The sequence below is a fragment of the Candidatus Njordibacter sp. Uisw_056 genome (assembly GCF_047730085.1).
Lineage (GTDB): Bacteria > Pseudomonadota > Gammaproteobacteria > Pseudomonadales > Balneatricaceae > Njordibacter.
In genome coordinates this window covers 1,506,410-1,967,782 of record NZ_CP159830.1, presented here as the reverse complement: position 1 = coordinate 1,967,782, position 461,373 = coordinate 1,506,410, and the positions used below count along the sequence as shown (strand labels likewise).

Annotated in this window: 408 protein-coding genes, 11 tRNA genes, 1 other RNA gene and 4 pseudogenes (2 of these 424 only partly in view); 279 read left to right on the top strand and 145 right to left on the bottom strand. The window is 44.3% G+C overall.

Features of this window, described 5'->3' with window-relative positions; all coding sequences use genetic code 11:
- From ABXT60_RS09435 to ABXT60_RS09400, 8 genes are all read left to right on the top strand, one after another.
- Positions 1-462: the 3' portion of a branched-chain amino acid ABC transporter permease gene (locus ABXT60_RS09435; protein ID WP_443629897.1), read on the top strand. Its footprint begins 435 nt before the window's first position; only the last 462 of its 897 coding nucleotides appear in the window; its start codon lies beyond the left edge, outside the window; the stop codon is at positions 460-462.
- Positions 463-465: 3 nt separating this feature from the next.
- Positions 466-1,365 (top strand): branched-chain amino acid ABC transporter permease, encoded by a 900-nt coding sequence (locus ABXT60_RS09430; protein WP_443629896.1) that lies wholly within the window; start codon positions 466-468, stop codon positions 1,363-1,365.
- Positions 1,358-2,011, top strand: coding sequence for an ATP-binding cassette domain-containing protein (locus tag ABXT60_RS09425; RefSeq protein ID WP_443629895.1), 654 nt, complete (start codon positions 1,358-1,360; stop codon positions 2,009-2,011). Before ABXT60_RS09430 ends, ABXT60_RS09425 begins: the two co-directional genes overlap by 8 nt.
- Positions 1,998-2,633 carry an ATP-binding cassette domain-containing protein gene (locus ABXT60_RS09420; protein ID WP_443629894.1) on the top strand — a complete coding sequence of 212 codons (636 nt, stop codon included), beginning with the start codon at positions 1,998-2,000 and terminating at the stop codon, positions 2,631-2,633. The genes ABXT60_RS09425 and ABXT60_RS09420 overlap by 14 nt, the downstream gene beginning before the upstream one ends.
- A gap of 2 nt (positions 2,634-2,635) precedes the next feature.
- Positions 2,636-3,130 (top strand): FixH family protein, encoded by a 495-nt coding sequence (locus ABXT60_RS09415; protein WP_443629893.1) that lies wholly within the window; start codon positions 2,636-2,638, stop codon positions 3,128-3,130.
- 273 nt (positions 3,131-3,403) lie between these two features.
- Positions 3,404-4,414: an acrylyl-CoA reductase (NADPH) gene (gene acuI, locus ABXT60_RS09410; protein WP_443629892.1), complete on the top strand. Its 1,011-nt coding sequence runs from the start codon at positions 3,404-3,406 to the stop codon at positions 4,412-4,414.
- 14 nt (positions 4,415-4,428) lie between these two features.
- The gene (locus ABXT60_RS09405) at positions 4,429-4,998 is read left to right on the top strand and encodes a peroxidase-related enzyme (protein WP_443629891.1); all 570 of its coding nucleotides are present in this window, start codon (positions 4,429-4,431) and stop codon (positions 4,996-4,998) included.
- Between the two features lie 277 nt (positions 4,999-5,275).
- On the top strand, positions 5,276-7,570 hold the full coding sequence (locus ABXT60_RS09400; RefSeq protein WP_443629890.1) for an NADP-dependent malic enzyme: 2,295 nt from the start codon (positions 5,276-5,278) through the stop codon (positions 7,568-7,570).
- Between the two features lie 108 nt (positions 7,571-7,678).
- Here the strand turns inward: ABXT60_RS09400 and ABXT60_RS09395 are convergent, their stop codons facing one another.
- On the bottom strand, positions 7,679-8,806 hold the full coding sequence (locus ABXT60_RS09395; RefSeq protein ID WP_443629889.1) for an MBL fold metallo-hydrolase: 1,128 nt from the start codon (positions 8,804-8,806) through the stop codon (positions 7,679-7,681).
- Positions 8,807-9,025: 219 nt separating this feature from the next.
- On the opposite strand from ABXT60_RS09395, the gene ABXT60_RS09390 reads away from it, so the two are divergent.
- Positions 9,026-10,228 (top strand): DegT/DnrJ/EryC1/StrS family aminotransferase, encoded by a 1,203-nt coding sequence (locus tag ABXT60_RS09390; protein ID WP_443629888.1) that lies wholly within the window; start codon positions 9,026-9,028, stop codon positions 10,226-10,228.
- A 30-nt stretch (positions 10,229-10,258) separates the two neighbouring features.
- Here the strand turns inward: ABXT60_RS09390 and ABXT60_RS09385 are convergent, their stop codons facing one another.
- The 3 genes from ABXT60_RS09385 to ABXT60_RS09375 all read right to left on the bottom strand — a co-directional run bounded on the left by ABXT60_RS09385 (position 10,259) and on the right by ABXT60_RS09375 (position 16,752).
- Positions 10,259-12,700: a GcvT family protein gene (locus ABXT60_RS09385; protein ID WP_443629887.1), complete on the bottom strand. Its 2,442-nt coding sequence runs from the start codon at positions 12,698-12,700 to the stop codon at positions 10,259-10,261.
- A gap of 62 nt (positions 12,701-12,762) precedes the next feature.
- Positions 12,763-15,186: an FAD-dependent oxidoreductase gene (locus ABXT60_RS09380; protein WP_443629886.1), complete on the bottom strand. Its 2,424-nt coding sequence runs from the start codon at positions 15,184-15,186 to the stop codon at positions 12,763-12,765.
- 24 nt (positions 15,187-15,210) lie between these two features.
- On the bottom strand, positions 15,211-16,752 hold the full coding sequence (locus ABXT60_RS09375; RefSeq protein WP_443629885.1) for a trimethylamine methyltransferase family protein: 1,542 nt from the start codon (positions 16,750-16,752) through the stop codon (positions 15,211-15,213).
- Between the two features lie 138 nt (positions 16,753-16,890).
- Here ABXT60_RS09375 and gcvA point away from each other — a divergent pair, with 138 nt between their 5' ends.
- Complete coding sequence (gene gcvA, locus ABXT60_RS09370) at positions 16,891-17,769, top strand: transcriptional regulator GcvA (RefSeq protein WP_443629884.1); 879 nt, start codon at positions 16,891-16,893, stop codon at positions 17,767-17,769.
- Here gcvA and ABXT60_RS09365 read toward each other — a convergent pair.
- From ABXT60_RS09365 to ABXT60_RS09325, 9 genes are all read right to left on the bottom strand, one after another.
- A complete protein-coding gene (locus tag ABXT60_RS09365) occupies positions 17,766-18,593 on the bottom strand; it encodes an SDR family oxidoreductase (protein ID WP_443629883.1) in 828 nt (275 codons plus the stop codon). The two genes, gcvA and ABXT60_RS09365, sit on opposite strands and share 4 nt — an antisense overlap.
- A gap of 45 nt (positions 18,594-18,638) precedes the next feature.
- On the bottom strand, positions 18,639-19,469 hold the full coding sequence (locus tag ABXT60_RS09360) for a class II fructose-bisphosphate aldolase (protein WP_443629882.1): 831 nt from the start codon (positions 19,467-19,469) through the stop codon (positions 18,639-18,641).
- A gap of 6 nt (positions 19,470-19,475) precedes the next feature.
- Complete coding sequence (locus ABXT60_RS09355; RefSeq protein ID WP_443629881.1) at positions 19,476-20,315, bottom strand: 5-deoxy-glucuronate isomerase; 840 nt, start codon at positions 20,313-20,315, stop codon at positions 19,476-19,478.
- Between the two features lie 24 nt (positions 20,316-20,339).
- Positions 20,340-21,332, bottom strand: a complete 993-nt coding sequence (locus ABXT60_RS09350) for a PfkB family carbohydrate kinase (RefSeq protein WP_443629880.1) — start codon at positions 21,330-21,332, stop codon at positions 20,340-20,342.
- A 1-nt stretch (position 21,333) separates the two neighbouring features.
- On the bottom strand, positions 21,334-22,458 hold the full coding sequence (locus ABXT60_RS09345; RefSeq protein ID WP_443629879.1) for a Gfo/Idh/MocA family protein: 1,125 nt from the start codon (positions 22,456-22,458) through the stop codon (positions 21,334-21,336).
- Positions 22,459-22,504: 46 nt separating this feature from the next.
- Positions 22,505-23,527 (bottom strand): ABC transporter permease, encoded by a 1,023-nt coding sequence (locus tag ABXT60_RS09340; RefSeq protein ID WP_443629878.1) that lies wholly within the window; start codon positions 23,525-23,527, stop codon positions 22,505-22,507.
- 13 nt (positions 23,528-23,540) lie between these two features.
- Positions 23,541-24,527: an ABC transporter permease gene (locus ABXT60_RS09335; protein WP_443629877.1), complete on the bottom strand. Its 987-nt coding sequence runs from the start codon at positions 24,525-24,527 to the stop codon at positions 23,541-23,543.
- Between the two features lie 9 nt (positions 24,528-24,536).
- Entirely contained in the window at positions 24,537-25,319 is a 783-nt protein-coding gene (locus ABXT60_RS09330) for an ATP-binding cassette domain-containing protein (RefSeq protein WP_443629876.1), read from the bottom strand.
- A gap of 96 nt (positions 25,320-25,415) precedes the next feature.
- Positions 25,416-26,348 carry a substrate-binding domain-containing protein gene (locus ABXT60_RS09325; RefSeq protein ID WP_443629875.1) on the bottom strand — a complete coding sequence of 311 codons (933 nt, stop codon included), beginning with the start codon at positions 26,346-26,348 and terminating at the stop codon, positions 25,416-25,418.
- 449 nt (positions 26,349-26,797) lie between these two features.
- Between ABXT60_RS09325 and ABXT60_RS09320 the strand changes: the two genes are divergently transcribed.
- The 7 genes from ABXT60_RS09320 to ABXT60_RS09290 are packed head-to-tail and all read left to right on the top strand — an operon-like array spanning position 26,798 to position 35,387.
- Positions 26,798-27,643 (top strand): MurR/RpiR family transcriptional regulator, encoded by an 846-nt coding sequence (locus ABXT60_RS09320; RefSeq protein ID WP_443629874.1) that lies wholly within the window; start codon positions 26,798-26,800, stop codon positions 27,641-27,643.
- A 50-nt stretch (positions 27,644-27,693) separates the two neighbouring features.
- On the top strand, positions 27,694-29,601 hold the full coding sequence (locus tag ABXT60_RS09315; protein WP_443629873.1) for a bifunctional 5-dehydro-2-deoxygluconokinase/5-dehydro-2-deoxyphosphogluconate aldolase: 1,908 nt from the start codon (positions 27,694-27,696) through the stop codon (positions 29,599-29,601).
- Between the two features lie 19 nt (positions 29,602-29,620).
- Positions 29,621-31,471: a 3D-(3,5/4)-trihydroxycyclohexane-1,2-dione acylhydrolase (decyclizing) gene (gene iolD / locus ABXT60_RS09310; RefSeq protein WP_443629872.1), complete on the top strand. Its 1,851-nt coding sequence runs from the start codon at positions 29,621-29,623 to the stop codon at positions 31,469-31,471.
- A gap of 3 nt (positions 31,472-31,474) precedes the next feature.
- Positions 31,475-32,275: a 5-deoxy-glucuronate isomerase gene (iolB, locus tag ABXT60_RS09305; RefSeq protein ID WP_443629871.1), complete on the top strand. Its 801-nt coding sequence runs from the start codon at positions 31,475-31,477 to the stop codon at positions 32,273-32,275.
- Between the two features lie 48 nt (positions 32,276-32,323).
- Positions 32,324-33,223 carry a myo-inosose-2 dehydratase gene (iolE, locus tag ABXT60_RS09300; protein WP_443629870.1) on the top strand — a complete coding sequence of 300 codons (900 nt, stop codon included), beginning with the start codon at positions 32,324-32,326 and terminating at the stop codon, positions 33,221-33,223.
- 12 nt (positions 33,224-33,235) lie between these two features.
- The gene (iolG, locus tag ABXT60_RS09295; protein ID WP_443629869.1) at positions 33,236-34,234 is read left to right on the top strand and encodes an inositol 2-dehydrogenase; all 999 of its coding nucleotides are present in this window, start codon (positions 33,236-33,238) and stop codon (positions 34,232-34,234) included.
- Positions 34,235-34,265: 31 nt separating this feature from the next.
- Positions 34,266-35,387, top strand: a complete 1,122-nt coding sequence (locus tag ABXT60_RS09290) for a phytanoyl-CoA dioxygenase family protein (protein ID WP_443629868.1) — start codon at positions 34,266-34,268, stop codon at positions 35,385-35,387.
- Positions 35,388-35,494: 107 nt separating this feature from the next.
- Here ABXT60_RS09290 and ABXT60_RS09285 read toward each other — a convergent pair whose 3' ends face one another.
- A complete protein-coding gene (locus ABXT60_RS09285; RefSeq protein ID WP_443629867.1) occupies positions 35,495-35,974 on the bottom strand; it encodes an Lrp/AsnC family transcriptional regulator in 480 nt (159 codons plus the stop codon).
- Between the two features lie 159 nt (positions 35,975-36,133).
- Between ABXT60_RS09285 and leuA the strand changes: the two genes are divergently transcribed.
- Positions 36,134-37,819 (top strand): 2-isopropylmalate synthase, encoded by a 1,686-nt coding sequence (gene leuA, locus ABXT60_RS09280; RefSeq protein WP_443629866.1) that lies wholly within the window; start codon positions 36,134-36,136, stop codon positions 37,817-37,819.
- Positions 37,820-37,906: 87 nt separating this feature from the next.
- Here the strand turns inward: leuA and ABXT60_RS09275 are convergent, their stop codons facing one another.
- Positions 37,907-39,292, bottom strand: coding sequence for a cytochrome-c peroxidase (locus ABXT60_RS09275; protein WP_443629865.1), 1,386 nt, complete (start codon positions 39,290-39,292; stop codon positions 37,907-37,909).
- Positions 39,293-39,331: 39 nt separating this feature from the next.
- Between ABXT60_RS09275 and ABXT60_RS09270 the strand changes: the two genes are divergently transcribed.
- Positions 39,332-39,700, top strand: coding sequence for a tetratricopeptide repeat protein (locus tag ABXT60_RS09270; protein WP_443629864.1), 369 nt, complete (start codon positions 39,332-39,334; stop codon positions 39,698-39,700).
- 105 nt (positions 39,701-39,805) lie between these two features.
- On the opposite strand, the gene ABXT60_RS09265 is transcribed toward ABXT60_RS09270, so the two are convergent.
- From ABXT60_RS09265 to ABXT60_RS09240, 6 genes are all read right to left on the bottom strand, one after another.
- Positions 39,806-40,873 (bottom strand): TRAP transporter substrate-binding protein, encoded by a 1,068-nt coding sequence (locus ABXT60_RS09265; protein WP_443629863.1) that lies wholly within the window; start codon positions 40,871-40,873, stop codon positions 39,806-39,808.
- Positions 40,874-41,030: 157 nt separating this feature from the next.
- Complete coding sequence (locus ABXT60_RS09260) at positions 41,031-42,566, bottom strand: TRAP transporter large permease (protein WP_443629862.1); 1,536 nt, start codon at positions 42,564-42,566, stop codon at positions 41,031-41,033.
- On the bottom strand, positions 42,566-43,183 hold the full coding sequence (locus ABXT60_RS09255) for a TRAP transporter small permease (protein ID WP_443629861.1): 618 nt from the start codon (positions 43,181-43,183) through the stop codon (positions 42,566-42,568). Before ABXT60_RS09255 ends, ABXT60_RS09260 begins: the two co-directional genes overlap by 1 nt.
- A gap of 42 nt (positions 43,184-43,225) precedes the next feature.
- Positions 43,226-43,777, bottom strand: coding sequence for a flavin reductase family protein (locus tag ABXT60_RS09250; protein WP_443629860.1), 552 nt, complete (start codon positions 43,775-43,777; stop codon positions 43,226-43,228).
- Positions 43,778-43,781: 4 nt separating this feature from the next.
- Positions 43,782-44,684 carry an aldo/keto reductase gene (locus tag ABXT60_RS09245; protein WP_443629859.1) on the bottom strand — a complete coding sequence of 301 codons (903 nt, stop codon included), beginning with the start codon at positions 44,682-44,684 and terminating at the stop codon, positions 43,782-43,784.
- On the bottom strand, positions 44,684-45,841 hold the full coding sequence (locus tag ABXT60_RS09240) for an LLM class flavin-dependent oxidoreductase (RefSeq protein ID WP_443629858.1): 1,158 nt from the start codon (positions 45,839-45,841) through the stop codon (positions 44,684-44,686). The genes ABXT60_RS09245 and ABXT60_RS09240 overlap by 1 nt, the downstream gene beginning before the upstream one ends.
- 102 nt (positions 45,842-45,943) lie before the next feature.
- Between ABXT60_RS09240 and ABXT60_RS09235 the strand changes: the two genes are divergently transcribed.
- Positions 45,944-46,699, top strand: a complete 756-nt coding sequence (locus ABXT60_RS09235) for a GntR family transcriptional regulator (RefSeq protein ID WP_443629857.1) — start codon at positions 45,944-45,946, stop codon at positions 46,697-46,699.
- 28 nt (positions 46,700-46,727) lie between these two features.
- Positions 46,728-47,828, top strand: coding sequence for a Gfo/Idh/MocA family protein (locus ABXT60_RS09230; RefSeq protein WP_443629856.1), 1,101 nt, complete (start codon positions 46,728-46,730; stop codon positions 47,826-47,828).
- A 110-nt stretch (positions 47,829-47,938) separates the two neighbouring features.
- Here the strand turns inward: ABXT60_RS09230 and ABXT60_RS09225 are convergent, their stop codons facing one another.
- Positions 47,939-49,195, bottom strand: a complete 1,257-nt coding sequence (locus ABXT60_RS09225; RefSeq protein WP_443629855.1) for a DEAD/DEAH box helicase — start codon at positions 49,193-49,195, stop codon at positions 47,939-47,941.
- A gap of 305 nt (positions 49,196-49,500) precedes the next feature.
- Here ABXT60_RS09225 and ABXT60_RS09220 point away from each other — a divergent pair, with 305 nt between their 5' ends.
- The 5 genes from ABXT60_RS09220 to mobA all read left to right on the top strand — a co-directional run bounded on the left by ABXT60_RS09220 (position 49,501) and on the right by mobA (position 56,188).
- Positions 49,501-51,264 carry an NAD(P)H-dependent oxidoreductase subunit E gene (locus ABXT60_RS09220; protein ID WP_443629854.1) on the top strand — a complete coding sequence of 588 codons (1,764 nt, stop codon included), beginning with the start codon at positions 49,501-49,503 and terminating at the stop codon, positions 51,262-51,264.
- Positions 51,261-54,026: a formate dehydrogenase subunit alpha gene (fdhF, locus tag ABXT60_RS09215; RefSeq protein ID WP_443629853.1), complete on the top strand. Its 2,766-nt coding sequence runs from the start codon at positions 51,261-51,263 to the stop codon at positions 54,024-54,026. The genes ABXT60_RS09220 and fdhF overlap by 4 nt, the downstream gene beginning before the upstream one ends.
- A gap of 128 nt (positions 54,027-54,154) precedes the next feature.
- Positions 54,155-54,646, top strand: coding sequence for a YaiI/YqxD family protein (locus ABXT60_RS09210; RefSeq protein WP_443629852.1), 492 nt, complete (start codon positions 54,155-54,157; stop codon positions 54,644-54,646).
- Complete coding sequence (locus ABXT60_RS09205; protein ID WP_443629851.1) at positions 54,643-55,551, top strand: formate dehydrogenase accessory sulfurtransferase FdhD; 909 nt, start codon at positions 54,643-54,645, stop codon at positions 55,549-55,551. Before ABXT60_RS09210 ends, ABXT60_RS09205 begins: the two co-directional genes overlap by 4 nt.
- Positions 55,517-56,188: a molybdenum cofactor guanylyltransferase MobA gene (mobA, locus tag ABXT60_RS09200; protein WP_443629850.1), complete on the top strand. Its 672-nt coding sequence runs from the start codon at positions 55,517-55,519 to the stop codon at positions 56,186-56,188. The genes ABXT60_RS09205 and mobA overlap by 35 nt, the downstream gene beginning before the upstream one ends.
- Positions 56,189-56,437: 249 nt before the next feature.
- On the opposite strand, the gene ABXT60_RS09195 is transcribed toward mobA, so the two are convergent.
- Complete coding sequence (locus tag ABXT60_RS09195; protein ID WP_443629849.1) at positions 56,438-58,216, bottom strand: bifunctional molybdopterin-guanine dinucleotide biosynthesis adaptor protein MobB/molybdopterin molybdotransferase MoeA; 1,779 nt, start codon at positions 58,214-58,216, stop codon at positions 56,438-56,440.
- A gap of 235 nt (positions 58,217-58,451) precedes the next feature.
- On the opposite strand from ABXT60_RS09195, the gene ABXT60_RS09190 reads away from it, so the two are divergent.
- The 7 genes from ABXT60_RS09190 to ABXT60_RS09160 all read left to right on the top strand — a co-directional run bounded on the left by ABXT60_RS09190 (position 58,452) and on the right by ABXT60_RS09160 (position 66,781).
- Positions 58,452-59,702: a sarcosine oxidase subunit beta family protein gene (locus ABXT60_RS09190; protein ID WP_443629848.1), complete on the top strand. Its 1,251-nt coding sequence runs from the start codon at positions 58,452-58,454 to the stop codon at positions 59,700-59,702.
- Positions 59,703-59,727: 25 nt separating this feature from the next.
- The gene (locus ABXT60_RS09185; protein WP_443629847.1) at positions 59,728-60,057 is read left to right on the top strand and encodes a sarcosine oxidase subunit delta; all 330 of its coding nucleotides are present in this window, start codon (positions 59,728-59,730) and stop codon (positions 60,055-60,057) included.
- Positions 60,054-63,053 carry a sarcosine oxidase subunit alpha family protein gene (locus ABXT60_RS09180; protein WP_443629846.1) on the top strand — a complete coding sequence of 1,000 codons (3,000 nt, stop codon included), beginning with the start codon at positions 60,054-60,056 and terminating at the stop codon, positions 63,051-63,053. The genes ABXT60_RS09185 and ABXT60_RS09180 overlap by 4 nt, the downstream gene beginning before the upstream one ends.
- The gene (locus tag ABXT60_RS09175) at positions 63,046-63,657 is read left to right on the top strand and encodes a sarcosine oxidase subunit gamma (protein WP_443629845.1); all 612 of its coding nucleotides are present in this window, start codon (positions 63,046-63,048) and stop codon (positions 63,655-63,657) included. Before ABXT60_RS09180 ends, ABXT60_RS09175 begins: the two co-directional genes overlap by 8 nt.
- A gap of 283 nt (positions 63,658-63,940) precedes the next feature.
- The gene (locus ABXT60_RS09170; RefSeq protein WP_443629844.1) at positions 63,941-64,390 is read left to right on the top strand and encodes a GNAT family N-acetyltransferase; all 450 of its coding nucleotides are present in this window, start codon (positions 63,941-63,943) and stop codon (positions 64,388-64,390) included.
- A 190-nt stretch (positions 64,391-64,580) separates the two neighbouring features.
- Positions 64,581-66,206 (top strand): NAD(P)/FAD-dependent oxidoreductase, encoded by a 1,626-nt coding sequence (locus ABXT60_RS09165; protein ID WP_443629843.1) that lies wholly within the window; start codon positions 64,581-64,583, stop codon positions 66,204-66,206.
- A gap of 155 nt (positions 66,207-66,361) precedes the next feature.
- Positions 66,362-66,781, top strand: coding sequence for an MAPEG family protein (locus ABXT60_RS09160; RefSeq protein ID WP_443629842.1), 420 nt, complete (start codon positions 66,362-66,364; stop codon positions 66,779-66,781).
- A gap of 173 nt (positions 66,782-66,954) precedes the next feature.
- Here the strand turns inward: ABXT60_RS09160 and ABXT60_RS09155 are convergent, their stop codons facing one another.
- Positions 66,955-68,139 (bottom strand): HupE/UreJ family protein, encoded by a 1,185-nt coding sequence (locus ABXT60_RS09155; RefSeq protein ID WP_443629841.1) that lies wholly within the window; start codon positions 68,137-68,139, stop codon positions 66,955-66,957.
- On the opposite strand from ABXT60_RS09155, the gene ABXT60_RS09150 reads away from it, so the two are divergent.
- On the top strand, positions 68,108-68,902 hold the full coding sequence (locus tag ABXT60_RS09150) for a DUF4198 domain-containing protein (protein WP_443629840.1): 795 nt from the start codon (positions 68,108-68,110) through the stop codon (positions 68,900-68,902). The two genes, ABXT60_RS09155 and ABXT60_RS09150, sit on opposite strands and share 32 nt — an antisense overlap.
- Before the next feature lie 107 nt (positions 68,903-69,009).
- Here the strand turns inward: ABXT60_RS09150 and ABXT60_RS09145 are convergent, their stop codons facing one another.
- The 7 genes from ABXT60_RS09145 to ABXT60_RS09115 form a co-directional block, all read right to left on the bottom strand.
- Complete coding sequence (locus tag ABXT60_RS09145) at positions 69,010-70,242, bottom strand: MFS transporter (RefSeq protein ID WP_443629839.1); 1,233 nt, start codon at positions 70,240-70,242, stop codon at positions 69,010-69,012.
- A 138-nt stretch (positions 70,243-70,380) separates the two neighbouring features.
- A complete protein-coding gene (locus tag ABXT60_RS09140) occupies positions 70,381-71,115 on the bottom strand; it encodes a type 1 glutamine amidotransferase (protein WP_443629838.1) in 735 nt (244 codons plus the stop codon).
- Positions 71,116-71,464: 349 nt separating this feature from the next.
- Positions 71,465-72,679, bottom strand: a complete 1,215-nt coding sequence (locus ABXT60_RS09135) for an ABC transporter permease (RefSeq protein WP_443629837.1) — start codon at positions 72,677-72,679, stop codon at positions 71,465-71,467.
- A gap of 4 nt (positions 72,680-72,683) precedes the next feature.
- Entirely contained in the window at positions 72,684-73,958 is a 1,275-nt protein-coding gene (locus ABXT60_RS09130; protein WP_443629836.1) for an ABC transporter permease, read from the bottom strand.
- A 139-nt stretch (positions 73,959-74,097) separates the two neighbouring features.
- Positions 74,098-75,198 carry an extracellular solute-binding protein gene (locus ABXT60_RS09125; RefSeq protein ID WP_443629835.1) on the bottom strand — a complete coding sequence of 367 codons (1,101 nt, stop codon included), beginning with the start codon at positions 75,196-75,198 and terminating at the stop codon, positions 74,098-74,100.
- 112 nt (positions 75,199-75,310) lie between these two features.
- Positions 75,311-76,381 carry an ABC transporter ATP-binding protein gene (locus ABXT60_RS09120; RefSeq protein ID WP_443629834.1) on the bottom strand — a complete coding sequence of 357 codons (1,071 nt, stop codon included), beginning with the start codon at positions 76,379-76,381 and terminating at the stop codon, positions 75,311-75,313.
- A 652-nt stretch (positions 76,382-77,033) separates the two neighbouring features.
- Positions 77,034-77,813, bottom strand: coding sequence for an SDR family oxidoreductase (locus ABXT60_RS09115; RefSeq protein ID WP_443629833.1), 780 nt, complete (start codon positions 77,811-77,813; stop codon positions 77,034-77,036).
- Positions 77,814-77,969: 156 nt separating this feature from the next.
- Between ABXT60_RS09115 and ABXT60_RS09110 the strand changes: the two genes are divergently transcribed.
- Complete coding sequence (locus ABXT60_RS09110) at positions 77,970-79,397, top strand: aldehyde dehydrogenase family protein (protein ID WP_443629832.1); 1,428 nt, start codon at positions 77,970-77,972, stop codon at positions 79,395-79,397.
- A gap of 31 nt (positions 79,398-79,428) precedes the next feature.
- Entirely contained in the window at positions 79,429-80,403 is a 975-nt protein-coding gene (locus ABXT60_RS09105; protein WP_443629831.1) for an NAD(P)-dependent oxidoreductase, read from the top strand.
- 21 nt (positions 80,404-80,424) lie between these two features.
- On the opposite strand, the gene hrpB is transcribed toward ABXT60_RS09105, so the two are convergent.
- Positions 80,425-82,983 (bottom strand): ATP-dependent helicase HrpB, encoded by a 2,559-nt coding sequence (hrpB, locus tag ABXT60_RS09100; protein WP_443629830.1) that lies wholly within the window; start codon positions 82,981-82,983, stop codon positions 80,425-80,427.
- A 2-nt stretch (positions 82,984-82,985) separates the two neighbouring features.
- A complete protein-coding gene (locus ABXT60_RS09095) occupies positions 82,986-83,222 on the bottom strand; it encodes an Lrp/AsnC ligand binding domain-containing protein (RefSeq protein ID WP_443629829.1) in 237 nt (78 codons plus the stop codon).
- Positions 83,223-83,586: 364 nt separating this feature from the next.
- Here ABXT60_RS09095 and ABXT60_RS09090 point away from each other — a divergent pair, with 364 nt between their 5' ends.
- The 14 genes from ABXT60_RS09090 (at position 83,587) to ABXT60_RS09025 (ending at position 99,501) form a co-directional block, all read left to right on the top strand.
- Complete coding sequence (locus tag ABXT60_RS09090; protein ID WP_443629828.1) at positions 83,587-84,792, top strand: M20 aminoacylase family protein; 1,206 nt, start codon at positions 83,587-83,589, stop codon at positions 84,790-84,792.
- 42 nt (positions 84,793-84,834) lie between these two features.
- A complete protein-coding gene (locus ABXT60_RS09085) occupies positions 84,835-85,827 on the top strand; it encodes a sugar-binding transcriptional regulator (protein ID WP_443629827.1) in 993 nt (330 codons plus the stop codon).
- A complete protein-coding gene (deoC, locus tag ABXT60_RS09080; protein WP_443629826.1) occupies positions 85,828-86,910 on the top strand; it encodes a deoxyribose-phosphate aldolase in 1,083 nt (360 codons plus the stop codon).
- Positions 86,911-86,931: 21 nt separating this feature from the next.
- On the top strand, positions 86,932-89,331 hold the full coding sequence (locus ABXT60_RS09075) for an aldehyde dehydrogenase family protein (protein WP_443629825.1): 2,400 nt from the start codon (positions 86,932-86,934) through the stop codon (positions 89,329-89,331).
- Positions 89,332-89,382: 51 nt separating this feature from the next.
- Positions 89,383-90,384, top strand: a complete 1,002-nt coding sequence (locus ABXT60_RS09070) for a BMP family lipoprotein (protein WP_443629824.1) — start codon at positions 89,383-89,385, stop codon at positions 90,382-90,384.
- 88 nt (positions 90,385-90,472) lie between these two features.
- On the top strand, positions 90,473-92,071 hold the full coding sequence (locus ABXT60_RS09065) for an ABC transporter ATP-binding protein (protein WP_443629823.1): 1,599 nt from the start codon (positions 90,473-90,475) through the stop codon (positions 92,069-92,071).
- The gene (locus ABXT60_RS09060; RefSeq protein WP_443629822.1) at positions 92,068-93,189 is read left to right on the top strand and encodes an ABC transporter permease; all 1,122 of its coding nucleotides are present in this window, start codon (positions 92,068-92,070) and stop codon (positions 93,187-93,189) included. The genes ABXT60_RS09065 and ABXT60_RS09060 overlap by 4 nt, the downstream gene beginning before the upstream one ends.
- Complete coding sequence (locus ABXT60_RS09055) at positions 93,186-94,160, top strand: ABC transporter permease (RefSeq protein ID WP_443629821.1); 975 nt, start codon at positions 93,186-93,188, stop codon at positions 94,158-94,160. Before ABXT60_RS09060 ends, ABXT60_RS09055 begins: the two co-directional genes overlap by 4 nt.
- A gap of 2 nt (positions 94,161-94,162) precedes the next feature.
- A complete protein-coding gene (gene cdd, locus ABXT60_RS09050; protein ID WP_443629820.1) occupies positions 94,163-94,570 on the top strand; it encodes a cytidine deaminase in 408 nt (135 codons plus the stop codon).
- The gene (locus tag ABXT60_RS09045) at positions 94,567-95,382 is read left to right on the top strand and encodes a purine-nucleoside phosphorylase (protein WP_443629819.1); all 816 of its coding nucleotides are present in this window, start codon (positions 94,567-94,569) and stop codon (positions 95,380-95,382) included. The genes cdd and ABXT60_RS09045 overlap by 4 nt, the downstream gene beginning before the upstream one ends.
- Complete coding sequence (gene deoA / locus ABXT60_RS09040) at positions 95,379-96,713, top strand: thymidine phosphorylase (protein WP_443629818.1); 1,335 nt, start codon at positions 95,379-95,381, stop codon at positions 96,711-96,713. The genes ABXT60_RS09045 and deoA overlap by 4 nt, the downstream gene beginning before the upstream one ends.
- Before the next feature lie 56 nt (positions 96,714-96,769).
- Complete coding sequence (locus ABXT60_RS09035; protein WP_443629817.1) at positions 96,770-97,999, top strand: phosphopentomutase; 1,230 nt, start codon at positions 96,770-96,772, stop codon at positions 97,997-97,999.
- 30 nt (positions 98,000-98,029) lie between these two features.
- A complete protein-coding gene (gene add / locus ABXT60_RS09030) occupies positions 98,030-99,028 on the top strand; it encodes an adenosine deaminase (RefSeq protein WP_443629816.1) in 999 nt (332 codons plus the stop codon).
- A gap of 35 nt (positions 99,029-99,063) precedes the next feature.
- On the top strand, positions 99,064-99,501 hold the full coding sequence (locus ABXT60_RS09025) for a VOC family protein (RefSeq protein WP_443629815.1): 438 nt from the start codon (positions 99,064-99,066) through the stop codon (positions 99,499-99,501).
- Positions 99,502-99,526: 25 nt separating this feature from the next.
- Here ABXT60_RS09025 and paaK read toward each other — a convergent pair whose 3' ends face one another.
- The gene (gene paaK / locus ABXT60_RS09020) at positions 99,527-100,819 is read right to left on the bottom strand and encodes a phenylacetate--CoA ligase PaaK (protein WP_443629814.1); all 1,293 of its coding nucleotides are present in this window, start codon (positions 100,817-100,819) and stop codon (positions 99,527-99,529) included.
- Positions 100,820-101,115: 296 nt separating this feature from the next.
- Between paaK and paaZ the strand changes: the two genes are divergently transcribed.
- Positions 101,116-103,164 (top strand): phenylacetic acid degradation bifunctional protein PaaZ, encoded by a 2,049-nt coding sequence (paaZ, locus tag ABXT60_RS09015; RefSeq protein ID WP_443629813.1) that lies wholly within the window; start codon positions 101,116-101,118, stop codon positions 103,162-103,164.
- 3 nt (positions 103,165-103,167) lie between these two features.
- Here paaZ and ABXT60_RS09010 read toward each other — a convergent pair whose 3' ends face one another.
- Complete coding sequence (locus ABXT60_RS09010; protein WP_443629812.1) at positions 103,168-103,752, bottom strand: DapH/DapD/GlmU-related protein; 585 nt, start codon at positions 103,750-103,752, stop codon at positions 103,168-103,170.
- A gap of 102 nt (positions 103,753-103,854) precedes the next feature.
- Here ABXT60_RS09010 and paaG point away from each other — a divergent pair, with 102 nt between their 5' ends.
- The 10 genes from paaG to ABXT60_RS08960 all read left to right on the top strand — a co-directional run bounded on the left by paaG (position 103,855) and on the right by ABXT60_RS08960 (position 113,363).
- Complete coding sequence (gene paaG, locus ABXT60_RS09005) at positions 103,855-104,646, top strand: 2-(1,2-epoxy-1,2-dihydrophenyl)acetyl-CoA isomerase PaaG (RefSeq protein ID WP_443629811.1); 792 nt, start codon at positions 103,855-103,857, stop codon at positions 104,644-104,646.
- Position 104,647: 1 nt separating this feature from the next.
- A complete protein-coding gene (paaI, locus tag ABXT60_RS09000; RefSeq protein ID WP_443629810.1) occupies positions 104,648-105,103 on the top strand; it encodes a hydroxyphenylacetyl-CoA thioesterase PaaI in 456 nt (151 codons plus the stop codon).
- 48 nt (positions 105,104-105,151) lie between these two features.
- Positions 105,152-106,354: a 3-oxoadipyl-CoA thiolase gene (gene pcaF, locus ABXT60_RS08995; protein ID WP_443629809.1), complete on the top strand. Its 1,203-nt coding sequence runs from the start codon at positions 105,152-105,154 to the stop codon at positions 106,352-106,354.
- A gap of 87 nt (positions 106,355-106,441) precedes the next feature.
- The gene (gene paaA / locus ABXT60_RS08990) at positions 106,442-107,404 is read left to right on the top strand and encodes a 1,2-phenylacetyl-CoA epoxidase subunit PaaA (protein WP_443629808.1); all 963 of its coding nucleotides are present in this window, start codon (positions 106,442-106,444) and stop codon (positions 107,402-107,404) included.
- Positions 107,405-107,435: 31 nt separating this feature from the next.
- Positions 107,436-107,723 carry a 1,2-phenylacetyl-CoA epoxidase subunit PaaB gene (gene paaB / locus ABXT60_RS08985; protein WP_443629807.1) on the top strand — a complete coding sequence of 96 codons (288 nt, stop codon included), beginning with the start codon at positions 107,436-107,438 and terminating at the stop codon, positions 107,721-107,723.
- A gap of 14 nt (positions 107,724-107,737) precedes the next feature.
- Positions 107,738-108,520, top strand: a complete 783-nt coding sequence (gene paaC / locus ABXT60_RS08980) for a 1,2-phenylacetyl-CoA epoxidase subunit PaaC (protein ID WP_443629806.1) — start codon at positions 107,738-107,740, stop codon at positions 108,518-108,520.
- A gap of 4 nt (positions 108,521-108,524) precedes the next feature.
- Positions 108,525-109,100, top strand: a complete 576-nt coding sequence (gene paaD, locus ABXT60_RS08975; protein ID WP_443629805.1) for a 1,2-phenylacetyl-CoA epoxidase subunit PaaD — start codon at positions 108,525-108,527, stop codon at positions 109,098-109,100.
- Positions 109,101-109,109: 9 nt separating this feature from the next.
- Positions 109,110-110,207, top strand: coding sequence for a 2Fe-2S iron-sulfur cluster-binding protein (locus tag ABXT60_RS08970; RefSeq protein ID WP_443629804.1), 1,098 nt, complete (start codon positions 109,110-109,112; stop codon positions 110,205-110,207).
- Positions 110,208-110,217: 10 nt separating this feature from the next.
- Entirely contained in the window at positions 110,218-111,150 is a 933-nt protein-coding gene (locus tag ABXT60_RS08965; RefSeq protein ID WP_443629803.1) for a PaaX family transcriptional regulator, read from the top strand.
- 68 nt (positions 111,151-111,218) lie between these two features.
- A complete protein-coding gene (locus tag ABXT60_RS08960) occupies positions 111,219-113,363 on the top strand; it encodes a 3-hydroxyacyl-CoA dehydrogenase NAD-binding domain-containing protein (RefSeq protein ID WP_443629802.1) in 2,145 nt (714 codons plus the stop codon).
- Positions 113,364-113,444: 81 nt separating this feature from the next.
- On the opposite strand, the gene ABXT60_RS08955 is transcribed toward ABXT60_RS08960, so the two are convergent.
- Positions 113,445-113,520: transfer RNA gene (locus ABXT60_RS08955), tRNA-Asn, on the bottom strand.
- A 23-nt stretch (positions 113,521-113,543) separates the two neighbouring features.
- Positions 113,544-113,619, bottom strand: a tRNA-Asn gene (locus ABXT60_RS08950).
- A gap of 318 nt (positions 113,620-113,937) precedes the next feature.
- On the opposite strand from ABXT60_RS08950, the gene ABXT60_RS08945 reads away from it, so the two are divergent.
- Positions 113,938-114,246, top strand: a complete 309-nt coding sequence (locus ABXT60_RS08945; protein WP_443629801.1) for a BolA family protein — start codon at positions 113,938-113,940, stop codon at positions 114,244-114,246.
- Positions 114,247-114,330: 84 nt separating this feature from the next.
- On the opposite strand, the gene ABXT60_RS08940 is transcribed toward ABXT60_RS08945, so the two are convergent.
- A complete protein-coding gene (locus tag ABXT60_RS08940; RefSeq protein ID WP_443629800.1) occupies positions 114,331-115,878 on the bottom strand; it encodes a trimethylamine methyltransferase family protein in 1,548 nt (515 codons plus the stop codon).
- Between the two features lie 281 nt (positions 115,879-116,159).
- Between ABXT60_RS08940 and bmt the strand changes: the two genes are divergently transcribed.
- Positions 116,160-117,206 (top strand): betaine--homocysteine S-methyltransferase, encoded by a 1,047-nt coding sequence (bmt, locus tag ABXT60_RS08935; protein WP_443629799.1) that lies wholly within the window; start codon positions 116,160-116,162, stop codon positions 117,204-117,206.
- Positions 117,207-117,230: 24 nt separating this feature from the next.
- On the opposite strand, the gene ABXT60_RS08930 is transcribed toward bmt, so the two are convergent.
- The gene (locus ABXT60_RS08930) at positions 117,231-117,704 is read right to left on the bottom strand and encodes a thioesterase family protein (protein ID WP_443629798.1); all 474 of its coding nucleotides are present in this window, start codon (positions 117,702-117,704) and stop codon (positions 117,231-117,233) included.
- A 130-nt stretch (positions 117,705-117,834) separates the two neighbouring features.
- On the opposite strand from ABXT60_RS08930, the gene ABXT60_RS08925 reads away from it, so the two are divergent.
- The gene (locus tag ABXT60_RS08925; RefSeq protein ID WP_443629797.1) at positions 117,835-118,812 is read left to right on the top strand and encodes a GlxA family transcriptional regulator; all 978 of its coding nucleotides are present in this window, start codon (positions 117,835-117,837) and stop codon (positions 118,810-118,812) included.
- Positions 118,813-118,819: 7 nt separating this feature from the next.
- On the opposite strand, the gene ABXT60_RS08920 is transcribed toward ABXT60_RS08925, so the two are convergent.
- The 4 genes from ABXT60_RS08920 to ABXT60_RS08905 form a co-directional block, all read right to left on the bottom strand.
- A complete protein-coding gene (locus tag ABXT60_RS08920; protein ID WP_443629796.1) occupies positions 118,820-119,602 on the bottom strand; it encodes an enoyl-CoA hydratase-related protein in 783 nt (260 codons plus the stop codon).
- A complete protein-coding gene (locus tag ABXT60_RS08915; protein ID WP_443629795.1) occupies positions 119,599-121,674 on the bottom strand; it encodes an acetate--CoA ligase family protein in 2,076 nt (691 codons plus the stop codon). The genes ABXT60_RS08920 and ABXT60_RS08915 overlap by 4 nt, the downstream gene beginning before the upstream one ends.
- A gap of 18 nt (positions 121,675-121,692) precedes the next feature.
- The gene (locus tag ABXT60_RS08910) at positions 121,693-122,853 is read right to left on the bottom strand and encodes an acyl-CoA dehydrogenase family protein (protein ID WP_443629794.1); all 1,161 of its coding nucleotides are present in this window, start codon (positions 122,851-122,853) and stop codon (positions 121,693-121,695) included.
- A gap of 62 nt (positions 122,854-122,915) precedes the next feature.
- Positions 122,916-123,455: a thioesterase family protein gene (locus ABXT60_RS08905; RefSeq protein ID WP_443629793.1), complete on the bottom strand. Its 540-nt coding sequence runs from the start codon at positions 123,453-123,455 to the stop codon at positions 122,916-122,918.
- Positions 123,456-123,899: 444 nt separating this feature from the next.
- On the opposite strand from ABXT60_RS08905, the gene ABXT60_RS08900 reads away from it, so the two are divergent.
- Positions 123,900-125,582 carry a formate--tetrahydrofolate ligase gene (locus ABXT60_RS08900; RefSeq protein ID WP_443629792.1) on the top strand — a complete coding sequence of 561 codons (1,683 nt, stop codon included), beginning with the start codon at positions 123,900-123,902 and terminating at the stop codon, positions 125,580-125,582.
- A gap of 72 nt (positions 125,583-125,654) precedes the next feature.
- On the opposite strand, the gene ABXT60_RS08895 is transcribed toward ABXT60_RS08900, so the two are convergent.
- Complete coding sequence (locus ABXT60_RS08895) at positions 125,655-126,680, bottom strand: LacI family DNA-binding transcriptional regulator (RefSeq protein WP_443629791.1); 1,026 nt, start codon at positions 126,678-126,680, stop codon at positions 125,655-125,657.
- A gap of 163 nt (positions 126,681-126,843) precedes the next feature.
- Here ABXT60_RS08895 and hisD point away from each other — a divergent pair, with 163 nt between their 5' ends.
- Both hisD and ABXT60_RS08885 read left to right on the top strand, forming a co-directional pair.
- Positions 126,844-128,145 carry a histidinol dehydrogenase gene (hisD, locus tag ABXT60_RS08890; RefSeq protein WP_443629790.1) on the top strand — a complete coding sequence of 434 codons (1,302 nt, stop codon included), beginning with the start codon at positions 126,844-126,846 and terminating at the stop codon, positions 128,143-128,145.
- 56 nt (positions 128,146-128,201) lie between these two features.
- Positions 128,202-129,218 carry an alcohol dehydrogenase catalytic domain-containing protein gene (locus tag ABXT60_RS08885; RefSeq protein ID WP_443629789.1) on the top strand — a complete coding sequence of 339 codons (1,017 nt, stop codon included), beginning with the start codon at positions 128,202-128,204 and terminating at the stop codon, positions 129,216-129,218.
- A 49-nt stretch (positions 129,219-129,267) separates the two neighbouring features.
- Here the strand turns inward: ABXT60_RS08885 and ABXT60_RS08880 are convergent, their stop codons facing one another.
- Entirely contained in the window at positions 129,268-130,032 is a 765-nt protein-coding gene (locus tag ABXT60_RS08880; RefSeq protein WP_443629788.1) for an IclR family transcriptional regulator, read from the bottom strand.
- A 152-nt stretch (positions 130,033-130,184) separates the two neighbouring features.
- On the opposite strand from ABXT60_RS08880, the gene ABXT60_RS08875 reads away from it, so the two are divergent.
- The 8 genes from ABXT60_RS08875 (at position 130,185) to ABXT60_RS08840 (ending at position 141,667) form a co-directional block, all read left to right on the top strand.
- Positions 130,185-131,780 (top strand): GMC family oxidoreductase, encoded by a 1,596-nt coding sequence (locus ABXT60_RS08875; protein WP_443629787.1) that lies wholly within the window; start codon positions 130,185-130,187, stop codon positions 131,778-131,780.
- Positions 131,773-132,369: a YjbE family putative metal transport protein gene (locus ABXT60_RS08870; RefSeq protein ID WP_443629786.1), complete on the top strand. Its 597-nt coding sequence runs from the start codon at positions 131,773-131,775 to the stop codon at positions 132,367-132,369. The genes ABXT60_RS08875 and ABXT60_RS08870 overlap by 8 nt, the downstream gene beginning before the upstream one ends.
- Positions 132,370-132,496: 127 nt before the next feature.
- Positions 132,497-133,600 carry a TRAP transporter substrate-binding protein gene (locus tag ABXT60_RS08865; RefSeq protein ID WP_443629785.1) on the top strand — a complete coding sequence of 368 codons (1,104 nt, stop codon included), beginning with the start codon at positions 132,497-132,499 and terminating at the stop codon, positions 133,598-133,600.
- Positions 133,601-133,842: 242 nt separating this feature from the next.
- Positions 133,843-136,176, top strand: coding sequence for a TRAP transporter large permease subunit (locus ABXT60_RS08860; protein WP_443629784.1), 2,334 nt, complete (start codon positions 133,843-133,845; stop codon positions 136,174-136,176).
- Between the two features lie 390 nt (positions 136,177-136,566).
- The gene (gene xsc, locus ABXT60_RS08855; protein WP_443629783.1) at positions 136,567-138,345 is read left to right on the top strand and encodes a sulfoacetaldehyde acetyltransferase; all 1,779 of its coding nucleotides are present in this window, start codon (positions 136,567-136,569) and stop codon (positions 138,343-138,345) included.
- A 229-nt stretch (positions 138,346-138,574) separates the two neighbouring features.
- Positions 138,575-140,056 (top strand): glutamate--tRNA ligase, encoded by a 1,482-nt coding sequence (gene gltX / locus ABXT60_RS08850; protein WP_443629782.1) that lies wholly within the window; start codon positions 138,575-138,577, stop codon positions 140,054-140,056.
- Between the two features lie 155 nt (positions 140,057-140,211).
- Positions 140,212-140,287: transfer RNA gene (locus ABXT60_RS08845), tRNA-Ala, on the top strand.
- Positions 140,288-140,482: 195 nt separating this feature from the next.
- Positions 140,483-141,667, top strand: coding sequence for a tyrosine-type recombinase/integrase (locus ABXT60_RS08840; protein WP_443629781.1), 1,185 nt, complete (start codon positions 140,483-140,485; stop codon positions 141,665-141,667).
- Positions 141,668-141,785: 118 nt separating this feature from the next.
- Here ABXT60_RS08840 and ABXT60_RS08835 read toward each other — a convergent pair whose 3' ends face one another.
- Complete coding sequence (locus tag ABXT60_RS08835) at positions 141,786-142,451, bottom strand: hypothetical protein (protein ID WP_443629780.1); 666 nt, start codon at positions 142,449-142,451, stop codon at positions 141,786-141,788.
- A gap of 425 nt (positions 142,452-142,876) precedes the next feature.
- On the opposite strand from ABXT60_RS08835, the gene ABXT60_RS08830 reads away from it, so the two are divergent.
- The 14 genes from ABXT60_RS08830 (at position 142,877) to ABXT60_RS08765 (ending at position 159,951) form a co-directional block, all read left to right on the top strand.
- A complete protein-coding gene (locus tag ABXT60_RS08830; protein WP_443629779.1) occupies positions 142,877-143,095 on the top strand; it encodes a helix-turn-helix transcriptional regulator in 219 nt (72 codons plus the stop codon).
- 111 nt (positions 143,096-143,206) lie between these two features.
- Positions 143,207-143,614 carry a CHC2 zinc finger domain-containing protein gene (locus tag ABXT60_RS08825; protein ID WP_443629778.1) on the top strand — a complete coding sequence of 136 codons (408 nt, stop codon included), beginning with the start codon at positions 143,207-143,209 and terminating at the stop codon, positions 143,612-143,614.
- The gene (locus tag ABXT60_RS08820; protein ID WP_443629777.1) at positions 143,604-144,698 is read left to right on the top strand and encodes a helicase RepA family protein; all 1,095 of its coding nucleotides are present in this window, start codon (positions 143,604-143,606) and stop codon (positions 144,696-144,698) included. Before ABXT60_RS08825 ends, ABXT60_RS08820 begins: the two co-directional genes overlap by 11 nt.
- Positions 144,699-145,216: 518 nt before the next feature.
- Positions 145,217-145,666 (top strand): tetratricopeptide repeat protein, encoded by a 450-nt coding sequence (locus ABXT60_RS08815; RefSeq protein ID WP_443629776.1) that lies wholly within the window; start codon positions 145,217-145,219, stop codon positions 145,664-145,666.
- 45 nt (positions 145,667-145,711) lie between these two features.
- Positions 145,712-146,134 carry a hypothetical protein gene (locus ABXT60_RS08810; RefSeq protein WP_443629775.1) on the top strand — a complete coding sequence of 141 codons (423 nt, stop codon included), beginning with the start codon at positions 145,712-145,714 and terminating at the stop codon, positions 146,132-146,134.
- A 425-nt stretch (positions 146,135-146,559) separates the two neighbouring features.
- Complete coding sequence (locus ABXT60_RS08805) at positions 146,560-148,884, top strand: type I restriction-modification system subunit M (RefSeq protein ID WP_443629774.1); 2,325 nt, start codon at positions 146,560-146,562, stop codon at positions 148,882-148,884.
- 235 nt (positions 148,885-149,119) lie between these two features.
- Positions 149,120-150,151, top strand: a complete 1,032-nt coding sequence (locus ABXT60_RS08800; protein WP_443629773.1) for an Abi family protein — start codon at positions 149,120-149,122, stop codon at positions 150,149-150,151.
- Positions 150,152-150,167: 16 nt separating this feature from the next.
- Complete coding sequence (locus tag ABXT60_RS08795) at positions 150,168-151,472, top strand: restriction endonuclease subunit S (RefSeq protein ID WP_443629772.1); 1,305 nt, start codon at positions 150,168-150,170, stop codon at positions 151,470-151,472.
- Positions 151,469-154,732, top strand: a complete 3,264-nt coding sequence (locus ABXT60_RS08790; RefSeq protein ID WP_443629771.1) for a type I restriction endonuclease subunit R — start codon at positions 151,469-151,471, stop codon at positions 154,730-154,732. The genes ABXT60_RS08795 and ABXT60_RS08790 overlap by 4 nt, the downstream gene beginning before the upstream one ends.
- Before the next feature lie 201 nt (positions 154,733-154,933).
- A complete protein-coding gene (locus tag ABXT60_RS08785; protein ID WP_443629770.1) occupies positions 154,934-156,544 on the top strand; it encodes a hypothetical protein in 1,611 nt (536 codons plus the stop codon).
- 211 nt (positions 156,545-156,755) lie between these two features.
- Positions 156,756-157,085, top strand: a complete 330-nt coding sequence (locus ABXT60_RS08780) for a hypothetical protein (RefSeq protein ID WP_443629769.1) — start codon at positions 156,756-156,758, stop codon at positions 157,083-157,085.
- Positions 157,086-157,101: 16 nt separating this feature from the next.
- The gene (locus ABXT60_RS08775; RefSeq protein ID WP_443629768.1) at positions 157,102-158,721 is read left to right on the top strand and encodes an ATP-binding protein; all 1,620 of its coding nucleotides are present in this window, start codon (positions 157,102-157,104) and stop codon (positions 158,719-158,721) included.
- A gap of 183 nt (positions 158,722-158,904) precedes the next feature.
- Positions 158,905-159,372 carry a DUF1643 domain-containing protein gene (locus ABXT60_RS08770; RefSeq protein WP_443632091.1) on the top strand — a complete coding sequence of 156 codons (468 nt, stop codon included), beginning with the start codon at positions 158,905-158,907 and terminating at the stop codon, positions 159,370-159,372.
- A 141-nt stretch (positions 159,373-159,513) separates the two neighbouring features.
- The gene (locus ABXT60_RS08765; RefSeq protein WP_443629767.1) at positions 159,514-159,951 is read left to right on the top strand and encodes an opioid growth factor receptor-related protein; all 438 of its coding nucleotides are present in this window, start codon (positions 159,514-159,516) and stop codon (positions 159,949-159,951) included.
- A 1,052-nt stretch (positions 159,952-161,003) separates the two neighbouring features.
- On the opposite strand, the gene ABXT60_RS08760 is transcribed toward ABXT60_RS08765, so the two are convergent.
- Positions 161,004-161,948, bottom strand: coding sequence for a DMT family transporter (locus ABXT60_RS08760; RefSeq protein WP_443629766.1), 945 nt, complete (start codon positions 161,946-161,948; stop codon positions 161,004-161,006).
- Positions 161,949-162,447: 499 nt separating this feature from the next.
- Between ABXT60_RS08760 and ABXT60_RS08755 the strand changes: the two genes are divergently transcribed.
- Positions 162,448-163,113, top strand: coding sequence for a DUF3047 domain-containing protein (locus tag ABXT60_RS08755; RefSeq protein WP_443629765.1), 666 nt, complete (start codon positions 162,448-162,450; stop codon positions 163,111-163,113).
- 111 nt (positions 163,114-163,224) lie between these two features.
- Here ABXT60_RS08755 and ABXT60_RS08750 read toward each other — a convergent pair whose 3' ends face one another.
- The 7 genes from ABXT60_RS08750 to ABXT60_RS08720 all read right to left on the bottom strand — a co-directional run bounded on the left by ABXT60_RS08750 (position 163,225) and on the right by ABXT60_RS08720 (position 170,415).
- Positions 163,225-163,854 (bottom strand): hypothetical protein, encoded by a 630-nt coding sequence (locus ABXT60_RS08750; protein ID WP_443629764.1) that lies wholly within the window; start codon positions 163,852-163,854, stop codon positions 163,225-163,227.
- A gap of 372 nt (positions 163,855-164,226) precedes the next feature.
- Complete coding sequence (locus ABXT60_RS08745; RefSeq protein WP_443629763.1) at positions 164,227-165,441, bottom strand: aminopeptidase P family protein; 1,215 nt, start codon at positions 165,439-165,441, stop codon at positions 164,227-164,229.
- Between the two features lie 49 nt (positions 165,442-165,490).
- A complete protein-coding gene (locus ABXT60_RS08740; protein WP_443629762.1) occupies positions 165,491-166,591 on the bottom strand; it encodes an ABC transporter ATP-binding protein in 1,101 nt (366 codons plus the stop codon).
- A 13-nt stretch (positions 166,592-166,604) separates the two neighbouring features.
- Positions 166,605-167,405 carry an ABC transporter permease gene (locus ABXT60_RS08735; protein WP_443629761.1) on the bottom strand — a complete coding sequence of 267 codons (801 nt, stop codon included), beginning with the start codon at positions 167,403-167,405 and terminating at the stop codon, positions 166,605-166,607.
- Positions 167,405-168,115, bottom strand: a complete 711-nt coding sequence (locus ABXT60_RS08730; RefSeq protein ID WP_443629760.1) for an ABC transporter permease — start codon at positions 168,113-168,115, stop codon at positions 167,405-167,407. The genes ABXT60_RS08735 and ABXT60_RS08730 overlap by 1 nt, the downstream gene beginning before the upstream one ends.
- A 300-nt stretch (positions 168,116-168,415) precedes the next feature.
- On the bottom strand, positions 168,416-169,561 hold the full coding sequence (locus ABXT60_RS08725) for a polyamine ABC transporter substrate-binding protein (protein ID WP_443629759.1): 1,146 nt from the start codon (positions 169,559-169,561) through the stop codon (positions 168,416-168,418).
- Positions 169,558-170,415 carry a creatininase gene (locus ABXT60_RS08720; RefSeq protein WP_443629758.1) on the bottom strand — a complete coding sequence of 286 codons (858 nt, stop codon included), beginning with the start codon at positions 170,413-170,415 and terminating at the stop codon, positions 169,558-169,560. Before ABXT60_RS08720 ends, ABXT60_RS08725 begins: the two co-directional genes overlap by 4 nt.
- Positions 170,416-170,587: 172 nt before the next feature.
- On the opposite strand from ABXT60_RS08720, the gene ABXT60_RS08715 reads away from it, so the two are divergent.
- The 5 genes from ABXT60_RS08715 to ectA all read left to right on the top strand — a co-directional run bounded on the left by ABXT60_RS08715 (position 170,588) and on the right by ectA (position 174,235).
- Complete coding sequence (locus ABXT60_RS08715; protein ID WP_443629757.1) at positions 170,588-171,496, top strand: LysR family transcriptional regulator; 909 nt, start codon at positions 170,588-170,590, stop codon at positions 171,494-171,496.
- 167 nt (positions 171,497-171,663) lie between these two features.
- Positions 171,664-172,050 carry a DUF2452 domain-containing protein gene (locus tag ABXT60_RS08710; protein ID WP_443629756.1) on the top strand — a complete coding sequence of 129 codons (387 nt, stop codon included), beginning with the start codon at positions 171,664-171,666 and terminating at the stop codon, positions 172,048-172,050.
- Between the two features lie 418 nt (positions 172,051-172,468).
- Positions 172,469-172,918, top strand: coding sequence for a GIY-YIG nuclease family protein (locus ABXT60_RS08705; protein ID WP_443629755.1), 450 nt, complete (start codon positions 172,469-172,471; stop codon positions 172,916-172,918).
- Between the two features lie 71 nt (positions 172,919-172,989).
- Complete coding sequence (locus ABXT60_RS08700; protein WP_443629754.1) at positions 172,990-173,469, top strand: DM13 domain-containing protein; 480 nt, start codon at positions 172,990-172,992, stop codon at positions 173,467-173,469.
- 298 nt (positions 173,470-173,767) lie between these two features.
- Positions 173,768-174,235 (top strand): diaminobutyrate acetyltransferase, encoded by a 468-nt coding sequence (gene ectA, locus ABXT60_RS08695; RefSeq protein ID WP_443629753.1) that lies wholly within the window; start codon positions 173,768-173,770, stop codon positions 174,233-174,235.
- A 328-nt stretch (positions 174,236-174,563) separates the two neighbouring features.
- Here ectA and ABXT60_RS08690 read toward each other — a convergent pair whose 3' ends face one another.
- A complete protein-coding gene (locus ABXT60_RS08690; protein WP_443629752.1) occupies positions 174,564-175,697 on the bottom strand; it encodes a zinc ABC transporter substrate-binding protein in 1,134 nt (377 codons plus the stop codon).
- 285 nt (positions 175,698-175,982) lie between these two features.
- Here ABXT60_RS08690 and ABXT60_RS08685 point away from each other — a divergent pair, with 285 nt between their 5' ends.
- The 6 genes from ABXT60_RS08685 (at position 175,983) to ABXT60_RS08660 (ending at position 180,849) form a co-directional block, all read left to right on the top strand.
- A complete protein-coding gene (locus tag ABXT60_RS08685; RefSeq protein ID WP_443629751.1) occupies positions 175,983-176,708 on the top strand; it encodes a metal ABC transporter ATP-binding protein in 726 nt (241 codons plus the stop codon).
- Positions 176,708-177,514, top strand: coding sequence for a metal ABC transporter permease (locus ABXT60_RS08680; protein WP_443629750.1), 807 nt, complete (start codon positions 176,708-176,710; stop codon positions 177,512-177,514). The genes ABXT60_RS08685 and ABXT60_RS08680 overlap by 1 nt, the downstream gene beginning before the upstream one ends.
- Positions 177,515-177,609: 95 nt before the next feature.
- Positions 177,610-178,287: a ZrgA family zinc uptake protein gene (locus ABXT60_RS08675; RefSeq protein WP_443629749.1), complete on the top strand. Its 678-nt coding sequence runs from the start codon at positions 177,610-177,612 to the stop codon at positions 178,285-178,287.
- Entirely contained in the window at positions 178,287-179,012 is a 726-nt protein-coding gene (locus ABXT60_RS08670; RefSeq protein WP_443629748.1) for an ABC transporter ATP-binding protein, read from the top strand. Before ABXT60_RS08675 ends, ABXT60_RS08670 begins: the two co-directional genes overlap by 1 nt.
- A complete protein-coding gene (locus ABXT60_RS08665; RefSeq protein WP_443629747.1) occupies positions 179,009-180,259 on the top strand; it encodes an ABC transporter permease in 1,251 nt (416 codons plus the stop codon). Before ABXT60_RS08670 ends, ABXT60_RS08665 begins: the two co-directional genes overlap by 4 nt.
- Before the next feature lie 11 nt (positions 180,260-180,270).
- Positions 180,271-180,849, top strand: coding sequence for a DUF3299 domain-containing protein (locus ABXT60_RS08660; RefSeq protein WP_443629746.1), 579 nt, complete (start codon positions 180,271-180,273; stop codon positions 180,847-180,849).
- A gap of 54 nt (positions 180,850-180,903) precedes the next feature.
- Here ABXT60_RS08660 and ABXT60_RS08655 read toward each other — a convergent pair whose 3' ends face one another.
- From ABXT60_RS08655 to ABXT60_RS08640, 4 genes are all read right to left on the bottom strand, one after another.
- Entirely contained in the window at positions 180,904-182,043 is a 1,140-nt protein-coding gene (locus tag ABXT60_RS08655) for a DUF1513 domain-containing protein (RefSeq protein ID WP_443629745.1), read from the bottom strand.
- Positions 182,043-183,134, bottom strand: coding sequence for an imelysin family protein (locus ABXT60_RS08650; protein ID WP_443629744.1), 1,092 nt, complete (start codon positions 183,132-183,134; stop codon positions 182,043-182,045). The genes ABXT60_RS08655 and ABXT60_RS08650 overlap by 1 nt, the downstream gene beginning before the upstream one ends.
- Positions 183,134-184,606 carry a di-heme oxidoreductase family protein gene (locus tag ABXT60_RS08645; RefSeq protein ID WP_443629743.1) on the bottom strand — a complete coding sequence of 491 codons (1,473 nt, stop codon included), beginning with the start codon at positions 184,604-184,606 and terminating at the stop codon, positions 183,134-183,136. The genes ABXT60_RS08650 and ABXT60_RS08645 overlap by 1 nt, the downstream gene beginning before the upstream one ends.
- Positions 184,607-184,682: 76 nt before the next feature.
- A complete protein-coding gene (locus tag ABXT60_RS08640) occupies positions 184,683-185,975 on the bottom strand; it encodes an imelysin family protein (RefSeq protein WP_443629742.1) in 1,293 nt (430 codons plus the stop codon).
- A 174-nt stretch (positions 185,976-186,149) separates the two neighbouring features.
- On the opposite strand from ABXT60_RS08640, the gene ABXT60_RS08635 reads away from it, so the two are divergent.
- The gene (locus ABXT60_RS08635; protein ID WP_443629741.1) at positions 186,150-186,614 is read left to right on the top strand and encodes a hypothetical protein; all 465 of its coding nucleotides are present in this window, start codon (positions 186,150-186,152) and stop codon (positions 186,612-186,614) included.
- An 86-nt stretch (positions 186,615-186,700) separates the two neighbouring features.
- On the opposite strand, the gene ABXT60_RS08630 is transcribed toward ABXT60_RS08635, so the two are convergent.
- The 4 genes from ABXT60_RS08630 to ABXT60_RS08615 form a co-directional block, all read right to left on the bottom strand.
- On the bottom strand, positions 186,701-187,459 hold the full coding sequence (locus tag ABXT60_RS08630; protein WP_443629740.1) for an SDR family NAD(P)-dependent oxidoreductase: 759 nt from the start codon (positions 187,457-187,459) through the stop codon (positions 186,701-186,703).
- 209 nt (positions 187,460-187,668) lie between these two features.
- On the bottom strand, positions 187,669-188,280 hold the full coding sequence (locus ABXT60_RS08625; protein WP_443629739.1) for an alpha-ketoglutarate-dependent dioxygenase AlkB family protein: 612 nt from the start codon (positions 188,278-188,280) through the stop codon (positions 187,669-187,671).
- A gap of 597 nt (positions 188,281-188,877) precedes the next feature.
- Complete coding sequence (locus ABXT60_RS08620; protein ID WP_443629738.1) at positions 188,878-189,153, bottom strand: HU family DNA-binding protein; 276 nt, start codon at positions 189,151-189,153, stop codon at positions 188,878-188,880.
- Positions 189,154-189,828: 675 nt separating this feature from the next.
- The gene (locus ABXT60_RS08615) at positions 189,829-190,809 is read right to left on the bottom strand and encodes a quinone oxidoreductase family protein (RefSeq protein WP_443629737.1); all 981 of its coding nucleotides are present in this window, start codon (positions 190,807-190,809) and stop codon (positions 189,829-189,831) included.
- Between the two features lie 439 nt (positions 190,810-191,248).
- Between ABXT60_RS08615 and ABXT60_RS08610 the strand changes: the two genes are divergently transcribed.
- On the top strand, positions 191,249-191,617 hold the full coding sequence (locus ABXT60_RS08610) for a glutaredoxin family protein (RefSeq protein ID WP_443629736.1): 369 nt from the start codon (positions 191,249-191,251) through the stop codon (positions 191,615-191,617).
- A 53-nt stretch (positions 191,618-191,670) separates the two neighbouring features.
- Here ABXT60_RS08610 and ABXT60_RS08605 read toward each other — a convergent pair whose 3' ends face one another.
- The 8 genes from ABXT60_RS08605 to ABXT60_RS08570 form a co-directional block, all read right to left on the bottom strand.
- Positions 191,671-192,312, bottom strand: coding sequence for an ureidoglycolate lyase (locus tag ABXT60_RS08605; RefSeq protein ID WP_443629735.1), 642 nt, complete (start codon positions 192,310-192,312; stop codon positions 191,671-191,673).
- A gap of 324 nt (positions 192,313-192,636) precedes the next feature.
- On the bottom strand, positions 192,637-193,416 hold the full coding sequence (locus ABXT60_RS08600; RefSeq protein WP_443629734.1) for an L-iditol 2-dehydrogenase: 780 nt from the start codon (positions 193,414-193,416) through the stop codon (positions 192,637-192,639).
- 40 nt (positions 193,417-193,456) lie between these two features.
- Positions 193,457-194,875: a mannitol dehydrogenase family protein gene (locus tag ABXT60_RS08595; RefSeq protein WP_443629733.1), complete on the bottom strand. Its 1,419-nt coding sequence runs from the start codon at positions 194,873-194,875 to the stop codon at positions 193,457-193,459.
- A gap of 47 nt (positions 194,876-194,922) precedes the next feature.
- A complete protein-coding gene (locus ABXT60_RS08590) occupies positions 194,923-195,837 on the bottom strand; it encodes an AraC family transcriptional regulator (RefSeq protein ID WP_443629732.1) in 915 nt (304 codons plus the stop codon).
- A 40-nt stretch (positions 195,838-195,877) separates the two neighbouring features.
- Positions 195,878-196,945, bottom strand: coding sequence for an ABC transporter ATP-binding protein (locus ABXT60_RS08585; RefSeq protein ID WP_443629731.1), 1,068 nt, complete (start codon positions 196,943-196,945; stop codon positions 195,878-195,880).
- A 9-nt stretch (positions 196,946-196,954) separates the two neighbouring features.
- Entirely contained in the window at positions 196,955-197,788 is an 834-nt protein-coding gene (locus ABXT60_RS08580) for a carbohydrate ABC transporter permease (protein ID WP_443632090.1), read from the bottom strand.
- Positions 197,789-197,794: 6 nt separating this feature from the next.
- Complete coding sequence (locus ABXT60_RS08575; RefSeq protein ID WP_443632089.1) at positions 197,795-198,595, bottom strand: carbohydrate ABC transporter permease; 801 nt, start codon at positions 198,593-198,595, stop codon at positions 197,795-197,797.
- Positions 198,596-198,796: 201 nt separating this feature from the next.
- A complete protein-coding gene (locus ABXT60_RS08570; protein ID WP_443629730.1) occupies positions 198,797-200,107 on the bottom strand; it encodes an ABC transporter substrate-binding protein in 1,311 nt (436 codons plus the stop codon).
- Between the two features lie 346 nt (positions 200,108-200,453).
- Here ABXT60_RS08570 and ABXT60_RS08565 point away from each other — a divergent pair, with 346 nt between their 5' ends.
- On the top strand, positions 200,454-201,398 hold the full coding sequence (locus ABXT60_RS08565) for a carbohydrate kinase family protein (protein ID WP_443629729.1): 945 nt from the start codon (positions 200,454-200,456) through the stop codon (positions 201,396-201,398).
- Positions 201,399-201,435: 37 nt separating this feature from the next.
- Here the strand turns inward: ABXT60_RS08565 and ABXT60_RS08560 are convergent, their stop codons facing one another.
- From ABXT60_RS08560 to ABXT60_RS08550, 3 genes are all read right to left on the bottom strand, one after another.
- Complete coding sequence (locus ABXT60_RS08560) at positions 201,436-201,822, bottom strand: helix-turn-helix domain-containing protein (protein WP_443629728.1); 387 nt, start codon at positions 201,820-201,822, stop codon at positions 201,436-201,438.
- A gap of 118 nt (positions 201,823-201,940) precedes the next feature.
- Positions 201,941-202,633, bottom strand: coding sequence for a response regulator (locus ABXT60_RS08555; protein ID WP_443629727.1), 693 nt, complete (start codon positions 202,631-202,633; stop codon positions 201,941-201,943).
- Positions 202,630-204,270: an ATP-binding protein gene (locus ABXT60_RS08550; protein WP_443629726.1), complete on the bottom strand. Its 1,641-nt coding sequence runs from the start codon at positions 204,268-204,270 to the stop codon at positions 202,630-202,632. Before ABXT60_RS08550 ends, ABXT60_RS08555 begins: the two co-directional genes overlap by 4 nt.
- A 157-nt stretch (positions 204,271-204,427) precedes the next feature.
- Here ABXT60_RS08550 and ABXT60_RS08545 point away from each other — a divergent pair, with 157 nt between their 5' ends.
- The 4 genes from ABXT60_RS08545 to ABXT60_RS08530 all read left to right on the top strand — a co-directional run bounded on the left by ABXT60_RS08545 (position 204,428) and on the right by ABXT60_RS08530 (position 208,752).
- On the top strand, positions 204,428-205,408 hold the full coding sequence (locus tag ABXT60_RS08545; RefSeq protein WP_046483716.1) for a tripartite tricarboxylate transporter substrate binding protein: 981 nt from the start codon (positions 204,428-204,430) through the stop codon (positions 205,406-205,408).
- A 93-nt stretch (positions 205,409-205,501) separates the two neighbouring features.
- Positions 205,502-205,963 carry a tripartite tricarboxylate transporter TctB family protein gene (locus ABXT60_RS08540; RefSeq protein WP_046483714.1) on the top strand — a complete coding sequence of 154 codons (462 nt, stop codon included), beginning with the start codon at positions 205,502-205,504 and terminating at the stop codon, positions 205,961-205,963.
- Between the two features lie 9 nt (positions 205,964-205,972).
- Positions 205,973-207,496: a tripartite tricarboxylate transporter permease gene (locus tag ABXT60_RS08535; RefSeq protein WP_443629725.1), complete on the top strand. Its 1,524-nt coding sequence runs from the start codon at positions 205,973-205,975 to the stop codon at positions 207,494-207,496.
- A gap of 68 nt (positions 207,497-207,564) precedes the next feature.
- On the top strand, positions 207,565-208,752 hold the full coding sequence (locus ABXT60_RS08530) for a Gfo/Idh/MocA family protein (protein ID WP_443629724.1): 1,188 nt from the start codon (positions 207,565-207,567) through the stop codon (positions 208,750-208,752).
- Here ABXT60_RS08530 and ABXT60_RS08525 read toward each other — a convergent pair.
- Positions 208,749-209,366 carry an SOUL family heme-binding protein gene (locus ABXT60_RS08525; RefSeq protein ID WP_443629723.1) on the bottom strand — a complete coding sequence of 206 codons (618 nt, stop codon included), beginning with the start codon at positions 209,364-209,366 and terminating at the stop codon, positions 208,749-208,751. The two genes, ABXT60_RS08530 and ABXT60_RS08525, sit on opposite strands and share 4 nt — an antisense overlap.
- A 340-nt stretch (positions 209,367-209,706) precedes the next feature.
- Between ABXT60_RS08525 and rpsA the strand changes: the two genes are divergently transcribed.
- The 6 genes from rpsA to ABXT60_RS08495 all read left to right on the top strand — a co-directional run bounded on the left by rpsA (position 209,707) and on the right by ABXT60_RS08495 (position 214,746).
- Positions 209,707-211,383, top strand: coding sequence for a 30S ribosomal protein S1 (gene rpsA / locus ABXT60_RS08520; protein ID WP_046483708.1), 1,677 nt, complete (start codon positions 209,707-209,709; stop codon positions 211,381-211,383).
- A gap of 129 nt (positions 211,384-211,512) precedes the next feature.
- Positions 211,513-212,145 carry a hypothetical protein gene (locus tag ABXT60_RS08515; protein WP_443629722.1) on the top strand — a complete coding sequence of 211 codons (633 nt, stop codon included), beginning with the start codon at positions 211,513-211,515 and terminating at the stop codon, positions 212,143-212,145.
- Positions 212,146-212,190: 45 nt separating this feature from the next.
- Entirely contained in the window at positions 212,191-212,568 is a 378-nt protein-coding gene (locus ABXT60_RS08510; protein ID WP_443629721.1) for a hypothetical protein, read from the top strand.
- A 4-nt stretch (positions 212,569-212,572) separates the two neighbouring features.
- The gene (locus ABXT60_RS08505) at positions 212,573-213,958 is read left to right on the top strand and encodes a DNA recombination protein RmuC (RefSeq protein WP_443629720.1); all 1,386 of its coding nucleotides are present in this window, start codon (positions 212,573-212,575) and stop codon (positions 213,956-213,958) included.
- On the top strand, positions 213,948-214,496 hold the full coding sequence (locus ABXT60_RS08500) for a cupin domain-containing protein (RefSeq protein ID WP_443629719.1): 549 nt from the start codon (positions 213,948-213,950) through the stop codon (positions 214,494-214,496). The genes ABXT60_RS08505 and ABXT60_RS08500 overlap by 11 nt, the downstream gene beginning before the upstream one ends.
- 7 nt (positions 214,497-214,503) lie before the next feature.
- On the top strand, positions 214,504-214,746 hold the full coding sequence (locus tag ABXT60_RS08495; protein ID WP_443629718.1) for a glutaredoxin family protein: 243 nt from the start codon (positions 214,504-214,506) through the stop codon (positions 214,744-214,746).
- On the opposite strand, the gene ABXT60_RS08490 is transcribed toward ABXT60_RS08495, so the two are convergent.
- On the bottom strand, positions 214,743-215,546 hold the full coding sequence (locus ABXT60_RS08490) for a TatD family hydrolase (protein WP_443629717.1): 804 nt from the start codon (positions 215,544-215,546) through the stop codon (positions 214,743-214,745). The two genes, ABXT60_RS08495 and ABXT60_RS08490, sit on opposite strands and share 4 nt — an antisense overlap.
- A 340-nt stretch (positions 215,547-215,886) precedes the next feature.
- On the opposite strand from ABXT60_RS08490, the pseudogene ABXT60_RS08485 reads away from it, so the two are divergent.
- The 3 genes and pseudogenes from ABXT60_RS08485 to ABXT60_RS08475 form a co-directional block, all read left to right on the top strand.
- Positions 215,887-216,750: pseudogene (locus ABXT60_RS08485) on the top strand (ATP-binding cassette domain-containing protein); the annotation flags it as partial.
- A gap of 159 nt (positions 216,751-216,909) precedes the next feature.
- Positions 216,910-217,224, top strand: a pseudogene (locus ABXT60_RS08480) (ATP-binding cassette domain-containing protein); the annotation flags it as partial.
- Between the two features lie 33 nt (positions 217,225-217,257).
- The gene (locus ABXT60_RS08475) at positions 217,258-217,788 is read left to right on the top strand and encodes a hypothetical protein (protein WP_443632088.1); all 531 of its coding nucleotides are present in this window, start codon (positions 217,258-217,260) and stop codon (positions 217,786-217,788) included.
- On the opposite strand, the gene ABXT60_RS08470 is transcribed toward ABXT60_RS08475, so the two are convergent.
- Entirely contained in the window at positions 217,785-218,213 is a 429-nt protein-coding gene (locus tag ABXT60_RS08470) for a universal stress protein (RefSeq protein ID WP_443629716.1), read from the bottom strand. The genes ABXT60_RS08475 and ABXT60_RS08470 overlap by 4 nt on opposite strands.
- Positions 218,214-218,348: 135 nt before the next feature.
- On the opposite strand from ABXT60_RS08470, the gene ABXT60_RS08465 reads away from it, so the two are divergent.
- The 5 genes from ABXT60_RS08465 (at position 218,349) to ABXT60_RS08445 (ending at position 225,818) form a co-directional block, all read left to right on the top strand.
- Positions 218,349-218,873: a hypothetical protein gene (locus ABXT60_RS08465; RefSeq protein WP_443629715.1), complete on the top strand. Its 525-nt coding sequence runs from the start codon at positions 218,349-218,351 to the stop codon at positions 218,871-218,873.
- Positions 218,874-219,017: 144 nt separating this feature from the next.
- Positions 219,018-221,183 (top strand): fatty acid oxidation complex subunit alpha FadB, encoded by a 2,166-nt coding sequence (fadB, locus tag ABXT60_RS08460; RefSeq protein ID WP_443629714.1) that lies wholly within the window; start codon positions 219,018-219,020, stop codon positions 221,181-221,183.
- A 14-nt stretch (positions 221,184-221,197) separates the two neighbouring features.
- On the top strand, positions 221,198-222,373 hold the full coding sequence (gene fadA, locus ABXT60_RS08455; RefSeq protein ID WP_443629713.1) for an acetyl-CoA C-acyltransferase FadA: 1,176 nt from the start codon (positions 221,198-221,200) through the stop codon (positions 222,371-222,373).
- Between the two features lie 219 nt (positions 222,374-222,592).
- Positions 222,593-225,289, top strand: coding sequence for a type I DNA topoisomerase (gene topA / locus ABXT60_RS08450; protein ID WP_443629712.1), 2,697 nt, complete (start codon positions 222,593-222,595; stop codon positions 225,287-225,289).
- 1 nt (position 225,290) lies between these two features.
- Positions 225,291-225,818, top strand: a complete 528-nt coding sequence (locus ABXT60_RS08445) for a hypothetical protein (protein ID WP_443629711.1) — start codon at positions 225,291-225,293, stop codon at positions 225,816-225,818.
- 33 nt (positions 225,819-225,851) lie between these two features.
- Here ABXT60_RS08445 and ABXT60_RS08440 read toward each other — a convergent pair whose 3' ends face one another.
- Complete coding sequence (locus ABXT60_RS08440; RefSeq protein WP_443629710.1) at positions 225,852-226,553, bottom strand: hypothetical protein; 702 nt, start codon at positions 226,551-226,553, stop codon at positions 225,852-225,854.
- Positions 226,554-226,763: 210 nt separating this feature from the next.
- On the opposite strand from ABXT60_RS08440, the gene ABXT60_RS08435 reads away from it, so the two are divergent.
- Positions 226,764-227,585, top strand: coding sequence for a ProQ/FINO family protein (locus ABXT60_RS08435; RefSeq protein WP_443629709.1), 822 nt, complete (start codon positions 226,764-226,766; stop codon positions 227,583-227,585).
- A gap of 69 nt (positions 227,586-227,654) precedes the next feature.
- Here the strand turns inward: ABXT60_RS08435 and trxA are convergent, their stop codons facing one another.
- The gene (gene trxA / locus ABXT60_RS08430) at positions 227,655-227,981 is read right to left on the bottom strand and encodes a thioredoxin TrxA (RefSeq protein WP_443629708.1); all 327 of its coding nucleotides are present in this window, start codon (positions 227,979-227,981) and stop codon (positions 227,655-227,657) included.
- Between the two features lie 132 nt (positions 227,982-228,113).
- Positions 228,114-229,499 (bottom strand): MATE family efflux transporter, encoded by a 1,386-nt coding sequence (locus ABXT60_RS08425; RefSeq protein ID WP_443629707.1) that lies wholly within the window; start codon positions 229,497-229,499, stop codon positions 228,114-228,116.
- Positions 229,500-229,576: 77 nt separating this feature from the next.
- Between ABXT60_RS08425 and ABXT60_RS08420 the strand changes: the two genes are divergently transcribed.
- Complete coding sequence (locus ABXT60_RS08420; protein WP_443629706.1) at positions 229,577-230,161, top strand: elongation factor P hydroxylase; 585 nt, start codon at positions 229,577-229,579, stop codon at positions 230,159-230,161.
- Here the strand turns inward: ABXT60_RS08420 and ABXT60_RS08415 are convergent.
- A complete protein-coding gene (locus tag ABXT60_RS08415) occupies positions 230,145-230,744 on the bottom strand; it encodes an SCO family protein (protein ID WP_443629705.1) in 600 nt (199 codons plus the stop codon). The genes ABXT60_RS08420 and ABXT60_RS08415 overlap by 17 nt on opposite strands.
- An 87-nt stretch (positions 230,745-230,831) precedes the next feature.
- On the bottom strand, positions 230,832-231,692 hold the full coding sequence (locus ABXT60_RS08410; RefSeq protein WP_443629704.1) for a prephenate dehydratase: 861 nt from the start codon (positions 231,690-231,692) through the stop codon (positions 230,832-230,834).
- A gap of 111 nt (positions 231,693-231,803) precedes the next feature.
- Here ABXT60_RS08410 and trmH point away from each other — a divergent pair, with 111 nt between their 5' ends.
- Genes trmH through ABXT60_RS08395 form a run of 3 tightly spaced genes read left to right on the top strand, consistent with a single transcriptional unit; the run spans position 231,804 to position 234,796 of the window.
- Complete coding sequence (gene trmH / locus ABXT60_RS08405) at positions 231,804-232,541, top strand: tRNA (guanosine(18)-2'-O)-methyltransferase TrmH (RefSeq protein ID WP_443629703.1); 738 nt, start codon at positions 231,804-231,806, stop codon at positions 232,539-232,541.
- Entirely contained in the window at positions 232,541-233,674 is a 1,134-nt protein-coding gene (locus tag ABXT60_RS08400) for a 4-phosphoerythronate dehydrogenase (RefSeq protein ID WP_443629702.1), read from the top strand. Before trmH ends, ABXT60_RS08400 begins: the two co-directional genes overlap by 1 nt.
- The gene (locus ABXT60_RS08395) at positions 233,675-234,796 is read left to right on the top strand and encodes an ATP-NAD kinase family protein (protein ID WP_443629701.1); all 1,122 of its coding nucleotides are present in this window, start codon (positions 233,675-233,677) and stop codon (positions 234,794-234,796) included.
- Between the two features lie 8 nt (positions 234,797-234,804).
- On the opposite strand, the gene ABXT60_RS08390 is transcribed toward ABXT60_RS08395, so the two are convergent.
- Positions 234,805-236,019: a pyridoxal phosphate-dependent aminotransferase gene (locus tag ABXT60_RS08390; protein WP_443629700.1), complete on the bottom strand. Its 1,215-nt coding sequence runs from the start codon at positions 236,017-236,019 to the stop codon at positions 234,805-234,807.
- A 150-nt stretch (positions 236,020-236,169) separates the two neighbouring features.
- On the opposite strand from ABXT60_RS08390, the gene msrB reads away from it, so the two are divergent.
- The gene (gene msrB / locus ABXT60_RS08385) at positions 236,170-236,586 is read left to right on the top strand and encodes a peptide-methionine (R)-S-oxide reductase MsrB (RefSeq protein WP_443629699.1); all 417 of its coding nucleotides are present in this window, start codon (positions 236,170-236,172) and stop codon (positions 236,584-236,586) included.
- A gap of 8 nt (positions 236,587-236,594) precedes the next feature.
- Here the strand turns inward: msrB and ABXT60_RS08380 are convergent, their stop codons facing one another.
- Complete coding sequence (locus ABXT60_RS08380) at positions 236,595-237,170, bottom strand: YajG family lipoprotein (protein ID WP_443629698.1); 576 nt, start codon at positions 237,168-237,170, stop codon at positions 236,595-236,597.
- A gap of 250 nt (positions 237,171-237,420) precedes the next feature.
- Between ABXT60_RS08380 and ABXT60_RS08375 the strand changes: the two genes are divergently transcribed.
- The 7 genes from ABXT60_RS08375 to msrP all read left to right on the top strand — a co-directional run bounded on the left by ABXT60_RS08375 (position 237,421) and on the right by msrP (position 242,189).
- A tRNA-Asp gene (locus ABXT60_RS08375) sits at positions 237,421-237,497 on the top strand.
- A 65-nt stretch (positions 237,498-237,562) separates the two neighbouring features.
- Positions 237,563-237,638 (top strand) — tRNA-Val (locus tag ABXT60_RS08370).
- A gap of 28 nt (positions 237,639-237,666) precedes the next feature.
- Positions 237,667-237,743, top strand: a tRNA-Asp gene (locus ABXT60_RS08365).
- A gap of 486 nt (positions 237,744-238,229) precedes the next feature.
- Positions 238,230-239,285, top strand: coding sequence for a sensor histidine kinase (locus ABXT60_RS08360; protein ID WP_443629697.1), 1,056 nt, complete (start codon positions 238,230-238,232; stop codon positions 239,283-239,285).
- Positions 239,285-240,022 carry a LytR/AlgR family response regulator transcription factor gene (locus ABXT60_RS08355; RefSeq protein WP_443629696.1) on the top strand — a complete coding sequence of 246 codons (738 nt, stop codon included), beginning with the start codon at positions 239,285-239,287 and terminating at the stop codon, positions 240,020-240,022. The genes ABXT60_RS08360 and ABXT60_RS08355 overlap by 1 nt, the downstream gene beginning before the upstream one ends.
- A gap of 255 nt (positions 240,023-240,277) precedes the next feature.
- On the top strand, positions 240,278-241,141 hold the full coding sequence (locus tag ABXT60_RS08350; protein ID WP_443629695.1) for a TauD/TfdA dioxygenase family protein: 864 nt from the start codon (positions 240,278-240,280) through the stop codon (positions 241,139-241,141).
- A 154-nt stretch (positions 241,142-241,295) separates the two neighbouring features.
- Positions 241,296-242,189, top strand: coding sequence for a protein-methionine-sulfoxide reductase catalytic subunit MsrP (msrP, locus tag ABXT60_RS08345; RefSeq protein ID WP_443629694.1), 894 nt, complete (start codon positions 241,296-241,298; stop codon positions 242,187-242,189).
- Here msrP and ABXT60_RS08340 read toward each other — a convergent pair.
- From ABXT60_RS08340 to fabV, 3 genes are all read right to left on the bottom strand, one after another.
- Positions 242,186-244,192: a putative bifunctional diguanylate cyclase/phosphodiesterase gene (locus tag ABXT60_RS08340; RefSeq protein ID WP_443629693.1), complete on the bottom strand. Its 2,007-nt coding sequence runs from the start codon at positions 244,190-244,192 to the stop codon at positions 242,186-242,188. The two genes, msrP and ABXT60_RS08340, sit on opposite strands and share 4 nt — an antisense overlap.
- 428 nt (positions 244,193-244,620) lie before the next feature.
- On the bottom strand, positions 244,621-246,978 hold the full coding sequence (locus ABXT60_RS08335; protein WP_443629692.1) for an EAL domain-containing protein: 2,358 nt from the start codon (positions 246,976-246,978) through the stop codon (positions 244,621-244,623).
- A gap of 35 nt (positions 246,979-247,013) precedes the next feature.
- Positions 247,014-248,210, bottom strand: coding sequence for an enoyl-ACP reductase FabV (gene fabV, locus ABXT60_RS08330; protein ID WP_443629691.1), 1,197 nt, complete (start codon positions 248,208-248,210; stop codon positions 247,014-247,016).
- Between the two features lie 198 nt (positions 248,211-248,408).
- On the opposite strand from fabV, the gene ABXT60_RS08325 reads away from it, so the two are divergent.
- The 12 genes from ABXT60_RS08325 to ABXT60_RS08270 all read left to right on the top strand — a co-directional run bounded on the left by ABXT60_RS08325 (position 248,409) and on the right by ABXT60_RS08270 (position 260,615).
- Positions 248,409-248,484: transfer RNA gene (locus tag ABXT60_RS08325), tRNA-Val, on the top strand.
- 373 nt (positions 248,485-248,857) lie between these two features.
- On the top strand, positions 248,858-249,268 hold the full coding sequence (locus tag ABXT60_RS08320; protein WP_443629690.1) for a hypothetical protein: 411 nt from the start codon (positions 248,858-248,860) through the stop codon (positions 249,266-249,268).
- A 15-nt stretch (positions 249,269-249,283) separates the two neighbouring features.
- Positions 249,284-250,003 (top strand): response regulator transcription factor, encoded by a 720-nt coding sequence (locus tag ABXT60_RS08315; protein WP_443629689.1) that lies wholly within the window; start codon positions 249,284-249,286, stop codon positions 250,001-250,003.
- A gap of 3 nt (positions 250,004-250,006) precedes the next feature.
- Positions 250,007-252,106, top strand: coding sequence for an ATP-binding protein (locus tag ABXT60_RS08310; RefSeq protein WP_443629688.1), 2,100 nt, complete (start codon positions 250,007-250,009; stop codon positions 252,104-252,106).
- 139 nt (positions 252,107-252,245) lie between these two features.
- Complete coding sequence (locus tag ABXT60_RS08305) at positions 252,246-252,545, top strand: hypothetical protein (protein WP_443629687.1); 300 nt, start codon at positions 252,246-252,248, stop codon at positions 252,543-252,545.
- A complete protein-coding gene (locus tag ABXT60_RS08300; RefSeq protein WP_443629686.1) occupies positions 252,532-253,047 on the top strand; it encodes a hypothetical protein in 516 nt (171 codons plus the stop codon). The genes ABXT60_RS08305 and ABXT60_RS08300 overlap by 14 nt, the downstream gene beginning before the upstream one ends.
- A 26-nt stretch (positions 253,048-253,073) precedes the next feature.
- The gene (locus tag ABXT60_RS08295) at positions 253,074-253,943 is read left to right on the top strand and encodes an OmpA family protein (protein ID WP_443629685.1); all 870 of its coding nucleotides are present in this window, start codon (positions 253,074-253,076) and stop codon (positions 253,941-253,943) included.
- A 412-nt stretch (positions 253,944-254,355) separates the two neighbouring features.
- Positions 254,356-255,612, top strand: coding sequence for a sarcosine oxidase subunit beta family protein (locus ABXT60_RS08290; RefSeq protein WP_443629684.1), 1,257 nt, complete (start codon positions 254,356-254,358; stop codon positions 255,610-255,612).
- 2 nt (positions 255,613-255,614) lie between these two features.
- Entirely contained in the window at positions 255,615-255,887 is a 273-nt protein-coding gene (locus ABXT60_RS08285) for a sarcosine oxidase subunit delta (RefSeq protein WP_443629683.1), read from the top strand.
- Entirely contained in the window at positions 255,884-258,853 is a 2,970-nt protein-coding gene (locus tag ABXT60_RS08280; protein WP_443629682.1) for a sarcosine oxidase subunit alpha family protein, read from the top strand. Before ABXT60_RS08285 ends, ABXT60_RS08280 begins: the two co-directional genes overlap by 4 nt.
- Positions 258,853-259,377, top strand: a complete 525-nt coding sequence (locus ABXT60_RS08275) for a sarcosine oxidase subunit gamma (RefSeq protein WP_443629681.1) — start codon at positions 258,853-258,855, stop codon at positions 259,375-259,377. Before ABXT60_RS08280 ends, ABXT60_RS08275 begins: the two co-directional genes overlap by 1 nt.
- 110 nt (positions 259,378-259,487) lie before the next feature.
- A complete protein-coding gene (locus tag ABXT60_RS08270; RefSeq protein ID WP_443629680.1) occupies positions 259,488-260,615 on the top strand; it encodes an aminotransferase class V-fold PLP-dependent enzyme in 1,128 nt (375 codons plus the stop codon).
- Between the two features lie 82 nt (positions 260,616-260,697).
- Here the strand turns inward: ABXT60_RS08270 and ABXT60_RS08265 are convergent, their stop codons facing one another.
- Positions 260,698-261,162 (bottom strand): flavodoxin family protein, encoded by a 465-nt coding sequence (locus ABXT60_RS08265; protein WP_443629679.1) that lies wholly within the window; start codon positions 261,160-261,162, stop codon positions 260,698-260,700.
- Between the two features lie 98 nt (positions 261,163-261,260).
- Between ABXT60_RS08265 and ABXT60_RS08260 the strand changes: the two genes are divergently transcribed.
- Positions 261,261-261,578 (top strand): YciI family protein, encoded by a 318-nt coding sequence (locus ABXT60_RS08260; protein WP_046484239.1) that lies wholly within the window; start codon positions 261,261-261,263, stop codon positions 261,576-261,578.
- 80 nt (positions 261,579-261,658) lie between these two features.
- Here ABXT60_RS08260 and cysN read toward each other — a convergent pair whose 3' ends face one another.
- Positions 261,659-263,659 (bottom strand): sulfate adenylyltransferase subunit CysN, encoded by a 2,001-nt coding sequence (cysN, locus tag ABXT60_RS08255; protein WP_443629678.1) that lies wholly within the window; start codon positions 263,657-263,659, stop codon positions 261,659-261,661.
- Positions 263,659-264,576: a sulfate adenylyltransferase subunit CysD gene (gene cysD, locus ABXT60_RS08250; protein ID WP_443629677.1), complete on the bottom strand. Its 918-nt coding sequence runs from the start codon at positions 264,574-264,576 to the stop codon at positions 263,659-263,661. The genes cysN and cysD overlap by 1 nt, the downstream gene beginning before the upstream one ends.
- Positions 264,577-264,744: 168 nt before the next feature.
- Here cysD and ABXT60_RS08245 point away from each other — a divergent pair, with 168 nt between their 5' ends.
- The 3 genes from ABXT60_RS08245 to ABXT60_RS08235 all read left to right on the top strand — a co-directional run bounded on the left by ABXT60_RS08245 (position 264,745) and on the right by ABXT60_RS08235 (position 268,113).
- Positions 264,745-265,239, top strand: coding sequence for a GNAT family N-acetyltransferase (locus ABXT60_RS08245; RefSeq protein ID WP_443629676.1), 495 nt, complete (start codon positions 264,745-264,747; stop codon positions 265,237-265,239).
- Positions 265,240-265,369: 130 nt separating this feature from the next.
- A complete protein-coding gene (locus ABXT60_RS08240) occupies positions 265,370-266,629 on the top strand; it encodes a valine--pyruvate transaminase (RefSeq protein WP_443629675.1) in 1,260 nt (419 codons plus the stop codon).
- Positions 266,630-266,751: 122 nt separating this feature from the next.
- A complete protein-coding gene (locus ABXT60_RS08235) occupies positions 266,752-268,113 on the top strand; it encodes an MFS transporter (RefSeq protein ID WP_443629674.1) in 1,362 nt (453 codons plus the stop codon).
- 42 nt (positions 268,114-268,155) lie between these two features.
- Here ABXT60_RS08235 and ABXT60_RS08230 read toward each other — a convergent pair whose 3' ends face one another.
- The 4 genes from ABXT60_RS08230 to ABXT60_RS08215 form a co-directional block, all read right to left on the bottom strand.
- Complete coding sequence (locus ABXT60_RS08230) at positions 268,156-269,982, bottom strand: ABC transporter ATP-binding protein (protein WP_443629673.1); 1,827 nt, start codon at positions 269,980-269,982, stop codon at positions 268,156-268,158.
- A 104-nt stretch (positions 269,983-270,086) separates the two neighbouring features.
- Positions 270,087-270,422, bottom strand: a complete 336-nt coding sequence (locus tag ABXT60_RS08225) for a 4a-hydroxytetrahydrobiopterin dehydratase (protein ID WP_443629672.1) — start codon at positions 270,420-270,422, stop codon at positions 270,087-270,089.
- A gap of 34 nt (positions 270,423-270,456) precedes the next feature.
- Positions 270,457-272,181 carry a SulP family inorganic anion transporter gene (locus tag ABXT60_RS08220; protein WP_443629671.1) on the bottom strand — a complete coding sequence of 575 codons (1,725 nt, stop codon included), beginning with the start codon at positions 272,179-272,181 and terminating at the stop codon, positions 270,457-270,459.
- Between the two features lie 5 nt (positions 272,182-272,186).
- Entirely contained in the window at positions 272,187-273,059 is an 873-nt protein-coding gene (locus ABXT60_RS08215; RefSeq protein ID WP_443629670.1) for an MBL fold metallo-hydrolase, read from the bottom strand.
- A gap of 310 nt (positions 273,060-273,369) precedes the next feature.
- Here ABXT60_RS08215 and ABXT60_RS08210 point away from each other — a divergent pair, with 310 nt between their 5' ends.
- Positions 273,370-274,302, top strand: coding sequence for a flavin reductase (locus tag ABXT60_RS08210; RefSeq protein ID WP_443629669.1), 933 nt, complete (start codon positions 273,370-273,372; stop codon positions 274,300-274,302).
- Positions 274,303-274,309: 7 nt separating this feature from the next.
- Here ABXT60_RS08210 and ABXT60_RS08205 read toward each other — a convergent pair whose 3' ends face one another.
- The 3 genes from ABXT60_RS08205 to ABXT60_RS08195 form a co-directional block, all read right to left on the bottom strand.
- Positions 274,310-275,164, bottom strand: coding sequence for an enoyl-CoA hydratase-related protein (locus ABXT60_RS08205; RefSeq protein ID WP_443629668.1), 855 nt, complete (start codon positions 275,162-275,164; stop codon positions 274,310-274,312).
- 10 nt (positions 275,165-275,174) lie between these two features.
- Positions 275,175-277,208 (bottom strand): FAD-dependent oxidoreductase, encoded by a 2,034-nt coding sequence (locus ABXT60_RS08200; RefSeq protein ID WP_443629667.1) that lies wholly within the window; start codon positions 277,206-277,208, stop codon positions 275,175-275,177.
- 87 nt (positions 277,209-277,295) lie between these two features.
- On the bottom strand, positions 277,296-278,441 hold the full coding sequence (locus ABXT60_RS08195; protein WP_443629666.1) for a GNAT family N-acetyltransferase: 1,146 nt from the start codon (positions 278,439-278,441) through the stop codon (positions 277,296-277,298).
- A gap of 306 nt (positions 278,442-278,747) precedes the next feature.
- Between ABXT60_RS08195 and ABXT60_RS08190 the strand changes: the two genes are divergently transcribed.
- Positions 278,748-279,662 carry a dihydrodipicolinate synthase family protein gene (locus ABXT60_RS08190; RefSeq protein WP_443629665.1) on the top strand — a complete coding sequence of 305 codons (915 nt, stop codon included), beginning with the start codon at positions 278,748-278,750 and terminating at the stop codon, positions 279,660-279,662.
- Between the two features lie 320 nt (positions 279,663-279,982).
- Here ABXT60_RS08190 and ABXT60_RS08185 read toward each other — a convergent pair whose 3' ends face one another.
- Positions 279,983-281,242 (bottom strand): ammonium transporter, encoded by a 1,260-nt coding sequence (locus ABXT60_RS08185; protein ID WP_443629664.1) that lies wholly within the window; start codon positions 281,240-281,242, stop codon positions 279,983-279,985.
- A gap of 290 nt (positions 281,243-281,532) precedes the next feature.
- On the opposite strand from ABXT60_RS08185, the gene ABXT60_RS08180 reads away from it, so the two are divergent.
- A complete protein-coding gene (locus tag ABXT60_RS08180; protein WP_443629663.1) occupies positions 281,533-282,450 on the top strand; it encodes a Ppx/GppA phosphatase family protein in 918 nt (305 codons plus the stop codon).
- A 134-nt stretch (positions 282,451-282,584) separates the two neighbouring features.
- Here the strand turns inward: ABXT60_RS08180 and ABXT60_RS08175 are convergent, their stop codons facing one another.
- The 6 genes and pseudogenes from ABXT60_RS08175 to ABXT60_RS08150 all read right to left on the bottom strand — a co-directional run bounded on the left by ABXT60_RS08175 (position 282,585) and on the right by ABXT60_RS08150 (position 287,466).
- A complete protein-coding gene (locus ABXT60_RS08175) occupies positions 282,585-283,316 on the bottom strand; it encodes an ABC transporter ATP-binding protein (protein WP_443629662.1) in 732 nt (243 codons plus the stop codon).
- Positions 283,317-283,338: 22 nt separating this feature from the next.
- Entirely contained in the window at positions 283,339-283,473 is a 135-nt protein-coding gene (locus ABXT60_RS08170) for a hypothetical protein (protein ID WP_443632087.1), read from the bottom strand.
- 99 nt (positions 283,474-283,572) lie between these two features.
- A pseudogene (locus tag ABXT60_RS08165) lies at positions 283,573-284,091 on the bottom strand (ABC transporter ATP-binding protein); the annotation flags it as partial.
- Positions 284,092-284,102: 11 nt separating this feature from the next.
- Positions 284,103-285,077, bottom strand: a complete 975-nt coding sequence (locus tag ABXT60_RS08160; RefSeq protein WP_443629661.1) for a branched-chain amino acid ABC transporter permease — start codon at positions 285,075-285,077, stop codon at positions 284,103-284,105.
- Positions 285,077-285,976 carry a branched-chain amino acid ABC transporter permease gene (locus ABXT60_RS08155; protein WP_443629660.1) on the bottom strand — a complete coding sequence of 300 codons (900 nt, stop codon included), beginning with the start codon at positions 285,974-285,976 and terminating at the stop codon, positions 285,077-285,079. The genes ABXT60_RS08160 and ABXT60_RS08155 overlap by 1 nt, the downstream gene beginning before the upstream one ends.
- A gap of 116 nt (positions 285,977-286,092) precedes the next feature.
- Entirely contained in the window at positions 286,093-287,466 is a 1,374-nt protein-coding gene (locus tag ABXT60_RS08150) for an ABC transporter substrate-binding protein (RefSeq protein WP_443629659.1), read from the bottom strand.
- A gap of 279 nt (positions 287,467-287,745) precedes the next feature.
- Here ABXT60_RS08150 and moaB point away from each other — a divergent pair, with 279 nt between their 5' ends.
- The 4 genes from moaB (at position 287,746) to ABXT60_RS08130 (ending at position 290,293) form a co-directional block, all read left to right on the top strand.
- The gene (gene moaB, locus ABXT60_RS08145) at positions 287,746-288,285 is read left to right on the top strand and encodes a molybdenum cofactor biosynthesis protein B (protein WP_443629658.1); all 540 of its coding nucleotides are present in this window, start codon (positions 287,746-287,748) and stop codon (positions 288,283-288,285) included.
- Between the two features lie 5 nt (positions 288,286-288,290).
- Complete coding sequence (locus tag ABXT60_RS08140; protein ID WP_443629657.1) at positions 288,291-289,523, top strand: molybdopterin molybdotransferase MoeA; 1,233 nt, start codon at positions 288,291-288,293, stop codon at positions 289,521-289,523.
- Positions 289,524-289,799: 276 nt separating this feature from the next.
- An RNA gene (gene ffs / locus ABXT60_RS08135) (signal recognition particle sRNA small type) lies at positions 289,800-289,896 on the top strand.
- An 82-nt stretch (positions 289,897-289,978) separates the two neighbouring features.
- Complete coding sequence (locus ABXT60_RS08130) at positions 289,979-290,293, top strand: DUF6538 domain-containing protein (protein WP_443629656.1); 315 nt, start codon at positions 289,979-289,981, stop codon at positions 290,291-290,293.
- A gap of 71 nt (positions 290,294-290,364) precedes the next feature.
- Here ABXT60_RS08130 and ABXT60_RS08125 read toward each other — a convergent pair whose 3' ends face one another.
- On the bottom strand, positions 290,365-290,598 hold the full coding sequence (locus ABXT60_RS08125) for a hypothetical protein (RefSeq protein WP_443629655.1): 234 nt from the start codon (positions 290,596-290,598) through the stop codon (positions 290,365-290,367).
- 284 nt (positions 290,599-290,882) lie between these two features.
- Here ABXT60_RS08125 and ABXT60_RS08120 point away from each other — a divergent pair, with 284 nt between their 5' ends.
- The 13 genes from ABXT60_RS08120 to ABXT60_RS08060 all read left to right on the top strand — a co-directional run bounded on the left by ABXT60_RS08120 (position 290,883) and on the right by ABXT60_RS08060 (position 307,715).
- A complete protein-coding gene (locus tag ABXT60_RS08120) occupies positions 290,883-291,488 on the top strand; it encodes a tetratricopeptide repeat protein (RefSeq protein ID WP_443629654.1) in 606 nt (201 codons plus the stop codon).
- Positions 291,489-291,740: 252 nt separating this feature from the next.
- Positions 291,741-292,631, top strand: a complete 891-nt coding sequence (locus ABXT60_RS08115) for a DMT family transporter (RefSeq protein WP_443629653.1) — start codon at positions 291,741-291,743, stop codon at positions 292,629-292,631.
- Positions 292,632-293,086: 455 nt separating this feature from the next.
- The gene (gene dnaX, locus ABXT60_RS08110) at positions 293,087-294,961 is read left to right on the top strand and encodes a DNA polymerase III subunit gamma/tau (protein WP_443629652.1); all 1,875 of its coding nucleotides are present in this window, start codon (positions 293,087-293,089) and stop codon (positions 294,959-294,961) included.
- A 21-nt stretch (positions 294,962-294,982) separates the two neighbouring features.
- Positions 294,983-295,309 carry a YbaB/EbfC family nucleoid-associated protein gene (locus ABXT60_RS08105; protein ID WP_443629651.1) on the top strand — a complete coding sequence of 109 codons (327 nt, stop codon included), beginning with the start codon at positions 294,983-294,985 and terminating at the stop codon, positions 295,307-295,309.
- Positions 295,310-295,341: 32 nt separating this feature from the next.
- Positions 295,342-295,953: a recombination mediator RecR gene (gene recR, locus ABXT60_RS08100; RefSeq protein WP_443629650.1), complete on the top strand. Its 612-nt coding sequence runs from the start codon at positions 295,342-295,344 to the stop codon at positions 295,951-295,953.
- Positions 295,954-295,955: 2 nt separating this feature from the next.
- Complete coding sequence (gene rnd, locus ABXT60_RS08095) at positions 295,956-297,074, top strand: ribonuclease D (protein ID WP_443629649.1); 1,119 nt, start codon at positions 295,956-295,958, stop codon at positions 297,072-297,074.
- The gene (locus tag ABXT60_RS08090) at positions 297,071-297,370 is read left to right on the top strand and encodes a YcgL domain-containing protein (RefSeq protein WP_443629648.1); all 300 of its coding nucleotides are present in this window, start codon (positions 297,071-297,073) and stop codon (positions 297,368-297,370) included. Before rnd ends, ABXT60_RS08090 begins: the two co-directional genes overlap by 4 nt.
- Positions 297,371-297,393: 23 nt before the next feature.
- The gene (locus tag ABXT60_RS08085) at positions 297,394-297,855 is read left to right on the top strand and encodes a YcgN family cysteine cluster protein (RefSeq protein ID WP_443629647.1); all 462 of its coding nucleotides are present in this window, start codon (positions 297,394-297,396) and stop codon (positions 297,853-297,855) included.
- Positions 297,856-297,938: 83 nt separating this feature from the next.
- Positions 297,939-299,804, top strand: a complete 1,866-nt coding sequence (locus ABXT60_RS08080) for a VWA domain-containing protein (RefSeq protein ID WP_443629646.1) — start codon at positions 297,939-297,941, stop codon at positions 299,802-299,804.
- Positions 299,805-299,863: 59 nt separating this feature from the next.
- On the top strand, positions 299,864-300,631 hold the full coding sequence (locus ABXT60_RS08075; RefSeq protein ID WP_443629645.1) for a class II glutamine amidotransferase: 768 nt from the start codon (positions 299,864-299,866) through the stop codon (positions 300,629-300,631).
- A 138-nt stretch (positions 300,632-300,769) separates the two neighbouring features.
- Complete coding sequence (locus tag ABXT60_RS08070) at positions 300,770-302,392, top strand: AMP-binding protein (protein ID WP_443629644.1); 1,623 nt, start codon at positions 300,770-300,772, stop codon at positions 302,390-302,392.
- Between the two features lie 104 nt (positions 302,393-302,496).
- Entirely contained in the window at positions 302,497-306,408 is a 3,912-nt protein-coding gene (gene hrpA / locus ABXT60_RS08065; protein ID WP_443629643.1) for an ATP-dependent RNA helicase HrpA, read from the top strand.
- Positions 306,409-306,704: 296 nt separating this feature from the next.
- On the top strand, positions 306,705-307,715 hold the full coding sequence (locus ABXT60_RS08060; RefSeq protein WP_443629642.1) for a porin: 1,011 nt from the start codon (positions 306,705-306,707) through the stop codon (positions 307,713-307,715).
- Positions 307,716-308,028: 313 nt separating this feature from the next.
- On the opposite strand, the gene ABXT60_RS08055 is transcribed toward ABXT60_RS08060, so the two are convergent.
- Positions 308,029-309,369 carry a DEAD/DEAH box helicase gene (locus ABXT60_RS08055; protein WP_443629641.1) on the bottom strand — a complete coding sequence of 447 codons (1,341 nt, stop codon included), beginning with the start codon at positions 309,367-309,369 and terminating at the stop codon, positions 308,029-308,031.
- Between the two features lie 136 nt (positions 309,370-309,505).
- Here ABXT60_RS08055 and ABXT60_RS08050 point away from each other — a divergent pair, with 136 nt between their 5' ends.
- The gene (locus tag ABXT60_RS08050) at positions 309,506-311,707 is read left to right on the top strand and encodes a YgiQ family radical SAM protein (protein WP_443629640.1); all 2,202 of its coding nucleotides are present in this window, start codon (positions 309,506-309,508) and stop codon (positions 311,705-311,707) included.
- Positions 311,708-312,014: 307 nt separating this feature from the next.
- Here the strand turns inward: ABXT60_RS08050 and ABXT60_RS08045 are convergent, their stop codons facing one another.
- Positions 312,015-314,195: a malate synthase G gene (locus ABXT60_RS08045; RefSeq protein ID WP_443629639.1), complete on the bottom strand. Its 2,181-nt coding sequence runs from the start codon at positions 314,193-314,195 to the stop codon at positions 312,015-312,017.
- Positions 314,196-314,419: 224 nt separating this feature from the next.
- Positions 314,420-315,364, bottom strand: a complete 945-nt coding sequence (locus ABXT60_RS08040) for a LysR family transcriptional regulator (protein WP_443629638.1) — start codon at positions 315,362-315,364, stop codon at positions 314,420-314,422.
- A 309-nt stretch (positions 315,365-315,673) separates the two neighbouring features.
- On the opposite strand from ABXT60_RS08040, the gene ABXT60_RS08035 reads away from it, so the two are divergent.
- From ABXT60_RS08035 to hemH, 9 genes are all read left to right on the top strand, one after another.
- Positions 315,674-317,272, top strand: coding sequence for an isocitrate lyase (locus tag ABXT60_RS08035; RefSeq protein ID WP_443629637.1), 1,599 nt, complete (start codon positions 315,674-315,676; stop codon positions 317,270-317,272).
- 208 nt (positions 317,273-317,480) lie between these two features.
- Positions 317,481-318,035 carry a hypothetical protein gene (locus tag ABXT60_RS08030; protein WP_443629636.1) on the top strand — a complete coding sequence of 185 codons (555 nt, stop codon included), beginning with the start codon at positions 317,481-317,483 and terminating at the stop codon, positions 318,033-318,035.
- 89 nt (positions 318,036-318,124) lie between these two features.
- Entirely contained in the window at positions 318,125-318,574 is a 450-nt protein-coding gene (locus ABXT60_RS08025; RefSeq protein WP_443629635.1) for an Rsd/AlgQ family anti-sigma factor, read from the top strand.
- 33 nt (positions 318,575-318,607) lie between these two features.
- The gene (locus ABXT60_RS08020; protein WP_443629634.1) at positions 318,608-319,513 is read left to right on the top strand and encodes an NAD(+) kinase; all 906 of its coding nucleotides are present in this window, start codon (positions 318,608-318,610) and stop codon (positions 319,511-319,513) included.
- A complete protein-coding gene (locus tag ABXT60_RS08015; protein ID WP_443629633.1) occupies positions 319,510-320,397 on the top strand; it encodes a rhomboid family intramembrane serine protease in 888 nt (295 codons plus the stop codon). Before ABXT60_RS08020 ends, ABXT60_RS08015 begins: the two co-directional genes overlap by 4 nt.
- Before the next feature lie 69 nt (positions 320,398-320,466).
- A complete protein-coding gene (locus ABXT60_RS08010) occupies positions 320,467-320,718 on the top strand; it encodes a YeaC family protein (RefSeq protein ID WP_443629632.1) in 252 nt (83 codons plus the stop codon).
- A 2-nt stretch (positions 320,719-320,720) separates the two neighbouring features.
- Entirely contained in the window at positions 320,721-321,563 is an 843-nt protein-coding gene (locus ABXT60_RS08005) for a DUF2797 domain-containing protein (protein ID WP_443629631.1), read from the top strand.
- Positions 321,560-324,199 carry an aminopeptidase N gene (pepN, locus tag ABXT60_RS08000; protein WP_443629630.1) on the top strand — a complete coding sequence of 880 codons (2,640 nt, stop codon included), beginning with the start codon at positions 321,560-321,562 and terminating at the stop codon, positions 324,197-324,199. Before ABXT60_RS08005 ends, pepN begins: the two co-directional genes overlap by 4 nt.
- Before the next feature lie 118 nt (positions 324,200-324,317).
- The gene (hemH, locus tag ABXT60_RS07995) at positions 324,318-325,328 is read left to right on the top strand and encodes a ferrochelatase (RefSeq protein WP_443629629.1); all 1,011 of its coding nucleotides are present in this window, start codon (positions 324,318-324,320) and stop codon (positions 325,326-325,328) included.
- 6 nt (positions 325,329-325,334) lie between these two features.
- Here hemH and ABXT60_RS07990 read toward each other — a convergent pair whose 3' ends face one another.
- Complete coding sequence (locus ABXT60_RS07990; RefSeq protein ID WP_443629628.1) at positions 325,335-325,943, bottom strand: riboflavin synthase subunit alpha; 609 nt, start codon at positions 325,941-325,943, stop codon at positions 325,335-325,337.
- A 93-nt stretch (positions 325,944-326,036) separates the two neighbouring features.
- Here ABXT60_RS07990 and ABXT60_RS07985 point away from each other — a divergent pair, with 93 nt between their 5' ends.
- The 7 genes from ABXT60_RS07985 (at position 326,037) to ABXT60_RS07955 (ending at position 332,751) form a co-directional block, all read left to right on the top strand.
- The gene (locus ABXT60_RS07985) at positions 326,037-326,993 is read left to right on the top strand and encodes a tRNA dihydrouridine synthase (RefSeq protein WP_443629627.1); all 957 of its coding nucleotides are present in this window, start codon (positions 326,037-326,039) and stop codon (positions 326,991-326,993) included.
- Between the two features lie 104 nt (positions 326,994-327,097).
- The gene (locus ABXT60_RS07980) at positions 327,098-328,123 is read left to right on the top strand and encodes a quinone-dependent dihydroorotate dehydrogenase (protein ID WP_443629626.1); all 1,026 of its coding nucleotides are present in this window, start codon (positions 327,098-327,100) and stop codon (positions 328,121-328,123) included.
- A gap of 23 nt (positions 328,124-328,146) precedes the next feature.
- A complete protein-coding gene (locus ABXT60_RS07975; RefSeq protein WP_443629625.1) occupies positions 328,147-328,353 on the top strand; it encodes a DUF2970 domain-containing protein in 207 nt (68 codons plus the stop codon).
- Between the two features lie 143 nt (positions 328,354-328,496).
- Entirely contained in the window at positions 328,497-329,624 is a 1,128-nt protein-coding gene (gene coxB / locus ABXT60_RS07970; RefSeq protein ID WP_443629624.1) for a cytochrome c oxidase subunit II, read from the top strand.
- An 11-nt stretch (positions 329,625-329,635) separates the two neighbouring features.
- Positions 329,636-331,219, top strand: coding sequence for a cytochrome c oxidase subunit I (ctaD, locus tag ABXT60_RS07965; RefSeq protein ID WP_443629623.1), 1,584 nt, complete (start codon positions 329,636-329,638; stop codon positions 331,217-331,219).
- Between the two features lie 15 nt (positions 331,220-331,234).
- The gene (locus ABXT60_RS07960; protein WP_443629622.1) at positions 331,235-331,792 is read left to right on the top strand and encodes a cytochrome c oxidase assembly protein; all 558 of its coding nucleotides are present in this window, start codon (positions 331,235-331,237) and stop codon (positions 331,790-331,792) included.
- Between the two features lie 71 nt (positions 331,793-331,863).
- Positions 331,864-332,751, top strand: coding sequence for a cytochrome c oxidase subunit 3 (locus ABXT60_RS07955; RefSeq protein ID WP_443629621.1), 888 nt, complete (start codon positions 331,864-331,866; stop codon positions 332,749-332,751).
- A gap of 69 nt (positions 332,752-332,820) precedes the next feature.
- On the opposite strand, the gene ABXT60_RS07950 is transcribed toward ABXT60_RS07955, so the two are convergent.
- A complete protein-coding gene (locus ABXT60_RS07950; protein ID WP_046485064.1) occupies positions 332,821-333,036 on the bottom strand; it encodes a DUF2909 domain-containing protein in 216 nt (71 codons plus the stop codon).
- Between the two features lie 44 nt (positions 333,037-333,080).
- On the opposite strand from ABXT60_RS07950, the gene ABXT60_RS07945 reads away from it, so the two are divergent.
- From ABXT60_RS07945 to rlmKL, 5 genes are all read left to right on the top strand, one after another.
- Positions 333,081-333,818, top strand: coding sequence for an SURF1 family protein (locus ABXT60_RS07945; RefSeq protein ID WP_443629620.1), 738 nt, complete (start codon positions 333,081-333,083; stop codon positions 333,816-333,818).
- A complete protein-coding gene (locus tag ABXT60_RS07940) occupies positions 333,815-334,369 on the top strand; it encodes a hypothetical protein (RefSeq protein ID WP_443629619.1) in 555 nt (184 codons plus the stop codon). Before ABXT60_RS07945 ends, ABXT60_RS07940 begins: the two co-directional genes overlap by 4 nt.
- 5 nt (positions 334,370-334,374) lie before the next feature.
- A complete protein-coding gene (locus ABXT60_RS07935) occupies positions 334,375-335,418 on the top strand; it encodes a COX15/CtaA family protein (RefSeq protein ID WP_443629618.1) in 1,044 nt (347 codons plus the stop codon).
- The gene (gene cyoE, locus ABXT60_RS07930; protein WP_046485060.1) at positions 335,408-336,301 is read left to right on the top strand and encodes a heme o synthase; all 894 of its coding nucleotides are present in this window, start codon (positions 335,408-335,410) and stop codon (positions 336,299-336,301) included. Before ABXT60_RS07935 ends, cyoE begins: the two co-directional genes overlap by 11 nt.
- Positions 336,302-336,717: 416 nt before the next feature.
- Positions 336,718-339,042, top strand: coding sequence for a bifunctional 23S rRNA (guanine(2069)-N(7))-methyltransferase RlmK/23S rRNA (guanine(2445)-N(2))-methyltransferase RlmL (gene rlmKL / locus ABXT60_RS07925; protein ID WP_443629617.1), 2,325 nt, complete (start codon positions 336,718-336,720; stop codon positions 339,040-339,042).
- 6 nt (positions 339,043-339,048) lie between these two features.
- Here rlmKL and ABXT60_RS07920 read toward each other — a convergent pair whose 3' ends face one another.
- Complete coding sequence (locus ABXT60_RS07920) at positions 339,049-340,257, bottom strand: ammonium transporter (protein WP_443629616.1); 1,209 nt, start codon at positions 340,255-340,257, stop codon at positions 339,049-339,051.
- 209 nt (positions 340,258-340,466) lie between these two features.
- Positions 340,467-341,744, bottom strand: coding sequence for a citrate synthase (gene gltA, locus ABXT60_RS07915; RefSeq protein ID WP_443629615.1), 1,278 nt, complete (start codon positions 341,742-341,744; stop codon positions 340,467-340,469).
- 467 nt (positions 341,745-342,211) lie between these two features.
- Between gltA and sdhC the strand changes: the two genes are divergently transcribed.
- The 9 genes from sdhC (at position 342,212) to sucD (ending at position 353,284) form a co-directional block, all read left to right on the top strand.
- Positions 342,212-342,589: a succinate dehydrogenase, cytochrome b556 subunit gene (gene sdhC / locus ABXT60_RS07910; protein WP_443629613.1), complete on the top strand. Its 378-nt coding sequence runs from the start codon at positions 342,212-342,214 to the stop codon at positions 342,587-342,589.
- Positions 342,583-342,930: a succinate dehydrogenase, hydrophobic membrane anchor protein gene (gene sdhD / locus ABXT60_RS07905; RefSeq protein WP_443629612.1), complete on the top strand. Its 348-nt coding sequence runs from the start codon at positions 342,583-342,585 to the stop codon at positions 342,928-342,930. Before sdhC ends, sdhD begins: the two co-directional genes overlap by 7 nt.
- A 3-nt stretch (positions 342,931-342,933) precedes the next feature.
- Entirely contained in the window at positions 342,934-344,709 is a 1,776-nt protein-coding gene (gene sdhA / locus ABXT60_RS07900) for a succinate dehydrogenase flavoprotein subunit (protein ID WP_443629611.1), read from the top strand.
- Between the two features lie 11 nt (positions 344,710-344,720).
- Positions 344,721-345,425, top strand: a complete 705-nt coding sequence (locus ABXT60_RS07895; protein ID WP_443629610.1) for a succinate dehydrogenase iron-sulfur subunit — start codon at positions 344,721-344,723, stop codon at positions 345,423-345,425.
- A gap of 158 nt (positions 345,426-345,583) precedes the next feature.
- Complete coding sequence (locus ABXT60_RS07890; RefSeq protein ID WP_443629609.1) at positions 345,584-348,421, top strand: 2-oxoglutarate dehydrogenase E1 component; 2,838 nt, start codon at positions 345,584-345,586, stop codon at positions 348,419-348,421.
- Between the two features lie 50 nt (positions 348,422-348,471).
- Complete coding sequence (odhB, locus tag ABXT60_RS07885) at positions 348,472-349,695, top strand: 2-oxoglutarate dehydrogenase complex dihydrolipoyllysine-residue succinyltransferase (RefSeq protein WP_443629608.1); 1,224 nt, start codon at positions 348,472-348,474, stop codon at positions 349,693-349,695.
- Positions 349,696-349,758: 63 nt separating this feature from the next.
- Positions 349,759-351,201 (top strand): dihydrolipoyl dehydrogenase, encoded by a 1,443-nt coding sequence (gene lpdA / locus ABXT60_RS07880; RefSeq protein WP_443629607.1) that lies wholly within the window; start codon positions 349,759-349,761, stop codon positions 351,199-351,201.
- Between the two features lie 41 nt (positions 351,202-351,242).
- Entirely contained in the window at positions 351,243-352,412 is a 1,170-nt protein-coding gene (gene sucC, locus ABXT60_RS07875; protein ID WP_443629606.1) for an ADP-forming succinate--CoA ligase subunit beta, read from the top strand.
- Positions 352,409-353,284 (top strand): succinate--CoA ligase subunit alpha, encoded by an 876-nt coding sequence (gene sucD, locus ABXT60_RS07870; protein ID WP_443629605.1) that lies wholly within the window; start codon positions 352,409-352,411, stop codon positions 353,282-353,284. The genes sucC and sucD overlap by 4 nt, the downstream gene beginning before the upstream one ends.
- A gap of 86 nt (positions 353,285-353,370) precedes the next feature.
- Here sucD and metG read toward each other — a convergent pair.
- Positions 353,371-355,041, bottom strand: a pseudogene (metG, locus tag ABXT60_RS07865) (methionine--tRNA ligase); the annotation flags it as partial.
- A gap of 194 nt (positions 355,042-355,235) precedes the next feature.
- Here metG and trmA point away from each other — a divergent pair.
- Genes trmA through dcd form a run of 3 tightly spaced genes read left to right on the top strand, consistent with a single transcriptional unit; the run spans position 355,236 to position 357,782 of the window.
- The gene (gene trmA, locus ABXT60_RS07860) at positions 355,236-356,354 is read left to right on the top strand and encodes a tRNA (uridine(54)-C5)-methyltransferase TrmA (RefSeq protein WP_443629604.1); all 1,119 of its coding nucleotides are present in this window, start codon (positions 355,236-355,238) and stop codon (positions 356,352-356,354) included.
- Between the two features lie 10 nt (positions 356,355-356,364).
- Entirely contained in the window at positions 356,365-357,192 is an 828-nt protein-coding gene (gene apbC, locus ABXT60_RS07855; protein ID WP_443629602.1) for an iron-sulfur cluster carrier protein ApbC, read from the top strand.
- Positions 357,193-357,197: 5 nt separating this feature from the next.
- Positions 357,198-357,782, top strand: a complete 585-nt coding sequence (gene dcd, locus ABXT60_RS07850; RefSeq protein WP_443629601.1) for a dCTP deaminase — start codon at positions 357,198-357,200, stop codon at positions 357,780-357,782.
- Positions 357,783-357,866: 84 nt separating this feature from the next.
- Here the strand turns inward: dcd and ABXT60_RS07845 are convergent, their stop codons facing one another.
- The 4 genes from ABXT60_RS07845 to purM all read right to left on the bottom strand — a co-directional run bounded on the left by ABXT60_RS07845 (position 357,867) and on the right by purM (position 361,746).
- Positions 357,867-359,129, bottom strand: a complete 1,263-nt coding sequence (locus tag ABXT60_RS07845) for a TolC family protein (protein WP_443629600.1) — start codon at positions 359,127-359,129, stop codon at positions 357,867-357,869.
- Between the two features lie 110 nt (positions 359,130-359,239).
- Positions 359,240-359,977, bottom strand: a complete 738-nt coding sequence (locus tag ABXT60_RS07840; protein WP_443629599.1) for a DUF3108 domain-containing protein — start codon at positions 359,975-359,977, stop codon at positions 359,240-359,242.
- 36 nt (positions 359,978-360,013) lie between these two features.
- Complete coding sequence (purN, locus tag ABXT60_RS07835) at positions 360,014-360,679, bottom strand: phosphoribosylglycinamide formyltransferase (RefSeq protein WP_443629598.1); 666 nt, start codon at positions 360,677-360,679, stop codon at positions 360,014-360,016.
- Between the two features lie 20 nt (positions 360,680-360,699).
- Entirely contained in the window at positions 360,700-361,746 is a 1,047-nt protein-coding gene (gene purM, locus ABXT60_RS07830; protein WP_443629597.1) for a phosphoribosylformylglycinamidine cyclo-ligase, read from the bottom strand.
- 200 nt (positions 361,747-361,946) lie between these two features.
- Between purM and ABXT60_RS07825 the strand changes: the two genes are divergently transcribed.
- The 6 genes from ABXT60_RS07825 to ABXT60_RS07800 all read left to right on the top strand — a co-directional run bounded on the left by ABXT60_RS07825 (position 361,947) and on the right by ABXT60_RS07800 (position 367,416).
- Entirely contained in the window at positions 361,947-363,050 is a 1,104-nt protein-coding gene (locus ABXT60_RS07825; RefSeq protein WP_443629596.1) for a DUF2066 domain-containing protein, read from the top strand.
- A gap of 17 nt (positions 363,051-363,067) precedes the next feature.
- Positions 363,068-364,132, top strand: a complete 1,065-nt coding sequence (locus tag ABXT60_RS07820; protein ID WP_443629595.1) for an AI-2E family transporter — start codon at positions 363,068-363,070, stop codon at positions 364,130-364,132.
- Positions 364,129-364,872, top strand: coding sequence for a DnaA regulatory inactivator Hda (gene hda / locus ABXT60_RS07815; protein ID WP_443629594.1), 744 nt, complete (start codon positions 364,129-364,131; stop codon positions 364,870-364,872). Before ABXT60_RS07820 ends, hda begins: the two co-directional genes overlap by 4 nt.
- Positions 364,873-364,909: 37 nt before the next feature.
- Positions 364,910-365,644, top strand: a complete 735-nt coding sequence (locus ABXT60_RS07810) for an MlaA family lipoprotein (protein WP_443629593.1) — start codon at positions 364,910-364,912, stop codon at positions 365,642-365,644.
- Between the two features lie 94 nt (positions 365,645-365,738).
- A complete protein-coding gene (locus ABXT60_RS07805; RefSeq protein ID WP_443629592.1) occupies positions 365,739-366,932 on the top strand; it encodes a PP2C family protein-serine/threonine phosphatase in 1,194 nt (397 codons plus the stop codon).
- A complete protein-coding gene (locus ABXT60_RS07800; RefSeq protein ID WP_443629591.1) occupies positions 366,925-367,416 on the top strand; it encodes an STAS domain-containing protein in 492 nt (163 codons plus the stop codon). Before ABXT60_RS07805 ends, ABXT60_RS07800 begins: the two co-directional genes overlap by 8 nt.
- A 1-nt stretch (position 367,417) precedes the next feature.
- On the opposite strand, the gene tal is transcribed toward ABXT60_RS07800, so the two are convergent.
- From tal to ABXT60_RS07770, 6 genes are all read right to left on the bottom strand, one after another.
- Positions 367,418-368,362: a transaldolase gene (tal, locus tag ABXT60_RS07795; protein ID WP_443629590.1), complete on the bottom strand. Its 945-nt coding sequence runs from the start codon at positions 368,360-368,362 to the stop codon at positions 367,418-367,420.
- Positions 368,359-369,396, bottom strand: coding sequence for a tRNA dihydrouridine(20/20a) synthase DusA (gene dusA, locus ABXT60_RS07790; protein ID WP_443629589.1), 1,038 nt, complete (start codon positions 369,394-369,396; stop codon positions 368,359-368,361). The genes tal and dusA overlap by 4 nt, the downstream gene beginning before the upstream one ends.
- Before the next feature lie 2 nt (positions 369,397-369,398).
- Positions 369,399-370,331 carry a 2-hydroxyacid dehydrogenase gene (locus ABXT60_RS07785; protein WP_443629588.1) on the bottom strand — a complete coding sequence of 311 codons (933 nt, stop codon included), beginning with the start codon at positions 370,329-370,331 and terminating at the stop codon, positions 369,399-369,401.
- Positions 370,331-370,648 (bottom strand): AzlD domain-containing protein, encoded by a 318-nt coding sequence (locus ABXT60_RS07780; protein ID WP_443629587.1) that lies wholly within the window; start codon positions 370,646-370,648, stop codon positions 370,331-370,333. The genes ABXT60_RS07785 and ABXT60_RS07780 overlap by 1 nt, the downstream gene beginning before the upstream one ends.
- A complete protein-coding gene (locus tag ABXT60_RS07775) occupies positions 370,645-371,463 on the bottom strand; it encodes an AzlC family ABC transporter permease (RefSeq protein ID WP_443629586.1) in 819 nt (272 codons plus the stop codon). The genes ABXT60_RS07780 and ABXT60_RS07775 overlap by 4 nt, the downstream gene beginning before the upstream one ends.
- 144 nt (positions 371,464-371,607) lie before the next feature.
- A complete protein-coding gene (locus tag ABXT60_RS07770; RefSeq protein ID WP_443629585.1) occupies positions 371,608-372,540 on the bottom strand; it encodes a fatty acid desaturase in 933 nt (310 codons plus the stop codon).
- A gap of 155 nt (positions 372,541-372,695) precedes the next feature.
- Here ABXT60_RS07770 and ABXT60_RS07765 point away from each other — a divergent pair, with 155 nt between their 5' ends.
- Both ABXT60_RS07765 and ABXT60_RS07760 read left to right on the top strand, forming a co-directional pair.
- Entirely contained in the window at positions 372,696-373,559 is an 864-nt protein-coding gene (locus tag ABXT60_RS07765; RefSeq protein WP_443629584.1) for a helix-turn-helix domain-containing protein, read from the top strand.
- Positions 373,560-374,387 (top strand): phosphate/phosphite/phosphonate ABC transporter substrate-binding protein, encoded by an 828-nt coding sequence (locus ABXT60_RS07760; protein WP_443629583.1) that lies wholly within the window; start codon positions 373,560-373,562, stop codon positions 374,385-374,387.
- A 74-nt stretch (positions 374,388-374,461) separates the two neighbouring features.
- Here ABXT60_RS07760 and ABXT60_RS07755 read toward each other — a convergent pair whose 3' ends face one another.
- Positions 374,462-376,114 carry a sigma-54-dependent Fis family transcriptional regulator gene (locus tag ABXT60_RS07755; protein WP_443632086.1) on the bottom strand — a complete coding sequence of 551 codons (1,653 nt, stop codon included), beginning with the start codon at positions 376,112-376,114 and terminating at the stop codon, positions 374,462-374,464.
- A gap of 702 nt (positions 376,115-376,816) precedes the next feature.
- On the opposite strand from ABXT60_RS07755, the gene sseA reads away from it, so the two are divergent.
- The gene (gene sseA / locus ABXT60_RS07750; RefSeq protein ID WP_443629582.1) at positions 376,817-377,668 is read left to right on the top strand and encodes a 3-mercaptopyruvate sulfurtransferase; all 852 of its coding nucleotides are present in this window, start codon (positions 376,817-376,819) and stop codon (positions 377,666-377,668) included.
- A 50-nt stretch (positions 377,669-377,718) separates the two neighbouring features.
- Here the strand turns inward: sseA and ABXT60_RS07745 are convergent, their stop codons facing one another.
- Positions 377,719-379,023, bottom strand: a complete 1,305-nt coding sequence (locus ABXT60_RS07745) for a DEAD/DEAH box helicase (protein WP_443629581.1) — start codon at positions 379,021-379,023, stop codon at positions 377,719-377,721.
- Between the two features lie 393 nt (positions 379,024-379,416).
- Here ABXT60_RS07745 and puuE point away from each other — a divergent pair, with 393 nt between their 5' ends.
- Genes puuE through ABXT60_RS07710 form a run of 7 tightly spaced genes read left to right on the top strand, consistent with a single transcriptional unit; the run spans position 379,417 to position 384,789 of the window.
- The gene (gene puuE / locus ABXT60_RS07740) at positions 379,417-380,358 is read left to right on the top strand and encodes an allantoinase PuuE (RefSeq protein ID WP_443629580.1); all 942 of its coding nucleotides are present in this window, start codon (positions 379,417-379,419) and stop codon (positions 380,356-380,358) included.
- A 7-nt stretch (positions 380,359-380,365) separates the two neighbouring features.
- A complete protein-coding gene (gene uraD / locus ABXT60_RS07735) occupies positions 380,366-380,881 on the top strand; it encodes a 2-oxo-4-hydroxy-4-carboxy-5-ureidoimidazoline decarboxylase (RefSeq protein WP_443629579.1) in 516 nt (171 codons plus the stop codon).
- 41 nt (positions 380,882-380,922) lie between these two features.
- Entirely contained in the window at positions 380,923-381,939 is a 1,017-nt protein-coding gene (gene alc / locus ABXT60_RS07730) for an allantoicase (RefSeq protein ID WP_443629578.1), read from the top strand.
- Entirely contained in the window at positions 381,939-382,466 is a 528-nt protein-coding gene (locus ABXT60_RS07725; RefSeq protein WP_443629577.1) for an ureidoglycolate lyase, read from the top strand. The genes alc and ABXT60_RS07725 overlap by 1 nt, the downstream gene beginning before the upstream one ends.
- A 34-nt stretch (positions 382,467-382,500) precedes the next feature.
- Complete coding sequence (locus ABXT60_RS07720) at positions 382,501-383,709, top strand: urate hydroxylase PuuD (protein WP_443629576.1); 1,209 nt, start codon at positions 382,501-382,503, stop codon at positions 383,707-383,709.
- 29 nt (positions 383,710-383,738) lie between these two features.
- Entirely contained in the window at positions 383,739-384,092 is a 354-nt protein-coding gene (gene uraH, locus ABXT60_RS07715) for a hydroxyisourate hydrolase (protein WP_443629575.1), read from the top strand.
- Positions 384,093-384,096: 4 nt separating this feature from the next.
- Positions 384,097-384,789 (top strand): GntR family transcriptional regulator, encoded by a 693-nt coding sequence (locus ABXT60_RS07710; protein WP_443629574.1) that lies wholly within the window; start codon positions 384,097-384,099, stop codon positions 384,787-384,789.
- A 7-nt stretch (positions 384,790-384,796) separates the two neighbouring features.
- Here ABXT60_RS07710 and ABXT60_RS07705 read toward each other — a convergent pair whose 3' ends face one another.
- A complete protein-coding gene (locus tag ABXT60_RS07705; RefSeq protein ID WP_443629573.1) occupies positions 384,797-385,612 on the bottom strand; it encodes a hydroxyethylthiazole kinase in 816 nt (271 codons plus the stop codon).
- 172 nt (positions 385,613-385,784) lie between these two features.
- On the opposite strand from ABXT60_RS07705, the gene ABXT60_RS07700 reads away from it, so the two are divergent.
- Positions 385,785-386,717, top strand: a complete 933-nt coding sequence (locus ABXT60_RS07700) for an SPFH domain-containing protein (protein ID WP_443629572.1) — start codon at positions 385,785-385,787, stop codon at positions 386,715-386,717.
- The gene (locus ABXT60_RS07695) at positions 386,714-387,169 is read left to right on the top strand and encodes an NfeD family protein (RefSeq protein ID WP_443629571.1); all 456 of its coding nucleotides are present in this window, start codon (positions 386,714-386,716) and stop codon (positions 387,167-387,169) included. The genes ABXT60_RS07700 and ABXT60_RS07695 overlap by 4 nt, the downstream gene beginning before the upstream one ends.
- A gap of 2 nt (positions 387,170-387,171) precedes the next feature.
- On the opposite strand, the gene ABXT60_RS07690 is transcribed toward ABXT60_RS07695, so the two are convergent.
- The 4 genes from ABXT60_RS07690 to ABXT60_RS07675 all read right to left on the bottom strand — a co-directional run bounded on the left by ABXT60_RS07690 (position 387,172) and on the right by ABXT60_RS07675 (position 389,665).
- Positions 387,172-387,612 carry a DoxX family protein gene (locus ABXT60_RS07690; protein WP_443629570.1) on the bottom strand — a complete coding sequence of 147 codons (441 nt, stop codon included), beginning with the start codon at positions 387,610-387,612 and terminating at the stop codon, positions 387,172-387,174.
- On the bottom strand, positions 387,609-388,472 hold the full coding sequence (locus ABXT60_RS07685; RefSeq protein ID WP_443629569.1) for an HvfC/BufC N-terminal domain-containing protein: 864 nt from the start codon (positions 388,470-388,472) through the stop codon (positions 387,609-387,611). The genes ABXT60_RS07690 and ABXT60_RS07685 overlap by 4 nt, the downstream gene beginning before the upstream one ends.
- A complete protein-coding gene (bufB, locus tag ABXT60_RS07680; RefSeq protein ID WP_443629568.1) occupies positions 388,465-389,307 on the bottom strand; it encodes an MNIO family bufferin maturase in 843 nt (280 codons plus the stop codon). Before bufB ends, ABXT60_RS07685 begins: the two co-directional genes overlap by 8 nt.
- 97 nt (positions 389,308-389,404) lie before the next feature.
- The gene (locus ABXT60_RS07675) at positions 389,405-389,665 is read right to left on the bottom strand and encodes a BufA1 family periplasmic bufferin-type metallophore (protein WP_443629567.1); all 261 of its coding nucleotides are present in this window, start codon (positions 389,663-389,665) and stop codon (positions 389,405-389,407) included.
- A 395-nt stretch (positions 389,666-390,060) separates the two neighbouring features.
- On the opposite strand from ABXT60_RS07675, the gene glyA reads away from it, so the two are divergent.
- Both glyA and ABXT60_RS07665 read left to right on the top strand, forming a co-directional pair.
- Complete coding sequence (glyA, locus tag ABXT60_RS07670; protein WP_443629566.1) at positions 390,061-391,311, top strand: serine hydroxymethyltransferase; 1,251 nt, start codon at positions 390,061-390,063, stop codon at positions 391,309-391,311.
- Positions 391,312-391,459: 148 nt separating this feature from the next.
- The gene (locus tag ABXT60_RS07665; protein ID WP_443629565.1) at positions 391,460-392,152 is read left to right on the top strand and encodes a DNA-3-methyladenine glycosylase I; all 693 of its coding nucleotides are present in this window, start codon (positions 391,460-391,462) and stop codon (positions 392,150-392,152) included.
- A gap of 74 nt (positions 392,153-392,226) precedes the next feature.
- Here the strand turns inward: ABXT60_RS07665 and folD are convergent, their stop codons facing one another.
- On the bottom strand, positions 392,227-393,108 hold the full coding sequence (gene folD, locus ABXT60_RS07660; protein WP_443629564.1) for a bifunctional methylenetetrahydrofolate dehydrogenase/methenyltetrahydrofolate cyclohydrolase FolD: 882 nt from the start codon (positions 393,106-393,108) through the stop codon (positions 392,227-392,229).
- Between the two features lie 389 nt (positions 393,109-393,497).
- Between folD and ABXT60_RS07655 the strand changes: the two genes are divergently transcribed.
- The 7 genes from ABXT60_RS07655 to ABXT60_RS07625 all read left to right on the top strand — a co-directional run bounded on the left by ABXT60_RS07655 (position 393,498) and on the right by ABXT60_RS07625 (position 400,001).
- Positions 393,498-394,196 (top strand): corrinoid protein, encoded by a 699-nt coding sequence (locus ABXT60_RS07655; protein ID WP_443629563.1) that lies wholly within the window; start codon positions 393,498-393,500, stop codon positions 394,194-394,196.
- 20 nt (positions 394,197-394,216) lie between these two features.
- Complete coding sequence (locus ABXT60_RS07650; RefSeq protein WP_443629562.1) at positions 394,217-394,843, top strand: DUF1638 domain-containing protein; 627 nt, start codon at positions 394,217-394,219, stop codon at positions 394,841-394,843.
- Positions 394,831-395,127, top strand: a complete 297-nt coding sequence (locus ABXT60_RS07645; protein ID WP_443629561.1) for a virulence factor — start codon at positions 394,831-394,833, stop codon at positions 395,125-395,127. Before ABXT60_RS07650 ends, ABXT60_RS07645 begins: the two co-directional genes overlap by 13 nt.
- 40 nt (positions 395,128-395,167) lie before the next feature.
- Positions 395,168-396,109 (top strand): hypothetical protein, encoded by a 942-nt coding sequence (locus ABXT60_RS07640; protein ID WP_443629560.1) that lies wholly within the window; start codon positions 395,168-395,170, stop codon positions 396,107-396,109.
- A gap of 55 nt (positions 396,110-396,164) precedes the next feature.
- On the top strand, positions 396,165-397,067 hold the full coding sequence (locus tag ABXT60_RS07635; RefSeq protein ID WP_046482399.1) for a methyltetrahydrofolate--corrinoid methyltransferase: 903 nt from the start codon (positions 396,165-396,167) through the stop codon (positions 397,065-397,067).
- 124 nt (positions 397,068-397,191) lie between these two features.
- The gene (locus ABXT60_RS07630) at positions 397,192-399,222 is read left to right on the top strand and encodes an ASKHA domain-containing protein (protein ID WP_443629559.1); all 2,031 of its coding nucleotides are present in this window, start codon (positions 397,192-397,194) and stop codon (positions 399,220-399,222) included.
- Between the two features lie 5 nt (positions 399,223-399,227).
- Entirely contained in the window at positions 399,228-400,001 is a 774-nt protein-coding gene (locus ABXT60_RS07625; protein WP_443629558.1) for a site-2 protease family protein, read from the top strand.
- Between the two features lie 14 nt (positions 400,002-400,015).
- On the opposite strand, the gene ABXT60_RS07620 is transcribed toward ABXT60_RS07625, so the two are convergent.
- Positions 400,016-401,119: a GlxA family transcriptional regulator gene (locus tag ABXT60_RS07620; RefSeq protein ID WP_443629557.1), complete on the bottom strand. Its 1,104-nt coding sequence runs from the start codon at positions 401,117-401,119 to the stop codon at positions 400,016-400,018.
- A 178-nt stretch (positions 401,120-401,297) separates the two neighbouring features.
- Positions 401,298-402,170: a LysR family transcriptional regulator gene (locus tag ABXT60_RS07615; RefSeq protein WP_443629556.1), complete on the bottom strand. Its 873-nt coding sequence runs from the start codon at positions 402,168-402,170 to the stop codon at positions 401,298-401,300.
- Positions 402,171-402,314: 144 nt separating this feature from the next.
- Between ABXT60_RS07615 and leuC the strand changes: the two genes are divergently transcribed.
- The 15 genes from leuC (at position 402,315) to ABXT60_RS07540 (ending at position 418,456) form a co-directional block, all read left to right on the top strand.
- The gene (leuC, locus tag ABXT60_RS07610; RefSeq protein ID WP_443629555.1) at positions 402,315-403,739 is read left to right on the top strand and encodes a 3-isopropylmalate dehydratase large subunit; all 1,425 of its coding nucleotides are present in this window, start codon (positions 402,315-402,317) and stop codon (positions 403,737-403,739) included.
- A 21-nt stretch (positions 403,740-403,760) separates the two neighbouring features.
- The gene (gene leuD / locus ABXT60_RS07605; protein ID WP_443629554.1) at positions 403,761-404,402 is read left to right on the top strand and encodes a 3-isopropylmalate dehydratase small subunit; all 642 of its coding nucleotides are present in this window, start codon (positions 403,761-403,763) and stop codon (positions 404,400-404,402) included.
- Positions 404,403-404,445: 43 nt separating this feature from the next.
- Positions 404,446-405,528 carry a 3-isopropylmalate dehydrogenase gene (gene leuB / locus ABXT60_RS07600; RefSeq protein ID WP_443629553.1) on the top strand — a complete coding sequence of 361 codons (1,083 nt, stop codon included), beginning with the start codon at positions 404,446-404,448 and terminating at the stop codon, positions 405,526-405,528.
- 57 nt (positions 405,529-405,585) lie between these two features.
- On the top strand, positions 405,586-406,698 hold the full coding sequence (asd, locus tag ABXT60_RS07595; protein WP_443629552.1) for an aspartate-semialdehyde dehydrogenase: 1,113 nt from the start codon (positions 405,586-405,588) through the stop codon (positions 406,696-406,698).
- A 93-nt stretch (positions 406,699-406,791) separates the two neighbouring features.
- Positions 406,792-408,666 (top strand): FimV/HubP family polar landmark protein, encoded by a 1,875-nt coding sequence (locus ABXT60_RS07590; RefSeq protein ID WP_443629551.1) that lies wholly within the window; start codon positions 406,792-406,794, stop codon positions 408,664-408,666.
- A gap of 6 nt (positions 408,667-408,672) precedes the next feature.
- Positions 408,673-409,524 carry a tRNA pseudouridine(38-40) synthase TruA gene (truA, locus tag ABXT60_RS07585; RefSeq protein WP_443629550.1) on the top strand — a complete coding sequence of 284 codons (852 nt, stop codon included), beginning with the start codon at positions 408,673-408,675 and terminating at the stop codon, positions 409,522-409,524.
- A gap of 104 nt (positions 409,525-409,628) precedes the next feature.
- Entirely contained in the window at positions 409,629-410,309 is a 681-nt protein-coding gene (locus tag ABXT60_RS07580) for a phosphoribosylanthranilate isomerase (protein WP_443629549.1), read from the top strand.
- Positions 410,302-411,504 carry a tryptophan synthase subunit beta gene (gene trpB / locus ABXT60_RS07575; RefSeq protein WP_046482387.1) on the top strand — a complete coding sequence of 401 codons (1,203 nt, stop codon included), beginning with the start codon at positions 410,302-410,304 and terminating at the stop codon, positions 411,502-411,504. The genes ABXT60_RS07580 and trpB overlap by 8 nt, the downstream gene beginning before the upstream one ends.
- An 11-nt stretch (positions 411,505-411,515) precedes the next feature.
- Complete coding sequence (trpA, locus tag ABXT60_RS07570) at positions 411,516-412,325, top strand: tryptophan synthase subunit alpha (RefSeq protein WP_443629548.1); 810 nt, start codon at positions 411,516-411,518, stop codon at positions 412,323-412,325.
- 49 nt (positions 412,326-412,374) lie between these two features.
- A complete protein-coding gene (accD, locus tag ABXT60_RS07565; RefSeq protein ID WP_443629547.1) occupies positions 412,375-413,259 on the top strand; it encodes an acetyl-CoA carboxylase, carboxyltransferase subunit beta in 885 nt (294 codons plus the stop codon).
- A 5-nt stretch (positions 413,260-413,264) separates the two neighbouring features.
- On the top strand, positions 413,265-414,539 hold the full coding sequence (folC, locus tag ABXT60_RS07560) for a bifunctional tetrahydrofolate synthase/dihydrofolate synthase (protein WP_443629546.1): 1,275 nt from the start codon (positions 413,265-413,267) through the stop codon (positions 414,537-414,539).
- A gap of 41 nt (positions 414,540-414,580) precedes the next feature.
- On the top strand, positions 414,581-415,129 hold the full coding sequence (locus tag ABXT60_RS07555) for an SPOR domain-containing protein (RefSeq protein ID WP_443629545.1): 549 nt from the start codon (positions 414,581-414,583) through the stop codon (positions 415,127-415,129).
- A 50-nt stretch (positions 415,130-415,179) separates the two neighbouring features.
- Positions 415,180-415,692: a CvpA family protein gene (locus tag ABXT60_RS07550; RefSeq protein WP_443629544.1), complete on the top strand. Its 513-nt coding sequence runs from the start codon at positions 415,180-415,182 to the stop codon at positions 415,690-415,692.
- Between the two features lie 21 nt (positions 415,693-415,713).
- Positions 415,714-417,234 (top strand): amidophosphoribosyltransferase, encoded by a 1,521-nt coding sequence (gene purF / locus ABXT60_RS07545; RefSeq protein WP_443629543.1) that lies wholly within the window; start codon positions 415,714-415,716, stop codon positions 417,232-417,234.
- 1 nt (position 417,235) lies between these two features.
- Positions 417,236-418,456 (top strand): O-succinylhomoserine sulfhydrylase, encoded by a 1,221-nt coding sequence (locus ABXT60_RS07540; RefSeq protein WP_443629542.1) that lies wholly within the window; start codon positions 417,236-417,238, stop codon positions 418,454-418,456.
- An 89-nt stretch (positions 418,457-418,545) separates the two neighbouring features.
- On the opposite strand, the gene acnB is transcribed toward ABXT60_RS07540, so the two are convergent.
- A complete protein-coding gene (gene acnB / locus ABXT60_RS07535) occupies positions 418,546-421,146 on the bottom strand; it encodes a bifunctional aconitate hydratase 2/2-methylisocitrate dehydratase (RefSeq protein WP_443629541.1) in 2,601 nt (866 codons plus the stop codon).
- A 301-nt stretch (positions 421,147-421,447) separates the two neighbouring features.
- Between acnB and ABXT60_RS07530 the strand changes: the two genes are divergently transcribed.
- Genes ABXT60_RS07530 through ABXT60_RS07515 form a run of 4 tightly spaced genes read left to right on the top strand, consistent with a single transcriptional unit; the run spans position 421,448 to position 424,822 of the window.
- Complete coding sequence (locus ABXT60_RS07530; RefSeq protein ID WP_443629540.1) at positions 421,448-422,113, top strand: tRNA-(ms[2]io[6]A)-hydroxylase; 666 nt, start codon at positions 421,448-421,450, stop codon at positions 422,111-422,113.
- Positions 422,103-423,023 carry a DMT family transporter gene (locus tag ABXT60_RS07525; protein ID WP_443629539.1) on the top strand — a complete coding sequence of 307 codons (921 nt, stop codon included), beginning with the start codon at positions 422,103-422,105 and terminating at the stop codon, positions 423,021-423,023. Before ABXT60_RS07530 ends, ABXT60_RS07525 begins: the two co-directional genes overlap by 11 nt.
- A 16-nt stretch (positions 423,024-423,039) precedes the next feature.
- A complete protein-coding gene (locus ABXT60_RS07520; RefSeq protein ID WP_443629538.1) occupies positions 423,040-423,972 on the top strand; it encodes a bifunctional enoyl-CoA hydratase/phosphate acetyltransferase in 933 nt (310 codons plus the stop codon).
- Positions 423,973-423,985: 13 nt separating this feature from the next.
- The gene (locus ABXT60_RS07515; RefSeq protein WP_443629537.1) at positions 423,986-424,822 is read left to right on the top strand and encodes an EamA family transporter; all 837 of its coding nucleotides are present in this window, start codon (positions 423,986-423,988) and stop codon (positions 424,820-424,822) included.
- A gap of 6 nt (positions 424,823-424,828) precedes the next feature.
- Here the strand turns inward: ABXT60_RS07515 and pdxR are convergent, their stop codons facing one another.
- The gene (pdxR, locus tag ABXT60_RS07510; protein WP_443629536.1) at positions 424,829-426,316 is read right to left on the bottom strand and encodes a MocR-like pyridoxine biosynthesis transcription factor PdxR; all 1,488 of its coding nucleotides are present in this window, start codon (positions 426,314-426,316) and stop codon (positions 424,829-424,831) included.
- Positions 426,317-426,546: 230 nt separating this feature from the next.
- Between pdxR and ABXT60_RS07505 the strand changes: the two genes are divergently transcribed.
- From ABXT60_RS07505 to ABXT60_RS07435, 15 genes are all read left to right on the top strand, one after another.
- On the top strand, positions 426,547-427,929 hold the full coding sequence (locus tag ABXT60_RS07505) for an aminotransferase family protein (RefSeq protein ID WP_443629535.1): 1,383 nt from the start codon (positions 426,547-426,549) through the stop codon (positions 427,927-427,929).
- A gap of 222 nt (positions 427,930-428,151) precedes the next feature.
- Positions 428,152-428,541 (top strand): TIGR01244 family sulfur transferase, encoded by a 390-nt coding sequence (locus ABXT60_RS07500; RefSeq protein ID WP_443629534.1) that lies wholly within the window; start codon positions 428,152-428,154, stop codon positions 428,539-428,541.
- A 166-nt stretch (positions 428,542-428,707) separates the two neighbouring features.
- Positions 428,708-428,884 carry a hypothetical protein gene (locus ABXT60_RS07495; RefSeq protein WP_443629533.1) on the top strand — a complete coding sequence of 59 codons (177 nt, stop codon included), beginning with the start codon at positions 428,708-428,710 and terminating at the stop codon, positions 428,882-428,884.
- Positions 428,885-429,254: 370 nt separating this feature from the next.
- Positions 429,255-429,428, top strand: coding sequence for a hypothetical protein (locus ABXT60_RS07490; protein ID WP_443629532.1), 174 nt, complete (start codon positions 429,255-429,257; stop codon positions 429,426-429,428).
- A gap of 199 nt (positions 429,429-429,627) precedes the next feature.
- A complete protein-coding gene (locus tag ABXT60_RS07485; RefSeq protein WP_443629531.1) occupies positions 429,628-432,552 on the top strand; it encodes a molybdopterin oxidoreductase family protein in 2,925 nt (974 codons plus the stop codon).
- Entirely contained in the window at positions 432,549-433,235 is a 687-nt protein-coding gene (locus tag ABXT60_RS07480; protein ID WP_443629530.1) for a 4Fe-4S dicluster domain-containing protein, read from the top strand. Before ABXT60_RS07485 ends, ABXT60_RS07480 begins: the two co-directional genes overlap by 4 nt.
- A 27-nt stretch (positions 433,236-433,262) precedes the next feature.
- Positions 433,263-434,192: a dimethyl sulfoxide reductase anchor subunit family protein gene (locus ABXT60_RS07475; protein WP_443629529.1), complete on the top strand. Its 930-nt coding sequence runs from the start codon at positions 433,263-433,265 to the stop codon at positions 434,190-434,192.
- A complete protein-coding gene (locus tag ABXT60_RS07470) occupies positions 434,193-434,960 on the top strand; it encodes a sulfite exporter TauE/SafE family protein (protein WP_443629528.1) in 768 nt (255 codons plus the stop codon).
- A gap of 265 nt (positions 434,961-435,225) precedes the next feature.
- The gene (locus tag ABXT60_RS07465; protein ID WP_443629527.1) at positions 435,226-436,068 is read left to right on the top strand and encodes a hypothetical protein; all 843 of its coding nucleotides are present in this window, start codon (positions 435,226-435,228) and stop codon (positions 436,066-436,068) included.
- A gap of 61 nt (positions 436,069-436,129) precedes the next feature.
- Positions 436,130-436,609 (top strand): adenylyl-sulfate reductase subunit beta, encoded by a 480-nt coding sequence (gene aprB, locus ABXT60_RS07460; protein WP_046482358.1) that lies wholly within the window; start codon positions 436,130-436,132, stop codon positions 436,607-436,609.
- Positions 436,609-438,477, top strand: coding sequence for an adenylyl-sulfate reductase subunit alpha (aprA, locus tag ABXT60_RS07455; protein WP_443629526.1), 1,869 nt, complete (start codon positions 436,609-436,611; stop codon positions 438,475-438,477). Before aprB ends, aprA begins: the two co-directional genes overlap by 1 nt.
- Before the next feature lie 123 nt (positions 438,478-438,600).
- Positions 438,601-438,978: a hypothetical protein gene (locus ABXT60_RS07450; protein ID WP_046482355.1), complete on the top strand. Its 378-nt coding sequence runs from the start codon at positions 438,601-438,603 to the stop codon at positions 438,976-438,978.
- Positions 438,979-438,998: 20 nt separating this feature from the next.
- Entirely contained in the window at positions 438,999-439,511 is a 513-nt protein-coding gene (locus ABXT60_RS07445; RefSeq protein WP_443629525.1) for an FKBP-type peptidyl-prolyl cis-trans isomerase, read from the top strand.
- Between the two features lie 327 nt (positions 439,512-439,838).
- Entirely contained in the window at positions 439,839-441,011 is a 1,173-nt protein-coding gene (gene sat / locus ABXT60_RS07440; RefSeq protein WP_443629524.1) for a sulfate adenylyltransferase, read from the top strand.
- A gap of 69 nt (positions 441,012-441,080) precedes the next feature.
- Positions 441,081-441,830, top strand: a complete 750-nt coding sequence (locus ABXT60_RS07435) for a metallophosphoesterase (RefSeq protein WP_443629523.1) — start codon at positions 441,081-441,083, stop codon at positions 441,828-441,830.
- A gap of 158 nt (positions 441,831-441,988) precedes the next feature.
- On the opposite strand, the gene ABXT60_RS07430 is transcribed toward ABXT60_RS07435, so the two are convergent.
- The 6 genes from ABXT60_RS07430 to ABXT60_RS07405 all read right to left on the bottom strand — a co-directional run bounded on the left by ABXT60_RS07430 (position 441,989) and on the right by ABXT60_RS07405 (position 448,082).
- Positions 441,989-442,657 (bottom strand): cupin domain-containing protein, encoded by a 669-nt coding sequence (locus ABXT60_RS07430; protein ID WP_443629522.1) that lies wholly within the window; start codon positions 442,655-442,657, stop codon positions 441,989-441,991.
- A 127-nt stretch (positions 442,658-442,784) separates the two neighbouring features.
- The gene (locus ABXT60_RS07425; RefSeq protein ID WP_443629521.1) at positions 442,785-444,716 is read right to left on the bottom strand and encodes an ABC transporter permease; all 1,932 of its coding nucleotides are present in this window, start codon (positions 444,714-444,716) and stop codon (positions 442,785-442,787) included.
- Entirely contained in the window at positions 444,716-445,516 is an 801-nt protein-coding gene (locus ABXT60_RS07420) for an ABC transporter ATP-binding protein (RefSeq protein ID WP_443629520.1), read from the bottom strand. The genes ABXT60_RS07425 and ABXT60_RS07420 overlap by 1 nt, the downstream gene beginning before the upstream one ends.
- A gap of 135 nt (positions 445,517-445,651) precedes the next feature.
- Positions 445,652-446,614 carry a taurine ABC transporter substrate-binding protein gene (locus tag ABXT60_RS07415; RefSeq protein WP_443629519.1) on the bottom strand — a complete coding sequence of 321 codons (963 nt, stop codon included), beginning with the start codon at positions 446,612-446,614 and terminating at the stop codon, positions 445,652-445,654.
- 246 nt (positions 446,615-446,860) lie between these two features.
- On the bottom strand, positions 446,861-447,574 hold the full coding sequence (locus ABXT60_RS07410) for a UDP-2,3-diacylglucosamine diphosphatase (protein ID WP_443629518.1): 714 nt from the start codon (positions 447,572-447,574) through the stop codon (positions 446,861-446,863).
- Positions 447,575-447,578: 4 nt separating this feature from the next.
- Complete coding sequence (locus tag ABXT60_RS07405; RefSeq protein ID WP_443629517.1) at positions 447,579-448,082, bottom strand: peptidylprolyl isomerase; 504 nt, start codon at positions 448,080-448,082, stop codon at positions 447,579-447,581.
- Positions 448,083-448,260: 178 nt separating this feature from the next.
- Here ABXT60_RS07405 and ABXT60_RS07400 point away from each other — a divergent pair, with 178 nt between their 5' ends.
- The 9 genes from ABXT60_RS07400 to ABXT60_RS07360 all read left to right on the top strand — a co-directional run bounded on the left by ABXT60_RS07400 (position 448,261) and on the right by ABXT60_RS07360 (position 454,402).
- Entirely contained in the window at positions 448,261-449,943 is a 1,683-nt protein-coding gene (locus ABXT60_RS07400) for a glutamine--tRNA ligase/YqeY domain fusion protein (RefSeq protein ID WP_443629516.1), read from the top strand.
- A 14-nt stretch (positions 449,944-449,957) separates the two neighbouring features.
- The gene (gene cysS / locus ABXT60_RS07395; RefSeq protein WP_443629515.1) at positions 449,958-451,349 is read left to right on the top strand and encodes a cysteine--tRNA ligase; all 1,392 of its coding nucleotides are present in this window, start codon (positions 449,958-449,960) and stop codon (positions 451,347-451,349) included.
- A 130-nt stretch (positions 451,350-451,479) separates the two neighbouring features.
- Positions 451,480-451,556: transfer RNA gene (locus ABXT60_RS07390), tRNA-Pro, on the top strand.
- Positions 451,557-451,575: 19 nt separating this feature from the next.
- Positions 451,576-451,652 (top strand) — tRNA-Arg (locus ABXT60_RS07385).
- A gap of 50 nt (positions 451,653-451,702) precedes the next feature.
- Positions 451,703-451,778, top strand: a tRNA-His gene (locus ABXT60_RS07380).
- Positions 451,779-451,830: 52 nt separating this feature from the next.
- A tRNA-Leu gene (locus tag ABXT60_RS07375) sits at positions 451,831-451,915 on the top strand.
- 435 nt (positions 451,916-452,350) lie between these two features.
- Entirely contained in the window at positions 452,351-453,469 is a 1,119-nt protein-coding gene (locus tag ABXT60_RS07370) for a flagellin N-terminal helical domain-containing protein (protein WP_443632085.1), read from the top strand.
- A gap of 469 nt (positions 453,470-453,938) precedes the next feature.
- On the top strand, positions 453,939-454,223 hold the full coding sequence (locus tag ABXT60_RS07365) for a hypothetical protein (protein ID WP_443629514.1): 285 nt from the start codon (positions 453,939-453,941) through the stop codon (positions 454,221-454,223).
- Complete coding sequence (locus tag ABXT60_RS07360; protein ID WP_443629513.1) at positions 454,214-454,402, top strand: hypothetical protein; 189 nt, start codon at positions 454,214-454,216, stop codon at positions 454,400-454,402. The genes ABXT60_RS07365 and ABXT60_RS07360 overlap by 10 nt, the downstream gene beginning before the upstream one ends.
- 331 nt (positions 454,403-454,733) lie before the next feature.
- Here ABXT60_RS07360 and ABXT60_RS07355 read toward each other — a convergent pair whose 3' ends face one another.
- Both ABXT60_RS07355 and ABXT60_RS07350 read right to left on the bottom strand, forming a co-directional pair.
- Positions 454,734-455,768 carry a phytoene/squalene synthase family protein gene (locus tag ABXT60_RS07355; RefSeq protein ID WP_443629512.1) on the bottom strand — a complete coding sequence of 345 codons (1,035 nt, stop codon included), beginning with the start codon at positions 455,766-455,768 and terminating at the stop codon, positions 454,734-454,736.
- A gap of 189 nt (positions 455,769-455,957) precedes the next feature.
- Entirely contained in the window at positions 455,958-456,308 is a 351-nt protein-coding gene (locus ABXT60_RS07350) for a cupin domain-containing protein (protein ID WP_443629511.1), read from the bottom strand.
- Positions 456,309-456,793: 485 nt separating this feature from the next.
- On the opposite strand from ABXT60_RS07350, the gene ABXT60_RS07345 reads away from it, so the two are divergent.
- The 3 genes from ABXT60_RS07345 to ABXT60_RS07335 all read left to right on the top strand — a co-directional run bounded on the left by ABXT60_RS07345 (position 456,794) and on the right by ABXT60_RS07335 (position 459,595).
- Positions 456,794-457,072 (top strand): hypothetical protein, encoded by a 279-nt coding sequence (locus tag ABXT60_RS07345; protein ID WP_443629510.1) that lies wholly within the window; start codon positions 456,794-456,796, stop codon positions 457,070-457,072.
- Positions 457,073-457,174: 102 nt separating this feature from the next.
- A complete protein-coding gene (locus ABXT60_RS07340; RefSeq protein ID WP_443629509.1) occupies positions 457,175-457,528 on the top strand; it encodes a cupin domain-containing protein in 354 nt (117 codons plus the stop codon).
- A 306-nt stretch (positions 457,529-457,834) separates the two neighbouring features.
- Positions 457,835-459,595 (top strand): tetratricopeptide repeat protein, encoded by a 1,761-nt coding sequence (locus ABXT60_RS07335; protein WP_443629508.1) that lies wholly within the window; start codon positions 457,835-457,837, stop codon positions 459,593-459,595.
- Positions 459,596-459,931: 336 nt separating this feature from the next.
- Here the strand turns inward: ABXT60_RS07335 and ABXT60_RS07330 are convergent, their stop codons facing one another.
- Positions 459,932-460,159, bottom strand: a complete 228-nt coding sequence (locus ABXT60_RS07330) for a hypothetical protein (protein ID WP_443629507.1) — start codon at positions 460,157-460,159, stop codon at positions 459,932-459,934.
- 96 nt (positions 460,160-460,255) lie between these two features.
- A complete protein-coding gene (locus ABXT60_RS07325) occupies positions 460,256-461,173 on the bottom strand; it encodes a LysR family transcriptional regulator (RefSeq protein ID WP_443629506.1) in 918 nt (305 codons plus the stop codon).
- Positions 461,174-461,353: 180 nt separating this feature from the next.
- Here ABXT60_RS07325 and ABXT60_RS07320 point away from each other — a divergent pair, with 180 nt between their 5' ends.
- On the top strand, positions 461,354-461,373 hold the start of the coding sequence (locus ABXT60_RS07320; RefSeq protein WP_443629505.1) for a sulfite exporter TauE/SafE family protein. Its footprint extends 718 nt past the window's final position; only the first 20 of its 738 coding nucleotides appear in the window; it begins with the start codon at positions 461,354-461,356; the stop codon falls past the right edge of the window.

Sequence of the window (461,373 nt, the reverse complement as noted above, 5' to 3'; positions counted from 1 at the left end):
ATCGCTTTAGTTAGCATACTAGTGTTGTATCTGTTGCTATATAAAACTCGTCTTGGACTGTTGATTAGGGCCACCGCAGACAGTCCTGAAACAGCCCATTTATTAGGTGCTCGCGTACCTTGGTTGGGTTTTATAATATTTTTGTTAGCAGGTATTTTAGGCGGTTTGGCGGCCTTTATGATTTTATCTGCAGATGGTTATGTGACTCCTCTGTTCGGTTTATGGAGCACTTTTAAAGGCCTTATAGCCATGATTATTGGCGGTGTAGGCTCGTTAACAGGCGCTGTCATTGGCGGACTCATATTAGGCCTTGTTGAAACCCATGCTGGCGCTGTGCTGGGTGCTGAATTTCGTGACATGGTGACTTTTGGGTTGGTTTTTTTAGTATTGATCATCAGGCCAGGAGGCCTAATGGGTGTTAAAATTTATCGCACTGATAGCTTGGCTCAGGAGCGAGTTTAAGCTATGGATATGTACCTTGCCTCTGTATTGACTAATATGACACTCATTGCATTTTTGGCTCTTTCTGCTTATTTAGTCTTAGTGGTTGGTGAGGTCTCGTTTGGGCAACAGGCTTTTTTTGGTATTGGTGCTTATATTACAGCATCTGCAACGGCTTTGGCTGGCGCTCATGTTTTTTGGGGGCTATTGGCTGGCGCTATAGGTGGAGCGTCCTGTGCTCTGGTGTTAGGGCTACTTACTATACGCTTGTCAGGTATCTATTTTGCTATTAGCACGCTTTGCTTTGCCGAACTTTTACGATTTTTTTTGTTGCATCTGCGTTTCACCCAGAGTGTTGATGGACGTATTATAGGTCCTGATGGCCCTGAAGGATTTTCTAACATTCGCTGGATTTTTGAGAATAATTATCAGGTGACAGACTTTTTATTACTGGCAGTAACCTGTCTAATAATACTGTTAATAGTACTCTTTAGTCTAGAACGCAGTCCTATCATGTTAGGTGCGCGAATGGTGGGTAACGACCCTATTTTAGCTCAGTCTCAAGGCCTCAACCCGACCCGTTACCGACTTAGTTTTATTACCTTATCTGGCGCTGTGGCTGGTTTTGGTGGTGGCCTATTTGCCCTTTTTAATACCCATATTGAGCCAGCTATGTTTGGCGTTATGCTAGGCATACATGGCCTAGCTTATGCTGTTATTGGTGGCCTTGGTTCAGCGATTGGTCCTCTATTAGGCGTTTTTTTAGATATTGGATTGTTGGAAAGTATTCGTTCCTTAGCAGCTTATCGAATGATTATTTTTGGTGGCCTGGTGGCATTGTTGCTGGTGTTTCGACCTGAAGGTATTATTAGCCCGAGGCTGGTTTCCCACTTGAAAAGCCGCTGGAGAAATCGCCATGTATAGCCTCCATGGCATAGGTAAGTCTTTTGGTGGGATTGATGTACTAACAGATATATCCCTGACCTTAAAACCTGGGCAGCGCCTTGGCATTACAGGCGCTAATGGGGTGGGTAAGTCGACCCTCATTAATGTTGCTACAGGTTTTTTGAAGCCTGATTCAGGTCATATTCAACTCAACAACAAAACATTAACCCATCAACCTGCCTGGGCCTTTGCTCAAGCGGGAATTCAAAGAACTTTTCAAAGCACTCGCTTTTTAATAACAGCCAACTTGGGAGAACAATTATTGTTAGCAGCCCGAGCCCCTGAATCAAAAAAAAGATTGGCCAAGCTAATAGAATTGAGTGGTTTACAGGCAAGCTTACACTTGTTCCCAGACGAAATCCCTCTGCCTATGCTGCGTAAAGCTGAAGTTATTAGAGGCCTAGCGGCTAGCCCAGAAGTGCTGTTTTTAGATGAGCCATCAGCTGGCTTGACCGCCATTGAGTTAGATCAATTTGGTGTTTTCTTGCAGCAAAATCTGGGTCAAAAAACAGCTTTAGTAGTGGTAGAGCATCGGTTTGATTTTATGCTCATGATCACTGATTCGGTAGTTGAAATGCAGCTTAACCGGGGGTTAGTTGAGAAGGGAACTGATGTTAAAACTTGACCAAATAACGGTGCGATACGGTGCGCTTACGGCCCTAAATGCGGTGAGCTTAGTTATAACTGAAGGCACAATTAGTGTGATTGATGGGCACCATGGTGCGGGTAAATCTAGTCTTCTTAAAGCGATTATTGGCGCGGTGCCTTCAAAGGGCAATGTCTGGCTTGACCAGTGCCTTATAAACCAACGCAGCCCAGCCTACTTACTGCAAGCGGGAGTAGTGCTTGTGCCAGAGGGCCGGCAGCTATTTGGGCGGCTATCAACGCGGGAAAATCTTCAGTTTGGTCTTTATGTTGCGGGTGGCAGTGGGAGTATTGAAGCTGCACTAGAGTATTTCCCACAGCTTTTGCCACTGCTAGATAAGCCAGCCTATGTCTTGAGTGGTGGTCAGGCACAAATGCTGGCTATGGCTAGAGCAATGCTCGCTAATCCTCGTTATTTATTAGCTGATGAGCCATTAATGGGTCTGTCGGAGGGCCCCAGGGAGCAGGTGTGGCAAATACTTATTGATCTGCGGAACAGGGGAGTAGGAGTTTTGGTTACTGGTGAACATATCGAGACTAGGGGCACAGTTATTCAACAGCATAAAATAATTAATAATGGCAGTTTTGAGTTAGGAGAATAATAATGAAAAATAATACAGGTAAAAGACTTTCATCTGGGATTACAATTTTCACCTTAGTACCGCCTTTTTTGTTGGCGTTAACGCTTATAATGACCGCTAATAATGTACACGCTAATATAGCCAACACGCACACCAGCTGTATGCCCCATGACCAGCCATTAAGTTATACCTGCAAGGTGAACCTATCATTCCAAAGCAAACCTGTCAGTAATGCTGAAATGAGTGTCAGTGCAGAAATGCCGTCTATGCCTATGGCTCACAACATGAGGCAAATTATAGCGATGCCTGTAGCGGATTTAGTGGGCCAGTATGAGTTTTTTTTAGTATTAGAAATGGTAGGTGATTGGCGGCTAATTTATAACATTTCCAGCCCATTTATTGATCGGCTGCATGAACCTCTGATTATTGGTATCAGCGAGAAGCCTAAAGAGCATAAATCATCGCATGGTCATACCATGGCAGACCACTCAAGCGTTGATACCGCAGACCATAACTAAACTATGCGTAGGTCATTTAGCTAATTAGGTGAAGTAAGCTTTATTTCGCCTCGCATGTTACTTGTATGACTCAACCTTTTTTGCGCAGAGATAGAAGAAAATGATTAGGATATGGCATCTCTAGTGCCTATTTGTGGCAATGTTGTGGGCGTAACCAACAATGGTAGACGTTACCAACAATGGTAGACGTTACCACTATTAATAATAGGTAATAACTGTAGACCAAAGGCTAATGCTCTTGGCATAATTTCAGCGTATGGTTATTGGCCTGTTATGACAAAAATTTACCAGAGTAAGCTAAACATGCAAGCGCTACTAATCAACAAGGACGCAGCAGGATACACCGCTCAATTGGGCCAGATTAAAGAGGCACAATTACCTCAAGGGGATGTGTTAATTAAGGTGGACTACTCCACCCTGAATTATAAAGATAGCCTAGCTATTACTGGTGCATCCCCCGTAGTGCGCAGCTTTCCAATGGTACCTGGAATAGACCTTGCAGGCACGGTGGAGAAGAGTGATCACGCAGATTTTAAAGCTGGAGATAAGGTTGTACTGAATGGCTTTGGAGTAGGTGAGGGGCATTGGGGTGGGCTAGCTCAAATGGCTCGGGTAAAAGGGGATTGGCTAGTGCCACTGCCCAGCGCCTTTACGTCCAAACAAGCCATGGCTATTGGCACGGCGGGCTACACGGCAATGCTGTGTGTTATGGCTTTAGAGCAGCATGGTGTGACGCCAGACAAAGGTGAGGTATTAGTGACGGGTGCTGCAGGTGGTGTGGGTAGCGTTGCAATTAGCTTACTGGCTAAACTGGGGTACACTGTAGTGGCCTCTAGTGGCCGAGTTGAAGAAACAGATTATTTAATGAGTTTAGGCGCCAGCAAAGTGATGGACCGCAATGAACTTAGTGAAAAAGGTAGGCCTTTAGCTAAAGAGCGCTGGGCTGGCGCGATAGATGTTGCAGGCAGCCACACCTTGGCTAATATTTGTGCATCGATGAAGTATGGAGGCACTGTTGCTGCGTGTGGTTTGGCCCAAGGGTATGACCTACCAGCCACAGTAATGCCTTTTATTTTACGCGGTGTTATCTTAGCTGGTGTAGACAGTGTCTACCGCCCTAAGGCTGACCGTGTTGCTGCTTGGGCCCGCCTAGCAAAAGATTTAAACCCCACACAGCTAGACGCCATGATGACGGAGATTACCCTATCTCAAGCCTTAGATACTGCCCAAGGCCAAATTGATGGCCGCACTCGGGGCCGTTTTGTGGTTAATGTAAACGCCTAACTGAGGTATAAAACATGAATACGATTAGCCGCTATCCGGTGCCTAAGCTTGAAGATCTGCCTGCAGACATTAAAAGCCAGGTATTAGAAGTTCAAGAAAAAGCAGGTTTTGTACCCAACGTTTTTTTGGCCATGGCTCACCGGCCAGACGAGCTGAGGGCATTCATGGCTTACCATGATGCATTAATGCTTAAAGAAAGTGGCTTAAGCCAAGCTGAACGAGAAATGATTATTGTTACCACATCTAATGATAATGGTTGTTTGTATTGTGTCGTAGCCCATGGGGCGATATTACGGATACGGGCCAAAGATGCCTTAATCGCAGATCAGGTTGCAGTAAATTATCTAAAAGCTGACATTTCTGCGCGGCAAAAAGCCATGCTCACTTTTGCACTAAAAATATCTAATAATGCTCAAGCAACCAGTGAGGAAGACTTTGTTATATTAAAAAGTTTTGGTTTCAGTGATGAAGATATGTGGGATATCGCCGCAATTACAGCCTTTTTTGGGCTCAGTAACCGTATGGTGAGCTTCGCCTCTATACAGCCTAATAAAGATTTCTATGGCATGGCTCGGGACATTTAATTTCAGCCCCAGTAACGCTAGCAACAGCATGGTTTTTTTGGCTAATTCGATGCAGTGTCATTTCTGTAAATAATTTACAAATATTTAGTTATAATGCTATAAATTGGCATTAATTTTAGATGTAATCTAGTATTACTACACAAAATTAAATGGCGTTATTGCTTTTTGTTTCAATCTGAACGCGTTATCCTAACGCGCCTGTTAAAGCGTCACGCTGACACTAAGTGATGACGTTAGTGCCACTACCCCTTAACTCACCACTGCCAAGGAAAAATTCATGCCTGAGTCTCTCAAGGATAGCGCAATGCGCTACCATACTCACCCAACACCCGGTAAATTGTGTATTCAACCCACAAAACCGCTGGCTAATAAACGTGACCTTGCGCGCGCTTATTCTCCTGGTGTGGCATATGCTTGTGAAGCGATAGTAGAAAATGAAGATATGGCGGCAGCAGTCACCGCCCGTGGCAACCTAGTCGGTGTAATTACTAATGGCACAGCAGTACTGGGGTTAGGTAATATTGGCCCATTGGCATCTAAACCTGTCATGGAAGGCAAAGCAGTGCTATTTAAAAAATTTGCGAATATCGACGTGTTTGACATTGAAATTCAAGAAAATGAAGTTGATAAGCTAGTGGATATTATTGCTTCGTTAGAACCTACTTTTGGTGCCATTAACTTAGAAGATATTAAAGCGCCAGAATGCTTTCTAGTAGAGAAACAACTGCGTGAACGGATGAATATCCCAGTTTTCCATGATGATCAGCACGGCACTGCAATTGTGGCTGCAGCTGCAGTTTATAATGGCTTGAGAGTAGTAGGAAAAAATATAGAAGACATTAAAGTAGTGGGCTCAGGTTCTGGTGCGGCCAGCATTGCCTGTTTAGACTTGCTTGTGAGTATGGGCTTGCCGTTAGACCAAGTTACCTTAATAGATCGCTCAGGAGTGATCTATAAAGGCCGAGGGCATGGAATGAACCCTTGGAAAGAAAACTATGCAAGAGAGACCGAAGACCGTACCTTAGCTGATGCTATGGTTGATGCAGACCTATTTTTGGGCTTATCTGCCCCTGGTGTGTTAACCCAAGATATGGTGAAAAGTATGGCGCCAAAGCCACTTATTTTGGCGATGGCTAACCCTACACCAGAAATTATGCCTGAACTGGCTATGGCAGTTCGCCCCGACGCCATAGTTGCCACTGGACGTTCTGACTTCCCCAACCAAGTAAATAATGTGTTGTGCTTTCCATTTATCTTCCGTGGTGCATTAGACTGTGGTGCCACGACAATTAACGAAGCTATGAAGCACGCCTGTGTTAGAGCAATCGCAGACCTAGCATGTAAAGAAGTGACAGATGTTGTAGCTGCAGCCTACCCGGGTGAAAACTTTAAGTTTGGCCCTGAATACCTCATCCCTAAGCCCTTTGACCCACGATTAATTGAAGAAGTGCCGCTAGCTGTCGTTAAAGCAGCAATGGAAAGTGGTGTAGCCACTCGCCCTATTGAAGACCTAGACGCCTACCGCATTAAGTTACAAGGTTATGTAAACCAGGCAGGCTTGTTTATGCAGCCAATGATCGAAAAAGCAAAGCAAGGCCCGCAGCGCCGAATTGTTTATGCGGAAGGCGAAAATGATGATGTACTTATGTCCATGCAAGCTATGGTGGATGAAGCCGTAGCAAAACCTATTCTTATTGGCCGCCAGAGTGTGATGGAAGCGTCTATTGATCGTTTGAGCTTGCGTTTTAAGTTAGGTGAAGACGTAGAAGTGTTCGACCCTAAAGATTGTGACCTGCATAACCGCTATTGGCAGCATTACCACAAAAAAGTTGCACGCAAAGGGATCTCTGTAGAAACTGCCAAACAAGAAATGCGTAATAATTGTACGGCTTTAGCTTCGGTTATGGTGGATTTAGATGAAGCCCATGGCATGATCTGTGGCAAAGTAGGGCGCTTTGATACCCACTTCAAAACTCTTTTGCAAGTGCTTGGTCCGAAAACGCCAGATACACACGTATCTAGCGTATGTGCATTATTATTGCCTAGTGGCCCATTGTTCTTAGCCGATGCGTTTTTAACTGTAGATCCAACTGCAGAAGAGATTGTGGCTTCCACTGAAGCGAGTATGAACTTTGTGCGCCAGTTTGGTATTAAACCTAAAGTGGCGCTGTTATCCCACTCTAATTTTGGTACTTCCAGCGACCCACAAGCTAACAAAATGCGTCAGGCCTCTGCCACACTTCGCGAGCGTTACCCTAATGAGGAAATCGAAGGTGAAATGCACTCATTCACAGCCCTTAATGAAGAGCTACGTCAGACTATTTTTCCCAATTCAAAGCTTACGGGGCAGCCAAATTTACTCATCATGCCTAACCTAGATACAGCCAACATTACCTTAGGACTTATTCGTTCTTTAACTGATGCCTTACTTATTGGGCCCTTTGTTCACGGTTTATCTAAGCCTGCTCACATTGTTATTCCGTCGGTTACAGGCCGTGGTATGTTTAACATGAGTGCGATTACAGCGGCTGATGTTGAACTGCACTGTGAAACTAATGAGTGCAGTATTTAGTGATTAATTATTTTTCAATAAGACCACCAAAAATACATTTATGGTCTATTGTTAATGAGTGTAAAACATATTCCTAAGTGACTTTGCCCAGTTTATCTGGGCTTTTTTTTAGTATTTTTGCCACCATGAATTCCTAACTATAGGTTCATGGAGTAGCTGCATTAATTCGCCTATTCGGGGAATGACAAACGCTTGGTTTTGCTGTTGTGCGAGTAATTTTGTTTGTTCTGCAGGTTCGTCCCAAGGGTGTAGCGATAAGGTAAAAGCGCCCCAGTGCACGGGCATTAAAATGCGGGCCCGTAAATCTTTTGCAGCTTGTAGGCTTTGTTTAGGCACCATGTGAATGGCCCGCCAGCGGGAATTATATTGCCCAGTATCTAACAAAGCGATATCAATAGGGCCAAAACGTTGGCCAATTTCTTTAAAGTGAGGGCCATAGCCGCTGTCCCCGCTAAAAAATATCCGTTGCATCGGTGCCTCAATCATCCACCCACCCCATAGCGTAGAGTTGCTATTTCCCAGCCGCCTGCCAGAAAAGTGGCGAGCAGGGGTAAACGTCAGCTTGATATCATTTAAATCGTTAGCCTGCCACCAGTCCATTTCGCTAATGCGCTCTGGGGCAATGCCCCAGTGTAATAGGTGCTGCCCTACGCCAAGGGGCACGTAGTAATGTTTAACCTTGGCATCTAGCTTCATAATGCTGGGGTAGTCTAAATGGTCGTAATGATCATGAGAAATTATGACCGCGTCAATGGGGGGCAGCTGTGCTGGTTCGATAGGCAGGTTTTTACTGTAACGTTTGCTACCAAGAGTTGGGTGGGGTGCAGCTGTGTCACTAAATATTGGATCAAATAATAAGGTTTGGTTGGCGGTTTGCAGTAGAAACGAGGAATGACCAAACCACAAAAGTTGGGTTTTATTAGTGATATTGTTTACGTGTGACACGTCCACCTTGATAACATCAAGGTTGCGCTCTGGAGCCAGCTCTTGAAGAGTCATATAATCCCATAATGAACTCATCATAAGACCAAAAGATTGATCTAAGTTAGTCTCAACCGTATTCACAAATTGACTTTGTAAAAAGTTTTTTGAGTGGCTGTAGGCCTGTTTCTGTGACCCAGTCATTGGAGCGCCAAATACATCAGCTGTAGAATACCAGTAATACCCCCCACCTCCAGCAGCTAGGGCTAAAATGAATGTTATAGCAACTAAACTGAGGACTATAGTTTTAATCATTTAAATCGAATCTCTGGTTTTCCTGCAGTGTGGAATGATGTGATGGTTATTCTCTAGATTGACATCATAACTGCAAAGGCTTTTGCCTCACACTGTTTATATGCTTACTTTTTATTTAACCTCAGTAGTGTGTTTTTACGGATTTCTGTAAGGTTAACCTTGCGGTACTTTATAGGGTATGAGATGTTACCCAGCTGCCTACAATGATGAGCTCTAGTGATGTCTAAAATACAATTTAATAAAGCCTTTACCCAGCAAGAACCCATTCCTGAAACAGCAAAGAAAAGGGTCATGGAATTACTAGATTCAGGTCGATTACACCGCTACAACACAGTGGGTGAAGAACTATCAGATGCGGCTTTGTTAGAGCAGGACTTTGCTCAGTACCAAGGCCGAAAATACTGTTTAGCGTGCACCTCTGGTGGTTACGGTTTACATATTGCGCTGCGGGCTATGGGTTTGCAATCAGGGGACCAAGTACTCACCAATGCTTATACATTAGCACCCGTTCCAGGTGCTATTCATGCCGCTGGGGGTAAACCAGTATTGGTAGAAATTGATGAACACTATCACCTAGATTTAGTGGACCTAGAGGCTAAGGCAAAAAGCAGCAATGCTAAAATTTTGTTGTTATCACTCATGCGTGGACATATTCCTGATATGGACCGGCTTATGGCTTTGTGTAATGACTTAGGCCTGCAAGTACTAGAAGATTGTGCTCATACTATGGGCGGTTCATGGGGTGATAAAAAGTCTGGTAATTTTGGTCAAGTTGCAGCGTTTAGCCTACAAACCTACAAACACCTGAATACTGGTGAGGGTGGTCTAGTGGTGACAGATGATGCAGAAATTGCGGCGCGCCTGATTATGCATTCGGGGTCTTACATGCTTTATGAGCGTCACGGTGCAGCACCATCACCTGAGGTGTTTGAAAATATACGGTTAATCAGCGCCAATATGTCTGGTCGCATGGACAACATACGTGCGGCTATAGGTTTAGCCCAATTGCCAGGGTTGGATAAAAACTGTCAACGCTGGAATAGCCGTTATGCTATTTTGCATAGCACCATTGCAGCGATTGAGGGGCTAAATATACCGGTGAGAGATGCCAGAGAGTCTTTTGTGGGGAGCTCACTTCAGTTTCGCCCAATAGGCCTTGACGTTGGGCAAATACCTGGCTTTATTGCTGCCTGCGCAGCTCAGGGCGTAGAGCTTAAATGGTTTGGCGATGATAAGCCTAAGGCATTCACTAGCCGTTATGACAGCTGGCATTACATTGATCCCATGCCTCATTTACCGAATACCCTTAGGGCTTTGGAAAAAACCCTAGACCTTCGAGTACCACTAACATTTAATGACGCAGATTGTCATGTAATTGGCGCTGTCATTGCCCAAGTAACAGCTGAGTTCATGGTGAGATAAACAACCTATTCCATGAACTCAGGTTGAAGTCTACGCTTTTGGGCGCAGGCCTTTAGGGTCATAGAAGCCGTATAAGCTGGCTTCAGCAGAGTAGCGCTTAAGAGCAATTTCGATTTCAAACTTTGCTTTTGACAGGCGAATCGGAGACAAGTCTGGAGCGTTTACATAGCCCATACCAATAGCACTGCCTAGGGCATGGCCATACATGCCTGAGGATAGATAACCAACAATTTCATCATTCATGACGATGGGCTCGTTATGGAATAACATTGCTTCAGTATCATCAAGCTTAAACTGCACCAATCTGCGGGTAGATTTTTTAGCTTGAAGCTGTTCTTTAAAGCCATTAATACCTATAAAGTCACCCGCTTCTGGCTTGGCGGCCCACGCAAGGCCAGCATCAAATAGGGTGTCTTCTGGGCCTACATCATGGCCCCAATGCACAAAACCTTTTTCCATACGGGCACTATTAACGGCATGCATGCCAACATTGCGTATGCCAAATGCATTACCCGCTTCAAATAACGCACGGTATACAGTGGCTGTGTGCTGAGCAGGAATAAACAACTCCCACCCCAGTTCGCCAACGTAGCTTAAGCGCTGTACCCACATGCGCACCCCAGCCACTTCCATGACTTTACCCGAAGCAAATGGGAAAGCTTCATTACTCAAATCTGTGTCTGTAACTTTAGACAACACCTCACGTGCGTGAGGGCCTTGAAGAGCCATCGCGCCAAAATTCATACTAATGTCTTGCAACAATACATCGTCAATTAGGCGATGGTTCAGGTGCCACCAATCCCTTGAGTGGGAGCTAATGCCGGTAATCACCCAATACGTTGTTTCACCAGTGCGTGCAACAGTTAGATCGGCTTCGATGCCGCCGCGAGCATTAAGAAAGTGGGTGTACACCACTTTACCTACGGGAATATCGATATTGCCTGCACAAATGTACTGTAAGTTTTTGCCGGCTGCAGGGCCTGTGACTTCAAACTTACCAAATGATGACATATCGTAAATGCCAACACTTTCACGCATTGCCATATGCTCTTGTTTGGTGTTGTTAAACCAATTTGGTTTTTGGTAGCTGTATTGGTACTTCGCTTCTTGGCCTGGGTTGGCAAACCAATTGGCGCGCTCATAGCCACACACTTCACCAAAGCAGGCGCCTGCTGATGTAAGTTCTTGGTGCAATGGTGAATGAATTTGGTCACGTGCTGTTTCGTATTGGTAAAAAGGCCAATGCATTGCATAACTATGACCTAAGGCCTCAGGGATACGTTCAGATACATATTCGTCATGTTGTTGGGCAGGGTGATGGCGACGTAAATCACACTCGCTTACGTCACCCGACGGAAAGCCATCAATCATCCAGTCGGCCATGATTTTACCCACGCCGCCACCCGCACCAATGCCTTTGGAGTTCATGCCGGCGGCTATAAAGAGTTTGTCTATTTGAGGAGTAGGGCCAAGCAAGTGAAGATTGTCGTTAGTGAAGCTTTCTGGGCCATTAAACCACGTACGAATGCCTGTTTCTTGCAACTGCGGAAAGGTTTCCATGCCATTTAAAAGATAGGGTTCTACGTGATCTTGGTCTAAGGGAAACTGTCCAAAACAGAAGTCATCAGCTATTTTGTTCATAGGGAGTCCAATAGCGTTGTCTTCAAACCAGCCGACTAACATTTTTCCAGCGTCTTCTTTAAAATATAGACCACGATCAAAGTCACGCAATACGGGACGCTGTGTCAGTCCTTCCATCTCTTCTGTAACGATGTAGGAATGTTCACAGGCATATAAAGGTAGCTGCACACCGACTGTTTTAGCAAGGTCTCGAGTCCACATGCCACCACATAAAATCACCTGATCAACTTCCATGGTGCCTTTGTCAGTGCGAATTCCGGTAATAACGTTGTCTTTGGTGAGCAGTTCCTCCATTACCGTATTTTCAAAAATCTCCACGCCATTCATCTTGGCGCCCTTGGCTAATGCCATGGTGGTGTCGATGGGGTTGGTTTGGCCATCACCCGGTGTGTAAAGCGCACCTATAACCCCTTCGGTATTAATACCAGGGTAAAGCTCTGCTAAGCGGGTATTGTCGATCATTTCTGATTCCACACCAAACACTTTACAAATAGACGAGGTGCGTTTAATTTCTTCTAAACGCGCTTCTGTTCGCGCTAAGGAGATACTACCAATACGTTTGTAACCAGTGGCTTGGCCAGTCTCTTCTTCCAAACTGGCATACAGCTCATGGCTGTACTTGGCTAGGTTAGTAAGGGTAGGTGTGGCCCATGCAAGGCTTATTAGGCCTGCAGCGTGCCATGTGGTGCCACTAGTAAGCTGTTTACGTTCTATTAGCACTACGTCCTTAATACCTCGCTTGGCTAGGTGGTAGGCAACGGAGGTGCCGATAATGCCCCCACCAATGATGGCAATGCGTGCTTTTTCTGGCAATACTTTGGTGTCGCTCATAACATTCTCGTTAGCCGTGGATTAGCAATAGCCCACGGTGTTGTTTTTATTGGTATTAGTGGCTAGCTGCGCAATAAACTATTATTTGGATTATACGCTGCGTCAAGTTCTACATGGCAATGTCGTGTGCCAACAGAGGTCTCTACAGTCAGGGCCTGGCCCGCATTACAATGTTCAGGCTTGAGGTAAGCAAAGGCTAAGCTTTTTTCTACTCGATAGCCATAGGCGCCCCCGGTGATAATACCCGTATGGTCACCATTAGCAAACACTGCTTCGTTACCAAAACATTCTGCAGCTACCTGGTCATCAAATATCAGGTAAGCCAGTTGCAAAGACAAACCATTAGCTTGACGCTGAAGCATATTAGTACGGCCAATAAACTCCCGGCTTAAATCTAAGAAACGCTCCATACCTGCCTCTAAACCTGAAATTTCCTCAGTAAATTCGGTGCCATAAGCGCGATACATTTTTTCCATACGCATGCTGTTAAAAGCGCGCGTGCCAAAGTCTCGTAAACCCAAAGGCTGACCAAACTCCATTAGTGACTCATAGATTGAAATAAGTTGCCAAACAGGCATGTGCAGTTCCCAACCCAACTCCCCAGCGTAAGATACCCGCATAGCAAAAACAGGTGCAGAATCTAACTGAATAGTTTGGCAAGCTAGCCATGGGAAGGCGCTGGTTGATAAGTCATCTTCACAGATGTGTTGCAAAATTTCACGAGCTTTAGGGCCAGTGAGTAACAGACCACCCCAGTTTTCGGTGAAGTCTTCAAGGGTGATATCGTAATCACCTGCATGTTGCTGCATCCACTGCATGTCTTTAATTTGTGAACCAATAGCACCCATCAATACAAAGTGGTCATGGCTAATACGGCTAACGGTTTGCTCAGCCATGATGCCACCGTTAGCCGCGTGGAATAGGGTAAGACTAATACGGCCATCTTTGGCAGGCAGCTTGTTGCATGACAGGTGATCTAAAAAGGCATGAGCGTCGGGGCCTATAACACGAAATTTAGCTGTACCGCTGATGTCGGTTATACCACAGGTGTTTTGCACTGCTGCACATTCCTCTGCCACTACAGCGTGTGCTTCGCTGTGAGTCCAAGTTTCGCTTTCGTTGCGCACAGCATCGGTTTTAAACCACGCAGGCTTTTCAAAGCCTGCAGTAACAAAGTGTACTGCATCCTTTTGTGCCATTACTGTATGCAATGCGCTGGTGCGAATAGGGCGCCCATGGGGACGGTTTTCTGTAGGCGAAGCGCTGGAGTACATCCGCTCGTATGATTCAATAGCGCGGGTAATGCAATAATTCTTATCAGCCCAATCACCAAAACGGCGGCTATCTAATGAGGCCATGTTGAGTTCTGTCTGACCATGAACCATCCACTGTGCCATGTATTTACCAATGCCACCTTGAGCAATACCAATGGAGGCGCCAGTCATGTTCCAAAAGTTAGTTAAGCCAGCCACAGGGCCAACTAAAAAGTTGTCATCTGGGGTGTGGGTAATAGGGCCATTTATAATGGTTTTAACACCAACTTCTTGGAAAATAGGCACCAGTTCCATACACCGTTCAAGCCAAGGCATTAGGCGTACTAAGTCGCCGGCAAATAATTCGCGATCAAAGTCCCAATCCATACCATTAATAGCCCAAGGCTTTGAACCACGGGTTTCGTATGGGCCTACCAATAAACCATTACCCTCTTGACGAATATAAGCGGCTGCAGTGGAATCTCTAGTAACGGGCAGCTCTTTTACTAAGGCTGCAATTTCTGGGTGGTCTTCGGTGATCAGGTATTGGTGTTCTAGGTTAATAATAGGCACATGTACGCCCACCATACGGCCTACTTCAGGGGCGAAACACCCCCCTGCATTAACCACATGTTCAGCAACGATATTGCCTTGTTCAGTAATCACCTCGTAACCACCTTGGGGTACTATATTGATGTCTGTGACGCGGTTAAAACGGCTAATTTTAGCACCATTTTCTCTGGCTAATTGGGACAAGGGCATAACCACAGCTGTTGGGTCCACATGGCCATCATTAGGCGTATATAAAATACAGCGTGCGCCGTCAAAATTCATCACAGGGTTAATGGCTTTGGCTTCTTCTTTAGATACCCAGCGCATTTCACACCCAATATTGTGAGCACGGCTCATGACGTTACGGAACCACTGCTCTTCTACTTCGTTATAACCTACGCGAAGGCTGCCGCACTTATGGAATGATGAAGGCAGTCCGGTTTTGGCTGGTAGAATTTTGTCATACAGCTCGATGGTATAATCGTGAATTTTAGATAAAGTATGGTTTCCATTAAAGTTAGGGCAAAGGCCAGCGGCGTGCCAAGTTGAACCACTAGTAAGCTCACCCTTTTCAATCATTACTACATCGGTCCAGCCTTCTTCTGTGAGGTGGTACATAAGGTTAACACCAAGGGAACCGCCACCGATAATAACTACGCGGGCATGGGATGGTAGGGACATAATGTATTTCTCTTACAGCCAGTGTTAACGGCCAATTTGTTCACGGGTAAGGCGGATGTCAAATTCCGCGCGTATAGCTAAGTCAGCCTCGTCGCTGATGTGAGTTGGAAAATAGCTGGCTAATAGTTCTTTCTTTTTAGCGATCGCCTTTTCTAATAACACCGGTTTGCCTTGTTCAGCCCATACATTAGGGCTGGTACGGTCTCCTAGCTCGGGATAAATATACTCACTTTGCATGACTGATAGGGTTTGATCTGAGCCTAGGTAATGGCCCTTGCCTCCCATGCAGACTTCATTGATTACGTCAAAACTTAGGCTGTCTTCGTCCACTTTAATTCCTTTAGTCATGCGCATGCAAGCACCTAATACGTCATTGTCCATGAGTAAGCTTTCTGGGCAAGCGCCCATAAGGCTGCCGTACATTCCTGCAGATTCGTAGACAACGTTGGCACCGGCCATAGCTGCTGCCACGGCAGTATAGGCTCTTTCAGCCCCAGCTTGAAAATCTGGGAATTTTGCATCGGTCATGCCACACGCTGTGCCTGTAGGTAAATCAAAATAGTTACCCATCTGTGCACATGCTGCAGATAATATACCTTGTTCTGGAGAACCACCGCTCATAGCGCCAGTGCGTAAATCAGAGACAAAGGGCCAGGTGCCTATAATAGCTGGGGCACCTGGCTTAATGGCATTAACGTAAACCAAACCGCCTAAACATTCAGCCCAAGCCTGAGACACTGCGCCTGCTAACAAAGCGGGAGAGGTCGCTCCAGCTTGTCCGGCAGAAAGTAATAGAATGGGCATGCCACCTTCTACCCCCACACGCAGGCATTCTAAGGACTCTTCTGCAAAGGTCATTGGGGGCACCACAAAGCAGTTAGACATGCTCACAAAAGGTCGTGCTCGCCAGGCTTCTTCGCTGCCAGCAAAGTGATGTAACATTTGAAGTCCCGCACTAACATGGTCTGCTTCAGTAAAACTGGTGCCTATATGCTTACTATTACCCATGATAGAGCAGTAAAGTGTATTTAAATCCATGGTTTTTGGATCGTCTATGTCTCTTAAAACACACATGCGCTGAAACATGTGAATATGCTCACAGGTATCAGCAATGCGCGCCATATCATATAAATCTTCCGTCGCAGAATTGCGGTAGGTGTTATTTTCTGGGTCTGACACATGCACCGCAGCGCCAGCCGTAGAAAAATGTACCCGCTGCCCGCTTAGCGTTATATCATGCTTAGGCTCTACACCATGGAGTGTTAGATTTCGCTGACAAATACTTAAGGTATGCTCTACTAAAGCACGTGGAATGCGTAACCGGCCATCCTCTCCCATAATTGCCCCAGCTTCTACCATGATCTCTGTACAGTGGGGTGTGGAACGACTAAAACCTATTTCAGATAAGATGCGATAAGCATTCTCTGCAACAGCAGACATAGCACTTTTAGACAAAGGCATAAATGTGCCACCAGTTTCCCCTGGATGGACTGGCTTTGCTTCTTCAGTTAAGGGAGCCAAACGCTCTGCTAAACGGGCCTGACGGCCACCGGATCGACGTGACATAGGAGCTTTCCAAGTTATTTTTATTAGTTGAAATCAGCCTCATTTTTAGCTTAAATACGGTTGCGTTCAATTGATTAATTCTATGGCTATAGATTAGAATAACTAATCTATAATAAGGCTTATAAAAGAGGTTAACGCATGGCGAGAAAACTGCCCCCTCTCAATAGTTTGCGTGCTTTTGAAGCAGCCGCAAGACACCTGAGTTTTACTCGGGCAGCCGATGAGCTATTTGTCACCCAAGCGGCTATTAGTCACCAAGTGAAAGGCTTAGAGGACTACTTAGGGCATAGTCTGTTTAAGCGCTTACCAAGGAACTTATCATTGACGTCTCAAGGTGAGGCTTTAATGCCTGTGCTAGCTGATGCTTTTGACGACATGGCTAACGCTGTTGTAAGTCTGAAACAAGAAAAGGGGGGCTCTGTACTTAACGTGCGCTTAGCACCTTCCTTTGCAGCTAAGTGGCTATCGCCAAGGTTAAAAGAGTTTTGGCAACTTTACCCAGAAATTGATTTGTGTTTGTTTCATGCCCACAATGCCGTCGATTTTGAACGCGAAGACATTGACCTTGCGGTTACTTATGGTCGAGGTGACTGGAAGGGGGTTGAGAGCACCCCCATCATACGCTTAGATTTTTTTCCTGTAGCAAGCCCCACATGGCTTGCTAATAAACCACCGTTATTTAAACCTGAGCAGTTACTTGAAGTCACCTTGCTGCATGATGCTGGCCCATATGCCTGGAATGAATGGCTAAGGCAAGCCGGTGTAAAAGGCATCTCTAACAGGCGTGGCACCACCATAGATGACACTAATGTACTTATACAGGCGGCGATAGATGGCCAGGGTGTGGCGTTAGGTTCTACGCCATTTGTGGAAGACCATTTAGCGTCAGGTCGATTGGTGAAGGTGTTTGATCAGGTTCTAATTACTGATTATGCGTACTATGTGGTTTGCCCTAAAACACACCTGCAACGTCCAGATGTAAGGGCGTTCAAAAATTGGTTATTAGCCCAGGTTTAATCTGGCAGCCGGTGCTCAGGCACCACCATAGCATCGCTAGCAGCCCATACTGACTGATCAAAATTAACCACTGATCCTGTCATTAACCCAGATTCGTCGCTGGCTAAAAAGGCTAAAGCTCTAGCCACTTCGTTCGGATCGACTAACCGGCCAAAAGGCATGCCAGCACCTACTTTTTCTTGCCAACCATCTTCTGCGCCATGATATTTGCGCTGAATAACGTCTTCTTCATCACTTGCCATCCAGCCAATATTTAAACAGTTAACTCTTATACGGTCACGCATTAGCGCGTGGGCTGCGTTGCGAGTGAGGGTGTTGAGCCCACCTTTGGATGTGCAGTAAGCGGTGAGCATAGGCATACCTGCATAGGCGGCAATGGAGCCGATGCTCACAATGGCCCCGTCGGTACCATTACTGCGCATTAATTTAGCCGCTTCTTGCATAAGAAAAAAGGGAGCTCGTACATTAATGTTCATAATGCGGTCGTATAACTCAGGTGTGGTGTCTAATAGTGTGCCACGCTCAGACAGTCCTGCTACGTTGATGAGAATGTCTAATTGTCCGAAACACTCTTGTGCGGCAGCAATAATGCGTTTGGGTGAGTCTACATCGGCTAAATCTGCGCTAATAAAGTGAACTTTGCAGGAAGGGTATTGCTGTTGAATTTTTTCAGCGACCAAAAGGCCTTTGTCTGTTTGCCGGCCACACAATATAAGGCCTTTGGCGCCCCGTTCTGCAAATAGGTGGGCAGTGGCTGCGCCTAAGCCCTGACTGCCACCTGTGATGACGGCTACTTTGTTGTTTAGGCCAGTTAATTGTGCCATGAACTTATCTCGTGTGGGCTGAATTGGACTAGTTGATCAGCTTAGCTATTGGCCAAGAAGATCAATCATATTATCGGCTTCTTGGCTCACTTCAGGAATAATGGTCTTCATTATAGTAAGCCGGTCAAATAAATTAGGGTCAGTTGCAAGGGTGTGGCGTAACGACTTGCCAAAACGCTGTCGCAAGCAAGTACCGATGTTAAATTTGCACACATTTCCTTTGGCCAGCTTTTGTATATCGTGGGTTTTTACACCACTGGTACCGTGGATGACTAAGGGCACATCTAAAGCCGCTTGTAGTTCCTCAAAACGGGTAAAATCAATATCCACAAAGGTGTTTTCTAAGCGATGTACATTACCCACAGATACGGCTAATACATCAGGCTTGGCCTGTTGTAACATCATCATGGCTTCATTAATGTCTGTTAGTTCAGATTTAATATGATCCCTGCCACTGGCATAGGGAACAGAGCCAACTTCCGCCTCTACTGATACACCCACATTTTTAGCATGGGCCACCACTTGCCGCACTCCCTCAATATTTTGCTCAATGGGTAGCTGTGAACCGTCATACATCACCGAAGTGAAACCTGCATCTATTGCTCTAAGTACCGTAGGAATATCATAATTATGGTCTAAGTGAAGACACACTGGCACTTTTGCACTTAGTGCAAGAGGCTTGAGCATGCCTATAATATGATCTAAGGGCATAAACAGCGTCATATCTAAGTTAACGGCTAAAATGACACTGGCATTACGAGCTTCTGCCGCGGATACTACAGCTAAGGCATCTTCGTAGCCAAATACATTAAAGCAAGGCACAGCATATCCATGTTTCATAGCAGGCTGCATAAGGTCTGATAAATTAACTAACATAGTGGCCTACTTAAACTTATTGATCATGTCTTTCATACCGGGGATCGTATCCAGCTGGTAGACATGTTCAGGGTGAAAATTTTGATGCAGTGGCCGTTGTGACAAGCCTCCCAAAATAGTGAAGTAATACATCTCGTAACCTGGGCCTGCTACACAGGGGTGATAACCTTTTTCTATCTGAATAGTAGAGCTATTACGAATATGATAAACATCGCCCATATCTTCGCCTTCTTGCGTAATAAACTGGGCGCCAAAGCCATGCTCTGGATTAAAACGGAAGTTATACACTTCGTCATGACGCGACTCTGTAGGCAATGTATCAGTATCGTGTTTGTGGGGCGGGAACCCAGACCAGCCACCAGCGCCTACGGTAAATAATTCGCTTACTAATAAACGCCCTACCTTACCAGCCTGAGCTTTACCCAATATATGTTTGATCTTGCGGTGTGTCTTGGTGTCATCAGAACCGTATTGAACTGGGTCAATTTGCGCTTCGCGCACTACAAAAGGCTCATACACTTCATCGTGCTTTGCACCTGAGACGAAAATTTCAGCAGCGTCACTGACGCAAGTAAAGGTCACTTCAGTGCCAACAGGAATATAGACTCCCTCTGGCTCACCTTGCCAAATGTGCATACGTTTACCTACAGCATCAAAGTGGTGCCCTGCAACGCTCACGTCAATGCTTCCAGTAGCAGGGACTAAACACGTCTCATAACCTTCAACCATAGAAGTAAAGGATTCACCTTTAGTGAGCTTAACAATGTTGAAATAACATAAAGGTGTTTTTTCATCGTCTCGGTCTACAATGGCTTTGTTCTGATTGTCATGTGGTGGGATATGCATGTAAAACTCCTTATTATCGTGACACTAACGCCAGGTGGCAGAGGGTGTCATGACACTTGATTCTTGTAATATATTAATTTCTTTTGTATTGGGCATAGCGCTAGCACAGCCACGTTGAGACACTACAATAGCTGCGGCAGCACTGCCTCTGGTAATGGCAGATTGCCAATCTTTATGCTGATGATAGTGGTCTACTACATTTCCTAAAAAAGCATCCCCAGCCCCATAGGGCTTTAATGGGGTGACGGGGTAAACGCCGGTATCAAGACGTTTGCCTTGGCTAAATAAACTGGCACCATGGCCACCGCGTTTAAGTAAAATAGTTTGGTGTATCACAAGACTATTGGCACGCTCAATGTAGGCCTCTAGTTCATCCGTGAGCACTGCAAATTCTTCTTCATTGCCAATTACTACAGTGGCATGCTGCGCGGCAAGGCTATAAATACTCCGGGTGGTTTGCAAGTCTGGCCAATTCCACGGACGATAATCTAAGTCTAACCACACACGACTTGAGTGAGTTTGAGCATGTTGCATAAGCTCTAAAGTGGTGGTGCGTGATGGTTCAGAAATCAGCGCAGTGCCGGTAACCACCAAGTTGCTACTGTCAGCTACAGCCGCCTTCATTGCATCGGTGAGGCATAGTTGTAGATCGGCAGCATCATTACGATAGATCACGACATCACAATCTGTCGGCCTTACTTCGGCAATCGCCAAACTAGTGCGGCTGTTGCCGTGGCAAGTTTGTAACAACGCATCACTAACATTACATTCTTGCAGTCTTTGGCGTACAAAATGGCCAATACTATCGTCAGACAAGGCTGATAATAGTGCTACCTTGGTGCCAACTTTGCCCATGGCTGCAGCAATATTGCCACCAGAACCTCCCATATCAGCAGTAAATCCATTGGCATCTCGCGTTTTACCACCATCAGTTTGAGGGTAAAGATCAAGGCCTGCTCTACCTAACACTAGAGCATGCCAGGTTTTTTCAGAAGCTATGGTGGGCGTGTCAGTCATGCTATTCCACGTCCGTCCAATGGCCACTCATGGCTGAACGATCAATGGCATCCATTACTTTTTCTATTTTTAACCCATCAGCAAAACACGGCCAAGTTTGTCCACCGTCTTCAATGGTGGTGAGCAATTGATTTAACTCACACGCTTTAACATCAATGTAGCCCAGTGTGTGGCCAGCATTGGGTAAAAAAGCATCATAAGGCTTATGATAAGGGCCTGATAAAATAGTACGGAAACCTTGCTGTCGAGGATCGTCAGAACGGGTATACAGTTGCAGCTCGTTAAGACGTTCTTGATCGAAACGAATCATGCCCTGAGAACCATGCACTTCCCAGCTTAAACCACACTTACGACCCCAAGCCACCCGACTTACGCGTAAGGTACCTTTAATGCCGCTGTCAAAACGAGCAATGGCCATACATACATCGTCATTGTCCACAGTTTTGCGGGTATTCGTTTTAGGATCGTGGCGATCTGCATAAACTATGTCATATTCACCCACAACACTATTGATATCGCTGCCAGTCATAAAGTGGGCTACGCTCACTAAGTGACACATGACATCAGCATTGGCGCCAGTGCCTGATAGCTCGCGGTTCATACGCCAGCTGTAAGGGCGATCTGGATCAGCTTCGTTGTCTACATCGTAAACACCAAAAAAACCAGTGACATCACCAATCACACCTTCGTTAATCATATCTCTAGCAGCATGTACTAAAGGATTTTGGGTATAGTTATAACCAACAATGGTTTTCTGCTCGCTTGCTGCAGCAGCATCTACCATGGCTTGAGAATCAGCCAAGTTAGTAGACATGGGTTTTTCACACCACACATGTTTGCCTGCAGCCAGGGCTGCAATAGCGATTTCTTTGTGCACAGAATTAGGTACACAAATAGAAATCAAATCTACATTGGGGTCATTCACCACGTCCATGTAGTTGGTCGTGCAGCGGGCAAAGCCCATTTCTGCTCGCTTATCTTCAGCCACTTGAGGGTCTTGATCACATACCATTTCTAACCTTGGGCGCAGATTGCCACCAAATGCAGTGGCTGCAGATGCATATGCGATAGAGTGGGCTTTGCCCATAAACGCGGTGCCAATAACACCGATACCTATTTCTTTCATGTGTTTTTTCTCAAACTTTTCAAACCGATAAATCGTTAGAATAAAATTAACGGTTAGCGTTTTTGTTATTACTATATTGGTCAGCTGCAACAGCTGCGACGATGATAATGCCTTTAACGATATTGGTGTAAAACGAACCAATACCTAAAAATGTAAAACCAGAGGTGATTACACCCAAAATACACACACCAATAATGGTGCCAGTAATACGGCCTTTACCACCCATTAACGAAGTACCACCAATGACTACGGCGGCAATGGCGTCAAGCTCGTAGAGCATGCCAGCACCAGATTGAGCTGTGAGTGTGCGTGAAGTTTCTACTACTGCTGCCAAGCCATATAGGCCACCAGCTAAGGTATAGACCAACAGCTTATGGGCTCTAATGTTGATGCCAGCCACTCGCGCTGCTTGCTCGTTCGAACCAATAGCGTAGGTGTAGCGACCATAACGGGTGTAGCGCAACAATAAATGAAACGCCATTGCTGTGGTTAAAAATATGATTACCGGAACAATGCCACTGCCCAAAATAGCGTAGTCGTCGATAAAGAAACTGACCTGGGAGCCACTGGTGTACCAGCGAGCTAAGCCTCTGGCAGCTACAAGCATGCCTAAGGTTGCAATAAACGGTGGGATACCAGCATAGCCAATCAAACCACCGTTGATACCACCCAAAACAAACCCTACTAAAATGCCAGCAATAATGGGCAAAAGGACAGGCATGTCGGTCAGAGCGGGGTAAACGGCACGAGTATACTCAGAGGTTTGTGCAAAGCTTGCAGCCACAATGCCTGTGAAGGCCAGGGCCGATCCACTGGATAGATCAATACCTGCCATGATGATAATTTGAGTCACGCCTATGGCAATAATGCCAATAATAGACATTTGCAAAATAATAATGGTAAGACGTTGAGTGTTAAAGATAAAGCTTTGCTCAGCAATGAACCAGCCCAGCACTTCAAAAATAAACACTGTGCCAAGCAAAACCATAAGAATGCTGACGTCTTTTGGCAGCCAGTCTTTCCAACTTTTTACAGTTTTGTAACCGCCTGTAGATGAAGATGATGTCATAGTAATGTCCTGGTTATGCGCGTAAGCGTCGTTGGGCTTGGCGGCGCTGATCAAGCATTACTGCACCTACAATAATCATGCCTTTTACAATTTCTTGGTAATAGAAGTCGATACGCAAGAACGTGAAGCCAGAGGTAATAACACCTAAAATGCAAACTCCAATAACAGTTCCAGTAATACGCCCGCGGCCACCAAACAAAGAGGTGCCACCGATCACCACGGCAGAGATCGCATCTAACTCATACATGGTTCCCATACCCGACTGGGCAATGGTGGCACGTGAACACATGACCACGCCCGCTAATCCAGATAAAGACCCAGCAATGGTATACACCATAATTTTGTGGCGTCGCACATTAATGCCTGCCACTCGTGCAGCTCTTTCGTTAGAGCCAATCGCGTAAGTGTGTTTACCATAAACAGTATGCTTTAAGAGAAGGTGGAATATTACCGCCACTATGAAAAATATTAATACCGGCCAAGCCCCAGAACCAATGGCAGTGAAAGAGTCTGACAAAGAATAGATCGGCTGGCCTTCGGTGTAGATAACCGCCACAGCACGCGCAGTAACCAGCATGCCCAAGGTGGCAATGAATGATGGAATGCCTGTGTAGGCAGTAATGGCGCCGTTAATCCAGCCACATGCAGCGCCAACGCTTAAGCCAACCACAATAGGGATGATAATAGGTAAGCCTAAAAACTGTGGAAATATAGGTGCGAAGGCATCTGCTGATTGCGCGAAACTAGCAGCAACCATTGCTGATAGGGCTAATACAGCACCACCTGAAAGGTCTATACCTGAAGTAATAATGACTTGGGTAACACCCACGGCGATAATGCCAAAAATACACACTTGTAAAATAATGATTTCTAAACGTTGTACATTGCCCAAAAAGCTTTTGCCTACAACGAACCAGCCAAGTATTTCAAATAACACGGCGATGCCAACGAACACAGCAAATATGCTGGCCTCAGCAGGGAGGTTTGCTCTTTTAAACATGGTAACCCCCTAAATGTAACTGGCTTTTTCGTGAACACCGTCTTGCATGCCTGTAATCATAGACACAATTTCATTGCCGTCAGTTTCAGCAGCGATCACTTCACCAACGATACGTCCGCGACGAAAAACCCATATTTTGTCTACTAAGTTAAATACTTGGCGTAAGTTATGACTAATAAGAATAAGGGGAACACCTTGCTCTTTTAAACCACGAATAATATTTTCCACTTGAGTGGTTTCCTGCACCCCAAGAGCGGCAGTGGGTTCGTCCATAATGATAAGCTTTGATGCAAAACTAGCTGAGCGGCTAATAGCCACACATTGTCTTTGGCCACCGGACATATCGCCCACGTGGTTACTTAAATTTGGTATTTTTATAGCGGTTCTTTCTAATACTTCTTTGGCTTTTTGCATCATCTTCTTTTCATCAAGGATGCTAAAAGGCCCAAATTTGAAAAGTAATTCTTCACGACCTAAAAATAGGTTTGAAGGCACATCTAAATCATTGCATAGGGCTAAGTCTTGAAATACAGACTCAATGCCTGCTTCGCGCGCTTCTAAAGGCGAGTTAAATTCTACTCGTTGGCCTTCAAAAAAAATGTCACCTGAAGAGGGTTGTTCTACGCCAGTTATTTGGCGCACAAAGGTAGACTTGCCGGCGCCGTTGTCTCCTACAATAGCAACGTGTTCACCTTTTTTCAGAGTGAAGTTGGCTTCTTCTAATGCGTGAACGCCGCCATAGCGTTTGGTGAGATTTTCTGTGCGTAGGATAATGTCGTCTTGGTTGTTCATAGAGTTCTCTAAAGACACTGAAAGCTAAAAATGAGGTGTAACTAAAAACCTCCGGAATAAATCCAGAGGTTTTTTCACATACTAAGGCGTTAAGACTTAGTTAGCGCCCATGTAGTCTGCCATGTTATCAGGAGTTACCAATTCAAAAGGAATGGTAATTGCGTTGGGCAGAGACTCACCGTTGATCGCAGCGATTGCAGCGTCAATACCGCCAGTTGCTTGGCCTGCAGCGTTCTGGAATACCGTTACATCTAGTTCGCCTGCTGCCATAGACGCGAGTGCATCAGCAGTTGCGTCTACGCTACCAATAAGCACGTCATCCATGCTGATACCAGCATTTTTGAACGCTTGAACTGCGCCTAGACCCATTTCGTCGTTGTTAGCAAAAACGATATCGATTTCCATACCCGAGCTTAACCAGTTAGAAACAATGTCGTTGCCTTTCGAACGCTGCCAGCTACCTACTTCAACAGCTTCTAAAGTGATGCCATTACACATAGATAGTGCCAACACTTCTTCGAAGTCTTTTGAGCGTGTGATCGCAGCTTCGTTAGACAAGATGCCTTGTAACATTACCGCATTACCTGCACCGCCAGCTAGGTTACATAATTCAAAGGCTGCCAAAGTGCCAGACCAAGTCTCGTTAGAACCCACAAAAGTACTAGTGCCGCCTAAGCTAGCAGAATCTGCTGGCATACGGTTAACGTATACAATTGGAATGCCTGCTGCATTAGCCATTTTAGTCATTTGAGGTGTTGCAGCAGCACTTACTGCAGTAACTACTAGAGCATCAACGCCAGAAGCGATGAAGTTTTGCACTTGGCTTAACTGAGTGCCTACGTCTTCACGAGCATCTTCAATCTGGAAAGTATGACCTCTTTCTTCTGTGTGAGCTTTGGCCGCTTCACGCATTAAGGTTAGAAAATTATCATCGAAGTTAGAACTTAAATATCCAATGGTTGCAGCATTTGCGCCGGTAGCCATAACCACAGATAGAGCTGTGGCTGCAAACAAATTGATTTTTTTCATTATTTTTCCTCCTAAAAATTCAGCTAGCTGATTTTTAGTGTTTGTTATGCGGAGTATTCCGCGGTTTGTCACTATTACTACTTCAATAACCCAAAGCTTGGCGTTGGGTTAAATGCGTTCACAACAAATACATAGATAGATTGTAGAAAGGCAACCTAAGCGAACGTATTTGGTACGAACCAATTTGTACCATTTTCAAAAATAAATTTCAACATTTTTATTTTTGAAATAAATATTCCAAATGTAAAATGTTTTGCGTATACTCAAGCAAGATTTAACATATTGGGTTGGTCATGATTACTAAGGGCGCAACAGGGAGGTCTTTCAAGCTAACTTAGGCTAAAGGGTAAGCGTTTAGCCTGACAGTATTTCATTTTAGTTTAGATTTTTCTGAACTATTAGCGCCCATAATTATTTATGCATTATGCTCGTCGAGTCGAATATAAGATATGACAAAAGTGATTCAAGTGAAGCCGCCACGTGTATTTAGTGATTTGAAACCTTGGTTGCAAAATCATTATCAAGACCTACCTAAAAGGCTACAGAGTGTTGCCGTGTTTGCTATGCATAATCCAGACGTTATTGCACTTAATACTATTGCTTCCATTAGTGAGCAGGTAGGCGTTACACCATCCACTATGGTGAGATTTGCTAAATCTATCGGTTATCTAGGTTTTTCTGACATGCAAATGGTGTTTCAGGAAAGCATGCGACATGTGCCTCAACCTTATTCTGAAAGACTAAACTCTATGCAGCGCTCGGCAGACACAGAGCAAACTGTTTTGTCCCATTTCACGCAGGCCGCTTCAGAATCTATTGCTCGTTTGGAGCATAATGTAGATGCAAGTGCATTATTAAAGGCCAGCGAGCAGCTAGCGCAGGCAAGAGTGGTATACATTGCAGGCCAGGGTAGGGCAGAGCCTGTAGTGGCTTACTTACACTACACCTTGGTAAAGCTTGGGGTTCAGTCAGTGGTTTTGTCTGGTATGCCCCACAGTATGGCAGATAAGGCTCGCATGCTAAAAGAAGACGATGTGTTGTTAGCGATAAGCTTTAGTCCCTACACTGCAAATACTAGAGAATTGGTAGATATTTGTTTGGCTAATAATACCAATGTGGTGGCTTTAACTGACTCAACATTAAGCCCAATTGCCAGAGGTGATGATTTCCACTTGGAAGTGTTGGAAGAGGAAGTGAGTGGTTTTCGGGGGTTGTCGGCAACTATGTGCTTAGCACTTTGCTTGGCTGTAGAGACAGGAAGAGTGCGCGCCGAGTTAGATAAAGCAGTTAAATAATTATTTTTTTTACTCGCTATTTGGAATATATATATCCTTTAGGTTTACATATGAAACATAAGAGTTTGGATTTGGTGTGCTTTGGACGCTCCAGCGTTGATCTTTATGGTCAGCAGGTAGGTGGGCGTTTAGAGGATATGGGCGGTTTTGCCAAGTATGTTGGCGGCAGCCCAGCCAATACGGCTATAGGTACTGCTCGTTTGGGGCTTAAGTCTGGCATGATCACCCGCGTAGGTGATGAGCACATGGGACGCTTTATTCGAGAAACTATGCGGGCCGAGGGCGTTGACGTGCAAGGGGTGAAGACTGATCCAGAACGTTTATCGGCCTTGGTTGTTTTAGGTATTCAAGACGAAGAACAGTTTCCGCTTATTTTTTATCGGGAAAACTGTGCCGACATGGCCTTATGCGAAGATGATATCGATGAAGATTTGATCGCTTCAAGCCGGGCTTTACTCTTATCGGGCACGCACTTAAGTACACCTAAAGTTGCGGCAGCCAGCCGAAAAGCCATCGATTTGGCAAAAAAACATGGCACAAAGGTGGTGTTAGATATTGATTATAGACCCAATTTGTGGGGCTTGGCAGGCCATGGTGATGGAGAAAGCCGATTTATAGCCAATGACACTGTCAGCCAACATGTGCAGGCATTCCTGCCTGACATGGACCTTATAGTAGGTACTGAAGAAGAGTTTCATATTGCTTCTGGTTGTGAGGATAGCCTTGACGCCTTGGCTGTTGTGCGGGCTATGTCTATGGCTACCTTAGTGTGTAAGCGAGGGGCACTAGGGTGCCGCGTTTTTGAGGGTGACATCAATGGTTGGCAATCGGGCTCTGAAGGGCCCGGTTTTAAAGTAGAAGTATTTAATGTGCTGGGAGCTGGTGATGCGTTTATGTCAGGTTTGCTTCGGGGTTGGTTAGGGGGTGAAGATTGGCCTACCAGCTGTGCCTATGCTAACGCGTGTGGTGCCTTTGCAGTATCGCGGCATGGCTGTGCGCCGGCTGTGCCTTCATGGCAGGAATTAGAATATTTTCTAGCCCATGGAAGTGAGCATAAAGCGTTGCGCTTTGACCCTGTGCTTAATCATATCCATCGCACAACTAATCGACATAAACAACACAATCGTTTAGTCGCATTCGCTATAGATCACCGTTATCAGTTTAACCAATGGGCCAGATCTGCCGGTAAAACGCCTGCTGATATTGCCAAATTTAAACAGCTTGCAGTTCAAGCAGCGCAGCAGGAAGCTGGGCAAGACGTTGGTTTTGGCATGTTAGTAGATGACCGAACAGGCCGAGCTGCATTGCATCAAATAACCAGCACCAATGCATGGGTTGGCAGGCCAATAGAAGCCTCTGGGGAATTTCCGTTGCAACTAGAGGCCGAAGGCGAAATAGTGCAGCATTTGTCTGATTGGCCGCTTAACCAAACGGTTAAAGTATTGTGTCCCTACCGATTAGATGATGATGCAGCCACTCGCCAACACCACGAGCAGTTAATACTTAATCTAGACCGTGCGTGCCGCTTTACGGGGCATCAGTGGCTGTTGGAAATTATTACAGCCAGAGATAACAACAGCCCTGCCTTTGATCAAGTTTCGCCTATTATGCAGCACTTTTATGACTTGGGTGTTAAACCTGATTGGTGGAAGCTAGAGCCAGCATTAAATAACGCTTATTGGCAGTTAGTGGGTGAGGTGATCGATAAAAATGACATTTATTGCCAGGGTGTCATTGTTTTGGGTTTAAATGGCACGATTGAAAGCATTAGTGAAGCATTTTATGTGGCGGCTAAACAGCCTTGGGTGAAAGGGTTTGCCATTGGTCGCACACTATTTTCCGAAGCCGCTCAGGGCTGGTTAAAAGGTCACCTCGACGATGCTCAAGCTGTAGCGTTAATGGCTAAAAAATATCAATTAATCATTGCCGCTTGGGATAATGCCCAAGTGCAAAAGTAAAAAACAAGAGTAACCTGCTATGTCAACAACCATGCAAACTATTCGATTAACCACTGCCCAAGCCTTGACTCGCTTCTTGATCAATCAACATGTCGAGCTAGATGACGGCGAGGAAGTGCCTTTTTTTGCAGGCGTATGGGCTATATTTGGCCATGGCAACGTGGCGGGTATCGGTGAAGCACTGTATCAAGTGCGAGACCAGTTACCCACGTATCGAGGCCACAACGAACAGTCGATGGCTTTGGCGGCCATCGCCTTTGCTAAGGCCCGTCAGCGTCAGCAAGTAATGGTAGCCACCACCTCTATTGGTCCAGGAGCGACTAACTTAGTCACTGCAGCTGGAGTAGCCTACGTTAACCGCTTACCTGTGTTGTTGGTGCCTGGCGATGTATTTGCCTCAGGTCAGCCAGACCCAGTATTACAGCAATCTGAGAATTTTGCTGATGGTAGTAGCACTGTGAACGATGCACTTCGTCCTGTAAGTCGTTATTTCCACCGTATCACTCGACCAGAGCAGTTAATTCAAGCTTTGCCTAGGGCCATGGTAGCGCTCACGGATGCGGCTTTATGTGGCCCTGCCACCATAAGTATTTGCCAGGATGTACAATCTTTAGCCTTTGATTACCCAAAACACATGTTTGAAAAACGTGTATGGCGCCTGCGTCGTCAAGGCCCAGATCAGCATGAATTAAATCAAGCCGTAAGCACTTTATTAGCGGCTAAGCAGCCCGTTATTGTGGCCGGTGGTGGAGTTCGTTACTCATTGGCAGAAAACGAATTGCAAGCCTTTGCTAAGCGCCATCAGATTCCAGTCATTGAAACCCAAGCAGGCAAGTCTTCAATGCTTGCAAGTGACCCCTTAAATGCTGGGGCTGTGGGCGTGACTGGCGTCGATAGTGCCAATGATTTGGCGGCTAACGCAGATGTAGTACTCGCTGTGGGTACGCGATTACAAGACTTTATTTCAGGCTCTAACACCTTGTTCAAAGGGCAAGTCATTCAACTTAATGTGCAACCTATAGACGTGGTGAAATACCGCGCCCAAAGCTTATTGAGCGACGCTAGGTTGGGTCTAAAAGCACTGTCATCGCAACTGGGTAATTACATGTCTCCAGAGGCTTGGCAGCATAGAAACCAAGCAGGAATTGCTGCATGGGCACTGCTGTGTGAAGGCATTTTACCGGCTGCAGATGACCAGGCAATCCCATCAGATGCCCAAGTTGTTGCTGCTGTAAATGTAACAGTCAATGACAATGCAGTAGTGGTTGCCGCGGCGGGCAGTTTACCTTCGGAGTTGCACAAACATTGGCGTGCAGAGCAGGTGGGTGGTTATCATTTAGAGTATGGCTACTCTTGTATGGGCTATGAAATTTGTGGTGGCGTAGGGGCTAAGCTTGCCTGTCCAGATCGCGAAGTGGTGGTGATGGTAGGCGATGGCTCTTACATGATGATGAACTCAGACATCGCAACGGCCGTTAGTATGGGCTTAAAGTTAACCATTGTGGTGTTAGACAATAGGGGGTTTAGTTGCATTAATCGTCTGCAAATGGCCACCGGTGGAGCTAACTTCAATAACTTATTACAAGACACTTACAATAAGGGATTAGCACAAATTGACTTTGCTGGCCACGCTCGGGCAATGGGGGCTCATGCTGACCACGTAGCTAATGTAGGTGAGCTTAAGCAAGCCGTGCAAGCCGCCCGTCAGCGAGAGGGTGTGAGTGTGGTGGTTATTGATACAGACCCATTACATTGCTCACCGGGAGGAGCCTTCTGGGAGGTCGAGGTGCCATCAGTGTCAGACCGTGAAGAAGTTGTTGCTAAACATCAAGAATGGACAGCCAAACGAATTGCAGAGCGAGGCTACTAAACCATGTCTAAATTATTAGTTAAACCGGCTGCTGCAAGCCAAGTACATCAGGTCACACCTCAGTCTGCTGGCTGGACCTATGTGGGTTTTGCGGTGCATGATTTAAATGTTGGAGAAACTTTGGAGTGCCAGCAGGCTGGGAGAGAGCTGTGTATTGTTATTTTAACAGGCACAGCCAACGTCTGTGCGGGCTCCCAAAGTTGGGATAACGTAGGCGGCCGAAACAGTGTGTTTGTTGACCAGCCTCCCGGCGCCGTATACGTGCCTGCAGGAGAAGCGATTAGTATTACTGCTTTAGATGCTGTGGAAGTGGCCGTGTGCAGTGCACCTGGACAAGGCAATAGTGGGGCAGCGAGGCTAATTGATGCAATGACTATGTCTCAAGAAGTGAGGGGCGAGGGCACTAATACGCGGTATGTGCGTAATATTTTGCCAGAGACTGAGGCCGCTGATGGTTTATTAGTGGTTGAGGTGATTACCCCTTCTGGTCATTGGTCGTCTTACCCACCACACAAACATGATAGAGACGCTAGCCCAGAAGAAACCTTGTTAGAAGAAACCTATTACCATCGTTTAGATCCTGCGTCTGGTTATGCCCACCAGCGCGTGTATACCGATGACCGTAGTTTAGATGAAACCCTTTCTGCAGAGGACCGTGACGTGGTTTTAGTGCCCAGGGGTTATCACCCAGTGGGAGTACCTCATGGTTACACAGGCTATTATTTGAACGTCATGGCGGGACCTACTAGGGAATGGCACTTTTATAATGATCCAGCCCATGAATGGATGCTGAAAAAGACCTGATAGGGTTTTAGATCAACGTCCTTGTTATAGAACAATTGAGATGCACACATGAAACTTAAATTTGGTATGTCCCCTATTTCTTGGTCTAACGATGACCTTCCAGAACTGGGTGGCGAAACGTCATTAGAGACCTGTTTACGTGAAACGCGTTTAGCTGGGTTTACAGGCACTGAAACGGGTGGCAAGTTTCCGAAGGACAAAGTTAATCTAGCTAAGGTGTTAAAAGAACACGATTTGAAACTCGTATCAGGCTGGTTTTCAGGCCAGTTGTTAAACATCAGTGTAGAGCAAGAAATTGCTAATATTAGGCCCCAGTTAGAGTTGTTTCGAGACTTGGGCGCCGCGGTTTTGGTGTATGGTGAAACTTGGAATACGGTGCAAAATGTACGTAACGCTCCCCTGTGTGACAAACCCATATTACCCGCAGCAGATTTTGCTGCTTACGGTGAACGCCTCACCAAAGTGGCTGAATATTGTGCCAGTGAAGGTGTACCTTTGTCTTTTCATCATCATATGGGCACTGGCGTTGAAACTGAGCAAGAGCTGGATTTAGTGATGCAAAATACCGGGGATGCAGTAGGCTTATTAGTTGATACTGGGCATTTGGTGTTTGCTGGTGGCGACCTCATGGGCGTGGTAGATCGTTACGGTCATCGCATTAACCATGTGCATACTAAAGATATTCGCGAGCGTGTCATGGCCACAGTTGATCGCAGTAAAGATTCGTTTCTTGACTGTGTATTACGCGGCGTATTCACCGTGCCAGGTGATGGCATGATTGACTATGGACGCTTTATGCAAGCCTTAGCTGATAAGAACTATGAGGGCTGGGTCATTGTTGAGGCAGAACAAGACCCTGCTAAAGCCAACCCATTTGAGTACGCAGTAATGGGCTATAGCGCATTGCAAAAAGCAGCCCTAGCGGCTGGCTATTCCATTATTGATTAAGCAGGCATTCACATGATTAAACTAGCGTTATTCGGTGCTGGGCGCATCGGTAAAATTCATGGTCACAATGTGGTCCTTAACCCACAAGCAGAGCTGGTGGCTTTGCATGACCCCTATCAACCTAATGCTGACAGCTTAAGTGCAGCCTTGGGTTGTGCACAAATGACCCCTGAGCAAATTTTTTCAGACCCATCTATTACGGGTATTTTGGTGTGTTCAGCCACCGATACCCATGCAGATTTAATCGAACAGGCCGTCCTTGCTGGCAAGCATGTATTTTGTGAAAAGCCTATCGATTTATCATTAGCACGGGTACAACAGGTGGTGGCCAAGGTTAACGCCAGCCCTATTACTTCTATGCTGGCTTTTAATCGCCGTTTTGACGCCAACTTTGCGTTGCTGCAGCAACGTATTGCCGCAGGTGACATTGGTGACGTTGAATTAGTAAGTATCATTTCTAAAGATCCATCACCCCCGCCCGTTGATTATATTAGGGTCTCCGGTGGATTATTTAGAGATATGACCATTCATGACTTTGACATGGCCCGCGTTCTCTTAGGGGAAGAAATAGTGCAAGTGACTGCTCAAGCATCCTGTTTAGTGGATCCAGCCATTGGTTTAGCAGGTGATGTGGATACTGCCTTAGTCACCTTGCGCACCGCTTCTGGTAAATTAGCTCAAATTTCTAATAGCCGCCGCGCAAGTTTTGGTTATGACCAGCGCTTTGAAGTGCATGGAAGCCTAGGTATGTTAACGGCCGCTAACGTCAATGAACATACCCTTACCAGTTATACCCAAGCGGGTGTGACTAGTGCCAGACCCTTGCACTTTTTTCTAGAACGTTACGCGGCCGCCTACCAATCAGAGTTGGCCAGTTTTATCGCCGCCCTTAACGGGGCTGATGTCGCCTTGCCGAGTATGGATGATGGCTTACAAGCCTTACGTTTAGCAGAAGCCGCGCTTTTGTCTGTTGCGCAATACCGCACTGTGGCAGTGAGTGAAATTAGCTGAACTGAAACACGGCCTATAAGGAATAAAACTAATGCATAACATGAAGGCCTTTGAGGCCAGTTTAACCCCTCATTTAACGCTTGAAGATTATCCATTTGCCGTTGATTTTTCGGCTCATATTCCCATTTATGACGGCGATCAATTGCGCGCACTTGATGCTCAGAGTATAGCTCAGGTGCAAGCTGAATGGGCCCACTGCTGGCAACATGGGGCTGGGGTGTTGGTGGTGCGCAAGCTGTATGATCAAGTGGCTGTGGTAGATGCAGTGACCGAGGTATTTTATCAACTGTTGCATGAGCAAAACCAGAAGCCTCAAAGCAGTGGTGATCACTTTGCAGCTAAAGGAGTCAACGGTCGCCTTTGGAATTGTTTGGAAAAGTTGGCCGTAACCCATCCACAAGCGTTTATCGATTACTACAAAAACCCCTTGTTGGCGCAGCTGTGTGAAGCTTGGCTGGGGCCAGACTATCAGTTAACGTCGCAGGTTAATTTGGTCTATCCAGGAGGCGCAGCGCAGCAGCCACACCGTGATTATCATTTGGGCTTCACCAACGACAAAGAGGTTGCACGCTATCCCTTGCATGTGCAAATTATGTCAGCCATGCTCACGTTACAAGGCGCTGTGGCTCATTCTGATATGCCTGTAGAATCAGGGCCTACCCTATTATTGCCCTATTCTCAGCGCTATGAGTATGGCTATGCCCTGTACCGTGACCCTGAGTTTGTAGACTACTTTGCTCAACATGCAGTGCAGTCACCCTTGCAGAAAGGTGATGGCCTGTTTTTTAACCCCGCACTCATGCACGCCGCTGGTGAGAATGTATCGACCGATGTGCAACGCATGGCTAACTTGTTTCAAATTTCATCAGCTTTTGGCAAAGCCATGGAGTCCGTAGACCAGCAGCGAATGCAGCTGGCTTGTTATGACCAACTCAAGGCGAGCCACTTAAGTGCTGAGGAGCTATCAGCAGCAGCAACCGCCTTGAGTGATAGTTATCCTTTTTCGAGTAATATGGACCGTGACCCACCAGCGGCAAGTTTAAGGCCGGTTAGTGGTCGTGATTTACTCATCCAGGCTTTGTCAGAGCAATGGTCACTTGAACACTTCTCCAATGCCCTGCAGGCGTTAAATTGGCGTAAAGCTTCACATTAGGTTGTGGTGCGAAAACTGCAAAGGGCACGCGAAAAAATAATACATGGGCAGGATCCAGCATTTTGGGCCACGCTCCTGCAAGCACCTCAAGGTGTTGTTTAGTTAGATTAGTCCCTTACATACCCTAACGGCAGTGCGGTGCTATCAAGCACTTTACGCATTACAAAAGCTGATTTGACCCCACTGACGCCTTTAATTTTAGTGATTTTGCCTAACAGAATGTCATGGTAGCGATCCATGTCGGGGACGACGACTTTGAGTTGGTAATCGGCTTCGTGACCGGTAATCAAATAACACTCCATGACTTCTGGCAACTGGGCCACGGCCTGTTCAAATTCGGCAAAGCGTTCAGGGATGTGTTTGTCCATGCTGATGTGCAGTAGGGCAGTGAGATTGAGGTTAACTGCACGATCATTAACGCGCACCACACGATCACGAATAACACCCTCTTCTTCCAATTGTTTAACGCGGCGAGAGCAAGGTGCAGCCGTAAGGCCGACTCGTTCGGCTAACTCTTGATTGGATAGGCTGCCGTTGTCTTGTAGGTGACGTAATATATTCAGGTCGTAGCGGTCTAAGCTAGTCATGGTATTCCTTAAATATGAGCTTTAACGCAAATTAATTGCGCTATTTGTTATTTATAATATTAATTATTGCGAAATACGTCAAGTTTTAGCTAAATTAGATGTGATATTGCGTGCGCTTATCGATAGACTAGGTGAAATGCGCTAATTTTGAGAGTCTCTATGTTTGACCATACCTTTAACCACCTTAAATACCAGCCGTTTCAGGCGACGCCATTACCCGATCGCAAATGGCCCGGTAAATCCCTCACTAAAGCACCAATGTGGTGCAGTGTGGATTTGCGTGATGGTAATCAGGCCTTGGTAAACCCTATGAACAGTGATCAAAAGCTGCGCATGTTTGAGTTGTTGGTAAAATTGGGTTTTAAGCAAATAGAGGTGGGTTTTCCATCGGCATCGACGACAGATTTTGATTTTGTGCGCATGCTGATTGAGCAAAACAAGGTGCCAGAGGATGTCACGCTGCAGGTACTGACACCAGCCCGAGAAGAATTAATTAAAAAGACCTACGAAGCCTTAGAGGGTGTAAAGCGGGCCATTGTGCATGTGTATAATTCCACCTCTAAAGTGCAGCGCGAACAAGTGTTCGGGTTGCCAGAAGAGGGTATTAAAGCCATTGCCGTGCAAGGTGCTAAATGGGTACTGCAGTACGCAGACCATTACCCTCAGACTCAGTGGGGCTTTGAGTATTCACCAGAAAGCTTTACCGGTACTGAAATGGATTACGCGGTAGAAGTGTGTGACGCAGTGATTGAGCAATGGTTGCCAAGCATTGATCGCGAACTCATTATTAATTTGCCGTCCACCGTCGAGCTTTCCACGCCCAATTTATTCGCCGATCAGGTGGAGTATTTTTGCCGCCATTTAAAGCACCGTCAACAGGTTACCATCAGTCTTCATACCCACAATGACCGAGGGTGTGCAGTGGCTGCTGCTGAATTAGGCATTTTGGCAGGTGCAGATCGGGTTGAAGGTACTTTAATGGGCAATGGTGAACGCACAGGCAATATGGACGTGATTACCATGGCCATGAATTTGTACTCTCAAGGCATTGATCCTACCTTAGACATAAGCAATGTATTGGAAATTATTGAGGTGGTTGAGAGTTGTACTGAAATCGCTGTATCTCCCCGCCACCCATGGGCTGGCGAGTTAGTTTACACCGCATTTTCTGGCAGTCATCAAGATGCTATTCGTAAGTCTGTGGCCTTTCATAAGCAACACAAGAAATCTCACTGGGATGTGGCCTACTTGCCTATAGACCCGCGGGACATTGGCCGTGAGTATGAGGCCGTGGTGCGTATCAATAGTCAAAGTGGTAAGGGCGGGGTGGCCTTGGTGCTAGAGCGAGACTATGGCATTGAATTACCAAAGTGGATGCATCCAGTGCTAAGTAAGATCGTGCAGCAAGCCACTGAAGCTTCTGGGGTAGAAGTATCGCCACAGCAAATTAAACAACTTTATGACACTTACTTTGTTGCTGTCGACCCCACGTGGCAGTTGCGAGACTACCGATTAAACGCAGTTACTAGTGACGATAGCATCATTATTGAGGGTTGTTTTAATCTCAGCCAAGGTGCACTTGAAGGCTCTGGAGCAGGAGCACTTGAAGCCTTGAGTGATGTGCTCAGTAAGCAATACAACTGCGCCATTGAAGTTACACAATTTGATCAGCATGCCATGACTAAAGGCACTGATGCGCAGGCCCTCGCATGTATTGAGATGCATGTTAGTGGGGTTGTGTGCCATGCTGTAGCACAAGCAGAAGACACCACAGCAGCTGCACTGCAGGCGATGCTGACAGCCTTTAGTCGTCATCAGATAGAAAGTGTAATAAACGTTGCTTAAATTACTATTGGCTCCACCTGGCCCTTGCCTTGAAACGGGCAGGCTGGATGGAGTAAATGGGTTTTGAAAAAATAACAGTCAGCCAATTTAATCAACAGGAAGCTTGCTGGGCACCTTGTAAGGGCGCCCCAAAGGTAACTTATGCGCTGTCTTTCCTTCAAGCGCAGTTAAAAAGCTAAGCAAATCGTCAACTTCATCATCCTCTAATGTCAAAGGCTTGATATCAATGTGTGACTCTATCCGTGCCATTTCTCGCTTGTCATCATGAACTAGATAATCTATTTGGCTTACCCACGGAACATCAGGTAAATTAGCATGCTTGGGTTCCCATTGTTGCAATGACTTTAAAGGTGAGAGATGGTGCCTTATAATGCTTTCAAGAGTCGGATAGGCGCCGTTATGCCCATAAGGCGCGGTAAGAGTGACGTTCCTAACGCTTGGAGTTCTAAATCGATAAGCATCTTCTAATAAGTCAGTTTCTCCCATTCGGCCAACATCGCGAGTGAAAGGATCAAACCGCCTAGTGCGTCCTGGCCCAAATGGGGGCAGGGCTAACGCATGAAAAGCATGGTCGGTAAATAACTGACCAGAATGACAGGATGCGCAGTTGGCCTTATTATAAAATAGATCTAATCCGCGTTTTTGTGCAGATGTTAACGCATTGGTATTGCCAGAAATGAACTCATCAAATGGCGCATCATAGCTGCGCCATTCAATATTAATAAAAGCAGACAAAGCCTCTGCAATTTCAACCATAGTGACATCAGCAGCGTCTTCAATATGATCAAACGCGTTAATAAACATATCACCATATTCAGGTATATTACGCACACGTTTAGAGATAATTGGCCACACGTGGTCAATTCGGTCATGGGTTGCACCCGCAATTTGATTTTCTTTTGGGTTTCCTGCCATTTCAAATTGTGATGTAACGGGAAACATAGCTTGCGCTGCAAGTAGGTTTGTCAATCCGTTGGGTAGCCATTCTTCTGCTGGAGAATTATAACCATTTTCATAAAGATCTGATTTTGAAAGTCGGCCATCATGGAACATGAATTTAAATTCTTTGGCGCCTAAATTCCATAGTGCTTGGGCATTTCTGGGAATACGTTTTTTTATCTTATCAGCGCCAATGCCTGGCGTTCTTTTTGGGCCAACTCCACTGCCTCCCTCGCCAATGCCCAGGGATAAGCCATCGCTGCCACCCAAACTATGATGGTGGCATGTGCCGCATGATATGTTTTGGTTGCCTGATAAAATCTTGTCGTAAAATAATAACTGTCCAAGTTTGGCTTGCCTTTGATCAAAAGTGATGAAATCATCTAAGGTTAAGGGTTTGGGTAAATCAAAAGCGTAAGACTGAGAAATTCCAAATATTAAGTGTATTATTATAAAAAGAGAAAGCGTGTGCGTAAATTTTTGTTGCTTGGGTTGATGGTGTTTTCGATATCGTGTTTGGCAGAGATTGAACATGCACGAGATCTTATGGAAAAGGGAAGCTTTAAAGAGGCTATGACTGAACTTTGGCCAGCTGCGCGCTCTGGTAATGCCGATGCAGAAGAGTTGATCGGGGTAATGTACGCTATGGGTTTGGGCGTTCCCCAAGATGATGAAAGAGCGTTTGAATGGTATTTGCGCTCGTCGATGAAGGGGCATCCAGGGGCTCAAAGTGGTGTTGGATGGTATTATGAAGTAGGCAGGGGTGTTGAAAAGCCCGACCTTGTCAGAGCCTATATGTGGTATGTTCTTTCTGCCATTGGTGGCGATCCAGATGCGGCTATAAGCCAAGAAGAGGTGGTGAAAAAAATGACCCCAGCACAAATTGAAAAAGCTCATATATTGATTGATGATTATAGGGTTTGGCTTTATCCATTTAGATAAACTAAAAATGGTACGTATAAATATACAAAACATAACATAACTATAAAAACAGACATACACAAAAAGAGGGCCGTTCACATATGTTGAACGGCCCAGACTTAGTTTTTAATTTAAGTCTTTTTCATTACCTGCAGCAATGTTTGCTTCTGCTTGAGAAACCGCGCTTGTTAAAGCGTCAAAGATTGCTGGTCCGCCGTTAACATTGGTTTGGAACCATTCATAGACTGGAGCAGCAGCTGCTTTAAATGCAGATTTTTCAGCAGGGGTTGGCACATATAAATCGCCACCTTCAGCAACAAAATCTTCATAAGCTTTAATAGACTTACGCTTTGGTGAAGCGAATGTAGCCTGTTGAAGAGCGGCAAAACCATCCACAACAACTTGGCGAAGCTCCATAGGCATAGACAAGAACTTGTCATTGTTCATCCACCAAAGGGCGCCCATATATGCATGGCCATCAAGGGTTACATATTTTAGGCCAGCATCAGGGAATTTCATGCCCATAATGTCGGTGATGCCATTCTTAGAACCTTCAACCACACCCGTTTGGAATGATGTGAATAGCTCAGGCCAAGGGATAGGAGTTGGAGATGCACCCAGGGCTTTCACAAGCTCTTGAGGTAAATCGGCAACAACAGTACGGATCTTAAGACCTGCCATATCGTCTGGACTCTGAACTCTACGCTTGGTGTTTGCAAAGTTGCGCCATCCCCCAGTGTTACCAATGGTCATTAGACGAATGGTATCACCAGAGTCTGCAAGGGCCATATCACGCATGGTACGTGTGAAGTCTCCAGATAAAACATGTTCTGCAACTCGGTCATTTGCCATAAGGTAAGGTAAATCTAGCACCTGTACATATGGGAATGCACCCGCAGCACCGCCAGATGTTGAAATATACACATCAATTGAACCATCGGCTATGCCTTGCAGACACTCAGCGCCTTTTGAGCAAAGTTGTGTGCCTATAAACAATTCAACAGCAATTTCACCGTTTGAAGCTGCTTCTACAAAGTTTTTGAAAACCACAAGACCATCATAATCTTCGTCATTCTCGTTAGAGTTGGCGGTTGCTCGGATAGTATAGTCTGCAGCATTTGCAGTGGCTATACTTCCTGCCATTAAACCAACCGTGAGCGCTGTCGCTCCCAAAGTTTTAATAAAATTATTCATCTAAACTCCTCAGTAAATTGGGCTTATGCCCCTTTTTATTATTGACGAATGTTTTAATTTCGTCAGTTTCAAAATTTTCCTCTTCAAAAGGAGCCCTGTTAAGGCTTGCCAGAACAACTAATATGTTCTTGAAGAATAAGGAAAATGCGTAAACTCCTTAATTTGGTTGTAAAAAGAAGCCAGCTATTGGCCCCACCAAATCGACATCTTTAACAAACCCTAACCACGATGGAATACCTAATGAAATGATAGGAAAATAGGTTATGAGGAAGATAACAAAAATTTCGACTGCTAAAAAAGGCAATATTGCCTTTGATATTGTTTCTACTTTTACGCCTGAAACAGACGAAGCTACAAACAGCACTAAGCCCATGGGAGGGGTGGCAAGTCCAACGGTTAAATTAACCGACATGATCATGGCGAAATGAACGGGATGAATGCCTAAATCAATAAATATGGGTGCCAAAATAGGCCCTAATATTATAATTGCAGGCCCTGCATCTAAAAACATACCCACAATAAACAACAAAAGGTTGATTAACAGTAACAGTAGAAGAGGGTTGTTAGTTAAAGCCAATATGTAGACGGCTAAATCTTCTGCGATATGAGAAAGACTCACCACAGTTTTGAACGCCATGGCTGCGCCAACCAACAATAAAACCACGGATGAGGTGATGGCAGACTTCACCAAAATGGGCCCAAGATCTTTTAAATTTATAGAACGTAAAATAATTAAGCCTAGCAGTGCTGTGTAGGCAACAGCAAGAGCAGAGGCTTCTGTAGGAGTGGCGACACCACCTAAAATACCACCCAAAATGATAACTGGGGTTAGCAAAGGCAGTACAGCGCGCTTTGCCACTATCCTAAAGTCATTAGATACCAAGCGTCTTTGAATTTGAAATAGAGTTTCTGTCACTATTAATGCACCAGCAAAATGTAGTGATAGGGTTGTGGAATAGCTCCCTATGTCAAGATTGACAACTTTGACTACCAATGGGTATAACATGAATGCGAGCATCAATCGAGCAATCACACGGGCGGCAAGGTTTTCAGCAGTAGAGATACTTACCCCTTCAATAACAAAACGTTTTGCTGGAGGGAATTCATATTTGTTAGCCATTAGCCTTGTGACGATCATCAAACCCATACCCACCAAAATGCCTGGGATGATACCTCCGGCAAATAAAGCCGCCACTGAAACTTCCATTACATAAGCATAAATGATCATAATGCCTGAGGGAGGGATTATGGGCCCAATAACTGACGATGCGGCGGTAATCGCGGCTGCAAACTTTCGGGTGTAGCCTTGTTTTTCCATTGCCGGAATGAGCATAGAGCCCAGTGCAGAAGTATCAGCAACCGCTGACCCTGACATCCCTGCAAACAGCATTGAAGATAGAATGTTTACTTGTGCAAGCCCACCTCTTACCGAACCAATAAGGGTCTGAGAAAAGGCCACTAAACGTTCTGTTATGCCCGCTTTGTTCATTAACTCGCCAGCGAGCATGAAAAAAGGAATAGCCAGCAACACACCATTATCGATGCCGTTAAAAATATTGCGATACATCAACGCAATATCTCGCTCTTGCCCGTTGAAATAGAGCATGAAACCAGGGGCGGCAAGCATCGCGAAATATACCGGAACTCCAATCATCAAAAATATAAGGAATAGGGGTAAGAACCAAGCTAACATTAGGAATTTGCCGCCATTTCAGTAGGAATTTTGGGAATAGGAAAGCGTTCATTGCCCCATATAATTCTGGCTAATTGGCGAAGAATCAATTCTAGAGAAACCATTAAAATAAGCATGAGCAAAACACTCATGGCTAAATATATATAAGCGGTTCTAAACTGTATTTTTGTACCTAAAAGCTGGTTTATCCCTGTGTCTTGTAACAACCTGTTTAAGCCTGACGAGTCAAATAATAAGGGTGCAGAAAAATGAGACCATGCATGCTGTAGCATGATGACAGAGACAAAAGAACACAGTAATAAGATCGCCAGTACCAAGTAATTTTTAAGGTGGGCGGGTATGAGGTCATGCAACATATCAATAGAGACAAAGCCTGTATAACGATACGCAGAAGGTGCAACCAGTGCCATCATCCAAATCATCAAGCCTCTTGCGGCTTCTTCTGGCCACGGAAGGGCGTTATTAAGCACATACCTGAAAAATATTTGCGCCAAAATCACCAGCACCATCAACCCAAGCGCAACCAATCCTATGGTGCGGCCAAATAAAAGTGCACGAGTATTAATCGTGTCTAGTCCCTCTAGAGTCACTTCTACAATGGCACTGATCGCTTTCATAATACTGTGTACTTAAAAGTGTCTTTGTGGTGGGCAAGGCTATTATGAAAACTTACCAAAATGGCCTCCAACAAACATCAAAGGCTTGCCCTCGTTATGCGTAAACTTTTCTACTTTGCCAATGATTATAGTGTGGTCTCCGCCGTCATATGTGGTGTGAATACTGCATTCAAACCTGGCTATGGCCCTAGGTAAAACGGGTAGGTGATGTTTGCCAAGATGCCATTCGCATGTTTCAAAGGGTGTTGGGTTTTTGGCAAAGTTTAGTGCGAGATCGGTCTGATCTTCTGCTAAAATATGCACTGCAAAAAAGCCAGCATTACAAAACCCATCTCTTTTTTCAGACTTGTTTGCTACAGACCATAAAACTAAAGCAGGATCTAATGAAACTGATGCAAATGAATTTACAGTCATGCCAATGGGGCAATGGTTGTCATGAGCTGTAACAATAGTGACGCCAGTTCCAAATTGCCCTAAAGCACGCCTGAAATCTTTTTGATTATCAACACTGGGCACGGTCATAGTATCTTTAATAGTCGTTAGGTCTTTGGGCATAAGAACAGGCTTTAAGTTGGATTGAGAGGTTGTGTGCATAATATTAAGCTACTTCATGTCCAAGCGAGGCGGTATAAATTTCAAACCATGCTTGACGATCAAGATTCACTTTTAGCGCGCTGGATAATGATTTAATACGGCTAAGGTTGTTGGTGCCCATCACCGGTAAAATGTTGCATGGATGCTTTAATAGCCATGCAATGGCTACTGCATCTGCAGTGGTGTTTTGTTCATTGGCAATGCGAGATAAGCAGGTAAGAATGGCCTTACTTTTTTCGTCGTTATCACTAAACAATGACCCTCCACCAAGAGGGGACCAAGCCATAGGTTTAATTTTACGTTCTTGCAGAAAGGCAAGATCGCCATTAGTTAAAGCGCTAGTTTCCAACACACTAAGCTCAATTTGGTTAGTGACCAGTTTGTTGCTCATAGCCGATTGCAGCAGGGTCCAATCATGAGGTTTAAAGTTGGAAACACCAACAGATCCCACTTTGCCCGATGTCACCAGTTCATCTAATGCGTGTCCAGTTTCTTCATGGTCCATTAAAGGGTCGGGACGGTGAACTAACAAGCAGTCAATATGCTCTATGTGCATTTCGGTTAAAGAACATTCAACTGAATAATTGATATGTGCAGCAGAGGTATCATAATATTTCACGCGGGCACTTTCATAGCGACCCGCTGGCGCTACGATGTCGCACTTTGTAATTATCTCCACCTTATCTCGTAAGTGTGAAGCAGCAGAAAAACACTTCCCAAGTATAGCTTCAGCAGCATAGCCACCATAAATGTCTGCTTGATCCAGTGATGTTATCCCTTGTTCTAAACACGCTTCTATCTTGGCTTGCACAGCGGCAGTGGAGGTGTCTTGATCATCCCCCAAACGCCACATGCCATATATAATTTGACTTAATTCTAAATCCTTTGAGAGTGCTATGCGTTGCATTAACGTCTTTCTCCTATGCCTAGCGGTGTATGTGGTGTAGATGATGGAACCCGGCCTTGCAGCTGGGGTAATGAACATGTTTCAAGGTGTGGAAGAACTTTTTCACCAAATATTTCACATTCTTGAAGGTGCGGATAACCTGAGAATATAAAAGCTCGAATACCCATTTTTTTGTACTTTTCAATCTGGGTTAAAATCTGATCTGCAGAGCCAACCAATGCAGCACCGCAGCCCGAACGCGCACGACCAACGCCTGTCCACAAATGGGGCTCTATATAACCTTCCAAATCAGCTAGCTCACGATTTTTTGTTTGGTGCGAAACTCCTAAAGAAGTGGCATCTAAGGCCCTTTCACGAATGAGTTTACCCTGCTCGTCATCTAGCTTGGAAACTAACTCTCTTGCGTACTCTTTTGCTTCGGTTTCGGTATCACGAACGATCATATGCACGCGAAGCCCATAATCCAGTACACGGCCATATTTTTGCGCACACTCATTAACGGCTTTCATACGATCTGCCAGTGCGTCTTGCTTTTCTGGCCACATCAGATAGACATCACAATGCTCCCCGCATAAATCTAATGCAGACGGTGAGTAACCACCAAAATATAGCAGTGGACCACCGTTTTGCTGGTAAGGCTTTGCAGGCCCTGTAGGCACATTCTCAAAGTTATAAATTTGACCTTGAATGTTAATTTCATCCTGAGTCCAGGCTTGTTTTAAAATTTCAACAACCTCGCGAGAGCGTTGATAACGATAGGCACTGTCTTCTTTTTGGCCTGGGAAATCTGAAGAAATAATATTAACGGTTAAGCGCCCTTTCATCATGTGGTCAAGTGTGGCAATGGTGCGCGCAAGCATAATAGGGTGCATTTCACCGCACCTTACAGCGGCTAGCATGTTAATACTTTCAGTTAGAGGGGCATTACCTGCCACAAATGTAAGCGTGTCTTGCCCCACTTGATAAGAAGAAGGGCATAAAATATTTCGATAACCAAGCTTGTCTGCCGTTTGGATAATGTTTGACGTGTTTTCCCATGAAGAGCGCAACTCGCCTTCAGGTACTCCCAGATGCTGGTAGTCATCCGAACACAAAGGCGCAAACCATGCGATTTCTGCGCCATTAGTGTCTTGTGATCTTATTGGGACGATAGACAAGTTAGATTTCTTCCATTGATTAATTAAGCTATTTCAATTACTGTAACAATTGTGTATCAATATATCAATAGTGTATCAATTAACAAGAAAATTACACATTATATGAAAACCGCATTATCAAAAAATCGTTTACCACTCCATGTCGAAATCAGCGAAATGTTGGCGCGTGAAATTCAAGCCGGCATATTGGCCGACGGATCACGTTTGGCATCTGAACGTTTGATGGCAGATGAGCTTGGGGTGGCCGTTGGCACCTTGCGTAAGGCACTGTTGGAGCTGACACAAAAAGGGCTTTTGGAGCGTGTGCAAGGCTCTGGTAATTATGTTCGCAAACCTAAACAGTCTCAAAATATTGACACCATATACAGCTTTTTCCGATTGGAGTTACTCAAAGGAGGAGGGCTGCCAACGGCTCAAGTTTTATCCGTTGAAAGGTTGAACAAAGCTGAATATTTCCCAGCATTAGGTCCTCAATTTGGAACTGCTGCCGACGGCTTCAGAATAAGAAGATTAAGACGCTTAAACTCGATTAATAGTGCGATTGAGGAGATATGGATCGATGCACCTAAAAATAGAAACGTGAGTGTGGAAGATTTGTCCGACTCGTTATATTTGTTTTATCGTGAAAATCTTAAATTTTGGATCACCGGTGTAGAAGATCAAGTGAGCGTCAATAAGATTCCAGACTGGACGCCTATTACATTTGCCCAAAAAACAAGCGCTAGCAGCTTAAATAATGAGCATAAAATATGGGGATATATAGAGCGTAAAAGCTATGATCAAACCAATATGCTTGCTGAATATTCACTCACATGGTTTAACCCAGAAGTTGCGCGTTATGTCGCGCGTATCAAATAATTAAAGTGCTCAATAATAGGGGTTTTTTGTGACAGTTTTAAACTATGGCATGATCGGATGCGGCATGATGGGCCAAGAACACATCAAGAATATTAAACTCCTTGAGTACACCCGTATCGCAGCAATTTTTGAACCCGATCAGGACATGAGAGCCGCCGCCAAACAACTGGCACCAGAAGCTAAATTTGAGCCCTCCATAGACGCATTGCTAGGGCGAAAAGATCTAGACTGTTTAGTGATTGTGAGCCCAAACTTTTTGCATGCCCGGCAATTAAAGCTGATCGCCTCACTTAACCCACTGCCTATATTGGTAGAAAAACCTTTAATAACTAACCCAGATGATGCCACGCTTATAAAAGAGCTCACCGAAAACTACCCTAAGCCCATTTGGGTGGCCATGGAATATCGCTACATGCCCCCTGTTGCCAAGCTGATCAGCGAAGCTAATGCTTTATCAGGCGGTGTAAAGCTGCTGACCATTAAGGAACATCGGTTTCCGTTTTTAGAAAAGGTGAATGACTGGAACAGGTTCAACGAAAATTCTGGGGGTACATTTGTTGAAAAATGTTGTCATTTTTTTGATCTAATGCGCCTCATAATGAAATCTGAGCCTTTAAGGATTATGGCATCTGCTGGACAAACTAATAATCATTTAAAAGAAAAGTATAATGGGCGTACCCCTGATATTTGGGACAATGGTTATGTCATCGTTGACTTTGAATCGGGCTCACGAGCTATGCTAGAGCTTTGTATGTTTGCAGAAGGGTCAACCTATCAAGAAGAAATTTCAGCAGTTGGAACTGAGTGCAAGGTGGAGTGTTTTGTGCCAGGCCCAAGTCGCTTTTGGCCAACACATCTCGGCCCAGCCCCAACCCCCAGGGTAATTGTTAGCCCAAGAGAACCCAAAGGCCCAAAAATTCTTGATATACCAGTAGACACTCAACTTCTGCAAGCTGGCGATCATAACGGCTCTACTTACTACCAGCACCAAAAGTTCCAGCAAGTGGTGCTGGGAAACCAACAGCCTGAAGTGACGCTAAAAGATGGTTTAATAGCTGTACAAATGGGAATGGCCGCCCAAGAAGCGGCTTCACAATCTCGAATAATTGATTTTTCCATCAACAAATAGGCAAAACACCAGTTAATAACGCCTAGCCACTTAATCCCTTTCTGGAGTAATAAATAACCGACCCACCTGTAGATAGCTTTAATACAATGCTAGGTAGGTAAAGGGTTTAATTATTTTTTAGACTTTTTGGCTTTCTTGGCTTTGGCTTTGTCAGCTTTAGCTTTATCTGATTTAGACACTTTTGGTTTTTTCGCTTTCACCTTTTTCAATACCGCAGGTTCTTCTTTCTTGGGTGAGAACCCTGGGAATATTTCACGGCTAATGCTGTTGCCAATGTAACGTTCAATACGGCCTAAGTTTGGCCAATCCATTGCGTCTACAATAGACCACACACTACCATCTGCGCCATCACGACCCGTTCGGCCTGCACGGTGAACATAACTGTCTGCTTTTTCTGGCATGTGTACGTTAATAACGTGGGTTAGGCCGGGTAGGTCAACACCACGAGCCATAACGTCGGTAGCGACCATTACTTTGGTACGGCCACGACGCATGTCTTTAATTTGCTGGTTGCGATCACTTTGGCGCAGATCGCCGTGTAATCCTGTGCACTGAATGCCTAGGGTACGGATCACTTTAAGCCAAGTGTCTACTTGCTTTTTACTGTTCACAAAAACAATGGCTTGCTTCACTTCATGCAGGCGCAATAAGGCTTTAAGCAGGTGTTCTTTATGTTGTTCATTGTCTGCTTGGTAAACAGATTGAGTGATTTTTTTAGCCACGTGACGTGGTGCTTCTACAGCCACTTGCACGGCGTTATCTGAAAGCAGATCGTGAGCAAAAGCTTGCACCTTATCGCCTTCTAAAGTGGCAGAGAACATAGATGTTTGACGTTCAAGAGGCAGCATATCTGAAATTTGATGGATGGCCTGAATAAAGCCCAAATCTAACATGCGGTCTGCTTCGTCGATCACAAATACAGTCACTAGGGATAAATCGAGCGCCATGTGCTCTTCGATTTCTAACAAACGGCCAGGGGTAGCCACAAGCACGTCGATGGTTTCGGCCACCATGGCTTTTTGCATACCAAAGGGTACGCCGCCAACAATGAGGCAGCTCGTTAAATGATTATGGGCAACTAGTTGCTCAATTTGATCATAGGTTTGGCGAGCTAGTTCGCGGGTAGGGCTAAGAATAAGTACTTTTGGAGTGCCCACTTCTTGCCTTGGTATGTCTAAAATATGTTGTAATGCTGGCAACACAAAAGCTAGGGTTTTACCTGTGCCAGTAGGCGCCGAGGCCAACACATTGGAGCCTTCCAAAAGGGGTGGAATAGCTTGTTGTTGAATGGCTGTGGGCTGGGTAAACTCATGTTCTGCAAGGGCGAGAAGTAGTTCTTGATCCAGCAGTAAATCGGCAAAAGACACGGTGGCATAACTCAATAAATATTTGAGGCGTTAGGATACCGTATTTTGCCGACAATAGATTCAGCAATATGTGCGCATCACGCCGTAAATGCGACCCTTTCAGCAACATGTTCTAACATGGCCACTAGGTAGGTATCACACAGGTACTATAGTGTCCTCATGATGTCGTTTTCAGATATGCGGCAATCTCCAACACTGGGATACTGGCTCGGTTAAAGATGGTATCCTATGGCGCGTTAACAGTGTATTTTTTGAAGTAAATTCACCCATAGAACCTTGAACTTAAGTCAAACACAGAGAACAACATGTCTGCTGATTCTAACCAAGACAATGTGGTGCGATTGCACCCAGGCGCTGGGCGCAATAAATCTCGTATCCACCTTCGTGGGCGCCAAGTTCACCTAGATACGTTAGCCCAATTACGTGAGTTGATCGGTGATCAACCTATTAAGCGGGACATGCTGATTGAATACCTACACCTAATCCAAGATAGTTACGCTTATCTGTCTGCAGCACACCTTGCCGCGTTAGCCCACGAGATGAATATCCCCATGGCTGAAGTGTATGAGTGTGCTTCTTTTTATGCGCATTTCGATATTGTTAAAGAAGGTGAGTCACCCCCTGCTGCAGTAACTGTGCGCGTATGTGATAGCTTGAGCTGTCAGTTGGCGGGTGGGCAGCAGTTAAAGTCTGCTCTGGAGGCCGGTACAGACCCTACTCAAGTGCGTATTCTTAGCGCTCCATGTATGGGCCGTTGTGATACTGCACCGGTTGCAGAAGTGGGTCACCACCATGTAGACCGCGCCGATGCTGCTAAAGTTTTAGCCACCATAAAGGCAGAACATTTTCACCCAGACATTCCAGACTACATTGCCTACGATGCCTATGTATTAGATGGCGGTTACGCTTTGCTGAACAAATGCCTAGCTGGAGATTACAGCTGGGAAGATATTCAAAAAGTGCTGGCCGATGCCAACCTTAAAGGTTTAGGTGGTGCAGGTTTTCCAACGCATATGAAGTGGAAGTTTGTACGCCAAGAGCCTAAGCCACGTTACCTTGCCATTAACGGTGACGAAGGTGAACCGGGTACTTTTAAAGACCGCCTGTATTTAGAAACTGATCCTCATCGTTTTATTGAAGGTGCATTGATCAGTGCTTGGGCTGTAGAGGCTGAAGCCGCCTATATTTACCTACGGGATGAATACCCAGCTGCACTGGTAATTTTGAAGACAGAAATTGCTAAAGTTGAAGCTGCAGGCCTAGCTCCAGCAGGTGGAATTCATTTACGTCGTGCTGCGGGTGCTTACATTTGTGGTGAAGAATCGGCCATGATTGAATCTTTAGAAGGTAAGCCTGGCCTACCTCGCCATCGTCCACCTTTTGTGGCTCAGGTCGGATTGTTTAATCGTCCTACCTTAGTTAACAACATTGAAACTGTTTACTGGATCCGTACTTTAATGGACAAGGGCGCTGACTGGTTCTCTAGCCAAGGCCGCAATGGTTCACAAGGTTTGCGCAGCTTCTCTGTTTCTGGTCGTGTTAACAACCCTGGTGTTAAGTTAGCACCAGCGGGTATTACCATGCAGGAATTAATGGATGAGTACTGTGGCGGCATGGCTGATGGTCACACCTTCAAAGGTTACCTTCCAGGCGGTGCGTCAGGCGGTATATTGCCAGCAGGCATGGCCGACATTCCACTCGATTTTGGTACCCTTCAGGCATACGGTTGTTTCATTGGTTCTGCCGCGGTAATGGTATTGTCAGACCATGACAACATGCGTGATGTCGTGGTGAACTTATTGAAGTTTTTTGAAGACGAAAGCTGCGGCCAGTGTACGCCTTGCCGTGTAGGTACAGAAAAAATGGTGAAGTTGCTGCAGCGCCCTGATTGGGATCAAGTGTTAATGGCCGAATTAGGTCAGGCTATGTGTGACGCTTCAATCTGCGGCTTAGGCCAAGCGGCTGCTAACCCAGTCACCACTGTATTTAAATATTTTGACGCTAATTTGATCGCTACCGATCTGGCTGCCAGTGCAACACCCGTAGCAAGTGCGGGAGACATAACATGAGCCAAGATATTATCAACTTCACCCTCGATGGTGAGACAGTAACAGCGAAAGCAGGTGAGAGCATTTGGCAAGTTGCCAAGCGTATGGGTGACACTATACCTCACCTATGCTACAAACCAGAGCCTGGGTATCGCGCAGACGGCAACTGCCGCGTATGTATGGTAGAGATTGAAGGTGAGCGTGTATTAGCGCCTTCTTGCTTGCGTCTACCTACCCAAGGAATGGTCGTTTCCAGTGTCACCTCAGACCGTGCCCAAGTTTCGCGTAAAATGGTATTGGAGCTATTAGCCACCGACCAACCGGAACGTGAAGAGTCACCAGACAAGAGCTCACATTTTTGGGCTATGGCCGATTTATTAGCCGTGGATGCTACTGAGGCTCGCTTTGATGAAACTATAAAGCCTTGTGCAGACAACAGCAGTAAGGCGATGCGTGTAAACCTACAATCTTGCATTAATTGCAACTTGTGTGTTGTTGCTTGCCGCGAAGTTCAAGTAAATGACGTGATTGGTATGGCTAACCGTGGTTCAGATTCTAAGGTCGTATTCGACTTTGACGACCCTATGGGCGACTCTACCTGCGTTAACTGTGGTGAATGTGTTCAGGCATGCCCTACGGGCGCCTTGATGCCGTCTTCTGTAACTAGCGAGGAAGGTAAAGGCGATAGTGCAGACTTTGATCGCAAAGTAGACAGCGTATGTCAATATTGTGGTGTAGGTTGCCAGTTAACCTATCATGTTAAAGATGAGCGAATTGTTTATGTTGATGGCCGAGACGGCCCAGCTAACCAAAGTCGCTTGTGTGTGAAGGGCCGTTTTGGTTCTGACTACATTCACCACGGTGATCGTTTAACTAAACCACTGATTCGTATTGAAGGCGCACGTAAAGGCATTCATAACGACTTTGATCCTGCTAAACCGTTAACGCACTTTCGCGAAGCTAGCTGGGAAGAAGCTCTGGACTTTGCCGCTAATGGCTTCGTCAAAATTCGTGATACTCAAGGCAAAAAAGCCCTTGCGGGTTTTGGCAGTGCCAAAGGATCTAACGAAGAAGCTTACTTGTTCCAAAAGTTAGTGCGTACTGGTTTTGGTAGTAACAACGTAGATCACTGTACTCGTTTATGCCATGCTTCTTCAGTAATGGCATTGTTGGAAGGTTTGGGGTCTGGTGCAGTATCTGCATCATTCATGCAGGCGAAGCATGCAGACGTGGTTGTGATTACAGGATCTAATCCCTCCAGTAACCACCCTGTTGCAGCAACTTTTTTTAAGCAAGCTGCAAAAAATGGCACTAAGATTATTGTTTTAGACCCACGTGGCTTGGCAATGAAGAAATACGCCAGCCACATGATTCAGTTTAAGCCAGGCAGTGACGTAAGCTTCTGGAACGCCATCATGAACGTCATTGTTACTGAAGAGTTGTACAACCAAAAGTACATCGATGCTATGACCACTGGTTTTGATGCAGTGAAAGATCACGTTAAGCGCTATACCCCCGAAGCGATGTCACCGATTTGTGGTGTAGACGCAGACCTTATTCGCGAAATTGCACGTTTATATGCTACTGCTAACAACGCCATGATTTTTTGGGGAATGGGTGTATCACAACACGTTCACGGCACCGACAACTGTCGGGCCATGATCTCTGTGGCGTTGATGACGGGTCAAATTGGTCGTGAAGGTTCTGGCTTGCACCCACTGCGTGGTCAGAACAACGTTCAAGGTGCATCGGATGCAGGCCTTATCCCAATGATGTATCCAGACTACAAACGTGTTGATGCTGGTAATGTTAAAGCCATGTTTGAAGACCTATGGGGCACTGAACTTTCTGATGAGCCAGGTCTTACTGTGGTGGAAACTATGAACGCTGTTCATGATGGTTTGGTAACAGGTATGTACGTGGAAGGTGAAAACCCAGCCATGTCTGATCCAGACTTACACCACGCTCGTGCAGCCTTGGCTATGCTTGAACATTTAGTTGTACAAGACCTGTATGTCACAGAAACGGCGATGTATGCTGATGTGGTTCTGCCTGCTTCCGCATGGCCAGAGAAAGATGGCACAGCGTCTAATACTAACCGTACTGTGCAGATGGGCCGCCAAGCTGTGAAGCCACCTGGCGATGCACGCCAAGATTGGTGGATCATTCAAGAACTGGCTAATCGCATGGGTCTGAACTGGACTTACACCCATCCAAAGGATGTGTTTGCAGAAATGAAGCAAGCCATGCCAAGTTTGAACAATTTGACCTGGGAGCGTTTAGAAAACGAACACTCAGTAACATACCCTTGTCCTGCTGAGGATCACCCTGGAAATGATATTGTGTTTATTGATAGCTTTCCTATTGAAGGTGGTCGCGGTAAATTTGTTGCTGCAGATATTGTAGAGCCTGATGAGCGCCCAGATGATGAGTACCCAATCATTCTTACTACTGGGCGTCAGTTAGAACATTGGCATACGGGTTCCATGACCCGTCGTGCATCTGTTTTAGATGCTCTTGAGCCAGAAGCAGTAGCCACTTTAAGCCGTGAAGAGCTAATTAAAATTGGTGCTAAGGCGGGTGATATGATCCGGGTTTCTACGCGCCGTGGCAGCATTAATATAATGGCTCGTGAAGACGCAGATGTTCCAGCAGGGGTGATCTTCATTCCATTTTGCTTCGTAGAAGCTTCTGCCAACATGCTTACCAACGCCGCCCTTGATCCAGTGGGTAAGATCCCTGAATTTAAGTTCTGCGCTTCGCGTATTGAGCGCGTTGGTTAAGGTGTTTTAAGCCTGTTCGATCGCTTAGGTCTTATGAGGTTAAACAATGCCAAAAAGGTCAGCTTATGCTGGCCTTTTTTTTGCATTCATGCACAATACACCCTTAGTTATTTAACTTAGTCTTCAATATGCCAATTTGGGTTGACGCCGACGCCTGCCCAGGCGTCATTAAAGAGATCTTATTCCGTGCTGCAGAGCGCACACAAATTGTCACAACATTGGTGGCCAATCAGTACATTGCTACACCGCCCTCTAAGGTCATTAGCATGGTGCAAGTAGGCTCTGGTTTTGATGTTGCTGATAATGAAATTGTTAAGCGAGTAGTGGCTGGAGATCTGGTGATTACATCTGATATTCCATTAGCTGCAGAAGTGGTAGACAAGGGTGCGCAAGCGCTTAGTCATCGCGGTGAGTCTTACACCAAAGAAACCATACGCCAGCGTCTTAATATGCGTGATTTTATGGAAACGCTGCGTAATAGTGGTGTTCAAACAGGTGGTCCTGGGGCTATGAATCATGCTGACAGGCAAACCTTTGCTAATAAACTAGATCAGTGGATTGCTAAGCAGCAAAGACATGAGCAGCAAGTTAAAACTCAAGGCTGGGAGGCAAATCTATGAAAATTGCAGATCTTTCAGGCTACCTCATTTATCCCAATCCAGATGAGGCCAGCCTCACTAGTCATGTCACTGGTCGTGACCACACCGGTACACAGGTTGAAGTAGATGTTGTCACTGAGCGAGGCCTTACGGTTTACCTTAACAAGCAAGAAATTGTAACCTTGATGACTTTGGGTGATCACCCAGAATATTTGGCTCTAGGATTTCTGCTCAACCAAAACATGTTGCGCGCTGATGATGTGGTTACAAGTATTGATTATGATGAAGACCTAGAGGTGGCGATCGTTCGCACTCAGCGAGAAACCAACTACGAAGACAAGCTGAAGAAGAAGGTGCGCACATCTGGCTGTGCCCAAGGTACTGTATTTGGCGATATTATGGAAAAGTTCGATACCATAAAACTTGCTCAAGAAACGCGCCTCCATACTAGTTGGTTATATCAATTATCTCGCCTAATCAACACCACTCCCAGCATCTACCAAAAGGCGGGAGCCATCCACGGTTGTGTCTTATGTCACCAAGCCCAGCCACTGGTGTATATGGAGGACGTTGGCCGTCACAATGCTATTGATAAAATAGCAGGCTACATGTTTAAACATGATATTAGTCCTGAAGATAAATGTTTTTACACCACAGGTCGCCTTACGTCTGAAATGGTGATTAAAACAGTACAGATGCGGATTCCTATATTGATATCTCGTTCAGGTTTTACTGCTTGGGGAGTGGATTTAGCCCGTAAGGCCGGCCTAACCCTTATAGGCAGGGCCAAAGGCCGAAAGTTTGTTGCCTTGGCGGGTTATGAACGATTAATTTATGATGTAGATGTTGGTCAAATAAATGATGAACCGCCACACAAGGGACAAGGTGCAGATGACAAGCGAAAAGGGCGCACAAATGCAGATTAAATCTAGCCAAATTGTTGGTGTTATTCTGGCAGGTGGGCTGGCTCGGCGCATGGGTGGTGGTGATAAGTCTATGCTCAAGTTAGGTGGACGACGAATTTTAGACTATGTGATTCAATCGGCTCATAGCCAGTTAGCAACGGTGATCATTAATGCCAATGGTGATCCAAAGCGCTTTGCAGAATTTAATGTGCCTATACAAGCTGATATAGTGCCTGATTTTGCGGGTCCTTTAGCAGGCGTGGTGTCTGCTATGGCTTGGGTGGCGCAAAACCAACCGCAAACCACACACATTATAACGTTAGCAGCGGATACCCCATTTTTTCCTGCTAATTACGTTACACGAATGCTAGAGGTAATGCAGTTAAAAGGCCAGCGCTTGGCTTGTGCCAGCTATCAAGGCCGGACCCAACCAGTATTTGGATTGTGGCCTGTAGACCTTTTCGACGACCTTTTTAAAGCCTTGGTAGAGGACGATATGCGCAAGGTCGACCGCTTTACTGCCCCTTATGGCGTTGCAGATGTGGCGTTTGATGAGTTAATTCACAATCCATTTTTTAACGTCAATACACCAGAAGACATTGTCATAGGCCAGCAAATACTTCAGAAAATGGGTGGCCAAAAGCGCTACAACAAGTGAGCCTCATTTATATGCTTGGACAAGAATACGCGGATGACTGATGTGTTGGTAACCTCGCTACACTGAAGCTTATAGTTCAATCCGCAGCATCTGGCGAGAATGCATCTGTTTGCTGGAATATGCTCACTTAGCTAATTAATTTGGCTGTAGCCGCCCTCATGTGCGTGAGGCCGGGCAAGTGTCACAAGAAGTTTGCCACGTGATTGTGAATAGTGATTGAGCTGCTTATCCGCAGTCATTAATCAATAGTTAAGCATCGCCAATACCAAAGCTAGCAAAGGGTATAAAGTCTACCAAACTACCTGCAGGTAGGCTGCTCGTGGCTTCATCGATTTCCACTAGGCCATCTGCACGAGTCATAGAGGTAAGGATTCCCGAGCCGTGTGAAGCGCTGCGTTTAAGTAATATCTCACCATTACTTTGTACGGCTTGATAAACTCGCAGCCACTCCCTGCGGCCAGCCTTTTTTTTGACATCAAAACCTAATTTTTGAAAATACGATTTAGGCCGTTTCCAGCCACCACCGCCGATGGCTCTGATGAGCGGTTGGCCAAACATGAGTGTACACACATTAGCAGCTACAGGGTTGCCAGGTAAGCCTAAGAAAAAGGCACTGGCTATCCGACCAAAAGCCAGGGGGCGACCAGGTTTAATGGCCACGCGCCAACCGTGAACCTCACCAATGTCCTCTAATACAGACGCCACATGGTCATGGGTACCAGTGGAGGCGCCTCCGGAGGTAATAATGAGTTGGTGGTGTTCACTGGCTGCACTTAAGGCATTGCGAACGGTGTCATAGTCATCGGCCAAAATTCCAAGATCAGTCACTTCACAATGCAGGCTTTTGAGTAACGCTTTAAGTAAGTGGCGATTTACATCATAAATACCATCCTCTGGTAGCTCTTCGCCTAGTTCAAAGACTTCGTTGCCCGTAGAAAAGAGCGCTACTTTAACGGTGTTGTAAACCTTAAGTTGGGCGTGGCCAGTTGCTGCAGCGAGGCCAATATCTTGGGGACGTATTTGCTGGCCTTGAGGAATAATAACGTCGCCAGCCTTAACGTCTTCACCTTGAGCGCGCCAGTTAGCGCCTTGCTTACAGTCACTTGGTAAGGTTACTGAATGCTTGGTAATGGAGACATTTTCTTGCATGACCACAGTGTTGGCCCCTAAGGGCATTCGTGCACCTGTTAATACTCTAATACAGTGGCCACTTTCTAGTGAGATCTTTGCACTGCCACCAGCGTTGGCCTCTGCTGTCATTAACGGTAAGGTTAAACCTTTTGCGGCGGCTAGATCTTGATAATAAAAAGCGTAACCGTCTACGGCAGCGTTATTGAACCTTGGGCTGTCGTATGAGGTGATGACATCTTGTGCTAAACGTCGGTTGATGCACTCATCAATGGCCAAAGTTTCATATGAAACTTGAGTTGAAACAGCCTGTTGCATCCGCTGCCAAACCAGTGAGGCAGGCAATAGTTGTTGATCAGGGCTATAGCAATCGTTACTGGCTATTGTTGGCTCATCCACTTTAGCCACAAGCCCTGTTTGGTGTAAGACAAATTCGGCCACTTGTTGAATGTTGTTAATGTCCAGTTGTGGCAGGGTGATGTCTAGGTTTTTTTTATCCGTTGCTATGGCTACGATATTAGGCATTTTATCAGCCAAAAACCCACGTTTGTTGAGGTTGCGTACTACCTCCAGCTTTGGGTGATCGGCATTCTTATACCCTTCCACAATCACTATGTCGCAGGGTTCAAACACGTCTAATAACTGGGCCAGTTTAGGCACCTCTTGGTCACGGTATTCGTGCATTAACGCCCAACGCTTTTCCGTGGCTAAAAGAGTTTCCACAGCCCCCGCTGCGCGATGGCGATAACTGTCGCGCCCAGGCTCATCAATGTCCACATCATGGTGGGCATGCTTAACAGAGGACACTTTATAACCCATTAATGTAAGCTGACTAATAAGTCGCTCTACCAGGGTGGTTTTGCCGTTATTTTTCCATCCGACAATGCCGAAAAATTGCATGCTTTGTTTACCTAATTTACGACTCAATTCAACCTAATTGTACTGCATTTTCAGCCTTGTGTGCCTTGGCTTAGGTTATATCTGCTGCATTAGTTTTTAGCAGTGGATTTAGGCCTTATCTGTAGGCTTCTTTTTGGGTCGCAATTGAATAAGAACTGAGGGCCAGCATTCAGCACAATATCCCAGCGAATATAATCCTTGTACAGCATTGCATCGAACACTAGTGGACAAACCAATGAAAAAGTATTCAGGCTTTAGCCTTTTTAAACATTCCCTTAGTCATCACGAAAACTGGCAGGCTGCATGGCGCAGTCCACAGCCTAAAAAACAATATGATGTGATCATTGTTGGCGGTGGTGGCCATGGTTTGGCAACAGCCTATTACCTAGCAAAGGTGCACGGTATTACCAATGTTGCTGTGTTAGAGAAAGGCTATTTAGGGGGCGGTAATACTGCGCGTAATACCACTATTGTACGCTCTAACTATTTATGGGACGAAGCGTCTAAGCTTTATGACCACTCGTTAGACCTATGGAAAGACTTAAGCCAAGACCTAAACTACAACGTGATGTTTAGCCAGCGTGGCGTTTTGAACTTAGGCCACAATCTGCAAGATATGCGCGACATCGAAAGACGCGTTAACGCCAACCGTTTAAATGGTATTGATGGCGTGGTATTAAATACTGCAGAAGTAAAAGAAATTGTGCCCGTTATCAACGATTCTCAAGACATTCGTTACCCAGTATTAGGCGCGTCTTGGCAGGCTACTGGCGGTGTTGCGCGGCATGACGCTGTGGCTTGGGGTTTTGCACGTGGTGCTGACAGCTTTGGTGTTGACCTGATTCAACAATGTGAAGTGACTGACATTATTACTGAAGATGGCGCTGTGGTGGGTGTACAAACAACACAAGGCTTTATTGGTTCAAAAAAAGTAGCGTGTGTTACAGCGGGTAATTCAGGCGTGATGGCCGCTATGGTTGGCTTGCGTTTACCCATTGAATCACGTCCGTTACAAGCATTGGTTTCCGAGCCAGTGAAGCCTATTATTGATACCGTAGTCATGTCTAACGCAGTGCACGCTTACGTGAGCCAATCCGACAAAGGCGACCTGGTGATTGGTGCAGGCACAGATTCCTACAACGGTTATGGCCAGCGCGGTAGTTTCCACATTGTAGAGCATACCTTGTCAGCTATTTGTGAGCTCTTCCCTATGTTTAGTCGTGTTCGGATGAACCGAGCGTGGGGTGGTGTGGTGGATACGTGTCCAGATGCGTGTCCTATTATTTCTAAAACTAATATCAACGGGTTGTACTTCAACTGCGGTTGGGGCACCGGTGGCTTTAAAGCTACGCCTGGTTCTGGCCATGTATTTGCCCACACTTTAGCTCATGATGAGGCGCATCCCTTTGCTGCACCCTTTAGCTTGGATCGTTTCAATACGGGTCATTTAATCGACGAGCATGGCGCTGCCGGCGTTGCTCACTAATTCTTGGTAATAAGGAAACTTACACATGCACCATATTTACTGCCCTTATTGTGAAGAAGCTCGTGAAGAGGAAGAATATTCCTACACTGGTGAAGCACATATCGAACGTCCAAAAGATCCAGCGGCCATCACTGATGAAGCTTGGGGAGACTATCTATTCTTCCGTTCTAACCCCCGTGGTATTCATCACGAAATGTGGTACCACGCAGCTGGTTGCCGTCGTTATTTTAACGTAACTCGCAATACTCAAAGCTATGAAATACATGAGACTTATAAAATGGGCAAGCTGCCAACGGTTACTGCAAAAACCATAGCCGCAGATACCCTAGCAGCCCAGCAAGGAGATGCCTCATGAGCCAAGTTAATCGCTTAGCAGCAGGTGGCCGTATTGACAGGTCTAAGCCAATGAGCTTTTCCTTCAACGGCAAAACCTTCCAAGGTTTTCATGGAGACACCTTAGCCTCAGCGCTATTGGCAAACGGTGTGGGCATTGTTGGCCGTAGTTTTAAATACAGCCGTGCACGTGGCATTTTAGGACACGGTGCAGAAGAGCCTAATGCACTGATGCAGCTGCACCAGGGTAATGCAGCTGTGCCTAACCCTCGGGCCACTCAAGTTGAGTTGTTTGATGGCTTAGTGTCGGGTAGCACCAATGGTTGGCCTAGCGTCGAGTTTGATCTAATGGAATGGGTTGGCAAAATTGGTGGCAAGCTTATGCCCCCCGGTTTTTACTATAAAACCTTTATGGCACCACAAAAAATGTGGATGACTTATGAAAAGTTTATCCGTAAAGCTGCAGGCTTTGGTAAGTTGTCTCTTGAGCCAGATCCAGATACCTACGATAAACTTAACGTTCATTGCGACGTAATGGTGGTGGGTGCAGGCCCTGCAGGCTTAGCGGCAGCATTAGAAGCAGGCCGCAGTGGCAAGCGTGTGATCATTGTGGATGAGCAAAACGAATTTGGTGGTACTCTTTTAGCCAGTAACCAAACGGTTGATGGTGTGGATGCAGCGGCTTGGGCGGAACAGGCCACAAATGAGCTAGTAGGGATGGCCAACGTTACAGTAATGCCACGCACCACAGCTTTTGGTTACTATGACCACAATTTTGTATGTGCCTTAGAACGCCGGACAGATCATATTAGCCCCGTTTCTGTTTCAGGCTCGCGCCAGCGCTTGCATCGTATTCGTGCTCATCAAGTGATTTTAGCGACAGGTGCTATTGAGCGCCCATTAGTGTTTGGCAACAATGATCTACCCGGCATCATGTTAGCTAATTCTGTGTCTACTTATATTAATCGTTATGCGGTAGTGCCTGGTCATCGTTGCATTGTGATGACTACCAACGATACAGGCTATCAAACAGCTCTAGATATCCAAGCTGCAGGCCGCACGGTTGTGGCTGTGGTGGATTCTAGACACGCACCAGATGGTCGCTTAGTTCAAGCCGCCAAAGCTGCTGGCATTGAAGTAATGACAGGGCATGGAGTGATAGAAGCTCAAGGTAGCCAGCGTGTTACTGGCGCTATTGTTGCGCCATTAGATGAGACTGGAGACAAGCTTACTGGCACAGGTAAGACCCTAAGCTGCGATCTAATTGCAGTGGCTGGTGGTTGGAGCCCAGTGGTTCACTTAAGTTGTCACACGGGTAGCCGGCCAGTGTGGCAAGACGATGTTGCTGGGTTTGTACCTGGTCCGACTATTCAAAATCAACATCTAGCAGGTGCCATTACTGGAGAGTACCGCTTATCAGAAGCTTTAAATGCAGGAATTAAAGCGGGTGCTGCGGCTGCTGGCACAGAGTCTGCCCAAGTATTTAACTGTGGAGACGAGTCAGAAGGTGCGGCACAAGCACTTTATTTAGTGCCACATACTAAGCCCAGTAGCCGTGCACCAAAGCAGTTTGTTGACTTCCAAAACGACGTTACTGCTGCAGGCATTGAGCTTGCTGCCCGTGAAGGTTTCCAATCTATTGAGCATGTAAAGCGTTATACGGCCATGGGTTTTGGTACTGATCAGGGTAAAACAGGTAATGTTAACGGTATGGCTATTGTGGCAAAAACGTTAAATAAATCTATAGCTGAAACCGGCACCACCATATTCCGTCCTGCCTATACACCAGTTACTTTTGGTGCTCTTGGTGGGCGTGATATTGGTGTGCTGTTAGACCCAGCGCGCCATACAGCGATGCATCCATGGCACTTGGCCAATGGCGCAGCGTTTGAAAACGTTGGCCAGTGGAAGCGCCCTTGGTACTTCCCTCAAGCTGGGGAAACTATGCAGCAAACACTTAACCGGGAATGTTTGGCAGTGCGAAACAGTGTTGGCATATTAGACGCGTCCACATTAGGCAAGATCGACATCCAAGGTAAAGATGCCCGTGAATTTCTAAATCGTGTATACACTAATGCATGGTCTAAGTTAGCACCAGGTAAGTGTCGTTATGGCTTAATGCTTAAAGAAGACGGCATGATTTTTGACGATGGTGTGACTGCATGTCTGAACGATCAACACTTCTTAATGACCACTACATCTGGCGGTGCAGCCGCGGTATTGGGCTGGCTAGAATTGTGGCACCAAACAGAATGGCCAGAGCTAGAAGTTTACTTTACGTCGGTAACAGACCAATGGGCCACATGCTCGTTTGCTGGTCCTAACTCTCGTAAAGTGCTGGAAAAGCTATGCACAGATGTAGATCTTTGTGCTGAGGCAATGAAGTTTATGGATTACCGCGAAGGTACTGTGGCTGGTATACAGTCACGCATCTTCCGTATTTCCTTTACTGGAGAGTTGTCCTTTGAGGTCAATGTGCCTGCTGATCAAGGCCATTATATGTGGAAGAAGCTCATGGAAGCGGGTGAAGAGTTTGGCATCACGCCATATGGCACCGAATCTATGCATGTATTGCGTGCAGAGAAAGGCTTTATCATTGCAGGCCAAGACACTGATGGCTCTATGACGCCTTATGATTGCTTAATGGGCTGGGCTGTAGGCAAAACTAAAGAATTTAGCTTCTTGGGTGAACGCTCTTTCAGTCGTCCAGACACCGCACGTGCAGATCGCAAGCAACTAGTAGGTTTAAAGCCTAAAGACCCCACAGTTGTGATCCCAGAAGGTTCACAAATTGTAATGGATCCGAATCAACCTATTCCTATGGATATGATGGGCCACGTTACGTCTAGTTACTGGAGTGAATGTTTAGGCCATGGTATCGCCATGGGCACGGTTAAAGGTGGATCAGAACGCATGGGCGAAACAGTATATTGTCCACAAGCAGATGGCCGAGTTTTAGCCGCTGAGATCTGTAGCCCCGTGTTCTATGATCCAAAAGGAGATCATCACAATGACTAGTTTATCAACCAATGTTTCAGTAGGGGATATGATGGAATCACCATTGCACCACCACGCAGACCACACTAATGCAACTGCTGGCGGTATAGTGATGGCAGAGGACAAGTTTCGCGGTCACCTAAACCTGCGTGGGAATCCTGAGGACAACGCATTTACTTCTGCGGTCGAGTCTGTTTTGGGCGTTGCATTGCCCTTAAAAGCTAACACTAGTGCGCGTAACGGCGATAGTGTGGTTTATTGGCTGTGCCCTAACGAATGGCTATTAATTGTTGCCAGTGGCACACAAGGACAAGTTGAAGTAGACCTGCGCCTAGCAATGGGTGATCAGCACATTGCAATCACTGATGTAAGCAGTGGGCAAACCTTGGTTAATTTATCTGGCTCTGGTTTAGCGCAATTGTTACAAAAATCTACTGTGTACGATTGCCACGCATCAAACTTTCCAGCAGGTAAGGTTGTACAAACTACGTTTGCCAAAACTGGCACTACCATGTGCAAGCTAGAAAATGGCTCTATGGATCTTGTAATCCGTCGTAGTTTTTCTGATTACTTTTTTCTTTGGCTACAAGATGCCAGTGAAGAGTATGGCTTACGAGTAGCCTAGGGTTTAATTACATGCCAAGGCCAGCTTATGCTGGCCTTTTTTTGTTTTTTGTTTTTTGTTCTGCCACATTATGCAAACATAAAATTCTCACAAAAAGTATGTGAAGGTAAAAAGGTCTTGGCACAATATAATCTAAAATAGCGAGGCCATTGAGATATTATAACTAATGAATATAGAGTTACGTTACTATCTAACCGTGTGGGTTTTAGAAGTGTATAGCCCCCTTAAAATTGTACCCAACTAAAGTGCCCCTTAAGTTGGGTATTATACGAAAGAGGTATCTATGAAAATAGTTGTATCAGAATTATGTTTGCAAGACAGGCCAGAGTGGGAAGCGCTTTATTACGCGTATGCTGAATTCTATAAAGTACCTATGGATCAAGACATACTTGATACGGTTTGGTTATGGATTTTTGACCAAGATAATGCATTTTATGCACTTGTAGCCAAGGATGATACAGGTTGCTGTTTGGGTTTAATGCACTACAGGGCAATGCCATCGCCACTTAGAGGAAAATTAGTTGGCTTTCTAGATGACCTTTTTATAAAACCTGAATACCGTGGCAAAGGTGTTGTGGATGCATTGTACCAAGCACTCAATAGTGATGCTGCTGATAAAGGCTGGCCATTTATTCGTTGGATCACAGCAGAAAACAATTACAGAGGACGTAGTGTTTACGATAAGTTATCAGATAAAACTCAATGGGTGACTTACCAAATGCCAGTAGAGTAACGGTGCAACACGATTAAATGCATTGGCAAGTAGGTTGCCTAGATCCAGCACACTGGCCAATGCCAGTGGTTGTGAGCAAGGGGCAATTCACTGTGCTGCTAGAGAGACAGGTAGGCTATAAGTAGGTAAAATAACGTCCTAGTGCTAGCCTTAACGATAGCCAAGTAACTTCATGTATTGGAAACCTTAGATGATTCGCATCAGTAACCTACAATTACCACTTGATCATAATGCTCTGGCGTTGAACCAAGCCATCTTGACGCGTTTGTCCATCCAAGCTGATGATATGTTGGACTATGTAGTTCACCGCCGAGGTTATGATGCCCGTAAAAAAAGCAACATCATGCTTATTTACACCCTCGATGTGAACACCAATCAAGACGACAGGTTGCTTGTTAGCTTTGCTGGCGACCAGCTAATTAAAGCCAGCCCAGACATGAGCTATAAATTTGTGGCCCATGCCCTTGCTGACCCTCAAACGCCTACTCAACTTAATCCACAAAAACGGCCCCTAGTAATTGGTTTTGGCCCTTGTGGTTTGCTGGCAGGCCTAGTGTTAGCCCAAATGGGATATAAACCTATCATTTTGGAGCGCGGTGCGGCAGTGCGCCAACGCACCAAAGATACCTTTGGATTTTGGCGTAAAAAGGTTCTTAACACAGAATCTAATGTGCAATTTGGTGAAGGGGGTGCAGGCACATTTTCTGACGGTAAGTTATACACCCAGGTAAAAGACCCGAATCACTATAGTCGCAAAGTATTAGCTGAATTTGTAGCTGCTGGTGCGCCAGAAGAAATATTATTTGTTAGCAAACCTCATATTGGTACCTTTAGACTGGTGTCTATGGTGGAAAAAATGCGTGCTCAAATTGTTGCGCTAGGTGGAGAAGTTCGGTTTGATGTGCGGGTAGATGATGTGCATATTGAAGATGGTCAAATTAATGGGGTAACTTTAGCTTCTGGCGAAGTGATTCACTCTAATCATGTGGCATTAGCCATAGGCCATAGCGCAAGAGACACCTTCAAGATGTTATTTGACAAGAATGTGTACATAGAAGCCAAACCCTTTTCTATAGGCTTTCGTATTGAGCACCCTCAATCAGCTATAGATGAGGCTCGCTTTGGTAAGAACGCCGGTAATGAGATTTTAGGTGCTGCAGACTACAAGCTAGTGCATCACTGTGATAATGGCCGCTCAGTCTATAGCTTTTGCATGTGCCCAGGTGGCACAGTGGTAGCTGCAGCTTCTGAGCCTCATCAAGTAGTGACCAATGGTATGAGTCAGTATTCACGTGCAGAACGCAATGCCAATAGTGCTATTGTGGTGGGTATCGATCCTTCTGATTACCCAGGTGATGCTTTAGCGGGTATCGAACTACAGCGTAAACTAGAGCGCAAAGCATACCAACTTGGTGGTGAAAACTATGATGCTCCAGCTCAACGAGTGGGAGATTTCCTTAAAGGTAGGTCATCGCAAAAGTTAGGCAATGTTGAGCCTTCATACAAACCTGGTATAAAACTGACAGATTTAGCGGATGCGTTACCTGATTTTTGTATTGCGGCTATTCGTGAAGCTATTCCGGTGTTTAATCGTAAAGTAAAAGGCTTTGCTTTGGAAGATGCCTTGCTTACAGGGGTTGAAACACGCACCTCAGCGCCTATTTGTATTAAGCGTGGTAAAGACATGCAGAGCATTAATACCCTGGGCTTATACCCTGCAGGAGAGGGCGCAGGGTATGCAGGAGGCATTATGTCTGCAGCTATTGATGGTATTAAGATAGCTGAAGCTATGGCCTTGAGTATGAATCAGCCCTAATTTGAAGAGGCTCTATAGGTGGCCCATGAATGGTTAATGAGTGACTCATGGGTGCCGTGCGACATATCGATCTAAATTAGCGTTAAGGTGCAGGCTCAAATTTTTAACTTGGGTTATGTCTCCTTAGTAACCTATAAATAACGTAAGAGTAAACAATGCTAGCAACCTATTCATTCGCCATCTGGGGCCTTTGGCTCATATTACTCACTGTGCTTATTCAATATCAGGTAGCTTCAATTGCTCATCGCAAGCAAAAGCATTATGTGCCTGGCATAGTTGATGATAAATTGAGTCATGAATCATTTGTATTTCGCAGCAACCGCACATTTTTAAACTCTAATGAAAATTTATCGATGATGTTTGGCCCAGCGCTACTGGGCATGCTGGTAGGTATGGATGCCTATTGGCTGGGTATATTAGTATGGATTTATGCTATTGCTCGAATTCTGCACATGGCATTGTATTATGTGATGACTACAGAAAAGAACCCTAGCCCTCGCAGTTACTTTTACTTAGTAGGCTCGGCGGCCAACTTGGTATTATTCGTTATGCTCGGCCTACACTTAGCTGCTTAAGTAATAGTGTGATGGTGATCAAGCAGTATGGCTCTCAAAATTTTTGGTAAATACCTTGTTGGTTGAGGTAATGCCCTTTAATCATTAACAGTATTGCTGAGTGCCATAGCTGGGACAAGGCCCGCTTTTGTATGTTTATAGGCTGGTCTTTTCCTGCCCCAGTGCATTAGGTATTACAAAAAGACGCGTTCATAGGTCCACAGAATACCGATCAGTGATATTAAAATTGAGGTTGGGATAACCACCCATTGGCGATAACGCTGTGGGTTTTTGAGTAACCAAAAGACTAACAAAAAGGCAGTCGCAATCACTGCTAATTGTCCCGCTTCAACACCAAGGTTAAAAAATATTAAGGCTGTTAAAAAGTCTGACTCAGGCAGTCCAAGACCTGATAAGACCCCAGCAAAGCCCATGCCATGCAATAAGCCAAACAAAAAGACAATCACCACACGCCTCGTTTTAAGCTCTTTAACAAATATGTTCTCAACACCAACAGCGACAATAGACAAGGCAATAAGTGGCTCAATGACACTGGGTGAAAGGCTGATAGCGCCATAAATAGTTAAGCCTAAGGTGATGCTGTGAGCCAGTGTAAATGCCGTGATTTGCAACAATAAAGGGCGAAGTCGCACACTGAGTAAAAATAGCCCCAACACAAATAGGATATGATCTGTACCCTTTGGTACGATGTGCTCAAAACCTAAAATGGTATATTCAACAGCCACTTGAGAAAACGGTTTGGCGACATAAGCTGTGTTTAATTCAAATTTAGGGCTCGTTGCACCTTTAGTTAACCAATGGGAGGTTTTCTCCAGTGGCGTTTTATCATAGAAAAAGTGTGCGATATTGTTGCCAAAATGTTGTGGGTACTGCCAAGTAACATACTGATTAACGGACTGATCCGTTTGCTGTTTAGCAGGGGGGATTAATGCCAATAAATAAAGGTCAGATAAGCGTGAGTTATTCAAATTTCCGATTTCAGGAATGCCAAGTTTAACGAATGATAAATCACTTTTAATCGAATCGAACGCCAAATTAAACTGAGATATAGTAGCCTCAGCAACCAATTCAAATTCACTACTTAGCTGCTTTGAAGACAGCGCTCTTAACTGGTTGTAACGCTCTGCTTGGGGCGAATCATCAGTATCGTCATGGTTTGAGCCAATGCCTGCAATAAGACTTTCTAAGTTTGTTTGAATGTGTACCTTTACCAAACCATTTTGGGTAAACTCTAAGTTCACTATAGCTGGGCGCAATTGATGCGCTTCAGCACTTTGCATCAACGGCAATAGGCTTAACATTAATAACACTGATCGAAAAAAAACCATGAAACTATTAGGCTTTTTATTTTTTAGCATTGTTCTGTCCATTAGCACGACCATTCGTGCGCACGAGTTTTGGTTAGAGGCTATACCATTCTATCAAAAAATTGGTAGCACAACAGAAATTACGCTTAATGTTGGCCAACAAATGGATGGCCAATTACTGCCTAACATTCCTGCTTGGTATCGCCACTTTGACGTGATTACAGGAGAAGGATTAAAGCCTGTTGGCGGCGAGTTAGGGCGTGATCCGGCGGGGTACATAAACATTCAAACACCTGGCATTTATGCTATCGGTTATGAAAGTACAAAAAAAACAGTTGACTTAGAACCAGAAAAATTTGCTAGTTACTTGAAAAAAGAAGGCTTAGAAAAAATTATAAACCGCCGTAATGAACTGAATGAGAGTAATAAAAACGGATTAGAAATTTATTATCGTAACGTTAAGGCATTAGTCAAAGTAGGTGATAAAACTGACGTTAATTTTTATAACTATGATTTTAATTACCCACTTAATATAAATCCGTTACAAAATCCTTATGAACTCGCTGAGGCCGATGAGTTAGACGTTCAACTGACCTTTAAACAAAAGCCTGCTGCAAATTTATTGCTCCATGCGAAAATAAAAAATAAACCTAATTTTCAGTTCAGCATTCGCACTGATGCCCAAGGTTATGCCACTGTCCCTCTCAGCCAAAAGGGTGTTTGGTTACTTCACACAGTTGAAATGATACGGTCTGAGCAACAAGGCATCGATTGGGAAAGTTATTGGGGAAGCTTAACGTTTGAAATCCGATAATATAAAGGAAAAACGTGAGTGGCTTTTAAAGAATAATGGCTGGGCTTTACTTTTTAAACTAGTGATAATAAAAAACAGTTTCTAACGACGTATAACGCCAGTGCAGCCTATTGAACTCTGAGCTTCTGGCTGGGGTTGTCTTTAATGAGAAATGCCAGAACCCCCGCAATGGTGGCTAAGGCGATTGAACTTATCCAAATAAGGTCGTAAGTGGCGTCCCTATCAAAAAAGTAGCCCCCTAATGAAGCTGCTATTGCTGCACCAATGGAGTGTCCGGCTGATAGTAAACCCATGGTTAAGCCCATCACTTTAAGGCCAATATGACTTGCCACCAAGCTTGCAGTTACTGGTACTGTCGAGTAATCCACCACACCAAAAATAACTGCAAACAATAACAGTGTTTCGTAGCTAGTACCTACATTAAGCAGTATCCAAAAAGTAAAACCACGAATAATATAAATACAGCCAAGCAATAGAGGCCGGTTCATTTTATCAGTTAACCAGCCAATACTGATCATACCAACTAGGTTAACCGCAGACAGGAGGCCATAAGCAGCAGCACTGGGTATGGGTTCAAAACCACAGAAAGAGGCAAACGGCATCAAATGAGTTTCAATGACGCCAGTGGTTGTGTAACCACATATGAGATAACTCCAAAATAGCAGATGAAAAACTGGAGTAGAGAATAATTTTTTAAGAGAAAATTTTAAATCTGTAACATCATTTATTGTTGATGCTTTACTGACTTGCTTGTCAGGTTTATCACTGGGTACCCACCAAACAAGAGGAATCAGGCAAGCGATACCTACTGCAATTCCTGCAAAACCCCATCGCCAACTAAATGATGCGAAAATCAATGCGATCAGAGGCACAATTAAAAACTGGCCAGCTGAAGAACCAGACGTGGCGATACCCGATGCAAACCCAACGTTTTCAGGGTAGACTCTGGCCACTGCAGAAGCAACCATATGGGTTGCTACAATACCAAATCCAACGCCACCAATAATGCCAAAACCAATTAACAATACCCACGCACTTTGGGCCATACTGATAACAATGCAGGATATGAAGACCGCGATAAGCCCAAGTAATAAAGTAAACCGAAGGCCTTTACGATCCAAAATAAACCCTGAAATGGGTGATGCAACTGCCATGATTAATAAGGCAACAGCAGCAACATTAGAAACATATCCCCGGCTCCAATCCAGGTCGTTTTCCCAAATGGGCATAGCCAGGCCTAAAGCAGCGCGGGCTGAAAAGACCAAGGCCAAAGCTAGAAAACCCAGTGCTACAACAATAATGGCCCTATGCAACGACTTATTTTCACTCGTATCATTCATGTTGCTATATTCTTACTTGAAACAATGGAATAAAGGCAATAATTCTAGGCTTTAGACCCTCGGCTAACCGTCCTTAGTTAAACACGATCCTATAATACCCGTCAAAGAGTCTCAAAGTGGATTAACGCTCAGCCTATATCATGGTTCTATTGTTGTGGCCTGACGGTAGAAATTAACAATCCATTGAAACAGCAGCTTGGCATTAGGCTTGCCAACACTGTTGGCTATGCCTTGTGCGCGAATGGCAGGGCGATTATCAAAACTCTCTGCACCAAGCAGGCCCTTAACCATTTGGCTATTAAATTCTGGGTGGCCTTGAATGCTCAACATATGGTCGTTGTATTGTATGATGTGGTTTGGACAAAAAGCATTGCCGGCAAGCACTTTAGAACCTTCTGGCACTCTTACTACTTGACCTTGATGGAATACCATTACATCAATGGTTTCGGCCATAGGGCGCATGCAGTCTGCCTTAGCCACTAGTGTATTGCGAGAGATGCCTATTCCCCAGCCCTTTTTGCTGCGCTCTACCGAGCCCCCTAGAACTTGTGCCATAAGCTGATGGCCAAAACAAATGCCCACTGTAGGTTTTTTAGCAGCATGAAGTTGTTCAATAAAATGACTAAGTTGGTGAATCCACTCTATGTCGTCATAAACGCTTGAAGGGCTGCCATTAATTAACCAAACATCGCACTGATCCACCGAGTTGGGTAGCTCGCCCTTATAGGCGTTAAAGTTAGTTAAAACAACGCCACTATCTACCGCTAAAAATTCTTTTTGAAAAATAGCTGAGTAGTTTAAGCCACCCGTTTGTTTCAGTATGGGTGCAAACGTATGGCAGAGCAAAAGGCCAATATGTAGCGGTTGGCTCATGTTGGTTTATCCTAAAAAAAGGGCAGAAAAAGCCCGTAGTAGCTGAGGAGGCCCTACAGCGTTTTCAGTAACCCGTCATTACTATTCTAGGGCAGCAGTGAGGTTGCTTGAAAAACAGTACTCTATAAGGTTAAGTATTCCTAAAATAGTAGCACAATTATTAGAAACTCCTCAAAATAACGCGCTGCTGCACTATAGTTACCAGCTTCATCAAAAAGTTCGACTAATTTGCTTCATTAAAGTGGCGTGATTTCGCAAAAGATGTGGCCCTTAAACAGGGCCACCAAGTATCGCCAGAACATCTCAGAAATAACAGGCTGAGACAGGTGCATCACCAGAGATTGGCTGGTTAGCCTGGGGTTATCCCACGCAACCGTTCTGAGCGCCGGCGCAGCATTTCAAGCGTCATCAGTAACGCAACTGAAATACACACAAGGATCGTCGCCACTGCCAGAATAGTTGGGCTGATCTGTTCACGCAGGCCTATAAACATTTGCCACGGAAGTGTCTTCTGACTAGCAGAGCCAATAAACATTACAACGACAACTTCGTCAAAGGACGTAATAAATGCAAAGAGGCCGCCAGAAACAACCCCCGGAAAGATCAGTGGCATTTGGACGCGGAAAAAAGTTGTTATTGGGTTTGCACCCATATTGGCAGCTGCACGGGTCAGCGAAGTGTCAAAACCTACCAGTGTTGCCGTTACAGTAATAATAACAAACGGGATTCCCAAAACGGCATGTGCCAACACAACTTTGACGTAGCCAACAAAATTCTTATCCAGGCCTAAGGTGTTCTCCATGAAATTACCCATAGTAGAGTAAAAGAAAAACATGCCAGTCGCCGAGATAATCAGCGGCACTATCATAGGCGAGATTAAGATTGCCATAATTGCTCGCTTCGCTGGCACATGGCTTTGACTGAGCCCAATGGCTGCGAGCGTACCTAAAGAGACAGAAATAATCGTCGCAATGGGTGCAATGATCAATGAGTTCCAGAATGAACGTTGCCACTCATCGTTACTGAAAAAATCTTTATAGTGCTTGAGAGAATAGCCTGCAGGGTCAAACCGCAACATTTCAGGGGTAAACGTAAAGAAATTTTGCGCATTGAAAGACAAGGGCATGACAACGAGAATGGGTGTGATCAAGAATATAAAGATCAGGCCACAGATCACCCTAAAGCTATAGTGCCACAGGACCTGATTAGAAGTCAGGTAAGCGTGTAATTTGATGCGGTAACCACCCTCATAGATCCAATAGAAAAACCACCCAAAAAACCACCCAATAAGTGCACCACAAAAGCTACCAAATAGCCCTAATAACAAAAAACCTAAGGCAGCCAAAAAGACGGGTAAAAGTAAACGCACAACCTTTGGTCTGAGATATTCGGTTGCAGAAATTCCATAAGCGAGGATTACCGCTACTAACGAACCAAATATAATCCCAATCAGAGCAGAACCGAATGCGGGCCCTATAAATAAACCAATAAAGGCTCCCATCAGCCCCATTACTGGCAACACGAAAGATAACGGCCGGCGTGACACTTGAAATAATGTATTCATGACCTTAGCCCCCCAACTTTACGTTATCTATGCCAACAACTTTATCATAAGCCCAATAGAGAATTAACACTATTGCAAGTAAAATTGTTCCAAGTGCTGCAGCCAATCCCCAGTTCATTGATTGAAAGATATGGTAGGCGATTCGATTAGAAATAAAGACTCCTTTGTTACCACCAACGATCTCTGGCGTGATGTAATAGCCTATAGAGAGTATGAAAACTAAAATAGATCCAGCCCCAATGCCGGGCACCGATTGTGGAAAATAAACTCGCCAAAACGCAGTCCAATTGGTTGCTCCAAGAGATTTTGCCGCTTGCAGGTAGGTTGGCTGAATGGTCTGCATTACTGAATACATTGGCAAAATCATAAACGGCAGTAAAATATGCGTCATAGCAACGATCGTACCAAATTGATTATTGATCATTATCAAACGACCGGTCTCTTCGACCATTCCAAGTGCAACTAAAATGTCATTGATAACCCCTTGCTGCTGTAGCATAACCTTCCACGCCGACGTTCTTACCAGTAAAGAGGTCCAGAATGGCAAAAGGACGAGGATCATCAACAAGTTGGATTGACGCCTGGGTAGGTTTGCAAGCAACCACGCCACAGGATACCCCAACGTAATACAGGCTAGTGTTATCAACAGAGACATAATTAGCGTACGTTGGAACAGCTTAATTAAAATTTGCCTATTTTCAGGTTGAAATTCTGGGCCGTCCTGTGTCTTACGCATATCGACGGCATTAAGAAAATAACCAGCGGTATATCGGGAACTGTGGGTTTTAAGAGTTTGCCATATTTCGACCTCACCCCAGCCTTTGTGCGCTGCTATTAGTTTTTCTTTGAACGGCGCGTCAGTCTCAAGATCCCATTTCTTCGCCTGTCGTGCAGTTTTCTTGAAGAGTGAAGCACTCCCAGATTTTTCATAATTTAATCGCAGGCCAACCCTAGTGTGACTTTTGGTTATTGCTGCGCGTTGAATATCACCAGCAAAAGCTGCATAGATGGATTCATCTGGTAATTCGCCGGACTTGCCATCCCAAGTCGCTAGGGCGACCACAGTATCTGGCAATATTTCGGCTACAATGTGGTTTTCAACCGAGCGGAAGAGCATAGATCCTATCGGGAAAAGAAACGTAATTAGAACAAAGATAAGAAGTGGAGATATCAGGAGCAGTGCACGGATTTTTTGCCGTCTTAATGCGGTGGCCAAACTGCGCTTTAGGGGTTGTCCATCTACGGTCAGCATAGCGCCTTCTTCGTTAGTATAACTCATTTCGTTCCCATAGCCAGCTAAGCGTCTCAAAGAGACCAGCTTATTTTAAAAAAAAGGGCCAACCAAGGCCCTTTTGAATTTTCAATTATGTTGTTTAAAAAAAAGGGCCACTCAAGGCCCTTTAACAGTTTAAAGTGTCTTACTTCGCAAGCCAAGCTTGGAATTTAGACTCAACATCGTCCTTGTAATCTGCCCAGAAAGCATAGTTCATTAGGAACGTATTATTCGAGTTAGCAGGGTCAGTAGGCATATGTGGTGCCATGGCGATGCCTAATTCCGCATGCTTATCAACCAAAGGAGCTGATGACGCGCGGGTTGGACCATAACTAATCCACTTAGATTGGTCAGCAAGACGCTGCGTATCCGTAGCAAATTTCACATAGTCCAAAGCTCGTGCTTGACGCTCAGGGCTTAGACCAGTTGGAATAATCCAGCCGTCAAGGTCATAAATCTGACCGTCCCAAAGCATTGAAACAGGTTGCTTTTGCTCTTCGATCAAGGCAAACAAACGACCATTGAACGTTGAGCCCATAACGACTTCGCCATCGGCGAGCAATTGTGGCGTATCAGCACCTGCAGACCACCAGATCACGTCGTCTTTGATAGTATCCAATTTCGCAAGAGCTTGGTCTTGACCCTCTGCTGTTTCAAGCATTGGATAGATATCTGCTTTGGCAACGCCATCACACAAAAGAGCCCATTCCATGTTGGAAAGCGCGCCTTTCTTCAATGAGCGCTTGCCAGGATAAGTTTCTGTATCAAAGATCGCACAGATGCTTGTTGGAGGCGTGCTGCCAACCATGTCGTTGCGGTAACCCACAGTATACGAGTATACAATCTGAGGAATAAAGCACGGTGATACGATGAAAGAACCAAAGTCTTCTGATGCAGGAGTTCCGTCTGGCGCAGCAGCCAACATCGTATCATGATCAATTTCCATTGCAAGACCTTCGTCGCAAAGCTGCATCGCTGGACCAGCTTCAACGTCGACAACATCCCAAGTTAAATTACCTGCTTCTTTCATAGCACGCAATTTTGCTACAGCTGTACCGGCACTCTCATCATTGATGATAGTGACACCAGTCATCGCCGTATATGGCTCATGGTAAGCTTTAAGTTGTGATTTAGAATAAGCGCCGCCCCATGACACAATAGTCATTTCTTCGTGCGCACCTGCAGATGCTAATCCTGTGGATAGCGATAGTGCTACCGTCACAAGAACAGTTTTTGTAAATTTCATTACATTCTCCCAAGTAGCCCGTTTTTTTAAGGATAGGATCCGCGTTACGGGCAGAACAAAAGATCCATTTGTAAACTGTGTCCCCATGGGGGCGCCTTTAACTATTGAAGCCTCAAGCGTCTAGAGCTCGGCAATCTGAAGGCAACCAACCGATTTCAACGTGGGCGCCAGGTTCTAGCTGAACCTGATTTGGCGCGTTGCGGGTTTTTACGATAAAATTGTCATTACCAGCGACTCGCAAGCGAGTACGGAACATGTCGCCCATATAGATGAATTCGAGCACTTCCGCGGTAAGTGTATGCGCACCAGGCTCCATACGGTCTTTACTAAACTCTACCCGTTCAGGCCGGATCGACACCCGTGTCCGCTCGCCAGCTTTGGTGACATTGACAGGGTTGCAATTGATCATTTTTCCATCATCTAATTGCACCAACGCCATGCCGTTAGAAATTTCTTTTACCAAGCCGTCTAAGGTGTTGTTCTCACCAATGAACTGTGCCACAAAACTATTTTGGGGTGATTCATATAATTCCGCAGGTGGAGCCAATTGTTGAATTCGCCCATCATTAAATACCGCAACTCGGTCTGACATAGTCAGCGCCTCAGTCTGGTCATGGGTCACGTAAACCACCGTAATCCCAAGATTTTCGGCGATCCGCTTAATTTCAAACTGCATGTGTTCGCGCAACTGCTTGTCCAGTGCACCTAATGGCTCGTCCATCAACACAAGCTCGGCCTCAAATACTAGGGCACGTGCAAGTGCGACACGTTGTTGTTGACCACCAGACAACTGGGCTGGCCGGCGGCCTCCAAAATCACCCATTTGCACCATTTCTAGTGCCCGTTTTACTTTGGCCTCGCGCTCCGACTTACCAATCTTGCGCACCTCAAGTGGAAACGCAAGATTTTCAGCCACCGTCATGTGAGGGAACAACGCATAATTCTGAAACACCATGCCGATTCCGCGTTTATGCGGTGGGATATTATTGATCGAAGTTCCGTCCAGCATAATGTCGCCGTGGGTCGCAGTCTCAAAACCTGCCAGCATCATCAAGCAGGTCGTTTTCCCGGACCCTGAGGGGCCTAACATAGTTAAAAATTCGCCTCTTGGCATCGACAGGTTAAGGTCTTTCACTACCAGCGATAACCCATCATAACTTTTCTGTACGCGATCAAATGTCACGAAAGCATCGTTTTCACTCGTCTTGCTTTTCAAAAATCTAACACCTTATTTTTATTTCGCCGTTGAATTTAACCGCCACGATTGCCTACAAAACATGATGCTTTATTTCTAACCCAAAAGCAAACGACCAAAGGTAGTTGCATTAAGGTGTCAGAAACAACCCATGTAAGTAAAACACGCCTGTTAAATTGGCATATTTGTTTAATTAATTCTTCGTTAACATGCATAGCTTTTCAGCAGTATTTGTTAACAATTTTGGTTAGTTATTTATAACTTAAGAAGCGATTTATTATTGCTTTTGGAGTAGTCTATGCTTCCTTTTAGAACAGTTAAATATTAAGTTATTTACATTAACTTAACTAAACAGTTAACTTTCTCTCATGCGCATATATTTTTTTATAAACCTGTCGTTAGTGGGTAGTATGTAATTTGGTGTGTCTAAACCAAATTCTTTAGCTCACTTTAACTAGCCGATTTTCTTAATAGCTAGTGAGTTACACAGCACGGCATTGCTCGAGGTATCTCAACGCCACCAAACTATAAGTGAAATAGGTATCTTGATCGGACTAATTAAATTGCTTTAAAAGCCTTTTTAGACCTTTTTGCAGCGAAGCAAAGGTTAGTTAACCTTACTTCATCGTTGATAGTCACTTTAATAGGTTGCTAGGCTGTGAGTATCACCATCCACTGTGAGACTTTGCCCAGAAATTTTTGCGCCTAAATCACAGAAGCTAAATACAATCATATTGGCGATATCATCGGCGTCTACAAAGGTTGTCATGGAAGTATTCTTCACATTATCTTCACGTACCTTTTCTAAACTCTCACCGGTCGCTTGGGCAATGCTACTGATGACACGGTCCATGCGCTCCCCGTTTACTGAGCCGGGGCAAATGCAATTAACCCGGATGTTAAATGGGCCTAGCTCCATAGCCATGGTTTTGCTTAACCCCACAATAGCCCACTTAGCACTGGCATAGGGGCTGCGCAAAGGGTAGCCAAATAGTCCCGCGGTGGACGATAAATTCATAATTGCACCGCCATGTTGCTTAATTAGCGGTATAGCGTGCTTTGAGACATAAAAGGTAGCATGTAGATTAACATCGAAGGTCGCTTTCCATTGTTCAATGTCGAGGGTTTCAATAGGGCCTGCAGGTCCTGAAACACCGGCATTATTAACCAAAAAATCTAGTTTTCCTGAAAAGTTTTGTTGTAATTGCACAAACATTTCAGCAACCTCATCTGGCTTGGTAACGTTGGTTACGCTAGTTAATAAGAGAGGGTAGTCTTGCTTAAAGCTAGCCAGTGCTTGGTCATCAATATCACACACGTGCACTTGAGCACCTGCTTTCATCATTGCAATGGCAGTGGCTTTGCCGATACCTGTAGCACCAGCAGTAATCAACACCTTCTTATCTTTAATACCTTGCATACAAGTCTCTCCAATGTGGCTAATGGGTGTGATAGTGAACGAGTTTAAAACTGTGAGCTTGTATATATCCGAAGTATATCTGTCTGTTTTTGATAAGAAATGAGCAAGTATGTGCCGATACACTGCCCCATCACTTGTCCAATAACGAGCCTTTCTATGAATAAGCTAGCTTTCTACATTAATGGCCACTGGTGCAAACCGCTAACGAGTAAACAACTGTTGCCGGTCATCAACCCTGCTACAGAGGCAGTGTTTGCCGAGGTTTATCTTGCTAAAACTGACGATGTAGAGGCTGCAGTAAATGCTGCAGCCAATGCCTTTGACGCTTGGAGCCAGACCCCGTTGCCGCAGCGAATACTTAAGGTAGAGGCATTTTTGGCTGCCTACCAAAAGCACTATGGGGATATGGCTAGGGCCATTACTGAAGAAATGGGCGCTCCAGCGTCTATGTCTTTCGACATACAAACTGAAACTGGTGTAGGCCATACAGAAGCTCATTTACAAGCTGCTAAAACTGCTTTAATCGATGAGCCTATTGGCGAGCATGGTCAGTTGCTCAAAGAGCCAATTGGTGTTTGTGTGCTTATTACACCTTGGAACTGGCCCATTAACCAAATTGTCTGCAAAGTCATTCCAGCCTTGTTAGCAGGTTGCACTATGGTGCTTAAACCAAGTGAATTAACACCGATGTCGGCACAACTATTTACCCAGTGCGTCCATGAAGCTGGTATCCCTAATGGCGTGTTTAATATGATCCATGGCACTGGTGCTGACATAGGTAACTATATGACCAGTCACCCATTAGTCAACATGGTGTCGTTTACTGGATCTACCAGAGCGGGTGTCGAAATTGCGAAGTCTGCAGCCACAACAGTGAAGCGCATGAGCCAAGAACTGGGTGGTAAGTCTGCCAATATTATCTTTGCTGACGCCAACCTAAGTACTCAAGTAGAGCTAGGTGTGGAAGCGTGCATGCTTAACAGTGGTCAAAGTTGTGATGCGCCAACACGCATGTTGGTAGAGGCCAGCGTATATGGCCAAGTGGCAGAGCTTGCAGTAGACGCATTCGCATCCATCACTCTAGGTGATCCACAGCAACACGGTGATCATTTGGGCCCAGTAATATCCCAACCCCACTGGCATAAAGTGCAACACTTAATTCAAACTGGTGTAGATGAGGGTGCTACTTTGCTATCTGGTGGCGTAGGCAAACCCCAGGGTTTTGAGCAAGGTTATTACGTAAAACCCACGCTTTTTGGCGATGTGAATAACGCTATGGCTATCGCCCAAGAAGAAGTTTTTGGCCCCGTACTCGTATTGATTCCTTTTAAGGATGAGGCAGAAGCAATCAGAATTGCTAACGATAGTCCTTACGGTTTAGGAGCGTATGTGTCTACCCAAGACATGGGTAAAGCCCGACGTGTGGCCAGGCAATTGAGAGCTGGCACAGTACACATTAATATGGCTGATTTGGAATATTGCATGCCTTTTGGTGGTTATAAACAATCTGGCAATGGGCGTGAATATGCGAGTTTTGGATTACACGAATTTCAGGAAATAAAGGCTATTGCTGGCTACCGTTAAATAGTCACTCTTAAACATGTAGGTTAAAAAAATGAAAATAGGTTTTGTAGGTCTAGGTAATGTAGGTAGCAAGTTAGCGGGCAGCTTATTGCGTAATGGCTATGAGGTAATGGTTAGAGATTTGAATGCTGATTTTGTCGCTGATTTTGTTGCTCGTGGAGCCAGCTCTGCTACCTCGCCAAAACAGCTTGCCCAGCAAAGTGACATTATTATCACCTGTTTGCCTTCACCAGCGGCCTGTTCGGCGGTGATGGAAGGAAGTAGCGCTGAAGAAGGTGTTATCGCAGGTTTGTCTGAAGGTAAAATATGGCTGGAAATGTCTACCACAGACGAGAGCGAAATACGCCGTATTGGTGCACTGGTAAAAGCTGCAGGGGCAGAGCCGGTAGACTGCCCAGTATCGGGTGGTTGTCATCGGGCAGACACGGGTAATATTTCCATTTTTGCAGGCTGTACCCGGCCAGCATTTGAGCGCGCCTTGCCGGTACTTACTACCTTAGGCCGCCGAGTACTGCACACGGGTGGGTTAGGGACGGCATCAAAGTTAAAAGTAGTCACTAACTACTTAGCTACGGCGCATTTGGTCGCATTAAGTGAAGCGCTAACAGCCTGCAAGGTGATGGACTTAGACATGAACGTGAGCTATGAGGCTATCAAGGCTTCTTCTGGCACCTCTTTTGTACATGAAACAGAATCACAGGTGATTCTTAATGGTTCACGAGAAATTAACTTTACTGTGGACCTGGTGCTTAAAGATGTTGGCCTGTTTAACACGCTCACCGAAAGAGCAGGCATGAAGTTAGACTTGGCGCCGTTATTAGTTGATATTTTTAGCCAAGCACAAGATGAGTTTGGACCGCGAGAAAAGTCTCCCAACATTATTCGACGTTACGAAGAACCCATGGGCGTTAAAGTGGTAGGCCATGGTTTTCCAGCCGATATCATGGATGATGAACCAGAAGAAGCTGGCCATGAGCTAATGGTGTCAGGCCGACAAGACGACTAGCCCAGTCTAGCAGCACTGAACTCAAGGTTTACGCAAGGCACGGTTAGTTTTAGCTGTTGCCAAAGCCTGAGTGGGATCATCTGGCCAAGGGTGTCTTGGATAACGCCCCTTCATTTCTTTTTTAACTTCGGTATAACCGGTAGCCCAAAAATTAGCTAAGTCTTGAGTCACTTGTAACACCTGCCCACGAGGTGACAGTAGGTGCACTTGCAATGCAGTGCCGTAGCCCACGCTGGGTGGCTCCTGCATGCCAAACAACTCTTGTAATTTAACAGCCAAGACCGGTGGGTTCTGGCTGTAATCAATCGTGTGTGCATTTCCTGACGGCACGGTGAAACGAGCAGGCGCAAGCTGTTCTAGCTGATTGGGTAAAGGCCAAGGCAAAAGATTAGACAAAATTTGTTTTAAATTTAAGCGCTTAAGGTCTTGAACATGAGTGGCTGTGTCTAAAAATGGTCCAAGCCAATCTGATAAGGTTTCAGTTAACCTTTGAGGTGATACGTTAGGCCAAGGGTTAAGTGTTCCTTTGCTACTGGGGTAGCTTTGGTGCAATAACTGTACCTTAGCTTGTAAGTTAAGGGTGTCTTTATCCCAGTTCAATGGCGATAATTTTAACTGTGCTATATAGCGACAAGTTGCATCAATCCTAACCTGAGGGTCTATTTTAGTGATGCGCTGAGTATTAATTTGTAGTTGCCCTACTTGGGTATGCTGTTCGGCAATAAGACGGTCATATTGCTCATGCCAGAAGATGTTGGTTTGTTCTTGTGTGAGGTGCTTTAAAGGCCCTGAAAATAAATGATATGGTAACGCTACAGCCAAACAAAGGCGTTGAGCATTATCACCTGTTTTATGTTCAAAACCGATGGTACTGGCAACCGCTAGCCATGGTGAACCACCATTTGACTGCTGGCATGTCACCCGTTTGCCATTGGCTAGTTTGTATTGTTTTGTGTCTGATGTTTGCTGAGCAATGCGTTCTGGCCAAGCATGAGCAACCAAAATAGCGGCTACTTCGCTTTGGTTGTAGGTGTGAGCAATTGGTGGTGCGAAGTCCTGTGGCATTTGGCTAAATAATCGTGTGGCTTGCTTAGTGACTCGCTGTCGTATGCCCATAAGATTTGGTTGAATAGGCTTATTACTGTTTAGCCAATTAACACGAAGCATTAAGTCATAATCATTTCCTGAGCGTGTTGCTAAAGGGTCTTTTTCACTGAGCAGTGCCACCAATTGGCAGCCCAATAGCAGTGCGTTATAGCGTTGTGCAGTGATTAATAAGTGGCCTAGGCGCGGGGATAAAGGTAACTGGCTCATCCTTTGTCCGTGGGGCGTGATCACTAGGCCCTGGGCTGAAGACATTAGCCCCCCAAGCTCTGTCAGAAGCTGCTCAGCCTTTTGCCATGGGCCTTGTGGAGGTGGGTCCATCCACCTCATTTCATCGGGATCAGCACATCCGAAGGCATATAACTGTAAGCATAAATTAGTTAAATCAGTTTGTTTTATTTCTACGGACGCGTGAGGGGCTAAGCCTTGTTGCTCTGTGTCACTCCACAAGCGATAGCAGGTGCCTGCACTTAATCGACCAGCACGGCCGGCACGCTGTGTGGCTTGAGCACGGGACACCTTTACGGTCCTTAGACGGCTTAGGCCTGTGCGTGTGTCATAGGCCATTTGGCGCGATAGGCCCAGATCAATTACACACTCTATACCTTCGATTGTGAGACTGGTTTCGGCAATATTAGTAGCTAAAACAATCTTTCGTTTGCCCTTAGCTGCTGGGCTAATGGCCAGTTGCTGCTGTTCCATAGGGAGCTCCCCATAGAGAGCAAAGAGCTCGATTTGAGATGTACACAGGCTAGCCAGTTGGTCTTGAGCTCGATGTATTTCCCCACGGCCAGGTAAAAAAATTAGCAAACTGCCTTGGTGGTTGGCCAACGCCTGGGCTACCGTGTCATAGAGCGCGTTATAGATTTGACCTTGGCTTGGAGCAGGGCACACCTGGTGTGTGGTAACTGGGAATTGGCGTCCTTGGCTAACTACGATAGGTGCGTTATCAAGTAATTGGCTTACGCTTTTAGCGTCCATAGTGGCAGACATGATGATAAGCTTGAGAGGGTCTTCATTTCGCAGTAATTCACGGCCCTGAAGACACATGGCTAAACTTAAATCACCATCTAAGCTGCGTTCGTGAAACTCATCAAAGATAACAGCACCTATGCCCTCAAGGCTTGGGTCTTGTTGCAGCATGCGCAATAAAACCCCGTGGGTGATCACCTCAATACGGGTATGTGAACTTATCTTGGTGTCCAACCGCATACGATAACCTACGGTTTGACCGCAGGGTTGTTGCAGGCTTTTGGATAAAAAATGTGCGGTGGCAAGGGTGGCAATGCGGCGGGGTTCAATGAGCAGTATCTTTTGCCGGCCCAACCAAGGGGCTTGGAGTATTACCAAAGGTACGCGGGTGGTTTTGCCAGCGCCTGGCGGCGCAATAAGCACCACTTGATGGTGTTTTTCTAGTTTCTGGCACAGGGTGGGAAGCACCTCATCAATGGGTAGTGAGGTAGGTGCTAGGGCCATAGTTAAAAGGCTTTAAACGTGAGTGTGGTGAGAGACCTAGAAATGCCATCTATCGTTAACAGTCGATCATTAATGTACCTACCTACATCCTCTTCTGAAGGGATGTAAAGCTTCATTAGTAAGTCATAATCGCCACTGGTTGAATAAAGTTCAGAGGCAATTTCACGCTCATAAATTGCATCAGCTACCGCATAGGTCTTACCTGGGTTGCAACGAATTTGAACAAAGACACAGGTCATAATATTTCCTAAGTAAACCAAAGTGGAGTTCAGCACCATTGCCCATGTCTAAGCCCAGTGCTGCCGGCACATTAGCGCGTCTAACCGAATGGCTAGCAGCGACCTTTGGCCCGTTGCCACAAGTTGCTCTGCTAATGAGCTGATCTGGTTCCTTACTTTAAAGAAAGAAACCTGCTGGCGCAACTTATTCCCTAGCTTATTAAGTGTGTGTTTAGTGATGAATAAGTTTGCTTTACTGCAACAGATGTTACCATTAATGTTATTGTCTTTGGGCTTTGGTTTACTCTTGACTGGCACTTTAATTACGATATGCTGCCATGACAAAAATCTTAATTTAGATCAAGTAAAAATTTGAGGCACATTTATGACACTACTTGCTCCAATCGTTGCAGAAGCTGAAACCTATAAAGCGATTCGGCGTGATATTCATGCTCACCCTGAACTAAGCTATTCAGAACACCGCACTGCAAAAATTGTTGTAGACCAGCTGACTGCGATGGGCATAGAAGTACATCAAAGCATTGGTGTCACTGGAGTTGTGGGGGTGATCAAAGGCCTAAAGTCTGGTGCAGGTATTGCACTAAGAGCAGACATGGACGCCTTACCATTACAAGAGCGTAATCAATTTGAGCATCGGAGCCAATATGCTGGAAAAATGCATGCTTGTGGCCATGATGGGCACACAGCCACACTGCTTTGTGCGGCCGGTTACCTAGCAAAAAATCGTGATTTTTCTGGTACAGTTTATTTAATTTTTCAACCAGCAGAGGAAGGAGGAGCGGGCGCTAAAGCCATGATAGACGATGGCTTATTTGAGCGTTTTTCAATTGATGAAATCTACGGTTATCACAATTGGCCTGGTTACCCGCAAGGCTCTGTGGGCATAGTAGCAGGCGCCATGATGGCTTCAGCCAGTGAATTTAAAATTAAAGTAGTAGGTAAGGGCGCTCATGCAGCTATGCCTCAACTGGGCGTAGACCCTTTGTTGGTGGCCTGCCAGCTTGTGCAAGGGTTGCAATCCATAGTCACGCGCAACATCAACCCGTTAGATTCTATCGTTTTATCTGTTACTAAAATCCACTGTGGCGATGCTACTAATATTATTGCTGACGATTGTGTGATCGAAGGCACCGTGCGCTGTTTCTCTGAGGAGGTCTTGCAAGCTGTTGAAAAACGCATGGCAAAAATCTCTCAAGACCTTTGTTTAGCCTTTGATTGTGAAGGCCAGCTTGATTTTAGAAGAGCTTACCCTGCTACTATAAACCATGCACCTCAAGTGCACTATATGCGAGAAGTTGCGGAAAATTTATTAGGCCAAGACAAGGTAGTGGACTTTACTCCAACCATGGGTTCTGAGGACTTTAGTTTCTTTTTACAAGAAAAACCAGGGTGCTACTTCGCTTTAGGTAATGGTGATGGAGATCACCGTGATCTTTTGCATGGTATGGGACCGTGTACCTTACATAACCCAAGCTATGATTTTAACGATGCCTTAATTCCTATTGGTGCAAGCTTATGGGTAAGGTTAGTTGAGGCTCGTTTAGGCAAGGGTGGCATTGTTTGTGAATAAAGTAATGGTATAAATTTTACACTTAGTGTAATATTTTTCACTATGAATTCTAAACACTCAAAGCAACAAGTTGATGCGCAGCAGTTAGACCTTGCTACAAGGGCTGCCTGGCTGTCCTTTATTGGCGGCTATACCCAAGGTGAAGTGGCCAAGCGCTTAGCCGTATCTCCTGTTAAAGCTCACCGACTTATTCAGCTTGCTCAACAACAGGGTATGGTAAAAATATTCATAGAAGGTGAGCCTGCTCGCTGCGTTGCGTTAGAAGAGCAATTGGCGAGCAAATTTAACCTGAGCTCATGTCTAATTGCTCCTTCAGACCATATGAATGCAGACGATAAAGAGGCCGATTTTAATGAGGTTGGTGCTGGTGCTGCACGCTTTTTCTATAATCTTCTCAACCAGTTGCCACACTCTTCTTGTGTGGGCATCGGCAAAGGTCGGTCGCTTTCAGCGTTAGCGGAGAGACTTCCTAAAATAAATCGTTCAGACCTTACGTTTGCGTCTGTTTCTGGTAGCTTTACGCGTAAATTTTCAGCCAACCGCTTAGACGTAGTGCAGCAGTTTGTTGAGCGTACGGGAGGGGAAGGTTATTTTATGCCGGTACCCTATTTGGCTCGTGATGACCAAGAGCATGAAATGTTGATGGCTCAAGCCAGTGTGCAATTTAGCTTAAATTTAGCGCGCAACGCTAATTTATACGCGGTAGGTATTGGTGGACTAAAAACCAATCACTACCTACATAGCGTGGGTTTAGTCACAGATAACGACCTAGAAGAACTTCGTTCAGCTGGAGCTGTATGTGACCTAATAGGTAGTTTTTACGACATATTGGGTAACCTTGTTGATCACCCTTTAAACGGTCATGGTTTGGGTATTAACGCGGCAGAAATGGCGGGCAAGCGTGTTGTTGCTGTAGCGGGTGGCTTAGGTAAGGAATTGGCTTTACTTGGCGCATTGCGCTCTGGTTTGGTTACAGATCTTGTCATGGGTGAAGCCACTGCTGAAAAATTAGTTTCCTTAATGGAGTTTAAATAGATGTCAACACAAGTGCCAACACAGGTTTCTGGAGAAGTGGCTGAGCACGTTGCGGCAGCAGCTATTAGTTTGGTTAAGTCTGTTGACCATTTAGCTGATACTGATGGTGTTAGCCACACGCGAGACCATGATAGTTTAGTACGCAACGAAGGTACGGTTTTAGATTTGCAGCAGCTAGATAAAATCCGGGTCAATAAAAGTGCTGTTGAACGACGTTGTGCAAGCTATGGCGCTCGCCGCAGTATTAAAAAGCAACAACAGGCTGCATGGCTGCTTAAGGCCATTAGCTTAATAGACCTTACCACTTTGTCTGGCGATGATACCCAAGACCGAGTAAAACGCTTGTGTAGTAAGGCTAAAAAGCCTGTAGGCACAGACTTACAGCGACGTTTGGGTATTGAATCACTTAATTTATCTACGGCGGCAGTTTGTGTGTATCACGAAATGCTTAGTGCGGCATGCTCAAGCCTCGCAGGCACGGGTATTCACTTGGCTGTTGTGTCTACTGGTTTTCCAGCTGGCCTGTCTCCATTGCCATTACGTATTGCTGAAATAGAATACTCTGTGGCTGCTGGAGCGGATGAAATTGATATTGTCATTAGCCGAAGGCATGTGTTGGAAGGTAATTGGCAAGCGTTATATGATGAGGTTAAAGCCTTTCGCAAAGCCTGTGGTCCAGCGCATTTAAAAACTATTTTAGCCACTGGCGAATTAGGCCACTTAGGCAATATTGCTAAAGCTTCAATGGTTTGTATGATGGCTGGGGCAGATTTTATTAAGACTTCTACGGGTAAAGAAACAGAAAATGCAACGCTACCAGTTAGTTTAGTAATGGTGCGAATGATCCGTGATTATTACAAGCTTACGGGCTGTTATATTGGCTTTAAGCCTGCTGGTGGGGTGAGTGATAGCAAAACTGCCCTACTTTATATGACCATGATGCAAGAAGAATTGGGCCGGCGTTGGTTAGAGCCTGATCTGTTTCGTTTTGGTGCCTCAAGTTTGCTTGGAGATATAGAGCGCCAGCTAGATCATTACGAAAGTGGTTACTACTCAGCAGCTTATCGACACGCTTTGGCGTAAATAAGGCACAGGACGTTTACTATGACAACTATGACAAAGATGACATTGACTGAAGAATTTGAGCAACTTAATTATAGCCAAGCCTTAGAAAGTGATAGCCAAGCACAGGCGTGGCTGCAGCAAAACGAGCGCCGTTTTGGTCACTACATTAATGGTGCTTTTGTCAGTGAGCTAGGTGCCACGCTAGTAGATGTGTGTAATCCCTCCACCTCAGAAGTGTTAGCGCAAATCGAAGTAGCTACGAGTGAGCAAATAAACACAGCAGTGAGTAGCGCTCGTGAGGCACAAGCAGGTTGGTGGGCCTTGGGCGGCTTGGGTCGGGCAAAAATACTTTATGCCTTAGCGCGTAATTTACAAAAGTATGCTCGTTTAGCCGCTGTGCTAGAAACCTTAGACAACGGAAAGCCTATTCGGGAAAGTCGAGATGCAGATATTCCCCTTGCCATACGTCATTTTTATCATCATGCGGGCTGGGCAAAATTACAAGCTCAGGAATTCCCCAACCATAGGCCAGTGGGTGTAGCCGCTCAAATTATCCCTTGGAATTTTCCTTTACTGATGTTGTCATGGAAAGTGGCTCCTGCCATTGCCATGGGCAATACCATTGTGATTAAACCCGCAGAGCAAACGCCTTTAACAGCGATGCTGTTTGCCCAAATTTGCCATGAATCTGGCGTGCCACAAGGTGTGGTGAATATTATTAATGGTGCTGGCGCCACTGGCGCAACTCTTGCTGCCCATAACGGTGTGAACAAGGTTGCCTTTACTGGGTCTACTGCTGTTGGCCGAGCTATTCGCCTTGCGACGGCAGGCCAAGGTAAGAAACTAACTTTGGAACTGGGTGGAAAATCAGCCTTTGTCGTATTTGAAGATGCCGATTTAGATGCTGCTGTTGAAGGCCTTGTAGACTCTATTTGGTTTAACCAAGGAGAAGTCTGCTGTGCTGGATCAAGATTGCTGGTCCAAGCGCCAGTAGCTAAACAGTTGCATGCTAAATTGAAGCAGCGCATGCAGCAGCTGCGCCAAGGGTCTCCTCTGGACAAGTCTATAGATGTAGGCAGTTTAGTGAGCCGGCAGCAATTTAACCGAGTAAGTCAGTTAGTTAGTGAAGGGTTGCAAGAAGGTGGTGAGCTTTTTCAAGCTCACGCTCAGGACTCATCAACAAATTATTATCCACCCACCCTAGTGACGGACGTGGATTCAAGTCATCCCTTAGTGCAAGAGGAAATATTTGGTCCTGTGCTAGTGTCCATGACCTTCCGCACGCAAGCAGAGGCTGTGGTTTTGGCTAACAATAGCCGGTATGGCCTAGCCGCCAGTGTTTGGAGTGAAAATATAAACCGGGCTATGGATGTAGCGCCTAAACTTAAAGCGGGCGTGGTTTGGATCAACAACCATAATCAATTTGATGCAGCGTGTGGTTTCGGAGGTGTTAAGGAATCTGGCTTTGGGCGCGAGGGTGGCAAAGAAGGTTTATATGAATACCTAACCCCTGCTGGCCTAACAACCATGGTTACACCTGATGTGCCAGCCTTGGCTAAACCTTCACCTACACAACCTGTAGTTAGTAAATTATCGATTGATCGAACGCTAAAGTTTTATCTGGCTGGTAAGCAGGTAAGGCCAGATTCTGGCCATAGCCAAGCCTGCTATAACAATGATGGCAGTGGTGCTGTTATGGTCGGTGTTGGTGGCCGCAAGGATATTCGTAATGCAGTATCGGGCGCCTTAAAAGCATCTTCATGGGCGCAACAAACAGCACATGGACGTGCGCAGGTCATCTACTTTTTGGCAGAAAATCTCTCACAACGAGAAAGTGAGTGGCTTGAACGATTGCAAAAAGTGTGTGGCTATAACCAAATGCAAGCTCAAGCAGAGTTCGACGGGGCACTCTCTTGTCTGTTTACCTATGCCGCATGGACAGACAAGTATGACGGTGCAGTGCATAATGCACCCTACCGTGGTGTCACTTTGGCTTTGCCTGAACCTGTAGGAGTGATAGGATTAATTACACCGAAAAATCAACCGCTTATATCTACCATTGCGCTTATGGCTCCAGCGATTGCCATGGGGAATTGTGTGGTTTTAGTAGCCAGTGAACGCTACCCAAGTATTGCACTAGAGCTTGTGCAAGTGCTAGAAACCTCTGATATTCCCGCGGGTGTTGTAAACATACTAGCGGGTCCAAAAGCAGACCTTGCTAATCATCTGGCAGGCCACGCAGAAGTGGACGCTATGTGGTGTTGGGCAGACGCCAGTATCAACAAATGTGCTGAGCAGGCGAGTGTTGCAGATTTAAAACGCATGTGGACTCATTTAGAGACGGATCGGGATTGGCTTGATCCACTTCAAAGTGAAGGTTTGGAGTTTTTACGCCAAGCCACACAAGTGAAAAATATTTGGACGCCATACGGCGACTAATTAAAAAGAAGAAACGGCTTTAGCCGATTAAAGTAAACCTAGGAGAATGTAATGAAGTTAAATAAAATCACTATGGCGATCGCGGCTGGTGCAGTTGCATTAACTGCAACTGTTGCTCAAGCTGCTGTTAACCCAGCTGTTGTATATGACAAAGCCGGTAAGTTCGATAAGTCATTCAACGAAGCTGTTTATAACGGCGTTAAGCGTTTCACTGCCGACACAGGTATCAGTGTTCGCGAAGTAGAACCCACAAACGAAGCGCAAGTAGAACAAGGCCTTAAAAAGCTTGCTAAGCGTGGCAATAGCCCGATTGTTGCTGTAGGTTTCGCTCAAGCTAACGCCGTAAGTGCAGCAGCTCAAGCCTACCCAGACACTAAGTTCACTTTAATCGACATGGTTGTTCCAGAAGCCAACGTTCAGAACGTTGTATTTAAAGAGCATGAAGGTTCGTTCTTGGTAGGTGCTTTGGCAGCTATGAAGTCTGAAACTGGCACCATTGGTTTTGTTGGTGGTATGGATATTCCTTTAATTAGTCGCTTTGGCTGTGGTTACGAGCAGGGTGCTAAGCACATCAATGCAAACATTAAAGTAATCCACAACATGACAGGTTCTACTCCAGCTGCATTTGGTAACCCTTCTAAGGGTGGCGAGTTAACGCGTAGCCAGATCGAAGCGGGCGCTGACGTAATATTTGCTGCTGCTGGTGGCACTGGTTTCGGTGTTTACCAAGCTGCTGCTGATGCTGGCAAGTGGGCTATCGGTGTAGACTCTAACCAAAACCATCTCCAGCCAGGCACCATGCTAACGTCTATGGTTAAGCGTGTTGGTGAAGCTGCATACAAGAGCTATGAAACTGCAAATAATGGCACTTGGACAGCTGGCGTAAGCGTTATGGGTCTTGCTGAAGGTGGCGTTGATTGGGCTCTTGATGAGCACAACCGTGCGTTAGTTACGGCAACCATGGAATCTGATGTAAATGCAATTAAGGCATCTATCATTGCTGGCGATATTTCAGTACATGACTATATGTCAGACAACACCTGTAACTATTAATCAATAGGTACAGTATGCAGTGGGCGTTTGATAATAAAACGCCCACTGCAATTTTTGTCTGTACACCGATAACCAAAGACCAATGACTATGACTGATAACTTCGCTATTGAATTAACTGATATTGATAAGCGCTTTGGTGCTGTGCATGCAAATAACAAAGTATGTTTGCAAGTTAAACGGGGCAATATTCATGGCATTGTTGGCGAAAACGGTGCGGGTAAATCCACCCTGATGAGCATCCTGTATGGCTTCTATCAAGCCGATGCGGGGCAAATTGATGTATTAGGCCAGGCCTATACATTTACAGATTCCCACCAAGCCATTGCCGCAGGCATTGGTATGGTGCACCAGCATTTTATGCTGGTAGAAAACTTCACAGTTTTAGAAAACGTGATTTTAGGTAGTGAGGGCGGTGCACTTTTGGCCCACGGTTTGGCAGCTGCACGCAAAGAACTTACTCGCCTAGGTGATGAATATGGTCTAAAAGTGGACCTAGACGCCACTATAGATACCCTGTCTGTAGGCTTACAGCAACGAGTGGAGATACTCAAAGCCCTCTATAAAGGCGCCAAAATATTGATTTTGGATGAGCCTACTGGTGTGCTAACGCCGCAAGAAACAGACGAGCTGTTTCGTATTTTTGGTGCCCTAAAGCAACAGGGCGTCACCATCATGTTAATTACTCATAAATTGCGTGAAATTATGTCTATTACAGACCAGGTGTCTGTGATGCGCGCAGGCCAAATGGTAGCCCACAGAGACACACAAGCAACTAGCCGAGAGGAATTAGCTGAGCTAATGGTGGGCCGAAAAGTGTTGTTGCAAGTCAATAAAAAACCTGGCAACGGACGTGCTCCACTGCTAAAGGTTAAGCGCCTAAGCGTGTCTGATAACCAAGGTATTGAGCGGTTAAAGGATGTTAGCTTTGAGCTGCGTGCAGGTGAAGTGCTAGGTGTGGCTGGCGTGTCGGGTAATGGCCAAACAGAGTTGTTAGAAGCCTTATCTGGCATCGTGCCGATGACCAGTGGAACTATTGAAGTGTTAGGTTTTAAAATGGATGCAAAACACCCATTAACCCCTGACAGGTTAAGAGAGCTTGGCTTAGCTCATGTACCAGAAGACCGCCACCGCATGGGGTTAATTACCGACTTTAGTGCCAGCGAATCCGCTTTGTTAGGTTATCACACAGACCCTAAAATTAATTCCGGCATCTGGCTTAGCAACCGCAAGGTTGAGGCGAATTGCCAGGCACTTATGCAATCTTTTGATGTGCGTCCTGCTGACCCACATTTAAAATCTGCTAATTTTTCTGGTGGCAACCAGCAAAAGCTTATTTTGGCGAGAGAAATGGAACGTAACCCAGAAGTATTACTTATAGGCCAGCCCACTCGTGGCGTCGATATTGGGGCCATAGAGTTTATTCATCAGCGTATTATAGACATGCGTGATGCTGGTAAAGCGGTGCTGTTAGTATCGGTAGAGTTAGATGAAATAATGTCGGTGAGTGATCGTATTATTGTCTTATGTGACGGTGAAATAAGTGGCCGTATTGATGCTGCTGATGCTGACGAGCGGACCCTCGGTATGATGATGGCCAATGCGTTAGACCCAATAGACCCTCTGCAAACTATGGATGACCAACATGCGTCTTCTGGGCAGGCCTCTAGTCAGGAAACTCAAGCATGAAACGCGATACCCGAATTACGTGGATAAACCGCCTATTATTACCGCTATTAAACATACTTACGGCTTTTGCTGTAACTGCAATTGTGTTTTGGCTGATTGATGTAAATCCTATTGAAGCGGCTAAAGTGCTTTTGTATGGTGCCTTTGGTTATGAAGAAGGAATTGGGTATACCATTTATTACACTACCAACTTTATCTTTACTGGCTTAGCTGTAGCAGTAGCCTTCCATGCTGGCTTATTTAATATCGGTGGCGAAGGTCAAGCTTACGTTGGTGGCTTGGGTGCTGGACTAGCCATACTATTTTTGGACCCCACTTTAGGGGCTTGGGTATTTATCCCTGCTAGCATTATTGGTGCGCTGTTATTTGGTGGTCTATGGGCTTTGATTCCTGCGTATTTGCAGGCTTATCGCGGCAGCCATATAGTGATAACAACCATTATGTTTAACTTTTTGGCAGCGTCACTGATGGTGTACGTAATGGTGCACGTACTGCGGGAAACTGGGCAAATGACACCCCAAAGTGAACTTTTCCCCACCAATGCCTGGATGCCGTTTGTGCATGATGTTGCTGCAGGTTTTGGCTACAGTATTGAAGCATCACCACTTAACTTGTCAGTCCTTTTGGCTTTAGTTTGTGCGGTTCTGGTGTGGTTTTTCTTATGGCAAACACGCTGGGGCTATGCGATCCGTGCGACTGGTAAAAATGGCACTGCAGCCGTTTATGGAGGCATTAAACCCAAACGAATTATTATTGTAGTGATGTGCATATCGGGTGCGTTAGCAGGCTTAGTCAGCGTTAATGAACTAGTAGGGTATCAGCATCGCTTGATTATGGACTTTCATCTAGGTTATGGGTTTGGTGGTATTGCTGTGGCGTTGATGGGCCGTAACCATCCTTTAGGAATTATTGTGGCAGCCTTACTGTTTGGTACCTTATATCAAGGTGGTGCCGAGCTAGCTTTTGAAATGAGCGGTATCTCACGTGACATTGTAGTGGTAATGCAAGGCTTAGTGATCTTGTTCTGCGGTGCTTTAGAGTATATGTATAGGCCTTGGCTGATCCGAAACTTAGCGCCAGTTAAACAGCAAGAAGCGCCAACAGGAGTGACCGCATGAGCGATGTATTCTTAACAGTGCTGTTAACCCTAGACGCTACAATAAGGGTGTCCAGCCCTCTTATTTTGGCTGCGATGGCAGGGTTATTTGCGGAACGTTCTGGTGTTGTTGACATTGGTTTAGAAGGTAAGATGCTAGCCTCTGCCTTTGCTGCTGCTAGTGTTGCAGCAGTAGTGGGCTCCCCATGGGCTGGCTTAGGCGTAGCCATTATTGTCTCTTGCGGTTTGGCAATGCTGCATGGCTTCGCTACCATTACCCACCGTGGTGATCAAATTGTAAGTGGCATGGCGATTAATATTTTGGTAGGTGGATTAACGATTATTTTGGGTTTGGCATGGTTCCACCAAGGTGGATTAACACCGGCCTTAAATAATGAATCACGGTTCCTATCTATTACGTTGCCCTATGCTGAGCAACTGGCGTACATTCCAGTACTAGGCCCTATCTACAAAGAACTCATCAGTGGTCATAATATATTGGTATACGCAGCCTTTGCAGTGGTACCTATGGTCTGGTGGGTGGTATTTCGTACTCGGTTTGGCTTGCGTCTTCGAGCTGTGGGTGAAAACCCCACAGCTGTAGATACTGCGGGGCTATCAGTGATCAAATTACGTTATAAAGCATTACTTATTGGTGGTGTCTTATGTGGGGTTGCAGGTGCTTATATAGCCACTGCTCATAATGCCCAGTTCACTCGCGATATGACAGCAGGGCAGGGTTATATTGCGTTAGCTGCACTTATTTTTGGTAAATGGCGTCCACTTACTGTGATGTTGGCATGCTTGTTGTTTGGCTTCTTAGATGCACTGGCTGTGCGCCTTCAAGGTGTAGTTATTCCGGGTATTGGTGAAATTCCAGTGCAATTTATTGAAGCTACACCCTATTTGCTTACTGTGATTTTACTAGCTGGCTTTATTGGCCGAGCGATACCCCCTAAAGCCTCAGGTATGGCTTATGTCAAGGAACGATAACCATGTCTTCTCTACCTACTGAAACTGATTATATCAATGGTGCAAAACAGGCCATGGCTAAGGCTTATGCGCCATACTCTAATTATCCAGTTGGCGCTTTAGTGGTAACCCAAAACGGTGAAACTTTTGCCGGCTGTAATATTGAAAACGCCAGCTACCCAGAAGGTAACTGTGCAGAGACCGCTGCTATTGCAGCTATGGTGATTGCAGGGCATCAACGGATACAAAAAATATATATTATGAGCCAAGATGACCAAGGTGCCACGCCCTGCGGTGGCTGCCGTCAGCGTATTCGAGAATTTTCTGATAATAATACGCCTGTTATCTTGTGTTCTCCTGCGGGGGTGCAGCAACGCTTAGCCCTTGGAGAATTGCTGCCCCATGCCTTTGGGCCGGAGTTCTTATTATGAGTCAGGTAGATGTCTGTATCGCTGTTATTAATCGTCTTGCCAGCAGTTTTGTGCCACAAGTGGGTATGGTGCTTGGTTCTGGTTTGGGGCCTTTTGCAGACCAAGTTAATGCCGTAGCTAGTATTAGTTTTGATGAGTTACCTGGGTTTCCTCAAGCTGGTGTGGGTGGCCATGCAGGTCGTTTAGTACTAGGCCATGTGGGAAATACCCGTGTAGCTGTGCTGCAGGGCCGAGCCCATTATTATGAACATGGCCACGCGGATGCAATGGCCGTTGCTATTCAAACGTTTAAAGCGATGGGTTGTGAAGCCCTTGTTCTTACTAATGCGGCAGGCAGTATGGTTACTGATGCTGGGCCTGGAAGTGTAATGTTACTCACCGATCACATTAATATGACGGGCGTATCGCCGTTATTTGGTGCCCAAGGTAACCAACGTTTTGTAGACATGACGCAGGCCTATCACCATGGGTTGAACGATGCTATGCGAAGTGCTGCTAAGGCTAATAATGTGACCTTACACGAAGGAGTTTACGCGTGGATGTGTGGCCCTCACTTTGAAACCCCAGCAGAAATTCGGGCACTTAAAGTACTTGGGGCTCAAGCCGTAGGTATGTCTACTGTGCCAGAGGTTATTTTAGCCAGACATCAAGGTTTACCCGTATGTGCTTTATCTATTGTTACTAATTACGCCTCTGGTATGAGCCCAACACCATTGAGCCATGAACAAACCATGGAATATGCCAAAATGGCAACTGAAGATGTAGAACGGTTATTAAATGCCTTCTTGCAGAACTATGAGGTGCCAGTGTGACATCCATTTATTTGCCACAAGAGCTAATTCGCAAAAAGCGCGATGGCCTTGCACTTACAGATGCCGAAATTACCTTCATGGTTAAAGGCATCACCAACGGACAGTTGAGTGATGCTCAGCTAGGCGCATTTGCTATGGTGGTCTTCCAGCAAGGCATGACTATGGCAGAGCGCATCACCCTAACTCAACAGATGATGCACTCTGGGAAAGTATTAAGCTGGCAGCATATAGGCCTTAATGGCCCTGTTGTCGATAAGCATTCTACTGGCGGCGTAGGCGATAAAGTTAGCCTGATGCTTGGGCCTATTGTGGCAGCGTGTGGAGCATACGTACCCATGATTTCTGGCCGTGGCTTGGGCCACACGGGGGGTACGCTAGATAAATTTGACAGTATTCCAGGTTACAACGCTTACCCCAACGAAGACGTGTTCCAGTCTTTAGTAAAGCGTGTTGGCTGCGCCATTATTGGCCAAACTGCTGAGCTAGCGCCAGCGGACCAGCGCCTTTATGCCACCCGTGACGTTACTGCAACTGTGGAATCTATTGATTTAATTACAGCGTCTATCTTGTCTAAAAAGCTTGCTGCAGGCTTAGATGCACTAGTGATGGACGTGAAAACTGGTAACGGTGCGTTTGCAGCAGAAATGACGATGGCACAAGAATTAAGTCGCAGCATTTCGCAAGTAGCGACAGGTGCAGGTGTACCAACACGTTGCCTAATAACTGACATGAATCAGGTATTAGGCCGTAATGTTGGTAATGCTGTGGAAATAGCCGAATGTATTGATTTTTTGCTTAATCCAGCTCAGGCAGATCCACGCTTACTCGATATTACTCTTGAACTGGCTGCCCACATGCTAGACATCAGTGGTGCAGCAGAAAGCTTAGATATTGCAAGAACTAAAGCCACTGCAGCGCTCAATGAAGGCTATGCAGCACAGGTCTTTGCAGACATGGTAGTAGGCCTTGGTGGGCCTTCAGACTTACTCGAAAAACCAGCACTTTATCTACCCCAAGCACCTATTATTAAACCTATTTTTGCGTTGCAATCTGGTTATGTGTCGGCTATGGATGTTCGTGGCATAGGCTTGTCATTGGTTAACCTCAAGGCAGGACGTAGTAAAGCCGACGATCCAATTGATTATGCAGTAGGCCTAAGCAAAATGGTTCAAATGGGTGATTATATTGAGCAGGGCCAAGCCCTCGCTGTAGCTCATGTTCGAAATGTGGACCAATTATCCCTAGTTAAACAACAGCTGCCTCATTTAATCCAATTAAATGCTCACGCATCTGCTATTGACCCCTTAGTGAAAGAGCTTTATCAAGCTTAGCCATTAAACATGTGGCCCTGCTTAAGGTGAGGTTACTCAACTATAAAGACAGAATTATGAACAGAGCCATCATTATAATATTAGATTCATTGGGCCTCGGTGCGAGTGCTGATGCTGGCAAATATGGTGACCAAAATGCTGATACCTTTGGTCATATTGTAGAGGCGTGTGAGGCTGGATTGGCCAATAACGAGCAACGTAACGGCTCTCTCAAAATACCAAACTTATTGCGCTGGGGATTAGGTGCAGCATCTGTAGGCAGCCGTAAACATAGCTTACCTCTTAAAACTCACTTTAATGTTGAAGGCGCCTATGGCCATGCTGTAGAAGTGAGTAGTGGTAAAGATACGCCCAGTGGCCATTGGGAAATTTGTGGCTTGCCAGTACCATTTGAATGGGGCACCTTCCCTGAACAAGACAATTGTTTTCCAGCTCAACTGATGCAAGACTTGCTGGCCCAAGGCAACATTGCTGGCACCTTAGCGAACAAGCATAGTTCGGGCACAGAGGTGTTAGTCGAATACGGTGAAGAACACATGCGAACGGGCTTCCCCATTTGTTACACTTCTGCTGATTCGGTATTTCAAATTGCAGCCCACGAAAACACATTTGGCCTTGAGAAGCTTTACGCTTTGTGTGAGGTTGCCAAAAAGTTAGTCGACCCACTCAATGTAACCCGGGTTATTGCGCGGCCTTTTACTGGAACCTGCGGTGCTGATTTTGAACGCACTGCCAACCGCAGAGATTTAACCACACCGCCTACAGGCCCCACACTTTTGGATCATATCCAAGATCAACAGGGTACCGTAGTCTCTGTAGGCAAAGTGGGTGACATATTTGCTCACAAAGGTGTCACCTACACAGTGAAAGCAGCAAGTAACAATGGACTAGTAGACCAATTGCTAGATCAAATGGATAAGGTTAAAGAAGGCTTGTTATTTGTCAATCTTGTTGATTTTGATAGCAAGTATGGCCATCGCCGTGACGTTGCAGGCTACGCGAATGCTCTAGAAGAGTTTGATGCCAGACTACCAGAAATAGAAGCTAGGTTAGAACAGCAAGATCTAGTGTTGCTCAGTGCAGACCACGGGTGCGACCCCACGTGGCCTGGTTCCCACCATACTCGTGAGCATGTGCCTGTCGTTTTCTACGGCAACCATTGTGGCGCTCCTGTGCAATCTGTCAACTTAGGAGAAAGAGCAAGTTTTGCTGATATGGGACAAACTGTAGCGCAGCATTTAGGTTTGGTGCCCTTAAACTACGGCACTGCCTGCGAGTTAAATTAAATTTTTATTACTAAAGTGAACGAGTATTTCATGTCCGAACTATTACATAAGCAAATTCAACAACTGCCTAAGGTAGAACTTCATAGCCACCTAGAGGGTTGCATTCAGCCAGAGCTTGTCCGCGCCATTGCAGAACGTAATGGCATTAGCCTTAAAAACGGTTTGTTTACCACGGATGACATGTTTGCATGGAGTAACTTTGTTGAGTTTTTGCAAGCTTATGATGAAGCCAGCTTTTGCCTACGCAAAGCCCAAGACTATCGCGATATTATGTATACCTATATGGCGCAGTGTGCGGCAGAAGGCACCATTTATGCGGAAACATTTATTTCTCCAGACCATGCTGCTGCTGTAGGTATGAGTTATGACGACATGCTATCCGGCTGTGTTGAGGGCATTAACGATGCCGAGCGAGACTTTGGTATTGTGGGTCGTTTAATCGTCTCTTGCATACGCCACTTAGGCCCAGAGCAAGCCGTTGTGGTAGCGCATCAGCTTGCAGATAATCCTCATCCATATATTGTGGGTTTTGGTATGGGAGGCAATGAATCTATGTTTACTCAAGCCGACTTTGCTCCAGCTTTTAATATTGCTTTTGCAGCTGGCTTTGCCTGTACTACCCATGCAGGTGAAGTACTAGGCCCTGAAAGCGTGTGGGACGCTATTGATAACTTGCCAGTGACACGCATTGGCCATGGTGTGCGCAGTGCTGAAGATCCAACGCTTATGTTAGAACTGGCTGAACGTGGCATTGCCCTAGAAGTATGCCCTGGCAGCAATATTGCTTTGTCTGTTTACCCAGACCTCGCCAGCCACCCTCTCAATAAAATACTGCAAGCAGGCATTAGCACAAGCCTTAACTCAGATGATCCCCCTTTCTTTGCCACTACTGTGGGTGCTGAATATCAATCTGGTGCACAGGACTTTGGTTTAGACCTAGAGCAGCTGCGCAACATTTCTCGCATGGCTATGAAAGCGTCGTTTGCGGATGTAAACACTAAGACACGGCTGTTGGCAGTTATTGGTTAACAATTGCAGACGCTTAACATTAATGGGAGAACATTATGTCTAATTCACCAATACGTCCTTTTCATCTTGCTGTTCCGGTAAGAAATATTGCTGAATCAAGGGTTTTTTATGGGCAATTTCTGGGTTTGAGCGAGGGTCGCTCTAGCGAAGAATGGATTGACTGGAACCTTTATGGCCACCAGTTAGTGACGCATCTTAATCCAAACCTGGGGCCAGAAGGTAAAGTCTCTGTTCATGTTAATGGGGTTGACGGCAAAGGGGTTCCAGTACCGCATTTTGGTGTAGTGCTTACACTAGAGGACTGGCAGCAATTGGCACAAAGGTTAACGGGCAAAGTGACGTTTATTATTGAGCCTCACACTCGTTTTAAGGGCGAAGCAGGAGAGCAGTCTACCTTATTCTTTAGCGACCCTAGTGGCAATGCACTAGAATTTAAAGCCTTTGCAGACTTGGGCCAGTTGTTCGCTAAGTAATAGGCCCTTTGGGGTAGTAAGATTACTAAATTCTGTGGTCGATAACTCGCTTTGCCTTGCCTTCGGAGCGGGGTAACTGTTGGGGAGCTTCAATGACGATAGTTGCAGAGATGCCGATAAAAGTTTTTATTTTATGGCTCAGTAAGTTAATTAATTGTTCGTTAGTTTGTGTCGACTGTCCTGACTCAGACTCAACTCTAACTGTTACCGTGTCCATGTTTCCTTGTTTGTCTACTTCGATTAAATAATGTGGCGCAAGTCCTTCAATAGCACACACCTGTTCTTCAATCTGACTTGGAAATACGTTAACACCACGAATGATCAACATGTCATCACTGCGGCCTGTTATTTTATCCATGCGGCGCATTGTTCTGGCTGAGCCGGGCAATAAACGAGTAAGGTCTCGGGTGCGATAACGGATCATTGGCATGGCTTCTTTTGACAAGCTGGTAAATACAAGTTCGCCTTCTTCGCCCTCTGGTAACACTTCACCTGTTATGGGGTCAACAATTTCTGGGTAAAAATGATCTTCCCATATGGTAGGCCCATCTTTTGTTTCAATGCATTCTTGGGCCACACCTGGCCCCATTATTTCTGATAAGCCATAAATGTCTACTGCATCTATCGCCATGCGATTCTGAATATCTTCGCGCATAGCGTTGGTCCAAGGCTCTGCACCAAAAATGCCGGTACGTAATGCCAACTTTTTAGGATCAATGCCCTGGCGATAGATTTCATCAGAGATATTTAACATATAAGACGGTGTTACCATAATGATGTCGGGGTCAAAATCTTTGATCAATTGAACTTGTTTTTCAGTTTGACCGCCACTCACCGGAATAACAGTGCAGCCCAATCGTTCAGCGCCATAATGCGCGCCTAGGCCGCCAGTGAATAATCCATACCCATAAGATATATGTACCTTATCCTTTGGCCTGCCGCCTGCAGCATAAATTGATCGCGCTACCAAGTGGGCCCAGATATCGATGTCTTTTTGGGTGTAGCCAACGACGGTGGGTTTGCCAGTGGTACCACTTGAAGCATGAACTCGGACAATTTGCTCCATGGGTGTGCAGTACATGCCGAAAGGATAGTTGTCGCGTAAGTCAGATTTAGTGGTAAAAGGAAATTTACTAATGTCCTCAAGGGTGATGAAATCATCTGGATGTACACCCTCGTCATCAAACTTTCTTTTGTATACAGGGGAATTGTTGTAAGCATGTTCAAGTGTTTGCTTTAGGCCTTGCAGTTGTAGATGACGTAGTTCATCCAAGCTTGCTGTTTCAATGGCATCAAAGCCTATGTTTTCACCTGACATACCCCACCCCAAAAAATAGTTTAACTCAATCGACCACTTAAAATGATATAATACACTTTATTGATCTTTATCAATAAAGTGTATCACAATGGTATTTAGATGTACCTTAATGTGTTGCAATTGACCTGTATAAAGGCCAGTTTTAAATGGTGTTTCTTTCTCATTTAGGCGGCAAGTGGTGATTTAATATTAACGATACATAAATTTGACTTAATCTAATTTAGATGTATCATTAAGGTAGATAAGTCCTTTTTTAAGTACGGTATCCAGCCCTGCTTTTTGGCGAGAGTTAAACAATGAAATCAAAGAGTTATGCTTGTGGTTCATGGGTTGAAGGTGACCCTAGGGGCGCCGAAGTACGTGATGCTGTCAATGGAAAACTCATCTGTAACGTAAGTAGTGTAGGCTTAGACTTTCAAAAGATGGTGGAACATGGGCGGTTCATTGGTCATGCTTCGTTAGCAGCAATGACGATTCATGAGCGCGCCAATGCAGTAAAAAATGTAGCCAAACACTTACTCACCAAAAAAGATTACTTTTACAAAATTTCATCGCAAACGGGTGCTACAAAAACAGATAGCTGGATTGATATAGACGGTGGCTTAGCTACTATGTTTAGCTACTCTGGTATTGCAAGAAGAGAGTTTGCTAATGAAACGTTTATTGTAGAAGGGCCCCCAGAGCCTCTTTCGGTTAACGGCACTTTTGCGGCTAGACACATCCTAACCTCAAAAAAAGGGGTGTCAGTTCACATTAATGCGTTTAATTTTCCGTGCTGGGGCATGCTTGAGAAAATTGCCCCAAGTTTAATAGCGGGTGTTCCTGTTATTGTGAAGCCGGCAACGGTTTCAGCGTATTTAACGCAGGCAGTGGTAGAAGAGATTGTGGCGTCTAAGCTATTGCCCGAAGGCGCTATTCAATTAATTTGTGGTGGTGTAGGTGATTTGCTAGATCATCTTAATGAACAAGACGTGGTGACTTTTACTGGCTCGGCCACCACCGGTAAAAAATTACGCTGCCACCCTAATATTATTGACAACAGCATTCCCTTTAACATGGAAGCAGATTCGCTTAACTGTTCTATTTTGGGTGAAAGCGTTTGTGTAGATGATCCAGAGTTTGGCTTATTTATAAAAGAAATTACTACCGAAATGACAGCTAAAGCGGGCCAAAAATGTACGGCTATTCGCCGTGCCATAGTGCCTGCGACTAAAGTTAATGCAGTTATTGAGGCATTAAAAGAACGCCTAAGCACGGTTGTGATGGGAGACCCTACCGCTGAAGGTGTGGCTATGGGCCCCTTGGTAGGGCGCGCTCAACGTGACGATATTCGAGACACTGTCACTGCCTTGGGTCGGCACTGTGAGGTTATCTATGGTGGTAATAATGCCCCCATGGACCTGGTAGGAGACGGTATAGAGCAACATGCGTTTTATCCACCAACACTCTTGTACTGTGGCACACCATTAACTACTGATGCACCCCATAGTATTGAAGCATTTGGGCCTGTAAGTACCATCATGCCTTATGATTCTATTGACCAAGCGATAGCCATTGCATGCATGGGAAGGGGTAGCCTAGTGGGGTCTGTTGTGACTTACGATGACCATGAAGCAAGCCAGATTATTATGGGTGCAGCTGCCTTTCATGGCCGCATGTTGGTGCTTAATCGTGATTGTGCTAAAGAATCTACTGGCCATGGTTCGCCATTGCCTACGTTGGTGCACGGTGGTCCTGGTCGAGCTGGTGGTGGTGAAGAACTGGGTGGCTCTCGCGCGATTAAACACTACATGCAGCGCACGGCAATTCAAGGTTCACCAACAAGCTTAATGGCGATTACACGTGAATATATGCCGGGGGCTAAAACATCTAGCACTGATCGCCATCCGTTTCGTAAGTACTTTGAAGAACTTTTAGTGGGGGAAAGTTTAACCACTCATCGTCGTACAGTGACTGAGGCTGATATTGTTAATTTTGGCTGCCTGTCAGGCGACCACTTTTATGCTCATTTTGACGAAATAGCGGCTAAAGATTCGTTATTTGGCCAGCGTGTTGCTCATGGTTACTTTATCATTTCAGCGGCAGCTGGAATGTTTGTTGATCCAGCCCCTGGCCCCGTTTTAGCTAATTATGGATTAGAAAATCTGCGGTTTGTTGAACCTGTGCATATTGGCGATACCATACAAGTTAAAATAACAGTCAAGAAAAAGATTAAAAAAGACAAACGCCCTGAAGACAAAAGCCCAACAGGTGTTGTGTTATGGGATGTACAGGTGAGCAATCAACATCAGGTTATCGTAGCATTGTATGACATTTTGACATTAGTTGAACGCAAGCACCTTTAATCGCTATTTAGGGCGATGATTACTGGCATTAAACCGAGGTCGGTTGAGCTGAATTTCAGCTAATGGTTGCACCTGTTTTAAGCTGGCATGGCAGCGCTTTGTAAGGTTTTGGTACTCAAGTGTGCCATTACTTTTCCAATCGACTTCTTGATCGCTAAGCTGGCGCTTTACAGAGGCTGGGCTGCCCGCAAGTAAGCTTCTTGGTGGGCATTTAAAGCCAGATTTAACAAACGCAGTGGCAGCAACAAGGGACTCGTCACCAATGCTTACGTCGTCCATAATAACGGCGTTCATGCCCACTAGGGCATTACGCCCAATGTGGCAACCATGCAAGATTGCACCGTGGCCAATGTGCCCGTCTTGTTCGATGACGCAGTCCTTATTGGGGAAGCTATGCACCACGCAGGTGTCCTGAACATTGCAGCCTTGGTTAAGGGTTATTCTACCAAAATCGCCCCGTAAAACAGCATTGGGGCCAATGTAGCAGTTTTGGCCAATTATAACGTCACCTATTATAACTGCTGTTGGGTGCACATAGGCGCTAGGGTGAACAACAGGAATAAGGTCTTCTATTGCATAAATTGGCATGGTGGATTCCGATTAAATAGAGATATATGTTCAGTGGTGCTTTATGGTTACTTATATAAACAATAGTGTCTACACATAAACAACATTAACGCGGAGAAGCGAGTGGAATTTGAAACAATAATTTATCAGATTAAAACGGGTGTTGGTGTACTTACGTTAAACCGGCCAGCTACATTAAATAGCTTTAACGGCTTCATGCATGAAGAGGTTAAAACTGCGCTTAAAGACGCTAAAACCAATGACGCCGTTAGATGTTTAGTGATAACAGGTGAAGGTAGGGGGTTTTGTGCTGGCCAAGACCTTAGTGACCGAGCAGCTAAAGTAACAGATGATGGGCCCGATTTAGGTGACTCTATAGAACGGTATTATAACCCACTAATTCGCAATATTATGACTATGGAAAAGCCTGTAATTTGTGCCGTAAATGGCGTGGCTGCTGGCGCTGGTGCCAGTATTGCACTCGCTTGCGATATAGTGATTGCGGCCCGTAGTGCCAAATTTGTGCAAGCGTTTAGTAAAATAGGTTTGGTGCCAGACTCTGGAGGCACTTTTAATTTACCCCGTGCCTTAGGGTTACCAAGGGCAAAAGGGCTGGCGCTGTTGGGCGATAAGTTATCGGCTGAACAAGCGGAAAAGTGGGGCATGATTTGGCAATGTGTTGATGATGACGTTCTAATGGAAGAAGCACTGGCACTTGCGGAGCGGCTAGCTTCTCTGCCACCCCTTGGCTTGGCAATGACTAAAAAATTACTTAATAATTCGTTTTCAACGCCATTGCATCAGCAGTTAGAAGTAGAAAAAGAAGCCATGCGTTGGCTGGGAAAAACAGACGATTACCAAGAAGGTGTTAGTGCATTTACAGAAAAACGCCAAGCGAAATTTACTGGGAAATAATATGAGTGAACACATGCAGATACAGCAGGTAGCCGAGGATTGTGCAGAGCATATGTTTGCCCAAGATGCCGCCTCTAAAGCCTTAGGGATTGCTATTGGTGTTGTAAAACCTGGTTGTGCAACAGCCACCATGACCGTCACAGCTGCCATGTTAAATGGGTTTAAAACTTGTCATGGGGGTATGATTTTTAGTTTGGCAGACTCTGCTTTTGCATTTGCTTGTAACTCTCAAAACCATGCTGCAGTAGCAGCAGGCTGCGCCATTGATTTTTTACGGCCGGCACTGATAGACGATCAGCTTAGTGCTATAGCAACCCAAACATATCAAGGTAAACGCAGCGGTATTTATCATGTAGAAGTCACCAATCAAAACGCCCAGCTAGTGGCCTTATTTAAAGGTAATTCTGCCCGAGTTAATGGCAGTGTATTACCTGAATTAATGACACCTAAAGCGTAGCTGCTGGATATAACACGCCCCCTTATTGTGGGCACTGAGGAACCACTAATGAAAGATGCCTTTATCTGTGATGCTATAAGAACACCGTTTGGTCGATATGGAGGCAGCCTTGCTAGTGTTCGCACAGACGACCTAGGTGCTGTGCCTATTAAAGCACTCATGGATCGCAATGCCAGTGTTGATTGGACGTGCGTGGATGATGTTTTTTACGGATGTGCTAATCAAGCAGGAGAGGACAACCGTAACGTTGCTCGCATGAGTGGTTTATTAGCAGGGTTGCCCATTGATGTGCCAGGAATGACCCTAAATCGGCTGTGTGGTTCTGGTATTGATGCGGTAGGTACAGGTGCTAGAGCCATACGCAGTGGTGAAGCAAACCTAATTATTGCTGGGGGCGTTGAGTCTATGTCGCGGGCACCATTTGTGGTAGCAAAAGCTAATACGGCATTTAGCCGGCAGGCTGAAATGTTTGATACAACCATAGGCTGGCGTTTTATCAACCCACTAATGAAACAGCAATATGGTGTTGATTCTATGCCAGAAACTGCCGAAAACGTGGCTGTGCAATTTGGTATAGACCGTACGTCCCAAGATGCATTTGCATTTTCAAGTCAAACCCGCGCAGCAAAAGCACAAGCGGATGGTATTTTTGCAGAAGAAATTGTGCCAGTGCGGATACCTCAACGGAAAAAACAAGACAGTGTCTTCTCGCAAGATGAGCATTTGCGGCTAAGTAGCCTAGAAACCTTAAGTCAATTAGCTACGCCATTTCGTGAAGGTGGTAGCGTAACTGCAGGTAATGCGTCGGGTGTTAATGATGGTTCTTGCGCCTTGCTATTGGCCTCAAGCGAGGGTGCTAAACGCCATGGATTAACTCCACAAGCTCGTATTTTGGGCATGGCAACGGCAGGTTTGGAACCTAATATTATGGGTTATGGCCCAGTGGCAGCTACGCTCAAAGTGCTAAAAAATACGGGTCTAAGCCTGAACCAAATGGATGTGATTGAATTGAATGAGGCCTTTGCTGCCCAAGGCTTGGCTGTAATGCGGGCCTTGGGCATTAACGATGACGCAGGCCATGTTAACCCGAATGGAGGGGCCATTGCGTTAGGCCATCCCCTTGGTGCTAGTGGTGCTCGGTTAGTGACAACGGCCATGTATCAGCTACACCGAACTAACAGTCAATATGCGTTATGCACTATGTGCATTGGCGTAGGGCAAGGCATTGCACTGATTATTGAACGCGTCTAGGTCTAGATATACCTAATAATGATTACCATTTGTGCGTCTATCAAATGCAGCATAACCCACTAACCCTGGCTAAACATGGTGAATAAGATGATTACAAACACGGCACAAGAAACAGAATTAGAACTACTATTTCAGGCCAAAATTGACACTGAACAAAAAATTGAGCCTAAAGATTGGATGCCAGATGCCTATCGTCAAAATTTAATTCGTCAAATGTCACAGCATGCGCATTCAGAAGTCATTGGTATGCAGCCAGAAGGTAATTGGATTACACGTGCGCCTTCTTTACGTCGCAAAGCTGTGCTGCTTTCTAAGGTACAAGACGAAGCTGGCCATGGGTTATACCTATACAGCGCTACCGAAACCTTGGGTATTTCTCGGGCTGAAATGATTACTGCTTTACAAACTGGGACTGCTAAATATGCCTCTATTTTTAACTACCCCACCCAAACATGGGGTGACATGGGGGCGATTGGTTGGTTAGTCGACGGTGCTGCCATATGTAACCAGGTTTCACTGCAGCGCACTTCTTATGGCCCCTACGCCAGAAGCATGATTCGTATCTGTAAGGAAGAAAGCTTCCATCAGCGTCAAGGGTATCAAATTATGATAGAGCTGGCCCATGGTACCCCTGCTCAAAAAGAGATGGCTCAAGATTCCCTTAATCGGTTTTATTGGCCATCCCTTATGATGTTTGGTCCCCATGATTCAGAATCGGCACATTTAGCTCGGTCGATGAAATGGAAAATAAAACGTGAAACTAACGATGACTTGCGCCAAAAGTTTATTAACCAAACTGTTTCGCAGATTAACTACTTGGGTTTAGATCACCCAGACAAAGCCTTGCAGTGGAATGAAGAGCGAGGGCATTACGACAGCAGTGAGTTAAATTGGGATGAGTTTTATAGTGTTATTAATGGCAATGGTCATTGTAATCGCCAACGCATACAGCATCATGTGAAAGCCCATGAAGAAGGGGCCTGGGTGCGCGAAGCCACCGCTGCTTACAACCTGAAGAAACAACTAAAGCTGGCAAGAGATGCGGCTTAATCTTTAAGATTATTAAGGACCATGAGACATTATGACTATAGAAAAGCTTGAATTATTTGAAGTGTTCGTTCGCCCAAAGCGTGGGCTAGATCACAAACATGTGGGTAGCCTGCACGCTGAAGGTAGGGAACAGGCGCTAGAATATGCTCGTGATGTATATACCCGCCGCACCGAAGGTATCAGTATATGGGTGGTGAAATCACAAGACATTAGTGCATCACAAGAAGATGACAATGAATGTTTCTTTGATCCATCAGATGATAAACCTTACCGACATGCGACCTATTATCCACTGCCTAAAGAAATTAGTACTATGTGAGCGGGAGCCTCTTTATGACGCAATCTACTCAACATAAAGTGGATAGTAAGCAAGACTTGATCAACTACGTTGTGCGCTTGGGAGATGACTCCATTGTGCTAGGGCATCGTATTTCAGAATGGGTCAGTGAAGGTCCCTTTTTAGAAGAGGATATCGCCTTAGGTAATGTGGCGCTAGATTATATTGGCCGTGCGCGAATGTTCTATGGCTATGCTGCCACTTTAAGTGGAGATGGAAAAACTGAAGATGACTTTGCTTTTTTACGTAATGAGCGTGAATTTGAAAATTATTTGATTAATGAGTTACCCCGTGGTGATTTTGCGTACACGATTACACGCCAGCTGATGGTTGATCTATACAATAAATATTATTTGCAGGCACTCACCCAGTCTGCAGACCCAACGCTTGTGGCTATTGCACAAAAAGCAGTGAAAGAAACAACCTACCATTGCAGGCGCAGTAAATCTTGGGCTCTTAGGTTAGGCGATGGTACCGACGAAAGTAAGCAAAGAATGCAGTTAGCTATTGATAATATTTGGGGTTATAGCCACGAATTGTTTGAATCAGATACACTCGAACAGCGTTTAATTAATACTGGCGTTGCGGTAGATTGTGCAGCTTTAAAACAGCTTTGGCTAGCTGATATTGAAGCTATTTTTGAAGAAGCTGGGCTTGCTATTCCAGAGCAAACTTGGGCTGTGCGAGGTGGCCGAAAAGGCTACCATAGTGAGCACTTAGGCCATCTTTTAACACAAATGCAGTTTGTTTATCGCTCATTTCCTGGAGCTAAGTGGTAGTCTTATGACCGCTCTAATTCGCTCGTTAATCCCTATGAAGTCGAGCCTTCAATATGACCGTGAAAAATTTCGACGTAACTCGCAAGTGCCACATTTGTGGGCTTTGCTAGATTCAGTGAAAGACCCAGAAATTCCTGTGTTGTCTTTATGGGACATTGGCATATTAAAAGATATTAGCCAGTGCGAGCAAAGTGTTACCGTTACGATTACACCCACTTATTCAGGCTGCCCAGCCATGGATGTTATCCGTGAAGATATTACTGCTGCGTTACTGAATTATGGTGTTGCTCAAGTAGAAGTTGAGCTTGAACTAACCCCAGCTTGGACAACTGACTGGATGACTAGCAAGGGCCGTGATGAGCTGCGTGGTTATGGCATAGCACCGCCAAACGATGTGGTAAACCCTTCACATGGGTCACAGGTGCACACTGTTGAGTTAAGTGAAACAACTCAGGTGAAATGCCCCCACTGCGGTGGCCTTGACACACGCATGATCAGCGAATTTGGCTCTACGGCGTGTAAAGCACTATTTCAATGCAATGATTGCAGTGAGCCATTTGATTTATTCAAACATATTTAGGTAAGATTTGTGTCAGAGACTAATTTTTATTCGTTAATTATAGACGATGTTAAACCAGAAACAGACACTGCAGTTCGGGTGAGTTTTAGTGTGCCTAGAGCGTTGCGCGACACCTTTGCTTTTAAACCAGGCCAATTTTTAACATTACAAACCCACATTAACAGCGAACAAGTTCGGCGATCTTACTCTATTTGTAGTGGCGTTGATGATGGGCATCTGCGCGTGGGCATAAAGCGGGTTAGGGGTGGGCTTTTTTCAAACTATGCTAACGACCAATTTAAAGTGGGCGACACCATTGAAGTGATGCCACCACAAGGTAATTTTAGTCCGCAGTTAAACCCTACACATCAAAAAAACTATATGTGTTTGGCAGTAGGCAGCGGCATTACCCCTATTTTATCAATTATCACCTCGGTGTTAAGCCGCGAACCTAATAGCAAAGTAACGCTTGTTTATGGCAACAAACGCACCAACACTGTGATGTTTAAAGAAGAGCTTAGTTTTATAAAGAGCCGCTACCTAAGTCGTTTTAAGTGGGTCAATATTATGAGCCAAGAAGACCAAGGCTCTGATGTATTAAAAGGTAAAATTGACAACAAAAAAGGCTATTTACTACAAAAGTATAAAATGATTGATATCCTCAACGCCAATGAAGCGTTTATTTGTGGCCCTGAATCAATGATTTCCGAAGTGTCTCATGGCTTTAGGCTTGAAGGCCTTGCTAGCGAACAGATTCACTATGAGCTGTTTGCAAATTCATCAGCAGATTCTGACGTAATGTTAGAAAAATCAAGATTACGTATTCAACAATACGGTGAAGATAAAACGAGTAAAGTGACTGTTATTTCTGACGGACGGTCGATTTATTTTGACTTGGCTACAGTGGGTTCAAATATTTTAGATGCGGGTATGGACAATGGTGTTGAACTGCCGTACTCCTGCAAAGCTGGCGTGTGTTCTACGTGTAAAGCCAAGCTAATTAAGGGTGCAGTTGACATGGACATTAGCCATGGGCTTGAACCACATGAAGTAAAATCTGGCTATATATTAACCTGTCAGGCACACCCCGTGTCGGACGAAGTGATTGTGAGCTTTGACGATAGATAGGCATAAAGTGATGGATAAGAATAAACGTACTCAACAGATTCAACAACACATCAAAGACAACAGCATTAGCTGCACGTCCATGGTGGTTACTGTATTTGGTGATCTCGTGTCACAACATGGTAGTTGGGTCTCGTTAGCCAGCCTCATTCAGGTGCTAGAACCGTTTGGGTTTAATGAGCGTCAAATTAGAACGTCTGTGTATCGTTTAGTGCAAAATGATTGGCTTCAAGTTAATAAAGTGGGTCGCTGCAGTTACTATTGTTTTACCGACTCAGCAACAGGCCATTACGAAAAAGCAGCGCGGCGTATTTATGCTGCACATCAACCAGAATGGGATAATAACTGGACCTTAGTGTTACCCGTATCTGTGCCCGATGTGAAACTTGAAGAGTTTAGAAAAAGCCTAATATGGCAGGGGTTCAATACCTTAACAAGTGGACTCTATGCCCATCCTTCCTCAGAACGCTCATCACTAGATGAGTTAATTCATGAGTTAGGTATTGTCAACGATCTTGTGGTCTTCACTGCGTCTACATCAGACTTGAACTCACAGGGTGTACTTAAAGATTTGATAAAAAATAGATGGAAATTGTCTGAGTTAGAAACTTACTATCATGATTTCCTCCGTTTTTACCGGCCTATCTGTCAAAAGATATTTTTAACCTTGCCGGAACCAGATGAGTGTTTATTGTTACGACAGGCAATAATCCATGATTATCGGCGTATTTTATTGCGAGACCCAGACTTCCCTGCTGCAATGTTACCGCCAGGTTGGGTGGGCCATGAAGCCCAAGATCTAGTGAAGCGGGCTTATAACGTATTAGCAGAGCCTTCAATTTATTATATTAGTCAAAAAATGCAAAACGCTCAGGGGTCAATGCCAGAACCAGATAGGCGTTTCTTCACGCGATTTGGCGGTCTAAAACCACATCATAACAATTAGTTGGCTCTATAATTACGCTAGATTCAACTCTATAATCCCTCCATATTGAATAGCTAGGATTAACTACAGTGACGCCTCCTCAAGATCATAAAAAAGAGCCAGTACAATTATTAAACCATGGTTCAATTGCTGTTATATTTATTGATAATCCCCCTGTGAACGCTTTGTCTCATGCGGTGAGGCAGGGCATAGTGAGTTGTCTCAAGGCCGCTGAAACAGATAATAACGTAGACGCTATTGTGGTTAGCTGCAGTGGGCGTACATTTATCGCAGGGGCAGATATATCTGAATTCGGTCAGCCAGCGCTAGAGCCCCATTTACCAGACGTGCTAGCGCAATTAGATGAGTGCAGTAAACCCATTATAGCGGCATTATTTGGCACCGTATTGGGGGGAGGCTTCGAAGTGGCGCTGTCTTGTCATTATCGAGTAGCACTCACTAATACTAACCTGGGTTTGCCTGAAGTGACTTTAGGCCTTATTCCCGGCGCAGGTGGCACACAGTTATTGCCGCGCTTGGCCGGAGTAGAAATAGCTTTGCAGATGATTACTTCAGGTAAAGCAGAAACTGCTAAAAAACTCTTTGAACACGGTGTTATTGATCTGTTAGTTGAGCAGGGCCCAATTAACCCTGGCGAAACTTTGTTACAGCAAGCTATTGTGTTTGCGCAAAATATAGCAAAAAAAGGTGAAAAAATTCGGCGTGTTTCTGAAATAAGTATTCACAACAATGAACACCATAGTGAGCTATTTGACCAGTGGCGTAAAAAATTAGCTAAAAAGGCACGAGGCCAAAATGCGCCACAGTGTTGTATCAATTCAATTGAAAACGCAGTGCTGTTACCTTTTAATGAGGGTAAAAAGCGTGAGCGTGAGTTTTTTATAACGTGCCGAGATTCATCTCAGTCTGTGGCCATGCGGCATGCCTTTTTTGCTGAGCGACGAGCAGCTAAACTACCTGCAGCCTATGATAAAACCCAAAATGTTACCCTATTGCCAATTAAACAGGTTGCCATAGTTGGTGCTGGAACTATGGGTGGTGGCATTGCAATGTGTTTTGCCAATGCAGGTTTAAGCGTTATATTGCTAGAAATGAGTGAAGATAATCTAACCCGTGGGCTATTGGCTATTCGCAAGCGTTTTGAACAAGCCTTGAACCGAGGCTTAATAGACCATGTGCAACTTGAACAGCGCATGAGCTTAATTGTAGGTACATGTAATTATGAAGATTTGTCTGAAGTAGATTTGGTTGTTGAGGCTGCCTTTGAAACCATGGCCGTTAAACGACAGATATTTGCCACCTTAGATCAAGTGTGCAAGCTTGAGGCTATTTTAGCTAGCAACACATCTTATTTAGATATTAACGAAATAGCCCAATCAACCGCTCGCTCCCATAAAGTTTTGGGTATGCACTTTTTTGCCCCAGCTAATATTATGAAACTATTAGAAGTGGTATGTGCTGACGATACAGACGAGCAGACCCTTAAGACAGTAATGGCGCTGGGTAAAAAGCTAGGAAAAATTTCAGTTGCTGTGGGCGTATGTTATGGCTTTGTAGGTAACAGAATGTACTCGTGTTATGGGCGCGAAGCCAATATGTTGTTGCTAGAGGGAGCGAGCCCAGATCACATTGATACCGCAATGAAGAATTGGGGTATGGCCATGGGGCCTTTAGCAGTGACCGACATGTCTGGTATCGACATTGCCTATAAGGCGCGCCAAGAAAACCCCGCACTGAAACAAGATCCCCTTTATTTTCGTGCAGCAGACCTTATGGTTGAGGCAGGTCGTTTAGGACAAAAAACAGGAGCGGGCTTTTATCGCTATGATAGTGATGCTAGGACACCTCAGGTTGATGAACGTGTATTGGCTGTTTTTTCTAACGAAGCAAAAATACTGGGTGTTGTTCAGCGGGGCGATATAACCGAAAAAGAAATACAAAATCGGTTAGTGTTTGCCTTAATTAATGAAGGTGCTCGTATTTTAGCAGAAGGCATTGCCACTAAAGCCAGCGATATTGACGCAATTTGGTTAAATGGCTATGGTTTCCCTCGGCATCTAGGAGGTCCTATGTGCTACGCCGATGAAATAGGTATAGACACTGTAGTTGAAGGTATTAAGCTGTATCAGCAGCAAGGGAATGGCCTTTACTGGCATACTGCCCAATTGCTTGAACAGCTAATTGTTAGTGGTGAGAAGTTGTCACAACAATAATGTGGCTTTAAAGAGCCTGTATGCAAATGCAGGCCTAAATAACAGGCATAAAAAAACCACAATTAAGTGGCTTGATTAGAATGGCTCCTCGACCAGGACTCGAACCTGGGACCAATAGATTAACAGTCTACTGCTCTACCAACTGAGCTATCGAGGAATCATAAGGTTTCGCGTTGAGGTTGGCTCCTCGACCAGGACTCGAACCTGGGACCAATAGATTAACAGTCTACTGCTCTACCAACTGAGCTATCGAGGAATTGCTCAATGCGAGGCGCGAATATTAATGATCTATTGGCCTTGAGTCAAGTGTAAAAAACCATTTTATTTGAATAGCTTAAACCTTTTTACACGGTTATTGCTGTAGGCTACATTTTTACTAGCTGCAACGCCTGTCTAATTATAAAACAGCTTATGTAAATAAAAACTAGCGTGTAGGTGGCTTCTGCATAGCTTCTTGTTAGGCGTATTAAAAAGTTGCAAAATGCACCGAAAAGTTATTCCCAAATCATTTTCAACGCCAGTAAAATAGCTTCCGTGTTATGATGCGTAAACAGTTTAACTGAAGGAAATAACCGTGGATGCTACGGCCAATAAATTACTTGAATTAGTGTTAAAACCATTAAATATTACCCACCATCAACTCGTTAACGATAGTCATAAACACAGTGGCTTGGCAACTGATAGCCATTACAATTTGGTGTTGGTGTCTGACGATTTTGCTGGTATTGGAGCGGTAAAACGTCATCAGCAGGTATTCGCTCTGGTTGGTGAGTTAATGAAGAACCCAATTCATGCATTAGCGCTCCATTGCTATACGGTGCAGCAGTGGCAGGCAAAGCAAGAAAAAATGCCAGAAACGGCCCCTTGTATGGGTGGTAGTTAACCCCTTTAATAATGTAAAAACTAAAAAAAGCCCCACAGACTCAGTCTTTGGGGCTTTTTTTAGTATCGGGTGTGCAGGGGGGAGTTAAAAGTCCCCTGTGCCTGCAAGTTGCTCCCTACGTGTGGCCATAAAGTCTTTTAGGCCGTCGTCAATACCTTGATCTAAAGGTGGTGCTTCGTATTCATTTAGCATTTTCTTCCACAGGGCATTGGCCCTAACCTGGATATCTTTGCTACCGTCCTCTTCCCACTGCTCAAAACTATTGTTGTCGGCAAGGTTCGACATGTAAAAGGCTTCTTTGAAGTTGGCTTGGGTATGGGCACAGCCTAAAAAGTGATTGCCTGGGCCTACTTCGCGCAGTGCGTCTAAGGCTTGGCCATTTTCTGAAAGGTCTATACCCTTGCAGAAAGTATGAGCCATGCCCAGTTGATCTAAGTCCATAACAAACTTTTCATAACCCATAGACAACCCAGCTTCAAGCCAACCGGCTGAGTGTAATGCAAAGTTAACACCAGCCAAAATGGTAGGCATTAGGGTGTTGGCACTTTCGGATGCTGCTTGAGCATCTGCGACTTTAGAGCCAGGCAATGAACCACCACTGCGGAATGGCACACCCAAACGACGGGCAAGTTGCGCCGCCCCATAGAGCACTAAAGCAGGTTCTGGCGTACCAAAGGTAGGTGCACCAGATTGCATGGAAATAGAGCTTGCAAAGGTACCAAAGATACAGGGTGTGCCAGGGCGGTATAGCTGAATAAAAGTAATACCAGCCAATACTTCTGCAAGTATTTGAGCCAATGTGCCGGCAATGGTCACTGGTGACATAGCACCCGCCAAGATGAACGGTGTCACTACACAGGCTTGGTTGTTTTCAGCATAAACCTTAGCCGCACCTAACATGGTGTCGTCAAAAGTCATTGGCGAGTTAGCATTGATTAAGCTGGTGGTTACCGTGTTGTTCTTAACAAAGTCTTCACCAAATACAATCTTCGCCATGTCCACAGTGTCTTGGGCACGAGAAGGTGCAGTAACAGAGCCCATGAACGCCTTATCGCTGTATTTGATGTGGCTATAAATCATATCTAAGTGACGAGTCGTTACAGGCACGTCTACTGGCTCACATATGGTGCCACCAGAGTGGTGCATGTAAGGCGACATGTAGGCTAGCTTAACGAAGTTCTGGAAATCTTGAATGGTGGCATAACGACGGCCATTATCTAAGTCGCGCACAAATGGAGAGCCATAACCTGGAGCAAAAACGGTGTTTTTGCCACCGACTTCAAGGTTGCGGTCACTGTTACGTGCGTGCTGAGTATAGCTAGATGGAGCCGAAGCTTGAATAATTTGGCGGCACATTCCGCGGGGGAAACGCACACGTTCGCCATCTACACTTGCGCCAGCTGCCTTAAGTATTGCCAATGCTTCTGGTTCATCACGAAAATCAATACCAATTTCTTCTAAAATGGTATCAGCATTGCGTTCTATGAGTTCTAGACCTGCTTCATCTAACACTTCAAATGGATTCATTTGACGGGTGATATAGGCAGGTACTTTTATAGTTTCGCTAGCTCGTAATGCTTGGCGTGCACTACGACCACCACCGCTTTTGCGGCGTCCGGGGGCTTCACTCATGGAAATACTCCTCAATAAAATGGGGCGGAATTGATATGGGCCAAATTTTGCAGTTCTTGACCTTTCCATGCTGACTACATGGCGACTGCTTGTTGTGTTTAAGCGCCACTTTTAACCAAGGTAGGCAGCTGAAAAAATTGTTAAGCGTCATCATGAATTAAATTCATTATAATTTGAAAAAAACTCAACTTGATTAATGCTTCAAAGCGCCCCTAAGGCTAGCTAAGCCACACACAGGTAGGTAGCATAGCCTCATTATTTGTATGTAATGAGAATTAGTAATGAGCGCCAACACACTTCAAGACTTATTGACAAAGCACGGTGTTTTACTTGCAGATGGCGCCACTGGAACCAATTTATTTGCTATGGGCTTAGAAACAGGCGATGCACCAGAATTATGGAATGTAGATTACCCAGAGCGCATTGCTGCTAACTATCAAAGTTTTGTAGATGCAGGTTCAGACATTATTTTAACCAATACGTTTGGTGGCACGCATTATCGCTTGAAACTTCACAACGCCGCCCACCGAGTGCACGAACTAAACGTTGCCGGTGTTAAAATAGGCCGCAAAGTAGCAGACAATGCAGGCCGCCCAGTTATTATCGCGGGCTCTATAGGGCCAACGGGTGAAATACCAGAACCTATGGGTAGCTTAAGCCATAGTGATGCGGTGACTGCATTTTCAGAACAAGCGCATGCCCTTAAAGAAGGTGGTGCAGACATATTGTGGATAGAGACTATGTCATCAACACAAGAGTCTGAGGCAGCCATTGAAGGCGCTAACCAAACAGGATTGCCGGTTATTTGTACTTACAGTTTTGACACTAATGGCCGATCTATGATGGGAGTTACTCCTGCAGACATGGTGCAATCTTGTGCCCATAAAAATCATACTTCGTATGCCTGCGGTTCTAACTGCGGTGTAGGGGCGTCTGAGTTGGTGATGGCTATCTGCAATATGCGCAAAGCACCAGGCGGCGATAAAGCTATTTTAGTTGCTAAAGCCAACTGTGGTATTCCAGAATACGTCAACGGTGCGATTCGTTATAACGGTACGCCGGAAATTATGGCCCACTATGCCACCATGGCTATGGACGCTGGCGCAGATATTATTGGCGGTTGCTGCGGTACTTCTCCAGAGCATGTTGCGGCAATGCGCCAAGCTCTAGATAGCCATACCAAGGGTGAAATGCCAACTGTAGAGCAAATTGAGTTGGTATTAGGTGAGGTTTCTAAAGGTGGCAAAGCACAGTTTTCTGGTGACCTAAGTGTGGCAGGTGGGGCGGCTGAAGGGGCTACCATAAACCGCCGATCACGCCGTCGCTAGCCTATAGGTTAATTAGTAAAGCCGCTATTTTCTTTTTAAAGCAATCCCTTTTCCAGCGCTGTCTGGCCAAAGTAAATGTGCCTGATCAGCTGTAATTTTGCTTAAGCTTTGCATCATCAAGTCACTAAAATTAGTCACTTTTTTTGCTAGTAAGTTGTAGCTTAAAAACAACATTTCTACTGTGGCTAACAGCTCATTATGTTCATTAAACATACGGTGAAAAATACGAATACGCTTATTGTCTGTCTCTAGTACTTGCGTAGTAATAGTCACTATTTCGCCTAAGCCTATTTCTTTTATATAACTTAAGTGACTCTCAACTGTGAAAAGAGTTTCGCCCGTCGTTTTAATGTGGTCCAAGGATAAACCCAAGTGCTCTTGCAACCCGTCTGAGGCCTTGGTGAAGATGACAAGGTAATAGGCATCATTAAGGTGGCCGTTGTAATCAATCCACTCTTTTAACACGGGTGTCTGAAAGGTTTGTAGTGCGCTGTGCATGTTTTTTTCCATCATGGGTAAAAGTAGGAAGGGCCTCTAGGCTCATCAAAAACCATAGATTAGACGTTGCAAGGCTCTTAAAGAATGATTAATATCACATTATTATTGCACATTTACGACATCTTCCTCTATGTTTACAGCTAAAGTGATCACTAAAACTATCAATATGGCTTTTTACCTAGTGCCAGAATTTTCCATGATTGGATTTTCAGCCTTAGTAGATCCGCTGCGGCAGGCTAATAATGTGTCTGGTGAATTACTTTATCGGTGGCAGGTCGTCAGTGAAAGTGGTGAAGCAGTTGCTGCCAGTAATGGCATGAGTTTAATTGCCGATTGCGCTATAGGCCAGGAAGCAAAGCCTGACATGCTTATTATTTGTGCGGGATTTAACCCAGAAAAAGACCAGTCTAAAAAGTTACAAACGTGGTTACAGCAGCATAGCCGCCGCGGTGTGTGGCTAGGCAGCCAAGATACGGGCAGCTATCTGTTGGCTAAAAGTGGTTTGTTGAATGATCACCGTGCCACTATCCACTGGGAAAATTTAATGGCCTTCAAAGAGGTGTTTAGGCAAGTGGAAGTGGTGGAAGAACTGTATGAAATTGATGGCCGGCGTTTTACCTGTTCTGGGGGTTTAGCAGGCTTGGATATGATGTTGTATTTAATTCAATGCCAGCGGGGGCACGAGCTGTCTTTATCAGTCTCTGACGAACTCATTTATAGCCATATGAGAGAGGGAAAAGCACCGCAACGCATGAGCAGCGCACTAAGGTTGGGCACCAATAATCGTAAATTATTAACAGTGATAGGGGCTATGGAAGATCACCTAGAAGACCCACTAAGTGTGCCTACCCTGGCGGCCATGGTTAACGTGTCAGAACGTGAGTTAGAGCGATTATTTAGTCGTCATTTGCAACAATCACCAGGCCGTTATTACCGGGCTAAACGGTTACAAAGAGCCCGGGCATTGCTGCAACAAACTGACAGGCAAGTAGTAGATGTTGCTATGGCCAGTGGGTTTGGCTCTGCAGCACACTTTTCACGTGCCTACAGGCAGTTTTTTAATGTAGCCCCAAGCCAGGATAGGCAGCAACAGCTGCGTCGTGCCTAGGCTAGGGTTATCGGCCTTGCCAATGAGGCGTCCGTTTTTCGGCAAAGGCGTTAGGTCCTTCGCTGGCATCTTCTGAGTGCAACATGGTTTGATACACTGGCACTGATTCACGCATGTGGCCATAAGCCTGCTCTAGCTCCATGCTTTGTGTTGCACGTGTAATCGCTTTAATAGACGCTAGTGATAAAGGTGCAGATTGGGCAATCTCTTGGGCCCAAGCTAAGGCTTGTTCAATAAGCACGTCTCCTTCACAATGGCGGTTAATAAGGCCAAAATGAGTGGCTTCTTCCACGGCCATGCGGCGGCCAGACATTAACATGTCCATGGCGATCGCCTGGGGCAGGCGGCGGGGTAACCTAAGCACGCCACCACTGTCTGGAATGATACCCAAAGTCGCTTCTGGCAAAAAGAATTGAGCATGATTAGCGGCAATAATTAAGTCGGCAGCCAATGCTAGCTCAAAACCACCACCGGCTGCATAACCGTTAACTGCAGCAATAACAGGTTTGTCTAGGTTCCATAACTCTGTAAGCCCTGCAAACCCGCCACGGCCAAAATCGGCATCTACTGCTTCGCCCTCTGCGGCGGCTTTTAAATCCCAACCGGCACTAAAAAAGCGTTCACCACTTCCTGTGATAACAGCCACACGCAGGCTGGGATCGTTTGCAAAATCAATAAAAGCTTCACCCATTGCATGTGATGTAGGGGCATCTATAGCATTGGCTTTTGGGCGGTTTAGGGTGATGAGTAACACGGCGCCATGGCGCTCGCAAAGGACTGAATGGGTCATGGTTTTTGTTGGCCTAGTTGGATAAGGGCATCAACTGCTACAGCACCATCTTTAAGGGCGAGTAGGGGGTTAATGTCGAGTTCGAATACGGGCATCTTTTGACTATAGTCTAGCACTGCCATTACTGCATCGACTATTGCGTCCAAATCGGCAGCTGCTTGGCCTCGGTAACCCATCAATATGGGCGCACACTTAAGGTTAGATAACACCCGCTTCACGGCGTATTTATGAGTAGGCAGTAGCACGCTTTGGGCATCTTGTAATACGTCTACCAAAATGCCACCAGCGCCCAAAACAAGATATTGGCCAAAGAGAGGGTCTGTATTAATACCAATAATTAGCTCCACCACAGCGTTTTGTACCATTTGTTCTGCTAACAGGGTATCGCTTAGTACAAATAAGGCGTCGGCGGCTTCTTCTAATTGAACTCGGTTTTTAAGGTTAAGCTTTACTGCGCCTAATTCAGTTTTGTGGGCTAGATTTGCCCCAACTGCTTTTAACGTAATAGGATACCCAAGGCTCTCAGCCGCATTAACCACTTGCTCTAAATTAGATGCTGTTTTACCTTTGGGTATAGGCAAACCGTGTTGGTTTAATGCGTGTTTGCTCTGTATCTCGGACAATGGCGGTATATTGCTAGGGCTCAGTGCACTAATATGTCGAATGTGAAGCGCTTCTGGTATGGCTGCATTAAAGGCTTGGCCAATGGTATAGGCATGATTTAAAGCAGTGAGGCATTGATCCATACCAATCATGGGTGCCATTCCCTTATCGAGACACGCCGCAATGGCGTGTGGTGGCATACATTCAGCCATGGAAGCCAAGACAATGGCTTTATGCTTGCCAGCTACAGCTGCGTCTGCCAAAGCTAAGAGCGCCGTATCCCATTCTAGTGGCTCTGCAGTGGCGTTGTTAGGCCAATCGAGTATTAATAGGGTAGCGCTAAAGTTGGCTGCCATATGGGCCGCAAAAGTAGCAGCCATTTGCTCACGCTTATTCCAAATATAGGTTTGATAATCTAATGGGTTGCTGACCTGTTCACCATTATTAAAAGTGCTTAACGTCGCGTTCTTTTGAGCTAATGAAACTTCACCAAATACAATGTCACGGCCATCAATAAGGTCTGCCATCATGCCGGCTTCACCGCCAGAGCAGCTCATAGAAGCAATATTTTTATGCGCTAGTGGGCCGAGGATAGAAAGTAGTTTTAAGGTCTCTAAAAATTCGGGCACAGTATTCACACGGGCAATGCCTAGGCGACTAAATAAAGCGTCAAAAAGGCTGTCTGCACCTGTTAAAGAGCTAGTATGGGTTAGGGCTATTGTTGCAGCCGCTGCGGTGCGCCCTGTTTTAATGGCAACGATGGGTATTTTGTGCTGTAAAGCCCGGCGTGCAGCGGCATCAAAAGATGCCAAATCGGTGATGCCTTCAATATGTAAACCAATGGCAGTTACCCTTGGGTCATCCAGCATAGAGTCTATTACCGTGGCAATATCTACTTGCGCCTGGTTACCCATGGTAAACATATAAGCAATGGGCAAACCAATTTTTTGCATGGTCATGTTAAGGCCAATGTTACCGCTTTGGGTAATAATACCTACACCCTTGTCTACTGGCTGACACCCATGTTGATCTGGCCACAACACGGCTTTATCTAAGGCATTAATTACGCCATAACAGTTAGGGCCAATAATGGGCATGTCGCCTGCAGCTTTTAACAGCCGTTGTTGGCGCTCAACCCCAACATCTTTTAAGGTTTCACCGAGTTCACTAAACCCAGAGGCGTAGAGTAGGGCACCACCAGCACCCATCTGGTTCAGTAGGGCAACTGTTTCTATGGCACTTTCCGCGTTCACTGCGACGTACGCAGCATCAGGCGCATAGGGTAAGTCGTGAACTGATTTTATGCACTTAATGCCCATTAGCTCACTGCGCGTTGGGTGTACCGACCAAATCGGCCCGGTAAACCCCATGGTAAGGCTTTCGCGAATTGCAAAATCTGCTCCACGGCTACCAAATACGGCGATAGACTTTGGCGCCAATAAGCGCCGTAATCGTTGTTTATTTATCATGTTGGCACCGGCGCTTAGTTATGCTTCTAGGGGCCGAAGCATGGCACGAGAAATAATATGCCGTTGAATTTCGCTAGTGCCGTCCCAAATCCGCTCTACACGGTGGTCGCGCCAGATCCGCTCTAGGGGTAATTCATCCATTAGGCCCATGCCACCCAAAATTTGTATAGCCTCATCAGACACCATGGCTAGCATTTCTGTGGCTTTTAGTTTGGCCATAGCGGCATCAGAATCCGTCATTTCACCAGTGCAGTCTCTCCAAGCAGCGTACATGGTGAGCAATTCTGCCGCTTTAAGTTCGGTAGCCATATCCGCTAGCTTAAAAGACACGCCCTGAAACTTACCAATGGTTTGACCAAATTGCTTGCGGTTAGCGGCCCATTCTGTGGCAATTTCTAAGGCTCTTTCAGCGCGCCCTAAGCACATAGCGGCAACAGAAAGACGGGTTGCACCTAGCCACTGATTAGCCACGTCAAACCCATGATCTTCTTCACCTAATACTTGAGACTTATGCACACGGCAGTTATCAAAATTAAGGATGCAGTTGTGATAACCACGATGGGATACACTGGTGTAACCTGGCTCTACAGTGAAGCCTGGGGTCCCTATATCCACTAGAAAGCTGGTGATTTTCTTTTTAGGCCCCCTCGGTGTTTGCTCTACGCCGCTTGCTGCGAACAAAATAACAAAATCAGCCACATCGGCATGGCTAATAAAGTGTTTGGTGCCATTAATAATAAAGTCATCGCCATCACGTTCAGCACGGCACTGCATCGAGCGAACGTCTGAACCTGCGTTGGGCTCAGTTAGGGCTAAACAATCTACCTTTTCTCCACGGATACTGGCATGAAGGTAATTTTCAATCTGGTCGCCTTTGCAGGCAAGTAAAATGTTGCTTGGGCGGCCAACAATGTACTGCAAACCAAAATTGGCACGGCCCAACTCACGCTCCATTAAGCAAAGGGTTAAACTGTCTAATCCAGCCCCACCATGTTCTTCTGGCATATTTGCGGCATACAAACCTAAGTCTAGGGCCTTTTGTTTAATTTGCGCATACAACTCTGGGCGAATCTCATTAGTCTTTTCTACCTCTGCTTCATGAGGATAGAGCTCTTGCTCGACAAAGGTCTTTAGGGTGTCGATGATCATCTGTTGTTCGTTGGTAAGGCTAAAATCCATGATCTGGTCTTCTCTAAGGCGGATGATTTATGAGTGAGTTTGGCTTTTTTATTTTTCTTTGGCTATACTTTTTTAGTGGGTGGAACAGCCATTACCCGACCCTTCTGTTTGGGTGCAGGTAACTGCCGATGGGCTTGCCAAATTTGTTCTAACACGGCTAATACGTGAGGCTTAATGGGTGCAGCAGAGGCCGTATTCATGTCAACATGTAGCAACATTTGCTCTGTAGTTGCCAGTAAGTTCCCGGTGTTTCCATGATACATATGGTGGAAAAAGTGCAGGCGTTTAGTGTCAAAACCTAAGACCTGAGTAGTAAAACGCAGGGGTTCTCCCTTTGATACTTCTTGGTAGTAGTTAATGTGTGTCTCTACTGTGTAAAAAGAAGAGCCTGATGCGCGGTAAGCTTCGTTAATACCAATGTAGCGAAATAACGCATCAGAAGCCTCTCCCATGGCATATAAGTAAAAAGACTCACTCATATGGCCATTATAATCAATCCATTCTTCACGAACCGCGTCGTTAAACAGGGCAAGAGGGCAGTCTATGGCTTCACCCGAAGCATACGTTCGGTAGTGTTTAGTAAGGTAAATGTCGTTATCCATGAACTGCTCTTATGTGGCTGCTAACTGAGGTTGTTTTAAATGTCGTTGCTAACTCCTACTATGCCTTAGAGTTTTTAGTTCAACTTGATTAAATACGAATAAATATTGGTCAATAGCGATTAAAGATTGCTCAATTTAATGTAAAAAAGGCCACTAAGGCTAGCGCTCAGAGCGACCCTCTGTAAGCACTAAAAAGGGTAACAAAATGGAGCCAAATAGGTGCTAAGTTTCGTTTCGGAAAGCTGTTTGACTTGTGTTTCTTATAGGCGTCATAACGGGTGACTTTAGGGCTAATGTTAGGTCGCTTTTAAGTATGTAGTTAATTTACAAAAGCGTACTATTTCCCACCAAGATTCTCGTCATCCACTTTGCGCTTTTGCAAAATGGGTAAAATAACCACAAATTGATGCCCAATTGGCTCAATTTAAATTCCAAGGTAAAATCATGTCTAAGACTTACTTGTCCGACATCGACATTGCTCGCGCTGCCGAGAAACGTCCGATTGCTGAAGTTGCTGCTAAGTTGAACATCGATATTGATGATCTAGAAATGTATGGCAAAATCAAGGCTAAAATAAGCCCTGAGTTCATCAAGAGCGTTAAAAACCGCAAAGATGGCAAGCTGATACTAGTCACGGCTATTAACCCAACTCCAGCTGGTGAAGGCAAGACGACTACCACTATCGGTTTGGGCGATGCCTTGAATCAAATTGGTAAGCAAACGTCTGTATGTCTTCGTGAGCCTTCTCTTGGCCCTTGCTTTGGCGTTAAGGGCGGTGCAGCGGGCGGTGGTTACGCTCAAGTTGTTCCAATGGAAGATATTAACTTGCACTTCACTGGCGATTTCCATGCCATTGGTCTAGCGCATAACTTGCTTTCTGCAGCTATTGATAACCATCTTCAGCAAGGTAATGAACTGAACATAGACCCACGGCGCATCGAATGGAAGCGCGTAATGGACATGAACGATCGTGCTCTACGCAACGTTACCATTGGCCTTGGTGGCCCTGCTCATGGTATTCCTCGCGAAAGTGGTTTTGATATCACCGTAGCTTCAGAAGTAATGGCTATTTTTTGCTTGGCTAACACTCTAGCTGAACTTAAAGAGAAGCTCGGTGACGCGGTTGTTGGTTACACTCATGACCAGAAGCCTGTTACTGCACGTGACCTAAAAGTCCATGGTGCAATGACTGTGTTGTTGAAAGACGCCTTCAGCCCTAACCTTGTGCAAACACTAGAGCACACTCCTGCATTTGTGCACGGTGGCCCATTTGCTAACATTGCTCACGGTTGTAACTCTGTGGTTGCTACACGTTTGTCTATGAAGCTAAGCGAATACACCGTAACAGAAGCTGGTTTTGGTGCTGACTTGGGTGCTGAGAAGTTTCTAGACATTAAATGTCGTAAAGCAGGTATCACTCCAAGCGCTGTTGTTATTGTTGCTACTATTCGTGCACTTAAGCTCCACGGTGGTGTGCCCCTTAAAGACGTTAACAACGAAAACCTAGAAGCGGTTGCTAAAGGTGTTGAAAACCTTAAAAAGCACATTGAAAACATTCACCAGTTTGGTCTTCCTGTAGTGGTTGCTGTTAATAAGTTTGTTACTGACACCGACGAAGAAGTAAAAACTGTTCAAGCTAAATGTGATTACCTAGGTGTTCAAGTGATTGAAGCGAACCACTGGGCAGATGGCGGCAAAGGTGCTATAGAACTAGCAGAGGCTGTTGTTGATTTGGTAGAAAACCATGAGAACGACTTCCACTACTTGTATGAAGACGACATGCCACTTTGGGACAAGGTTAAAACTGTCGCTCAAAAGATATATGGCGCTGACAACATTCAAGGTGACCAGAAGCTTCGTGACCGTTTTACAGCACTAGAAAAAGCGGGTTATGGCAACTTGCCTATCTGCATGGCTAAAACGCAGTATTCTTTCTCTACAGACCCTGCCTTAAAGGGGCGTCCCACTGGGTTTGACATCCCACTTCGTGAAGTGCGTTTATCTGCCGGTGCTGGTTTTATTGTGGTTCTTGCTGGTGACGTAATGACCATGCCTGGGCTTCCTAAAAAACCCGCTGCTGAAGTAATCGACATCAATGAAAATGGCGATATTATTGGCTTGTTCTAAGCTAACAGGTCATTAAAAAAGCCCCACTAGGTTTCACCTAATGGGGCTTTTTTGTGTGCACTACTCATTGAATCAAACCGGTTTTGGTGGCGCAGTGGAATGCCTAAGCCGCAACTCTACCTCAAGTTGCTGCTGGGCTTGGGGAGTAGCTCCGGCTAAGCGGTCTATTAGGTATTGTGCTGCACGCTGACCCATGAGTTTAAAGGGAATATGCATAGTGGTGAGGCTTGGGGTTAGGTTGGCACTAATGGCCAAGTCATCAAACCCTGTAATAGATACGCTGCCTGGTACTTCAATGTTACTGGCTTGGCACTCTAATAAAGCCCCTGTTGCGAGTACGTCATTGCTGCATAAGATAGCGGTAGGTGGGGTGCTTAAGGTGAGGAGTTGGCGACAAGCAGCACGGCCTGCTTCAATGCTGTAGTTACACTCAATAACAGCGCCTTGCGCTAATGTAATGCCCTGTGCAAATAGGGCGTGCTCCATGCCTTTTAAACGGTCAGAGGCGCGGTCGTTGCCTGTAGAAATACCACTAATAATGGCGAACTGTTGGTGGCCAAGAGTGGTTAGGTGCAATGGTATGAGCTTGGCAGCTTCATAGTTATTAAACCCCACGCATGGATGAGGGCAATCACTGCTATAGGCCCATGTAAGTACATAAGGAATTTTTCTTTGCTCTAGTAGGGCATAAATTAATGGATCGTGGTCTAGCCCTACCAACATTACAGCATCAACACCACGTTCTATAAGCGTTCGTACTTGGGTTAGTTCGTGTTGCGAATCATAACCAGAGGTGGTGAGCATTAAGCTAAGGCTAGCCTGGTTTAATTCACTCTCAAAAGCTTCGATGCCATCAGCAAAAATAGCATTTGCTAAGGTGGGGATTACTGCGCCAATGCAGCGAGAGCGTTTACTTGCTAAAGCTCTGGCGGCAGCGTCAGCAACATATTGAAGTTCGACAATTGCCTCTTGCACACGCAGCCTTACGCCTGTGCGCACAGATTTGGGTTGGTTAATAACGCGCGATACTGTGGCGGTAGAAACGCCAGCAGCTTTCGCAACATCGCCTTGTGTGGCTGGCTTGCTTGGGGAATTCACATTAATTGCGCTTGCTTTAACATCATGCTGTATTATACACAGATAAAAATGTAAGCGCATACAAAAATACGCTATTGGTGCTTGTTTGTCTCATTTTAATGGTCTACTATAGCGTCAATAAATAAATGTAAGCGCATACAAAAACATATTAAGGATTGAAATCATGGCCGTTAGTTACTTGAAAAAAGCTACCAAATCTTCTGCAACTGGCGAAGATGACACTCGTGCTACAGTGGCAAGAATGCTGTCAGAAATTGAAGTAGGTGGCGAACAAGTCTGTACAGAATACGCAGCAAAGCTAGATGGCTATCATGGCAATATACTGGTTACCAGTGACGACATAGACCAGGCTACATCGCGTTTGTCGCAGCAAGTAAAAGATGACATTCGTTTTGCCCATGAGCGGGTTGATAAATTTGCTCAAAAACAGCGACAGGCACTCATTGATTTTGAAGTAGAGCTATCACCAGGGCTATGGGCAGGCCAGCGCCAAATACCAGTGCAAACTGCGGGATGTTATATCCCTGGTGGGCGCTACTCACATGTGGCTTCTGCAATCATGTCTGTGGCCACGGCTAAGGCAGCAGGCGTAAAGCATGTAGTAGCGTGCTCGCCACCAAAACCCGGTACAGGGGTTAACGATGCTATTTTATATACTGCTAATTATTGTGGCGCAGATACCATTCTAGCTTTAGGTGGAGTGCAGGGCATCGCAGCCATGGCCTTTGGCTTATTCAGTGGCAAAGCTGCCGATGTATTAGCAGGCCCGGGTAATCGTTTTGTGGCCGAAGCAAAACGCATGTTATTTGGCCGTGTGGGTATTGATATGTTTGCAGGCCCCACAGAAATTGCTGTTATTGCAGACCACACAGCAGACCCAAGAATTGTTGCTAGTGACCTTGTAGGGCAGGCGGAGCATGGCCCAGACTCACCAGTTTGGCTGATTAGCTTAGATGAAGATGTTGCCCGTAAAACCATGGAAATAGTGCCAGGTTTGATTGAATCCATGCCAGAACCATCGCGTTCGGCAGCTCGTTCTGCATGGGCAGACTATTCTGAAGTGATTGTGTGTAGTACCCGTGAAGAGGCTGCAGAGGTGAGTGACCGATATGCCGCAGAGCATTTAGAAATACACTGTGAGAACTTAGATTGGTGGGTAGATAACCTTAATAACTATGGTTCATTATTTGTCGGTGAAGAAACGACGGTGACCTATGGCGATAAGTGCTCTGGTACTAACCATATTTTGCCTACTAAGGGCGCAGCGCGCTACACCGGTGGCTTATCGGTTGGGAAGTTTATTAAAACAGTAACGACCCAGCGCATGACCCAAGAAGCTAACCGCGAAGTCGGTGCAGCGGCTGCGCGTATTTCGCGTTTAGAGGGCATGGAAGGGCATGCTCGTAGTGGTGACGATAGGTTGAGCAAGTACTTCCCCACAGAAACATTTAACTTAGGCCATTAAGCCACTTTAGCCACTAAAGCCTCAGCGCTCTAGCAACAGCATCAAAGGTAACGTTTATGACCATGAAAGCACTCGTTTATACCGGCACCCAGGAAGTAGAGTACCGAGATGAAAATATGCCAGTTCCAGGGCCAAATCAAGCATTGATAGAAGTGGCCGCTACAGCTATTTGTGGCTCTGACATGCACGCTTACCATGGCTTAGATGAGCGCCGTGTGCCACCGCTTATTTTGGGCCATGAAGTGGCGGGTAAGCTCGTGTCTGGCGCTGCTCACCTAGTAGGCAAGCAAGTAGTAATCAATCCGTTGATTACCTGTGGCCAGTGCAACCCTTGCCTAGCTGGGCGGGCTAACTTGTGCAGTGATAGAGAGATAATAGGCATGCGCTTAGAGGGTGCTTATGCGCAATATTTAGTGATTGATGAGACTAATTTGCTTATTCCTCCAGCTGTACTAGAACCATGGGTAGCATGCCTTACAGAACCTACAGCTACGGCGTTGCACGCTGTAGCTTTGGTTGAGCGTATAAATTACCGGCCCATGTCAGAACAAACCTGCTTAGTTATTGGTGGTGGCGCCATTGGTTTACTAACCGCCTTAATGTTGGCAGCAAAAGGGTGTTGTAATATTGACTTGGCAGAAACTAATGCCCTGCGCAGAAGCACCATAGAACAACAATCTGTGGCACGGGTGTTTGACCCAAGTACGCAATCTGTGCCTAATGAAAAAGGCTATGACGTCGTTTTTGATTGTGTTGGCGCGGGAGTCACTCGAGCCATGGCTAGTGCCCATGTTGCAGCCGGTGGCATTGTGTCTCATGTGGGTTTGCAAAACAGCCATGAAGGGCTAGATATTCGTCGTATCACCTTACAAGAAATCACCTTGTTGGGGAATTATTGTTATACCCAAGCCGATATGAAAGCGGCTTTAGACATGCTGGCAAGCAATCGCTTGGGTGATCTGAAATGGGTGCAAGTAAGGCCGCTAAGTGAAGGGGCCCAAGCCTTTTCAGACCTACATTACGGCCGAGCTGCTGCTGCTAAAATTGTGTTACAGCCAGATCATCATCTGTAGCGCAAGCTAACGGGCTGCGCCTATCCTTTTGGCCTTGGGGAAGCTGTAATTAAACTGAAAAAATAAGTTGGCTTAGCTGATCTGCGGCAGACCTTAAGTCGCCATGGTTATTTTTAAGGGCATTGATGTCTAAACGCACAGTAGGCCCATGCATGGCAACAGCCCCATGGTAGCGGCCCTTTGGATCTAACACAGGCACTGCTATGGCTATCATGCCATCATAAAATTCTTCATTGTCTAGGGCAAACCCCTGCTTTTGCACTAACGCAAGCTCCTGCATGAGGGGCTCAATGCTATTAACAGTGTTAATGGTGAGGTTTTTAAGGTGCAAGCTTTCCACCATGGTGCGGCGGTTTTTAGGCGTTAGGCTGGCCAGATAGGTTTTACCACTAGCGGTGCAATAAAACGGCACGTGGGTACCTACAGGAAGGTGAATTTGAAACGCCCAGTTAGTTTGTACTCTATCCCTATAAATCATGCCCGGCTGCTCAGGGATAACAAAGTTTACGGTTTCTTTTACCTTACTACTCAGTTTTTCAAGAATTTGGTGCCTTGCACTTGCATGCCAGTCACTGGCTAAAAGCCCGTTGGCCAAAGTTCGCAGAGATGCACTTGGCAGAAGCCGTTTACCATTGGCGTCGTAGTGTAAAAACCCTTCTTCCACCATAGATTTGCACAACCGATGCACGGTTTGTTTGGGCCAATTTAAATGTTGGTTTATTTCTGATGGTGTTAGAGCACTTTGTTGCCTAGCCATCACATCAAGGATGTAAAACAGGCGCATGTTAGTGGCTATTCTATCGGAATCAGACATCTGGTAACTCTCCTTAGTTACTTGCCACCTTAAATAAAAGCTTGAGTTAGATCAAGTAATGTGTTTTTCTGTATCCAGTATGCAGTAAATGAGTATAAAAGTCTCATTTATTGATATAAATATAAATATAAATGCGAATTTAGGGATAGTCGATGCAAAAGCAGTATGACTACATTGTTATTGGTGCAGGTTCAGCGGGATGCGCTGTAGCCAATCGGTTGTCGCAAGATGGCCGTCACACCGTAGCTTTGCTAGAAGCTGGAAGCCGCGACCTAAACCCTTGGATTCATGTGCCTGTGGGCTATTTCAAAACCATGGGCAACCCGTCTACCGATTGGTGCTACAAATCTAAGCCTTGTTCTGGGCTAAATGGGCGCTCTATTCCTTGGCCTAGAGGCAAAGTGCTGGGCGGTAGTAGCTCTATTAATGGGCTGTTGTATGTTCGTGGCCAAGCGCAAGACTTTGATGACTGGGCTAACTTAGGTAACGATGGGTGGCAATGGGATCAAGTGTTGCCCTATTTCATGCGTTCTGAAGACTGGCAGGGAGCAGCCAGTGGTATGAGGGGGCAGGGTGGGCCATTAACGGTATCAGAGACCCGTTTAAGCCGACCTGTAGTTGATGCTTGGTTAGAAGCGGCGCAAAATTTTGGCTACCCTGCCAACAAAGACTACAACGGTAAAGATCAGGAAGGTGTGAGCTTGTTCCAGCTCACTGCTAAAAAAGGCCGGCGCTGCAGTGCAGCTGTTGCTTATCTTAACCCTGCCCGCAGTCGCGCTAACCTCACCATACTCACCGGTTCTTGCGTGGAAAAACTATTATTTGAGGGGAGCCGTGCAACTGGTGTGCAATTAGCCAGTGGCCAGCTGAAAGCTACTAAAGAAGTTATTTTGAGCGCTGGTGCTATAGGCTCGCCACAATTACTGATGGTGTCTGGCATTGGACCTGAAGAGCAGCTAACCCCACACAACATAAACATGGTGAAAGAATTACCTGGTGTGGGCCAAAATTTACAAGACCATTTGCAAGCCAGACCCGTATTTAAATGTGCCGCTAGCACTATTAATACTGAGATAAGTAGCTGGTTTAAACAAGGTTTAATTGGCCTAGAATACCTATTAAAACGCACGGGGCCCATGACTATGGCCGCCAGCTTGGGTACCGGTTTTGTTAAAACACATTTAAGCCCTGGCCGGCCTGATATTCAATTCCATATTCAGCCCTTTAGTGCAGATTCACCCGCTGAAGGCCCGCATAAGTTTGATGCTTTTACCGCTTCAGTATTGCAAATGCGCCCTGAAAGTACAGGGCACTTAAGTTTAGTGTCTGACCGGTTTTCAGATCACCCTGATATTCATCCCAATTATTTGGCCACTGAACTGGACCAAAAAACGATTGTTGAAGGTATAAAAATTGCTCGGCTTATTGCCCAGCACGCGCCATTAAAATCCCTAGTCACCCAAGAACATAGCCCAGGTATTAATATTGGAGAACAAGCAGATGCGGAGATCCTTAATTGGGCAAGAGAGACAGCCACAACCATTTACCACCCCACGGGCACCTGTAAAATGGGGAATGATGATATGGCGGTAGTAGATGCTCAACTTAAAGTGCATGGCATAGAAGGTTTGCGTGTCGCTGACGCGTCTATCATGCCCATTATTACGTCGGGCAATACCAACGCCCCAGCTATTATGATTGGTGAAAAAGCAGCCGCTATGATTCTTCAGGAGATGGTAAATGTTTAATTGGGTAGATATTGGTCAGATTATATTTGCTGATCTGATTTTGTCTGGAGACAACGCCTTAGTAATAGGTATGGCTGCTGCTGGTTTGGCTGCTAATCAACGTAAAAAAGTTATTTTTATTGGCATGGCGTTAGCCGCCTTGTTCCGTATTTTGTTTGCCGTGGGTGCCAGCACCATTATTAGTGTGCCAGGTATCTTATTGTTAGGTGGCCTCTTGCTTGCGTGGGTGTGCTGGCGTTTTTATGGCGAAATTAAAGACTTTGCAGCGCCGCAGCCAGAAGAGACTGTGGTGTCTAGTGAAGATCAGCCAAAGGTAAGCATGCGCAGTGCTTTGGTTACCATTGCCATAGCTGACATTTCTATGTCTTTAGACAATGTTTTGGCAGTAGCTGCCATTGCTCGGGATAATACTCAGTTATTAGTGATGGGTTTAGTATTAGCTATTGTATTAATGGCGTTTTTTGCCACACTAATCATGCGTGTAATGCTAAAGTTTCCAGCTATTGCCTATGTGGGATTGGTGTTTTTAGTCTATTTAACTGGAAAAATGCTGTACGACGGATGGCTAGACCTACTGACCTATTTATAGCTTAGCACTAAGCTTAATTTGAATAAATTTACTGTTGCCAACCCAATAACTTGGGCATGTGTGAAGCCTTCCATGCACCTAGGCAACAGCTGACTGAAGGTATAACAATAATAACGGAGGACATTTTATGTCCGTTTTAAATAAAATGAAGTTGGCTGCTGTTGCTGGGGCGCTGATTATCAGCACCACTGCAGTTTATGCTAAAGACGTGACCATTCGTGTTCAGTCAGTGCTTGGCACTAAATCCGATGAAGTGCACATGTTAAATGAATTTGCTAATGATGTGCGTGAATTGACTGACGGTTCTGTCAATATTGAAATATTGCCAGGTGGTTCGGTTGTTGGTAACACTGACATCATCGATGCGATTGATGCTGGTTTGCTAGACGGTGGTTTTGCGTGGACTCATTATTGGGGTGGTAAGCATCCGGCCGCTAACCTATTTGGTGCTCCTATTGCAGGTGCAGGTGTAGGCCTTGATAACATTGCGTTCCTTTCTTGGTTCCAATACGGCGGTGGTAAAGAGCTTTATGATCGTCTTTGGGACGAAATGGGCGTTAATATTAAAGGCTTTATGTTACAGCCTGTAGGCCCAGAAGCGTTGGGTTGGTTCCCTGAACCTATTAACTCTATGGATGACTTCCGTAAACTGCGTTTCCGTGCTCCCCCAGGCATGGTAGGCCAAGCTTATAAAGACATTGGCGTAGCCTCTGTTGCTATGGGCGGTGGTGATATTCTACCTGCGCTTGAAAAAGGCACAATTGACGCTGCCGAATGGTGCTGTCCAAAGCCTGATAGTGTGTTTGGTTTCCAAAAAGTATTGAAGCACTACTACCTACAAGGTCTTCACCAGGTGGTTGTAAATGCTGACATGTACTTAAATGGCGATGTTTATGACTCTCTATCTGCTATGCAAAAGAAAGCGATAGAAGTAGCTGCCAATGCATCTTTGTCAAAATCTATCTCTTACCGCATCTATGAGAACGGTAAGGCTTTGAAAGACTTGACTGAGAACCACGGTGTGCAATTGCATGATACGCCAGCAGATTATTTCCCTGCGTATATGAATGCGGCAAACGCGCTGCTTCAAAAGTCTTCTGACGAGAATGAGTTTTTTGCAGAAGTTTGGCAGTCACAAAAAGATTTCGCTGCAATCGCAGTACCTTTCTGGGCTGGTGCACAGGCATCTAATGCTAGTTTAGGTAAAGCCTTTGCTGATAGCATCAAGTAATAATATGTATTAACTTGATATCGACCTAGTACACAGTGCTAGGTCGATTTTTAGTACCGCAATCATTAAGGTTGTAAATAGTTAAGGTGGTAAGAGGTTTATCATAGTCTTCTGGCTCTTTTTATACAGGAATCTATGATAGATTTTTTTCAAATTGTAACGATCAGTTACACTGATTTAAGCCAGTTGTTTGACGATAACGCATTAATAATAATTATAGACAATAATAAGAGGAAGCCAAAATGGCGACACAAGTAACAGACATCGGTGAGCTTGAAATTACTGATGAATTAATCGCAGAGCGTCGCGCCGAGAAACCTGGAGAAACCCCAGAGGATATGACGCCTTGGCAACGTCCCATTACTGCTTTTATAGATGTGCTAAATTTATGGATGGGGCGCATCATTTGTCTGGCCATTCTCCCTTTGGTGGCCGTAATGGTTACCGAAGTATTTTCCCGAGGCATGTTTGCGTTACTGGTTTCTTATGACTTAGATGACCTTGCCCGTGCTATAAATTTGGGGCCTACCACATGGGCGTATGACGTGAGTCGAATGCTTGGCGGGGTAATATTTATGGCGGCATCAGGCTATGCCTTGATGCGAGGTGTGCATATTCGCGCTGATTTTATCTACCGTACTTGGCATACGACAACCCAAGCCACTGTTGATGCGGTGTTGTACCTAATGTTTTATTTCCCCGCTATGCTGCTGTTCTTTTGGAGCGCACTAGGCTTTGCGGGTGACTCTTTAGGCTTTAATGGTTGGGGTGAAGAGTGGGGCATTTGGGAAGATGCGAGTGCAGACTCTACCTGGGCACCTTACTTATGGCCTTCGCGTATTTTTATGCCTATTGGTGCAGGCCTTCTGTTCTTGCAGGGCTTCCCTGAGCTATTTCGCGCTTTTCACCAAATGGGAAAAGTAAGAGAAGCAAAATTCTTAAAATTCTTCCCGTTTTACCTAATAGGCCTAGGGTGTGTTTTTACATCAGTGTTCTATCCAGACGTGCTGCCACTGGGTGATTGGCTAGGAAGTCTGCTAGGTGATGTTAGCATTTCAAAACCTATGGTTGGTATGCTGATGTTAGCAGCCATGTTGTTTTCGATCTTCATCGGTTTCCCTATTTCGTTTACGTTGATTTTTCTTGGGTTTGTGTTTGCTTCAATAGGCGGCAGCAGTAAATTAGCGTTCTTCTTGCTTACCCTGCAAGTGAACTCTACGATGATGAATGACCAGCTTGTAGCGGTGCCCTTGTTTATTTTCATGGGTATTATGATGGAACAAGCAGGGCTTATGGAACGCCTGTTTAACGCCGTGCAAATGATGATGTCTCGCACGCGGGGTGCGTTGTTTGTTGCAGTGTTGTTTGTGTCAATGATTTTCGCAGCGGCTACGGGCATTGTTGGCGCGTCGGTTACTATATTGGGCATTATGGCAGCCAAAACCATGAATCGCTCTAATTATGATGTGCGTTTATCGGCGGGTGCTATTACTGCAGGTGGAACTTTAGGCATATTAATACCGCCTTCCATTATGTTAATTGTGATGGGGCCTGTATTAGAAGTGCCTGTAACAGACTTATTTCGGGCGGCAGTGTTGCCTGGCGTGTTATTGGCTAGTTTGTACATGATTTACACTATTGGCCGTTGCATGATTAACCCTGATCTTGGGCCTATTTTGCCTGAAGACGAGCAGCCAGAAACATCACCTTATTATGGGCTAGAAGTTATATTAGTGATGTCTGGCTTGGGCATGTTTGTATTCCTATGCATTGCAGCAACCAAGGGTGGCTTGTCATTCTTCCCACTTGCAGGACTTGTCATTCCATTGCTATGGATTGGTTTAATGTTCTGGTTGTTTAAATGGGCTCGCGAAGTAAGGCCCAAAGGTTTCTATTTTTCTGACCTGTGGTATGAGTTCTTTATGGGCTTGGTGCCACCCACGGTGCTTATTGCGTTCTCCTTAGGCTCCATTGTGGCTGGGCTTGCAACGCCAGCAGAGGCCGCTGCGTGTGGTGCTTTTGGTTCGTTAGTTCTATCTATCGCCTATAAAAAGTTTTCTATTGCCAGCGGCTATGATGCATTGGTTAAAACTTTAGAAATTACGGTTCTGATTATGTTTCTGGTGGCGGCATCAAACTTTTTTGGTGCAGTATTCTCCAACCTAGGCACACCTCAAATGCTTACGGAATTGCTCCTGTCCTTTGACCTGTCGTCTTGGGCAATGCTGTTTTTTATATTAGCGTTAATTTTTGTGCTGGGTTGGCCGTTAGAGTGGGTGCCTATTGTATTGATTATTGTGCCTATTCTTTTGCCAGTGGTAGAAACCTTAGACTTTGGTTTAAGTCAGGCAGACTTGTTAATCTGGTTTGCCATATTGGTGGCAGTAAACCTTCAAACCGCCTGGTTAAGCCCGCCTGTTGCGTTGTCTGCGTACTTCTTAAAAGGGGTAGTGCCAGAATGGGATTTAAAGGATATTTACCTAGGCATGATGCAGTTTATGGTTATTCAGTTAATCGGTTTAGCCTTGATCATATTCTTCCCACAAATTGCCTTGTGGTTGCCTAACTACTGGTAGTCACTGTAACACTAAGAATTAACTGAGCGCCAAGACATTGGCGCACATAAAAAGCCACCCCCCCCATGGTTAACGTTTTAAGGGGTGTGGCTCATAGGCTTGTTATGAGCATTTAACATGGCTTAAACCAAACCTTTGGTTGCCTCACCATTAAGACAACCCGTACCTTAAAAATTAGTTCTAGTGGTTTTTGCGTCGAGTCCGCTCAACATAGTTTATATGTAGGCGGGCGAGGCGTTTTTTTTACTAACTTAACTGGGCTAATCGAAATAACATATTTGGTTCTAAGGTATTAGCCAATAGTTTAGTATCCTTTACTCATGATGTAAGAATGGTTAACTCCTTCTAATCATTTAACTCACTTTCAAACCAATTTAGGTGTAATTAATTATGAAAATGACTACAGAAGAAGCGTTTGTAAAAACCTTACAAATGCATGGCATTGAACACGCATTTGGTATTATTGGCTCTGCCATGATGCCCGTTTCTGACATTTTTGAAAAAGCTGGCATTAGCTTCTGGGATTGTGCCCATGAAGGCTCTGGCGGCATGATGGCAGATGGCTATACCCGCGCTACTGGCAAAATGAGCATGATGATTGCTCAAAATGGCCCCGGCATAACCAACTTTGTTACGCCTGTTAAAACAGCTTACTGGAACCACACCCCATTGTTGTTAGTAACGCCTCAAGCGGCTAACAAAACCATTGGCCAAGGTGGTTTCCAAGAAGTAGAGCAAATGGCTTTATTTCAAGACATGGTTTGTTATCAAGAAGAAGTGCGTGACCCATCACGCATTGCAGAAGTGCTGGATCGGGTTATTGCTAATGCACATCGTTTTTCAGCGCCTGCGCAAATCAATATTCCACGTGACATGTTCACTCAAGTTGTGGATATTGACTTGCCAACCATGATTGATTTTGAACTGCCTTCTGGTGGTGAAATGGCTATCGCTGAAGCCGCTAAGCTGTTGTCTTCTGCTAAGTCTCCAGTGATCCTAAACGGTGCTGGCGTGGTATTGGCTGCGGGCGGCATTGCGGCCTCTATGGCTTTAGCAGAACGCTTAGACGCGCCAGTATGTTGTGGTTATCAGCATAACGATGCGTTCCCGGGTTCACACCCATTATTTGCTGGCCCACTAGGCTACAACGGTTCTAAAGCTGGCATGCAATTAATTAAAGATGCAGACGTAGTATTGGCTTTAGGCACACGTTTAAACCCATTTTCTACCTTGCCAGGCTACGGCATAGATTACTGGCCTAAAAATGCCAAAATCATTCAAGTAGACCTTAAGCCAGAGCGCATTGGTTTAACCAAGCCCGTTTCTGTAGGCATTGTCGGTGACGCAGCTAAAGTAGCCAACGGCATTTTAGCTCAACTTTCTGCGACTGCTGGCGATGCAGACCGTGCTGAGCGTAAAGCTCACACTGCTGCCACCAAAGCGGCTTGGGATGTTGAACTAGCAGCAATGACTAACGAAGAAGACGACCCAGGTACCACTTGGAACGAACGTGCCCGCGCTGCGAAGCCTGAATGGCTAAGCCCACGCATGGTGTGGCGTGCAATTGCTTCGGTTATGCCAAAAGATGCCATTATCTCCTCTGACATTGGTAATAACTGTGCCATTGGTAATGCTTACCCAACGTTTGAAGAAGGCCGTAAGTATTTAGCACCTGGATTATTTGGCCCATGTGGTTACGGATTGCCCGCAGTAGTAGGCGCTAAAATTGGTTGCCCAGATACCCCTGTCATTGGTTTCTCTGGCGACGGTGCCTTTGGTATTGCTGTTACAGAATTAACCGCCATTGGCCGTGATGAGTGGCCAGCAGTAACGATGATTGTGTTCCGTAACTACCAGTGGGGTGCAGAGAAGCGTAACTCTACCTTATGGTTTGATGACAACTTCGTAGGCACAGAGCTAGACGAAAACGTTAACTATGCTGCCATAGCTGATGCCTGTGGCCTAAAAGGCGTACAAGCACGCACTATGGATGAAGTGAGCTCTTCACTTAGCCAAGCGTTAGTAGACCAAGCAGCGGGCAAAACCACGCTCATTGAAATTCTAATTAACCAAGAGCTAGGCGACCCGTTCCGCCGTGACGCTATGAAGAACCCAGTAGAAGTAGCTGGCATTAGCCTGGGCGACATGCGTCCTCAAAAAGGCGCATAATCGTTTAGATTGCTGTCTAAAGCCTCAGAGCAACAGTTTTTACTGTTATTTTGGGGCTTTTTTTTAACTTTTTTCTGCCCCCTATTTACCTTCTATAAACACTTGTATGTTTTTGCTTTATGCGCTTTGCCTAGTAAAGTGGAGCAACACTTTACGCCTCATTAATACACACAATGCCAGTTTCAGGTATAATACAGCGGAATTTTACAACCACTGTTAGACCAAAACCATGACTGCTATTCGTACCCGCATTGCACCCTCTCCAACCGGTGACCCACACCTAGGCACAGCCTACATTGCCTTATTTAATCTGGCATTTGCACGTCAGCACGGCGGCGAGTTTATTTTACGTATTGAAGACACAGATCAAGAGCGCAGCACCCCAGAATCTGAGAAAGCCATTTTAGATTCATTACGGTGGTTGGGTATTGAGTGGAGTGAAGGCCCAGACGTGGGAGGGCCTCATGGCCCTTATCGCCAAAGTGAGCGAGGCAGTATTTATAAAGACTACGCTGATCAACTAGTAAATAATGGGCATGCGTTCTATTGCTTTGCCACCAGTGAAGAGCTTAATGACCTTCGTCGTCACCAAACAGAAAACAAATTGCCTATTGGCTACGACGGCCGTGGTTTAGCGCTGTCTCCAACACAAGTACAGCAGCACCTAGATGATGGCATTCCTCACGTGGTTCGCATGAAAATTCCACGTGAAGGCATGTGCGTATTCCAAGACATGTTGCGTGGCAGCATCGAAATTGAATGGGCTCAAGTAGACATGCAAGTGCTGCTAAAAGCAGATGGCATGCCCACTTATCATTTAGCCAACGTAGTGGATGACCACCTCATGGGGATTACCCATGTGCTGCGTGGCGAAGAGTGGATTAACTCAGCCCCTAAGCATCAATTACTTTACCAGTACTTTGGTTGGGACATGCCAGAACTGTGCCACTTGCCGCTATTACGTAACCCAGATAAAAGCAAACTGTCTAAGCGCAAAAACCCCACCAGTATTATGTATTACCAGCGCATGGGTTACTTGCCCGAAGCGTTGTTAAACTATCTGGGCCGCATGGGTTGGTCTATGCCCGATGAACGAGAAAAGTTTAGCTTAGCAGAAATGGTTGCAAACTTTGACGTAAACCGTGTGTCTTTAGGTGGCCCTATATTCGACCAAGACAAGCTTTCTTGGCTTAATGGGCTATGGATAAGAGAAAACCTAAACGACGCAGAATTCATACAGCGCATGCAAACCTGGGCCATTAACAATAATTTCTTAGCCCCAATCGTACCCCTCATTAAGCCCCGTGTAGACAAGTTTAGTGATGTGTTGCCATTGGCTGGGTTTTTCCTTAGCGGCATGCTTGACCTTACACAAGACGAACTAGCCAATAAAAAGCTAGAACCAGAGCAAGTGCGCAAAGCATTGCAGTTTACCTTGTGGCGCTTAGAGGCTTTGCGCCATTGGCAAAAAGATGACATTTTTGCTATCTGTAAAGGTATGGCAGAAACCCTAGAGATTAAGCCAAAAGATTTGTTTGCCACCTTGTTTGTTGTGATTACAGGCACAGCAAATTCCGTGTCTGTATTTGATGCGATGCAAATACTTGGCCCAGACATGAGCAGGGCGCGTATTCGCCATGCAGTAGACCTATTAGGCGGGGTTTCTAAGAAAGAAGCCAAGCGCTGGGATAAAGAATACCAAGCACTCTAAAGTGTATAGGGCAAGTGAGCGGAAGTGATTGATTAAAAACAGTCTTTTTCTGCTAAAACTAATAAAAAGAGGCTTGCAATACAGCCTCATATGCCTATAATACGCCTCCACCAAGCCGTAAAGCAGCATTAATAGCGTCTTGATGATCCTCGTGTGGGGCCTTAGCTCAGTTGGTAGAGCGCAACACTGGCAGTGTTGAGGTCAACGGTTCGACCCCGTTAGGCTCCACCAAATTCACATCTCAGTACGTCCGAGATGATCCTAGAACCAGCGTAATTGCTGGTTTTTTTGTCTCTACTGTGTCTAAATAGATCCTATAAGATACCCCCACATCCAGCTAAAGGTAGGGGTATATTTGGGGGTAGTTGCAGAAGAACCACTAAAAAACCCTTAATTATACCCCCACCGAACATAACGGTGAATATTATGGCTCTTACAGATACGGTGATCAGGCAAGCAAAAGCTAAAGAAAAAGACTATAAGCTAAGTGACGCTAAAGGTCTTTATGTGCTGGTAACCAAGACAGGTTCCAAACACTGGCGTATGAAGTATCGTATCGGCCAAAAAGAAAAGCTTCTTTCCATTGGAACGTACCCAAACATTTCTCTCAAAAGTGCACGTAAGGCCTGTGAACAAGCAAGAGATGAGCTCGATCGGGGTATTGATCCCTCTCAAGCTAAAAAGGCTAGGAAAGCCTCACAAATAAATGCTTATGCAAACGATCTCGAAACAATTGCTAGGGAATGGCACAAGCAACAGGCTGTTCACTGGAGTGATAGCTATAGTCAAAAAGTTTTGAGTTCGTTGCAAAGGGATTTATTCCCCTTTATGGGCACACTTCCAATCTCTCAAATTTCATCACAAACCCTGTTGCAAACACTTCGCCGTGTTGAGGCTCGTGGGGCCTCAGAAAGTGCTCACAGGCTTAAGCAGCTTGTTGGACAGGTCTTTTGTTACGCTGTCGCAACGGGCCGTGCAGAGCGCGACATTACCCCAGAGTTAAAAGGGGCATTAGGAACTCCTATTAAAAAACACTTTCCTGCTATCACAGAACCAGCAAAGGTTGGCAGGTTGCTTAGTATGATCCATAATTATCAGGGCACTGTTACTGTATGCGCAGCTTTGAAGTTAGCGCCGTTAGTCTTTGTGCGGCCTGCAGAGCTTAGGCACGCTGAGTGGCAAGAAATAGATTTTGAGGCCGAGCAGTGGTGTATACCAGGTTCTAAAATGAAAATGGCACAAGATCATATTGTGCCCCTTAGTCGTCAGGCACTTGTTATTCTAGCAGAGCAAAAAATGGTTACTGGTCATTATAGTAATTATGTTTTTCCATCACTGAGAGGCCCATCTCGGCCTATGAGTGACAACGCTATCCTTGTAGCTTTTCGGGCTATGGGTATAACCAAAGAAGAGATGACAGGGCATGGTTTTAGGGCAATGGCTAGAACCTTATTAGATGAAGTTTTAGATGAGCGTGTGGAACTAATCGAACATCAATTAGCGCACGCCGTTAAGGATACTTTGGGTAGAGCATATAACCGCACTAAACACCTTCCGCAGCGAAAAGTGATGATGCAGCGGTGGGCTGATTATCTTGATTCTTTGCATTAGAGTGTTGATCACCGAGTAGTCAGTAATGGCTGAGTGTGCTGGAAAAATGTTGATAAAATGCCTCCTTTGAGGCCTTCAACTTACCTTAAAAAACGTATTAAACTAACGAGAAAAATTGTTACTCAGAACTTAATTTTGTAATAGAGTAAATTGCTTCTTCGATGTGATGATCGTCTAAAGATCCCAAGGCAGCGCCATGTGTGTACTCGATGTACACAAGGTCTTCTTCCCAGCTTTTGATTGCTAAATCGTAATTTTTTTCTTGTCTTTTTGCGTTTGTGGCAAACATGACAAGGCTATCAACCATCTTTTTTAGTCGCTGTTCAGAAGCCATTGCACCCCATTCAGCTTTATATGTTAGATCAGCAATGTCAGATAAGTCATCATTTAAAAATATGTAATCTAAGATTTCTCTTCGCTTGCCGACCTTGATATCGCTGCTCATGCCCACAGAATAGCCACTTGCCCTTAGTAGGCCTAGGTCTCGCCAGTCAAAGCCATTAGAGCCTATAGCTTGTTGGCGTCTGGTTTTAATATAATCAAAAACCCTAGGCTTATGTTTGTCATGATCCTTATCTGTAGGAGATTTTGCCCAATTTTTGAGTTCTTCAAACATCTTATTGAGAATTTCTATTTTTGAGTCGGGTGCAACTTTTTTGCGATGCTGTAACTCATAAACGATACAGCCTAACTCCTCTGCGTCTTCAGTATCTTGGCCTCGCTGTAGAAGCTCAATTGCTGTATCTGTAGAGTAGGGTCGGTTGGATGCTCTTGTTAAATCCATATTCAAACTCCTTGTAATGAAAATGACTACTTTTAGTACTTTACCTTAAATTTTTATTTATTGCAGAGAGCCAATCCTTATGCAGTCTGCTTTAAGTTAATCTAATGATCCATGAGGGTTGCTAAAGTTTGGTGCAACACACCTGCTAAGCTCGCCCATAATGCCGCTAATACAGCCTTAAAGGGCCTCTAAATAGAAATTCTATAAATTCATTAGGAGGAGTTTAAAAGGTGCTAATTTATGCCTACTTACTAGCTAATATATCTGATGCCGAACAGAGTTTACTGTTTGACGATAACCACATATTGAGACTGACTTTGATGCGCTTAAACAATTAAATAAAATTCTTTTTGAAAAAGGACGATAGACTTCCTTGTACTTTATAACCTTTGCTTGAAACTATCAACGTATAAGGCAAACCAACTATGAGTACTAAAATTCTACGTCTTCCTGAAATTATAGCCCTAACAGGTCTCTCCAGGTCAACAGTATACAATCGTGTAGCAACTGGAAACTTCCCCACTTCAATATCGCTAGGGGGTCGCTCTGTAGGCTGGGTGGCGTCGGAAGTGGATGCTTGGTTACATAATCAAATTAAGGCTAGTCGCTCCGATACAAACCAAGGGACAGGTGACGCTCTATGAAAACTTATTCTTCTCAACATCTAAATCATAATTGGCCACTAGGCGTTATAAGTAAATGCCGTTTACCGATGACTGGAGCTGCAATAAGCTCCAGTCATAAAGGTGATAAAAATGGACATTAATATTTTTTTAGGTCACCTTAATAAAGTAAGAAAAAGCAAGTCAGGTTGGATGGCATGCTGTCCTAATCATGATGATAATTCCCCTAGCTTATCAATAAAGCAAGGAGTCGATTGTATTCTTATACATTGTTTTGCAGGGTGTGATTCTGGTGAGGTGATGGGCAGCATCGGATTATCATTGGCCGACTTGTATCAAAAGCAAAATGGCGCCAAAACGGGTGTAATGCAATGGGATAAAACGATTTTAAAGTCAGTTGTATTTCATGAAAGCATCTACATAGCTATGTGTGAAAACCTCGCAGGGTCAAGTCGAGAGTTGACCCCAATGGAAATGTCTAGGCTTACTCTAGCTAAACGGCGCCTTCCCAAAGCAATGGAGGTGCTTAATGACTGCTGATATAGACCAACATTTTCAACAATTAGATAAGGTGCCTTCTGTTTCTTGGGACTCTATTTCATGTTCTGACCTAGGCCTTAAAGTTGGGTCCGTTGGGTGGGACGTGCAACAATCTTTTATTATAAAGAGTCTTGTTCCAGCGGGATCGCTTATGAGCATTTATGGGCCAAGTGGAAGTTATAAAAGCTTTCAAGCATTATCATGGGGATGCCATATAGCCACAGGTATTGATTGGGATGGAAGAAAGGTAGAGCGGGGGTCTGTTCTTTATGTGGCCGCCGAAGGAGGGCCGCAGGTTGCGAAACGTATTAAAGCGTGGGAAAAAGAAAATGGCGTTGAGGCTCATGGCTTGGTCAGGCTGGATCGACCGGTTCTACCTTCTGAGTGTGAAGAGCAACAGTTTATTATTGCTTGTTGTGGGGCTATTGAAGAAGAATCTGGTATGCCAGTTAAGTTGATTGTATTTGATACATTGGCGCGATGTTTTGGCGGGAATGATGAAAATTCAGCGAGAGATATGGGTTCCTTTATTAATGGTTGTGACGTTATAAAGCAGGCCGTAGGAGCTTCAGTTTTGATCATCCATCACACAGGTAAAACTGAAGGTAATGGAGCCCGTGGTTCCAGTGCATTAAGGGCGGCTTTGGATTGCGAATTCTTTGTTACAAAGGAAGATCCCCATAAAATAGGTTTTTCTTTGACCTGCATGAAAATGAAGGACTCTGAACCACCAAAGAACGCGGGCTACGAGCTCAAAAAAATAGACCTGCGTGTTGATGAGGATGGTGATACGGTCACCTCGTTAGTAGTCATACCGAATGGTTGTGATGTGTTGTCGCGGGTTCGGGTGGAAGGCAGGAAATTGTCGCAAGGGCAAGCAGTATTATGGGGCCTCATTAGAGCACGATTACAATCAGAGCTACCTTGTACAAGGTCACTAGTTAGAGATGACTATAAAGCCGCAGAAGGTACCTCAGCCGCGCACTTCTCTAGAACGTTGAAGCAATTATGTGAAAAAGAGCTCATAGACCTGAGTGGTGATGAAATCACCATGGGTTCAAAAAGTGGTGAGCTGGCTGGATAGTAATAGTGGTGAGTGGTGAACTGCACCATTTTCACCACTACTTTCTCTATAGAGTAAAACTGGTTAAAAACAGTGTTTTTATTATATAAATTTAATATTATCAATGACTTACAGTGTTACTACTTGCTGTTAATCTGGTTTGGGGTGGTGAATGAGGGAAGTGGTTAGTCAGTGGTGAAGCTAGGTCAAGAAAATGTAACCCATTTCTTAATGCTAGCCTGAGTATAAACTTAAGTATACGGGACCAATAATATCTTTGATCTTTGTAGTTCCCTTATGGCTCGCAGAGCAAGTGGTATTTTCTGATACATTCCTAATGTGCTCGGAAAGCTCCATGATAGGGGGGGTGCACCCCCTTTCGCCGTTTAGTTTTCAGACGTTTTTGACTCCCTAGGAGCAATTGAACAGCGAGCTATTTTGAAAACAAGGTGTCTCGGATCTGTGATAAAACAAAGGTTTTGTGCATATTAATAGGCATTCAGTCAGGGATAAGTTTGCCTAAGGAGTAATTGATCAAAATGGCACGAATAGGTATAAACGATCAGCCAAATGATGGAGAAAGTCTTTTTAACTTGGCTCAAAAGATTATCCAAAGCTCTAAGTCTCGTGAAGAAAACGATATGTTCAAGGAATTGGTGATAAGGGCCGCAGAGTTAGATTATCCTGAAGCCCAGTTTCAACTGTCCAGCCTTTACGCAAAAGGGATTCGGAGGGAAGGAGACACTCACCTAGCTTTGGAATGGTGCACTAAAGCAGCAAATAATGGCCTTGTTGCTGCACAACGTGATTTAGGAATAAAAGCTTATGAAGGGTTTGCGGGGGAATGTAACTTTGAAGAAGCAATTAAATGGTTCTCTGTGGCGGATGAACTGGGTGACATGGAGTCTAAGTGCTGGTTAGGAATCATGCATATCGAAGGCAAGGGTTTTCCTAAAAACCACTCATTGGGGCATAGCCTAATTTTATGAGCAGCTAAAAACGGTTGTAAAAAAGCCCATCTAGAATTGGCGTACATGTACGAATTTGGAACAGACGTCATTATAATTGCTACAGATAAAGCAGAAGACAGTTTTTTCCATGCGCTGGATCTTTTTGGACTTAGGCCAGATGAAAGGACTACTAAAAAGGTTGTGGAGCCAGCCGATGAGAAATTTTCTCCTCAAGGAGAAAAACGTTTTTCAGAACAATGGAATGATATTAGTCCTCGTTTTAAATATGAAAGAACTGTTCAAAAATTTTGGTTACCGGCAGCTCAGCGAGGTTATTCTGAGGTACAATTTCAGTTGGCTACACAGTATGACAGACTCCATTTGTGGGAACCCAATACCCCGGTACTTGCTATACCTTGGTACGAAAGAGCATCCGAACAGGGTCATGTTCAGGCGCAAATAGATCTGGCTACTTTGTTGAAGCGTATTGAATTGGATAGGGAATGATATGCAAGATTTTAAACTAGGCCATAATATGGCCAACAGGTGGGTCAAAATTCAGTGCAAATGCTAGTTCATAATTGGATGCAATTTAACAATAGCATGTACTTACCCTATTCCAATATCGGATACAACATCAGAAATAAAGGTTTAACCTCTTTTTGGTGTGCCAGAAATAGCGCAAATCTGGAGTTTAGCCTTTGTCAGAGGGGTGTGTTTTTAAACACTTATTGTAGGGTCTTGGCAATTATTGAATGGATATTGTGTAAAAATTCAGAATCTGAATTTAGTAATAACCAGCGTTGAAAAAGCAATGTGGAGAGGACAAAAAGCATAACTAAAATGTCATGTAGGCATGGGATTAGTGTTTTTTAATGGCAAAACAATGATACGCTGTGCCAAGACACTCAGATATTAAAGGAATATTTTCTGTGGAACAAACCCCCAATAACCTCGCGGCCTTCTGCTGGTCCATAGCAGACCTTTTACGTGGTGATTTTAAGCAAAGCCAGTATGGCCGTATTATACTTCCGTTTACCCTCCTGCGACGCCTAGAGGGCGTTCTTGAAGACAGTAAAACTGCTGTTCTAGCGGAATACGACAAAGTCCAAAATATGGGCTTACCAGAAGAGGCCCAAGAAAAACTATTACTGCGCGCCACAGGTGGCCTTAACTTTTTCAACACCTCAAAAATGGACCTTTCCAAATTGGGTGAGGCAGGCATTAAAGATAACCTCGACAGTTATATTCAAGGGTTTTCCTATGATGCCCGTCAGATCTTTGAGTACTTCAACTTTGGCGAATTTATCGGCCAGCTTAACGATGCAGACCTGCTTTATAAAGTAGTGCAAAAAGTACGCGCCACGGATTTAAGCCCCAAGGCTATCTCTAACCATGACATGGGTTTAACCTTTGAAGAGCTAATACGCCGCTTTGCTGAAGGCTCCAATGAAACTGCCGGCGAGCACTTTACCCCTCGTGATATTGTGCGCCTCACCACCTCCTTGGTGTTTATGGAAGACGATGACGCGCTCAGTAAGCCAGGCATTATTCGCACTATCTACGACCCCACCGCAGGCACAGGGGGCTTTTTATCCTCGGGTATGGAGTATGTGCATGAGCTAAACCCACAAGCGGTAATGCGTGCCTTTGGTCAAGAGCTTAACCCAGAAAGTTACTCCATCTGTAAGGCCGACATGCTGATTAAAGGCCAAGATGTTACCAATATCAAGCTGGGCAACACCTTATCCAATGATCAACTGTATGCCGATAAATTTGATTACATGTTGTCTAATCCGCCTTTTGGTGTGGATTGGAAGAAGATTGAATCTTCAATCAAGGATGAAAATACTCTAAAGGGTTTTGATGGTCGTTTTGGCCCAGGCTTACCTCGTGTGTCTGATGGCTCCTTGTTATTTTTAATGCATTTGATCAGCAAGCTAAGAGACACCAGCGAAGGCGGTGGCCGTATAGGTATCATCCTTAATGGTTCGCCATTGTTTACCGGTGGTGCAGGCTCTGGTGAGAGCGAAATTCGCCGTTATATTTTTGAAGCAGACCTTTTAGAAACCATCGTCGCGCTGCCCACCGATATGTTTTACAACACCGGCATTGCCACTTATGTGTGGGTACTGTCGAATAAAAAGTCCAACGAGCGTAAAGGTAAGGTCCAGCTGATTAACGGCGTTAACCTCTGCGGTAAGATGCGCAAATCTCTGGGCTCTAAACGCAATGAAATGGGCGCGGATGATATTGCCACTATTACTCGCAGTTTTGGTGCCTTTGAGGTTGAGGATGCGCGTGAGCTTAATAAACCAGCAGAGCAAAAAAGTAACCGTGGCAGGCAGTCGGCTAACCCAAAAACTGAGGCGCCAAAAACCTTCGCCAGCAAAATATTTGCCTCCCATGAGTTTGGCTACCGCCGTATCACCATTGAACGGCCATTACGCCAGAGCTATCAATTTAGTGATGAGCGTTTGGCCGAGTTACGGTTTGCCAACAAGCCGTTAAACGCACCTATGAAGTGGATATACGAAACCTATGGTGAGCATTGGCGTGATGCTGAAGGTTGCGAAAACTATGGTCAGCTTGCAGAGAAAAGCGTTGAAATTCGCGCTTACATCAAAAGCCAGTTTAGTGAGTTAAAAGAGAAGCAGATTAAAGACCTGCTCGACAGCAAAGTTTGGCTAGCTCAAAAGCAAACCTTACTTAATGCCCGGCAGCTGCAAGCCACAATAGGCACCCAGCAGTGCGATGATATGAACGGCTATGAGGTCACGCTCAAAGCCGCCTGCAAAACCCAAAGTTTAAGCTTAGAGACTAAAGAGAAAAAACAAATCACAGACGCAGTAAGCTGGAAAAACCCAGCAGCAGAAAAAGTGGTTAAAAAGATTCACCCATCAGCCAAAGCCAGCCCCATGTACGGCCTGTTTGAAGTGGGTGGTGAGACGGTAGAGTACAAAGCCGATGGTGATCTGCGTGACAATGAAAACGTTGCCCTTGATCCCTCCAAGCCTGTGAATGATCTGAACGAAGCTTACTTTATAAAAGAAGTACAACCCCATGTGCCAGATGCGTGGATAGATGCCAATAAGAAAGACGACCAAGACCAACAAGTGGGCGTTGTGGGATATGAGATACCCTTTAACCGCCATTTTTATCAGTATCAACCACCTAGGGATCTGGTGGAGATTGATAAAGATTTGGATCGGGTTAGTGCTGATATTATGAACCTCCTGCAAGAGGTGCATTCGTGATGGAAGTGCTAGGTATAAACTTCAGCTTTAGAAATTATTTAAGAATTGTGTTGACTATGGGCATCCGAAAAGTACATAATTTGCGTAATATGCCCACCAAGCCTATGTTGTTTTCGGACGATACGCTCAAATTGTGTGGGCTTTTTTTTGCCTCATATATATCCCAACCGTACACTATTCGCAATATTTCCCCAAGTGCCTTACCTTTAATTATGTTATTCGGTAGGTATCCCGTATGACTACATTTAATAAGCCCGCAGTAACGGTAGATGAGCATCTTGCCTTGTTGCAGGGACGTGGGCTTTGTGTCAATGACACGCACCAAGCTAGACACGTCCTAGAGACGGTGAGTTTTTTTAGGCTAAGCATTTACATGCGACCTTTTCAGGTTGTAGGCAAAGAAAACCATTCGTTTAAATCGGGCACTGATTTTAACCAAATACTCGATCTATATGCATTTGACCGTGAGTTACGTCTGCTCGTTATGGATGCGATAGAGACAGTCGAGGTGGCGCTGCGAGCCTCGTTAAATAATCATATGAGTTGTACCTATCAAATTGATAGCGAGCCACACAGTGGGTCGCATTGGTATTTACATCGAAATCGATTTAAGGAAAAGTACAACTATGCAAAGTTGATAAGAGATATTGAAACTAAGCAACAATATGAGGGTCGTCATCTAGACAAAGAAAAGCGAAAAATTAACGCGAGCAGAGCCCCAAGCCAAACAAAACAGCAGCGCATAGGCCATAGATCAAAAGATAACTATCCGCGTTTTTATCAGCACAACTACCAAACACCTGCACTTATGCCTGGCTGGGCAATGACAGAAGAGTTATCTCTGGGTAATTTGTCACATATGTACAAGGGATTGCTGAAAGATGCGGACCGCAAAGCGATTGCACGGCGTTTTAATGTCCCCCACGAAGTGTTGGGAAGCTGGCTGCATACGTTAACGTTTGTTCGCAATTGCTGCGCCCACCATAGCCGCTTATGGAACAGAGAGCTGCCTGTACAGCCCAAAATACTCCAAGGTGAAGATTGGCAGTTTCGCAAACTCATGCCAGACAGCCAAATACGACCAAGTCGACGGATATATGTTGTGTTAATACTATTGGCTCACCTAATTCGCCAGATAAGCCCACATAGTCAATGGCCTCTAAACGTTAAATCCCTCGTTCGTATGTACCCAAATGTGCACTTGGCACCGATGGGTTTTACGTGTGATTGGCAATCACATATTTTTTGGAGCGGTGCAGATGCATAAAAACTGTAGTTTGATAATGAGCGGTGAAACTGCTATGCGCTGGAAGTATGTGGCGTACCTTGAGTATAAAGACTCTGGGGTTGCGTGGTTAGGCGCCGTGCCGGAGCATTGGGTAGTTAGCAAGGTAAAATATTTATCACCTTTTCAAGTAGGATGGACTCCACCTACAAAAGTAGATGCAAATTTTATTGGTGATAATTTATGGGCTAATATTTCCGATTTAAAAGGTAAATACATAGAGCGTACAGCCAAGAATATCTCCAATGAGGCTGTAAAGGCAGCTTCTATGGAACTTTCACCAAAAGGATCATTGCTATACAGCTTTAAGTTGTCCGTAGGTGCAGTTTCATTTGCTAGCCAAGATATGTACACCAACGAAGCGATTGCATCTTTTTTGGAAGGCGGTTCGTTGCCGCTTTCATATATGTATTATGCCTTACCTAAATATGTTATTGAAAATGCTTCTACCAATATTTATGGAGCGCGAATACTTAACCAGGAATTAATTAATAGTGCGTTTTTTTTGGCGCCTTCGTATAAAGAAGCCCAAAAAATAGCCAACTTCCTCGACCACGAAACCGCCAAAATCGACACCCTGATCGAAAAACAACAACAGCTGATCAAGCTGCTAAAAGAAAAACGCCAAGCCGTGATCAGCCATGCCGTCACCAAAGGCCTCAACCCCAATGCCCCCATGCGCGACTCAGGTGTTGAGTGGTTAGATGAAGTGCCGGCGCATTGGAATATACTCCGATTAAGTTTCGCATTGAAGCTTCAAAGTGGAGATACAATTACTTCAGATAGCATTAAGAAGAGAGGGGATTATCTTGTCTACGGTGGAAATGGTGTAAGGGGTTATACCTCACGTTATAACTGCGATGGTGAATACGTGATTATTGGCAGGCAGGGAGCACTATGTGGAAACATTAACATGGGGTCTGGTCAATTCTTTGCATCCGAACATGCAATAGTGGTTTACCCCCGAAAGCTGTTCAATAATATTTACTTAGGCGAGATGCTTAGACATATGGATTTAGGGCAGTATTCAGTATCTGCAGCTCAGCCTGGTGTGTCAGTAGAGCGTTTGGACTTATTAAAAGTTATTATGCCTCCAGAAGATGAGCAGATTGAAATATCTAAAGTCATTACCAAAGAAAATTCAGCTTTTGAGGCTTTGGCGAAAGAATGCAGTAGCTTGATTTCATTGCTACATGAACGCCGCACAGCCCTAATCTCCGCAGCCGTCACCGGCAAGATCGACGTCAGAAACTGGGTCGCTCCAGAGCCATCAAATACTAACAACAAGGAAGACGCCGCATGAGCACAATGTCAGGAGACGGCAAAGCCAATGAGTTTACTTTTCAAAATGACATGATCAGCCAGCTCGTTGCTAACGGCTGGTTGCTGGGTAAACCAGAAAAGTACAACCGTGAATTAGCGCTGTATTCTGAGGATGTGCTGGGCTTTGTTAAAGACACTCAAGACGAACAATGGCAAAAGTTTTGTGCCTTATACCCTAACAACACTGAAGCTAAGTTTTTAGAGCACGTTGGTGCACAACTGAACAAAGCCGATCCCAATGCCGCCAATAAAGAAATGCGTTCCTTTGGCACCTTGGGCGTGCTCCGTAATGAGCTGCGTATACGTGGCACACGCTTTAAGCTATGCCAGTTTAAGCCTGAGCATGACCTCAACACAGACTCTTTAGCCCGTTATCAAAAAAATCGCTTACGGGTAGTGCAAGAGCTGGTGTATTCGCCCTGGGCTACCGATGAGTATGAGGCAGAAACGGGCACGCGAGCCAAAAAATGGCGCATTGACTTAGTGCTGTTTGTGAACGGCTTACCTGTGGTAACGCTAGAGCTAAAGAGCGAGTTTAAGCAAGCCGTGCACAACGCCATTAAACAATACAAAACCACACGCTTTGCTATAGATCCTGCCACCAAAAAGCCTGAGCCGCTGCTCACCTTTAAACGTGGGGCCTTGGTTCATTTTGCAGTGAGCCAATATGAAGTGTATATGGCTACCCGTTTAGAGGGCGATAGCACGTATTTTTTGCCTTTTAACAAGGGCACGAGCGAGGGTGCTGCCGGTAACGATGTGCCAGAAGACATTAACCAATACGCCACAGACTATTTATGGAACGAGGTGTTACTGCCAGACAACCTACTTAATGTGCTGGCGCGCTTTGTACACTTACAAATAGAAGAAAAAGAAGATTGGGAAGGCCGCAAGTACAAAAAAGAAACTTTAATCTTCCCCCGTTATCATCAGTGGGATGTAGTGAGTAAGTTGGTAGATGCTGCTCGCACTGAAGGCCCAGGGCATAAGTATTTGATACAGCACAGCGCAGGTTCTGGTAAATCCAATTCTATTGCGTGGGCTGCACATCAGTTATCGTCCATCCATACGACTGAAGGCCATAAACTGTTTGATTCGGTGATTGTAGTGACCGATAGAACAGTGTTGGATGACCAGTTACAAGAGACCATTTCGCAGTTTACTGCAGTGGAAGGCATGGTTGGGCGCATTAACCGCAATGAGGGCGATGGCTCTAAATCAGAAAAGTTGGCCGCCGCATTAGAAGAATCACAACCCATTATCATCGTTACCATTCAAACCTTCCCTTATGTGTTAAAAGCCATCGAGAACAGCGTTAACCTTAAAGAGCGTAATTATGTAGTCATTGCCGACGAGGCCCACAGTTCGCAAACGGGCAGCACTGCGCGGCAGTTAAAAGAAGTGTTGATGATAGATGGTGCTGGCCAAGATGAAGAACTCACTACCGAGGATATTCTTGATGCGGCGGTGGCGTCGCGCCGGGCGTCTAGCAACTTGAGTTATTTGGCCTTTACTGCAACACCCAAAACTAAAACGCTAGAGCTTTTTGGTAGGTTGCCTAATCCTGCTGAGCAACCGTCTAAATCAAACAGGCCAGAAGCCTACCACGTTTACAGCATGCGCCAAGCCATTGAAGAAGGCTTTATTCTGGACGTTTTAAAGAACTATACCAACTACAAAGTGGCTTATAACCTCGCCATGAAGATCCAAGGTACCGACCAAGAGGTAGAAAGTAAAAAGGCCAAGGTAAAGCTCAATCAATGGGTACGGCTGCACGACTATAATATCAGCCAAAAGGTGCAGGTGATTGTTGAGCACTTTAAAGACAATGTCATGGCCCTGTTGAATGGCCAGGTTAAGGCTATGGTCGTCACCAGTTCTCGCAAAGAGGCGGTACGTTATAAGCACGCCTTTGATAAATATATAGCAGAACAAGGTTATGGGCGAATACATGCAATGGTGGCATTCTCTGGCGAAGTTGAGTTTACGGATAAAGACCCAAGTTCAGCCGCGCTACTAGGCGAAAAATTCACTGAAGCCAATATGAACCCAGCTCTCAAGGGCCGCGACATGCGTAAAGCCTTTGACAGCGACGATTATCAAGTAATGATCGTGGCCAATAAGTTTCAAACGGGTTTTGATCAACCCAAGCTATGCGCCATGTATGTGGATAAAAAACTAGGCGGGGTGGAATGTGTGCAAACCCTGTCACGCTTAAACCGAACCTTCCCTGGCAAAGCAGAGACTGGGACGTTTATAGTCGATTTCTTCAACGAGCCTGAAGAGATTTTGGAATCATTTCAACCTTACTATCAAACGGCTGAGCTAGCCGATGTGACTAACCCTGACTTAATTTTTGATCTTTTTGATAAGCTACGTGCAGCCGGCATATTCCAGTGGCGCGAAGTTGAACAGTTTTGTGACGCCTTCTTTGTTAAGAGCAAAAGCAATGCAGCTATAGCCAACATCTGTAAGCCAGCGGTAGAGCGCTGGCAACAGCGTTACAAGCATGCCATAGAGGCCTACAAGCAAGCACGAGATATTGTGGCAAGAAGCAAGCAAAGCGGCGACCCAGTATTGATGGGCAATGCCGAAGCTAGCTTCAAGGAATGTAAGCAGGCCAAGGATGAGCTGGATATATTTAAAAAAGACCTAGGCAGCTTCGTTCGCTTCTATGAATTTATGTCCCAAATCGTAGATTATGATGATAAAGACCTAGAAAGGCTGAGTTTGTTTGCCCGTAATCTGAGCCCTATGCTGCGCGAAAGCAAACTTGATGAGGATGATATAGACCTAAATAGCATTGAGCTTAGCCATTACCGCTTGTCGGTTATACGCCAGCAAGACTTAAAGCTAAAAGAAGATTCTGCAGACTACCAGCTAGAACCAGGCGATGGCGTAGGCGGCGCAAAACCTAAAGACAAGCAAGAAGAGTTTTTGTCGCAGGTGGTAGAGCGCCTGAATGAGTTATTCATCACCGATGAACTGACTGAAGCCGACCTCGTTAGTTACGTTCACACCATTAGCGACAAAGTTCGCGAAAACGGTTTGGTGATGAAGCAAATTGCCAACAATACGGCAGAGCAGGCGTTGTTAGGTGATTTTAACAAGGCCGTAGACGAGGCCATCATGGATAGTGGTGAAGCACACAACAACCAGATGATGCAGCTACTGTCTAACCCCAACAAAGCGAAGACGTTTGCTAGGCTGGTGTTTGATTTGTTGAAGGTGGATGATTAGAAGTTAAAAAAACATCATGATTTTGAAGCAACACAATTAGGTGTATCAAGAGAAAACCAAAGGAACGAGTACATTAATATGGATATTAAAAAGCTAGCTATTAAATTTGAACTTATGCCTGCGAGAGGTATAGGGGACCTAAAAAAACATACCCTGATCATTCTGTATTCAACCATTTTATCCATATTTAGTTTTACCGCTATGGCAAATAAAGATCCTAACTCTGAGGATGTTTACAAGTCGCCTGCGTATGTTGCCGCCGTGGCTGTGTATGAATCGAAGGACTTTGCTCAAGCTATTAAACTGCTGACCCCCTTTGCAGAACAAGGTACAAAAGGTGCTCAGTTTGCACTGACTCAGATCTATGGAGAATCAGAAGGTTCAGCATTCGTTAACGCAGAGAAGGCCTTTAAATGGCATAAAATTGGAGCGTTAAACGGTGTAGTGTGGTCACAACACTGGATGGGGCACTACTATAATTTACTGGATAAGGAAGAGTCTTACAGATGGTATTTGATGGCGGCAAACCAAGGATATGCCAGTTCTCAAATTATGGTTGGTGTGGCTCAGTATCTTGGTGAGCTTAAGCAAAAGTTTGAGCCTGAAGATTACTTGCATTGGTTTACGCTAGCTGCGGAATCTGGGGACATAGTTGCAATAGCACTGGTCGGCGACATCTACTATTTCGGGGACTTGGGTGAGCCAGATTACGATGAGGCTCTAAAATGGTACCTTAAAATTGCTTCAGAGGATGATGCAGACCCTGAAGTTATCTTTAAAGTGGGTGAGTTTCATCGCTATGGGTATGCTGATAAAGTTAATTTTCTCTTTGCAAGAATCTGGTATGAAAGAGCGGCTACAAAGGGTCATCAGGGGGCCCAACTGGCATTAGCGCAATTATATTTTGAAGGTGCAGAGGGTGTAGTTGACTACACAAGGGCTTTTGAGTGGTGTCAGAAAGCATCTAAAGAAGGAAATCCAGACGCTCAGGTAATGCTGGGGATGATGTACGAACTTGGCCACGGAGTAGATCTGGATTTTAATAAAGCGTTAAGCTTATATCAGATTGCTGCGAGTGAAACCGACAGTGCCATATCTGATATTGAGCGCATTACAAAGTTACTTCAGCCTGGATACGATAGTACTTTTCAGTATGCGTCAGACAAATGGGACGCTAATGATAAAAAAGCGGCTTTTAACTTATTTAAGCATGCAGCGTCTAAAGGACACTCCCAGTCCAAAGTTTGGGTTGGGTATTTTTACGAAAATGGTATCGAGGTCGATAAAGATTTGTTGCTAGCCAAAGATTATTATGGACAAGCGGCTAAAAAAGGCAATTATGAGGCGATGTACAGGATTGGATTAATTCATGAAACCAATGCGGTTAATATGTTAACACCTCCTAAAATTTCGCTCACTAAGAAACGGCAATTGGCAGATGCCATTTTTTCAATGAAGAGTTCTGGACAAACCTTTACAAATGAAGAAATATTCAATTACATGAACTATGGTAACCCTACTGGCCCAATAATAGATCGCCAAGGGTCTACCACAGAATACAGAACATCAATTACCTGGTTTATGAAGGCAGCCCAAGGCAACTACCCACAAAGCTATAAAAAATTGGGTAAGTTTTATGAACAAGGGCTAGGAGTTAAGCAAAGTTACTACAAGTCCTACCTTAACTACTTGTTAGCGGCGCACTACGGTGATGAAGAGTCCGTATTCTTGGCAGAATTGGTTGGCGATTATTTGGGTGAAAAAGAACAGAGTAAAGCCCTTGAGATGAGTAAGGCACGAATAGGTCAGTAATACTGGCTTGTGGTCTAAAAAAGACTTCGCTACGATTACCAAACAACTGACTTTTTCAAAAAAATCTAATTAATAAAAGTAGACTAGAAAATATAGGCTCGATGGGCATTTATGTGAAAACCTCTGCAATAAGGAGGACATGTGGGACGAGTAATAATATCTTTGCTAGTAGTCTTTTTTCTAACGGACATCACACAAAAGGAACTGGGCAATGTATAAAAAAATTGTAACGGCAGTGTTGATTTTTTCGATGAGTGGGCTGGTGAATGCTAAAGACAATGATTTAGCAGCACAAATTGACGAGCTAATAGCAGAAATCGAATTTTCAATAGAGATAGATAAAAAGAAACAAGACGATGTAATAAAGCTAAAAAAACAAAAGCTTATTGATCTTAAGAATATCAATATTATTAGTATAACGCCTATTTTTAGACAGCGACGAAGCGGACTATGTTCTTACGACGAAGAATTCGGCGTGCATGACGGCTGGTGCTGGAACTTAGAAGCTGTCAAGAAACGTATTATATGTTTAGCGGGATAATAAACATGGAGACCTCATGCAGCCCAAAACTATAGTTGGTAGGTTTGTACAATCGCTAGCAGCGTCTTACGACGCTGGGCCTTCCATCGTAATAAAGGTCTCCAACGAATCGGTATTGGACCTACCACATGCCGATAAAGTGTCCGAGGGCTTTAATTGGGAAGAAGATATTGAAACCTTGGGTGGCTATAGCTTTGTAGTGGCTGATCTACCGCTAGGAATGCCGCGTAAAAGGATCACCATTGGTAGTTCATCCATTAATGTCCGTCGTAACTGGGTGGAACTTTGGAAGGCACTAGTCTTGCTTTCCCAGTCTGGGGTGTGTCTTGCGATTGTTGAGCCTCATGCGTTTGGCAGTTCAGAGGGACTGAAGTTCCAGCAAGCGCTATCGGAAGAAGGGTTCTACTTAAACGGAGTCTTCAATGTTCCCCAAAAACTCATGGTGATAATGTCCAGCCGTCCAGTCATTGTTGTGTTTAGTCGAGAAGCGCGGGCCGGGCTTTTTGTAGCCGAATTGGAAGATGAGCCTCAAGCTTCAGTGGTCGCCCAAGCCTTCGTTCGTGGCGTGGTGAGCGATTCTCTGCACGAGGGTATGTTGCATGATAAAGGGACATTCGATGGCTTTGAAAGCTTAAAATCACGGCTTCAAATTGAACGCCTCGAGACCCAATATAAGGACTATAAAAGTCATTTTCTAGGTGAACTTGCAGTTGAATTGAATACAGTTCGTCCTGGACTTTTGTTGGAGCATAAAGAGAACTCAATTTATGTTCCCATGCTTGGTTCCTCCGTTGTAACCGACGATCTGGCGGCTGTGACGTTAAAGCATCACAATATTATTCAGGTTGTATTGCGCAATGAGGCCAACAATCAGTACGTTTCAGCTTTCTTTCGCTCTGATCTAGGCATGTTAATATTGCGATCGTTGACCCGCGGGGACTTCATACCTCGAATTAGTAAGACTGACCTTTCCAAAGCGCAGGTTAGTATCCCAAGCCCGGCAGAGCAGACAGAAATTGTCCGCTCGCATGGACAACTTCAATCCTTGACATCGGCAATTGGAAACCTTCAAAAAGAGCTTGCATTAAATCCCAGAAGTGCGTCTATAATCCGAAGCCAAGTCGAAAGTATGTTGGAAAAAATTGGTGAGTTGACTGAAGCTGACAGAATCATGAGTATGGCTCGGGAGGGAGAGTCAGCAACTGTTGAATTTAAAGAAAGCTTTAGTTTAGATGTACGGAAAGGAACGAAGGAAAAATATATTGAACTATCTTCACTAAAAACCATTGTTGGATTTCTAAATACCAATGGTGGCGTTTTGTTGGTGGGTGTATCAGATGTTGGCGGCATTTGCGGTGTTGATGATGAAGTAAATCAATTTCATAAAAGTAATGATGCGTTATTACTTCATTTCAAAAATCAACTAAAGCAACGTATTGGCGAACAATATTATCCATTTATCAGCCAGCAATTGGTCAACCTGGGAGATATACATGTGTTGATGATTGATTGTAGTCCATCGCCCACTGCATGTTATCTCGACGGGAAAGACTTTTATGTCCGCACGAACCCCGCTACAGACAAGCTTGAGGGGCCAAAACTCGTTGAGTATGTACAGAATCACTTTAATAAGTGAACCGGCATTGAATAAGTTGTGGGACGCGAGGAATCTAGGCGCTAGAGGTCCCAGTTTTAAAGTCAGTAAAGCGTTAAACTTTAACTAATTTATTGGACGAATATTGCGATTGTCTAGACATCGCAGCTCGGTTGGAAAGTGATTAATAGAGCAGGTTAACTACTCAAGGAACAGAATTTGAAAATGGACGCAAAACTGTCAGACTGCAGGAAGTATAGGTATGCACTCTGGCGCACATGGGACGATTCTAAACCATATGTGATGATAGTTGGATTAAACCCATCAACTGCTGATGAAACTAAGGACGACCCAACACTCACTCGATGTATCAAATTTGCAAAATATTGGGGCTATGGTGGTCTCTGTATGGCAAACCTATTCGCATTCCGTGCTACTAAGCCAAGTGACATGATGGCATCAAGTGATCCGGTCGGTTTAGAAAATGATAGCTGGCTTTCCAAGCTTTCAAAGGATGCTGGCATTGTTGTTGCTGCATGGGGCAATGATGGAAGTCATCTCGGCAGATCAATTGCTATAAAGGCAATGCTGCCAAATCTGCACTATATTAAAATGAATAAATCGGGTGAGCCAGCGCACCCTTTATATCTGAGAAGCAGCTTGGTTCCTACACCAATGATATTTAACAAGTAAGTAACCCAGAATGTGTAGAAATGGCGAGTATGCTTATAAACCTTATGTCGGCGTTTGTTATTAAAGATTTTAGCCGTAAGTAAGTATTAAAAAAGCAACTATCTGCCTTCAATAAATATTTTAAAAAATGGAGAATTTTTTATGATGGTTTGGTTTCTTGAAGGAAAAATAGAAGGTCCAAAAGATAGTACCCTAGCTGATCTTTGGGCTATGGCAGATAAGGAAATCGAGCAGGATCACGACACATTACAGTGGATCTTTCCTTTACGCACGCCTAGTGAGCACAGTCTCTTGGCACCTGTTCTAGAACCTGGTGAAATTGATGATATTCGGGCTTCGGTGCGAGCAAAGAAGAACTTAGTTAAATCAGCACATTGGTTCTTAGGCTTCTTACAGCGCAACCGCTATTGGACAAAGCCAAAAGACCACAATCAAAAGCGCATTGGGCGGGCCATTGAATGTCTGAAACTGCTCGTAAGTGATGAAGAGGCTGATAATTTTCGTAATAGTGTTTTAGAGATTTTGGGTGATGATGTTGCTAATATTCCAGGTGTTGTAGCTTTTTGGAAGAAGATATAAGACAAGGTAAGTGCCAGTATAAAGCTAAATAGATTCTTTTATAAACCTTAAACAAGGGTAGATGAATATGAATAAAATGTTATCAATTACTGAAGTACGCAATTCTATTTATCTAGATTTTAATTTATTGTGGAAATTATTTTTGGGGGTATATTTGGGGGTATTTATATATATTAAAAATATTTTATATATAAAAAACATAGGCTTATCTTGCCTATTCAATAGAGTTAGGCTCCACCAATAAATCGTTATAAATTAGCCGGTTACAAGCTTAATAGTTTGACCGACTTTTTTGTGTCTGTAACTTAAGTCCTTATTAAGTCTGATTATTTGGGCTGATCAAACTACTTAGTGCCTAGTGCCTAGGTATTATGCTAAAAATCGAATAGTTCCCTTATCGTCGATTGCGCCTGGTTGTTCGTGGCAGTAGCTACCTCGTTAATGCTTTCGATAGTGTAACCTGCATTTGCAAAAAGCCAACCCAGACCCTAGCGATCTCGTATATTTGCCAAGTGATTTTTTAGTATTAGTAGTGGTCTACAAAAACGTATCGCTAAGCTAATGACAAAGAATATGAAGGTGGAAGTATCTATTGAAGTTTTTTTGAACAATGTAACTAGCGTAGATGACAATACTTCTAAGAGTGAGCTATATGCAAGCTACCGATTAGCTTGGTTTATCATCAACATAGGCTCAAGTGATGGGTATAAAAAAAGGGCAACGGACTAGATTACAATTAATGAGGATGGGTTGGTCTTTGATAAAGTTGATCGGTTGGCGTTCCCCATCCCAGACCTACATAAAAAATTAAAATTCATAATGAGTGGTGATGGCAATTTTATCTTTAAAGGGCCGTTGGGTTTGTTTGATTTAGTGTGTAGATCTGCCCAGACAACGATCTTTGGTAACATTCATCAAAAAGTGGGCCTTGGCATATGAAAAGATGGTGACCCGATTTTAGTAAAGCTGACTAAGAAGTAATACCGTAGTAGTCAAGTAAGCTGATCACTGGACAATTTCTACGTATCAGGTCATACATCGTTTTGATGCATTTAAACGGCAGTATACAGCGGCTCTTCGATGGGCTTTTGGGGTGCCAGTACAATAATAACCCCAGCAAAAATAATCAGAAAAATTCCGATAACACTCAAGTAATTGGGGACAATGCCCCAGAATAGCCAACTGAACAGCCCAACCGAAATTAGATACGCATATTCGAAAATTGCGGCATAGCTTGTTTGGGCTAATTGGTATGCGCGGGTCATTAAAGATAACGCAGTTGTCGCTAAAACGGCGATGATAAGCATCCAAAGCCAAAATGAGCCGTCAACACTTTGCCAACCCTTAAAAAGAAACGGAGCCTGTTCTACCAAATCAGGTGCAATAGGGAAAACGGTTAGCACTGTGGTCATTAAAAACCCACATAACCCTATACTTACTATAAAACTCATAAGAATGGCTAACGGGCTTTCTTCACGCAGGTAACGATAAGTGATTATTGAACCCAGTGCATAGCATGCACCTGCCATAATGGGCATTATCTGATAAAAAGTGAATCCATTGGCACCTGGCTGCAACACCAATAAAACACCACAGCTTCCCAAAATCACAGCAACTATCCTGCGCCAACCAATGCGCTCTTTAAAAAAAATGGATGAAAATATTAAAACAAAAATAGGTGAAGTGAAAAGGCCTGCGCCTGCTTCTGCGATGGGCATCATGGGCATGACACCAAAATAAAGAAGCATTGATGTCACCATAAAAAATGTTCTTATAAGTATGGGTTTCCAGTATTTTGGGATAACGGAAAGCCCAAACACTCTGCCAAGCCCGAAGACCATAAACATGGCGATGAGTGAGCGGCTAAAGTGAAATTGCCCCACGCTTACCTGGTCAGAAACAAGCATAGTTAAATTATCAGAAAAACCAAAAATAGAGATGCCAGTAATAAGCAGCAGTGCTCCGCGGGTCGCAGGGGTAAATTTTTCTAACAACACAAGTCACCTTTTTTAAAAAATACTGAACACACTATTAAAACGATCATTCAGAACTAGCACACATGCCGCAAAACGTAGACCTAGACTGCGTATTTCTTTTAAACCTTAATGAAGCCAAAGCGCCGTAGAAATTGTTCAAAACAGCTGGGCAAGAATAGCACCAATTGGTAAACTGACAATACCCCAGTGTGAAGCCAATTTAAGTCAGAGGCCAAGAAAAACCCATTAATCATCACTAAAAGGATGAATTTCCAACCAGTGGTATTAGATAATGCCCTCAAACTAAGTTGGCTTAGTAGCAGAAACTTACGCAGGGTATTCAGAAATGTAACACGTAAACCAAATACCATGGCCTGAGGGTCAATTGTGGAAGATGCTACTACTAATGATATATGACTTATAGCCGACCTAACCTGAGGTTTTGTTAAAAAAGTAGTTGGGTTAGAGTGCGGTTTAGGAAGGTTGGATGAATAGGGTATTAAGTACTTAGGAGTAAGCAATGTTACGAGACTTTTTTTTACTGCTTAGCCTTGTGGTGGCTTCTCAGGTGGGTGCTTCAAACAACATTACTCAGTTACAAGACAATGGCATCCAATTTTGGGCACCTAAAGTGTTTTCAGGTGAATCAACCTATACCATAGGCCACCATAAAGGGCGCCTGGCACTGCAAGCGCTAAGTGATCAGTCGGCCTCTGGGTTAGTGTTAAAACAGAAGGTCGACCTTAATAAAACACCTTACTTAAGCTGGAGTTGGTTAGTAGAAAATAAGTTGCTTGAATTAGACGAGCGCAGTAAAAATGGCGATGACTTTGCGGCTAGGATTTATTTGGTTATTGATGGTGGTTTACTGGTTTGGAAAACCAAATCATTAAACTATGTTTGGTCTAGTAATCAAAGTGCCGGCATGGTGTGGAACAACGCTTTTGCAGGCTCTAGTGTAAAAATGATGTCAGTTAGAGGCACCGAATCTAAAATTGGCCAGTGGTACCAAGAAAAACGTAATCTATACCAAGACTTAATTGACGTTTTTGGTGACAAAGGCAGTGAGCGTGCTAACTTAAAAGCGTATCAATACATTGATGTAATCGCCATTATGACTGACACAGACAATAGTAAAAAGTTGGCAGAATCTTATTATGGCGATATTGTGTTTAGTGGCACGTAGCCTTTGTGTAAATGCTTAAGTACTAAATATGGGTATGTAATGTAATGGTTAGATGGCTACCTAACCTGACTGGGCTGACGCTTTAAATTGAATCAACCTCTTGTCATAAAACTAATCCATACAGGCGGGTTTTGAAAAAAGCACTGGTGAAGTTGAGACGCTTATTCCGTAAGTATTATCGTGCTGGTCATATTCCATGTAAGTTTGTACAAATTTACTTCCAGGCTCATCATTAGTACTGTACTGAAGAATGCTGCTAATAAAGTTATTTTCTCCACAGCTGTTATTAGGTTTAGACCAATAGAGAGAATCACGATACCCCCCCTCTGTGCTAGAGGGTTTGGGGTTAAGCTTTGCAGAGTATACTATTTTAGGCCTACTGGCTCTTGTAGAAATAACATATAAAAATTCGTTTCCACCCCGTGCGCCTGGGGCAACTCCTTCAGTCCAAATAACATAGGCCTTTGGTGAAATCATATTGATGGCCGACCCCAAAATATGGTGCTCTAGGTTGGTTATTCGAGGGAATATTTCATCATGATAATAATCTCTAGCATCTTGTTCATAGGTTTCAAGCGTTTTTTTATCAATAGATATATCAGCCACGATCTGTTGCTTTACTTCTTTAGAGATAATTTGATCTATTCGTTCATCTGCAATAAGCGGTGATGATGCAAACATAAGGAAAGAGAAAAAGCGATTAACTCTTACGTCTGCAACAGCTAGTGTTGATAGCATCATAGGCAAAACGATAAACAGGAAGGTGACCCATCGAATCGATTTGAGTATTTTTGATATGAAATAGAGATGCTTGATTATTGATGTCCTTTTATGTGGCCAGTGCTATTTAGGTAGCAGATAATAAATACTCAAGTCTGCTCCAAAGTTGTTTCTAAAACTAAGGCGTTCTGAAAGAATTATCAGCGTACAATAAAGCCAAACCCATGCTTACTATAAGGCTAGGTTTAGCCAACTTGGTTATTATCAAAATAAAATTTTGCATTTAAGTGTTCTAACAAATATCAAATATACTCAGTTAGCAGCCACTGCCAACCGATGAGAATTTTAAATAACGTTATCTTTCGTCGTGCTAGGGGATAACGTTAATAAGGGCTACTTGATGATATTGTGTTCTGGGCCAAACGGAAAATGTGTAATATTTTCAGCACTGCTTTCACCGACTATTAATATGTCGTGTTCGCGATAACCCCCTGCGCCACTCATACCCTCTGGCAGTGTGATCATAGGCTCAATGGATACAACCATACCGGGTTCTATAACAGTATCGATATCTTCTCGTAATTCAAGCCCAGCTTCACGACCATAATAATGAGATAGCGAACCAAAAGAATGTCCATACCCAAACGTGCGATATTGGAGTAAATCGTGTGTTAAGAATATTTCGTTAAGCTCGGCGGCGATTTCACTGCAAACTGCCCCAGGTTTAATTAGTGTTAAACCTTTCTTGTGAACTTCACAATTTATTTCCCAGAGCTCTATTTCACGCTTTGTTGCTGAGTGGTAAAACATTGTGCGTTCTAGTGCCTGATAATACCCTGATATCATTGAAAAGCAGTTCACACTTAATATATCGCCTTTTCTTACTCTTCTGGTGGTGACAGGGTTGTGAGCACCATCTGTGTTAATGCCAGACTGAAACCAGGTCCAAGAATCCATTAGCTCTGTATGTGGATAGGTATTGGCAATTGCTCGAACCATAGCTTGTGTAGAGTGAAGTGCCACTTCATATTCTGGGGCGCCTTCAGAAATTGCCTCAACGCACGCGGCACCTCCAATATCAGATATTCGAGCACCTTGCCTAATTACCGCATGTTCTTCAGCCGATTTGATCATGCGTATCTTCATTGTGGCCACACCAATGTCTACAAACTCCGCATCTGGCATGAATTCTGATAGCTTCTGTCGTCGTTCCAAAGTTATATGATCATACTCAATGCCAACTCTAGCTTTTCCTGGCACCAATTTTTTCAGCGCTCGAAAATAATTATCTTTTTCCCAGTCAGTATAAACAATGTTGTCATCATAGCTTTGTCGCCAGGGTTGGCCTCCGTCAATATTTGCCGTTACAGTTGTATGCGCTTCATGAGTAACAACTAAAGCATAGGGACGGCCAAATGAACAATACACAAAATCAGCAAAATAATTAATATTGTGGATAGATGAAAAAACGGCAGCATCAAGATTGTCTGCTGATAAATGGGCTCGCAATTTGGCATTACGACTTGCCATTTCAGCAGGAGAAAAAGTGGGTTTATCTTTAATGCCATTTTCAAAATTGATGGCTTGTGGTCTTTCTATACGTCTCATATAACAACTCCTATATTCACATTGGTATTAAAGAATAATTTCAAAATAATTATTCTGTTTTGACATCAGGTAAGCAGAAAACATTTATAGGGTTCCAGTGGGCAAATATTTGGCAACCATAAGTCAATTCTAACGGTTCTATTTCACGTTGCTGCTTTTGTACTATTAGTTCATTTTTATTGGCATCTTCAAAATACAGGGTGACCACTGAACCAGTAAATTCTTCAGCAACAAATTGTAATTGGATTTCGTTTTCAGAGAATGTATGTTCTTGTGATAATTCAATCATATCTGCACTAATAACGAGCTCAACATCGTTTCCTTTTTGGTGTCTAGTATTTCTATCTTCCTGTTTAGACTCTATTGTCCCAAAGGCGGTGTTACAGATCATCGTGTTTCCTTTTATCTCTTTAATATTGCCACTGATTATATTATTTGTGCCGACAAACTCGGCCACAAAACGGCTGGCTGGGCTTCGATAAATTTCACGTGGTGACCCGATTTGCTCGATAACACCGGCGCTCATAATCACCACTCTATCAGCCATTGCAAAAGCTTCAGACTGGCTATGAGTAACATAGACAAAAGTAATGCCAAGTTCCTTTTGGAGCCGAGTCAATACACTCTGCATACGTACGACTAAATTGGCGTCAAGAGCACTTAAAGGTTCATCTAAAAGGAGCACTGGTGGTTCAGTCACCAATGCACGGGCTAGTGCCACCCTTTGGCGCTGGCCACCGGATAGTTGGTCTATTGAACGATTTGCAAACTGCTCAATTTCCATACGCTTAAGCCATTTTAAAGCTCTCTCAGTTCGCTCAGGTTTTTCTACCCCACGCATCTTAAGCCCAAACTCTACATTTTCAATAACATTTAAAAAAGGGAATAGGGCTAACGTTTGCCAGACCAAAGGCGTTTCTCTTTCATGGGCTTTTAGTTCATTCATACGCTCGCCATTCAGTCTTATCTCGCCACTTGAAGGTGTTTCGAGTCCAGCCAGCATTCGCAATGTTGTTGTTTTTCCACAACCACTGGACCCCATAATAGCGAGAAATTCACCAGCTTTAATTTCAAAATTAATGGGTTCTACCGCAACTGAGCCACCAAAGTTTTTTGTTACGTTCTCAAGGACTATCTGACCTTCATTCATGTGTAATCTCAATTTAATGGTTATTCGGTTTTTTAGTGAAAAGGAATAGTTGCGCAATGACAACGAGAGTCATTGTGGTTGCAAATACAAAAGACCCAATAGCGTTGATTTGGGGGTCAACATTCCCCTGTAATATTTCAAGAATAACAACAGGAACAGACTTATTTAAACCAGATACAAACCAGGCAATTGCAAACTCATCAAATGACACCGCCATGGTTAGGCATAGTGCAGAAATTATTGATGGCAAAGCAAATGGAATAATAACGTGTCTCATCGTAGCCCATTCGGAGGCGCCTAAATTCCACGCAGCTGATTCTAAGTCTTTGTCCATTTGCTGAAGACGAAGACGAATAATAGCCATAGCAAAAGGCGCACCCAATACTGTATGTGCGATAATTAGGGCCCATATTTGCCCAGAAATACCAAGCTTGGAGAACCAGGCCAGCATTGCTAAAGCGAGTATTATTAGTGGAATAGTTGGAGGTAACAATGCTAATGCTAAATATGCATTTTTGAATCTGAAGCTATAACGAAAATCTGTATAGGCGGTACAAAAACCAATAATGGTCGCCAATACAGAGGCTGATAACGCTACAATAATACTCGTTCTGATTGCATCCCAGGTTTCTGAATCATAATAAACTTTGTCATACCAATTCCAAGTAAAGTGCCCCAATGGCAGTGATGGGAATCGATCAGAATTGAATGAAAACACCACGCTGGTGATAATTGGCATAAATATAAATACGAAAATGATCAGTAAATAGATCTTTAATATCCATACAATTGATTTGTCATTTACCATCATCATTATCTCTTCTTGTATGCAATTTTAATTGCACTGAGTGCAACCAACATTAATGTCACCATCATTATGGTTGCAATTACTGCTGCCCGGGGCCACTGTTGTCCTGATTTTGTGGTATCAATAATTAATATGGGAAGTGTAGGCGGATTCGATCCGCCGAGATAATAGGGACTGACAAAGTCGCCAAAGCTTAGAATAAAGCAGAATAGGGCGCCAATAATAAGGCCTATGCGAGCAGATGGAATAATGACTGAAAAAATAGCACGGACCCTTCCTGCACCTAAGTTATGGGATGCCTCAATTAAATTTTTATCGATACTTGCCATTGATAGTGTTTGCAAAATAATCACTAGAGGCAGAGTTAGGGTCAGATAGCCAATCATTGTGCCAAACATTGTATTTAACATTTTAATGGGCCCAATACCCAAATATCCAATGATATTATTGATAACACCAGACTCTGCCAGCAGGACGTACCAAGAAAAAGTGCGCACCAAGTAACTAGTAAAAAATGGGATAATTAAAAAGAAAATAGCCCAGCGACGAGCTGTTTCAGATAGTTTGAATGCTAGGCAATATGATGCTGGAAAGGCTATGCAGGTTGCAGTTATAGTGGCTAAGAAAGCCAATCCAAATGACAGTCCATAGCTACTCCAAAAATAGCCCTTGGAAAAAATCTTAACCCAGTTAACGAATTCAAATGCTTCTTTCATTTGGTAATTCTTAACTAGAAAAAATGACATGGCAATCATAAAAACAAGTGGTGCGAGGAAAAACAACACCTGCCAGATGATAACAGGTAGGCGCCAAGTTAATGCGTACCCATCTATACGTCTAAGCCAATTTGAAAATATCATCCTGGTCCAGCCTGTAACATTTTTTATACCTCTACTTAATAAATGAAAATTGGACCAACACTTAGGATGTTGATCCAAAATATAGGGAGCTAGTCATCATTTAAATAATTAAGCAGTTGGAGAATGCAATCATTATTAATGATGACTAGCTGTCAATTAAGAGCTCTTGTATTCAGACCAAAAGTCATTCCAGTCTTCGAGACTTTGCTGAACTGGGATATCCCTGTAGTGAATACGACCGTCATTAATTAATTTTATTGGGTTGTTACTGGCACCTTCAATTTGCCCTGTGCGCTGTGCTTCAAACATGTTGTCTTTTCTTAACGCCGCTTGTCCGGCATTAGTCACACAAAAGGCTGGGTAAGCAGCCATCGATGCAGACTTGACCTGTCCTTTAGGTGAAAGTAAATAACGGATAAACTCATTTGCAATTGCAGCTTTTTTAGAGCCTTTGCCGATACAATATGACTCGGTCCATTGCAGCCCACCTTCTTCTGGCACTACTGAAGTAACGGGTGCACCATCCCTTTCAAGCGCGCCCGTAATCCAATCACCTATGCCACACATTGCTAACATCTCACCATTCTTTAGAGAGTTAAATGAGCCACCATAATCAAAGAAACCACCTGACTGTGACCGCAGACTCATCATTGTTTCCTGCACTTTTCCCCACTGAATAGAGTCTAAGTTGAATGGACTAGGAATGTTTCCATCATGGAGGCTAGCTGTTCCAAGATTGGGTAGATGCCAATCAAAGTGACCGACCTTACCTTTAAGGTTTTTATTCCAGAAACAGTTATAGCTCATCGCTTCTTTTTCTGAGATAGCGTTACGATTATATGAAACGCCAAGGAAGCCAAATCGGATCATTGCTGAGTAAAGGTTTCCATCACGCCAGTGACCTGGGAATTTTTTGAAATCATCATGAATAAAATCATCAAATGGATAGTCACTAGGATTAAGCTGTTGAATATGACCCGCTTTGTCTAGTTGCTGGACAAACTCCCCATCTGACAAGATTAAGTCATATGTTCCAGGTGGTGACTGGGCGATTAGGGCAAGCATGTTATCGCCACCAGCGTAGTACTTTGGCTTAAATTTGACATTATGCATGGCTTCAAACTCAGCAACGATGTCTGCTTCGCCATGGCCATACCACGCAAGCATATTGATCTCAGTAGGAGCGCCTAGTGCTTTTCCTGAGGTCAATATACTAGGCAAAGACAGTGCAGTGGCAATAACGCCAGTCTGTTTTATAAACTTTCTTCTTGACGCTTTATTAGATTTATTTTGGTCACTCATAATTCTACTTCCTTTCTCTGGTTTTTAGGGGGAACGTAAATAGGAATTGTTAAGCTGTTTTTTTTGGTAACAGACTTAAGATAATCAACTTCGAATACGTTCTTAACTGAAAGTGAAATACCTTCAACACAAACCTTCATTAATATTTCTCCTTTTTCTTTACTGGCATTTTTGGCAGACGATAAAGTACCAGAAGGAGGCGTTAACTCAGGATTTACAGGGAACATGTCATATGGAGGAAATTTAGCGGGAGGGTGGTCAACAATTTTGTTGATATCAACCAAATGGGGATAGAGGTGCAACATTAAAGATGTTTCTAAAACACCACCGTGTTCCAAATCCCAACCAGTAAAGCCATCGGGATAAAGGAGTTCTATTGTGGGATCTTCAACAAAATCCCAATAAGATAGAATCATCACATTCATATCAGTAATCCCATCCCAGCGTAATTCTCGAATAGCAAGATCGATGCCTTCAACAATAAACATCGAATTTTCATAATGACCATTCATCATCACAATCTTTCGGCTGCCATGTCGTGCTAGCTCCTTAATAATGTCTCTAACTGTATACATCAGCGTTTCACCATCTAAACTGGTGGTTCCTGACATATGATTGCCGCCACCAGACTGCTGTTGTGACTTGTATCCATAAGCAATGGGTGGGGCCACCATGGCATTATTAAGTCGTCTGGCTACTGCTTCAGAAATAGCTGTTGGGATAAGAACATCAGGGTTCATAGACATGTGAGGGCCATGTTGCTCAAGCGCGCCAATAGGTAAAAAGATTATTGCTTTACCTTTAGATACTGTTTTTTGATAAGTGACCCAATCAAGCTCTGCCATAGAAACCATATTTTTATCCTACTTTTGTTTTTCTAATAAATTATTCTAAATCATAGAAACGCTGTTAATAAAATGGTATTTTTGATTCATAGGCCACGGTTTTTCTGTGATCTAATGTTATTCAACTGTATTTTTGTTGTTAGTTATTGGAATGTATACGTTTATACGTAAGAGGGTTCCCATGAATAGTTCGCTTAATCTTCGTCATTTACGTTATTTTATTGCTGCTGCAGAAACTAAAAAAATTCAATTAGCAGCAGAAAAAGTCCATATGAGCCCGTCTGCAGTTGCCGACGCTATCAAAAGTCTGGAAGGCATACTTGGCACTACTCTTTTTGAGAGGCATAGGTCAGGGGTGTCTTTAACCTATGATGGGTACCGTTTTTTAGACAGTGCTCATAGAATTTTAAATATGGTGGATGATTCGATTTTCGTATTTCAGAATCAAAAGAAAAATATTGAAGGGCGATTTATTTTGGGAGCTTCCGTCTCTGTGGTGGGCTATTTTTTGCCTATTCCTTTGGGACAATTTGAAAAAATATACCCAAAGGTTCAGGTTAACATTGTAGAAAATTCTAGGGATGATTTGGAGAGGCAGTTACGCGCTGAAGAAATAGATATTGCGTTTATGATAACCTCAAATATTAAGGTTTCCGAAGGTCTTGAAGTGGCGATGCTTTTTCGGTCAGAGAGAACTCTTTGGTGCGCCGAAAGCCACCGATTTGCGAAAATGGACAAAGTACCGCTTGCTGAAATAGCAAAGGAATCTTATATTATGCTTAATAGTGACGAGGCAGAAGCAAATACAAACCAATTTTGGAAGAGGTTTGCATTGAAGCCCAACGTTAGAATAAAAACTCAATCGGTAGAGGCAGTTCGTGGGTTTATAGCGAGGGAACGAGGCGTCGCTATATTATCTAATTTACTTTACCGCCCTTGGTCTCTTGATGGCACAAGAATTTTGTCAAAACAGATTGAGGAACCTATACCTACTATGAACTTAGGTGTGGTCTGGAATAGCAATAAGCGTTTAAGCTTAATTCAGCAGCAGTTCATAGATTTTCTCAAGCAGGATTCCTGGCGTTGGTAACTATTATAGGTTGAGATGCTATGTTTTTGAGTAGGTAATCTCTGAAATTAGCGTTTTTTGCCCCTGCGTTTTAACGCGTTACCTATATAAATAAACCCTTTTCGGTTGTGCAATCTGGCTTTTTATATTTTATAATAGCAATAATATTATACGGTTAGGCTAAATTAATGAAGAAACCAGACAACGTAACAGATTTTGCAGCTACACTGCCGTACCCAACTAATGTGGGCGCGCCTGCGTTTACTGTTCCAGATGTACTAAAGCACAAAAAAGAGCGTGGCATTACAGCGACACATTACTTTGAAACAAAGTTTGACGAACTAAAGGAAGAATACTTTAAACTTGTGAAGCTGGCAGAGGACACACAGCTAGTTTACACCGCAACCTATAGCTTCCTGCCTATTGTGGGCAAAGTTTATAGTTTATATATTAATAATGAGAAGTTGTTCCTTAGTATTATTGAACCTCATAGATGGCCACAAATGACATTTAAAGGAAGCTTCAAGTTTACTTCCGATAATACCTGGGAAAAAGTGGAAGAATCATCCGACTAATAGGTGGGATTATCGCAGTAAACGATGGAGCACTAGCTAAACCTGCTTGGCCTCTATAAGTCGCCATTATTTATTGCTTGGTGATGGCATACATCACTCACTGCACCCTGCAATTGCAGGTTTTTTTTGGGTTTAAATGTAAGCAAAAAATAGCGTGGTTTAAGATAACAACGTTGTTCCAAAAATGATCACATTTGCAGGGTTCACTGTTAACGTCTAATCGAACTTGGCTTAAGTATCACCTTACTATGTGAGTACTCATTCGTTACAAGTCTAGTGTGCTCTAGCCTATAACTAAATCACACTAGTTACTTTGTTTTACATAAAACCAGTGTTTACGGCCAAGTACTATAAATGGCCACAACTTCAGGTGTTAAAACTGTATAAGCCATTCAAATTTTAGCGATAAAGGAACCAAATGGGATACATAGATACGTTAATTCAAAATTGTAATGCTGCAAAACTAGCTGTTCCACGCAGAGAGTTTGTCCTTAAAGATCTAGCTGAGTTAGATCATATAAGCCATGCGGTTTATATTATTGAGCAATTAGAAGGAGACATCACAGCAGCCTACCAAGATTTCTCGCAGTATAAAAAAAAGAAAGAGAGAAAGTGTGTCAAACTAAATTCTCCATCAAATACCATGTACGTCGGATCTTCCACGACTGGGGTTAAAAAACAGCTCCAGCAGCACGTTGGTGATGGCTATCATGGAACTCATGCTCTTCATCTAAAGCATTGGTTTAAAGGAAATTACCAAATCACTATAAAAGTCTATGACGAACCGAAGGACGTGATACAAATAATACAGGATGACATTTCTGATAGTTTGAAGCCTGCATTTGGTGAACAGGGTGGTAATAAGTAATAGCGCCTGGTTATTAAACAGATTTACTCCAATAGTGGGTAACAGAAATTAGGTCATTAGGACCAAAAGTAATGAAGAAAAAAACGTTTATCATTTTAATAATCACTCACCTATTGGCTGTGGCTTTCGGTTTTGCTGCTGGGATCTATGCGTTACCCATACTTATTGCGCCACCTGCGCCAAGTGTCATTGAAATTCAGGCAGCGTCTACTCAGCCTGTCTACTCAGCTGTATTTATAAGAGATCTTGAAGGCAGTGATACATTTCACTGGGGTGAGGGCAGGGTCACTATTAGCAAAGATGCTATTGCCTTTATGGGTAAGCTTGCGCCTGGCCCAGACTACAGGCTTTATTTGTCCCCAGAGTTTGTGGAAACAGAAGCAGAGTTTAATCGCTTAAAGCGAACTATGGTGCTTATTGGTGAGGTGAAAACCTTCGACAACTTTATAGTAGAGGTTAGCCCTAATATTGACCTGGCAGCATACAACACGGTTGTCGTTTGGTGTGAAACCTTTGGTGAGTTTATTACCGCGGCTAAGTATAAGGAGTAGTGAAAAATTACCCGATAAAGCCTACTGAATTATACGGCTGTGGTAGCCAGCACAAAGTTACCAACAAGACGTTTGTAACAAGATTTAGCCCCAATGACGTTGGCTTTTAATAACCATTTGGTAAGTTATGGAGCCAGCTGCGAGATTTTTGGCATGCTAGCTATAGTTAAATGCCCCTAACCTTTCACAAAAGCAAAAGACATACCTAGGTTGACTCACACAGATGCAAGGCTGTAATAATTTACCCCCACATACTTAGTAATGCTAGCTAAAAGCAATGCAATTAATTAGGAATACAATGAAGCCACTAGATGTGATTTTACGCAAACCTATTTCGCAAGATGGCCCATCAGTGCACCACCTCATTAACCAAATTCCCGAATTAGACAGCAACTCCATTTACAGCAATTTACTGCAATGCAGCCATTTTTCAGACACCTCGATTATTGCTGTGGATCAGGACGAAACTGTTGGGTTTATAAGTGGTTACGTTAAGCCAGGATCATCAGAAACCCTCTTTGTTTGGCAGGTTGCTGTTTGTGAGAGAGCTCGAGGCATGGGAATTGCGAGCCGAATGCTTAAACAGTTGGTAGAGCGGCAGGGCATTGTTTATATCACGCATGTAGAGGCTACAATTACTCAATGTAATACAGCTTCATGGGCGTTATTTAACAGGTTTTCGAAACAGTTTGCTGCCCCATTGTTAGCTCTGTGCTGTTTGATAGCAGCACCCACTTTAACAGTGAATATAACTCTGAATGGTTAGCCAGAATAGGCCCTTTGATTCGCTAAAACTTAACTCGCTATTAAGTCTAGATTGTTGGGTCATGTTATACCAGCATGAGGCCAAATCTAGAGGAAAAGTCAGTAGCTGCGAGGCAGTAAAGAGGCAAGCTAAGCAAAGCAAATAAAATCATTGCTGTATCAGTCTATCGTTAAGCGCTAGCGCGTACGTAAGCCGATTAATCGGTGACTTTATTCACTGTTTAGTAATTGCTGATGCTCTTCTTGCAGTCTCTTTATGTGCCTCACGTGTGCTTAATATTGGTTAACTCAATTACCCATTAAACACGTTTTAAATCTACTGGTGATATCTATTTTTTACCCAGGCATGATTGTAGGCCTTTGGCAATCTCGATCAATAAATTAGAGTAGAGGTTGGTGCCTGTAACTAAGCCTGAGCCTAGTGGGTCGATCACTCCAGATGTGTTAACACCTGTGTCCCCAAACACAGCGTTAACAATACCTGGGTTATATTGAGGTTCAGTAAACACACAGCTTACGCTTAGATCTTCTACAAGTTGCCTGATCTCTGCAATACGTCCCGGGCTTGGCTTGGATGCATCTGAAATAGAGATAGATCCTGCTGCCATAATGCCAAAGCGTTTTTCAAAATATTGGTAAGCATCATGAAAAACAATAAATTGTTTATCTTGAAGCTGCGCAATAGTGTTTTCAATACTAAGGGTAGCTGTATCAATTTTAGCTTTGCTAATGGCGGCATTTTCAAGATATTGGCTTGCATTTTCAGGATCTTTTTCTGCTAGAGCCGATGCAATTACATCAAGCCAGACCTTTCCATTAGCTGGGTCTAACCATGCATGGGGGTCAACTCCACTATGGTCATGATGATGCTCGTCTTCATGAGCTTCGTCTTCATGAGCTTCGTCTTCATGAGCTTCGTCTTCATGAGCTTCGTCTTCATGAGCTTCGTCTTCATGGGCTTCGTCTTCATGGGCTTCGTCTTCATGAGCTTCGTCTTCATGGGCTTCGTCTTCATGAGCCTCGTCTTCATGAGCCTCGTCTTCATGAGCCTCGTCTTCATGAGCTTCGTCTTCATGGCCGTCATCTTCATCTTCATGAGCGCCGAAAGTAGCACCTTCTCTAAACGCATAGGTTGTCGTACCCTGGGCCTCCAGCAACTCAATTTTCGTTGAAGTGGGAGAAAGGTTGTCTAAGGATCTTTCCAGCCAGGGTGTTAGGCCTTCACCTATCCAAAACACAAGGTCAGCTTCCTGCAGTGCTTCAGCTTCCGAGGGACTCAGTGAATAGTTATGTGGCGAGGCGCCAGACTGGATTAGCAAATCTGGCGTACCCACTCCCGCCATCACTTGTGACACAAGAGAGTGAACAGGGGTGATATCAGTCGCTACATTTGGGGCAGCATTTACGCCAAGTGACATCATGCCTAGAGACACGATGGCCGTTATTTTTTGGTATTTTTCCATGTTTTTGTAGACCTTTTAAGAGCTAGGGGTTTTCAGAACTAAAGCAATGTTATAACATAACACATGTTTTGAAAAGCAGATTATGTTGCGAACGCTAAAAATGTTGCCTTTAGCTTATGCAAAGCGACTAATTAAATTGAGCGTCATTAGGCCATGGATTTAAAAAGGACGAAAAGGTAAGGCTACGCATTTGTGCACCTACACTAAATGACTCAATTATTATTATTAAAAAGACAGTTTTTAAATATCCCCGTATGTTTAAAACTAATGCCGACGGGAGAACGCATGAGAGTACTTACCACTAACAACCTAGGTGTGAGCTTTGGAGGCAACACGGTATTAAAAGACATTAATATTCACATAGACAAAGGAGAGATATTATCTATCGTAGGCCCCAATGGCTCTGGAAAATCTACTCTTTTAAGAACGCTCATTGGCGCTGTGGTGCCGACTTTGGGCAGCGTGAAAATTGCTAGCAAACAAATTATTGGCTATGTGCCACAACGTCTTAATATTGATGAAACTATGCCAATGACAGTGCATAGGTTCTTGTCTTTACCTAAACGCCAGAAACAACAAGACATAGATGCTGCATTGCAGCATGCGGGATTATCTGATCTTGGGAGGCAGCAGTTAAGTACGTTATCTGGAGGGCAGTTTCAGCGTGTTCTGCTAGCTCGCGCACTTATAGAAAAACCTGATTTGCTGTTGTTGGATGAGGCTACACAAGGGCTTGATCATTCTGGATCGGCAGACTTTTACCGACAAATTGAGAGAGTCCGGCAAGAACTAAATTGCGCCATTATGCTAATAAGCCATGAACTCCATACTGTTATGCGTACATCAGATCGCGTTATTTGTCTTAACCGCAGTATTTGCTGCGAAGGTGCGCCAGACATTGTTAGTGTGGCGCCTGAATATAGGCTGTTGTTTGGCCTTGATGATGATCAAATGTTTGCTAACTACAGCCACCATGACCCTGCAACCTCACAACAAGAGAGCTTTGTTTAATGCTTGACGATTTTATTTTACGTGCCGCCCTAGCTGGCCTTGGTGTGGCAATTGCAGCTGCACCGCTTGGCTGCTTTATTGTTTGGCGACGTATGGCTTTTTTTGGTGATGCTACGGCACATGCGGCTATTTTGGGTGTTGCTTTGTCTCTCACCTTTTACATCCCAATATTTGTGGGTGTTCTGGTAGTGTCTCTGCTGATGGGTATAACTGTTGCTACTATGAGTGAGCGAGGTTATGCGATGGATACGCTTCTCGGTGTATTGTCGCACTCTTCACTTGCTTTTGGATTGGTTGCAGTGTCTTTCTTATCAGGTGTTCGCATAGACCTTATGGCCTATTTATTTGGTGATATTCTTGCTGTTGGCAAAATGGACCTTGGTGTTATTTGGGGTGGTGCTGCCCTAGTTCTCATGCTGATCGGTTGGCGTTGGTCGGCTCTACTTATGTCAACGGTTAACGCTGAACTTGCATGTGCAAGTGGCATTTCACCCAAGCGAGAGAAAATAATCCTCACTTTGTCATTAGCGATTGTTGTGGCTGTGGCTATTAAAGTAGTCGGTGTTCTACTCATTGCTGCAATGCTAATTATACCGGCAGCTGCGGCTCGACCTTTTAGTAGAACACCAGAAATAATGGCAATTATTGCAGCTATTATTGGATGTGGTGGCTCACTGGCTGGCTTAAAAGTATCTTTCGTTATGGATACGCCCACAGGTCCAACCATCGTTTGTATTGTGGCATTGCTTTTTGGTATCTCCGCTTTTGTTCAATACATTTTCCGATCAAAACCAGTTAATATTTAGCCGACGTTTATAGGTGTTTGAACCATAGTGATGTATATTTGGGATATTTTCCATGCTACCATTGGTTATGTTATAACATATCTAAAGGAATACCCGTGAAATCATCCAAACCCATAACTTTCGCTTTAACCAGCCTCATGCTCACATTGCCATCCTATCATGCTGTAGCTATCGGTTTAGATGCGCACGAACACGGCAGTGCAAGCTTAAATATTGCAATAGACAGCAACACTGTTGATATGAGATTTGAATCACCAGCAGTAAATATTGTTGGCTTTGAATACACAACTGAAGATGCTCAACAGCAGTTATTAATTAAACAAGCCAAAAAAAACTTGTCTAACTTTGATGCTATTTTTCAGCTAGCAGGAGCCGTATCTTGCCAAACAGTTCAAGCAACTGCGAACTGGGTTACAAAGCACGAAGAAGGTCATGAAGAACATGAAGAAGGTCATGAAGAACATGAAGAAGGTCATGAAGAACATGAAGAAGGTCATGAAGAAGGTCATGAAGAAGAACATGAAGAACATGAAGAACATGAAGAACATGAAGAACATGAAGAACATGAAGAAGCCCCTGCAGCGGAACATGCAGAATTTATTGCAGAGTATCAATTAGAATGTAAGCAGCTTAATAATTTAACTGGAATAAATGTTAATTTGTTTGAGTTTTTTCCAGCTATTTCTGACCTAGATGTTCAAGTTATTTATTCTGGTGGACAAATTAAACAAGAATTAAACGTTAACAACACGCTCATTAAATTAGCCAACTAATGGTTGAGGCTGTCTCTAAACCACCGTTAGTAGCGCTAAAAGAAGTAGACTTTGCTTGGCATGCCAAAGCAAACTTCACTATTAGTTCTGGTAGCCTCTGCGTAGAAGAACATGAGCACGTTTTTATTCGCGGGGCTTCTGGATCTGGAAAGTCGACACTTCTCAATATTATCGGTGGTATTGTCACACCCCAAAAAGGCCAGGTTGACATTGTAGGGCAGGATTTTTGCCAACTTAAAGAACTAGAGCGCGACAGGGTTAGAGCAGACCACATAGGTTTTATCTTTCAGCAGTTTAATTTGATTCCTTATTTATCAATATTAGAAAATGTGACGCTACCGTGCCGGTTCTCAAAACTAAGGCGTGAGAATGCAATCAAGCGCTCGGGCAGTGTCACTGAAGAGGCAGTTTACTTGCTGAGCCGCTTGTATTCTGAGGGTCAGTTTAGTTTTCACCGTTCTACAAGCGAGCTAAGTGTAGGGCAGCAACAGCGTGTTGCAGCAGCTCGTGCGCTTATTGGCCAGCCTCAACTAATTATTGCAGACGAACCGACTTCATCGCTGGACTATGATGCACGAGAAGCATTTATGGCACTTTTATTTGATGAAATAAAGCTCAGTGGTTCAACATTAATTTATGTTAGCCATGACCCCACGCATCAACATTTATTTGATCGAGTTGCCGATATGTCAGTGATCAATCCGCAAAACGAGCCAGATTTATGAACCTCAGGTTATTAGCGAAAAAGAGCCTGCAAAGTCGCCGCTCTACTGCTATTTTAACTATTTTTTCGATTGCAGTTAGTGTTCTGCTTTTGCTAGGCGTTGAGAAAATTCGGGTAAATGCGCAAAGTAGTTTCGCTAACACTATTTCCGGTACAGATTTAATTGTTGGGGCTCGCAGTGGGTCTATTCAACTATTGCTTTATTCTGTTTTTCGCATGGGTAACGCCACTAATAACATTTCATGGAAAAGTTACCAGGATATAGCGCAACAAAAGGGGATTAAATGGACCATTCCCATATCTCTGGGTGATTCACACCGCGGCTTTCGAGTTATGGGCACAAGCCGGGATTATTTTTCGGTATATCAATACGGTGAAAAGAGAACACTTAAGTTTTCTTCTGGTGTACAGTTTGAGGGTGTATTTGATGCAGTTATCGGAGCAGAAGTAGCCAACTCTCTAAACTATGCCATTGGTGACGAAGTAATTATTTCTCACGGCACGGGGAGCACAAGTTTTTCGCAACATAAAGATAAGCCATTTGTAATTAGTGGTATTTTAAAGCACACAGGAACCCCCGTAGATAGGACCGTTCATGTAAGCTTGGCTGGCATAGAGGCGATGCATGTCAACTGGCAGGGCGCTGTGAAAAAACGTAAGGTGAGCAAAGCCCTTACAGAATCTAACTTACAGCCAGAATCTATTACCGCTTTTTTAGTAGGCTTGGATAGTAAAATAGTCTCATTCAAAATGCAGCGCTATATCAACGAATACTCCTCTGAACCGCTACTAGCTATTTTCCCTGGAATTGCACTTCTCGAGCTTTGGAGTTTAATGTCGGTGGCAGAGAAAGCGCTACTAATCATCTCTTTATTTGTTGTTCTAGCTTCACTCACAGGAATGCTTGCTGTCTCATTAGCAGGGCTTAATGAGCGTAGACGCGAAGTAGCCATTTTACGTTCGGTAGGGGCCAGTCACTGGCACATTATGGGCTTATTAGTAACAGAAACCGTATTTTTGACGCTCGCTGGTATTCTCTTGGGGTTAATGTTGTTATATTCCAGTATTTGGCTAGCTCAGCCCATAATAGAAAAAAACTACGGCTTGTTTATTCCTATAACTGCCCCAAATATTAGAGAGCTGGGTATGGTTTCTATGTTACTTGCAACCAGCTTCATTGTTGGCTTAGTGCCGGCGTACCGTGCTTACAAAAACTCTTTAGCAGATGGCATGTCTATCCGCTCCTAACGCAGAGGAATATGATGAAAAATATGAATGACGCCTATCGTCCTTTGTTATTGATCTTGCTGTTCTCCTTTTTTAGCGCCAGTAGTGCTTTTGCAGCTGATGCCAATGAAATTGATTGGGAAAGTTTAATTCCCCAAGACTGGAACCCAAACCAAGTATTTGAAGACATGACTGATGAGCAATACTACGCGCTGTCAGACAGTGAGTTATTGGTCCTTGAACAAACGGTGCAAGCCATGTTTGATGCAGCCCCGGTAGTAGACGCTTTTGAGGGTAAGCGGGTAAAAATACCTGGCTTTGTGCTGCCGCTTGAATTTAGTAGCACGCTGCTTAAGGAGTTTCTACTGGTACCTTACTTTGGGGCATGCACTCATACGCCACCGCCGCCAGCTAACCAAATCATTTTCGCAAAGCTGGAAACAGGCACTAAGCTTGAGAGTATTTACTTGCCTGTCTGGATTACAGGCACGCTTAATATAAGCCGTTTGCAAAGTGAACTTACCGAATCTGGTGTTGCTAATGGTTTAGCAGTGCAATCGGGTTACTCTATAGATGTTGAGTCAATTGAGCCCTACATAGAGCAATGGTAACCTACCTGTTCGCCCAGTTAACTGCGGCGAGTATAAATTTCGTGAAACGTTTATTTAACACAACTGCTTTGGTAAAAGATGGTTGTCCCATGAAAAATCATTGGCGGAATGATCACCAGTTTCTATAGCGGACAGTGTTTTTGTTATCGCTGCATAGTGATAAATTTGCCCTGTACCTGTGCTGATGATAAACCCACCCAGCCCATTACTGGCGCTGAGCCCGCACGCATCAGTAATGGCTAGGCTTTGGTGATAAATAGGCTCCACGCCTTGAACTAAACGCCAAACTACAACACGATGGCCTCTAGGTGAGCTAGCACTAAGCCACTCACCGCTAATGTCGAAGGCTACGCTACCTAGGTAATTATTTAGACCTATGGTTGTTTTTGGGTCACAAGACAGATAATTTATATGCCCACCACTGATGAGTAATAAAAGAGTCTTTCGCACATGTGCTGGGCCCTGATACTGACAGGCTACGGCCACTTGGTTACGCCAATTAACAGCAATATGCCTCAAACTTAGTTGTGACTCATCAATGCTATATTGTTGGGTTAGGGTGCCATCACTAAGGCGCAAGTAGCTTATATTAGGTGCCATAGTGGCTAGGTTAAGTTTCTCACGCCCGTGTTTAGGTTGCGTTAAAATACCACCGTTGGCAACCCATAAATGTGTGCCATCATGGCTAAGTTGAATTTCATGGGGACCTATGCCTTGGCTCAACCATTGGTGAAGACGCATGCCACTGTGTGCATCCCACACACCAATACAACCCTGCGCTAATTGAACATTATTCTCGGCACTGTACAGTAATTCACCATTACTACTGAAACAACAATGCCCAGACAGGCGGCTGATAAGGGTTACACCTAACCATTGAGGCTTAGCCAGTGGGTTTTGCAACAATAGCATCCACACGCCAGGCCGGCGGCTACACACCACCAGTTGGCCCCGAGTACTTTGTTGCAGCCCATGGCCACGGCTGGGCAGTTTAATTTGGCGCTGTACTTGGCCTTGTGCATCAAAAATTATGAGCCAATAAAAACCACCTTGTTTAGCAGTGCCTGCCCAATAACCACTATTATTGAGTTTAGCTGCTGATGCACACGAGTTTAAGGCAAACAGCATACCAATACCCACTTGGCGCATAAAGTACCGGCGACTGGTAGGTAATGTTAGATCTACTGTAGACATCAGTCTCCGTCGTAGGCGTTAAAGCCAAGGTGCACATTAAGGCGGGGATATAGTTCCCTAAGCTTGGCTTGCAGCTGGATAAATTGTTCTTGCAGTGCGTTTACTGCTAGCCAATGTTGTGGCTCACTAAGGTGAGTTACTAGGGGTCTAGGCAATTGATCAAGTTTTTGCTGAATAAGGCTTAGGTGATTACTGATTTGGTGCCAATGAGGTGTTTCCCCAGCCCTAATAAGTGCTGGCTTCAGGGTGATGTTAAGGCTATCTGTTAAGCCCCTAGCATTAGCTTTGAGCATTATTAAACTATTACTGCTACGCCAGCTTTCAAGGCGTTTTGGCTTAGCCTTAGTGACCTTGCTGGCAAGGGGCTTAGCTAACTTTTTGGTAATAATTTTAGTAAGCAAGACATCAATATTGCTAAATATAAAACTAACTTGATCTGCAGGCTTTTTAAATCTGCTGTTACTAACACTAGGCCCAACTAGCTGTGCACGCCATTTAGCGCTCCAATCTTCATTAATGGCGGCTGTTATACGAACCAAATTATTAGTTATAGTTACAATATAGTAACAACCAAATTTTTCTTGGTCTTGAATAACTGTTTGTCGGTAATAGGGTTCAAATAATAATCGCTCTAGCGCAGGATACCCTGCTAGTGCAACACTTGCGTGTTCAAGCCCTAGTTCTTGTAACACTTGTAAATTAGATTCATCTATTAATTTGGCTAATTGTTTATTTACTAGGTTATTACGGTCAGGCCAAAAGTAGAGTTGAAAATTTCTTAGTTCGTCCTGCATAGGCCCACCATCTATGGCTTGGCTGTATGCCATTGCCTCTAGAGCTTTACTGAAGTGTGGTTGCATTTTGTCAAGCTGATGCAAAGATTTTGCGTCACAAAGCCCCCCAGCGTGTGTTTGGAGGTGCAGATTGGCTTGGTGCAAGTTTTTATAACTTGGCAACACATACTGGTCAACCCATGCCTTCACTTCGTTGTTACTGACCAGTAGGTTAGCGTGGCTTGGAATGATAATAAACCACGTTAAGGCAGCAAAAATAATTGGTATTAGGTGTGAAGAAGTACATTTTTTAACCATTAGAGAGACTCTAAGAATGCAACTAATAAACGCCTTTCTTCAGGTGTCATATTAACTACTTTTTGCTGAGCTTTATGAGCCTCTCCACCGTGCCAAATGATGGCTTCAAGAAGGCCCCTAGCTCTGCCGTCATGGAGGAAAAAGTTATGTTTATTGACGGTTTGGGTGAGGCCAATACCCCATAGTGGTGGCGTGCGCCACTCAAATCCTGTAGCCATAAATTCTGGCCTGTGATCTGCTAAACCTCTGCCCATATTGTGTAGTAAAAGGTCTGTATAAGGCCATATTCGTTGTCCAGCTTGCTCTATGTCAGCATTTTCTGAAGTGGTATAGCTTGGTTGATGGCAATCCACACAACCACTTTGATAAAATAAAGCCTTTCCCGCCAACACTTTTGGATTATTCACTTTCTGACGTTTTTGTAAGGCTAAATTACGCGTATAAAAATTGACTAGCTTCATACCCTCATTAGAAATTTCCACGTTATCGTGCTGTAGTGTGCCGCCATGGGGAGCTTCAATACAGGTGACTTGAGCTTGGCTGCAGTCTCCTGTTACGCTTGTAAAAAGGGGGCTAGCAATTCCTAAGTCGCCACTGAATGCATCAGCATTTTGCTGTGGCAGGTTAGGTTGGCCTGCTTTCCATCCAAACCGGCCAAGGCTGCTGCGTTGCTTTACAAAGTCCCACACTTCATTAGCTTTGCCTGAAATTCCGTCATTATTGGTGTCTTCGGGGTCTGCAAGGCTGAGGGTGTCACTGGCTGCGATAGCTTCTAGCAATCCCAAGCCAATCATGGGTGGCGCCACTCTTACAGACATCATCGTTTGTGGGTGAAGTGGGCCATAATTTGGGTTAGCTATCGTGTAGGTTGGATGGCGCAGACTAACTTCTTCTCCACCCTTTAAGTGAATAATTTTTTCCTCATAAGTAATATTAATTTTACCTTCACTCAGGTTTCCTGTAACGGCTAAATCTTGCAGCTGACTTCCGTAGGTGGGTTCACTAATGACCCCCACACGGCCGCTGGCAAGGGCGTCACGCTGGCGTTTAGTCTGAGGAGGTATGCTTAACCGCATGAGCATAGAAATGGCATTGTCTTGGGGGAAATTAGCCTTAGGTGGGTGACCTCTACCATCTTTTATGTGGCAACGTTGACAGGATGGGGCGTTGAATAAAGGCCCAAGTCCATCACTTGCCAAAGTAGATGATGGTGATGCAACCCAAATCTTTTTAAATAGGGCATTACCTAAACTAAAGTTCATCTTACGCGAGAATTCTAAGTTAGCTGAACTATGAGAGAAACTATGGGTGTTGCGTTTTTTATTAACAGTAGCGCTCCCGCCAGGGAAGGACTCTCCCGGCTCAGCTTGGCTAAAGTCTTGTGTTGCTGGATGCACTAAAGCAAAAGCTTGGGGGTATATCAAGGTGCACATAAAACCCAAAAGGGTTAATAGTAAGGCTGATTTTTTCATCTTAAAAAAACCGAACAGCGATCTAGTAGCTGTCCGGTTGGTCCTTTGGTTTTGACTAAAAGGCTAAGTTTAAAAGTTATTGCACTGCACTTGGGTTGTCTAAGCTGTCAGAACCCTCAAAAGCCAGTTGGTCTATTGATAAAACAGGAAGTAACTCTTCAATGACTAAGGTTTGTGCTGTTAATGCATCGACTACATTTTGCACAACTTGGTTACCAGCACGGTTTCCACTACCAATCATTTGATCATAACTTTCTGTACTCTCAGCACGGTCTACCATTGCTTGCATTTGGCCCATCGTATGGGTCAGAGCACTTTTCATACGCGCATCTAACTGGGGTGAAGCCGTCGCTATTAAACTTGACAAGCTTGTTCCAGAGACAACACTGCCATCAATGCGTGTATATTGCCCTAAGTAAACGTTTTGAATAGACTTCGCGTCATAGTAATGTGAGTTATGAGTATTATCTGAGAAGCAATCGTGCTCTTCTTCGGGATCATTTAGCATGAGCCCCAGTTTAATGCGTTCCCCAGCGAGCTCGCCATAAGATAAGCTACCCATGCCAATAACCATGGCACTAATAGCTTCAGCGTTAGCTGCGCTTGTCAAATCTGTTCTAGCTTCACCGTCTACTTGCCAGGCTTTAATAATGTCTTTCAGGTCTGACTGTAGCAGTGTACTCGCTGCTAAAAGGTAATCTCCACGGCGATCACAATTTGCATTTGAACAATCGTTGACGTCATAGTCAGTTGCTGGGCGAGCCCCTGCTCCTGGGTTTGTGCCATTAAGATCTTGGCCCCACAACAAAAACTCAATGGCATGGTAACCACTAGCAACGTTAGACTCTACCTCATCAGCTTCATGCAGGGTGTTGGCAATAAGGTCTGGGGTAATATTTGTGACATCAACCATGCTACCATTAATGTTGATTTCTTCACTATTGATCACATTAGCAAGGTAAAGGTCGTTGTCATCTGAGGCTGTGCCGTAGCTTACGTCCACATAATCAATTAAGCCTTCATCCAGTGGCCAAGCGTTTACTTTACCTTCCCATGCATCTACCACTGGGTTACCAAAGCGATAGGCTTCAGATTGTTGATAGGGAACACGTGAGGCAAGCCAAGCCAGCTTTGCAGCGTTAAGGTTGGTTTCTGTAGGTGTGGCTATAAGGGTTTCAATAGACGTGTGTAAAACTTCAGCTTCAGTTAATGAATCTTCAAAAGTTGCCAGGGCAATGTTAGCGTAGGTATCTATTACGTCAGTTTCGCTGATGTTTTTTTCGTTGCTATTAACGCTCGCATTATTGCAGCCCGCAAGGCTCGCAGCTAAAAATGCAGCGCCAAAAGTGGTGAGTAAAGAGTAAGACATTAGAACCATTTCCTTAGTGATATTTCATATGAGTGCAAATAGTAATACAAATGATAATGATTATCAATACTGTTGAAGAAGATATCGATTGGTGTTACCTTTATGTCGTTATTGGCATTTTGAGAAGTGACAATAGCTTTTTACTATTAAGATATTGTTAAGGATGATCGACTGATGAAATTACGCTTTATATGTGCAACCCATAAACAAGAATTAAGAGCAAATACAGAAAAAGCCCTTAAATTTTGCCAGATTGGCTTTGACACAGGGCAATTTTATAATGACCATTTGCAGTGGCAAGAAGCTATTCCTCATTTGGGTTGCGCATTTGAAGCGGCAGAAATATTGCTTTCCCATAGCAACATAGACAACCAGGTGTCCTGTGACTGGCTAGCAGCATCAGCTCAATTACTCGCAATAAATTTTAATAACCTCCAGCACGTAAGCCAAGCCGAAGATGTTATTTGGATGGCTATCAACCGGTTAGAAGAGCAGCTAGTTCAGCATCCGAGCCAAGCGTTATGGATGGATCAATACCTAGTGGTGCTGTACGACGATCTAAAAACCTATATTACGATGGCTGCCAAAGTTAACGGCCCAGTGCCTAAAACACGTGAGTCAGTTGCTGTGATGCATTAATGTGCGGGGTGACACCCATGAAAATGGCTAAGAAGATGCCTATTGTGTTTAGATAGCGCTGATTTTTTACTGAAGCATTTTATTTTTTAGATAGAGCCGCCTTCAACCATATAATTATTAGCTGAGCACATGCTGGCGTCATCTGAAGCTAGAAAAATAACCATTCTAGCCACGTAAACAGGCTCGATTAAATCTGGCAGACATTGCCGTTGTCGCTGTTTTTCTAGGGTTTCAGGAGTAGCCCATAACTGTTTTTGCCGGTCAGTCATAATCCAACCTGGAACCACAGTATTGACTCGAATACGATGTTCACCTAAATCTCGTGCCATGGTTCTGGTAAGGCCATGGACGGCAGCTTTAGAGGTTGCATAAGCAGGAAAGCCCCCCCCTGTCTCATGCCAACTGTTAGACCCCATGTTAATAATGGAACCTCCGCCAGCTGCGATCATGCCTGGCGCAACAGATTGGATTGCAAAAAACTGATGCCGAAGGTTAGTTTGTAAGCGCTCATCCCAATAGGCCGGAGTGACCTCTTGCCAACTATGGCGGTCATCATTGGCTGCATTGTTAACCAAAATAGTAGCTGGCCCAATTCGTAGTGCTAGTTTTGCCAGCGCATTCTGTAAGCTTTTGATATCTTTAATATCACACAGTTCATAGATAATAGCCTCTGATGTGTTTGCCAATGCGTGGCTATTGGCCTCATCTAAATCAACAAACCCCACTTTGGCACCTTGAGCTGCAAAGCTGCGCACTAGTTCGGCCCCTATACCTGAGGCACCACCGGTGATAAAGACTGTTTTACCCTTAAGGCTTGGGTAGGTGGCAAAGGTTGATTGAGTCACTATAACTTACCTCTATGGGCTAGGCTTTGTGTGCGTTTGCATAGGTTGTTTATCGAAGTTGATTAATACTAAAGCTATAAGGTACCCATAGATACTGATTTAAAACTAATTACAAAGATCAAGAGAAAATATAGATGGATAGTTATCCGTCTATATACCATTACATGTAGCTAACTTTTGGGCTGAAGTTCAGCTACAAAGCTGCTATATCATTGTTCAATAATGGTTCTAAAGGTTAAATTTATTCTTGGAGAATGTACCTTTTTAGTGGGTGGTAATCGATGCACCCAGTGGGTTTGAGTTGTTCCCTTCATTACAAGCAAGCTTCCATGTTGTAAAACTGAACCATGGGTTTGTTGGGTTTTTTTATGTTTAAAGACAAATTGGCGTTCTGCACCCAAACTTATAGAGGCAATTGCACCGTGTGGCTTTAGCTGTTGTTCACTATCGCTATGCCAAGACATGCCTTCATCGCCCGTATGGTATAGGTTGAGCAAGCAAGAGTTGAATTTTTCTCCGCTAATAGATTCTACTCTATGCTTTAAATCAAGCAGCTCGAGGGTCCATGGCAATGCAGGCCGGGTTATTTTTGAATAGGTATAGTTGAATGATTGGCTCGCGTACCAAGCCACCTTGCGTTTAGTCATTACCTTTTTATCAAGGATAATAGCCTCATCATTTTTCCATTCAATAGTGCTGAGCAAACAACTAAAAAAATAATCTGCATCATTGGCGCTCAGCACAACACCGTGATAATTGGCCTCTCCATCCTGGGGCAGTATATTAATAGGGGGGTCTAATAATTGCGAAAACAGGTCCATATTAAAAGGCTCTATGTGCAGATTATTTTTAAACTAATACCAGCCAATAAAAATCTAACGTGAGTTAAATGGTGTCTAGTTCTTGATTTATGTCCACAATTATACCACTAGGCTTGCGATAAATTCACAAAACATAGCGTGCCTTTGGCTACCAATGTATTTCATTAGTTGATTAGTGCCCGCTATTGCATTAAGGCTGCCCTAACTAATAAGCTATCGTGTGCCCAACAGATGGGTTAACATCTTATTGAATCACTACTATGTCATGGTTTGGAGTGCGTTGGAATTATACATAATGGCACTGTGGGGAAATTAGCTTTTAAATAGTTTCCAAGGATAAAAGGAGATGGTTTTGCAAATGTGGTGTGGCGTGCCCAGCTTAATGTCTTAGGCTACAAAGATTTCAAACGACAACCTTATCGAAAACTAATGGTGGAATGCCATGGTGATTGATGATTGATGATGACTCATCCAATAAAAGATTTAAAGACTTGATAGGGAAGGGCTCCGGTACTAAAAATTTTGGCTTACAGGCATGCTTGCTTATTAAAATTCTGGCAGTACATTATATTTTTAGCACCTAGAACCTGCGCCTTACTAACTGTTAATTTCGGTTTTTAATGTTTTTCCTGGTTTAAAGTGAATGCGATTGGCAGATGCAATTTCAATGCTAGTACCCGTCTTTGGGTTACGACCGGAGCGAGCCGATCTCGACTTGACAGAGAAGGTGCCAAAGCCAATTAAGGAAACAGGTTCACCGTTGATGAGCGACGTATTAATGGCTCTTGTGATTGCATTCAGTATACGCTTTGCAGCAGCCTTTGGAACATCAGTCTCCACCGCAATAGCCTGAATTAGTTCACTTTTATTCACTATAAATCCCCTGTTTTTTAAACTACTTAATAACTTACCCAGCAAATATTGATATGTAATGCTGTGCTAAGCCAATCTTTCAAATGGATGCTTTTGTTGGGTAAAAACCGAGTTGTATTATGTTTAGCAGATAACGCGTCGCTTTTTACAAAGTAAAAAGGTACGCATGCTTTAGTCCCCAAAAGCTCTCAAGGGATCCCTAAACTTTTGAGAGGGCGCGTTTAGGGATCGCTTGAAAACTTTTTTAATCATTTTTATAGTGAGGGCTAACAGAATTAGCGGGTTAATAATCCAGATATCGTAATGTGTTTTTACATTACGGTGGCTTTAGATTTATTAACAACCTCCCTATAACCGAATAATACATCAATACGAATGAGAATACAAATGATTCTCAATTAGTATTTAATATTAATAGTGCGAATAGTTCAAAGATTAGGTCACATGCAAAGATGTGGGTTAAGTAGTCGGTAAACTTTGGTAATGTGCCAGTGGCAGTTGACCACTAGATCTAAGTTAGTTTGTTGGCTGCCTGCGCAGCCAGGACGGGGTATGTTTTGGAGCTTCAGTCGATTAGACACAGCTCCGGCTATCCACTTAAGCCTTAGTCAGTATTATAATATGACATGACCTAAGGCAGAATTAACTATTCAAGGCAGCACTATTTGCCAAAACCTATGGGATCAAAATGCTAGATCCTGTGGTAATCCGGCTTGCCAAATCGATATGGGCTTGAGCTGCATCAGCCATAGGGTAGCGATTACCTATATTAACTTTAATTTTTCCAGAACTAACCATGTCAAATAGGTTTTTAGCCATTTTTTGGCACATTTCAAAGTCTGCAACGTAGGTTGCCACTGTGGGCCTTGTTAACTTTAAAGAGCCCTTTGCAGCAAGCATGCCTACATCAAATGGTGGCACTTTTCCTGACGCGTTACCAAAGGTAATCATCATGCCGAATGGTTTAAGTGAGTTTAAAGATCCCTCAAAAGTAGATGCACCCACCGAATCCATTACCACATCTACACCTTTACCATGGGTTAACTCGAGTACTTTCTTGGTAAAATCTGCTGTCGAGTAATTGATGCAATGTGATGCACCATTAGCCAATGCTAGCGCACATTTTTCGTCCGAACCAGCGGTGCCGATAAGGATAAGTCCTTTAGCTGCAGCCCATTGGCAGGCTATCAGGCCAACGCCCCCCGCAGCGGCATGAAACAATACTGTATCGCCTTCTTTAAGGGGTGTTGTTTGCTCAAACAGATACTGCGTCGTCATGCCTTTAAGCATTATTGCCGCGGCTTGTTCAAAGGAAATGTTGTCAGGTAAGGGGCAGACTTGCGCTGCATTTAAAGTTCGATAGCTGGCATAAGATTCTTGTGAAGGGGCTGCATAAGCAACCCGTTCGCCTAGTTTTAAGTGCTGAACCCCATCACCTAGAGCAGTAACAACGCCTGCTGCATCAAACCCTAAACCAGCTGGAAATTCTGTGGGGTAAACGCCACTTCGCTTATAAATATCGATGTAATTTACGCCAATGGCTTCTTGCTTAATGCTTACCTGACCAGCCTTAGGTGCTGTAATGGTTTGTTCAGACAGCGTCATGACCTCTGGGCCGCCTGCTTTACTAAATGTAACGATTTGAGCTTGTGTCATTGCGGTGCCTTTATTTATAAATAACAACAGATTTTAAATTCTGTGTTGAATTAATGAACCTAGAAAATAACTAAAGTTATTGTGTTACGAACAATTCTAACCGATGAGTAACGGCCACAAACTGAACGCAGATCTTGCATTATTATAATCTGAGTTTGTGGGGAAGTCTGCATCATTTTATTGCGTTTTCCTTAACTTAATGGCAGGTATTGGGGTAATCCATAAATTGTACAATTTATAGGCTTATCATCACAAATAAAGGGGGCCGATTTGAATTAAACCCTGTAAGCTATAGCCCAGTTTTGATTCGCTCATCAATGATGGAGGGTCATCTGCAACTTCTGTTGATCACAGCATGCTTAAAAGCCATAAAAATGGCATAGCTTATGCTTGCACAGTGACGCGTATAACAATTTACCAATTATGGTGGTGCTAGCTAATGAAAGTTATTCGATGGGTCTTGGGACAAATTATTTTGATTCTAGATTTTCTCACCTCACCAAAAGCTGTTGTTAGAGAGGCCGAAGAACAAAGAGCCATTGATGATGTTACTGCTTCCATGTCGATGTATCAGTTTAAAACCTGTCCTTTTTGTGTCAAAGTTCGGCGTGAATTAAAGCGCCACGCACTGCATATTGAGCTGCGTGATGCCAAAAATGATGCTGAACTTAAAGCGGAATTGGTGCGCGAGGGTGGACGGCACAAAGTACCTTGCCTGAGAATTGAAAAGCCAGATAATTCTGTGCAATGGCTGTACGAGTCTAATGATATTATTGCGTACCTTAAGAACCAGTTTAACTTGGCTTAAGCGTGTGCAATCACTCGCCATTACAGCTACTTCGATAAGTGGAATAATGGTTTTTAAATGTTTGTTCTAAAACAAAGGTATTTATTAAATTCTTTTTTTAAGTCAATACTTACGCGGGCGTGCACTTTACCTTGGCGCCCCATAAAAGAGCTTTTTTCTGCAACTGGAAACACCCCTTCATGCCAAACATTGGGGTGAATATACAAGCCTTTGGTACCATTAAAATAAAATGCCTTAAAGTCTTCAGGTTTAATATCATCACCAGGCAGCGCCAGGGGTGATATAAATACACCCGGTTGTGTTGGAAAAAATAATTGCCCTCCATCTGGGTGGTAGTTAACATGCCAAAGGTACATTTTTTTTGCGGGCACATAATTATTATTTACCACAAGTTTATCTGGGTGCGACGAGTAAGCTAACACATACTTGCCATCTTCCTCATATTCGCAGTTGTTATGTTGTACCGCGTTATTCTCACCATGCAGCGTTGAGCCATCCCACCAGGTATTAAAAGATCCCTCTGTAGCACCGCCTTCATTGCCTGTGCCTTGATCAATTTCGCGCCAACCTTGTTTAGGCCAAGTCACTATTTCAATGTCACTATTTTCATAGCAATCGACTAAATAACCGTACCCCTCTAAGGACTCATTTGTTGCTTCAATAAGAGGAATTTCTAACGTTTGAACACGGGACATAAGCTTTATTTTAACCTCTTGTTCCAGTCGTGTACTCGTTTATCAACTGCTTAATAAAACAGAGGTTAAAGTGTGCTATTTTGCATTTCAATCATATGGGCCAGACTTACTTGACCATTAGAGCCCCTGCACTGCAATATACATCACACCATAAACAAAAGGTGATTGATACAGTCTCATTCATTTAGCGGCAGAGCTTGGGGCGATGACATTATTACAGAATGCATTAATTGCCAGCGGACACAAATAAGGCTGCTTAAACTCTTTCATAAGATAAATATCATTTTTGGGGAGTGATGAGCTAAATGTTGCTTTGACCAACATTTAGCTCATCCACTGGCCACCATCAACATTGTAAGTTTGAGCTACAATATAATCTGCGTCAGGGGTTGCTAAAAATACAGCCATTCCTGTAAGGTCTTCAGCAATACCCATGCGACCGTAGGGCACGCCATCACCCACTTGTGTTTTCTTCTCTCCTAGCTGTAAACCTTCATAGTTTGCAAAGAAAGCGTCTACATCGTCCCAATGTTCTCCATCTACGACGCCAGGGGAAATGGCGTTAACATTAATACCATGTTTTATCAGGTCTAAGCCTGCCGACTGTGTGAGGCTAATAATAGCTGCTTTAGTCGCACAATATACTGCCACTAGGGCTTCACCGCGGCGACCCGCTTGACTTGCCATGTTGATAATTTTGCCACCTTGACCACGTTCGATCATGTGCTTAGCTGCAGCTTGCATCATGAACATAGTGCCTGCCAAGTTAACAGAAAATACCCTCTCATAATCAATTCGGGTTATGTCCACAAAGGGTGATGCTGTAAATAATGCAGCATTATTAATTAATATATCAATTCTGCCCATCTGTGAAACTGAATCGCTAATACAGCGATTAATACTTATTTGATCAGTCACATCTAGGGACAGTGCAATACAATCTTCACCCAATACCGATGCGGTATTGGTGGCACTGTCAAAATCAATATCTGCAATAATAACTTTTGCACCTTCAGCCAGGTAGCGCTGAGCAAATGCTTTACCAATACCCCTGGCTGCGCCTGTAATAAGTGCCACTCTGCCTTCCAATCGTTTTCTAGGCATTTAACCTCCTTGAATCAAACACAGATGATACGCAGCATGGTTAGACCACAGGGAAGCGGGCCAACATCAAGCTGATAGCCTGTGTGAGTTGCTGTTTAAATTGTGGAAACTGGGTTGGTAACTGGCCCCATAAATCTTGGCTTTCAATAAAATGGGTGACGTTTAACCCATCTACAAGAGGCTCTAAAAGAGCCCACTTTGGCTCCACGTAATCAAATTCAATTTCCCCAGCTTTGACTTTACACATAAATACATACCAGCTGGCAATACCTTGTAACCCGTATACTGGGGTATAGCCTTTAGCGTAGCATGTGGCTATTGTAGGCAATATAAAAATAGGAAATTTAATACCACCATCAGCACAAATTCGGGCCACAGCGTCTGCGATATTACTATTGCAAAAACGGGTTTTAGTGAGAGCGTAGTAGTCTAATAAGTTTATTGGAGACTCTCCAATAGCTGGGATCACTTCGGTGGTCTCATAGGCTGAGAATAGGGTGTTTAGTTCTTCATCAGCTAAGCCTTGGTCGTAAGTTTTATAGCCTTTTAGTGCGGCAAAATAGGCCAATATGGTGTGACCTCCATTAAGAATGCGAATTTTGGCATCTTCATAGGGTGAAACTTCAGTGACTAGCTCTACACCTACACGTTCAAAATCTGGTCTTGGTCCAGCAAAGTTATCCTCAATCACCCATTGGGTAAAAGACTCAGACATCACTATGAGAGGGTCATGTAAATCAAATTTCTGCTTAATATCAGCAATATGAATAGCATCAGTTCTTGGTGTAATACGGTCTACCATGCAGCAAGGAAAAGTGACTTTTATGGCCACCCATTTAAGGAGTTCGGTATCGTTGCAGGCCCTAAGAAATTGCTCAAAACCTGATTTTAGATAAAGGCCATTGTTACGCAGGTTATCACAACATAATAATGTAATGGGCATATTGCAACCTAAGCGACGCACATTTAAAGATGCGCGTAAGTAGGCGTATATGCAGCTGCCAAAACCTTGTAAGGCTTCAATAATTATTGGTGAATGTGTATCTAATTGGCCATTCTCTAGGAGGTAATAGCCACTTTCAGTGACTGTCATGGTGATTAAATGAACGTTTTTATTGTCCACTGCCTGTGCCGCAGTTTCAGCGTTTGTTGACCAATCTAGGGTTGACAATATAGAGCCAATTTCTTCATAGGTGGCACGATTTTCTGGAGATAGTGTTTTTAATGTGTATAGATGTTTTTGGTCAGCTAATTGCAGGTTTATATTGGCATCCTGTGACCTTAGGTTGATGCCCATAATGCCCCATTTTTGTTGATCTTTATTACCCAATAACGTGTTCATGTAGACCGCTTGGTGGGCACGGTGAAAAGCGCCAACACCAACGTGAATAATTCCTACTTCACAGTCGGTCTTACTGTAATTAAGGGGTACGATTAGGCTAGTATTTAAAGCGTTCATAGTGAGTATCTTTGTAGTTCTCTAGTGTCTTTGTTAGGTATCGCAGGCTAAGGCATCGCTATTGTTGGTTTTACGATCGATTGATCTTTGCCCAAATTGGTTTGGATAATACGTCGGTACTCGCCAGGTGTTTTGCCTTTAAGCTTAACGAAGTGACGGTTAAAGTTGGTGATGTTGTTGAATCCAACGTCAAAACAAATGGCTGAAATCTGGTCATTAGTCTCAGCCAATTGAATGCATGCTCTACCTATACGCACTCGGTTAACAAATTCAACAAATTTATTCCCAGTAGATTTGGCAAAGTGCCGCGAAAAGGCGCTCTCGCTCATGTTAAGCATGGCTGACATTTTCCCAAGAGATAAATTTTCTTGATAGTGATCTGCAATATATTGCACCACTTCATTAATTTTATTTGCTGCAGAGGTGGTTAATGGAGAGATGATTTTTGCAGTAGACAATGTACGTTTGTGTGGCCAAGACTTCAACTCTGCTAACAACTGCATAAACGCCAAAAACCGATCCATGCCTGATGTATCACGTATTTTGCCAAATAGGTCCATGGCTAGAGACAGGTCAAAGTCAACAAATTCAACTCCCGAATGAGATAACTCGAACATGGACATCAGTTCTTGAATTTCGTTAAACCCTTGAAGCATGTGATCCATTGATTTATGGGAAAATACGACCACCATATCACGCAGTGCCACGGGGCCCGGCTCGTCTTTATTAGTGACCCAATTGTGAGGCACATGGGGCCCTACAAGAATTAGTTGGCCCGGTTTATACCGGCCAATGTGATCGCCTATAAATACCTTGCCGTGCGTACTCACTATTAAGTGCAGCTCGTAGGGTGCGTGGGCATGCCAGCGGATTAAATCGGAAGGCCAGCCGTGTTCCAAGTAATAAATACCATCATCTACATTTTCAATGATTTCAACCTGATTAAACGTATCTGTTTTCATACTCAATTCTTCCGAAAATACGACAAAAAACTACATCAGCTTATAATGCCTTAATTAGATCGCCAGTAATCGCTGGGCTAAGGCGGTTACCTTGGTCATCAAAACTGTGCACTTGTTCTAAATCTAAACCAAATTCTATGGTTTCGCCCAGCTCAACTGGTGCTAGACTTGAAGCACGAATAGCAACTTGGTACTGGTCGCAGTAGTTTAGGTAAACTAACGTTTCTGCACCTAGGCGCTCGATTAAAGTCACAGTGCCAAACATGCCTTTCTTATCAAGCATGATTGATTCTGGTCGCGCACCAATCCATGCCGCAGCTTCAAGATTTCGGTCTACCTTAGGGTTGTTGTTTAAATAGTTGGTTACTAAGTCGTCCATGGGGAAGAAGTTCATTTTAGGTGTGCCAATAAACTCAGCTACAAAGCGGCTTTCTGGGTTGTAATACACCTCCATGGGCGTACCCACTTGTTCCACTTGGCCTGCATTAAGAATGACTACTTTATCCGCTAGGGTCATAGCCTCAACTTGATCGTGGGTGACATAAATCATAGTGGCTTTAAGGCGCTGGTGCAGTGCAGCTAGCTCTTGGCGCATTTGCACACGCAGCGCCGCGTCTAGGTTAGACAGTGGCTCATCAAACAAAAATACCGATGGATGCCGCACTATGGCTCGGCCAATTGCTACACGCTGTCGTTGCCCACCAGACAATGCCTTGGGCTTGCGATCAAGCAGTTTCTCAAGTTGTAAGATGGCAGCTGTGTCAGCCACTTTTTTGGCGATTTCTTCTTTGCTTGCGCCTGCTAGGCGCAGCGAAAAAGACATATTTTCCGCCACATTCATGTGCGGGTAAAGTGCGTAGGATTGGAACACCATAGCTAAATCCCGCTGAGCAGCTGGCACCTCGGTGATGTCGCGATCACCTAAAGATATATTACCGCCGCTAACGTCTTCCAAACCTGCAATTAAACGCAGTAGGGTAGATTTACCACAGCCTGAAGGGCCCACAAATACGACAAATTCACCTTCCTCTATGTTTAAGTTTATGCCACGAATAGCGTGGAAATCGTCAAAATGTTTGTGTAATGCAGAGATATTTAAAGTAGACATTATAATTCCTTATTTCACCGCACCAAAAGTTAGACCCTGTACCAATTGCTTTTGGCAGAACCAGCCAAACACGATAATTGGTGCACAAGCCATTGTAGATGCAGCTGAAACTTTGGCCCAAAATAGGCCTTCTGGGCTAGAGTAAGAGGCGATGAGTGCTGCTAATGTTCCCGCGTCTGAGGCAGTAAGCTGAATGGACCAAAAGGCTTCATTCCAACATAAAATTAATGACAATAAGCCAGCAGAAGCAATTCCACCCCAAGACAGTGGCATTACTATATGACGAAGTTCGTCGCGGGTGGTTGCACCGTCCATTCGGGCGGCTTCAAGAATTTCTTTAGGAATTTCCTTGAAGTAAGTGAACAGCATCCACATGATAATAGGTAGGTTCATTAGTGCAAAAATCAGGATTAAAGGATAAATGCTATCTAACAAGCCTCCCATTTGAGTAATCATATAAATTGGAATTAAAACACCTACAGCGGGTAACATTTTGGTGGAAAGCATCCATAACAAAATATCTTTAGTGTATTTTCCAGGGAAAAAAGCCATTGCATAAGCACTTGGCACTGCAATAATAAGCGCAAGCAATGTGCCACCCACAGACGTATATAAAGAATTGAAAGCATACTTAAGATAATCACTACGTTCTTGGATAAGAATGTAGTTATCAAATGTTGTTTCCCAAAATAGCAATGGTGGCTGAGAGATTGCTTGTAGCTCAGTTTTAAAGCTAGTCATTATCATCCACAAAATAGGGAAAAACAGTATTAAAGCAACCAACCAAGCAAATAAACCAGTGGCCCAATGTTTAACAGTTTTACGTTGAGAGATATTTAACATCATAGGTTATTCCGTTAGATTTTTGCCAACGGCTCTGATTAAGAAAAAAGCCACTATATTGGCTAAAATAATAGCAAATACGCCACCGGCTGAAGCAACACCCACATCAAAAGCAAGGAAGGCTTGTCGATAAATTAGCCATGCCAAGTTGGTGCTGGCAAAACCTGGTCCGCCACCTGTGGTCACAAAAATTTCCGCAAATAAGGAGAGGTGAAAAATGGTCTGAATCATCACTACAATAGCGATTGGCCTTGCAAGGTGAGGCAGGGTAAGAAAACGAAAAATAGACCAAAATCCAGCCCCATCAAGCTGGGCTGCTTCTTTTTGTTCTGTATCTTGCGACTGCAGTGATGTCATAAATATAAGTAGGGCAAAAGGTGTCCACTGCCAGCTCACCATTAGGATGATTGACGCCAGCGGCAAGTCTTCTAAGAAGTTAATGGGCACAACATTGAAAAAATCAGCGATGACAGAAAAGATCCCATAGTTAGGATCCATCATCATGTTTTTCCAGATTAACGCATTAACTGTTGGCATAATAAAAAATGGAGAAATTAACAGCACACGGACGACGCCACGTCCAAAAAATGGCTGATTAACTAACAAAGCAAGAGCGAGGCCCAGCACAACGGTAATGGTCAGTACAGAGCCAACTAGAACTAAGGTATTGAATAAGGCAGGGAAAAAGGCAGAGTCAGTAGAAAAGTAGCTGTAGTTTTCTAAACCGATAAATAACTTTGGCCCAGGATAAAGTAAATTGTACTCAACAAACGAGTAGTACACGGTCATACTTAGGGGCACAATCATCCAAACAAGTAGCAAAATGATCGATGGTGCTTTTAAAAGGTTAACCACGTTTAACCATTTGTGCTGAACTTGAGTTGATATGTTTGATTGGGAATTCATAATATTGATTATAATTTCGGTGTGTTAGAAGAAAGAAAACAGGGCCTTAGGTAAATGCACTTAAGGCCCTGTTTTGTACTACGGGTAATAACTTAGGACCAATTACTTGTAGTACTTAGCCTTACGCATAGCGCGATCAGCGGCTTTTTGTGATTCAGCAAGTGCTTCTTCAACAGTGATATCACCAGCTAGAGCAGCAGATAATTGTTGGCCAACTGCGCCAGCAATATCAGCAAACTCAGGAATTGCCTGAAACTGAACACCTTTGAATGGGCTAGGAGCTTGAGTAGAGTTGCTTGGATCAGCAGACAAGATAGCCTTTAGCTCAGCGTCAGCAAATACTGCAGCGTCAGTAAAGTTCTTGTTAGCATAAGTAGAGCTACGAGTTCCAGTAGGTACAGATGCCCAACCGTTAGTCGCTGCAACTAGTTCGATGTATTCCTTAGATGTAGCCCACTGAACAAATGCTTGAGCTTCTGCAGACTGCTGAGTTCCGGCAGGTACTGCTAATGCCCATGCCCAGAGCCAGTTAGCGCCACGGTGAGTAACGGCAACAGGAGATTGTGCGAAAGCCATATGCTCTGCAACTGATGACTGTGATGGGTCAGATACGAAAGAAGCTGCGATAGTAGCGTCAATCCACATGCCACACTTGCCAGCGTTGGTTAGTGCTAGAATTTCGTTGAAGCTGTTACCAGAAGATCCCGGAGGGCCATAGTTAGTTAGCAAATCAACGTAGAAGTTAACGGCGTGGTTCCATGCAGGAGAATCCAACTGAGGCTTCTTATCCATGTCAAACCACTGTGCACCAAACGAGTTAGCCAAAGTAGTGATGAATGCCATGTTGTCGCCCCAACCTGGCTTGCCACGAAGACAAATGCCGTAAACACCATTGTCTTTGTCAGTCATTGCCGCAGCAGCGTCTTCAATATGCCCCCAAGTTGGGTTGTCAGGCATTGTCATGCCAGCAGCATCCATCAAGTCCTTACGGTACATGATCATTGAACTTTCACCGTAGAATGGTGCAGCGTAAAGGTTGCCACCGTGAGATAGGCCACCGCGCATTGCTGGTAAAATATCATCTACATCGTAGCTAGCATCAAAATCTAATGCTTCTAACCAACCTTTAGCGCCCCACATAGGCGCTTCATACATACCAATAGTCATAACATCGAACTGGCCACCCTTAGTTGCAATGTCAGTTGTTACACGAGAACGCAATGTGCCTTCATCAAGAGTAACCCAATTTACATTAATGCCAGGGTTAGCCTTTTCAAAATGTCCGGTTAGCTTTTGCATTTCAATCATATGGCCATTATTTACAGTGGCAATCGTTAAATCAGCTGCCTGGGCTGTGGAAACACAGCTCATTGTGACTGCTACAGCAATCGCTGACATCTTCAAAATTTTCATAGTATTTCTCCAGAGATAAATCTCGGTTTTTTTATTTATGGTTCTACTGGTTTAAACAGCGCAGTAATTTTTTTGCTACGCTTAATGAAACAATAACTTCTCAAAGGGTTTGTAAAACAGTACAAATTTTTCAAATACTGGTACTTTTTTGATGTTTTTACGTAATTAATACAAGATAGCTGCAAATTAGTATAAATTCAACACTAACTAAGCAATATAGTATTGTCTTAAAATGAAGTCTTATAGGGCTTGTGTGAACATAAGTGTAGCCCTAAAATTTACTTCTTCACGAGAATTTTTTGGACTATTGTGTTGTTATGTGGGATGTTAAAAAAAAGGATTAATTTTGATTATTTGTTGTGGTGAAGCCCTTATTGACATGGTGCCAGTGTCATCAGAATCTGGCCAATTAAGTTATGTTCCGCTTGTGGGTGGTGCCATTTTTAACACGGCCATTGGCCTTGGGCGCCTGGGTGTTCGAGTAGGCATGTTGTCTGGGATTTCAAATGATCTCTTTGGTCATCAGCTTAACCAAGCGTTGGTTGATAGTAAGGTGGATACATCTTACTTAATGCGCTCCAATGCACCCACTACGTTAGCTTTCGTAACCCTTAACCAAGGTCATGCTAGTTATACGTTTTATGATGAAAATAGTGCAGGTCGCTCTGTAGAGCGTGCTGATCTGCCCAACTTATCTAACCTTAAAAATGACGGCAAAGCCCTAAGTGCCCTGTACTTTGGGGGCATCAGCTTAATTAATGAGCCCGCTGCTGATGCGTATTGTGATTTAGCGCAGAAGTATGCGGCAGATATGGTGGTTGTATTAGACCCTAATATACGCACAAACTTTATCAGCAATGAACACGCTTATCGCCAACGCTTGCAGAGCTTTGTTGATGTAGCAGATATTATTAAAGTGTCTGATGAAGATTTAGATTGGTTGGTAGGAAGCACTCATAATGAATCCAAACAAGTGGCGTTGTTACGTGGCACTGGTAAAGCCATTGTTGTGGTCACTAAGGGCGCCGATGGTGCTACAGCTTATTTATCTACAGGTGAGCCTGTACATCAAGATGTTCCCCAAGTGAGCGTAATAGACACCGTGGGGGCAGGAGATACTTTCAACGCAGGCATGCTGGCAAAGCTAGCTAACCTAGGCCTCATGTCTAAGACAGCAGTGGCAAACATTAGCCCTACACAATTAACGCAATGCCTAGCCTATGCAGCCCAGATTGCTGGTATTAATGTGTCTCGACAGGGCGCTAACCCACCATGGTTAAATGAGCTTTAGCGGCTGTATCGAGCATCTTTAGTGCAGGGTTTTAGAGTTAGTAACTTTCGTCTATATCTCGTTGCACCCGTCGGGTATGTCCGCGTAGGTCAGAAACCAGAGCAGATAGTTCATTAATCAGCAAGTCTGCTTTGTCCAGCTTTTGCTCTAACATTAATGTCTCACTTAGGTCCGGTGCAGACACCTCAGGTGGTGCATCAGCACCGGCAATTAGCCACAAAACAGGTACATTTAAAATGCCTGCTAGTTCTATCAATTTGTTGGCTCTGGGGCTTGAGTGGCTAGTCTCCCAGTTTGCAAGGGTGCTTTTTTTGACGCCCATTCGCAGGGCCAATTGTGCCTGTGTAAAACCACAAGTTTGGCGTGCGTTGATGATTCTGGTACTTAGGATAAGGTCGGGGGTATTCGGTTCGCTGGTTGGCATGAATTCTCAGAGGGGTTATGAATGAGATATTACCATACCCGTTTGGGCCTTCGAAATCCACGGTGTTGTGTAAAATGACTAGGTTGCTCCGAGCGTTTGGCCATTTAAAAGTATAGATTCAAGTGGACCTGTATAGCCGCTCTGGACGGCCAACACTGCCGTAATGTATCTGCACACTAATGTCTTGCAGCCCTACTAAGTATTCTAAATATCGCCTAGCGGTGGTTCGACTTGCACCAATATTGTTACCTATTTGCTCAGCGCTCACGGCCTCAGTTTGTTTAGATATGACGTCCAAAACGTTGTTTAGGGTAAGCTCGTCAATGCCTTTAGGCAGGCGGGTACTTGCTTGGTTTGAAGTCTGTGCTGGGCGAGGCATAAGGTCATCCAAGTCTGTCTGAGCCACAGCTGCAACAGTCTTAAGCCGTTCATTATGCTGTAAGTAGTTGGCCAAGCTAGTTTGTAACCGCTCAAATACTAATGGCTTCAAAATATAATCAAATACGCCACCATGAAGTGCTGCTTTAAGAACGTCTACTTCTTTAGCTGCAGTAATAAGAATGACGTCTGTGGCACAATCTTTGGCTCGTAAATGACGCAGAAACTGCATGCCATTTCCACTGGGAAAGTACACATCCAGTAGTAGTAAGTCAGGCTTAAAAATATCCACTAAGGCTTCTGCATCGGCAATGCTGTGAGCAATACCTACCAGTTCAAAACCTTCTATTCGTTGTAAGTAAGTCTGTTGAATGAGGGCGTTCTGTGGGTTATCTTCGGCGATGACAACGCGTATTGAGTTTTGCTGTGTCATAAGCTTGGTGCCTGTTTGGGTAGGCTAATAGTAACGCAGTTTCCACCCAAAGCAACATGTTCCATTGCGACGTAGCCACCAAGGCGAGCTGCAAGTTTCTGCACCAAATGAAGCCCAATACCATGATCTTTTCCATTTTTGGTGCTGTAGCCCTTTGTAAAAATTAAGCTTTGTAGTGCAGAGTCAATACCTGGGCCTTGGTCTTCAATTTCAAAAATGAGGTCGGTACCATAGTCTGTCATAGATAAAGAGACCTGCTTGCCGCGGGCTTTTTCCATTAAGCAGGCTTCCATAGCGTTATCAATAATATTACCTACCATACTCACCAATTGGTCTCTGGGTATATGAGGGGGAAGGTCACTCATATGGCTTTCAGGGTCTATATAGAGTTCTAAACCTAGTTCTTTAGCTCGATTAAACTTACCTAATAAACAACCTGCTAGAATCGCGTCAGGCACTGTATCCATGAGTAGTTTGATCAGTACTTGGTGGGCTTGGTTTTCTTGGCCGATCAAGGATAACGCTTTATCTGATGCGCCAATTTGTATTAATCCGGCAATGGTATGAAGTTTGTTGGTGTATTCATGCGCCTGGCTTCGCAGGCTATCAGCATACTGCTGCATATGCTTAAGCTGCTGACTGACTAACTCCAATTCATCCTTAGGCCGAAAGCTGGCTACTAAACCAATTACCTGTGTTTGGTGCAGCAGGGGTAGTCGGTTTACGATAAACGGTTTGTGGTTAAACCATACCTCTTGGTCAAATTCGGCAGCACTGCTTATTTGTTTATTTAGCATGGGGCTGTTTGGCATGATGGTACTAATATTTTGGCCCAGCCATTGTTGTTTAGTACTGAGGTCAAGAAAATGCAATGCGGCTTTATTTATGGTGGTCACTTCGCCCTGCGCATTAGTCGTAATAATCCCTTCACGAACAGACTCTAAAGTGGCATTACGCTCTTGGTATAGTTGCCCAATTTGCTCTGGTTCAAGGCCAAAAATAGCTTTTTTAAAATGATTTGCAAACCATAGAGCGGTTAAAAGGCTAAAACCAAAGCCCGCAAGAATCACCCATAGTAGTGTAGCGCGGTAGCTATTGATCACAGTATCTATGCTGTCTAGCAGATAACCTACAGACACCAGACCAATGATGTCTTCGCCATTATCATCAAATATGGGAGCACGCGCTCGCATTGACCAACCCAAACTGCCTTCTGCCTTGGATATAACTGCTCGGCCTTGGCTTAATGTAGGGCTAATATTATCGTTGTCGTCATCCATCATAGACGCACCTAATTTTGCTGTATTAGGGTGGGCCAAGCGCAGGCCTTGCAGGTTGCCAATAACAACAAATCGGGCATTAGTTTGCTTTGCTAAAGTAAGGCTTAGCGGTTGTAGGTAAACTGAATCATTATTTTTTACTGCAGCGGCTACTTCTGGCATTGCAGCTATTGTTTTAGCTACATGCAAAGTTTTAAGGCCTATTTCATCACTTAGTGATTGGCTGAGGTATTGCATGGTAAACCAGCCAAGCATGCTGGTTTGCAATAACGCCATGAGGCCCAAAATGAGCATCATACGGCTTTTTAACTTAAGGCGCCGAAAGGGCAGTTTAAGAGATTTTATTGTTATGTTCATGGCTACATATTACTCAATCTGGACCGTTATTACTCGTGAACATTATGACCAAAATAAATTTTAAGCCCTTTAAAGTGTTTACTACCATAATCTGTTAAGCCATTAAAACCCTGATTATTATGGTGCTGCAATAACAAAAAATAACTAAGGAATAACTATGTTAAAACAATTTAAAACTAAAAAGCGGATGTTGCTAACTGCAGCTTTGATGAGTGGCCTGCTTGGTGCTGGTGCAGCTCACGCTGAAATAGATTCAATTCACTTCCTTATACCAGGCGGTGCTGGGGGTGGCTGGGATGGTACCGCTCGTGGAACAGGTGAAGCGTTAACTAATGCTGGATTAATAGAAACGGCTTCCTTTGAGAACATGTCTGGTGGCGGTGGTGGTAAAGCGATTGCTCATTTAATCGAAATTTCTGACCAAGCCCATGGCACTTTAATGGTCAACTCAACACCTATCGTTATCCGCTCTTTATCCAAAGTATTTCCACAGTCGTTCCGTGACTTAACGCCTATTGCTGCAACAATTGGCGACTTTGGTGCCTTTGTGGTTAAAGCGGACTCTAAATATCAAAACTTTAGTGATGTGGTGGCCGATTATAAAATGGACCCTCGCTCAGTCATTATTGCTGGCGGTTCTGCACGTGGTAGCATGGACCACTTAGTTGCTGCTATGGCCTTTAAGGCTGCAGGAGCCAACCCAAACAAGGTGAAGTATTTGGCTTTTGATGGCGGTGGCAAGGCAATGGCTAGCCTATTGTCTGGAGAAGCAGGTTTACTTTCTACTGGCTTTAGTGAAGCGTTGGCTCTAGCGACAGCGGGTGAAGTGCGTATTTTGGTGATGACGGGTGATCAACGTTCCGATGCAGCTCCAAGTGTACAAACTCTAAAAGAGCAAGGTTATGATGCTGCCTTTGTTAACTGGCGTGGATTCTTTGGTGCGCCAAGTTTGTCTGATGCAGACGCTGACGAATACGCCCAAACGCTTGCACAAATGTACGATACAGCAGAATGGGAAAAGGTACGCGCTCGTAACGGTTGGACTGAAATCTTCAAGCCTCGTGCTGAGTTTGTTACTTTCCTAGAGCAACAAGAAGAAGTAATAGGCAACCTAATGCGTGAGCTAGGCTTCCTATAAGTTATCCATACTATTTATAGTCGATAACCATGTACTTGAGCGGGCGCTTGCGGGCGTTGGCTCAAGCTTTTTTCTTTAACAAGGGTTTAACCTATGAGCCTTACTAAAGACCGCTTTGGTGGATTATTATTTTTATTACTATCCATTACTTATGGCTATTATGCCGCTGACATTCCTCTACTTCCAGGGGACAAATTTGAACCTTTTCACGCCCAAACTATGCCGTACTGGTTGTCTGGATTGGGTGTTATTTTTTCTATTCTTTTGATCGTTTTAAAACCAGCACCAACGTTGGAAAGCGAATCAATATCTAACTCAAATCTTGTGCTAATGTTGGGCTTAATGGCCTTCACATTTGCATTTTCTGTAGCGTTACCGTGGCTGGGTTTTCCCATTACTACAAGTGTTTTTCTAGCCTCCAGCTATTGGTTGTTGGGTGAGCGTAGGCCTAAAATGCTGGTGTTTGCTTCGGTGCCGTTTGCTTTGGTATTTTGGCTGTTATTAACCCAAGTGTTGGATGTGTATATTGCACCAGCACGGCTTATTTTCTGGTAGGAGTTGGGCATGTTTGAAGGTGTGTTTACTGGTTTATCAACGGCGCTAATGCCTTTTAACCTTATGATGGTTGTTGTTGGCTGTTTTGCTGGCACTTTTATAGGCATGCTGCCGGGCCTTGGGCCTATATCTGCCGTTGCTTTGATGATACCAATTACTTATACCTTAGACCCATCATCAGGCATTATTTTAATGGCAGGGGTTTATTATGGTGCTGTATTTGGTGGATCAACTTCTTCCATCCTAATCAATGCACCAGGCTGTGCTAGTACTCTAGTCACTACCTTTGATGGCTATCCGCTGGCGCAAAAAAACCAAGCTGGCAAGGCGTTAGCTCTGGCTGCGTACTCCTCTTTTTGCGGGGGTACCGTAGGTGCTATTATTTTAATATTTGCCGCGCCAGCACTGGCTAGTGTGTCACTTAGCTTTCAGTCCTCTGATTATTTTGCTTTAATGTTGCTAGGCCTTACCTCAGTTGCTGCTTTTTCTGGTAAAGGTCAGGTGATTAAAGCGATGATGATGACCGTATTTGGCTTAATGATTGCTACTGTGGGTAATGACGTTATTACCGGTGCCCCACGATACACCTTTGGTAAAATGGACCTAGTAGATGGCATAAGCTTTTTGTTGTTGGCCATGGCAACATTTGCACTAGCCGAAGTCATGATGACTATTATGCGCGGGAAAATGTTTTTAACAAGCCAAACTATGCAGCCGGTCGCCCTCAGCAGCATGAAGCTTTCGCTGGATGAAGTAAAAGAAGTGGCGCCCACGGTTGCTCGGTCCTCTGTGTTTGGGTTTATTGTAGGTGTTTTGCCAGGTGCAGGTGCCACTATTGCCTCATTCTTAGCCTATGGTTTAGAGCGCAACTTAGCACCTGAACGGTTACGCAAAATGTTTGGTAAAGGAGCTTTAAGAGGTTTAGCAGCTCCAGAAGCTGCAAATAACGCAGCGTCTACAGGTTCTTTTGTGCCCTTGCTTACCCTTGGAATTCCTGGTTCTGGCACCACAGCCATCATGTTGGGGGCACTAATTGCTTATGGCATTCAGCCTGGCCCACGTTTGTATGTGGATCACCCAGATGTATTCTGGTCGGTGATTATTTCTATGTATTTTGGCAACTTGGTGTTGTTGGTTCTAAACTTACCATTAATTCCTTATATTTCTCGGCTGTTAGCCATTCCTCCACAAATATTAAACCCATTGATTATTTTCTTCTCAATTATTGGCGTTTACCTAGTAAGTTTTAATACCTTTGATATTCAAATGATGGTGTTTATCACGCTTCTAGCAGTGGGTTTAAAAATGCTTGATTTCCCAATGGCGCCAATGTTGCTTGGCTTTATTTTGGGTGGTATGTTGGAAAAGAACTTGAGTAGAGCCTTGGTGGTTAGCGACGGTAGTTTTGACTTTCTTTGGAATCGCCCGCTGACTTTCTCTATTATGAGCGTTACTTTGATTATTTTGTTATTGCCTTGGATATTGAACTTGGGCAAGCGGCTTGGAACCAAGCTGTTAAGTGCTGCAGATTAATTGCTATGAGGTCTGGTTTGTCTTAAAGGTGATTGTGTACGCCAAAAAATAACCTTTTAGGAATTGGTATGAGCATTACAGCTAATGAATTTCCCCAAGCGAAAAGGCGTCTGCGCCTTGGTTTTGTTGGCGGTGGGCAGGGGGCTTTAATTGGAGAGGTGCATGCAAATGGTGCGAGGCTTTCTAATCGCTGGGATATTGTCGCAGGAGCCCTATCATCTAACCCTCAGCGCGCCAAAGCGTCTGGTAAGGTATGGATGTTAGCAGATGATCGCAGTTATTGTGATTACCGTGAAATGGCAAAAGCAGAGTCTGCTCGCAAAGATGGGATCGAGGCGGTTAGTATTGTTACCCCTAATCATTTACACGCGCCTATAGCCAAAGCGTTTATGGACGTTGGCATTGATGTTATTTCTGACAAGCCACTTACCACCACACTTGATGAGGCCCTTAGTTTAGCTAAAATGCAGCGTGAGACCGGTTTGGTTTTTGGCGTGACTTATGCCTATACGGCCCATGTAATGGTTAGGCAGGCCAGAGAAATGGTACGCCGGGGAGACCTTGGAGCGTTGCGTCAAATCCATGTAGAATATTTTCAGGATTGGGCTATGGATGTATCTGATCAAGGTGATAAAGCGCCTTGGCGGCTTGATATTGCTAAAAATGGACCCTCCTTTACAGTGGGGGATATCGGCACTCATGCAGAGCATTTAGCTCGATTTGTATCGGGCTTGCAGATAGAGGCGTTACGCGCAGATTTTCATGTGACTGGCCAACCTAAAGCGTTGGAAGACACCGCGTTCATGCAGCTGCGCTTCGAAGGAGGTGTGCCGGGTACGTTAATGGTTAGTCAGACTATGGCTGGCAGTCAATGTGGTTTACGGCTGCGAATATGTGGTTCTAAAGCCACTCTAGAATGGAATCAGGAACAACCAGAAACCTTAAGCTTGCGCGCTATAGGAGCACCTGAGCAAATTATTTCTCGTGGTCATGGTTCAGGCATGAGCCCAGCAACAGAGCGATTATTACGCATGCCCCGCGGCCATCCTGAAGCATTAACAGATGCATGGGCAAACCTTTATCTAGAGTTTGCTGTAGCAATTCAGGCCCGCAGAGGTGGGGTTAATTTACCTGAGGGCTTGTTAGCCTACCCAACCATTGCAGACGGCGTGGATGGTGTTCGTTTTGTTGAGGCTTCAATTAAGTCTAATGAAACGGATTCCTGGGTGCCTTGTAAAGTGAATACTGCTAATTAATACATCACCATGATTTCATTACGACGCATAAAGGGTAACGACCAAGGGGCGTTATAGCGCGCCATTTCAGGCTCGCTGAGGGGTTTGATGCCCTTATCTTTTAACCATGTCATTAGCTCGGTGATTTTTTTGTCAACTTTAATGGCGCCAGTAAACCCCGAAAAACTCAGCACCGCATAATTACGCGCAGGAATTTCTCTTAGCATGACTGCCTTGTTATTAGGTGTAGGCAGGGTGTCTAAGGTATATTTGCTAGGCATTACAAAGTGCACAAGCCATTGGCCGTCTTTTTGTTGCATACTCACTGGTGCGGTCATATTTATTTTTTCAGACTGTAGCTGCATGCTTACAGGTGCGGTCATGCTAATTTTATTATTCACGCTAGAACTGGACGTATTGTCACCAAAAATATAACCGCCAATAAGTTTAAAACCGGCGTTAGCGGCACCGTCTAGAGTTCCAGAAACCAGTGTTTCTGCTACGATCATGGGTTCATAGGCCCTTAACTCAAATTCCTCAAACGCTTCAATAACAGTGTACTTAGGTTCTTCAATAGCCATAGAATACTCAGTAAACACTAGAATGGAGAGTCCCAAAAAAAAACGCTTTAACATATATTTAACCCTTGTCATATGCGCTGAATTCTTCGGCACACATGTGTGAACTAGTCTGATGATTATACACAGATATATTCCTAGGGTTAATAAGGCCTTTCGAGAAATTATGGAATAGGGGGATATCTGCATTTAGCTTGAGCCTATTATGGCCATACAGTGTTGCTGTAAATTAAGCCGCAGTGTACAATACTGCGCGCGCAAAATTCGTTAGTGTCATTCTAGGCGTCAGTTCCTGGCACATCGCGTCCATTTAACTTCCCTGTTGAAGCTGACCTTCAGGCTAAACGAGCGTTGGATCGCAAGCGCTTTAAACTTGCACAACGTCTGGTATATAAACATGAGCGAAAGCTTTGCAGATCTATTTGAAGAATCCCTAATTGCTGTTGAGATGCGTCCTGGTGCTGTTGTTATGGGCACCGTATTAGACATCGACGGCGACTGGGTAACAGTACACGCAGGCCTTAAGTCTGAAGCGATCATTCCTATCGAAGAATTCTATAACGATTCTCGTGAAATAGAAGTGAAAATTGGCGATCAAATTAAGGTGTCTTTAGAAAGTGTTGAAGACGGCACTGGCGAGACTAAACTTTCACGCGAAAAGGCTAAAGCTGCCGAAGCGTGGGAAGTATTGCAAACTGCCTTTGACGAAGAAGCGACTATTACTGGCGTTATCAACGGCAAGGTTAAGGGTGGCTTTACTGTTGCCATCAACAATATTCAGGGTTTCTTACCTGGTTCCTTGGTAGACGTTCGCCCTGTTCGTGACGTTGACCACTTGGAAGGCCAGGAACTTGAATTCAAGCTGATCAAGCTGGATCAAAAGCGCAACAACGTGGTTGTTTCACGACGCGCAGTAATGCAAGAAGCTAACAGCGCCCAGCGTGACGAATTGTTGGCTAGCATTGAAGAAGGCATGGACGTTAAGGGTTATGTTAAGAACCTAACCAACTACGGTGCTTTTGTAGACTTAGGTGGCGTTGACGGCCTACTGCATATTACTGACATGGCTTGGAAGCGTATTGCACACCCAAGTGACATGTTAAACCCGGGTGATGAAATTACTGTTCGCGTTATCAAGTTTGATAAGGACAGCGGTCGTTTATCTTTGGGCCTTAAACAGTTGCAAGAGGATCCATGGGCGTCTATTAAGGCACGTTACCCTAATGGTCATCGCGTACAAGCTACTGTAACTAACTTAACTGACTACGGTTGCTTCGCTTCTATAGAAGATGGGGTTGAAGGTTTGGTACACGTTTCTGAAATGTCTTGGACTAACAAGAACATTCACCCATCTAAAGTTGTTAACGTTGGCGACGCTATGGAAGTGATGATCTTGGATGTAGACCAAGAACGTCGTCGCATCTCTTTAGGCATTAAGCAATGTGTGGGCAACCCATGGGCTGAGTTCGCTGAGAAGTATGCAGCGGGTGACAAGGTTGTTGGTAACATCAAAACCATCACTGATTTCGGTATCTTTGTTGGCTTAGAAGGCGACCTTGATGGCCTTGTGCACATGTCGGACATTTCTTGGGAAGTAGAAGGCGAAGCGGCCCTTCGTGACTACAAGAAGGGCGACGAAGTAAGTGCAGTGATCTTATCTGTAGATTCTGAGAAAGAGCGTATCTCTCTTGGTATTAAGCAGCAAGAAAACGACCCATTCAGTGAGTACGTTGCAGCTAATGATCGTGGTACGATCGTAAATGGTACCGTTAAGTCTGTTGAAGCTAAAGAAGCTGTTATTGAGCTTGCTGAAGGCATTGACGCTACACTTAAGGCTTCTGAAATCAGCATTGATCGTATTGAAGACGCACGTAACGAACTTAAAGTTGGTGACAGTGTTGAAGCTAAGATTGTGGCTGTTGACCGTCGTAACCGATCTATAAACTTGTCCATTAAGGCCAAGGATGTAGCAGACGAGAAGCAAGCGATGCGTGACGTTCGCGAAGTGGATGTGCCTACTGATGGCCCTACCACTATTGGCGACTTGATCAAAGCACAGATGGGCAAGCAATAAGCGTTTAACCCCTGTGCTTAAAAAAGGGAGTGCTTCGGCACTCCCTTTTACGTTATTTACAAGATGTATAAGGTGTCGCGGCGGTATAACTACCAAGCAGCGGTGTTTTTTAGCATTTGAAGAATTTTTATGAATAACTCCCCTATACAAAACTTTTGGCAACTGGTGAGCGATAATGCAGATCATCTGCGTAGCTTAGTGGATGAAGAGTCTATTTTGGCACAAGAGTTACTCGAAGAAGTGCAAGATCAGTTATCAGACATAGACCTGCACCTTACAGTTTTTTGTGCCCGTGATGCAGATGGCACGGGGATCGAACTTGTGTTTGGTTGTGATGGATACAGCCAAAGCATTGATACTGTTTTATTTTTGGTTGCTGCTGCACCGCAGCTAAGCCACATTAAGGTGCTGGCTTTTAATCCAAGGGTAGAGCATATTCCAGAAGCCATAGAAATTGGCGATGCAGTGCTAGAATTAGACGAGCTGTTCTTTGGGTTACGAAATATCGGTGAAGAGCTGCATTTAGATTTATACCTAGAAGACCTGCCAATACTTGAAGATGCCCCTCAAACTGATGCGGCGCTGATGTTTTTAGATGCAATCGTTGGCGAATATGACCTCATGACCCGCATTCATAGCGTTAATTGGTTAGATTTACCAGAAGACCCTGTAGATCATGGACTCAAGCCTCTGGTTGAGTTACGCCAACAATTTGATTTGCTAAGACCAAAACGGCCTGCGTTGGGTGAAGCCCTGCATTAATTTTGTTACCATTGCACTTTACCTTACTCACATGGAAAGACGTACATGGAACCTATCTACATTTTTACCCTAACAGGTGCCTTTGCTATGGGTGCTGCACTTAGTGCACGCCAAGTGAGCCATGACGTTTTAACTGAAAATAAGCAGGTTACAGAGGCCTCTGGTCGCACTCAGGCCGTTGCTAAAGTGCCAGGCATTTATCTAACAGCTGGAAATGTATCGGCCATCGCGCTCATTGCCAGTTTAGTTTATGGCGGGCAGAACCTCGCCTGGTGGATTCCTATAGGCTTTTTAGTAGTAAGTTTCCCGGCTATATATTATATCTTTTTGTGTCGATTGTTTAAGCCTAAACGTGCCAGTTTAGTTTACACCTGTCTTGCTTTGGTGGGACTTATACCCATGGTGCAGGGATGGGTGGCCTAAACAGATGCTAGATTACATGCTTTGGGTATTTGCTGGTGTAATGACGCTAGCTACTATTTATTTTGCGCGCCGTGGTGCTGTTGGTTATGGTGCAACTGATGAGATAAATGTGGCTGCGGCAGAAAAATCACTTGCCCAGCAACTTGCTATGGCGCAGCTTGAAGTTAAGCATGAGCAGGCTCAAGAACAGTCGATAGTTCTCCAAAACCAATTGCAAGATGCTCAGCGGCAACAGATAGAGTTGCAGGCACAGGTGAGCCAAGCTGCAGCTGTAAATGCTAGTTTACACACTAAACTTGAATCACAGCAAGACGCCCATCAAAGCCAATTGCAACAGCAGCAGCATACGCAAGAAGCATTTGATACTTATCTTAAGCAATTTGCTGAGTCTTCCTTAAAGCAACAAGCTAATCAACTGTCTAGTCAAAATCAGGATCAATTAGGCCATTTGCTTAATCCACTAAAACAACAGTTAGGTGATTTTCGCAAAAAAGTTGATGACGTTTATGACAAAGATGCGCGAGATCGCGCCGGCCTAACACAACAAATCAATAGCCTGTTAGAGCTTAATAATAAGCTCAGTAGCGATGCAATTAACCTGACTAAAGCCCTTAAAGGTGACAATAAAGCTCAAGGTAATTGGGGTGAAATGGTATTGGAACAGGTGCTGGAGCAATCAGGCCTGCGCAAAGGACATGAATACCACAGCCAAGTTAATTTAACTCAAACCGATGGTAAGCGTTTGCAGCCGGATGTGGTTGTACATATGCCAGAAAACAAAGATGTAGTGGTAGATTCTAAAGTGACTCTGGTGGCCTATGAACGTTATCAAAGTGCAGAAGATGACGCTGAACGAAGTGTGGCGCTGGCTGAACATCTGGCTTCAGTAAAGGCGCATATCAAAGGCCTTAGTAGTAAATCTTATGAAAGTGCCGAAGGTGTGTCTAGTTTAGACTACGTGCTGTTGTTTATTCCCATAGAATCGGCCTATATGCTCGCTCTTCAGGCTGATGCTGATTTATTTGTTAGTGCCATGAAAAATAATATTATGCTCGTTAGCCCGGCAACTTTGTTAATGGTATTGCGCACTATTCATAACATTTGGCGCTATGAGCATCAAAGCCAGAATGCTAAAGAAATTTCTCGCCAAGCAGAAGAAATGCACAAAAAACTAGTTGATTTTGTCACCTCGATGGATAGTGTGGGTAGCCATCTTGTGCGCGCTCAAGATGCCTATGATACGGCTCACAAGCGGCTGTCTTCGGGCCGAGGGAACCTTATTAATCGGGCTCAAAAAATTGTTAATTTAGGTGGTATTCAGCCTAAAAAGGCCTTGCCAGATGCGATGATTGAGCATGCAAGTGAAGAGGATTCTGCTGATGAGCCTTGATGTGGGCGCGCGCCTTAAAGCAGTGCGTAAAAAAGGTGGCCTATCACAGCGAGAATTAGCTAAGCGGGCAGGGGTGACCAACAGTACTATTTCCCTTATTGAACAAAATCGAGTTAGCCCATCAGTGAGCTCTTTAAAAAAAGTGTTAGATGGCGTGCCAATGTCTTTACAAGCGTTTTTTGTTGAAGAAATGCCCGCACAACAACAAGTATTTTACAAAAGTAATGAGTTGCCAGACATGGGCTCAGGTAAAGTTGCAATGCGGTTAGTGGGTTATAACTATGACCCCAGAAATTTGTCGTTGTTGCATGAAACATACCCACCGGGTGCAGATACCGGTGTGGATATGTTGCTGCATGAAGGTGAAGAGGCGGGTATTGTCATTAGTGGTTGTTTGGAGGTCACGGTGTCTGAACAGGTGGAAATATTACACGCAGGTGATGGCTATTATTTTTCTAGTTCACAGCCCCACCGTTTCCGAAACTTAGGCGACCAGCCCTGTGTCTTGGTTAGTGCAAATAATCCAGCCAGTGTGTAGCTGATCTATGCCTAAACCTAAGCGTTATATGCAACTGTTGGGTACGTCTGGATGCCATTTATGCGACCAAGCCGAAGCGCTGTTAGGTCAATGTTTAGACTTATCACAAGTGGAAGTAGAGATGGTTGATATTGCAGATACTGATGAGCTGGTCGCACTTTATGGGGAAAAGATTCCTGTATTGCGCTGCATCGATAGCCAAAAAGTATTGTGTTGGCCGTTTGATGAGCGCACTGTCAGTTGCTTTTAATCAAAGCCAAAAAAGTCGTTCACTGTAGCCTCCGTTTGTTGTGCAAGGTCGGCTATGTTTTGACCACGAAAATGCGCTACACGTTGTAAAATATGGGCCAGGTAGGCCGGTTCATTGCGGCTAGATTTTGGTTTTGGCCGAATGTCTCGAGGTAAGAGATAGGGGGCGTCTGTTTCTAACATGAGCCTGTTGCTTGGAATCAATTTAATAGAGCTTTGTAGGTGCTCTCCGCGACGTTCGTCACAAATCCACCCAGTGATGCCAATATGTATATCAAGCTCTAGTAGGTGTTTAAGAAAAGTCTCAGTGCCGGTAAAGCAGTGAACCACTGCTTTACTAAAACCAGACCTATAGTCATTAATAAGCTCTAAAAATTCACCAGCTGCATCACGTTCATGTAAAAATAGCGGCAGTTGCAGCCTTACAGCCGCTTGTAAATGCTTTTCAAAGCTATCAAGCTGTTGGGTTGGCGTAGAAAAGTTCCGATTAAAATCTAACCCTGTTTCGCCAATAGCAACTACCTTGGGGTGCTGCCAAAGCTCTGTAAGCTGTTGCCAGGACTTAGGCGTGTTTTCACTGGCACTATGGGGATGGAAACCTGCGGTTGCAAAGCGCTGGCAGGGCAACGAATCGTCTAGGCTAAGTTCAAGCGCATGTTGGCTAGTGGACAACGAAGTGCCGGTAATAATATGGCGGTGCACCCCTGCATCCAATCCACGCTGCAGGGTATCAGCAAGGTCTTTGTTAAATCGGTCATTGGTTAAATTAACACCAATATCGGTGATGCTAGGGTATTTCAACGTATTCAGCTTCCAATAATTATGGCATGGTGGCAAATTAGATTGCCACGGCAAAATTGACGACATTGGGTCTTGCAGAGGCTTTTATTCACTTTCGACCTTGTCGTATTATTTATTAGTGTTTTTTTTAAAATAGCTGAAAATTGTTCAGTTACATCACTAAAATTCATTATCAACTTATTATTTAGCTAGTTGCAACTTTAATAAGCATGCTTTTGCATGGTTTTATCACCTTTAAGTATCTGACAGCCTAGAAGAAACGTTATAATTATGTATGTTTAGTTAATACTCACCCACACTGAGTGTGTGTTGAATCTTGCCCTACCTTTTAGGTCCTTTAATGAATTTATTACGTTTACAACAAGTCCATCTTGCTTACGGCGATGTGGCCATACTTGACGATGTCAATTTACAGATTGATGCGGGTGATCGAGTGTGTCTTATCGGCCGTAATGGGGCAGGCAAATCTAGCCTCATAAAATTGTTAGTTGGCGAGCAATTAGCAGATAGTGGCAATGTTTGGCGCAGTCCTGCGTGTAAAATTGGGTACCTGCAGCAAGACCTGCCAGATCGTGAAGATTTGTGTGTCAGCGAGTTAGTCGCTATGGGTATGGGTGAGGTTTACGACATACGCAATCGATATGACGAAATTGCGATGGGTGAATTAGACGACAAGTCGATGAAGCAATTGGAAATTGTAAGCCATCGAATTGATGAGTTAGATGGCTGGCAAATGGAAACTAAGGTTGAGCGTATCTTGACCCGCCTTAACTTAGACGGTACCCAAGTGCTTAGTCAGTTATCAGGTGGTTGGAGAAGGCGTGTAGCACTGGCCAGAGCTTTGGTTTCTGAGCCTACGTTATTGTTATTAGATGAGCCTACTAACCACTTGGACATATTGGCCATTGAATGGCTAGAAAAACAGTTGTTAGACTTTAGCGGCGCCATTATCTTTATCACTCACGACCGCAGCTTTTTGCAGGTATTGGCTAACAAAATTGTAGAGCTAGACCGTGGGCACTTAAATTACTTCCCAGGTAACTATGAGCGGTTTTTAGCCTACCGTGAGCAGCAGTTAATGGAGGAAGATCGCCATAATGCGCTGTTTGATAAAAAGTTAGCCCAAGAGGAAGTTTGGATTCGCCAAGGTATTAAAGCCCGCCGTACCCGCAATGAGGGCCGTGTGCGAGCGCTTGAATCACTGCGTAAAGAACGTGGTGACAGAAGAGAACGTCAAGGAAACGTGAAGTTACAACATGCCCAAGCTGCTAAATCTGGCCAATTAGTGTGTGAGCTAGAAAACGTCAGCCATGGTTATGGCGAGCAAACCTTGATTAAGAATTTTGATTTAAACTTGCTTAAGCTAGATCGCATTGGCCTTGTGGGTGCTAACGGTGTGGGTAAATCCACCTTGTTAAAACTAATTCTGGGTCAATTAGAGCCCAACTCTGGCAAAGTTAAGCGCGGCACCAAGTTAGAAGTGGCCTATTTTGATCAATTGCGTGATCAATTAGACCTTACCAAGACGGTAATGGATAACCTTGCTGAAGGTCGAGAGAGTATTACTGTGGGTGGCAGAGAGCGCCACATAATGAGCTATTTAGGCGACTTTTTGTTTTCTCCTAAACGGGTTCGTAGCCCCGTAAGTAGCCTTTCTGGTGGTGAACGTAACCGTTTGTTGTTGGCTCGCTTGTTTAGTAAGCCGTCAAACATGCTAGTACTGGATGAGCCCACTAACGACCTGGATATTGAAACTCTCGAATTGTTGGAAGAAATGTTGGCCAACTATCCAGGTACTGTGCTTCTAGTGAGCCACGATCGGGCTTTCTTAGACCGAGTGGTGACCTCGTGTTTAGTGTTTGATGGGCAAGGCCATATTACTGATTCTGTGGGTGGATATAGTGATTGGGTTAGGCGTGGTGGAAAGCTTCAGGTTCCTACTGTGCAGGGTCACAGTAAGCCAACGGGAATGGCACCAACGCCACTTAAGGCTAAAGATAAAGCTAAAGCTGGTGGTAAGTTAAGCTATAAAATTCAGCGCGAGCTAGATTTGCTGCCAGGCCAAGTTGAAACGCTAGAAGCAGAGCTAGAAGCGTTGCAAAACGAAATTGGCCATACAGACTTTTATAATAAGGGCCAAGACCATGTAAGTGCTCGCCTTGCACACCTTGAAACTCAGACCGTTGAATTAGAGAAGACGATGGATCGGTGGCTAGAAGTAGAGGCGATGCAGGATGGCTAAACCCTGACTGCTAAAACATCACACGTTGCCCCGTGTAAGATGCCATTAGACGTTGAACCCAGCAATAGAGCTAGGCCATGGCGTCCATGGCTTCCCACTACAATGAGGCCAGTGCTGAGTTCAATAGCCACCCGGTGAACTTCGGTTTCAATATGGCCAGACACGATTAATTGTGCAACATCGCCTAATTCTTGTTGTTTTACAAAATTACTCATGCGCTCTTCGGCATCATCATGCAGCTGTGTTTGTATTACGGATAAATCCATGGGTATGTCCCCACCATAGGCGTAACTTAAGGGTTCTGTCACATGAATTAAGGTAAGCTTTGCGCCACTTTGTAAACTTAGTTGATGGGCCTTTTGAACCACCTTATTTGCCTCTTCGTTAAGGTCTATGGCAACTAAAATGTTTTGGTAAATGTTCATGTTACGTCCTCCTCCGTTTTTAATTAAGTGTAACACAGTCATTTTTGGTTTATGGTTTTAGCAAAAATGGTGTCATTGGCTTTGAGTTTTATTAAAAATCAGCATTTTTTTTGTTATTGAAATAGTGGAGTAGCTGTGGAAATTAAGTTAGTTATTGTTATTTTGGTATGCCTCTCCCTAGTGGGATCTGTGGCGTGGGTTCTGCCTACGTCTGTGCAGCGAGCTCAAGCAAAGATCCGCCAACTAGCTATGGCCAAAGGCTTAAAAATTAGGGTGGGTAAGCATCAAGGGCCAAGAGAGCAGGGAGAAATCACCCCCCGAAGCCACTTAGCTACCAGCTATGGCTTACCTCGGCCCAGAAGCCGCAACAGGGTTGTTGGCATTGCCGCCATCAAACAAGCAACATGGGAAATATTTAAAGCGGATGGGCTTAATACCAAAGGTTTGCCAAACGGATGGTGCTGGAATTGTGGTGAAGGCGCCTTAAAGGCAGAACAATTAAGTCATTTGGCCCGACTCATTGAACAGTTACCTAACGACGCATACGCCATTGGCGTCACACCCATAATGGCTCAGATTTACTGGAACGAAAAAGCCACTCCAGCGCAACTAGATGATCTAGAAAACGTATTAAAGGAATTGGTCTCTCAAAGTTTTTAGGACCTAGCTGTTGTTTTGTGGTTCTAGAGTCATGGTTGACTTTGCCTCAGTCTGGTTTAAAGTGCTACCACTGTTTCAAACAAGTGTATGAAATTTTATATTGCTGTTTCATAGGCCCGTTAAATTCACCCAAGGAGTCCATGCATGATCTATGCAGGCAACGCCATTCAGGTCGAAATGCACGACCATCAATTAGCTAAGCTCACTTTTGATCTTAAGCACCAGTCGATTAATAAACTCAATGTGGCAACATTAATTGAACTGCAACAAGCCATTGCTGCCATCAGCAGTAACAGCAGCATAAAAGGTTTAATGCTTGCCAGTGCCAAAGCAACTTTTATTGTCGGCGCAGACATTACTGAGTTTCTGAACTTTTTTGGTATCCAAGAACAGGCTTTAATCGACGCTAACATGCAGGTTAATAGTACCTTTAGTTGCCTTGAAGACCTGCCTATGCCCACAGTTTCGCTGATCAACGGTTTGGCATTAGGTGGTGGATTTGAACTGTGCTTGAGCACTGATTACCGTATTATGACTCCCACCGCCAAAGTAGGCCTGCCAGAAGTAAAACTAGGCATCTTTCCTGGTTGGGGAGGGACTGTTCGCTTACCAAGGTTAATCGGGCTAGATAATGCCATCGAGTGGATCTGTGGTGCCAACGAAAAGAAATCTGCTGAAGCGCTCAAAGATGGGGCAGTAGATGCCATTGTCGCAAATGATCAGCTATTAGAAGCGGGGGTGCATTTGCTTAACCAATGTATGGCTGGCGAGTTAGATTACCAAACCAAGCGGGCTGTTAAAATTGCTAAGCTGTCGTTACCTCCTATGGAGCAAATGATGGCTTTTGAGACCTCCAAAGCTTTTGTAGCAGGTAAAGCGGGCCCCCATTATCCAAGCCCTCTAACCGCCATTAAAACAATGCAAAAACACGCGGGCATGACCCGTGATAAAGCTTTAGCTATAGAAGCTAAAGGTTTTGCAAAAATGGCACAAACACCAGTAGCTGCAAACCTAGTAGGTATTTTTCTTGCTGACCAATACCTTAAGCGAACGGTTAAAGCCTTAGCGCCTAAAGCCGCTAAAGTTGGCCAAGCCGCTGTCATTGGTGCGGGCATTATGGGGGGAGGCATTGCCTATCAGTCGGCTTATAAAGGCATCCCAATTGTCATGAAAGACATTGCTGAACCAGCTATACAGCTTGGTTTGGATGAGGCCACAGGCATTTTAGAAAAACGTGTTAGTCGGGGGCGCATGAAGCCTGCTCAAATGGCTAAAGTACTCAATAACATTCGCCCAACATTAAGCTATGCAGACATTTCTAGCGTCGATTTAGTGGTAGAAGCTGTAGTAGAGAACCCAAAAATAAAGGGTATTGTATTAGCTGAATTAGAAGCCCAAGTAAAATACGATGCTGTGATTACATCTAACACCTCTACCATTTCTATAGACCTTTTAGCAAAAAGCCTAAAGGATGCTTCTCGTTTTTGTGGCATGCACTTTTTTAATCCAGTACACAAAATGCCATTGGTTGAAGTGATCCGGGGAAGTAAAACCAGTGACGAAACTATTGCTACAACGGTAGCTTATGCAGACGCTATGGGCAAAAAGCCTATTGTGGTCAATGATTGCCCTGGGTTCTTCGTTAACCGTGTATTGTTTCCTTACTTTGGTGGTTTTGGCATTTTGTTAGAGCAGGGCATCAATTTTAATCGTGTTGATAAGATAATGGAGCGCTTTGGCTGGCCTATGGGCCCAGCCTACCTGCTTGACGTAGTAGGTATAGATACAGCTCACCATGCGCAAGCAGTAATGGCTGAAGGGTTTCCAGAACGGATGGCCGGCCAAGGTGAAGCTGCGGTTGATTTAATGTTTAAAGAGCAGCGGTTTGGTCAAAAAAATAAGCTTGGTTTTTATGTCTATGAAAAAGATAAAAAAGGCCGTTTACAAAAGCAGATCGATAACGCCCTAGTTGAAAAGCTTGCGGGTCTATGTGAAAACCCAATAGAACTTAGTGACGAACAAATTATTGATCACTTAATGATTCCTTTATGTTTAGAAGTGGCGCGCTGTTTAGAAGAAAAGATTGTCGCTAGTCCCGCAGAAGCAGACTTGGCGTTAGTCTATGGCATTGGTTTCCCGCCCTTCCTTGGAGGTGCACTAAAGTACATAGATACTATCGGTTTACAAAACTTCTGTGACAAGGCTGATGCCTTAGCAGCAGTGAGTCCACTGTATTCAGTACCCACACAAATGCGTGAGATGGCAGCCCAGGGCGAAACATTTTACGGCAAGCTGCAACCTGCTCATTAAATTCGGAGAAAAAAATGCAATTACAAGCCAATGATATTGTTGTCGTAGACGGTGCTCGTTCTGCTATGGGCCGCTGTAAAGGCGGTGTATTTAGAAATGTACGTGCAGAGAACTTATCTGCTGCTGTGATCGATGGCCTTTTTGCCCGCAACCCAGATCTTAACCCTGCTCACGTGGAAGATGTGATTTGGGGTTGTGTAAACCAGACCTTAGAGCAAGGTTTTAACGTTGCCCGCAACGCTTCTTTATTAAGCGTTATTCCGCATACGGTAGCGGCGCAAACAGTTAACCGTTTGTGTGGCTCTTCTATGGCAGCTGTGCACACGGCAGCTCAAGCCATTGCCACAGACAATGGTGACTTCTTTGTTGTAGGTGGTGTAGAACATATGGGTCATGTGGCTATGGGCCACGGTGTTGACATTAATCCCGCGGGTAGCAAGCATGCAGCCAAAGCAGCCATGATGATGGGCCTAACGGCTGAGTTATTAGGAAAAATGCATGGTATTAGCCGTGAAATGCAAGATGAGTTTGCCGTACGTTCGCACCGTTTAGCCCATCAAGCTGCAGAAAACGGGGACTTTGATCATGAAATTATTGCCATTGAAGGCCATGACTCTTTAGGCCGGCTTATTAAAGTAGGCCGTGATGAAGTTATTCGTCCAGAAACTAATCTCGAGTCTTTGGCTAAGCTGCGCCCAGTATTTGACCCGAAGAATGGCACTGTAACGGCGGCTACATCGTCAGCACTTTCAGATGGTGCTTCTGCCATGTTGTTAATGTCTGGTGCCAAAGCTATGGCACTGGGCCTTAAGCCGTTAGCGCGGATTAAATCGATGGCAGTGGCAGGGTGTGACCCCTCAATCATGGGCTATGGCCCAGTACCTGCTACTAAGAAAGCCTTAAAGCGTTCCGGTTTAACCATTGCAGATATTGGTGTAGTGGAACTTAATGAAGCTTTTGCTGCTCAGTCATTACCGGTGTTGAAAGACCTAAAACTGATTGACCAACTTGATGAAAAAGTAAACTTGCATGGCGGCGCCATTGCCTTAGGACACCCTTTGGGGTGCTCTGGTACGAGAATTTCTGTAAGTTGCTTAACACGTATGAAAAAACACGATGTACAGTTTGGTTTGGCCACTATGTGCATTGGCATGGGTCAAGGCATTGCCACAGTATTTGAACGCCTGTAAGTATTGCTTCTACAAACTTCAATAAATTCAAAAGGCTGGTTATCCAGCCTTTTGTAATTTTGTTAGATGATATTGCTTGCTTTTTGTATCAAAAAATGGAATTTTAAAGAATAGGTCCTTCAACTAAGGCTTGACCTTCTCAGATATGTGCCTAAACTTAGGCGCCTTAAAGGTACCGTGACAGATGCGGTGAATACGTAATCATTGGAATTAAATTTCATGGGTAAGTCCCTCGTTATAGTCGAATCACCAGCCAAGGCTAAAACCATCAATAAATACCTGGGTTCAGAATTTATTGTAAAGTCCAGTGTTGGCCATATACGTGACTTGCCAACTAAGTCTCCTCCTGGAAGTGCAGACCCTAAAGCACGCGCAGCCGAGGCTGCAAAAGTACGTAACATGGACCCTGACGATAAGGTCATCTACAAACAAGCCAGATCTCGCCAGCAACTTGTCAGACGCATGGGTATCGACCCTGGGAATGATTGGCGCGCTGACTATCAAATACTGCCTGGTAAAGAAAAAGTAGTAGAAGAGTTACGCCGTCTTGCCAAAGACGCAGACACCATTTACCTCGCAACAGATTTGGATAGAGAAGGAGAAGCCATTGCGTGGCACCTTCGTGAAGCCATTGGAGGTGATCAAAGCCGTTATCAGCGTGTCGTATTTAACGAAATTACTGAAACGGCGATCCAAGCTGCGTTTGCCAATCCGGGCGAACTAGATATGGATCACGTTAATGCGCAACAAGCACGGCGCTTTTTAGACCGTGTTGTGGGCTTTATGGTGTCGCCACTATTGTGGGCGAAAATTGCTCGTGGCCTATCTGCAGGGCGAGTTCAGTCTGTTGCTGTAAAGTTAGTTGTTGAGCGAGAGCGGATTATTCGTGCTTTTGTGCCAGATGAATACTGGGAACTTAAAGCTGATGTCACCAATGTTGAGAACAAGCCACTACTTCTGCAGGTTCATAAGCAAAATGGTAACGAGTATAAACCTGTTAACCAACAACAAAGCGAAGCTGCCGTTGCGGTGCTAGAAAAACAACAGTTTGTTGTTCAACAGCGTCAAGATAAGCCCACCTCAAGCAAACCCTCTGCACCTTACATTACCTCCACGCTGCAACAGGCTGCGAGTACGCGCTTAGGATTTGGGGTGAAGAAAACCATGATGTTAGCCCAGCGGCTTTATGAAGCGGGTTACATTACCTACATGCGTACTGACTCAACGAACTTAAGTAAAGATGCTGTAAGTAATTGCCGTGATTACATTGAAAAGAGCTTTGGCAAAGAGTATCTGCCTGCTAATCCAATTGGTTATTCTAGTAAGGATGGTGCGCAAGAGGCTCACGAGGCCATACGGCCTTCTCAGGTGGCGTTGAAGTCTACTCAACTAAGCAACATGGAGCGTGACTCGGAGCGCCTCTACGAGCTTATTTGGCGCCAATTTGTGGCATGCCAGATGCTGCCTGCTCAATTTACCAGTACTACTATTGTTGTGGAAGCGGGTGACTTTAGCCTCCGCACTCGTGGGCGTATTATGCGTTTTGATGGCTACTCTAGAGTTCAGCCTAGCGCTAGCAAAAAAGATGAAGATTTAATCTTACCTGACGTAAATCAGGGCGATGTGCTGTCTTTGAAACAGCTAACGCCAAGCCAACATTTTACCAAGTCTGCTCCACGCTTTTCAGAAGCTAGCCTTGTTAAAGAGCTTGAAAAACAGGGTATTGGCCGGCCTTCAACTTATGCCAGTATCATCTCTACGATTCAAGACCGTGGTTATGTGATGGTTCAAAACCGTCGTTTCTATGCAGAAAAAATGGGTGATATAGTCACAGACAGGTTGGAAGAGAATTTCTCAGACTTAATGGATTACTCATTTACCGCCAATATGGAACAGCGCTTAGATAGTGTTGCCAAGGGCGAAACTGAGTGGAAACGCCTGCTTAATGCGTTTTATAAAGCCTTTACTCGAAAGTTGAGTATTGCTGAAGCAGAAGATGGCATGCGGGCCAACTCACCAACGCTGACTGACATAGAATGCCCAAGTTGCAGTAAAGCAATGAATATTCGTACGGCGTCTACGGGTGTCTTTTTGGGTTGCTCTGGCTATGCGTTGCCACCCAAAGAACGCTGCAAAGAAACCATAAATTTAATACCTGGTGATGAAGTCGTCGCTGTAGATGCAGATGATGAAGCAGAATCTCGCTTACTGATCAAAAAACGCCGCTGCAAAATTTGTGATACGGCGATGGATGGCTACTTAATTGATGCAAAGCGTAAATTACATGTGTGTGGCAATAATCCAGACTGTAGTGGTTTTGAAGTAGAGGCTGGCGAGTATCGGATTAAAGGGTACGATGGCCCACTTATTCAATGTGATAAATGTGAAGCTGATATGCACCTAAAAACGGGGCGTTTTGGTAAATATTTTGACTGCTCCAATAGTGACTGTAAAAACACGCGTAAACTATTACGCAGTGGTGAAGCTGCGCCACCAAAAATGGATCCAATTCCCATGCCAGAATTAGCATGTGAAAAAGTGGATGACCATTATATTTTGCGAGATGGTGCTGCAGGTTTGTTCTTGGCAGCCAGCAAATTTCCTAAAAACCGTGAAACTCGTGCACCTTTGGTGGCTGAAATTTTGCCTCACAAAGAAGTGCTAGACCCTAAGTACGCCTTTTTACTTAAAGCGCCGGTAAAGGATCATGAAGGTAACCCTTCCATCGTTCGATATAGCCGTAAAACTAAGGAACAGTACGTTATGTCCGAAGTTGAAAAAAAAGCTTCAGGATGGCGTGCTATGTATGTGAGTGGTAAGTGGGTAGAAGATGTGCCGGTGAAAAAGTCTGCTAAAAAAGTAGTTAAAAAGCCGGCTAAAAAAGTAGTTAAAAAAACAGCTAGCGCGAAAAAATAGTATGGCTGTTCAAGACCAATGGCTAAGCGCAAGTCAACACCGGCTGGCGTTTAGCAAACGTTTATGGCAGGATTTGTTGTCTAACTATGGCGACCCAGAGCACCCTCATTATTGGCGGCAGCGGCCCCAGCGTATGGCCTATCAATACGCCATCATTGATCACCTTTTAAATGCTGCAAAATTGCTTACTCAAGCCAGTTTAAAGCAGTTAGCCAATACTCGGTTTGATGATATTACGTTACTCACCTGGGTGGAAATTGAAGCCTTGCTTGTTAAACAAGACTATCTATCCCCAGAAGCTCAGCAAATACTTTTGCTGCTGCAAGAGGGGGATTGGAAGCGATGGATTGAGCTGCAAGAAATAACCGACTTTTCTGTTTTAGCCAAACCACAGACTGAGTCTGAACAATTTATTGTAAGCTATTCAGAAGGTGATTTAACTGACCCAGACCATTGGCCAGTAGCCGGTTGGATCAAACATTTGCAAGCGTTACAAACGTCTATGAGAGATTCTCTGGAGGAGTGGTAACTCAGTACTACTCCACAGAATCATAAGTAGAGGCTAGATGTCTGATTTGAGCTGGTCCAGTACAGCCATGGTGTCTGCATCTTGCTCTTTAATGTTGATAGCCACTCGGTATTGGAAAAAGTTGACAAAGTCGGCTACCTCATCACAAGCAATTAAACAATCATCTCCAACCAGAACCGGCCAGCGAACCACTTGCTCAAGATTAACCATTTGGGCTTGAATGCAGCCATCACTAAACAAACGCCAACTAAATACTTCGGACATTGAAAAGCTGTTAAAGTTATCAGCGGTAAATACGGCGTGGCTACCACATGTATCGGGAAGCTCTTGCACCACAAACACGGTATCGTCTACTTCAAAATCAAAATAATCTGCCGCTGTAATAAGTTCAATGCATTTATGTTCTGGCACCTGAGGCATGTTTTGATCAAGGCCAGGGTCATAATACCCCTGAAAAAAACCTTTTTTAGGGCAGTTTAGGTCTGCACAAATGATTAGCTCGTCAAACCACGGAATCATCCCAGCAAAGGAGCCATCATCCAATAAAGCCCAGAACAAAATTTTAACAGAAAATAATTCTTGGCCAGTTTTAGGGTGGCCATGTTCATTAGAATAGAGCACTTCAAAGCCATCTAGCTCTGGTGCTAATCGCACCACCTGAGGGCGGTGATGGGTTTGGTGCTCTTGGCCACTAAAAAGGTCTATAACCTTGGCGGCGGGTATGGCAGTGGACATGACAGCATCCTCTAAGAAAACTGGATTTAACGATATAATAGTACGATAATGTTTAGCTTAGGTGTTTAGAGTATAGGCAAGGATAGGCGCTTTCTGCAAGTGGAAGACTCAAGTTTATGTAAAAAGCTCAAATCTATAGCCCTTGAGTGAATCAATAGGTACAATGTCCAACGTAATGAAAAGGCTAGGCTTTAATAGTTTAAGATAACAATGACTGATTCTAAGTTAACAAATACAGACACTCTAGAGCTAACTCAGCAACTTTCAGAGCGTATTAAAAATCAACAAAAAATTCTGGTGCAGTCGCAACAGCAGGTTAATGTTCTAAGGCAAGAGCATAGTCAGCTAAAGCAGCAAGTTGAGCATAACCGCAGCCAGATACTTACAGATAATCAAAATCAAGACATTATGACCAGTACTAGCGAATTACCCATCACAGAAATATCTCCTGCCGCAGTGCAAACTGCACCTGCAGAAACAATAAGTTCGATAGTACCCGAGCCAGTTGTGCCAGAGATAAGTGCAGCAGACCGTAAAAAAGCTAAAAGCCGTGCGGCAAATCGTGCAGCGGTTGAGCTGATATGTGAAACCTACCCACAAACCTTCTGCTTTGCTAAACCTAGGCCACTTAAGGTTGGTATTCAAGAAGATTTGGTGGCTGACGGAAAACTGAGTCAAACTAAGATCAAGCGTGGGCTTGCGAGTTATGTGCGAGCTTTTGGATATCTAAAGTCGCAAACGGATGCAGCGCCCCGTATTAATTTGCTTGGTGAAGCTGAAGGTGCAGTGACGGCTGATGAAGCGATTCACGCATTAACTAAGTTGCCGGCGCCACGCAAGCCTAATAAGCCAAGACCCAGCGCTAGAAAGCGCCCTGATCAGGTGCACTCTAAGCCTAAAAAGAGCGCTCAGCCAAAAGACCATAAGCCTGAAGCAAAGATAGAAAAAGCCCCAAGCCCCTTTGATGGTTTAAATGAGGGGCAACGCATGGCGAGCAAATTAGACCTATTGCTTAGTAAAAATAAGAAATAAGTGAGTTGCTTTTACCAAGCCTAAAAAAACCGAGCAATGCTCGGTTTTTTTATATCCTAGACAAACTGATTAGGTGTTATCAGAAATAAATGCTAACAAATCAGATTTAGCCAAAGCGCCTACTTTAGTGCCTGCAACTTCACCGTTGTTAAACAACATTAAAGTTGGAATGCCACGCACACCATAGCGAGCAGCAATTTCGCTATTTTCGTCAACGTTGATCTTGCATACCTTAACGCTGCCTTCAAATTCAGCAGCAACGTCTTCTAGGATAGGCGCTATCATTTTGCATGGGCCACACCAAGGTGCCCAAAAGTCTAGTAATACAGGCACATCTGCATTGGCGACGTCGAGGTCAAAGGTGGCGTCTGTTACCGCGTGAGTTAGTTCGCTCATGGTGTTCTCTTAATTAGGTTGTTTAAGGCTATGATACGTGGTTTTGAAGTAAAACTCAGTAGCATTGAGCCAAGAAAAAGTTACTTTTTAGGTCTGTAAGATGTATATAGTGGCGCTGGCTAATAAATCAACCTAGCTGGGGTGTGGAAAAGGCTTACTTAAAACTCGCCATAAGCGCAGGCTTAACAGCAGTGCTGCCACACTGAGGCCAAAAATGATGCCAATCCAAAATCCTGAGGCACCCATTGCAGGGTAGATGATGTCTGTCATGCCTAATATGTAGCCTAGGGGCAGGCCAGTTAACCAATAAGAAATGAAAATAAGTAATAATGGTTTAGCAGTATCTTTAAAGCCACGTAAAGCACCATTGGCAGCGATCTGTAACGCATCTGAAAACTGGAACAACGCAGCAAAAATAAATAGGCTTGCAGCAATTTCTACCACAATAGGTTCAGTAGTGTAAATGTTTGCTAAGGTGACTGGAAGCAGGAGCATAAGCAAGCAGGTTAAGCTTGATAGACCTAATGCCAGGCCAAAACCAACCAGCACAGAACGTTTCACTTGCTCTGGCAAGTTGCCACCAATGCCGTGGCCTACGCGGATGGTGAGTGCCATGCCAATGCTCAATGGGATCATAAAGCACATGCTGGTAAAGTTGAGAACTAATTGGTGAGCAGCAACAATATCGGCACCCAGCGGTGCTAGCAGTAAAGCGACTATGGCGAACATTGTGGCTTCTATAAAAATAGAAAAACCGATGGGTAAACCCACTTTTAAAATCTTAATTTGAATGCTCAGTTGTGGCCAATTAAACTGGCTAAACATAGCGCACTGGTGGTAAGCAGGCTTAATATAAACATAAATAGCCATGCCAATAACGCTGGCCCACATACTTATGGCAGTTGCCCAACCGCAGCCTTCGCCACCCATTTCTGGGATACCAAAATACCCATAAATAAAGATATAGTTCATGGGGATATTGATCACTAAGCCTAACAAACTAAAATACATCATAGGTTTAGTGATACCTAAACCTTCACTGAAGCTACGCAGGCTCTGCATAATGGCCACAGCCGGCAAACTTAATGCAGCTGCATGCAAATAACGTAAACCGATGCCTTTTATTGGATCCTTAATGTCTAACCAATCAAATAATGGGTCTAAGGCGTATAACAACCCCACAGCTAAGCAGCTTAAGATGGCAGCTAGCCATAAAGATTGCTGCACAAAAGGGCCGATTAGAGTGAGCTTTTTTGCACCGAAGTATTGAGCAACAGTGGGTGTTGTTGCCATGATAGTCCCCATCATCAATATTAATACGGGGAATAACAAGCTAGATCCAACAGCCACAGCAGCTAAGTCTGCTGAGCTATAACGACCTGCCATAATAGTATCAACGAAGCTGGCGCTCATATGTAACGCTTCAGCAATGAGTATGGGAGTACCTAAGCGCAAGAATTGACGTAATTCCTGGCCCATGGCTGCTGCGCTGTAGGTATGGCCCGTTATTTGATGCATTAGAAAAACCAAAGTGTTGGTGGGAAAAAAGATGGGCTATAATAGCCGCTTTGTGCATATTCGGCCATAATTAACTAATGCCTAAACACACTAAATGCCAGTGCCAGCAAATCATTAAGCTGTTTGATGGGTTGTTCGTCAAGTCACTTAACACACGCCTAGTCTGTGCCTTGTGTGATGGGCGCCATGGTAAACTAGATGAGCCCATTTATGAACCAGCTAACGCTCAGTGTGCAGTTCACCAAATAGTATTTGCCCACGGTTACTTTGCCAGCGCTTTGCATGAAATATCACATTGGTGTGTGGCTGGTAAGGCCAGAAGATTACTTGAAGATTTTGGTTATTGGTACCGACCAGACGGACGCAGTCATCAGCAGCAAGCAGAATTTGAAAAAGTAGAGGTTAAACCACAGGCCCTAGAGTGGCTGTTTAGTTTGGCAACTCAGCGACTGTTTGTTGCCAGCGCCGATAACCTAAACGGTGCAGACTGCGATGACTTAGCCTTTAGGTTAGCTGTTTCAGCTCAGGCGCGGGCCTATTTTGCCCATGGGTTGCCACCCGAGGCAAGGCTACTGTTTTTGCAATTACAGCAAACCTATGGTGGCTTCGTCACTCTTGATAAGCTCTACTGGCCAGAAGAAAAACCTACAAATGTTGCTTAAGTAAAGCTACCAATTCGTCTACTGAGGTGCCGTGAGCAACAGTGCTTATAAGCTGACCTTCAGTGCCTATAAGGTATACCCGAGAGGTGTGGTCTACAGTATAGGCTAGTGCAGAGTTTTCTAGTGGGATATGGCTATAGTATGCCCCATACTTTTTTACTATCTCATCAATGGCTTCAATGCTTCCAGTAATACCCAACATTCTAGGGTGAAAGTAGGCACTGTACATGGCCAGATTATCTAGTGTGTCACGGCCTGGATCTACGCTAACAAATAAGGGTTGAATTTGCGCTTCTAGATTGGGTGTTAATTGGCGCATGCTTGCTGCCATGGTGGAGAGCGCAGTAGGGCATACATCTGGACATGAGGTAAAGCCAAAATACATCAACACCACCTGACCACGGTAGTCTTCAAGGCTCACTTCTCCATCCTTAGAACTTAATGTGAAGTCGCCGCCCAAATTAGCATACCCTGCGTTAGCCGTGCTTTGATCAGCCCATGGTGCATATTTAGCTAATAACAGCCCGCCTGAAAATAGCAGCACAAGTGTTAATGCATAAAGTAATTTAGTTGATTGAAACATGATGTCGACTCCAGACTGGTGTAGCTAGTGTTGATAATTGTTAAAAAATGGGCTTTAGGTATAAGTCGTTATTTATGTTGCACGGGTTTAAACCTTTAGGTACCTATAGTCACTAGCAACATAGGTGCCTAACATACGGATGTCTTTAGCAAAATAAGCCAATTCGTCCATGGCTAAAATCATATTGGCGTCGTGTGGATGGGCTTCAGCATCAATGTGAAACTGAGTTGCTACCATTCGCCCGTCTGGGGTATAGCTTTCTAATTTAATTAGGTTAACGTTATTGGTGGCCAAGCCACCCATGGCCTTGTATAGAGCAGAGGGGATGTTGCGTACGGTAAACAAAAATGAAGTGATGTATTTTTGACCGATGACTTGAGTAGGGATTTTATGTTCACGCGATAAGATTAAGAAACGCGTGGTATTGCCCTGAACGTCTTGAAAATTCTCTTGTAGAATAGCTAAATCATACAGCTGTGCGGCTAAGCTAGAGGCGATAGCACCATGACTCAGATCACCTTTTTGGCTCACTTCAAGGGCAGCCCCAGCGGTATCTAGCGTTGCTGTAGGTCGAATGTTAAGCTTTGTAAGGCGTTTATCACATTGAGCCAACGCTTGGGGGTGTGAGCCCACAGTTTTTATCTGCGCTACTGAGCTGTTTTTCAAACCTAATAAACAATGGTTAACCGGTTCATAATGTTCACCAATAACATACAGCGACGTGTGAGGTAGTTGGCGGTAAATTTCTTCTACCCGGCCTGCGGTAGAGTTTTCTACAGGAATCATAGCAATGTGAGCTTCGCCTCGCTCTACCATCGCCATAGCAGCGCTGAAGCTCATGCAAGCACGAGCTTCAAAGTTGGGGAACATCCGTTGGCAAGACAGGTGGGAATAAGCACCTTGATGGCCCTGATAAGCAATAATAGGTGTTACGTGGTTTTGCGTCATTGATTGTGTAATGAAGTGTAAGATAATCCTTAATATACACACATTGTAACAAATCTAATCAATAAATTGTTATCATTAATGGGTGATACATCCTGATTTTTTCGTAACCCTATGACTCCTGCTCGTTTGGCAAAATATAAAGCCACCCTGGCTTGCCGTCAGCTTGATTTAACCATCATTACTGACCAAGTTAATAAAGCTCAAAATATTTCAGCGCTTATTCGTACCTGCGATGCGGTGGGCATACACCGTGCGCATGTGGTCACACCTGCAGGCGGATTTGGTAATCACAAGGGCACAGCCCTTGGTAGCCAAAAGTGGGTAAATATAATGGCTCATGATAATATGAATAGCGCGCTATATACTGCTAAAAAACAGGGTATGCAGTTAGTGTCAGCCCATTTAAGTGATCTGGCTGTCGATTATCGTGAGTTAGACTACACCCTGCCCACAGCACTTATCCTGGGTGCAGAAATGCATGGTGTCAGCCCTTCAGCATTAGCCGCATCAGACCATCAAGTGGTGATTCCTATGTTAGGTATGGTGCACTCGTTTAACGTGTCTGTTGCGGCTGCCATCATATTACTTGAAGCTCAGCGTCAAAGGGAGTTACAGGGCAGTTATAGTCGTCCTCAACTGTTGGGTGCAGACTACGAAAAAACGTTATTTCGTTGGAGTTACCCCAAGTTAGCTGATTTTTGTGATTGCCATGGCTTAGCTTACCCCGCCATGGAAACTGATGGTGATATTGTCAATGTAAACCAATGGCATGCCAGTGCCAAACAAAGTGCTGGCATACATCAAGATTCTACCAACACCTATACCCCCAAAAGCCTAGGAGTAATTTAATGGCCCTGATTAACTTAGTAGCAGATGACACTATATTACTACTTGATGAACTTTTTGGTGACCTAGCACAAATTACTCGGGTTAATGGCCGGTCAATTACCCCGGAACAAGTTGCTAACGCCGATGCGCTAGTACTGCGTTCAACTGCCAAAGTGACTCCAGCCTTGTTGAAGGGCAGCAAGGTGCAATTTGTGGGTACCTGTACTATTGGCACAGATCATCTAGCCACAGACTATATGGATGCTAACAACATTGTGTGGCGTAATGCCCCTGGTTGTAATGCCGCTGGGGTAGTCGACTATGTGATCGCCTGTCTCAACCATGCTTGGCAAACTCTCGGTATTGATCCTCGCTTACGAACTATTGGCATTGTGGGTGCTGGCAATGTCGGTGGACAATTAGCTCTTAGGCTGCAAAAAGCTGGATTTAACCTGCTGCAATGTGACCCACCAAAAGCAGATGCAGGGCATCCTGACTATGTTGAATTAGATGAGTTGTTATCGCGCTGCCAAATTGTGTGTTTGCACACACCGTTGACTAAAACAGGGGCGCATGCCACTGAAAACTTGTTGCATGAAAAACGTATTAAAAGCTTAGCCAAAGGGACCGTGCTAATCAGTGCGGGGCGAGGTGAGGTAGTCGATCAGCAAGCGCTTTTAGAACGCCAAAAAAACGACCATGATTTACATTTGTTTATGGATGTATGGCATCAAGAACCTAATATAGACAAGAGTCTATTTGACTATTGTCATTGTGTGACGCCACACATTGCCGGGCATTCTTTAGAAGGAAAAATGCGAGGTACTTATATGATATATAAGGACTTTTGTGAACACTTCGGGTTGGATTCTAGTCATCAGCTAGATCGCTTAATACCTCAGCCGGATCTATCATCACTACAAGTCAGCCCCAATAAAACAGCTAAGGAAGTCTTAGCTCAAGCTTGTGGTAGTGTTTATCCATTGATGGAAGATAATGCCCGTATGCATGAAGGTAATGATTTTGATTGGTTGCGCAAAAACTACCCCATAAGGCGAGAATTTTCTAGCCTTCAATTGCAAGGCATGACTAACACCGACACTACCACCATGATGATTGGCTTGGGTTTTGATATTTTACATGAGACACCGTAAATGACGTTTAACATCGGTTTAGTGGTTAACCCCCTAGCAGGCTTAGGTGGAAGTGTGGCATTAAAAGGTAGCGACAATGTGGCACCAGAAGCATTAGCCCTTGGTGCTGTGCCGAAGGCTAATGTGCGCTGTATGCAGGCACTAACTGAGTTGGCTGGGCTTGATGTATGCATTTATGCATTTTCTGGTGACATGGGCGCAGATTGTGGCCTAGCTGTTGGTATAACCACTAAGGTGATTGGTGAGGCCAAAACCCAACCTTCACGCGCAACGGACACTATGCTAGCTGCGCAAGCCTTACTAAAGAAAGGGGTGGATTTGCTGGTGTTTGTAGGGGGAGATGGCACTGCAAGAGACCTTTTAAAAGCGATTGGAGACCAAGTGCCTGTTGTAGGTATACCTGCGGGTGTAAAGATTCATTCGGGCGTATATGGCATTACACCCTTGGCCGCAGGCCAAGTGATTGCTCAGTTAGTGAGGGGTGAGCTTGTGAGTTTGCGCAGCCAAGAAGTACGCGATATAGACGAGGAAGAGTTTCGTGCTGGACGAGTAAAGGCTCGCTATTATGGCGAGCTTCAAGTACCTGAGTCGCATCAATATATGCAAGCCACCAAAGATGGTGCTAAAGAAGGTTCCAAAGAAATCGAAGCTTTAGTGTTAGATGATATATCTGCCCATGTAGAGGAACTTATGGAGCCTGGTATTCGGTATATTATGGGTTCTGGTTCTACTGTAGCGGCAATCATGAACTACTTAGACCTAAAAAACACTTTGTTAGGTGTAGACGTTATCGAAGATGGCCAAGTGGTTGCCAGCGATGTTACAGCGCAACAGTTGCTAGCTTTATGCAGGCACCATTCAGCACAGCTTTTCATTACTTTAATTGGGGGCCAGGGGCACGTGTTAGGTCGGGGTAACCAGCAACTTAGTGCAGAGCTGATTAAACATTTGGGGTTGACTAATATTCACATTGTGGCAACCAAAACCAAACTCAAGGGTCTCAATGGTAGGCCACTGTTAGTCGACTCAGGCGACCCGACATTAGACCAAGAGTTGGCGGGCCTAGTGCCTGTGATTTGCGGCTTTCACGACGTGGTTTTGTATCCTCTAGGTAACCCTTAAACACACTGTTACTTGCGTAAGGTGCCCAAGAAAGTAGCAATGCGGCCTACCGCTTCGATTAATTGCTCTTCATAGGGCAAAAATACAATGCGAAAATGTTGACTGTCTGGCAAATTAAAGCCGCTGCCTTGAACCACTAGCACCTTTTGTTGCGAGAGCAAATCAAAGGCGAATTTCTCATCATTCTCTATGTGGTAGATTTCAGGGTCTAAGCGGGGAAATAAATATAAAGCTCCCTCAGGTTTATGGCAACTCACACCTGGCAGGGCGTCTAACATTCGCCAAGCCATATCGCGTTGACGGGTTAACCGGCCCCCTTCACAAGTCAGTTCTTTGATACTCTGGTAACCACCTAACGCGGTTTGAATAGCATACTGACTTGGTACGTTAGAACACAAACGCATACTGGCCAACATATCTAGGCCTTGAATATAGTCTTTGGCCCTATGCTTAGCCCCAGACAATACCACCCAACCAGAGCGGAACCCCGCAGCACGGTATGTTTTAGATAGGCCGTTAAAGCTCATGAACAAAACATCATCTGCTAAGCTTGCCATAGGCGTAAACGTAGCGTCTTCATAAAGAATTTTATCGTAAATTTCGTCAGCAAAGATAATGAGGCCATTTTTACGGGCCAATTCAGTAATCGCTTCAAGGGTTTCCTTGGAATACACTGCCCCTGTGGGATTATTTGGATTGATTACCACAATGCCACGGGTCCGGTCAGTAATTTTGGATGCCATGTCTTCAAGATCTGGCTGCCAGCCGTTATCTTCATCACAGCGGTAATGCACCGGTGTGCCACCAGACAGCGAGGTTGCTGCAGTCCAAAGGGGGTAGTCGGGCGCTGGAATAAGCATTTCATCGCCTTCATTTAACAGGCCCTGCATAGCCATAACGATAAGTTCACTAACGCCATTACCAATATAAATGTCCTCTATAGTGACATTTTTAACGTTTTTACGCTGGCATTCGTGCATCACTGCTTTACGGGCTGCAAACAGGCCTTTAGAATCACAGTAACCTTGCGCATTAGGCAGGTTATGAATCACATCTTGAACGATTTCTTCTGGCGCTTCAAAACCAAATGGAGCTGGGTTGCCAATGTTAAGTTTAATAATGCGACTGCCTTCATCTTCTAGGCGTTTGGCTTCTTCAAGCACTGGACCGCGAATGTCGTAGCATACGTTCATCAGTTTCTGCGACTTGCGTATCATATTCATAAACTTGATCTCGTCGAACTTATAGATTTAATGTGATAATAATAACTTATCATACGTGCTAAAAATCTTTTATAAAACTATAAAAGCGCCACTAAACAGTATCATTTAACCAATACTGACTATTTTTTAACCAAATGCAGGAGCATTGAGATGACTGAAAAAAACACTATCAAGGTAGGTGTCCCTAAATCTGAATCGCAATGGCGTGAGGAATTAAGCCCAGAAGCCTTTGCTGTGTGCCGCCAAAAAGGTACCGAAAGGCCTCATACAGGGCAATATGATCAGCATTTTGAAAGTGGCAAATATCATTGCCACTGCTGCGGTGCAGAGCTATTTTCTAGCCAATCTAAGTTTGACGCAGGTTGCGGGTGGCCCAGCTTTAGTGCGCCAGCAAATGCCCCAGCTGTGAAAGAAGAGGTAGACGTGACCCACGGAATGAGGCGAACAGAAGTAATGTGCGATGCGTGTGATGCCCACTTAGGTCATGTATTCCCAGATGGCCCCCCAGAAACTGGCCTTCGTTACTGCATTAATTCTGTTGCTTTAGATTTTAAACAGACTGACTAAGCCAGTACCTAATTCTGGGCCAAAAAGTTGGCAAGGCTAATGTCGCTAAAGCCACGCTCTAAGCTTGTGCTAAGGGCCTCACTGATGATTTCCTGATTTTTTTGGGCCTCGGGCAAGCTTGGGAATTTGTGGCTGCGTTGAGTTTGGTAATGCCCGGTGTGGCTGCTTCCACCTACTGTGGTGACTAGAGTGATCTTAGCGTCAATACTAACTGTATGAATTAAATTATTGCTTTGGGTGTCATAGCTTAATTGTTCGAGGATTAGCGTAAGCGTTGCCGGTGCTGAAGTGCTAGAACCGTCAAACCCTAGTTGGGTTGCTGCACCTTGAGCGGCAACAAGCAGGGCGCTTGTAATATCGTTCGATATAGTGATCACACTGGAGGCGTCATAAATGCCACCTCGGCTGCCTAAAACGCTGCTAGAGCGACGATCTTCTATAGTTATAGCAAGTGCGCGCCCTTGGCCATAGGCGGGGCCAGAAAGAGCTGCTTGTGGACTTAGCACAATAGACTGCGGGCTTACGGCACAGCCACCCATTAGCAAGCTCAAACTTAAACCTAAGGTAAAAAATAATGGTTTCATGGGCAAATCCTTAATGTCATTCTGTTTTGATGTGAATTATCTTACAAACTAGCCCTAAGACTATTACATCTGCACTTAGGTTCCAAGTGATGTAGCCCAGGTGTAGATTTTTTAATAAATCTGTATGGTTTTTGACCAGTATAAAGAAATATCACTTTTTTTCGCCTAAACGTTTGACACGGCTGAGGAAATCTTTAAAATGCGCATCTCCTTAAGGCAACACCGAACCGGGTTAGCTTAAAGGAAATGCGGAGCGGTAGTTCAGCTGGTTAGAATACCGGCCTGTCACGCCGGGGGTCGCGGGTTCGAATCCCGTCCGTTCCGCCACTTATTTTTCTTAAGCCACCCTTGAACTTGGCTTAAAATGAAAAATTAGTAGCACTTAATACGTTGGGTGATTAGCTCAGTTGGGAGAGCATCTGCTTTACACGCAGAGGGTCGGCGGTTCGAACCCGTCATCACCCACCAAGTGTACGTTGGAAGTAGTCATTTATGCGGAGCGGTAGTTCAGCTGGTTAGAATACCGGCCTGTCACGCCGGGGGTCGCGGGTTCGAATCCCGTCCGTTCCGCCATTTCATGCAACTACTGCACCTTATTAGCCGCTTTAATGCGGTTTTTTTGTGTCTTAAATAAACGCTTTTAAGTAAAGTCTACTCCCACCCATTAGCTCAAAAAACTCACATGACTCCCCAAGCTGCTAAGGTTTATATTGTGTGAGCAGACTTAGTGAGCTGCACTAGTTTAACCTCTGCTGCCATTGGTCATTTTATTTATTGTCTGTTCATGCCATATTTACTAACCAACGCCCTATCGCTTAAATAACAGATATACGCTTAAATACTGCTTTATGGCGCCTGATACCCTTTAAGTTAAGTTTGTCGCAGAGCTATTGAGATATATATTGAAAGAATTAAGCATAAACGTTGATCATTGGCACTTTTTAAAGTTAAAAAACGGGTCATAGGCAATCATGCCAAAATGCTGGGTTTATAATCTAAGCTAGATTATGATTAGGCAAAATAAAGGCATTGGTGTATGAAACTTACAGAGGCACAAAAATGAAGTTTGGCTGGGTAAAATTATTGTTACCAACTTTTTGGACTACCGTGTTGTGCGCAGTAATTGCTCAAGTGGTGTTAGATACTGCACTAGCGCCAAGTTATGCGCCCTCGATTAAAGTCTCATTAAGTATTGGCTATAGTCTCCAACTAACATTTTTTATTTTTGATCGTTTTCTTTATCCAAGTTCTACTAGCTACTGGGTTGGCTTAAGCAAAGGTTGCATTGGTTTATTGTTAGGTATGTGTTTAGGAGGTCTAATAGTTTTTGAAAACCCGTTGTTTTTCTTTAACTACCCTGCTGGAAGCAAGGTATTGCTATTTAGCACGATTATTGCCGTCTTTTCTGGTACATTTACTATTGCAAAAGTGCGTTTGGCTTACCAAGGTAAGCAGATTTCTCAACTTGAGGCCAAGCAGCTTAGGCAAGAGACAATTGCCTTGGGAAACGAGATAGAGTTACTCCAGGCTCAAATTGAACCCCACTTTTTGTTTAACACTTTATCTAATATTGTCAGTTTAATTGAAATTAATCCAAAATTAGCAGAAAACAGCTTAGTTAATTTAACTCGCTTGTTAAGGGTAAAGCTTGATCGCAGCCGTGATAAGAACCATACCCTTGGAGACGAACTATGGTTGCTCAACGCCTATTTAGAGCTGCATAAAATGCGCTTAGGAGAACGCCTAACCTATCAATTCTTACCCATTGGCATTGAAGATGATATATCGTTTACCAGCCTAGAAATCCCTTCACTGTTAGTTCAGCCGCTGGTTGAGAATGCCATTCAGCATGGCATTGAACCGTCAGTTAAAGGTGGTGAAGTGAGCATAGGGTTAGCCTTTAGCGATCATGGACTTCTTATTAAGGTCACCGATACGGGCCTTGGTTTTAGAGCGCTCAGCAGTGCCAATCTAACCTATCACTCCGGTATTGGGCTTAGTAATGTTCGCCGCCGACTGCATGCTATTTATGCAGACAGAGCCGCTTTGAGCATTGTGGATAACGAACCGTCGGGGGCTATCGTGACCCTTACTATACCAATAGAGGCGTGCTAATGCAGACAGCAATGGTGGTTGATGATGAGCCCAATCTTGTTAATTATTTGGTCTCTAAACTTGGGACTTTATGGCCAGAGCTTGAGATTTCTGGCACGGCTAACAGTGGGCTACAAGCCATTGGGTTAGCGCAAAGCCTTAAGCCCGATATAGTATTTCTAGATATTCAAATGCCCGGGTTAAATGGACTTCAAGTGGCTGAAAAATTACCTATAGGTACCAAAATTGTTTTCGTTACAGCTTTTGACCAATATGCTGTTGAGGCGTTTAATGAGTCTGCAGTGGACTACCTTTTGAAACCTGTCAATGACGAAAGGCTTAGTAAGACTGTTCAAAGATTAAAACAGCAAGCCCCAGTGGTGCGTGATGAGCTAGTGGCGCTAGTTAAGACCCTTTTACCAGAAAAAACACCAATGTTAGAGTGGCTACGTGTAGGTATAGAGGACACTACTGAGTTAGTTCAACTTAAAGATGTTATCTATTTCAAAGCAGATCTAAAGTATATTGATGTGGTTACTATCAATAAAACCTATTTAATTCGGCAATCACTAGTGGAGCTAGAGCGGCAGCTTGACCCTAATCAGTTTTGGCGAATTAACCGAGGGTGTATTGTTCGAGTTGATCAGATAGCGCAGGCAAAACGAGATTTCCGTGGGCGTTACGCAATTAGTTTGTATGACCATAAACAAATATTAGTAGGCAGCCAGTCATATAGTTATTTATTTAAAAAGAGCTAAATGGTTATCCCTTATCTACATACTAAGGCGGGACACACACCTGATATGGGCATGCTTTAATGGTTTTAAGTTAACAACCTCTGTGGCAAATACAATAGGGTCGTCTATTAAAAAATCTAGTGTTAACATATTTAATGAACGCAAAAAGAACCCAACACCTTTTACCGCAACTGCTCACCTACTAGTGGTACACTCGAGCTGAAATTTTCGGCAGGTCCCATGGCTACCGCCCAGAACTATGTAAGGTTGGTTAGTATGACAACAGGGTACAAAACAATTTTAGTAACACCGTTAAGCCGCTTTGTAGGTGCCGAAATAAGTGGTATAAATATCGCAGAGGGCTTAAGCAAGCAACAATTTTTGGAAGTGAAACAGGCATTTGTAGCTCACGGTGTTATTTTTATGCGAAATCAAAATATCACACCCGATCAGCACATTGAGTTTGCAGAACGTTGGGGAGAAATAACGGTTAATCGTTTTTTCCAAGCAGTAGCAAGCCACCCTGTGATCGCAGAAGTGCGTAAAGAAGTGCACCAAAAATCAAATATTGGTTCATCTTGGCATACAGATCATAGCTACGATTATGCGCCTGCAATGGGGTCTATTTTATACGCCCGAGCAGTTCCTAAGGTGGGTGGAGATACATTGTTTTCAAGCATGTATGCAGCCTATGACCATTTGTCTGATGGCATGAAAAACACCTTAAATCGGATGCGTGCTGAACACTCTAGCCGCCATGCTTTTGGTGCCACAGCCTATGTGGGCTTGGATGATGTGGAAGGTCGGTTAGGTAATGTCACAAAGGCCACACAAGATGCGGTGCACCCTGTAGTAATAAAGCACCCACTCTCTGGAAAACTGGCACTTTATGTAAATGGCGACTTCACAGTGAAGTTTGAAGGTTGGAGTAAGCAAGAATCGCAGCCGCTTTTGGATTACTTATATTTACATGCATACAAAAACGAATTTACCTGTCGGTTTAAATGGACTCAAGGTTCGATGGCAATATGGGATAATCGTGCGACCCAGCACTGTGCACTAAATGATTATGATGGTGAATTTCGTTTGATGCACCGAATTACCATCAGCGGGGAATGTCTGGAGCCTAGTGTTATGTAACTAAAGGGCCGCTAAAGAACGTAAGAGCTCAACTTAGAGTCTTAAAAAACTTGAAACTGCAACTGAGTATAAAATCAGCACCGTTTGAATCTATTACGTTAACACTGACGTAAGATTAACTAACTAAGCTAAACTAGTTTAATAAGGCTGCACTATGAAACCTATTCCCCATTCTATGATCACTTCTGAACATAATTTCCGTAACCGGAGGCACTTTATTGCTAGCGGTATTGCTGCGGCCATAACCCTGCCATTGGCAGGTTCTTTACTAGCGAGTGCAGATGCATCTGAACCACTTAAACCGACACCCTTGGAAACGATTAACAGCTATAACAACTACTATGAATTTGGCTTCGAAAAAAGTGATCCTTCTGAAGCAGCTAAAACGCTAATAACTTCACCTTGGACTGTGGAAATCACAGGGGCAGGGGCCGATAAGAAGGGCGCTTACGATCTAGCTGATATCTACGGGGAGTATGCTATAGAGTCCCATGTGCACCGTTTTAGGTGCGTAGAAGCATGGTCTATGGTGATCCCTTGGAATGGTATACCACTGCATAAGCTGATAACCGCAGCGCAACCTAATAGTCGTGCAAAGTATGTGCGTTTTATTACTGCCAACGATAAAACTCAAATGCCTAATGCCGATTGGTCTGGAGGCCCCTACACTGAGGGCTTAACCATTGAGGAAGCGATGAATCCTTTGGCCTTACTTGCTACTGGTATTTATGATAAACCCTTAGAGCAGCAAACGGGTGCGCCCATTCGTCTAGTTTTACCTTGGAAATACGGCTTTAAGTCGGCTAAGTCTATTGTGCGTATTGAATTAGTGGAACAGATGCCTAAAACCACTTGGTGGCAGCAAAACCCAAGAGAATATGGTTTTTATGCTAACGTGAACCCAGATCATGATCATCCACGTTGGTCTCAAGGGTCTGAACGTGTGATTGGGGAGTATGGCCGACAGCGCACTCAGCTTTATAATGGTTACGCCAACGAAGTGGCACACCTTTATGGCGCTTTGTCAGACCGGCGGTATTTTTATTAAATGAGCCCTTCCTTAATCTGATCTAGCCAATAGTTGACTGTTTTGGGGTGGCCATAAAAGTAACCCTGGCCTTTGGTAATGCCAGAGTCTGCTAATATTATCGCTTGGGCTTGGGTTTCAATGCCCTCGGCAATGATCTCAAAGTTAAGTTCTTTAGCCATAGTAACCAACGCTTTTATAATGGCTAAGCTACGTGGGTTTTTCTCCATTTTTGCAATAAAACTACGATCTATTTTTATGATGTCGGCAGGAATGTCGCGTATACGGTCCATATTTGAATGTTCCATACCAAAATCATCTAAGGCAATACCAATGCCACTTTGTTGCAGTAATTTGATGTTGCTTAATGCCTTTTCCATGTTGCCTAGTGCAGTTTTTTCTGGCAACTCTAGTACCAAACGATTTAGATTCACTTGAGCAAGTTTAAACTGGGTGATTAAGTCGGCAACAAACTCAGTGGAATTAATAAAAGTGTTGTCTGTGTTAAACGATAAATAATAATCTGAGTTACTGTTAACTAAATCTCTAAGAATGGGTGCCAATTGAGCCAGAGCAGTGGCCTTAAATGTTGGGTAAGCTAAAGGTGACAGAGCAATATCTAAAAAGTAATCCGGTGTGAGTATAGAACCATCTGCCTGATGCCAGCGCATTAAAGCTTCAAAACCGACCGCTTTTTGGGTACTGTTGTCGCAGATAGGTTGAATATTTAGCTTAAACTCACCCTTGATTAAACCTTTTAAAATAGCCTCTAGCTTGGGGTATGCTTTATTTTTTTCCAATTGTGCAATAAACCAATGATTCGCCACGGTTGTCCTATTTTTACCTTTGGCTTTTGATTGATAGAGCGCCTTGTCAGCAAGGCTCATTGCGTCTTTAATTTGTGAGCCTATGGCCAGTTCGGCCACACCAATGCTTGCGCTTCGGCAGATGTCCACACCCGAAAAAGAAACGGTTGTTTGGCTTATACCTTGCCTCAAGCGTTCTGCAATGGTTTGTGCTTCAAGCAAACTCGTACTTTCTAACGCCATACAAAACTCCTCTCCACCAAGGCGGGCAGTAAAACCGAAGTGGTTTGTTGTTAGAGTCATGACTTGACCGTAGGCTTTAAGTAGTTTGTCTCCTGCATGGTGTCCGTAGATATCGTTAACGCCTTTAAAATCATCTAAATCGATCATCAACAGTGTGTATGGACATTTGCGAACACCATCCGCTAAGTAGTTTGAAAAGTAACGTCGCGATTTAAGCCCAGTCAGTTCGTCAATTTCTACTAAATTTTTATAGGTTTCTTTTTGGGCCTTTAGAGAGCTTGTGAGCCTTCGCAAGGCATCATTTTTTTGCTCTAATTCAATATAAGTTTGATTAATCTGTCGATTTTTTTCTGTTAGCTGTAACTGCAGTGCATCAACTTCTGGCGATGTCATTGTTAAACCCACTGCCCCTGATTTTGAAATTAAAACCCTATAGGGCTCCCCTTTTTTTGCTGCAGCAAAAAAACCGTCACGGATTAAGCCCATTGCCGCTGACACAAGAATGAGTAATGCATAATCGAACTGGTTAATTTGACCTTGTAGGCTTGCACCTTCATAAATTAAAAAAGGTAAGGCCAGTACCGAAATGATGCTGGGAAAAGCAATTCCTTGCAGGCCAGTGTACAATAATGAAACAGCCAGAATAGCAGCCAGTGGTGCTAAATTTGTTGGCCAAATATAAAGGCAGGCTAAATGCGCTGTAATGGCAGCCATCGCATAGTAGGACTTTTTTGGCCAAGTAAATTGACGACGATACCATTGCAGTATTAAAAACGTAAAGCTACCCACTACTGAAAATTCTAACAGGTGTAAATGCGCCATTAAAAATGCCAAGTCAAACGCTAATAGTAATTGTTGATGGCCAGATTCATACTCATGCTGTAGTAACGAGGTTGCAAAATATATCAAAAAAATTGGCAGTAACCCGGGTAGATAAGTAAATGCGTTACCAGTAAAATCAGAGGGCTTCCACATACTGCCAAAATACTTAGCAGAAAAAGCAATGCATAGGCCGGAAGCCAATTTAAAAGCTAATAAGGGCCAATTTATGTTGCTTCCAAAAATCCATAGTTGCCAAAAAATATGGCTTATAACTAGTGTGAAAATAACCTTCTTCCAGTACCGTATAGGCGCCAGATAAAGAATGCTGGTAAAGCAAACAACCTCCCAGGTTTGATCGTGTTGGTGAGTAAGCTCACCTATAAAAGAAGTATAGAAATTAACAACAGCGACTGCTAAAACCATCCCAAGATAAGAATATAGTTTAGTTTTTCTGGCGATTAAGGACTTATTTTGTTGCATTGTAATAGTGGCCTTTTATACCTTTAAAGGGGGAGTGATAACGTGTCTTGTTATACCCCTAACGATAGCCTATAAAATAAAATGTGCACTTGCCAGTGTAATTAAATGTGTCCACTGTCGATCTGCTCTAGCCAATAGGCTGCTGGTTTTGGGCGGCCATAGAAGTAACCTTGCGCTCTCGTAATGCCCGCCTGGGTAAGTATTATTGCCTGGGCTTGGGTTTCAATGCCCTCGGCAATAATCTCAAAGTTAAGTTCTTTAGCCATACTAACCAACGCCTTTATGATGGCTAGACTACGGCGGTTACCTTCCATATTTGTAATAAAACTGCGATCTATTTTTATAATGTCTGCAGGAATGTCGCGTATACGGTCCATATTTGAATGTTCCATACCAAAATCATCTAAGGCAATAACAACGCCATTTTTTTGTAATAAGTCAATATTGTTTAATGCCCGTTCCATGTTGACTAGGGCTGTTTTTTCTGGCAATTCAAGCACCAAACAATTTAAATTTACTTGGGCAAGCTTAAATTGGTTAATTAAGTCTGTAACAAACTCTGTGGAATTGATAAATGTATTGTCTGTGTTAAAGGATAAGTAATAGTCTTCATCACGGTTGATTAAATGCTTAAGTATGGTTACCAATTGAGCCAGGGAAATCGCTTTAAAAAGTGGGTAAGCTTCAGGTGATAGGGCAAGGTCTAAAAAATCGTTGGGGGAAAGTATGGAACCATCTGCCCGGTGCCAACGCATTAAACTTTCAAAACCCACTGCCTTTTGGGTGCTGTTGTTGCAAATAGGTTGAATATAAAGCTCAAATTCACCCGCTTTTAGGCCCTCGATCACAGCGTTTAAGTTAGGTTTAGTTTGGTCGATCCTGAGTTGTCGAATAAATAATTCATTGGCCAGGGTGGTTCTATTTTTGCCTTCAGATTTTGATTGATAAAGGGCTTTGTCAGCGAGCCCCATTGCCTCCTTAAGTGCAGAGTCTATGGCCAGTTCGGCTACCCCTATGCTTGCAGTACAGTAGATGTATGAAGCCGATTCATTAGCCTTGGTGTTGCGTATGTGATGCCTTATCTGGCTTGCAAATGTTTGCGCTTCATAAATGTCCTTATTTGCTAGGACAATACAAAATTCTTCTCCACCAATGCGGGCAGTGAAACTATCTTTGGGCACCAGGTTATTTAACACGCTAGCACACTGTTTAAGTAGTTCGTCTCCGGCACTGTGGCCATGATAGTCATTAATTCTTTTAAAGTTATCTAAATCAATTAATATTAGCAAATATGGTTGTTTTCGACTGCCATCGGCTAAATAATTGTAAAAATAATGGCGTGATTTTAACTGAGTAAGTTGGTCTATTTCTGCCAATTTTTTGTAGGATTGACTGACCCTTGACAGCGATGTGGTGAGCGTATTTAAGCGACTATTTTTTTGTTCTAAATCACTATAAGTTTTCTCTAGTTGAGCATATGCTTGGCTAATTTCTTGGTTTTTTTCTTTGAGCTGAGATCGTAATGTGTCAACTTCTAATAGTGCTATAGAAAAGCCAGTAAGGTTGCTTTTTGAAAGCATAACTCGATAAGATTCACCTTTCTTAGCTGCCTCAGCAACATTAAAAATTATGATGCCCAGTAAACCAGAAAAAAATATCAGAAACGCATAATTTAGTTCGTTAACATAATCTAGCAGCGTACCACTTCTGTAAGCAATGAAGGGCAGGGACAGTGACACAATTAAACTGGGGAAAGTGATGCCGCGTAGGCCCATATAATAAACTGAAGCAGTCATGATTAACAAAAGGGGTGCCAAATTACTTGGCCAAACGTAAAAGCAGGCTAGGTGTGTAAATATAATAATGGCGTATGGAAAGGGATTAAATGCCACAATAAATTTGTTGCGATACCAGTGGAGTATTAAAAATGTGAGATTTACGCCCACAGCAAATTCTAGTAGGTGTAAGTGATGAAGAAAAAAGTCTGTAGTGACAATGAAATTTCTGGAGTCCTTTTGATGTATTAACCATTGTCTAAATGCTAAAAATACGCCGTAGATAAAGTAACCAGGTACAATTATTGGCAAGTAGCTTATAATATCGCCAGTGAAATCTGACGGCTGCCAGCTATTGCTAAAATGCTTAGCGTAAAAAGCGAGATATGCACTGGCAACTAATTCCAAAAGTACCATGAACCAGTCTACTTCAGCCTTGTAGAGTATTAGCTGCCAATATGTATGACTTAGAATAATCGTAGAAACAACGCTTGGCCATTGCTTTAAGGGTGAAATCAAAAGCGCAGCTGCAAAACAGATAATCACCCATGTATGCTCTACAGGATTAGTTAGTAAGCTTGTATAATAAGAATATATATTAACAAAAGCCACGCCCAGGAGTAGCCCAAGGTAGGCACATACCCTAATGTTTCTAGCGATAAATGAAGGCTTTTGTTGTATCATGATTAGCGCTTTTTTATATCTTAATTGACCTTAAACTAAGCGCTAATAAGGTTAGTAATTGTGACTTCAGGGTTAACGTCTGCTTCGTAATTTACGCCATCAACGCCAAAGCCAAAAAGGCGTAAAAACTCCTCTTTATAGCCTGCCATATCACTGACCTCAAATAAGTTTTCATCAGTAATTTTAGCCCAAAGAGCTTCCACTTTGGCTTGCACATGGGGTTCTAATTCTTTGTAATCAGCCCTTAAACGGCCTTCTTTATCTTGCTGGGGTTGAGTGCCATACAAGCTTTCACGAAAGAGTAGGTCAATTTGTTCAATACAGCCTTCATGAGTGCCTTCAGCCTTCATTACCTTAAACAATAACCCCAGATAAAGTGGCATTACTGGTATGGCTGCACTCGCCTGAGTTACCACTGCTTTAAGCACAGAAACACGAGCATCACCATCAATGGCATTCATCTGCTTACGAATGCCAACCACCTTAAGGTCTAAGTCTTTTTTAGCTTGGCCAATCGTGCCATCCCAGTAGATGTCGCGGGTTATTTTTTCGCCTACGTAGGTGAAAGCGGTTGTCTTACACCCAACAGCCAGAACGCCAGCGTCGCTTAATGCGCTAATCCACATTTGCCAATCTTCGCCGCCCATTACCGCAACAGTGTTATCAATTTCTTCTTGGTTAGCTGCACCAATGACAAACTCTTTAATAATGCCCTTATCTGTATCTACACCTTGCTGAATCACGTCTTTACCAATGGGCTTTAACGTAGACATATGCACTGCACCGGTTTTAGGGTGCTGGCGGCGAGGAGACGCAAGACTATAAACCACCAGGTCAACTTGGCCTAAGTCTGCTTTTATGGTGTCTATGGTCGTTTGCTTGAGGGCATCAGAAAAAGCATCGCCATTAATACTTTTTGCATATAAGCCTTTGGCGTCTGCAGCTTTATGAAAAGCTGCAGAGTTGTACCAGCCGGCAGTGGCTGGTTTCTTCTCTGTGCCTTCTTTTTCAAAGAACAAACCTAGGGTATCTGCATTGCTAGCAAAAGCCGCAGTAATACGTGATGCAAGCCCATAACCAGTAGAGGCCCCAATCACAAGTACCTTTTTTGGACCGCTATCTAAAACGCCCCGTTGGGTGACATAGTCGATCTGGCTTTGTACATTGGCTTCGCAGCCAGCAGGGTGGGACGTAATGCACATAAAGCCACGAACGCGAGGTTTGATAACCATGAAAGATTCCTATGTAGTGGAGGCAAAATTTGCCAATGTATTAAAACAGCTGAGCATTATAGCCTGCCATGAGAGAATTATCTGCCATTGCCAGTTTCGAAAAATTAACTCAATTTAATCATTGACCTAAGATACCATTACCTTATAATGTGCGCACTGATTTAATAGCGGTAACACACCGAAGTTTATTGGTTTTGTGGGTGATTAGCTCAGTTGGGAGAGCATCTGCTTTACACGCAGAGGGTCGGCGGTTCGAACCCGTCATCACCCACCACTATTGTTAAAAAAAGACGGCCTACTTTGCAGGGCGTCTTTTTTTTGCTTAAAATTTAACAAACGTTACTTTATCTAAGTTTATTTTTGCCTTAATGGGTTTTTAAGCTTTGTTATGGCTTTAAGAGCTTAGGTTTAACCCTATCGCTCTAACCATGAAGATTCAGTGAATTATGATGTGATTGGCTAAATACGCTTGGCGAGCACCATTTGAACTGTTAAGTTGGCTTTGAACTCATGCGCCACAAGAGATATCTCACACCTTTATGATCTGCCTCTACCCTAATTACCTTGCTATGCGTTTGCTATTGGTGCTTTTGCTGTTGGTTTCGGTTACCAGTTATGCCGGCCGGCCTAGCCAATGCGACAAGCCCATGCACTCAGACCATATTATTTATGATTGTTATGGCGATTGGGCGGTACGCCATGTGTTTCAGCGTGGGGAGTTAAAGCATAAGTATTCTGATGCTACAACAGTGATGGATGTGGGCTGGTTTGGTTCAACTGAATTTCAAATTAACCGGCGCCAAGATGGCTCTATTTATTACATTATTCCAAGCCAAATTGACCGGGTAGAAATGACTATTGGTGGCCAAGTGTTTGTGGCTGAACAAGGGCCTAGTGCAGTGTTTTATGGCGCAATTACAGCCCCTATGTTAGTGGCCATCTCTCAAGCAGAGTCGTTAATAAATCTACTCATTTACAGTGAGGGCCAAACTATAGAGGCTTCTTTTTCTGCGACAGGATCAAATGCTGCATTGCGCTGGATTGGCGCCATAGATTAGTGACACGGAGTGGGTATGAGCAAAAATGGAACGCTTAAAAATGGCAGTATAGTCATTGTTGAAGATGATGATGATCAACGGTCTAACTATGAAAATTTGCTTACCCGCCGTTTATACACGGTACATGCTTTTGCTACCAAGGCTGAAGCACTGGATCACTTAAGCCGCCATAGGCCAGACCTACTTATTTTAGACATTATTTTAGGTAGTGATTATGATGGTGGCTTTGAACTTTATAGTGAGGCTGTGCGCTTCCATGAAGGGCTACCTGTATTGTTTTTAACAGATCGTGATGGTGAGTTTGATAAAGTATGGGGCCTAAAAATAGGGGCATGGGACTACCAGTCGAAGCCCATTAGTATGGAGTTTTTAGCTGCCAAGGTAGCAACGTTAATGATGCTGGCGCATAACCAATCAAGGCCATCTAATAATGCTCATACGGAATTGGTTCGGGGTGATTTAGTACTAAATACGCTGTCTCGACATGTAGCATGGGCGGGTGTACCCGTGCTGAACCTTACGGTGACAGAGTTCAACATGTTGCATGCTTTAGTATTGCACCCGGGTAATGTGATTACCTACGATCAGTTTGCTAAAGTCACTCACTCAACTGTGATTGAGAAGAATACCATTAGCGCTCATATTAAAAACCTAAAAAGAAAGATTAAAGTGTCAGCACCTCATTTTAATGGTATTGGTTCTGAGTATGGCCTTGGATACCGGTGGAAGGTGTAATTAGTGGCTGAATTACGCAGGCGTAAACGTAGTTTTAAATTCTCCATACAAGTGGTTAGCTTATTGGTGGTAATGGGTGCCGTGCCTTGGCTTGGCTATCAGTTTATCAGTGAAGCGAAGCAGTTTTTAGACTCAGGGCAATTGATCTCTCAAGAACAGTTTGGCCGATCTGTTGCAAATACTTTTTACAATAAAAAGAAAAGCCTTAGCTTGTCTCTAGCCGCAGGCGCACCGCTACCTAAAACCTACCTAGCCACCCCAATAACCGTTGACGGTTCTCAGCAGGATTGGCAAGATCAAAGTTATCGAAAGGCATCTTTTCCGCAGCGAAAATTTTATAATGGGTTTGGTTTTTCTGTGGCAATAGGTGAGCGTAACGGCAGCCTTTATGGGCTTATTGACGTAAGAGATATAGACCCTGATTTTGACACAGGCGTGATGAATGACTTTGACTCCAGAGACCACGTTAGGTTGGAATGGGTTAATCAGCGTGGCGATATTGAACGTGTTGTATTAGTGCCGCAACAAGGTGGGTTTGTGGCTATTTTTAGGGTAGGTGCCAATTGGCGCCGTGACACGATGGATCGCTTCCAAGCAGCGCCCATAAGTGCGGTGATGATGCCTACACTTGAAGGCTATGCGGTTGAGATTGAAATAGCCAAAGCTAGCCTAAGCCAGAAGCAGGAGCTGCGTTTCTCTGTGTACAATGGTACTACTAAAAGTGGTATTTCTTCTATGGGTTCCTCGAAAGGGTTTCACAGCCTAAATACCAGCTCATCGGCTGCTAATCGGTTACTTGAACAGTTAGCTAAATCGGTTAGTTATATAGCCTTATACGATGTAAATTTTCAGTTGCGAGCCCAGACACAGAATAAACCCCGCCAGTATGCACAATTGCTTCAAACCACAGTGTGGGATGACATTGTTGGCCTGTTAGATGAAGCAATGATAGTGCTGTTGCAACTGAGCATGGGCAATAATGGTGACGAATTGGAAACCCAAGAAGAGCTGTTACTTTTTGCTCAGCGTGGTGAATTAGCCCAGGCTCGATGGTCTTCCTTGGGAGGCGGTGGGTTTTTAGCCACAGCGGCGCCGGTGTTATCAGATGACGGCTCGGTAATAGGTATCGTGTTGGTTAAGCAATCCACTGATCAAATATTAAAATTACAACTTAAATCTTTGCAGAATATTGTGCTGTTTAGTGTCGCTGGCATTCTGCTTATTTTCTCTATTATTTTCTTTTTGTTTTGGCGCTTGGCTTATCGTGTGCGTAAATTGCGCATAGAAACAGCCAATATGGTCAATGATGAAGGGCGCTTAGTGGTAAGTAGAATTGTGGGCCAGGTAGACCGAGATGATTCTATAGGTGATTTAGCCCGCAGTTTTTCTGACGTGGTCTCTAAACTTCACGAACAACAATCTTTTATGTCCACCATGCCACGCACTTTAAGCCATGAGATTAAAAACCCGTTGAATGCCATCTCTACGTCGCTTGAGAATATATCTGATTACCCCCTTGATGAAGAAATTGAAGGCTACATTGATATTGCTAAACGTGGCCTACACAAAATAGAGTCCATCTTGTCTAAGCTGTCTTCCGCTGCCAATCTTGAGCAAGCATTAACCAATGACGAACTAGAACCCCTAGACGTTAATCACTTTCTTACCTTGTATTGTCAGCATCAACACCAGATGGCAGGGCAGGATGTGGTGATTGAATACGTGGGCACTAAAAAGGCGGCGGTAGTGATGGCGGTAGACTATCGTTTAGAGCAGGCATTGGATAAGTTACTTGATAATGCCAAGGATTTTCATCGCCAGGATACCCCTATTATTGTTCGCTTAACTGCAGATAAATTTGACTGGTTTATAGACGTTGAAAATCAAGGCGAACCAATTAACCTAGATGATGCAGATCAGCTATTCCAATCAATGGTAACCTCACGCACACAAGCCTCTGCGGGTGGCGTTGGACACTTTGGGCTTGGGCTTTATGTAGTGCAAACCATTGCTCAGTTCCATAAAGGCGCAGCGCAAGTAGCTAACCTGCCCGATGGCTTGGGTGTTCGTTTTTCCATAAGGCTGCCAGCAAGCCTTATCTAATCGCTGTTCCTTAATTCTACTTTGATCTTCATCATTTCTTCAGACTTATTCCTTACATCTTCAGGAAGTCTTCCATAGTTCCTCATTGTTAAGTTGTTTAATGGTTGTCATACCAATACTAACAACAAGGAGCAAGACCATGGACCTTAATTTACTTCAGCCCAATATTTCGCAACAAATAAGTTCTGTGGAACACCTGCAAGTAGAATTACTGATGTTATACGGAGATAGCTGTGACATTGGTGAGGGCAAACATTACACCAGTTTAACGCGGCGAGGCCTTAAACGACTGATGAAAGATATGCGTCATGTGCAACAGCACCTTCAATCTCTGCGTAGCACCTACCTTATCGATGCAGATGGAGCAACTGTGCTTACGGTTGGCCATAAGTATGACCATGTAGCGGCTAACAGGGGGATTTCTCGTGCAAGCTATTGATACATTTGAAAGCCGCTGTGTTGATTACCAAGAGGACCGAGTCACCTCAGCAACAACTGCCCTAAAGGCGTATCTGTTAAGCCACAAGGTGGTTTACTCAGAGGTTAACTACATGGTGCCAGAACAACCTCCCACTGTTGAGATGCTATCCATTGTTGTTAAAGATGTGTGCCAAGGTGAATCGTCCTATACCTTTGTATTTGAACAAATGGCAGCGCGTTATTTGGCTTTAGTGGGCGATGAGGGTATATCGCCCCGAGTCATTTTTTACTATGTAAGCAACGTTATTATATCGCTGCTGGTTTTGAGTCGTCAGAACAGCCAATTATCTGCTGAAATTCTTATCAAAATCATACAACGTTTTAATTTTAGGGATGCGGTTTTGCGAGCAGGCATAGAGGTCATTGCAGAGGAAGTGTTACGCCGATGCTTTTTAGCCATAAACCAACCCACAAGCTGCCTTGAAAAAAAATCCTCAAACATAAAAAGGGCATCCAATTGAGCATCTATCCTAAGAGAACTTTTAACATGAACACCCGATCGAAATGTGCCATAGCAATTACCCTGATTATTATATCAGTGCCAGCTATGGCCAGCAGTAACAGTGAAGTATGGACTACAACTAATGGGTCTGTTGTGGTCGATGGAAAGGGTAACCCCATTAGAACGATTCACTACAAACACGGGGTGTTGGCTGCCCTTACTCAAGTGATCAACTCTGAAAAAGTAGCTAAGAAAAAAGTGAATCAAGAGGCTAAAATAGCCTTAGTTAAAGTGGGTCAGCAAGCCGATGCAATAGTGTTTGAAACTGAACCAGAGCCCATAATAGCGCCTAAAAACGTAATATTACCGAAACCAATCCTTATAAAAATTGTGCCCCCGGTCCTTAAAAGCAAGGTAAAAAAAGAGACCAAAAAAGAGATAAAACAAGCTGTGGTGGCGCAAACGCCTATTATAAAACAGCCTAAAACTACTATCACTCAAGCGGCAGAGCTAAAGCCAGTAACGCAAAAAGTAGAAGCAATGGTAACCCCGCAAGTTGAATACAGGTTCAATAATTATCAAGCAACGGTATTATTTGATACCGCCAGTGCAATATTGTCAGACCATGCCACGGGTAGCTTAAAACAACTAGTTATGGCGACTGGTTTGGCGCAGAGTGTTATATCAGTGCAGGTGATTGGCCATGCAGATACTCGTGGTGGTGAAGCCTATAACATGACCTTGTCTGAACAGCGTATGCGCAGTGTGGCTAGCTACTTAAACGGTTTAAAGCTTAAGGTAACATCAATGTTTGCCAAAGGAGAAACATCTCCTGTAGTCAATAATCAGGGTGAAGACCTCACTAAGAGTCGTCGTGTTCATGTCGCCATTAAAACCCGTCACTTAAAAAATTAACAGCCGCTTTAAAGTGGCACGGCGGAGGTGTCGCTTTAAAGGCTAAGGATCAAAGGATGTGTTGCCCAAGTGATAGTAGTTTGTATGATAATGAATATAAAACCAGTTAAACTGGCACTAAATTACAGTAAAAAAACCGGTTAATTATCAAGCCGTGGAAGGTTAGCTTTAGACTAACGTTCTATTCAAAATTAGACTTAAAAGTGGGTCTAAATCGCATATAAGTCGAATATATCCTGTTTTTTGTCGCTTTATGCTCAAAACCGACACAAGGTGTCGATTTATCCTTCTACCCCTTAGGCCAATTATTTTATTTTTTCAACACTAGATAAAGGTCCCATTTTGTGTGGAGATGCTTTAAAATTTCGCAAACCAGCCACCTTTGGCTACAACAATAATAGCGGAGGCACACATGGGCCAATATAATGCCCTAAACATCGCTTGGAACGCTCTACGAGGCCATAAAAATTGGCAGCGAGCTTGGCGCGACCCAGAGCCAAAATCCAATTACGACGTCATTATTATTGGAGGTGGTGGCCACGGTCTTGCTACAGCATATTATTTGGCAAAAAATCACGGTATTACTAACGTTGCTATCCTTGAGAAGGGCTGGATAGGTGGTGGTAACGTGGGTCGCAACACCACTATTGTTCGTTCTAACTACTTGTTAGATGGCAACTCACCATTTTACGAGCATGGCATGAACTTGTGGCGTGATATGGCACAAGACTTAAACTATAACGTGATGTTCTCGCCGCGTGGTGTTATGAACATTGCTCATACCAAGTCACAATACGATACGTTTGCTCGCCGAGCTAACACCATGCGTTTAAACGGTATTCAAGCTGAATTGCTCAGCCGCGACGAAGTACTAGAACGCGAACCTATTATTGATGGCAGTGCAGATACTCGCTTCCCTGTATGGGGTGGTATTTTGCAGCCAGACGCGGGCAATGCTCGCCATGATGCTGTGGCTTGGGGCTATGCTCGTGCCGCGGATCAGTTGGGTGTAGATATTATTCAAAACTGTGAAGTGATTGATTTTATTAAGCAGGGTGAGCGTATTATTGGTGTTAAAACCAACCGTGGTGACATTCATGCAGACAAAGTAGGCATGGCCGTTGCCGGCAGTTCTAGCCGTTTAGCGCAAAAGTTAGGTATTCGCTTGCCGATCGAGAGCCATGTACTCCAGGCCTTTGTTACCGAGCCATATAAGCCCTTAATTAATGGTGTTGTCACCTTTGGTGCCGGCCACTTTTATGTGTCTCAATCGGACAAAGGTGGTGTTGTCTTCGGTGGCGACATTGATGGCTATAACACTTACGCTCAGCGCGGTAATTTGCCTGTGTTTGAAGACGTAATTGCTGGTGGTTTAACCATGATGCCGTGCCTGTCTCGCCTTAAGTTACTGCGTAACTGGGGTGGGGTTATGGATATGTCTATGGATGGATCGCCTATTATCGACGTTGGCCCAATTGATGGTTTATACCTCAATACGGGGTGGTGTTACGGTGGCTTTAAGGCTACACCTGCTTCGGGTTATTGTTTTGCGCATACTATTGCCAATGACGAAGCCCACGAACTTAACAAAGCTTATACCCTCGATCGTTTTGCCAAAGGCTACACGATTGACGAAAAGGGTATGGGTCCATATCCGAAGGCGCACTAATTATGATGAGAATTAATTGCCCCTACTGTGGCGAACGGGAACATAGTGAATTTACTTACGGTGAAGACGCCACTCGCACTGCCCCAGACAACGACGCTCCTATGGAGGAGTGGAATAAGTTTGTTTACGAGCGTGATAATCCCGCTGGTGAGCACATTGAATATTGGCATCATGCGTTTGGTTGCAGAGCGTGGTTAAAAGTTCAGCGCAACACGTTTACGCATGACATTTCTTGGGTGGGTTTGCCCCATGAACATCCGGAGGCTGAATCATGAGCGGATTTAGACATGGCGAAGGCCGTTTAGGCGATGCCACACTTAACTTTACCTTTGATGGTAAACCCATGCTTGCACGTGCTGGTGATACAGTGGCTTCGGCCTTGTTGGCCAATGGTGTTGAAGTAGTTGGGCGGAGTTTTAAATATCACCGCCCGCGCGGTGTGACTTCAAGTGGCCCAGAAGAAACGGGCGCATTAGTTACCATTGGCGCAGGCGGTAAAGCCGACCCTAATGCTAGGGCAACAATGGAGCCTATTACTAAGGGTTTGGAAGTGTTTTCTCAAAATTGCTTCCCATCACCAAAGTTTGACTTGATGTCTGTGAACGGGCTAGCTGGTGCGATTTTGCCAGGCTCATTATTTTCGGCAGGTTTCTATTACAAAACCTTTATGTGGCCAGCTGCCCTTTGGTATAAGTTTTACGAGCCTTCTATACGTGCTGCTGCAGGTATGGGCGTACCGCCTAAAGTTGCTGATCCAGATATCTATGATCGGGTTCAATCTTTCTGTGACGTTGCCGTAGTAGGCGGTGGCTCTGCTGGCTTGTCTGCTGCTTTAAGTGCAGCTCAAAGTGGTTTGCGTGTAGTGCTGTTTGATGAGCATAACGACCTTGGCGGTCAGTTACTTAACGAAGCTAACAGCGAAGCCAATACTGATTTAGAACAATGGCGTGCTGACACTGTTGCGGCTCTAAAAGCGGCTTCTAACGTTAAAGTTTTAACGCGAACGGTATGTTGGGGCAGGTTTGATGGCAATATGCTTGCTGCCCATGAAAGCGTAGATGGCAAAGTACGCCAAAACTACCACAAGGTTCAAGCCAAGAAAATTATCATTGCGGCGGGTGCCATTGAGCGCCCATTAGTATTTGGTAACAACGACAAGCCTAATGTCATGCTTGCTTCTGGCGCACGTCGTATGCTTAATCACTATGGTACGGCCACGGGTAAGATGTTGGCAGTATTTACCAATAATGATAGCGCTTACCAAACTGCGTTCGATTATGCCGACGCTGGTATTAAAGTTTCTGCGGTAGTTGATAGCCGTCAGTACCCAGGCCAAGCCTTGGTAGATGGTTGTCAATCACGCGGCATTACCTTATTTACCCAAAGTGTAGTGACCAAAGCCAAGGGCTGGCAAGCAGTGCGTAGCATTGAGATTGCAGACCTTGCGGCTAACGGCCAAAGTGTAAGTAATCGTCGTCGTGTTTCCTGTGATGTGCTTGCACATTCTGGCGGTTGGACTCCGCAAGTGCAAATGGCGGCACACGGTGGTAAGCCGCCACTTTATGATAAGAAAATTGCTGCCTTTGTGGTTGGCGACCAAGCGCCAGATACCTACTCTGTAGGTGCTGCTGAAGGCGAAAATGGGTTGCTAGCGGGTGTTGCTCAGGCGCTACATGCGGCTAAAGCGGCTTGTGCCGAACTTGGCGAAGAAGCTGGCCCAATAACCCAACCACCACAAGACCGTGATGGTGCTACAAATATCGTGCCACTTTGGAGCGTGCCGGCTAAAGGTAAGCAACTGGTTGATATTCAACACGACGTAACGGCCGCAGACGTGGTTCAGTCTCACCAAGAAGGTTTTATTTCTGTAGAGCACCTTAAGCGTTACACCACACTTGGCATGGCTAACGATCAAGGTCGTACGTCTAACGTTAACGCGTTGGCCATTATGGCCCAGTGTCGCGGTATCAGTATTGCCGAAGCCGGTACTACACGTTTTCGTGCACCTCTTGCGCCAGTATCCATGGGTGGCTTTGGTGGTCGCGAAATTGGCAAACACTTTAAGCCTGTGCGTCGCACGCCAATGCAAGAGTGGCATGAAAAAGCGGGTGCTGTATTTGTTCAAGCCGGCATGTATATGCGTCCACAGTATTACCCACAAGCGGGTGAGACTATTGATGATGCATACGAACGTGAAACTGAACACGTACGCAAGAAAGTGGGTATTTGTGATGTAACGTCCCTAGGTAAAATTGAAATTGTGGGTCCAGATGCTGCTGAGTTCCTTGACCGTGTTTATATCAATATGTTCAGCACCCTTAAAGTAGGTAAGGCTCGTTATGGTGTAATGCTAAGAGAAGACGGTATCGTTTATGATGATGGTACCACCTCTCGTTTTGCTGAAGACCGGTTCTTTATGACAACCACTACAGCCAAAGCTGGCCCAGTTATGGCTTATTTAGAGCGGTGTTTAGAAATTGATTGGCCAGAATTGAAAGTCCGTGTGAGTTCTGTGAGTGAACGTTGGGGTGCCATGGCTGTTGCTGGTCCTGATGCCCGTGCTACTTTAACGGCGGCTTTCCCATCCGTAGACTTTAGTAACGAAACGTTCCCATTTATGGGTGTGGTTCATGCTGAACATAACGGCGCCAAGATGGTCATCTTGCGAATTAGTTTTTCTGGTGAAATGGCCTACGAAGTGTATGCAGAATCAGAGCACGCTACGGATATATGGCAAGCCATTATTGATGCTGGTCAGGTTCACGATATTGTGCCTTACGGCCTTGAAACTTTAGGTGCTTTGCGTATCGAGAAAGGTCACGTTACTGGCGCAGAGCTTGATGGTCGTGTGACCTTAGGTGATGTACACATGGATGGTATGGCTTCTAAGAAAAAGTGGTTTGTAGGTAAAAACTTGAAAGACCGGGAAGGCCTAGTACATCCAGACCGCCCGCAATTGGTAGGTTTAAAGTCGGTTGATCCACGCACACCTATCTCTACAGGTTCTATTTTGGTAACAGATGCCAACGCCACTGCCGGTGCAGATAAGCAAGGCTGGGTAAGTTCCATGACGTATAGCCCAGAACTTGGCAACTTTATCGCACTTGGCTTTTTACGAGGTGGTAAAGACCGTATTGGTGAGCGTATTTATGCCGCTTACCCGGTAAAAGGAAGAACTGTTGAAGTAGAAGTGGTGAGTAACCACTTTGTTGATCCAACTAACGAAAGGGTGAAAGGCTAATGGCTAATGCACTAAACGGGCATTTTGAAATGCCACAAACTTTCGCTGCAGTTAGCATCGATGTTACTGCTACCAACATGTGGCAACTTGAAGGCTGCGAAAACGTAGACAGTAAAGTTGCTGCCATGACCGGTATGGCTATTCCAGCGCAGGGTCAAGTGACTGTGCAAGGTGATGAACGTTTGGTATGGGCGGGGCGCGATCGCTACCTGTTAACTACACATCGTTCAGATCTAGCTGATAACAATGGTGTTTATGCAACGGATCAAACCTATGGCAAAACTCAGCTATTAATTACTGGTGAAGACGCCCGAGCCCTATTGGCTCGTGGCCTGCCATTAGACATTGATGAAGGGCAGTTTGCTATTGGTGAAGTTCAACACAGCCACATTAACCATATTGGGGTGAGTGTTATTCGTAATGCTGACGTGAGTGGCCAGCCACAGTTTGAAGTGTGGGTAATGCGTGGTTTCGCCAAATCTCTTACAGACTTCTTGGTACATTCTGCAGAAACCTTACGTTAATAGATAGGTTCTGCTCAAAGCCAGCAAAGCTCTTTTATTGCTGGCTTTAAATCTAGCGGCCTTGGTGCTTGTGCTAAGTCCCAATGTCTAAATAAAATTTAGGAGGCCTCATGGCTGGCTTATTACCCAATATAGATCCAGATGGATTATTAGAGTACTCGGTGGTTTATACTGACCGTGCACTTAACCACATGTCACAGTCTTTTCAAGGCGACATGCGTTATATTTCTAGTACACTAAAAAGTGTCTACACTGCAGACCAAGTGGCCATAGTGCCAGGTTCTGGTACCTTTGGCATGGAAGCGGTAGCCCGTCAGTTTGCTACGGGTAAAAAGACCTTAGTTATTCGCAACGGTTTTTTTAGTTATCGTTGGACTCAAATTTTGGACATGGGCAGTATCTCTTCAAGTTCTACAGTGCTTAAAGCACGCCAAGCAAAAACAGGAGACCAAGAAGCCTTTGCTCCTGCACCTATTGAAGAAGTATTGGCAACGATTGCCAGCGAAAAGCCAGCCGTTGTTTTTGCGCCTCATGTTGAAACCTCGGCAGGCATTATTTTGCCAAACGATTACATTAAAGCGGTAACCGACGCTGTGCATGCTGTGGGTGGTATCTTTGTATTAGACTGCATTGCGTCTGGTTGTTTGTGGGTAGACATGAAAACTATGGGTGTAGATGTGTTAGTTAGTGCGCCTCAGAAAGGCTGGAGTGGATCGCCGTGTTGTGGTCTAGTGATGATGGGCGAGCGGGGCGTTGCAGCTCTTGAAGCGTCTACCAGCACTAGCTTTGCCTGTGACCTTAAAAAGTGGCGCGACATCATGGCAGCTTATGAAAATGGAGGCCATGCCTACCATGCTACCATGCCTACAGACTCTATTGCGTCTTTTGCCGATGTGATGCGTGAAACTGAACAGTATGGTTTTGCTAAGGTGAAGTCTGAGCAGCAAGAACTTGGGGATGCAGTACGTTCCTTGTTGGCCTCGAAGGGCATTAAGAGTGTGGCTGCTGAGGGTTTTGGCGCTCCTGGAGTAGTAGTAAGCTACACGGAAGACACTGCTATTCAAAACGGTAGCAAATTTGCTGCTTTAGGTATTCAGATTGCTGCGGGTGTACCCTTGATGTGTGATGAACCTGAGGGCTTCCGTACGTTTCGTTTAGGCCTATTTGGCCTAGACAAGTTGCACAACGTAGAGCGCTCTGTGGCTACCTTAGATGAAGCTCTAAGCCAGGTTCTTTAATTACTGATTTTTGTTAATGCAGTGAACTAAACCTAAAAAGCCCGCTTAGCGGGCTTTTTAATGGCTGTATAACTAGTTGGTATTAAAGTATACCTAGGTCTAAACCTGCTGCCATATATTGACCTATGTCAAAGCACTGATGAGTAAATTTGCCTTGCCATGGCCCTTGGCATACCAGCACAGGCTGGGCTAAATTCCAATGTAACCCAGTGCAAATAGACTCTACTGCTCGTTGTGTTCCTGTGCCGTCTATGCCAGCACGAATAATCAAAGCGTAAGGGAGCCCTTGTTTTAGCTCCAGTACTGGATAGTACACGCGATCAAACCAATCTTTAGTGGCTCCTGCCATATAACCAAGATTTTCTGTAGTAAGAATGACCACGGCGTCAGCGTCTAGTAGCTGCTTGGCTTGGCAATCCAAGGGTGCCACAATTAATACTTCAACGTTTTCAGTGTCTGCGGCTCGGCTGCCAGCCATGCAGGCTTCAAGCATTTGTTGGGTATTGGCAGAGGGCTGGTGGGCAACGATGAGTAATTTTTTATGCATTGCCCTAGTCTAACAGACCTCGATATACACTGAATATAGCTATCTGTTAGACTTGTTGGCACTATTTAACTATTACGCAATTATCTGGATTTTCTATCATGACACAATTCATCATCACTTATTTAGGTGGTAATCAACCTGCAACGCCAGACGAGGGTCGAGCCCATTTTGCTAAATATATGCAGTGGATTAATGGTCTAGGTGAAGCTGCTGTTAGTGCAATGAATCCTTTAAAAGACAGCCATCATGTATCTCCAGACGGCAGCGTCTCTAAGGATGCTGGTACTAAAATGTCGGGTTTCACTATCATCGAAGCTGAGTCTATTGAAGCTGCTGTAGTTATCACCAAGGCTTGTCCATTTTTAGATATCGGTGGCAGCTTAGAAGTGTCTGAACTGGTACAAATGCCATCTTAGCATTGGTATTTAATGATCCATAAGCAACACAGGCAGCAAGTATAAACAGCCAGTATTAACCTGGCTGTAGCCACTTAGAGCTAGTTAGACGGACTGCTCTCCAGTGTGTGCAAACCACACTCACGTCCTGCCTCAGCCTTGGTAGGGTCAAAATAACGCGTCTCGTCTGGTAATCCGTGCTTTGCTAAGTAAGCCTGCATATCTCCCAAACTCCAATCTAATAATGGTGACACTTTAATTGTGCCGTTAGGACCATCAGCTATAGTGTCCATTTTCTGGCGTAATGGACTTTGTTCACGGCGCACAGCCGTGAGCCACACTTCGGGTGCAAGTTGTGCCATAGCCCGTTTAAAGGGTTCTAGCTTAAATTGTTGAGTAAACTCAATGTGGGCTGGGTCATCAATGGTAGGAATGCCACCCATAACGGCGTCACGCCTTGCGGCACTCACTACTGGGGTATAAACCACTAGATTTAAATCCAGCTGCTTACTCACCTGCTGCGCAAATGCATAGGTTTGTGGCATGTTATAGCCAGAATCTATCCACAACACTTTAGTGTTTGGTGCAGCTTGGCTAATCATGTGTAACAACACCGCTTCTTGAGGGCCAAAATTAGTAGTTACTAGGGTTTTTGCACCGAGTCCTAAAACCCAGTGAATGACTTCTTCCGCACTGCTTGATGCAAGCTGCTGATTAGCCTTTGGTAGGCTCAGGGCAGCTAAACTCTTACCCATGATATTATCATTAGCTGCAATGGTAGAAGCTGTGTTAAGTTTTGCAACCATGCCAGCAGCTGCTGTAGCGTGAGTAATCTTATCAATTAAAATAAACGACCCTAAGCCTTTACTGTGTTTAAACTCAGCAGCTGGAATAGGTGCATCTAAGTGCAACTCTACTAAACCAATTTCATTTAACATCAAGCTGTCAGCAGAACTGCGTCTTAGGGTGTTAACGTTGACCTGATAGTGTATTTTTTTAACCCGCGCATTAATGCGTTTACTACCAAGTTTCAACTCATAATCACGGCTTAGGCTGAGTTTTTGTTGGTCCATCCACACTAGGTTAGCGCTAAACTGCTGCGTATTAGCGGTATGTGCTGCGCTTCTGGCATGTACTAGAATGTCACCACGAGAAATATCAATTTCATCGGTTAAGGTAACGGTAATAGCCATTGGAGCGAAGGCGTGTGTTAAATCCCCATCGGCAGTAACAATTTTGTCTATAGTGCTGATTTGGCCTGACGGTAACACACGCACTTCATCTCCTGGTTTTACGTTACCTGCAGCAATGGTGCCACAGTAACCTCTAAAGTTGGCGTTAGGCCGGTTAACGTACTGCACAGGCAGCTGCCAGTCACCTAGGGTGAGGTCTGTTTGTGTATTTAAATCTTCCAATAAATGCAATAACGAAGGCCCTTGATACCATGGCATCTTTGCGCTCTCATCGACTACATTGTCTCCTGTTATGGCAGACACTGGTATAAAGTGAATGTTTGGCAAATCTAAGTTTTCAGCAAAGGCTTTGTAGTCTTGCTGAATCTGTTGGAATACATTTTGCTTATAATCCATTAGATCCATTTTGTTAACAGCCACAACTACATGTTTAATGCCCAATAAAGACACGATAAAACTGTGACGACGAGTTTGCGTTAGTAAACCTTTGCGAGCGTCCACAAGAATAATAGCCAAGTCACAGTTTGATGCGCCAGTAGCCATGTTGCGGGTGTATTGTTCATGCCCAGGGGTATCCGCAATAATAAACTTGCGTTTGCTAGTAGAGAAATATCGGTAAGCTACATCAATGGTTATGCCTTGTTCACGCTCAGCTTGCAGGCCATCAACCAGCAGGGCTAAGTCTAAGTCACCACTGTCTTGATTACCTTGACCAGATGCAGAAGCCTGTTTAACAGCGGCAAGTTGATCTTCATAAACTAATTTACTGTCGTGCAACAAACGCCCTATGAGGGTGGATTTTCCATCGTCTACACTGCCACAGGTGAGTAGGCGCAAAAGGCTTTTGTGTTCATGTTGTTGTAGGTAGCTGTGGATGTCTTGTTCAATAAGTTGGCTTTGGTGGCTCATTAGAAGTAACCCTCTGCTTTTTTAAGTTCCATGGATCCAGCTTGGTCGGCATCAATAAGGCGACCTTGGCGTTCTGAAGTTTTGGCTAGTAACATTTCTTGAATAATTTCTGGCAAGGTGTTCGCTGTAGATTCGATGGCACCAGTCAGTGGGTAGCAACCCAAGGTTCTAAAGCGCACAGACTTTTGCTCTACTGTTTCATTGGCGGCAATGGGCATGCGATCATCATCCACCATAATATTAATGCCATCACGGGCTACAACGGGTCGTGTGGCGGCAAAATACAAAGGCACAATGTCAATTTTTTCCATGTAGATGTATTGCCAAATGTCTAATTCAGTCCAGTTAGAGATTGGGAAAACTCGGATGCTTTCGCCTTTGTTAATTCTGGTATTAAACAAATTCCATAACTCGGGACGTTGGTTTTTGGGGTCCCAGCGGTGCTCTTGAGAACGGAATGAAAATATACGTTCTTTAGCGCGGGAGCCCTCTTCGTCGCGGCGGGCACCACCAAAAGCTGCGTCAAATCCGTAGTGATCTAGGGCTTGTTTTAAACCTTGGGTTTTCATTATGTCAGTATGAATCTTGGAACCATGGGTAAAGGGGCTGATATCCATAGCCAGACCATCTGGGTTAATGTGGGTAATGAGTTCCATGCCAGATTCTGCAACTGCTTTGGAGCGAAATTTAATCATATCTTTAAATTTCCACGTGGTGTCTACGTGCAATAATTTAAATGGTGGAGCAGCAGGGTAAAAAGCCTTTTTAGCTAGGTGTAGCATTACTGAAGAGTCTTTTCCTATTGAGTAAAGCATGATTGGATTGTTGAACTCGGCCACAACTTCACGCATGATGTGGATACTTTCCGCTTCTAGTTGTTTTAAGTGGCTGAGGCGAGTCTCAGAAATGTTGCTCATGGGTGTACGCTCCGGTTAAATTAAATTGGCCCCATTTGTTTTTAACAACTGGATCCATTGATTGCGTGAAGTATGCCATTACTTTTTTAAAATAAAAAGTAATTAAAAACTTATTAGTTATTCCTTTTGGTTATATAAGGATTAATGTTATACCTTTGAGAAGAACCTATGTTAGATAAAAAAGCTGTAAAAATTTCTCTGGTTGATTACCAAGACCCTCAACAAATGGCCTTGCTAATAGAGCAGCTGGGTGCCTATGCCATGGATGATATGGGTGGTGGTGAGGATTTAACAGAAGAGGTTAAGCGGCGCTTATTAACGGATTTACCTCAACAACAACAAAATTTTAGTTTTTTAGCTTGGGTAGGGGATGAGTGTGCAGGTATGACGAATTGCCTTTGGGGTTATTCCACCTTTGCGGCTATGCCATTGGTTAATATCCATGACCTGGGTGTGCAGAAAAAATTTAGGGGTATGGGTATTAGCACGGCTTTATTACAAGCAGTAGAGAATTATGCCCAAACCAGACATGCCTGCAAAGTGACGCTGGAAGTGCTTGGTAACAATGACATTGCTAAGGCGTCGTATAACAAGTTTGGGTTTAAAGTATATGAGCTTCGTGAGGGAGCAGGTAAAGCAGAGTTTTGGCAAAAATACCTGTAGTATGCCCGTCATGATAAAGCTCTGAACACAATTTAGTGGCTTTATACGGTGAGACCTTAAGGTCTCACTATGCAACAAAGTGATGAGATCCATTACTTTATTTAAACCTCATTTTATCTGGAAATGAACTGTGAAATTATCTGCTTTTGGTCAAAAATTTAGTGGCGATTCTGGTATTACTGTGTTGATGGACGACATTACTAATGCCCTCTCAAGTGGCCGTGACATGATTATGATGGGAGGCGGAAATCCTGCTAATATCCCAGAAATAGAAGCGATCATGCAGCAACGCCTTAAAAATCTGGCTAATGATCCGCTTTCTGTTAGGCAGCTTCTCGGTAGTTATGACCCTGCACAAGGTAACATGGAGCTCATTGACGCTTTAGCTCAGCTATTTAGTAAAAAGCTTGGTTGGCCCGTTACGCGCCATAATATAGCCCTTACTAATGGCAGCCAGTCTGCATTTTTTATGTTGTTCAACATGCTGGCAGGTGAGTTTGATAATGGCAGCACGAAACAAATTCAGCTACCTATGGCGCCAGAGTATATTGGTTATGCTGATGCGGGTATCGGTAGCGACTTATTTACTGCAGCTCACCCTATTATTGAGGAGTTAGAGCAACGCCAGTTTAAGTATCGGGTGAAATTTGACGACTTAGATGTAGGGCCAAGTACAGGTGCTATTTGTGTGTCTAGGCCTACTAACCCCACGGGTAATGTCATTACCGATGGCGAAGTTGAGCAGCTAGATGCATTGGCAAAAGCCAATAAGGTGCCATTAATCATTGATGGCGCTTATGGTATTCCGTTTCCTGGGTTAATTTACACCCCAGCTACCCCCTTTTGGAATGACAACACCATTGTGTGTTTAAGCTTATCTAAATTCGGCTTACCCGGTGCCCGCACTGGGATTGTGGTGGCTAATGAAGAAACCATTCACACCATTGCAGGTATTAATGCCATTATTAATCTAGCCAGTGGTAGCTTTGGTGCAGCACTGACCACAGGCTTAATTGCTTCAGGAGAAATCATTGATCTAAGCCAAAAGGTAGTGCGCCCTACGTATGAAGCACAATTGACGTTTGCACAAAACACCTTACATAAAGTAATGGACCCTGCAATTCCATACGCTATGCACAAACCAGAAGGGGCCATGTTCCTTTGGCTGTGGTTTAAAGGCATGCCTATTACTAGTCAAGAGTTGTACGAGCGGTTAAAAGCGCAAGGCGTGATCGTAGTTTCTGGGCATAATTTCTTTGTGGGTATTACCGATGATTGGCAACATCAACACGAATGTATTCGTATCAACTATGCTGCGCAAAGCCCCGAGCGTATTGCTAAGGGTTTGCAGATTATTGCACAAGAGGTCCTTAAGGCTTATTTGGGTTAACACCTCTAACAGGAGGGGCTGCCAGATAATTGGATTAATTAGGCTCTTAGCTCTATTCAATACCTTAAAAAAGCAGTATTGTGGCGGCCTAAAGATCAGCGCTTATGGTGGAGATACACGCCATGTTGCAAGAAATAAAAGCCAGCTGGGCCCTGTTATTGGGCATCGGCTTTATTATGGTAGGCAATGGATTACAGGGTACACTCCTTGGCGTCCGTGCTAGCTTAGAAGGGTTTAACGTATTTACCACTGGTGTGGTGATGTCGTTTTATTTTTCGGGTATGTTGGTTGGCAGTATTATTGCGCCTAAATTGGTATCCAGAGTAGGGCACATAAGAGTGTTTGCTGCCTTAGCTTCAACGGCCTCTATTGCTATCCTTTTACACAGTATCTATGTTAATCCATACACATGGAGTTTAATGCGTTTTGTCACGGGCATCTGTTTTTCGGGATTGTTTGTGGTGGCGGAAAGCTGGTTAAACGACAGGGCCAGTAACGAAAATCGTGGTGCTATTTTGTCTGTGTACATGGTTGTCATTACCTTGGGCATGGGCAGTGGCCAGTTTTTACTTAATGTGGCAGACCCAGCCAGCACAGAACTATTTATTCTTATCTCTGTCATTATCTCGTTTGCACTAGTGCCTATACTTCTTACAGCTCGTCCTGCTCCTGCCTTCGATCAGGGTGTTAGCATGTCTATTTTTGCCTTGTATAAAGTCTCTCCTTTAGCAGTTATTAGTAATGCTTTAACGGGTGCAGCTCATGGTACAGCATTCGGTTTGGGGGCCGTGTACGGGTTACAAAAAGGCTTTGATAATAGCTTAGTGGCGTTATTTATGGCGTCTTTTTTGTGGGGTGGTTTCTTATTGCAGTGGCCAATTGGATGGTTGTCTGACAGGTATGGTCGTCGTGGTGTAATGCTAATTAACGCCATGGTGGCAGTCATATTATGTTTGTTGGCCTCTGCATGGGACACCACAAGTGATAGCTATATTGTGCTCATCGTTATTGTGGGTGGTTCGGTCATGCCCATGTATTCCTTATGTATTGCCTATGCCAGTGATCGGTTATCTCCAGAACAAATTGTCTCTGCCAGCGGTGCTATGGTAATGGCTTCTGGTATTGGTTTGAGTATTGGCCCTATTATGGTGGCTTTTGCTATGTCGAGCCTTGGCCCAGATGTTTATTTTGTGGGTATAGCTATTGCTTTTGTAGCCATTGCTTTAGCAGTGCTAAACAGCATGCGCTATCGCGAGGTTACTCCAGAAGACGTGGAAGATCAGTCGCCAATGTTAGCTGCTGGTGTCATCGGTACGCCTATTGCAGCCTTTGCAGCCCCAGATGCGCAAGACTATGCTGAAGCCCTTGAGGAAGATGGGCTAGAGCAGCTGGATGATAGTGACGAATGGACCCAGGCACCTATGGCTGGGCCAGAAACCGCTATCCCAGACACAGATGAAGCATCAGAAGAAGACCACTATTAACTCAGCACATGATCTGTGTTGATGACCAGACAACTAATGGTGTTAATCTAAACCAATAAAGCCACCGGTTTGATGCTGCCAGAGTTTGGCGTAAATACCACCAAGGGCAAGCAACTCTTTATGGCTACCTTGCTCAATTATATTACCCTCATCAATGATTACCAAGCGATCCATGGCGGCGATGGTCGATAAACGATGGGCAATGGCAATTACAGTTTTGCCTTCCATAAGGCGGTTTAAACTTGCCTGTATGGCAGCTTCCACTTCTGAATCTAATGCCGAAGTGGCCTCGTCTAATACCAAAATAGGTGCGTTTTTAAGTAGCACACGAGCAATAGCGATACGCTGACGTTGTCCGCCTGAAAGTTTAACACCCCGTTCTCCCACCTGAGCCATATAACCACGGTTACCTTTTAAATCCTCTAAGTCATCAATAAACACATTGGCTTCTGCTTGTTTGCAGGCTTGTAACAATTCAGCGTCAGTAGCGTCTGGCTTGCCATACACTATATTTTCACGCACTGAGCGATGCAGTAGGGAAGTATCTTGGCTCACCATGCCAATGGCGGCTCGCAAGCTGTCTTGGGTGACTTGGCTAATGTCTTGCCCATCAATCACAATTTTTCCACTTTCTAAATCATGAAAACGCAGCAATAAATTAACTAGGGTAGATTTGCCTGCCCCAGAACGCCCGACAATGCCCACTTTTTCTCCCGCTTTAATCTGTAGGCTTAGACCATCGATGACCCCATGGCTTTTACCATAGTGGAAGCAAATAGCATCAAAGTTGATGTGGCCATGGGTCACTTTTAATGCAGTGTCAGCATTATTGAGCACCGTTTGAGGCTGGGAAATAGTGTGCATAGCATCCATTACAGTGCCTAAACTCTCGTAAAAGTCATGCACTTCCCACATTAGCCAATCAGAAAATCCTTGTAAGCGAATGGCGAGGGCTAAACTGACTGCGATCATGCCTAAGCTAGCACTATGGTTAAGCCATAAATAAATATCCACCGCCGCCGTCGCAAAAATAAGCAGGCTATTTAAACTAGTAACAATGACATCCATCCAGGTACTGAGACCCATCATTTGAAACACATTGAGCAAAAAAGAATTCATAGACGATTTAGCGTAATCCGTTTCTTGTTGCGTATGGGCAAACAGTTTTACGGTGCTAATGTTGGTGTAACTATCAACGACTCGGCCAGTCATAATTGCTCGTTTGTTGGCTTGCTCTTCGGCAATGCGACCTAAGCGTGGCAGAAAGTAAATCATGGTGCCGATAAAAAGCACCAACCATATGGCAATAGGTGCGGCCATACGCAGGTCGGTATTTGATAACAGCACCAGCATAGAAATGATGCCCACCACCACGTAGGCAAAAGTGTCGCAAAGCTTACCCACGACTTGCCTAACGGCCACTGACCCTTGCATGACTTTGGCGGCAATACGGCCTGCAAAATCATCTTGGTAAAAATCTAAGCTTTGTTGTAATAAGTAACGGTGAGCCAACCAACGCACACGCATGGTTAAGTTGGGTAACAGGGTTTGCAAACGAATGAGGTTGTTAAGCAGACCAATAACGGGCACCACAAGCACTATTAATATGCCCATTAGCCATAATGTGCTCGCTTGATCATCTAAAAATGTGGCTCTGTCTTGCACACTTAGCCAATCAACCAACTGACCCATAAACCCAAATATAATAACTTCGGTTGCAGCAAAGGCACCCGCAGTGAGGGCCAGTAAAAACATATAACGTTTCATGCCATCGCAATAGTGCAAACAAAAACGCCACACCCCTTTGGGGGGTTGTTGAGGTTGCTCTGGGGGGTAGGGATCAACTAAATTTTCAAAAAACTTTAACATAATAGCAGGCATCTGATGCTAACAAGAGTGTATTCTAGCCTATAAACGGGGGCTAGTTTGTGTTTATGGGCTAGTTCGTGTTTATGGGGAGGTGACCCATAAACTTATGCTATTAGGTGGTCTGTTTTAGCGGCCATTATGAAATCGTTATGATGCAAGCCATTAATCGTATGCGTCCACCAAGTAACGGTGACTGAGCCCCATTCAGTCAAAATCGCTGGGTGGTGGTCTTCTAATTCGGCTATGGCACCCAGTTGATTAGTGAACTCTAACGCCGATTTAAAGTTTTTGAACTTATATTGGCGCTGCAGTTGGGTAACTCCGTTCACAAGAATAGGCCTCCAGTAAGGAATTTCCTGCATTAAAATCACTTGTTCTGCCTCGGCGACTGTCGCAGCCCCCATGTGACAAGGCGCACATTTTAATTGGCTAATGTTCATACCATCACTCACTATGTGTTAAAAGTACCTAAGGCTAACATGGCTTAGTTAGCTCTTGCCACGCCTGATGTTGACTAAGATAAATGGTGCCAGTTAATTGGCCAGCGAAGTTGATCCTTTGTAAGCGATCCAGTACGGGTCCTTTAACTTCTGACAAGTGCATTTTAATGCCTTGATCGTGCAATCTCTGGTTAAATTCCAATAGGCTTTCAACGGCACTGGAATCAATATGATTAATGCCCGACGCCATTAGAATCAAATGCTCAATGCAGGGGTTTCGAGCTAATAATTCATTGAGCTGATTGTCTAAATAACGCACGTTACCAAAAAATAAACTTTCATCAATACGCAAAGCAATGACCTGTTCAAACTGCTCAACCTTGTGGCGATCTATATTGCGGAAGTGTTGACCCCCAGCTACAGGGCCAACAACAGCAGTATGAGGGCGGCTTGTGCGCCATAACATTAGGGAAATAGTGGTGACTACACCAGCCATAACACCTGCTTCTACGCCCACAAAAAGCACCATGCCAATGGTAATCATCATTGCCACAAAGTCGTGTTTACTGTACTTCCAAGTAAATTTTATTTCGTTGGGCTCGATTAATGTGAGTACAGCCACCACTATAGTTGCGCCAAGCACCGCCTTAGGCAGTAGCGATAAGTAAGGGGTAAGGTAAAGGCTAGCTAGCGCAATACCAACAGCAGTAAATACACCGGCCATAGGAGTGCGTGCACCAGCATCATAGTTAACTACAGAGCGTGAAAATCCGCCAGTTACGGCAAAGCCGCCAGAGGCTGCAGAGGCCACGTTTGCAGCCCCTAAGCCTAATAGCTCATGGTTTGGATCAATTTGCTGTCGCCGTTTGTTAGCCAAGGTTTGAGCCACAGAAATTGATTCAACATAACCAATTAAGCTAATCATAATGGCAGAAGGCATCAAAGTAGACACTAACAACCCACTTAATTCAGGCCATGCCAGTGTTGGCAGGCCAGATGGAATATCGCCTACAACTTTTAAGCCATGTTGATTTAAATCCAAATTTGAGACCAATAAAATCGATATAATTACGGCACTTACAGGCGCCAGTTTGCTCAGAGCTGATGCTAAATTTTTACTCATAAAGCGACATAAAACGTGGGTTAGGGGAGCACGAGCCCACCATAAAAATAGGATACTTATCACGCCCACACCAACTGTAAGCAGGTGCGTGTGTCTACCATATTGCAAAAGCCCTTGGGCTAACTCAGGCAAGTTATGGCCACCTAAAGGAATGCCCAAGATATGTTTTAATTGGCCCAGAGCAATAAGAATTCCAGCGGCAGTAATAAAACCTGTGACTACAGGGCGGCCTAACAAATTAGCAATAAACCCTAACTTAAATAAGCCCATAATTAACATTAGCATGCCTGACAAAAGGGCTAAGGTCATGGACAATGTTAAGACGTTTAAACCGCTATTGATATGTGCTAAACCCACAGCATTAGCCGATAGAAGAGAAATAATAGCGACTGGGCCAACAGCTAATGTGCGACTTGAACCAAACAGTGCATAGGCTAAAAGTGGCAGTATGCTTGCATACAAACCAGTCGCCGGAGGCAACCCAGCTAACATGGCGTAAGCCAAACTCTGGGGAATGAGCATTATGGTTACAATGATTGCGGCCATTGCGTCGGCCTGCAAAGCACTCTTATTGTAGGTTTTAAGCCATACCAATGCGGGCAGTTTTTTCAGTGGGTTCCAGAGTGCTATTGTCACGTTTTTTAGGTGCCCATTTGGTTAACAGGAATTTTAATATAGGCAATACCGTTGTCTTCAGTAGGTGGCATATGGCCTGCACGCATATTAACTTGCACCGAGGGTAACAGTAAGCGTGGTGCGCTTAACTTTGCATCTCGCGCTTTACGCATGTCGATAAATTCTTCCTTAGTTTTACCCACCAGGTGAATATTACTGGCTTTTGATTCAGCTACTGTGGTTTCCCAACGGTACTCCCGGCCACCTGGGGCATAGTCATGACACATAAATAAACGGGTTTCATCTGGCAAACTTAAGATCTGTTCCATAGATTCATACAAAGTGGTGGCATCGCCGCCTGGGAAATCACATCGTGCTGTTCCATAATCAGGCATGAACAAGGTATCGCCTACAAAGCAGGCATCGCCTATTACAAAGCTCATACAAGCAGGTGTGTGGCCTGGCGTATGCAGAGCAGTCATGGTCAAGTTACCAATCTTTAATTCTTCGTTAGGCGTCAATAAGTGGTCAAACTGGCTACCGTTGCGCGCAAAACTATTTTCTACGTCAAATAAGTCACCAAACATATCTTGAATATGTGTGATTTGATCGCTAATTGCTATTGTTCCGCCGAGTTGCTTTTGAATATAGGGTGCAGCAGACAAGTGATCTGCGTGCACATGGGTTTCTATTAACCAAGCTATGGTAAGGCCTTGCTGCTTAATACTTGAAATCACTTTGTCTGCCGAGTCTGTGCGTGTGCGACCCATATTGGCATCGTAGTCTAATACAGTGTCAATAACTGCGCACTTTTTCGTATCTGGGTCTGCGATGATATAGGTTATGGTGAATGTGGCTTCATCAAAAAAGGCAGTAATCATAGGTTTAGACTGAGTCATGGTATCTCCAAGTGCGCTATTTGGTTTACTTGACGTTATTTTACGACTATTTTCCTGAATAATCAAATAAGGTTATAACCTTATTCTTTTAATTCATAAGCACTCATGAAGATTAACTGCTCAGGGCGATAAATTTTGTTCACGTGGAAATTATAAGTTAAATTAAGGGTTCAATTTAACTTATAATTTATTTTTTTAAGCTAATACTTTTCTATTTTTTATGTGGTTTTTTCTATAAAAAGGCCTTACCTTTGCTCGGTTAAAGCCTATAATAAAGCCTTACATTTTACTGCCAATTTGGAACCCAGATATGTCCACAGATGCTTTTAATGCACGTGAATTCCGCGACGCCTTGTCATCATTTGCTACAGGCGTCACTGTAGTCACCTGCCTAGACTCAAATGGAGAGCCTGTTGGCGCTACTGCCAGTAGCTTTAATTCTGTGTCTATGGATCCTCCATTAATTTTGTGGAGTATTACCAAGACTGCCTACAGTGCTGATGCGTTTATTAATGCTAAACACTTTATCGTTAATGTGTTGAATGCAGAGCAGATAGATATTTCCAACAAATTTGCCCGCAGTGGCATCGACAAGTTTGCAGGTGTTGTTGTAGAGCCTGGTATGGGTGGCGTACCCATATTGCCAGGTAGTATAACGTGCTTTGAATGTGAAGCTTGGGCTACCTATGATGGTGGAGACCACGAAATAATTGTTGGGCAAGTGAAAGGCTTGCGCAGTGCAGTAGGTTCTGGATTAGTGTTTTACCGGGGAGCTTATGCGACTGCCGAAGCCATTCCTACCTTGGCCTCAGTAGAAAGCAATGATGTGAGCCACTTTATTGACAACTACTTGTTGTATTTCATGTCACGAGCCACTCATCAAATGGGTGAAGAGTTTCATCAGCTAGTGGTGGATGACGGCCTTACAACTAAAGAATGGCGAGTATTGGCGTGTTTATATAATGAAAACAGCATGAGCTTAGCTGACCTTTCTAAACGCACTATGGTAGATCAAGCCACTTTGTTGGAGCTGTCTATAGATTTGCAAAAACAAAACATGGCTCGGGTTCAACACCTAGACGCAGGTACTAAAATCACTGGAACAGGAGCGGGTCAGGAGCGAGTAGAGCACTTGATTAAAGAGTGTCAAACTGCAGAAAGTAATGCTTTGGAAGGGCTAGACAGTGGTGCAGCAGAAACTTTAAAGGCCATGTTAAAGCGCATTATAAAAAACACTGATTAAATAAAGATCAGTTTGGTTCGCTTGGGTTAAAAGCAGAGTTGGTGGGTAAAAGATCACCATAATTTGGCTTGCGCTTTTGACCTTTGCTCGTTATTGCTTCCAGCAGATCTACTTCGGGTTGAAACATACCTGCCTGCCAAGTTGCTTGATAATTTAAAGCATTAGAAATATCGTGGTCACGCCCATAATTTATGATTTCTTTGCAACCGTGAATAGCTACTGGTGAATGGTTGGCGATCGTTTCAGCTATATCCATCACCGCGCTTAGCATGGTCTCTGCGTCTCCCATAACTTGATTAACTAAGCCACTTGCCAAGGCCTCTTGGCTCATCATTCGACGCCCTGTGTAGGCTAACTCTTTGGCTAAACCTGGTGCGATAAGCCTAGGCAAGCGTTGTAAAGTGCCCAAGTCTGCTGCCATTCCTAAACGAATTTCTTCTATGCTGATAAAGGCATCTTCACTCATATAACGGCAGTCACATGCACACACTAAGTCTAAGGCACCACCAATAGCGCCACCTTGGATGGCTGCCAACACAGGAATACGCATATTCTCTACACTGCTAATAATGGCTTGCAGCTGCAATACTAGTTGGCGCATGTGTTCGTTACCACGGGCGGCGTCTTTAGGGCGTTTAAGAGCACCACTTGTAAATACGGCTAAATCCATGCCTGCACAAAAATGTTTTCCTTCGCCACTAATAACTAATACCCGTGCTTGAGCACCTTCATTGATCGCTTTAATGGCGCAGGGGAATTCTTGCCAAAATGCTAGCGTCATGGAATTGTATGTTTGTGGCCGATTAAACCGTAAATGGGCCACATGGTTGCTAAAGGTTAGGTCAAAACTAGTGTATTCCATAATCTGTGCCTTATAGTTTAATCGCCAGTAACGTACCTTGGCGAATTGCACGTTTGGCATCTAATTCAGAGGCTTTATCAGCACCGCCAATGAGATGATATTCGCGCTCTAAGCCATTACATAAGCTTTGGTTGGGGTCTTGTCCTGCACATACAATAATATGGTCAACGTCTAAAACTTGTGCCTGTCCGGCAACAGTTAAGTGCAGGCCTTGGTCATCAATAGCCTGGTACTCACAACCGGCTAGCATGTTCACTTGTTTTTGCTGTAAACCTGTGCGATGTATCCAACCTGTGGTTTTTCCTAAACCAGCGCCCACTTTGGTATGTTTACGTTGTAATAAATAAATCTCTCGCGGCGAAGGTTCTATATTTTGTGATATGCCTGCTACACCACCACGGGCTTGCATCGTCATATCAATGCCCCATTGAGACATAAACTGCTTAATGTCTTTACTGGGTTCACACTGACCATGGGTTAAAAATTCCGCCACATCAAAGCCTATGCCTCCAGCACCAATAATGGCCACTTTTAGACCCACCTTTGCGCCCTTAATGACGTCTAAGTAGTTGAGCACTTTAGCATGGTCATAGCCCGGAAGGTCTAGGTCTCGTGGGCTAATACCTGTCGCCACAACAAGTTCGTCTGTCTGCAGGTCATTTAACTGCGCAGTAGTTAACATGGTGTTTAGCTTCACATCTACGTTAAGCTCTTTTAGTCTTACCCCAAAATAGCGCAGGGTTTCAGAAAACTCTTCTTTGCCAGGGATCTTTTTAGCAATATTGAATTGGCCACCAATTTCATCGTTAGCATCATATAAAGTGACATTATGACCACGTTCCGCTGCAGTGACGGCACAGGCTAAACCGGCAGGGCCTGCACCAACAATGGCAACAGTCTTTTTAGCCTGAGTTGGCTTAATTATAATGCGAGTTTCTTCACACGCTCGTGGGTTAACTAAACAGCTACTCAGTTTGCCATTAAAAATATGATCTAGGCAGGCTTGGTTGCAGCCAATACAGGTGTTAATTCGCTCTGCTTGTCCTGCGGCAGCTTTATTGACAAATTCTGGGTCAGCCAAAAAGGGACGTGCCATAGAAATGAGATCGGCATCGCCATTGGCCAAAACACGTTCGGCCACTTCGGGTGTGTTAATCCGGTTAGAGGTGATAACAGGAACAGTGAGGTGTTTACGCACTCGATGAGTGACCCAAGTAAACGCGGCCCGTGGAACTTTAGTCGCAATGGTGGGGATACGGGCTTCATGCCAACCAATACCGGTATTAATCATGCTTGCACCGGCTTGCTCAATCGCTTGGCCTAACTGAACCACCTCGTCCAAATTACTGCCTTCTGGAACTAGATCTAGCATGGAAAGCCGGTAAATAATGATAAACTTTTCACCCACGGCAGCGCGCACACGTTTTACAACTTCAATGGCAAGGCGAGTGCGGTTATCATAACTGCCTCCCCATTCATCATCGCGTTGATTCGTCCGTGTAACGATAAACTGATTTAAAAAATAGCCCTCACTGCCCATGATTTCTACACCATCATAACCCGCACTTTGAGCTAAACGAGCACTGTTGGCGAAGTCTTCTATTTGTTGCTCAATGTCTTCACTAGCCACTTCTGCTGGGGTAAAGGGGTTAATAGGTGCTTTAATAGCCGATGGGGCGATGGCATTTGGGGTATAGGCATAGCGACCAGTATGCAGAATTTGCATACAAATTTTGCTACCAGCTTTGTGCACGGCTTTGGTTATCAGCTGGTGGTTAGCCACTTTATCTGCGTTATCTAGCGCTGCAGCACCCACAAATGTTAGGCCTTGTTGGTTTGGCGATATTCCACCTGTCACAATAAGGCCCACACCACCGCGGGCACGTTCCGCAAAATACTCTGCTAGGCGCTCAAAACCGTCTTTGGCTTCTTCTAGGCCAGTGTGCATAGAACCCATGATGACGCGGTTTTTTAATCTAGTAAAACCCAAGTCTAACGGGGCTAATAAATGAGGATAGGATGCAGCAGGTGCAGAAGCAGTCATAATTAAAACGCTTGTTTGGTCAAGAGGCTGTCAGGTTAGGGCCTGCAGCCCAGCGGGTCAAGTTATGAGTGGTTCATGACTAAAAGGTCAATCATTCTCTTGTTCTTTATAAGGCAATGCTGTTTTTGCCCATTTCATGTATTCTTCTATTTGTTTAGCTTCTGTTTCACAGTACTGTTTAATCGCATCATTAAAACCAGGTTCTGCTAAATAGTGGTAAGAATGGGTATGCTGAGGTACAAATCCACGGGCAAGTTTATGCTCACCCTGGGCGCCTGCATCAAAATGGGGAATACCTTTTGCAATGCAATAATCAATGCCTTGGTAATAACAGGTTTCAAAGTGGAGAAAATCTATTTCTTCAAAACAACCCCAATAACGCCCATAAAGTGTTTGATCGTCAACAAAAAAAAGTGCATAGGCGAGGGGGGATTGTTGATTTGATGCGGTCACCAGAAATAGGTTTTCTGGCATTTGAGTGAGTAACTGACAAAAGAATTCATAGGTTAAATAACCTTGTTGGCTGCGTTTCAAGTAAGTGCTCTGATAGCAGGCATAAAACTCTTTCAAGGCTTGTAGACTAATATCACTACCTTGTTGCCAGGTAAATGTAATGCCTTGTTCAGCAATCATTCTGCGTTCTTTATTGATGGACTTTCGCTTGCGTGAGGTAAGCCTGGCAGTAAAGTCTGCAAATTCATTATAGTGCTCATTGTACCAATGATATTGGCAGCCAGAGCGTTGATGCCATGATTGCTCTTTAGCAGGTTGCCAATCGGGTTTTTGAGCAAACAACCAATGCCAGCTGCTTAACTTTAACTGAGCGCACAAGTGGGGTAATTGCTGGCTCAAAAAGGTAAGAACCTTGGTCAAATCTGCACCTTCAGCTAGCAATATTCGTGGGCCAGCACAGGGCGTAAAAGGAACTGCACTAATAAGCTTAGGGTAATATTCTAAACCATAGCGATGATAAGCATTTGCCCATTCAAAGTCGAATACATACTCTCCCCGAGAATGAGTTTTAACATAGCTAGGTATAAGTGCAAGGGGCAGGCCGTGTTCTGTAATTTCAAGGTGTAAAGGCTGCCAACCGCTTTCGTCACCTACGCTGCCGCTTTGCTCTAAGGCAGCATGAAACGCATAGTGGCTAAAAGGATCCGCCGCACGAGAAAGGTATTGCTGCCAATGACTTTGGCCTAATTTAAGGGTGCTGGGGTGAATATGAAGTTGCATGAAATGTGGCACAAGGGTAGCTAAAGCGTGAAAATGGATAATGCTAGAGTGAGCATACAATAACACTATGAATTACTACAGTGGTAAGGTGACGTTAACGATGATTTTCTCACTTATTAAAGGGCCCTGTGGAAATTTAATGCATAAACTGATAACGTCAGCATCGGCCTAATATAACGTTACCTATGTCATGCCTTAGTTAATAGGCTATTTGACCCAGTAGCTTCACCGGTTCTAAACTAACAGTAATGAATGGCTCTAGTTAGATCCAGATGAATTTAGACAATTTTACAATACGAGATTACTATGCAATTCAATGGTATATATGTCCCCATCATTACTCCTTTTAATGACGATTTTTCAATTAATGAAGCAGGTTTTGCTGCAATTATAGAGGGCGTCATCTCCTCGGGGATGCAGGGCATTATTGTAGGTGGTACCACAGGTGAATATTATGCTTTGGACAAAGCTGAACGAGTACGCACCTTCACTCTCGCGAAAGAGGCCATAGGTGGCCGCGTGCCATTAATTGCTGGTGTGGGGGCGTTACGCACAGAAGATGCGGTTTACTTTGCTCAACAGGCAAATAAAGTAGGTGTAGATTGCCTGTTATTGGGCACTCCTTATTACGCCATCCCTACATCCGAGGAATTGGTAAGCCATTGTTTAGCAGTAGAGCGAGCCACTGATTTACCTATTATGTTGTATAACTTTCCTGACCGCACAGGTGCGCCGCTAGACGAGGTGTGTATAGAGCAGTTAAGCGTGCGGCCTAATTTTTGTGCGATTAAAGAAAGTAGTGGCGACATTAACCGGTTGCATTTATTGGCGAGTCGTTTTCCCCATATTCAACTCAGCTGCGGTACGGACGATCAGGCGTTAGAATTTTTTGCTTGGGGAGCTCAGAGTTGGGTTGCCGGTGCTGCTAACTTTTTACCCAAAGAACACTATGCGCTCTACCACGCTTGTGCAGTGGAACATGATTTTGTTAAAGGCCGAAAGATAATGGAGGCGTTGTTACCACTAATGCAAACCCTTGAGCAAGGTGGGAAATTTGTTCAGGGCATCAAATATGGTTGTCAGCTAGAGGGCATGACTGCAGGCCCCGTGCGGAAACCTTTGCAAGACATGAATAATGAACTCAAAAGAGAGTTTGAAGTCACTGTGCGCACTGTTAAAAGTACCATTGCACAAATTTGTAACTATTCTACTGACGCATAAAATCATGGGAATGCAAACAGGGTACCTTGCATAAACAGCACCTAATTCAATGATGAATTATTTCATCTGCCACTACCTGAGAGTCAACATTTAGGTCAAGTTGACATGTCTGGTCTGAGGCAAAATTAGCTTCAGCTGTTGGACCTCAGCGCGAGTGGGGCATAAAGTGCAAGCTGTGCTATACGATGCTTTAAGGCTACTTAAGCATGGCTAAGCTTTGCTGACGCTCACTGTTTGAGGTAAAAGAATTAATTTATAGAGCAAAAAGGCCTACTCGCAATACGAATAGGCCTTGGTCAAAGGTCGATAATGCATGTTAATTATCGGCTAGTGAACTCTGGGTAGGCTTCCATGCCACACTCAATAATGTCTACACCTTTGTCTTCTTCTTCATCTGTAACTCGAATGCCCATTAGTTTTTTGATGACAAACCACACCACAAAGCTGACGCCGAATACCCAAACAAAAATGGTAGCTGCACCGATGATTTGTCCCATAAAGGTGGCACCTGAGTTGGTTACAGGTACTAGCATAAGACCCAGCAAACCAGCACTACCATGCACCGAAATTGCACCGACAGGGTCGTCTAATTTGAGTTTATCCAAGGCCAGAATACTAAATACTACGAGTACGCCACCTAGGGCACCAAAAAGACTGGCTTCTAGTGCAGTGGGGGTAGAAGGTTCGGCGGTAATGGTTACTAATCCAGCTAAAGCACCGTTAAGCATCATGGTAAGATCGGCTTTGCCAAACTTAATGCGGGCGAGTACCAGTGCAGCGATCGCACCACCAGCGGCGGCAGCGTTGGTGTTAAGAAATACCATAGCAACCGAGTGAGCTGAGTTAATATCACCGAGCTTAAGAACGGAACCACCATTAAAGCCAAACCATCCCATCCATAGGATAAAGGTTCCTAACGTAGCCATGGGTAGGTTAGCCCCGGGGATAGCTTTAATTTGTCCGTTGGCGCCATACTTGCCTTTTCGTGCACCAAGCAGAAGCACGCCAGATAAAGCAGCAGCAGCGCCTGCCATGTGCACAATGCCTGAGCCTGCAAAGTCTGAAAAACCGAGTTCGCCAAGGTTATACCAGCCAAATACGTCTTCACCATTCCAAGTCCATGCGCCTTCCATGGGGTAGATGAACCCAGTCATTACTACGGTAAAGGCTAAAAATGACCATAGTTTCATCCGCTCTGCTACAGCGCCAGACACAATGGACATGGCTGTTGCGACAAATACAACTTGAAAGAAGAAGTCTGATGCAGCAGAGTAGACTGAGCCACCACCAAATCCTTCTGCGGCCGAGTCGGCTAATACTTGATCGGTATCAATGGTCTCAATACCACTTAAAAGCCAACCACCGCCATACATAATTTGATAACCCACTACTAGGTACATGACACAAGCAATGGAAAATAGAGCAAAGTTTTTGGTCAGGATTTCTGTTGTGTTTTTGCTGCGCACCAGCCCAGCTTCTAACATAGCGAAACCGGCAGCCATCCACATGACTAAAGCGCCACAAATTAAAAAGTAAAAAGTATCCAGGGCAAACTGGAGTTCATATAAGTTATTTTCCATGGGGATCTCGGTAAGTTGTTGTGATTACTCAACTCACTATTGCGATTATCGTGCCAAGCTAATAAATCCCATAAAAAACAGTAAGATACGTATTTATTTAAGCTATTTAATAAAACCGTACGCACCATTTATGGTGCATTTAAAATAGGTTTAAAGTGTGTTTGCACTAATATGGAGCGAACACAATGAGTGTCAGTATAGTTGACGCTGTTATTGAGAAATGCAGTCACAATTGGCCTATTAAGCTTTGTTTGATACACTGATAAATCTGTATTTTTGGATTACGCACATTGACCTACTTAGTTGCCGCCATTGACCTTGGTTCTAACAGCTTTCATGTCACTTTAGTGGACACGTGTGAGTCTCCCTATCGTGTTGTTAGTAGGGCTGGTGAAAAAGTTCAGTTGGCTGCAGGTCTTAACGACGAGGGTTTCCTTAGCCAAGAGGCCATGGATAGGGGGTTAGATTGTTTACAGCGTTTGGCCCCTAAATTATCAGAGGTTGCGATCAATAATCGTCATGTGGTTGCTACTAATACATTAAGAGTGGCAAAAAATAGTGCTGAGTTTATCAATACAGCGCAGGCCATATTGGGTGTACCAATACGCATACTTACCGGAGAAGAAGAAGCGTCATTAATCTTTTCTGGTGTGGTGGGTGAATGGGTTGATACACACTCCCAGAAGCTTAATAAATTGGTAATTGACATTGGTGGTGGCAGTACAGAACTGATATTAGGTCAACATTATCCTCAACGTTTGCAGAGCTTCCCTATGGGTTGTGTTGCTTTTAGTTGCCAATTTTTTGGGCAACGAAAAATTAAACAGCGCTACATACAAAATGCAGTTGAAGCAGCCCAAAACATTATTGAGCAATCGTCTTTAAGTGACCTTTGGGATGGTTGGGAAGTGTGTATTGGTTCCTCGGGGACATTAAAAGCATTAGCCGCGCTGAGTGCTTTGGAAGAGGACAATATGCCTTATTTAGATTTGGCTTCAATGGCTAAAATTGAACAGCAGCTATTAGCCTTTGACCATCTGGATGATATTTATATAGAGGGTTTGCGAGCAGACAGAGGCGAAGTGCTGCCAGCAGGTTATGCCATACTTAAAGGCATTATGCTGAGCTTAAAATTAGATCGGATTTATTTTTCTTCTGGGGCTTTGCGCGAGGGAGTACTGTTACGAGCGCTGCAGCCTGACACTTAATAGCTGGGTAATTTATACAACAACTTTGCGTGGCTAAATAGACAAAAAAGCCAATAATTTTATTGGCTTTAATAAATAAGGAATGAGGGGGGGAGTAATAACGTTCCCTCATTCCTTGCATTGGCAGCTGGTTATTAAACCGCTAGGTACTCTTCACGGAGTGCTTTGTTATCAAGCACTTCCTGAGCTGTGCCAGTGAACACAATTTCGCCTGTATCGATGATAATGGCATGGTCAGCCAATTTGAGAGCTGCCACAGCATTTTGTTCAACGATAATAGTGGTAATGCCCATAGATTTAACTTCTTTGAGCATGCGTTCAATTTCTTGCACGATGACAGGTGCTAAACCTTCATAAGGCTCATCCAACAGCAGTAGTTTTACATCTCGCGCCAAAGCACGAGCAAGCGCTAGCATCTGCTGTTCACCACCAGACAGTGAGGACGCTTCCTGCTTACGCCTTTCCTCTAGTTTGGGGAAATACCCGTAAATCTTTTCCAGAGGCCAGCCCAGTGGTTGGGCAATCTGGGCTAAGATTAAGTTTTCTTCTACCGTAACACCTGGAATGATGCGTCGATCTTCACACACTAGCTGCACACCTACACGTGCTGCTTCAAAGGCTTTCATGGTGTGCAAAGGTTGGCCGTTTAGCCAAATTTCACCACTGCTAACAGCCGGTTGTGCGGCCCTTGCTATAGCTCTAAGGGTAGAGGTTTTGCCTGCACCGTTGCGGCCAAGTAAGGCCACAATGTCACCTTCAGGTATATCAAAAGATACGCCCTGCACTACGTAGCTTTCGCCATAAAAAGCGTTAAGCTCCCTGCAAGAGAAGAAGGACTGAGGCGCGTCTGGTTTACTTTGGTTCATAGTATGCTTCCTTATAACCTTATTAAACTTGAGCTTCGCCAAGATAGGCTTCAATAACTTTGGGGTGGCCTTTAATTTCGTCTGGAGAGCCTTCAGCAATAATTTGGCCTTGAGCGAGCACAGAAATCTTTTCAGCCAATGAAAAGACCACGTTCATGTCATGCTCAACAATTACTTTAGTGATGCCATCTTGCATACTTTTCAGCAACTCAATAGTTTTCTCTGTTTCATGGCGAGCCATTCCAGCGGTGGGTTCATCGAGTAATAATAGGCGCGGCTTATTCGCCAAACAAATTGCCATCTCCAAACGACGCTTATCGCCTCGTGATAGGCTTCCTGCCATGGAGTGCATGTGATTTTCTAACCCTAGTTCACAGATTTGTTGTTCTGCAAACTCAATAAGAGGGCGTTGTTTGCTTCGGCCCTCAAACATATTTAGGTTAAAGGACCCATCTCTAGCAGCAAACACTGGAATAGTTACGTTTTGTAACACGGTCATTTCTGGAAAAATTGCTGGTGTTTGGAATACTTTAGCAATGCCCAGTTGGTTAATGTCGTAAGAGTTAACATTAAGCAAGGGTTTGCCATCAAACATTACTGAACCGTCATCAGGCTTAAGCATGCCGGTTAACACATTTAGTAAGGTTGACTTGCCTGCACCATTGGGCCCAATAAGAGCGTGTGTAGTGCCTTTTTCGATTTTTAAATTAACGTTTTGTAAGGCTTTTAAACCACCAAAACTTAAGGATACTTGATGTATATCTAATATAGCCATGATTCAGTTCCTTATTCGCCATCAACAGTGGTGAAATAACGTTTTTTGAGGCGGGCGATGCCTTCCATAAAACCACCTGGCATAAAGATGACAACAGCCATAAAGATTGCACCTAAAACAAGTAACCACTGTTCTCCCAAGTTTACCGACAACACGTTCTCAAAATACAGCATGAACCCTGCACCTAACATTGGCCCAACCAGAGTGCCTACGCCGCCGATAACAGACATGATGACGATTTCACCAGACTGATGCCAGCCAAGGAATTCGTGGCCTACAAAAGGTTCATAAACGACCATCAACGCACCTGCGATGGCGGCATAAACAGCACTTATTACGAAGGCTAATAACTTGTATTTACGGGCATTAATGCCGGTAAACTCCAACCGTGTTTGGTTGCACTTGATCGCTTTCATCATTAAGCCTACGGGTGAGCGCTCAATACGTTTGGCCAAGTAAAATAATAAAATAGCCATAAGTGTCACAAAGTAAAATACGGTGTCGCCCTGCATTTTTAAGTTAAACAACATGGGCGTAGGCATGCCGGTTAAACCGTTTTCGCCACCAGTCCATTTTTGCAACATAGACATGGCCATAGAGTCGAACATTTCTGCAAAGGCTAAGGTAAGAATAGAAAAGTAAATACCTGTTCTTTTTAACGTTAGTAAGCCAATAATTACTGCAACGACAGTGGCGGCTAATACAGCCACCAATATGGCTGGAATAATGTTGTCAGAGAAACTCTTTAACATAATGCCTGTAACGTAAGCAGAAATACCAAAAAAGGCTGCGTGTCCAAACGACAAATAACCAGTAAAGCCAAGCAAAATATCAAAACCTACAACAAAAATACAAAAGATCATGATCTTCGTATCTAAGCCTGAATAACCCCCCATCAGTGGGAACCAAAAAGGCATTGTTAAAGCGATCAAGGCGAAAATCAACACTGTTCTGTTGTGTTGCCAAAAGTTATTTTGAGTGGTCATTATTCAAATACTCCTTTGGCACCTAACAAACCACGTGGGCGGACCAATAAAATGATAACGGTGATTAGGTAAATAATAATGGTATTAATGTAGATATAAGGTGCGGTAAAACTTTGTGCCATACCAATTAATATACTGGCCAATACAGCACCACCTAAGGAGCCCATGCCGCCAATAACTACGATTAAGAACGAGGGCACAAGTAATTGCATGCCTACTTCTGGTGATACCTGAGTTACTGGGCCGCCGAATACACCAGCAATACCTGCAATCATGGCACCTAGGCCAAACACCACCATAAAGCGGCGGTTAATGTTAACCCCAAGGAATTGCAACATTTCTGCATCGCGCATTCCTGCACGAATTACTAAACCAAACCGTGTGAGGTGCAATAGAGCAAATACGGCTGATACAGTAACAATGGCTACCACAACTAATATCATGCGCCACTTTGGATACACTACAAATCCTTCTAAGAATGGCAGGTAATCATGCATGAAGATGATACCGTTACCCCAACTAGGGATAGAAAAGGGTATGTTGTTAGCACCGAACGCCCACTTCAGAAGCTCTTGTATAACGATGGCTAAGCCAAAAGTCACTAAAATCTGATCAGTGTGAGGGCGGTCGTAAAAACGTTGAATTAATCCACGCTCCAAGAGTACCCCGATAATAAATAGGATAGGGGGCACGAGGATGAGCGCCAGGCCAAAGCCTAGAGCATTGTTAATGCTCACAGCTAAATAAATAGCAATGAGGTATAAGGCTCCATGGGCAAAGTTAACTACGCCCAAAGTGCCAAAAATAAGAGTGAGGCCCAAAGCGATGAGCACGTATATAGAACCCAGCTGTAAGCCGGTTAAAATAGAAAGGGTAAAAGCGTTGAGCGTCATATCCATTGTGGAGATACTCCCTTTGGTTGCTGTAACAAAATCATGTTGTTTTTTTAGTATAGTCTAAATAAAATAAAAACGGGCCAGCGTAATACTGGCCCGTATTGGTCACTACATACAGTTTAGGCTGGTACGTATGGACCTAGTTCACCGCCAAAGATGGCTGGATCATAGTCAACAGTTTTAGCATCCACTTCATCAACGATCTGTAGATAGTCAAACTCGCTGGTGCGCGCAGCAGGTGACTTACCCTGCATAACCAAGATGTTTTTAATACACTGGTGATCAGAACCACGGTATAAAGTTTCACCGTTGCCAGCGCCAGTGAATTTAAAGTCTTCAAGGGCTTTAATGACTTCTGGTGGGTAGAAAGTTCCGGCCATTTCACAAGCGTTAGCATACAAAAGAGTCTGTACATAACAGGTGTGAGCCGCCTGTGAAGGTGGAAAGCCATATTCATCAGTAAAGGTTTTAACAAACACTTTAGAACCTTCATCTTGTAGAGCCCAGTTCCAACCTGAGGTGCCTAACACACCATCGATGTTGGCAGAACCGGCACCTTTAGCCATTAAACGGCTATATAAAGGCACTACGATTTCTAAGTTCTTACCGTTCTTTTGCATGTCACGCATGCCGAAGTTTACAGCGTTGGTTAATGAGTTAACCATGTTCGCGCCGTAGTGGTTCAAAATTAGTACGTCTGCATCAGAGTTCAATACCTGAGACAAGTACTGAGAGAAGTCAGTAGTCTTCAAAGGCGTCATGATGTTGCCTGCAGTTGACCAACCTTCTTTCTCGGTAAACTCTTGCATAGACTCTTGCTGGGTGTGGCCCCAAGAATAGTCGGCAGTTAAGTGGAAAGCACGACGGTCTTTGCCATATTCTTTGCTTAGTACAGGAGACAGTGCCTTACCTGTCATGTGGGCGTTGAAGAAGTGACGGAAGCCATAACGCTGCTTGTCCTTACCTGTAGTGTCGTTTGAGTGAGTCAAACCACACATAAAGATAATGCCTAATTCGTTACATAGGTACTGTTGAGCAATGGCGATACCCGAAGAAGAACCACCAGTAACCATAATTACTTTGTCACGCTCAATCATGCGGCGAGCAGAAGTACGAGAGGCATCAGCGTTGGTTTGTGTATCACCGGTAACGTAAGTCACCTTTTTGCCTAAAATGCCGTTGCCAGTCAATTTGCTTGGCTTAAGGGTGTCGAGCATGCCGCCACCATTGTTCAAGTGCTTTACAGCTAGCTTGTAGGCACGCAATTCATCAGCGCCTTCGTCTGCGTATGCACCTGTTTGGGGTACATTAAAACCAAGTACAACTTCGCTACCCTTAACTGGGTAGTTACCAAGTGCTTCTTCTGCCCATGCATTTTGAGTAAAGAACATAGGTGTAACGCCTGCTGCGGCTCCAGCTGACGTGGCTTTCAACACATCGCGGCGAGACCAGCCAGCTTTGTGATTTGTGTTTTCAGATTTTACATCTGTCATGGCAAAACTCCAATTTATTCTTGTTGAACCAAGATCAGCACTGCCAACAGTTAATGCAGATGTGCTTCTAGGTTGGAACCTAGTCTAGAGAATTGGTAGGTATTAGAAATTAGACCTTAGTGAATGAGACTAAAGTCGTTGCAACTAAAGTTGTAACATTAAGATCATTAATATGAGCAATAAGGGTAACGGCTAGCAAATATACAATCTAGATCAAACAGTCTGTATACTAACCAGGATATTTTTTCACTCTTTAGCCATAAATAAGAGACCTATCCCATGACTAGCGCCACCACGCCACAGAAACCTATTAACATTGCCGTGTTAACTGTCTCAGACACGCGTACTTTAGCAACCGATAAATCGGGTGCAACGCTTATTGAGCGTTTGCAAGGTGCTGGACACAGCTTAGCGCAGCACTCCATTGTTAAAGATGATGTGTATCAAATACGTGCAGCAGTAAGTATGTGGGTGGCTGATAGTAATGTTCATGCGGTGCTCGTCACAGGGGGAACTGGATTTACCGCTAGAGACACCACCCCTGATGCACTGTTACCCCTATTTGATCAAGTTATCGAAGGTTTTGGTGAGCTATTTAGAAGCCTTTCATATGCTGAAGTTGGCACTTCTACCATACAATCTCGTACTATTGCTGGAGTGGCTAACCGCACCGTGATTTTTAGTATTCCAGGGTCTACGGGTGCCTGCCGTACTGCATGGGATGGCATTATTGAGCAGCAGTTAGACAGCCGGCACAAGCCCTGTAATTTTGTGGAAATGGTGACCTTTCACTCCTCTGCCCAGCACACAGCGCAGTAGCTAGTATGGATAAAAAAACGAGCCTTACCAGCGTTTCTGCAGCGCGGCAACAAATCATGTCATCTGCAAGGTGTATGCTAACTGCGCAAAGCGTGCCTTTGTTTCATGCCCGCGGACGTGTGTTGAGTGAGCCAGTGGTTTCTTTGGTAAACGTGCCTCCTGCGGACAACAGTGCCATGGACGGCTATGCCATGCGAGTAGAGGACTTAAACTTAGACATTATTCCTGTGAGTCAGCGCATAGCCGCAGGGCAAGTGCCACATACCTTAAAAGCGCAAACCTGTGCCCGAGTGTTTACTGGTGCTGAAGTGCCAGAAAATACAGAGCTTGTTGTTATTCAGGAAGATATTGAGATTGTAGACGGCGGTGTACGAATACGATCAAGTGCTTTAGAACAAGGCCAAAAATGGGGTCAATTCATTCGCCCCTCAGGCCAAGATGTGGTGGAAGGGCAGCTAGTGTGTGAAGCTGGCGTTAAGTTAGAAGCCAGACATTTAGGTGTGTTGGCATCCATGGGGGTAGAGCATGTAAACGTCTATCGACCATTAAAAGTGGCTATTGCGTCTACTGGAAGTGAGCTGGTGAACCCCGGCCAAGCGTTAAAGCCAGGCCAGATTTATAATTCCAATCGGTTCTTGTTGGCAGGTTTAGTAGATCAGCTGGGCATGGAATTAGTCGACATGGGCATTATTACAGATGAGCAGTCAACGACAGAGACAGCTCTTGCTTTGGCAGCAGATTCCGCCGATATCATTATTACTAGTGGCGGTGTTTCTGAGGGTGAGGAAGACCATGTCAAAGCTGCAGTAACAACCTTGGGCCAATTGGATGTTTGGAAATTAGCCATTAAACCTGGTAAACCGCTGGCTTTTGGAAGCGTAAAACAAACACCGTTTTTTGGTTTGCCTGGCAATCCGGCTAGTGTTCTAGTGACTTTTATGGTGATGGCACGGCCTTTTTTATTAGCTCTTCAAGGCTGCACTAACACCAATGGCCACAGCCTTAGTGCACATTTAGTTAACCCACCTAAAAAGCCAAGTATAAGGCAAGAATACCTGCGTGTTCGTTTGGTTCCTAGCGCACAAGCAGGCCTAACCCTAGAAGCCATGACTAATCAAAATTCTGGGGTGCTTACTACGGCAATGAAGGGCGATGGATTAGCGGTAGTTAAAGCCAACACTTGTGGTGATGAAGCGCAGGATGTAGAGTTTTTGCCTTATGCTAGTTACGGTGTTTGATTAAACCCACTCGTCACCTCAATGATAAGTCTTTTTAACTAAGCAGCCTAGTCGTTAGTAGTAAAGCTAAGCAGTTCAACACCAAAAGTTAGAGTGGGTTGTGCCATCAGGTCTTTTGGTAATGACACCCACATTAGCTCAGTAAGGTTTGCTCCAAGGCCCTCTTCGGTGACTGATATGATTGCAATATCTTTACACAAATGGCTTGAGAATCAGGGGCTTTTTGCCTATAATGCCGTCCTCGCAATCGATCGATTGTGATCGTTATGGTAGCCCTATTGGTCCCCACGCAACGATAAACCGTAAACCTGGTCAGGCCTGGAAGGGAGCAGCCACAGCGGTGGATTCGTGTGCCGAGGTGTGGCTGATAGGGGTACCACCATTTCCTTGATTTATATAGATATTTAGCTGATTTTAGACGCTTATCAAAGCAAGGGGACCACATGGTGGAACACATGGCTAATCCTTCAGCTTACATTCAGTCCTCAAGACATCACGTTTATTACTTTCGCATTCGTGTACCTTTGCATCTTCAAGCTCAGCTTAAGCGGACTTACATCCGCCGTTCGTTGCAAACAAAATGCAGACGACAAGCAGGTATGAGGTGTGCTGAATTACTTCAGCAGGCTGATGAACTGTTTGACTGTGCAGATTCAAAAGTGGCAGATGTGGGCAAAATTCAGTGGGGCTATGAGAAGGTTGATAAAGCCTCAGGAGCAGCCTTGTCACTAAGTGCTGAAGAACCAAGCCGAGCTAAAAAAGCACCTTAAGCCATAGCGCAGTGGTTAGGCCATTAAGATTTTAAATTGTATCTTAGCGGAGCACTAAAAAATAATGTGTTTTAATTCTTACATACGGCTTGGTAAATAGATGCGTAATTAGCCGATGCGGTTGAGTAAAAAATGGCTTTTGTTTCGTTTCCTTGTTTCCACTGGACATCTGCGAGATAAAGAAAGGTTCCTATTGCTTTATAAATTTCCTGACAAGTTTCTTTTGGGTAATTGTTTGCATTTGTTGCTGCAAAAGCGGTGTTAGTTATTAACAGGCCAATCATTAAAAACCTCATGAATTTCATATTATCCTCCTTAAAAAAATTAAACTGATCACTCACTTAAAAAGTGTGAGCCCTAAAAAACACCTTTAAGCCTGAAGAATATGGTTTCAGGGAAAATTTTTCAACAGTTAAAACTAAATGTAGGCCAGCAAGTTTGAGTAGAGAAGTTAAAAGTTGTCGCTTAGACTCAGTCTTTAAATCAATGATCTACCTACCCTAGGCGAACCTATTATACATAACGACAATCCCTAGATACGCCTTTGTATGCTGTATACTTAGGCTATTATCTAACAGAGGAAGTTTCGATGCAGCTACAAAAATCATTAATCACTTTAGCCTTTTCAGTATTATTGACTAGTGGGGTAGCTGTTGCTTCTGCTACTGGTTTTGATATGGGGCTCAGGGCATTTGCCGCAGGTGACTTTAAAGCGGCTTTAGCGCAGTGGATTCCTTTGGCTGAGCAGGGCCATGTTATTGCGCAAAATAATGTAGGGGTAATGTACGCTAAAGGCAATGGCGTAATAGAGAATGATAACACTGCTGTGGTATGGCTTACTTTGGCTGCTGAGCAAGGCTTTGCCGAGGCTCAGTACGAACTCGGTGGCATGTACGCCAGAGGTGAAGGGGTCTCATCTGACACAAAGACTGCGCTAAAGTTGCTTACCTTGGCTGCTGAACAGGGGTTTGCTGAGGCTCAGGCGAGTGTGGGGCTTATGTACTATAGTGGCAACGGAGTGCTTTCAGACAATATTCGAGCTTATGCCTGGTTCGACTTGGCTGCACATAATGGGGACGAGATAGCCCAAGGCCTTAAAAAAAATATCATCAAGGAAATGAGTGCTGGTGACATCAGTAAAGCACAAGACATGTCCAGCCGTTGCTTGAAGAGTGGTTATACGCAGTGCTTTTAGAAGGTTAGGTTTTGATGATGTTTTTTGGTCCAAGGCTTAGCATTAAATTGTGCTTAACATCGTGTGATTTAAGAGATATTAAGATGGTTCAAAAGACTTTCATCGCCCGAGTATTTTTAAGCTACCCTAACATTATTTGTCATTAGTGTGGTGTCAGCTGTTAAGATTGTGCTTCCTAAATAAGCAATGAGTATTTATTATTTCTTTTATTAATAAATGCTTATTCTGATGTGACCTGAGAACCATTGGAAAATGACAACCATTAACCAAAATAACCATAAAATGGGGGCAATTTACCTAATTGGTCAAATTGTTATGTCATTGTTTTTAGTCAGTATCGTAAAGGTGCTTCAGCCAGAATTTTCTGTCTTTTTAATCTTGTTTTTTCGTTATTTATTTTGTCTTCCGCTATTAATTGCGTTGGCCATTTATACTAGGGGCTCTAAATTCCTTAGTATTACTAATACACGTGGGCTTGCATTAAGAACTATTTTTGGTGTTTTAGGGCTCACGATGTGGTTTTTATCTGTCATAAACCTTGATATTAGTTTAGCCACAGCCTTGTCGCAAACTATGCCAATTTTTATCACAGGCCTGTCAGTTATCATTGCTGGGGAAGTAGTGGGTTTAAAACGTCTAGTATCGGTTTTGGTGGGTTTTTTTGGGGTTTTGGTTCTTATATTTCCCCTAACACCAGCGCTTAATTTATGGGGTGTTTTATACGCGCTGCTTGGCGCCTTTTTTTCAGCGCTTATGTTTGTCTATTTGCGTGTGCTTGGAAGAACAGACCCGGCGGTTTCAACGGCTATTTGGTATAATGTTACCGGTGTTATTCTTGCTGGGTTATTAGCTTACATTCTAAATGACTTTGAACCTTTGGTCGGCCTTTCAACCCCCGATTCTCTTTATCTTTTGATAGTCTTAGGTGTTTTAGCAAGTTTTCAGCAGTTTTTTCTTGCTCAGAGCCATATGTATGCTCAGGCTTCTATGCTTGCGCCTTTACACTTTCTTTCTATTCCTCTTGGAATAGTCATAGGTATTGTGTTTTTTGACGAGGTGATTACCTTTAAATTCTTATTGGGTTCGGCAATAATTGTAGCCTCAACCTACTATATGTTGATGCGTGAGCAGGCTAACCAATAACCTGTTTTAACATGCATTTTGTTTAAATGAACATTTGGGTCGTTACTATGCAGGTATGGAAAGGTTACGCATGTTGATACCCTACACCAAAGCACAACTCACTGATCTGATGTTACACCCGGAAGCCTAGAGTGTTTTCGCCCTGCCTGTGCAGAAACTATTACTCCCCATGGTTAGCCACAACTGAGATCCCAATCCCCTCGCACTTTTAACAATCAGTGTTTTTTTAGTACCCTTTTATGGATTAGTCAGTCTGATAAAGGTTTATACGTGGCCATATGCCAACCACTTAATGTTAGGAGTAGCAGGTAATCTGTTGTTTTAGTTTTGGGTGGTTGGCAGCTGCGCTGGGTGTCAGTTGATTAGATTCGCAGGGGAGTTGGTAGCTTTAATTACCCGTGGCTCCTATAATAGGATTCTTCAGTTTATTTTTTTATTGAGCGAGTGCACGCTGCATGGCATATCAGGTTCTAGCCCGTAAATGGCGGCCCCAAAATTTCCACACCATGGTGGGTCAAGAACATGTCTTACGTGCCTTGGTTCATGCCTTAGACGAACAGCGCTTGCACCATGCTTATTTGTTTGCTGGTACCCGCGGTGTTGGCAAAACAACCATTGCTAGAATATTGGCGCGATGCCTTAATTGCGAAGAAGGTGTTAGCTCTAACCCCTGTGGCGTATGTTCTAGCTGTGTTGAAATTACTGAAGGCCGGTTTGTTGATTTAATCGAGGTAGACGCAGCATCACGTACCAAGGTAGAAGATACCCGGGAACTCCTCGATAACGTGCAGTACGCGCCTACAAGAGGTCGTTTTAAGGTTTACCTAATAGACGAAGTGCATATGCTCTCTACCAGCAGTTTTAATGCATTACTTAAAACTCTTGAAGAGCCCCCGCCTCACGTAAAATTTCTTTTAGCCACTACCGATCCGCAAAAACTACCCATTACTGTGCTTTCTAGGTGTTTGCAGTTTAACCTAAAAAATATGCCAGCCGAGCAGGTGGCAGGGCATTTACGCAACGTTCTTACTAGCGAAGCCATCCCCTTTGCAGAAGCCTCATTGTGGCAGCTTGGCCGCGCAGCTAAAGGCAGTATGCGTGATGCTTTGAGCCTTACAGACCAAGCTATCGCTTTTTGTGGTGGAGACTTAACCGAATCTTCTGTTAACCAAATGTTGGGCAGTATCGATCAGGGTAAAGTGGTTGCCATTGTTAGCCAATTACAGCAGGGTAACGCTTCTGAGCTACTGAAACTTATTGCAGAACTGTCTGAGCAGGGTCAGGACTTTACTGTGGCCCTAGAAGATTTACTTAGTTTGTTGCATCAAGTGGCCATTTGCCAAGTGTTGCCAGATGCGCCTGTTTCGGTGCAGTTTGACAAATCTAAGGTGCTAGATTTAGCCCAAAATATAAGCCCTGCAGATGTGCAGCTATTTTACCAAATGGGTATTATGGCTCGTAAAGACTTAGAAGCAGCGCCAGATTTGCAAGCTGGGTTCGAAATGGCTTTGCTGCGTATGCTTGCCTTTAGACCGCAGCAACATGCTGGTCAAATAAACACTATGGTAGCCCAGTCTAAGCCCCACGGGTTAGAATCGCCAGTCGTAATGCAGCCAGAACCAGCACTTGCCCCTGAATCTGACCCTGAACCCGAACCCGAACCTGATCAAGTGCCCAAAGAAGTGCAAAAGTCTAAGGATATAGCTGCCCCTACAGTTGACTCGCCGCCATGGGAAGACGAGCCTGAGTATCAACAACAGCCTGCATCAGAACTGCTGCCTGTGGAGCAACACGCCACGTTAATGCCAGTGCAAGAGGCACCAGTTGTGAAAGATGTATTAGCCGTGCAGGATACATCAGCGGTGCAAGACCCGCCTGTAATGTCAGCAGAGCTGATCCTAGACAAACCACAAACCGATTGGACCTTAGCCGATTTAAGCGAAAATAACTGGACGCAGGTGTTTAACGACCTTAATGTATCTGGCATGACCCACGGTATTGCAGCCAATATGGTATTTAATCAGCGACAAGGGACACACCTACAATTTACCTTGGATCAGGGTCAAAGCAGCATGTTAAACGCAGCTCACCAAGGCCGCATTCGCCAAGCCCTGGAAGACATGTTTGGTTGTGAGTTGAAGTTGACCATCGACATTGGCCAAACTGAAATTGAAACTCCATTTGCTAGCCGCCAAAGGCGGGAAATGCAACATCAAGAACACGCTATTTTGTCACTGCAAGAAGACCCTAATGTAGCCAGTTTAACCACGGCTTTTAATGGTCAGTTAGACATTAACAGTGTTTTACCTGTTAACCCGATTAAAAATTAGACTAATTATCGAGAAATAAATATGTTAAAAGGCGGCATGGGCAACATCATGAAACAAGCCCAAAAAATGCAGGAACAAATGCAACAGGCGCAGGCAGACTTAGCCAAAGCGGAGTTTATTGGTGTCGCTGGGGCAGGCTTGGTGCAAGTGGTAATGACAGGCCGACACGACGTAAAACGTGTAGAATTAGATGATTCTTTGTTGTCTGAAGACAAAGAAATGTTAGAAGACTTGTTGGCTGCTGCGGTTAACGATGCAGTGCGTAAAGTAGAGCAGGCAAGCCAGAGCAACATGTCTGATATGACCGCTGGTATGGGTATGCCTGCCGGTTTTAAAATGCCATTTTAATTAATTGAGCTCAAACTATAGGTTTAATGTTCATGTCTTTTAGTCCCCTCATTGATGATCTTATTGAGTCTCTGCGATGCTTGCCTGGTGTTGGCCGTAAGTCGGCCCAGCGCATGGCACTGCACATACTAGAACGTAACCGTGAAGGCGGGGCGGTACTCGCGCAAAGTTTGAACCTGGCGCTTGACCAAGTGGGCCGCTGTGAGCAGTGCAGAACCCACAGCGAAACGCCTGTATGCCGTATGTGCCGTCAGCCAGAGCGTGACCCTGCTACGCTATGTATTGTGGAAACACCTGCTGATGTGTTGGCCATAGAACAAGGGGCAGGTTTTAAGGGGTTATATTTTGTATTGATGGGTCATTTGTCGCCAATGGATGGCATAGGGCCTAATGAACTTGGACTGGACGCGTTAATTTCCCGTCTTAGTGATGACCATATCACTGAAGTAATTGTTGCCACTAATCCCACCATAGAGGGCGACGCTACAGCCCATTTTATTCACCAATTAATTCGTCAGCAGCTAGGCACCCAAGCTATTAATGTTACACGTATAGCTCATGGAGTCCCCATTGGTGGGGAACTAGAATATGTCGATGGCGGCACATTGGCTCACGCCTTTGCTGGCCGTAAGAGTTACACCTAACTATGTCCGCTAATTACCAATATATCGATACCAATGAAGGCCTTCAACTGGCTTGCCAAACCCTTATTCAGGCCCCTGCCATAGCAGTAGATACAGAGTTTGTGAGGGTTGATACTTTCTACCCTATCCCAGGCCTTGTGCAACTTGCTGCCGCTGGAGAAACCTTTCTAGTCGATCCTCTAACTATTGACGATTGGCAGCCACTGCAAACATTATTGACAGATCCAGACACCCTTAAGGTGATGCATGCCTGTAGTGAAGACCTAGAGTTATTTCAGCATTGGTTGGAATTGCGCCCTACACCCATGGCAGACACTCAAATAGCTGCTGCTTTTGTAGATATGGGTTTGTCCCCTGGCTATCAAAGCTTAGTTCTAGATTTGTTAGGCGAGACGGTAGATAAGGGTGAAACCCGTTCCGATTGGCTACAACGCCCATTGCGAGATTCCCAATGCCATTATGCGGCAATGGATGTGGCTCACCTGATGCAGTGTTATGACATTTTAGCGCAACGCTTAAAAGACAAAGGTGTTTGGCAATGGTTTTCGCAAGACATGCAGCGCTTGGCACAAGCTAAACAACCTATCGCCCCAGAGATGGCGTATACGCAAATGAAAAATGCATGGCGCTTGCAGGGTAAATCTGTAGGCCGTCTTCGTGCCCTAGCTGCCTGGCGAGAAGGCGTGGCACGCAGTGAGAACAGGCCTAAAAATTTTGTTGTCAAAGACACTAGTCTTATTGAAATGGCGCGCACGAACCCCGCTGATCTAAATGAAATTGGTCAGTGCCAAGATATGCGGCCCAGCAGTTTAAGGCGCTATGGAAAACAATGGCTATCTATTATGGCGGCATCATCAGAAGTGCTGCCAGGCGTTCAACAGCCTTTGTCTAAGAATGAAAATAGAGATTACAAGCGCTTGCATAAAGTGGTGACAGATCAAGCTGAAAATGCCGCCGTACAAGTACAATTAATGGGCCGTAAAAAAGAGTTATTAGAATTATTTGAAGGCTTACGCAAAAAACAACCATTTAGCTTACCTAATAATTGGAAAGGCTGGAGAGAAGAGTTTCTTGCTGAAGCTATTGCCAGCGAGTATAACTTGATCCAAGAGGCACTATGATTAACAAAAAACGTATTATTTGCTCCATTTATCGAAGCAAAAAGAAAGATGAAATGTACCTATACGTTGATAAAACTAAAGCATTAACCCAAGTGCCAGAGGCCTTATTGGCTATGTTTGGCATCCCTGAGCATCGTATGGATATGTTGCTCACAGCGGGTAGAAAATTAGCCAAAGCCAATGCCGAAGATATATTGTCGGACATTGATGAAAAGGGCTACTATCTACAAATGCCCCCAGTGCGTGAACCATACATGTTAGACCTGTATAAAGCGCCAGTTAACCCTACCTATTAATCACTATTGGTAAGCTAAACTTTATGAAAGATTCAACACAAAATGGGTTTTGGAAAACAACGACACCGAAAGAGATGACCAGCCAGCAATGGGAATCCCTTTGTGATGGCTGTGGACGCTGTTGTTTACAAAAATTAATTGATGATGATGTGCCATTGATGTACCACACCAGCATTGCGTGTCGATACTTAGATCTTAAGTCGTGCAAGTGCAGCGTGTATGAAACACGCCAAGATAAAGTGTCTGATTGCACCTTAGTGACGCCCGATGATGTGGCAGATTACAACTGGTTGCCAGAAACTTGTGGTTATAGGCGTGTATCTGCAGGAAAAGATTTGCCAGATTGGCATCCGCTTGTTACCGGTGACCCAAAGTCTACTGTAAAAGCGGGCATGACAGTACGCAAATGGGCCATCTCAGAAGCCAAAGTGCCGGAGACTCGTTGGGGCGAACACATCATTGAAATTCAACAACTTGGTGAGTAAAAACGCCCACTATGGCTTAGTGCAGTGTGGTTAGATTGTGTTAAGGTAAGTGAGTTAAGAAATAATAATTGGGTTTTGAATCAATGTTCAAGTTTCATGCTTTACGCGGTATAAGTACGATGCTTTTCATCATCGTTATGTCTGTCAGTCAGGCAGTAATGAGCCAGCCCCTATCCAATCAAATGGACATCCGTGTGTTGATTGACGTGTCTGGCAGTATGAAGCAGACAGACCCAAATAATTTACGTATTCCAGCCTTACAGGTGCTCACGCAGTTACTACCCATAGGCAGTAAGGCTGGCGTTTGGCAGTTTGCAAATACCCCTAAAGTTATTGTTCCTCACGGTGAGGTAAATACGCAATGGCAGCAGAAAGCGTCTATTGCAGCCCAGCAAATTTCCTCAATTGGCCAGTTCACTGATATTGGAGCTGCCCTTAAGTCAGCGTCATTTAATGCTCAAGATCAATCACAAGATCGCCAGTTACATATTATTTTATTAACTGATGGCATGGTTGATGTGAGTAAAGATGATGCTCAGAATCAACGTGCACGGTCGGCATTGTTAAAACCTATATTACAGCAATACATTAATGTAGGTGCCCGTGTTCACACCATAGGCTTATCTCATAAGGCCGACAAAGCTACCCTTAGTGCCATTGCCCAAGGTACAGATGGGCTGTTTGAGGTGGCTATTAATGCGGATCAATTATTAGATATATTTTTAAGGGCGTTGGACAACACAGTAGTCACTCAACAAGTACCTGTTAAGCGTTCAGAACAATCGTTCTTAGTGCAGCCAGGCATTGAATCCATGACCATTATGGTGGAAAAAAATGGTGACGAGAACATCAAGCTTAAAGATGGTAATCAACGTATTTTTGGCAAACAACAAACACTCATTAACCAGCAATGGCAATCCTCAGCGACACATGATGTGATTAGAATTCAAAAGCCTGTACCTGGTAAGTGGGTATTGATTAGTGATACAGCTACTTTGAAACGCATTAATGTAGTTGGTCAGCTACAAATTTTGCTGCAACAAAGTCATCAAAATATAAAGGTAGGACAGCGTAGCTATATTGACGTTCAACTGGCCGACGAAAAAGGTAAGCTATTATCTGCAGAACAACTTCAAGGTTTTAAACTTGAAGTGACTATGGATAATGACAAGCAACAAGTGTTTCAGCGCCAGCAAGTGTTTTTAGCTGATGTAAAAACCCGTATGCATTTACCAGTGCTGAATGAGCCTGGGCTTTATAACCTAACGATCTCTGTGGTGAATGGTCAGTTTATTCGTACTATAAATCGTAGCCTCAGAGTGCACCCCCTTATCGCTATATCTGCAGCAGATGGCACAGGTGATGCCCAGCAAAACACCATGACCATGCCAGTGGCAAAAGAAGTGGCTGTCATCGTGGGCCAGTCGGCTAATTTAATCAGCCAGTCTGAAGCTATGGTAGTAAGCAAAGAGACTGCTTCACCCGCATTGCAGGCGCTTATGGTAGAGCAGTTGGCCAGTGACTCAGCTGAAGTAGAAATATTAGCTGCAGTGGCTAAAGAGCTAAATACCACTGCAAGCCAAATGAGTGAACAGGCCACGAATGAGCAGACCGCGAATGAACAGGTGCCCACTGAAGAGTCAGTAACAACTGAATTAGCAGATTTAATAGCCGAGCCAGAGACGGCCACAAGTCAAATTGCTGACTTAGTTAAAAAGTTAAAAGACAAGATTATTAGTCAGGGTACGACCACCCAAAACGCAGCCAATGCAGTGGCAAAAGCAAGTGGTAATAACGCCCAAGCTAGTGAAGCAGAAGGAGGCCTGTCGGATCAGTTGCGCTGGCTTGTTGTGGGTGGGGCAGTTGTTGTGCTGTTACTTTTGTTGGTTATATTACGAAGAACTTCAAAACCCTCTGCAAACAACTCAAAAAAACATGATCAAACGTAATGGTTTGTAACATAATAGTTATTAACTTTTATCAGTAAATTAGGTTTGGAGCCCACCTTATGTGCGAACTTTTAGGCATGAGCGCCAATGTGCCTACGGATATCTGTTTTAGCTTTACTGGGCTTATGCAGCGGGGTGGTGCGAGCGGCCCTCATCGGGATGGTTGGGGTATTACATTTTATGTTGGCAAAGGCTGTCGTTCCTTTCATGACCCACAACCGAGTTCCAACTCTGAAGTCGCACGACTAGTTCAGCGTCATTCTATGAAGTCTCACATTGTTATTAGCCACATACGTCAAGCCAATGTGGGCAACACATGCTTAGAGAATACTCATCCTTTTCAAAGAGAGCTTTGGGGGCAGCACTGGACTTTTGCTCATAATGGGCAGCTAACTGATACATCTAGTTTGTGTTTAAGCCACTACTTACCTGTGGGAGATACCGATAGTGAGCATGTGTTCTGTTGGTTGTTAGGGGAGCTTCGTACAGCGTTTCCTAAGCCACCGTTAGATGCGTCTATAGTGCGCTATTTCTTGCAGCAACGTTGTCAGTTTTTAAAGACCCTAGGGGTGTTTAATATGCTGCTTTCAGATGGTGAGCACCTTTATTGTTTTTGCGCCACTAAGTTAAGTTGGATTACTCGCAAAGCACCATTTGGCCAAGCCTGCCTAAGCGATGCTGATGTCAATGTAGACTTCGGTCAAGAGACCACACCCAATGATGTTGTTTCTGTTGTGGCTACAGAGCCGTTAACAGACAACGAAACTTGGCATACCCTTCACCCCGGCGACATGCTGGTGCTCCACAAGGGTGTTGCCTTAAGTTAGTTTTTACTTTATTTTTTACGGGAGACTTAGTGAACGTTTAATTAAACTAAAAATGACTTGAAGGTTTTGCTGGTTTTCAAACGTATGTTTGATTAGCATAGGCATACATACATATAACAATAATTAAGAAGGCTCATTATGACTCAAATAGACGGTGTAGAATTAGGCCATTATCAATCTGTAGCTGATGTTTTTTTAGAAGCCTGTGATAAACATGCACAAAAGCCCGCCTATAGCTGCATGGGGCAAACTTTGTCATTTGAAGATGTTGAGCGTTTAACCGCTAACTTCGCCTCCTATTTGCAAAACCACACAGACCTTGAGGTTGGCGACCGTATAGCTATCCAACTGCCTAACGTGTTGCAGTTTCCTATTGCCATATTCGGTGCCATGCGCGCTGGCATGGTGGTGGTGAATACCAACCCACTTTACACTGCAAGAGAGATGGAGCACCAGTTTAATGACTCGGGTGCCAAGGCCTTACTCATTCTTGCCAACATGGCGCATCTTGCTGAACAAGTAGTGCCAAAAACCAGCATCAAACATGTCATAGTGACCGAATTGGCAGACATGCATCCGTTTGCAAAGCGTTTATTAATTAATACTGTGGTTAAGCGGGTTAAAAAAATGGTGCCGGCCTATTCGTTGCCGCAGGCCCTAAGTTTTCGCGGCGCCTTGGCACTTGGTGCTAAAAAAGCTCCAACAGCGGTTGCTTTAAGTCTAGACGATACGGCCGTATTACAATACACCGGGGGCACCACAGGGGTTTCTAAGGGCGCCCAGTTACTCCAAAAAAATCTTGTGTCTAACATGATGCAGGTGCGTGAACTGATTGTGAACATTTTGGACACTGACACAGAAGTAGTGATAGCGCCATTACCCCTGTACCACATCTATGCCTTTACGGTGAGTTTAGTTATGTCAGATATGGGCCATGAACTTGTACTGATTCCTAACCCCCGTGATATTCCAGGTTTTGTTAAAGAGCTAAGTAGACACAAGTTCACCTCCTTTATTGGTCTTAATACTTTATTTGTGGCTTTGTGTAATAACAAAGACTTTACTGAACTCGATTTTTCTCATCTAAAACATACTCTTTCTGGTGGCATGGCGCTAACAGAAGCCGCAGCAGCGACGTGGAAAAAAGTAACTGCCTGTGAAGTACAAGAAGCCTATGGGCTTACAGAAACCTCACCTGCAGTTTCATTTAATCCATACCATGACATTCGCTTAGGCACCATTGGTAAAGCCCTGCCGGGCACTCAAGTGAAAGTGATTAGCGCAGATGGCAGTGATTTAGGGTTTAATCAAGAAGGTGAGCTTTGTGTCAAAGGCCCTCAGGTTATGGCGGGGTATTGGCAGCTTCCCGAGGCCACTGCAGCGGTTTTGGGAGCCGATGGTTGGTTAAAAACAGGTGATGTTGCGATTTTGGCAGAAGACGGTTTTATTCGCTTAGTTGACCGGATAAAAGACATGATCAATGTGTCTGGTTTTAATGTGTACCCCAATGAAATTGATGACATTGCCAGCCAACATCCAGGCATTTTAGAATGTGCTGCGGTAGGTATTCCCAATGAGGTCAGTGGTGAAACAGTGAAGTTGTTTGTGGTTAAGTTGGACCCTAACCTAACAGAAGCTGATGTGTTGGCGCATTGTCGTGAAAACTTAACAGGCTATAAAGTACCCAAGGAAATTGAGTTTAAAAACGAATTACCCAAAACAAACGTGGGTAAGATTTTGCGTCGGGCGTTAAGAGACTAGTTTAATGAGTGGTTTGTGGTTTGCCTTAGTCTTCTAGTGGCTAGCCGCAGACCACAGGCCTATACCATGCTAAACTTCGCGCTTTAAAACCATCCTCTTGTTATATGTCTTCTGAATTTGCTAATTGCATGGTCAAAGACCACGCTGAACTCACATTATTAACTCATCGAATTTCTCAACGCCAAAAGCGCGGGCAGCCGTGCGAAAAATTATTACAACAGCGACAGAGTAAAGCGTTATCTAGCCAAGCCACCTACGAAAAACGTAAACAGGCCTTACCTAAGTTAGATTACCCACCGCAGCTTCCTGTCAGTGGTCAGCGTGAAAAACTAGTTCAACTTATCCGTAAACATCAAGTGGTTGTGTTAGCGGGTGAAACAGGTTCAGGCAAAACTACACAGCTGCCCAAGCTGTGCTTAGAGGCTGGGCGGGGTGTTGGCGGCATGATAGGCCACACTCAACCTCGGCGTTTAGCTGCCAGAACAGTAGGGCAGCGCATTGCTGATGAGTTAAAGGTACCCTTAGGCCAACAGGTGGGTTTTCAGGTACGCTTTACCGAACAAGTAAGTGACATTAGCCACATTAAGTTAATGACAGATGGCATTTTATTGGCAGAGACACGCCAAGATCCCGACCTGCTGCGCTACGATACTATTATTGTGGATGAAGCCCACGAGCGCAGCTTAAATATAGACTTTTTGCTGGGTTATTTAAAGCAGCTTTTAGCCCGTCGAAATGACCTAAAACTCATCATAACCTCCGCCACTATAGACCTAGAGCGCTTTAGCGCCCATTTTAATAATGCACCAGTAGTGGAAGTAAGTGGGCGAACCTTCCCAGTGGATGTATGGTACCGGCCTTTATTTTCGTCTAAATCAGACCCAGGCCAAGACAAAGACCAAGATGTACAAACAGGCATTCAGCACGCGTTAGAAGAAATAGATCAACATGAGCGTCAAACTAAGCAACACAATGGCGACGTGCTTATTTTCCTCCCAGGTGAGCGTGACATAAGAGACATTGCTTTTTTTTTGCGTAAACAAGAACAGAAGCATTGGCATATATTGCCGCTCTATGGCCGCTTAAGCTTTAGTGAGCAACAAAAGGTGTTCCAACCTTCAGGTAAGAGCACTGGGCGGCGTATTGTATTAGCCACCAACGTGGCAGAGACCTCGGTCACTGTGCCCGGCATTAGATACGTTATAGACCCAGGAACGGCGCGGATGAGCCGTTATAGTTATCGTTCTAAAGTGCAGCGGTTGCCCATAGAAGCGATTTCCCAAGCCAGCGCCAACCAACGCAAAGGCCGGTGTGGTCGTCTTTCGGCGGGCATTTGTATTCGCCTATACGATGAGGCAGATTTTATTGCTCGACCAGAGTTTACTGACGCAGAAATTTTACGGACTAACTTAGCGTCTGTCATTTTACAGATGCACGACTTAACCTTGGGCCCTGTTGAAGAGTTCCCATTCATCGACGCACCTGACAGCCGTTTCGTAAACGATGGTGTTAAATTGTTACAAGAGCTAGGTGGCCTCAATAATAGGGGCAAACTAACCCCCTTGGGTAAGCAGCTAGCACGCTTGCCGGTAGACCCCCGCATTGGGCGCATGGTGGTGGCGGCTAATGAATGGCATGCGCTAAACGAAGTGTTACTGATTGCCAGTGCACTTACCATTCAAGACCCAAGGGAAAGGCCACAAGACAAGCAGCAAGCTGCAGATCAGCAACACCTGTTGTGGCGTGAAAAAGATTCAGACTTTTTAAGCTTGGTGAACCTCTGGCAAGACTACGAGCATCAACGCCAGCAACTCACACAAAATCAACTGCGTAACTGGTGCAGCAAACACTTTGTGTCCTACCTGCGTATGCGAGAATGGCGAGAGGTGCATCGGCAGTTGTTGTTAATGTGCCAGCAAATGGGTTTTAAAACCAATGTTGAACTTGCAAGCTACGAAGCCGTGCACAGAGCGCTGTTAACGGGTTTGTTGGGGCATATTGGTCATAAAGATGAAGACGGCCAATTTGCGGGCCCAAGACAGCGTAAATTTTTACTATTTCCAGGGTCGGCACTTGCCAAAAAACCACCCCCGTGGATTATGGCTGCGGAGCTGGTAGAAACGTCACGCTTATTTGCCCGTTGCGTTGCCAAGATAGAGCCTCAGTGGGTAGAGCAGGGTGCCGGTGCGTTACTAAAATATAATTACAGTGAGCCGTCTTGGCATAAGCGCCAAGGCCAAGTGATGGCGTTTGAACAAGTGAGCTTATATGGCTTAGTACTAGCCAGTAAGCGTAAAGTGGCTTATGGCAAAATAGACCCAGACGTGTGCCAGCAATTGCTGGTTATGGAAGGCTTAGTGCAGAATAATCTGCTCACTAAAGGCAAGTTCTTGGCCCATAACCAAGCCTTAGTTGAAAGCATTGAGGCCTTAGAAGCAAAATCTAGACGCCGCGATATATTGGTAGATGATCAAGTTCTATTTGATTTTTACCATAGTAAAATGGCAAACGTTAACGTGCCTATCGTGAGCACCGCCAGTTTTGAATCTTGGCGTAAGCATCAAGAAAAGGCACAACCAGAGTATTTGTTCTTAAGCCAAGACCACTTAATGCAGCACGGGGCCGAAGGGATTAACCACAGCAGCTTTCCAGATCATTTAGTGTGGCAGGCCATGAGTTGGCCTTTAAGCTATCACTTTGAGCCTAACCACGCGCAAGATGGCGTTACTATTCAAGTGCCTGCCAGCCAACTTAAGCGCCTACCGCTTAAGCGTTTGCAATGGCTAGTGCCTGGGTTATTAAAAGATAAGTTGGTGGCCTTATTAAAAGGCCTGCCAAAAGCGCAACGAAAAGCGTTTGTACCTGTGCCACAATACGCCCAAGCGCTGCTAGAGGCGTTGTCGCCAGACGAGATAGATTTATGTGATGCCATAGCAAAACATTTACAACGTATTAGTGGCCGTCCTTTTGATGCACAACTGCTGCAGCAGGTCAATGTAGAACCCCATTTGTTAATGAATCTACAAGTTATGGATGACTCTGGTAAGCCCATCGTGCAAGGTAGAGACCCTCTGCAATTATTAGCAGACTACGCCACGGGTAGTGCGGCTAGCCAAGCACCCAGTGCGTCACACCCCTTATTAAAGCAGGGGCTAACACAGTGGGAGTTTGATGAGCTGCCAAGCACTATAACTATAGAGCAGGGCGCCATGAAGCTGCCGGTATGGCCTGCCATTAAAGACCAAGGCAAAGCGGTAGATGTGGTGTTTGCAGACTCAGCTGAAGAAGCACAAGCCATCACTCACCATGGTTTAGTGCGGTTATACCGCATTGCAGTGAATGAACAAACTAAACACCTAGCAAGGTCACTTACAGGGTTTAAGCAAGCGCAGCTGTTATATGGCTCACTAGGCACCCCTCAAGAATTTAATGAGCAAGTGTTTGACCAAGCGATAGCGCTTGTGTTTTTACCAGATAATTTAGCCATAAATAGTAGGCCATCTAATAAAGCGGCGTTTAAAGCGTCATTAGAGCAGCGTGGCCACTATGCAGAGGCGGTAGAAAAGGTGTTAACGCTTAGCGTAGAGCTACTTAAACGCCACCATGCCATAAGAAAAGCCTTAAAGGGGCAGTTGAACCTAGCTTGGGCTAATGTGTATCAAGACATAGGCGGGCAGCTAGATCGGTTAATGAATAAAAGTTTTATAGCCCAGAGCCAATGGCAGCAATTAGAGCAGATGCCGCGCTACCTAAAAGCCATAGAGGCTCGGCTTGAACGTTTTAAAAGCCAGTTACCCAAAGAAAATGCCGCAGTACAAGAGCTGCGCGATTGGCAGCACAAGCTATCTAAAGCTAAAACGCAATGTTTACCCCACACGCCAGACTATAAAGCACTGCAAAGCTTTGCGTGGTCTATAGAGGAGTATAGGGTGTCTTTATTTGCCCAGCAGCTAGGGACGCAAAAACCCATTTCTACTAAACGCTTACAAAAACAATGGGAGGCAATCAATCATTAATGGCCTAGGCTTGTTTTAACCACGCTAAGACAAGTCTTGATGGTAAAGCTAAGTGCCTGTTTAGTCAGTAAATAAAACTTTTGTTTGGGCTTGTTACTTGATGTTTTTTAATGTTAAGATTGCTGCGCTTATTTAAATATTCTACTGCTGTGTATATTTTACAGGCAGTTAAAAAAGTATTACCATGTGGTGTCGTAGCAAAACGAATCATTAAGGTTTGTTTTGGTTTTGACAACACAAAGTAATTGTTTAACTAGCTAGTTAAATCTTATTAATCTTATTGAAGGGGAATTTCAATGAACAAAACTCTAATCGCTCTTGCGATCGCCGCTGCGCTTCCAGTAGCTGCCCAAGCTGACATGACCTTATCGGGTTCTGTTTCTACTAACTACACAGACCAAGGTGTTGTTGACACTGACGCTGCTTTGTCTTTGTCTGCTTCTGAAGTATTGGCTAACGGCATGACCGCTACTGCTACTTTTGACGTTCTTGATGGCGAAAGCCAAGGAACAGCTTCTTTGGCTGGTGACTTCGGTACGTTAACTGTTGGTGAAATCACTAACGACGCAGCGTTCCAGTCTGGCGACGTCGGTGGAGCTGTTGGCGCATCTGATGACTCTGATGACGGTGACACTACTATTACTGGTATTCACTTCTCTACTACTCAAGCTGGTCTTTCAATCTCTGCACAGGTTAACGGCGCTACTGGCCCAACTGCTGTTACAGCTGCAGAAGCTACAGCAGCCTCTCCTGCTGATGTAGAAACTCGTGGTAGTCAGTTTGGTGTTTCGTACGACTTTAATGGTATCACTGTTGGTTATGCATATGCTTCTGCTGCTGCTAACAAAGACCGTACAGCCACTTCACCGACTGTGACAGGAAATGGTACTGGTGTTGACCAAGCAATGACTGCATTTGGTGTTGCTTACACTATGGGTGACCTTTCTATTACAGCTGGTAAAGATTCAATTGATACTGACACAGACTTCAATGTTTCTTACACAACTTCTATGGACTCGTTGACTGTAACTGCTTCTATGGATAACGACAGCGAATACCAGATTGATCTTGGCTATGCACTAGCTGGTGGTCTTTCTTTGGCTGCTGAAATCGATTCTGATGCTACTGCAACAAGCATGGGTGTTTCTTACACTTCTGGTAACTTGACTGCCTCTGTAACTAAGACTGATGACAAGACTACAGACGCTTCTGTTGCTCTAGACTTTGGCAATGCAGACCTAGAATTGGCTCGCGACGGTGGAACTAACGACGGCGAAACTAGCGTAACTTACACGGTGGCATTCTAATTTTAATTAGAAGCTAACTGTATAGTTATAAAGGCTCCTTCGGGAGTCTTTTTTTTGCCTGTAAGAAATGTATTATTAGTAATGTTCTGATGGTCAATGAGTGATCTATACAGACAAAAAGATTTGCAGTGTGCAGAATATATTAAGCTGGGTTATGCGCAACTAAGTTGGAGCTATACGCTAAGAGAATGTGATACGCCTTGAGCCTGTGCTTGGGTATAAGACAATAGAGGTGAGAGCGCAGGCCATTGGCGAGCGCTTCTATGATTTACTTTAGGTTGGCAGGAAAGCTAGGGGTGGCGAGAGTGAGCGGTTAAAACTTATTTTTACCAAACGGTTTAGTGCCATCGCCCCATATACTTGCGGCGTTGGTCTGGGCTTGGCGCTCTTCAGCCGCTTCTTTTCTGCTTTTAGGGGTAGGCGGTTTAGCCTTTGGTTTGGGTGTTTGTTTGGCGGCACTTACTGCGTCGCGGTGCTCTTTGGCTTCGTGGCCTTTAATCACCATGCGCTCTAGGGCTTTGCCTTGGGCTTTTTCTACACTAAGCAATAATCCGCGTTCAGAAATATTTACCAAATTAATGGCTTTGCCTTTTGCCCCTGCACGGCCCGTGCGGCCTGTGCGGTGTAAATAGTCATCTAAGTTACGTGCCATATCAAAATTGATCACTAGCTCCACACCGTCTATATCTAGCCCTCTTGCAGCCACTTCTGTGGCCACTAGAGTGTTAAAGCTGTGTTGGCGGTACTGGCGGGTGATGTCGTTGCGTAAATCTTGTGGCAATTCGCCGTGCAGGGCAACTGCATTGACACTGTGGCTCTTTAAAAAGTTGGCTAGCTCTTCGCTGAGTTTGCGGCTATTACAGAATATGAGGTGTTTTTTTGCCGGTTCGTGGGCCAGAAGCCAAGCTAATACGCGTTTTTTATGTTCTATCTCGTCGCATACTACCACCATTTGTTTAATATTTTCTTGCACTTGCGTGGCGTCATTAAGGCGAATGTCTACAGGCTCTTTCAGCAATACTTGAGCCATTTCTTGTACTTTAGGGCTGTGTAAGGTGGCAGAATAAAACAGGGTTTGCCTTTTAGGGTTGCACGCACCTGCGATCATTTCTACGTCTTCACAAAAGCCAAGCTCTAACATGCGGTCGGCTTCATCAATCACCAAAAGCTCTAAGTGTTTAGTGTCTGTTTGGTTTTTGCGTTGGTGCTCCATAAACCGCCCAGGCGTGGCAACCACAATATCTGGGTTTTTACGCAAGAGGGCTTGCTGGTAGTGGTAGTCTTCGCCACCCAATATTAACGCTGCTTTTACCTTAGTGCCTTTAATTAGCTTGTTAGTTAGGCTTAGCACTTGGTGCGCTAGTTCCCGTGTGGGCACTAAGATTAAGCAGCGTGTGCTAAAACCCACTGCCTTGGTGTTGAGTATTTTGTTAAGGGCAGGGATAACATACGCCAGTGTTTTGCCACTGCCTGTGTCAGCGCTCATGAGTAAGTCTTTACCTGCTAGCGCAACTGGCAGCGCATGGCACTGGGCTTCAGTTGCATGTTCAAACCCTTGCTGGGCTATGTTGATTTGTAACCGAGGATTATAGGCTTGATCTGCAAAGCTGATGGATGGAACGGGGGCGGGTATGTGTGGGGTGGCTGTAGTCACGGATGCTCCTTAGTTAAGGCGGCATTTTAGCACCTCTTAGTTGTCATTACGAGGAGCGCGAAGACGGGGAGATTTCATCGTGTTATAATACGCCACCGCTTTAAGCGAGCGCTTTAATTGACTAAAAGGTCCGCCAATGTCCAACTCTAATACTGCTTCTGATATGTCGTCCTACTTGGCACCAGAAAAACGTATCTTTGAATACCCTAAGTATTGGGCGGAGTGTTTCGGGGCGGCCCCATTTTTACCCACCACCCGCGAAGAGATGGATCAGCTAGGTTGGGATTCGTGTGACGTTATTGTGGTCACTGGCGATGCCTATGTGGATCATCCAAGCTTTGGCATGGCTATTATTGGCCGTTTACTGGAGTCGCAAGGGTTTCGCGTGGGTATTATTGCCCAGCCAGATTGGAGCAGCGCCGAAGCTTTTAAGGCTTTGGGCAAGCCTAATTTATATTTTGGTGTAGCGGCAGGTAACATGGATTCCATGATTAACCGCTATACTGCAGACAGGCGCTTACGCCATGATGACGCCTATACACCTGGTAACGTGGGCGGCAAACGCCCAGATCGTGCCACCTTGCACTATACCCAGCGCTGTAAAGAAGCCTTCAAAGGTGTACCCGTTATTATTGGTGGTATTGAAGCCAGCTTAAGGCGTATAGCCCACTATGATTACTGGTCAGAAAAAGTGCGTCGTTCTATGTTAGTGGACTCTAAAGCCGACATGCTTATTTATGGCAACGCGGAGCGGCCTTTAGTGGAAGTGACTCATCGCATTGCCAATGGCGAAACCCTTGAGCAGATGCAAGACATCCGTGGTACGGCCATTATGGTAAAGCAGCCTTTGGCAGGCTGGCGTGGTAAAGATTCCACCACATTGGATGCGCCAGGGATGATTGATGCCATTATAAACCCCTATATAGACACCACAAAAATGAGCAACTGTGAGGCAAGTAATGGCACTAATCCAGAGCCTGTTGCTGCTAAAGATGCTGTTCAAACCTTGTCTATTAAGCCAATGGCGGCCTATGAGCCTGTTAAAGGCCAACCTTGGTTTAAAACCTACGCCAAGTTGCCAAGCTATGACGTGGTAAAGTCTGACCCTATTATGTATGCCCACGCAAGCCGGGTAATGCACCATGAAACGAACCCTGGCAGTGCCAGGGCACTGTATCAAGAGCATGGTAATAAGGCCTTGTGGGTTAACCCCCCAGCGATGCCTTTAGACACAGAAGAAATGGATTACGTCTTTGCTGCGCCCTTTGCTCGGGTACCTCACCCGATGTATGGCGATGAAAAAATCCCTGCCTATGACATGATCCGTTTTTCGGTCAACATCATGCGCGGCTGTTTTGGTGGCTGTAGTTTCTGCTCTATTACGGAGCATGAAGGCCGTATTATTCAAAACCGCTCTGAAGACTCTATTATTGCCGAAGTGGAAGACATGCGTGACAAGGTGCCAGGCTTCACTGGCGTGGTGTCAGACCTTGGTGGCCCTACGGCCAACATGTACCGTTTGCACTGTAAAGACCCAAAGGTAGAAGCCACGTGCCGTTTGCCTTCCTGTGTGTACCCCAAGATATGTGATTTTATGGGTACAGATCATAAGCCTCTTATTTCTTTATATCGCCGTGCTCGGGCACTGCCTGGCGTTAAAAAGGTATTGATCGCCTCTGGCTTGCGTTATGACTTGGCCATTCGAGACCCTGAATATGTTAAAGAGCTAGTTACTCATCACGTGGGTGGCTATTTAAAAATTGCCCCTGAGCACACCGAAGATGAGCCTCTAAAGCACATGCTTAAACCTAACATGAGCAGCTATAACAAGTTTAAGCGCATGTTCGAAAAGTATTCCAAAGAAGCAGGTAAAGAACAGTACCTTATTCCCTACTTTATTAGTGCACACCCTGGCACTCGTGACGAAGACATGGTGAATATGGCCATGTGGCTAAAAACGAACAAATTCCGTTTGGATCAGGTACAGAACTTCTATCCATCGCCTATGTGTAATGCCACTACGATGTATTACACAGAGGTTAATCCGTTAAAAAAGGTAACTCGAGAAAGTGAGCGAGTCAGTATCCCTAGGGGCATTCGTCAGCGCCGATTACACAAAGCCATATTGCGTTATCATGACCCTAAAAACTGGGCCCAAATACGTGAAGCTTTAATCGATATGGGTATGAAAAAGCTCATAGGCAAAGGCCCTCAGTGCTTAGTGCCTGCGGAAACGCATGGTGAGTTTAGTCGATCTGCACCTAGAGCGACTAAGGGTAAGCAAGGCTTAACCAAACATACGTCGCCAAGAGCCCAGAAAATGAGACGCTCAAGATAAGTGCGCTATCGTGTAAAAAATAAAGCCTAGTCAACCTCGCAGTAGCGTTACTTTAATGATGGCGCGCCATGTATCCTGTCAATGAACAGCAGGCAAAGAGGGCCAAAACCCAGGGTATTGGTGAGGAGAGGCTTGTATTGCGGATGCTTTTATTACTGTTGTGTTAGCTTAAGTGGCTACAAGGTCGCTGTTAATGAGGCGGCACAGGGTAGGAGATACCATGTTATTTTACCCTGCAGTAATCGTGGGGATGACCGCAGGGTAAACCTAAACTACATGTTTTACAAAATGAAGCCGTGGGTTCGGATTAACCGAACACCCGCTTAGCTTCTTTACGACGCCTGTGCAGCACAGGTTCGGTATAACCACTAGGCTGAGCTGTGCCTTCAAAAACGAGTTCACAGGCTGCCTGGAAACCAACGCTAGAGTCAAAATCTGGCGCCATGTTCCTGTAAGTAGGGTCCCCCGCGTTTTGCTCGTCAACTAAAGCTGCCATGCGCTTTAAGCTGTCCATTACCATGGGTTTAGTGACAAAACCATGCGCTAACCAGTTGGCTAAAGATTGTGAAGAAATTCTTAAGGTGGCACGATCTTCCATCAAGCCCACTTGATTAATATCGGCCACTTTAGAGCAGCCCACCCCACTTTCTACCCAGCGAATCACGTAGCCTAATAGCCCTTGGCAGTTATTGTCCAACTCGCGAGTTATGTCATCTTCGCTCAGGCTATGGTCACCCAAAAGAGGAATAGCAAGTAAGTCGTCTTGCTCTACTTTTATTGTTTGGGCTGCATTAGTTAATTCTTTTTGGCGATCTTGCACCAAAACCTGATGGTAATGTAATGCGTGTAGCACTGCTGCGGTAGGTGAGGGAACCCATGCGGTTGTCGCACCAGACAGAGGGTGTTCTAACTTGGTGGCCATCATTTCTGCCATGCAGTCTGGCTTAGCCCACATACCCTTACCAATTTGAGCACGGCCTTGCAGGCCACATGCTAACCCTGTTTCAACATTGTTACCTTCGTAGGCTGCAATCCACGCCTGTTGTTTCATGATGCCTTTAGGCAACATGACACCAGCCCTCATTGACGTGTGAATTTCATCACCTGTGCGGTCTAAAAATCCAGTGTTAATAAACGCTACTCGCTCACTAGCAGCCCCAATGCAGGCTTTTAAGTTTACGCTAGTGCGGCGTTCTTCATCCATGATGCCCACTTTAAGGGTATTCTTGGGTAACGCTAATAATTCTTCTATACGGCTAAATAGGTCACAGGTAAAGGCCACTTCTTCTGGCCCGTGCATTTTAGGTTTTACAATATAAATGCTACCAGCACGGCTATTACCTTTAGCCGAAACGCCACGTATGTCGTGTAAGGCACAAAGGCTAGTAATAAAGCCATCCATGATGCCTTCTGGTGTTTCTTCGCCTTGGCTGTTCAAGATGGCGTCATTAGTCATTAAATGGCCAACGTTACGAATGAACAACAAACTACGGCCATGCAAACTAAAGCGGTCACCTTTTGGGCCTACATAATGACGATCACCATTTAATGTGCGAGTAATGGTTTTACCCTTCTTTTGTAAATCTATAGCTAGGTCACCTTTCATAAGGCCTAACCAATTGCGATATACGATAACCTTGTCTTCTGCGTCTACCGCTGTTACTGAGTCTTCACAGTCCATAATCGTAGAGACGGCTGCTTCCATAACGATGTCTTTAACGCCAGCTAGGTCGTCAGCACCAATAATGTGTTCGCGGTCTATGTGGAGTTCAAGGTGAAGATTATTGTGCTTTAATAAAATGGTTTTAGGCGCTACAGCATCGCCTTGGTAGCCCATAAATTGGGTAGAATCTGCCAATTGGGCAAAGTGCCCATTGTCTAACAGACACGTTAACTGACCATCTTCGATGCCATACTGGGTCACCTGTCCATGGCTGGCCTGAAGCAGGGGCAGATGGTTATCGAGTAGTTCTTTGGCAAAAGAAATAACCAGAGCACCACGTTGACTATCGTAGCCTTTCGCTGCGGTTTCACTGGTCAATGCGTCAGTGCCATAAAGTGCGTCATATAGGCTGCCCCAGCGAGCATTGGCAGCGTTGAGGGCATAGCGTGCATTATTAATAGGCACTACAAGCTGAGGGCCAGCCACTGTGCTTATTTCAATATCTACGTTACTAGTCGTCACCTCAACCTGTTCAGGTGAAGGCAGCAAGTAGCCAATATCCTGCAGCATTGCTTTGTATTTAACCGGGTCTGGTGAAGGATTGTTAACATGCCATTCGTCTAACGCAGTTTGAAGCTCTTCACGGGTGTTTAACAAGGCTTGGTTGCGGGATTGGAACTCGTCAAGCAAGGTGGCCATAGCCTGCCAAACTTGGTCGCTACTGAGGTTTAGGCCTGGCAAAATTTCTTGTTCAACCATGGTGTATAGTTGAGTATCAATTGACAGGTTGGCGTTACCGATTCTGGCGTTTAAGTGCCCATTCATACTAAAGCTCCTATGGTGCTTGTTAATGATAAATATTTCTTAAAGTAAGAAAATTATTATATAGGAAACAAAAGGAATGTATAGGAAACAACACGAATGACTAGGTAGACTTTTGTCGTAAAGGAATATATTGGTTATTCGGTATGGGAATGGCTCGTTTATCTTGTTATAACCCTTAGCCTTTGGGCTTTTTTGTGAAGTAACTAGCACCATGACAAGGGTTTTTAAGCCTCGTCTATTTCTCGCGCAACTTCTGTAATCAGTCCGCGAATCCAGCGATGGGCGGGATTGTGCTGCAGTAGTGGGCTCCAAGCCATTGTTAGAGTCATTTCTGGGATGGGAAAGGGCGGATCTAACATGACTAGATCATTATTATTCATGGTTTCTAGTGTGGCTTTGCGTGGCAGGGTAACAATGAGGTCTTTTTGGTTAGCTAGTTGTACAGCGGCTTGGTAGTGGCGAGTGAAGACGCGAATATTGCGCGTCTTTCCAAGTTCAGATAAAGCGTCGTCTACCCAGCCACGACGTTGTACATCTTTAGGGTTCATACCCACCCCAGCACCCATGCCCGTCTTACTTACCCATATGTGATGGGCTTTTAGGTAGTTTTCTAAGGTGAAATCTTGAGCCATTGGATTATGTTTATTCATGAGGCAGATAAACTGATCGCGCCAGAGAATTTTTTGGTGAAACGATTGTGGCATAGAATCAAAGCGGTTAATCACTAGGTCAACTTTACCTTGTTCTACGTCGTAAAAGTCCACGTCTGAGGGTGTCATAATGTCGATGCTAACACCCGGCGCCTCTTGGCGTAAGCGCTCTACCAAAGGAGGTATCAGTGTTGGCTCTGAATAGTCGCTCGCCATAATGCGAAATACGCGCGTAGAGGTGAGCGCATCAAATGCAGCTTGTGGCTGCACTGCCTTGTCGATAGTGGCCAATACTTCGCGTATCGTTGATTGAAGCCCCAGAGCTCTTTCTGTTGGCGTCATGCCGTCACTGGTGCGGATAAGTAATGGGTCTTCAAACACTTCTCGCAAGCGCCTTAAACCATTACTCATAGCTGGTTGGCTTAAGCCGAGTTGGTTGGCAGCTTTAGTAACGTTACGCTCTTTTAACAGGGCGTCCAAATAAACCAATAAATTAAGGTCAACGCGATCAATGCTCATATTCAACTCCGTTAAGGTCAAGTCTGCCTAATCGTTAGACACTCAGGGGTTATTTGTTTTTATAATAGTAAAGTTTCACGCCATAGATATGAGAAATTATGTCATGAGAAGGTCAATCTGTCGAGGCTTTTGCGTTATCTGTGTATGCGTTCCACTTTGCTATTTGTTTGATGAATAATAGGCATAACGTTTGGTGGCTATTATAACCCTCTATACCGTTCTAAGATGCTTGTCTAAAGAGTAAATACGCCACCACTGTATTGCCTCGTTTTATAGTCTAATAATAACCTCACAAACCAAGGAAATGTCATGTCTCAATACCAAGACGATATTCAAGCTGTTGCTAATCTGAAGGCTGCCCAGGGCAGTGCTTGGGATGCCATTAACCCAGAATCTGCAGCGCGAATGAAAGCCCAAAACCGCTTTAAAACTGGGTTAGACATAGCCAAGTATACCGCTGGCATTATGCGCGCTGACATGGCTGTGTTTGATAATGACAAAACTAAGTACACTCAGTCCTTGGGCTGCTGGCACGGCTTTGTAGGTCAGCAGAAACTGATTTCTATCAAAAAGCACTTCGGTGGTAAAACTGACCGTCGTTACTTATACCTTTCTGGTTGGATGGTTGCAGCTCTGCGCTCTGATTTCGGTCCTCTTCCTGACCAGTCTATGCATGAAAAAACTTCTGTAGCTAGCTTGGTTGAAGAGCTTTACACTTTCCTACGCCAAGCTGACGCTCGCGAACTAGGCGGTCTATTCCGCGCACTCGATGCTGCACGTGAAGCGGGTAATTTTGCTGAAGAAGCTAAAATTCAACATCAGATCGATAATCACGTTACGCACGTTGTGCCAATCGTTGCTGATATCGATGCTGGTTTCGGTAACGCTGAAGCGACTTACCTAATGGCTAAGCAGATGATTGAAGCCGGTGCCTGTGCACTACAGATAGAAAATCAAGTTGCTGATGAAAAGCAGTGTGGTCACCAGGACGGTAAAGTAACTGTTCCTCACGTTGACTTCCACGCTAAGATACGTGCCCTGCGTTACGCTTTCCTTGAGCTAGGTGTTGACAATGGTTTGATCGTTGCACGGACTGACTCTGAAGGTGCGGGTCTTACCAAAGAAATTGCGGTTGTAAATGAGCCTGGCGATGCGGGAGATACCTACAACTCTTATCTAGATGTTGAAGAAATCGACGTAGCAGACATGGCTGAAGGAGATGTTGTCTTTAACCGTGGTGGCAAGCTAGTACGTCCTAAGCGCCTACCTTCTGGTCTATACCAGTTCCGTCAGGGTACTGGCCATGAGCGCTGTGTATTTGACTGTATCGGTGCGATTAACGCCGGTGCTGACCTTCTTTGGATTGAGACTGCTGTACCAACAGTACACGAAATCAAAGGCATGATGGACGATGTTCGCAAAGTACACCCAGATGCTAAGTTGGTTTACAACAACTCTCCCTCTTTTAACTGGACGCTAAACTTCCGTCAGCAGGCTTACGACGCAATGGTTGAAGCTGGTAACGATGTTTCTGCATACGAGCGTGCTAACCTAATGAGCGCCGAGTACGATGAAACTAAACTAGGTGCTGTAGCGGATGAACGTATTCGTACTTTCCAGGCTGATACTGCACGAGAAGCGAATGTATTCCACCACTTGATCACGCTACCGACGTACCACACTACTGCGTTGTCTGTAGACAACCTAGCGAAAGAGTACTTTGGTGAGCAAGCCATGCTGGGTTACGTTAAGAAGGTTCAGCGTGAAGAGATTCGTCAAGGTATCGCATGTGTTAAACATCAAAACATGTCTGGTTCAGACATGGGTGATGACCACAAAGAATACTTTGCTGGTGAAAACGCTCTTAAAGCTGGCGGCGCTAACAACACGTCGAATCAGTTCGGTTAAAGAGATTAAAAAGATATATAAAACAATATCTTATTAACATCAGAAAGATCACATGGTAGTTTTCTGATAGTCTTTTACCAATAAAAGGGAAGTTATACACTTCCCTTTTTTTATGGGAAATTTCTAACGCCTTTGGTAACACAGCAACAGCTTTATACGTTAGAATTAAAGTAGCATTCTACTGCAAGCTAATTAAGTGATTTTGAATATGACCACACCGACTTTCCTTCAAGATTCTAAATATTTATTGACCAAACAAGGGTTTGCTGCCAGTAACACATGGTATCACGGCACTTCATCAGCGCTAATCGACTCAATTAAAGAACATGGTTTGAAGCGTTCTGGTGACCAAGCCTTAAAAGCTGCTGCCAAAAAAACCATGGCAACCATTGGTAATTATTACACTGAATCTGTTGAGCCTGTGTTTTTAACACAAAGTAAAGAGCTGGCTTATTACTGGGCGCAGCAGGCCATTAGAAACCGCAGCGTAAGAATTGAAGGCACAGAACTACCCGCTGTAATCAAAGTGAATCTGCCAGAAGCCTTGAATAGTAAAGTTAAACCAGACGTTGGCGCAGCAAGCCTGTTATTAGTTAAAGAGGGCGAGCAATTCATGGCGTTTTTAGCAGGCATTTACGTACAAAATGACTTTGAAACTCCTAATATCAGTCTAATGAAAGCAGACCGTCTAGAGTATTTAAATAAATTAGGCATGGCTTATTACGATGCAGATATTGATGCCTCCCTCTTAGGTATCCTCTAAATTTTAAAACTACATAGGCGGCCCTTGTTCAACTATGAGGAACAAGGTACCCTTTTATTCATGTTAAGATATTTCTTGGGGATTGTTGGATGATGCAGGAACAAAAGCATGCCTTGGCCAAAGGGTTTGACGCTGTGATTGATGCCTGGTTAATCGAACGGCAAGCGTTATTAACTCAGTTTGTAGCTTTGCCGCAGATGAGTGTGTCTGATAACGTGGTGCAGATGTTGCACACCTTTTGTGAGGCTATGGTGGATTACAGTTCCCGTGGTCATTTTAACGTCTATGAACAACTGCTTCGGCATATATCCGAACACAATGCTCAGCGCCTTGATGTTGCCAATGTCCTTCTGCAAAAAATCCACGATACAACAGATAAAATTATTATTTTTGATGACGAATATGGTGCTGTTGAAAAACTTTCGATTCAAGATATTGGCCACTTTAATGGCCGTTTATCGCTACTGGGAGAGGTGCTTAGTGAGCGTTTTAATCATGAAGATGAACTCATGGGCTGGGTTCAAGAAACCTTACCTTAGTTTGCCACTAGTCTCATTTTTGAAGGGGGGTTTGTGACACAATTTAAACAAGTGGGTCTTATTGGAAGGTTGCATAGCCCTGCAGTCATAGAAACTCTGCATCGGGTAATAAAGTGCCTTAATCGTTGTCAATGCGCCGTCTGGGTAGATGAACGGATAGTTGACTCCCTTAATAAAGAACAGCTCACTAGCGCTACTTATGGCACTGGTGATCGTCATTTTTTAGGCCAACAGTGTGATCTGGTAATTGTAGTTGGCGGTGACGGAAGTATGCTGTCTGCAGCGCGTGTTATGGCCACTTATGGCGTAGCGGTGATTGGTATTAACCGGGGTAAATTAGGTTTTCTAACCGACATTGCACCTGATCAGGTGGAGGTTTCTCTTGAGGCTGTATTAGCGGGCAGCTTTGAAACCAGCAATCGCTTTATGCTGTCTGCTCATGTGTTGCGCAATGGTGAAGAAGTAGGCCGTGGTAGCGGTCTGAATGACATCGTACTACACCCTGGTAAATCGGCAAGAATGTTGGCGTATGATTTATCAATCGATGGCACTGCGGTTTATTTTGATCGTGCTGATGGCTTAATTATAGCCACTCCAACAGGGTCTACCGCCTATGCACTCTCAGCTGGTGGTCCCATTATGCACCCTGGGTTAGATGCCATTGCTCTTGTCCCCATGAACCCGCATAACCTCAGTAGCCGGCCTCTGGTGGTAGCTGCAAATGCAGAACTGGAAATTCTTATCGGTGAAGATAACAGTACACAAGCAATTATAAGTTGTGATGGGCAAGTGCATATAGTGTGTGAACCGGGTGATCGGGTGCATATACAACGCCATGAGGCGCAACTTAAAGTATTACATCCTTTAGGGCACCACTTTTATGACCGCTGCCGCAGCAAGTTAGGATGGCATGCCCGTGCTAGTGATGATGGCCAATGATTCTTTTGCAAAAATTTTCTGCTAATGCAGATCTCACTCTGGTAACCCAAACATTATGGCGACACAAAGTGCCTCATCGGGTGCGTTTTGTTACTGGTGAACAACAATTATGGTTGCAGGATTCGCAGCATTACAGCTTGGCTCAAGCGCTCATGCAACAGGTGGAGCAGGGTATTGCTGCAGACGAGAAGGCAGGCTCGGCTTCTGCAGGTCTGTTAAACTCATTTGTTATGGCTGACAAAGTACTATCTACCAATGGGGTTAAGGCGTGGTTTAAGTCAACCCCGATTACGCTTATGGTGCTTATAAGTACGCTATTGGTGGCGCTTTTTTCTCAATTGGGTAGTCAGTTAGAAGCAGTTGCTTGGTTTAGCTTCTTTCCTTTAGTGTTAGACACTCAAGCGTACCTTGTGACTGGGTTTGATCACCTGTGGCTGCAACCGTGGCGCTTGATTAGCCCAATGCTGCTGCATTTTGGTTGGTTACATTTGGTTTTTAATGTGCTGTGGTGGTTAGATTTAGGGCGGCGCATAGAGTGTCAATCACGGCTGCTCTTAGTGGCGTTGTTATTGTTCACCAGTGTTGCTGCTAATGTGGCGCAAGCATGGCAAGTGGCCAGTTTATTTGGTGGTTTGTCTGGTGTTATTTATGGTCTGCTAGGGTACATATGGGTGATGGATCGTTATAATCCTGTTCGGTATCATCTGCCTCAAAACATTTTGATCTTTATGTTGTTATGGCTACTTTTGGGAATAAGTGGTTTGTTCCCAGCGCTTGGCTTTGGCGATATGGCTAATATGGCTCATATAGGTGGTCTGGTAGCAGGAGTTGCATGGGGGTTTATGCATACCCTTTTATGGCGCATTCGTTCCAGCAATGCCTAAAAAAGAGTCGGTGAGTATCATCATTCATGCTATTATTTGGCTCCAAGTTTTAGCTAAGAGGTTTGGCGGATGGAATATAATCAACTTATTTCCCAACTAACACCCGAAATATACCTAAGTTTGAAGACTGCTATTGAAATTGGCAAGTGGCCAGACGGCAGGGTGCTGACTAAAGACCAAAAAGCCTCCTGTATGGAAGCTATTTTATGTTACCAGTCTATGAAACTCGATTCCCAGCAACACTCCGGGTACATGCCAGATCAGTGCGCTTCTAGCTCTGCGCCCAATAAAACTGACGAACAAGTCATTAAAATACATTAATTATGCATACACCTCACCTGCTTACTGGGCATCTTGCAAAGCTGACGACCCATATTGACTCTGTGCCGCAAGCTCAAGTGCAATACACCCTTACTTTGGGAGACCAAGAGCTAAACCTTAATGCGTTAATAGGCCAAACAATTCGGTTGGAACATTTAGGGCAAATTAATTGCAGCCACTGTGGCCGCAAAACTAAAAAAAGTTACAGCCAAGGATTTTGTTTTCCTTGTATGCAAAAATTACCCCAATGTGACCTATGTATTATGAGCCCAGAACGTTGCCACTTTGACGTAGGCACCTGCCGCGACGAGGCGTGGGGCCAAGCGTTTTGCATGCAGCCTCATATTGTATATTTGGCAAATTCTTCTGGCCTTAAGGTGGGTATTACTCGGGCTAACCAAATGCCTACTCGTTGGCTAGATCAGGGAGCGTGCCAAGCGATGCCTATTATGCAAGTGGCCACTCGAAAATTGTCTGGGCAGGTTGAGTCCGTGCTTAAGAATTACGTAGCTGATAAAACTAACTGGAGAAAACTGCTACAAAGTGATGCACAAACGATTAATATGGCCCAAGCAGCAGACCTATTATTGAATGAGTCAGAGGCAGATTTAGAGGTATTATTAGGTGGGCTAAGCCACCAAGATTACCAATGGTTAGACACAGCACCCATCAGTATGCGCTACCCAGTAATGCAGTACCCAGAAAAAATCAATTCCCATAACCTTGACAAAGAGCCTGTTTTAGAAGGTAAATTGATGGGAATTAAGGGCCAATATCTTATTTTTGACACTGCGGTGATTAATGTCCGCAAATATTCATCCTATTTGGTGCAATTCAGCTCATGACTAAAAACGCTCAAGTAATCTACCTAAAAGACTATCAGGTGCCATCCTTTATCATCGAAACGACAGACCTTGATATCCGTATAGGTGATGAATATACCTCGGTTGTTGCACGTTTAAAAGTGCGCCGTAACCCTGCCTCTAAGGAGGTTTCGTCAGAACTTGTATTACAGGGTAGTAAAGACATTAAGCTCCAAGAGGTGATGATGGATGGCCTCATTCTTGATGCCTCAAATTACGACCTAGAGGCTGCGGTCCTATCAATTCATCACTGCCCAGAGGTCTTTGAGCTAACCACAGAGTGTTTAATTCAACCACAATTGAATACCACTTTAGAGGGGCTTTATAAGTCGGGTGGTATGTACTGTACCCAGTGTGAAGCTGAGGGTTTTCGGAATATAACCTATTACCTAGACCGGCCTGATGCCTTGTCTGTGTTCACGACCCGTATCAGTGCGAATAAAGAAAGTTACCCCATATTACTAGCCAATGGTAACCCCATAGATCAAGGTGATTTAGAAAACGGTGAGCATTTTGCTGTTTGGCATGATCCGTTCCCAAAGCCAGCCTATTTATTTGCTATGGTTGCTGGCAATTTGGTGCGTCAAGACGAAGAATTTACTACCATGTCTGGCAGGAAGGTAGACTTACAAATATTTGTAGAAGCGCATAATAGCCATAAGTGTGATCATGCGTTAGCGTCTCTGAAACGCTCTATGTTGTGGGACGAGCAGGTGTATGGCCGTGAGTATGATCTAGACTTGTTTATGATCGTTGCAGTAGATGATTTCAACATGGGTGCCATGGAAAACAAAGGCCTCAATATTTTCAATTCAGATTGTGTATTAGCAGACCCAGCGACTAGCAGTGATGCCATGTTCGAACGGATAGAGGGCATTGTTGCCCATGAATATTTCCATAACTGGTCTGGTAATCGTGTGACCTGTCGCGATTGGTTTCAGCTGAGCTTAAAAGAAGGCTTTACGGTTTACCGTGATGCCCAGTATACCGCAGACACCTACTCGGCTGCGGTTAAGCGTATTGATGATGTCACCCTTTTACGCACCCACCAGTTTGCTGAAGACGCTGGGCCAATGGCTCACCCTATTAGGCCTGCCTCCTATATGGAGATTAATAACTTTTATTCTGTGACTGTATATGAAAAAGGTGCAGAAGTAGTGGGGATGATTCACACCTTGCTTGGGGACGAATTATTCCGTAAGGGCAGTGATCTGTATTTCGATCGACATGATGGCCAGGCAGTGACTACTGATGATTTTATAGCGGCCATGAGTGACGCCAGCAATATCGATCTGAGTCAATTTAAACGCTGGTATAGTCAGGCTGGTACGCCTACGTTAACGGTGACTGACACTTATGATCCGGTTAATAAAGAATATAGCCTCACCATAGGCCAGTCCACACCTGCAACAGCAGAGTGTGAAGAAAAGCTACCATTCCATTTGCCGTTTCGCATGGCCTTGTTAGATGCCAATGGTAAGGAGATGCCTTTAAAGTTAAGAGGGGCTGATCTTGTGCACGAAAAAAGTAGTGTGCTAAATATTACTCAGGCTCAGCAAACGTTCACTTTTGAAGCAGTTTTGCAGCACCCAACACCCTCATTACTGCGTGGCTTTTCTGCGCCAGTTAAATTGGATTATGCCTACACCCAAGAGCAATTATTATTTCTTGCAAGCCAAGACCAAGACGGTTTTTGCCGTTGGGAGGCTTGCCAGCGTTTGTTGATTGAAGCCATGGAACAGGCTATGTCACAAGCTGCTAATGTGCAGCTAGAGCATACTCTGGAGGCAATGTTACGCAGTAGTCTGGTGGATGAAGATTTGGATCCGGCTATGGTTGCCAAACTCGTGCAACTGCCTAGTGAAGCCTATTTGGCGGAAATGCAAAGTACGGTTGATGTGGATCTAATTCACACGGGTCGTGAAGCAATGCGCTGTGCTATTGCGCTGGCCTTAGAAAGTGAACTTTTGGCTTGTTATCAGCGCTGCCATGATACGGGCTTGTTTAGGCAAACGGCCAAGGCCATAGGTCAACGAGCCTTGAAGAATACCTGCTTGGCCTACCTCAATACATTAGGTAAACCCCAGTATCAAACCATGGCTCAAGATCAGTATGCGTTAAATGCTAATATGACAGATGTTGGAGCGGCTTTAACCATCTTGATTAGCCAAGAAGATGGGCGTTTAGCAACGCCACTGTTAGCTGAGTTTTATCAAAGCTGGCAGGGCGATGCTCAGGTGGTTGACCAATGGTTTGCCATGCAGTCTGGGGCCAACCTCGTGGGCCGCTTGCCTCATGTGCAAGCACTACTGCAGCATGAGGCGTTTGACATCCGTAACCCTAATAAGGTGCGCAGTGTGGTGGGCGGCTTTATTCGCAGTGCCATTAATTTTCATTCAGCCGATGGCAGTGGTTATGAATTTGTTGCCGATATGGTGTTACGTTTAGATCCCATCAACCCTATGATAGCGGCAAATCTAGCTAAACCGTTAGGCCGCTTTAAACGTCACACTGTTGGGCGTCAGCAATTAATGCAGGCACAGCTGCAGCGCCTTAGTAAAGCTGATCTTAGTAATGATGTGTATGAAATAGTCAGTAAGGCTTTGTCAGTAAGTTAACAAATCAACATCAGTCTCAAAACAAGGGTGCATTGCCTAGGCAAGCACCTAAAATGTTGTGCCACCCTGTATTGCAAACAGGGTAGGTATGGGTTTTTGAGAAGGTAGGAGAGCAGTAATGAAATATGTAGGTGAAAAAGATTATGAACATGGCATGGAGGCTAAGGTAGGTGTGCTTATTACCAACCTTGGAACACCTGATGCTCCCACTAAAAAAGCATTGCGGCCCTACCTTAAAGAGTTCTTAAGTGACCCCAGAGTAATCGAAACACCCAAGCTGATTTGGCAAATTATTCTTAATGGAATTATCCTCAATACCCGCCCAGCAAAAAGTGCTAAAGCATATAAGACGGTTTGGACAGACAACGGTAGTCCACTTTATGACATTGCTAAGAGGCAACATGCGGCGCTGGCCAAATCATTACCTAATTTGGTAGTTCGGCTAGCGATGCGTTATGGCAATCCAAGCATCGAGAGTCAGCTCATTGCGATGCGAGACCAAGGCGTGCGTAAGATCTTAATTTTTCCGATGTATCCACAATACTGTGCGGCCACTACGGCAAGTACATTTGACAAGGTAGCGCAAGTGCTTACTAAGTGGCGCTGGATTCCTGAAGTACGGTTTATTAACGAATACTACCAGGATGACCTTTACATTAAAGCGCTGGCAAACAGTATTAAAGCATTTCGTGAGCAACACGGTGAACCTGAATTAACAGTGTTTAGCTATCATGGTATTCCAAAGGCGTACCTAGATAAAGGTGACCCGTATCACTGTTTTTGTCGTGCGACGACGCGCCTTGTTAAAGAACACTTAAACTTAAAAGATGAAGATGTCATGACGACCTTTCAAAGTCGCTTTGGCCCTGCTGAATGGTTGCAACCGTATACTGATTTAACACTTAAAGAGCTACCTGGCAAAGGGATTAAAAATGTCCATATTATCGCTCCAGCATTTAGTGCAGACTGTTTAGAAACGATTGAAGAAATTGATGAAGAAAATAGAGCCTATTTTATGGAAAGTGGTGGTGAAACCTATGGTTACATCCCATGCTTAAACGATAGTGAAGAACATATAAGCTTATTCACCAAGCTTATTAAACAGCATACGCAGGGGTGGGATGTCTAGCGTGTGCTAGCCTTTGGCAGCTAACACTCGCTCTACCGTGGCTACAATGGTTTGTGTTTGGTGATCAATTTCCATGTTCACCCAAGTGCCCACATTGGCTTTGCCAAAACCTGTGACACGCAATGTCTCTGGGATAAGGCAGACGCAGAATTCTGACTCGGTAACGGCGCCTATGGTGAGACTGCAGCCATTAAGGCCAATAAAGCCCTGGGGTAAGACGTGTTTTTTGTGAGCATCAGGTAAATTAAACCATAAGCTTGTATTGTCTTCTTGGTGATCGATTCGGCTGATAGCTAATGCCACAGAAACATGCCCAGAAATAATATGGCCACCTATTTCGTCGCCATATTTTAGTGAGCGCTCTACATTCACATAGTCGCCTTGATTTAGCCGGCCTAAGTTGGTTAGCTTTAAGGTTTGGCCAATAACGTCAAAACTAAAGTGGTTAAGGCTTTGAGCGGTTACTGTTAGGCAGGTGCCATTAATAGCAATGCTGGCACCAATGGCTACGTCAAGGCTAATAGCTTTGGGTAGGGTAATGACAAAGCTGCGTTGATTGTTGCCTTTAGTAATGGATTTAATTTGGCCTTGGCCTTGGACGATACCAGTGAACATGATTTACCTGATAGTTATTAGAGCGGTAGTGGAAAAACCTTTGGCTGCCTATATTAGCCGAGCAAGCTGCAGCTGTGAAGCAGAGTTTAAGCTGTGAGTCGTATCATTTTGGCACCTATGGAGGGTTTAGCGGATAATATTTTGCGTGATTGCCTTACCCGTATAGGGGGTATCGACTTGTGCGTCACAGAATTTATTCGAGTCACTACCCAGTTATTACCCCCCAAAGTGTTTCAGCGCTTGTGCCCAGAGCTTATTAACGGATGTAAAACCCCCGCAGGTATTCCGGTGCGTATTCAGTTATTGGGTAGTGATCCTGAGGCGCTAGCGGCCAACGCCGTGCGGGCCCTAGAGCTGGGTTCTCCTGGTGTCGATTTAAATTTTGGTTGTCCTGCAAAAACGGTGAACCGCAGCCAAGGTGGTGCGGTATTGTTACAGGAGCCTAAAAGAGTTGCTCACATTGTTGCTACGGTAAGGCGAGCGATTGGTGATGATGCCTGGTTAAGCGCTAAGATGCGCTTGGGGTTTACCACTAAAGACTTAGCCCTAGAGAATGCCAAGGAGATTGAAGGCGCAGGGGCTAATGAGTTAACTGTGCATGCCCGAACTAAAGTTGAGGGCTACCGTCCGCCTGCGCACTGGCAGTGGATAAAAAAAATTCACGCCGTAGTGACTATCCCGGTCATTGCTAATGGCGAAGTGTGGACTCCAGAGGACTACACATCATGTCAGCAAGTCAGTGGTAGTGATGACGTGATGATAGGGCGTGGATTGGTTTGGAAGCCAGACTTAGCCTTACAAATTAGGCACCAACAAGATAAGCAGCCAGCACAAGACTGGAATTGGTCAGCTTTAGTGCCCATTGTGCTTTACTTTATCGATTTGGTCGAAGGCCAGGTTCCGGTTAAATATCAAGACGCACGGGTTAAACAATGGCTTAAGCTGCTGGGGCGGGTTTATCCTCAAGCCGAAGCGTGTTTCGAGCAAGGCAAACGTCTAAAAACCCTCAATGAATTGCGCTCGCTGATCATTAATAGCCAAGATAACTGATGACTTTGTATGCATTTATCATGGCTATGAAAATGTATCCTTTGAAAGCATGCGGTATACTAGTGACCTTGTTGCTTTTGTTGTTAAATTTTTGAGGTGTGTCTTTGTATTCTATTGCACGTAGTGTGTTGTTTAAACTTTCAGCAGAAACTGCTCACGATTTAACCTTAGACGCCCTTGCCGCTGGGGCACGGTTAAGATTATTGCCAGCCTTAGCCCCAAACGTAGTGGACTTACCTGTCACGGTGATGGGTATTGAGTTTCCTAATCCAGTTGGCCTTGCTGCAGGCTTGGATAAAAATGCCTCTGCTGTTGACGGTTTGGCTGCGTTAGGTTTTGGTTTCTTGGAAGTAGGGACTACGACTCCAAAGCCGCAATCAGGCAGCCCAAAGCCGCGACTGTTCAGGTTGCCTCAAGCTCAAGCCCTTATTAATCGTATGGGCTTTAACAATAAGGGCGTTGATCACCTTATTGGAAACATTAAAAAAGCTAAATTCAAGGGTGTATTGGGCATTAACATCGGAAAGAACTTTGACACCCCTGTAACAGAAGCGACATCAGATTATATTATCTGCCTACAGAAGGTGTATGCCTATGCTAGCTATATTACCATTAATGTGTCGTCTCCCAATACGCCGGGCTTGCGTGATTTGCAATATGGAGAGTCGTTAAGCCAGCTGCTAGGAGCTCTTAAGCGAGAGCAGCTGGGGTTAGAGAAAACCCATGGCAGATATGTGCCTTTAGCAGTTAAAATTGCACCAGATATGGATGCTGAGCAACTACAAGGTTTGGCCCACTGTGTGTTAGAGCAAAAAATGGATGGGGTCATTGCCACCAATACCACTTTAAGCCGAGAAGGCGTAGCTGAGCTAGAATTTGGCGACCAAGCGGGTGGGCTCAGTGGCGCGCCAGTAAGGCACAAATCTACCCAAACGATTGCTGATTTGTACGCTATTTTGGGTGACCAAGTGCCCATTATTGGGGTAGGTGGTATTAGCAGTGGAGAAGACGTTCTGGAAAAACTGGCTGCAGGAGCTAAGTTAGTGCAGGTCTATACGGGTTTAATTTATCAAGGCCCGGGTTTGGTTAAACTATGCGTAGATGCTTGTCGAAACATGACCAAATCTTAAGTCCATCATCCAAAGAGAAATCTATGAATAAGCAAAAATCAACTCTGCTTAAGGTGTTAAGTTTTGTGCAAAGTGTGCTCGCAAGTTTAGTGGGTATACAGTCAAATAAAAAGCGTGAAGAGGACTTCAACGAAGGAGGATTGGAACGTATGATTTATGTTGGTTTAGGGACCTTGGTGTTATTTGTAATTATAGTTGTCACTGCAGTTAATAGCGTGCTACCAAGCTAACACTATAGTCAAATAGACAGTGTAAAAAGCAAAATAAGACTTGCGCAATACCCTGTTAATTGAGGATAATTGCACCGCCTCTTTTTTAGTACGATGAGGTCTTCATAACATCCACGATCTAAAAGATCACCCGGAGGGTAAGTATGTATTTTAGAACTTGGCAACGCCTGAGTTCTGTAGTCTTGGGTTTGGTATTTGCACCCGCTGCTATGGCAGATTGGGGGCTTAACATGCCCGTAGGCATCACAGAAGTAAGTCAATCTATTTTTGAACTGCACATGCTTATTTTTTGGATTTGCGTCTGGATAGGTGTAGTGGTTTTTGGTGTAATGTTTTACTCCATTTTTAAGCATCGTAAATCGAAAGGGGCAGTTGCGTCTAAGTTCCATGAAAGCCTAGGCCTAGAGTTGTTATGGACAGCAATTCCAACCGTCATTCTTATTGCTATGGCAGTGCCGGCTACATCGGTTTTGATTAAGATGTATGACACGACAAATTCGGATGTGGATATTAAGATCACAGGCCATCAATGGAAGTGGCAGTATGACTACCTTGGTGAGGATGTGGGGTTCTTTAGTAACCTAACCACCACTACAGACGAAATTTACAATCGCACCGAAAAAGGTGAAAACTACCTTGAAGAGGTTGATAACCACGTTGTAGTGCCAACGGGTAAAAAAATCCGCTTCCTGATTACCTCTAATGATGTGATTCACGCTTGGTGGCTCCCAGAAATTGCTGTTAAAAAAGACGCAATTCCAGGGTATATCAACGAATCTTGGGCATTAATCCCTGAAGGTGAGGAAGGCCTTTATCGTGGTAAATGTGCAGAACTGTGTGGCGTACAGCATGGCTTTATGCCGATTGTACTAGAAGCTGTGACTGCAGATGAATACCAAGCATGGTTGGATGACCAACGTGCTGGAAAAGTTGCAGAAGCCGCTGCTGCTCTGGGTGATTTTAGCTATGACGAACTCATGGTTGAGGGTGCCGAAGTGTACGCTCGCAGCTGCGCTGGGTGTCACGGTACTGAAGGCCAGGGAATGGGAAATATCTTCCCAGCGTTGGCGGGTAGCCCAATGGCTCTTAACGATATGGCGGGGCACATCGATATTGTAATTAATGGCAAGCCAGGCACCGCTATGCAGTCATTCACTGCGCAGCTAAGTGATGTTGAAATTGCTGCTGTGATCACCTTTGAGCGAAATGCTTGGGGTAACGATACGGGTGAAACAGTGACTCCCCAAATGATAATTGACGCGAAAAAATAGAAGGCTAAATTATGACAACTGCGACTGCTAGTCACGATGACCACGGCCATCATGGGCCTGCTAAAGGCATCATGCGCTGGGTATTAACAACTAATCACAAAGACATTGGTACCATGTACCTTTGGTTCTCATTCGCTATGCTTCTCACCGGTGGTGTGATGGCGCTTATTGTCCGAGCTGAATTATTTCAGCCAGGTATGCAGCTTATAAGGCCAGAGTTTTATAACCAAATGACCACCATGCACGGCCTAATTATGGTGTTTGGTGCTATTATGCCAGCCTTCGTTGGCTTGGCTAACTGGATGGTTCCATTGATGATTGGCGCGCCAGATATGGCCTTGCCCCGAATGAATAACTGGAGCTTTTGGATTCTACCGTTTGCCTTTGGAATGCTGTTGTTTACGCTATTTACCGAGGCCGGTGCGCCAAACTTTGGTTGGACTTTCTATGCGCCACTCTCGACCACCTACGCGCCAAGTAGTGTGACCTACTTTATTTTTGGTGTGCACATGATGGGTATTTCTTCAATCATGGGCGCCATTAACATTATTGTTACTATCTTAAACCTTCGGGCGCCAGGTATGACCTTGATGAAGATGCCATTATTTGTATGGACTTGGTTTATTACAGCCTACTTGTTAGTTGCAGTAATGCCAGTATTGGCAGGTGTTGTGACGATGATGTTAATGGACATCCACTATGGTACTGCGTTCTTTGATGCCGCAGGCGGTGGTGACCCAGTATTGTTCCAACACGTATTTTGGTTCTTTGGCCATCCAGAAGTATACATAATGATTTTGCCTGCCTTTGGTATTGTTTCGCAAATCATTCCTACCTTTGCGCGTAAGCCTTTGTTTGGTTATGCGTCAATGGTATATGCAACTTCTTCAATCGCGTTTTTGTCCTTCATTGTTTGGGCTCACCACATGTTTACAGTGGGCTTGCCGCTGCAAACGGAACTCTTCTTTATGTATGCCACTATGTTGATCGCCATTCCTACGGGTGTGAAGGTGTTCAACTGGGTGTCGACCATGTTTAGAGGTTCAATGACTTTTGAAACCCCAATGCTATTTGCCTTGGCTTTCGTAGTATTGTTCACCATTGGTGGTTTCTCTGGACTGATGTTGTCTATTGCACCTGCAGACTTCCAATATCATGACACCTACTTTGTAGTGGCTCACTTCCACTACGTATTAGTGCCAGGTGCTTTATTTGGTATTATTGCTGGCGTTTACTACTGGTTGCCTAAATGGACAGGACATTATTACAACGAGAACTTAGGTAAGTTCCACTTTTGGATGTCCTTTATTGGCGTTAACATCACCTTCTTCCCGATGCACTTTATTGGTTTAGCAGGAATGCCGCGTCGTATACCAGATTACGCCTTGCAGTTTGCAGACTTTAATGCAATTGCAACCGTAGGTGCATTCATCTTTGGTTTCTCTCAGCTAATCTTCTTGTTTTTATTGATCAAGACCATCCGTGGTGGAGAAAAAGCAACGGATCAAGTTTGGGAAGGTGCAGAAGGTCTGGAGTGGACTATCCCGTCTCCAGCGCCATATCATACTTTTGCAGAGCCACCGCACGTTAAGTAAGGTTAAAAAAGCCCTATGAACGCTAATTCATCAAAGCCAGATGACTTATCTGGCTCTAAGCCCAAAAATACGGCACTAAAATTAGTAATCGCAGCTGTAGCCATGTTTGGTTTTGGTTTTGCTTTAGTGCCTTTATATGACGTGTTTTGTGAGCTTACCGGTATTAATGGTAAGACTGCAGGACCCGTCGAACGAGTTGAACAATGGGTTGATACGAGCCGCACAATAACAGTGCAGTTTATAACCACCAATAATGCTGGCATGCCCTGGGAATTTGAAGCTTTGCAAGAAGAAATTGAAATGCACCCAGGGGCGTGGACCCAAGTGAATTTTTGGGCCCTAAACCCAACAGCGAACGACATGGTAGGACAGGCGGTACCTAGTGTATCGCCATCAGAGGCGGCTGAATATGTTCAAAAAACAGAATGTTTTTGTTTTGACCAGCAGACGTTAAAGGCTGGAGAGGGGCGAAAAATGCCACTTATTTTCTCTTTAGACCCAGAACTTCCGGCTCACGTTAAAAAAGTAACAATGTCGTACACGTTATTTGATGCAGGCGCCTTTGCTAAGTAGCAGTGGCGTATAACTATAATTCTGGCTTTAAGTTATGGCCGGATAATAAGCCTTCGACAATGGAGCAACACATGGCAACATCCAATTATTACGTACCAGACAGTAGCTATTTCCCAATTGTGGCAAGTATAGGCCTAATTGGAATGGCAGCTGGTGCTGGCGGTATGATGAACCACATGAGTGCAGGTGGAGAAGGCTATGCTTTCCCTCATCTCGTCTTTACAGCGGGTTCCTTATTACTCGCTTTTATTTTCTTTCAGTGGTTTGGTAAGGTTATTTCTGAGAGTAGAGCGGGTATGTACAGCCCTCAGATGGACAAGTCTTTCCGCTGGGGTATGAGTTGGTTTATATTTTCAGAAGTTATGTTCTTTGTAGCCTTTTTTGGTGTGCTGCTATACGTGCGCCAATGGGCTGGCCCTTGGTTGGATGGTCAAGGTGATAAGGGTTCAACGCATATGTTATGGCCAGACTTTGATTATGCGTGGCCTATGTTTAATAACCCCGCAGGCGCAGACTTTCCTGGCCCGCAGGCTGTCATTGATCCTTGGCATATTCCGCTGCTCAACACAGTCCTGTTGATGACTTCTAGCGTAACGCTTACGATTGCGCACCATGCGCTTAGGGCAATGCATCGGGGTAAGACCATTTTTTGGTTAGCGGTTACAGTAATCTTAGGTGGCATCTTCGTCTATTATCAGATTCTAGAGTATATTGAAGCTTACACTGAATTGGGTCTTACGTTAGATTCTGGCATATATGGGTCAACCTTCTTTATGCTGACAGGCTTTCACGGCCTTCACGTTACTATTGGTGCGTTCATACTATTTATTATGTGGATTCGTATCTGTAAAGGTCACTTTACTCCAGATCAGCATTTTGGGTTTGAAGCAGCCGCTTGGTATTGGCACTTTGTAGATATGGTATGGGTAGGCTTATTTTTATTCGTCTACATTCTATAAGCAGCAGGACAAAAACCATAAAGGCAGCTTAATGGCTGCCTTTTTTATGTCTCGTAGTCATTTTTAGAATTAATGAATACCAGCCCATGGCGACGAAGTCACAAGTTGACCGGTGGCAAACCCGTAGGTTACGAGCACAATTAAAAGTACAATTAGGGTCACTCGATACTTAAGTGATGTGAGTAACCGAGTCGATTTTGTACCGTCCTTCATTAAGAAAAAGAAACCACTGGCTAAGCTGGTTAGAGCCAAAAGTAACACGATGACAATGACGATTTTGATCATAAAAAGGGTCTCTTTAAATACGTTAATTAGGTTTAGCTATAGTAATGATAAAACGACTGCAACACTATTGGGCAATCTCTGTTTTCACGCTATTCTTTTTGCCGCTCACCATCAGTTTAGGTTTTTGGCAGTTAGATAGGGCAGACCAAAAAATACAACTGCAAAAGAACTTGGCGGCTTTAGAGCAACCATTAATACTTTTTGACGAACCGAGTTTAACCTTGGGTGCCCTAGATAACCTTCAAAGAGTGACACTGAATAGTACCTTTATCAAGCCATTTGTTTGGTTTAGGGATAATCAAGTTGTGGCTGGTAAAGTGGGTTATGACGCCATAGGCCTTATTAGGGTAGGTGCAGATTTATTGTTAGTTAACCGGGGTTGGTTTGCGTCAAATGGCCAAAGAAACCCATTACCTAATATTGCATGGGTGAGTGGCGAAGTGACTCTTACAGGGCGACTAGTTTCAGTGCAGGCTAATCCATATCAGTTGGGCATAGACACCTATACAGATGAATACCCACAGCTAGTGCAGGCGATAACGCCGTCTGTTTTGGCTAAACATTTATCCAATTCTGTAGAGGGCGTGCTTTTACCCTGGGTATTAGTGTTAGATACAACAGGTGATGCAACACTTACGCCTCATTGGCGGGCAAGCGCAATGGCCTCAGAAAAGCATCTAGCGTATGCGTGGCAGTGGTTTGGCCTGGCCTTGACGCTCAGCTTATTATACATTTATCGAGTATTTTATTCCCCCATTGACATCAAAAAGGTAGATCCATGACCACCAAAAAAACCAATCGTTGGACTTTGTATGCGGTATTTGCGGTAACCGCTGTGCCACTTATGTTTGCTATGTTAATGTACTTTAATTTATGGGGTGTGCCAGATGGGCGGACTAATTTTGGTCAGCTGTTGTTGCCACCAAACGAGCTACAACAGGCTCAATTAGTTGATGAAAATGAAGCACCTTGGTCTCAGGCAGAGGCTGATAAAAGGTGGTTGGTGATTTATCTGACGAAACAAGCTTGCGATTTGCCCTGTCAGGAAGCAACTCATTTATTACGACAAATCAATGTTGCCCTAGGGAAGGAAGCTCACCGTGTCACGCGTTTGTTGGTTAACCAGCAGGGTGGGTTTAACGAGCAGACCAAGACAGACTATCCAGCTTTAATACAGCTGAAAAGCCTTTCATTAGAGCCATTTGAACTAGGCCAGGGTATCTATGTTGTGGATCCTCTGGGAAATATTATGATGTATTACAGTAAAGACTTTGTTGGAAAAGAATTGTTAAAAGACCTTAAGAAGTTACTCAGAACCTCAAACATAGGGTAAAAGTCATGAATACTAATGTCGCCCCCAAGTGGAGCCTATTTTTAACTTACCTGGCACTGGCAACTGTGGCGTGTGTCATCATTTTAGGATCGTGGACCAGATTAGCTGACGCGGGCTTAGGGTGCCCAGATTGGCCTGGCTGTTACGGTAATTTGCTGGTGCCGGAAACTGCCCAAGAAATTGCGGCTGCTGAAGCCCTCTACCCAGACGCACCTGTAGAAGTAGATAAGGGTTGGTTGGAGATGATCCACCGTTACTTGGCATCATTCTTGGGCCTCGTTATTTTGGTGCTAGCGATAGCGTCTTGGTCGCAACGAAAACGTCTAAACTATCCTTTTGTGCTTACCCAAGGCTTACTGGCCATGGTAATGCTGCAAGGTGCGTTTGGTGCTTGGACAGTCACTTGGAAGTTATGGCCGCAAGTTGTGACATCACATTTATTGGGTGGTTTTGTGACTGCTAGCTTACTGACGCTGTTATTAGTAAAGTTACGTCGTATTGGGAGCCAGGTTAAACCACTATCACTTGTAAACATTACCCATAGTCGGTTGCAAGCCTGGGCATCTGTGGCGTTAGTCCTAGTTATTGTTCAAGTATTCTTAGGTGGGTGGATGAGTTCTAACTACGCAGCCTTAGCCTGCTCCACTTTGCCAGACTGTAATGGCTCATGGTGGCCTGAAATGAATTTCTCTGAGGGTTTTGATCTCACTCAGACTTTAGGTCCGAGTTATTTGGGAGGCTTAATGCATGCTGAAGCGCGACAAGCTATTCATGTATTGCATCGATATGGCGCAATTATTTTGGCTGTGTTTATAGTGTTGATGAGCTATCAGTTGATTAAGCAAGATGACAAGCGTCTCCGTCTGTTTGGTTTTGGTTTTCTAGCGGTATTTATTGTCCAATTTTGTTTGGGCCTAGCGAACATATACTACTTCCTTCCCCTTGCGGTAGCTGTTGGTCATAACTTCTTTGGGGCCTGTTTGTTTGTTCTCACTGTAAGTCTTTATTATTTAGTCTTTTCAAAAAGAGGGCGCCTCAATGAGTTCTGAAGCTACTGCAATCCCAATACGTATAAATTGGCGGGATTATTATGAAATGTGCAAACCCAATGTGGTTTTGCTTATGTTACTTACGTCATTAGTAGGTATGTTCATGGCGATACCTGGTATGGTGCCCTGGCCAATAATTATATGGGGTAATTTGGGCATCGCTATGGCTGCAGGTTCTGCAGCGGCAGTGAATCATGTAATTGACCGTCGTATTGACGGTCAAATGGGCCGCACAAGTAACCGCCCCGTGGCTAAAGGCAAAGTGAAGCCGCTGCACGCACTCATTTTTGCGGCTATATTGGCTGTTATTGGCCTTGGTATTCTGTATGTACTCGTCAACCCAATGACGGCCTGGCTAACCTTGGCCTCTTCAATTGGGTATGCCTTTGTTTATACCGGATACCTTAAACGTGCAACACCACAGAACATCGTTATTGGTGGTCTTGCGGGAGCAATGCCTCCGTTATTGGGTTGGGTTGCCGTCACGGGAACTTTAGATCCCAATGCGCTCCTGTTAGTGCTAATTATCTATGCGTGGACGCCACCTCATTTTTGGGCCTTAGCAATTCATAAGCGAGATGAATACGCCAAGGTTGAAATTCCCATGTTACCGGTGACCCATGGCTTAGAATTCACTGGCTTACAAATTCTGTTATATACCGTGTTGTTGATCATTTCTACTATGCTGCCCTACGTCGTAGGTATGAGCGGTTTTATCTACTTAGTGGGTGTAACCTTGTTGAATATACGTTTTCTATACTGGGCCTTACGTTTGTATCGAGGAGCCTACGAAAAGGCAGCTATGAAGACGTTTTGGTATTCCATTATTTACCTCATGTTATTGTTCGTATTGCTACTCGTAGACCATTATTTTCCAATTTAGTTTTTTGATTAAATCTGAGCTTCACTCAGCGGTAGGTTCTATAGGCGGTTTTCTGTCATCAAAGGGTAAGCAGTGTATTCTTGGCAGTGCGGTCATATTGTTTTGTCTTGTGTTGTAAGTGCTCCGGCAATGCTGAATTAATTATAGGCATAAGGCTCTTTTTTAGCCTTGGCATGGCGGCTACAGGAGCATGTGCACAGATTGGTTTGATCATTACTAGCCAGTTGTTATGTGCAACTTCGCTGTTGCTAGTTAACACTTAAGCCCCACCTCTTTATTATCTAGTACTATGGTATCTTTGTGTTTGGATTACTCACAGCGTTAGCCTATGCTCTATTTTGAACCGTAACCATTTCCCCCCTGCATTATCAATAGTGGTATACTGCGCGCCCTTTTGATTGCTGCAGTATTGACCTATGAATTACGCCTTTTTCGCCACCTGTCCCAAAGCTATGGAGCCTATACTGGCCGATGAACTGGGCCCGTTAGGGGCGGAAGATATTAAGCTAACCCAAGGTGGGGTTTATTTTAATGGCGGCTTAAAGGTAGGCTACAGTGCTTGTTTGTGGAGCCGTTTAGCTAACCGCGTGCTATTACTGCTGCACAGTGAGCCCGTTGACAGTGTTGATGAGTTATATGACGCCGTAAGCAAAGTTGAGTGGACTGAGCACTTTGACAGTGATCAAACTTTTCTGGTGGACTATGCTGGCCGTATGCGTGGCATTGATAATACCCACTTTGGTGCTCTAAAAGTAAAAGACGCCATTGTTGATCAATTTCGTAGTAAGGGTGAAATACGGCCCAATATTGCTAAGCAAGAGCCTGATGTTCGCATCAATGTTTTTATCACCAAAGGCCGTGTGCGCATTAGTTTAGACTTGTCTGGTGAAAGCCTGCATAAACGTGGCTATCGCCGTGAAGGTGGCATGGCTCCGCTAAAAGAAAACTTGGCTGCTGCACTTTTGATCCGCGCTGGTTGGCCAGCAATGGCAGCAGCTGGTAAGCCTTTAATGGACCCAATGTGCGGTTCTGGTACGTTTTTAATCGAAGCTGCAATGATGGCTTCAGATACTGCGCCAGGGTTACTGCGCTGGCGTTTTGGCTTACAAATGTGGAAGCAGCACAATGTCGCGCTTTGGCGAGAAATTTGGGACGCTGCCGAGTTGCGTAGAGAAGCTGGTGAAGCTTCTTCTACCAGCGAAATCCATGGTTATGATGGTCAGCCAAAAGCTGTATCTAAATGTCGTGAAAACCTAAAGCAAGCAGGAATGACAGATCGAATTCGTGTTAGTCACAGAGAATTAAAAGACCTAAAGCCACTGACGCACACAGCGGAACAACAAACAGGATTGGTGATAACTAACCCTCCCTATGGTGAACGGCTTAGTGAAGTAGCAGACATCCAATACCTCTACCAACATTTGGGTGAGCGTTTAAGCCAAGACTTTATTGGCTGGGAACTTGGGGTATTTACGGGCAATTCTGAATTAGGTAAAGCGGTAGGTTTACGTTCTTACAAACAGTATTCTTTTTACAATGGAGCCATTAAAAGTCAGTTGTTAATGTACGCTCTAGAAACCACAAATCGCTTTGCTGATCGCCGCCAAGCTAGTGGTGAAATACCACTGCAAGCCCTCAGCGAGGGTGCTCAAATGTTTGCTAACCGCGTGATAAAAAACCGCAAGCAGCTAAGCAAATGGGTGAAGCAGGAAGCGATTGAATGTTATCGTATATATGACGCTGACATGCCTGAGTATGCTGTAGCAGTGGATGTTTATGCTGATTGGCTGCACGTCCAAGAATACGCAGCGCCTAAGACTGTAGATGCAGAAAAAGCCCAGCGTCGCCTAGAAGAGGTGATGCTAGCATTACCACAAGCCCTGCAAATTCCAGAAGAGCGAATTGTACTAAAGCAGCGCCGCCAGCAAACGGGTAAAGACCAGTATCAAACCCACGATGAAAAAGGCGAATACATTCAGGTTAAAGAAGGTGGTTGTAAGTTGCTGGTGAACCTTAACGATTATTTGGACACTGGCTTGTTCTTAGATCACCGCCCTGTGCGTCAAAAAATTCAACAGCTGGCTCATGGTAAACGTTTCCTAAACTTATTTTGCTATACCGGCACAGCCACCATTCATGCAGTGCAGGGTGGGGCACACAAGTCGCTGAGTGTAGATATGTCGGCTACCTACTTGTCCTGGGGCAAAAAGAACCTTGCTTTGAATGGCTTTAGTGATCAAGTACATCGGTTTGAACAGCACGACTGTATGGAATTTATTAAGACTCATAAGGGAGAATATGACCTAATCTTCCTTGATCCACCTACCTTTTCTAACTCTAAAAAAATGATTGGTGTTCTAGACGTGCAGCGTGACCATGCCTGGATGATCCATAAAGTGATGGACTTGCTAACAGAAGATGGCTTATTAATTTTTTCTACTAATTATCGCCGTTTTGAGCTAGACGAAAAGGTGCTTCAGCATAACCATGTAGTCGATATTAGTGATGATACTTTGGATAAAGACTTTAGCCGTAACAAGAAGATTCATCGCTGTTGGGAAATTCGTAAATATAAGCCCGAAGTGGCTAGCACGTCAGGATTTTATGATGCAGAGTATGCATCATCTAAGCCTGCAGCAAAGCCAGTACATAAGCCTGAAATTAACCGGGCTTCTAAAACTGAAGTAAACCCGGCCACCAAGGATCAAGCAGAGTTTAACCCTTGGCTGAAACAAGACTAATCAGCTTTAGTCTTGGGATGTAGCGCCAATTTTATGGATACTAAGGTCGGCGCCATTAAATTCCTCTTCTTCGGTGAGTCGTAATCCAATAAATTTCTTCACGCTTCCATACACTATAAACCCACCGATTAAGGCAATGCTTAAGCCTAGAAGGGTGCCAAGTAGTTGTGACATAAAACTCACACCACCCAAGCCACCAAAAGCCTCTAAGCCAAAAATGCCAGCAGCTATGCCCCCCCATACACCGCATATCCCATGGAGTGGCCAAACACCTAACACATCATCAATTTTCCAGCGGTTTTGGGTCAAAACAAAGGCGTAGACAAAAAGTCCACCAGCAATAAGCCCCACAGCCAGAGCACCAATAGGGTGCATTAAGTCAGAACCTGCGCATACAGCAACCAAACCCGCTAAAGGGCCATTATGGACGAATCCTGGATCATTTTTACCGATCACTAATGCTGCAATGGTGCCACCAGCCATTGCCATTAGGGTATTGACCGCTACTAAGCCACTAATTCCATCTAAGGTTTGAGCAGACATGACGTTAAAACCAAACCAGCCAATGGTTAAAATCCACGAACCCAAGGCTAAGAATGGAATGCTAGAGGGTGCGAATGCGACTAGCTTTCCTTTGCGGTAACGCCCCTTGCGTGTACCCAGGAGCAATACCGCGGTAAGTGCCAGCCAGCCACCCACGCCATGAACTACCACCGACCCTGCGAAGTCATGGAAGCCTGCCCCAAAGTTTTGTTCTAGCCAAGCTTGGAAGCCATAATTACCGTTCCAGGCTATACCTTCGAATAAAGGGTAGATAATGCCCACGGTTAGGGCCGCAGCAATGAGTGGTGGCCAAAAGCGTGCTCGTTCGGCAATACCACCAGAAATAATGGCTGGAATAGCCGCAGCAAAAGTCATTAAAAAGAAAAATTTCACCAACTGGTAACCGTTATTGGCACTTAGTGCTTCTGCGCTAGCAAAGAAGTGTTGGTCGTAGGCGATCCAATAGCCTACAAAAAAATAAGCAAGACAAGAAAAGCCAAAGTCTGTCATAATTTTTACTAAGGCGTTCACTTGGTTCTTATGCCTAACCGTTCCCACCTCTAAAAAAGCAAAGCCCGCATGCATGGCAAGGACCATGATGGCTCCCATAAGGATAAATAGAGTATTGGAACTTTGCACTAAAGTGGCTATCGCGCTTGTTGTGGTTTCCACTACAACTCCTTAATTTTAGCTTTTGCACTATTTTGGTGCAAATAATTTATGAGCGGCTTTATAGCGGTGCAATATGTACTTGTGGTTTACATAATGGCCGAGATAACCGAGTTACTAGTAATTAAGCAAGGACCATGCCAGAGCGGTTCTTCAGGCAATAAAAAACCACCCAGAGGTGGTTTTTTATTAGTTTGTTAAATAGGTATGTTTTATTTAACAGGGTAAGGGCGTTTAGTTTCACCAGTATATAATTGGCGGGGACGGCCAATACGGTAGGGACTGTTAAGCATCTCATGCCAATGAGAAATCCATCCTACTGTGCGTGCCAAGGCAAATATAACCGTAAACATGGACGTTGGAATGCCAATGGCTTTAAGAATAATGCCAGAGTAAAAATCCACATTGGGGTATAGCTTGCGCTCTATAAAGTAGTCATCTTCGAGGGCTATCTGCTCTAGTCGCTTGGCTATTTGTAATAGGGGATCATTATCTACACCAAGCAAGGTTAATACTTCGTCACATGTCTCACGCATTACTGTTGCGCGAGGGTCAAAATTCTTATACACCCGATGTCCAAAGCCCATAAGACGAAATGGATCGTTCTTGTCTTTAGCTTTTGCAACAAAAGCGTCGATATTAGACACGTCACCAATCTCTTCAAGCATGTTAAGCACAGCCTCATTGGCACCGCCGTGAGCAGGCCCCCATAAGGCAGCAATTCCAGAAGCGATACACGCAAAGGGGTTAGCACCGGAAGAGCCAGCCAAACGCACAGTAGACGTTGACGCATTTTGCTCGTGATCAGCATGCAGCATGAAAATTTTATCCATAGCTCGAGCTAGAATTGGGTTGACTTTAGTTTCTGCAGTAGGTTTTCCAAACATCATGTGTAAAAAGTTTTCGGCGTAATTAAGGTCATCACGCGGGAACACAAACGGCTGGCCAATAGAATACTTAAAACACATTGCTGCAAGAGTCGGCATTTTAGAGATTAAGCGGTGAATGGCTTTTTCTCGGTGCAAAGGATTATCGTTATCAAGTTGGTCGTGATAAAACGCAGAAAGTGCGCCTACTACACCGCACATGATCGCCATAGGGTGGGCATCTCGGCGAAAACCGTTAAAAAAGTGAGTCAGTTGCTCATGCACCATAGTGTTATTGGTAATGTGGCTTTCAAATTCATCCATTTGCTCAGCATTGGGTAGTTCGCCATGAATTAAAAGGTAGCATGTTTCTAAATAGGTTGAGTTGGCAGCTAAATCTTCAATGGCATAGCCTCGGTGTAATAAAATGCCATTATCGCCATCAATGTAGGTGATTTTAGACTCACATGAAGCGGTAGAAACGAAGCCTGGGTCGTACGTGAAAAGGCCTTTGCTGACTAATTGGCGCACATCAATAACGTCCGGACCGGTGCTGCCTGAATAGATGGGCAGTTCAATTGGATCCATACCTTCTATGTGAAGAGTGGCTTTTCTGTCGGACATTTCTTGGCTCCTGAAAAATTGTATTGGTAGAGATGGCTGGCAGAGAATAATGTAAAACCAGTACGCCATATAAAATAGCAGACATAAATCATCTACCTCCAAAAACTGGAGCCTATCTTACCTTAGACTTAACCGAGAAGGGCCATAGAAAAGATTTGGCATATAAATTGTAGGTATAACTACAAGTGATATGGAGGGGGGCTGTCATAACGCTAAGCGTATATGATGGTCCTTTCATAGCCGTTTGTAAAGCGCTAGTGTTAAGTCTAAGCCACGGACTGGTTGATTCTTAAACTATGTTTGCAGACGTAAAGTTTACAAACATACGACAAAAGTTGCGTTGTTTTCTGGTGATCAAATCACTATACTTAGCATCTACGTGACGTTTACAGCTATGAGAGCGTCTTATTAGCGTAGTGTTCCATGACCTAATCCAACTCATTTTTTTTAGCCAAGAGTAGTTTACCGTGAGCGATAAAAGACCCGTTAATCTCGACCTAGGCACATTCACACACCCTTTAATTTCTATGGTTTCCATTTGCCACCGAATTTCTGGCGTGATTTTGTTTGTGGGCCTGATATTTCTGTTTAACTTATTTGATACCTCATTAGAGGGAGCTTCAGGATTTACTTCTTCACAAACCTTACTGCAAGAAAACTTTTTTGCTCAGTTCATAACCTGGGGGCTCTTAACCGCCTTGGGTTTTCATTTTAGTGCAGGTATAAAGCACCTAGTGATGGATTTAGGCCATGGTGAAGAGCTGCAAGCGGCCAACAACGCAGCAAAGTTTGTTATTGGCTTAACCGTTATATTGGCTATATTGGCAGGAGTTTGGGTATGGTAACCACCGTTACAAGTTATGGCAGAAGTGGCCTCTCCGATTGGTTAGTGCAGCGCGTTAGCGCAGTGATACTGGCAGCTTATTCTATTTTTATGGTGGTTTACCTGCTGCTCAACCCAGAAATAGTTTTTGCCCAATGGCAGGCTTTATTTGACAACACTGGCATGCGTATCTTTAGTTTGATGGCGCTCTTGTCATTGGGTGCTCATTGTTGGATTGGTCTTTGGTCTATTTCTACCGACTACCTTAAGCATTTTGCTCTGCGCTTTGCATTCCAAATGGTAGTGGGTTTATTAATGTTCATTTACACCATTTGGGGTGTTCAGTTGCTTTGGGGCCTATAAGTCATGACAAACATCTTACGTAAAATGTCCTATGAAGCCATTGTTATTGGTGGTGGTGGTGCTGGAATGCGAGCCGCATTGCAGCTTACTGAGGCGGGTTTAAAGACCGCATGTATTACTAAAGTTTTCCCTACGCGCTCTCATACAGTGTCTGCCCAAGGTGGCATTACTTGTGCAATTGCAAGTAATGATCCCAACGATGATTGGCGCTGGCATATGTATGACACTGTCAAAGGCTCTGATTATATTGGTGACCAAGATGCCATCGAATATATGTGCAGTGTTGGACCGCAGGCCGTGTTTGAGTTAGACCACATGGGTCTGCCTTTTTCTCGAACTGAAGAAGGTCGCATATACCAGCGTCCTTTTGGGGGTCAGTCTAAGAATTTTGGTGAAGGTGGCCAAGCAGCGCGTACGTGTGCAGCTGCAGATCGCACCGGCCACGCACTATTACACGCCTTGTACCAGGGTAATTTAAAAGGCGGAACTACTTTTTTAAATGAATGGTTTGCTGTAGACATGGTGCAAAATGACGATGGTGTCATTGTTGGTGTAGTTGCCATTTGCATCGAGTCAGGTGAAACCGTTTACATTGAAGCCAAGGCAACTGTGCTTGCGACAGGGGGTGCTGGGCGTATATATCAATCCACTACTAACGCATTAATCAATACCGGTGATGGTGTGGCTATGGGATTGCGTATGGGTTTACCTGTGCAAGACATGGAAATGTGGCAGTTCCATCCTACGGGCATTGCAGGGGCTGGCACTTTAGTGACCGAAGGTTGCCGCGGTGAGGGTGGCTACCTTATCAATAAGGACGGCGAGCGCTTTATGGAGCGTTATGCGCCCAATGCCAAAGATTTAGCTGGCCGTGATGTGGTCGCTCGGTCTATGGTGCTAGAAATTTTAGAAGGTCGTGGTTGCGGCCCCAACGGTGACCATGTGCTTTTGAAGCTAGATCACCTAGGTGAAGATGTACTAGAAAGTAAATTGCCTGGTATATGTGAGTTATCGAGAACCTTTGCTCATGTAGATCCAATTTTTGAACCGGTGCCAGTAGTTCCTACGTGTCATTACATGATGGGGGGGCTGCCAACTAATATTGGTGGTCAGGTGCTCTACCCAGAATCAGAATCAGAAACTCGAATTATTGAAGGCCTATATGCCTGTGGTGAAGCCGCCTGTGTGTCAGTGCATGGTGCTAACCGTTTAGGTGGTAACTCCTTGCTAGATTTGGTTGTTTTTGGTCGAGCAGCAGGTATTCAAATTGAAAAATCAATGCGTGAAGGCTACCATGCTGAAGCGGCAAGCCAAGCTAACGTAGATGCCGCTATGGTGCGTTTGAACACCCTTAACCGTTCTGAATCCGGTGAGAGTATTGCTGAAGTTCGTGAAGAGCTTCAAAAGACTATGCAGTTATATTTTGGTGTATTCCGCGAAGGCGAAAGTATGCAAAAAGGCTTGGAGTTGCTGCGGGAATTACGCATTAAAGTAGCCAACCTGCATCTGCAAGATAAAACGGGTGCGTTTAATACTGACCGTATAGAGGCGTTAGAATTGCAAAACTTGTTTGAGGTGGCATTTGCGACGGCAATTTCTGCAGAACAGCGCAAAGAAAGTCGTGGAGCTCATGCACGAAATGACTTTACTGAACGTGACGATGAAAATTGGCTGAAGCATTCAGTTTATTATCCTACTGAAGAGCGTCTTGGGAAACGAGATGTGAACTTTTCACCCAAAACCATGGATGCATTTCCACCTAAAATCCGTACTTATTAAGGAATAGTGATATGTTAACAGTGAGTATTTATCGCTACCATCCAGAGCTTGATGCGAAGCCTTATATGCAGGACTTTCAGATTGATACTGGCGGTAAAGATCTAATGGTATTAGATGTTCTTAATTTGTTGAAAATTAAGGACCGCGGCCTTGCTTATCGCCGCTCTTGCCGAGAGGGAGTGTGTGGCTCTGACGGTATGAACATTAATGGTACCAATGGTTTAGCTTGCATTACGCCTCTTTCGAAAGTGGTGAAAAATAACAAGCTAACGTTGCGCCCATTACCGGCGTTACCAGTCATTCGTGACCTGGTGATTGATATGGATCAGTTTTATAAGCAATATAAAAAGGTTAAGCCGTTCCTGTTGAATGACACGCCGGCTCCAGGTATTGAACGCCTACAGTCGCCTGAAGAGCGTGCAAAACTAGACGGTTTATATGAATGTATTCTATGCGCATGTTGCTCAACAGCCTGCCCTTCATTTTGGTGGAACCCTGATCGATTTATAGGTCCAGCTGGTTTGCTACAAGCTTATCGGTTCTTGGCTGATAGCCGTGATACTGCTACAGAAGAGCGCTTAGCTGATTTAGACGATCCCTTTAGTGTGTTTCGTTGTCATGGCATTATGAACTGTGTCACTGTTTGTCCTAAAGGCCTAAACCCTACCAAGGCTATTGGGCATATCCGCAACATGTTGTTAACCAGAGCTACCTAATTTTCAGCAGTCAATAAGCTCAGGGCCATTGTTTAAAGGCCTTGAGTGCTAATATCTTTAGTAAAATTTAGCTTTGTAGCTTAACCATATGGCGCATTACAGGTTATACTAGGCGTGTTTGGTTAAGTTTGACCACAATTAGAAACCGGTGATACTGAATGCATGACAGCGTAATGGAGCAGCAGAGGCGAGAGTCTCATTTCTCTGGCGGCAATTTTGCGTACATTGAAGAAATGTATGAAACTTATTTACGTGACCCCAATGCAGTTCCAGAGCAATGGCGGCAAGAGTTTGATCAACTCCCTCGAGTGCCAGACACAATTAGTGGTGATATACCTCACTCTACAATAAAAGAACACTTTGTTCTTTTAGGTAAAAATCAAAGTAAGTCTCACCCAGTACAAACTTCTACCTTAAGTAGTGAACACGAACGCAAGCAAGTTAGAGTTGTGCGGCTAATTAATGCCTATCGCGTGCATGGCCACCAGGTGGCTAGCTTAGACCCCTTAGAGCTTAAACCAAAAGAAGTCATCCAAACCCTTGATTTACATTTCCATGAGCTTTCTGCAGCAGACTTAGACACTGTATTCCAAGTGGGCGCATCCTACTTGGGCAAAGACGAAATGCCTTTGTCAGAAATTATTGCTGGGCTTGAAGAAACATACTGTTCAACCGTGGGCTGTGAATATAGCCACATTGTAAATACTGATGAAAAGCTGTGGATTAGGCAGCGGGTGGAGTCAGTACGCAGTCATCCAAACCATACACCTGAGAAACGTCGTCATATCTTTGAGCGTTTAATGGCTGCCGAAGGCCTAGAGAAATACCTTGCGTCTCGTTTTTCTGGTGCCAAACGCTTTGGCCTTGAAGGTGGCGAAACGCTTATCCCAATGCTGGATAACATTATCCAGCGCTCAGGCAGTAATAAGGCTAAAGAAATTGTTATTGGTATGGCTCACCGTGGCCGCTTAAACGTGTTGATTAATATTTTTGGCAAAAATCCCGTTGATTTATTCGAAGAGTTTGAGGGTAAACGACCTTTAAACACCTCAGGTGATGTTAAGTATCACCAAGGCTTTTCAACCAATGTGAACACGCCTGGTGGAGAGGTGCACATGGCCTTAGCGTTTAACCCCTCCCATTTAGAAATTGCTAACCCAGTAGTAGAAGGTTCGGTACGAGCTCGTCAAGATCGCCGGAATGATACTGAAGGTGATACTGTATTACCTATTTGTTTACATGGTGACGCCGCTTTTGCAGGCCAAGGTGTTGTCATGGAAACGTTACAAATGTCCCAAACCCGTGCCTTTAAAACGGGAGGTACGGTGCATATTGTCATTAACAACCAAGTGGGATTTACCACAAGTAAGAAAGAAGATGCTCGCAGTACCCCTTACTGCACGGATGTAGCAAAATTTATCGACGCACCCATTTTCCATGTTAATGGTGATGACCCTGATGCGGTAGCGTTTGTGTCAGAATTGGCGTTAGATTACCGTAATGAATTTAAACGCGATGTGGTTATTGACCTCGTCTGCTATCGTCGCCGTGGTCACAATGAAGCAGATGAGCCATCAGGCACACAACCATTGATGTACAACGCGATCAAAGCCAAAAAAACAGTGGCTACTCTGTACGGTCAACAATTACTTAAAGAAGGTGTTCTTTCAGCCGCAGACATTATTGCTTGCCAAAATGATTATCGTAATGCGCTTGATAATGGTGAACATGTTGCCAATGCATTGGTTACAACCCCAGACACAAGCTCCTTTGTAGATTGGAAGCCATACCTAGACCATGAGTGGACAGCATTGGGTGACACACGAGTGTCTTCTGATATGTTAAAGGACCTGGGTCAGCGGCTAGATCAGGTGCCTCAAGGTTTTGTAGTGCAGCGTCAGGTGAAGAAGATTCTTGATGACCGCTTAAAAATGGCGTCGGGCGCGGCAGAAATTAACTGGGGTTTTGCTGAAGTTATGGCTTATGCCTCGCTGTTAGAAGAAGGGTACCCTATTCGTCTAACTGGGCAGGATGTTGGCCGCGGTACTTTCTCCCATCGTCATGCTGTACTGCATGACCAAAAGGGCAGTGGTGCTTATGTTCCTCTGCGTAATCTATCACCACATCAACCAGAATTTACTATTTTTGATTCCTTGTTATCTGAGGAAGCTGTTTTAGCGTTCGAGTATGGCTATGCATCTACTGCACCTGAGGGTCTGGTGGTATGGGAAGCGCAGTTCGGTGACTTTGCCAACGGTGCTCAAGTGGTTATTGACCAATTTATAACCAGTGGTGAGCATAAGTGGGGAAGGATGTGCGGTTTAACCATGTTGCTACCCCATGGTTATGAAGGCCAAGGTCCAGAACATTCTTCGGCTCGTTTAGAGCGTTTCTTACAGTTGTGTGCCGAGCATAATATTCAAGTATGTGTGCCTACTACACCTGCGCAAATATTTCACTTAATCCGCCGTCAGGTCATCAGGCCTATGCGTAAACCATTAGTGGTGATGTCGCCTAAAAGTTTGTTACGCCATAAAATGGCTATCTCTAACTTGGATGATCTGGCCAAGGGTGAGTTTCAAAATGTTATTGATGACGTAGATGGCCTTAATAAGGCAGCGGTGAAGCGTGTGGTGCTAACTAGTGGCAAGGTTTACTATGATTTGCTTGAACAGCGCCGTTTAGGCAAATTAGATCATGTAGCGATTGTTCGCGTTGAGCAGTTGTACCCATTTCCTGAACAGCATTTAGGCAATGTATTAGCCCAGTACCCTAATTTAGATCTCGTGGTTTGGTGTCAAGAAGAGCCCCTAAATCAGGGTGCTTGGTACTGTAGCCAGCATCACATGCGTAAAGTTATACAGATAGGCCGTCCTAAATTAGAATTGATCGTAGCTTCAAGGCCTGCCTCGGCAGCACCGGCATGTGGTTATATGTCTGTGCATCTTGAAGAACAGCGTTACTTAGTTGCCCAAGCACTGGGATTAGAATCATGAACGGGTTAATTGAGCAAACCCTACCAATCATTAGAGTAAAGAGATAAACCATGTCTATTGAAATTAAAGCCCCCTCTTTTCCTGAGTCTGTGGCAGACGGCACTATTGCTACCTGGCATAAGCAACCGGGGGAGGCCTGCAAGCGAGATGACTTGATCGTTGATATTGAGACCGATAAAGTAGTAATGGAAGTCGTTGCACCTGCTGATGGTAGCTTGTCCGAAATTATGTCTGCTGAAGGCAGCACAGTGATGAGTAATGAAGTGATTGCTAGGTTTACTGCAGGTGCGGGAGCAGAATTACCCGAAGCACAAGACGCACCCTCATCTAATGCAGATCAGCTTGATGTGAGTGGCCCTGCTGTACGCAAATTGCTCCATGAAAATAATTTGGACGCAACTAAGGTCACAGGTACGGGTAAAGGTGGGCGTTTGTTAAAAGAAGACGTGCTCAATTACTTGAAGAATCCAGAGACTGTAACCTCGGTTCCTGTTCCAGTTGCAACTCCAACACCCGCAGCACCAGCGCCTGTTGTTAACGAAACAGTGGCCCCGTCTTCTGGCCCTCAACACCGCACGTCTAGGCGCGTGCCAATGACTCGCTTGCGCTCAACTATTGCTAAGCGCTTGGTCTCTGCGCAAAACGAAGCAGCAATGTTAACCACCTACAACGAAGTTGATATGTCGCCTATTATGGCGCTGCGTAGTCAGTATAAAGCGCAGTTTGAGAAAGCTCACAACGGCACTCGTTTAGGGTTTATGTCGTTCTTTGTTAAGGCCTCAGCAGAAGCTCTCAAGCGTTATCCAGCAGTGAATGCTTCGTTAGACGGCAACGATATGGTATACCATGCGTACCAAGACGTTAGTGTTGCTGTGTCTACAGAACGAGGTTTGGTCGTACCTGTGTTGCGTGACGTAGAAGCGATGACCTTGGCTGATATTGAGAAGGGTATAGTGCAGTTGGCCACACAAGCCAAAGATGGCAAGCTTACTTTAGCAGAAATGCAGGGTGGAACCTTCACTATAACAAACGGTGGTATTTTTGGATCTTTGCTATCAACGCCAATTTTAAACCCGCCACAAACTGCCATTTTAGGCATGCACAAAATTCAGGACCGCCCGGTAGCAGAGAATGGCCAAGTGGTCATTCGCCCAATGATGTATTTAGCCTTGTCTTATGATCACAGAATGATTGATGGCAAGGAAGCAGTACAGTTCTTAGTTACCATTAAGGAATTGCTGCAAGATCCAGCGCGGATATTGCTTGAGATATAAGCCTGCGTATTAACCTAAGTCTGCGTTGTGATCCAACACGGGCTAAAAATCTGAGAAAATATTATGTCCCAAGAATTTGATTTGGTCGTTATTGGTGGCGGTCCTGGTGGCTATGTCGCCGCAATCCGTGCTGCGCAACTGGGGTTAAAGACAGCTTGTGTAGAAAAATGGACCAGTGATAAAGGTGCTCCAGTATTAGGCGGAACCTGCTTAAATGTAGGTTGTATTCCATCAAAGGCGTTACTGGACTCGACTCATAAATTCCATGATGCCAAACACGAATTTGAAGTTCATGGTATCAATACAGGTGAAGTAACCATGGACGTGGCTGCCATGTTGGCGCGTAAAAATGCCATTGTTAGCAACCTCACTATGGGTGTGGCTGGGTTATTTAAAGCTAATGGTGTGACCTTAATTCACGGCATGGGCCAGCTACAAAAAGACTGTATGGTAAAGGTGACTGCTGCTGATGGCAGCGTCAGTGAAGTTAAAGCGGGCAGTGTCATATTAGCTGCTGGTTCTGTAGCGGTAACTATTCCGCCAGCACCGTTAATTGACGATATTATTATAGATAACGTGGGCGCACTAAATATTCGTGAAGTACCAAAACGTTTAGGTATCATTGGTGCTGGCGTTATTGGCTTAGAGATGGGTACAGTATGGCAACGCTTGGGTAGTGATGTTGTTGTATTAGAAGCAATGGACACATTTTTAGGATCAGCTGATAAGGATTTATCCAAGGAAGCGGCTAAGTGTTTAAAGAAGCAAGGCATGAATATTCGCCTTGGTGCACTAGTTACTGGGACTGAAGTTGTCAATAACGAAGTTAAAGTCGCCGTTAAAAAGGCCGATGGCGACTCCGAGACACTAACATTCGACAAGTTGATTGTTGCTGTAGGTCGTAAACCGTACACTGAAGGCCTGTTGGCAGCAGATTCTGGCGTAGGGCTTGATGAACGAGGATATGTTCATGTTAACTCACGCTGTAAAACAGATGCTCCTGGGGTATATGCTATTGGTGACGTTGTTCGTGGCCCTATGTTAGCTCACAAGGCTTCTGAAGAAGGCATGATGGTTGCAGATATCATTGCAGGCAATAAAGCTTTGATTAATTATGACTGTATTCCTTGGGTGATTTATACCCATCCAGAAATGGCTTGGGTTGGTAAAACAGAGCAGGAACTAAAGTCTGAAGGTGTCGAAATTAAGGTGGGTAAGTTTCCATTTGCAGCTTCCGGCCGCGCCATGGCCGCAAACGACACTCAAGGTTTTGTGAAGTTGATTGCTGATGCGCAAACAGACCGTATTTTAGGTTGTCATATTCTTGGTGGTAACGCGTCTGAACTTATTGCTCAGGCCGTTATTGCGATGGAATTTGGCTCCAGTGCTGAGGATCTTGCGCTGACAGTGTTTGCTCACCCTTCATTGAGCGAAGCAGTTCACGAAGCTGCCCTAGCCGTAGATGGCCATGCTATTCACATGGCCAATAGGAAAAAGAGAAAATAAGTAGTTAGGTTAAATTTAAATTTAAGTAAACAGGCAACATAATGAATCTTCATGAATATCAAGGCAAACTGTTGTTTGCCCAGTACGGCTTGCCCGTATCTAGCGGTATCGCCGTAGATACAGCAGAAGAAGCCATGGCGGCACTGGATCAAGTTCCAGGCGATCGCTGGGTAATTAAAGCCCAAGTTCACGCGGGTGGCCGGGGTAAAGCGGGCGGCGTACAATTAATTTCGTCTAAAAAGGAAGCTGCAGATTTTGCTAACAAGTGGTTAGGTAACCGAATGGTTACCTATCAGACAGATGCTGATGGCCAGCCTGTTTCGAAGGTTTATATTGAGCCGTGCACAGATATTGCACAAGAACTTTATCTTGGCGCTGTGGTAGATCGCAGTAGTCAGCGTATTGTATTTATGGCGTCGACCGAGGGCGGCGTAGAAATTGAGCAGGTGGCTGAAGAGACTCCTGAAAAGATTTTGAAGGCAGAGATTGACCCGTTAACTGGAGCTCAACCCTACCAAGGGCGTGAGCTAGCGTTTAAGTTAGGCCTTAAGGGTAAGCAAGTTGGTCAGTTTACTAAAATATTTATTGGTTTGGCGCAGTTGTTCCAAGATAAAGACCTAGCCTTATTAGAAATTAACCCTTTGGTAGTGACTGAGCAAGGTGATTTACACTGTTTAGACGCTAAGGTTGTGATTGACAGCAACGCGGTTTACCGTCACAAAGACATTCAAGCGATGCATGATCCAAGTCAAGACGATGAGCGTGAAGCTCATGCCGCTTCTTGGGACTTAAATTATGTTGCTCTAGATGGCACTATAGGTTGTTTAGTTAATGGTGCAGGTTTAGCAATGGGAACCATGGACATTGTTGCTTTGCACGGTGGTTTCCCAGCTAACTTTTTGGACGTAGGGGGCGGTGCAACCAAAGAGCGCGTGACTGAGGCGTTTAAGATCATCTTGTCTGACGAGCGGGTTAAGGCGGTATTGGTGAACATTTTTGGTGGGATTGTACGTTGTGATCTGATTGCTGAGGGCATTATAGGTGCCGTGAAAGAAGTTGGTGTAAACGTGCCTGTAGTTGTTCGTTTGGAAGGTAATAATGCTGAATTAGGTAGTCAAAAGCTGGCAGAAAGTGGCCTTGATATTATTGCTGCTACGAGCCTAAGTGGTGCAGCTCAACAAGTGGTTGCTGCAGCTGGAGGTGAAGCATGAGTATCTTAATTAACAAAGACACTAAGGTTATTTGCCAAGGTTTTACCGGTAGTCAGGGTACTTTTCACTCTGAACAAGCCATTGAATACGGCACTCAAATGGTGGGCGGCGTAACTCCAGGAAAAGGAGGTACCACTCACCTGGGCCTGCCTGTATTTAACACTGTCAATGAAGCGGTTATAGCTACTGGTGCTGAGGCTTCTGTTATTTATGTGCCTGCGGCTTTTTGTAAGGACTCAATACTTGAAGCTGCTAATGCAGGTATCAAGTTTATTGTTGCCATCACTGAAGGTATTCCAACTTTAGATATGTTGGAATGTAAGGTAATTTGCGACCAACTCGCAGTACGTTTAGTAGGCCCCAATTGCCCTGGTGTAATTACTCCTGGTGAATGTAAAATCGGTATTATGCCTGGCCATATTCATTTGCCAGGCAAGGTTGGCATAGTGTCTCGTTCAGGTACCTTAACTTATGAAGCTGTTAAGCAAACCACAGACGCTGGTTATGGACAGTCTACATGTGTAGGTATTGGTGGCGACCCAATTCCAGGTACTAACTTTATTGACGTGCTTGAGTTATTTGAACAAGACCCAGCGACTGAAGCCATTGTTATGATTGGTGAAATTGGCGGTACTGCAGAAGAAGAAGCGGCGGCTTACATTAAAGCTAATGTGACTAAGCCTGTTGTGTCTTACATTGCTGGTGTTACTGCACCTGCTGGTAAGCGTATGGGCCATGCTGGCGCCATTATTTCTGGTGGCAAAGGTACGGCAGACGAAAAATTTGCTGCCTTAGAGGATGCAGGTGTTAAAACTGTTCGTTCTCTTGCTGATATCGGTAAAGCGCTAAAAGAAGTGACTGGCTGGAGCTAAGCTCTTGACCTAATGCCATAAAAAAGGCCACCTTAGGGTGGCCTTTTTGTATCTTTATGAAAAGAGTTAGGCACTTAGCCTTGTTTTTCTTTGAGTGCCAGCTCTTTAGCCACTTCTACCTTGGAATCTTCTAACATCGCTTCTATTTGAATACCCTCAATACGGGTCATGAGTGGTTTGAATTTCTCAATGCTATGGCCAACAAGGGGCGTATTTAGTCCTGACCAAGCAAGGTTATCATTAAGAAATCTAGCAGCATCTTGCGTCATAATGGGTAAAATAGGTTTTAAATAAATCATTAACATACGGAACATGTTAAGGCCCGTGGAGCAAATATCCTGAACCTGTTGTTCAGAACCTTCTTGTTTTGCCAACACCCATGGTGCTTTATCAGCAATGTATTGGTTGGCTTGATCTGCTAATGCCATTACAGATTTTATGGCTTTGCCAAATTCACGGTTTTCGTAATAGTCTGCTATGGCATATTGTTCATTAGAAAATGCATTAAGCAATTCGGCTTCACTTACAGCACTACTAAGTTGACCATTAAATTTCTTACTAATGAAGCCCGCACTGCGGCTGGCAATATTCACCACCTTACCCACTAAGTCTGAATTGACTCGTTGTACGAAATCTTCTAGGTTTAAGTCTATGTCATCAACTTTGTTATTGAGTTTGGCTGCAAAATAGTAACGCAAATATTCTGGGTTAAGGTGGCGTAAATAAGTACCGGCTTTAATAAAAGTGCCACGAGACTTAGACATTTTTTGGCCATTCACAGTTAAAAAACCATGTGCGTAAACAGCCGTAGGTGTGCGGAAGTCAGCAGCATGTAACATAGCAGGCCAAAAAAGACCGTGGAAGTTTATAATGTCTTTACCAATAAAATGGTACAGCTCAGTATTTGAGTTTTTATTCCAATAATGGTCAAAGTCCAGTTTTTCTGTGCGATCGCATAAGTTTTTGAAACTAGCCATATAGCCAATTGGTGCGTCTAACCATACATAAAAGAACTTATTTTTTTGACCTGGTATTTCAAAACCAAAATAGGGTGCATCTCTGCTGATGTCCCACTCCTGTAGGCCAGAATCTAGCCATTCAGCTAGTTTATTAGCGATTTCACTCTGTAAGCTACCACTTCGGGTCCATTGCTTCAGCAATTCCTCAAAGTCTGGAAGTTTAAAAAATAGGTGAGTGGAGTCTTTTTGAATAGGTGTTGCGCCAGAAATCGCTGATTTAGGATTAATTAAATCAGACGGAGAGTAGGTGGCTCCGCAAGACTCACAGTTATCGCCATACTGATCTTCTGTTTTACACTTTGGACAGGTGCCTTTAATAAATCGGTCAGCCAAAAATAATTGCTTTTCTGGGTCGAAAGCTTGCGTAATAGTTCGTGAAGCAATATGGCCCTTGGCCTCGCAGGCTCTATAAATGTATTCTGAGAATTCACGGTTTTCAGGGGAGTGAGTTGAATAAAAGTTGTCAAAAGAAACATTAAAATTACTAAAATCTTGCTCGTGTTCTGCTTGTACCTTGGCAATTAACTGTTCGGATGTAATACCCTCTTGTTCGGCACGCAACATAATCGCTGTGCCATGTGCATCGTCTGCACATACATAGTGGCAGCTATTGCCAGTGTGACGCTGGAATCTCACCCAGATATCAGTTTGAATGTACTCCAGCATATGGCCAAGATGAATAGAGCCGTTGGCATAAGGTAATGCGCTGGTTACAAGTATTTCGCGAGTAGTAGTCATGGGTTAGATTCAAGTGTCTTAAGGGCGCTAAATGGAGCGCAAACTAGTGGATTTGATGTTTCGGCCACCATTGTACAAAACATTGGACTGTACGCCTATAGTTTCTCCTCTAAGAGTGCAGGATTATATGTTTATGCCCGTTTGCCCTGCTATAATCCACACTAATAACAGATCCCAGTTTAAGGAGCAGGTTTGTGGCACTTGAGCCTATAGAACCGCAACAATACCAAGCCCTACTAGACGCTAAAAGTGAACAGATTAGGCGTCGCTTTGATGAGTTAGGCAGTTTTGCCTCAGGCCTTGTGTTAGACGTATTCTCATCTAAGCCAGAAAATTATCGCATGCGGGCAGAATTTCGTATGTGGCACGAGGGGGATGACTTATTTTATGCTATGTTTCCACCAGGTAATAAATATCAGCCCATTCGCATAGAGTCTTTTCCTCAAGCCAGTGAGCCAATAAATGACCTAATGATACCCCTACTGGCAGGCATTAAAGCGTCGCCTGTGTTGAGTAAAAAGTTATTCCAAATAGATTTTTTAAGCAGCCAACGTGGTGAAGTTCTTGTCAGTCTTTTGTACCATAAGCAACTAGGAGATGATTGGTTAGCTCTTGCTGACGCCCTGCGTATTGAACTGGGTATTAATATTATTGGTCGAGCGCGAAAACAAAAGCATGTGTTGGGTATTGGCTACATTATGGAAACTCTCGAAGTGCGAGGGCGAAAGTATCATTATCAGCAGGTAGAGAACGCATTTACTCAACCTAATGCGGGTGTTAATGAAAAAATGATCTCTTGGGCTTGTGAAAATGTCGAGCGTTTTGGCCCCATGGATAAACCAGATTTGTTGGAGTTGTACTGTGGTAATGGCAACTTCACTGTGCCTTTAGCCGCACAGTTTCGCAAAGTAATGGCCACCGAAATTGCTAAGTCTTCGGTTAACTCCGCCCATGTTAATCTGATTGAAAATGGCATTGATAATGTCACTATTGTGCGTCTGTCCAGCGAAGAAATGACTCAAGCCTTGGCGGGTGTGCGTGCCTTTAGGCGCTTAGCTGATGTAGATTTAAGCAGCTTTAATTTTGGCACTATTTTAGTCGATCCGCCCAGAGCAGGGTTAGACCAAGAAACGTTAGCATTAGTGCAGCAATTTGATCAGGTGGTTTACATTTCTTGCAACCCGGACACCTTGCTAGAAAACTTACAAGAACTCAAGCAAACTCACGTGCTAAAACGCTTGGCTTTATTTGACCAGTTTCCATATACCCATCATACCGAATGCGGTGTGGTGTTGCATAAACGTAATTCATAGGATATATCTAATGAGCGACACACGACCAGAAGGCCTTCAAAACATCAAACACATCGTTGCCATAGCTTCTGGCAAGGGCGGTGTAGGTAAATCGACAACCACAGTTAACGTGGCGTTAGCCATGGCTAAAGCGGGTTTTAAAGTTGGTGTTTTAGATGCTGACATTTATGGCCCCAGCCAAGGTTTAATGTTGGGAATTGCTGAAGGCAGCCACCCAGAAACGATGGAAGAGAAGTGGTTTGTGCCTATTCAAGCTCATGGCGTAAGTGTCATGTCTATGGCCTTTTTAGTAGATGCCAACTCGCCTATGGTTTGGCGTGGCCCAATGGCAGCAGGTGCATTGCAGCAGATGCTATTACAAACAAATTGGGGGGAGTTGGATTACTTGTTTGTTGACATGCCTCCTGGCACTGGTGATATACAATTAACCTTGTGTCAAAAGGCGCAAGTGTCTGGTGCAGTGATTGTGACCACTCCACAGGACCTAGCATTGCTAGATGCCCGCAAGGGTATAGAAATGTTTAATAAGGTAAAAGTACCCGTGTTAGGCATTGTGGAAAATATGAGCACTCATGTGTGTAGCCAATGCAATCATGAAGAGGCAATTTTTGGTGCTGGCGGCGGTGAAGCACTGGCCCAAGAGTATGGCACTGACTTGCTTGCCAGCTTACCATTGAGCATGGCTATTCGGGTGCTTGTTGATGGAGGAACACCCACGGTGGTCGCTGAGCCGCAATCAGCGGCGGCCCATACCTATGTAAAGTTGGCCCATTCACTAGTGTCAAAGCTTGATGTGACTAGCCAATCCATGCCTAGTATTAGTATAGATGAAGATTAAATCTCATGCGTTTAAGTGATAAAGACATTATCGCCGCTTTAAATAGTGGCAAAATTGGCATTGAACCACGGCCTGACGATAGCGTTATTACGGGAGTCAGTGTAGACCTGCGATTAGGCAATAGCTTTCGTGTGTTTAAGGACCATGCTCGTGCGTTTGTAGACGTAAGCGCTAGCCGCGAAGAGATAAACAGTACCCTTGAAGCCATTATGAGTGAAGAGATTGTTGTTGAGGAAGGTGAGAGCTTTTTTCTACACCCTGGTGAGTTGGCACTAGCCGTCACATTAGAGTCGATCACTATTCCTGATGACCATGTCGGCTGGTTAGATGGGCGCTCTTCGCTAGCACGATTAGGGCTTATGGTTCATGTTACAGCACATCGTATTGACCCCGGTTGGAGTGGTGCTATTGTGCTAGAGTGTTTTAACAGTGGCAAGCTGCCCTTGGCGTTAAAACCTAATATGACTATTGGTGCGATCAATTTTGAAACGCTCTCTAGCCCATCACTTAGGCCATACAATAAAAGGCCCGACGCTAAATACAAACATCAACAAAGCGCGCTAGCAAGCCGTATTGACCAAGACGCCTAGGTATGGCTAATAGACAATATGGTCTATTAGCGTCTTAAAAGTCAATCTACACTAACCGGCAGGTCACTGCACTGACTGCTACAATTAGTTAAACCATTGGTCCAATTGAGTAAGGTCATCACGGCTTAAAAGGCCGCTGGCTTTTTTGAGGCGCAATTGGTTTAGAACTAAATCAAGGCGTGCATTTGCCCAGTTTCTTTGTGCAGAAAATACTAGTTTTTCAGCATCTAGAATATCACTGAGGTCTCTCAAGCCCAATTCGTACTCCGTATTCTTTCCTGCTAAAGATGCTTGCACTGCTTTATCTAATTGCGCCAACGCTTGAATTTGTTGGCGACTCGTATCAAGGGCTTGATGCCAGCGCCTAACTTCTTGTTGTGTGGCCTTCAGCAGGGCTTGGCCTTGCTGTTCAACAGCATGCCAGCTTTCTTTGGCCTCTTTGGTTTGGGCTTGGTTAAGACCACCGTCATAAAAAGTGCCTGACACCCCGATAGAGAATGTTTGTGAATCACCCATAGCGCTGCTGTAATTCTTTGCCACAGTGACATTTGCAGTAGGGTACATACTTACATCCTTGACCTGGTAGTTATGGAATGCCTGTCGAGTGGCAGAACTATTGTTAGCAAGGTCAAGATTATTATCCTGTGCCAAAACAAACCAATTTTCTAGAGAGTTAGTAGTGATTAGGCTGTCGGCACTAAAGCCACTGCCTAGGGCAGGAAGCTGCTCTGGTAATGCTTGGTTGGTTAAATTCTCAAGATTAGCCCTAGCTAAGCTTAGGTTTTGCCTAACCTGTAGCAGGTTTACCTGTAATTGTTGAAAGTTGGCTTTTACGTCTTGCAGCTGAATAATACTAGTAATGCCTAGATCAACTTGTTGCTGAGTTTGTTTTAAACGCTGTTCTATAGCAGTCACCTCAGCCATGCTTGAAAAAAGTTGGTGCTGTTGTTTGATCACCGCTACATAACGTTCAATAACAGAAAAAATAAGATTTTGATGGGTTTTTTCGAAGCTAATGCGTGCCCCAGCAGCAATTTGCTCCGCCACTTTCATGCCATAGTATGCATCTAGCCTTAAGGGCAGGGCCACTTGCACACCATAACTGTGACTGTTGGAGCGTGCATCTAAAGCTAAATTTTGATTAAGCTTTCCCGTTATTTGTGGACTAAGTGCACTATTGGCTTGCGGGATGATCTGTAGTTTAGATTCAAGCGTGTGCTGGGCAGCGAGGTAGCTAGGGTCGTTAGCCTGTGCGAGTTGAAACAGATCTTGAAATTGGCTGGCGTGGCTACCTATGGCTGTGGTGGCGGTTAAGATAAAAGCAGCAATACGGTGTGAAGAAGCCAAGATAGATCCTTAATTAAATTATTTCTAGCCAAGGAGTGTAACTAAATCAGTGGCTGTGCGCTAATAGCTTTACTAAGCTTTGCACAATAAAGTGCGGAGGGACGTTCTGATTAACGTTCTAGCCAGTTTAGATGGGTCAAATTGAGTTGGTAACGTTTGCCGTCAGTTTCTTTTTGCACAATGCGGACAATGGTATAGTCCAGTTCTGGCGCAAACCAAATCCATGTTTCTCGGTCAGTATCCTCACCTCTATCACGCTTAATACGCACAGACTTAAACGTGCCCAAGGCTGTTTCAATGAGGTCTTCACCATCAGCAATAAAGCGATAGGTTTTAAGTAGTCCACCATCAGCTACCTCGTAGGCATAAATTTGTCCCTCAACTACTGGGGTGATTGCCAAGTCAAGCTGCAAGCGTAACTGCACACTTTGTTTATCTAACGTGTGTGGCACGATATCCATCAGCCAGGAAGACCCCTCTGCGGTGTTCTTAACTTTTTTGTTTGGCCAGTCGAATGCCACTTCTACGTTACGCTTGTTGTTAAAAACTTTTCGCTGGTAGCTGTAATGGATAGGTTGAAGTTGATCATCTAAAAGGCTGAATAATGAAGATTCAGTGAGGGAAGCAATCATTGCACTGGCTTCTGTAGTGAGGCGATAATTGCCATCACTGTTCTTAACTAGGCTGCGTTTTGCCTTGCCTGACAGGCTGATGCCCAAGTCCCACTGGCTGGTGTAAATGGCTTGAAAAGTGCGCAGCTCAGCTATGCTGTTGCTACTCCATAATAACACCAGGAATAGACCGGCTAGGCTAGTAGCATTAAACAAAGTTTGCTTCACATATGACATTGCACTTCCTTGAGATATGAATATCAAGCTCTCACTTTAACATTGGAACGGCATTCCCTGAGTAGGTAAGCTATGGCCATCCATTAATACGGTGTTGTTGTGAAGTTTTAGACGTCCCTCACAAAACCACTTTATAGCGATAGGGTAAATAATATGCTCTTGTACCAAAACCCGACTAGCTAATATGCTGGGTGAATCCATGTTTAGCACAGGAACCAATGCTTGTATGACAATAGGCCCACCATCAAGTTCACTCGAAACAAAATGCACGCTGGCTCCATGTTGCTCCACCTCTGCTTCTAGAGCGCGCTCATGGGTATTGGTGCCTTTAAACAGGGGTAACAACGAAGGGTGAATGTTAAGCATACGCCCTTCGTAACGATGGGTTAATTCGGGCGTAAAAATGCGCATAAAACCAGCCAAAACTATAAGGTCTGGCTGTTTATCATCTATGGCATGCATTAACTCACGATCAAATGCTTCACGACTGCCATAGTCAAGGTGGTTAATGACTTGAGTCGCAATACCTGCTCTATTCGCTCTGGCTAAGCCCATAGCTTCTTGTTTGTTGCTAATAACTAGTTCGATAGTAGCAGCAATAGTGCCATCAGCAATGGCGTTAATCAGTACTTGCAGATTACTGCCACTGCCAGATATGAGCACCACAAGGCGGGGTATCTGTTGTAAGGATGGTTCATGCATTTAAGTATCCAAGCGTTAAATTAACGCATAATAACAGCGTCTTCAGAGCCATTATTTTGTTTAATATGGCCAATAACCCACGGTTGTTCACCGGCGTTAGTTAAGCATGCTATGGTTTTGGCTTGGTCTTCTTCAGCCACTACAATCACCATGCCTACGCCACAGTTGAATGTGCGGTACATTTCAGTATCAGTTACATTACCATTAGTTTGTAACCACTTAAATACTGCAGGTTGCAGCCATGAATGAGTATCAATTACAGCTACACTGTCGCTTGGTAATACGCGAGGGATATTCTCTAGTAAACCGCCACCAGTAATATGGGATAAAGCCCTTACATCTACTTGCTTAAACAATTCTAGCAAAGCTTTTACGTAAATACGGGTCGGTTCCATTAGGGCTTCACCTAAACTGACACCACCAATGTCCTGTTGCAAATCGGCTTTGCTCACGTCAATAATTTTGCGAATTAAGGAATAACCATTAGAGTGTGGGCCCGAGGCTGGCAATCCGATCAGCACATCTCCTGAAGCAACTTTACTGCCATCTATGATTTTGCTCTTTTCTACGATGCCTACACAGAAACCAGCAAGATCATAATCTTCACCTTCGTACATGCCTGGCATTTCGGCTGTTTCACCACCCACTAAAGAGGCACCTGCAAGTTCGCAGCCTTCACCAATTCCGGTTACTACGCGTGTTGCAATGTCTACATCTAGCTTGCCAGTGGCGTAATAGTCTAAGAAAAATAATGGTTCTGCACCGGCAACAATTAAATCGTTAGCACACATAGCCACAAGGTCGATACCGATATGATCATGACGGTTAAGTTCTAAAGCTAATTTTAACTTCGTGCCGACGCCATCGGTGCCAGATACAAGTACCGGCTCGTCATACCCCTTGGGTAGCTCGAACAGTGCTCCAAAACCGCCTAGGCCAGCCATTACTTCTGGGCGACGGGTGCGCTTAGCGACACCTTTAATGCGTTCAATAAGAGCGTTACCTGCATCGATATCAACACCAGCATCTTTATAGCTTAGGGAATGGGTAGGGGCTTCAGTGCTCATAGCAGGGGGGTGACCTTAGTCGTTTAGTTAGAATGCCTTATTTTACCACGTCTCCCGATGTTTCATCACCTGCTTATAGTGGAAGTTTAGAGGTTTTTTGTACTTTTGTTGCTGGCAGCACTGACACATATTGATTATAGTTAGGGAGATTTACTTTAGACTGGCAAAATACCTAATCCAATAATAACCAAAGATACTGTATGACATTAATATTGCAAAAAATAGTGGCTAAGTCATTATGGAAAATAAGTTCTGGGTTGCTGCTACTGTTGTTGGCTTCCCCAGCATTTAGTGTCACTGTAGAAGGCCTCTATAGTGCCGAGGTTGCCGTGGAAGACCAATCCCAAGCACAGCTGATGAGGGCGAAAAAGGTGGGCCTTAGTCAAGTGTTGGTTAAAGTGACGGGACAAACAAAGAGCTTAAATAACCCGCGCATACGCACTGCGCTAGTAGACGCAGACGATTACTTGCAGCGCTTTTCCTTTACCACTCAATTAGCTGACGGTAAGCCGCAAGCGGTGATAGAGTTAGCCTTTGATGCGTTACAGGTTAATCGACTAATTGCTGACTCTGGGCTCCCCATTTGGGGAGCTGATCGTGCAGCAATCTTAGTTTGGTTGGTGGAAGATACCCAGGGCACTCGCCAGATTGTTAGTGATGATAGCCACCCTATGGTGGCACAAATCATGCAGCAAGCAGAACAACGAGGTATGCCGTTATTATGGCCGTTATTAGATTTAGAAGACCAAGTTGCTATCAATGCTGGGGCCCTATGGGGGCTGTTTAGAGATACGATTAAAAGCGCCTCCAGCCGTTATCAAGCTGACGCCGTATTAGTTGGTCGTATGTTCCAAGATAGTCAAAAGCTGTGGCGGGTGGAGTGGAATTTTTGGCTGGACGAAGTTGAACAGCAGTGGTCTTCTGAAGGCACGGACTTAGCCACTTTAATAGACCCTTTACAAGACCGTTTGTCATCCAGTTTAGTAGCAAAATTCGCCTTGGCCACTGCTATTAAAGCATCAATTGATGACGACACTAAAATTGCTATATTGCGAGTAGATCAGGTGACCCAGTTTGAGGACTATGTTGAATTACGTGCAATGTTGCAGGGCATTGCTGGTATTCAAGGGGTACAACTGCGCAGTGCCAGTGGCGCTACATTAGAGTTTAGAATATTTGCTCAATCTCATCTAGCTCAAGTTAAATCAGTTGTTGATCTTAAACGACGATTAAAACCTGTAGACAAGATGGATGCCAAGGAGGACGCTGATAGTAGTCCTTTATGGCACTATCAATGGAATTAATATAAGGAATGTATCTAATGACGCAGTCTCAGACAGGGTTGTTGTTTTTTGTAGGGGCTATTGTAGCAGCGTTGCTCTATTTACTTCAGCCTGTGCTTACGCCGTTTGTTGTAGGTATTGGCATCGCCTACTTGGCAGATCCCTTTGCTGATCGTTTAGAAGCCAGAGGATGTAGCAGAACAATTGCAACGATAATTGTATTTGTAGTGTTAATTTTGGTGTTGGCGGCCATAATATTGGTTGTTGTGCCTTTGATGATTAAGCAGATTCAGACCTTAGTACAAATGATACCCACTATTGAGGTCTGGTATAATGCCGCTTTGTTACCGTGGTTGCAGTCAAATTTAGGTGTAGATGTTAAAAGCATGAACTTAGACCTAGTTACTGAAGGACTCTCTGCTGAGTGGAAACAAACAGGCGGGGTAATTTCTCGCGTGGTTCAATATGCTACACAATCGAGTATGAGTTTAATTTCTACCCTAGGCTCTATGGCCATGGTTCCTGTGGTGGCATTTTATATGTTGAGGGATTTTGATCTTCTTACAGCGCGCATCAAGGCTTTGTTGCCCATTAGCGCTCAACCCCGTGTTAGTGCGCTGGCGTCAGAGAGTAATGATGTTTTGGGCGCATTTATGAGAGGCCAGCTGCTAGTCATGTTTAGTTTGGGCGTAATATATGCACTAGGGCTTAGTGCGGTGGGCTTAAATTACGCATTATTAATTGGTATATTGGCTGGCCTAGCCAGTATTGTGCCTTACTTAGGTTTTGTTGTTGGTATTGCAGTCGCCATGGTTATTGCCTTTTTTCAGTTTGACGGGTACGTGCCACTTACTCTCGTGGTTGCAGTGTTTGTTATAGGGCAAATGGTAGAGAGCTTTGTACTAACTCCACTTCTTGTAGGTGATCGTATTGGCTTGCATCCAGTGGCTGTCATATTTGCAATTTTAGCAGGTGGTCAATTATTTGGGTTTATGGGTATTTTGTTAGCTTTGCCAATCGCTGCTGTGATTATGGTATTGTTGCGCAATCTTCATGAGGGCTATATCAAAAGCTCATTGTATGGTCAGCGGGATAGTGAATGACGTCTAATGTTGTAACCAACACATTTGGGCAGCGTGGCTCTGAGCAACTTATGTTAGGTGTCACTTTAAATGCTCAGCAACAGTTGAGTAACTTTAGCTTTAGTGGTGCACCCGCATTGCCTCCAACGCTAGATCAGCTGATGCTCAATGAGCAGGCTGACAGTGTTTATGTATTTGGTGCTCAAGGTGTGGGTAAAAGCCATGTATTGCAAGGCTGCGTGCTTAAAGCTCAAGAAATGGGTCAGGAAGCGGTCTACATAAGCTGCAGTGAGTTAATGCAAATACCAGCGCGTCAAGCCAATGATTATCTAGTGGGCTTAGAGCATAATTTTTTAGTATGTGTTGACGATATAGATTGCTTGGTTGCTGATAGTCACTGGGCACAGGCCTGGTTTCATTTGTACAATAGGTTAATGCAGCAAGGTAATCACCTTGTGATGTCAGCTAAATCAAACCCTAGAACAATAAACTGCTCACTTAACGATTTGCGCTCGAGATTACAGTTAGCTAATGTTTTTCAATTAAATGCCTTGGATGAAGTGGCCAGTAGGCAATTATTAAAAGCTAAAGCTAAGCAAAAAGGTTTGCAATTAACGGACGAGCAAGTGGCCTATATTTTTTCACGAAGCCCACGGGGCCTGACGAATGTGTTGGCAGTTTTAGATTTATTAGACTCAGCCTCTTGGCTAGAGAAGAGACGGATCACTATTCCGTTTATCAAGCAGGTCATGGCGTGGTAGGACAAAGAAAGAGTTTACAAAAAAAAGGAAGAAGAACATGTTAGGGCGTTTAAAAATGGGTTTAACAGTGGGTTTGACACTAAGCTTAACAATGTTAAGTGCATGTTCGAGTGCACCTATTGCATCGTCTACTGACGTTAGCTCAGATCCTAGAGATCCGTATGAAAATTTTAACCGCAAGGTCTATGCATTGAACGATGTAGTAGACCAGAAAATTTTGCTGCCAGTAGTTAACGTTTACGAAGACGTCACACCCAGTGTAGTAACTAAAGGTGTGAGTAACTTTTTTTCAAACTTAAGTGAAATGAGTAACTTTTTAAACCACAGTTTGCAACTTAAGCCTAAAAAAGCTGCCAAGGATGTTGGCCGCTTAGTAATTAATAGCACCCTAGGTTTAGGAGGTGTTATCGACGTGGCCTCTAATCTAGGGATCTATCAAGAGCCAGAGGATTTTGGCCAAACCCTAGGCTACTGGGGTGTTAGCTCAGGCCCCTATATGGTTTTACCTCTCCTTGGCCCTAGTACATTAAGAGACACCAGTGCCATAGTGATTGATATAAGCGCCAGCCCCATTCGCCGTTATGACCCAGTTGCAAATAATTTCTATATATCTGTTTTGCAAGTGATAGACCTTAGGTACCAGCTGGGTAACTTTGACTCATTGATGAGCGGAGACCCTTATACTTTTATTCGTGAGGCCTACTTGCAGCGTAGAGAACACCTTATTAAAGATGGTGCTCCGCCTGATGATGACGATTTTGATGATTTTTAACACCTACGACTAAGGTTGTACTTGTCAGCAGGGCTTAAAGAGCATATTGTTGCGATATTAGGCCGACAACTATAGGCCTGGAGTAAGTTTTACTATGGAACCTGACGTCAGTCAGATCCTGATCGTTGCTAACGATCTCGACCTTAAACATAAAATCACCCAACATTATGCGTCACGTCGTTTTCATGTGACTGCAACTAACGACCCGCTCCACGCATTGGACTTTTTTACCAATGCAGTGGTGAGTTTGGTATTGTTTCAATATAGCCCGAAAGAACCTACGCTAACCGCCTTATTGCAAGATATGCTGGAAAAATGTGCTGAAGTTCCTTTAATTGTGCTCACCCAAATTGACTCGGCCCAAAGCGTTACTAATATGCTGCGTTTAGGTGCGACTGATGTATTTAATTTGCCTTTAGATACGTTTTTTGAGTTAGATCAAAGCGTTATGCGTCATGTAAAGCGGTCTGCGTTACTTTATGAAAATCTACAGTACCGCCAAGAGTTAGAAGTGGTTCATCGCCAAGTGAATAAAAACCTTGCCGAACTGCAACAAGACCAGATAGCTGGGCGTTTAATTCAACAACGGATGATGCCTCCAGAAGAATGCAGCATTAATGGCTTAAGTATGCATCGGTACATGAAGTCCTCACTCTATTTAAGTGGAGACTTTATTGACTATATTCGTTTGGATGACAATCGCGTTTTATTTTACCTGGCTGATGTTTCAGGTCATGGCGCATCATCAGCCTTCCTATCTGTTTTACTTAAAAATATTACTAATCGCCTTACTCGGGAACACCTTGAGTCTGATGCGAATGGCTTAATCTCACCTGCGACTGTTGTGGCCCAAATCAATAGTGAATTACTTGATTTTGATATTGATAAACACATGACCGTTTTTATGGGAATGTTGGACCGAAGCAACCATATGCTCACCTACTGTGTGGGTGGACACCTCCCTATGCCGCTACTATCGCAGAATAATGAAGTGAACTATTTGTCTGGTTTAGGCAGTGGCTTGCCTGTTGGATTATTTGACGATGCGCAGTACACAGACCTAACGCAGCAATTAGAGGCAGACTTCAACTTGTTACTAAGCTCGGATGGTATTTTTGAAATATTGCCATCGGATCAAATTGCAGATAAAGAAGAACAATTGCGCACTATTTTGCAACAATCGGGCAGTCGGTTACAAGGATTAGTAGAGGCTTTAAATATTAATAGCCTTGATGCTGTTCCAGATGACATTGCCTTACTGAGCATCTGTGGAGAAGCATATGTTTAAAGGCCGCATTATAGTTGCAGACCATGACGGCACTCATGTGGTTAAATTTTTGGGTGATGTGAGATTAACCTTATGCCCAGCATTAGATCAATACCTTGATAACATTTTTAATAGCAGCTACTTTAAAACCATTCTTATAGATTTAACAGAAACCCAAGGGATTGATTCTACTACCCTTGGTATGTTGGCTAAGATGTCGATCCGTATGAAGAAAAAAGTGGGGTTCGTACCCACTGTGGTATCCATCAATGACAATATAACCCGGGTGTTGATGAGTATGGGTTTTGATAAAGTGTTTGTTTTGGTTAAACACTTAGAGGAAGAAGCAGAACCCATGCAAGAATTAGCACAAGGTGAATTTTCAGACCTTACAGTGCAGCAAAAAGTGCTCGAAGCCCATCGAACCTTGATGGGCATGAACCAAAAAAACCACCAAGAATTTAAAAACTTGGTAGATGTACTAGAGCATCAGTGCCTTATTTAATTTAACCCAGTAATGCCTCTAACTTTTCTTGATCTCTGGTGAAATTGCGAATACCCTCAGCTAGCTTCTCTGTCGCCATAGCATCTTCATTATGCATCCAACGGAAGTCTGCTTGGTTAAGGCTCATCTTAGCCTGTGCTGTTAAAGCTTTTTTGCTGTCTAATTGTTGAACGAGCACGCCAGTGTCCTCAGCCAAATCCTGCATTAGGGCAGGGCTGATGGTTAATCGGTCACACCCAGCTAATTGTTCAATTTCTTGTGTGTTTCTAAAGCTAGCCCCCATCACTACAGTGTTGTAGCCATGTTGCTTGTAATAGTGGTAAATTTTACTTACCGAAATAACACCGGGGTCTTCTGCAGGAGCAAAACTGTCCACCTTCATTGCAGCTTTGTGCCAATCCATAATACGGCCTACAAACGGTGATATTAAGTAAACACCGGCTTCTGCGCAAGCAATAGCTTGGGCAAAACTAAATAATAACGTTAGGTTGCAGTTGATACCTTGCTCTTCAAGTTTTTTGCCTGCCTGAATGCCTTCCCATGTGGAGGCTATCTTAATTAATACGCGGTCTTTACTCACACCCTGCTGATGGTATAAATCAATAATTTTAAGGGCTCGGGTAACGGTTGCGTCTGTGTCGAAAGACAGACGAGAATCGACCTCTGTAGAAATACGACCAGGCACAGCACTAAGAATCTCTTTGCCAATGGCGACTGCTAGGTAATCACAGGTATTATCCATCTGCACACGGGCATTGCCACCTTGCGCTGTTGCCCATTGCTTGGCCTCAGTTAACAGGTGCGCATATTGGGGCATTTGTGCCGCTTTTAATACCAAAGAGGGATTAGTGGTTGCGTCTTGTGGCTGATATTGTTTAATGGCGTCTAAGTCACCAGTATCAGCAACTACAGTAGTCATAGATTTGAGTTGTTGCAGTTTGTTCATTGTTGATGTGTTATCTCTGTTATTGGTGTTGGCATTGTTTCAATTAAGCCTAACGCATCATACATCACTTGAATGCTAGCGTTTTGGCCATGAATATTATCACTAATATGGCGTCGTAGGGCGCGGGCACCCGGTATTCCTTGAAAAAGGCCCATAATATGTCCACTCATGTGGTGTAAAGAGGTGCCTTGTTCATGTCGTTGTTGCATATAAGCAAAGTACTTAAGGGCCGCTTCGTGACGCGCTGGCGCAGTCAGGCTGCTGTCATAGAACTGTTGGTCTACTTGGGTGAGTAGGGCGCTATTATGGTTGGCAGCACGGCCTAGCATAACACCATCTACATGAGTTAAATGCTGATGGCAATCAGCAATAGTGTCAATGCCACCATTGATGATAATTTCCAAATGAGGGAAGTCAGCTTTTAAACGATACACCTTGTCATATTGCAGTGGAGGAATCTCGCGATTTTGTTTAGGTGACAAACCCTTTAAGATTGCATTGCGAGCATGCACTATAAAGGTCTCACAACCACTGTGGCTCACTTGCGCTACAAAGCCTGCCAATAGATCATAATCATCTATGTCATCAATACCAATGCGGTGTTTAATAGTAACGGGAATAGCCACTGCTTCAATCATCGCCTGCATACAATCAGTGACACGTGTTGGATGTGCCATAAGGCATGCACCAATCATATTGTTTTGTACCTTGTCGCTCGGGCAGCCTACGTTAAGGTTAATTTCATCGTAGCCATAGTCTTCGCCAATGCGCGCGCATTGAGCTAATTCATCTATATTACTGCCGCCTAACTGCAAAGCTAGTGGGTGCTCTTGATCGGTATAACTCAACAGGTAGTCTTGATCGCCATTAAGGATGGCGCCTGTTGTAATCATTTCTGTGTACAACAGGGCATGGTTGCTCAATAATCGAGCTAAGTATCGAAAATGTCTATCTGTGACGTCGATCATAGGAGCCACGCTAAAGCGTCGATCTAAATCAGTTTTTTCATGTAATGGTATGGGTTTTGTGCTCATGTTTAATAGCCCCTGCAACGATCTACAAGACCACTTGGGTTTTTGTTATCGATGATAGCTTGCAGGGTATTGCCTATTTTCTTTACACAGGGTGGGTATTCAGATTGCGCAGAGCTGTGGGGTGTCATCATCACTTTAGGGTGCTGCCAAAGTTGATGTTCTTTAGGTAAAGGCTCTTGTTCAAACACATCAATCACAGCTCCACGCAAGTGATTTTCATCAAGTAACTCTAGCAAATCTTCCACTACCAAATGTTGTCCTCGGCCTGCATTTATTACAACAGAGCCCCTTGGCAATTGACTCATATTGTGGCGATTTAAAATGCCTTGGGTGTCAGGTGTGAGAGGCAGCAAACAGCACAGTGCATCGGTACGCTTAAGAAAACCCTCAAGTTCTTCAGCACCTGCATAACTTGAGACACCCTGCAGCTGCTTTTTATTTCGACTCCAACCTGCTACATCAAAACCATAACTTTGAAGGTGTTGTGCCAGTTGAGCGCCCAGTTGCCCCAAACCTAAGATGCCAACGCTAAAAGTAGATGCCGGTTTAAAGGGCAGAACTTGCCACTGCTTTTGTTGTTTCTGCTGCTGATAGCGGTCCATATCTCTATAGTAATGCAGTAAAAAATAGCTAAAATACTGGTTCATCTGTGCCGCCATACCGCCGTCTTCAATGCGGTATATTTCAACATGCTTAGGCACTGCAGGATTACTTAATAGTGCATCCACACCGGCACCCAAATTAAACAAAGTTGTTAAGTTGGGAAAGCGTTCAAAGAAGGCCTGTGTGGGTTTCCAAACAATGCCGTATTTAACGTGTTCTGGATTAGCAATGTGTTGCCAGTCTTGTACATTTAAATGGGGAAATTGACGACTAAATTCTAGCAACCAAGGTTCTGTAGATTCATATGAGGTATATAAAGCGCAGGTTGTCACTAGCTTACCATCCATTTAATTAATATAAAGCTTACAAGGCCTACTACAATGGTTGTTAGCAAGTGTTGTCGCCAAAACCCAACACCGGCTGCTACTAGCCCTGCCCAAAAATAAGGGTTTGCTAAACTTAGGTCTAAGTCACCTTCAGGCATCAGTATAAGGGGTGCAATAATTGCACTTAATACGACTGGCGGCACATAACCTAGGGCCTGCTTAAACCAAAGTGGAAAACGAATGCGCCCAGCCATGGCAAACATTACATAGCGCACAGAGAATGTAACAAGGGCCATACCTGCAATCATCATGGTTTCATTCATGGTTTGGTACTCCTTGCTTTAGTGCTGGTGTTGGTGGTTTTAACCCCTGAACTTGTAGTTGCTGGGTTGGCTGCTTTTGCAAGCTGTATTCGCAGTTGAACCTGCTGGCTAGCATAGCCGATACAAATACCAGATAGTGCAGCAACGACAAGGCCTAGTTGGTTAGGCAGCTCACGTAGAATAATAGCAAAGGTAGCTGCACTTATTACGGCTAGCCACATAGGTTTATTACGTAAATATGGAATGACAATTCCTAGAAAAGTTACTGACATTGCAAAATCTAAGCCCCAGTTAGTCATGTCTGGAAATAGTTCACCCAAACCAATACCCAGCCAAGTACATAGCTGCCAGTTACTATACATGGCCACAATAGAACCCAAAAAGAACCAATGGGCTCGGTTTGTATCTGTGTGGCCTAAATAGCGGCCATTAACCACAGCAAAGGATTCGTCTGTTAAACCAAAAGCTAACAGCGCTCGCCACCCGTGAGATAAGTGACTTACTTTATCGACCAAGGCTGTGGCATAGAGAAGATGCCTTAAGTTCACTACAAAGGTTGTGGCTATAATAATGATGGGGCCTACGCCAGTAGCTAGCAGCCCCAAAGCAATAAACTGCGAGGAACCCGCATAGACAAAAAGTGACATAGCCATGGCACCCCAGATAGACAAACCGCTAGATTCTGCCAAAGTACCAAAGATAATGCCAAAAGGAATAGCGCCCACAATCATGGGGATAGTGGCTTTTGCTCCCTGAATAAACTCGGCACTGTTAGAGGGTGATGTGGCACTGAGTTGATCGAGAGAATTTGACATAATGATGCTTGGTTGTTGTTACATTTTCTTAGTTGCACTTAAGGTAAATTTTTTAAGTCCACGCGCCCACACTAGGGGGCAGACCTAAAGTGGTTGTCTGTGTCCTTGTATTATAGCCTTAATAGGGTGTGGAGTAGAACAATTTTAAACCCAGTTACGCTTTTGTTTAGGATAGATAGGGCTATCCTTTTGGCGCAACATGGTCTGGCGCATGAGTGACCAATAGCCCTTGTAAAAATAACCTCCATTACGTTGTAAAATTAATTGGCGATGTGTTTGCCAATGCCCATTGACCATAAACCAAGGCAACTGAGGGAACTCATGGTGCACTTGGTGCAGGTTCACATTCATAAACAATAATCGAGTAAACCAAGAACCCTCTACTATTGCGCAGCGCCTGTGGTTATTAGGCCCAGGCCTATGCTCTGCATATGAGCGCATCAAGGTAAGGCTCAACCCAGGCCAAACGCACATAACAACATACTGCCACCAAATTACCCCCTGGTGGCTAAGCCAAAGTATTAAGCTAACCATTAATGCTAGGTGTAAAGCCCAGTTGCGCCAATGGTATAGGCCACCTTTAGATACTTCTTTTAGTTGTGTTACTAGGAAAAGCCCCACAACTAGCCACGGGCCAATCATCATGCGACCTAAAAAGGTGTAATTTAAATGCCATAATAAGCGTATTGGTGGGCTCATTGCGTGCCAACTCTCAGGCCAGTGGTAATAGCTTTCTGGGTCTAATCCAGGGTCGGTAAGTGTGTCAGCCCTATGGTGGAGTCGGTGATCATCACGGTACTTAAAATAGGGTATCCAAAGGCTTAAAGGCAACCAGCCCAGGGCGTCATTAAACCAGCCCCAAGGTGTAGGATGGCCGTGCAATAATTCGTGTTGCACACTGCCATGTAAACATAATATAACGGCCGCAAGAGGAGACACTAGCCACCATGAAAGTTCTGTAGCATTGCTCATAAGCACACCCCAACTGCCATACACACAAACTATTAAAGCCCATGTAGGCCAACCTTGGCGCTGCCAAGTAGAGCGACAGATTGGTGCAGTTGGAGTGTGTGGCATTACGCATTATTCTAAGGTTGATTATCCATGGAGGACAAGATAGCCTAGGTATTAATTTGCGACAATGAGTGTTTTTGCTTCACTTATACATTTTTGTTGTTTTAACAACACAAATGTTGATTTTGCAATCAATTGCCTAAAGTTAATAATAAGTTATGGACAGTAAAGAACGCATTTTTCGTGTAGATAGTTTTCGTCAACGGCTTATAGAGGTTATGTCTCGTACAGGCATTAAAAGCGCCGGCTTAGCCCAAGCAATAGGTGTGGATAGGTCAACCTTATCCCAGCTATTAGCTGAAGAAAACGATCGATTACCCCGAGTAGATACGCTTATGGCTATTGCTTCTAAACTACAAATTAGTGTTGATTGGCTCCTTGGACTAACTGGCGAGTCTCGCTCTGGTGCTGAAATTTTAAGTCAATCCTTGCAGTTAACTCCCAGTTCACCATTACCTTCTGGCGCTAGCTTGCGCCTTTGGCATAAAGAAGCAATGGGGACCAAAATTCGTTACGTGCCGGCTAATTTGCCAGATTTTGTTAAAACTGAAGCTGTGTTAGCGTGTGAATATGGTCTGTTTGAAAACATCAGTTTAGAACAGGTGATTGATACCACTAAGGAGCGTTATTACGAGGTTCAACAACCTGGGTGTGATATGGAAATATGTTTGTCTACGCAGAAAATGATGGGTTTTGCACGGGGTGAAGGTTTGTGGTGTACCCTAAGCCTTCAAGATCGCTGCCAGCAATTGGAATGGTTTGCTCAGTTGGTGGATGAGCTTTATCCTAAATTACGAGTTTATTTGTTTAATGAAAGCCGCAATTACGCTTCGCCCTATACTATATTTGGTGCTAAACGCAGTGCTGTGTATATGGGCCACATGTACTTTGTATTTAACACCAGTGAGCATGTGCAAACCTTAATAGGTCATTTTGATGGGTTAATTAGAGGCGCAGAGGTTCAGGCTCACGAGCTTAAACCTTGGATAAGGCACCTGCTAAATGAGGTTAGAGAGCGTTAGATGGCTTTAATTTGTGCGTACCCTATGTACCAAATGCCTGAATTAGAACGCTGTATTGATGCATGGTGGCAGGGCGTTTATAGGCACCTTATAAAGCAAGATTCAAACTTAAATTTAGTGATCACACTACCTAAGCGACTCACCCAGCCTAAGAACTATTATGCCCATTGGCGAGATGATCAGCTGCTTCTAAGCCAAACCTGCGGCTTCCCCTTAACCCATGATTTACTAGGACAGGTGCAATATGTTGCTACGCAAAGTTATCAAACACCTTTTAACCATGGGCCAACTTACACTAGTGTGGTTTTGGTGCGCAACACAGATACGGTCCTGCACATAAAGGACCTATTTCAAACTCGTATTGCAGTGAATAGTGACGACTCTCAATCTGGCTACCATGCGTTACGGGGCTTAATTGCCCCTTTGGCCCAAGGTGAAGCCTTTTTTTCAGAGGTCGTTAGATCATTGTCGCACAGAAAAAGTATGGCTTTAGTAGTGGAAGGGCGGGCAGATGCCTGTGCTGTGGATTGTGTCACCTATAGTCTGCTGCAAGCTCATGCGCCATTAGAAATTGCCAACCTACGCATTCTAGCCACTACGCCAAGTGCGCCGTGTTTGCCCTACATTACTAGTTTATCAACACCACCAGAAGTACTAGCCACACTGCAACTGGGTTTAATATCTGCAGCCTTAGACCCCACTTTACAAAGCGTAAGAAACCGATTATTGATGGGGCCAGTTTCAATTTTGACAGGCCCTAAGCCTTACCAAGAAATAGCACGCCAAGCCAGCAAAGCAGACGCCTTGGGTTATAAAGCGCTAATTTAAAGCGATACATAACATCACCTATAGCAGGGCACGACCTAACTTCTTTTTCTGCTGGCCATCTTGGGATATGGAAGCTAGGTTGAATGTTTGTATACAGTATTGCGTGACACACCAAGCTGACGAGCAGCGAGTGCAACATTGCCGTTACAGTCACGCATTACTTTCCGAATATTAATGCAATTAGATTCTTTAGAAAAGTTCCCTAAGCATTTGTCACAGGGGGTTAACTCTAACGCATGGATACCTAAAATGCGTGTGACACCTTCGGCCCTAATAACACCCTCATGATGTTGAGTTGATAGCGTTCGCAAACTCCAATCTAGGTCATAAAGATTTTTAATGGTAGCATTATTTCCAAGCTCATCCACAGCGTCTTTTGATAGAGAATGCTGAGATGAGATGCTTTTCAGCATGGCATAACTCAGATGATGTAGATCAGAACGGTTTTTAAGTTTGGGTAAAAAAAGTGAAAAACCTGAAAGGCGATCCATTAGGTTTTTATGCGCCCCATTAAAAATTGTATTGAAATCATCAGTTTCTGTGCTGCTTAAAATGGTCCACTTGAGTTCGGATGGCGAAAGGTTTCTTTGGTGAAGAAAACGGTTTAATAATGAGCTTAGGGTAGGTGCAGCATCAGTGGGTAGGAGGTCTATTCTATCAAAATAAAGTGTACCCCCTTTGCTTGGATCAATAGTGGCGTGCTGCACAGCACCATCATGAATCGGACTACCTATTTTGGCGGCGAGTCGACTTTCAATGGAATCTACGTTTGCGTTTGAACAGTCAAAAACAATAAAATTTTGTTCTTCGTTCACATGAGCATGAATTTCTTCAGCGATGGTGTTTTTCCCTGTTCCTGGCCCACCGATGATCATTATTGGCAAGCCGTTTTGAGCAGATTTTTGGCCCAACCGAAGATTTTGCCTCACGCCTTCATCTACAAAAACACGGCGTGCAATAACCTGTTCTGTGGGCTTTTTAAGATGGTAAACCGATTCTGTTGGCAAAAAGATTTTTGTCGTTGATGGTTTCGTTTGCGCCAGAAAAGTGGGTACCAGAACAGCGAAATATTCATTTTCAAACCAGTCTTTAATCTGGATAGTCTCATTATTTAAAATATGTTTGAGTATCGGTTCAAATCGACCCATAAAAATATCCGAGTAAAAGATATCACTTCCTGACAATAGAGCTTTAAATAATTCTCTTGTTCTGCTATTTGTTCCCATCACTTGGCCATCAGGACCTAACGCTATCATTCCAACATTTTTTGTTGTCAAGAATGCTCGGCGTGGGTGAAGTTTGATGATGATTTCGTTTACATGGGCGTGAAAAAAAATTTGGTCTTCTACGTTCTGTGCTGCAATATTGGCTAGGGCTGTGGTGTGGACTAAATGAGTTGTTACTTCTGAAGAAATATCGATCGCAGCAACCAATTTTCCAACACTATCAAATATGGGGGCCGCCATACACGAAAGGCCAGCATCGCTCTTAAAGAAGTGCTCTTGGCCTGAAACAAGGCACGATTTACCAGTGAATATAGCTGTACCAAAACCATTGGTCCCGCGTATATTCTCCGCCCAGATGGATCCAAGAGGCATGCAGCTCCTAAACTCTTCATCAATAATGACATCAAGAACCACACCGTCTGCATCTGCAGCGCCTATCAAAAAGTTTGGCCCAGCCATTTGGGTTGAAAGGAGTTCTAGTTCAGGCCTAATAAAACGCATCACAGAGTCTAGCTTTTCAGTGCGGTGGTGAAGGTCTGTATTTGAAACAACGTAGTTTTTTGGATTACTTAAAGGGTCTAAGCCAATATTTAAGGTGCGTTGCCAGCTATTTGCGATAACACTAGGTAGTGTGGATTGGTTAACAGTTCCAACTTCCTCTAAATCCGATCGGGACTTTAATAATGTTGGGCTCACACTTTTTCTCCAAAAACTTAAATATGCAAAAATTTTTTATAAACGCTCGGCTAATATATATCATTTAAACCAAATTTACATTTATATCTTTATTTTGTCCATTTTTTTAACACCTAAATATTCATTTTGTTATTTTTTTGAACATAATTCGGGTTGCGTTATCAATTAATGTTTAATTTTGATCATTTTAAAGATTAAACTGTATAACTCAACATGCTTACGATAATCGTAACCTAGAGGGTACAAAACAGCATAACTTGGTATTAAATGGTTTTTGCTAACGTGGGCTGTGAAACCTCAAATAGAAACGAATAGGCTATTACCTTCAGCGATACCAGACTTGGTTTAAAAAAAGGCAATGGTTGGTGCTTTTATGTGGTGATTTTAACGTGTTGCCTGAGCAATAATCTTTTTCAGCGTTTATTTTATGCCAGAAAACGTTGTGGAATTTACTTAAAATAGTTAGTAAACTTAAGCCAGCTTTTACCTCAAAGTAAAGAATCCCCTATGCTGGTCGATGACATTCATACTCTTGTTTCCCCCCAGTGGTTAAATAGCCACATTGATGATGCTAATTTAAAGCTCATAGATGCGTCTTGGTACCTACCTGACATGCAACGCAATGCACACAGCGAGTACAGTGCCTTGCACATTCCAGGAGCGCTATTTTTTGATATTGATACCCTCTGTGATAACACGTCTGATTTGCCCCATATGGCGCCATCCACAGAGGTGTTTACTCAGTGGCTGTGTGCTATGGGTATAAGTAATTCACACCAAGTGGTGGTGTATGACGGCATGGGATTATTTTCTGCAGCACGGGTATGGTGGCTTTTTAAGTTAATGGGCTTAGATAATGTGGCTGTGCTTGACGGTGGCCTACCAAAATGGATCTCTCAGGGGCGAAAACATACTAACGAAGCCACTCAGCCTGAGTTCTGCCAGTCGGTTAAGTGTGTTCAACGGCTAATAATGAGGGACATAACTCAAGTTTTGGCAGCTGTAAGGTCTAAGAAGTATGAAATTATAGACGCAAGAGCGCCGGGGCGATTTTTAGGAATAGAGCCAGAGCCCCGCAAAGGGTTGCGGGCTGGACATATACCCGGATCAAAAAATGTGTTTTTTAAAACACTTTTGCATGATGACAATACTATGAAAAGCCCAGATGATCTGCGTGTTGTTTTTGAAGCTGCGGGTGTTGATATGAGTATGCCAGTGATTACTAGTTGTGGATCAGGAATTACAGCGGCTATTGTAAACCTAGCACTGGCACATACAGGCAGCAATAATCATTTCTTATATGATGGCAGTTGGGCCGAATGGGGAATGAGCCAAACGTTGCCTATTGACATAGCGTAGTTGCCTATGGAGGCCTATGCAAAGGCCCAAATTAGCCTCGTTATAAGCGATTAGCCCCAAATATGTTTGTTTTTTCTAATGTGGGGTCCATTTTCTGTTGCAACCGCATTGGTGTTACTTGATGCCCTAGGTTTAACTGCTGATAATGCTCTTTGCTGGGGTGGCTGGCCTTTACGCACAAAATTTAAAATGGATACTGGTACTACTTTTCTCACAGTAAAGCCGTCAATTTCTTTGCGATTTATAATGTGATTTAAGCGGCTTTCAATGGCGCATAAGTTTTTAAAATCACCCCAGGCCACAAACGAGATGGCTTCCCCAGTTTCACCCGCACGGCCTGTACGGCCAATTCGGTGGATGTATTCTTCTGGCTTAAACGGCAAGTCATAGTTAACCACGCGGCTGAGATTGCCAATATCAATGCCTCGCGCAGCCACACCTGTGGCAACTAAATATTTTAATTTTCCAGACTTGAAATCAGCCAAAATCTTCTCACGCGATGCTTGGCTTTTATCACCATGAATAGCGTCAGCAACTATGCTACGCTTTGCTAGCTGGTCTACTAGTTTGGCAGCGCCATGTTTTTTCTCAATAAAAATGAGTGCTTGATCCCACTCTTGATGCTTAATCAAGTGGCTGAGTAAGGCAGATTTTTTGTCTTTATCTGTGGTAATCAGCCATTGATTTATGTTGGGTGCAGTAATGGTTTTTGGTGAGATAAACAGCTCAACAGCGGGTCTAGCCATTGCACCATCAGAAAAGTTATCAGCCAGATCAAGCACTTCTTCGCTTAAAGTGGCAGAAAACATTAAGTTTTGGCGTGCTTCTGGCAAACGTTCAATGATTTTATTGATCTCTGCTCCAAAACCCATATCTACCATTCTGTCTGCTTCATCTAATACCAATACTTCAAGTTCATCAAAGTATAGTGCGCGCTGGTGGGCTAAATCGAGCAGCCTACCAGGTGTGGCCACTAAAATATCTATGCCTTCTATTAACTGCTGCTTTTGTGGCTCAGTATCAATGCCACCATAGACTGCCATAGAGCTCAATTTTAGATGTTTACTATACTGGGCAACATTAGCTGCAACTTGCACAGCTAATTCCCTCGTAGGGGTAAGTATGACCGCGCGTATACGTTTACCGCGTAATAAACGGTCTTTATTAAACACCTGTAAAATCGGTAGAACAAACGCAGCTGTTTTGCCTGTGCCAGTTTGAGCGGTAGCAATGAGGTCTTTGCCAGAAATAATAATAGGAATTGCTTCGCTCTGAATAGGAGTTGGGGCTGTATAACCTAAGTCTTCAATCGCTTGTAAAATAGGCTTACACAGTCCAAGGTTTGAAAATGGCATAGAGCCTCGCATAGGTTGTGGTCAATAAACTAATGACTATTATAGCAGTAAGGGTTTAGGTTACGATGCCTTGATTATATTTAGTTTTGATTTAGTGCCTATTAAAAATATGGCTTTGCGACTTAACCCGACTAGGCCCACTTAAACAAAACTGTAACACTTGGGTTTACAGTTATTGCTAGATCTGGCGAGCCCCTTGTGTCGTCGTTGTTGTTATTAAAACGTTAAGGTTCGTATCCCAAAGTGACAAACACCGCGCTGTACCATAGGTTTTTATTGGCAGTAAGCGCATTAATTGCAATAAAAAAGTAGTTACAAGCGTTTATTCTGGTGTTTTCCTATCACTTCACTTATATTGTATACAATATTATGTACAATTTAAGCGAAACTTGAATGACTCAAACATACCCCCGAGACTTAGTCGGCTATAATGGTAAGCCACCTAAAGTAGAATGGCCCAATAAAGCTCGCATTGCTTTATCTTTTGTTCTTAATTATGAAGAAGGCAGTGAACGTTGTGTACTGCATGGTGATGATGAGTCTGAAGCGTTTTTATCTGAAATTATTGGTGTGCAGCCCTACCAAGGTGTGCGCCACCCAAGTATGGAATCTATATACGAATACGGCAGCCGTGCTGGTGTTTGGCGTATTTTAAATTTGTTTAAAAAGCACGAGGTGCCCTTGACCATTTTTGCCGTTGCTATGGCAGCTCAACGGCACCCGTACCTAGTGCAAGAAATGCACTCGCGTGGACACGAAATATGCAGCCATGGTTTACGTTGGATTGATTACCAATATATGGACCCTGAACTAGAGCGTAAGCACATGCTTGAGGCTATTGCTATATTGACCCAAGTAACGGGTGAGCGCCCTTTAGGTTGGTATACAGGGCGTAACAGCCCAAATACTCGTGATCTAGTAATAGAAGAGGGCGGCTTTGCTTATGATTCTGATGATTATAGTGACGATCTGCCGTTTTGGAGTCGTGGCACCAGCGGTGAAGGTAAACCGCATTTAGTTATTCCTTATACCTTAGACACCAATGATATGCGCTTTGCCACGCCACAAGGGTTTCACACTAGTGAACAGTTCTTCCAATATTTAAAAGATGCGTTTGATGTGCTTTATGAAGAAGGCATTACTGAACCCAAGATGCTATCGATTGGTATGCATTGCCGCTTGTTGGGCCGGCCTGCAAGGCTTAAGGGTATTCAACGCTTCTTAGAGTATGTGGCCCAGTTTGATGATGTTTGGTGTGCTCGACGCATCGATATTGCCCGTCATTGGCAGCAATATCACCCTGCACCTGATGTTTTTAACAAAATCAAAGAGTAATATTGATATGACGTTGTTAGCCACATGCACTCCTAGTCAAATGACTCGTGAGGCCTTTGTTGAACACTTTAAAGACCTTTATGAACACTCGCCATGGGTTGCAGAACGTGTGTTTGATTCAGGTTTGTCTGCCAATTTAGATGAGCCCCAAGCTCTGCTTGCTGCTTTTGGGAAAGTGATGTTAGCTGCAAACCAAAACATGCAACGGGCGCTTATTTGTGCACACCCAGATCTTGCTGGCAAAGCCGCCATTCATGGTGAGCTTACCGCAGCTTCTGCCTCTGAGCAGGCCGGTGCAGGTATCAGTCAATGCAGCCAGACAGAGTTTGCTCATTTTATGCAATTAAATGAAGCGTATAAAACCAAATTTAACTTTCCCTTTATTAAGGCAGTAAAGGGCAGTAATCGGCATCAAATTTTAGCAGCATTTGAAACGCGTATGCATCACAGTATAGATACTGAATTTGCCCAAGCACTCATTGAAATTAATAAAATTGCCAGTTTCAGAATGGCTGATATGTAATCTGCATTGAGCCATAGATTAATAGATTAACAGGATACACCATGACACACCCACAACGATCTAATAACCCTTATGTCCGGATGACCAACTTGGCTGATGCCCGGTTAGGGGCTGAAGCGATCCACTGCACAGATGATTTTTTTGCTGATATGAACCGTATGCTGCAAAACCACGAGCCAGTTTGGAAAGAAGGCGTTTATGACGACAACGGTAAGTGGATGGATGGCTGGGAATCTCGTCGTAAGCGCCAGCAGGGTCATGATCATTGCACAGTGCGGTTAGGTCTGCCTGGCCGCATTCGTGGCGTTAACATTGATACTAGCTTTTTTACTGGGAACTATGCGCCTAGCGTGTCTCTAGAAGCGTGTTACATGGCTAAAGGTGACCCGACAAATGAGACTAATTGGCAAGAAATTCAGCCTGCCTTAAACCTTAAAGGTGACAGTCACCATATTCAAACTATCGACTGTGATGAGGTGTTTAGTCATGTGCGTTTTCATATGTACCCAGACGGTGGTGTTGCTCGTTTACGGATTTATGGTGAAGTTGTTAAGGATTGGACAGCACAAACCTATGAGCTAGTAGACCTTGCAGCAATGGGTAATGGTGGGCGTGCGTTGCTATGCAGTAACGAACACTTTGGTACCATGGATAATATTTTAGCTCCAGGCCGAGGCATTAATATGGGTGATGGCTGGGAAACTGCACGCCGACGGATCCCAGGTTTCGACTGGGTAATTGTTGCCCTTGGTCATGCCGGCACTGTGAGCGAAATTGAGGTGGATACGGCTCACTTTAAAGGTAACTTTCCAGACTCCTGTTCTATCCAAGCTGCTTTTGTAGAAGGGGGCAGTGATGAGCAAATGGCAGCCCAAAGCTTATACTGGCCAGAACTATTACCCTCACAAAAACTGAGCATGCATCACGTCCACGGGTTCACTGAAAAAGTCGCCGCTTTAGGCCCGGTAACTCATGTACGATTAAATATTTTCCCAGATGGTGGTGTTTCTCGTCTGCGTATTAAGGGGCACATTGTTGCTGAAGGGGAAAGGTCCTAATGGTGACTTCAATACCGATCGAACCTTTAACGGCCCAGGCCTTTAAAGATTTTGGCGATGTGATAGAGGCTAATGAGGGCGATGGCTTTGGCATTAACCAAGGTTATACCTGGCGTCATCATAAGTTAGCTACGGTAGAGATGGATAACCCTGAAGATGATGCAATTATTAGTATTTTTAGTAGTAAGAGAAGGCCGTTGCCTATGGCAATTAATATGATGGAGCGTCATCCGTTAGGCAGTCAAGCATTTATGCCTTTAACCGACACTCCATTCTTAGTCGTGGTTGCTGAGGCAGGGCCAGAACCTAAATTGGCAGGCCTGCGCGCGTTTGTATCCAATGGAAAGCAGGGGGTTAACTACAGCTCTGGTGTATGGCATCACCCGTTATTAATTTTAGCACTAGAGCAAAATTTTTTGGTAGTAGACAGAACAGGCAAAGGCAATAATCTAAACGAAGTGTTCTTTGCAGAAGCGCAGTGTGGGCAGTTAAATGTTACCGACCTTATTAATAAGTTGGCGCGTTAAAATTAATAACAGTCATTAAATATAGAGAATAATTATGGAAGCTCATTTATTAGAATGGTTGCACCTAGCCATCCGCTGGGTGCATGTGATTGTAGGTATTGCTTGGATAGGAGCGTCTTTTTATTTTGTGTGGTTAGAAAATAATCTTGACCGGCAAGTTAAGAATCAAGAATTAGCTGGTGAGTTGTGGGCCATTCATGGCGGTGGTATTTATCACTTACAAAAATACAAGCTAGCCCCGGCGACCATGCCTAAGCATTTACACTGGTTTAAATGGGAAGCCTATAGCTCATGGATTTCTGGCGTACTACTTTTAAGTGTGGTGTATTACCTAAATGCAGCGACCTATTTAATGATGCCAGGCTCCTCTGTATCGCCAGAGATGGGGGTATTCATTGGTTTTGGTAGCCTGTTTGTGGGGTGGATTGTTTATGACCTTTTGTGTAAGAGCCCACTGCGTCATCAACCATTGGTGTTAGGGATAGCGTTGATGTTATTCCTAACGTTTGTGTCATGGGTTTTTAGCCAGTTTATGACCGGCCGTGCAGCTTATCTTCACGTTGGAGCAATAATAGGTACCATGATGGTGGGTAATGTATTCTTTGTTATTATGCCTGCTCAGAGAAACTTAGTAGGCGCCATAGAAGCACGTACCACGCCAGATCCAGCACTTCCTAAGAATGGATTGCTGCGCTCACGGCATAATAATTACCTCACTTTGCCAGTGATTTTTATCATGATTAGTAGCCATTTCCCCAGCACCTATGGGCATGAATGGAATTGGATCATTTTATTAGGCTTGTCTATTGTAAGTGTTGCTGTAAGGCATTACTTCAACACTCGTCATAACAGCCAACAGTTTTTGTGGGTATTACCTGCGGCAGTATTAGCTTTATTGGTGATGGCTTATGTAACGGTACCCAGCATTCCAAGTGCCAATGATAAAAGTGTGGTTGGTAATGCAGCGCAAAAAGTGTCTAACGTCACTGCAGACCAGGCTTTTGCAGTGGTAGCCACGCATTGTGCTGCTTGCCATGCTACTGCGCCTACTCACGCAGCGTTTGCAACAGCCCCTGCTGGGGTAATATTTGATTCTGTCAAAGACATTCAGCGACATAAAGACGGTATTTATTTACAATCTGTAGTGAGCAACATTATGCCCCTGGGCAACAGTACTGGCATGACCCAAGATGAGCGTGACTTATTAGGCCTGTGGATTACCCAAGGTGCCAAACTTAAATAAGGTCTGAACACTAACTAAGGATTGATTTCATGGGATTTTTAACCACACATGTATTGGACACAGCGCAGGGTGTGCCTGGTAGTAACATGTCTGTAAGCCTTTATCGGATTATCGATAACCAACGTCAGCTGCTAAGTCAGCAAATGACCAATAGCGATGGCCGCTGCGATAGCCCTTTGTTAAAGCATGACGATTTCACCGTGGGTATTTACGAACTTGAATTTGGTGTTGAAACCTACTTTACGCAGGCTAAAGTAGCTCAGCCAACCCCAGCTTTTTTAAGTGATGTTACCTTACGTTTTGGCATCGCCAATATAAGTGATCATTACCATGTGCCGCTACTGGTTTCACCATACAGTTATTCTACTTACCGAGGTAGTTAATAAAGTGTTAAAACCTTTGGTTAAAAAAGATGCTCCAATGGACGCCTATCGGCAGTTATTTGACGGCATCCTTTCTCAACGTCTTGCACCAGGCACTAAGCTTAATGAAGTGGAGTTAACGCTATTATTTAGCGTAAGCCGGACATTAATTAGGCAAGCGTTACAGCGTTTGCAGTTAGAACAAGTAGTAGAGATCCACAAAAACCGAGGTGCTTTTGTTGCTGCGCCAACACCAGAATTAGCCGAACAAATATTACTCGCTCGACACACTATTGAACTAGCTGTTGTAAAGTTAGCGTGTCAGCGCTGCACGGTGGCTGATGTGCAGCAATTGCAAAAGATGATAGACCTAGAACAAAGTGCCATAGACCAAGGTGATATGGCCACTGCATTGCGTCGCTCTGGCGAGTTTCATTTACAATTGGCCATTGTGGCTGGCAATCAGCCCTTTGTGCATGCTTTAAGAGGGTTGATATCCCAGACATCGTTAATTATCACTATGTACAGCCATGGCGGGGGTAACGCCTGTGCTAGAGATGAGCATAGCCAGTTATTAGAGGCTGTAAAACGGGGAGACGAGCAGCAAGGCCAGGAATTAATGGCTCATCATTTGGGCCATATCGCACAGGGCTGTGATTTCAATCATAGCCCTCAGGTGGCCAATGTGAAGGGCGCATTCGCACACCTTAACTCTTAAACTATGTTTATCTAGAGGCTTCTAGTTCAAGAACATGGCCATAGCGTGCCAATGTTTGTTCGTTAATGGTATACAGCGAATCCAACAGGTTCATATGCATGCTGCCTGGGCCTGAGGATTTATTGGCAGCCAATTCTGCTGCCACACCCATAGTGAGCAATGCTTGCACTGCCGCGTCAAATGCATCATGGTCTACGGCCATAAAACACGCCATAAATGCAGTTGTAGCACATCCCATGGCTGAGATACGGGTTTGCATTTGGTGGCCATTGGCAATCATAATAGTCTTCACGCCGTTAGTCACTAAATCAGTTTCACCAGTTTGAGCAACAACACACCCTTGTTGTAATGCCAGTTCTTGCGCTGCCATTGGGCTAGAGGTGCCTGCCAATGCCTTAATTTCCATCGCATTAGCCCTAATGACGTGGGGCCTAAACTGCAACAGTTCTATGGCATAGGCGCAACGTTTCTTTGAGGCGTGCACTGAAACAGGGTCTAAAACCCAAGGTTTTGAATAATCATTAGCGGCTTGAATAGCTGGGCGAATAGCAGCCCTGCGGTTGGCATCAAGTGTGCCTATGTTGACTACAAGGCTGTTAGTCACCGACACCAATTCGGTAATTTCTTCCACCCCTATAGTAAAACACGAGCCTGCGCCTACAGCTAAGATAACGTCTGAGGAAATGTCTTGTGCCACAGTGCTAGTAATACAGTGCACTCTTGAGCGTTTACGACCCAGTGCAGCAAGTGCTTCAGCAGCGCCTTTGGCATAATTAGTAGTGAGTTGGCTTTGGTGGGCACTCGTCGACAAGCTGTTGGGCATGGTCTTTCCTTGTTTGAAGTCAGATGTATCTAATTGACGAACAGGGTGTATTCTCGCACATGCGCTTGGGTCAGGAAACAGTAGGGTGAGTAAATTTTGTGGGATAAATCATGCTTTTTCATCAAACTCACGCTATGATCAATCTTTAACATTCATCTGTAAGGTTTTGTTTATGACAATTGCTGATTTAGGCCAAAGTTTAACGGTACTGTTTTTCGCTATGGTGGTGGTTCTTATTATTTTTAAAGGCATCCGTATGGTGCCTCAAGGATTCAATTGGACCGTTGAGCGGTTTGGTAAATACACGCGCACACTTAACCCAGGATTACATTTATTAGTACCGTTTATCGACACAGTGGGTCAAAAACTCAATATGATGGAGCAAGTATTAGATGTAGACCCACAGGAAATAATTTCCTCAGATAACGCCCAAGTGATGACCGATGCGGTGTGTTTTTATCAAGTGCAAGATGCAGCTAAAGCAGCTTACGAGGTAAATGACCTAGAGCGGGCAATGAAGGCTTTGGTGATGACTAATATTCGTGCTGTTCTAGGGTCTATGGAGCTGGATGAAATGTTGTCGAATCGTGAACGTATCAATAGTAGTTTGCTGGCAAAGGTTGATGATGTTACTGACCCTTGGGGTATAAAAGTAACTCGGATTGAAATTAAAGACATTGCTCCCCCACAAGACCTAGTTACTGCTATGGCTCGACAAATGAAAGCTGAACGCGAAAAGCGTGCGCAAATTTTAGAAGCGGAAGGTGAGAAAGAAGCAGCTATTAAAGTTGCCGAAGGCCAAAAACAGTCAGAGATACTTAAGGCTGAAGGTCAGTTGGAGGCGGCTAAGCGCGAGGCAGAAGCCCGCGAACGATTAGCAGAAGCAGAAGCTAAAGCAACCCAAATGGTGTCTGAAGCAATTCAAAACGGAGACTCCCGTGCGGTTAATTACTTTATTGCGCAAAAATACATTGATGCTTTAGGTAAGCTAGCTGCGTCTGAGAACAACAAAGTGATGATGATTCCACTTGAAGCAAGCAGCGTTATAGGCTCTATCTCTGGTATCAGTGAGCTTGTTAAAGATATGAGTGACAAAACCTCATGATAGCGTTTTTTGAAGCTATGCAGTTTTGGCACTGGATTATCTTGGCTATTGTGTTAATTGCGGGTGAAGCTCTAGGTGCTGCTGGGTTTTTACTGGGCGCAGTAATGGCAGCCTTAGAAGTGGCCTTAATTTCTTACATTTGGCCTGATTTGACATGGCAGCAACAACTTTCTTTGTTTGCTGTTTTAGCCTTGTTATGTTCTGTATGGTTTTGGTATCGCTTTAAGAGCTTTAGCCAAACAACAGACCTGCCTAAATTAAATAACCGTGCTGCCCAATTGATTGGTCGTGAGTTTGCCCTAACCCAAGAAATGACAGGTGGCCAAGGTAAGATGCAGGTTGGAGACACCTTATGGCGTGTGGAGTCAGAAACTAATTTGTCCATTGGCACGCAGGTTAAGGTAATTGGCAGCCGGGAAATGGTGTTGTTAATTGTTAAAGCTGGCTTATAAGGTCAATACTTTTGCTGTCTGAAGAGCTGGTCTGTGGACCAGCGACCAGCGCCATACATTACCACTACCAACATCATTAAGCCCCATAATTGATGATCAAAGTACCCAGTGTTCCATATGGTCGGGTAAGAGATCACAGCAACGATGTTGAAGCTGAACAAGGCTAATGCCATGGGCCGAGTGACTAACCCTATAGCCACAAACACAGGCAATATAATTTCGGCTGCAGTCCCTACGTAAGCAGCAACTATCCACGGGATTAGTGGCACTTTGTACTCGTATTCGAACAAGAAAAGAGTGGAGTCCCAATGGTTAAATTTCATCAAACCAGCATTAATAAAAATCCAAGCGACCCATAATCTTAAGGCTAATAAAAAGACATCTTGTAAGCTGTCGATATGAGTTTCCACGGCCTGATGGTAGGCATGAATAAGGCTTTTCATAGGTATTCCTTGGGTTTAAGTAAGTTTGCGTTGGTGATGCTTGAACTTGAGCTGTTAATTGAAAAGCCATCAATACATCCTAGGGCTATCCAATCTTTGATTTGTGCTATTAAAAGGTTTAGGTCTGTGTTTTCTAAATCACACAGTTGCGCTAAAGTCAGGCCGTTTTGCAAGCCAATCAGCCATGTCCAATGTCGTTGATCCAAAGGCATTAAGGCGGCTTCTCCAAGGTGGTTTTGTAACCCTAAAATATAGCTTTGTTGCTGGTATGTGACTGCCGTAATAGTAGTGCTTTTACTAAGCTTTTGAGCCCTGGAAAGGTCTTTGTGTAAGGCAATTAAATCTAGTTTAGAAGTCTGCAAATGGCAGGTATCAGATAGCCTAAACTGTATGTTCAGGAGATGTTCTTCGCTTATTTTTGCCAGGCTTTTAAAATCAAAGTCTGGCTTATAGTAAATATGGCTAATGTAATCTAAGTGCCACTCCAGTTCGGCCATTTGGCCTACAAACTGCATTTTTTCTAATGCCTTCAATTGTCTAAGAAAACTCACAAAAATACTGCCATAATCATTCAGGTGAGGTTGTTTAAGGGGGACGCTATGAACAAAGTCACGACTTATGTGGGCGAAGTAATCATAGCCTACTAATACTTGCGTAATAGGAAAAATTTGTTCCAACATGTCGCTAAGACTTATTAAAAAATTGTTACGATAAATATTGAACACTTGTGTTGGAGTAAAATGAGAGTCGACTAATAGATCAGACAACGGGTCTAATTCAGCTAAACTCGCTGGTTTTTTGGGTACAAGTTGATTTGCAAAGTAAGTTTGGAGTTGGGCTAAATTAAGGTCTTTAGTCATGGGCTATCCCCAAATAGTGTTGGGCTTTTTTTGCCTCAGCCATTAGTACATCTAAGCTTGGTATATCGGCGTCCCATTCAATGAGGCAAGGAATGTGTTTTAACGTGTCTTTGTAGGTAGTAACCATGCCCCATACTTCTTCGCACACTGGGTTATTATGGGTGTCAATGCGAATGGTGCCTTGGGGTAGCTGCTTCAAGGTGTGGCCTGCTAAATGAATTTCCGCAACTTGATGCCAATTGATGCTAGCCAAATAGTCATATGGGTCTGTGTTCATATTGCTACAGCTGACAAAAATATTGTTTAGATCAAGCAACAGCTTACATCCAGAGTGTTGGCTGAGTTGATTGAGTAGCTCCGGTTCGCTCATATCGGCCTGCTTAAATGCTAAATAAGAGGATGGGTTCTCAATAAGGATTTGACGGCCTAATAGATCTTGGGCTTGCCCTACCTGTGTTATCATATGATTTAGGGATTCATGTGTGTAGGGTAATGGAAGTAAATCGTTATAAAAGCGACCATTTAACGAACTCCAACTTAAATGTTCGGAAATTAGACTAGGCTCAATGTCATTAAACAGTGCTTTTAACGACTTAATGTGAGTTTGGCTTAGTGGGTCTGATGATCCCAAAGACAGGCCAATGCCATGACAGCTAATAGCATAATGATTACGAATATGGCGTAACTGATGACGGCGCTTACTTTTTTCTTGTAGGTAGTTTTCACTGTGTACTTCTAGCCAACCTGCGGCTGGAGTGCCTTGTAGAAAATGTTCGACATGGGGCTGTCTTAATCCAATGCCTGTTCCAGTTAGTAGGTGTTGCTGATAGGCCATTAATGGTGCCCCTTTGGACCGCATGGTTAAGCGAATGTATGGTATAAAAAGTGCGCAGCTTCCACCGATAAATTGCGTTATCGGTGGAAGCAGTTGCCTAGCTAGACGTGAGTGAACCGCCAGATAAGCGTTCACACAAACCTCCAGGAAGCACCGTAAATGCGTCGGTTTGGCCATCGGTAGCTGATGTGCCAACACATGACGAAGTTTTTGTGGCACAGTCGTTTTGTCCAGCTTTGGCAACACCATAACATTTCTCTTTTTCAGCAGCTGAAGCGGCTGTTGAATTAAGAGATAGGCCAAGAGCTAGAACACTAGACAGGGCAGTTGCAGTAGCGATTTTTTTAGAGATTTTCATAAGTCTTCCTTTTAAGTTGCAGTGGCTTAATTAAGCCAATATTGCTTAAGTTTATTTGGTATTTAAAGACACGTTCAAACTGTCTCATGATTACTTACGCTAAGAATCACCTTATAGATTCAACAAATAACAAATATATCTAAATTTAGTCGTTTTGAGGCATGGCTTTGCTACATTTGTAGGTGCTTTATGGTTATATAGAGCTTATTAAAGAGTAAAGATTCGCTGCCAAACAACGCAGTGTCGTATCAAACTAAGTGGTCTAAGCCATAGTCGTTATGATGCACGATTGAAAATACGTGAGTAATGCCATACCCAGTTGGCTGAACAGATTTAAAGTTTTAGTAGTTATAAGTCCCCTTACACTAGGGAATTCATTTTTTGGGAGTTAAGTAATGTTTAATAAGTCCGATCGTATCAGTGACTTTGACCCGGAACTTTGGGCCGGTATTCAAGAAGAAGAGCAACGTCAAGAAGATCACGTAGAACTGATTGCGTCAGAAAACTACACCAGCACTCGCGTAATGCAAGCTCAAGGCTCTGGCCTAACCAACAAGTATGCAGAAGGTTATCCTCATAAGCGTTACTATGGTGGTTGTCAGTTTGTAGATAAGGTTGAAATATTAGCTATAGAGCGTGCCAAGAAATTGTTTGGAGCAGATTATGTTAATGTGCAGCCTCATTCGGGTTCACAAGCCAACGCCGCAGTATACCAAGCTCTAATTACCCCAGGTGATACCATTTTGGGCATGAGTTTGGCTCATGGTGGGCATTTAACTCACGGCTCTCACGTGAACTTTTCTGGCAAAAACTACAACGCAATTCAATATGGCTTGAACGATGCGGGCACATTGGACTATGACGAGATTCAGCGACTAGCCACTGAGCATCAGCCGAAGATGATTGTTGCAGGCTTTTCCGCGTACTCCCAGGTAATGGATTGGAGTAAGTTCCGTGATATCGCTGACAGCGTTGGTGCATACCTTCTAGTTGATATGGCCCACGTGGCAGGATTGATTGCTACTGGGCATTACCCTAACCCAGTGCCCTTTGCTGATGTTTGTACTACAACGACACACAAAACCTTGCGTGGCCCGCGCGGTGGTTTAATTGTAGCTAAGGCTAATCCAGAGCTAGAGAAGAAGTTTAACTCGGCCGTGTTCCCTGGCCAGCAAGGCGGCCCTCTAATGCATGTTATTGCTGCTAAAGCGGTGGCTTTTAAAGAAGCGCTAGAGCCCTCATTCTCTGATTATCAAGGCCAGGTTTGTATTAATGCAAAGGTTATGGCGAAAGTATTTCAAGCGCGAGGTTATAAAATCGTCTCAGGTGGTACTGAGAATCACCTAATGCTGGTTGACCTAATTGCCAAGGGTATTACTGGCAAGGCTGCAGATGCTGCTTTAGGTAATGCCCACATTACGGTTAATAAAAACTCTGTACCTAACGACCCCCAATCTCCATTTGTGACATCGGGTATCCGTGTAGGCACACCGGCAATTACTTCCCGAGGTTTTGGCCCAGAAGAAGTCACTGACCTTACCGGTTGGATGTGTGATGTAATGGATAATATCGAAGACGAAGCGATTAATGCGCAAGTCCGTGCTAAGGTTTCTGCTCTTTGTGCACGTTTCCCAGTTTACAAATAATCCATTGTAAACCCGTAAAAAAGGCCTTTAAAAAGGCCTTTTTTATGTCTGGTGTTTACTGGGTTATTCAGTCTTTGAGTGCAAATGAAGTAATCCAAAATGCACTTGGTTATAATGTTCACAAGCATTTCAATTACACAGGTGAGTTATGGTAAAGTTTGAGCCTATTCTTGAGCGTGCGCTGTTCCGCAAGGGCGGAGAAAAAGGTCTGGAAGCAAGGGTTTATGAGCCGTTGCCCGAGGACTATTTTTTATCACAGCCAGATGACCGTTTTTTATCAATGATGACCAAGGTTGTTTTCCAAGCTGGCTTTGTTTGGCGAGTCATTGAGAATAAGTGGGAAGATTTTGAAACTGTTTTTTTCGGTTTTAACCCAGAAAAGATCATTCTGTTGAGTCCAGAACAGTTGGAAAAGTTTGGTACAGATAAACGGATTGTCCGAAGCATGCAAAAAATTATGAGTGTGCCACAAAATGCTAGCTACATTGTTGACACCTGTGCAGAACACGAGAGCTTTGCAGCCTTTTTGGCCCAATGGCCAAAAGATGACCTCATAGGACTTTTCCGCCATTTGAAATTGGGTGGTGGTCGTCTTGGAGGTATGAGTGGGCCTCGGATGTTAAGGCAGATGGGTTTGGATACGTTCATGCTCACCAATGATGTGGTGACATGTTTGCAAGGTGCAGGCTTAGATATTGCTAATGAACCGAGTAATAAAAGTGACTTAACCAAGGTGCAGCGTTGCTTTAACGACTGGCGAGAAAAGACGGGTTTTTCCTTTAACCGGTTAAGTCGTATTTGCGCCAGCTCAGTGGGCGAAAACTACGTGCCTCGGCAATGAGTTGTGCTTATTAAGTGCAAGGTAACAAAAAGGCCTCAATAGAGGCCTTTTTGTTACCTTGCTATTTTAATGCCTTAACCATTAGGTAGCTCGACGTTGTTATGGCGGCAAGCAGCAACCATTGTGTTATATAGTAAGCATGCGATAGTCATTGGGCCAACACCCCCTGGTACAGGAGTGATTGCACCAGCTACTTTTTCTGCGCTTTCAAAATGCACATCACCCACAAGCTTAGTCTTACCTTCAGCAGTTTGAATGCGGTTAATACCCACGTCAATAACTGTTGCTCCAGGCTTTATCCAATCGCCTTTCACAAGCTCTGGAACACCTACAGCTGCGACCACGATGTCTGCTTCGCGAACAACGGCTTCAATATTTTTAGTGCGAGAGTGGGCCATAGTTACGGTGCAGCTTTGCTGCAGTAACAGGTTAAACATAGGCTTACCAACGATGTTAGAGCGACCTACCACAACTGCGGTCATGCCCGTTAGGTCACCATGGTAATCTTGCAACATCATCAGACTGCCAAGAGGGGTGCAAGGAATCATTCCCTTGCCGCCAGTAGACAACATACCTACATTAATTGGGTGAAACCCATCTACGTCTTTAGCAGGATCAATTGCTTCAAGAATTTTAGCAGAGTCAATGTGCTTTGGCAGTGGCAGCTGCACCAAGATACCGTTAATGGCTGGGTTGCTGTTCATGTCATTGATGAGATTAAGCAAAAACTCTTCTGACGTGGTGTCTTCTAATTTGTGCTCTATCGAAGTGATGCCACATTCTTTGGCTTGCTTGCCTTTACTGCGCACGTAAACTTGGCTAGCTGGATCTTCACCTACTAGCACAACAGCTAGACCTGGAACGATATTATGGTCTGCTTTAATAGAAGCAATTTGACCTGTCATTTTTTCACGTAGTTTAGCAGCGAATTGCTTGCCGTCGATAAGGTGTGCCATGATTGGATAGCTCATGTTGGTGATAATAAACAGCCTAATTGAGGATTGCTCAATAATAGACTTACTAATTCGAAACGCATTTTATCTTAATTTCGATCGGCATGTTAGGTCATCTAACTATAAGTATGCACTACTGATGTGGAACGATCTGCAGTATCACTTGAATATAATTCAGGGTACATGGGTAATGCTCAAGTAAGGCAAGGGTTTGCTAGTGGTATCATAGATTTGTGTTGACTAGTCGACGGCAGCCCAATGGGTCGCGTTTCGATAATGCTCTGTCGTAGGCAAGTTAGCTCAAAATGGTCATCCTAGATAATCTAGCGCCCATATAATGCCATTCGTTGAAGCCTCGATGAAATGCCGTTTTTCCTGCAGGAGTTGAATCTATGTCTGAAGACCAGTTTGAAGAAGATCTTGACCTTAGTAGTCTTAGTGATGACGAGCTAACAGAGCAAATGCATGATGACCTCTATGACGGCATGGAAGACGAAATTGCAGAAGGTACAACCATATTGTTGGGCCGTGGTTGGATGCCAGACAGGGTGTTGAATGACGCTCTTGTAGGCGGCATGAACATAGTAGGTGTTGATTTTAGAGACGGTATTTTGTTTGTGCCAGAAGTTTTAATGGCTGCCAATGCGATGAAAGCAGGCATGAAAATACTTCGACCATTACTCGCTGAAACTGGTGCGCTGCCGGTAGGTAAAGCAGTTATTGGCACAGTTAAAGGTGATATCCATGATATTGGTAAGAACCTTGTGGCGATGATGTGGGAAGGTGCAGGTTTTGAAGTGATCGATCTTGGTATCAATTGTCCGGTAGACAAGTACCTAGCCGCGCTAGAAGAACACAAGCCCGACATTCTAGGTATGTCTGCGCTACTGACCACTACCATGCCGTACATGAAGGTTGTTATTGACACTATGAAAGAGCAGGGAATCCGGGATGACTTTATTGTTCTGGTTGGTGGTGCGCCACTTAACGAAGAATTTGGTGATGCTGTTGGCGCAGACGCGTATTGCCGTGATGCAGCGGTAGCCGTAGAGACAGCGAAGAAATTTATCGCTGCCAAGCGTGCGGCTTAGTTAAGGTAAAGGGGCAACCCATGCAACCTGCTAGCCTGCTGGTCATTACCTGTGGCGCCATTGCTCGAGAAGTTATGGCAGTCGCCAAGAGTAGTGGCTGGCAAAACTTGAAAGTGACGCAAATTCCAGCAGAATTGCATAATCAACCAGACAAAATTCCTGCCGCCGTTGAAGATCGTTTAGCAGCCTACGCCGCAGATTATGATCATGTATTTGCTGCGTTTGGTGATTGCGGCACTGGAGGCCAGTTAGATAAGGTGTTGGATAAGTATAATATACAGCGTTTATCTGGCTCTCACTGTTATGAGTTTTATAGTGGCAGTGACAATTTTGCTGCCATGTCTGAGCAGGAGTTAGGTACCTTTTACCTTACTGACTACCTGGCCAAAAATTTTGAACAGCTCATCATGGAAGGTATGGGTCTTAACAAGCATCCTAAACTTATTGAGCTGATGTTTGCTCACTATACAAAATTGGTTTACCTAGTTCAGGAACCGAACCGGCAACTCGATCATTTTGCTGAAGCGGCTGCAAAAAAACTGGGTTTAAAATACGAGAGAGTGGAAACAGGATACGGCCAAATGGCTGAAGAACTGCGTACTCATTACAGTAACTACACCGAACAGGTAATTAAATGGCCAAGCTAACCATCGTTATGTGGCGTGATATTCCAGCCCAAGTAATAGTTAAACAAGGTCGTACTAGTGCAAAGCGTCCACTAGAAGAGCGTTTCGAAAAAGCCGTAGATAAAGCTGCAATGCGCTCTGGGCTTTATGGAAGTGATGGTTACTTATCAGAATGGCGTCGTGATACCACAAGCTGTGGTGATGATTTAGAAGCTGTACTAGAAGCCACTGTTAGCCAGCTTGAAGCTGAGTACACCGATGAGCGTTTAGCAGTATTAGTGGCTGCTGGCGGCATCGCAGAGTAATTGGCTGGAAATCTAGCCTTATTTTTTTGGAGAAGTATCCATGGCGTTAAATGCAGTTGCAGAAAAACAAGCCATTATTAAATTGATGCAAAAAACTACGGTAGAAGTGACCCCAGGTGGTGCTGCTAAAGTAGCTGACTTCAGGCAACTATTGCGCCCAGGTTGTACCGTATACGTAACTTTTTTGCCAGGTTCAGACTTTGCAGATACAGTCTCCACTGTCCGCCGCCTCAAGGACGAAGGCTTTAACCCAGTGCCGCATTTTGCGGCTCGGTCTATTCCCTGTGCAAAATTTTTGGAAGAAAATCTTGCTTTACTACAAGGTGAAACAGGGGTCACTGAAGGCTTATTAATTGGTGGCGGTGTGAATACACCTGTAGGCGATTTTGCGTCATCAATAGAAGTACTACAAACGGGTTTGTTTGAAAAGTATGGCATTTTGAAAATGGGCCTTGCCGGTCATCCAGAAGGCAGTCCCGATATCAGCCCAGAGGCGTGTGCTCTGGCAATAAAAGAAAAGAACGATTTTGCTAAACAAACAGACATGAGCTTATATTTAGCCACACAGTTTGCGTTTGAAGCAGAGCCTATTTTTGCATGGGAACGTGATATTCGTGCAGCAGGCAATGAATTACCGATACACATTGGTGTGCCTGGCATTGCTACCATCAAAACGCTTATGCGTCATGCAGCTCACTGCGGAGTAGGTGCATCGGTGCGTTTCTTAACGCGTAATCCGATGAATATGGTGAAGCTGGGCCTTAAAGACTCATTTTTGGGTAAATACGTCAACGCTCCTTCCTCAGAGCCCAGTGAGTTGATGCGCAATATAGTGACCGGCATGCATAACGATCCAGAGTGCTTGATTGCCCAGTGTCACTTATACCCATTAGGTGGCTTAAAAAAATCTGCTGCATGGATGTACCAAGTGCAAGATGGCTATTTTGAACTGAACGGCAAAAGCTTCACAGTTAACTCTTAATTAAATTTTGGGCCAGGCGACTGGCTTTTATTATACCCTAAAGCAGGAATCTTACATGACTGATACTATTATCAGCTCCGCTACCAAAGAAGTTGTAATTGGTTTTGATCGTCCTTTCGCAGTCATTGGCGAACGTATCAACCCTACCGGCCGTAAGCTATTGGCTGAAGAGATGAAAAATGGCGATTTCAGCCGTGTAGAAGCTGATGCATTGGCACAGGTTGCCGCAGGTGCCATGATCTTAGACATTAATGCTGGTATTCCATTAGCTGATGAGCCCGCTATCTTGGCTAAAACAATTCAATTGGTTCAGTCTTTAGTTGATGTGCCTTTATGTATTGATTCCTCCATTATTGAGGCTCTAGAAGCAGGTCTTGCAGTTTATAAAGGCAAGGCCTTGTTGAACTCGGTAACAGGAGAAGATGAATCCTTGGACCGTGTGTTGCCCTTAGTTAAGAAATATGGCGCAGCAGTAGTAGCCATCTCTAACGATGAGACAGGTATTTCACAAGACATTAATGTGCGTTTTGAAGTGGCTAAGAAGATTGTTCAGCGAGCCGCTGATTATGGCATTCCAGCGTCAGACGTTGTGGTAGATCCTTTGGTTATGCCAGTGGGTGCCATCAACACTTCTGGACGTCAGGTAATGGAGCTTGTTCACCGCCTGCGTACCGAGCTTAAAGTGAATACGACATGTGGTGCCTCTAATTTTAGTTTTGGTCTGCCTAACCGCAATGGCGTAAACTGTGCGTTTATTGCTTGTGCTGTTGCCTCGGGTATGACTTCTGCTATTATCAATCCGATGCACCCTGAGGTGATGCTGGGTGTGCGTGGTGGCAACCTAATGATGGGCCACGATCCAGAATGTAAAGATTGGATTAAAGCCTATCGTGACCCAAATGCTGTGGGTGTTGGTTCTCGCGGTGGCCGCACGGGTGGTCGTCGTCGCAGTGTTTAGGTCAGCATTGGTGAGCGATGGATAAATAAATGGGCCTCATAGGCCCTTTTTTGTGTAAATTTAAAACATTAATTATGTAGGGCTAATTGTACCTAGCCTTACCATAAAATATTGAGATGGCCTTATGAGTCAAACTAATACCGATGATGCTTTAGTAGTATTTACTCCCTCCGGTAAACGTGGTCGTTTCCCTGTGGGTACGCCCTTGTTGCAAGCGGCTCGTTATCTTAATGTTGATATAGACTCTGTGTGCGGTGCAAGAGGCATTTGTGGTCGTTGCCAAATTTTTGTGAGTGAAGGTGAATTTGCCAAATTTGGTATTACCTCTACTGCAGATAGCTTAGAGCCTATTACTGCGCCAGAACTTAAATTTGCAGAACGCAGGGGACTAAAGCCAGGCCGACGCTTAAGTTGCCACACCAAGGTGCTTAACGACATTGTGGTGGATGTGCCAGCAGAAAGCCAAGTGCATCACCAGATGGTTCGAAAGGACGCTGAGCACCACGACATAGACATTAACCCTTTGGTGCGTCTTTACTACGTAGAAGTACAAGAACCAGACATGCACGACCCTTCAGGTGATTTAAGACGCCTGCTGAACGCCTTAGAAGCAGATTGGCAGTTGCTTAATCTTTCCTATGATGTGGCGCTGCTGGCCACCATACAACCTATTTTAAGAGCAGGAAATTGGGGTGTCACCGTAGCTGTGCGTCAAGGTGAGCAAATCGTTGCCCTTTGGCCTGGTTTAAAGGACAGAATCTTCGGTGTTGCTGTAGATGTAGGCTCCACCACTATTGCTGCTCATCTATGTAATTTGTCTAGTGGTGAAGTTGTTGCTAGTTCAGGTGTCATGAACCCACAGATTCGTTTTGGTGAGGACCTCATGAGCCGAGTGTCTTATGTGATGATGAATCCAGGTGGTGAAGTGGACATGACTAATGCTGTGCGCGAAGCGATTAATGGCTTAGTGACAGACCTAGTGAAACAAGTTGAATGTGAAGCTGCAGATTTATTAGAAATTACCTTTGTTGCTAACCCAATCATGCACCATTTGTTATTAGGGATTAATCCTATAGAGCTAGGGGGGGCGCCTTTTGCTTTGGCCACAGACATGGCAGTGAACATATTAGCCCGTGATATGGGTGTAAATCTGAATCCGCAAGCGCGTGCGTACTTGTTGCCGTGCATAGCTGGCCACGTAGGCGCAGATACTGCAGGCATGGTTTTAGCAGAAGAACCTTACAATCATGACGAAATGACCTTATTGGTAGATGTTGGCACCAACGCTGAGATTGTATTGGGCAATCGACATCGCCTAGTTGCGTGTTCCAGTCCCACAGGGCCAGCGTTTGAGGGTGCCCAAATTAGCTGTGGTCAGCGTGCTGCAGCAGGGGCCATTGAGCGTATTCGTATTGATTCGGTCACCTTGGAACCTCGCTTTCAAGTGATTAGTTGTGAACTATGGTCTGATGAAAAAGGCTTTGATACAGCCATTGAAAAGACGGGTATTACGGGTATATGTGGTTCGGGCATTATTGAAGTTGTGGCAGAGATGTACTTAGCAGGGGTGATCACCCAAGATGGCGTGATAGATGGTAGTTTAGCGGCTACCAATCCTAGGATTCAGCCAGATGGTCGAACCTTTTCATATGAAATTATGCCATCCACAGAAACTCGTGGTGCTGTGAAAATCATGCAAAATGACATCCGGGCTATCCAGTTAGCTAAAGCAGCGTTATACGCAGGGGTTAAGTTGTTGATGCAGTATCAGCAAGTAGATAAGGTAGATCGTATTCGTTTTGCTGGGGCTTTTGGCAGCCATATTGATGTGAAGTACGCCATGGTTTTAGGCTTGATTCCAGACTGTGCGTTAAATGAAGTGTCTTCTGCTGGCAATGCTGCTGGCACGGGTGCCCGTATCGCTTTGCTTAACGAAGCGTCACGCGCAGAAATTGAACAGGTAGTGCGCAGTATTGAAAAAATTGAAACGGCTGTAGAACCAGATTTCCAACAATTGTTTATCGATGCAATGGCGTTTCCTAACAAAGTAGACGCATTTCCAGAGTTAGAAAAAGTCGTCACTTTACCACCTCTTAAGGAAGCTAGTGCTGAATCAGAAAATGGCGACAAGAAACGTCGCCGACGCAGAGGGTAACAAGCATGCAAACGAATAATCGTGCACGTATGGGTGTGATGATAGGTATTGCCCTAAAGCTATTTAAGAGTGTTAAGGTGTTTAAGTTGGCGCTGGTGGCTATGGCGCTATCTGGCTGGACTATTATGCTCAGTTTTGAGTTTGCAGTGACACTATTAGCTATTTTAATGTTCCACGAATATGGTCATATTCGAGCCATGAAACGTTTTGGTATACCTACAAAGGGCATTTACATTATTCCTTTTGTTGGCGGTGTTGCTGTAGGTGACAGTCCAAAAACACACTGGCAGGAGCTCTATATTGCGATGATGGGGCCTGTTTTTGGCTTAGCTATGAGTGTGGCTTTTTTTATAGGGTTTGTGATTACAGACAATCATTTCGTAGGCCTAGTGGCCTCTGTCAGTGCATTGATCAACTTGGTGAACCTACTGCCAATTTACCCTTTAGATGGTGGTCGTGTTGTTAAAGCCTTGGTGTATTCTGGGCGAAGTCGCTTCATCTATGTAGGACTGGTGGTGATTTCTGGGGTATTAATTGGCTACAGTTTTACCCAAGGCTTCGCACTAATAGGCTTTTTTGGGATTATGGGTTTAGTTGATTTGTTGGCCGACTGGAATAATTTCGATCAAGACCCTAAGCCTAAGCTCAATACCTACGGTATAGTATTTAGCCTAATTTGGTACCTGCTGACTGCCGCATCACTTATTGGTATGATGGTTTGGATCGCCGCCTTAGAACTGCCTGGCAGTGAGCTTGCGATAGCTATACTCAATGCATGAGTTTTATTAGCTGGCTATTGATCAGGTAAGGTATCTTGGGTGTCTGCGTTGATGCTTTCCTCAGCCTTCTCCAAAATGCTCTCTAAAGCTAATTTTTCAGTGCTTGACTGGTTGCTTTTGTTAAGACTTTCTTCAGCTGCACGCACACTTTGACCCGGTGAGAAGCGGCGGCGCTCTTCTCGTGGTGGAATGCCAAAAAAGTCTCGGTAACACTTAGAAAAATGAGGTGCTGATACAAAACCACAAGCCAAAGAAACATCAATAATAGAGAGGTTAGTTTGTAATAAAAGCTGGCGAGCACGGTTAAGGCGTAATTCTAAATAATATCGTGACGGTACACACTTAAGGTGCTTTTGGAATAACCGCTCTAGCTGGCGACGAGAGACACCTACGTAATGTGCCAAATCATCTAAGCTGATCGTTTCTTCTAAATTAGCCTCCATCAGGGCCACCGCTTCAATTAACTTAGGTTGACTATTGCCTAAGTGCAAACGTAATGGGATGCGCTGAGTATCGTGGTGGTCTCGGATACGCTCCATAATAAACATTTCAGACACGGCTGCTGCTAATTCCGGACCATGGTGGTTGCTTACAAACTGCAGCATCATATCTAACGATGAATTTCCGCCAGAACAGGTAAATCGATCACGATCGATGGCAAATAAGTTAGATGACATGAGTACGTTCGGAAATTCTTCACGCATACTGGCAAGGTTTTCCCAATGAATAGTAGATTTATAGCCATCAAGTAATCCGGCGGCAGCTAATAAATAGCTGCCAGTACAAGTAGATCCGATATTAATTTTTGCATTGGCTACTTTGCGTAAAAAAGACAAGGTGCTTTTATCATAGGCACGATCTATATAAGTGCCACCACAGACGATGATGGCTTCTAAGCCATTTAAGTTTAAATCATTAACGTGAATGGTAGGGGTCACTTCGAAGCCGACACTTGCAGTAACGGGTGCGCCGTCCATCGACACGACTTCCCATTCATAAAGCGTTTCTTTGCTAATGTAGTTAGCACCGCGAAGGCTGGCAACAGCAGACGAGAAGGTGACCATAGAGTAATTAGGGATTTGCAAAAAAGCGTAGCGGATAGGTTTTTTTTCGGACATAGCTGCCTCTTTATTATTTTTTTTAAATAGCTTTATACAACTAATGTTGTATGGCTATTATCCCTCATATAATTTGCGCATTCTAAACTACGTTTGCCCTGTTGGGAATAAGATAATCACCTGTTAACGAATATTTTTTATAGAAAAATAATTAAACATTTTATGTTGTAATAAGTGGCTATGTTTGTGGTGTTTTCAGCAACTCTATAAATGCCTCAGCAGCATTCGATAAGCTTCGCTGTGGGTGCCATACAGTACCTAATTGCCTAACAATGGGTTTAGATAGTGTATCAATAACCTTAATCTGCGAATTGATCAATGTCTGAGGCAAAATACTCCATCCCATACCAATACTCACCATCATTCTAATGGTATCTAAATTGTTAGTTGACATGGCTACTTTAAGAGCAAGGTTTTGGGCTGCAAAATCTTGTTCTACGATCCTTCGTGTAAAGGTGTTGGTTTTGCTTAGCAATGCAGGAAAGCTACTTAAATGAGATAAATCTACACAATTTTGTTGGCTGAGTGGGTGCTCTGGCGCGGCGACAAACTGCATAGTATCTTGCCAAATAGACCGTTGCTGCAATTGAGCGTGAGGTTCTGGGTTGAGCGTAATAATGCCCAGTTGCCATCGGCCTTGTAAAACCCCTTCGTAAATCACCTCAGACTCAGCAAACTGAATATCAAGCTCCACTTGAGGGTAGAGTGCTATAAATTTTCCTAGGGGTGTGGGTAGACGATGCAGGCTAATGTGATGGCTAGTTGCAATTTTAAGTCGCCCACCTACACGACCCGACAGGTTAGTCAGTTCGTCTGCAGTATTTTCCATAGCTTCTAAAATAGCCTTAGCTTTAGGTAACAAATGTTGCCCAGCAATAGTTAAGGACACATTTCGTCCAATGCGATCAAATAAACGGGTTTTAAGTTGGTTTTCAAGCTTAACAATGCGTTTGCTCACAGCAGGTTGGGTGAGGAACAATTCATCTGCAGCCCGTGAAAACGAGCCCTGTTGAGCAACAGCCATAAAGGCTTTTAGTGCGAGACTATCCATTGGTAAAGAATACCTATTTGCCTGCGCCATTGGAATCGATAAATGAAATAACTAAAGGGAATAGTAAAATAAATTAATTGGAATTAGAGTTATTGATATAGCCTAGGTATAATTCTTATTACTTACATCCCTTTAGGATTAGAAATGGCTAGTAAAACTTTATATGACAAGCTTTGGGACGCCCACCTTGTTAAGCAACAAGACGATGGTAGTTGCCTAATTTACATTGATCGCCACCTGCTGCATGAAGTAACTTCACCACAAGCCTTTGAGGGGTTGCGCATTGCAGGCCGTAAACCGTGGCGTATAGATACTAATTTAGCTACGCCAGATCATAATGTGCCTACGACTTTTAATGAACGTGCCATTGGCGTGGATGGTATCGAAGACCCCGTGTCTAAGATTCAAGTAGTTACCTTAGGTGATAATTGTGATGAGTTTGGTATTACTGAATTTAAAATGCAAGATGAGCGCCAAGGTATAGTGCATGTAGTGGGCCCAGAACAAGGTGCTACGCTGCCAGGAATGACAGTGGTATGTGGTGATTCCCATACGGCCACACACGGTGCTATGGGAGCTTTAGCCCACGGTATTGGAACCTCAGAGGTAGAGCACGTATTAGCCACACAATGCCTTATTCAAAAAAAGTCGCAGAATATGTTAGTCCGAGTTGATGGAGATTTGGGTGAAGGCATTACTTCTAAAGATGTGGTATTGGCTATCATTGGTGTGATTGGCACTGCTGGTGGCACCGGTTATGCCATTGAATTTGGTGGTAAAGTATTTGAAGACATGACTATGGAAGGCCGAATGACCGTGTGTAACATGGCTATTGAGGCTGGGGCACGTGTAGGCATGGTAGCGGTAGATCAGACTACTATTGACTACGTAGAAGGCCGTCCTTTTTCTCCCAAAGGTGAAAAATGGGATTTAGCTGTTGTTGCCTGGCAAGATTTACATTCCGATGCCGACGCTGAATTCGATCATGTAGTCGTATTAGATGGAGCTACTATTGCACCTCAAGTTACTTGGGGTACATCGCCAGAGATGGTCCTTCCTGTATTTGCCAATGTACCTAATCCTGCCAAAGAAAAAGATGATATTAAAGCGTCAGGAATTACCCGTGCCCTCGAGTATATGGGCCTCGTAGCAGATCAGGCGATTACTGATATTCACTTAGATCGTGTGTTTATTGGTTCATGTACCAATAGCCGAATTGAAGATTTACGGGCTGCTGCTGCAGTAGTAGAAGGTCACCAAGTAGCCAAAACCTTAAAGCAAGCGTTGGTTGTGCCAGGTTCGGGGTTAGTTAAGGCTCAAGCAGAGGCTGAGGGATTGCATACTATCTTTACCGATGCTGGACTAGAGTGGCGCGAGCCAGGTTGCTCTATGTGCCTAGCAATGAATGCAGACAAGTTGGGAGCGGGTGAGCACTGTGCATCCACGTCTAACCGGAACTTCGAAGGCCGTCAAGGTTTTGGTGGGCGGACTCATTTAGTAAGTCCTGCAATGGCTGCTGCTGCTGCCATTGCAGGACATTTTGTAGATGTTCGCACCTTCAATTTATAATACACAAAGGAGCAGTATAAGATGCAAGCATTTACTCAGTTAACAGGCATCACAGCGCCTTTGGATAGAGCCAATGTCGACACTGACATGATCATCCCAAAGCAGTTTTTAAAATCAATTAAACGCTCTGGCTTTGGGCCTAATTTATTTGACGAATTACGTTATTTAGATGAAGGTCAACCAGATCAAGATTCATCTAAAAGGCCTATTAACCCTAACTTTGTGCTTAATTTACCACGCTATAAGGGAGCTAAGATACTCTTAGCAAGAGATAATTTTGGTTGTGGTTCTAGCCGGGAACATGCGCCCTGGGCGTTATTAGATTTTGGCATTTCTTGTATTATTGCGCCAAGCTTTGCTGATATTTTTTATAATAACTGTTTTAAGAATGGAGTTTTGCCAATTACGCTATTAAATGAGCAAATAGATCAGCTATTTTCAGACACACAAGCCAAGCCTGGATTTGAGTTGACAGTTGACCTTAAGGACGGGGTAATTTCTGGTTCTAGTGCAGGCGACATTGCTTTTTCTATTGACAGCTTTAGGCGCCATTGTTTGCTGAATGGTTTAGATGACATTGGTTTGACGTTAGAACAAACCAGCAGCATCCAACGCTATGAACAAAAACGTCGTCAACAGGCCCCTTGGTTGTTTGCCGATTAGGCAGTTAATACAATAAATACCTATTTGATTCGAGATGAAACACATGACACATAATGTATTAGTTTTGCCAGGTGATGGCATAGGCCCAGAAATTGTAGCCGAAGCAGAAAAAGTGCTGCTTGCCGCAGATGCTAAGTTTAATTTGGGCTTGGTAATCACTAGCGCTTTGGTAGGCGGCAGTGCTATTGATGCGACAGGAGGCCCATTACCTGAGGCAACGTTAAATGCAGCTAAAGCGGCAGACGCTATTTTGTTAGGTGCCGTTGGTGGCCCTAAGTGGGATGGTTTGGAGATGGCGATTCGACCTGAAAAAGGTTTGCTGGGCCTGCGTTCAAACTTAAATTTATTTGGTAACTTACGTCCTGCTATTTTATACCCACAATTGGCCGATGCCTCTAGCTTAAAACCAGAAATTGTATCGGGGTTAGATATTCTTATTGTGCGGGAGTTAACGGGTGGTATCTATTTTGGCCAACCACGTGGGATTCGTGTGTTAGATAATGGAGAGCGACAGGGTTACAACACCTATGTCTATGCAGAATCAGAGATTCGTCGCATTGGTAAAGTGGCTTTTGAAGCTGCTCGCGCCCGGGGTGGTAAATTGTGTTCAGTAGACAAGGCCAATGTATTGGAAGTCACCGTACTATGGCGTGAAATTATGGATGAGATGGCCACAGACTACCCCGACGTAGAGTTGAGTCATATGTACGTTGATAATGCTGCCATGCAGCTAGTCCGCGCACCTAAGCAATTTGACGTCATGGTTACAGGCAATATGTTTGGCGATATATTGTCTGATGCGGCGGCTATGCTTACCGGGTCTATTGGTATGTTACCTTCAGCCTCGCTAGATGAGGTAGGCAAAGGGATGTATGAGCCATGCCACGGGTCAGCTCCAGACATTGCTGGCCAAGGGAAAGCTAATCCTTTGGCGACAATTTTATCAGCGGCGATGATGTTACGTTACACCTTACATCAAGGTTTGGCAGCAGATGCCATAGAAGCTGCTGTCAGTGAAGTGTTGGATCAGGGGCTTCGTACTGCAGATATTAGCTCTGATGGTAATCGAACAGTAGATACAAAAACCATGGGTGATGCGGTAGTTTATGCACTAGTTAACGGTTAATATAGTACGTGGTAAAGATAGATTAATTTTAGTAGTTTTAAGGAAAAGGTTTAGAACATGAAGCGTGTAGGACTCGTAGGTTGGCGTGGTATGGTTGGCTCAGTGTTGATGCAGCGGATGCAGCAAGAAAACGATCTGAAATTAATCGAACCAGTATTTTTCACCACGTCTCAAGCTGGACAAGCTGCGCCTGACTTTGGTGTGCAAACGCCAGTATTACAAGACGCTCATGACATAGACATCCTTAAAACAATGGATATCATTATTTCATGTCAAGGTGGTGACTACACTGATCGTGTTTTTGGACCTCTGCGTAAAGCGGGTTGGAAAGGTTACTGGATTGATGCAGCATCTAGCTTAAGAATGCAAGATGACAGCGTCATTGTATTAGATCCAGTTAACCGTAATGTTATTGATCAGGCCTTGGCTCTAGGTAAAACCGAATTTATTGGTGGCAATTGCACTGTAAGCTTAATGATGATGGCCTTGGGTGGGTTGTTTGCAGCTGATCAAATTGAGTGGATGTCTGCTATGACCTATCAATCAGCTTCTGGCGGGGGCGCTCGGCACATGCGAGAGTTGTTGAAGCAAATGGGTTACGTCAGCGCAGCTGTTTCTGATGAGTTAGCAGACCCTGCTTCGGCAATTTTAGAAATTGATCGCAAGGTGTCTCTAGCCATTAATGCTAGCAATAATGATGCTAGCCAATTTGGTGCACCTTTGGCTGGTAGTTTGATTCCTTGGATAGACTCTCAGTTAGATAACGGCCAAAGCCGTGAAGAGTGGAAGGCTCAAGCTGAGACTAACAAGATTCTAGGTCGTACTAAAGATATTATCCCGGTAGATGGTTTGTGTGTTCGTGTGGGTGCAATGCGCTGCCACAGCCAAGCATTAACTATTAAAATGAAGCAAAATGTGCCGCTAGATGAGATTGAAGATATGCTTGCCGCGGCCAATGATTGGGTTAAGGTGATCCCTAATGATCGTAACCTAACTATGGCCGAACTCACACCAGCTAAAATCACAGGCACTATGACAGTGCCTGTGGGCCGTTTACGTAAGCTCAACATGGGGCCTGAATACTTGTCAGCCTTTACTGTTGGTGACCAGCTCTTGTGGGGTGCAGCTGAGCCTTTGCGTCGCATGTTACGGATTTTGTTAGAAGCCTGAGTAGAAAAATCTGTGAAAAGGCGCTTAGGCGCCTTTTTTTGTGGCCCTAAGGCTGCGACAATAACAATTCACGTAGTTGGAGTAGCAGTGCATATGATATCCACAAAAATGAAACCGTTTTTATATCTTCTTGGCTTCACAAGTATTTTGTTAAGTGCAAACGCCCAGTCTATTGCTCTTGGGCAAATACACCTAGATTCAACTGTGTTGCAGCCTTTGAAATTACATATTGAATTAATTGAAGTAGAAGGTATTCTGCCGGGTTCTATGGTGGCTAGTATGGCAGGTAAGGCCCAATTTCGAGCAGCTGGTTTAACTTATCAAGATTGGTATTCTGAGTTAGAGGTCAATATTGTTAATGATGCAGGCAACTATCTAGTGCAGGTTACAGGGCAGCAGCCTGTGGAACAAAGCCAGTTAAGTTTTATCTTTGAAGTTGATCATTTAGGTGACAGGTTGTTAGCAGAGTACGCCATCAAGTTACCTAGTTTTGTAGCACCCCAGCAGGTGGCAGAGAAAGCCGAACAGGAGCAAGCTCCGTTAAAGCCAATTAACCTAACTGCTGCAGCATCAGAGGTTATAGTGCAGGCGATCGAGGCAGAAATAGTAGTGGAAGAAGCCCTAATTCAGTTGGTGGCCTCTGAAACAAGTGCTGTTAAAGAAGACCCCGTTCTTCAAGCGCCAGTCTGGGTAGTCGTTAAGCCAGGTCAAAATTTGTGGCGAATTGCAGTCAACAATAGCCCAAAAGGTATCAGCCCTTGGCAGACATTAATTAGCCTCTATAGGGGTAACCCAACTGCCTATAAAAATGGTGATATTCGCCAAGTAATGGCCAACAGTAAGCTGCTTTTGCCTACTTTAAATGAACTAAATTCGCTTACAGCTAAACAAGCCAAAGCTGCTTATGATGTTTTGGTTCCTGCGCCAGTAAAGCTGCAGCAGAAAAAACTGACAAAAAACCAGCCTAAGGCGCTTAAGCTAGAGGAAGAAAATGTACAAGGTGTTGAGCAACAAGTGCAAAACCAGCAGATCAAGCTTAATAGTTTGGCGAGTCAGTCACAAATTCTACAAGCCGAAGTGAAAGGCCTCCAAGTCAATCACAGTCTGGCATTATCACAACAAGAGTTGCTTGCCAAAACGAATGAAAATCTAGCTCAGGGCTTAGCTGTTCAGCAGCAGGATATTAAAAGCCTGAGCCAGCAGAAAGATCAAATTGAAGCCAGTATGTTAGCGCTAGATATAAAGTTTGAAACAAAACAAGCAGACCTTAATCAAACAGAACAGGATTTAGCGCAGGCTAAGCAGGCCTTGGCTAAAACGGAAACCACTATCGCTTCTGTCGTGCAAGCCAATGACGTAAATGAAAAAAGTGTACAGACATCGCAGTGGCGCAGTATTGTGCAAGTGTTAGGGTTTTTGTTGCTACCAGTATTGTTTATGGCTGGAATTATTTGGTGGATTATAAGTCGTGGTAGGAGGGGGGTTCCAGAGCGTAGAATCCACTCAAAAGTATTTGAAGAGCAGCCAACAGCACATCAGTCATTGGCTGATTATGCCACTAACCTAGATACGCAAACTGACAATATGGACCAAGGTGTAAAAATAGTGCGAGGTGGCATGCCAGAGCGTAGCTTTATTGAAGAATTGCTGCAGCAACAAGAGCGAGACGAAACCCAGGCAATGGACCAAGGCTTAAATGCTAAAATTCAGGATGATCAATTGCACTTGTCTGCTGACGTTGAGTCGATGTTGAGCGGCCAAAAGCTAATGCATAACCAAGCTGATGAGCCTGTGGATTACTTGTCTCATGATGAAGAGATGAATACCAAATTAGATCTTGCCTTAAGTTATCGTGATATGGGAGACCTGCAAAAAGCCCGAGCAATGTTGCGCCAAGTGCTCAACCAAGGTGATGCAGAACAGCAAGCTAAAGCCAGTGCTTTATTATCTAACATTAACGAGGTCTAAGGTTATATGGCCACAACATTTAAAGCAGACGCGTCTGAATTTTTGGCTGAAGACAAGCAGCGTATTGCTCTAGGTATTGCTTACAATGGGCGCTACTATCATGGTTGGCAGCGCCAGCCCAGTGGGCACATCAGTGTCCAAGAAAAGCTAGAAGATGCCCTTAGTATTGTGGCTAACGAACCGATAAAGGTGATGTGCGCAGGGCGCACAGATGCTGGGGTCCATGCTAGTGCTCAAGTTGTGCATTTTGATACTGTGGCGCAAAGGCCACTGCGCGCATGGACACATGGTGGCAATATGAATTTACCAGATGACGTTGCTATTCAATGGGCACAGCCGGTAGATGAAAAGTTCCATGCACGTTTCAGTGCTACCGCCCGTCGCTACCGTTATGTGATTTATAACCATGCCCTAAGGCCAGCGTTGATGGATAAGGAGGTGACTTGGAACTACCGCCCTCTGGATATTGTGAGCATGCAAAAGGCTGCTGCTCACCTAGTAGGCACCCACGACTTCAGTTCATTTCGAGCAGCTGCTTGCCAGGCCAATAGCCCCATACGTACCATGCACCATTTAAATGTTATAGCTGCAGGAGATTATATTGTGTTAGATGTACGTGCTAATGCATTCTTGCATCACATGATTCGCAACCTTGCAGGATTATTGATGAAAATTGGTGCGGGTGAAGCACCTCCAGAGTGGGCAATGGAGGTGCTAATTGCAAAGGATCGGCGGGTCAGTGCAGCAACGGCAAAACCTTATGGCTTGTACTTTGTAGATGCCGAGTATGATGATGCTTTTAATTTGCCGCAGACACCGCTAGGGCCACATTTTTTAGCGCCTTGGATAAATGTGTAAAAGAGTGACTTAATAAGCTTATATAGTGCGCCACAAGGCTGAATTATCTGCTACCATTGGCCTGTGAATTTTATACCTTTAGCGATCAATAGCAGCGATTCATTGTGACACAACCTCGCGTAAAAATATGTGGCCTTCGCCAAGCAAATGATGCAGTTTTTGCTGCACAAGCTGGGGCGGACGCTATTGGTTTAGTTTTTTACCCGCCAAGTCCTCGAGCTGTTGATATTGCCACTGCCGCAGAGATCGCTTGCGCCTTGCCCCCCTTTGTTTCTTGCGTAGGTTTGTTTGTAGATGCTACAGCTGCAGAAATAGACCACATCCTTTCTCAAGTACCACTTTCTCTCTTGCAGTTTCATGGTGAAGAATCAGCGCAGTTTTGCGATCAGTTCCAGCTGCCTTGGATTAAGGCTGTGAGAATGCGCCCAAACATTAACTTACATCAGCAAAGGCAATGTTATAGTCGTGCCCAAGGCTTATTGCTAGACGCCTATAAGGCGGGTGTACCTGGTGGCACAGGCGACCAGTTTGATTGGCATCGCATCCCTGAAGATATTACTGAAGATGTGGTGCTGGCAGGTGGCATTGATGTTCGAAACGTGCAACTGGCGATCGAGCAAGTTAATCCCTGGGCAATTGACGTAAGTGGCGGTGTTGAAAGCCACAAAGGCGTTAAAGATCATGCTAAGATTGCGGCATTTATGCGTCAAGCAAAACCCTATTTATCGTATTTACCTTCACAATTATCAAACCATATTGAAATAAAAGGAACATCTAGTGACTAAAGCATCAGTATTGCCAGACGCTAATGGCCATTTCGGGCCCTATGGCGGACGTTTTGTATCAGAAACTCTATTTGCAGCATTAGATGAACTTAGTGATACCTATGATCTTTTGTGGCAAGACCCTGCATTTCAGGCTGAATTTGATTTAGACATGGCTCACTATGTGGGTCGGCCGTCGCCGCTTTACCATGCTAAACGGTTAACAAAGACCTATGGCGGGGCGCAAATCTACCTGAAGCGGGAAGACCTGAATCATACAGGTGCTCACAAGATTAATAACACCATTGGCCAAGCTCTGCTAGCGAAACATATGGGCAAGCCCCGGATTATTGCAGAAACAGGTGCAGGCCAGCATGGTGTTGCCAGTGCCACTGTGGCTGCTCGTCTGGGTTTAGAGTGTGTGGTTTATATGGGCGTTGAAGATATTCGACGACAGGCACAAAATGTTTATCGTATGAAACTTTTAGGTGCGACTGTTGTTGGTGTGACTTCGGGTACCCAAACCCTAAAAGATGCCTTGAACGAGGCAATGCGCGACTGGGTAACTAATGTTGATAATACCTATTACATTATTGGTTCTGCTGCAGGCCCGCATCCTTACCCAAAAATAGTAAGGGACTTCCAAAGTATTATGGGTCGCGAAGCGCGTCGCCAGACCCTTGAACGAACAGGCAGGTTACCCGATGCTGTTATAGCATGCGTAGGTGGTGGTTCAAATGCGATTGGCATGTTCCATCCTTTCCTTGAGGACAAAGATGTCCGTCTAATCGGTGTAGAAGCAGGTGGTAGCGGTCTGGAGTCTGGTCGTCATGCTGCGCCACTTTCAGCGGGCACGCCCGGTATTTTGCATGGTAATCGTACTTATTTAATGAGTGACGAAAATGGGCAAATTTTGCCTACTCACTCAGTCTCTGCAGGTTTGGATTACCCAGGTGTTGGCCCAGAGCATTCGTACTTAAAAGACACTGGCCGTGCCGAATATGTCATAGCCACAGACACTGAAGCCTTGGATTCTTTTAGGGAGCTATGCTTGCTTGAAGGTATTATACCGGCCCTTGAGTCAAGTCATGCTGTTGCTTATGCGTGTAAATTGGCTTCTCAAATGCGTCCAGATCAAACAATTGTTGTTAACTTGTCTGGTCGTGGTGATAAAGATATGCAAACCGTCGCCGATATCGACGGCATTAAAGTTTAAGGAAAGAAATCATGAGTCGTATAGCAGCTTGCTTTGACGCCCTAAAGGCCCAAGGTCGTCAGGCCTTAATTCCCTACGTTACCGCTGGTGACCCTAACCCTCAAGTAACCGTGGGGTTAATGCACCAGATGGTGTCTGTGGGTGCGGACATTATAGAGCTAGGTATTCCATTTTCAGACCCGATGGCAGATGGCCCTGTAATTCAGCTTGCCTGTGAAAGGGCCTTGGCCCATAAAACTTCGCTGGCTATGATTTTATCCATGGTGGCAGAGTTTAGAGAGCAAAATGACACCACTCCAGTAGTGTTGATGGGTTATCTAAACACAGTAGAAAAGATGGGTTACGATGTCTTTGTAGCGACGGCCAAAAAGGTCAGTTTGGATGGTGTTTTGCTAGTAGACTTGCCGCCAGAGGAAAGTGAAGATTTTGGTAAAGACCTTCGCCAAGCAGGTTTAGATGCTATCTTTCTCATTACGCCAACCACGACAGAAGAACGTATCAAGAAAATTTGTGCTGCTGGTAGTGGTTATATGTATTATGTTTCTTTAAAGGGTGTCACAGGCGCTGCTGCAATAGACACAGACGCTGTAGCAGAAAAATTAGACTTGGTTAAGCAACACACCCAGTTACCTTTAGGTGTGGGGTTTGGTATTAGAGATGCAGATTCAGCTGCCCGTGTAGCCCAAATAGCCGACGGGGTTGTGGTAGGCAGTGTGCTGGTTAATGCGTTGGGAGACAACGCTAGTGATCCAGAAAAAGGCTGTGCGCAAGTCGTTCTAACCTTATCAGAAATGCGCCAAGCCATGGACACTGCTGTTTAATAAAATTAATACGCCGACACTGTGACTGCCGGTCGCGATGGGAGAAGTTATGAGTAGCTGGTTAGATAAAATTGTTCCTGCTGGTATTTTGACCAACCTAGGTAATAAAGACAGGCGCAGCAACATTCCTGAAGGCGTGTGGAAAAAATGCCCAAAATGTGCGGCAGCTTTATATAAGCCAGAATTGGAAAAGAATTTAGAAGTATGCACAAAATGTGAACATCACATGCGTGTTCCTGCTCGTGATCGCTTGACCATGTTCTTAGATGCCAACTCTGGTACTGAAATAGCGGCAGAAATAGAACCTGTTGATAAATTAAAATTTAAAGATGTAAAAAAATACAAAGATCGTTTATCCGCAGCTCAAAAAGCCACAGAAGAAAAAGATGCCCTAGTAGCTATGAAAGGCAAATTGGTAGGCTTAGATATAGTTGCTGTTGCCTTTGAGTTTAACTTCTTAGGTGGATCTATGGGTGCTGTGGTTGGCGAACGGTTTGTGCGAGCGGCAAATGTAAGTATGGAGCAGGGAATCCCTCTAGTGTGTTTCTCAGCATCTGGTGGCGCACGCATGCAGGAAGCCTTAACGTCTTTGTTCCAGATGGCTAAAACAAGTGCAGCCCTAGAAAAGCTAAAGCAGCAAGGCATTCCTTATATTTCTGTGCTTACTGACCCTGTGTATGGTGGGGTTTCAGCTAGTTTGGCTATGCTGGGAGATTTAAATATTGCTGAGCCTGGGGCCCGAATGGGTTTTGCTGGGCCGCGTGTAATTGAACAAACTGTCCGTGAAACGTTGCCTGACGGTTTTCAAAAAAGTGAGTTTTTACTCGATCATGGAGCCATTGACATGATTATTTCTCGTCACGATATGCGTGCCACAGTGGGACGTTTGTTAAGTGCCATGACTCAAAAGCCTGCGCTGGTTATAGAAGCTTAATTTTGATGTCACAAACCCCCGCCTTTCACCAAGCAAGCCAATGGCTTACTTGGCTAGAGCAGCAGCACCCAAGCCATGAAATTGACATGGGCCTCACTCGTATTCGACATGTGTCTAAACGATTACTGGGTGATGAACCGATCGCCAAGCAAGTGATCACGGTAGCTGGCACTAATGGCAAAGGATCGAGTGTTGCTTTTTTAACCTCCATTTTGGAACAGGCTGGTTTAACCTATGCAAGCCTTACATCACCCCATTTTGTGCGCTTTAACGAGCGTATTCAGTTTCAAGGTAAACCTGTAGATGATGCTTCTTTGTGTGCAAGCTTTGAACGCGTAAATAAGGCTCGTTTCGATGAAGTTGGTGTGGCTACTGTGCTGACTTATTTTGAATTTAATGCCTTGCTTGCTTTTGACCTGATGCAACGAGCAAACTTAGATGTTGCAGTGTTAGAGATAGGCTTAGGTGGTCGTTTAGATGCGGTGAACCTCATTGATGCTGATGTCGCCATTGTTACCAGTATTTCGGTGGATCATGTAGATTGGCTGGGTGATGATGTCAATGTGATTGGGCGTGAAAAAGCAGGTATTTATAGGGCTAACAAACCTGCCATTGTAGGAGCCTTAGACTGCCCGGCGTCTGTGGCTCAATATGCCCAAGAAATTAATGCTCAGTGTTTTCAGAACGGTGTTGACTTCAAAGTTGAAAATCACACTTGGAGTAATAGCTCTGGCTTAACCGTTAACTTGCCTGAAACCAAATTACCTGCTATGAATATGCCAGCAGTGGTGCAGGCCGTGAGCTGTTTAAGCTACGATATAAAGGTTGCTGATATCGTCTTGGGGTTAACTAAGGCGCGTTTAATAGGTCGCTTTCAAAGGTTGGAATGGCAAGGCAAGCAAGTTATTTTAGATGTTGCTCACAACCCACAAGCGGCGCAGAATTTAGCAACTACTTTAGGCAATGAAGCCTGCGATGGCAAAACTATCGCTGTATTGGCTATGTTAGGTGACAAAGACTATCAGCAAGTCATTGCAGCCTTAAGCCAGACCTTTGATCACTGGATGCTTGCAAGCAGCCAAGGCATAAGGGGCTTATCCAGTGCAGTGCTTGCTGAAGAAACAGCTAAATATGGTGTTGTTGCTGCCCAAGTTTCAGCGTGCGACACCCCAGTTAAAGCGTTTAGTCAGGCCATATCAATGGCGTCAGCAAAAGACAGGGTAATCGTCTTTGGTTCGTTTGTAACCGTTGGAGCAGTGCTGGCTTTTATTGAGTCCTAAGTAGCATTATCGTAAAGAGGAAAAAATTAGTGGAGGCAACAGTGAAGCATCGTATTGTAGGTAGTGTCATGCTGTTGAGCTTGGCTGCGATTATATTGCCATTTTGGCTAGATGGCGCAGGCCTAGAGCAATACCAATCTACCCACCAACAGCCTCCAATGCCTGAAGTTGAGGTGATTAATGTAATTGAGTCTCTTGACGTGGGCAATGCCTTGGAAACTGTTGATCCGAGCAGCTTACAGGTAATTGAGTTGAGCCCAATTATTGCTGTAGAAAAATCAACCACTAACACACAAAATACTAATATGGCCAAGCTTAAGCCAAGTGATAGTTTGCTGAACCCACAGGGGTTGCCCACTGGGTGGGTTGTGCAATTAGGTAACTTTGGCAAGCGGTCTAATGCAGCTCGGTTAAAGGACAAGGTTATTAAGGCTGGTTTTGCTGCTTATATGGTGCCCAATGGTGCGCTTTTTAAAGTGCTTGTGGGCCCAGAGTTAGATAGGCCCAAAGCTGAAGCTTTACAGGAAAAGTTAAAAGATAAGTTTAAAATGACCGGCATGGTCACTTTATATGAAGTAGAGAAGCTATAGCAGGCCGCTCTTCTTAAGCATGTTAACGGGTCGTTTAATCAAGGTTATGTATGGAAAGCCTCAACGTTTTTGACTGGATACTTGTTGCCATAATCGCTGTTTCTTGCGTTTTTGGTTTGCTACGTGGTTTCGTTAAAGAACTACTGTCCTTGGCGAGTTGGGTGGCAGCTTTTTTTGTTGCACGTTTATTTTCGTTCAAACTAAGTGGTTTTATGATCGACTGGATCGACCAGCCGCAGTTTCGTTTGATTGCCGCGTTTGCTATTTTGTTTGCTGCCACTCTAGTAGTTGGTGCACTTATCAATAATGTCTTTTCTCGTTTAGTTTCTGCTACAGGTCTAACGGGTACAGATCGTTTATTTGGTATGGTGTTTGGTATTGTGCGGGGTTGTTTGTTGGTGATTGTCATGGTGTCTCTGTTGTCACTAACACCAGTAAGCAACGACACATGGTGGCAGAGTTCTTTGATTATTCCTCACTTTATCTTGGTTGATGAGTGGTCCTATAAAATGTCGAGTAGTGCTTCTGGTCTATTAGACCTGTTGCCGCCAGCGCTCCTATAGCGTTGTAATGAGGGTTTAAGCATGTGTGGTATCGTTGGTATTGTTGCCAAGTCTTATGTTAATCAGGAAATCTATGATGCCCTGACTTTTTTGCAGCACCGTGGTCAGGATGCTGCTGGAATGGTGACCTGCCATGATGGCCGGTTCTTTTTACGCAAGGATAATGGCTTGGTACGAGACGTTTTTCGTACCCGGCATATGCGACGTTTGGTGGGTAATATGGGTATTGGCCATGTGCGTTATCCCACAGCTGGAAGCTCTAGCGCTGCTGAAGCGCAACCTTTTTATGTTAACTCGCCTTATGGCATTGCCTTAGCTCATAACGGCAATTTAACCAATGCTAAAGAGCTTTCTGAAAGCATATTTAAGGCTGATCTACGCCACGTTAATACTAATTCAGACTCTGAAGTGCTGCTTAACGTATTTGCCCATGAGCTTCAACGGATTGGCCAGTTAGTCCCTAGCGAAGAAGATATTTTCTATGCTGCGCGTCAGGTACATCGACGCTGTGTAGGAGGCTATGCGGTTATAGCCATGATTACCGGTATTGGCATTGTGGGCATGCGCGACCCGTTTGGAATTCGCCCATTATGCTATGGTAAGCGTGAATCTGAACTGGGTACAGAATATATGGTTGCCTCTGAAAGTGTTGCTCTAGACTCTGCCGGGTACACCATGGTGCGTGACCTAGAGCCTGGCGAGTGTATCTACATAACCGAGGGTGGGCTGGTATTTACTCGTCAGTGTGCAGAAAACCCAATGCTGTCTCCATGTTTATTCGAATACGTGTATTTGGCTAGGCCAGATTCTGTCATGGATGGTATTTCTGTTTACAAAGCGCGCTTAAAAATGGGTGAATACCTGGCGGATCAAATATTACGAGATTGGCCAGATCACGACATTGATGTAGTGATCCCCATTCCTGACACCAGCCGAACGTCTGCTGTTGAGCTTGCTAGTAAGCTTGGGGTGAAATTACGTGAAGGCTATATTAAAAATCGTTATATTGGCCGTACTTTTATTATGCCGGGGCAAACTCAGCGGCAAAAGTCTGTGCGTCAGAAGCTAAATCCAATTGAGCTTGAATTTCGCGGTAAAAATGTATTGTTAGTGGACGACTCTATTGTGCGGGGCACCACGTCAACCCTGATCATAGAAATGGCACGTGAAATGGGGGCCAAAAAAGTTTATTTTGCTTCTGCAGCGCCTGCTGTGCGTTTCCCCAATGTATATGGTATCGACATGCCATCTGTTGATGAACTAGTGGCCTATGGCCGCACTGATGCAGAAGTGGGTGATATTATTGGCGCAGACCGTATGATTTATCAGGACCTTAAAGATTTGATTCGTTCAACCCAAGGTGGTGGTAGTGATATAGCTAACTTTGACTGTTCTGTGTTTGACGGGAAATACGTAACGGGTGATGTGGATGAAGCTTATTTAGCTAACTTGGAAGCTGTGCGCAATGATAATACCATGCATCAAGTGAATGTGATTGATGATGACGTTTCTCTGGCGACTAATATGCAAAGTAAGTTGTAACATGAAAAAAACAAGCCTAAACCAAAGACAGCAACGCCAAAAAGAGCATTTAAAAAAGACTGCGTTAGGCACTCAAGCCATTAGATCAGGTTCTATGTCTGGTTTAGAGCAAGAACATAATGATGCCATTTATGTCACGTCTAGTTTTATCTATGGCAGTGCTGAGGAAGCGTCTGAATGTTTTAGTGGTAAAACTGAGGGTAATATCTATTCTCGTTTCACCAATCCAACAGTGCGCACTTTTGAACAGCGTATAGCCGCTATGGAAGGTGGAGCAAGAGCCGTTGCAGCAAGTTCAGGTATGGCTGCACTCACAAGTATCTTTTTAGGCCACCTTAAGCAAGGCGATCATATTGTTTCGTCATGCAGTATTTTTGGCTCTATTGTTGGTTTATTTGACAATGTTCTTGCTAAGCTAGGAATCAGCACTACTTATGTTAGCCCTGCAGACAGCCAAGCCTGGCAGGCCGCTATTCAGCCTAATACTAAAGCGTTATTTTTAGAGTCGCCTTCTAACCCTCTTGGAGAAGTGGGTGATATTGCTGCTTTAGCTTTGTTAGCTCACAGTTACAATGCGCTACTAGTGGTTGATAATTGCTTTTGCACTCCAGTATTGCAAAACCCATTAGCACTAGGTGCTGATATTGTAATGCACTCAGCAACTAAATACATAGATGGCCAAGGCCGCTGTGTTGGGGGTGTAGCCATAGGCAGTGAAGAGCATATGGAGCCTGTGTTTGGCTTTCTACGTACCGTGGGCACTACTATGAGCCCATTTAACGCATGGGTGTTTATTAATGGTTTAGAAACCTTATCTCTGCGTATGCAAGCCCATTGTTCCAGTGCCGTAAAGCTAGCACGTTGGCTAGAAGGGCAACCTCAAGTAGAGCGAGTATTTTACCCTGGCTTAGAAAGTCACCCCCAGCACGAGCTGGCAAAACAACAACAACGGTTGTTTGGTGCGGTGGTTTCTTTTGAAGTGAAAGGTGACAGGTCTTCTGCATGGCGCTGTATAGATGATACGAAACTGTTTTCAATTACTGGAAATTTTGGTGATGCAAAATCCACTATTACTCATCCTGCTAGCACCACTCATAGCAAGATGACAGAGGAATCCCGTGCATTAGCTGGTATAAAAGATAACTTAATTAGGGTGTCAGTGGGGTTAGAAGACTACCAAGACATTCAACAGGATTTGGCTCAGGCTCTAGCAAAACTCTAGTGCATTACTGTTAAAACGTGATGAAGAGACAAAAAAGCCCTTATTTTATAATAGAATAAGGGCTTTTTTCGCTGCAGCTTAATTAACGTTTAAGCAACTTCTATCGTTGGAATCACTTTGTCTGCAGCAGAAGTATAATCTGCTAGTTGGTCAAAGTTGAGGTAGCGATAGACTTCATCAGCCATGGTGTCTAGCTTATTTGCATACTTAAAGTACTCGCTAGGAGTAGGCAACTTACCATTGACCCCAGCAACAGCCGCAAGTTCTGCTGATGCCAAAAATACGTTTGCGCCAGTACCTAAACGGTTAGGGAAGTTACGAGTGGAAGTAGATACCACGGTAGAGTCGTCTGCAACTCGCGCTTGGTTACCCATACATAAGGAACACCCTGGCATCTCAATTCGCGCACCAGCCTTGCCAAATATGTTGTAATAGCCTTCTTCAGACAGCTGAGCGGCATCCATTTTAGTGGGCGGCGCAATCCACATACGTGTTGGAATGGCTCCACCAGCAGCTTCAAGCAACTTACCAGCTGCACGGAAATGGCCAATATTAGTCATGCAGGAACCGATAAACACTTCATCAATTTTTTGGCCGGCAACAGAGGATAACAAACGGGCATCGTCTGGATCGTTGGGCGCACATAATATAGGTTCTTTAATCTTTGCCAAGTCAATTTCAAGCACTTCAGCATATTCTGCATCACTATCTGCACGCATTAGCTGCGGATCAGCTAACCATGCTTCCATCGCCAAAATACGACGAGCAATAGTGCGTTTGTCACCATAACCTTCAGCGATCATCCACTTAAGCATCACTACATTGGAACGTAAGTATTCTGCGACAGGAGCTTCATTTAAAGTGATGCTGCAACCGGCGGCTGAACGTTCTGCCGAAGCGTCAGATAGTTCAAAGGCCTGCTCTACAGAGAGGTCTTCTAACCCTTCGATTTCTAAAACCCGGCCAGAGAAGGCGTTAACTTTTCCTGCTTTCTCTACGGTAAGTAGGCCTTGTTCAATGGCAAAGTAAGGAATGGCATGAACTAAGTCCCGCAGAGTAATGCCTGGGTTACGTTTACCTTTAAAGCGCACTAATATTGATTCAGGCATGTCCAAGGGCATAACACCTGTGGCAGCGGCAAAGGCAACTAAGCCGGAGCCAGCAGGGAAAGAAATACCCAAGGGGAAGCGAGTATGCGAGTCACCGCCGGTACCTACGGTGTCTGGCAGCAGCATACGGTTAAGCCAAGAGTGGATAACACCATCACCAGGGCGCAAAGACACACCGCCACGGTTCATGATGAAGTCAGGTAGTGTGTGATGGGTTTTTACATCAACTGGCTTAGGGTAGGCTGCTGTATGGCAAAATGACTGCATAGTTAAGTCTGCTGAAAAGCCTAGACAAGCAAGATCTTTCAATTCATCACGGGTCATCGGCCCGGTGGTGTCTTGGGAGCCTACGGTGGTCATTTTTGGTTCGCAATAAGTGCCTGGGCGAATTCCCAAAGTGCCACAGGCCTTACCCACCATTTTTTGGGCCAAGGTGTAGCCTTTGCTAGAGTCTACAGGGGGTTTAGGCACCTGGAAAACATCTGTCGCAGCCATTCCCAGTGCGGTGCGGGCTCGGTCTGTAAGTCCACGGCCAATGATTAGTGGAATGCGTCCACCAGCTCTAACTTCATCTAAAATAATATTAGTTTTGAGCTCAAAGTGGCTAAGCTCTTCACCTGTTTCATGGTTAGACACAACGCCTTTATATGGGTAGATATCAATCACATCACCCATGTGCATATTAGATACGTCCATTTCTATAGGCAGGGCACCCGCATCTTCCATTGTGTTGAAAAAAATAGGCGCGATTTTGGACCCAAAGCAAAAGCCACCAGCTCTTTTATTGGGCACTGCTGGAATGTCGTCACCGAAGAACCATAATACTGAGTTGGTTGCTGACTTACGCGAAGAACCCGTGCCCACAACATCACCTACATAAACCACGGGAAAGCCTTTAGCTTTGATGGTTTCAATTTGTTTTAGAGGCCCAGTAGTGCCATGATCGTCAGGCTTAATTCCATCGCGTTCCATTTTGAACATTGAATTGGCATGCAGTGGAATATCTGGGCGAGTAAAGGCATCTGGTGCCGGGGAAAGGTCATCAGTGTTAGTTTCTCCAGTCACTTTAAATACGGTTAAGGTGATCTTGTCTTCTAGCTGCTTGCGCGAAGTAAACCATTCGCCAGCCGCCCAAGACTGCATCACTTGCATGGCATAAGCGTTGCCATTTTTAGCTTTTTCATCGACGTCATGAAAGGCGTCAAACATTAATAAAGTATGAGACAGTGCTGTAACTGCAGTGGCTGCTAAATCGTCATTATCTAAGCAGGCAATCAGTGCTTCAATGTTGTAACCGCCCAACATGGTACCTAAAATTTCGGTTGCCTCAACCGGGCTCACTAGGCTAGACGTTACGTCACCTGTGGTAATGGCTGACAAAAAGCTCGCCTTTACGTAGGCGGCCTGGTCAACCCCAGCAGGCACACGATTGCGTAGCAAATCTATTAGTGTAGATTCTTCACCGGTAGGTGGGTTTTTTAGTAGTTCAACAAGCTCGGCTGTTTGTTCTGCACTAAGTGGCTCCGGGGGGATGCCTTGGATGGCTCGCTCGGCAATATGGGTACGGTAAGCTTCTAACATGGTCTAGCCTCTAATGGCCTTGAACCTTAAATGTCGATGGTTCAAAGCGATGATCAGTTTAACTGGTATATTTCCCCTAATGGTATCATAAATGCCTGCTTATCTCTAGTTATAGGGCAGGTGCATTAGTTTAGTTAATAAGTTTAACTTATTGATATTGTTACTAATAATTTCTATCTATACAGTGTATTTATTGGCCATTTTTTTAACATCGGTAATCCCTAGGTGGGTAGTCCTAGACGCTGTTAGTCTCTGTGGGTACAATGCGGCTCGTTTATACAATTAGTCTTAGGTTAAGTTTGTGCCACTATCGGAACTAAAGCAGTTTTTAGGGTGTAGTACCCCCAGAGCCTGGGTTGAAAAAGCGTTACAAGAACAAGATTTGTTGCTTATCGACCACGCTCATTGTGAGAAGAAAGCCGCATCAACGGCTATGCAGTTGATGTTTCGTCATCCAACTCGCGCCAATTTGCTGACTAAAATGTCGCGCCTGGCCAAAGAAGAACTGATCCACTTTGAACAAGTTTGCCGAATAATGCGGCAGCGTGGCATCGTTTATGATCACCTAGATGCTTGTCGCTATGTTGGTGGGCTGCGGCACCTAGTGCGTACACATGAGCCAGCTAAGTTAATGGATACCTTAATAGTGGGCGCGTTTGTTGAAGCTAGGTCATGTGAGCGGTTCGATGCGCTGATACCTCACTTGGACCAATCCTTGGCTAAGTTCTACTCCTCATTACTAAAATCTGAAGCGAGGCATTATCAAGATTACTTGTCTTTAGCCAAAGACGTGGCAATGGAGCCTGGCGCCCCAGGATTGCAGGATTATCATCAGCGGATTGCTTTGGTGCGGGACCTAGAAGTGCAACTTATTTGTGCCGAAGACTCAATGTTCCGCTTTCATAGCGGAATACCTACTAAAGCCAATTTAGTGAACATTAACCAGGATGTTAAATATGAACAATAAAGCCATACAGGCTAATTTACTAATGCTACTGGCTGCTGGTATATGGGGTTTTGCCTTTGTTGCCCAGCGTGTAGGTATGGAAACAATGGGGCCACATTGGTTCAACAGCTTACGGTTTTTTATAGGTGTAGTAGCTTTAGTTCCTGTGGTGCTGTGGATAGGTAGGAATAAGGCTAAAACTATTGATCAAGAGAATGAGCTTAAATCGTCTAACAAAACATTAATGTTGGGAGGTTTGGCGGCTGGTTTCCTTTTATTTGTAGGGGCTACGTTTCAACAAGTGGGATTACAATACACGACTGCAGGTAAGGCTGGCTTTATTACTGGCATGTATATCTTTTTTGTGCCTCTGATTGGACTTTTCTTCCGTATGAAAACTGGCTTAGGTACATGGGTTGGTGCTGTTGTTGCATTATGGGGATTGTATCTTTTGAGCATTAACGAAGACTTTACCCTTAGTAAAGGCGACACCTTACAGCTAATTTGTGCAGTGGCATTTGCCGGGCATGTATTAATGATTGGCTACCTTGCATCAAAAATGGATACAGTGAAGTTGTCTTTAATCCAATTTTTTGTCGCAGGTGTTTTAGCCATGGGCTTGGCTTTGTATAGTGAACAGCTTACTTGGGAAATGATTGCCTCAACAGCTGTACCACTTTTATTTGCTGGCGTGATGTCTACGGGTATAGCGTATACCCTGCAAACCATAGCACAGCAGCATGCCCACCCATCTCACGCAGCTATTATTTTGAGTTCAGAAGGCGTTTTCGCTGTCATAGGTGGTTTTTTACTGCTAAACGAAGTATTGCCACCCAAAGGTTTATTGGGATGTGGTTTAATCTTGGTGGGAATGCTGATGTCTCAGTTAATGCCACGTTTGCGGTTGCCGCAGCGACATAAACCCGTTTAACTGGAAACCTATTTTTATGCTTAGTCACCTAACGCCAGTATGTCCACCACAACTGCTTAAACAAGCCCAAGCATTGCCAGCCATGACGACAGCTGTCGTTAATGCTGGTTCTGAACTGGCCTTAGAAAGTGCCAAGTTGGCCTTTGAGGCGGGTATTATTGTACCCGTATTAGTGGGTGATGAAACTGCTATTCATGCTGCAGCAAAGGCTATTGATTGGTCTATAAGTAGCTTTAAGCTTATCGCCAGTAATGGCGAAGGCGATGCAGCCGAAAAAGCAGTGCAATGCATACATCAAGGTACTGCGCAGCTATTGATGAAAGGTAATGTACATACAGACGTGCTCATTCGGGCACTGTTGAATAAACAGCATGGGCTAAGAACAGGTGAGCGATTAAGCCACTTATTTCATATGTCGGTGCCAGGCAATAGTCGTGTTTTATGTATTACCGACGCCGTAGTTAATGTATTGCCTGATACCAAGACCCAGCTTAGTATTCTGCGCGGTGCAACAGACGTTATGCACGCTTTAGGTAATACAAAGCCAAAAATTGCCTTGCTGTCAGCAACAGAGGTGGTGACTCAAGCAATGCCTTCTAGCTCTAATGCTAAAGAACTCTTAGGGGCTATGTTGGATCAAGATCACCTTGCTGCTGAAGTGTTTGGGCCCTTAGCTTTTGATGGTGCTGTGTCGCCAGAAGCCGCTAGATTAAAAGGTATAGACAGCCCTGTTGCAGGTTATGCAGATGTGCTTTTAGTGCCCAATATCGAAACAGGCAACGCTATCTTTAAACAAATGGTGTATTTTAATGGTGCTACTGCAGCGGGCGTGTTGATGGGGGCGAGGGTGCCTGTAATGCTTACTTCTCGTGCAGACCCCCCGGCAGCTAGGCTTGCCTCTGCGGCTCTTGCGGTAATTTATGCCCATTATTTGAGTCAAAAATCATAAAGGCTTTAAACGCATGCCCCTAGAAGTATTTTTTGCAGTGTTGCTAGCGGCTGCGTTGCATGCTGGCTGGAATGCCTTAGTTAAAATAAATGCTGAACCCATTATTGCTATGGGATTAATTATGGTGTGCATCAGCATTGTGGCCTTAATCCTAATACCCTTTGTAGATTTTCCACCGGCTCAAATGTGGCCCTGGTTGATTGGCACTTTAGGGCTACACTTTGGTTATAAGGTGTTTTTGGTGAAAGCCTACACCCAAGGTGATTTTGGCCAAGTTTATCCTATTGCTAGAGGTAGCGGCCCAGTATGGGTTCTCCTAGCTAGCTTGGTGCTTTTTGGCGCAGAATTTACCCGAATTCAGATTATAGCAGTGTTACTAATTACCAGTGGAGTAGCCATTTTGGCTCGCTTTAAGCGAGGAAAACCATTAACTGCAGGCTTTTATTACGCTGTCGTAACTGGGTTGTGGATTGCTGGCTACACCATGGTAGACGGCTATACAGTGAGTCAAATAGGTCACCTCAATAGCTTTGTGGTGTGGATGTTCTTTTTAGACGGCATGATCGCTACTGTTTGGGCCTACCGCTATAACCCTCAGGTGTTTGTAGTGAGCTTAACTCAGCATTGGTTCGTTGCCATTGGCGGTGGCGCTATGTCTATGGCATCTTATTGGATCTGTTTGTGGGCCATGACTCAGGCCCCTGTAGCTATTGTTGCTGCCTTAAGGGAGACATCTGTACTATTCGGTGCATTATTAAGTACCTACATGTTTAAGGAAACACTGGGGCGTAGCAGGTGGATCTCAGCGGCAGTTATCTGTTCTGGCCTGGTGCTTATTAAGCTGGCTTAAGGTTGCCTAACTGGTCTGAGAAAGCACCATTTGATGCATAATTTGAGCAAGCTTTTCAATTCCAGGCTCTATTAGTTTAGGGTTAATAGACGAGTAACCCAAGCGGAAGTAATTTAATGGTGGGGTCTCACCTAAAAAGTGAATATCACCTGCTTCAATTAAAATTCCGTGTTCTGCAGCTTGTGCCTTTAGCGCCCTCGCATCAAGGTTTATTGGGCCTTTAACCCAGTAACAGGAACCGCCGAAAGTAGGTTGTTCGGCTAAGCCAGGCATGTGCCTTTGCAGGGCTTCTGCCATAATCTTGTGACGCTCTTGGTAGGCTTTTACCAAAGTTGCCGCTAATGAATCGTAATAACCTCGGGCAATAAATAACCCGATACTTCGTTGGTTGTTAGCGGGCGGGTGGCGAATCATTAAGCGTCGTAAAGACCGTGCTTCGGCAATTAATTCTTTGCTTGCAACGAGGTAACCAATCCGTAAGCCAGGGGCTAAAGTTTTAGAAAAACTGCCAATGTAAATAACACGTCCGTGTTTGTCTAAGCTTTTTAGAGCAGGTGAGGGCGCTTGATGAAAGTTTGCTTCACATTCATAGTCGTCTTCAATAATAAGAAAATCTTCCTGGCTAGCCATTTCTAAAAGCTTACGACGACGGTCTAAGGGCATAGTGACTGTGGTCGGATATTGATGACTTGGTGTGACATACACGCAGTCACATTCTGCAAGGCCCTCGTCTACAATAAGACCCTCCTCATCAATAGGTAGCGCTTTAAGCTTGGAAGGGTTAAGGCTAGCAATGTTGCGCATGTCCACATAACCTGGGTCTTCTAAGCCCATGGTGGTGTTTTTATCAAGCAACAGTTTGGCTAGCATGTATAAGCTGTGCTGGCAGCCTATGGTGATTAATATCTCTTCTGGTGCTGCCCAAACGCCGCGGCGGGGAAGGATGCGCGTATGAATTTGCTCAATAAGCATGGGGTCATCAGCCACAAAGTGGTCGGCAGCCCAACTACGTATAGCAGGGACACTGACATTGTCACGGCAACACTCACGCCAGTGGTTGGTAGGGAATAGGTCTGGATCAAATTGGCCGTATATAAATGGGTATTGATAGTTCTGCCAATCCGCAGGTTTAGTTATGTTATCTTGCTCGGTTGGATGCAGTTTAAAGCGGCCCTGCCAATCTGGCTTAGTACCCAGAGTATGACGTTCTTCTGACAGAGACTCTAGCTGTACATTATGGTTTAAGATCTCTGGGTTAACAAAATAGCCACTTCGCTCTCGTGCAATAAGGTAACCATCATCTAATAAGTGTTCATAAGCCAGTACCACGGTATTGCGTGCTACGTTCAGTTGTTTGGCCAATTTTCGGCTAGACGGTAAAGGTGAATCTAAGGGAATGTGGTGATCTAAAATAGCCTTGGCAATCTGCTGACGCAGTTGCTGTTGTAAGCTGGCATTTAATCCAGCATCCAAGATGAACAGGGGGTGGCTCATGTGGTGGCTCGTTAGACTTTAGTTGTCTAATTCTAAAGTGTGTATAGGTAAAAACCTAATGATTTTTGTTAAAAACTGATTTAGGTAAGGTTTGGTATCACCCGTTACTTTTAACTGGTTCTAGGACGTGGCTTAACTTTACCAGTAAGCTTGGCTTTAAATGGGCCAATGCCCTAATATAGTGCACAGCCCTAACTTGTAAGGGGCCTTTTATAGTTGGAGTCTTAACCATGAAATACGACGTAAATAGCTACGATACAAAAGATGCCCTAGCAGATGACCGAAATCACGTATGGCACCATATTACACAGCATAAATCTCTAGAAGAAAACGATCCGTTTATGATTGTTGAAGGCAAGGGAATGCGTGTAATTGACGCCAAGGGAAAAGAATACCTTGATGGTGTTTCTGGCGCTGTGTGGACTGTAAACGTAGGCTATGGTCGTGAATCGATTGCTAATGCAGTACGCGACCAATTGGTTAAGCTTAACTATTTCGCTAACAGCGCAGGTACCTTACCAGGCGCTTTATTTGCTAAGCACTTGATTGACAAGATGCCAGGCATGAGCCGGGTTTATTACTCTAACTCTGGTTCTGAAGCAAACGAAAAAGCCTATAAGATTGTGCGCCAAATTTCTGCCAAAAAATATGGTGGCAAAAAGCATAAGATCCTTTACCGCGACCGTGATTATCATGGCACTACCATTACAGCGTTAAGTTCCACGGGTCAGCATGAACGTAAAAACCAATATGGGCCTTTTACGCCAGGTTTTGTGGAGATTCCACATTGTTCTGCTTATCATGCCGACAATGGGGGTGATTCTGACTTTGGTATTCAAGCTGCACGGGCCATGGAAGAAGTGATTCTGCGGGAGGGTCCAGACACCGTAGGTGGCGTTATTCTAGAGCCTATTACCGCTGGTGGCGGTGTCATTGTTCCGCCACAGGGTTATTTCGAAGAAATTCGTCGCATCTGTGACAAACATAATGTGTTGTTAATTATGGATGAAGTGGTCTGTGGTTTGGGCCGCACTGGCACATGGTTTGGTTATCAGCACTTTAACGTACTCCCTGACATTGTCACTATGGCAAAAGGCGTAGCCAGTGGTTATGCAGCAATTTCCTGTACAGTAACAACTGAAGCGGTATTTGACACGTTTAAAACTGACTCCTCTGATCCCATGGATTACTTCCGTGATATTTCAACCTTTGGTGGCTGCACGGCTGGCCCAGCGGCTGCATTAGAAAATATGCGTATTATAGAAGACGAAAACCTTCTAGAAAATGTTGTGGTTATGGGTGATTATTTAAACAAGCGCTTACTTGAGCTGAAGGATAAGCACCCAATGATTGGTGATGTTCGTGGTAAAGGCTTATTTCAAGGTATTGAATTGGTCAAAGACCGTGATACCCGTGAACCTGTTCACGAGAGTATAGCGATCGCAGTTGCTGGTGACTGCATGGCAAATGGTGTCATTATTGGGCGTACTAATCGCAGCTTTACCAGCCATAACAACACCCTGTGTTTAAGCCCTGCACTAATAGCCACTCAGTCTGAATTAGATGAAATAGTAGGTGCTATCGATGCAGCAATCACACGCATTACGGCCTAGCTTTTAAATTCTGTTAAATTCTTAAAGAAGCCTAGGCATGCAATTTTTAGTTAGCATGTCTGGGCTTTTTTGTGGGCGCACGTTGGCTGTATATCAAACTGTGCAGTGTGATAACCTGTTAAAGCTCATCGCTTTTATTTGTAATAATACCTACTTTATATTAGAGTAAGTAGATATATAGAACACCACCATTCAATACATTAACTTCAGGAAAACCCAACGATGGATATTACCAAGGTAAGTGATACTTTTGCAGTAGCACCGCAAATCTTAGAAACAGACATGCCTAATATTAAAGCTCAAGGAATCACTACTATAATTAATAACCGCCCCGATGGTGAAGATGGTCACCCATCCAACACTTTGAAATTGCAGGCTGCGGCTGAAGAATTAGGCTTGAAGTATTACTTTATTCCCATTTTTGGTATGAACTTTCCCCAACACGCCGTCTCTCAGATGGCTGAAGCTGTGCAGCAGTCTTCAGGCAAAGTGTTGGCGTTTTGTCGCACGGGTAACCGGTCGATTAATATTTGGGCTAGAGCTAATCAGTCTGCTAGCACCGGTGTTGATGTGGCTGCGCTGGTAGCCAACACCGGTTTTAAATTGGTGTAGTCAATTTATGGTACGATATATGAATTACTTATAATTAAAAGTTATAAAAATAGTGTTTTATATTCCAATACATTTTGTTGCAGTGCTGCTAAGGTGAGTTTGTTGGAGCCAAAAGAGAAATCTAATTGGGTCCAGTCCGCAAACTATTTCTCTATAAGAGGTTGTTATGGCCACTGCACAAACTCAGCCAGGTTCAGATTTTTTATCTGCAACCTGTGAATCTACTCTAGCGGTTAACGCTTCTCGAGAAACACAAAAAGCTAAGTTGCTCCGGTTGGTGCGCACACCAGTGACACCAAATTGTATAGAAATTACTCCTGTATTTGTTGGTATTGCAGGTTAACGTTTGGCAGGTTTAATTCTCCTAAAAAGTCCCTTTAAAGGCTGCTGTATGCAGTCTTTTTTTTATTACACCTGTCGCTTGAGCGTGTTTAATAATGAGCTTTGCTCCACAACGCAGGGCTTATCAAACTAAAGCTCACGCTCTAGCCATATTTGTGTAAGTTTAACTATGCTAGTGAGGTAGGCTAGTTCTAGGTTGGTATAACGGTTTCAATTCAAAGGTTTATGTGGGCTTATAATTAAAAGGCTATACGTATTACTTTATAATCTATTACTATAGCTAACTTGGGTGCTATAGTAATTTTGTTAGGGCCAAAATATTGTTTATTTTGGTACCAAAAAAGTCAAACATTTCTCTAAAAGAGGTCGTTATGGCAACTGTATACACGCAGCCAAGTGCAGATCGCAAATCCATTACTGGTGGAACTGGTAAATCGCCTAGTGAAGAATCCAACACGAAGAAAGTGCGCTCCCGAATGGTTCGTAAACTAGTGAAACCCCGTAATGCAGAGATAATCCCAGTGTTTGTTGGTATTGCAGGTTAAACTGCTTGATTTTAGTTCTTCTATTACGTTTTTAAAGGCTGCCTTTGGTGGCCTTTTTTATGCCCTACGTTTGTTGTCATAGTCTAATTTTGAGTGATGTTTTATTGGGTGGCTCTATGGCTGAATAAAGGTTGGCTGTTGGAAAAAATTGTTACATCCTATATGCTTATTAAAATCGTCACTACACATATTGGTTCCTATGAAACAAAGCCAAGACCTGCCTCAGTTTGAAGATCACTCGAAACAAGAACATCGCTATACCACCTGCTATATGTGCGCTTGTCGGTGTGGAATTAAGGTTACCCTAGAAGATGAAAAAATACGCTTTGTACAGGGTAATCCAGACCACCCTGTGAACAAAGGAGTGCTTTGTGCCAAGGGTAACTCTGCTATTATGAAGCAGCTTTCACCAGCTAAATTATCTCAGCCTTTGTTGCGCAAACCGGGTACAGAACGTGGGGCAGGCGAGTTTGAGCCTATTTCATGGGAAGCTGCTTTAAATATGTTAACAGCGAGGTTAGCTAATATTCGAGCTACAGATCCTAAAAAATTAGCTTACTTTACGGGTAGAGACCAAATGCAGGCCCTGACAGGCCTTTGGGCTAGCCAGTTTGGCACCATTAACTGGGCAGCCCACGGTGGTTTTTGTTCAGTTAATATGGCTGCCGCTGGTTTGTATACCATGGGTCACTCTTTCTGGGAATTTGGTGACCCAGACTGGGAAAATACGAAATACTTTATGATGTGGGGAGTGGCAGAAGACCATGCCTCCAATCCGATCAAGCTAGGTTTGAAACGGATTAAAGAACGCGGTGCTAAATTTGTTGCTGTGAATCCTGTACGCACCGGCTACCAAGCTATTGCAGATGAGTGGATTGCGATCACCCCTGGCACAGATGGCATGTTTGCCTTATCGATGATGCAAGTGCTGTTAAGGGAAGGGTTAATAGACGATGAGTTTTTAATTCGCTACACCAACGGGCCACAGTTAGTTATTAATAACCCAGGTAAGCAGGGTGATGGACTATTACTACGTGATGAACAAGGTAACCCACAGGTGTGGGATCAGCATACTGATGGTGTGCAATCAGCCTTAAGTGCAGATGTAGCGCCTGCTTTGATGGGGGCGTATGAGGCCCCCTGCGGTACCCCAGTGAGGACTGCGTTTAGCATTCTAATGGAAAAGTACATGGCGCCAGAATATGCGCCAATAGCAGCCTCAAAGGTCTGTGGTATTGATGCTGAGAGTATTGAACGCATTGCTTTAGAAATGGCCCATGTTGCTTTTAAAGAAACGATCACTATCGATACAGAGTGGACCGATTGGGCAGGACGTAAACAAACGCAGTTTATTGGTAGGCCGGTGTCCATGCATGCCATGCGTGGTATCTCAGCCCATTCAAATGGATTCCAAACGTGCCGCGCAATCCATTTGTTACAGGTTGTCTTAGGAACGATAGACTGCCCAGGTGGTCACTTAGCTAAGCCTCCTTTCCCGAAGCACATAGTGCCACCCATTAAACCTGCTAAAGGAAATGCACCTAATACCCCTTTAGAATCAGCGCCTTTAGGGTTCCCTACTCAGCCAGAAGATTTAGTGATTGATGAAAATGGTAAGCCAAGGCGTATTGATAAAGCGTACTCTTGGGATGCGCCTATCGCCAACCACGGCCTAATGCACATGGTTATTAGCAATGCAGTTGCGGGTGACCCATACCGAATAGATACATTGATGTTGTTCATGGCCAATATGGCGTGGAATTCGAGTATGAATACAGCCCAGACAATGGATATGCTCAGGGCTAAGGACGATGATGGCGAATATAAAATCCCATTTATTGTGACCTGTGATGCTTTCCACTCAGAAACCGTAAACTTTTCTGATTTGGTATTGCCAGATACAACCTTTCTTGAGAGGTATGACACCATTTCTATGCTGGACCGACCCATATCAGAGGTAGATGCAGCATGTGATTCGATTCGTCAGCCCATTTTAGCCTTAGATCGTGACGTTCGAAGCTGGCAAGAAGTTATGGTAGATTTAGCTGGACGTCTAAAATTTCCAGCCTTTATTAATGATGAAGGCCAACCTAAATTTAAAGGTTATGAGGACTTTATAGTTAACTTTGAGCGAGCTCCAGGTATTGGCTTCTTAGCGGGTTGGCGTGGTAAAGATGGGGACAAATCGTTGCGTGGTGAACCCAATCCTAATCAGTGGAAAGCCTATATAGATAATCAGTGTTTCTTTAAGTTTGAGTTGAAGCCTAACCAAAGGTATATGCGTCATGCCAACCGAGATTATATGGAACTGGCTAAGGAAGCCGGTTGGGTAGGTAGTACAGATCAAATTGTCATTGAGATCTATTCAGAAACCTTACAAAAATTCCGTCTGGCTGGACAAGGCTTGTATGATGGCCCACAGCCGACTGAAGAGCACCATAAAGAACGCCTCAAAACATATTTTGATCCGCTACCATTCTACTACCCGCCTTTAGAACAAGCCCGTACAGATGCACAGGAATACCCATTTTATGCTGTAAACCAGCGGCCTATGTTTATGTATCATTCATGGGATTCTCAAAACTCTTGGTTACGCCAAATTATGTCCCAGAACTACCTTTATATGCATCGTAGCAAGGGTGAGGCACTAGGTATTAAAGACTTTGGTTGGGCATGGGTAGAATCACATAACGGACGCATTCGTGCACAAGTTAAGCTCATGGAAGGGGTTAACCCGGAAACAGTTTGGACATGGAACGCCATTGCAAAGCAACAAGGTACTTGGGGTTTAAGTGATGACGCGAACGAGTCTCAACAAGGCTTTTTAATGAATCATCTTATTAACGAGTTATTACCAGGAGAGGCTGAGGCGGGGGGGCATCGTATGACTAACTCTGATCCAGTGACGGGCCAAGCAGCTTGGTATGATTTAAGAGTTAAAATAACTCCAGTGGGTAAGGATGAAATTCCTTTGTCTGAGCAAAACTTGGCATGGCCCCGTTTCGATAAAGCCAAGGCGTTACCCAATTTCACTCCTGCAAGCAAGATGAGCAGTTATAGCAGCCATCCCAATATAAACATTAGCCGTGGCTGGCGTGATATTTTTAGCCGAGGTGAAAAATGAAACTAGGCTTAGTTGTTGATTTAGATACTTGTGTAGGCTGCCATGCCTGCGCAACAGCCTGTAAACAGTGGAATACCTCAGGTACTATTGGCCCTTTAAGTGACGAACGACCCCATGGTAAAGACCCAAGCGGTAGCTGGCTTAACCGAATCCATTCCTATGAAGTAGGAGACAGCCCACACAGCAAAACGGTCAATATTCCAATGTCTTGTATGCACTGTGAGACTGCAGACTGCGTTACAGTATGCCCTACTGGTGCGTCTTATAAGCGTGAAGAAGACGGCATAGTCCTCATCGATCAGGATAAGTGCATGGGTTGTAACCTCTGTTCTTGGGCCTGCCCTTATGGTGCACGTGAGTTAGATCCTGATTCGGGTACTATGAAAAAATGTACCTTGTGCGTGGACCGTATTTACGATGAGCAATTACCAGAGGCTGAACGTCAGCCAGCCTGTGTATTGACTTGCCCAACCTCTTCTCGAGTGTTTGGAGATTTCGATGACCCAGATTCGCAGGTTTCAAAGCTAACTAGAGAGCGTGCAGGCCAACAGTTGATGCCTGAGCTTGGTTACAACCCGGTTAATACTTATTTGCCGCCCAGAAACCCTAAGCAACAAGACAGTATTGCGGTGTCGCCTATGCAAGGCGTTAGGCAACTGGTCAATCGTATTATCAATCGTTAATCATTAAGCTACTTTTAGGTATTTATTATGCATCCGGCCTTTTCAGTTCTTATTTTTACCGTCACCTCTGGTGCTGGCTATGGTTTGCTAGCCTGGTTGGGAGCGGGACAGTTATTGGGCTATACCCAAGGCTTCATAGTCGCCCAGCAGCTGAGCCTCGGTATTGTTGCCATGGTGCTTATTAGTATTGGCTTAGCTTCGTCTACAATGCACTTGGCTAACCCTAAAAATGCCTGGCGTTCATTTAGCCGTTTTCGCACTTCATGGTTATCACGGGAAGCCGTATTTGCTATTTTGCTATACCCTGTGGCCGCTCTTTATGCGGCTGCAATATTTTTGCAATGGCCTAGTATTAACCTATTGGCTGGGTTGAGTATTATATTAGCGCTGGTCACCTTGTTTACTACCAGCATGATTTATGCAAGCTTAAAAACCATCCGTCAGTGGAACACACCTATGGTTCCTGCCTTATTTATGGCTTATGCCTTAATCAGTGGTGGTTCGTTATTTTTAGCTGTGAACAGCTTCTTTGGCGCTTTAAATTATCAATTATTAGCGGTTGTTATAGGGCTAGTGCTTATTACCTTAGCACTTAAATTGGTGTATTTTTTCTGGCAAGGTAAACCTCAAGGCGCCACTATTCAAACGGCAACAGGTTTTTCTCAAGCCAGTGTTCGGTTATTGGATGCAGGACATAGTGCACCAACCTTCTTAAACCGTGAATTTGGTTATCAAGTTGCTGCAGATTTACTTCTTCGCTTGCGCATAGTGATGACTTTAGTCACCTTTATAGTTCCATTAGGCCTTTTTTATTGGGTTTTTGATGGTGCCGGTAGGACAGAGCTTTTAGCTGTTGCATGGTTTACTATGATGGCTGGCTTGTTATTGGAACGGTGGTTATTTTTTGCTGAAGCTCGACACGTTGTGCGCCTTTATCAAGGAGAACAGCGCACTTAAATGGATAGTGTAAACCTAGACTGGTTTTACCTGCCATTATCACTTTTAGAACTCGCTTATGCCCTCGTCATCGTATTCATTGCAGGTGTTGTTAGGGGATTAGTGGGTTTTGGCTTTTCTGCTCTGTGTTTTTTTGCCTTAGCACCGGTTTTTAGCGCTCAGACTATTGTACCTTTGCTGTTTATCATGGAAGTGATCGCCAGTTTGCACTTGTTACCTAAGGTGTGGCGTCAAGTGCCATGGCGCTGGCTACTCATTCTATGTTTGGGAAGCGCACTTGGAACGCCTTTAGGAGTCATTGCACTGCAGCATTGGCAATCAGATTTAGTGCGTGGTTTGGCTGGATGTGGCGTATTATTAGCGTGTTTTGCGCTGTGGCGGCAATGGTATTTTAAAGCTGCTCAGTCAGCAGCTTGGATTGTTATAGCTGGTTTGGTTGCTGGATTTTTGAATGGCCTTGCAACTATTGGGGGTCTAGTAGCAGCGGTTTATATGATGTCTTCAAAAATGCATCCTGCAGTCATGCGTGCTGGGCTTATCTTATTTTTCTTACTAATTGATCTGTACGGTTTGTCTTGGTTTCAAGGGCACACGCTAATATCTTCTCATCTACCCAGCCTGCTGGTTGTTATGTTGCCTGTTATTCTCGTTGCGAACCAAGTGGGTGCTAGCCTATTCAATCGCATTGACGTGGTAGCCATGCGTAAACTTACCTTGGCCCTGTTATCAGCACTGGCAGCCATTGCCGTAATCAGCGCATTGGTTTAGTCCTCAGCTTTAAAGGCCAAACACAGGAATATGATAGCGGTATTAATTAACTGTCAATTCATACTGCCCAAACCCATTCCCAATGTTTAAGACGCCAAAGTAAAAATTTTTTGGTCTTTAAAAATTCAATAAAACAATAAGTTAAATGATACTTGCCCCAAGGAGTCATTGAAGAAATCTACTAGGCCATAAAGACAACATACTATACAAGCCTGCTGTAAACATGTTATCAATTAATTACATAATAATAACAAGAGTTAAATTAATGTTTAACACTAATCCTTTTGCCGAACTTTCGGTCATGATCGATCCCACCATTATGGAAACATACGTCATACTTATGGCACTCTTGGTCGCTGGTGGAACACTGTTTGATATCGTACACAAAAGAAGTGCCCAGTACTTCTTTAATAATTGGCAGAAATCTAAGGCTAATGCAAAACGCCAAGTCAGTGGCGGCGAGAAGGCATCGGTGGCGGTTAAAACAGCCATAGATGGTTTGACTTCTGCCGAATTAGGTGACTGTAGCACGCGACGACAGCTTGCTCATCTGTTAACAATGTATGGGTTTATTGCTTACACTGCCACGACAGCCATGATGGTGTTCGGCTATCAAGAGTCGGCAACACCGGTAATTGTGGCTAATCTCTGGTATCTTGGTGCCTTCATGGTGTGTTTAGGTGGTTACTGGTTCTGGTTTTTCATCAGAGTTGATGTTTCCTCTGAAGGGCATTCACCATTTCGACTTGTGCGAGCTGACCTGTTTGTGGTCTCACTCACCCTAAGCACTACATTCGCTCTGGTCTGGGCCTATACCCAAGCCAATGGTAATTCCACTTGGAGCGTGCTGACCCTGATCTTGTATATCTTCACAACGACAGTGCTGTTTGGATCAGTACCATGGTCTAAGTTTTCTCATATGTTCTTTAAACCAGCTGCGGCTTTAGAGAAAAAAATGTCTGAGGCCAGCGGATCACGAAATAATCTCCCTGAGCCTGTTGATCGCACCAATCCTGCTGTCCGCGATAGTCACTCCATGGAGTTACTCAAGGATGCCCCCTTATCTATGGGGCTGGGCATCAAGCGTGAAAAGCCCAGTCATTACTAAGGTGAGCCTTAAAATACCCTAATTAAAATCTTCCAAATATATATGTGAGAGGAAATATATCATGCCAACTTTTGTTTACATGACCCGGTGCGATGGATGCGGACATTGCGTAGATATCTGCCCATCGGACATCATGCACATTGATAAGACCAATCGCCGTGCCTACAATATTGAACCCACACACTGTTGGGAATGTTTCTCTTGTGTAAAAGCCTGTCCTCAAAACGCCATTGATGTGCGCGGTTATGCAGACTTTTCACCGCTGGGCCATAGCGTTCGAGTGGACCGAGATGAGGACAAAGGAACCATAGCGTGGAGCGTGAAGTATAGAGACGGCAGGGAGAAGAGTTTTCTTTCTCCAATCACCACCAAGCCCTGGGGCAGCTGCACACCTAATCTTAAAGAAGTTGTGGGGCCAACCCAGGAGCAGCGTGATGGCGAGTTATTATTTAATGAACCGAAATACATCCGCTTTGACGATGGAGGCCTTCACACATTAGCATCGAATGGCCTGACGCTAAAACAGGGAGTTTATTACTAATGGCCTACAAGACAATCGTAGAAGATAATATTGACGTTTTAGTCGCTGGTGCAGGTTTAGGTGGCACTGGTGCAGCTTTTGAAGCCAGGTACTGGGGCCAAGATAAGAAAATTATCATTGCTGAAAAGGCGAATATAGATCGCTCTGGCGCTGTTGCTCAAGGGCTCTATGCAATCAATTGTTACATGGGTACGCGCTTTGGTGAGAACAATCCAGAAGATCACGTGCAGTACGCACGGATAGACTTGATGGGAATGGTTCGTGAAGACCTCTTGTTTGACATGGCTCGGCATGTAGACTCTGCTGTTCACCAGTTTGAAGAGTGGGGCCTGCCTATTATGAAGGATCCGGTGAAAGATTCCTACTTGCGGGAAGGCCGTTGGCAGATAATGATCCACGGAGAATCGTATAAGCCTATTGTGGCTGAGGCTGCGAAAAAGAATGCAGACAAGGTTTATAACCGTGTTTGTATCACCCACTTGCTTATGGACGAAGTTAAGGAAAACCGGATTGCTGGAGCGGTAGGATTTAATGTGCGTACTGGAGACTTCCACGTCTTCAAATCCAAAACAGTTATTTGTGGTGCTGGCGGCGCCTCAAACATCTTTAAGCCACGTTCCACTGGCGAAGGTATGGGTCGTACTTGGTATGCGCCTTGGTCTTCTGGTTCTGCCTACGGTTTAATGATCGAAGCTGGCGCTAAAATGACTCAGATGGAAAACCGCATTGTATTGGCCCGATTCAAGGATGGTTTTGGCCCCGTGGGAGCCTACTTCTTACATCTAAAAACCTATACCCAAAATGGATTAGGCGAAGAATTCGAATCCAAGTGGTGGCCACAATTACAAGAAATGGTTGGCAAGGAATACCTTGATCCGGAACTGTCCCACAAGACCCACCGGCCTATTCCCACGTGTTTGCGCAACCATGCCATGATTTCTGAGGTAAACGCCGGTCGAGGTCCAATCCACATGGTCACCATGGAAGCCTTCCAAGATCCGCACCTTGAGGAAGTAGGCTGGGAAAATTTCTTGGGGATGACGATCAGTCAAGCTGTACTTTGGGCCGCTACAGATGTGGATCCCAAACATGAAAACCCCGAACTGACTACCTCAGAACCATACGTTATGGGTTCCCATGCAACGGGCAGTGGTGCTTGGTGCTCTGGCCCTGAGGATGTTTCTCCACCCGAATATTTTTGGGGTTACAACCGTATGATGACCATTGAAGGGTTGTTTGGTGCCGGTGACGCCGTCGGCGGAACGCCCCATGCGTTCTCGTCAGGATCATTCACTGAGGGACGCCTCTCAGCTAAGGCCGCCTGTCGCTATATTGATGATGGCAAGGGTGAGGGTATTGTGGTCTCGGACAAACGGATCAACGAGCTTAAAGAAAAAATCTATAAGCCAATGGAGCATTACAAAATTTATCGCAACGAAGTTGTTGCTGGTGATGTTAATCCTAATTATATCAATCCACGGCAGGGTCTGGACCGATTGCAGAAACTGATGGATGAGTACTGTGGTGGTGCAACCGTGAGTTACATGACCAACGAGAAATTGCTGAGCATTGGTCTTAAAAAGCTTAAGGTTATGGAAGAGGACCTTGAGAAGCTTGCAGCTTCAGACTTTCATGAGTTACTCCGGGCTTGGGAACTAATGCATCGTCATCGAACGGCAGAGTGTGTGACGCAGCATACAATGTTCCGTAAAGAAACCCGCTGGCCTGGCTACTACTATCGTGGTGATGCTATGAAGCTAGATGATGAAAATTGGCATGTGTTAACTGTTTCGCGGCGTGACCCTGACACCGGTGAGTACACCATGGAAAAGGCCCCTGTTTATCACCTTGTTAAGGATGGTGAGTAATATGTAATACAAATGGGGGATTAGTTTAACCCCTGTTTGATTGAACCAAAGGGTTAGTAAGTTGCTTGGTGGCCTTTTTTAGGCTTTTTGTGATTGATGATTGACTAGGATAACGAACTGCTAATGAGCATTATAGCATCGACAAACACTCGGAGCGTCACCGATAAAACAGATGACGAAATTCTTGCCATAGCTAACCCACTGTGGAGTCATCTTTTACATGCCTCCAACACTGGGCAATACGGCGAGTTTGTAAAGTATTTCTCTGAAAACTTAGTGCGTGGGTTGAACGAAATTGAGGTAGGCAAGCAATTTGCAAATAGCGAATTAACAAGAAATCTATCTGAGTCAATAGAGTTCATAGGTACCATCCGCCGCGGAGTGCATGTGACCGTGCTCTACAGGCAACGCAGTACTAAAAAAGAAGGGGAGTGGCTTGGCAGGCTTGTGCTGGGATACGAAGACGAAGAGATTAAGATTTTTGGAGCATCCATCTTTTAATTATTAGAAATGAATTTGATATGAATAACACAATTCAAAATACAAAGTATGTGGAACTGGCTTACAGGGTAATCGATCAAAAATCAGGAGAGGTTATTGTTGCTGTCGAATTTCCAATTGGCTACGTTCATGGAGTGAACGACATTCTTGCGCCTGCAGTTACAAAAGAACTGGAAGGTAAGTCTGCTGGTGACGTTATTGAAGTACCTATTGATTGTAACCAACTTTATGGCCCCCGAGACGAATCTCTAGTCTTCACAGACCGGTTAGAAAATGTTCCTAAAGAATATAGAGAAGTTGGCACTACTCTCCATTCTGAGAATGATAAGGGAGAAAAGCAGAGCTTTATTGTTACCAGAATTGATGATGAAACACTGACTGTCGATGGCAACAACCCGCTGTGTGGCAGGATAGTTAACTTCAACTTGGAGATTCTTGGTGTCCGTGATGCAGTTGAAGAAGAAATCGAAGCGGGTGGTTCAATTGAAAAAGGGCCAGACATACCTGACGCGCTAACGGTGCCAATTCATTAAAATGGTTGCCATTTATTATTATTTAAAAGCATTATCTACTTTAATCCTTAATTATTAAATTAAATGCATAAAGGTGAAAATCATGAGTGATCTGCCCAAAGAAAAACCACCCGTTCCAGATGGTAAGTCCAGATTTATGACTACCCGCAGAAAAGAACCAAGTAAGACAGGTTTCGTTGGATACGAGGCTGTCTGGGAACCGTTCCATAAAGTGGTGGAATACACTACGCCAAAAAAGCCATGATTAGCCACAGGTTTTGATGCAGGTCTTTGGGGGAGAATCATCTTCAGTACTAGAAAAATTATTTGCATAAGGAAGAAAAAATAATGACTAATTTAGTCCCACCTCATGGTGCTGGAGTGTTAAAGCCTCTGCTTATTTCACAAGACCTTAGATCTCAACAAATGTCTAGAGCTGAAAGTTTAGTAAAAATCCCCATGAGTAGTTGTGAGGTATGTGACCTATTGTTGTTGTCAATGGGCGCCTACACACCGCTTGATGGTTTTATGAAACAAGCTGACTGGCGCGGTGTCTGCGAAGATATGAGGCTAGCTGATGGCTTATTTTGGCCCATTCCAGTTACACTTTCAGTTAATAAAACGCTGGCTAATGAGATAGAAATTGGTCAGGAAGTGGCATTAATTGATGGTGAAACCCAACAAATTATGGGTCTATTAATGGTTCAGGATAAATACATTCCCGACCTTGCTCTACAATGTGATAAAGTTTTTGGCACCAAGGATAAAAGCCACCCAGGTGTTGCTAAAGTGATGGCTCAACCATCAGTCAACCTTGGTGGTTCCATAAAAGTTATTGAGGAAGGCTGGTTTCCACATGAATTTGGTGATCTTTACATTCGTCCTGAAGAGAGTCGAGATTTATTTAAGCAAATGGGTTGGTCAAAAGTAGCAGCATTTCAAACTCGAAACCCAATGCATCGCAGCCACGAATTTCTGGTGAAAATTGCTATTGATGTCACTGATGGTGTGTTTATTCACCAGGTGTTAGGCAAATTAAAACCTGGTGATATTCCAGCACCTGTGCGAGTTGAAGCCATTAAAGTCATGGTAGATAAATATTTTAAAGATAATATAGCTGTTCAGGCTGGGTATCCCATTGAAATGCGTTACGCGGGGCCTAGAGAAGCTCTTTTTCATGCACTGATACGACAAAACTTTGGGTGTTCGCATTTGATTATTGGAAGAGATCATGCTGGTGTTGATGATTTTTACGGGCCCTTTGATGCACACCATATTTTTGATACTTTGTGGGAGGGTGCCTTGGTCACTCAGCCATTAAAAATTGACATTACATTTTATTGTGAAGTTTGTGATGGCATGGCGACTGCTAAAACATGCCCTCATAATGAAAAATTTAGAATTAATGTGTCTGGCACACGGCAACGTCAAATGCTGTCGAACGGTGAAGAAATTTCTACTAAATTCGCTCGGCCAGAAGTTGTCACTGTATTGCGTAAATTCTATGATAGCCAAGTTTAATCAATACTCATATTACCCCAGTAAAAGGTAAAGTTAACGGGGTAAAACTGCTTTAAGAGCGAGTATGCAATGATAATAGCCCAAATTTCTGACAGCCACATAGATCCAAAATCTGATAAGCTCGAAGATCGACTTAACAACCTTTTGTGTGTGGTTGATAACATTAATAACCTAAACCCTAGCCCTGATCTAGTTATTCATACTGGCGATGTTGTACACAACGGTTCCCAAGAAAAATACAACTTGGCATTGACTATCCTAGAAGGTATTACCGTCCCAATGTATGTGTGTGCAGGCAACCGAGATGACCGAAGTCTAATTGTCAAAAACTTCCAGATGGGCTTGGTCATTAACCCCGATTTAGAGTTTCTGCAATATAGTATAAATAATTATCCAGTGCGTTTGATTGCATTAGATACGTTATCTACGAGCACTAACATGGGTGATTATTGCCAAGTACGCGCTAATCATCTTAGCTGGATGCTAGCCCAGGAGCCACAGAAACCGACTGCACTCTTCATGCACCACCCACCGTTTGAAGTCATTGACTCTAAATACCCATTTCAGTTTGAACATTGGAATACAGTGGACTACTTGTCCCATGTATTGGAGCAAAACAGCCAAGTAAAAAATCTTTTCTGTGGCCATACACACCGTAATTCACATGGTCAAATCCTTGGTATCCCAGCCAGTACGGTACCTAGTGTGGCTGTTGATCTGCGATTTGGTAGTATTCCTGATGGAGCAGAGTTAAAGCCCATTTATCACCTGCATCAATTTGACGGCCAGCACTTTCAAAGTGAAACAGTGGTGTGCTGAATAAAAATGATAAACAACGATCTAAATTTAGGTCCACTTTAACGCATGGTTCACCATCATTCAAACTCAAATTGTGGCCTTATTTTCAGTTACCTAAGTACATGCGTTTTAACTTGCCAAATACGTTATTTTTAATACCAATTTTTTAAAGCCACACTTCAGTTTATAGGTGCTTTAGCATAAGTTAGGTGGCCAGATTTTACCCATACCTTTGCCCCATGGTTACCCGCTATAGAGGTGATTTTTACTTGGCTTGGGCAGCGTAACCAAGAGCCTTGGCGCAGCAAATCGCCACTTTCAGCTATAGTGCCGCTGAGCACTAGTATTTCAACGCCCCCACTGGCATCTAAGGTTAAATTGGCACCGGCCTGAACCTCTATATACTTTACAGATTCGTACTTGTCTTGGTGAAGGATTGCAGTTTTTACAGCCCCCTTTGTTGTGGCGGGAGTATCAAGCATAGTTAGATGAAATTGCTTGCGATCCTGCATGTCAAATTGCCATAGCTTTACAAATATAGTGCAGCCTTGATCTGACCTTGGTGAGTGACTTGTGGTGGGCGGATTGCGCACGTAGGTGCCAGCGGGGTAGTCGCCATTTTCGTCTTGAAAGATACCCTCAAGAACAATAAATTCTTCTCCTCCCGTATGGCAATGCTCTGAAAAGTGGCTATTGGCTGCGTAGCGCACTATTGTTGTTGCCCGCGCTATCTCGCCTCCTATTCGATCCAACATCCGCCTTTCTACGCCAGGCATTGGAGACTCCAGCCAAGGTTGGTTATCCGAGTGAACGAGTACACGTAGATTAAAGTTCGCGTTTATTTGCATGCCATTTCCGTCACTATAAAACTGCAACTCCCTAACTGTTAATAGGGTTCAAGCAGCTATTGTACGACAAAAAAAAGGTAGTCCATTATGGCGTACCTTTTTATTTAACTTTGGTTCAAGCTAACACTTAGCCTTTGCCACGCCATGGAATAGTGCGGGTTATAACGGCGCGCATAATGAGATCAAACAGAAGGCCAAGTACGCCTAGGATTATAATCGTCACCCAGATTACTTCGTAATCTGATTGTTTGCGTGCAACGTTTTCTACAAAACCAATACCTGTAGTTCCTGCCAACATTTCCGCTGCCACCAAGGTACCCCAGCACACACCTATGGAGATACGAATCCCCGTAAGAATCTCTGGCAGAGAGTTTGGTAAGATAACGCGCCTGAGAATTTGGCGGTGACTAGCACCTAAAGAGTGCGCTGCATGTATTTTAGAAAGCTGTGTGCCCGTGGCACCTGTGCGAGCCGATATAACCATAATGGCAAAAGCCACCATAAACAGTAGGAAGATTTTACCATCATCCTGAATACCAAAAATAGTGAGGATTAATGGCGCCCATGCTAAAGGTGGAACAGGTCGGTATAGTTCAACCATAGGATCAAAAAAGCCTTTTGCAAAACGGCTTAAACCCATAAATAACCCAAGTGGAACGCCTAAAATAATGCCAAAAAATAAACCAATCACTACTCGAATAATGGAGTCCCACATGTGTCCCATAGGCACAGGAATAGAAAAGGACTCGTAATTGCCAGTAACAAAGTCTTGCACGTTAGATTTGAAGTTGCTTTTAATCTCACCATTTTGGGTGTGACGCGGATAATCACCAGGTACTAGTTCGGCAATCCAGTCTGGAAACAGGAAGGCGATCATGCCACCTACAGGTTGCCAACGATACCAAAGTAGTGGAATGTCTTTAAATCCGATATCTGGATCAGCAATGCGCATTAAGGTGCCTAAGGTGTCTGAGGGTTTTGGTAACCAACGACCTGACCCTTGTTCACTGCAAGCGCTATTACCGGCCATAATTCGACCACCAGGCATCATCCAAGTATCAAACGCTTTTAGACTGCCTTGTTGTGCGATATGGGTTTTATCAAAAGCCACCAAGGAGGATTGTATGTCATCTAGACTGTTGGGTGGGTAGATTGCACCATCATCGATGCGCTTAAGCATCTTATTGAGTTGGCTATATAACCTGGTACGAGCTTCTTGTTCTTCGATAGATATATTGATGTCTGCCTTAAAACGGGCTTTAGCGTCCTTAATGCGTGAGTTTATGTCAGCCACTTGCGCTAATAAGTGAGGGCTAGTGTTACGAAGCTTAACAAAGTCTTTAGCGATAAGGCGTATTTCGGCAGCGATGGCCTCATAGCGATAGCCTAGCGGGGTAGTTGCCAACACAGGAATTTCCTTTCCTGTATCACCCCAACCGGGTTGGGCAGCTGCAGCAGCCTGCTGAGCCACTGTAGGTTGTCCAGGAAAGTCTGGATCATTGAAATTAGCTGTTAGGCTGTCAATACGTGCAGCGATGGATTTAAACTCTGTTGCCAAGCTAGCCTTCATATATACCGGGTTAGCTTGGTCTACTAAAGCGCTATGTAAACTAGTGAGTATGGCAGCAGCTTCGAGTTTTACAGAGTTCTGCAGGGCCAATGTCTGTAGGCTGTTATTAATACGTTCCAGTTGTGCGCTATCCCTTGCGATAAGGTCTGTGCCACGCAAGTTTTGTTTATCAAGTGGGAATTGAGAACGCATGGGTTTAATGGCGCTTTCTACCTTAGCAACTTGGCATAATTCGTTAGCCGCTTTTGGGTTATACGCTCGTGCGGCGTCCCAAGAAAAGTAAAACCAAATAAGCATCACAAAGGACATACCAGTAATGATCCAATACCAGCCGCCAAGCGCTTTAGCCGGATTACCAAATACTAAGTCAGTTCTTTCTGTCGCCATAACTCGGCGGCCTTTGACAATAGATAAAGCCAAAGAGATGATTAAACCAATAATAAGAAAAGCAACAATAGTGTTACGTTGTTCAAATAGGAATTCGCTCATTATAGTGACCCCCCACCCATGATTTCTTCTTCCATATCCCAAATCATGGACAGAATTTCTTCCCGGGTTTCACTGAAATGTTGAGTTTTTTTAATATCGCGAGGGTCTTGAGTTAAACCCATTTCTGCAAATGGTAAGTGGTATTCTTTGTGCAATCTACCAGGCCGAGGTGCCATTACAAATAAACGCTCACCTAACATCAACGCTTCTTCTACAGAATGGGTAATGATCATGATGGTCTTGCCGGTTTCTTTCCAGATTTTTAATACCAGTGACTGCATTTTTTCACGAGTAAGGGCATCTAGAGCGCCTAAAGGTTCATCCATAAGGATGAGGTCTGGATCGTTAATTAAACAACGAGCCAAGGCAATACGCTGTTGCATACCGCCAGAAAGCTGGTAAGTGGGTGTGTCGCCAAAGCCTGCTAGGCCTACAATTTCTAACCATTCATCTACTTTTTTTGCTGTTTCAGTTGGATCTGCGCCTTTCATACGTAATCCAAAGTCTACGTTTTGAGCCACAGTGAGCCATTCAAATAAGGCGCCTTGCTGAAATACCATACCTCGGTCTACTCCAGGACCCTCTATTTCCTTGCCATCAAGCTCCACTGAACCGCTGGTGGGTTTAAGAAAGCCTGCAACAATGTTAAGTAGGGTTGTTTTACCACAGCCTGATGGCCCTAAAACAGACAATAACTCGCCTTTTTTAAGTGTAAAACTCACATCCTTTAGAGCATGGACAACTAGCCCAGAAGGCGTAGTGAACTGCATATTTAGATTATCTGAAACTAGGTCACTCATAATGGGTAACTCTTATAGGTATAGTTTTTGGGAATAGGGATTAATTGCTGCGCTCACTTCAAATCAGCGCTTATGCCACTGTCGGTAGCAAAAAACGCGGCAGCCTAGAGGGTGCCGCGTGGTACTAAAACTATCTTAGTCTAGGAAAGACGTATCGATAGTTACATTGTAATCGGCAAGAGCTGGAGTGTCGCTGGTTGCAAACATGTTACCCATAAAGGCTACCATGCTACGAGCGATACCGTCAGGACCAAAGTAATCACGCTTTTGCTCAGCTACTGTTGGGAAAGTAAAGCCAGACATTTGAGAAGTCGTTGCTTCTTCAGTCATGCCCGCATCCTTAGCAATAACACCTAGCTTAGACTGGTCTGCAGCCCAAGCGGCGTTTGCTTCGTGAGTAACTTCAACAAATGTGCGAACTAAATCAGGGTGTTCTTGGGCAAAAGTCTCGGTTACAGAAATAATGTCGAAGCTACTAATGCCAGCTGCCGCTTTTTCTGCCGGAGTAAGCATAGGTGCGCCAACTTCTTTCATCTTAGCTAATGAGTTAGCACCATAAGCGCAGGCCATTACAACCGCCCCATCAGCCAAAGAAACTGCAGCGTCGGCTGGTTCTTGGTCAACGATTGTTAGTTGAGACACATCAACACCTAAGTTAGACATGGTCATACGAAAACCAAAGTCAGCCATCGTGTTTAGTGGCACTGCAACAGTTTGGCCTTCAAGTTCTGAAGCGTTGTCTTTTGTAATGCCAGAGTCACTGCGAACGATACAATCATCGGCAGCACCGTAAGCTACAGCGATAGCAATCATCTTGATCGGTGCATTTGCATTAACAGCATTGGCGAAAGGTGTAAGGCCTTGTGAGTAGGAGATATCGATATCTCCTGAAAGCATCGCTTCAGTCATGCCTACGCCTGAGCCAAAGTTAGTCCAGTTAACCGTTTCGCCCATAGCGTCGTCGTATGCTTTTTCTACCTTGGCAATTTGGTTTGGTGTTGCCCACTCTAAAAAGTACGCTACATTTACATCTGCAACTGCATTACCTGCTAAGGCAAGCGCAATCGCTGCAGTTGATGTTTTTAATAAAGTTTTCATAACCCTGTTCCTTTTGTTGTCCTTTTACCATGCGGTATTGGACCGATATTGTAGTTATTAGTACAGATTTTAGACCTGTCATAAAGGTTCGGTAAGCTGGACATGGCAGTGGACGCTCATGCTTTACCCAACTGGGGAACGATATTAGAGTGGATATAGACGTGTGAAATAGAACCAAACATTTATTTATCTGGAGCCAAAAAATAAAAAAACTCAATAAACCTTAGAAGAAAACTAAATTAAGCCTTAAATTGACTCTCTAATAAGATGCCAGGCTTGACCTTGTGGCCAGCTTAAATAATCAAAATGCCCCCCCCAGTCACCTAAAACAACTCGGTCTCCATTATTTAAATGATGCACCTGTGGGCGATGAGTATGGCCATGAATAAGCAACCTCACCTGGTGCTGATTCATAACATGGCTAACAGCATCAGCGTTAACGTCCATAATGTCATTGGGCTTCATCGCCGTTAAAGCCTGGCTTTGCTGTCGATAGTCATTGGCTTGTTGCATACGCAATGCAGGGGACATAGCTAAAAAGTCATTTTGCCAACTAAGGTCTCTCACAAGTGAACGGAAGTCCTGATAGCCTATATCGTCTGTGCATAGGGTGTCACCATGCATGAGCAAAACATGTTGGCCATCAAAGTTGACCACTGTAGGGTCATCTAAAATTTGCACCCCTGTAGCTAAGCTAAACTTTGGACCAATTAAAAAGTCCCGATTACCCGCCATGAAAAACACTTTAGTGCCTTTAAGGGTAAGCTGTTTTAAACAGGCAATGGTATCGGCATGAGTGACTAGGCCTACATCATCGCCTATCCAAGCTTCAAATAGGTCGCCCAATATATAAAGTTCGTCATCGGCATTAATTCGTTGCTGACAAAAATCAATTAGTGCACGACTAAGCTCCGGCCGAGCCGGGTGCAGGTGTAAGTCGGCAATGAGCAGGCGACGCAAGGCGTTAGCCCTCTATCATAGTAGCAGATTCAATAACGACTGGATCTGCTGGCACATCTTGGTGGCCAGACTTAGAAGTGGTAGGCACTTTTTTAATGGTGTTAACCACGTCCATACCTTCAACTACTTTGCCAAATACAGCATAGCCCCAGCCCTGTGAGTTTTTGCCTGAGTGGTTAAGAAAAGCGTTGTCACCAACGTTAATAAAGAATTGTGCAGATGCAGAATGTGGGTCCATAGTGCGAGCCATGGCCAATGTGCCTTCATCATTAGTTAAGCCGTTGTCGGCTTCGTTCTCAATGTTGGCGCGGGTTTCTTTTTGATCCATGCTCACGTCAAAACCGCCGCCTTGCACCATAAAGCCGTCTATAACACGGTGAAAAATGACACCATCGTAAAAGCCGTCACGGACGTATTGTTCAAAGTTAGCAGCTGTAATAGGTGCTTTTTCATAGTTAAGTTCAATGGTGATGTCACCAAAGTTGGTTTGCATTAATACATTTGACATGCGGCAGCCTTAGGAAGTAGTTGTTAATAAAGAAAGTGTATTATGAAGCTCACAGCCTATGGATGCAATCGCTGACCTCAGTTTGGCATTTAAATTCCCACGAATTTTGCTAGCAAGGCAGGCTGTAAAAGACATATAATTATTGGTTTTTCACTGCAAGCCTTAAGGAGATCCATTCGTGGCCGAAAAAACCGTCGTACAGGCGTCAAACTTTGTTCGTAATATCATCGCCAAAGATGTGAGAAAGGGCAAGAGTGATGGTCAAGTCGTGACTCGTTTTCCACCAGAACCTAATGGCTACTTGCATGTGGGTCACGCTACTTCGATGCATTTAAATTTCGGCATGGCACACGAGTTTGAGGGACGCTGTAACTTACGTTTCGATGACACTAACCCAGAAAAAGAAAGTGATGAATACATTCAGTCTATCAAACGAGATGTGGAGTGGTTAGGGTTTGATTGGGGCCAAGAAGAGTTTTATGCATCAAACTACTTTGAACAACTGCACACTTTTGCCCTTGAGCTAATCAACACAGGTTTGGCTTATGTCTGTGACTTAAGTCCAGACCAAGCGCGAGAATATCGGGGAAATCTTACTAAAGTCGGTAGGGATAGCCCTTATCGTGAGCGCAGTATTGAAGAAAATTTAGATCTTTTTGCCCGTATGCGAGCAGGTGAATTTGCTGATGGCGAGCGAGTATTGCGTGCCAAAATTGATAACCAATCACCTAATATGAATATGCGTGATCCAATTATCTACCGCATTAGGCATATTGATCATCATCAGACAGGCAATACATGGTGCATTTACCCCATGTACGATTTTACCCATGGGTTATCTGACGCGTTAGAACAAGTAACGCATTCCATCTGCACCCTAGAATTTGAAGATCATAGGCCTTTATACGATTGGTTCATTGACCATGTCACCTTGCCAAGCGGATCGCGTCGTCCGCGCCAGTATGAGTTTGCTCGTTTGGAGCTTAACTACACAATTACGAGTAAACGTAAGCTGAAACAACTAGTAGACAGCCATACTGTTACCGCATGGGATGACCCGCGCATGCCAACAATCTCAGGGATGCGCCGACGTGGTTATACACCAGAATCGTTACGTAATTTCTGTGCAGCAACGCCTGTTGCTCGCAGTAAGGGAGTTACAGATTTTGGGCGTTTAGAATCTAGTGTTAGAGATGATCTGGACTCAACAGTATCTCGGGCCATGTGTGTGCTTCAGCCATTAAAAGTAACTATTTCTAATTGGGTCCAAGACACCACAGAGACCTTGGTAGTGCCAAAGCACCCTAAGGACGATGCCATGGGCGAACGGCAACTAGTGATGTCTAAGCAGGTATATATCGATCAAGCAGATTTTGCTGAGCATCCAGAGGGTAAGTGGAAGCGATTGGCACCAGATCAGTCCGTGCGCCTGCGCGGTGGTTACATTATTACTTGCGAAGGCATTATAAAGGATGCTGATGGCAAAGTGACTGAGCTACTGTGCCGCTATGATGAACATACTTTAGGTAAAAAGCCAGAAGGCTACAAGGTAAATGGTGTAGTGCATTGGGTAAGTGCCAGCCATCATGAATTGGTTAACGTACGATTGTACGATCGCCTGTTTAGCCATGCGAATCCAGATGGTAATAAAGACATTGATTTTATGACCTATGTAAACCCAGACAACCTGCGGTTTATTGAAGGTGCTATGGCAGAGCCTTCTTTAGCGCTGGCCACTGATGGAGAGCGGTTTCAGTTTGAGCGTGAGGGTTACTTTTGTGTTGATAAAGACTCCACGACAGATCGCTTAGTATTTAATCGCACAGTCACTTTACGTGACTCTTGGGCCAAGAAGGGCTAACGGAAAAGTTAATTATGTTGCAGCTTCACAATACGTTGAGTAATAGTAAGGTCCCCTTTACGCCCATTGAGAAAGGTAAAATAAGCTTGTACGTTTGTGGTATGACGGTTTATGACTATTGCCATATTGGCCACGCTCGCGTAATGGTGTCTTTTGATGTGATTACTCGTTACTTAAGGCATGCGGGATACCAAGTTGAATACGTGCGAAACATTACTGATATTGATGACAAAATCATTAAGCGTGCAGCAGAAAATGGTGAGTCTTGTGAGCAGCTAACGAATCGGTTTATTGACGCGATGCATGAAGATGAGCGTGCCTTAAGTGTGTTGCCGCCTAACCAAGAACCCCGTGCAACAGGCCATATACCTGACATTATTGACATGGTAAACATACTTATTACTAAAAACTACGCCTATGCAGCAAGTAATGGTGACGTCTATTATCGCGTTGATAAATTTGAATCATATGGTGCGCTGACTAATCGTAAACTTGAAGACATGAGAGCAGGAGCTCGGGTTGATGTTAACGACGTTAAAGAAAATCCGTTTGATTTTGTGTTGTGGAAAGCCGCAAAAGTGGGCGAGGTGTCTTGGGCTTCGCCATGGGGAAATGGGCGCCCTGGTTGGCACATTGAATGTTCGGCGATGACTAAATGTTGTTTAGGTAACCACTTTGATATTCATGGCGGTGGCCCAGACTTACCTTTTCCACATCATGAAAACGAAATAGCTCAGTCTGAAGCAGCTAATGGTGAAACCTTTGTAAACTACTGGTTACATGCGGGTGCAGTTCGAGTTAATAAAGAAAAAATGTCAAAGTCGTTAGGCAACTTTTTCACCATACGTGAGGTATTAGCCAAATACCCTGCAGAAATCGTGCGCTATTTGCTTACAGCAAGCCATTACCGCAGCCAAATTGATTATGCCGAGGAGGCTTTGGTTGAAGCTCAACGGGCACTAGACCGGCTTTATACCGCAATGGATCAGCTTGAGCTAACCGATGTAGCTCTTGAAGGCCCCTATCTAGATCGTTTTAATGCGGCCATGGATGATGATTTTAATACCCGTGAAGCTATTGTTGTATTGTTCGAGATGGCACGTGAGATAAATCGCCTTAAGCGTGATGCAGACCCCATCGCAGCTGTGCTGGCCAGTCAGATGCGTGGCTTGGGTAATATTTTGGGTCTGTTAGCCCTAGAGCCACATGCCTACTTAAGAGGCCAGGCGGGTGAGGGCGACCTAGCTGATGCAGACATAGATGCTCTGGTTGCACAGCGTCATCAAGCAAAAATAGACCGGAATTTTGCGTTGTCAGATCAAATCCGTGACCAGTTAAAAGAAGCAGGTGTCGTATTGGAAGACAGTAAAGATGGTACTGGCTGGAAACGTGAACTCTCGAATTGAAGTTTATTTTAACAGTTTGGTTTTATTGATAAAAAACCATACAATAAGCTTGACGAAACAGAGCAGCGGCTTTAATATACGCACCTCTTCAACGGCATGAGCCAATTGGCAGTAGCGTTGTGGAGGAAATCGGGGTATAGCGCAGTCTGGTAGCGCGCCTGCTTTGGGAGCAGGATGTCGGGAGTTCGAATCTCTCTACCCCGACCATTATTTACCGCAGTAAAATGCGCCCTTAGCTCAGTTGGATAGAGCAACGGCTTTCTAAGCCGTGGGTCGAGGGTTCGAATCCTTCAGGGCGTACCAACGTCGCAAAGGTATAGCTGGTAAATAATATATTATGTAGTGCCGTAGTGGTGGGCGTAGCTCAGTTGGTAGAGCCCCGGATTGTGATTCCGGTGGTCGTGGGTTCGAACCCCATCGTCCACCCCATTACATACAATAAAGAAGTACGATGAACGCAGGCCTAGCCTGAGTTGATTAAGCGGACGTGGTGAAATTGGTAGACACGCTGGATTTAGGTTCCAGTGCCGCAAGGTGTGAGAGTTCGAGTCTCTCCGTCCGCACCATTCCTAGCCCTCAGGGCATCTTATCTTGTTGTTATACATACGTTTTCTTAAGTTAAGACAAGCGTGGTAGACGTTTTTTCAAAGCACACCTATACTAAATCTGATACATATTACTTGTCTAAGTCCACATCTCGTGATTTAAAGTCTCATTACATCCTTAATCGAATTATTATTTGTCTCAAGGCTAAGTCAGCCAAGAAAGCTGAATTACCGTCTAAATCCCAAACTTAATAAAACCCAATCAACTGTTAAGTAAATGGACACCAAAATACGCCTTAAAAGCCTTTATTTTAGCTTATTCCTTTAGTTTGGTCTAAACCTGTCGATAGTCATTGTACATCCGTCTTTGACACAGCCTCAATCGAACGTTCTTTAGTTCAAAAGTTGTATCGTTATCGTGTTAGTTTATTGACCTTAGGTGTAGTTAATGTGGGAATGGTAATTGGAACAAACGTTGCGTCCTTGACTGCTCAGCGGCATTTGAAAGCTTCACGTGGTGACATGGAAACGTCTATGGAACGCCTGGCGTCTGGTCAACGGATCAACTCAGCTGCAGATGATGCGGCTGGAATGGCCATTGCCAATAAGTTGGAAGTGAAGGTGATGAGCCTTAATCAAGGCATAAGAAATGCCAATGATGGTATTTCGATGATACAAGTGGCTGAAGGTGGCATGGAAGAAATTGGTAATATGCTTGCTCGTATGAAAGAGCTGGCCGTGCAGGCTGCTAACGAAACATACACCGCCGAAAGTTTAACCACAATGGATAACGAATATCAGGGTCTTGTGGTCGAAATTACGCGCATAGCGCAGACAACAGACTTCAATGGAACGGCCCTTCTTTCATCCGCTACCACCACTGGTATTCATGTTGGCGATTCTGCCGATGACTCAATCATATTGTCTTTTCAAGACATTCGCAGTGCTCAGCTTGGTTTTGAATTGATTAGCACAGAGCGTGAAGGAACGACGTCTTATCTCGGTAGCAACAGGTGGATCGTTTCCCTAGACGTAGCGGATACGGTTAAAGCAACTGAGGTTTTAAGAATAACAGTTGATGGAACAGAGATTATTCAAGCGTTCGTAACTGATGCCGAAACCACATTTGATGCCTTGTCCTCAAAGATGCAAAGTAATGCAAAAATAAATGATGCTTGGGATGATATAGGATCAGGTTTTTATAGGTTAAATATAGGGGCGGCTCCTGGGGTAGTAATGACCCTAGAGGTTGTGACCCCGGTCGTTACAAGTGCTACAAGCATAAAAGATAGCGACCTTGCACGTATTGCGATGAGCAGTATTGAGCTGGCGTTGGCTCAGGTGGACGCTTACCGTGCAGACCTTGGTTCACTCTCCAAAAAGCTTGATCATACAGTCTCTAACTTGATGAATCGGGTGGGAAGTCAGTCTACTGCTCTGTCTCGTATTAAAGATGCAGACTATGCGGTTGAATCAGCAAACCTTGCTAAAGCGCAAGTGCTTCAGCAAGCAGGCACTGCAATGCTAGCCCAAGCTAATGCCTCTGGCGAAAGTGTATTACAGCTTTTGAAGTAGCAAAAGGTAGGGTGAAGTTAAGCCATTTTCTATAAAACGGCCAAAAATGGCTAACGTATTGTGGACACCAATATGGAAACGGATTATTGACAATCCCTGGGTGTTGCACGCCACCTCTCTCAATAGGTGGCGTGAGTGGTAACTCAGCAAGCTTCAGTGTGGGAAAGAAGTTCTAAAGGCTATATCAAAGCCGCCTCATCTATGGATAACATACAATAATAGCTTTAGGTCTTGGGTTGGTATTAGACCTTAACATGGGCCAACTACAAAAGTTAATGGTTAAACATCCCTGTGTTTGAAGGGGTACAGGAGGAAAAAGGGAGGGCTTTGATTTGCTATTAAACCCCAATTATGGTGAAAATTTCACGGTAAACATAGCAATCAAAACCTAATCTAATAAAAAATATAGATAAAAGCCAACTTTAGAATGAACTGCACCACTTGAATAGATCAGAATTGAGGAGCCGTTATGAAAAAGTTATTACTTAGCAGTCTTTGTTTAATTGTTAGTTTAATGCCAAACCATCAAGTAATAGCTCTCACTTTCAAAACTGGAGAAGTATTAGGTCCTGATGGCAAAGTATACAAAGGGATGTCCGCCCAAAGTAAAGCAAATTTGGTAGCAAATAATAAGGCAGGGGAAATAGAATCGGGCATATATGGCAAAAGCTTTTATATAATGGTAAATGACATTGTAACTACAATCTTATTGGCTGATTTGATCAAAAAAAATCTGAAGAGCTCATGGAGTTAGTTGGGAAAGCTATCAAAGAAAATGAAACCCTCAAAGACTCACTGTCTCAATTACAATCAGATGAATTTGAAAAATCGTTTGATTCAGCTCTGGGTGAGGTAGGAAAAGAAGTTGACCTTAGCATTTTGCCTAGCATAGGGGGTGACCTTGATAAGGCTTGGGAGAACCTTTTGGGCTAGCAATAATGACTGTGTCCAGACTTTAAGACAAATCAGAGGCATATTCTGGAGATTATAAATTAGGGAATTAATATATACTAAATATATCTTAGTATACTTGTAGCTATTGGTATTCAAAGGCTCTATAAGCCTGAGGGATCTGCTTATAGACTATTAATCACTTACTGGACTTTTAAAGGGCCTGTGGGGTGCCTATACTAGAAGATAGCTTTAACACTTAAGGAGCATTGATTTTTCACTTTAGGGATTGACCTGAAAACGGTTGCTTTGCCTGAGGCTCGTCGTCAGTCTTTGAAAGTAAACCTACGGCTCTTTTTTAAACCAATTGCTATTAAGGTAAACCGCGGGCTACACGTTTAAAAAACAACTTAACCAAGCTATTACTGCGGCCAATAAAACGGGTCACGACAAAGATGATTTTAACCTTATTGCGGGAAATTTTGATCTGCGAACTGTGTTCAAAATCGGGCTGCTTATGGATGTTCTTTAAGGTTAATAAGGCCATACCAATGGCCCATAGGCAAAAGTTGCGGTAGCCCTGTTCAGCCTTTGGGGTCATTAGTGTATAGCTTAAGGCGTCCTGCAGGTGACCATGAGCAATAGCCACCAGTTCCCTCACTCCCCGGTGAAAATCAGGGTTGGTGCGTTGCTTTGATAAATCCTGTAATTCAATGTTGTATTTGCTAAATACATCTTGCGGTAACCAGCAAATTTCACGACCTTGGTCTTGCCAAATATCCTTGAGAATATTGGTCATTTGCAAACCTTGGCCAAAGGATACGGCCAAGGGCATAAGCTGGGCTTTGTTGTGTCTGAGTTTGCTCGAGTAATCGCAGTAGAGCAATGTCAGCATCTCACCAACAATACCGGCCACATGATAACAATAGTCGTTAAGCGCCGGAATATTAGGCAAACCTGAGTGGGGTTGATGGGCCTGATAGTGCATCATACCTTGCACCATAGTGGCTACGCATTGCTGAATAATGCGTTGCTGGGTTGGGCTAAAGCTACGAAATAAACGCAAAATACGCTGACTGTTGGCAATTAAGTCGAGCTCAGCGGGTGCGGTATCTTGGTGCAGCTGCGGCTGTAATTCTGCCACCCAAGCGGTAGTCGACTCTTTGCTCTCTAACAAGCCTGCGAGTTGGTGACTAAAATGTCCTTTTAGGGCTAAGGCAAGCTGTGGATCATCTTCAATAGTATCGGCCATACGACACCATAAATAGGCATTGCCCACCACCTGCACAAGATCCTTTGACAACTGGGGAATAGTTAACGCAAAGGTACGTGATACCCCTTGTAAAATATAGTCTTGATACTCACTGTCCGTATGGCCACTGGTATCTATCAGCCGAAATCGATTCATAGACTAAGTTTAACTGATAATGGTTAACAAGGGTGGGGCTGGCAACCTTAATCTTGAAAATTTCATGAAAATCGACCTTGAGGTCTATACAATGGCTATGTTAAATAAAAGAAACGCTACCCATACTTTTAATCAATTAGGCACATACTTTGAATGAATAGACACATCAGTCATACGTCGTAATAAACCTCATAGCTTAATGTCAAAATGCTTAACCACAGACTCTTTGATTTCCCAGGTACCTTTAAACCCTACGTCTACCACAAAGGCATCCCCTGGGCCTACGTCCATGGGTTGTCCACCATCGGGTGTAATGGTGATACGGCCTTCTATGAGATGAACGAATTCATATTCGGCATAAGTAGCATGATAGGTGCCTGGGGTGGCTGTCCAGATACCAGAAATCATACTGCCATCATTGGATGTATGGAGTATCCAAGTTTTCATTGTAGGACTACCCCGAACAACGGTCCATCCCTCTAAAGTGTCACTAATTACCTCAGTTAATTGTTGATTGTCGAGCTTAAACAAATGCTTCATTAAAAACGTCCTTTTTTCTGTGCCAATAGTACTATAAATACTACTTACATGAGATCGTCATTGATACAGGAAAATATCTGATTTGGCTGCTTCACAAAACACTTCATTGTCATGAGAGCCGCCTATAACCAAAATAGGTTTCTCATTTTCTTTAACTCATCAGACAAATCTTCTCTAGACCATAGGGTTATATAAGCTTTCATTTTATCTGGATTCATATAACTCAAAGGTTAAATAATGCAGTAGAAAAATGGAAAGAATGACCAATCAGCCTTCAGTCTTAAATACTCACATACGTTTTCTTACATTGAAATAAAGTAGTGGTTTATCAAACAGGGCTTAATGTGTGAATCACAGTCGATGTATAAAAGGCCTACAATTTAACGGCTGAGGCGATATTGTTTACTTAAGTTTTAATGTTGGTTAGGCTTACAAATGTTAGTTATTTCAATAACTGAAGCATTAATTTATTCAAGGAGAGCATTATGTCGATAGTTAGAATCACTACAATAACTTTGATTTCTCAAGAAGTAGCAGATGCTGCCGCCTTATCTTATGCTGCGAATGCAGTAAAGGATTTTCCATCAGCAGAACAACTTATTGGCATAAGAAGTGAGGGTAGCAAATTGATCGCAGTATCGATCTATGAGAGCCAAGCAGCGATGGACAAAGCGGATGCCGAAAGGGATAAGCGCATGGCTAACCCAGATATTGTCTCTATGGAAAGTGTTATTGGTGAAGTGACACTTAACCATATAAATTAACCGATTTTGATGACGACGCCAAGTTTAACTAGCGCAGATTATACTTAGCTCGCGAAGCCTTTGTGCTAAAGCAGACTAAACCTCTAAATTAAAGGAATTAAAATGTCTTCCATAGAAATTAAGAATTTTGCTACAGACTCAGATGTAAGTACGCCAAATAATGCCCGTGTTGAAACTGTTAATATTGCTGGGCAGCGTGTTATGAAACTTGTTGTTCAGCCTGGCTGGATATGGTCGAAGGACATCCAGCCTGTTGTTGGGACCCAAAGTTGTGAGGCTAAACATCTTGGTGTTATTGTTGAAGGAACCATTACCTGCCGTCATGATGATGGCACTGAGGCGACATACTCAGCCGGTGATGCTTATTCAATTGAGCCTGGCCATGACGCATGGGTAGTCGGTGCCCAACAAGCTGTTGCTTACGAATTCCATGGTGTTTGGGGTGACAAACATTAACTAAAAAATATGTCTAGAATAGCTAGGGGGTAAGCTTCTCCCTAGCCCCAATTAAATAGGCACAGTTTAACACTGGTTACTTAGGCCTCAGACAACACCTCTTGTTGCGTGGAAGTGCGCATAACGTCTAAGAATTATCTTTCGGGTTGGTTTGCCTTAACCTAAACTAACTTCTCTAGACACCCACAGGCTAAATATTTAAACTCACCAATTTACAATGAATCCGCGCTTATCAATCCAATAAATCTTTATATCAACGTGCCCCAATGTTAGTATTTAACTAATGGATACGTTGTGGATTTTTTTATGGAATTGTCATTAGGTGAACTGTTAAAGAAGGGTGTTGAAGCCCATAAGGCTGGGCAGCTTCAAGAAGCCCAGAGGCTATATACTACTATTATAAATGTACAGCCTAACCATGCTGATGCTAATCATAATATGGGTGTTTTGGCTGTTGGTGTGGGTAAAATACAAGCATCATTGCCTTTTTTTAAAGCAGCTACTGCAGCTAATCCTGCAATCGTTCAATTCTGGTTAAGCTACATTAACGCTTTGATAAAACTTGATCGCACAGCTGATGCACAAGCGGTGTCTGTTAAGGCCCAACAACAAGGATTCACTGGTGAAGCTTTAGATCAGCTAGAAAAAAGTCTCACAAAACAGGGTTTAAAGATCAACAAGAGTGTCGCAGTGCCTTTGGAGGCTGCCGCTATCCCCAAACCCAACATTCTAGATAATATGCAACTCGATCAGGCCTTCAGAGTCGCAAAGCGTGCATCTAAAGGGGGTAATCTAGAACAAGCAAAGACTATTTACCAAAATATTTTACATAAATTCCCACACAATAAACAGGCGCTTAAGGCTCTAAAGTTGTTAACTGGAGTTGTGTTGGTAGCGCAACAAGACCCTTCATCCGAAGAGCAACAATTGATTATCAGCCTTTACACACAGGGAAAATTCAAACAGGCCCTGACTAATGCTAGTAAAATGTTGGATCGTTTTCCAAATTCCTCTCTTCTTTATAATATTACAGGGGCATCAAATGCCGCCTTGGATCAATTTGATGCTGCTGTAAATAGCTATAAAAAGGCTCTAAAAATCACCGCTGATTCACCTGAGACACATTACAATATGGCTGCTGCTCTGAACGATGGAGGGAATGTGGCGGCCGCAATAGAGAGCTATAAGAAAGCGCTAAAGCTTAAACCTGATTATTCAGATGCCTATAAGAATCTGGGTAGTCTTTTCCAGGAAAATAATAGATACAAAGAAGCAAGAGATTGTTTTGACAAGTTAACAGATAGATACTCAGTGGCTAAGGCTTTAGAAAGTACATATTTTTTAGAACATTATGATGATTTTAATGACCGTATTGAATCTATAGCAAAAAAAAATCCTTCCAATATTCGTGTGGCAGCGATGAGCGCATTTGCGGCACATCAAATGGAGCAAACAGATGCTTATCCATTTTGCAAAAAACCCAATGAGCTAATTACATTTAGTAACATAAAAAACCATATCCCTAACCATAATGAATTCATTAATACTCTATTGGTTGAAATGAATGAAAAAAACACCGCTTGGGAACCTAAAAACCATGCCACAGTATCAGGGTTCCATACATCTGGGAATCTGTTTTCTAAACCTAATAAAACGCTTAAGATTTTGGAAAGTGCAATTGAAAAAGAGCTCGAATTGTTCTTAGAAAAATTTAAATCTCTTGATAATGGGCTCATTCAAAATTGGCCCAAACAAAATAATATAAAAGCTTGGTATGTCCGTATGTTAAAAAATGGCCATCAAACGTCTCATATACATTCAGCAGGCTGGGTGAGTGGTGTGTTTTATTTAAAAACTGTAGAGTCGCCTGAAGAGCATGAAGGTGCGATCGAATTTGGACTACATGGTTATGATTATCCGATTGAAAATGAGGACTATCCCCGGCAAATTTATCAACCATGTAATGGAGATATCGTATTGTTTCCATCATCACTTTTTCATCGAACTATTCCAGTTTTAAAAGACGTTGAACGATGTGTGATTGCTTTTGACTTTAAAAGACGTTGAACGATGTGTGATTGCTTTTGATTTTCTTAAGTGAGGCTGGTAAACCTAATGCTTGTAGTGCAATCAGTGCATTTTAAAAACGGCACAAACACCGCTATAAACACTTAATCTTGTCGATTAACTATACACTCTGGTATTTTTAGGCTTAATGTCCTCATTGGTGATAGGGAGTGCTAAAACTATTGCACCGTTGGATATAGTCTATGCCCTGGGTCAGCTGAAGCCATCAGCAAGTATAAGAAGCCAATATATCGACCCAATAGGGTGTCACAGTAATTAAGCGAGTCTGTCTGAGTTTTTAGGTGATTACCATAAAGCGGATACGTATCTACCTCGCTACTTCCACATCGATTCTCCTGTTAATATAATAGCGTTACCGATGATGCGCACACCACATAGCTCAGTAGCCTCAGTATTTAATGCCAAGCTTTTCATCAAACCTTCCTCATCAGCTAATACCTGCATGCCACTTTGTTCAAAAACTAAGGTAGCACGGCCGCCTATCAATGCTTCTGCCTGCGCTAGTGTTGGTCTGAGCATTGGCTTATGCGTCACTGGTTTCATAGTGCTTCTCTCACTTAGTAGTTGTTGGTCCACAAATAGCTATGGTTCCACCTAAACTAAACGGTCTTTAATTCGCCATGCTTTAAGCGGAGTTGTTTAACTCGAGTCTTTTCCTACAAAGCTGAAATTTTCAAATGCGCCAGCATCTAAGGCCTCTCGCATAAGTGCAGAGGTTGCTTTAGTCATCGGTAATACAGGGTTGCCGTGCACCCATACCAATCCTAATGTTTGGGAAACGGTTGGTGATTCAAGTAATTTTTGTTTTGTGTTTGGTAAATGGGCAAAGCGCTTGGGAACAATGGTGGCAAGATCTCCTGCCATGGTATGAAAAGCCAATTGAAAAATAGAATTTGATTCCAAGATTGGCTTACATTGTACACCTGCTGTTTCAAAAGCCTCATCCATCATTTGCCTTTCTCGCATTGATTTAGAAAGTAAGCAAAGTGGTAACTTGCAAGCGTCAGCCCATGAGATAGTTGGGCTATCATCCAACCAATCATTATCGGGAAGCAGTAAATATAATGGTTCTTCGTATAACTCCATGGTGACAAAAGGGTCTAGAGCAGGGTTATCTAGGTCTGTGACACCGATGTCTATTTCAAAGTTTGTTAAGCCCTGAACCAATCGATCGGTGCCTATAAACTGAATATCTAATTGGACAGACGGATAGCGTTGTTGAAAAAGCTGGCTAACAGTTGGAAATAAGGGAGAGCTAAATGGCGTAGCTCCTATACGCAAACGCCCGTTCAGATCACGCCTCATAATGCTAAGCTCCTCCACCATAGCTGACCTGTCAGCTAATAAGCGCTTGGCCCAAGTAACTACGCGCTTTCCTTCTTCGGTGAAGCCTTCAAATTTTTGCTTGCGAAGAATTAATGGGATACCTAACTCTTTTTCTAGGCTTTTAATGGCACTGGATAAGCTGGGCTGAGAAACATGGCATTTTTCGGCTGCTCGGCCAAAGTGCTGCTCTTGTTCTAGTGCAACGAGATATTGGAATTGTCTTAAAAACACGTATAACTCCTTGATTTTTAAATTTAAAGTCAATCAAATGTCATTGATAAAAAATAAGAAATAGCAAATAGTCACGATTTAGTCTATCACCCAGAGCCTGTAAGGTACTAATATCTTGTGCTATAGTTTTAATTCAAACAATAAATTCCATTACTATTATTAGCCTTACTGATACCTTTTATGTTCTTACCACCGCTGTT

Bases quoted from the DNA above. Each gene is read 5' to 3' on its own strand.
- ABXT60_RS08015 (WP_443629633.1), top strand. From the start codon at position 319,510: ATGATTCTTTTGCAAAAATTTTCTGCTAATGCAGATCTCACTCTGGTA.
- ABXT60_RS07945 (WP_443629620.1), top strand. From the start codon at position 333,081: ATGATAAAACGACTGCAACACTATTGGGCAATCTCTGTTTTCACGCTA.
- ABXT60_RS09270 (WP_443629864.1), top strand. From the start codon at position 39,332: ATGACTGAACTTTGGCCAGCTGCGCGCTCTGGTAATGCCGATGCAGAA.
- pepN (WP_443629630.1), top strand. From the start codon at position 321,560: ATGACTAAAAACGCTCAAGTAATCTACCTAAAAGACTATCAGGTGCCA.
- ABXT60_RS07620 (WP_443629557.1), bottom strand. From the start codon at position 401,119: ATGTCCGAAAAAAAACCTATCCGCTACGCTTTTTTGCAAATCCCTAAT.
- rnd (WP_443629649.1), top strand. From the start codon at position 295,956: ATGTCCGCTAATTACCAATATATCGATACCAATGAAGGCCTTCAACTG.
- ABXT60_RS09400 (WP_443629890.1), top strand. From the start codon at position 5,276: ATGCCTGAGTCTCTCAAGGATAGCGCAATGCGCTACCATACTCACCCA.
- cdd (WP_443629820.1), top strand. From the start codon at position 94,163: ATGTCTTCTCTACCTACTGAAACTGATTATATCAATGGTGCAAAACAG.
- ABXT60_RS07590 (WP_443629551.1), top strand. From the start codon at position 406,792: ATGATATCCACAAAAATGAAACCGTTTTTATATCTTCTTGGCTTCACA.
- ABXT60_RS09325 (WP_443629875.1), bottom strand. From the start codon at position 26,348: ATGAAAAAAATCAATTTGTTTGCAGCCACAGCTCTATCTGTGGTTATG.
- cysS (WP_443629515.1), top strand. From the start codon at position 449,958: ATGTTGCAGCTTCACAATACGTTGAGTAATAGTAAGGTCCCCTTTACG.
- ABXT60_RS08170 (WP_443632087.1), bottom strand. From the start codon at position 283,473: ATGAACGTGGTCTTTTCATTGGCTGAAAAGATTTCTGTGCTCGCTCAA.
- ABXT60_RS09275 (WP_443629865.1), bottom strand. From the start codon at position 39,292: ATGTTCAATCTCTGCCAAACACGATATCGAAAACACCATCAACCCAAG.
- ABXT60_RS08050 (WP_443629640.1), top strand. From the start codon at position 309,506: ATGTCCAACTCTAATACTGCTTCTGATATGTCGTCCTACTTGGCACCA.
- ABXT60_RS08190 (WP_443629665.1), top strand. From the start codon at position 278,748: ATGCAATTCAATGGTATATATGTCCCCATCATTACTCCTTTTAATGAC.
- ABXT60_RS08830 (WP_443629779.1), top strand. From the start codon at position 142,877: ATGAGTACTAAAATTCTACGTCTTCCTGAAATTATAGCCCTAACAGGT.
- gcvA (WP_443629884.1), top strand. From the start codon at position 16,891: ATGGCGAGAAAACTGCCCCCTCTCAATAGTTTGCGTGCTTTTGAAGCA.
- gltA (WP_443629615.1), bottom strand. From the start codon at position 341,744: ATGTCCGACAGAAAAGCCACTCTTCACATAGAAGGTATGGATCCAATT.
- ABXT60_RS08535 (WP_443629725.1), top strand. From the start codon at position 205,973: ATGTTTGAAGGTGTGTTTACTGGTTTATCAACGGCGCTAATGCCTTTT.
- ABXT60_RS09260 (WP_443629862.1), bottom strand. From the start codon at position 42,566: ATGTTAGCTTGGTTCTTACCCCTATTCCTTATATTTTTGATGATTGGA.
- trmH (WP_443629703.1), top strand. From the start codon at position 231,804: ATGACTCCTGCTCGTTTGGCAAAATATAAAGCCACCCTGGCTTGCCGT.
- ABXT60_RS09160 (WP_443629842.1), top strand. From the start codon at position 66,362: ATGCTAGCAACCTATTCATTCGCCATCTGGGGCCTTTGGCTCATATTA.
- ABXT60_RS07960 (WP_443629622.1), top strand. From the start codon at position 331,235: ATGAACGCTAATTCATCAAAGCCAGATGACTTATCTGGCTCTAAGCCC.
- ABXT60_RS09070 (WP_443629824.1), top strand. From the start codon at position 89,383: ATGAAGTTAAATAAAATCACTATGGCGATCGCGGCTGGTGCAGTTGCA.
- deoC (WP_443629826.1), top strand. From the start codon at position 85,828: ATGTCAACACAAGTGCCAACACAGGTTTCTGGAGAAGTGGCTGAGCAC.
- iolG (WP_443629869.1), top strand. From the start codon at position 33,236: ATGATTAAACTAGCGTTATTCGGTGCTGGGCGCATCGGTAAAATTCAT.
- sucD (WP_443629605.1), top strand. From the start codon at position 352,409: ATGAGTATCTTAATTAACAAAGACACTAAGGTTATTTGCCAAGGTTTT.
- ABXT60_RS07480 (WP_443629530.1), top strand. From the start codon at position 432,549: ATGAAACTAGGCTTAGTTGTTGATTTAGATACTTGTGTAGGCTGCCAT.
- ABXT60_RS08860 (WP_443629784.1), top strand. From the start codon at position 133,843: ATGGCGACACAAGTAACAGACATCGGTGAGCTTGAAATTACTGATGAA.
- hrpB (WP_443629830.1), bottom strand. From the start codon at position 82,983: ATGGCCCTAGCACCTACCTCACTACCCATTGATGAGGTGCTTCCCACC.
- ABXT60_RS08795 (WP_443629772.1), top strand. From the start codon at position 150,168: ATGAGCGGTGAAACTGCTATGCGCTGGAAGTATGTGGCGTACCTTGAG.
- dnaX (WP_443629652.1), top strand. From the start codon at position 293,087: ATGGCATATCAGGTTCTAGCCCGTAAATGGCGGCCCCAAAATTTCCAC.
- ABXT60_RS07370 (WP_443632085.1), top strand. From the start codon at position 452,351: ATGGTAATTGGAACAAACGTTGCGTCCTTGACTGCTCAGCGGCATTTG.
- ABXT60_RS07655 (WP_443629563.1), top strand. From the start codon at position 393,498: ATGTCTGAAGACCAGTTTGAAGAAGATCTTGACCTTAGTAGTCTTAGT.
- hda (WP_443629594.1), top strand. From the start codon at position 364,129: ATGACGTCTAATGTTGTAACCAACACATTTGGGCAGCGTGGCTCTGAG.
- ABXT60_RS09355 (WP_443629881.1), bottom strand. From the start codon at position 20,315: ATGCATATCCCACCACATGACAATCAGAACAAAGCCATTGTAGACCGA.
- ABXT60_RS08515 (WP_443629722.1), top strand. From the start codon at position 211,513: ATGAATAACTCCCCTATACAAAACTTTTGGCAACTGGTGAGCGATAAT.
- ABXT60_RS09025 (WP_443629815.1), top strand. From the start codon at position 99,064: ATGTCTAATTCACCAATACGTCCTTTTCATCTTGCTGTTCCGGTAAGA.
- xsc (WP_443629783.1), top strand. From the start codon at position 136,567: ATGAAAATGACTACAGAAGAAGCGTTTGTAAAAACCTTACAAATGCAT.
- ABXT60_RS07805 (WP_443629592.1), top strand. From the start codon at position 365,739: ATGGAACCTGACGTCAGTCAGATCCTGATCGTTGCTAACGATCTCGAC.
- ABXT60_RS08725 (WP_443629759.1), bottom strand. From the start codon at position 169,561: ATGAGTGACCAAAATAAATCTAATAAAGCGTCAAGAAGAAAGTTTATA.
- ABXT60_RS08085 (WP_443629647.1), top strand. From the start codon at position 297,394: ATGAAAGATTCAACACAAAATGGGTTTTGGAAAACAACGACACCGAAA.
- truA (WP_443629550.1), top strand. From the start codon at position 408,673: ATGGCCACAACATTTAAAGCAGACGCGTCTGAATTTTTGGCTGAAGAC.
- ABXT60_RS07430 (WP_443629522.1), bottom strand. From the start codon at position 442,657: ATGCAAATAAACGCGAACTTTAATCTACGTGTACTCGTTCACTCGGAT.
- ABXT60_RS08150 (WP_443629659.1), bottom strand. From the start codon at position 287,466: ATGACAGATGTAAAATCTGAAAACACAAATCACAAAGCTGGCTGGTCT.
- ABXT60_RS08080 (WP_443629646.1), top strand. From the start codon at position 297,939: ATGTTCAAGTTTCATGCTTTACGCGGTATAAGTACGATGCTTTTCATC.
- ABXT60_RS08210 (WP_443629669.1), top strand. From the start codon at position 273,370: ATGTCCACAGATGCTTTTAATGCACGTGAATTCCGCGACGCCTTGTCA.
- ABXT60_RS07635 (WP_046482399.1), top strand. From the start codon at position 396,165: ATGACTGATACTATTATCAGCTCCGCTACCAAAGAAGTTGTAATTGGT.
- bufB (WP_443629568.1), bottom strand. From the start codon at position 389,307: ATGGCCTATCAGCAACACCTACTAACTGGAACAGGCATTGGATTAAGA.
- ABXT60_RS08925 (WP_443629797.1), top strand. From the start codon at position 117,835: ATGTTTACAGCTAAAGTGATCACTAAAACTATCAATATGGCTTTTTAC.
- paaB (WP_443629807.1), top strand. From the start codon at position 107,436: ATGACTATAGAAAAGCTTGAATTATTTGAAGTGTTCGTTCGCCCAAAG.
- ABXT60_RS07650 (WP_443629562.1), top strand. From the start codon at position 394,217: ATGCAACCTGCTAGCCTGCTGGTCATTACCTGTGGCGCCATTGCTCGA.
- ABXT60_RS08645 (WP_443629743.1), bottom strand. From the start codon at position 184,606: ATGAAAAAATCAGCCTTACTATTAACCCTTTTGGGTTTTATGTGCACC.
- ABXT60_RS07550 (WP_443629544.1), top strand. From the start codon at position 415,180: ATGGAAAGCCTCAACGTTTTTGACTGGATACTTGTTGCCATAATCGCT.
- ABXT60_RS08295 (WP_443629685.1), top strand. From the start codon at position 253,074: ATGAACACCCGATCGAAATGTGCCATAGCAATTACCCTGATTATTATA.
- ABXT60_RS08070 (WP_443629644.1), top strand. From the start codon at position 300,770: ATGACTCAAATAGACGGTGTAGAATTAGGCCATTATCAATCTGTAGCT.
- ABXT60_RS08965 (WP_443629803.1), top strand. From the start codon at position 110,218: ATGGATAAGAATAAACGTACTCAACAGATTCAACAACACATCAAAGAC.
- ABXT60_RS07625 (WP_443629558.1), top strand. From the start codon at position 399,228: ATGCAAACGAATAATCGTGCACGTATGGGTGTGATGATAGGTATTGCC.
- ABXT60_RS07975 (WP_443629625.1), top strand. From the start codon at position 328,147: ATGAATAAGCAAAAATCAACTCTGCTTAAGGTGTTAAGTTTTGTGCAA.
- lpdA (WP_443629607.1), top strand. From the start codon at position 349,759: ATGTCCCAAGAATTTGATTTGGTCGTTATTGGTGGCGGTCCTGGTGGC.
- ABXT60_RS08865 (WP_443629785.1), top strand. From the start codon at position 132,497: ATGTCCGTTTTAAATAAAATGAAGTTGGCTGCTGTTGCTGGGGCGCTG.
- ABXT60_RS09335 (WP_443629877.1), bottom strand. From the start codon at position 24,527: ATGTTTAAAAGAGCAAACCTCCCTGCTGAGGCCAGCATATTTGCTGTG.
- apbC (WP_443629602.1), top strand. From the start codon at position 356,365: ATGAGCGACACACGACCAGAAGGCCTTCAAAACATCAAACACATCGTT.
- sseA (WP_443629582.1), top strand. From the start codon at position 376,817: ATGCTGGTCGATGACATTCATACTCTTGTTTCCCCCCAGTGGTTAAAT.
- topA (WP_443629712.1), top strand. From the start codon at position 222,593: ATGGGTAAGTCCCTCGTTATAGTCGAATCACCAGCCAAGGCTAAAACC.
- ABXT60_RS08505 (WP_443629720.1), top strand. From the start codon at position 212,573: ATGCTAGATTACATGCTTTGGGTATTTGCTGGTGTAATGACGCTAGCT.
- ABXT60_RS08885 (WP_443629789.1), top strand. From the start codon at position 128,202: ATGACCATGAAAGCACTCGTTTATACCGGCACCCAGGAAGTAGAGTAC.
- ABXT60_RS08380 (WP_443629698.1), bottom strand. From the start codon at position 237,170: ATGAAACCATTATTTTTTACCTTAGGTTTAAGTTTGAGCTTGCTAATG.
- ABXT60_RS08750 (WP_443629764.1), bottom strand. From the start codon at position 163,854: ATGATGCTATCAACACTAGCTGTTGCAGACGTAAGAGTTAATCGCTTT.
- ABXT60_RS08835 (WP_443629780.1), bottom strand. From the start codon at position 142,451: ATGGATTTAACAAGAGCATCCAACCGACCCTACTCTACAGATACAGCA.
- ABXT60_RS08025 (WP_443629635.1), top strand. From the start codon at position 318,125: ATGATGCAGGAACAAAAGCATGCCTTGGCCAAAGGGTTTGACGCTGTG.
- ABXT60_RS09220 (WP_443629854.1), top strand. From the start codon at position 49,501: ATGTCTGCTGATTCTAACCAAGACAATGTGGTGCGATTGCACCCAGGC.
- ABXT60_RS08225 (WP_443629672.1), bottom strand. From the start codon at position 270,422: ATGAACATTAGCCAATTAAAATGTGCGCCTTGTCACATGGGGGCTGCG.
- hemH (WP_443629629.1), top strand. From the start codon at position 324,318: ATGAAATATGTAGGTGAAAAAGATTATGAACATGGCATGGAGGCTAAG.
- ABXT60_RS08665 (WP_443629747.1), top strand. From the start codon at position 179,009: ATGAACCTCAGGTTATTAGCGAAAAAGAGCCTGCAAAGTCGCCGCTCT.
- purN (WP_443629598.1), bottom strand. From the start codon at position 360,679: ATGCATGAACCATCCTTACAACAGATACCCCGCCTTGTGGTGCTCATA.
- ABXT60_RS07675 (WP_443629567.1), bottom strand. From the start codon at position 389,665: ATGAAAATCTCTAAAAAAATCGCTACTGCAACTGCCCTGTCTAGTGTT.
- ABXT60_RS08425 (WP_443629707.1), bottom strand. From the start codon at position 229,499: ATGCATCAAATAACGGGCCATACCTACAGCGCAGCAGCCATGGGCCAG.
- ABXT60_RS08360 (WP_443629697.1), top strand. From the start codon at position 238,230: ATGAAGTTTGGCTGGGTAAAATTATTGTTACCAACTTTTTGGACTACC.
- ABXT60_RS08280 (WP_443629682.1), top strand. From the start codon at position 255,884: ATGAGCGGATTTAGACATGGCGAAGGCCGTTTAGGCGATGCCACACTT.
- ABXT60_RS09375 (WP_443629885.1), bottom strand. From the start codon at position 16,752: ATGTCACGTCGATCCGGTGGCCGTCAGGCCCGTTTAGCAGAGCGTTTG.
- ABXT60_RS08130 (WP_443629656.1), top strand. From the start codon at position 289,979: ATGGCTAATCCTTCAGCTTACATTCAGTCCTCAAGACATCACGTTTAT.
- ABXT60_RS07940 (WP_443629619.1), top strand. From the start codon at position 333,815: ATGACCACCAAAAAAACCAATCGTTGGACTTTGTATGCGGTATTTGCG.
- leuC (WP_443629555.1), top strand. From the start codon at position 402,315: ATGGCTAGTAAAACTTTATATGACAAGCTTTGGGACGCCCACCTTGTT.
- ABXT60_RS08235 (WP_443629674.1), top strand. From the start codon at position 266,752: ATGTTGCAAGAAATAAAAGCCAGCTGGGCCCTGTTATTGGGCATCGGC.
- ABXT60_RS09425 (WP_443629895.1), top strand. From the start codon at position 1,358: ATGTATAGCCTCCATGGCATAGGTAAGTCTTTTGGTGGGATTGATGTA.
- ABXT60_RS08595 (WP_443629733.1), bottom strand. From the start codon at position 194,875: ATGAACGCTTTAAATACTAGCCTAATCGTACCCCTTAATTACAGTAAG.
- ABXT60_RS08010 (WP_443629632.1), top strand. From the start codon at position 320,467: ATGGAATATAATCAACTTATTTCCCAACTAACACCCGAAATATACCTA.
- ABXT60_RS08900 (WP_443629792.1), top strand. From the start codon at position 123,900: ATGTCTAAGACTTACTTGTCCGACATCGACATTGCTCGCGCTGCCGAG.
- ABXT60_RS08915 (WP_443629795.1), bottom strand. From the start codon at position 121,674: ATGATAAATAAACAACGATTACGGCGCTTATTGGCGCCAAAGTCTATC.
- ABXT60_RS09320 (WP_443629874.1), top strand. From the start codon at position 26,798: ATGACAAAAGTGATTCAAGTGAAGCCGCCACGTGTATTTAGTGATTTG.
- ABXT60_RS09180 (WP_443629846.1), top strand. From the start codon at position 60,054: ATGAGCCAAGTTAATCGCTTAGCAGCAGGTGGCCGTATTGACAGGTCT.
- ABXT60_RS09205 (WP_443629851.1), top strand. From the start codon at position 54,643: ATGAAAATTGCAGATCTTTCAGGCTACCTCATTTATCCCAATCCAGAT.
- ABXT60_RS08570 (WP_443629730.1), bottom strand. From the start codon at position 200,107: ATGAAAATTTTGAAGATGTCAGCGATTGCTGTAGCAGTCACAATGAGC.
- ABXT60_RS07330 (WP_443629507.1), bottom strand. From the start codon at position 460,159: ATGAAACCAGTGACGCATAAGCCAATGCTCAGACCAACACTAGCGCAG.
- ABXT60_RS08410 (WP_443629704.1), bottom strand. From the start codon at position 231,692: ATGACGCAAAACCACGTAACACCTATTATTGCTTATCAGGGCCATCAA.
- ABXT60_RS09165 (WP_443629843.1), top strand. From the start codon at position 64,581: ATGATTCGCATCAGTAACCTACAATTACCACTTGATCATAATGCTCTG.
- ABXT60_RS09135 (WP_443629837.1), bottom strand. From the start codon at position 72,679: ATGAATACATTATTTCAAGTGTCACGCCGGCCGTTATCTTTCGTGTTG.
- odhB (WP_443629608.1), top strand. From the start codon at position 348,472: ATGTCTATTGAAATTAAAGCCCCCTCTTTTCCTGAGTCTGTGGCAGAC.
- ABXT60_RS07770 (WP_443629585.1), bottom strand. From the start codon at position 372,540: ATGCCACACACTCCAACTGCACCAATCTGTCGCTCTACTTGGCAGCGC.
- ABXT60_RS08470 (WP_443629716.1), bottom strand. From the start codon at position 218,213: ATGAACATTTACCAAAACATTTTAGTTGCCATAGACCTTAACGAAGAG.
- ABXT60_RS08810 (WP_443629775.1), top strand. From the start codon at position 145,712: ATGTACGAATTTGGAACAGACGTCATTATAATTGCTACAGATAAAGCA.
- ABXT60_RS09395 (WP_443629889.1), bottom strand. From the start codon at position 8,806: ATGATTAAAACTATAGTCCTCAGTTTAGTTGCTATAACATTCATTTTA.
- ABXT60_RS09035 (WP_443629817.1), top strand. From the start codon at position 96,770: ATGAACAGAGCCATCATTATAATATTAGATTCATTGGGCCTCGGTGCG.
- ABXT60_RS08510 (WP_443629721.1), top strand. From the start codon at position 212,191: ATGGAACCTATCTACATTTTTACCCTAACAGGTGCCTTTGCTATGGGT.
- ABXT60_RS07520 (WP_443629538.1), top strand. From the start codon at position 423,040: ATGCTTAGTCACCTAACGCCAGTATGTCCACCACAACTGCTTAAACAA.
- sucC (WP_443629606.1), top strand. From the start codon at position 351,243: ATGAATCTTCATGAATATCAAGGCAAACTGTTGTTTGCCCAGTACGGC.
- uraD (WP_443629579.1), top strand. From the start codon at position 380,366: ATGACGTTGTTAGCCACATGCACTCCTAGTCAAATGACTCGTGAGGCC.
- paaA (WP_443629808.1), top strand. From the start codon at position 106,442: ATGATTACAAACACGGCACAAGAAACAGAATTAGAACTACTATTTCAG.
- ABXT60_RS07540 (WP_443629542.1), top strand. From the start codon at position 417,236: ATGAAAAAAACAAGCCTAAACCAAAGACAGCAACGCCAAAAAGAGCAT.
- ABXT60_RS08115 (WP_443629653.1), top strand. From the start codon at position 291,741: ATGACAACCATTAACCAAAATAACCATAAAATGGGGGCAATTTACCTA.
- ABXT60_RS08880 (WP_443629788.1), bottom strand. From the start codon at position 130,032: ATGTCTGATTCCGATAGAATAGCCACTAACATGCGCCTGTTTTACATC.
- ABXT60_RS08230 (WP_443629673.1), bottom strand. From the start codon at position 269,982: ATGTTAAAGTTTTTTGAAAATTTAGTTGATCCCTACCCCCCAGAGCAA.
- ABXT60_RS08790 (WP_443629771.1), top strand. From the start codon at position 151,469: ATGAGCACAATGTCAGGAGACGGCAAAGCCAATGAGTTTACTTTTCAA.
- ABXT60_RS08245 (WP_443629676.1), top strand. From the start codon at position 264,745: ATGTTAGATAAAAAAGCTGTAAAAATTTCTCTGGTTGATTACCAAGAC.
- ABXT60_RS08090 (WP_443629648.1), top strand. From the start codon at position 297,071: ATGATTAACAAAAAACGTATTATTTGCTCCATTTATCGAAGCAAAAAG.
- accD (WP_443629547.1), top strand. From the start codon at position 412,375: ATGAGTAGCTGGTTAGATAAAATTGTTCCTGCTGGTATTTTGACCAAC.
- ABXT60_RS07720 (WP_443629576.1), top strand. From the start codon at position 382,501: ATGGAAGCTCATTTATTAGAATGGTTGCACCTAGCCATCCGCTGGGTG.
- ABXT60_RS08680 (WP_443629750.1), top strand. From the start codon at position 176,708: ATGCTTGACGATTTTATTTTACGTGCCGCCCTAGCTGGCCTTGGTGTG.
- ABXT60_RS08785 (WP_443629770.1), top strand. From the start codon at position 154,934: ATGGCAAATAAAGATCCTAACTCTGAGGATGTTTACAAGTCGCCTGCG.
- ABXT60_RS09245 (WP_443629859.1), bottom strand. From the start codon at position 44,684: ATGCAACGCATAGCACTCTCAAAGGATTTAGAATTAAGTCAAATTATA.
- ABXT60_RS08765 (WP_443629767.1), top strand. From the start codon at position 159,514: ATGATGGTTTGGTTTCTTGAAGGAAAAATAGAAGGTCCAAAAGATAGT.
- sdhA (WP_443629611.1), top strand. From the start codon at position 342,934: ATGACAAACATCTTACGTAAAATGTCCTATGAAGCCATTGTTATTGGT.
- ABXT60_RS09045 (WP_443629819.1), top strand. From the start codon at position 94,567: ATGAGTCAGGTAGATGTCTGTATCGCTGTTATTAATCGTCTTGCCAGC.
- ABXT60_RS08930 (WP_443629798.1), bottom strand. From the start codon at position 117,704: ATGCACAGCGCACTACAAACCTTTCAGACACCCGTGTTAAAAGAGTGG.
- ABXT60_RS07615 (WP_443629556.1), bottom strand. From the start codon at position 402,170: ATGGATAGTCTCGCACTAAAAGCCTTTATGGCTGTTGCTCAACAGGGC.
- sat (WP_443629524.1), top strand. From the start codon at position 439,839: ATGACTAATTTAGTCCCACCTCATGGTGCTGGAGTGTTAAAGCCTCTG.
- moaB (WP_443629658.1), top strand. From the start codon at position 287,746: ATGACTAGCGCCACCACGCCACAGAAACCTATTAACATTGCCGTGTTA.
- ABXT60_RS08720 (WP_443629758.1), bottom strand. From the start codon at position 170,415: ATGGTTTCTATGGCAGAGCTTGATTGGGTCACTTATCAAAAAACAGTA.
- ABXT60_RS08120 (WP_443629654.1), top strand. From the start codon at position 290,883: ATGCAGCTACAAAAATCATTAATCACTTTAGCCTTTTCAGTATTATTG.
- ABXT60_RS09390 (WP_443629888.1), top strand. From the start codon at position 9,026: ATGTCTAAAATACAATTTAATAAAGCCTTTACCCAGCAAGAACCCATT.
- ABXT60_RS09385 (WP_443629887.1), bottom strand. From the start codon at position 12,700: ATGAGCGACACCAAAGTATTGCCAGAAAAAGCACGCATTGCCATCATT.
- ABXT60_RS07810 (WP_443629593.1), top strand. From the start codon at position 364,910: ATGTTAGGGCGTTTAAAAATGGGTTTAACAGTGGGTTTGACACTAAGC.
- ABXT60_RS09095 (WP_443629829.1), bottom strand. From the start codon at position 83,222: ATGACCTGTGTCTTTGTTCAAATTCGTTGCAACCCAGGTAAGACCTAT.
- ABXT60_RS07685 (WP_443629569.1), bottom strand. From the start codon at position 388,472: ATGACTAAAGACCTTAATTTAGCCCAACTCCAAACTTACTTTGCAAAT.
- folC (WP_443629546.1), top strand. From the start codon at position 413,265: ATGTCACAAACCCCCGCCTTTCACCAAGCAAGCCAATGGCTTACTTGG.
- ABXT60_RS08800 (WP_443629773.1), top strand. From the start codon at position 149,120: ATGACTACATTTAATAAGCCCGCAGTAACGGTAGATGAGCATCTTGCC.
- aprB (WP_046482358.1), top strand. From the start codon at position 436,130: ATGCCAACTTTTGTTTACATGACCCGGTGCGATGGATGCGGACATTGC.
- ABXT60_RS08495 (WP_443629718.1), top strand. From the start codon at position 214,504: ATGCCTAAACCTAAGCGTTATATGCAACTGTTGGGTACGTCTGGATGC.
- ABXT60_RS07475 (WP_443629529.1), top strand. From the start codon at position 433,263: ATGCATCCGGCCTTTTCAGTTCTTATTTTTACCGTCACCTCTGGTGCT.
- fabV (WP_443629691.1), bottom strand. From the start codon at position 248,210: ATGGTTATCAAACCTCGCGTTCGTGGCTTTATGTGCATTACGTCCCAC.
- ABXT60_RS08575 (WP_443632089.1), bottom strand. From the start codon at position 198,595: ATGATTGTGCCCCTAAGTATGACCGTGTACTACTCGTTTGTTGAGTAC.
- ABXT60_RS07470 (WP_443629528.1), top strand. From the start codon at position 434,193: ATGGATAGTGTAAACCTAGACTGGTTTTACCTGCCATTATCACTTTTA.
- ABXT60_RS08770 (WP_443632091.1), top strand. From the start codon at position 158,905: ATGGACGCAAAACTGTCAGACTGCAGGAAGTATAGGTATGCACTCTGG.
- ABXT60_RS09130 (WP_443629836.1), bottom strand. From the start codon at position 73,958: ATGAGTTATACTAACGAAGAAGGCGCTATGCTGACCGTAGATGGACAA.
- ABXT60_RS08440 (WP_443629710.1), bottom strand. From the start codon at position 226,553: ATGTCCACTGCCATACCCGCCGCCAAGGTTATAGACCTTTTTAGTGGC.
- ABXT60_RS09360 (WP_443629882.1), bottom strand. From the start codon at position 19,469: ATGTTAGTTAATTTATCAGACCTTATGCAGCCTGCTATGAAACATGGA.
- paaD (WP_443629805.1), top strand. From the start codon at position 108,525: ATGACCGCTCTAATTCGCTCGTTAATCCCTATGAAGTCGAGCCTTCAA.
- ABXT60_RS07990 (WP_443629628.1), bottom strand. From the start codon at position 325,943: ATGTTCACTGGTATCGTCCAAGGCCAAGGCCAAATTAAATCCATTACT.
- coxB (WP_443629624.1), top strand. From the start codon at position 328,497: ATGTATTTTAGAACTTGGCAACGCCTGAGTTCTGTAGTCTTGGGTTTG.
- ABXT60_RS08655 (WP_443629745.1), bottom strand. From the start codon at position 182,043: ATGTCTACAGTAGATCTAACATTACCTACCAGTCGCCGGTACTTTATG.
- gltX (WP_443629782.1), top strand. From the start codon at position 138,575: ATGACTGCTATTCGTACCCGCATTGCACCCTCTCCAACCGGTGACCCA.
- paaC (WP_443629806.1), top strand. From the start codon at position 107,738: ATGACGCAATCTACTCAACATAAAGTGGATAGTAAGCAAGACTTGATC.
- puuE (WP_443629580.1), top strand. From the start codon at position 379,417: ATGACTCAAACATACCCCCGAGACTTAGTCGGCTATAATGGTAAGCCA.
- ABXT60_RS08530 (WP_443629724.1), top strand. From the start codon at position 207,565: ATGAGCATTACAGCTAATGAATTTCCCCAAGCGAAAAGGCGTCTGCGC.
- ABXT60_RS09190 (WP_443629848.1), top strand. From the start codon at position 58,452: ATGAAAAAGTATTCAGGCTTTAGCCTTTTTAAACATTCCCTTAGTCAT.
- ABXT60_RS09055 (WP_443629821.1), top strand. From the start codon at position 93,186: ATGAGCGATGTATTCTTAACAGTGCTGTTAACCCTAGACGCTACAATA.
- fdhF (WP_443629853.1), top strand. From the start codon at position 51,261: ATGAGCCAAGATATTATCAACTTCACCCTCGATGGTGAGACAGTAACA.
- ABXT60_RS09255 (WP_443629861.1), bottom strand. From the start codon at position 43,183: ATGAAAGCGATCAGTGCCATTGTAGAAGTGACTCTAGAGGGACTAGAC.
- folD (WP_443629564.1), bottom strand. From the start codon at position 393,108: ATGGCACACCTTATCGACGGCAAGCAATTCGCTGCTAAACTACGTGAA.
- ABXT60_RS08710 (WP_443629756.1), top strand. From the start codon at position 171,664: ATGAAGAAACCAGACAACGTAACAGATTTTGCAGCTACACTGCCGTAC.
- ABXT60_RS07640 (WP_443629560.1), top strand. From the start codon at position 395,168: ATGGCGTTAAATGCAGTTGCAGAAAAACAAGCCATTATTAAATTGATG.
- ABXT60_RS07665 (WP_443629565.1), top strand. From the start codon at position 391,460: ATGGTAAAGTTTGAGCCTATTCTTGAGCGTGCGCTGTTCCGCAAGGGC.
- dcd (WP_443629601.1), top strand. From the start codon at position 357,198: ATGCGTTTAAGTGATAAAGACATTATCGCCGCTTTAAATAGTGGCAAA.
- ABXT60_RS08735 (WP_443629761.1), bottom strand. From the start codon at position 167,405: ATGATGATGGTAAATGACAAATCAATTGTATGGATATTAAAGATCTAT.
- cysD (WP_443629677.1), bottom strand. From the start codon at position 264,576: ATGAGCAACATTTCTGAGACTCGCCTCAGCCACTTAAAACAACTAGAA.
- hisD (WP_443629790.1), top strand. From the start codon at position 126,844: ATGGCCGTTAGTTACTTGAAAAAAGCTACCAAATCTTCTGCAACTGGC.
- ABXT60_RS08305 (WP_443629687.1), top strand. From the start codon at position 252,246: ATGGACCTTAATTTACTTCAGCCCAATATTTCGCAACAAATAAGTTCT.
- ABXT60_RS08525 (WP_443629723.1), bottom strand. From the start codon at position 209,366: ATGTTAAAGCGTTTTTTTTTGGGACTCTCCATTCTAGTGTTTACTGAG.
- ABXT60_RS09075 (WP_443629825.1), top strand. From the start codon at position 86,932: ATGACAACTATGACAAAGATGACATTGACTGAAGAATTTGAGCAACTT.
- iolB (WP_443629871.1), top strand. From the start codon at position 31,475: ATGTCTAAATTATTAGTTAAACCGGCTGCTGCAAGCCAAGTACATCAG.
- ABXT60_RS09145 (WP_443629839.1), bottom strand. From the start codon at position 70,242: ATGAATGATACGAGTGAAAATAAGTCGTTGCATAGGGCCATTATTGTT.
- ABXT60_RS08660 (WP_443629746.1), top strand. From the start codon at position 180,271: ATGATGAAAAATATGAATGACGCCTATCGTCCTTTGTTATTGATCTTG.
- ABXT60_RS07515 (WP_443629537.1), top strand. From the start codon at position 423,986: ATGCCCCTAGAAGTATTTTTTGCAGTGTTGCTAGCGGCTGCGTTGCAT.
- ABXT60_RS09115 (WP_443629833.1), bottom strand. From the start codon at position 77,813: ATGCAAGGTATTAAAGATAAGAAGGTGTTGATTACTGCTGGTGCTACA.
- ABXT60_RS07495 (WP_443629533.1), top strand. From the start codon at position 428,708: ATGGCCACTGCACAAACTCAGCCAGGTTCAGATTTTTTATCTGCAACC.
- ABXT60_RS08920 (WP_443629796.1), bottom strand. From the start codon at position 119,602: ATGACCCATTCAGTCCTTTGCGAGCGCCATGGCGCCGTGTTACTCATC.
- ABXT60_RS08615 (WP_443629737.1), bottom strand. From the start codon at position 190,809: ATGACACAAGCTCAAATCGTTACATTTAGTAAAGCAGGCGGCCCAGAG.
- ABXT60_RS08815 (WP_443629776.1), top strand. From the start codon at position 145,217: ATGGCACGAATAGGTATAAACGATCAGCCAAATGATGGAGAAAGTCTT.
- leuA (WP_443629866.1), top strand. From the start codon at position 36,134: ATGTTTGACCATACCTTTAACCACCTTAAATACCAGCCGTTTCAGGCG.
- ABXT60_RS08005 (WP_443629631.1), top strand. From the start codon at position 320,721: ATGCATACACCTCACCTGCTTACTGGGCATCTTGCAAAGCTGACGACC.
- ABXT60_RS08035 (WP_443629637.1), top strand. From the start codon at position 315,674: ATGTCTCAATACCAAGACGATATTCAAGCTGTTGCTAATCTGAAGGCT.
- ABXT60_RS08270 (WP_443629680.1), top strand. From the start codon at position 259,488: ATGGCTGGCTTATTACCCAATATAGATCCAGATGGATTATTAGAGTAC.
- ABXT60_RS08715 (WP_443629757.1), top strand. From the start codon at position 170,588: ATGAATAGTTCGCTTAATCTTCGTCATTTACGTTATTTTATTGCTGCT.
- ABXT60_RS09415 (WP_443629893.1), top strand. From the start codon at position 2,636: ATGAAAAATAATACAGGTAAAAGACTTTCATCTGGGATTACAATTTTC.
- ABXT60_RS08315 (WP_443629689.1), top strand. From the start codon at position 249,284: ATGAGCAAAAATGGAACGCTTAAAAATGGCAGTATAGTCATTGTTGAA.
- ABXT60_RS09405 (WP_443629891.1), top strand. From the start codon at position 4,429: ATGAATACGATTAGCCGCTATCCGGTGCCTAAGCTTGAAGATCTGCCT.
- acnB (WP_443629541.1), bottom strand. From the start codon at position 421,146: ATGTTAGAAGCTTACCGTACCCATATTGCCGAGCGAGCCATCCAAGGC.
- trpA (WP_443629548.1), top strand. From the start codon at position 411,516: ATGAGTCGTATAGCAGCTTGCTTTGACGCCCTAAAGGCCCAAGGTCGT.
- ABXT60_RS08400 (WP_443629702.1), top strand. From the start codon at position 232,541: ATGGCCCTGATTAACTTAGTAGCAGATGACACTATATTACTACTTGAT.
- ABXT60_RS08905 (WP_443629793.1), bottom strand. From the start codon at position 123,455: ATGGATAACGACATTTACCTTACTAAACACTACCGAACGTATGCTTCG.
- ABXT60_RS09350 (WP_443629880.1), bottom strand. From the start codon at position 21,332: ATGACTGACACGCCCACCATAGCTTCTGAAAAAACCTGGCATGCTCTA.
- add (WP_443629816.1), top strand. From the start codon at position 98,030: ATGTCCGAACTATTACATAAGCAAATTCAACAACTGCCTAAGGTAGAA.
- ABXT60_RS07360 (WP_443629513.1), top strand. From the start codon at position 454,214: ATGGAGTTAGTTGGGAAAGCTATCAAAGAAAATGAAACCCTCAAAGAC.
- ABXT60_RS08820 (WP_443629777.1), top strand. From the start codon at position 143,604: ATGACTGCTGATATAGACCAACATTTTCAACAATTAGATAAGGTGCCT.
- ABXT60_RS07765 (WP_443629584.1), top strand. From the start codon at position 372,696: ATGGACAGTAAAGAACGCATTTTTCGTGTAGATAGTTTTCGTCAACGG.
- ABXT60_RS07435 (WP_443629523.1), top strand. From the start codon at position 441,081: ATGATAATAGCCCAAATTTCTGACAGCCACATAGATCCAAAATCTGAT.
- ABXT60_RS08355 (WP_443629696.1), top strand. From the start codon at position 239,285: ATGCAGACAGCAATGGTGGTTGATGATGAGCCCAATCTTGTTAATTAT.
- ABXT60_RS09340 (WP_443629878.1), bottom strand. From the start codon at position 23,527: ATGACATCATCTTCATCTACAGGCGGTTACAAAACTGTAAAAAGTTGG.
- ABXT60_RS07745 (WP_443629581.1), bottom strand. From the start codon at position 379,023: ATGCCATTTTCAAACCTTGGACTGTGTAAGCCTATTTTACAAGCGATT.
- ABXT60_RS08580 (WP_443632090.1), bottom strand. From the start codon at position 197,788: ATGTTAAATATCTCTCAACGTAAAACTGTTAAACATTGGGCCACTGGT.
- ABXT60_RS07355 (WP_443629512.1), bottom strand. From the start codon at position 455,768: ATGAATCGATTTCGGCTGATAGATACCAGTGGCCATACGGACAGTGAG.
- ABXT60_RS07335 (WP_443629508.1), top strand. From the start codon at position 457,835: ATGGAATTGTCATTAGGTGAACTGTTAAAGAAGGGTGTTGAAGCCCAT.
- ABXT60_RS08205 (WP_443629668.1), bottom strand. From the start codon at position 275,164: ATGGAATACACTAGTTTTGACCTAACCTTTAGCAACCATGTGGCCCAT.
- ABXT60_RS09085 (WP_443629827.1), top strand. From the start codon at position 84,835: ATGAATTCTAAACACTCAAAGCAACAAGTTGATGCGCAGCAGTTAGAC.
- ABXT60_RS08125 (WP_443629655.1), bottom strand. From the start codon at position 290,598: ATGAAATTCATGAGGTTTTTAATGATTGGCCTGTTAATAACTAACACC.
- uraH (WP_443629575.1), top strand. From the start codon at position 383,739: ATGGGATTTTTAACCACACATGTATTGGACACAGCGCAGGGTGTGCCT.
- ABXT60_RS07825 (WP_443629596.1), top strand. From the start codon at position 361,947: ATGACATTAATATTGCAAAAAATAGTGGCTAAGTCATTATGGAAAATA.
- mobA (WP_443629850.1), top strand. From the start codon at position 55,517: ATGACAAGCGAAAAGGGCGCACAAATGCAGATTAAATCTAGCCAAATT.
- bmt (WP_443629799.1), top strand. From the start codon at position 116,160: ATGAGCGCCAACACACTTCAAGACTTATTGACAAAGCACGGTGTTTTA.
- ABXT60_RS08350 (WP_443629695.1), top strand. From the start codon at position 240,278: ATGACAACAGGGTACAAAACAATTTTAGTAACACCGTTAAGCCGCTTT.
- iolD (WP_443629872.1), top strand. From the start codon at position 29,621: ATGTCAACAACCATGCAAACTATTCGATTAACCACTGCCCAAGCCTTG.
- ABXT60_RS08825 (WP_443629778.1), top strand. From the start codon at position 143,207: ATGGACATTAATATTTTTTTAGGTCACCTTAATAAAGTAAGAAAAAGC.
- ABXT60_RS07630 (WP_443629559.1), top strand. From the start codon at position 397,192: ATGAGTCAAACTAATACCGATGATGCTTTAGTAGTATTTACTCCCTCC.
- ABXT60_RS09175 (WP_443629845.1), top strand. From the start codon at position 63,046: ATGACTAGTTTATCAACCAATGTTTCAGTAGGGGATATGATGGAATCA.
- ABXT60_RS08690 (WP_443629752.1), bottom strand. From the start codon at position 175,697: ATGGAAAAATACCAAAAAATAACGGCCATCGTGTCTCTAGGCATGATG.
- paaZ (WP_443629813.1), top strand. From the start codon at position 101,116: ATGAAATCAAAGAGTTATGCTTGTGGTTCATGGGTTGAAGGTGACCCT.
- ABXT60_RS08260 (WP_046484239.1), top strand. From the start codon at position 261,261: ATGACACAATTCATCATCACTTATTTAGGTGGTAATCAACCTGCAACG.
- ABXT60_RS07820 (WP_443629595.1), top strand. From the start codon at position 363,068: ATGACGCAGTCTCAGACAGGGTTGTTGTTTTTTGTAGGGGCTATTGTA.
- ABXT60_RS08435 (WP_443629709.1), top strand. From the start codon at position 226,764: ATGACTGATTCTAAGTTAACAAATACAGACACTCTAGAGCTAACTCAG.
- tal (WP_443629590.1), bottom strand. From the start codon at position 368,362: ATGAACAAACTGCAACAACTCAAATCTATGACTACTGTAGTTGCTGAT.
- ABXT60_RS07705 (WP_443629573.1), bottom strand. From the start codon at position 385,612: ATGCCCAACAGCTTGTCGACGAGTGCCCACCAAAGCCAACTCACTACT.
- ABXT60_RS08605 (WP_443629735.1), bottom strand. From the start codon at position 192,312: ATGTCCCGTGTTCAAACGTTAGAAATTCCTCTTATTGAAGCAACAAAT.
- ABXT60_RS07525 (WP_443629539.1), top strand. From the start codon at position 422,103: ATGAACAATAAAGCCATACAGGCTAATTTACTAATGCTACTGGCTGCT.
- ABXT60_RS09185 (WP_443629847.1), top strand. From the start codon at position 59,728: ATGCACCATATTTACTGCCCTTATTGTGAAGAAGCTCGTGAAGAGGAA.
- ABXT60_RS08040 (WP_443629638.1), bottom strand. From the start codon at position 315,364: ATGAGCATTGATCGCGTTGACCTTAATTTATTGGTTTATTTGGACGCC.
- ABXT60_RS07955 (WP_443629621.1), top strand. From the start codon at position 331,864: ATGGCAACATCCAATTATTACGTACCAGACAGTAGCTATTTCCCAATT.
- ABXT60_RS09345 (WP_443629879.1), bottom strand. From the start codon at position 22,458: ATGAAAGAAATAGGTATCGGTGTTATTGGCACCGCGTTTATGGGCAAA.
- ABXT60_RS08610 (WP_443629736.1), top strand. From the start codon at position 191,249: ATGAAAGTTATTCGATGGGTCTTGGGACAAATTATTTTGATTCTAGAT.
- ABXT60_RS08650 (WP_443629744.1), bottom strand. From the start codon at position 183,134: ATGGTTAAAAAATGTACTTCTTCACACCTAATACCAATTATTTTTGCT.
- ctaD (WP_443629623.1), top strand. From the start codon at position 329,636: ATGACAACTGCGACTGCTAGTCACGATGACCACGGCCATCATGGGCCT.
- ABXT60_RS09170 (WP_443629844.1), top strand. From the start codon at position 63,941: ATGAAAATAGTTGTATCAGAATTATGTTTGCAAGACAGGCCAGAGTGG.
- ABXT60_RS09365 (WP_443629883.1), bottom strand. From the start codon at position 18,593: ATGGCACAATTAACTGGCCTAAACAACAAAGTAGCCGTCATCACAGGT.
- ABXT60_RS07690 (WP_443629570.1), bottom strand. From the start codon at position 387,612: ATGAAAAGCCTTATTCATGCCTACCATCAGGCCGTGGAAACTCATATC.
- ABXT60_RS07425 (WP_443629521.1), bottom strand. From the start codon at position 444,716: ATGAGCGAATTCCTATTTGAACAACGTAACACTATTGTTGCTTTTCTT.
- msrP (WP_443629694.1), top strand. From the start codon at position 241,296: ATGAAACCTATTCCCCATTCTATGATCACTTCTGAACATAATTTCCGT.
- ABXT60_RS07780 (WP_443629587.1), bottom strand. From the start codon at position 370,648: ATGAATGAAACCATGATGATTGCAGGTATGGCCCTTGTTACATTCTCT.
- ABXT60_RS08285 (WP_443629683.1), top strand. From the start codon at position 255,615: ATGATGAGAATTAATTGCCCCTACTGTGGCGAACGGGAACATAGTGAA.
- ABXT60_RS08140 (WP_443629657.1), top strand. From the start codon at position 288,291: ATGGATAAAAAAACGAGCCTTACCAGCGTTTCTGCAGCGCGGCAACAA.
- purF (WP_443629543.1), top strand. From the start codon at position 415,714: ATGTGTGGTATCGTTGGTATTGTTGCCAAGTCTTATGTTAATCAGGAA.
- ABXT60_RS09105 (WP_443629831.1), top strand. From the start codon at position 79,429: ATGAAAATAGGTTTTGTAGGTCTAGGTAATGTAGGTAGCAAGTTAGCG.
- paaK (WP_443629814.1), bottom strand. From the start codon at position 100,819: ATGTCAGGTGAAAACATAGGCTTTGATGCCATTGAAACAGCAAGCTTG.
- ABXT60_RS08585 (WP_443629731.1), bottom strand. From the start codon at position 196,945: ATGTCTACTTTAAATATCTCTGCATTACACAAACATTTTGACGATTTC.
- iolE (WP_443629870.1), top strand. From the start codon at position 32,324: ATGAAACTTAAATTTGGTATGTCCCCTATTTCTTGGTCTAACGATGAC.
- asd (WP_443629552.1), top strand. From the start codon at position 405,586: ATGAAGCGTGTAGGACTCGTAGGTTGGCGTGGTATGGTTGGCTCAGTG.
- ABXT60_RS07645 (WP_443629561.1), top strand. From the start codon at position 394,831: ATGGCCAAGCTAACCATCGTTATGTGGCGTGATATTCCAGCCCAAGTA.
- ABXT60_RS09315 (WP_443629873.1), top strand. From the start codon at position 27,694: ATGAAACATAAGAGTTTGGATTTGGTGTGCTTTGGACGCTCCAGCGTT.
- ABXT60_RS07695 (WP_443629571.1), top strand. From the start codon at position 386,714: ATGATAGCGTTTTTTGAAGCTATGCAGTTTTGGCACTGGATTATCTTG.
- ABXT60_RS08265 (WP_443629679.1), bottom strand. From the start codon at position 261,162: ATGCATAAAAAATTACTCATCGTTGCCCACCAGCCCTCTGCCAATACC.
- ABXT60_RS08155 (WP_443629660.1), bottom strand. From the start codon at position 285,976: ATGGATATGACGCTCAACGCTTTTACCCTTTCTATTTTAACCGGCTTA.
- ABXT60_RS09420 (WP_443629894.1), top strand. From the start codon at position 1,998: ATGTTAAAACTTGACCAAATAACGGTGCGATACGGTGCGCTTACGGCC.
- ABXT60_RS08910 (WP_443629794.1), bottom strand. From the start codon at position 122,853: ATGGATTTTAGCCTTACCAACGAACAACAGATGATCATCGACACCCTA.
- trxA (WP_443629708.1), bottom strand. From the start codon at position 227,981: ATGAGCGAACTAACTCACGCGGTAACAGACGCCACCTTTGACCTCGAC.
- ABXT60_RS07725 (WP_443629577.1), top strand. From the start codon at position 381,939: ATGGTGACTTCAATACCGATCGAACCTTTAACGGCCCAGGCCTTTAAA.
- ABXT60_RS08640 (WP_443629742.1), bottom strand. From the start codon at position 185,975: ATGTCTTACTCTTTACTCACCACTTTTGGCGCTGCATTTTTAGCTGCG.
- pdxR (WP_443629536.1), bottom strand. From the start codon at position 426,316: ATGAGCCACCCCCTGTTCATCTTGGATGCTGGATTAAATGCCAGCTTA.
- ABXT60_RS08500 (WP_443629719.1), top strand. From the start codon at position 213,948: ATGAGCCTTGATGTGGGCGCGCGCCTTAAAGCAGTGCGTAAAAAAGGT.
- ABXT60_RS07345 (WP_443629510.1), top strand. From the start codon at position 456,794: ATGTCGATAGTTAGAATCACTACAATAACTTTGATTTCTCAAGAAGTA.
- hrpA (WP_443629643.1), top strand. From the start codon at position 302,497: ATGTCTTCTGAATTTGCTAATTGCATGGTCAAAGACCACGCTGAACTC.
- ABXT60_RS09380 (WP_443629886.1), bottom strand. From the start codon at position 15,186: ATGTCCCTACCATCCCATGCCCGCGTAGTTATTATCGGTGGCGGTTCC.
- ABXT60_RS08475 (WP_443632088.1), top strand. From the start codon at position 217,258: ATGCTAGTACTGGATGAGCCCACTAACGACCTGGATATTGAAACTCTC.
- ABXT60_RS09265 (WP_443629863.1), bottom strand. From the start codon at position 40,873: ATGAATAATTTTATTAAAACTTTGGGAGCGACAGCGCTCACGGTTGGT.
- ABXT60_RS08390 (WP_443629700.1), bottom strand. From the start codon at position 236,019: ATGAATATGATACGCAAGTCGCAGAAACTGATGAACGTATGCTACGAC.
- ABXT60_RS08590 (WP_443629732.1), bottom strand. From the start codon at position 195,837: ATGAAAACAGATACGTTTAATCAGGTTGAAATCATTGAAAATGTAGAT.
- ABXT60_RS08875 (WP_443629787.1), top strand. From the start codon at position 130,185: ATGCAAAAGCAGTATGACTACATTGTTATTGGTGCAGGTTCAGCGGGA.
- ABXT60_RS07890 (WP_443629609.1), top strand. From the start codon at position 345,584: ATGCATGACAGCGTAATGGAGCAGCAGAGGCGAGAGTCTCATTTCTCT.
- paaI (WP_443629810.1), top strand. From the start codon at position 104,648: ATGAGTGAACACATGCAGATACAGCAGGTAGCCGAGGATTGTGCAGAG.
- leuD (WP_443629554.1), top strand. From the start codon at position 403,761: ATGCAAGCATTTACTCAGTTAACAGGCATCACAGCGCCTTTGGATAGA.
- ABXT60_RS09210 (WP_443629852.1), top strand. From the start codon at position 54,155: ATGCCAATTTGGGTTGACGCCGACGCCTGCCCAGGCGTCATTAAAGAG.
- ABXT60_RS08105 (WP_443629651.1), top strand. From the start codon at position 294,983: ATGTTAAAAGGCGGCATGGGCAACATCATGAAACAAGCCCAAAAAATG.
- ABXT60_RS08420 (WP_443629706.1), top strand. From the start codon at position 229,577: ATGCCTAAACACACTAAATGCCAGTGCCAGCAAATCATTAAGCTGTTT.
- ABXT60_RS08635 (WP_443629741.1), top strand. From the start codon at position 186,150: ATGAAATTACGCTTTATATGTGCAACCCATAAACAAGAATTAAGAGCA.
- glyA (WP_443629566.1), top strand. From the start codon at position 390,061: ATGTTTAATAAGTCCGATCGTATCAGTGACTTTGACCCGGAACTTTGG.
- ABXT60_RS07490 (WP_443629532.1), top strand. From the start codon at position 429,255: ATGGCAACTGTATACACGCAGCCAAGTGCAGATCGCAAATCCATTACT.
- ABXT60_RS08275 (WP_443629681.1), top strand. From the start codon at position 258,853: ATGGCTAATGCACTAAACGGGCATTTTGAAATGCCACAAACTTTCGCT.
- ABXT60_RS08560 (WP_443629728.1), bottom strand. From the start codon at position 201,822: ATGCCAACCAGCGAACCGAATACCCCCGACCTTATCCTAAGTACCAGA.
- cysN (WP_443629678.1), bottom strand. From the start codon at position 263,659: ATGAGCCACCAAAGCCAACTTATTGAACAAGACATCCACAGCTACCTA.
- ABXT60_RS09195 (WP_443629849.1), bottom strand. From the start codon at position 58,216: ATGCAATTTTTCGGCATTGTCGGATGGAAAAATAACGGCAAAACCACC.
- ABXT60_RS09060 (WP_443629822.1), top strand. From the start codon at position 92,068: ATGAAACGCGATACCCGAATTACGTGGATAAACCGCCTATTATTACCG.
- ABXT60_RS07800 (WP_443629591.1), top strand. From the start codon at position 366,925: ATGTTTAAAGGCCGCATTATAGTTGCAGACCATGACGGCACTCATGTG.
- ABXT60_RS08705 (WP_443629755.1), top strand. From the start codon at position 172,469: ATGGGATACATAGATACGTTAATTCAAAATTGTAATGCTGCAAAACTA.
- ABXT60_RS08940 (WP_443629800.1), bottom strand. From the start codon at position 115,878: ATGAGTGAAGCCCCCGGACGCCGCAAAAGCGGTGGTGGTCGTAGTGCA.
- ABXT60_RS07840 (WP_443629599.1), bottom strand. From the start codon at position 359,977: ATGTCATATGTGAAGCAAACTTTGTTTAATGCTACTAGCCTAGCCGGT.
- ABXT60_RS08730 (WP_443629760.1), bottom strand. From the start codon at position 168,115: ATGAAAGAAGCATTTGAATTCGTTAACTGGGTTAAGATTTTTTCCAAG.
- ectA (WP_443629753.1), top strand. From the start codon at position 173,768: ATGAAGCCACTAGATGTGATTTTACGCAAACCTATTTCGCAAGATGGC.
- ABXT60_RS08670 (WP_443629748.1), top strand. From the start codon at position 178,287: ATGGTTGAGGCTGTCTCTAAACCACCGTTAGTAGCGCTAAAAGAAGTA.
- ABXT60_RS07445 (WP_443629525.1), top strand. From the start codon at position 438,999: ATGAATAACACAATTCAAAATACAAAGTATGTGGAACTGGCTTACAGG.
- ABXT60_RS07350 (WP_443629511.1), bottom strand. From the start codon at position 456,308: ATGAAGCATTTGTTTAAGCTCGACAATCAACAATTAACTGAGGTAATT.
- acuI (WP_443629892.1), top strand. From the start codon at position 3,404: ATGACAAAAATTTACCAGAGTAAGCTAAACATGCAAGCGCTACTAATC.
- ABXT60_RS08545 (WP_046483716.1), top strand. From the start codon at position 204,428: ATGTTAAAACAATTTAAAACTAAAAAGCGGATGTTGCTAACTGCAGCT.
- ABXT60_RS08175 (WP_443629662.1), bottom strand. From the start codon at position 283,316: ATGAACCAAAGTAAACCAGACGCGCCTCAGTCCTTCTTCTCTTGCAGG.
- ABXT60_RS08700 (WP_443629754.1), top strand. From the start codon at position 172,990: ATGAAGAAAAAAACGTTTATCATTTTAATAATCACTCACCTATTGGCT.
- ABXT60_RS09250 (WP_443629860.1), bottom strand. From the start codon at position 43,777: ATGCACACAACCTCTCAATCCAACTTAAAGCCTGTTCTTATGCCCAAA.
- ABXT60_RS08685 (WP_443629751.1), top strand. From the start codon at position 175,983: ATGAGAGTACTTACCACTAACAACCTAGGTGTGAGCTTTGGAGGCAAC.
- pcaF (WP_443629809.1), top strand. From the start codon at position 105,152: ATGAAAGATGCCTTTATCTGTGATGCTATAAGAACACCGTTTGGTCGA.
- ABXT60_RS08415 (WP_443629705.1), bottom strand. From the start codon at position 230,744: ATGTTTCAATCAACTAAATTACTTTATGCATTAACACTTGTGCTGCTA.
- ABXT60_RS07775 (WP_443629586.1), bottom strand. From the start codon at position 371,463: ATGTCAAATTCTCTCGATCAACTCAGTGCCACATCACCCTCTAACAGT.
- msrB (WP_443629699.1), top strand. From the start codon at position 236,170: ATGACTGAAAAAAACACTATCAAGGTAGGTGTCCCTAAATCTGAATCG.
- ABXT60_RS08740 (WP_443629762.1), bottom strand. From the start codon at position 166,591: ATGAATGAAGGTCAGATAGTCCTTGAGAACGTAACAAAAAACTTTGGT.
- ABXT60_RS09290 (WP_443629868.1), top strand. From the start codon at position 34,266: ATGCATAACATGAAGGCCTTTGAGGCCAGTTTAACCCCTCATTTAACG.
- ABXT60_RS08755 (WP_443629765.1), top strand. From the start codon at position 162,448: ATGTTACGAGACTTTTTTTTACTGCTTAGCCTTGTGGTGGCTTCTCAG.
- ABXT60_RS08335 (WP_443629692.1), bottom strand. From the start codon at position 246,978: ATGATACAACAAAAGCCTTCATTTATCGCTAGAAACATTAGGGTATGT.
- ABXT60_RS07450 (WP_046482355.1), top strand. From the start codon at position 438,601: ATGAGCATTATAGCATCGACAAACACTCGGAGCGTCACCGATAAAACA.
- ABXT60_RS07760 (WP_443629583.1), top strand. From the start codon at position 373,560: ATGGCTTTAATTTGTGCGTACCCTATGTACCAAATGCCTGAATTAGAA.
- ABXT60_RS08745 (WP_443629763.1), bottom strand. From the start codon at position 165,441: ATGAGACGTATAGAAAGACCACAAGCCATCAATTTTGAAAATGGCATT.
- ABXT60_RS08445 (WP_443629711.1), top strand. From the start codon at position 225,291: ATGGCTGTTCAAGACCAATGGCTAAGCGCAAGTCAACACCGGCTGGCG.
- ABXT60_RS08600 (WP_443629734.1), bottom strand. From the start codon at position 193,416: ATGCCTAGAAAACGATTGGAAGGCAGAGTGGCACTTATTACAGGCGCA.
- ABXT60_RS07340 (WP_443629509.1), top strand. From the start codon at position 457,175: ATGTCTTCCATAGAAATTAAGAATTTTGCTACAGACTCAGATGTAAGT.
- ABXT60_RS07415 (WP_443629519.1), bottom strand. From the start codon at position 446,614: ATGAAAACTTTATTAAAAACATCAACTGCAGCGATTGCGCTTGCCTTA.
- ABXT60_RS07505 (WP_443629535.1), top strand. From the start codon at position 426,547: ATGAAATACGACGTAAATAGCTACGATACAAAAGATGCCCTAGCAGAT.
- ABXT60_RS08625 (WP_443629739.1), bottom strand. From the start codon at position 188,280: ATGGACCTGTTTTCGCAATTATTAGACCCCCCTATTAATATACTGCCC.
- leuB (WP_443629553.1), top strand. From the start codon at position 404,446: ATGACACATAATGTATTAGTTTTGCCAGGTGATGGCATAGGCCCAGAA.
- ABXT60_RS07420 (WP_443629520.1), bottom strand. From the start codon at position 445,516: ATGAGTGACCTAGTTTCAGATAATCTAAATATGCAGTTCACTACGCCT.
- ABXT60_RS09140 (WP_443629838.1), bottom strand. From the start codon at position 71,115: ATGAGCCAACCGCTACATATTGGCCTTTTGCTCTGCCATACGTTTGCA.
- ABXT60_RS08320 (WP_443629690.1), top strand. From the start codon at position 248,858: ATGCACTCAGACCATATTATTTATGATTGTTATGGCGATTGGGCGGTA.
- ABXT60_RS08215 (WP_443629670.1), bottom strand. From the start codon at position 273,059: ATGACTCAGTCTAAACCTATGATTACTGCCTTTTTTGATGAAGCCACA.
- fadA (WP_443629713.1), top strand. From the start codon at position 221,198: ATGCAATTACAAGCCAATGATATTGTTGTCGTAGACGGTGCTCGTTCT.
- alc (WP_443629578.1), top strand. From the start codon at position 380,923: ATGACACACCCACAACGATCTAATAACCCTTATGTCCGGATGACCAAC.
- ABXT60_RS08075 (WP_443629645.1), top strand. From the start codon at position 299,864: ATGTGCGAACTTTTAGGCATGAGCGCCAATGTGCCTACGGATATCTGT.
- ABXT60_RS09330 (WP_443629876.1), bottom strand. From the start codon at position 25,319: ATGAACAACCAAGACGACATTATCCTACGCACAGAAAATCTCACCAAA.
- ABXT60_RS08185 (WP_443629664.1), bottom strand. From the start codon at position 281,242: ATGGAAAATAACTTATATGAACTCCAGTTTGCCCTGGATACTTTTTAC.
- ABXT60_RS08060 (WP_443629642.1), top strand. From the start codon at position 306,705: ATGAACAAAACTCTAATCGCTCTTGCGATCGCCGCTGCGCTTCCAGTA.
- ABXT60_RS07895 (WP_443629610.1), top strand. From the start codon at position 344,721: ATGTTAACAGTGAGTATTTATCGCTACCATCCAGAGCTTGATGCGAAG.
- rlmKL (WP_443629617.1), top strand. From the start codon at position 336,718: ATGAATTACGCCTTTTTCGCCACCTGTCCCAAAGCTATGGAGCCTATA.
- ABXT60_RS08395 (WP_443629701.1), top strand. From the start codon at position 233,675: ATGACGTTTAACATCGGTTTAGTGGTTAACCCCCTAGCAGGCTTAGGT.
- ABXT60_RS08870 (WP_443629786.1), top strand. From the start codon at position 131,773: ATGTTTAATTGGGTAGATATTGGTCAGATTATATTTGCTGATCTGATT.
- cyoE (WP_046485060.1), top strand. From the start codon at position 335,408: ATGAGTTCTGAAGCTACTGCAATCCCAATACGTATAAATTGGCGGGAT.
- ABXT60_RS09285 (WP_443629867.1), bottom strand. From the start codon at position 35,974: ATGACTAGCTTAGACCGCTACGACCTGAATATATTACGTCACCTACAA.
- aprA (WP_443629526.1), top strand. From the start codon at position 436,609: ATGGCCTACAAGACAATCGTAGAAGATAATATTGACGTTTTAGTCGCT.
- ABXT60_RS09150 (WP_443629840.1), top strand. From the start codon at position 68,108: ATGAAACTATTAGGCTTTTTATTTTTTAGCATTGTTCTGTCCATTAGC.
- ABXT60_RS09090 (WP_443629828.1), top strand. From the start codon at position 83,587: ATGACACTACTTGCTCCAATCGTTGCAGAAGCTGAAACCTATAAAGCG.
- ABXT60_RS08840 (WP_443629781.1), top strand. From the start codon at position 140,483: ATGGCTCTTACAGATACGGTGATCAGGCAAGCAAAAGCTAAAGAAAAA.
- ABXT60_RS09155 (WP_443629841.1), bottom strand. From the start codon at position 68,139: ATGCTAAAAAATAAAAAGCCTAATAGTTTCATGGTTTTTTTTCGATCA.
- ABXT60_RS07950 (WP_046485064.1), bottom strand. From the start codon at position 333,036: ATGATCAAAATCGTCATTGTCATCGTGTTACTTTTGGCTCTAACCAGC.
- ABXT60_RS08045 (WP_443629639.1), bottom strand. From the start codon at position 314,195: ATGAATGGGCACTTAAACGCCAGAATCGGTAACGCCAACCTGTCAATT.
- ABXT60_RS08550 (WP_443629726.1), bottom strand. From the start codon at position 204,270: ATGAACATAACAATAAAATCTCTTAAACTGCCCTTTCGGCGCCTTAAG.
- ABXT60_RS07365 (WP_443629514.1), top strand. From the start codon at position 453,939: ATGAAAAAGTTATTACTTAGCAGTCTTTGTTTAATTGTTAGTTTAATG.
- ABXT60_RS09125 (WP_443629835.1), bottom strand. From the start codon at position 75,198: ATGAAATTTACAAAAACTGTTCTTGTGACGGTAGCACTATCGCTATCC.
- ABXT60_RS08160 (WP_443629661.1), bottom strand. From the start codon at position 285,077: ATGACCACTCAAAATAACTTTTGGCAACACAACAGAACAGTGTTGATT.
- ABXT60_RS09110 (WP_443629832.1), top strand. From the start codon at position 77,970: ATGAATAAGCTAGCTTTCTACATTAATGGCCACTGGTGCAAACCGCTA.
- ABXT60_RS07485 (WP_443629531.1), top strand. From the start codon at position 429,628: ATGAAACAAAGCCAAGACCTGCCTCAGTTTGAAGATCACTCGAAACAA.
- ABXT60_RS08340 (WP_443629693.1), bottom strand. From the start codon at position 244,192: ATGTGGAAGCCCTCTGATTTTACTGGTAACGCATTTACTTATCTACCC.
- recR (WP_443629650.1), top strand. From the start codon at position 295,342: ATGTCTTTTAGTCCCCTCATTGATGATCTTATTGAGTCTCTGCGATGC.
- ABXT60_RS08195 (WP_443629666.1), bottom strand. From the start codon at position 278,441: ATGCAACTTCATATTCACCCCAGCACCCTTAAATTAGGCCAAAGTCAT.
- ABXT60_RS08540 (WP_046483714.1), top strand. From the start codon at position 205,502: ATGAGCCTTACTAAAGACCGCTTTGGTGGATTATTATTTTTATTACTA.
- dusA (WP_443629589.1), bottom strand. From the start codon at position 369,396: ATGAGCACAAAACCCATACCATTACATGAAAAAACTGATTTAGATCGA.
- ABXT60_RS07465 (WP_443629527.1), top strand. From the start codon at position 435,226: ATGTTTAACACTAATCCTTTTGCCGAACTTTCGGTCATGATCGATCCC.
- ABXT60_RS09065 (WP_443629823.1), top strand. From the start codon at position 90,473: ATGACTGATAACTTCGCTATTGAATTAACTGATATTGATAAGCGCTTT.
- ABXT60_RS09010 (WP_443629812.1), bottom strand. From the start codon at position 103,752: ATGCCAATTTATGCAATAGAAGACCTTATTCCTGTTGTTCACCCTAGC.
- ABXT60_RS08780 (WP_443629769.1), top strand. From the start codon at position 156,756: ATGTATAAAAAAATTGTAACGGCAGTGTTGATTTTTTCGATGAGTGGG.
- ABXT60_RS09235 (WP_443629857.1), top strand. From the start codon at position 45,944: ATGAAAACCGCATTATCAAAAAATCGTTTACCACTCCATGTCGAAATC.
- ABXT60_RS08555 (WP_443629727.1), bottom strand. From the start codon at position 202,633: ATGACACAGCAAAACTCAATACGCGTTGTCATCGCCGAAGATAACCCA.
- ABXT60_RS07405 (WP_443629517.1), bottom strand. From the start codon at position 448,082: ATGTCAAATGTATTAATGCAAACCAACTTTGGTGACATCACCATTGAA.
- ABXT60_RS09430 (WP_443629896.1), top strand. From the start codon at position 466: ATGGATATGTACCTTGCCTCTGTATTGACTAATATGACACTCATTGCA.
- ABXT60_RS08030 (WP_443629636.1), top strand. From the start codon at position 317,481: ATGACCACACCGACTTTCCTTCAAGATTCTAAATATTTATTGACCAAA.
- ABXT60_RS08775 (WP_443629768.1), top strand. From the start codon at position 157,102: ATGCAGCCCAAAACTATAGTTGGTAGGTTTGTACAATCGCTAGCAGCG.
- ABXT60_RS07700 (WP_443629572.1), top strand. From the start codon at position 385,785: ATGACAATTGCTGATTTAGGCCAAAGTTTAACGGTACTGTTTTTCGCT.
- ABXT60_RS07755 (WP_443632086.1), bottom strand. From the start codon at position 376,114: ATGCGTTTTATTAGGCCTGAACTAGAACTCCTTTCAACCCAAATGGCT.
- ABXT60_RS08200 (WP_443629667.1), bottom strand. From the start codon at position 277,208: ATGACTGCTTCTGCACCTGCTGCATCCTATCCTCATTTATTAGCCCCG.
- purM (WP_443629597.1), bottom strand. From the start codon at position 361,746: ATGAGCACTGAAGCCCCTACCCATTCCCTAAGCTATAAAGATGCTGGT.
- ABXT60_RS07935 (WP_443629618.1), top strand. From the start codon at position 334,375: ATGAATACTAATGTCGCCCCCAAGTGGAGCCTATTTTTAACTTACCTG.
- rpsA (WP_046483708.1), top strand. From the start codon at position 209,707: ATGAGCGAAAGCTTTGCAGATCTATTTGAAGAATCCCTAATTGCTGTT.
- ABXT60_RS07500 (WP_443629534.1), top strand. From the start codon at position 428,152: ATGGATATTACCAAGGTAAGTGATACTTTTGCAGTAGCACCGCAAATC.
- fadB (WP_443629714.1), top strand. From the start codon at position 219,018: ATGATCTATGCAGGCAACGCCATTCAGGTCGAAATGCACGACCATCAA.
- ABXT60_RS08290 (WP_443629684.1), top strand. From the start codon at position 254,356: ATGGGCCAATATAATGCCCTAAACATCGCTTGGAACGCTCTACGAGGC.
- sdhD (WP_443629612.1), top strand. From the start codon at position 342,583: ATGGTAACCACCGTTACAAGTTATGGCAGAAGTGGCCTCTCCGATTGG.